This is a genomic window from Paenibacillus sp. RC84, from assembly GCF_041260495.1.
Classification (GTDB): domain Bacteria; phylum Bacillota; class Bacilli; order Paenibacillales; family NBRC-103111; genus Paenibacillus_F.
Genome location: NZ_JBGBYL010000001.1, coordinates 173,015 through 634,387, shown reverse-complemented (window position 1 = coordinate 634,387; position 461,373 = coordinate 173,015). Strand labels below are relative to the sequence as shown.

Below are 461,373 nucleotides of genomic sequence, written 5' to 3'. Positions count from 1 at the left end.
GGTTGCTGTAGGAACCCGCTTCCTCGACGCCTGTCAACACGCTGAGCGCAGCGTCGCGCGCCGATTTTTTTACATTCTCTCGTTTCGGCTTTGCGGCCTGGCTGTTTCTCCGGTCGGTCCGAGAGCGGCTTGCCGGACCGCTGTCGCCCCCGGCTTGTCCCTTCCGGTTATCCGGCTCATTTTTTTTCACGGGACTTGCACACATCCTTTGCTTATTAAAATCGTACGTATGCGGCTCCTGCTTTAGAATCATCGCTTGGCAGGGACTTATGCATCGTTTACGGAAAAACGCAGGAACCGTCGGTCATTCACCGAAAATTCCTGCGCATTGCGTGCCACGCGTCTGCTATTCACCCAAAACGGTGCCTTTCTCCATGGAGCTTCCCCGTACAAGCTGGGCCGCTTCCATGGCCTTCTTGCCGGCAGGCTGGACATTCAGCAGTTTCAGGCTTCCGTCGCCCGTAGCCACTTCGATCCCGTCTTCGTCCGCTCCGATAACCGTGCCTGGCTTAAGCCCTGCGCCGGCCGAGCCTTCCGACGTTCTATCCGCGCTTGGCGCGAGGTCTTCGGGCTTTTTGCACACCCATACTTTCAAGATTTCCCCGTTCCAGGTTGTATAAGCGCCCGGAAAAGGATTTAATCCGCGAACCAGATTCCAAATCTCCTTGGAAGACCGGTTCCAGTCGATTTTCTCGTCTTCGCGGTTGATATTCGGCGAGTATACCGCTTGCGAATCATCCTGCGGAACAGCCTGGACCGTACCCGCAATCAATTCGGGCAGCGTACGCTTAAGCAGATCTGCACCCGCCAGGCTAAGCTTGTCGAACATCGTGCCGGTCGTATCGTCATCCCCGATAGGAACTTCAATCTTGCTGATCATATCTCCCGTATCCAGCCCTACCGCCATGTACATGATGGTAACGCCCGTCACCTGCTCGCCCTGTATGATTGCATGGTGAATCGGAGCGCCCCCCCTGTATTTCGGCAGAAGGGAGGCATGGATATTGATGCAGCCCAGGCGGGGAATGTCGAGCACCGCCTTGGGCAGGATTTGGCCATATGCGGCCGTCACGATAAGATCCGGTGCTATTCTCCGGATTTCATCGACCGTGTCGGACGTGCGCAGCTTCTCCGGCTGAAACACCGGGATGCCGTGCTTCTCGGCCTCCACTTTGACGGGAGGCGGCGTCAGCACGCGCTTGCGTCCTTTCGGACGGTCCGGCTGTGTAACGACGGCAGCTACTTCATAGCCGCCCTCGATAAGCGCCCTCAGGGAAGGTACCGCGAAGTCCGGGGTTCCCATAAAAATCAGCTTCACGATTAGCGGTCCTCTTTCTCTTCGAGTTCAGGGCGGTACAGACGGATCGCCAGATCCGTGAACAGAACACCGTTCAAGTGGTCCACTTCGTGCATGATGCAGCGGGCCAGCAGTTCTTCGCCTTCAAGCTCGAACTCTTCGCCGTTGCGGTCCTGGCCTTTCACTTTCACTTTGAAGGGGCGCTTGACCTCTCCTTCGAGTCCCGGAATACTCAGGCAGCCTTCCGGTCCGATCTGCTCGCCGCTTTGTTCGACAACGACCGGATTGACGATCTCAATCAGTCCGTTCTCGTCTCCCACGTCCATCACGATGACACGCTTGAGAATGCCCACCTGCGGAGCGGCCAGGCCGACGCCCGGCGCATCGTACATCGTATCCGCCATATCGTCGAGCAGTTTATGGAGGTTGGAATTAAATTTCGTTACCTGTTTGGCGGTTTCCCGCAGCACAGAGTCTCCTTCTTTAACAATCATGCGAATGGCCATTCCATCCACCTGCTTTCTTTAAAGTCATTCTATGAGGGCAAGGGCCTTAGCCCTTGAATGGGTTTAAGAGATCCGTATGAGTTTCCCGCCGCTTATATACGCGTTAATCGGCACGGGCATCCATCCGGTTCTGTCTTACACCGGGCTTTCCGTTCCGGAACACGCGGACTACATGAGCATTTGAGGATCGACATCCACGCTGATCGTCAGCTTATCTTTCGTCGTCCTCTCGGCAAATTCATCCAGAACCTTGGCCACAATACGGGAAGCGGACGCCTCCCCACGATATTTTACCACGCATTGGAACCGATATCTATCCTTGATCCTCGGAATGGGCGAAGCGACCGGACCCAGCACATTCATAAAAAAGTCCTCCCCCGTACCGGACGCAAAAACGTTCTCCTGCTCGGCGGCCCCGAGCTCCCGGAGACGCTGGGCCACCGCTTCCGCGGTCCGGACCAGAAGCGGCACCTGCTCGTGGGTCAAGGTGATGAGAATAAGCCGGCAGTACGGCGGATAGCCGAGCTTCCGGCGGTGCGGAAGCTCCTCCTCCACGAAACCTTCGTAATCGTGGCGGCTCGCCGTAATGACGCTGTAGTGCTCCGGCGTATACGTCTGGACGAACACTTCGCCGGGTAGTTGATGGCGCCCAGCCCGCCCCGCCACCTGCGTAAGCAGTTGGAAGGTTCGCTCGGCGGAACGGAAGTCGGGCAGGTTCAGCACTGTATCGGCCGCGATAACGCCGACAAGGGTAACATCGGGGAAGTCCAGTCCTTTGGCGACCATCTGGGTGCCGAGCAGGACGTCCGCCTGTTTGTTGCGGAACATCGTCAGCCACTTCTCGTGAGAACCTTTCTCCGTCGTCGTGTCCACATCCATCCGGATGACGCGGATGCCGGGAAAGAGCTTCACGAGCTCCTCCTCGACCCGCTGGGTTCCGGTTCCGAAATGCCGGATATGCTCCGACCCGCAATCGGGACACAGCTCCATCTGCCTTTCGGCATAGCCGCAATAATGGCAGCGCAGCGTCCGCGACACCTGATGATACGTCAGCGAGATATCACAGTGCGGACAGCCGGCTACATAGCCGCACGTCCTGCACATGACGAATGTCGCGTATCCCCGGCGGTTTAGCAGGAGAACCGTCTGCTCGCCTTTGAGGAGCCGTTCCTCCAGCCCCCGGTGAAGAAGCCGGCTGAACATGGACCGGTTCCCGCTGCGCAGTTCCTCCCGCATATCGACGATATGCACGGGCGGAAGAGGGCGTCCGGCAACCCGGGATTTCATTTTGAGCAGCTTGTATTCCGGCTTGCCCCCGGGGGCCGCCTTCGTTTTCTGAATGCTTTCAAGCGAAGGAGTCGCCGATCCCAGTACCACGGCCGCTCCGTTATAACGGGCTCTCCAGGCGGCGATATCCCGTGCGTGATATTTCGGGCTCTCTTCCTGTTTGTATGAAGATTCATGCTCTTCATCGATGATAATCAGACCCAGCTTCCGGAACGGGACGAACACGGCCGAACGGGCCCCGATGACAACCCGGACCTGGCGTCTCATAATTTTGCGCCATTCGTCGTAACGCTCTCCCAGCGACAGCCGGCTGTGCATCACGGCGACCTCGTCTCCGAAGCGGCCTTTAAACCGCTCCACCATTTGGGGAGTCAGTGAAATCTCCGGCACGAGCACGATCGCTTCCCGTCCCTGTTCCAGACAACGGCTGATGGCCTGCAGGTACACTTCCGTCTTCCCGCTGCCTGTCACCCCTTGGAGCAAGTAAACCTGGTGGCTGCGGCTGTCCAGCGTGGCGGCAATGTCGTCATAAACGGACTGCTGTTCCCGCGTCAGCGGCAGCGGCTTCGTTTCTTCAAAATGGCGGTTCGCATACGGGTCCCGCATCACTTCTACTTCACGCAGGCCAATCCAGCCTTTGTCCGCGAGTCCTTTTACCGTACCGGCGCCGACCTGGAGCTTGTCCATCAGTTCCGTCAGGCGGATCGGCCGGGGGTTCTTATGCAAATAGCGCAGAACCTCTTTCTGCTTATGGGAGCGGGCAGGAAGTTCTTCCGCGATGGCCAGCAAATCGGCGGAACCGCCCGATCCCGGAGCGTTGCCGGACGTCCCGGCAGCCTGGGTTTCCGTCGCGGCTTCCGAAACTTCGGGGGCTCCGGACGGAAATACCGTCAGAGCTTTCTTCGTCGCGAGCCTGTCCTTCATCCCCTGGGTTTCGACAAGCTGACCCTCGTCCAGCATTTGACGGATCAGCCCGCCGTCTTCCGGAAAGGCATCCAGAAGGTCTTCCATCTTCGCCTTTCCTTTTGAGCGCAAATAATTCAAAATGTTCTCCTGGGCCGGCAGCAAAAGCAGAAGCTCCGTTCCGCCCGCGCTTCCTGCTTCCGCGGCTTGAACGAAGCGTTCATACTTGGCTTTCAGCGCCCCGGGAAGCATGGCTTGCAGAGCGGTTACTTCGTGGCACAAATACGTGCTGCTCATCCAATGCCCCAGCTGTACCAGTTCTTCCGTCAAAGGAGGAACGGCGTCCAGCACATGACGGATCGCTTTCAGTCTTTTGGGATCGACCGTTGTCGTTTCGTGAAGTTCCACCACAAACCCCTGCAGCACACGGGGACCGAAAGGAACGCCGACACGGCTTCCTACTTCAACCCAGCCCTGCAGAGACGGGGGCACCGAATAATCGAATGCCCGGTTCGTCTGCTTGGCGGGGACATCGACTATCACTTTGGCGAACATGGCGTTTCCCCTTTGTCTGCCCCCGGTTCCTCAGCGTCCGGTTCCGGAGTCTCCACTCCCTGCTGCCGCATCTGCTGACGGCTGGCCGCCAGCCGGACGATATGTTCGGCTATGGCATCCTTGGTCATCATGGGCGGCGCTTCCACAAGACCGCCGGCATCGAAGATGCGCACCACATTGGTGTCCGTTCCGAAACCCGCTCCTTGCATGGAGACATCGTTGGCGACAAGCAGGTCGCATTTTTTACGCAAAAGCTTATCGAGCGCATACTCGTCCACCCGTTCGGTTTCCGCCGCAAAACCGACCACGAACTGACGGTTTTTGGCTTCTCCGAGAGCTTGAAGGATGTCGGGATTTTTAACAAGCTCGATCGTAAGGGTATCCCCGGTTTTTTTCATTTTCTGCTCGCGCTGTTCCAAAGGACGGTAATCGGCGACCGCAGCCGCTTTGAAAACGAGATCCGTCTTCTCAAAACGGGCCATCACCTTGTCGTACATATCCAGAGCGGATGTGACGGATACTCTTTCGACGCCCGGAGGCACGGGAAGTGAAGAAGGTCCGCTGACGAGCGTGACGTTGGCTCCGAGCCGCTTGGCCGCCTCCGCAATAGCGTAGCCCATTTTGCCGGAAGAATCGTTTGTAATGTAACGCACGGGATCGATGCGTTCGACCGTCCCTCCGGCCGTCACCAGCACGTTCCGGCCTTGAAGCGGTGTGTCCGGCTGAAAATACGCGGCGATCCGCCCGAAAATTTCCTCGGGTTCGGCCAAACGTCCTTTCCCGACATACCCGCATGCCAATTGGCCGGTTCCGGGTTCCACAAACAGAACGCCTCTTTCTTGCAGCACTTTCATGTTGCCCGCGACTGCCGGATGCGTGTACATGTGCACGTTCATGGCAGGAGCCACCATCACCGGGGCCGTCGTAGCGAGAAGCGTCGTGCTGAGCATATCGTCCGCCAGCCCGTGCGCCATTTTCCCGATCATGTTCGCCGTCGCCGGAGCGACCACAACCAAATCCGCCCGATCGGCCAGATCGATGTGGGAAATAACGGCCGCTTCCTTCTCGTCGAACGTATCTACGGCTACCGGCTTGCGGGTCAGCGACTGGAAAGTCAGCGGCGTAATGAACTCGATCGCGGACTTCGTCATAATCACCCGCACGTCCGCCCCTGCCTGACTCAGCTTGCTGCAAAGCGCAGCCGCCTTATAAGCGGCTATTCCCCCGCATACGCCGACTACGATTGTTTTACCTGATAACATCGGCAGTTCCCTCCCGGCAAGAAAAAAATAACAACCGCAATGGGTTGTCCTGATATCCGGTATACTTGCACCCCGCTCTTATTCAGGATCGCAGCATCCGGTTGTATACATAGAACGGCAGTCACAGGGACTGCCGCTTTGGGCCGAACGGACCGCTTGGGATCCTATTCGTCTTCTTTGGTTTCGATCTTCTCGTACTTCACAAGATCTCCGTACAATTCTTCCAGGGCCACTCCAACCTGCTTGTGGGATTTAATATCCTGCAGGTGGGTATGCGTACCGTCTCTAAGAGATCTCGCACGCTTAGCGGCGGCAACTACGAGCGAATATTTGCTATCCACTTTGTCGAGCAGTTTATCAATTGAAGGATACAGCATACTTGTCGTTCACTCTCCGATCCATTGTTCCAATCTGGGTAAAATCCGGTCGCACTTACAATGTTCAGCCATAAGAATGGACTGGATTTTGTAGCAAGCTTTGTGTACCTCGTCATTGACGATACCATAATCGTAATGCCGCATCAAACGAATCTCATCGACAGCCACGGACATGCGGCTGCGGATAATGTCGTTCGTTTCCGTACCGCGAGTCACGATACGGTTCTCCAGCTCGGCCAGAGAAGGCGGAATCAGGAAGATAAAAGTCGCCTCAGGAAACTTCTCCTTGACCTTCAAAGCGCCCTGCACTTCGATTTCCAGGATAACGTCCTTGCCGGAGGCGAGCGTTTCTTCCACAAAGCGGCGAGGAGTGCCGTAATAATTGCCCACGTACTCGGCATGTTCCAGCATCTCGTCGGAAGCGATTAATTGTTCGAACTGGTCTTTCGATTTAAAAAAATAATTGACACCCTCCACTTCGCCTTCTCTAGGCTTGCGGGTTGTGGCGGAAACAGAATAGACCAGCTCCGGCGACATCTTGCGAAGCGCGGAACACACGGTTCCTTTGCCGACGCCCGAAGGGCCCGAAAGCACGATCAGAATTCCTCTATCCCGTTCCAGTGTATTTGTATTACTCGTCATGATCATCGTCCTTGTTAGAAAGTCGGTGAGCAACGGTCTCCGGTTGAACCGCAGATAGGATCACATGGTCGCTGTCCGTAATGATGACGGCGCGGGTTCTTCTCCCGTAAGTCGCGTCAATCAGCATATGGCGGTCGCGCGCCTCCTGAATGATCCTTTTAATCGGAGCGGATTCGGGGCTTACGATCGAAATGATACGGTTTGCCGAAACAATATTACCGAACCCGATGTTGATCAATTTGATGGCCATTGAGTTTCCTCCTCGTGACACCGTCAGCGGTTCACTCGATATTCTGTATTTGTTCTCTCATTTTCTCCAATTCGGCTTTCAGCTCAATGACCCTGCCTGACACTTCAATGTGTCCCGCTTTGGAGCCGATGGTGTTTGCTTCGCGGTTCATTTCTTGAATGAGAAAATCGAGCTTGCGACCGACAGGTTCCCGGGAACCGAGCAGCTGCCTAAATTGGCTGATGTGGCTGTGCAGCCGGGTCATCTCTTCGTCCACATTGGAGCGGTCCGCAAACAAGGCTATCTCGGCTGCGAGCCGCTGTTCATCTACCGGAACTTGATCCGTCAGCAGCTCCTGAATCCGCTGCCGCAGCTTCACGGCATATTCCCGGACGACTTCAGGGGCGTAACGTTTCATTTCGACATTGAGATCTTCAATCATCGTCAGCCGGACGGCCAAATCTTCCGACAGGTGGGAGCCTTCTTTCTCCCTCATGCCGTTCAGCTCGGCCAGAGCTCCTTCCGTGCAGGCAACCAAAAGATCGGCGAGCGCATCGTCGTCCCCCTCGCGCTGCTCGGAAATGGCAAGCAAATCCGGCAGTTTGAGGAGATCCGACAGATGCAGCTCCCCGGCTAAGCCATGCTTCTGGCGAAGCTGCTCGGCAGCCTGCATGTATCCGTCCACGAGCGCCCAGTCGACTGTTACCGATTTATTAGAAGCGGAGTCCCGCTCAATCGTCACAAAGCAATCGGCACGGCCGCGTTTAATGAAGCGGAGCACCGTTTTCTTGATGGTGTCTTCGTAGGCCATCCATTCTTTCGGCATACGCACAGAGATGTCGCAATAGCGGTGATTCACGGTTTTGATATCAATCGACACCCGGTAGCCTTGCGAAGAAAGCGAGGCATGCCCGAATCCGGTCATACTTCGTATCATATAGGGGCTCACATCCATTAACCTATTGTAATTCATTTTAAAAGGGGGGACAAGAGCAATTCACGGCGCTCGGCTTTTTGCCAGACGTACTGTGTAAGCTGCACGCTCATGTCGTAAAACAGGAACGGTGTCATGAAATAAATGCCATTAAACAGAGGCATTGCAGCATCAAGCAGTTCTTTGGCGATAGCCACGCCTTCTTTGCGCCCCTCTTCCCCTTCGAGTCCCGTCATTCTGGCGCGCACTTCGTCCGAAAGCTGGATACCCGGAACCTCGTTGTGCAAATACTCCGCGTTCCGGCCGCTGGCCAGAGGCATAATGCCTACGAAAACGGGAACATCCAGATGCTTGGTCGCCTCGTGCATGCGTTCGATCAGCTTCGGATCATAGACGGGCTGGGTCATGATATAATCGGCGCCGGACTCGATCTTCCGTTCCAGTCTTTGGACCGCCTTGTCCAAATATTTCACGTTCGGATTAAAAGCCGCGCCGACAATGAAATTGGCTTTCTTCTTGAGCGGCTTGCCCGAAAAAGCGATGCCTTCGTTGAGCTGTTTGATCATGCGGATCATTTCGAACGAAGTCATGTCATAGACGGAGCTTGCGCCCGGCAGATCGCCGAATCTCGCGGGATCTCCCGTCACGGCGAGCACGTGATCGATCCCCAGCGCGTGCAGGCCCATCAGGTGGGACTGCGTGCCGATGCTGTTGCGGTCGCGGCAGGCGATGTGAATGAGCGGACGCGCCCCGTGCTGTTCTTTAACGAGCATGCCGAGCGCAAGATTGCTCATCCGCGTCACGGCCAGTGAATTGTCGGCCATCGTAATAGCGTCCACATGCACGTCCTGGAGGGCCTTCGTCCCTTCCATGAACTTGCCGATATCCAGGTCGCGCGGAGGGTCCAGCTCCACGATAACCGTATGGCGCTGTTTCACAAGGTCGACCAGAGTAGGTTCGACATCCGCCTCCCGGACGGACGTCTGCGGAGCGGCTTCGGTCACGACGGCCCGTTCCGCTGCGGAAACGGATTCCGCCGCATATACTTCGCTCCGGTTCGGCTCGTAGCCCTGGAGAGCCTTGACCATAGCCGCGATATGCTCCGGTGTCGTTCCACAGCAGCCGCCGATGATCCTGGCGCCTAAATCGGCAAAGCGCAGCGCGCTTTCTGCAAAATACTCCGGCGTCGCGGCATACGAATAACGGCCGTCCACGTAGTCCGGAATACCCGCGTTCGGGAATACCGAGAACGGGATGTCGCTCAGTTGGGCGACTCCCTGGAGGGAGCGCAGAATGCCGTTGGGACCCGTACGGCAGTTAAATCCGATCACATCGGCCCCTTCCTCTTTCAGGCGGAGGAACGCGTCCTGCAGGGAAATACCGTCGTGTGTCGTGTTGATTCCTTCGGTAGCGAACTGGCAGATGACGGGAATCGAGCTGAGCTGACGGATCAGACGCAGCGCGATAAGCATCTCCTCAAGATCGTAGAACGTCTCCAGCAGCAGCCCGTCCACCTGAGTATCAAGCAGCACGAGAATTTGTTCGCGCAGCGCATCCTCGACATCCGACGTGCGGACGTTCTTGCGCATGCCCGCCCGGATCGGGCCGATCGCTCCGACCACGTAAGCATCCTCGCCGACCGAACTGCGGGCCAGCTCGACGCCGGCCCTGTTGATGGCCTCGACTTCCTGCTCAAGGCCGTATTTGGATAATTTTTCCCTATTTGCGGAGAAAGTATTCGTTTCAATAAGCCGGGCACCGGCTTCATAATAGCGACGGTGAACGTCGGCAACCACTTCGGACTGAATCAGGTTAAGCTCCTCGTAGGAAATTCCGACGGGAAAGCCCTGCTGATATAAGTAGGTCCCCATCGCTCCGTCCCCGATAAGGATCTTCTGCGCAAGCACCTGGCGGAGTTCCGGTTTCATGTTCTTCCCACCCCATCAAAATAGTACATTTACTTTAACACAAACGACCCGCAAACTTAAAGGCTTTTTACGTTCTAAAGTAAAACCGGCGGCTTCGCGCCGCCGGCCGTTACTCTTCGACTTTTCCTTTGTAAACCTCCGCGGCCGGCCCGGTCATATACACCCGGTTGTCGGCCTCGTTCCATTCGATCAGCAGATCGCCGCCTTTAAGCGAAATCGTGGCGGTGCGATCCGTTTTGCCCGTCAAAACGAGAGCGACGAGCGTAGCGCACGCTCCGGTTCCGCAGGCCAGCGTCGGCCCCGCTCCCCTTTCCCATACGCGCATATCCGCGTAATCTCTGGAGCGGACCGTCACAAACTCGACGTTGGCCTTGTTCGGAAACAGCGGATGCCGCTCCAGCAGAGGCCCCCAGGCGGCCAGATCGAAGCTCCGCGCGTCTTCCACGTCGATGACACAGTGCGGATTGCCCATCGAAACCGCCGTAAACGTGAAGGTCCGCCCTCCCGCTTCGATCGGCTGGTCGATCACCCGCTCGGCGTCGATCGTCGTCGGGATTTCGAGACCTTGAAGCACAGGCTCTCCCATATCGACGCGAATCGCTTTGGCGATGCCCTTCTCCGCGGTCACATGCACCTGCTGCACGCCGGCTCCGCGCGTTTCGACGGTGATGGCTTCTCTTTTGCCGGGGTCCCGGTCGTACACATATTTGGCGACGCAGCGGATCGCGTTGCCGCACTGCTCCGGTTCACTTCCGTCCGAATTGATGATGCGCATCTGCACGTCCGCTTTCTCGGAGGGCAGAATGAACACCAGCCCGTCGGCGCCGATCCCGAAATACCGGTTGCACCAGCGGACAGCGAGTTCCGCTACATTCTCAGGAAGTTCTTTATAGCCGGACAACACGATAAAATCGTTGCCCAGACCGTTCATTTTCGTAAATTCCATAAGGGTTCCCTCTCGCTAAATCGATGTAATGTCATTCCCTTTATCATAGCGTAAAAGAATATGTCTGGCTATCGCCAGTTTCCCGCAAAAAAGAAAAACCCGTGACGGCCTCGGCCGTTTAACGGGTTTGAAAACTTTCCGGGCGATCCGGCTTGCGGGGATTACCGGAAACTCGGCTTGGAGCTGTACTTCGACGTTTTTTTCTTGGAAGGATTCTGCATGACGCTCCCCAGCCCCATCAGGAAGGTTGGAATACCTGCCGCAACCAGCACGATGATCCAGTCTTTGAAGCCGAGCGGAACGGTTTTGAAAATAGGCTGCAGCTGCGGGGTATACATCACGCCCAGCATCAGAACGAGCGAAGACAGGACCGCCAGGACCAGATATTTGTTCTGAAGCGGATTGCGGTGAAAAATGGAGCGCGAGCTGCGGCAGTCGAACACATGGATGAGCTGCGCCATAACGAGCGTCGCGAAGGCAACGCTTTGCGCCTTGACGAGATGCTGGGCATCTCCGGGGTTTTCCCGCAGCACGAGCCAGAAAGCGCCCAGCGTGCATATGCCGATAAGAAATCCTCTGGAAATGATTTTCCATCCCAAACGGCGTGCGAAAATGTTTTCTTTGGCCGAGCGGGGCTTGTGCTGCATCAGGTCTTTTTCCGCCTGATCGACGCCAAGCGCCATCGCGGGCAGGCCGTCCGTCACCAGATTGACCCACAAAATCTGAATCGGGATAAGCGGCAGCGGGAGCCCCGCCATCATGGCGAGGAACATCGTCAGGATTTCGCCGACATTGGAAGCGAGCAGATACCGGATGAACTTCCGGATATTCTCGTAGATTCCCCGGCCTTCCTCGATAGCCGCCACGATCGTCGCGAAGTTGTCGTCGCTGAGCACCAGGGACGACGCTTCCTTCGTCACGTCCGTGCCGCTTATTCCCATGGCGATGCCGATATCCGCCGCCTTGATGGCCGGCGCGTCATTGACTCCGTCGCCCGTCATCGCGACGACATGGCCTTTGGCCTGGAGCGCTTTGACGATGCGGAGCTTGTGCTCCGGCGAAACGCGGGCGTAGACGTAGATATCGTCTACTTTGCTTTCGAGCGCCTCGTCGTCCATGGCCGCAAGCTGGTGGCCGCTGATGCACATCCCCCCGGCCGGGAGCATCCCGAGCTGCTTGGCGATGGCTTCCGCGGTCGTCAGGTGATCCCCGGTGATCATCACCGTCTTGATGCCGGCCTTGCGGCATTTGGCCATCGCTTCACGGACTTCGCGGCGCGGCGGATCGATCATGCCGGCCAAGCCTACGAAGACGAGCCCGCGCTCGGCATCCTCGTGATCCTCGCACGACTCCGTCGGCTTCAGCTCCCGGTAAGCCGTTCCCAGCACGCGGAGCGCCGAACGCGCCATCCCTTCGTTCGCGACCATCACTTTGGCTTTCAGCGTGGATGTGAACGGAATCACCTTGTCGTCCCATAAAATGTAGGAGCAGTGCTGCATGAGCACATCCGGCGCTCCTTTGGTCATCACGAGCTTGCGGCCTCCGCCGGAGACGATAACCGACATCCGCTTTCTTTCGGAGTCGAAAGGGAACTCCGCCAGCCGGCCGAACTGCGGATTCAAGACTTCGTGCGTAACGCCGGCTTTAGCGGCCAATACGACAAGAGCGCCTTCCGTCGGATCTCCCTTTACGTTCCATACTGTATCCGGCAGTTCGTCTTTGCCGCGCTTTTTCTTGACCGGTTCCGTTTCCTCTTTATAAAGGACGGCATTGCTGCACAAAGCCGATACCTGAAGAAACTGGCGCAGCATCGAATTTTTGGCGGGATTGACTCTTGTGCCGCCGTCGCTGATCTCGCCTTCCGGCGTGTACCCGTCTCCGCTCACTTCCAGCAGGCTGCCGCCGACCCACAGATGAGTCACCGTCATTTTGTTCTGGGTCAGCGTCCCCGTCTTGTCCGAGCAAATCACGGAAGCGCAGCCGAGCGTTTCGACGGAGGGCAGCTTGCGGACGATCGCCTTGCGTTTGATCATGCGCTGTACGCCAAGAGCCAAAGCTATCGTAACAATGGCGGGCAGTCCTTCCGGAATGGCCGCTACGGCCAAACTGACTCCCGCGAGAAACATCGCATAAGGAGGCTGTCCGTGCACGATACCGGCGACAACCACCATGACTGTCAAGCAGAGCGCTACGACGATCAGAATCTTGCCGAGCTGCTCCAGCCGGTGCTGCAGCGGGGTTTCAAGCGTCTCCGTATTTTGGATCAGGTCGGCGATCTTCCCCATTTCGGTCTCCATGCCGATCCGCACGACCGCGCCCTTCCCCGTCCCCCGTGTAACCATCGTGCCCATAAATGCGAGATTCCGCTGATCGCCGATCGTCACGGTGTCTGAGCTTAAGGGATCGACGGTTTTTCCGACCGGAACAGACTCGCCCGTCAGGGCGGATTCCTCCACGTAGAAGCTATTCGCTTCGATGAGCCGGATATCCGCGGGAACCCGGTCTCCGCTCTCCAGGAGGATGATATCCCCGGGAACCAGGTCACGGGCGGGGATCGTATGCAGTTCGCCACCGCGCATTACCTTGGCTCCCGGCGCCGAAAGTTCTTTCAAGGCACGGAGTGAACGCTCCGCGCGGAATTCCTGTATAAACCCGAGAATTCCGTTCATGATGATAATGGCGACGATGGTTATCGCGTCCAAAAATTCGCCGAGCAGTCCCGATACGAGTGTGGCGCCCATCAATACGAGAACCATAAAGTCTTTGAACTGGTTTAAAAACAAAGTGACTGGCGAAACGCTTTTTCCTTCGGACAGTTCATTGCGGCCGGCTTCGGTCTGCCTGTTGTCCGCTTCTGCCGATGACAGACCTTCGGACGGATGAACGCGCTGCGTCTGCAGGACTTCATCCGCCGTCATCTGGTACCATTCTTTCTGACTCATCACCGTTTCCCCTCCCGGTTACTTTCAGGTGCAAGACCCGCTTCTCTTGCTAAATGTATTCAGACAAGCCGCAAAATATCCCAGCTTGTACGGCGCTTCTAAAGAAAGAACTTAAAATTTCCTCGCATTTATGGCATGATAGAATGTAATGAACTTGGATAGGAGACTTTCATCATGGCATTAGACGGACTGGTCCTCCATGCAATCGTGCACGAGCTGCAGGAATGTGTAGGAGGCCGGATAAATAAAATACATCAGCCTACGGGCAGTGACGTGGTTATGCAGATCCGCGCCCGCGGTCGTTCGCTTAAACTTCTTCTCTCCGCGAATCCTACCTATCCGCGGATGCACGTGACGGAAGGGCAGTACTTGAATCCTCAGGAAGCCCCCATGTTCTGCATGCTGCTCCGCAAGCACTGCGAAGGCGGCATCATCGACTCCATCGAGCAGGTCGGGCTGGAGCGGATCGTTCACTTCCGTGTGCGCCAGCGCGACGAGCTCGGGGATGTGAGCACGAAAACCATCGTCGTGGAGATCATGGGCAGACACAGCAACCTGATTCTTATGGACCCTTCCACGGGCACCATCCTGGACGGCATTCATCACGTGACGCCGGCGATCAGCTCTTATCGCATCGTCATGCCCGGCAGCGCCTACGTGGAGCCGCCGGCTCAGGACAAAACGAATCCGCTGGATACGAGCGAAGCCGTGTTCCGCCGGAGCATGAGCGCGGGAATCGGGGAAGACGCCGCTCCGGAGAAGCAGATGCTCGCTTCCTTCAGCGGCCTGAGCCCCCTTGCGGCGCGGGAAATCGTCTACCGCAGCGGAACCCGGCTCGGCGTGCCGTACGGCGAGGACGCGCTCGCCCCGCTGTGGCAGTCTTTCCGCAGCGTGACGGACGCGGTGCGCGAGCGGCGGTATTCCCCCGTCATCGTTGAAGAAACGAAGACGGGCAAGCTTTTCTTCTCGGTCATGGAACTGACCCAGATCGAAGGCGAGTCCCGCGTGTTCCCTACCGTCAGCGAGTGCCTGGAAAGTTACTTCGGGGACAAGGCGGAGCGCGACACCGTCAAGCAGCGTGCCGCCGATCTCGTTAAGCTTTTGCAGAACGAGAAAGCCAAAAATATCAAGAAAATGGATAAACTTCAGGAAACGAAGGAAGAAGCGAAAGACGCGGACCGTTTCCGCGTTATGGGAGAACTGCTTACGGCCCATCTGCATCAAATCCGCAAAGGGGATAAAACAGCCGTTGTGGTCAACTATTACGACGAAGCCCAGCCGCAGCAGAGCATAGCGCTCGATCCCCTGCTTAATCCTTCGGAGAATGCGCAGCGCTATTTTAAACGGTATACAAAAAGCAAAAACAGTTTGGCCTACGTAGAAGAGCAGATGAGCCAGACCGAGATGGAGATCCAGTACCTCTCCTCGCTTCTGCAGCAGCTCGGTTCCGCCTCGATGCGGGATATCGCGGAAATCCGGGATGAGCTTGCGGAGCAGGGTTATGTGCGTGAGCGCCATACGAAAGGCAAGCGCAAGAAAAAATCCGATAAGCCGTCCGTGGCCTGCTTCACGTCGAGCGAAGGCGTTCCGATCTACGTCGGCAAGAACAATACCCAGAATGACTATGTGACGAACCGGCTTGCGAGCGCCGGAGATACTTGGCTGCACACGAAGGATATCCCGGGCTCGCACGTAGTGATTCGCAGCCAGTCGTTCGGAGAAGCCACCCTGCACGAGGCGGCCCAGCTTGCCGCTTATTTCAGCCAGGCGAAGGAATCGAGCTCGGTTCCCGTGGATTATACCCTCATCCGCCACGTGCATAAGCCGAGCGGCGCCAAGCCGGGATTCGTCATTTACGAACAGCAGAAAACGCTGTTTGTGACCCCGGACGATCAGTTGATCAAGCAGATGCCGCAGACCGTGAAGGCTTAAAACAAGGACAACGCCCCCGGCGAGTACGCAGTTCCGAAACTCGCGCCCGAGGCTAGGCTGCGGAAACTCCGCCGGGACGCCGAACAAAAAAAGCTGACAGCTCAATAGGCTGTCAGCTTTTTCAGTTTAAGCGCGCATTCACGAGCATCGCCGGAAAGCAGGTAAATATGCTTCGTGCCGCGAAGCACCTCGTCGCGTTCGATCGCCTTTCCGCCGATAAACACTTTGGTCCGGCTGCCGAGCTCCCCGATTCTCCGGTCCAGCTTTGCATAGAACGGATAAGCTTCGTCCAGCATCGACTTCATTGAAGAACCGAAGGCGAACGCCGCGGGACGGCTCTGTTCCAGACAATCGAAGATGCCTTTCTCCGAAGGCGAAGCTCCGAGATACAGCGTCTGAAAGCCGTTTTGCAGCGCGAAATAACCCAGAAACAGAATCCCCAGTTCATGACGCTCGTAAGGCGAACAGGCGGTAATCAATCTGGGGCCGCCCGGCGGAACGGAAAATAAGTTCTTTAACGCCAGCAGACGTTCCCGGATAAAATGACTCCCGAAATGCTCCTGATATTCGGAGATTTCTCCCCGTTCCCACATCTCTCCGACTCGGATCAGCGTCGGCTGCAGAACTTGAAGCAGAATAAAGTCCATTTGGTGCAGCGCCGCAAGCCGGTCGAAAAACCGCTGGGCGCCCGCCTGATCCAGATGAAGAAAGAAACCCAGCAGCTCCTCCTGATACTCTTTCAGTTCGCTGCGGATAAACGGAAGCTCGGCCTCGGCCGGAGAAAATGTCTCGGTCGCGGCCGAGCTTTCGAGCTGCAGCTGTTGTTCCTGAACGGCGAGACCGATGGGAACACCCGAATCCGCCTTGCTTTTCAGCCATATCAATGTTTCTATATCATGATTCGTGTAGCCTCTATATCCGTTCGGAAAACGGTCCGGTTGAACGGCGCCGTAACGCTCCTCCCATTTGCGGATCAACTGGGTGGATAGCCCGGAACGCATCGAGGCTTCCTTGATTGTATAAAGTCGGCTCATGTCTTTGTACCCCCGGCTAACCTTGAACATGCCCCAATTATAGACCATTTACAAAGCTTAGACAATGAACGGTTTAAACCGCTCCGGGGAATGCGGGGCGTCCGACGGACACATAAGTAAAGCCTTTCTCCGCCATCTCGGCGGGGGCAAACATGTTGCGCCCGTCGATAATCAGCGGCTCTCTGACCAGGCTGCGGAGCCTATCGAAATCGATACGCCGCAGGTCTTCCCAATCGGTTGCGATCACAACGGCTTCCGCATTTTCCGCGGCCTCATAAGGATCGGTCAGGCAGCGTACACCGGGAAGCAGAACAGACGCCTTGGAAGCCGCAGCCGGATCGTACGCGGTCACAACCGCTCCCCGCTCCTGCAGGGAACGGATAATATCCAGCGCAGGGGCATCGCGAAGATCATCCGTGTTGGGCTTAAACGCAAGCCCCCATACCGTAATGCTCCGGCCTGTCGCATTTCCGCCCAAAGCGGCCGTCACCTTCTCGACAAACCGTTCGCGCTGAAGCGTATTGACCTCGATGACCGCCCGCAGAATGCGGAAATCATAATCGGCATTTTGGGCGATTTTCAGCTGGGCCCTCGTATCTTTGGGGAAGCAGGAACCGCCGTAACCGATTCCCGCCTGCAGAAACTTGGGTCCGATCCGGTTATCGAGCCCCATTCCCCGGGCAACGAGACTGACGTCCGCACCTACTTTCTCGCATACGTTCGCCATTTCGTTGATGAATGAAATTTTAGCGGCCAGGAAGGCATTGGACGCATATTTAATCAGTTCGGCACTCTCGGGGTCGGTCCGCACAACCTCGCCGCCGAAGGCGGCTTGGAGCTTCTCAACGCGGAGAGCGGCATCCTCATCGTCGGACCCGATCACGACCCGGTCGGGATGAAACGTGTCGTGAATGGCCGTCCCTTCTCTTAGAAACTCCGGATTGGACACGACGGAGAAGGGAACGGGCCTCACCTGCCCTTCTTCCATCCACTGGCGGATGCGTCTGGACGTTCCTACGGGCACTGTGCTTTTCATCACGATGATTTTATAATCGTCCATCTGCCGCGCCAATGTCTCCACCGCGCCGCGGACCTGTTCCATGTCGACTTCCCCGTTTTCGAGCGTAGGCGTTCCTACCGCAATGAATAGGATGGACGAATCCTGCACGGCTCTTGCCAGGTCGGTCGTGAAAGACAACCGGCCGGCGGCCTGGTTCGAGGCCGCAAGCTTCCCCAGCCCAGGTTCGTAAATCGGAATTTCGCCAAGGCTGAGACGGCGGACTTTATCCGGATCGATGTCTACGCAGATGACTTCATGCCCGATTTCGGCGTAGCAGCATCCGGTAACGAGCCCGACATATCCCGTCCCAATAACGGCAATGCGCTCCATTCAAGATTCTCCTCCTTATCCGATATGAAACTCGTGACGGACGAGGTTCGTTAAATACGAGCGCAGTTCCTCCTGCAGCCCTTCCCGCTCCAAAGCCATTTCGATGGTGGCCTGGATATAGCCGAATTTATCGCCGACGTCGTATCTTCTCCCCTCGATCGGATAGGCGACCATCGGCTGCTTTTCGTTCAAAATGCGCAGCGCGTCCGTCAGTTGGATTTCACCTCCGCGACCGGGCTCGCATTTTTCCAGGATATCGAAAATCTCCGGCATAATCAGATAGCGGCCGATTACGGCCAGGTTGGAAGGCGCATCGCCGCGGTCCGGTTTCTCCACGAGATCCGCAATTTTCTTATAAGCCGTAATTTCGTCCGAGGGTGCGACAATTCCGTATTTGCTCACATCTTCCCAGGGAACTTCACGGACGCCGATGACGGACGTCTGAGTCTCCTCGAACACGTCCATCATCTGGCGCAGAGCGGGTTTGGACGAACGAAGGATATCGTCTCCGAGAAGTACCGCAAACGGTTCGTTCCCGATAAACTTGCGGGCGCAGTAAATCGCGTGGCCCAGCCCAAGCGGCTGCTTTTGACGGATATAATGCACATCGGCCAGGTTCGTGACCGTACGGACCAGGGAAAGAAGCTCATCGTTCCCCTTCTCCTCGAGCATCATTTCCAGTTCGACGGATTTGTCGAAATGATCTTCGATCGCGCGCTTGTTACGCCCCGTGACGATTAGAATATCCTCGATCCCGGATTCGATGGCTTCCTCGACTATGTATTGAATGGCTGGTTTATCCACCAGCGGCAGCATTTCCTTGGGCTGCGCCTTGGTGGCGGGCAGAAAACGCGTTCCGAGACCGGCCGCGGGAATGATCGCTTTACGAATTTTCACGGTTGTTCCTCCGTTCCTGAAGCTTCCGCACGGTTTCCAGCGAAGTACGCTTGGAACCGAGAGGAGCGTGAAATACCTGACCGGCACGAACGCCGTGGAAATCCGAGCCCGCCGTTGCGATCAGCCCGTGCTCGCGGGCCAGACGCCCGTAATGGGCTTCCTGCTGCGGCGTATGATCGGCGTGGCTGACTTCGATGCCATCTAAACCATATGCGATGAGTTCCCGCACGATGTCTTCATCGCCGTAAAGACCCGGATGGGCAAGCACAGCGGCTCCTCCGGCCTCTCTAATCCAATCGATGGCCGTGACGGGACGGATGCGTGGCGGATTGACATAGGCGGCTCCGCCTTTGCCCAGATATTTCTCGAACGCTTCGTTCATCGAGCTTACATAGCCTTTGGCAAGCAGAACGTTTGCGATATGAGGGCGGCCGATCGTATCCTCTTCGCTTTTGCCGGCCTCCAGGTGTTTGACGACTTCCTCCATCGAAACGGCAAGACCCAGCTCGTTCAAACGCGCCAGCATCATCTCGTTGCGCTTGTTGCGCGTATTACGGAGCTCTTCCAGACGCTCCAGAAAGCTTTCCGACTCCGTATCGATGTAGTAACCGAGCACATGGATATCCTGCCCGCCGGCCACCGTGCTGATCTCGACGCCGGGAACGACTTCGATCCCGATCCGTCTGCCTTCAAGCTGCGCCGCCCTGACGCCTGATACCGTATCGTGATCGGTTATTGCTACGGCCGTAAGCCCGGCTTCCTTAGCCAGCCGGACGTTGTCCTCGGGCGCCTGCGTTCCGTCCGACGCCGTCGTGTGCGTATGCAAATCGGCCCATTGAGTCATAAATGGTGCCCCTCCTTTTTCTCCGGCAAAGTGCATCCGGTCATCTCTATAGGGATGTAACGCCCGTTTCTATCCGTTTCTAAAGCCATTTGACCAGATCGTCTCGTCGCATAAAATTCAAAAAACTAACAGCCGACAACGGCAGAAGGGTCGAATTCAAATAAATCGCGTAGAAACTGCGCGAAAAAGATACGCCTTCGATTTCTTTTATCTTTAATATACCAAGCCGGACCTCATGTTTAACCGAAGACTGCGACAAAATGGAAACGCCGAGACCGGCTTCTACCGCCGATTTGATCGCTCCCGTGCTGCCCAGTTCCATGACAATGTCCATTCCGCTGCACGCGATGCCCCTCCGCTCCAGCTCCTCTTCCATAACGCGCCGGGTACCCGAGCCTTCTTCCCTAAGGACGAACGGGTATCGGAAAACGTCCTCCATACGGATCGTATCCATCTCCGCCAGCGGATGCCCTGCAGGGACAATCAGCTTCAGCTCATCGCTCAAAATGGCTTCCGTGTGGACATCCGGATGCTGGATGGGAGCCTCAACAAGGCCGAACGTCAGCTGATGGGCAAAAATTTCGTCCAAAATTTGCGTCGTATTCATTACTTTCATCGCAACCGAAATATTCGGGTATTCTTTGCGGAAGGGTCCCAGCAGGCGGGGCAGGATATATTCCCCCATCGTCAGCGAGGCTCCGAGCTGCAGCCGTCCTTCGGCCATGGCCGTAAAGCCTGTCATGGCGTTCTCGGTTTCCCGGATGAGCTCGACGCACTTGCGGGCGTAGGGAATCAGCGTCCTCCCCGCTTCCGTCAATTCGATTTTTTTGGTAGAGCGGTGAAACAGCTTGATTCCGAAATGATCCTCCAGGGACTGCACCTGCATCGTTACCGCGGGCTGCGTCATATGAAGCGCCTGCGCGGCGTGCGAAAAGCTGCCTTTTTCGGCTACCGTATAAAAGATGTGAAGCTGGTGAAAATTCAGAGCCATCGTCATCGCCGCCCTTTCTCCGCATTTATTATAGCATTTATACGACGGAAAAAAGAGCATGCCTGCAAAATGCAGACATGCTCTTCGCCGTGCCGTAATCCTTCATCTGCCCGGAGTTACCGCCGCTTGCGGCTGTTCTTGATCAGCGTCATCCGGCGGGAGTGGCGGAGCCACGAGTAGTACGATTTCAGATCGCGCAGCTCGATGGTCTCCGACATTCTGCCGAGGAAAGTCACGATAATCATTTTATGCAGCGGGTTGCCCGCAATATCGGTTTCGTTCTCAATGACGGAAAACTCGGCGACCATCACCAGATCGTCGTCCACAAGATAAACGTCCTGTTCGTTCTTGTAATACGAAGCGATCCGTCCGTCTTTCAGTTTATCCCATAAAAAATCGCAAATGTCCTCGAAGCCGGTTTTCTCGTTTTCGACCCGGTCCACCCAGCGGAGACGAGCGTGATTCGTGATCACAATGTCCGCAATTTTTTTGTCGTTCAGGTTAACATAAAAAGGTTCGTACGTGCTCCAGCGGTCCATTGTTTTGTCCCTCATGAATCACAACTCCTCTCCAAGCGTTTAGGCCTTTATACCTACTGGTTTTCACCATTGTAACTCAATATTTAAATATTTCCAAATAAAAACGCTCACTTAATTCATAAATATGGCGCGGCACAAGAAAAAATGTCACACAACTGTAGAAAATTCAAAATTAACAAAAAAATCAATCTTCTCATAAACTGCAAAGATGATGAAATAAGATTTCAGAATACGTTCTCAGCCGCAGCGCCTGCAAGGGCTGACCTCCGGTCAAATAACAGGCTTATTTGGAAAAACAGATTTGCGCTTTTGCTCTACAGTGTGTAAAATTTTGATTTGTCCGGTCCGTGGCTTTCGTACTCGGTTTTAATTTCACCGCGGTAAGAACGCTCCACCTTGCGTACGTAAGCCAGCTTCTGAAGTTGGCGTACGGTTTCGTCATACCGGCTGGCATGAATATACAGCACCACATAGTGCATTTTCTTGGACATGTAGTGCACCGATCCGAAGCGCTCCAAATTTTTGGCGGCTTTCAAATCAGTCACCCATATGATAAGTCCGGTTCGCTCCGTTATCATGTCGTTTGACTCCTTTAGCAGTATTCGCTTTTGATAAACTGAATTCTATTTTACGGGTTGGAGATGATCCTAAATGTCGGCTTCTTCGGCTGTCATTGCCCGCGTCATTCGCGGGCCCATCACTGAAAGTATTCACCGCGGCCATATCGCTGTCGTCGATCATACGGGCCGCCTGCTTCACAGCCTGGGCGATCCGCATGCGGTTACATTCGCGCGTTCCACCGCAAAGCTGATTCAGGCGCTGCCCGTTCTCGAATCGGGCGCGGCTTCCGACTTCGGCTTCACGGACGCCGAAATCGCCCTGATCTGCGCTTCCCATAACGGGGAAGACCGGCATGTCCGCGCGGCGCGCTCCATTCTGGCCAAAGCGGGCGCGGAAGCGGACGATCTGCAGTGCGGATCGCACTATCCGTTCCACAAGCCGACTTCGCGGCAGATGCGCGAGGAGGGGGAAGCCCCCACGCCCCTGCACAACAACTGCTCCGGCAAGCACTCCGGCATGCTCTCTCTGGCGGCTAAGCTCGGCGTTAGCACCGAGCATTACATGTCGCCCGAGCATCCCGTGCAGCGCCAGATGCTCCAGGCCGTCGCCGAAATGGCGGGCCTTGCCCCCGAGGAGATTCCTCTGGGCGTAGACGGCTGCGGCGTGCCGGTGTTCGGGCTGGCCATCGACCGCCTCGCGCTCGCTTACGCGCGGCTCGGCAAGCCCGACGGCCTCTGTGCCGAACGCGCGGACGCGTGCCGCCGCATCATTGCGGCCATCCGGCGGGAGCCTTCCTACCTCGCGGGAAGCGACCGCTTCGACACGCGACTGGCCGAAGCGACCGGCGGCAGAATCATCGGGAAGATGGGCGCCGAAGGCCTCTTCGCCGTTACCGTGCCCGATGAAGGACTGGGCCTTGTCCTCAAGATCGAGGACGGCGCCCAGAGAGCGCTCTACTGCGCGATGTTCGAAGCGCTTGTCCAGCTCGGTCTGCTTCATGCGCGCGAGACGGAGGCCCTTGCGGAATTCCGCGAGCCGAAGGTCACGAATTGGCAGGGCACCGTCGTAGGCTCCATTCAAGCCGACTTCAAGCTTACTTAAACAGCAGCCGTGTCCGCGGGAGTAATCCGCAGGCACGGCTTTTTTTAAAATCGGCTATTATCGTCCCCGTCAAGAGACGTTCGGATTGTCAAGGCTGTTGGTACGGAAACCTTAAGGGGCTAAGCCCCCGGTTCCGCTTGTCCGGTCCCCTGCGGAGGTTAACCGCAGCTGGAGCAGCTCCCGCCCGATCCGCAGCTGCCTCCGCAGCCGCCCGATCCGGAGTCGAGCCCGCCGGGAACTTTGATGGTATCGGATACGGCGGTCGCGATTGTTTTCGATATGGTATACAGCAATCGGTCAAGCCGTTCTTCCGCTTCCTTGAACTTGCTTATGCTCTGCACCTGCTCAAGCCGGAACTGTACGGCCTGGACTTTCTCCAGTGCGGCATGGTAATCGGGATGGAAATGGCCGAAACGCTCGCATTCCTCGAACAAATCTTTGGCTTTGTTGAACTCTCTCACGAGCCTCTGCGCCTCGAAATCCTGTTCAACCGCCTGCTTCCAATATAGATAATCCGCCACTTCGGCAGAGTTGTTAATGAGATCGCCTACCTGATACGCCCCCATAAGAATGGACGACATATCCATTGTCTTGGCTTCCGCCACACTCACAATCGATCACTTCCTTTTGTGTTTCCTGCGTACTCCCCCTATCATATCACAGTTCCCTAGGACTTTCTCCATTTTTAAAAGCATCCGGGGTGACTTTTGTTGGAGACTCCTCAGAAAAAAAAGATCGTTTACAGGCGTCCTGGTGATTGAAAATAAAGAAATGATTCGCATGAAACAAATTATATTACATAATTTTCCATAAATCAAGTTTAACAAATTTAAGTACCGGATAATCCGGGCAAAAGGATGCGGATGCGGCTGATCCGACCGGCTTGAACCGTTCTGCTTCTGCCTGCGCCGTCCGACAATTCGATGGTCAGCTCTCCTCCCCGTTCTACGGCTCTGCGCGGGATCCATACCGCCGCTGTACTGCCTTCAACCTCGGCCAAAACAGGGGCTCCCCAGGAAATCGCCTGCCGAGCGATTTTAAGAATGGTCGACGCATGGTATCCCCTGCTGTCCCGATACCAGACCGCAGGAATATCCCGCATTCCGGGATACATTTCCTCTGCGGAAGGCAGGCGGGTCTCCAGTTCCAGGTACTGGACAGGGTCCTGATCGTACACAATCCCTTTAAGCGTCTCTGTTTCCGCTTCTCCATCCGGGTCCGGCGCTTCCTCTTCGTCCTGAAAATCAGCCGTATGTCGGGGAGAAAAGCCCGCTGCGTCCAGCAGCTTCATCATGTCGGTCATTTTGCCTGCCGGAACGATAAAATCAGCGTCCCCGATTTTCTCAAGCAGCAGCCTCCCGATCTTGGGATGGCGCGAGATTTGTTCCGCCAGCTGTGCGTCCGCGCAGCGCAGAAGAGTCACGCCGCCGAGCACGACCCGGCCGTACTGTTCGCCCCATGAGGTGATCGTAAGCCGGACCGTTTCCGGCACACCGTGGCGGGCATGATTTTCGAGAAGCTCCAAGGCCTGTTCCGGCGGAGTTCCGTGATCCGCCCCTCTTTGGACGCTTTCTTTGGTCAGGCGGTACACGGCCATCCGGTCGCTTTTCACGAGCTCCGCGAAACGGGCGATTTCCCAGCGTACCGTGAGCGGGCATTCCGGCGAGACCATCACCTCGAAATCCGGCTGTACATACAAAAAGCCGGACGGTTTCGCCGTTTTTCGCTCCTCATTCGCTCTCTGTTCATCCCGCACGGGATAAAGCCAGCTAACCGATACGTCGCCGCTGTCTTCCGGCTCCCAGTCGAGCCATCCGAACGCCCGCAGAGGCTGAAGCCATTTCTGAACCAGCCGGAGGGAAAAACGCGCCCCCTCCTCCTCTCCTCCGGTCAGCGTTTCCCGCCTGTTCAGCTCGGCTGCCAAGCGGCTCAGCCGTATTTTTGTGCCGGCCGCGAGCTTGTCGAGCAGACATACCGCATGCTGCAGATCCACTTCTTCGGGGAAACGGTGTTCCGTCCACAGCCGGTACAACATGTCCGTTTGAAGCGCCTCGTCCGTGGCAAGCCAGTCACGAAGCCGGGGCTTGTGCAGGACAAGCCGGTCCCCGCTCCGGTACAGGAGCCCCAGCCGCTGCAAAAAATCCAAGGCTGCCGCCAGCGATACCGGATAGGTATCGGCATGCGCGAACTGGAGCCCGCAGCCGGCCAGGTCGGTTTCGTCAAAGCCGAGAAGCGCCGTCATTTTCTGTACATGGCGCTTGTGCAAAGCTCCACGCTGTGTAAGCGGCAGCTCGTGCAGATCCGCATAATTGAGCAGGAGAAGCAAGTCCAGCGGTAGTCCCTGGCGCGGCTTGTCTCCCTGCTCGTAAAGCTGCCGCAGCTTGGCGTTATCGCCGCTGCCGATACTCCACGGGCTGCCCGCTCCGTCGCCGTGCCCGACTCCATTACAGCCGTGGCCAAAAAACACGGCCTGCCACCCCCGCAGACCGTCCTGCGGAAGCAGGAACAGCCGGTCGCCCCACGATTTGCGGAACGCCGCGATCAGCCCCCGTCTGCGCAGACCCGTGAGAGCCGTTTTAACCAAAGCCGCCGCCCAGTCCGCCGTTTCCTTCTCAAGTTCGGCCGGTGTAAAAGGCCGGCTGCCGAAACGGACGACGATCCGCCGAAGCAGCTTCTCCTCATCGGACTGCAGAGTTGCCCGGAGCTTTCTGAGCACCTCCTCATTACCGAAAGCTTCCCGGGCCTCCATACCATGCGCTACCGCGCTTTTTATCCAATCTTGTCCGAGCAGCTGCCTGGAAACGGCCGGCGGCATTTTATCGAGTATTTGCGCATAGTTCATCGCTCCCGCCCTCCTCTATCCTGTACTCGTACCCCTGCTCGAGCAGAAAAATCCGCCGCTTAAGCGCATACTCCTGCTCGCTCGTCCCTCTGCTGACCAATGTGTAGAAGAAAGCCTCGTTTCTCCCCTTCTTGGGCCGGAGTATGCGCCCGAGGCGCTGAGCCTCTTCCTGCCTGGAGCCGTAGCTTCCCGAAAGCTGGATGGCGACAGAAGCATCCGGAAGATCGACGGCGAAATTCGCCACTTTCGAAACGGCGAGAATCCGGACAAGCCCGGTGTTAAAAGCTTCATAGAGCCGCTGCCGGTCCACCTGCGGCATTTCGCCGGTAATAAGCGGAATCGTTAATTTCCGGGCGACTTCTTTCAACTGGTCCAAATATTGGCCGATAATGAGAATCGCTTCTCCGTCATGGCGGGCCAGAAGTCGCGTTAACGCCAGAAATTTGCGGGAGTTTTCCCCGGCTATGCGGAACCGGCTTCTTTTGTCCGCCTCGTAATAGTTTTGCAGCTCAACGGTCTCCATCTCCACGCCAACCTCCGTACAGGTTACCCGTGCGATCCATCCTTCCAGCTCCAGCCGCTTCCAGGGCATATCGAACAGTTTGGGGCCGATCAGCGAAAAAACATCCTCCTCGCGTCCGTCCTCGCGCACGAGGGTTGCCGTCAGTCCGAGCCGCCGGGTTGCCTGGATATCCGCGGTCGCCCGGAAAACGGGAGCGGGTAAAAGATGCACCTCGTCATAGATAATGAGCCCCCAGTCGCGGCTGTTGAACAGCTCCATATGAGCTTGTTCGCCGCCTTTTTCACGCCGGTGTGTAAGAATTTGATACGTCGCGATGGTGACGGGTCTAACCAGCTTGATGTCCCCGCTGTATTCGCCGACGCGTGATTCGTCCAGACTGGTCTTGCCCAGAATCTCTTTGATCCATTGGCGGACGGATGTCACATTCGTAGTCAGGATCAGTGCCGCACAGCTTAGCTTTGCCAACGCGGCGAGGCCGATGACCGTTTTTCCCGCTCCGCAGGGCAGAACGAGCACTCCGCTGCCTCCGTCCGAACCGTCGGCCGGATGAAAGCACTCTACCGCTTGGCGCTGGTAGTCTCTCAGTTCCACTCCCTTTAGCTCCGCCGGAAGCTCTTCTCCCGCGTGATAACCAGCCATATCAATGACCGGATACCCGAGCCGCGTCAGTTCCTGCTTCATGACGCCCCTCATGTCCGGCCGGACTGCGAGTGTGGAACTTTGCACGGCTTCCGTGAGATCTGCGTCTTCCCGGTCGAAAAACCGCTGAAACTCTTTCAAACCGCCCAGTTTGGCCAGCAATTCCGTGTCTGCGGATTGGAGATACAGCTTCCCCTTGTCGGAAACGAGCCGGAGCAGTCCATACCGGTCCAGAATGGAGAGAAGTTCATCCTCCATGCGGCGGGAAATCCCGTATTTGGATTCCTGCTTCAGAAAACGGATAATATCGCCGCTGCGCAGGCCCGAAGCTGCCGCATTCCACAGAGACAGGGGGGTTATTTTGTAGGTATGCAGATGCTTCGGACTTTTAACGAGATCCGCGAAAAGCGCCAATTCCGCACGGATTGACTCGAAGCGCTCATGATCCGCTTCCGCCAGCACAGTGAGGTCCTGCTGAACGATGAGCGCATTTTCAGATGCCGGATTCACGGCGAGGCCTCCCTTTTTATCCGAGTTCTCTCTTCACTATTCCTAGTATGAAGGGAATTTCCGAGAAATAAACGCTGCTGCATCAATTGTGCTCCATTTCGGAGCATTGTATAATGGCTAGGTTCCTTTTCCCAAAAAGGGGCATCCAAACTCACAACAAGGAATTGATCTCATGAACACAAAAAAAGCCCTTCTTCTGTTTATTCTTGCCGCACTTTTTCTTGCGGCCTGCGGGTCCGCCCAACCAAAAACGGATTCCGGATCGTTTAAAGAAACCGTCCTTGCCCGTTATCCCGAGCTGAAAACGCAAAAAATGACGACAGCCAAGGTCAAAAGAGTCGTGGACGGCGATACGTTCGAGCTGGAAAACGGGGATAAAGTGCGGCTGATCGGCTGCAACACGCCTGAAACCGTCAAGCCGAACAGCCCTGTCGAAACTTACGGCAAGGAAGCGTCCGACTATACGAAAAAACGGTTGACCGGAGCAACCGTCTATCTGTTCAACGATGCCGGAGATACCGATAAGTACGGCCGGCTGCTCCGATACGTCTTTATTGAAGGGGAGTCCGTCATGTATAACGAACTTCTCCTCCAGGAAGGGTATGCCAACGTGATGACCATTCAGCCCAATGTGATGTTCTCCGATCGTTTTGTCAAAACGGAGCGGGAAGCCCGGTCCCAAAACAAGGGCCTCTGGGGCGTCAAAAACCCTTCATCTCCCACCAAAACCGGCGATTCCCCAAAGGGCGGCTCCGGCAAAAATCCGGAAGCTGCCAATCAAACGGCGGCCTGCCCCGACCCTCAAATCAAAGGCAATATCAATTCGAAGAAAGAAAAAATATATCACGTTCCAGGGAGCTCATCCTACGAGCAGACACAGGCGGAAGCAATGTTCTGCACGGAGAACGACGCCAAAAAGGCCGGCTACCGCAAAGCCGGATAGCCTATATTTTGATAGCCAGAAAAGACGCACCGGCATCGGTGCGTCTTTTCTGGCTATCAAGCAGCATTCATTTGTTCGAAGACGTGCTCCGCCCTTCCGATATACGGCTCAGCGCTTCTCCCGCTTCGTCTTCCAGCTTATCCCGGACCGCAAGGTCTCCGATCGCGATAACGCCGACCAAATTACCGTCCTCAACGACCGGAAGACGTCGTACCTGGTGCTGGGCCATCACTTTGGCCGCTTCCTGGACATCCGTTTCCGGCGAGATCGTCGTCAAGTTTTCGGAAATGACTTTCTTAACGGCCGTGGATCCGCTGTGTTTCTCGGCGTAGCCGCGGACGACCAGATCCCGGTCGGTTACGACGCCGATCAGCTTGCTTCCTTCCACGACGGGAATGAAGCCGATATCGTGCTGTTTCATTTTAAGCGCGATTTCATAGACGTTATCCTGCAGCGTTACGGTTACGCAGTCGGTAGACATGACATCTCTGACTGTAGGCACGAAGAATTCCTCCTTCACTTGCATGACGGCAAGTTATGTTAGGGCTGGAATTAGCGTGTCCCCGTTTCGTCCAAAACATGCAGAGCCATCCGCGTCAGCAGTTTGCCGGCGGTCAGCATCGCCCTCTCATCCAGATCGAACTTCGGATGATGATGCGGATAGTCCGCACCCGTCTGCGCGTTCCCGGCTCCCACGAAAATAAAGCAGCCCGGCACTTGCTGAAGGTAATACGCGAAATCTTCCGCAGCCATCACCGGCTCGATCGTAAGAACGCGGTCTTCCGGAAGCATGCCGGAGGCGACTTCCCGGAACCGTTCGAACTCGCCGGGGTGATTGACCAACGGCGGATACCCCAGCCGGTAGTCCATGACCGACTCGGCTCCGTACATCTTGCAGGTCGAAGCTACAATGTCTTCGACCCTTTCTTTCACCTGCAGCCTCAGAACGGAATCGAACGTCCGGGTCGTCCCTTTCATTTTGCAGGTTTCCGCGATGACATTGAAGTTGGTTCCGCCGTTTATGGAACCGATCGTGACTACGCAGGACTCGATAGGACTTACCGTCCGGCTGACGATGGTCTGCAAATTCACGACTGTGTGCGAACCGATGACAACGCTGTCAATCGCTTGATGAGGCATTCCCCCGTGGCCGCCCTTGCCCCGGATTTCAAAGTGAAACTCATCGGCTGCGGCCATCATCGCTCCGGGGTTCGATCCGACTACCCCGATCGGTAAAGGTGTCCACAAATGTACACCGTATACAACGTCCACCCCATCAAGGGCGCCCGCCTCTATCATGGAAGCGGCCCCGCCGGGGGTAACTTCCTCCGCATGTTGAAAAATAAACCGGATTCTGCCCTTCAGCCGCTCTTTTTTCGTGCTCCATATTTTCGCGGCGGCAAGCAGAGTGGACGTATGCGCATCGTGTCCGCAAGCATGCATGATACCGGGAACCTTCGATGCGTAGCCGCACTGTTTTTCGTCCTGTATCGGCAGTGCGTCCATATCGGCCCGGAGAGCGACCGAAGGTCCGGGAGCGTTTCCCTGAAGATCGGCAATCAGCCCGTAACCGCCCATTCCCGTGCGGACATCGAGCCCCCACTCGGTAAGCTTTTCCGCTACGAACGCCGCCGTATTGACTTCCTTATAAGAGAGCTCCGGATTCTGATGCAGATACCTTCTCCAAGACACCATCGTCTCGTACATCGCTTCCCATTCTTTATCCAGTTCCTCACCCTGTCTGATCAAGGTATCACCCGCCCACGTGTTTGATACGATTCTTCCTTTCATTGTACCAAATCCTCCCACGTCTTTCATCGCCAAACCGACAACAATTTTACACGATTCCGGGTTTGCTCTTACTTGCAAGACGTTGGGAAACATACTATCATGGTTAAAGAATGCATAGAAATTGGAGGCGTCTGAATTGATTATTGAAACCAAAGGGTTTAAAGGCCTGAAAAGCGATCTCGCCCACCTCGACGAAGTAACGACCAAACTCGGTTTTGTACGTGGGCAGTGGGAATATACCCGTGCGACTTATGATTTGAAAATGGAAGACCCGACGACAAAATCCGACTACTACCTGCGTGTGAACACACGTGCCGAATCCGGCAAGCTGGAATCTCCTTACGCGATTCTGTACATCGAAGAAGCATACATAGGAAGAGCTACATTCCCGCACGGTCTCGACTATGAATCCCCGATTCCGGACGCGATCTTGAACAAAGCGAAGCAGAAGTTGTCCCAACTTCAACAACTGTTGGCGTAACAGGAGACTCACTTGAGTACCCCGCGCAGAGGAACGCCAGATTTTCTGCTTCTTTTCTTGACCTTCGCATTGGTCTGCTTCGGCCTCGTGATGGTTTTCAGTTCCAGCTCGGTATACGCATCGACCAAATTCAACAATCCTTGGTATTTTGCGACCAGACAAATTTTATTCGCCGTTATCGGCACGTTCTTGATGCTGTTCTGCATGAATATCCGGTACAGCAAACTGAAAAACTGGGTCAAGCCCGGCTTTCTCGTGGTGATTGCCATGCTGGTAGCCGTCCTGTTTTTCAAAGGAATTAACGGCTCAAGAAGCTGGCTCCCGCTCGGAACGTTCAGCCTTCAGCCCGCCGAATTTGCCAAGCTCGCTGTAATCGTTTACCTGGCACAGTTGATCAGCAAGAAGGGCGACAATATCCAGCATATGAAAAAGGGCCTAATGCCGGCTGTTCTCATTACGGCTTTTATCGCCTTCTGGATTATGCTCCAGCCGGATGTCGGTTCGGCCGCTATTCTTATCCTTTGCGCCAGCGTGGTGATCTTCGTAGGAGGCGCCCGTGTGAAGCATCTGTTTTCCTTAGGGGTGGCAGGCGGACTGGCCGCTACGGTGTTTCTCGGCTTCTATTTTCTGTTTAATTTTAAATCCGCTTCCGATCATGTCGGTCTAAGGATGAAACGGTTCAGTGCTTACTTGAATCCCAAAGACGATGTGCTGGACAGCGGTTTTCAGGTCATGCAGTCTCTTTACGCTTTCGGGCATGGCGGAATTACCGGAGCCGGTTTCGGGCAGAGCATTCAGAAGCTCTATCTGCCCGAGCCCTATACGGACTTTATTTTCGCCATTATCGGCGAAGAGCTCGGCATGATCGGCAGCATACTTTTCCTGCTGGTCTACATCATCTTCCTGTGGCGCGGACTGGTCATTGCCGTCCGGTGTCCGGACCGGTTCGGAATGCTGACCGGCGTAGGCATTATGACCATGATCGGAATTACGGCCATTATCAACATCGGCGGGGTAACGGGAACGCTGCCGATGACCGGGGTTACGCTCCCGCTCATCTCCTACGGGGGATCGTCCATGATGGTCACGCTGATCAGCATGGGGATCATGCTCAGCCTTTCCCGCGAGCAGAACCGGCTGGAGAAGAAGGAGAAGGTCGAGAAGGTTACGCAGACTACGCGGGTATACCGCTAGAAGCATCCTCTCCCTTGATCCGACCGTCTGTGCGACAAGAAAAAAAGGATGCCCCTCGGGGCATCCTTTTTTGGTATGTACGCTACCCGGCAGACGGACCGGAATCGGATTATTTCACGCGGGTCGGATCGTCAAGCGAGGCGGCTTCGTCTTCCTTGAAAGAAACGCCTTCCACTTTGACGTTTACCTCTACGATCCGGAGTCCCGTCATGTTCTCCACCGCTTCGCGCACGTTAAGCTGCAATTCTCTGCATACGTCCTGGATCTTGCTTCCGTAAAGGACGATGACCCGAAGATCGACGGCCGCTTCCACTTGTCCGACCTCTACAGAGACACCGCGCTGAACATTTTTACCGCTCAGACGTTTGGCGAATCCTTCCGATATTCCGCCGGACATCGCGGCGATTCCCGGTGTTTCCAAAGCGGCGAGGCCGGCAATTGTAGCCACCACATCGTCTGAAATGCGTATGTTACCCGTTTGAATTTCTTCGACCATCCGAACCACTCCTTCAGCAATCGTTATCCTTATTGTAATTGCTGGCAATTGAGAAAGCAACCGAATGCGTCACAGCCGGAAAGAAGCGGTTATTTCTATGGCGAAGAAATCTTATTTTACAACATTGCCATTTGTGGGTATATTATTTAGAGCGTACATACCTGTAAGATACTTAGCCTTAAGCGGAGGGATAGCTTTTGAGAAAGAACCTGTTCAACATCGGTTTAATTGTCACATTCGCACTTAGTGCCGTCGCGCATTATATGCACTGGGGCACGACGATCCAGTTCGCTATCTCGTGTCTGGCTATCCTGTTTGTGGCCGGATTCCTGGGAAAAGCGACCGAAAGTGTCGCCCACTACGCCGGTGACCGGATGGGGGGATTCCTGAATGCGACTTTCGGGAATGCGGCGGAGCTTATCATTGCCTTCTTTCTCGTCAAAGACGGCATGTTCGATGTCGTAAAAGCCAGTTTAACGGGAGCCATTATCGGTAATCTTCTACTCGTTCTTGGAGCGAGCGTGCTGGCGGGCGGTCTGAAGTTTAAAGAACAAAATTTCAACATCAAGCTGGCCTCGCATAATGCCTCCTTGATGACGCTTGCCGTGATCGCGTTATTCATTCCGGCGGTGTTTGCAAAAAGTCTGACCCAGAAAGAAACGACGCAGATGAGCCTGATCGTGGCCGGCGTCCTGATCGTAGCCTACATTTTGTGGCTCATTTTCTCGATGGTGACGCACAAGAAAGAGCTCTCCGATCAAGTTGTCGAACACAGCGAGCCGGCCTGGTCCAAACGGACGTCGATCCTCTTCCTTATTCTCGCCACGGTTATGGTGGGCTTCGAAAGTGAGTGGCTCGTCGGAACTCTGGAAGAATTCACTTCCCAATTCGGACTCTCCGAACTGTTTGTCGGCGCCTTCCTTATTGCGATTATCGGAAATGCGGCCGAGCACAGCGCGGCGGTTATGATGGCTCTGAAGAATAAAATAGGAGCCGCCGTAGAGATCGCGGTCGGGAGTTCGCTCCAGATTGCTTTATTCGTAGCTCCCGTTCTTATTTTCTCGAGCTTCTTCATGGGAAACACCATGGACATCGTCTTCACAACTTACGAGCTGGTTGCCATCGGGGTAGCCGTTATTATCTCGAAATCCATCTCCCAGGACGGTTCCTCCAACTGGTATGAAGGGGTCCTTCTGCTGGCGGTTTACCTGATCCTCGGTGTGGTCTTCTTCCTCGTCTAGTGAACTTCCTTATAGAATCAACAAAAAAAGTAACCCGCCTGATGTGGGTTACTTTTTATTTAAGGCTTCATACAATTTCGCCAAATTACGCTCCAGCTTATTCAGCAGTTCCTTGCCGACATTGGCGGGAATAAGTCCTGCACGGATTGCGAAATCGATTTCCCGCGAATATCCGTACATCTGTGTATCGAGCACCTCTTCGTACAAAGGGCATTGACGAGTCGTCAAGTTTTCCATTTGAATTTCGATCAGCTTTTCGATTTTATATGCATCTTCTTCAAGAAGATTAAGTGCTTTCTGGTTCATACTCACCAGCAAATCCGATGAAGACATACTTCTTTTCCCCCCTGTACAGATTCCTACGCCTTAAGTCTAATATAGACGAAAATAAGCCAAGTTACAAGAGAAAGGGCCTTTGCCTTCCTTTTCAAACCATATAAAAAAGCGCCCCGCATACGGGACGCCCTTATTTCTCGGATTAGTCTTGCACGATTTGAATGGCCAGCTGATGCTTGGCGAATACTTCGGCCATTGCTTTCTTGGCTTCATCCGCATCCGGTCCGTGAACATGAAGCTCATAGTTGCCGGAGCTCAGAAGCGTCGTGAACAGACCCAGAATGCTCTTAACGTCAATATACTTGTTATCGTATTGCAGTACGATGGAAGATCTGAACTGATTCGCAGTCTGGGAAATTTCCACAATCGCTGCATTGTTGGCACTTGGCATGAAGCATTCCTCCTATACGGTTCAACGTCGTCATATAGTTCCATGTTACACGATGAAACCCCTTACACGCAACAACTTTTTCCATTGCACGTTCCAAAAAGGCTTATTTCAGATTTTCGGGATTAAGGCCCTCGAGTTCGGGAATCACAAACCGTCCGTCTTTGCGGATAAGCACGTCGTCAAACCATACTTCTCCGCCGCCGTACTCCGGACGCTGAATCAGAACAAGATCCCAGTGCAGAGAGGACCGGTTGCCGTTATCCGCTTCTTCGTAGGCTTGTCCGGGGGTGAAGTGCAAGCTTCCGTCGATTTTCTCATCAAACAAAATGTCTTTCATCGGATGCTGGATATAAGGGTTAAAGCCCAGACTGAACTCTCCGATGTAACGGGCGCCTTCATCCATATCGAGAACTTCGTTAATGCGCGCCGTGTCGCTGCTTGTCGCTTCCACAATCTTGCCGTTCTCGAAACGGAATGAAATGTTATCGAACGTAACTCCCGACTGAATCGACGGCGTATTGAACGTGATCGTCCCGTTTACGGAATCGCGGACAGGCGCCGTAAAGCATTCTCCGTCCGGTATGTTATTTTGTCCGGAACATTTGATCGCCGGAATTCCTTTGATCGAAAAAGTCAGATCGGTTCCGGGCGCCACCAGCCGCACCTTGTCGGTCCGCTCCATCAAAGCCTTCAGCGGATCCATCGCCGCGTCCATGTTGCCGTAGTCGAGATTGCAGACGTCGAAATAGAAATCTTCGAAAGCATCCGTGCTCATGCTGGCCAGCTGCGCCATGGAAGCGTTCGGATAGCGGAGCACCACCCAGCGGGTGTGCTTGATTCTCTGCTCCAGATGAACCGGCTTCTGGTAGTAGAGGCTGTAGAGCTTCATCTGCTCTTCGGGCACATCCGCCCACTCGTTCACGTTCTCTCCCGCTCTTACTCCTATGTAACCGTCCATTCTTTTCATGCGGGCAAGATCGGCTTCTCCCCACTCCTGCATTTGTTCCTTCGTAGCGGACTTAATCAGGGAGCCGAGGACGCGCCGGTCGATCAGATCCACGTAAGGCTTACCGCCGCGGGCATAAACTTCTTCGATCAGACAGCGGACGAGTTCCCGTTCGGAACCGTACATCTCGATCCATACATTTTCTCCTGGCTTAACATCAAGCGAATATTGGACCAAATTGGCCGCAAGCTGTTGAATTCTCGGGTCGCGCATGAACTTCGTTGCCTCCTTGAAATGAGCGCTGGTTATGTAATTTCCTTCGGTCACGAGGACGGTTTGTCCTGCTTCCGGGCATCCAGCCGTTTTTTAAATAGACTGCCGAGTACCATCAGAATAACAAAAATGGCAAGCAGAACGAATAATCTGCCCTTATACGCTTTGAAATGAAACAAATCATGGGCAATCAGGGATTCCAGCAGCACCATCGGAATTTTGCCGAGCGTCGTCCCCAGAGCGAACTGACGAAACGTTACCGACGTGACACCGGCGCCGAAGCTGATGGCTGATGAAGGAATGACGGGAATTAGCCTCCCCATCAGGATGTACAAAAAACCATGATGCTCCATTTTCTTGTTAAACTGCTGTACAAGCGGCTTGGAGCTCAGTCTTCTTTCGACCCAGTCATGGGCGAAATAGCGGGCGATAATAAACGCCGTCACGCTGCCGAGCACCGACATCACGTAATTCACCACAAACCCCCATTTGATTCCGAACAGCGCGACGTTGGCGCCCGCTATAAGCACGAACGGTACGAAGGGGAATAGGGTTTGCAGATAGACCAAGGCTATACCCAGAGTTTTGCCCAGCATGCCAAGCGAAATAAGCCATGGAGTCAATTGCTCCATAGACGCGCCGGTATGCCTCCAGGCCGATTTTCTATAGAGGATCGAAAGAACGGCAATGATAACCAGCACTATCGTCATCCCATAAACAAATCGTTTGGTACGAATAAATGTAAGCCATTTCAAACTCGCCATCCTCCTGACATTTTTATTGTAACATTTTCTGGGATGATGTAAACTGCGAGCCCCATTATTACGCGGCATGTACCCTTTTAACCGGCGGATATCCGCACGAAGCATTTCGCATGGTAATAAATGTAATGTCGAGAGGGTACATATCACCTTGACTCACACCTAGACTCCGTCCCTTTTTTGGCATAAAAAAAGCGCTCCTCACGAGGTGAAGGAGCGGCTTTGATCCATAACGATTTGATTCCGGCCATCATGCTTGGCCTGGTACAAGGCCATATCGGCTTTGTAAAACAGGGATTCCACGCTGATTTTATCATCTTCCCAGAACCAGTCCGAAACCCCACAGGACACGGTTACTCCCGGACGCGTCTCGTTCATGACTCTTTCCCGGATTCTTTCGGCGACGCGAAGAGCTTGCTGTTTTCCTACTTTCGGTAAATAAACAGCCAACTCTTCACCTCCCCAGCGGGCAGCGATGTCCGTGTCGCGGATACTTGAAGCCAAAATACCGCTGACCTGCATAAGAATCTGGTCTCCGACCTGATGGCCGTATGTATCGTTCACTTGTTTAAAATAATCGATATCCACCACGATGAGGGACCCGCAGAAATCTTTCTTCTGCATCTCCTGTACCTGGTTATTCAAATAATGCCGCGCATACAACCCGGTCAGCTGATCCATAATGACCAGCCGCTGGAGCTCGGCATGCAAAGTCGCATTCGTGATGGCCAGACCGATATGGCTGCAGAGCGCCTGAAGCAGTTTGAAGTTATCGTAGGAGAAATAGTGGGGTTCGCGGTGAGCGACCAGGATAACGCCAAGCACTTCTCCCCCTCCAAGAATCGGGGCCGCCATCAGCGATCTCGATTTCGACAAGTCCATCAGTTTCGATGAAACGTGGAATCTCGGGTCGTAATCCGAAACGATGATGGCTTCCTTCCGGTCGTAAACGAGCCCCGAGTAGCCTGTCCCCAGTTCGAGATGCTCGTAATGCAGCGGATTAAAGTTGCTCGCTTTGACGACAAGCCGCTCCTTCTCTTCTTCCTTCTGGAGAATGCAGCAGAAGTCTCCTTTGAAGATATCCGTAAGTTCTCCGCAGGCGAAATCAAAAATTTCGTGAAGGCTCAAGCTTTGGGTCAGCTTTTGGGTCATATCGTTGATGAGCCGCAGCTCGTTGACCAGCAGATTGGAATGCTCGTAGAGTTTCGCATTCTCGAACGCCGTGCCGGCCGCGTCCGCGAGCAGAGTTATAAAGGAAAGCTCCGCCGGATCGACCGTATCGCACGTATATTTAAGATGAAGAACTCCGTATACACCCTGATTTCCCGAAAGAGGCGCCGCAATCTCCCTGCGGCGGACTCCGTCTCCCAACTCTTCTTCGTAGACGAACAGCTCGCCTTCCAGAAACGCCTTGGCGCAGATGTCTTCCTCGCCGCTCTGGTAGCGGAGAAGCTTGAAGGGAAGAGCTCCGTTATGATGGTCCTGCGAAAGCAGCAAATCCAGCATGACGAACGGGTACAGCTCCTGGATGCAATCGATCACGACCGTAAGAACGGCATTAACGTCGATCTGCGCATGCAGCTTGTTCGTCATCTCGAACAGCATCTCCCATTTGCGCAGCTCCCGCTCGCTGCGGTTGACCTGCCCCGACAAGGCGAGCGCCGTGCGGGCGCAATGGCCGCTCATGCTGAACTGCTGCAGCGACAGGATCTGAGACTCGAGCAGCGCCTCCAGCAGCGCGTGATCTTGAACCGGTCCGGCAAGGATGCCGATCGTTCCGACACATTCTCCGGACAGGCTGTACAGCGGAGCGGCGCAGGTCACACAGCCGCGCAGCGCCCCTTCGTTATATTTGGAACCGTCGACGGTAACCAGTCTCTGGTGGCGCTTACACTGCGAGAAAGCGGTTTGTTCGAGCAGCTCCTCCGTCCATGCTGTTCCGTCCCGGTATAGAGGGTGCAAAAAATTTTCCGCGGTATAAAATCCGATAATTTGACCGAAAGAATCAAATAGTTCCAAAGAACCATTAAACATACGCAGGTACCGAGCCGACCGGCCTATCCAATCTTTGAAAAGCTGATAGAGTTCGTTGCGCTGCGACAGAACGCCGCCCTGCCTGCCAAGATGGAGTACATAGGGCTCCAGGCTTGATTCATCAAGCTTTTTCGCGTTTTCGACGGGATAGTACGGTAAGGGGTGGTGAAGTTTGTCGCTCATAGACAACTCCTTTTCCACTTCCGAATAATTAAGAAGTATACTCCTAATGATACTAAATTTTTAGTAGTTATGCACTATCTTTTCCAAGAGTTTATACAGAGTGCCGCGCTTGACATATGTTCTTTTTTTGCATAAAATAAATAGTCGAGTACAAAAGGTTGTCGGGAGATTTTCGTGACTCACCCTCTATAGCTTCGCTGCTGATTAGCCTGCGGCTGAACAAGCTTCTCAGAGGACGCCCTTCGCGTCCGCCGGCGAAACTATCACGTGATCTGCCCATCTATCCAAAATAACATTTGAAGAGGGGTAACATCCATATGTCACGTTATACAGGTCCTAAATTTAAACTTAGCCGTCGTCTCGGTATTTCTCTGAGCGGCAGCGGCAAAGAACTCAAGCGTCCGTTTCCTCCAGGTCAACACGGCCCGGGACAACGCAAGAAGCTGAGCAACTACGGCATGCAGCTTCAAGAGAAACAAAAGCTTCGCCTCATGTACGGCGTACACGAGAAGCAGTTCCGCAACCTTTACAGCTTTGCTGCAAACCAAAAAGGGATTACGGGCGAAACGTTCATGCAGCTTCTTGAAAGCCGTCTGGACAACCTCGTATTCCGTCTTGGTTTCTCTAACTCCCGTGCAGGCGCGCGTCAGCTTGTTGCTCACGGTCACGTGACTGTAAACGGCAAAAAAGTCGACATCGCTTCCTACTCGGTTAAAACCGGCGACGTGATCGGTCTTCGTGAAAGAAGCCGCGGTCTCTCCGTAATCAAAGAAGCACTGGCTAACCGTAACTACCTCCCGGCTTACGTTGAATTCAACGAAGCGGCTCTGGAAGGTAAATACGTTCGTCTGCCGGAGCGTTCCGAGCTTCCGCAAGAGATCGACGAGAAGCAAATTGTCGAGTTCTACAACCGTCTTTCCTAGTCAACCGTCAGGTTCGACTGCAAAAGAGCCCCGATCTCCGGATCGGGGCTCTTTTTGTGCTTCTCCCCGTTTGTACGGGGGAAGCATATCTCGTGCATTAAGCTAATTTAATTTTCGCGAATTTACGCTTGCCTACTTGAAGAATATCGCCGTCCTTCACTTCTACGGACGCGTTCGGGTCGGTTACTTTCTCTTCGTTCAAGCGGACACCGCCCTGCTGAATACTGCGCTTCGCTTCTCCGTTGGTCGCCTGCAGGCCCAGCGTTACGAGCAGCTTCACCAGGCGGATTCCGCCTTCTTCAAGCTCCCCGGCCGCAAGCTCGACTTCCTCGATGTCGTCCGGCAGCGCACGCTGCTGGAATACCGTAACGAAGTGGCGCTCCGCTTCACTTGCAGCTTCCTCGCCGTGGTACATGCGCACAAACGTAGCGGCCAGCCGCATTTTGGCGTCGCGGGGATGAACGCTTCCGTCTTCGATTCCCGCACGAAGCGCGCTGAGCTCGTCATGGCTCAGATCCGTCGCCAGCTCGTAGTACTTCAGCATGAGCTCGTCGGGAACGGACATCGCTTTGCCGTAAATCTCGTTAGGCGCTTCATCGATCCCGATGTAGTTGCCGAGGCTTTTGCTCATCTTATTGACGCCGTCGAGTCCTTCAAGCAGCGGCATCATGATTGCGACCTGGGCCGGCACGCCGTACTCCTTCTGCAAGGTGCGCCCCATAAGCAGATTGAATTTCTGGTCCGTGCCCCCAAGCTCCACGTCGCATTTCAGCGCAACGGAATCGTAGCCCTGCATGAGCGGGTAGAAAAACTCGTGCACGTGGATAGGTTGACCGGAGGTGTAGCGTTTGGAGAAATCGTCGCGCTCCAGCACGCGGGCAACCGTCAATTTGGCGGACAGCTCCACCACATCGGCAAAAGTCAGGGGGCTGAGCCATTCCGAGTTGTAACAAACGGTCGTCTGCTCCGGATCGAGAACCTTGAAGATCTGCTTTTTGTACGTCTCCGCATTCCGCTTCACGTCTTCTTCCGTCAGCTGCTTGCGCGTCTCGGATTTTCCCGTAGGATCGCCGATACGGCCCGTGAAGTCCCCGATCAGAAGCTGCACATGATGCCCCAGTTCCTGGAACTGCCGGAGCTTGTGAAGCACAACCGTATGGCCCACATGAATATCGGGCGCGGAAGGATCCAGACCCAGCTTGATTTTGAGCGGCCGGTTGTCCGCAAGGGACTCGGCGATTTTCAGCTTCAATTCTTCCTCCGGCACAATTTCAACCGCTCCGCGGCGCAGGATCTCAACCTGGCGTTCCGCTTCGGCCTTCTGCTCGGCCGACAACTTTTCCCATACGTCTTTCATCGTCATCTTGCTTCCATCCCTCTCATCGCTGTAGTTTTCGCTGCATAACAAAAAGCCTTCCTGTCCACAAGGGACGAGAAGGCTTTAAACTCGCGGTACCACCCTAATTAAAGCACCTTCACCGGCATACGGCCGGGCAGGCGCTTTCACTTCATTCGGATAACGGGAAAGATCCCGGAAGAAAGCTACTGAAAGAAACTTCCGCTCGATCCTGTCCAGGCGGCGGTCGTAAGCCGTTCCGGATGATACGGCCGGCTGCTCTCGTGTTCACAATCTCTGCTCCGGACGGTATTTCGCTGAGGAGACCGGCACCGATTCACACCTGCCATCGGCTCTCTGTTCCCTGCATCTTCCCGCTACTGAAGTCCATCGACGCATTTTTGATTAATATCCAGTTCCCTAAATTTATATCATAAAGAAACAAACGATGTCAATCCGCAGTCCTTAGGACCAAAGTCCCGGCGGTATTCAAGATTTTGGCTTTGTGCTATAATTGAGGCGGTTATTAAAGGAGGAATCCTGGTAATATGGCAAAAAAACTCTCTTTTTTACAAAATCCGGGAGTCCGAAAGACGCTTAAAGTCACCTTTCATACGGTTAAGTGGTTGTTTGTGGCATTTCTTGTTGTCGGAATTATGGGGGGAGCCGCCGCTTTCGGTTACGTGAGCGCTCTTGTTAAAAACGAACCCGTCCGAAATAAAGAGGAAATGCGCAAAAAAATCGAAGAGAACGCCATCACGGGTTTTGTCTACTTTAACGACGATGCCGTTATCGGACAGCTTCGTACGGAAGAAGACAGGCGGCTTGCCGAATTGGCGGAAATTCCTCAAGTCGTTCTTGATGCGGTCCTCGCGATTGAAGATAACGATTTTTACAAACACAACGGGGTTGACGTAAAAGGCTTATCCCGTGCCGTAACGCAGAAACTGCTGAACGAAGACGTACAAACCGGCGGAAGTACGATCACCCAGCAGCTGACCAGACGCGTTTTTCTGACATTGGACCGGGATGAGGGGCGTAAAGCCAAAGAAATCCTGCTGTCCTTGAGGATGGAAAGACTTTTATCCAAAGACGAGATTCTGCTGGCCTATTTAAATAAAATCCCTTACGGAAACGGAGCTACGGGCTATAACCTGTTCGGCATTAAAGCGGCCGCCAAAGGCATCTTCAATATCGACGATCTGAAACAGCTGAATGTCGCCCAGGCCGCTTACTTAGCCGGCCTTCCTCAACAGCCGAGCAACTACTCGGCATACACGAGCAGCGGCGCGCCCAATCCGACGGGACTCAAAAACGCGATTACACGCCAGAAGCTTGTGCTGAAGCGGATGCGCGAGGAAAACAAAATAAACGAAGCGCAGTACAACGAGGCACTCGCCTTCGGTATTGAAGCTTCTCTTGCCCAGCGCCAGCAAAAAGCATATGCCAGCTACCCCTATCTCATGATTGAAGCCGAGAAGGAAGCCGTCAATCTGCTTCTTAAGCAGCAGAATCCCGACCTTGATCCCGAGAAAGACGCGGCCGCTTACAACGAAGCATCCAAGGCTATGCATACCCAGCTTCTGCGCGGCGGCTATCAGATTTATACGAGCATAGACAAAACGATCTATGACTCCATGCAGACGATCGGCAAAGAAGCGAAGAACTATTCCCCGACCGATTCCAAAAAAGGCGAGGAACAAGTCGGAGCGGTCATGATGGACAGCAAAACGGGCGCCGTTCTCGGGATGATCGAAGGCCGCGATTTCAACAAATCGCAGATGAACAACGCGATCCAGGCCGTCAGGCAGCCGGGTTCCACGATGAAGCCGATTGCGGCATACATTCCCGCCATGGAATCCGGCAAAATTCAGCCGGCCAGCATTATCGACGATTCGCCCGTAATTTTAAAGGACGGCGCGAAAGGCTATCACATTCCCGAGAACTGGAACCACAAGTACAGCGGTCTGATCACTGCCCGCAAGGCGTTGAACCAATCCTACAACATCCCGGCGATCAAGCTGTTCACGGACACCGTCGGAATTAAGGAAGCTTGGACGTTCGCCAAGAAACTGGGAATAACCACGATTGAAAAAGAGGATTATAACGCTCAAACGGGCGTAATCGGCGGTCTTAAATACGGCGTGACCGTCAAGGATATGACCGGTGCTTATGCCGCCATGTCCAACAAAGGACTGTACAACGAAGCGTTTATGATCCGGAAAATTACGGATTCGACCGGCAAAGTGATTTATGAGCACGAAATGAAGCCGACGCGTGTCTTCTCCGAGGAGACAGCCTACCTGATTACGGACATGATGAGAACCGTTATTACCGAAGGAACGGCGACAAGTATCAAGAAAAGCTTTAAATTTTACGGCAAAATACCGGTGGTCGGCAAAACCGGCTCTACGCAGGATGACGCCGACGCCTGGTTCATGGGGTATACTCCGAACATTACGGTCGGTGTGTGGGCGGGTTACGAGCTTCCGGTGAATAAGCTCAGCAAAGCCGGAACTCAGCGTGCCATGAACATGTGGTCGCTCATTATGAACGCGGCCGTCGAGAAGAAACCCGAGCTGTTCCCGGACACCTCGTTTAAACGGCCTTCTACGGTCGTTCAGGCGACCGTTTCCGACGTGTCCGGCAAACTTCCGAGTGATTTGAACCGGCAGTCCGGACACGTGGTGACGGATTGGTTTAACCGGAAGTACATCCCTAAAACTGTCGATAATTCCATGAAATCGATGAACACCATCGAATACAACGGCATTAACTATATCGCACAGGATCAGACTCCGGGCGACATGGTAAAATCCAAGTTTGTCATTGTCCGCGAGAAGTCGGTCAATTCCCTGCTGAAGGAACTTTCCGCGGTTCTGAACAAGCTCCCGGCCAAAAACCGCCGTCCGCTCAGCTTCTACAAACCGAAGGATTACGACGAGGACGCGCCTTCCGAGATCGACCCGCGCAAAGATGACGGAAGCGATCCGAGCGCCCCTTCGAGAGTGGCGGCAACCAAATCGGGTGGCTCCGTGGTCATCACGTTCCAGCCAAGCGGGAACAACGATGTAGTCGGCTACCGGCTGTACCGTTCCGACAACGGCGGTCCATATATCCGGCAGACGGGTAAGGTTGTCATGACCGGAAGCGACAGCAAGTTTACGGACAGTGTCAGCCCGTCTTCCGCCCAATCTTACTATGTCACGGCGGTTGACGTAGCCGGACGGGAATCCGCTCCGGGAAAAGCCTCTTCGACGGGCTCCAACTCCTCCATTGACTCCGGATTAGTTCCGGGAGGCGGAGGCAGCGGGGCAGACGGAGGCAGCCAAAACGGAGGGAACGGCGGTTCCGACCAGGAATCGGATCCCAAGCAGACACCGTCCTCTCCTGCGGGACTGACCGCGAAAGGAAGCGGCAGCGGATTAAAACTGCAATGGAACGAGAATTCTTCCAAAGATAAAGTTAAACGTTACAATGTCTACTATGCCGAGAAAGCGGACGGAAGTTACAAAAAGATCGATGCCTCTCTCTCTGCCGAATACGCACTCTCGTCCGTAAAACACGACGGGTATTACAAAGTGTCGGCCGTGAACGATGCCGGAGAGTCACGGTTGTCTTCCGCGGTAAAATATGCGGCACGTTAAGCCCGCGGACCGCACCGGATAAATTTCAAAAGAAAAGCCCGTGAGACTGCTAAACTTGATTGCTTGGCAGCTCCGGGCTTTTCTTTTGGCTTTTCTATCAAGCGGAATCGCAGAACTTGTATAAGAACGGAAACCGTACCCATGAAAAAAGCAGTTGCAGAACAAAAAGAGCGGCCTGACGGCCGCTCTTTCCTCTTTTAATCTTCAATCGTCGACAGGTCGCCTGTCGGCAGGTTAAGTTCCCAAGCTTTGAGCACGCGGCGCATGATTTTACCGCTGCGCGTTTTAGGAAGTTTGTCTTTAAATTCGATCTCCCGAGGAGATGCGTGCGCAGACAAACCTTCTTTTACAAACTTGGCGATGTCCGCTTTAAGTTCATCGGATGGCTCGAACCCTTCGCGAAGCGCGATGAACGCTTTGATAATCTCGCCGCGCATCGGATCCGGCTTGCCGATAACACCCGCTTCCGCAACGGCCGGATGCTCGACCAGTTTGCTTTCCACCTCAAACGGGCCTACCCGCTCGCCCGCGGTGTTAATAACGTCGTCGATACGGCCCTGGAACCAGAAGTAGCCGTCCTCATCCATGTAAGCGGAGTCCCCGGATATATACCAGCCGGTTAATCTGAAATACTCTTCGTATTTCGCAGGGTTGTTCCAAATTTTGCGCATCATGGACGGCCAAGGCGTTCTGACCGCGAGGTTGCCCATCCGGTTAGGGGGAAGAACATTGCCGCTGTCATCGATAATGGCGGCTTCCACGCCGGGAATCGGACGTCCCATGGAGCCCGGCTTGATCGGCATGCTCGGGTAGTTACAAATGAGCTGGCCGCCTGTTTCGGTCATCCACCAGGTATCGTGAATACGCTGGCCGTATACTTTCATACCCCATCGGACGACTTCCGGGTTAAGAGGCTCCCCTACGCTCAGGACATGACGGAGCGAGGACAGATCAAACTGGTTGACCACATCGTCTCCGGCACCCATCAGCATACGGAAAGCGGTCGGAGCGCTGTACCAGACCGTCACTCCGTATTTCTGAATCGTATTATACCAGTCCTGCGGACTGAAACGTCCGCCGCGGATTACGTTCGTAGCTCCGTTAAGCCAAGGGGCGAAAATACCGTAAGATGTGCCGGTAACCCAACCTGGATCGGCCGTACACCAGTACACATCGTCTTCTTTAAGATCAAGGACAATATTGCCCGTATAGTAATGTTGAACCATGGCGTTATGCACATGGAAAACGCCTTTAGGTTTGCCTGTCGAACCGGATGTGTAATGCAGAATCAATCCGTCTTCACGGTCTACCCATTCGATGTCGAGTTCTTCGGACGCCTGCGCCATTTCCTTGTGGAAATCCACTTGACCTTCCTGAAGATCAAGATCTTCGCCAACGACAATGACATGCTTCAGATTAGGCAGTTCGGCCGTTGGGATACGGTGCACGAGTGAGGGTGTCGTAATAATGGCGACAGCTTCACTGTCCTGCAGACGGTCGCGTACCGCCATTTCCATGAATGCTTCGAAAAGCGGTCCGACTACCGCACCGATCTTGATGGCCCCGAGAAGTGCCATATACAGTTCCGGAGTACGCGGCATGAAAATAAAGAAACGGTCTCCCTTATTCACACCAAGCTTGCGGAGCACATTCCCGAATTGATTGGATGTCGTTTTCAATTGAGAGAAAGTATAAGACTCGTCTCTCTTCTGATCGCTATAATAGAGGGCAACTTTGTCTTTTCTGGAAGATTCGGCATGGCGGTCGATCGCTTCGTAAGCCATGTTCACTTTGCCCGTATCGAACCAGGAAAAATTGGATTCTATCTCTTCCCAATTGAACGATTCTCGGGCTTTCTCGTAATTGCCTAGGTTGCCGTTTTGTGAAACTGCATCTACCACTTCACCTTTTAATTGGTTCATTTCTCCTACCTCCCGACAATTGAAACGCTTTCAATCTTTTTTGAATGCTTTGTGCCTGACAGGAAGAAAAGCGCACTTTTCACCATGTATATTATATCACAGCAGGTTATGTTTGCCTATTGCTTTTCAATTTGCCGAAAAATGTGATATAAGAGAGTATAGAGAGAACTGCGTTACCGACGCCGCTTTTAAGGAGACTCCCTCTCATGGACCATAAAAAAATTTATCATTCGCACTCTTTCGTACCGCCTGACCTGGATGCGGAGATCACCGTGGAGGGTCCCGTATCCCCTGATCACCTGCGAGGCCTTCAGATGCATGCCGATTTGGACGCTTTCCGCAAGCCGAGAGACCAGCACGAGGCCCTGATCGAAATCGCGGAGCTTCCCGAGGGCCGCATTATTATCGCCCGTACCGGGGACTGGATTGTAGGCTATGTCACCTTCCATTATCCCGATGAAATCGAACGCTGGTCCCAAGGCAATATGCCCGACCTGATTGAACTCGGGGCAATCGAAGTTGCCAACAGCTACCGGGCTCTCGGACTCGGCAAGAAGATGATCCGGCTCGCCTTTACGGACGGACAACTGGAGAACGTCATTACGTTCACGACCGAATATTATTGGCATTGGGACCTGGAAAGCAGCGGGCTCAGTGTATGGGATTACCGCAAAATGATGGAAAACCTGATGAAATGCGTAGATATGGTGTGGTTTGCCACCGACGATCCGGAAATATGTTCGCACCCGGCCAACTGCCTGATGGTTCGCATCGGAAGCAAAGTTCCCCTGGCTTCCGTCGAGCAGTTCGACCGCATCCGCTTTCAACAACGGTTCATGTATTAAGAACCATTTCCTGGGTTACGGGAGGAACAGCTCGAGATGAAGAACGAATCGGTTTTTGTATTTAACGAGCATGAAGCGACCTACAAGTTCAACGAGGAACATCCTTTTAATCCGAAAAGACTGCTGCTCACGATTGACCTTCTCAGAAAGGCCGGAGCTCTGAACGACTCCGAAATCGTCACTCCCCGTGTAGCCACGGATGACGAGCTTCTCCGCGTCCATCAACCCGCTTATATCGATGCCGTGAAAGCGCTTAGCGAACTCTCCCCTTCGCTTGAGTGGGTAAACAGCGCGGCCAAGTACGGATTGGACACCGAGGACACGCCCTATTTTGCCTGGATGCACGACGTCACCTCAATGGTAGTCGGCGGTTCCATAACGGCTGCCGACACCGTAATGTCAGGCAGAGCGAAGCGCGCGTTCCATCTGGGCGGAGGCCTGCACCACGCTCTGCAGAGCAAGGGAGCCGGCTTCTGCGTCTATAACGACGCTTCCGCGGCCATTGCCCATCTTACCGAGCACTACAACGCGAAGGTTCTGTACATCGACACGGATGTCCACCACGGCGACGGCGTTCAATGGAGCTTTTACAGCGATCCGCGCGTATGCACGTTCTCTATTCATGAAACCGGGAAATATTTATTTCCGGGGACGGGGGATGTGACGGAGCGGGGCGAAGGCGAAGCCTTCGGCACCTGCGTGAATGTTCCGGTGGAGCCGTACACCGAAGACGACTCCTGGCTTGAAAGCTTTGAAGCGGTTCTGGTGCCGCTGATTGAGCGTTTCAAGCCCGATATCATCGTGTCGCAGCACGGTTGCGACGCGCATGCCCTTGATCCGCTGGCCCACGTACACTGTTCCATGCGGATCTACAAAAGAATGCCCGAGCTTATCCGCGATCTGGCCGACAAGTGGTGTGACGGCCGCTGGGTTGCGCTCGGCGGCGGAGGATACGACATCTATAGGGTCGTTCCGCGTGCCTGGAGCCTCGTCTGGCTGGTCATGACCGGCCACCCGCTGCTTCAGGAGCTGGAGATCAATCCGCTCCTTCCCCTGCCCGCCGGCTGGCTTGCCGAGCACCAGCCGGGCAGCCCCGTTAAGCTGCCTGCCACTTGGCTCGACGCCGTCGACGATTGGGAACCCATCCCGCGCCGGGACATTATTGCCGAGAAGAACAAGAAAACCGTGGAGATCGCTCTGCTTTATTTGAAATAAGAGCGATCCCCGCGGTTTTTTAATTGAGTTTGCTTCCATTCATGCGTGATATCTGCGCTGCTGCGTGCATACCGGACGGCGCTGCATACAAATCCGTTGGAACAAAAAAGGCTGACCGGTTTAAAACCCGTCAGCCTTTTTCATATGCCCATCCGTCCATTATAACGAGCGCACCATATGTTCAATGATCCGGTGGGAATTTTCGGAAGCCTGCTTGGTAAACTCCGCGAAATTAACGTGCGCCGAGCCGTCCGCTTTATCGGACATGGACCGGATCACGACGAACGGAACTTTGTTCATGGAACAAACCTGCGCCACAGCCGCGCCTTCCATCTCCGTGCAGGTCCCGCCGAGCTCCTGGTGAAGCTCCGCCACCTTGTCCCGCGAAGCGACGAATTGGTCCCCGGACAGGACGAGTCCTTGCTTCGTTCTTCCCTGGAACAGTTCCCGGCTTGCCGCATCCGCCAGTTCGACCAGCTGAGGGTCCGCCTTGAAGACCGAAACTTCCTCGTAAGGAATGACTCCGCGCGGGAAGCCAAGGGGCGTCACATCCATGTCATGCTGCATGCAAGTTGTGGAAATGACGATGTCGCCGATATTCAGCTCCGGATCCAGCGCTCCGGCAACGCCTGTAAACAGCACGGCATCAACGCCGAAGCCGTCAATCAGAATTTGCGTGCAGACGGCGGCGTTCACCTTGCCTACTCCCGACTTGCAAACCACAACGGATTTGCCTTCAAACTGGCCTTCCCTGTATGTAATGCCGGCTTTATTCGTTTCGGTTACGCCGCTCATCCCGCCGACAAGCAGTTCGATTTCTTCATTCATGGCGCCGATCAGACCGATTTTATTTATCATCCTTGTGTAACCTCTCCTTTCCGCTCAACAAAAAGCGGCTCAACGAGGAGCCACTGAGCTGCGCTTAATGATTTCATGCGGGAGAACGACTTGAGTAAGTTCCATCGTTTCCTTGTTCATCAACTTCGTAAGCAGACGCATGGACACCGCGCCGATATCGTACATAGGCTGTGCCACGGTCGTTAATTGAGGACGCACCATAGAAGCCATCCGGATATTATCGATACTCATCACGGAAATATCCTTCGGTACGGAAAGCCCTTCGTCCTGGATTTTGTGAATGGCGCCGATCGCCATTTCGTCCGTCGCCGAGAAAATAGCGGTTGGGCGCGTCGGCAGCTTCAGGAAATAATCCGTCGCATCGATTCCCGATTCATACCGGTAGTTGCCCAGTCTTACGTAATCTTCGTTCACTTCGATGCCTGCGTGCTCCAGTGCCTTCTTGTAGCCCTGGTAGCGAGCAAAACCGTTAGCCGGATCCTGAAGAGGTCCGGAGATCATGGCGATCGTACGGTGGCCGCTCTCGATCAGAAGCTGCACGGCATCGTAAGCCGCTTTCTCGTGATCGATATCGACGGACGGCATTACGTTCTGCTCGTCGGCCGTACCGCAGAGCACAACCGGAACGGAAGAAGTCCGGAACGCATTGATATGATCTTCCGTCACGACGCCGCCCATAAAGAGAAGCCCGTCCACCTGCTTCTCCAGCAGGGTGTTGATGACGCGAATTTCTTTCTCTTTCTTCTTGTCGGCGTTGCTCAAAATAATATTGTAATGATACATGTTCGCAATATCTTCGATTCCGCGCGCCACTTCCGCAAAAATCGAATTTGAAATATCGGGGATAACCACGCCGACTGTCGTTGTTTTCTTCGATGCAAGCCCCCGGGCAACAGCATTGGGGCGATAACCGAGCCGTTCGATTGCTTCGAATACTTTCTTCCTTGTCTGCGGCTTCACGTTCGGGTTATTGTTGACGACACGCGAAACCGTGGCCATCGATACTCCTGCTTCTCTTGCTACGTCATAAATAGTAACGGTCACGGTCACTCTCTCCATTTATTCGAATATTCGTCGTCCTTGCCATATTACAGACTATCATACGACATTATTTCCCTTTTCGCAATTAAAACACTTTCACACCTAATAGTAGCAAAAAATACGCATGAAAGCCAACTCGCCGATTTTCATACCCGCTCCCCGCAGGAATTCCATCGTACAAGTTGGCTAAGTAATCAACTGCAATCCTATCCATGCGCATCCGGCGGGTGGGTATGTACGGAAAGGGCACTGCGGTCATCAGCCGCTGGTCCTATCCGCAAAAGCTTCCTGCAGCCGGTCGTCCGACAGCATATGCTCGCTGATTTGGGCCAGCCTGCTGCGAATCTCGCCCGCCCAGCCCATATCCCCGACAGAGGTAGCCAGAAGCAGCAGATCCAGCAGTTCATTGACCCTTTCCTCCACGGCCTGCTTAAATCCGTACCCATCCTCAGAAGAACAGGCTAGCCGAACGATGAGGCAGGCGATTTCGGACACGTCTTCGAACCGCAGGATCTGCTTTTCCGGTTTCGGGCCCAACGTATCGATCAATTCCGTAACTTTAGGTTTTACGCTCGAATAAACAACGCTTTTCCCGCATGCTTCGCATGAGTAGATGGGTACGTTTTCAATCTCTACCTTCTGTTGAAACACGACGGTTCTCAGGCATAAATGAATCGGTTGTCCGCAGCAGTACCCTTTTTGCACAATCACTCACTCCTTTAGCAGCCGATAGAACCTTGCTGTCTTCGTCTTACCTAGCTACTTCTATCCGGGTGAATGATATTCCTGCTTTTCGGGGCCTGTCACATATTCCCTTTTTATGAATATTTCATTTTATTTTGAAGGCAGCGTAATCTCTGTGCCAACCGCTAGTTTGAGGCCTTTTTCTGAATCAATACCTCGATAAAAGCTTTCATAAAAGCGGGCAGATCCGGAGGACGCCGCCCCGAAACGATATTGCGGTCAACCACGGCTTCCTCGTCCACCCAGATCGCTCCGGCGTTTTCAAGATCATCCCGGATGCCCGGCGTAGAGGTCATCGTATAGCCTTCCACGATTTTGGCCGAAATCAAAACCCAGCCCGCGTGACAAATCTGCGCAATCGGTTTTTGCGCCTCATGAATTTCGCGGGTAAACCGCAGAACGTCGGCATATCTGCGCAGTTTATCGGGCGCCCAGCCGCCGGGCACGTACAGCCCGTCATAATCGGCCGCGCTTACGTCTCCGAACGCGACATCCGTCGTAATGGGCACACCGTATTTGCCGTGATAAATTTCGCCCGCTTTAGGCCCTGCGATAACGACGACTGCTCCAGCTTCACGCAAACGAAGAACGGGGTACCACATTTCCAGATCCTCGAATTCCTCATCGACAAACGCCAGTATGCGCTGGCCTTTCAAATCCTGTACGGTCATAGTAAATCCCTCCTGGTTTAGTGAGAATAGGTTAAGAAGCGCTCGACCGGGAATCCGCCTGCCTGAGCACCTGCTCGATTTCCTCGCTGGTGCCGCACTGCAGGACTTCCTGAAGCAGGCGTTCGCACTCGGCGTGATTGCTCGTCAGCAGACGGTGCTTGATCGGAAGAATGAGCTGGACGGACATGCTCAGCTCCTCGATGCCTAGCCCCAGCCAAAGAGGCAGCGCGCGGATATCCCCGGCGAACTCCCCGCATACGGCAACGGGTATACCGGCCGCCTTGGCCGCATCAATGGTCAGCTTCAGCAGGCGGATTACGGCGGGATGATACGGATTGTACAAATGGGCGATGCTGTCGTTCATCCGGTCCACCGCCAAAACGAACTGGATCAGATCGTTGGTTCCGATGCTGAAGAAATCGACTTCTTTGGCCAGAACGTCGGCAATCAGGGCCGCGCCCGGCACTTCGATCGTCAAGCCGACCTCAATGTCGGGGTTAAACGGCTTGCTACGGCTTTTCAGCTCCTGCTTGGCTTCCGCCAGCAGAGCGTTGGCCTCTCTGAGCTCGCCTAGCGAGGAGATCATCGGGTACATAAGCTTTACTTGACCAAAGTGCGAGGCCCGCAAAATGGCGCGGAGCTGGGTTTTGAACAGCTCGCGGCGATCCAGCGAGATCCGGATGGCGCGGCATCCCAGCGCCGGATTCTCCTCCACCTGAAGCGGAAGATAATCCAGCTTCTTGTCTCCGCCGATATCCAGCGTCCGGATGATGAGTGGCCTGCCGTCCAGCTTCACCGCCGCCTGCTTATACACCTCGGTCTGCTCCTCTTCATCCGGCAGGGAGTCGCGGTCCATGTAGAGAAATTCCGAGCGGAATAAACCGACCCCGACGGCGCCGTTCTTGAGCACCTGGTCGATTTCTTTGATCGAGCTGATATTCGCCGCCAGCCGGACCTGCTTGCGGTCCTGAGTCATGGACGGGACGTGGGCGATTTCCTGCAGCCGCTCGCGGTGCATGAGCCAGTCCGTCTTGCGCGACTCGTACAGCTCCACGGTGCCGCTGTCGGGGTTCACGTAGACGATCCCTTCCTCGCCGTCCACTATCATCAAGTCTCCGTTCTGGATAGGCCGGATAAGCTTGCCTTCCAGCCCCAGCACGAACGGGATTCCCATCGCGCGGCTCATAATCGACGTATGCGAGGTCAGTCCGCCCATCATCGTGACGATGCCCAGCACGCGGGCCGGGTCCAGATGCACCAGTTGGGAAGGGGTAAGCTCCTTCGCCACGAGTACGTAGGAATGATCCGTCGGCGGCGGAGTATCGTCCCCGCTGCCCAGCAGATGCTTCAGAAGACGGTTGCCTACGTCTTTAATGTCCATGGCCCGTTCTTTCATATAATCATCGTCCAACACGTCGAACATTTCGACGAATTTGTCGATCACTTCTTTGACGGCCACCTCTGCGGCTTTGTACTGCCGGCTGATGATGCCCTGAATTTCGTTCATAAACACGGGATCTTCCAAAATCGCCAGATGAGCGTCGAAAATGTACGATTGCTCCTGGCCCAGAACGTCCCGGATCTCTTGTTTGATATGTTCCAATTCGTCTTTGGACGAACGGATCCCGTCATACAGCCGTTCGAATTCAAACGACAAATCGGTGGCGTCCACCATCTTATCCGGGAACTCCCAATCCCAGGCGGGGATCACGTAAGCGGGACCCATGGCGATCCCCGATGAAGCTCCTATCCCTTTAAACATTTGAAGTCCCTCCGCTCTGTTCCGGTTTTTTCAGCACAACGGACATCACGGACGCCTGCCCTTTTTTCACGGATTTATAGGGGGCGAAGCTCCATGATTTGACACGGTCCGAATTGGTAATCACCATAGGGGTGGCCAGCGATTTGGCGTGCTTCTTCAACTGATTGTAGTTAAAACGGATCAGCAGTTGCCCCGCCTCCACCTCGTCTCCGGGCTGTACTTGGGCCTCGAAGAAATTTCCGGTTAATGTGGATGTGTCGATGCCGATGTGCAGCAGAACTTCAAGTCCTTCCTCTGTCTGAATCCCGAGCGCATGCATCGTCGGATAGACGTGCATGATTTTACCGGCTACCGGCGACAGCAGCTCCCCTTTATCCGGTATGAAAGCAACCCCGTTGCCGACAATCTTCCCCGCGAAAATGCGGTCCGGAACGTCCTCCAGCGGAATCATTCTCCCCGCCATCGGGGAACTGAAGAGCACAAGCTGGATGTCTTTACGCAGCAGCTTCATGATTTCTTCCCGGATCAGTTCGGAGAATGTGCCGAAAACGACCTGCACGTTGCCGCCGCCTAAGCGGATGACTCCGGCCGCTCCAAGGTGCTTCAGTGCGGCGATATCCATGAGGCGGTCGGATTCAAGCGTCAATCTCAGCCGTGTGATGCAGGCTTCGATTTTTTTGATATTCCCCTTGCCTCCGAGCGCTTGGACGATAAGCGGCGCCCGGTAAGGGATATCGCCTGCCCATTCTTCCAGCGATGAACCTTCCTCCCGCCCCGGGGTCGGAATGCGGTAACGCCGGATGGCGTACCTGAACATGACATAGTACACCGCTCCAAACACGAGTCCGATCGGAATGAGCATCCAACCGTTGCGCGACAAATGCTCGTTAATGACAAAATCGATAGCTCCGGCGGAATAAGAGAAGCCGTGCGAGATATTCAGCGCATATGCGATCCACATGGCAAAGCCGGATAAAATGGCATGAATCACGAACAAGTAAGGAGCGACGAACAGAAAGGCAAACTCAATCGGCTCCGTGACGCCGGTCAGGAACGAAGTCAGCGCCGCCGTCATAAAAGTCACTCGGACATGAGGCTTCAAATCTTCCCGGGCCTCGTGGATAATGGCGAAGGCAATGGCGGGAAGCGCGAACATCATAATCGGATACAGTCCGGCCATGTAGGCCCCGGCCGTCGGATCACCCGCGAAGAAACGGGGCAGATCGCCGTAAACCATGTCACCGTTCGGTTCTTTGTAAGCACCCAGTTGAAACCAGAAGAAATTGTTCAGGATATAATGAAGCCCGGAAGGCACAAGAAGACGATGCGCGATGCCGTACAAGAAAGCACCGAATCCGCCGAGGCTGAGAACCCATGCCGTCAACTGCTCCATCCCGTTCTCCAGGACGGGGCCCAGCTTGATCATCAGGATGGACAGGACGAGCGTAACGACTCCCATAATAAGCGGAACCATCCGCGGTCCTCCGAAAAACTGTACGTATTCGGGGAGCTGGATTCGCTTGCACCGGTGGTACGCGACCGCCGACAGCAGACCGATCAGGATTCCTCCCGCGACACCCAGTTGAAACGCTTCGCCCAGCTGATGCTGGGTCAGTACGGTGAATAAAAAGTAGCTCATCAGTGCGGAAAGTCCGGCGATACCCGCATTCTCCGTCAAACCGAGAGCAACGCCTACCGCGAACACGAGCGGCAAATATGTAAATATGGTATGACCCGCAAGCAGCATCATGTCGCCGAGCCATGCCGCCCCCATACTATCCCATGGCAGGATTCCCAGTCGTATAAGTACTGCGGCAACAGGGAGCGTAATCATCGGAAGCATTAAAGAACGCCCGAATTGCTGCAAATTTCCCATCCAGTTCAACTTAAGCCCTGCCTCCTCTCTATTTCGATCCTAATGGCTGCCGCACTTTTTGTCAAAAACAAATAAGCGGGTCCGAAGACCCGCTTGTTGGCGTCATGCAGCATAACGATGCTGTGAGCTATCGTCAGCCTTTAATTAAAACGTACCTGTCGTGTACGGAATGCCTGTGTTAAAACGGCCGGATTGAGCGGAACCAACGCTGCTGGAGTAACCGGCGAACTGCTGCTGAGCCGGAGTTTGGGAATCCGAAGTCAGGTAGCTGTCATGGGCCGGCTGGTCGCCGCGGTAGTTAGCCGTATGGTAAGACTGCGGAGACGCGGCTTGGCTGTAGCTTTGCGTGCCGTAGCCTTGGCCATAGGATTGACCGTAGGATTGGGAACCGTAATTTTGTTGAGAGCCGTAGCCTTGGCCGATAGCGGATTGGCTCAACCCGTAAGAAGCTTGGCCGTAGCCTTGCTGGGACGGAGTCTGGGAATCCGAACGCAGGTAGCTGTCGTGTCCCGGCTGATCGCCACGGTAGTTAGCCGTGTGATAAGACTGAGGGGAAGCGAATTGTCCGTAGCTTTGTTGTTGGCTCGTGTAGGATTGATTTCCTTGGTTGCCGTAAGCTTGGGAACCGAAGGATTGAGTCAGGCCGTAGGAAGCTTGTCCGAAGCCTTGTTGTTGGGCCGGAGTTTGGGAATCCGAGCGCAGGTAGCTGTCATGACCCGGTTGGTTGCCGCGGTAGTTAGCCGTGTGGAACGATTGCGGGTTTTGGTAGCTGCCGTATTGAGAATTTTGGAACTGGTTCTGACCGTACGAAGATTGAACATAACCGGTCGGCTGGAACTTGTTTTGGTATTGGGACTGGGAGCCGATACCAGCTTGATTTTGATACTGGTTGTACATGCGGAGTTCCTCCTTTAAGGAAATTAATGAGTCTTCCAGACAAGTCTTTCCTTGTTCTGAAGCCTCCACTATTGTTTGCAGGAGCCGCTGAAATTATGAACCGTCCCAGAAATATTTTTTTCAGAAATAACAAAACCCGACTAGAGCTTGCGCTTTAGTCGGGTTTTGACACTTTTAGCGGCTGTGCCGTACCGGTTCAGTTGCCTCTCGGATTCAAAATCGCATCTTCCACCTTGATGCAGCGGTCCATTATGACCGTCAGCCCGCCGCGTTGCGCAATTTCAGCCGCTTCTTCATTATAGACGCCCTGCTGCAGCCAAAGAACTTTGGCTCCCTTGCGGACCGCTTCCTCCGCGATCGGCACGACCTGGTCGCTTCTGCGGAACACATTGACGATATCCACATTACCCGGAATATCGGACAGACTGGCATAGCTTTTGCCGCCCAAAATGACATCCGCATTCGGATTAACCGGAATAATCTCGTATCCGCGTGATTTCATGGCTGCCGAAACCATGTGCGACACCCTTTCCGGGTTATCGGACAAACCTACTACGGCAATGGGGCCGGCCGAAGCCAGCAAGGTTTTGATTTCGTCTCTGGATGGATTTTCAAAAGGCATGAGAACACTCCCTTTCGCTATTTAAAGAACCGGCATTGTCCATTGTCTGTTCTTAATCACCTGTATAGGACAAGCCCTGCTTGCCCATCGCTTCCCAGATGCCGATGAACAGCTTTTTGTCCAACTGAACATTTTTGCTGCCCGTCCACGGGTCGTTCACGTAAACGGACGTCTCGTCGTAACCGACCATTAATACCGCATGCTCGGAAAATGTCGCGCGGATCGGGCCGATGGAGGTATTCCATTCGGACCAGCGGGTCGGCATCGTGAAACCGATGGTCGTCCAAACGACAACCGGGCGGCCGTTTGCGATTTGTTTTTCATACGCGTCAAAAGACTCGCCCGTTAAATCTACGGCTGAAGGAATATGCGATTTCAACAGCGGAAACAGCGCCGTGTGGTAAATGCCGAAGCCTTTGGATTTCCCGGTACCGTCTCCCACGTAGCCAATGTTCGGGTGGCCCCAAGAAGCAATCGTCCCGTCTTTGTTCCAGACGATAGGAGTCGGGTCCTTCGGCATTTCGTCGTACAGCTGCATCTTGTCCAATTTGATGCCTTTATAATGAAGCATCATGGCAATCGAAGTAATTTCACAGCCGGACGGCAGTTCCGGTTTTTGCGCGATAACGGGCGCATCGATCATAGCCTTCGTTTTCCGCTGCTCTTGAACCTGTTCCGCCGCCGGTGGCTGCTCAGGTTCAGGCAGAGGCTGTTTTTCCAATTTCGCGTCCATAGCCATGACAGTCTGAACGTCTTGCCCGCTTATTTTGGCATATAGCATCACAGACATGAAACCGCCTGAGAACAATAACCCGAGGATCAGAAAGAAACCGAACGTTACTTTCATGCCCCTCCAAATAATGCGCATCCTATTCACCCATTCATTCGTTCGTTAATTCGATGTGCGCTCCGAGTGAAATCATATGATCGAAAAACTGCGGATAAGATTTGGCCACATGGTGGGCGTCACGGATAACAAGACCCTGCTTGCTCCTCAGCCCTGCCACGGACAGGGCCATAATGACGCGATGGTCATAATGCGCGTTAATTTCCACGCCGCCTTCAAGCCCTTCCGGCCGGCCGTGGACAATGATTTCGCTTTGACGCTCTTCCACGTCGGCTCCGGCTTTGCGCAGCTCGTTCAGGAAATCCGTAATCCGGTCGCACTCTTTGTAGCGGAGATTCTCCACGTTGTAAAAACGCGAGGTGCCTTCCGCGAACACCGCGGCCGCTACCATAGCAAGCACCGCGTCCGTAAAATGATCGCCGTCGAATTCGCCGGCTTTAAGGTTGCCCGTGCCTTGTACGCGCACAATTCCATCCTTGTGAGTCAGCGAGACTCCCATGGCGCGGAGAACGTCCACGCAGGCTTTCTCGCCTTGACGGCTGTTCTCCTCGAGACGATGAACGGTAACATCCGAGCGGGTGACGGCCGCAGCCGCCAAGATCGCCGCGGATCCGGGGTAATCCCCCTGCACGACATACTCCTGCGCACGGTAGGATTGATTACCGGGAATCCGGTAATGCATAAGATCTTCGCTGGCTTCCACGCGAATCCCTGCTTGTTCGAGCACTTCCAGTGTTTGTCCGACAATCACTTTGGACTTCAAATCGTGAAGCACTTCGATTTCACTGTCTTCTTGGAGCAGAGGAGTCAAAAACAGAAGGGAGCTCAAAAACTGCGAGCTTACGCTGCCCGACACGGTAATTTTGCCGCCGCGGGGCTGTCCCCCTTTAATAGTTATCGGCAGACGGCCTTCATTATGTTCGACTTGGATGTTCATTTGTTCCAGCGTATCAATAAGATCCATATGCGGCCGCTTGCCGAGCGATTCCGGATATTGATTAATGAAAGTAACTTCGCTTTGGCAGAGGGCTGCCGTAGACATCAGAAAACGGAGAACCGCTCCCGCGTTGCCGACGTTTAATTCTTTGATCGGAAGAGGATTTTTGCCGAATCCCTTAATAACCATCTTATGCTCGTCTTCTTCGATAACCGCACCCAAATCCCGGATGCACCGGCGCATGGCGTCACTGTCTTCACTGTGAGCCGGGAAATGGATCGTACTCGTACCGTCAGCGAGCGCTGCAAGAAGGAGGTAACGGGTCGTATAGTTTTTGGAAGACAGCGCCTGAATTTCTCCCTGCAGGTTCGGTGTCGCTTTTACAATGGCTTTCATGGAATTCATGGTAGTTCTCTCCTTTGGTCGATGAGTGGTCTGTGTACGGCCTTCTGTTTATATGTAAAAGCCGGCAAAAGCCGAGCCGATTCCGGCCAGATAGCTTACGGCCAGATAGATCATATCCAGATTAAAAAGTTTTTTCTTTCTCAGCTTCCAGCTGTCCAGCTTTAAAGTGGAAAACGTCGTAAAGGCGCCGGTAAAGCCTGTTCCCAGCCCGATAAGCAAGGCGGCATCCGTCACATGCCCGAACAGCCAGCCCAGAAAAAAACAGCCTGTGAGATTGACGGCCAGTGTGCCGAATGGAAACGGAGAAGCCGTACGGCTCTGGACCCAGCCGGCTAATTTATATCTGGCGATGGAGCCGACGAATCCTCCGGCCCCTACCAGCAGCACATTCATCCAGCCCGCATTCATAGGGCTTTCTCCTTCCTGCGGTACGCGGCAGCCGTGCCCAGACTGACGGCAGCAAGCCCTCCGAACAGACTGACCCCGATGTAAAGCAGGGCTGCCGGCACCTGATTATCCCGAAGCATCCGGACCGCTTCCATACTGAAGGTGGAAAAAGTCGTGAAAGCTCCGATAAAACCAGTCGTAACGGCAGTACGCAGCTCCTGCGGCCATTTAGGCAGCAGAGCTTCGCTGAAATAACCGAGCAGAATGCAGCCGATCATATTGCAGGCCAGCGTGCCCCACGGGAAGGAACCGTTCCCTTCGTTCCATAGAACGGATAACCCATACCGGGACAGGGCTCCGAACACGCCGGCTGTTCCGATGATCCAACTTTTCATGGGCAAACCACCTATTCTGTCCCGTATTTTGCTTTGAAGATAGATTCGGTGAAGTCCGGAGACGGTTTGACTCCGTGCTTCCGGGTTTTGTATAGTTACAGGGAAAACGAGAATACAGGAGGTGCGCTTTATATGAATAAGATTCAACCCTCGGAATTGAAAGCCCGACTTGCGGCGGGTGAGCCGCTGTGCGTTATCGACGTACGCGAGCCCGAAGAAGTCGCGGCCGGTCAAATTGCCGGTGCCAAATCGATTCCCTTGATGGAAATTCACACCCGTCTTCACGAAATCCCTAAAGAAGGCGAAGTCATTCTGGTCTGCCGCAGCGGCAACCGGAGCGGGAAAGCATACGATTTCCTGGAGTCTCAAGGCTTTGCGAATTTGAAAAACATGGAGGGCGGAATGCTCGCCTGGGAACAGCTTTAAGCCCGCCGCCGGACGAGCGGCCCGGTCAGCCTGAAAGTTCTTCCCGCTTCAGCCTTTCTTTGGTCCAGGCGTTAAAGATGTGTTCGGCAATGTCGTCCGCGGCAAGCGGTGACGTATCGATTGTAAGGTCGGCAAACCTGTACGCATCTTGACGTTCCTGGAGCATCGTACGGACCTTTTCTTCCAGTCCGCTTCCCTGCAGCAAAGGCCGGTTGGAGTCGTTTTTAACCCGCTCCACGATGGTTTCCAAACTTGCGGACAAAGCCGCGACAAAGCCCCGCTCGCTCATGCACGCCCGGTTCTCCTCCGCCAGTACGGCACCGCCCCCGGTTGAAATCACGCGATGGCTGCCGGCCAGCGTCTCCCGGACGACCTCACGTTCCAGAGTCCGGAAATGAGCTTCCCCGTGCGTGGCGAACAGCTCCGGAATCGACATTCCGGCTTTTTTTACAATTTCCTCATCGGTATCAATCATAGGCCAACCCAGTCGATCAGCCAACTTTAACCCGACAGTCGTTTTACCAGTGCCCATAAACCCAATCAGCACTATATTTGATCTCGGTTGTGTGCTCATCGTGCCCGTCGATCCTCTCTCGGTTTAAACTTTCCACTATCATATCACAGCAAAAGCCCCGGATGAATACAAATCGCATCAATTTCATATGGTATAGTGAATAAACCTTTTCAAAGACAGCAAAAATGAGAGTATGTACGCAATCCGTAGAAGGATCAGTAGATTACAAGGAGCGATGTCCGATTGATGCCTCATTCCAGGATTCCCGATCCCGGCCGGAATACTTCCGGTCGGCTGAGTCAGATGCTTCAGCCCTCGTACATGCTGTGCAGAGATGACGTAGTCTGGGCGCTCGAGTTTATACGCAAAAAAATGGCTGAGCAGGATCCCCGGTTAAAGGAACTCACTCAGCCGCGTCTATTGAAAAACTTTGAATCTTTCGCCGAAGTGTCCATGATGCTTGTCCATCGCAGAAGCGCCTTCGATCAGGAAGCAGACCGTATCAAAAGCTGTCTGAAAGAAGCTTCGTACGGTCTCTTCGAGAATGAACCCCTTTCGGAGCGGGATTCCTCACCGGCAAACGATTAGGAAGCGCGGGCGATGCCGTACCCCACTGGAAGCCCGCGAAACGGACGCAGTGTCCGGTAAGGCAGAACAGAGCCGATTCGGGTTCCTTTGTTAGCTTTCGAGCCAGTTGTAGTGGAAGGTGCCTTCTTTATCCACACGCTGGAACGTATGCGCGCCGAAATAATCGCGCTGGGCCTGCAGAAGGTTGGCCGGCAGGCGCTCTGTGCGGTAGCTGTCGTAATAAGCCAGCGCGGAGGCGAAAGCCGGTGCCGGAATACCGCGCGTTACCGCTACGGAAACGACGTTTCTCCAAGCATCCTGGTAGTTTTCCACGATGTTTTTGAAGTAATCGTCCAGCAGCAGGTTGCGGAGTTCCGGATCACGGTCGTACGCATCCTTGATGTTTTGCAGGAAACGGGCACGGATAATGCAGCCGCCGCGGAAAATCATGGCGATTTCGCCGTAACTCAGATCCCAGTTGTACTCTTCGGATGCGGCGCGCATTTGAGCGAAGCCTTGTGCATACGAAGCGATTTTGCTCGCGTACAGAGCTTTACGGACCGCTTCGATGAACTCTTCGCGGCTGCCTTCAAACGGCTTCACCGCCGGACCGTTCAGCACTTTGCTTGCAGCTACCCGCTCTTCTTTCATGGCGGACAGGAAGCGGGAGAACACGGATTCCGTAATGATGGAAAGCGGCACGCCAAGATCCAGGGAGCTTTGGCTGGTCCACTTGCCCGTGCCCTTCTGACCTGCGGAATCGAGGATAACGTCGACCATCGGCTTGCCGGTTTCTTCGTCGTATTTCGTGAAAATATCACGGGTGATTTCGATCAGGTAGCTGTCCAGCTCGCCTTTGTTCCACTCCGTGAAAATTTCGTGCAGTTCTTCCGTGCTGACGTTCAGTACGTCTTTAAGCAGTTGATAAGCTTCGCAGATCAGCTGCATATCGCCGTATTCGATGCCGTTATGTACCATTTTAACGTAGTGACCGGCGCCGTCCGGACCGATATACGTACAGCATGGATCGCCGTTCACTTTGGCGGAGATCGCCGTCAAGATCGGTTCCACGAGCTTGTATGCGTCTTTCTGTCCGCCAGGCATGATGGACGGGCCTTTAAGCGCGCCCTCTTCACCGCCGGAAACACCCGTGCCGATAAAGCGGATGCCGCGGGCTTCCAGTTCTTTGTTGCGGCGCTGGGTATCCGGGAAATAGGCGTTTCCGCCGTCGATCAGGATATCTCCCTCGGACAGAAGCGGAACGAGTTGTTCAATGGTCGCGTCGGTCGCTTGTCCGGCTTTGACCATAATTAAAATTTTGCGCGGAGTTTCGAGCGACTGCACGAATTCTTCCATGCTGAAAGTACCGACCAGGTTGCGACCGGTTGCCTCTTCAAGAAGTTCTTTCGTTTTCTCAGGCGAGCGGTTAAAAACGGAAACGGTAAAGCCGCGGCTCTCGATGTTAAGCGCCAGGTTTTTACCCATGACCGCAAGACCGATTACACCAATTTGCTGTTTGGACATGAATCAAACACCCTTTCCTCTTGTATTAGATCGTCACCGCTCCCACTTGGTGTCAGAACGGCTGCCGAAGGATGGATTCGACCCGCTCGGGAACAAGCGGCGCATTTTCCGTTAGGATCACGCAAGGACCGCTGCTCACGGCTCGAGGCAAAGCTTCCGGGCTTGCGTTTGCTGATCAAAATTCGGGGCGTTACACGTGTAAGAACAGATGAAAATTTGTGTGAAAAAAAGCACATTGCCCGGTGATTTCCACATTCCCGTAGATTTCCCCAAGCATCTGCGCCTGATTCCGCGTGCCGCATGTTCCAGTTCTTAACATGGACCCGAGCGCCCCCGATAGCACAGATCAGTCAAACCGCCCAACATGCTGATTCCGCCCGTGAACCGCATTATGACGTTAAATCACTGCAGTCATAAATGAAACGTGGCATCACAAATGTGCGGAAGCCGCATCGAACTCATCGTTGACTTGATGATAAACGTTCCGCGGATCGGATGTCAATTTTATCTGACAATCTTTTTCGGTAGAGCGCTTTCTTTGTTCCGTCCGGAAAACGAGTGTTTTATGTCCGTCCGTTGACGCATTCCTTCGGGTAATAACCGGCTGCAGCAGCGGCTTTGGCGCTTGTGAAGGTTTCCAGAATCTCCTTGGGCCGCGGGCACCGGCTGCTCGTGAAATAAGGAAGGTTGTTCTGCCGGTATCCATAAAACACGGGCCGCTTCACGATCCTTGCCCCTCCCAGCGCATAATTGTTATAGGTCCGGTATCCGATCGGAATGCCCTGTACAAAAGCGAGCATCCCCACATCGTCGATCGTATTGCTCCATTCTTCGTCCGACAGAAGGGGCAGCGTGAACGTATAGGCAGCTCCCAAACGGCGTGTCTGAATATTGTGCTCCCGGATCGCATTTTCGAGCTCGCGCTGGATCGTGTTTATAATCGCGCCTCTCCTGACTTCGTCAAAGCGTGCCCCCGTCTTTAAAAGCGCCGTTTGCGTTTTAGGCTGGATCTCGCTCCGGAACCCTTCTACCCAGTCGGTTCCCGAAGCATTTTTCACGGTTACGTATTCGTCCAGCGTAAAGGCTATAACCTCTCCTGTCGGGTCCTGATATACGTATGGCCTTTTCGGCCCTTCCAGTCTCCGGCTCCGTTCAAAACCGTCTTCCCCCGTATAAGATTCGAATGTGTAGGAGTAGCAGCCGTCGTAGCCGACAATGAGGAGAGCGGAAAGATAAGAATCAAGAACCTGTTGGCCCGCCGCATTCTCCGACACGCCGAAATTCGAATAGAAGGTTTTATAAAAGCTATCGACAGCCTCTTTCCGGTTGACCCGGACCTTCTTCGAGGATTCATACCGCGCCTCTTCCCCCTGCTTTTCATTGACGGCAAGAGCCGCCGCGCCGTCCTGGACGGCCGAATTCACAGCGGCATCGTATTTCGTCTCCAGAAACAGCATTTGAAACTGGGCTTTTGCATCGAATTTGTTCGTCCAGGCGAAGGGCACATAAATGAGAACAAAGAAAATGGCCAGTTTAGCTGTCTTCATTGCGGACCATTCCCCCGTACGGCATGTAAAGCTGTCCGCCGGGCGTATTCGTCCCGTTTAAAGCGTCCTGCCAGACAACTGCCGGTGTACGGTTCAGGCTGCGCACGGTCACAGTGAAATAGTCACCGGCGCCAAGTTTGTAGGTACGATCCGCATGGTCCGGCGGAAGCGAGTTTTCGGGAAACAGCACGGGAAGAATCTGGGCGTTATAGAAAGCTTCGTCCTCCACCGTATACTTCTCCGCGAACCGCCCTTGGTCGTCATATACGGGCACGTACCGTTTGTGCTTATGCTCCATCTTGACATCAAACTCCTGGCCGGAGGTTGTCAGCTCCTTTTGAAATTGTTCGTACATAACCGGCGTCAGCCGTCCTTTATCGCGAACGTTGTCGACAAAACGTGTCATCGTCTCGAAAGCGATCACCCGTGAAAGATCATCCTCTCTGGCCGCCGAATCCGACAGCGGATAAATGTACAGCAGCAAAACCGCTAAAATGAGGACAAAGGCCTTGCTGAGCGTATCCACCTGCTCCCTCCCCGTTTATGCCTGACAATTCAAGGCGTCGTATATACGATTCTTTTTAACGTTCCCCCGGTATCGCGCACCGCATAAAAACGATAAGCTGCAGCCGGATCTATGCCGGCTGGGTCCGTTTCTTCTTTCTGCCGGCCGCCCGGATAGCGTTTGCCGTTTACCATAATGTCGTAAGGTTCTCCGGCGTTTAAATACATGGACATGATCAGATCAGATCCTTTTACCAAGACCGCTTCGGACTCGGCATTTGCGGGCTGCTGGTTGTAATCGAGAAGCTTACGGGAAGAATAAGTGTCCGCAATGGCTCCCCGTACGTTTTGAAGCAGCATCATGCCCGTGACTAAAGCCGAGACGAACATGCAGACCGAAACACCGGCAAACAGCATGGAACGTGCCGCATGATTCATCGCTTCGCCTACTGCTGCATAAATTCAATCGCACGGATCACATTGCTTTTATCCTTAATGATGTGCGCTTTGAATTTACCGCTCGGATTCACGTAATCCATATGAGACTCCAAGGTGGCGTTCGCAACTGCATCCCTGGATATCGAGGCGATTACCGTACCGTAATTGCTGCTTGACGGTGATGTGGTATCGATCTTGTTCGTATACCAGGAGCCTATCGGATTTTTTCCCGTCTGAACCTGAATCCCGAACTGCTCCTTGTCGGCGAATTTACGCAGCGCGTTTACAACCTGACTCCCCGAAACCACGGTATTGTCGTATACGGTAAAAGCCGTCTGGGAAAGCTCCGTCTGAATATCCGAAAAATTGTTCTGCGCCGCTTTCGTGGCATCCTGTGCGGAAATAAACATCACCACCGCTATTGTAATCAGAGCAATGGCCAGAAAAAAACCTGCCGCCATGATTAGTGCCTTCTGTGCATTTCCCATTGTAATCCAGCTCCTTTATGATTAAGAAATTTTACCGATCTGCTGATAGTACAAGTTCATCTGCTGCATGCTCATATAAACGAGCGGAATGACCAGGTAGAGGAAAACAAGTGCATACATGGGGGCAAAACCGATCCAGCGCCCCCAGCCGGCTTTGGTTTCAATCATCCTCTCATAGTCCTGCTTGCGCTGCTCAAGGTGATACTGCTGCTCCGCTTCCAGATCGTCAAACGCCTGCTTGACCGGAATATGTTTAACGGCAGCCTGGAGCCGTTCAACGAGACGGACCAAGGGAGCATAGGCGGCTTCCTCCTTCAGCTTTTCCAGCGCCTCATCCGCCCCCGCTTCGTAGTCGAGCAGACATGCGGACAGCGGGGGCTGAAACAAGACTGCAAAACGTTCCAGCCATTCCAGCATGTGCTCGACGGACATTCTTTCGAAATGAGCGAGGATGGTCAACAACGTATAAAACTGGTCCACCTCGTTTTTCATTTCCATCCTGCGCATTCGTTTCTGCATGTGCAGCAGCCAAACCGGACTGTGGTAGCCCGCCCACCCGGAAATAAAACAGAACAAAAACTCCCGCCAGCTTAAATATGCCCCCGCAATACTGTCCAGTTTTGCCTTAATCCGTTCGCCCGCGGTGTTGAGGGCGGCAGGATCGGGCTGGAATCCCTGCTGCCGCATTTCTTCGGCTATCATTTCACGAAGCTCTCTGCCGGACCGCTCCAATTTCTGAATGACGTTCCGGTCAAAGGCCGCAGCTTCCAGCGCTTTCCGTTTTTCCTGCGGAGAAAGGCTGCCGAACATCGCCTGATTGCGGGTCGGCGAAAAGTAAACCTGCTGCAGGGTCAGTCTCTGCATAATCAGAAACATTCCCAGCACGAGAAGAAAACAAGCGAGCCCCGTAAGCAGGCGGCGGAGGGTAAGCCATTCAAGCAGCAACGGGGAATTGGCTTCCCTGAGAAGCTTTTGCAGCCTGCCCCGTTCCATGGAATGCTCTGCGGGGACGAATCTTTGCGTGACCGCGTTGACAAGCCGGTTACCCAGCCATTTTTGCTCGGGCGGTCTCCGGCCTGTTCTGCGCTTTCCTGCTTCCTCTGCAGTATCCTGAAGCTTTCTGAGTAGGACAAAGCAGACGATGATCAGCACGAAAATGCCTGTTTTGACTGCAAATCCCGCTGCCCCCGTATAAAATTCATCCATAGCCGGGAAGTTATTGCGCGCCCACGTTTCAATGGGCTTGGCAGCTAAAATCGGGGAGATGGCAATAATAGAGAGTCCTTTTAAAAGATAATGGAGTTTTTCCTTACGGAGTATTTCAAGGCGGATTTCAGAGGTGATTTTGCTGAGGGCATGCAGATACATGGAGCCATGCGGAAGCAGCTTATCTCCGAATTCCCTAACTAAAAAGGAGACGCCCGCAATGCTTTTCAAAAAACGGTTCGGCGCATGCTCATAGTAGATTTCCAGACTGCTCTCCGGATGGTCGGAGGTCAAAGTGCCGTATACCGCTTCCGCATGGAGCGACAACTGCCTGGGCGCGATCTGAGCGGCGTCATAAACCGCCTCATCCACCATCCCGTGCTGGTGATAAAAGTGCCGGACATCCGATAAAAACTCGGTCATTTGCCGGAGCAGCCGGTCTTCGGCCCGGTGGACGAGCGTATCGATGAGGATGCCGTGGAGAACAAGACTTCCGAGCAAAATCATGAGCATGTAAGAAACATCCGGGTAAAAAAGAAAAACAAATCCCGCGGTAAGCCAGCCGATCAGGAGAGCAAGCAGCGTAATTCGCCCGGTTTCCATTCGGATCACGCTCTCGTCGTAGGAATATAAAGGAGCAATCCTCCGGCGTATATGCTGTGTATAACGGGAAATCCCGGGAGTTTTGCTTATAATTTCGTAACATTTCCCGTACAGCCGTTCGATCTGTTTTCTTCCATTTCCGTTTAAAGGAGAGAGCAGTTTTTGAAGTTCGTCCTCCCCGTAACCGCTCAGTTTGGCCCGCCTTTTAACCGCGTATACGTACAGAAGCCAAATTACGCATGCGACGCCCCCACTGAATAAAGCGACCGCAAGCAACCAATCACGAAGCGGCAATAACATCGCCTCCCCAATACGTTTCCAAAAATCTTTCGAATGCCCGGGCATCCGCGGGTGTCATATGATCCAGCATTTCCTCGGTATTGCGGAGACTGATCGGCCGGCAAACCCGGTAGGCACCGTCCCGGTATTCCACAATGTTTCGTTGTTCGTAAAGTTTACGGTCCGTTGTCCTCCGAAAAAATTCGGAGGCATCGTCCAGAAAGCCCGGGAGTTCAACCCTATCCTTGTCGGTCATGCCCGTTTTTTCGCTCGGATATAAATCGCTATCCAGCGGAACGCATTCCGTTATCCGTTCTATAAAACGCGTTCCGTCTGCACTTTTACGCAGATGAATGTCAAAATGAATCACGCGGATAACCTGCTTTTCGGCCATGACTTCATCTTGGAACATTCCCGTTTTGAGCAGTGAGTTGCGAAGCGAGTCGATCAGGCTGGCAAACGTTTTGGCATGATGGGTAAAAAGGGTGAACAAGCTGGCTACCTGAGCCATTTGAATCATCCAGGCGGCGACCGTGTCGGTTGCCACTTCCCCCAGGATATGGACCGCTCCGTCCGTTTTTTTCTGCACATCGAGACCCTGCTGCCCCGTAATATGATCCGTCTCCCGGAAACTTAAGATATTGCGCTGCGGGTATAAATTCCTCAGATGCAGTTCGTACGCCATTTCTTGTACGCGAAGGGTCAAGGTCGCGGAGATAGATTCGACCATAGCCATCAGCAGGGTTGTTTTTCCGCTGCCCTGCGCACCCGTCACGGCCGTTATCCGGCAGCCTTTGACAAGGTGACGAATGAGCTCCACAGCCAGCCCGGCATTGCCGCCTTGGACAAGCTGGTCCAGCAAAGCGTTGGGCAGATCGAACTTGCGGACGAAAAACGCCCAGGATTCCGAAAAGGGAGGCCGGACCACAACGACACGGGATCCGTCCTTCATATCGTTCACCTTATAGCCGTTCGTTTCGGAAAGCTGACCCGGATAATTATATTTGTAGATGTTTTGACAGACCCGCCGCAGCTCTTCACTACTGCCGAAACTGAGGAACGAAAAGTGGATGGGTTTACCCCGGTAGAAAATCCAAACGCTATCGTAAGACGCAGTTTCTTTCTGATGCCGGTGATTCCCGTCAGCCTCTCTCTCCCCAAGCGGAGCTCCACGATGCCCGGCACTGTCCGGAAGCGCTCCGGAAACTCCTCCGGATACACCGTCGATGTTCATCTCGCGTATGGCATCGATCACGCCGAAGCCTTTGTAATGCTGATAGATTCGCTGCACGACAATTTCCAGCTTATCCTGAAACGACAGCAGCCCGGCTTCCTTGCGGAACACGTGCGCAATCTCTTCCGCCGTTACGATATAAGAAGGCGTGCGGCCGTCTTCAATCACATGTTTAACGGCATCCAGCTTATGCCTCCGGATTAATTCATGAAGGCCGTCGTAACCGTACTTTTTCCGATACAGATGAAGCAGAATGTCAAACCGGTCCTGTGCCGTGAGCTGCTCGGGCTTATGAAAAGGCAGAGAGACGTGAATCGTTGTTTCACCAAGTCCGTAGACACCGGTCAGCAGATCCCACATGACGGATTTTACGTACCGTTTGTCCTGCAGATCGCCGTGTCCGCAGCCCTTTAGAGCTCTTTTCAGCTGGAGTCTTTTGTTCCGGCTGCGCCGGTATTCCTCCTCGGACAACCGGAGTTCGCTGCCTCCGCCCGCCGTTATCTCGGCAAAAGCTTCTTTAATGAAGGCAGTCATTGCCTCGATAGAGTAACTTTTTGCGGTTTTTGAAGTGGAAGTTCTGCCGCGCCAGCCTCCCGTTTTGGTAAAGAACCACACTGCCGCAAAAATAACCACCATGAGGATCAAAGCGAGATTTAACCTGTCCGTAGGCATGGAGGGTTAGGCTCCCCTTTCCTGCATAAGCTTCGAATCCAGGCCCAGCCGGTTAAGAAGAGCTTTGGTCAGCTTCCTGATCTCCGTAATGAATGCATACGAAGGATGACCCGGCCCCGCATTTCGGCTCCTCAAAAAAAACTCAAGCACATTTTTATCGCTGCAGGCATCCAAATAACCGGTGCAGTGCGGAACGGTATAGAGCGGCTGCCTCCATTTGAATTTACGGGCCAGATTAACGGCATTAAAGCGGGAGTTTCCGTCATAATCGCCCAGCACGAGGAGGAGCGGTTTATTTTGCAGAGATTCCGTCCAGAGTTCCTTATTGAAATAACGCTCCATCAGCTCAAGGTTTTGACTGAGATTGACGACGATCAAATCCGAATTACGCAGAATAGCCTCCGTGCTGCCTTCCTTATACCCGTCTCCGACGTCAACAAAGGTAAGGTCATAGTAACGGCTGGCACTGTTTACGATGTACGGCAGTGTTTCTTCCCGGAAACAATCCGGGTCTGCAAGCGGCCTCCTCGAACCGGGAAGCAGGTCCAGCCTGTCCTTGACGATCGGTTTCGTGTAATCTTGGATCGTCTCGGGCGTCATCTTGTCGCTTTGAAGCAGCCGTTCCAGCGCATCCAGCCCGTACTCGCTGAACGACAGCAGATTGCCGTCCGAAGAAGACCGACCGAAGGCGTTTTCCAGTGCCGTTCTTGTTCTTTTCGTATGAGTAATCATAATCCGTGCGTAATAATCGAGCGCGATCATCGTAGAGACCGCGAGCACATTCGATGTTGCGGCTCCATGCCCCCGTACGGGCGCCCAAAACGCTACCTGACTCATCCTGTTTTCCTCCTCATGGCTTGTTTGATCATCCGTTTGAGCACACTTCTATCCTCTCCGGTTATTTCGTTCGTAACAGCCAGCAGCACACTTCTGTACGCTCTGGACATGCGCCTGATTCCGACCTTTCCCTGGTATTCACTGTCGATGCGTACAGCGAGATCCACTTCATCGAACGGCAGCTTGTGATATTCGTCAGGCGTTATGAACGGCAGCGGAGCCAACACCTTATCCACATACGCTTCGTCAATGCCGCATTCCACCGCATCCCGTATGATGACCGTACTTGTGAGGGTGCTCACCTGGCAGACATCATTCAATGAACAGATCAGTTCCGCCGTTCTCCGCATCGTATATTTATCGTAGGCCGTTGTCAGGAAAAGACCTTCGAACGGATAAGTTCCTGCGGCCCCCGGAAAGTCAGCCCGGTCCGTATCCACCATCACGATGTCGTATTCTTCCAAAACCGATCCACTTGCGGCGGTATGCTCCAAGGCTTCATCCAAGCTGGCGAAATGGCAGGCCACATCAATTTCATCATACTGAACCAGTTCAGGAACAGGTTCGGGGGCGACGAGGCAGCTTAGCCTGCGGGATACCGTTCCGTCTATAAGCAGTACGCGTCTTCCCCCCACCGCCGCCAATCGGCAAATGCCGAGCAGCAGGTCACTGTGTTCCTTCGCTCCAACGCAAAGCAGCTTCATCGGTGTATCTCTCCTCTATGAGCCGGGCGGGTCATGGCTGTACCGCTTCCCGGAAAATATCTTCCTGCCTCTCCCTGATTTCAGAAGGAGGCGTTTCGGGCCCGGCGCTTTCCGTCGGCATTTTATCGGGTGATCCGGTTAACCCGGGCGAGGAGCCGCCCGGGTTCGCGCTCACCTCAGGTTTTGCGGACGGCCGGGTAGAAGGCCCGAAGACCGAAGGGGGCTCCTCTCCCTGAACGGCGCCAATTCCGGCCGGGTTACCGCCTGTTCGGCCGGAGTTTATACCGGCGTTTATTTTCTGCTTCGAAGCATCGTCCATATTCTGCAGGTCCTTGTCCAGCAGCAGCCTCATACTTTTCATCAGATCCAGTTTAGCCGTCTCCAGCACATTCGGGTCCGTGCGAATCAGCTCAAGCACCTTGGCGTTGACCGGGTAAGTAGGCTCGGCTTTGTCCTGCATCTGGGGATCCACATAAGGAAGCGAATAGAGCTTCGCTCCATGAAGATAGGCATCGACGACGGCGCTCGACATATCGAGAATCTCCTTCTCGCTGAGCTTAAGCCACACGGTGCCTTCCGAGACGTTGTCCACTCTTTTCTTCGCCAGTACGATATAATCCTGACCGGTCGGAAAGCTGATGCGCACATCGACGAAATCGTCTTTCTTCAGCAGACTCGGCAGCCCGATTACGTTGAACTCCTCCTGACGGACATCTTTAGGCAGCATGCCTTCCTCATACAACATGGAAGCCAGTACAGGCGTGTTTTTAACGCCTGCAAGCTTGAACGTCCTGCCGGCGACCTGCCGCAGATCAAGATCCGATCCGGCAGGCGCATCCGCCGCATTCATTTCCAGATACTTAATGTCTTCGTCTTCAAGCCTTGTTCCCGCTTCGATATCCCGGGTTAACACAACCACCTTCCTCCTTTCGGTCTTGGCCGACGAAGATTTAGCCTCCGACAGGTCGGCCTGGTAACGATACTCCAGCTCGTTGAGCTTTTTACGATGCTGAAGCCCCGTATAAACAAATCCCCCCGAAGCAAGCAGTCCTGCGGTCAAGGCACCTATCAGGCCCGAGTAGATCAGATGTTTCGTTCTCTGGCGGATAATGGACACGTTCTCTCTCCTTTCGTTATTTCGGCACTCGGGCACGGAACCATCGGCGCATAAACAGGCCGGCCCCCTGCGTGCGCGGTTCCGGGAGCCCCAGCCACCCGTCGAGCAGCTCGGCCGTCTCCTGCTGATGGCAGAACGGGTCCGTATGCGCCGGCAGGCCGAGCAGCCGCACGTCCGGCAGCATACGGCGGATGTCCCTCAGCATTTGTGCGGACGCAAGAGGCACGAACAAACTGCACTTGGCGGGCTCCGGTACGGGATGGCTGCGGAAGAACTTTGCGATGTCCCGGCGCTTCCATTCACAACCCGTGCCAACGACGACCTGGACGGCGGCGCGCATAAACTCCCCGAACCACTCCGTTTCGTCGTAGCTTCCGAGATCCAGAACGACAAAATCGTACGATCCGGACAAAGTTCCGATCATGTCCAGCCCGTCGCCCGCTTTGACATACCGCACCCCCCGCAAATCGAATGCGGCGCTGCCGCAAAGGGGCTCGTCCGAGCCCTCGTACAAGGCCTCTATGCGGCTGAAATGCGCCGATGCGTTAGCCTCGGCCAACACTACGGTGCGGCGTTTACGAGCTAGAAAATGGGCCAGCAGAACGGCCGTATGCGTGCAGCCCACGCCGCGCCCCGTCCCGCAGACCGCGATCACAACCGGACCGAGAAATCCGCCGGAACGGGCGGGCGGTCCCTCTCCGCCGCGCAAAGCCGCGTAAACCCCGCTCAGCGCTTCTCGTAGCTCTCTTGCGTTCGGAAAGCGGTGGTCCGGATCGTGCTCCAGCAGCTTCTCGATGATGACGGACAAGCTGTGCGGGACTTCCTCATTCAACCGCGCGAGCGGGACGCCGGAGGAATACGGATACTTTCCTCCACTCAGCAGGTAGTACAGCACCGCGCCCAGCGAATACAGATCGGTCCTGCGGTCGGTTTGAAGCTGCTGAAACTGTTCCGGGGCGGCAAAACCGATGGTTCCGATTTGGACCGTATCCGCTTGTCTGCCGCTTTTGAAATGCCGGGCAATGCCGAAATCGATCAGCCTGACTTGTTCCTGGCCGTCGATCATAATGTTGGAAGGCTTCAGATCGCGATAGATCATCGGAACCGGCAGTTCGTCATGAAGATAGTGGAACAGATCGCAAAGCTGCAGCGCGTAATTCACCGCAGCCGCAACTCCCACTTGTCCGTCCGTGCGGCTAAATCGCTCGGCCAGAGTCTCCCCTGCGATATAATCCATCACCAGGTAGCTGAAGCCTTCATCGTCCGGGGGGAAATAATCAACAATGCCCGGCAAATGAGCATGATGAAGGCGGATCAGCATTTCCGCTTCGTCTACGAACCGCTGATAATCCTGTACCTGCTGAAGAGTCTCTTTGACCGCCCAGCGCTTTCCTTTCAGTTTCAAATCTTCGGCCAGATACACGGTTCCCATGCCGCCTCTGCCGACGGTTGAAACGATTCTGTAGCGGCTGCCGAGAATATCTCCCGCATACAGCCGGCCTCGATCGGGTTTCACCGCTGCCGTCTCTCCTTTTGCTGTTTTTTTCCCGGCGCAGCACAAAAAACCGCCCACGGCATGCACTTAAGCACACTCATGGGCGGTTCTTCCGCACCGGTTCATTCTGTTCTTTTTTAAGATAGCATACCCGGCCCGTCCTGACAACAATATTTTCCAGCACCCCTATATTTCGATAAACATCCGTTCCGGACCGTTACAATTCAAGCAGAAGCATCTCTCGGCGCAGTTCGGTCAGCTTCTCTTTGGAATCGACGACAGCCTGGACATCGCCCTTCTGAATCGCTTCGTTCAACACGGCCAGCTCATAGTCAAGCTCAAGCCGCAGGACGGGAATCCGTTCCTCGATACGTCTGGAGCGGAAAGCTTGAAGCATTTCCTCGAATGTAACGACAGGTTCTTTCTGAAACAGCACTTTATGTTCGATTCCCGAAATTTCGACCATACGGATAATTTCGCCGAACATGATGTTTTCGATCAGGATCTGACGGTCTTTGAAACGCTTGACGACTGCATGCCCGCGTGTGTCACCAATCAGTTTTTCCATCATTTCGGCAAGCTTTTCATCTTTAAAAGAATAGTTCCCGACGATTTTATACCGTTCGCCTATGCGTTCGAATTTGAGCTTGACTAGTTTTCTTCCGGAGCGGATAGAAATGACAAACTGGTGGTCGTTTTCGTTCCAATAAAGGGAATATCCCTCTTGAATCAAGGCTTTAATAAACTGCCGGATGAGCCGGCGGTCGAATCTTAATTCCAGATTGCAGTATTCGACTTCGTGATTTTTGCTCACGGCAATCCCCTCCCGAAGACTTCGATTGGCAGCTTTGACAGAAATTTCAGACAACTTCAGGTTTACTTTATCTTATTATGATTCATATGTTTTCGCAACTTGGATATTGACAATTTTTTACCCGAATTCCGAACAAAAATAACGCTCTCTCCCCATCAATTTTTATTGTCGGGAAAAGAGCGTCTTTTTCGGGTATGCCGCGTATCGCGTTTACACTTGATTGAACCGTTTGCCGCCTACATTCTCACCTTGTTCTCACTCGGCTGCAAGATGGCCGAACCGACGGCGAGCAGCACGACCGCCATAAGACCCAAAATCGCGAGAGGCAGACGCACATCGGCCAGAGACGCTCCGGCAGCCATTTTCTCGATGGCTTGAATGGTCCATGTCTGAGGCATGAAGTTGGACAGCTTCTGCAGGTAGTCCGGCATAATGGATATCGGCCAGAAGCACCCGCCCAGCATCGAGGTCGGCGTCACGACCATCGAGTTGATCATGCTCGCGTTGCCCGGATTTTTGATAAGGCCGGCCACCGTGCTGGCCAGTCCGAGGCTGACGAGCATAAATGCGGCCAACACCGCGAACTGGGACAGGAACGGAACCCCGTAGTCGTAGCCGATCACTAAACGGGTGATCACGAGCACAAAAAAGATTTGAAGGCTTCCCACGACAAAGCTGCCTAAAAAATTCCCGGCGGCGATTTCGGCAGCCTTGACCGGAGCCGTATACATGCGGGCCATCGTCATTTTCGTCCGGTCTTCTATGACAAGCGACACGGTGCTGAGCACGAGGCTCATCAGGAACATCAGCGTAAAGCCGGTAATGGTAGTAAGGCCCGGCTTGGGAGCCAGCTTCAGATCGCCGGTTTCCGCACCTACCGTATGCTTCCCGGCCTGCTCAAGGATGTTTGCGAGCGCTTCACTGCGGCTGTCCGCGCTGCCCGAAGAAGCTTTTGCCGCCGCCGCTGCGGACACCATCCTTCCCGTAATCCCGTCGAGATGAACGTTCATAACCGCCGTCGCTTCGTTCACGTTAAGCTCATACGATTGAATGACGGGGCTGCCCCCCGCAAGCAATTCCCGGCTGAAATCGGCGGGCAGAACAAAGCCGGCCTGCCCCCGTTTTTCGATAATCGCTTCCTTAAGCTCCCAGACATTGTCCAGCAGCTTGACCGTATACTCCGGCCTGGCCGCCATTTCTTTTAACACATACTCGCCAAAACTCCCCTGATCTTCATTGACGACCAGAACGGTAACACCCCCTTCCTCTCTGCCGATAAAGCCGATCGCAGCGGATACGACCAGGGAAGGTATAAGCAGAAAAGCCAACCATCCTTTTTTGCTGCCTAGCGTCCGCTTTACCATATTCCAGGCGATATAAAAGCTATTCACGGTATCCCACCTTCCGATAAACGACCACCATCAGCAGCAGACACGCCGCCGCAATCCAGAACAAAGGCACAAGGCTGGACATAACCCCGGGAAGTTCTCCGGTCAGCATATTCCGCAGGAGTCCTTGGAACGCCCAGTGATTAACGGTAAACAGACTCAACTGCCGCATAAACTCTCCCGGCACTGACGAAAATCCGCCGCTCAAAAAAGTCATCGCGATGATTAATTTATGGATTACCGATGACGATCCCTTCATCCGGGAAAGCCTGAAGCTGCTGATGGCCATGGACCCGGATATCGAAGTGGCGGGCACCAGCGGAAGCGGAGAGGAAGCGCTGGAAGCGGTGCGGGAGGGCAGTCTGCCCGATGTCATGCTCATGGACATCCGGATGCCCGGATGCGGGGGCGTCGAGGCCACCAAGAGCCTGAAACAGCTTGCCCCGTCCATTCAAATTCTGGTGCTCACGACATTTGACGACGACGACTTCATCATCGAAGCGCTCAAGAACGGCGCGAGCGGCTATTTGCTCAAAAATATTCCCCCGGACCGCATCATCCAGGGCATCAAAACCGTCAAAGACGGCAACATGCTGATCCATCCGGATATTGCCCGCAAGCTGACGGGGTTTATTCACGCCGCGCACGTTTCCCCGGCTCCCGCTTCCCCCGCTCCGGTATTGTCTGCCCACGGTCTGACTCAGACCGAGCAGACGATCGTGACCAAAATCGCGGACGGCCTTTCAAACAAAGAAATCGCCCAGGAATTATTCCTGAGCGAAGGGACGGTCAAAAACTACATTTCTGATATTTTAGGAAAGCTGGCGCTTAGAGGCCGGACGCAAATCGCCATCTTCTACTGGAAGCAGGCACGGCCTTAATCTTATGCTCCGGCCGGTTCAGGCCGGTGAATCCGTTGCCGTCAATACGGGTCTACGGCGGTTTTGCCCAGCAGTTGTTTGGAAGAGCTGCCTACGATATAAAGATCTTTCTGCATCTCGGTCAGTTTCAGGATCACCTGATAATACTGGCCGTTTTCTGTCAGCAGGTACCGGTACGTATTGGCCTCTTCAAGCTTCTCGATAAAAATCGGATTGTGGAAAAAGTACGTATCGCCGATTTTGTAATTCGACATGTCTTTAACGTATCCCCGAATGGCGCGGATTTTGAAATCATCCTTCTCCCCGGCAATAATCGGAGGCATTTCCTCCCCGTACGTGAGGATCGGGTTTTCTTTCCAAACCTTCCGGAGTTCCGTCTCGTTGATGTAGATCTCTCCCGTGTACTTTTCTTTGGCTTTCCGGAGCCCCTTCGTATCCATGCCCATCTTCTGCACGTCGCTCTGCCGGTAGTACATCCCTTTGCTGAGCGTCACGAGCACCGGATAATCCCCGCCCAAATACTTCATGATATAAGCGGTCGGATTTTCCAGTATGATCTCATCGTACACGACATCGCCCGTTTCAGGCTGCTGCGGGTACAACCGGGTATTCACGTAGATCGTCTGGTTGGAATCCTGCCAGTTTACGTTCGCGTTAAGGCGGGAAGCGATCTCCTTGAGCGGCAAGTAGCTGTTGTTGTCGTAAATAAGAACCGGGCTGCTCAAATTGGCCGGTGTCCCGTTCACGACTACCTTAAAATCGCTGCGGACATAAGCCGTCACCTTCTGAATCCAGTCATCGGCGTAAACGCCTGCCGCGAACGAAACGCTCATCAGCACTCCGGCTGCCGCGGCTATCATTTTTTTGCTCGAAATGTGCATGGTTCTCTCTCCTTTTCAATTGTATCCTGCAGCTGTTATCAGGCCGCACTTTCCCCGTTATGGCCATGTCAAGCGTTTGTGGTATAGTAAATTACGTAAGCACGCTTCATTTGCCTTACTTAAATTCTACAAGCATCCATGCTAGGGAGGTCCCATGTCCAACTCCACAACCATTCGCCCCGCGTTCCGGGGGTTTGATTCATCCGATTTCGAAACGTTTGCGATTGAAGGTCTGGACGAGCGCATGAAAGCGATCCAGGAACGGATTCAGCCGAAATTCAAAATGCTCGGCGAAACCCTGTGCGAAGATATCGCCCTGCATGCCGGAACCGAAATGCACCTGCATATCGCCAAGCACGCCCGGCGTACCGTAAATCCGCCCAAAGACACCTGGCTGGCTATCGCCGCCAATAAACGCGGATATAAGCAGCACCCTCACTTCCAGATCGGCTTGTTCGACGATCACGTTTTCCTCTGGTTCGCCCTGATCTACGAGGTGCCGGACAAGCAGGCGATCGCCGGACGTCTTCTCGCGAGCCAAGACGAGCTGTACCGGAGCATCCCGGAGCATTATGTATTGTCGTTCGATCATATGCAAAAACGCAGCGTGCCCGCCGGCGACCTGACGGCCGAAACGTTCGGCGACGCTCTTGCCCGCTTCCGGGATGTGAAAAAAGCCGAGTTTCTCGTCGGAAGGCATTTTGACCGGCAGGACCCGATTTTGCAAAAGGGCGACGCATTCACCCGGATGGCGAAAGAAACGTTCGAGTCCCTGATGCCTTTCTACCGGACGGCCCGGGGATAAGCCATCGGCTGCTCCTACCCCCTATATCGGCAATTCCGCACAAAGTGTGAACCCGCCGAACCGATTTTAAAAAGAAACGCCGCCCGCAAATAATCCGCTCCCGTTTGGGAAATACTAGGAAGGACATCCGATCTACAAGGAGGTTCTTCCTATGTTTTTACAGCCATCCAAGAAAAAATGGGCCGGTACGCTGGCACTCGCCTTTCTGCTCGGTTCGGTATCCCTAGGCGCCAGACAGGCCGCCGCCTTCGGCTCTCCGGAGGAACTGCCCGACGAAGCCGTCCTCAGTCAGCCAACCCCATCCGCCGGCGTGCCCGGACGTCAGGACTCACATAATCCGAAAGACAACAGCGTCCCCGGTCTTCCGATTCTTGAGGAAGCCGCCTCTATTCTCGGCACCACCGTCCCTTCTTTGAAAGAATCGCTGGGCAAAGGCAAAAGCCTTTCCGATGTGGCCAAAGAGAAAGGAATCAGCGAAAAGGATCTGACGGCTAAGCTGCTTGCGATCCGCGATTCAAAGATCGATCAGGCGGTCAAAGAAGGACGGCTCGACGCGGAACACGCAGCTGCCCTGAAACAGAAAATGGCGGAGCACCTAAAGCGGATGCTGCAGGATAAGGCGCTGCTGAACCACCATAACCGGCACCAGCACGGGAAAATGCGTCACAGCCTCAAGCCGGATCAGCAAAAACTCGCCCAGGCCATCGGCATCAGCAAAGAAGAGCTCCACCGCGAGCTCCGGCAGGGCAAATCGCTGCAGCAGATCGCCGAAAGCAAGGGCATTACGAAAAGCCAGCTTATCAGCCGCATCCAGGCCCTGCTCGCTCCGGACCTGGAAAAATACGTCGAGCAGCGCGTTCCGGCGCGGGAATCCTGACTTCTTGCCCGTCCCGTATGCGGACTGCCCGACCGCTTCAGCCCCATACGATCAAAGGGAGTGCCTGCAGGAGGCACTCCCTTTTGCCGATTCGGGATTCTTAATAGGTCGTCACATTGCCCTTGTACAGGTTCCCCGCCGGATTCCTGACATTGCCGTGCGCCTTGGCCTCTGTCCCTTGGGAAGCGTTAATGACATAAGCCGAAGACTGGTCCAGGTTGACGGTATTGCCCGAGAACTCATTGTTCACGCCCCAGCCCGCCACAATCTGGTGAAGCTGAAATGCGTCGGTAATCACGGTGTTCCCGTTTCTCCATCCCGTGTTGTTGCGGATAACGGCATGGTTGCCTTTGACGTCGATAAAGCTGTCCGCGTAGTTTTCGCCGCTGATGCCCGTGCCGTTAAATATACAGTTCTCGACAAGCGTTCCGCTCGTTCTTTCCTTGATGTCGATATGCTCGGCAGTCACATTGGGCCCGATGCGCACACCCCGGATAATCGTATCGTTTACGGTCTGGTTGTAGCTGGCTCCTTCGGCGGACCCTACATATACGCCTTCTCCGAATCCTTTATTTACGGTACCCGTGTCGTGAATGTACGAATTTTCGAGAATGCCCCGCGAGCTTCCGTCACGGAAGTGCACACCTTCATAGCCGATGCCGTAAACTTCGACCCCGGAAATTAGCGTATCGTTCGAATTGTCCAGAATAATGCCTTTCTGGGCGTTCGTAAACTTGAGATTTTGGATCACCCAGTTGTCGCCCGTAATTTTCAGGCAGTATCCGCCTCCCGCTGAAGTGCCGGATATGAGGGCCTGATTGGCCGGGTCCCGGCTTTCAATCGTAATCGGATTCGATTGGGTGCCGTTGACAGCCGAGGAGAACGTCCCCTTGTACGTACCCGGCGCAAGCAGGATGCGGTCCCCGGGCAGCGCGTTTTTCAAGGCGTTCTGGAGGCACGATACGGACGAACACGATACAGTGCGAAGCGCGGCCGCGCCCTCTTCGTTGATGCGGGCGGCAGTTTGATCCGCCGAGACCCCGGATTCATGGGGCACGGCGGCATACATGGCGGGCGCAAACGCGGCGGCGCCGAGCAGGACGGCGGACAGCAGGCTCTTACGCAGCAGCCTTGTCGGTTTTAATCTGGTTTTCATTACAATAGCCTCCTTTTAATTGAGCTAATCAAAATTAAAACGCTTTAATTTTTGGCGTTTAATCCACTTCTTTTCCCCGCCTCCCCTCTCCGATCTGCTTTCAGTATAGCACAGCGACCCGCTGGTACTGGATGGGTTTTCTTACGATATTTACATGCATCTACTCCGATTTATATACCTCTTCCTGAGGCGGATCATCACGGGACTTGCCCTCGGAAATCCGCTTGCCTCTATAAAAAAAGTCCCGCAGCGTATGCGGGACTTTCGGGAAAGCGTTCCGGCAAAGGAGCCTCAAGAAGCGACCCAAGCCGGTTCAGCCTGTCCGGTGCGCGGCATTCCCGCGGCTCTTCGCCAAAATTCTCCACTGGAGCGCAAGCAGAAGCAGAAGCACCGATCCGCTCACCGTAAAGGGCACGGACGGGCCGAACGCATCCCACAGCTTGCCTGAAACGATGGGACCCACAATCATGCCGAGCCCTTCTATAGTCAGGAAAAAGCCCCAGACGGCGCCTCTCTTCTCCTTGGGCACACAAGACGCGATCAGGGCATTCCAGGACGGAATGATCAGCGCATAACCGATTCCAAGCAGACCGACGACTACGTAAACGGCCGCAAGCTGCCGGATAAATCCGAGGGCCAGCAGGGCGACCGAGCTGAAAATAAGCCCGGCGGTCAGCAGTCCCTTAATGCCCTTGCGGTCCACGAGTTTTCCGACCGGAACGAGCAGGGCCACTGCCGCTCCTCCTCCGACAATGAGCAGCATGCTGTATTGACTCGGCGAAAGATGCAGAACTTCACGGGCGTACAGCGTCAGGATCGGAGTCAGAACTCCCAGCGCGAACGTCTGAATAAACATGGCCGGAAACAGCAGCCGGCTGACTTTCATTTCCCGCAGAGACGCGCGGACTTCCCGCATATAAAGGCGCACGCGCTCCCCGAGCGGCTTCTTGTCCGCGGCCGGCATGGCAGCGGCCGCGCCTCCTCCGGCTGCGGTGACGGCCTCCCCGAGGGGATCGGCGCCCGCTTCCATCGCTGCGCCCGCCGGGAATGCGGCGCCGGCTGGAGCACGCCAGCTCTCTTTCCTCTTGGCCCCGCCTTCGCGAAGCAGCGGTTTGCGCGGCAGAAACAGGGCGATCAGCAAAACAACGCCCATGGAAATGAGCAGCAGCCGGTAAGCCGGGCCGTAATTGGACCCGTGAATAAAGAAATTGATCACGACCGGCCCAAGGCCGGTACCGCTGAGCCATGCCATGTAGACCACGCTCATGATCGTTCCTTTCGCCTTGTCTCCCGCGACCTCGGTCGTTCCCGCAATGACGGCCGGCCACAGTGGAGCCGTACCGACTCCCAGCAAGGCGCATGCCGCTACCATCCAAGCGTGATGCGTGAAGGTCGCCATGATCAGCACGGAGCTCCCCGAGAGCAGAATGCCGATCAACATGGACAACCGGTAGCCGGCTTTGTCGATCAGCCATCCGACCGGCGTGCGGAACACGTTGTCCCCGATGTACTGGGCGGCCAGAGACCAGCCTACGACGAACGCCGTCGCGCCCAGGACCGTTTTCATATAAACGGGAAGAATCGTCAGAAGGAGCGCCCCCTTTACGAATTCCACCACAAACATAATAACCAGCAGTTGTACGACAAAGGGCGCGGCCGCCCCCGCCTTGTTTTTCCATCCGGCCAGATTCATCACGATATCTCTCGCCCCTCTCTTGCAGCGTTCTTTTGTTAGGTTTTCCCCAGGATGGACAAACTATTTTCAAAAAATATACTTGCATGCCCGTCCGTTTTTGTTATACTCTATTTTGTTTGTTCAATCTCGTGATTCGTATCAGCGATTCGCAGAAATTCCACGCAGAAGGGAAGGGTTGCCGGATGGATCAACATCGCACACCCCTATTCTCGGCCTTGCGCACGCATGCAGAGAAAAATCCGATCCAGTTCCATATTCCAGGTCACAAAAAAGGAGTCGGGATGGACCCTGAGTACCGGGAATTTCTCGGCGAAAACGCACTGTCCATCGATTTGATCAATATCGCACCGCTGGATGACCTTCACCAGCCCACAGGCGTTATCGAAGAAGCCCAGAAACTCGCCGCCCAAGCTTTCGGCGCGGAGCATACCTACTTCTCCGTCCAGGGCACGAGCGGCGCCATCATGACCATGATTATGTCGGTAGCCGGTCAAGGAGATAAAATCATCGTACCGCGGAATGTGCACAAATCCGTATTGGCCGCTATCATTTTCGCCGGAATCAAACCGGTCTTCATATCGCCCGCCCGCGACGCGAACCTCGGGATCGACCACGGAATTACGACCAAGTCCGTGCGCCGCGCGCTGGAGAAGCATCCGGACGCCAAAGGGGTCCTGGTAATCAACCCTACCTACTACGGCGTATGCACGCACTTGAAAGAGATTGTCGATCTCGTTCACAGTTACGACATTCCCGTTCTGGTCGACGAAGCGCACGGAGTGCTTATCCACTTCCATGATAAACTTCCGATGTCCGCAATGGAAGCCGGCGCCGATATGGCGGCTACGAGCGTACATAAACTCGGCGGCTCTTTAACGCAAAGCTCCGTGCTGAATGTGCAGGGAAGCCGCGTAAACCCGAAGCGCATTCAGACGATCATGAGTATGATGACGACGACTTCGACTTCTTATATCCTGCTCGCTTCGCTGGATACCGCCCGCCGCCATCTGGCCTTGAACGGCCATGAACTGGCGGAACGCACGATAGCCCTGGCCGAATACGCGCGCAGCGAAATCAACAAGATCCCCGGCCTGTACTCATTCGGGGAAGAAATTCTCGGCACGGAAGCCACTTACGCTTACGACGCAACCAAAGTGACGATTCATATCCGTCATCTCGGACTGACCGGCTACGATGTGGAGAACTGGCTCAGAGACCGTTACAACATCGAGGTCGAGATGAGCGACATGTACAATATTCTTTGTCTTGTCACGCCGGGCGACACCGCCGATAACATCGACGTGCTTCTGCAGGCGCTGCGCGAATTGTCCGCCGAGCACTACACCGGCAATGCCGAAGACGATCTGATCGTGATTATCCCGGAAATACCGCAGCTTTCCCTGATCCCCCGCGACGCTTTCTACGGCGATACGGAAGTGGTTCCGTTAAAGAAATCGGCGGGAAGAATCATTGCCGAATTCATTTACGTATACCCGCCGGGTATTCCGATCCTGCTGCCGGGCGAAGTCATCTCGCAGGAAAACATCGACTACATCGTGGAACACGTGGAAGTCGGGCTGCCTGTAAAAGGGCCGGAAGACCGCAGCTGCCAGTTCGTCAAAGTCATCGTGGAAACGCAGCCGATTTTCTAATTCTGCTCGAAGCAGCGCAAGATTGTCAAAATTGTCCACGGATGCTATGATGTGGGGGATTGCAGTTTTGGAGGTGCCAAGCAATGAGTCAAAGCGCATTTATCCGTTTTGTCACAGGCTCCACAATGACTTCCCCCACCCTGGACGAACTGAAAGGCCAGCTCGAGCATTACCGCGAGCAGCTTTCGAGAACCGGCGCCCAACTGAGCTGGGAATACGATTCGGCCGGCTTTCCTTATACGGTGGAGACGAAGCCCGAAGGGGAAGGCAAATGGTTCTATTTGAAAGGAACCACGCCCCGTTACCGCAGCATCGTGCTCGGTGTCGGAAGCGAAATGCGGGAAGACAGCCTTCAGCATTACGTCCAGATCGTTCTTCCGGATACCGCAACCCACGGGGATAAATCCAAAGCCAACGAACTCGGGAAATATTTGGCCCGCCACTGGAAAGCTCAGCTGGACCTGTTCAACGGGCGTACGATGTACTTCAATCCCCGCAAATAACAAACTTTAACGAGAAATGCAGAAATCCCTTCTCCTTATACAGGAAAAGGGATTTTTTATCGTACGCACGCATGCCGTACGTATGTATGCCGGATACGAAACCTATTCGCGGTTTTCTTCCGCGATAATCTGATTGTAGACCGCTACGACGCGCTCCCATTCAGCTTCATCTTCGATGTTCACCAGGTAGGCGTCATCGTTTTCTTCTTCTATACGGAAAATAACACCGTCTGCTTCGGGATCGTTTCTGTCCAGCAGTACCGCATACAGCTGATCCTGAGAGTCAAATGTGTACACCATGACCATTTCATGCTCTTTGCCTTCTTCGTCCGTTACAATAAACACGCTTTCTTCATGTTCATGGTCGTGATCGTGTCCGCAGCCGCAATCCTGATCATGATCGTGTTTGTGATCGCTCATTGTAGAACCTCGTTTCGTTTTAAATTTGCATCTTTCGATGGTATCGTATCACGGAAAGCGGAACAGGTCAAACGCCCGTCCGCACCGGATTTTTCCTTATAAATCCATGCTTTGCAAAATTGTCGGCAACCCGATTCAAAAGGAATCAATTGAGGTTAATGGCAATTATAGGATATAGCGGCTTTACGGGGATCTATCGTTTCTTCCGAAACCGTTTTCTCCAAAAACGCTATAACACGACAGGCATATTCTGCCGATTCTAAATGGTAAGAGCCCACATGAGGCGCTCCGGCCGTCCGCCAGAAATCGAACGCATCGGGATGGCGTCTCCACATTTCTTCGGATGAAGCTTGGGGAATAGCGCGATCGTCGCTGCTGTGTATAAAAAGAACGGGCCTCGGATAGATCGCTTCAACCGCCTTAACCGCATCGACTCCCTCGGGATCGATTTTAAGCAGCGGCGGAAAAAGAAGCAAGATAAGCGGAGTAAACGGAATGTTCGGAAGACCGGACCATACCGGCAAATTTGTTTTCAAATATTTTTTGAGATGATGAAAAGGACTGTCCGCCACTACCGCGGCAACCTTCTCGTGTTCGGCCGCCGCCAGAAGAGAAGTCGTCGCTCCCATCGAAAACCCGATCAGACTTACGGCTTCCCGCGGGTACGTTTCCGTTACCCAGTCGATGACGCCGAGGAGATCGTACTTTTCGTAATAACCCACGGAGGTCATGCTTCCCTGGGACTTCCCGGAATTCCGGAAGTCGAACATAATCACGCGGAAACCCGCTGCAATGAGATCCCGCGCTAACGCGAGTGACGGAAGCCCGCGTTCGAGCCGGTTTCCGGCGTATCCGTGGGACAGAATGACGGTCATCGGGTTCTGCCTGACCGCCGTATCGGGAGGAGGAAGATGCCAGCCGCTGAGCATAATGTCTCCCATACGGCTGGCTATCTCCACCTCTTCGAAAACAAGCCCGTAATTCGCGGGCGAGTCGTCGACCGGCTGCCTTTTCGGATGCGTCAGCTGCCAGCCCACATAAGCGGCAATACCGACCGAAGCAAGAAAACCGGCAAAAAGGAGCAGAAGGACGCTCCACACGATCCATATCAATGCGTTCACTCTCCGTACCCTATCTAGTCTGCAGCCTCAGTTGTCCGGCTTTATAAAATTCCGATCATGCAGGAGGAGTTCCCGTGCTCAAAACCATGAACCGATCACTTGACCTGGAAATCGAATACCTCAAAAGCGTCCTGACTTATATGGCCGCGCAATACAAATACGAATTGAATCATCCGCGTGTCGTCGAAGTCAGCCAGCAGCTGGACGGCCTTATTGTGGAACAAATGAAAAAACGGGCCGCCTCCTAACCTTATTCAGGCCGTAAAGCGGCTCGCCGGACTCAGCTGTTCATCAGTTTGCGGTACTGCACGTACATGGCCACCCGCCAAGGAAGCAGCATTCCGAACGCCAGGATAAAGAATATGGAAGCCGTTTGGTACACCGTTACGTATTCCTCCACATACGAATGAAGAAATAAGCGGATGGCAAGCAGGACGACCAAAATGATTAAAAACGCTTTCGAACGATGAAGATACACATGATCGCCCTGCTTGGAAAATCCGGATGTCCGGATTAACGGATAGGCGAACACGACCGCTCCCACCGCAAAAGCGATCAATCCCCAAGTAACCGGTATTCGCGTCAACGGAGCGACAAACATAAGAAACCCCGTGCTCATGCCGATTGGCGGCATTAATATTTTCATCGCGTTTATAGGCCGCTTGGACGCTTTCATCCGGATGGCAATTACGAGAAGCGCCATACCGAGCGTTCCGAACAGGGAAATCGCGTGTAAATTCGAACCCACTGAGAAAGCCAACTCCTTCCCCTTCCTTCCCTCACATCGCTGCAATTCTTTCATCCTTTATTATACCACTCCTTGGCTTCGGGAAGAAGCCGTTTTACTTGAATGTCGCATGGATTTGACAGATGAAAGCGGTTGAAATCCAACTTTTTCCGTGCTAGAGTGTGGGTAGTACGTCACTCTACAGATCGGAGGCTTATTCTGTGAGCTTGCAGCTGCAAATGATCGGAACCGGCAGTGCGTTTGCCAAGAAATATTTTAACAACAATGCACTTTGGACTTGCAGCGGTTTTACTCTCCTGGTCGATGCCGGGAATACGGCACCGCGCGCTCTGCATGAGCTGAATATGAAGCCGGATGAACTGGACGCTGTCCTGATTACGCACCTTCACTCCGATCACGTCGGCGGGCTTGAAGAGCTGGCCCTGCAAATGCGTTACGTATACGGGCGAAAGCTCAGACTGCTGCTGCCCGCGGCGCTGGAGGCTCCTATCTGGGAACATACGTTGAAGGGCGGAATGGAGAATACCGGAGAACATTTAAACCGCTTGGCGGATTATTTCGACGTCGAACTGCTCGAAGAAGGCCGGCCTTCTGAAATTCATACGGGATTCCGTATCGAGATTATCCGGACGCCTCATATCGCCGGTAAGCCCAGCTTCTCCCTATTCGTTAACGACACCATTTTCTACAGTGCGGATATGATTTTTCAGCCCGAGCTGATTTTAAACGAAGTCGTCGGGCAAAGAGAGTGCCGCCATATTTTCCACGACTGCCAGTTGGAAGGGCCCGGCGTCGTTCACGCCGCGCTTGAAGAGCTGCTCACGCTCCCCGAGTCGGTCCAGTCCCGGATTCGGCTTATGCACTATGGGGACAGTATGCCCGCTTATGTCGGCAAAACGGGAAAAATGTCGTTTATCAAGCAGCATCAAATTTACACTTTATAAGCCGCATCCGCTTTTAGAAACCAGGTGACCTACCTGGTTTTCGTGTTTTTCAATGAAGACAGGACTAAAGTACTAATCCAAAAACTTTGGCCTTTCGCGCTTGTGAGCCGGCCCCGTTCGCTCGCTCCGCTGCGCGGCACGGTCTTTTTCAAGTGGGGTGGATTGTGTGATATACAAATGGTTCGTTATCTTCTATGCCTCGGTCATCAGCATCGCTTCGTGGAAGCTCGGTTTGTCCGTTAGCGGATGGCTCCCGCTCAGCCTGCTGTTCCTCGCTGCCGCCGTCCTCGGCCTTAAGAGATCCTCCGTCACCTTTTCAGCCGTCAAACTGGTTCTGCTTACGCTGTTCCACTGGAGCAGTCAAACCGATTGGTGCTTCACCCTGTACTTGCTCCTGCTCGCATCGGAAGTTTACGAGTCCAAGTCGCGGAAAACCGTCTGGATGCTCGTTACGCTCAATCTCATCACCTTTGCCGTTATCGCGCTGATAACCGCTCCCGCCTTTTCCGTGTATCCGCCTCTCTGGATGATTCTGCTCTACTTAAGCAACTTCGCCATCTTTATGGGACTCGCTTTGACCGTATTCAACACATTTAGACAAAGAGACAAACTGGCCGGGGAAAGAAGGCAGCTGATGACCCATGACTCCCTGACCGGACTGCCCAATTTCGAAGCGTGCCACGCGATGCTCCATAACCTGGTCGATAAGGAAAGCCGGCTGCTATTTATCCTGATTGACTGCACGGACCTGAAGGCGATGAACAAAACGCAGGGTTTTCAAGCGGGCAACCAGATCCTGAAGCAGATCGCGGTTCTGCTGAAAATTAAGTTTTCTCAGGCGGCTTTTATTTCCCGGTACGGAGGAGACGAGTTCGCGGTAGCTGTCACGTATGAGGACAAAGAAACGATGCGGGCCTATGTGGATCAGCAGCTCGGATCCGAACTCCCCAAATTGACGGGGATTCAAATCACTTACGGCATCGCGGTGCTGCCCCATGACGGTTCTTCGAAGGACGATCTCGTGCTCGTCGCGGAAAACAACCTGTTCAGTATGAAGCGGGAAATGTGGCTGAAGCGCGAGGAGCATATGCTTCGCTCGGAAAAGCTTAGAATTGTCGGCGAACTCGCTTCCGGCATGGCGCATGAAATCAGGAATCCCCTGACTACAATCAAGGGTTTCCTGCAGATCTCGAAATCGAACGGTTACAACATCGAAACCTGGTATCCTTTGATCATGGACGAAATCAGCAGAATGAGCGAGCTGACCGCCGAATTTCTCCAGTTCTCCAAGCCTCACGCCGTACAGTTCAGAGTACTGTCGATGCAGGTTTGTATACAGCGCGTCATCTCGTTGACCTTATCCGAGATGTCCCGGCTGGGTCATGAAATCGTGTATGATCCTCCGGAAAAACCGATGAATATTTGGATGGACCCGGATAAAATGGTGCAGCTGCTCATTAATCTCTTTAAAAACGCGTATGAATCTATGGAAGACAATAAAAAAATGGCGATCCGCCTATATGAGCGCGATCACCATGTCGTACTTGAAATCGAAGATCAGGGCAGCGGAATTCCCGTGGAACAGCTGGACCAGATCTTCAATCCTTTTTTCACGACCAAAGACAGCGGAACGGGACTTGGCCTGTCCATCTGCCACAAAATTGTGCAGGATCACAACGGTACGATCGAAGTGGAAAGCTTTATCGGCAGAGGTACGACGTTCATTATGACCTTTCCCCTGGGCGAACCGGAATCGTCTCCCTGCTATCCGCTTAACCGGCGCAAAGACGCGGTGTGAGGCTTATAAAGATTTGACCATTCTTACGTGAGGGATACCGGCGTCATCGAACGGCTCCCCGGGAATCGTTTCGTACCCGATTTTTTTGTAAAAAGGCTCGGCTTGGCACTGCGCATCGAGAACCGCTCCCTTATAGCCGAGTTCTTTGGCATGGGCTTCCATCGCTTGCACGAGTACGGATCCGAGGCCCGTTCCCCGGTTCGCTTTGAGGACGGCGATACGCTGCAGTTTCGCCCGGTTTTCTTCATACGGCTTCCACCTGGCTGCCGCGATCGCCTTCCCCCCTTCCCGGATCAGAAAATGATGACCGCTTTGGTGAGATGCGTCCAGCTCGTCTATTTCAAGTTCCAGCGGCACGTTCTGCTCATCAACGAAGACTTCTTTGCGGACGCTCAGGCACTCTTTAAGTTGTTCATCTGTCGTAACGCGAATAATTTCCATTCTGCCTTGTTCCCCTTTCGTCCAAACGATACGAGATATGATAGCTTATCCGCGCATCCTTGTCCAGACGGAACATACCCACACTCGACGGTTTCTCCTATAGGTTCATCCGGTGTTACTCCAAACTTTCCACTTCCGCGGATTCGTTTCTGACTCCCCGATATAGTATAATAGATCGTGAGAAATGATAAATTGCGCTTATTACGTAAAGGAGTATTATTCATGAATATTGCCTTTTTTCTTTTGCCCAAACTTGAAGTGATCACAACGACGATTGATGCCACACTAAGACAAACCTTGGAAAGAATGGAATATCACCGCTATACGGCGGTTCCCATCCTTACGGAGGATGGCAAATATATGGGAACGGTAACCGAGGGCGATCTGCTCTGGTTTTTGAAAAATTCTCCGGGCATTACCTTCGATAACGCCCACAGGCATACTTTGGAGGAGGTTCCCCTGAGGATGAGAAATAAACCGGTACACATTCATGCGAACATGGAAGATCTCATTGATCTTGCCAAGGTGCAGAACTTTGTACCGGTCGTGGATGACGCAGGTAATTTCATCGGAATTGTGCGCCGCAGTGACATTATCGAATACTGTGCCAAGCAAATGTTTCAGGCACCCGTTTAGCGGCAAGCTGCGGGATGAAGATGTTCGCGGCCTCTCCTGTCTGGAGAGGCTTTTTTGTATGGAGTCGAATAGGTACTAAGACGGGGGGAGTGTGTAGGAAGGAAGATGGTAGAGTAGGAAGGTTGAGGTCCGAATCCTGCTGACATCCGTGTTAAACGGAAAGAGAGACAAACTCATCCGACGGCCTGTTCTCGTAACAAGGACGAAGGCTTTCCAGACGATAAGCCGGCTGTTTCTCCGGTTCCTGCTGCCGCTCTTTGGCCAGCCAAGACTCCAAGGATTCGGTGCCAAATCCAAGCTGCTTGCTCATGACTCGAATATCGATGTTTCTCATACTCCCTGCTCATCCTCTCTAATAGTCCGGTTCTTGCGGGTCAAGCCCCTGTGAGTAAACAACACTATCATTACTTTATATGGACTTCCGATAACTGTAAATAAGTGTATCTTGTCGAATTCTCTAAAGAATGAATCAATGAATTTCCCAGTTTTCTGGCAAGAAAAAAAGCCGTTCTCACGGCTTTCACGCTATTGCACCGGTCCCGACGAACCCGATGAGGACTGGTTTTTTCCCACAAATTCACTGGTCCAGTCGATCATGCCGTTCATCAGATACAAGACCAGATTAACGACATCCTTCTCCGTCAAGGACTGGTTCGTCTGCTCGGAAACGTATTGGGACGTCTTTCTCTCCAACTGTTCGACCATGTTTTTGATGACGTAAAGATCGTCCGCCATTTCCGAAACGGCGGCAGAGCTTCCGTTGTTGCCGGAGCTCCCGTTTTGCTGCTGAGAGTAGCCTTGGGCTTGCTGATTTCCGCCGCCGGACGAAGAATCCTGCTGGTTTTGGCCGTCCTGGGACTGCTGTCTTTTACCGGAAGAAGCGCTGCGTCTGGCGGACTGGCTGCCTCCGGTTCCCGATTGATCTTGATTCTGGTTTTGATTCTGGTTTTGATTCTGGTTTTGATTCTGGTTTTGATCCTGACCTTGCTGCTGCCCGTTGTCCGTACTTTGGCCCGATTCATACTGGCCGCCGCCCGAACTGCCCGAACCGCCCGAGCTATCGCCGGAGTTTTGAGATCCGCCGTTCATAATCATTTTTTTTAATTGTTCAAACTCCACAAGAAGCATATCGTTCTGCTTGGACAGATCGTCCATCTGCTGCTTGAGTTCCTGGGTCTTGATCATGCTTGCTTGCCTCCATCCAGCTTAATCGCCTATTTGCCTTCGGATATCGTGCCGCACGCGATGCGGTTACCCGAATTTCCGGCCGGATCGGACTTCATATCATCCTGCTTTTCATGGATGACCAGCGATGTTCCTCCCTGCTTCAACAATGAATTCGGCTTGTCCTTCTACAGAGTAAAAGCTTCCGAGACCGTATCCAGCTTAGCTTCTCCGTTTGCCTCCGCTTTCAGATTCGGCAGGTCTCCCACGTGAGGACCCTGGGGATTTTCCGTCCCGTGCATTTTGGAGTTGGGGTTAAAATGTCCCCCTGCCGTCTTGAAATCCGGTCCGGCGCATACGCCGCTTTCATGAACATGGAAGCCGTGTTCTCCGGGAGCAAGTTTCGTAGCCTGAACCTGGATGCGGACCCCTTTGTTCTCTTGGGTAAACTTTGCCGTGCCGACCACGCTCCCTTGCCCGTCCTTAAGCTCAATCTCGACTCCGGACGAGGTCGATGGCGAAGCGGAAGGCGCCGTTGCGGCGGTAGGTAATGCCTCCGGAGTAATGGTGGAGTTCGGGCCCGCGTTTTTGTTGTTGCCGCTGCCGCAGCCGGTGATCGCCACTACGGCGGCCGCAGAGAGCAGCAGGGACAGAATTGATTTTCGCATTATGAAACCTCCTGGTCCGATAATTTAGGATATGCCAACATGTCGCTGCCTAAACGCGGCAGGTTCCTTTTTTCTTACCCGGATTGTCTCCCGGGCCAAACTTTTCTGGTAAAAAACAGGAAATACGTCCTTGCCGCGGAAGCCCGGCTGCTATTTCGAGGCAGCACAAATAGGTCTCTCCGGTGCCGGCTACTCAGGCGCAACCTCCGGAGGACCTATTGTAAGAAGTAAAAATAACGAAAGACGTGGAGTTATTTAAAAGCCATGGCGGCGTGCACCGCTTTCTGCCAGCCGCTGTACAGCTGCCCGCTGCGCTGCGCCGGCATTTCCGGTTCAAACGTGCCGCCGACCGACCACTGCGCGGCGATTTCGGCGCAGTCTTTCCAGTACCCGACGGCCAGGCCCGCCAAGTAAGCGGCTCCGAGCGCGGTCGTTTCATTGATAAGCGGCCTTTCGACCGGCACGCCCAGCATGTCGCTCTGGAACTGAAGCAGGAAGTCGTTGGACACGGCCCCGCCGTCCACGCGCAGCTTTTTCAGCCTCGTATGGGCGTCCGCCTCCATCGCCGCGAGCACATCCTTCGTCTGATAGGCGAGCGCTTCCAGAGTCGCCCGGATAAAATGTTCCTTGGTCGTGCCGCGCGTCAGCCCGAAAACGGCTCCTTTCACGTCGCTGTCCCAATAGGGAGTTCCCAGCCCCACGAAAGCAGGGACCACGTAAACGCCGTCCGTCGATTCTACGCGCGACGCGTACGTTTCGGTGTCTTTGGCCGTTTTGATCATTCGCAGCCCGTCACGGAGCCACTGGATGGCCGAGCCGGCAACGAAGATGCTCCCTTCGAGAGCATACTGAACTTTGCCGTCCAATCCCCAGGCAATCGTCGTCAGCAGCCCGTGGCTGGATGTAACGGCCTGCTCTCCGGTATTCATGAGCATGAAGCAGCCGGTGCCGTATGTATTTTTGGCCATGCCTTTGTCAAAACAGGCCTGCCCGAACAAAGCCGCCTGCTGGTCACCCGCGACGCCCGCTACCGGCACTTTCGCGCCGAAGAAATGGGATTCGTTCGTATGCGCGTATACTTCGGAGGAGGAACGGACTTCGGGCAGCATGCTCGCCGGAATCGTCAGCAGCTCCAGCAGCTCTTCGTCCCAGCGCAACTCGTGGATGTTAAACATCAGAGTCCGCGATGCGTTGGTATAATCCGTTACGTGAGCTTCCCCGACCGTCAGCCTCCAGATGAGCCACGTATCGATGGTACCGAAAAGCAGCTCTCCGCGTTCGGCCTTCTCTCTGGCACCCTCCACATGGTCGAGAATCCATTTTACCTTGGTTCCGGAAAAATAAGCGTCCAGCAGGAGTCCCGTTTTATCGCGGAATTTCTCCTCCAGTCCCCGCTGCTTGAGTTCGTCGCAGATTTGCTGGGTTTGTCTGGACTGCCAGACGATGGCGTGATATACGGGCTCACCCGTTCTTTTATCCCAGACGACGGCGGTTTCGCGCTGGTTGGTGATGCCGATGCCCGCCACCTGCTCCGGCTTTACTCCGGATTCAATCAGACAGGTTGCAACGACGGCCAGAACCGAAGCCCAAATTTCGTTGGCATTATGCTCGACCCATCCCGGTTTCGGGAAATACTGGGGGAATTCCTGCTGAGCGGTATGGACGATTTGACCTTCGTGATTAAACAGAATCGCCCGTGAACTTGTGGTTCCCTGATCGATGGACATAATATAGGATGACATAAGTCCGATCCTCCCTACCGGCTGCCGGAACAGCCTTTTGTCGGCCTTCGGCCGCATCATTCGCAAAGCTGCGGAGACCTCCGGCCATAGGCCGCAAAAAAAGAGATCCACGACAAACCAACCGGATTGCAATATCCGATGCTTCGTATGAATCTCCATAGTCTCCGTCACAGCTATTAACTTTCTTGTAGCATAACGCGGAATAAAAACGCTGTCAACATCCGGTCGACACTCTCCGGATTTTCTTAAAACGCCGTGAATGAATTAGGCCAGGCATGGGAAATCAGGCTCTCGTGCTTTGAAAAAATTCCACCCATTCGCCGTCCGGCCCGTGAAAGAAGAAATAACGCGATCCGTTCGGCAGCGTTGTAATTTCCGTATCGATCATCACGACATCCGTCTTGCGGACCCGGTCAAATTCCGCTTCGATATCGTCAACCGTAAAAGCCAGATGATGAACCCGACCCTCTTCGGTTAAGCTTCCGCCGTATCCTTCGATTAACTCGACTTCCGTTTCGCCTTTTACGTCGAAGCCAAGAAACGCCAGCTTCATCGCCCCGTTGATCACGGTATCTTTCAGCTTCAACCCTACGACGGATTCGTAAAATGAAATCGACTTTTCCATATCGGTAACCATTACACCCACGTGTTCCAATTTTGTAACCGCCATCTCTTCTGCCCCTCTCGGTATGGTAAACTTCTTTCTGTCCTTATTTTGGGACAAAACAATAGACGAAGCAAGTTTTCCTCCTGATTTTCTTAGTTTTTTACGCAGCGCAAAAAAACCGCTTCTTTTTTAAGCGGATTCCATCAGGAGCTATTTCATTTTCCCGTCAAAAGTCCGTAAACATTAAAAAAAGCGCCCGGTGCGCTTCAATCGCCACCGCCGCCTCCCCCGTCTCCTCCTCCGGAACAATCGCTGCCTCCTCCGCTCCCGCTGTCGCAATCGGAACCGCCTCCCCAGAAACTCCAACCGGAATCCGTGTAACCGCTGCTGCCGGAATCGGAATAGTGATGCTTGTTTTTACGCTTCTTAGGCGGATTATACACGCTTGTAGCTAATCTAAGGACAATAAAGGCGATTACAATGAACCAGACTATCATTATCATAATTTATCACCCTTTCTCTTGTTATTCCTTCTGTTTTCATTATAAAATACCCTGCCATTTATTGCAATACAATTATCTGAAAATTTAGATAATTACTTTAAGACGGTTTAAATTAGCTTCGGAACGGTTAACTTAAAGAGACGAAACCGGTTACCCGGCTTGTCACGGCGAAGAACCATACGTTCATTTTATAGCGAAGGGAGTTTTCTTACATGGACAAGCGATCGAACGATGATGTCGGCATATATAATGAAACTTCGAATACAGCGGGCGGCATCAACACCCCTCCGGACCGTGAGGACAAAGCCGCAACCGATCCCGTGAGCGATATCGTGGAGGAGATTATGGACAATCTTTCCGGGGAGCATCCGACTGATTCTTCCCCCGACAAACCGGCGGACAAGCGTTGACCGGCCGAACTCCCGGCTGACTGTCTTCACGGTATTGAAAAAGCCCTCCACGACCGTTTTAAAACGGCAGGAGGGCTTTTTGGGGAATAGTCGGTATGAAGTTCAATTAAAATAGCTTTCTTTTGAATACACAGATCACTTCTTTGGAAGATCCTTGATGCTGGCTTGTGTCAAAACAGGAAATCAACTCCCAGCCTTGAGCCCCCATTTCGTTCAGGTCCTGATCAAATTCGTCAAGGTCTAATTTTCCGCCCACAAAAAATCCTTTTGTAAAAAATTTAAGCGTCTGGTATTCCCAGCGTTCCATCCTCTTTCTTCCCTTCTCTTTGTAAATCGGGCCACATCTTGACCGCCCTTCTCTAATTATAAAGGAACATGAAAGTTCAAGAAACACTTCGTGCCCGTCAAATCCGAATCCCCCTGACCCGAGAGCCGCCTACTTTCTTTCGGACAGCTGCGGGGCTGGGCCCGGTGTTATTTCTCCACCGCCAGTCTAAGTGGTAGAAGAGCAAGTACGACGGTCAGCGGCGTCATAAACAGCTTTTCCGGACCGGAGATGGAGGCCAGATTGCCGGCCGTGTTCATGAAACCGAACAGCAGCCACATCCCTATCCGGGCCGTTCGTTTGAACCTGCCGGGCAGTAAATAGCCCGTTTTTAAAGCGATTAAGGCGATAAATACGATCTGGATGACAACAGACAAATTTTCCAGAGCAACAAGCTCGGATTCCCCGTTAATGCGCCCGCCCCAAATAAAACGAGAATCCGTTCCATTTGACACCTCGTATAATTTAAAATTTCACACGCCTCTCCCGGAAAGCTTGCGTCTTCCCATACATACAGGCGTGATCCAAATAACCGTCTAATGCCATTCAAAACGTCCCCAGCAGTCGTTTTTCTTTTTCCATAAGCTTATTATAACTATTTTATAAAAAGTTGTTGACAGTGTTTTAAATTCTTGATATTATACTACTTGTCACTAAGACAACTGAAGATTTTACAAACATGACTTGATAGCTCAGCTGGGAGAGCACCATCTTGACAGGGTGGGGGTCGTCGGTTCGAGCCCGGCTCAGGTCATACTAGAAAAACCCTTACTCTGTAAGGGTTTTTCGTCGTTTAAGGGTTGGATTATTCTAATGAAAAGCACCAAAATTAGCTTATGATACGAATTTGATACGAATAGGTGTCTGATACGAAAAGCAAGGGTTATGCTCCCTTGCTTTCACTATTATCAAAAACATCAATTTTTGTTCCTTCAAACCAGATTAGTTGAGCCGTGAAAGCGCTCGGTATAGCTGCCTGTAGTTGATGCTTCTCTGGCTTCATAGGAGACGTATTTATAAATGCGGTACTTAACAAAGGCATCGACAACAGCGGCTTTTGTTTTCTTCTTGTCAAACTCAGGCAGATCAGCAAGTGTCATTTTCGTTTGCAAGCTGCATCCCCCTTTTACGTTATTTATAGTGACAGTATTGCTAAAAAGTAACGATTTTGGGCATGACAATGCCTAGCTTCGCCTCTTCACATTAATTTTGTAACACTGGTTACAATAAACCAGCCGTACAAATTAAGATTAGAAGGAGCGACAATAAAATGGGAATTTTAAGCGGTAATCCAAAAGATGAACCAATGCATTATGGTGAAATTTTTAGTGTCTGGCAGGCTTCCATGGTAGCTAAGGGAGCTGTGTCCTGCTACCAAGCATTCCTAAACCATGCTGGAGACAAAGACTTGAAAAAATTGCTGGATGCTCAAATTGATCAGGCAAAACTAGAAATTAAAGAGTGCGACAAATTGCTTACTGACAATGGAATTGCTACCACACCTCAGTTACCTGATAGACCATCGGTTAAACTCGAAGACATCCCTGTAGGAGCAAGATTTACTGATCCTGAGATTGCAGCTAAAATATCAGCAGATACTGCACTCGGGTTGGTTGCATGCAGCCAAGTAATGGGGCAATCAATCAGAGAAGATATTGGTGCATTATTTGCGAAATACCATGTCACTAAAACTGCATTAGGTTTTAAGATTCTTCAATTGAGCAAGGAAAAGGGCTGGCTTCTCCCCCCGCCTCTTCAAATTAAACGTCCTGAAGGTGTCTAGGCATAAAATAAGATATTTAGGGGAGGGATTTCCTCCCCTAGTTGATTTTAATTCTCTTCTGACAACCAGAAATCTTCTCCGATCATTTCCCATACCCAACCATTAAACTTTTCTTGTATTTTCTCGTCGCTTGTGCCATCCTTGAACTCTACTTCCTGACACACCGTGTTTCTCGGTCCGCGATACCAGTTAAAAAACGATTTTCCGCATATATAAACCCTCCCCTAGTTGATGTTTAGCTTGTTTTGTCTTCAACATGGTCAATGACTTCATCCGCGTAACGGAAGAATCTCTCTTCCCCCTCGATCAGGGTCCGATATTTATCGCTTCGGTTTGGTTTTTCCATCGTTCCGATCCCTCCCATGTATTTCTGTGTTCACTCCTTTACTGGAGCTGCTCATCGTTATTTTTTAACCAACTCGACTTAATTATCATTTATTACATTTTTATCACAATTAAGTTATTAAGTTGAATTTATTTGGAATATGCTTTATCATAACTCTTGTAACCAAATATAGTAATTATTAGGAGGTTGTAGAAGTGAAATTCAAAAAAGTCGCAATAGTTTTAGCAGCTGTATCTTCGCTAGCATTTGGAGCCCAAAGTGCATTTGCAAACACAAATATTAATGAGCAGTTCGATGTTCAGAACAATAATTATTATACCCCTGAATCTTTTCTAGCCGGAGCTCCTGCAGGAACCACTAATCCATTTGGATACACTAAGGTGGGAACACTAAGCCATAATGATGATGTTGATTGGTATTTACTAACTTTCCCTCAAAGTACCTATTATCCAGGTGCTACTGCATTGATCTCATTAGTTTCACCTTACGGTGGAAGTCAATATGGGGTTACAATAATGGATGAAAACGGTGGATATATCGAAAAAACAATAATTACGAATACCGAACAACTGTACCAATTTACGTTTAATTACAACCCAAATATCAACTACAAATTACGCGTTTTTTCAATAAGTCCAGAAGTTAGCCCTTATAGCTATCAACTTTCAGTTAATTAATGGTTTCTATGAGACGTCGTTCACAATTGGACGACGTCTTATCTTTATCACCTTTTTTCGTAATTAGAGTTATTTGGTTACTCAAGTATTCCAGTATTCATTTTGTTGCGTCGCCTTCAAGGCATTCAAGACACCAATACCCGCTTTCAACGATTACAGGGAACCACGTTTTCTTTCCGCATTTATCGCATGTCTTTTTCTCGCTCATGCTTCTCACCCTATTCATTCAGATGCTTGAAGACGCTTCAGCAGCTCTTCCCGGTATTCTTCGGAAAACTCGTAATCCCCACCGCGGCATGCGGCTTCAAACTCTTGTACCAATTCTTCGTTTTCACATTCTTCCGCCGGTCTACCTGGTCCCATCGCGTGTTCCCTCCCATGTATTTCTGTGTTTCAAATGTCCCTTGAAACCATTTCCAACAAAAACAGTATTATTAACTAAATTCAGATATTTAAAAAATGGTGGGATCTGCTTGATCTATTTCGGACTGATTGTTATTTTGACGAGTATTCTACAAATCATATTTCCGAACACGTTTGTTAAATCCCGTTTTGAAGGGGCCCAAAACCCTGAATTAGTAAGATTAGGAGGATGGATCGGTACCGGTATCGGGATTTTTCTAATACTCATTAATCTCTTCTTTGGGGTTGGGGGTTAAAGTTAATTCCCTCAGCAGTGGTCGAAGAATAAAATTGGTAAATTGAAATACTTGATAAAATGAATACCTCTTCTCCATATTTCCAATACTGACATAGTCTTATCAAACAAATGAAATGGAGAGTGTCCTAAATGCTCAATAATGAGACATTTAAAGTATCTGCTGAGTGTACAACTGAAGGAAATGATGCATCTGGTCGCAGGAGAGATTGTGATTCTTTAGAAGACGAATATAATACGCCAGACGGTTACACACTGAATGATAGAGATTTGAAGATATCTCAAAGTTATAACGGTTCTGACCCCAATATTAATCTCACCTGGGACAATTTTATTGAATTAGTACCAGGTTCAGGATATAAGGTACCGACAACAGTAAGATTAAGTGTTCATGCAAGAAGTCCTAGAGGTCATAGTGGACAACGTGGATGGAATAAGGTTACTGTTGAAGGAACAATGTTTAATTTGCAGCAAATTAAAGCAAATATCATTAATCAATTAAGAGAACCAGCAGCAAGATAAAAAACAGAAATTAAAACTGAAAGCTAGTTAAAATGTTGCGAGCAAGTGGCAGTTTAACATTTTTATTATTACCGCTGTGATGTTTAATTGTTTTTCTCTAATCTTGTACCGTAGCTGCTGGCTCAATGGCCTTGGCTACGTTTTTTTGTGTGCCCTCAGTTTGCTATGCAACGTAATCGTCGCTAGACCCAGGCTCTTAGCGATGTCATCCATTTTTTCTCCGCGATATTTCCGCTGCAGCACATCCTCGAAGTCGATTTCGTTTCCTTCAATTGCTGGAGCTTTTCCATACGCGATGAGCTTTTCGATTGGTTCGATATCGTTCGGCAATATGATTTCGTCCTGATCCTCTTTTGTGTCCTCGTTCTCCTCAGGCAAATCATCAATGCTAAGCTGATCGGCATCAACTTCGACCGTTCCGCCACCGTTTACTGTATACTCAATGCCTTCATGATCGTCATCGTCCTTTGCGAAGTCGTCAATGTCAGTCTGAGCAGAGTAAAGGTCTACAAATCCGATGCCCTGCTTTTTCAACTTGTATAGAGTCAAAATCTGCTCATCCGATAAGTCGCCGCGTACAGTAAGTTTGATAACTTGCTCATCTTTCTTGTCAGTATTGAGATCAGTAAAATTAATTTTCACAGTCGTTTTCATTAGGAATTCCCTCCTTCGGAATTTAAAATGGTATTAATAACATCGCGGCGATATTTCGGCAACAACTGCGATTAGGCTGGATTCTGTAGATGATAAGATATTTTTGCTAAAACAAAGGCATCGCGGACATTATCGCTGCTATGTTGGAAACCCCATGATTTATAAATGGGAATAATTAAGTTATCTTTGCTGTCATTACCTTTACCGCTTGCGAACTTTTTTAGCTGGCCGGGAGAGACTTCAACATACTTCAGACCACGTCTGAATAATGCAGTTCGGATTAACCAACCTATTCCGTACTGTTGACCAACAAACTTACCCTGAGATCCGTAGGAAAATCCCTCTATGCAAACCCGGTCATTCTGTCTTAGGTGCTCCATTACCTCATCCACAAGGAAAACCATACGTTTCGGGTCTTCCTTGCCATTCCCCGTCAACTCTTTGGTTCTCTGGACTTCTACTCCGTCTGAACCTAATGCTACAAAGCCGGTCATAGTGCTTGGATCAATTCCCACGTATCGCATGGCCGCGCCTCTCCCGGATCGTTCTGCTATAAATGGATTTATAAAGAGGCCGTCCGATACCATTGCTTGTGTTTTTAAAATTAACCCTGTAATATTCCTCTGCTTCTGCTTGCATCTTCTTCTGGCAAGGCTCGCGTACAGGAGCTTGTGCGAATCTCAGACGCCCTAGCCTCATGCAGCCAGGAATCGAACATTTCATAGCGTTTCTCTCCTTTCAACTTATTGTTTAACGGCATTATCAGTAACCATCAATTACACTCCGACACTTTTAGTAGCATTAAGATCAAAAAAATATTCACTTACTCAAACGATAGACTCGTGCCTCTTCATACCAATCGTCATACTTGGCAAGTAACGGCGCTTTTTCATCCTCATTCATGAGAGGGTCTTCAAGCTCCTTCGCTTTGTTCACAAGCCATGCACAGGTTTTTTCGTATTGCTCGTCATTTTCGATTTTTTTTGCCACCTAGCACACCATCCCCGGATGCTCGCTCCAGTTCCTTATACCGCTGATACCACCATTCGAATTTATAGCGGAATCGGTTTTCCCCAACGTTCCGACCTTTTGCGAAATAGGAACGTACCACCTTGCAGTTATCTTCGAGGTCGCCGCGCTTGTGCCAAAGGAATTCAACCACGTCCGCGTCTTGCTGCCCGATTCCTTTAGGTCGGATAGCTTTGGTTCCTCGCCGTTGTCGCTCTCCCGAGTCATCTGCGAAAGCATTGCAAAACAGAAATTGTACTGCCGAGCCAGCGTCTTAGCTAAGATAAGAAAATGAACGTCAAACGACGGACCTGGGAAATGTACGCCAGCATTATAAATAACCATGTTGTCCCTTATCTCGGGGAACATGAATTATCTAAAATTACGCCGCGGCATATTCAAAACTTGTACAACCACCTTCATGAAACTGGTCGTTTGTCTGATGAAAATATACAGAAATGTCATACACTTATTAATGAAGCTTTTAAAAAAGCAGTGTCATGGGAATTGCTCGCTAAGAACCCTGTCGCTCTCGTAGACCGTCCGAAAGCACGTAAGAAGGAAATGGACGTCTGGTCCTTAGAGGAGGCACAGACGTTTCTAAAAACCGCCCAAGATGATACCTACTATATAGTCTTCTTGCTCGCATTAACAACTGGCATAAGGAAGGGCGAAATACTGGGGTTAAGGTGGAAGGATGTTGATTTTGATCGAAGGGTATTGTCTGTGACACAAATACTTAATCATGATGGTAAAGAGTTCGAAACTGGAGCTAAAACGATTTCTGGGGTTCGTCCGATAAAAGTAGATCGGGAAACAATGGAGTTTTTGAAAAAGCATCAGCGCCGCACTAAAGAAGTGAAATTTCAGAATCAGCTTGTATATAAAGATCATGGCCTCGTAGTATCAAGCTCTCTAGGGACACCGGTATCTCAAAGGAATATTACGCGATCATTTGATCGTCTTATTAAGCTAGCAGGCGTAAGGAAAATTCGATTCCATGACTTGCGTCATACGCATGTGACCTTCCTCATTAAAAACAGGGAAACTCCACAAGTTATTGCTGAACGACTCGGTTGGTCAGATACACGTATGATTGATAATTATGCCCACATCAGACCTGACATCCAAGAGGATACAGCAGACATGTTCGGACAGACTTTTTACAAAAGAAGTTGATACGAATATTGATACGAAAATGGGTATTGAAACTTACTTTTACTTACCGAACGAAAATCCGCAAAACCTCAAAAACCCTTGATATATAAGGAGTTTTATAGAAAGACACCTAAACATACTTATCGCCCCTCTATCTTGACAGGTGTGGGGGTCGTCGGTTCGAGCCCGGCTCAGGTCATACTAGAAAAACCCTTACTCTGTAAGGGTTTTTCGCTGTTTACGGGGTGTTTACTTTTAGGCATTCCATGCCCCAAAATGCTGAATTGGGATACTTTTGGGATACTTTGACCCATTTTTGAATCGTTCAACAGCCTCTTATCCTTCGAACCACCGCCTGAAAACGCACTCTGATATTTTAATCTTTCTTCCCATCCTAACCATATGGAACGGTGGAGGCGACTGATTCAAAAATTCATATGTTTGCTTCTCTCCAATTTCAAGAATCTCTTTCACATCCTTTGGTTTAACCACCTTTGAATCGATCAGGTATAGGACAATTTTATAAAAGGCTCTACCTCTAATGAAACTATAACGCGTCTCACTCATCGGCGGGTTCAGTTGCTCGTTGTAAACATTATAGTCCCGTAATATAGTCGCTATCTGTACCCATATACCGGCACTCAATCAGGCGTTGCTCCAGCCGCGGCAACCGTTTAACTGCTTACTCGATACGATTGCAGTAGTCCTTTTCTCATGTTGACCATATCCGTATTGTACACGGCAATGCTGGCCGTCTGGTCGCTTGTCTGATTAGTTGGGCTATGAAAACGCTCGGTATGAGGAGTTGATAGTCTTGAGACGTAAACTTGAAATATTTAGCTATACATACTAAATTCTGTTTTATATAATAAAATCGGAGGTGATAATCATGTATAGTAATATGACTAATAATTTTTTGATCTATGACCGCCAGCATCGTCGTGCTGACGATGATCCAGATATTTATAATCGGTACAAAAGCTTTTTAATATTTATTGGTTTCGATGCTGCTGGGGCAGATCTAGAGGTCGCCTATTTTATGAATGCCGTCTTTGATACGTTGGACTGAGGAAAACTCAGTCTGTCATCCCAAGTTCGTCAATATTCATTGAAGGTCTTATACACTCAACAATAAAACTTTATACTATAAGAAGCCCCTACTGTTTGTCTCGCAGTAGGGGCTATTCCTGTTAATTCATCATGTTAATGTTACATTTGACTTGTTCGTTCTCTTAGTTTTCCTAAGACTAAAGAAATAAAGATGGCCACGACCCCAAGTGCAAACGAAACAAATGTAGATACTCAGGCACCGCTGCACCCAATCCCTGAATTAAAAAAGGTCCCTCCCGGGACCTGTGAACTTTCGGTTTACTCTGTCGGCACCACTCTGCTTTTTAAAAATTGCAGCGTGTGTTCAATAGCCTGCTCCAGCTCCGCGGAAGTACCCGCAAACGGATGGACCGTATTGAACGTATGGTTAGCACCTGGAATTTGGATCCACTGGACTTTCGGCTGGTTCTCAACGAGCTTTTCCGAGCCTGCCCTCAAGTTGGCGTGATCTTCCTCGCCCTGTATGAGCACAACCGGAAACGCCGCCCCCCGCATCCGTTCCAGGATGTTGAAATCTTCCTTGCGGGCCTCCAGATCGTCCAGGATGACCTTATCGAGCGGCATCTGCTGCTTGGTCCTCGCATTAGCGATATAGGCGCGTCCTTCGCTGCGCATCTGCTCTTTGCAGGCTTCGTCGAAAATGTCCACCTGCGTAACTCCGTTCCAGCTGACGACTCCCGCAATTTCCGTGGGATGGTCCAACGCGTAGATCAGGCTTACGCCCGCTCCTCGGCTGTGACCGAGCAAAAAGACCGGAAGTTTATTGACCGGGTTGGCGGAGCCCCTATGCTGATGCTCCTCGTTCGAAAAATTAATCCCCCTGCTGTGATGAGGATAAAAAACAACGGGCTTCAAGCGATCCGATTTCAGCAGCTTGTTTTTAAAGTCCCACTCGTCCGTCAGCACAGAGATCAAGATCGACAAGTCGTCCAATTCGCAGCTGTACGTATTTTTCGCAAATTTCTCCAGTTCGCTGAATGACTGCCCGTCTTCTCCCACTCCGTTATGTGTAAAATCAAAAGTAATGACATCCACATCCTGGGCCAGTTTCGCAGCCGCGTAAGGGAACATTCCCCAGTTCTTAAATCCCTTAAAACCGTGCGAGACAATGAGAATGCCCCTTGCTATAGAAGACGCCGGATAAAAATCTCCGCGAATGACATTGCTTTGATCCATTACGATCTCAAACGGTATCGCCATGGTAACGCCTCCCCGCTTATTTGTTTTACTATACCCTTACCCGTTTTACAGGCATTTCTTAACAGGAAAAAATAAACTGCAAAAAACTCCCTTGTCTCATTCTGCGGTGTGCATAAGTGAAAGAAGGGAGTTTTCTGTTTATTACCTCATTGTTGCCTAGATGCCGAAGACCGGACTCGAACCGGTACGATAGTCACCTACCGCAGGATTTTAAGTCCTGTGCGTCTGCCAATTCCGCCACTCCGGCTTATAATGGGCCCTGAGGGACTCGAACCCCCGACCAATCGGTTATGAGCCGACCGCTCTAACCAACTGAGCTAAGGGCCCGAATATGTTATGTATGGCTAAAAACAGGCAAAAAAAATTTGATTAATTGCGGGGGCAGGATTTGAACCTGCGGCCTTCGGGTTATGAGCCCGACGAGCTACCGGGCTGCTCCACCCCGCGTCAGTAACTAGCAATGTCGTATAGCGACAAAAATAAATATACAATACAAAGTACGGTTAAGTCAACACTTTTTTTAATAAACCGAGTAACGGACACCGAAACGTCCTTTTTTCGATTTGAAAACTTCAACTTCGGACGGGCATTCGTAGCCGTAAATCCACCAGTCCTCCTCCATCCGCTTGGCAAGGACACCTGCCTGAAACTTACTGTCGTACAGCTTTACCCAATATACCCACTGCATGTCCTCACTCCGTTGATGATGTTATTGGCCTAGAAATAGCATATCCAAAAAGACATTCACTTATTTGTAGGCCAACACGGTCAGCGGAATTTTTCATAAAAAAGCATCGAGGTGCGCAATTTACACCTATTCGTTATCTTCATCGGGTGCTTCCCGTTCTAGTTCATCCCTGCTTCTATGGGCGATTCTTCCCGATGCGGCCGAGGCTATGGCGGCTACAAGATCGTCCAGGAAGGTATGCACGGCGCCGCCGGTCTTCGTATCCAGCCGTTTGATCAATCCGGTCTTTTCCTTGTCCAGATAACCGAATGTCGTGATGGCAATGCTGCCGTAGCCGAAAACGGAACCGATCGCAAGCGTTTCGTCGCATCCGAATAAACTCTCATCCGTGTCCAGAATGGTTTGGAGCGGTTCTGTAAGCTTTTTCTGCTCGGCCAGCATATCCAGCTCGGTTCCCACCAGAATCGCGTGCTGAAGCTCTCTTTTGCCCAATACGGCCTGAATGGACTGCATACACGTATCCATCGATAAACCGGGATGATAGGGCGCCTGCATGGCGTATACGATCTCTGCGATGTCTTCCAGACTCGCTCCCCGGTCTGCCAGCCTTTGCATAACGACCTTTTTAATTTCCCGGCTGTGAACTTGTCGTTTCACGGTCTTCTCCCCTTAAACTTCCACGATATGTTCAGTATATGAATTCACACATTTTCGGGTATGGGCGTATGCGGACAATGAATCGTCTTAAAATGAAATTGTGAGCGGGATACAAACACGGTATAATAAGAACTAGTCGACCATAATTTAGGGAGGGATTCCATATGATGTACGGCATCGCCATTCTTCCATCCGCAGAGATTAAGGAATTTGCCAACAGTTATAGAAAAAGGTTCGATCCTTATTATAGGGTGATTTCGCCCCACATTACGGTTCGTGAAAAAGAAGAATGGACCGAAGAACAGCTTCAGGCTGCCATCAGTCATTTGGAAGATCTGAGCCGCACCGTGTCTCCATTCCAGCTTACGTTCAACCGGTTTAGTTCTTATTTTCCGGTTAACAACGTTATTTACCTGGCACTGGAACAAGTGGAACCGGTCATCGATCTTCACGACAAGCTTTGTACGGGTCCTCTCGTGGATACGGAAAAAGCTTACAACTATCATCCCCATCTGACCATCGGACAGAAATTGGGAGCCGATGAGCTGCACGACGTACTGGCCAGTGTAAAAAACACGCCGGTGGATTTTTCCTTCAATGTAGACAGTATTCAACTGCTCGGAAAACAGGAAAACGGCGAATGGTCCGTTATCCGCTCATTCCCGCTTCAAGGGTAATGAACGCTTCAATAAAAAAAGGCCTTCCGGATTAACCGGAAAGGCCTTTTTTAGGTGATGTGCGGCGGAAAGAGCCGCCATAACTCGCACGGCTCCGTCTGAAGCAGTTGCCGAGTTTCCGACTACTGTTTAAACGTAGTCAGAAGACGCTTCGCCGTCTCGCCTTTATCATTGACGAAGGATTCGTAGACTTTGACGGTAACAGGGAAATCCAATTGCATGGAATCCGCATTAAAATTAATGACATTGGCGCCTTTTTGCAGTTTATTTTCCCCTACGAACGGGCTTTTGACCGAATTGATAAGAGTACCACCGTTATCATACATATCAAATTGCAGTTGGGAGAACGTACGGTCAAGAAGGACGTCTTTCTCCTGTTCAATATCCAATAAAAGTTTTAATCGGTAATTGTAGTTCTGCTGTTGATTAAACATTGCTGAAATTTCCCAATTATTCACTTTCACCGTCAAAGGATACAGTTTCAGTTCATCCTTCGATTCCGGTTGCGGCTGTAGTTTGACGCTGTAGGCCGTCAGAAGGGATTTATACGATGCACCGGCTTCTGCAGCACTAGCCTGCGCCTCTTGCGCTTTCGTGTCTTGCGACTTGGCCCCGGAAGCTTGTGCGCCTGCCGCCGCGGATGCTCCGTGAGTTTCATACAAGGCAAGCTTCAGTCCTTCTCCCGTCTCGGAAGCCGGAAGAATGTACGAGTAAGTTACGACATAGGAGGCGTTCGGAAGCACGCGCAGAGTCGTTGTTCCTTGTCTGTTGCCGTTATACGTATAACCGTCGCTGCTGACGAGGTCAGTTGCAAACGCAGGGACGTTAAGCGGACCGCCGGATTTGTTCGTCAGCTTAAATTTCGCGATAGCGGTATTAAAAGCGTCGTCCTCATTTTGCTGCATGTGGAGTTCCACGAGGGAAACATCCATATTCGGGTGAACCAGCTCATTGAGCGGATCCATCTTCATGGCGTCACCGAAAGCATAAGCTCCATGAACCGGCAGGGCATCGGCCTGCTTGGCCGGCAGCATGATATGAACGCGGCCTACGCTGTACATGACCGGCTTCTCCTGCGCGTCAATGTATTTCTCCGCGGTGACCACATTTAAAGATTGCAGCTCTGTGTTCAGTTCCGTAGGTATAACAAAGTGAATGTACTTCTTTTCGCCCGGTTCCAGAGTTAGCGTGGCGTCGGATGGGTTGCTGTCGTAAGTCTGGAGGCCGCTTTTGCCTTCCAGAGCAATGTTCGGAAGGGCTTGGCGCTTGGTCGACGGGTTCGTTACGAGCACCTGAACGACCGAGTTCGTTTTCGTTCCGACCGTATCGCGGCTGATACTCGTTGTTTTGAATTCGAGTGGCGTTTGCAAAGAAGGAATGGTGAAAGCTTCTCCCCATTTCTTCACGGAAGCAGAAGGAATTTCAGACGTTTCCGTTCCGTTCCACACAAGATCGCTCACAGGCACGCTGAGCTGGAGCGTTTCTTTTTTCGGATACACGTAAACATCGATGTCTACCCAGCGAAGCTCGCTCAGTTCTACGCCTTCACCGCTGTCAACCGTCGCCAGGTAGCTAAGCTCAACCTGGGATTTGGGCTGAATGGAGCGCGGGCTTCCCAGACTTGCCTGCAAGCGGAGTTCCACGCCGTCTTTCGTTTTCATGCGCACTTCGTACTCGGGTACGCGTACAACTTTCGAACTGGTGTTTTTCATGCGGACAACGGCACCCAGACGGGTTCCGTCCGCTGTTTTTTCGTTTAAGACACTTTTCATTTCGACTTGCAGATCGTTCGTTAATTTATAAGCGGTCGGCGCTGAAGCCGATGCTTGTGCGGGTGCTGGCTTCCCCGGTTCTGCCGCAAGTGCCGGAACGGCGCTTGCGAGCAGAGCGGCAGACAGAAAGACGGACGATACGGTAGTTTTCCATTGGCTCTTCACGGTATTCTCCTCCATGTGTTCCTTTGTTAGTTAGCTGCGGCTGCTGTCGTGACTTTTTCTTTATCTTTCAGCTGATGCTGACCGGAAATGACGATCTGCTCGTTTTCGCTTACGCCGGAAATCACTTCCTGCATCGTTTCCTTCAAACGGCCGAGCTGGATTTTGCGTTTCTCTACGGTATCCCCGTTCAGAACGAAGACAAATGAGTCGCTGCCTTCTCTCACGATACTAAGCGTCGGGATAGCCGCCACTGTCTGCTCCGCCTCATCGGTCAGCTGAATCTGAACTTTCTGTCCGGGCTTCAGCTTTTGGTCGGCGTTTGAAACTTCCAGCTCCAGCGTGTAAGCTTTCGTCTGTGAATCCAGCACATCGGAAATATACTTAATCGGCGCTTTCGTTAGTTCCGTCGTGCCCGGCAAATAGAAATTCAGCTCTTTCTTGTCGCGCACCAGATTAACGGCTTCTTCCGTCAAATCGGCCTTGATCAGGATCGGATTCAGCTGCTGGATGACTCCGGCTTTAAATCCCTGCCCGACCGTCATCCCCGCCTCAACCGGGAAGTCCGTAAGCACTCCGCTTACAGGTGCTTTCACTTCCGTATTTCCCAGATCGCGTTCCGCTTTCTTGACAGACAGGCCGGACGTTTCGATCGCTACTTGAGCAGCGGCGAGCGAATCCGTATTGTCCAGCGTTTTGCGCTTCTGCTTCAGGGTACTGAGATCAAGCTTGAGGCTGTTGAGCTTTGTTTCCTCCTGCTCCAGCTGGATCTTCGTTACAGTGCCCTCATCGTAATCGTTACGTATCTTATTAAAATTCTTCTCGGCATCCCGGATTCCCTGCTCCGCTTTTACGATGTTGTTATCGAGGTCCGTCTTCGCGTTGGCCAGCTCTTCCTTAGCCTGCTTCAACTGGGCCTGGGCGCTCTTGATGCCGAGCTGTCCCTGTTCCTTCTGCAGCTGCAGATCGGATGGGTCAATGCGGAACAGAAGCTCTCCCTTTTTGACCATGTCGCCTCTCTTTTTGTAGACCTGCTGAACGTCTCCGCCTGTTTTCGAAATAACTTCCAATTGAACGGAAGAGATGACATTGGCAACCTGCTCAAGCGGGTCCGATATTTTCTCTTTCGTCACCTTGACGGTTTTTACGGTCTTAATCTGAGATTCCTGGCCCTGTGTGGTGTCCTGCGGACCAGCCAGCGGTTTGTTCGAACAGCCGACGGCCAAGGCCGTAGTAAGGGCGACAATGCCTACCAGTTTCGTGCTCTGCTTTACGATCGTAGCTAAAGGACGTTTCATCAGTTTGTACTCTCCTCTTCTCTTTGCTTGACTCAGGATTTTGCCGCAGGGACCGTATCCACCTTATTTTTCTTTGGTTTACGGTGGAACGCGTTCGAACTTCTGCGTTTAAAGGATTCAATCATTTCATAAATGATAGGTACGACAACTAGCGTAAGTACTGTAGAAGTGACAAGTCCGCCGATAACGACGACCGCCAATCCTTTGGAAATAATGGTCCCCTTGGACATACCGAGCGCAAGCGGCATAAGCGCAAACACAGTCGCTCCAGCGGTCATAATGATAGGACGAAGACGAGTCAACCCTGCACTAATAAGGGATTCCCTGACTTCGATTCCCTGATCGCGCAGCTGCTGTACCCGGTCGATCAGAACGATCGCGTTCGTCACGACGATTCCGATCAGCATCAGGAATCCGATGAGAGAAGTAATATTAAGCGATTCTCCCGTAACCAGGAGACCGAACAATCCTCCGATGACCGCCAGCGGCAGCGAGAACAGAATGGCAAAAGGAGCGCTGGCGTTCCCGAATGCGAGAACCATGACCAGATAGACGATAAAGATGGACGCGCCCATGGCAGCGAACATTTCCGAGAACCCGGAAGAGATATCGTCGGATACCCCTTTAACCTCACGGCTTACGCCGGAAGGAAGCTCCAGTGCATTCAATGCTGCAGCCACCTTGCCGCTGACTCCGCCTTTATCCGCACTTTTGATCTTGGCCGTTACTTTCAGCGTTTGGGTCTGATTTTCACGGGTGATGGCTGTAGGAGCCTCAATCTGCGTGATCTTGGCGATTTCATTCAGTTGAACGGTCTGCCCCGTCGGTGTTTTCAGCAGGAACGTGCCGATTTTATTCACCGAATTTTTATACTGGGGATCAAGCTCCACCTTGGTCTCATAAGTAACGTTATCAAACTTCAAGTCGCCGAGTTTGCTGACTCCGATCCAAGAGTTAACCATTTCAAGCACCTGGGCGGAGCTCAGTCCGTACAAACGCGCTTTGTTCTGGTCGACCGTGACTTCGACTTCCGTCTTGGAATCGCTGAGGCTGTCCTTGACTTCGTACAGATCGGGGAATTCTTTCATTTTCTCTTTAACCTGGGCGGCCGCCTGCTTCAGATACATCATGTCGTCGCCTTTCAGGGAGTAAGAGAAATCCGTGCCGCTTCCGCCGGCGCTCGCAGCAATCAGTGAACCGTCGACCTCGGAGCCTTTGGGAAGTTCATATAAGATTTTCTCTTTGTAAGCATTGAAGACCTGCTGGGCGTTGCTGTTTTCGTTCGCTTCGGTAAACATCATCGTCCGGTACGGCGTTACATCGCTGCTGAATGCGTAGCCCACCATTGACTCGTTGTATGTAAACTGCGGATTGCCCGAAGCGTCTTTCGCTTCCCTCATCATCTGCTCGAGCTGCTTGGACTTTTCATCCATCGTCTCGATCGATGTGTCGTTCGGCATCTTAATCTGGAAAATCATCTGCCGGGCCGACTGATCCTCCGGCATGAACGATACGGCAAGCTGCGGTACGATCAACACCAGCGAGGCAATGAAGAGAACTCCGGAGAACAACAGTGTCTTAATCCGGTTGTTCAGGGACCACTCCAATACTCTTTTGTAACCAAGCGCAAATTTGCCGACATGATTCTCGTCGTGGTTGCCGAGTTTTTTGCTTTTCAGCACCAGTAGCTTCGCAAGCATCGGAATGACGGTTAGCGCTACGAGAAGCGAGGATAGAAGTGCAACGACCAGCGTAAGGGCGAATGGACGGAACACTTCGCCGATAACTCCGCTTACGAATGCAATCGGACCGAATACGCCGACGGTTGTAATCGTCGAAGAGGTAATCGCCGAGGCTACTTGAGCGGTCGCCAGCTTGATGACGGATTCTCCGCGTTCCTGGGCTTTCTGTAGCTGGCTGTAAATATTTTCGATGACCACGATACTATCATCCACGACGCGTCCGACCGCAATAGCCATACCGCCGAGTGTCATGATATTGAGTGAAATATTAAGCGGCACCATCATCAAGAGCGTAATTAGAATGGATAATGGAATCGAGACCAAAACGATGAGGGTCATCCGAATATTTCTGAGGAAGAGCAAAATCATAACCGAGGCGAGAAGGGCGCCCATGCCGCCTTCCTGCACCATGCCGTGGATCGACTTTTTAATTTCCACCGCCGAATTATAAACGGATTTGAATTTCACGCCCGGCAGGGTTTTCTCCCAGTTTGCCATCAAAGCGTCGGCTTCGTCCGCGAAGTTTACTGCGTTGGCCGATTTCGTTTTGTACAGCTGCACGCCGATGGCCGGTTTGCCGTCCAGACGGGTGATAAACTGGGATTCGCTGATGGCTTCGATTTTGCCGAGATCCTTAAGCTGGAGCACGCTGCCTTTCGGTGTTGTCAGCGTCAGGTTGTCAAGGCTGTAAATCGTGTCGATCTGGCCCGTCACCCGCACCATCTGGGTCGTACCGTTGAATTCAACGGTTCCTGCAGGACTCGCGGACAATGCGGCCCGGATGCTGTTTGAGACATCCGTCGGCGTCAATCCATAGCTGTTGATCGTGTTTTCATTGAGCTTAATGGAAAGAGTCGCTTCCTGGTTGCCGACGGAGTCGACATGGTCAATGCCTTTGATCGTGTTAAAGCCCGGCAGAATCGTGTCTTTGTAAATTTTATCAAGCTCCGCCTGGTTCATCCCGTCGTTGCCGTATACCCCCAAGTAATAAACCGGCTGGGATGAGAATCCTTCCGTCAGCACCTTAGGCTTCTCAGCCTGCTGAGGCAGCTTGACGTTCGAAACCAGCGCCTCAAGATCCTGCTTGGCATTCTTAGGCTTGATGTCCTGGTCGAGTTCGATCGTAATTTGCGAATAATTATCGCTCGACGTAGACGATAAATTTTTGATGCCGTCAAAACCGGCGACCGCTTTTTCCAGCGGCTTTGTAACCTGGTCAAGCACATCTTTCGGCGGTGCCGTGTACTGGGTGGAAATGACCACGATCGGAAACGAAATATCCGGCATGCTTTCCACCTTCAGTTTAGTCGTGGCGAAAATGCCGCCTGCAAATATCAGCAGCATAATAATAAAAAGCGCCGCCACGTTTTTCATTGAAAAACTAGTCATTTTGTTCATCCACTCTACTCCTCCGCACCGATTGAACAATCTCTCTTGAAATTGGCAGCTGTACCCATTCTTTTCCCATCATAAACGGTAAAGGTTAAAAAAATATAAACTGGCTTTATTTTTTTTCAATGACTTTTTTCTCTACACTTTTTTCCCTTCACGCTGCCTCCTATCGTTTTGACGACAAAAAAGAGGTGTCCACTTCAACAATTACGGATAAATGTGAAAAAAGTTCCATCCGGAGATGGAACTTTTGCTGTAAAACCCACTATTATCGATATAATTAGTCCGAATAAGTAAACCAGGCGATACTTTGCTTGGCCAGCAGCTTGCGCTGTCCCTGGAATTCATGATAGACGCTGAGATGGTACTTATCGAGAAAACGCTGCTTAAAGATCAGGTCCGCGTCCTGGAGCTGAATGGTGAAATTCTCCTTCTTGCCGATCCTCAGCTCATTGTCGGTTACCTGTTCGGCCGATTTGCCGTCGTGCGGCTCCCAATTTTTCAGCTCATACGCTTTCTCGAACGATTTATTGCCTTTATAGTCTTCAAATACGAGAACGAGCTTATGCCCTTCCGGCGCCGTTTCGGTCAAAAGCTGCTTGCGGATATCATAATCGAATTTCAGCGTCAGCACATCGTTGTTGATTGACGTATTGATCCGGCTCATGGAAACCGTGTACGGGAACAGCGTGATGTCTTTCAGCTTGTCTTTGACATCCTTCTTCTCTTTGGGCAGCGCGAACGTTACGGGCCTTACGTAAGCATCGGTTTTTACGGTCTGCTGACCTTCTCCCTGCTTGACTTCCCCGGTTTCCAGCGTTACGGAATCACCGATAAGCAGACGGACATTCTCCATATCCGTGCCTTTCGGCAGTGCGGCCCACACGTTCAGTCTCGCTTTGCCTCCGGGCGCTACCGTTTTCTTGATATCCGATACGGAAGCCGGGAATACGGTGCCATCCTTCATCTGAAAATGAGCGACTAAACCGGTGACCGGCGCAAACCGTTTCTCCGCATTTTCGATTTCCAGCTCGGCCGAAACGATGCTCCCGCTCAAGCCCTCATAGGAATTGATTTCGGCAACCGTATACTGCGCTTTGCGGCCGATTTCTTCGCGGGCGTACTTCGCGCCTAGTCCCACAAAAGGCAGTTGCTGCAGATCGGGTTTCGCGGTCAGCTCCAGCAGATCGTTCACCTGCGTGTCGCTTTCTTTTTCCTGGATGACCAGCTTGACTTCCTTAAACGCATACGTATAAGGGATTTTACCGAGCGCCTCGACAGAAAGAGAGGAGCCCGGATCGATGCCGATCACTTTGCCCGTACGGACCAGCTTAGCCTCCACTTTCACGGCATTATCCAGCAGGAAGTAAGCCGTCATATCCGGAATCGGAAGCGACTGTTCCCCTTTGTTCGATAACGTGACGTTGGCGGTCAAAATATCCTGATCTTCCCACGGAAGACGGTAGATGCCTCCCAGCTTGGCCGTGTAGAGTCCCGACTTGTTCATAAACTGCGTTTCCTTGCCGGCCTCGCCGCCGGCAGGTTTACTGACGGCCGGAAGCTGGTAAGCGGCCAGCAGCGTGTTGAACTTCAGATCCGGATGAATCCGGGTGATGACAAGCTCCCAGCCCTTCTCTCCGGCTTTAAGCGGAATAGCCCCCGACAACTGAACGGTTTTCGTCTCCTTCGGGCTGATTTTCAAATCCTTGGCGTTCTTCGCATCCAGCGGAAACAAAAGTCCTTCGGGCGTTCGAACCGAAAACTTGACATCCGGAAGGGTAACCGCCGCCGCCCCGATATTTTCAAGCTGCAGGCTTATCGCAGGCAAATAATATTTCTCGTTCTTTCCGTTTGTAAACTTCTCGGTGGAGGCGCGCAGTTCGCTGCTTCCCACTTGGAAATCGGCATTTTGTCCCGTCGGCGTCACTCCCGTGTAAGAAGCCGGCACGGATACTTGTCCGAGAATGCGTTCGGAGTTTGGCTGGCTGAAATCCCATTTGATAAACTGCACCTGAAGATCCTGAAGCTTCTCGCCGCTGCCGACTTTGGCGTAGTAAGATACCTGGCCCGAAGAGTTGCCTCCGATCTTCTTCACTTCTTTGTCCAGGGGCATCAATCGAACCGTATATGTATGGCCTGTTTTGCTTTTGAGCCGGACCCAGTAGTCCACGAGCGATAAATCGGCAGCGCTTTTATTATGGACGCCGACCGTGAACGTGACGATATTGCCGTCCTGATCCGGCAGCAGCTGGATATTTTGAAGCTCGAACGAACCGGAAGCCCCTGCCGCCACCGAGCCCAGTGCCGGTTGTCCGGAAGCTGCCGCAGCGGGGGTCGCCGCAAGCGCTCCTCCTGTGCTTAAAGTTAAAATCAGCGCCAGTGCGGTCGCACGTGCTGCCATTTTGTTGCGCATAGTTTCCACCTCAACCCATGATTTAAATACAGCCGAAAAGCCTGTTGCCAAAACGCGGATGAAAAGATTTCCATCCTGTTTCCACTTAGTAAGACGATTGAATCTCCAGGAAGTTTCTTTTTAGGCCAAAAAATTATTTTTCCTGCCTCAGTTCCGGCGGTTGCTTTCGTTATTGAAAGAGTTTGCAGGATTTTAAATGAAAATGGGGAAGTTATGAAGATAAGCTTTTTTAACCCATTGTCAAAAAAGGAGTCCTGTCACCATGAAAGCCAAAACCGAATCTTATGCGTCCCGGCATAGAGAACGCCATCTTGAAGAATTGAAAGAGCTGCTCCGAATTCCGAGCATCAGCACATTGTCCGAGCACAAGAAAGACGTTCACCGCTGCGCGGAATGGCTGTCCGGTGCCTTGACCCATGCCGGTCTGGAAAATGTGGAGATCATGCCGACGGCAGGACTTCCCATTGTGTACGGGGACTGGCTTCATGCGCCCGGCAAACCGACCGTCCTCGTCTACGGCCATTACGACGTCCAGCCTGCCGATCCCTTGAACGAATGGCATTCGGAACCGTTCGAACCTGTCATCCGGGACGGCAAAATTTATGCGCGTGGAGCGACGGACGATAAAGCTCAGTTATGGATTCACGTCAAAGCGGCGGAAACGTTCCTTCAAGCGGTCGGAAGCCTTCCGTTGAACATCAAATTTATTCTCGAAGGCGAGGAAGAAATTACGAGCCCTTCCCTCGCCCCGTTCGTAAAAGAGCATGCGGAGAAGCTAAAAGCGGACGCTATCGTTATCTCCGATACGCCCATGCTGGAGAAAGGCAAACCCGCGCTGCTTTACGGGCTTCGCGGAGTCGCCGGAGTCGAGATTGAAATGCTCGCGGCCAGAAACGATCTCCACTCCGGCTTGTACGGCGGCGGCGTGCCGAATGCCGTTCATGCGCTCGCAGGCCTGCTGGATTCCTTTCACGACGAAGAAGGCCGTGTCTCGATAGAGGGCTTTTACGACCGTGTCATCCATCTGACGGAACAGGAACGCGGCGAACTGGCCCGCGTCTCGCAGGATGAAGGGAAGATCCGGGAGGACCTCGGTCTCTCCGAGCTCTTCGGCGAGAAAGGGTATACGTTCACGGAACGTACGACGGCGCGGCCGACTTTGGAGGTAACGGGAATAAGCGGCGGTTTTGCCGGTGAAGGCATTAAACCGATCGTTCCGGCGCGCGCATCCGCCAAAATTGCCTGCCGTCTCGTTGCGGATCAGCGCCCGGATGAAATTTTCGAGCTGATCGAGCGTCATGTAGCGGCCCACACACCGGCCGGTTTGAAGGCTTCGGTCAAAAGAGTGCTGCAGGGCAACCCTTTCCTGACGCCTGCGGACCATCCGGTTATGGTGGCTGCCTCGGCAGCGCTGGAAGAGGCCTACGGAGAGAAAACGGCGCTCACCCGGGGCGGCGGCTCTATCCCGATCGTGGACGTTTTCGAACGCCTGCTTCAGGCTCCGGTCGTCATGATGGGCTTCGGGCTTCCGGACGAGAATCTCCACGCTCCCAACGAGCATTTCGATTTGGACAACTTCGACAAAGGCTTGCAGGCCGTTTGCGGCTTCTGGGAAAAATTAGCCAATCAATAAAAAATGCGGCCTAACTCCGTTAACCATGATAAAATTAAGTCATCGCACTCGAAAACGGAGGAACAGGTATGCAGCAGGATACTTACAAGCTCAGAGACGCTGTACCGGCGGATCTCCCCGCCATCGTACACATTTACAATTCAACCATTCCGGGAAGAATGGTTACGGCCGACCTTCAACCGGTGACCGTCCAGAGCCGGGAAAACTGGTTTGCCGAGCACAATCCGGAAACCCGCCCGATTTGGGTGCTTGAAAAGGACGGCAAGATCTGGGGCTGGCTGAGCTTCCAGTCTTTCTACGGCCGTCCTGCCTATAACGGCACCGCCGAGGTAAGCATTTACCTTGATGAGGAGTGCCGCGGCCTCGGTCTGGGACGTTATCTTCTGGAGAAAGCCATCGCCGCCTGTCCGGAGCTCGGCATTAAAACCGTACTCGGCTTTATTTTCGGTCACAATGCGCACAGCCTTGCTCTCTTCGACCGTTACGGCTTTGCCAAATGGGCCGAGCTTCCGCGGATCGCGGAGCTGGACGGAATCGAGCGGGATCTGATCATTATGGGCAAACGCGTAGGCTGAGGCCGGCAGTAGAAACCAGCGGGTACCCGGCGCGGTTCGGTATCGTATGACGCAGGTAAACCGCTCCCCCGGATGGGACTTACCGGTGGAGCAGGCCGCAACCGTGCACAAGGATGCGGCCCAAAACAAATAGACCTCCATCCGCCATATTCCGGCGTTGGAGGTCTATTTGTTTTGGATCAGGTTCACACCGCGAACAGTTCCCCATGCGCCGTATCGTCGCATGACGGTGGTCACCGCGGACAGTTCCTTTTGCTTCAGGAAGCTCCTCTCCCAGATCCCCGTCAGCGCCGCGGCGTATGCGGGCCTTATTCCGGCTTTATGCCGGCAGATGCTCACGGGACCTCGGTTTATCCCTGTCCGCGGTCCCGACTTGCCCGCTGCCTGCCTTACCGCTTCACACGCCGTAGGAAGTCGGGTCTTCGCGCCAGGAGCGGAGCAGCTCGAGATCTGCCTGAGCGATGGCCCCTTGTTCCACGGCTACTTCAAGCAGCTTGGAATAGTTCGTCAGCGTATCCAGCGGAATGCCGGCTTCGGCAAACGCCTGAATGCCTTTGTCCAGCTGATAGGAGAAAATAGCCAGTACACCCAGCGCCTGACCCCCGGCTTCATTGACGGCCAGAGCCGCTTTGAGGGAGCTTCCGCCTGTCGAAATCAGGTCTTCGATCACGATGACCTTCTGCTCTGCCGCCAGAGCGCCTTCGATCTGGTTTTGCTTGCCGTGGCCCTTGGCCTTGTCCCTTACGTAAATCATCGGAAGCCCGAGTTTCTGGGCTACCCATGCCGCGTGCGGTATACCGGCCGTCGCCGTGCCTGCGACTACTTCGGCCTGCGGGTATTCCGAGCGGATTTTGGCCGCAAACGCTTCTGCGATAGAATCGCGGATTTCGGGGTGCGACATTGTCAGACGGTTATCGCAGTAGATTGGCGATTTGATTCCGGATGTCCAGGTAAAAGGCTCGTGCGGACGCAAAGCTACCGCTCCGATCTTAAGCAGGGAAACCGCTATTTCACGTTCTGTCGATTGCGCTGTGTTCATTATCCAATCACTCCGTTCCTGTGTATAAAAGTTTTGCGTTTATATAATGAGAGGTTATCTTAGCTCTCCAGTGAATCCAAAATCTGTTCCAGTGCCTGGCGCGGGTCCGGTGCGGCCGTTATCGGACGGCCGATTACCACATAATCGGTTCCGGCCGCGAAAGCTTCGGCAGGCGTCATGACCCGGCTCTGGTCGCCCAATGCCGCTCCCGCGGGCCGAATTCCCGGAGTCACCGTGATAAAATCGGCGCCGCACGCTTCCTTGACGGCGGACACTTCCAGCGGTGACGCGACGACACCCTGCAGCCCCGCCTGGCGAGCCAGACGCGCGTAACGGACGACTGCATCCTCCACCCGGCCGGCAATGCCGATTTCCTCGTTCAGCATCATTTGGCTGGTGCTGGTCAGCTGTGTAACCGCAATGACCTGCGGACGCTTAGCTGCGCCTCCGCCAAGGGCCTTGTCCATACCCTCCAGGGCGCCTTCCATCATCTTGATGCCTCCGGCAGCATGGACGTTGAACATATCCACTCCAAGGCGAGTCACGCTTTCGGAGCCGCCTTTGACCGTGTTCGGGATATCATGCATTTTCACATCCAGAAATACGTTATAGCCCTCATCCTTCAAACGCGCTACGAAACGGGGCCCGGCTGCGTAAAACAGCTGCATCCCCACTTTTATGTAACACGGAATTCCCCGAAGTTCCTGAATGAGCGTCTCCGCTTCGGCTGCTGACGCAAAATCGAGCGCTACCATGATCCGTCCGGCAGATTGTGCTCTTGCGGTTTCCATCCGGCATTCCCCTCTCAAATGGCTTGTTTCATTCCTGCGTTCATAAGGAGGGGATGTTACGCTCCCGGCCTTTGCAGGCCGGTTATGCGCACATCCCCTGATTTGGTTTGAACCCGTCCGTTTACGCGTATACCGGCATAGAGCGGGACGAGAAGTTGATCGCTTCGAGCATATGAAGCAGGGCACGGACCGTGTCGAGCGAAGTCATGCAGACGACGCCGTTTTCCACCGCTTCGCGGCGGATGCGGAATCCGTCGCGCTGAGGCGTTTTGCCCTTCGTCAACGTGTTGACGACAAAGTGCGCTTCCCCGCTGCGGATCAGATCCAGAATATTCGGCGAGCCTTCGCTCAGCTTGTTCACGGTTGTGACCGGAACGCCCGCGGCTTCGAGTACCTGAGCCGTACCGCCGGTCGCGATGATTTTGTAACCGAGCCGCTGGAATCCGCCGAAAATCTCCACGGCTTCTTCCTTGTCTTTGTCCGCGACGGTAGCGATGATGGCTCCCGCGGCCGGAATTTTCATCCCTGCGCCGATAAGACCTTTATAAAGAGCTTTCGCAAAATTGACGTCGCGTCCCATAACCTCGCCCGTCGATTTCATCTCCGGTCCGAGCGTCGTATCTACACGGCGCAGTTTGGCGAAAGAGAACACCGGTACTTTGACCGACACGAAGCTATCTTCCGGCCAAAGGCCGCTCTGGTAGCCCATTTCGGTAAGTTTCTGCCCCATGATCACCCGTGTAGCCACATTGGCCATCGGAATGTTCGTCACTTTGCTCAGGAACGGAACCGTACGCGAGGAGCGCGGATTCACTTCGATCACGTACACCTGCTCGTTATGGATAACGAACTGGATGTTGACCAGACCGACTACTTGAAGTTCAAGTCCGATTTTTGTCGTGATATCGATAATCTGATTTTTGATCGCGTCCGAAAGAGACTGCGGCGGATAGACCGCGATAGAGTCGCCGGAGTGAACCCCTGCACGCTCTACATGTTCCATGATACCCGGAATGAGCACCGTTTCTTTATCGCAGATCGCGTCGACTTCCACTTCTTTGCCGAGCATGTAGCGGTCGATCAGGACCGGATGTTCCGGGTTGATTTTCACCGCGTACTCCATGTAGCTGAGAAGTTCTTCATCGGAGTAGACGATTTCCATAGCGCGCCCGCCGAGCACGTAGGAAGGACGGACAAGTACCGGGTAACCGAACTGCGCAGCCGTTCCGACTGCTTGATCCACGGAAGTAACCGTGCCGCCCGGCGGCTGTGCGATATCGAGCTTGCGGAGCAGAGCTTCGAACTTTTTGCGGTCCTCGGCTTTATCGATGCTTTCCAGGTCGCTGCCCAGAATGCGTACGCCCGCTTTGGAGAGCGGAGCAGCCAGATTGATCGCCGTCTGACCCCCGAATTGGACGATGACGCCGATCGGCTTCTCGCGTTCGATAACGTTCATGACGTCTTCGAAGAAGAGCGGCTCGAAGTACAGACGATCCGACGTGTTAAAGTCGGTGGAAACCGTCTCCGGGTTATTATTGATAATGACCGCTTCGTATCCTGCAGCCTGGATGGCCCATACCGCATGGACAGTGGAGTAATCGAATTCGATTCCCTGACCGATCCGGATAGGTCCGGAGCCAAGAACGACCACCTTTTGCTTCTCGGTTTCCAGCACTTCGTCCTCCATCTCATAGGTGGAGTAGTAGTACGGTGTAGTCGCTTCGAACTCCGCGGCGCAGGTATCTACCATTTTATAGACCGGTTTGATGTTCTGGTTCAGACGGTACTCGCGGATTTCCGCTTCTTTGACGAATGTGCTGCGGCCGGCGAGACTGCGGATTTCGGCGATGGCACGATCCGTGAAGCCCATCCGTTTGGCGTCGTAAAGCACTTCGTTATCAAACTCTTCCGAAGCGATTTCTTCTTCATACCGGATCATGCCGTCCAGCTTGTGCAGGAACCACCAGTCGATTTGAGTCAATTCTTGAAGCTGTTCGATGGTGTAGCCGCGGCGGAAAGCTTCGGCAAGCAAGAAGAGACGCTCGTCGTCCGGCTTCTGCAGGCGCAGCTCAAGAGTTTCTTGATCCAGCAGATCGGTTTCCTTCAGGAACAGGCGGTGTACACCGATTTCCAGAGAGCGGATCGCTTTGTGGATCGATTCTTCGAATGTACGGCCGATCGCCATCACTTCGCCCGTCGCTTTCATCTGCGTCCCCAACTTACGGTTGGCGTTGATGAATTTATCGAACGGCCAGCGCGGAATTTTGGAAACGATGTAATCGAGCGTAGGTTCGAAGCAGGCATATGTTTGGCCGGTAACCGGGTTAACGAGTTCATCCAGCGTGTAGCCGATTGCGATTTTAGCCGCCATTTTGGCGATCGGATAACCTGTCGCTTTGGAAGCGAGCGCCGAAGAGCGGCTTACGCGCGGATTTACTTCGATGACATAATATTGGAAGCTGAACGGATCCAGGGCGAACTGAACGTTACAACCGCCTTCGATGTTCAGCGCGCGGATGATTTTCAGCGATGCCGAGCGGAGCATCTGGTACTCGCGGTCCGAAAGCGTCTGGCTCGGAGCTACGACGATGCTGTCGCCTGTATGAACGCCGACCGGGTCGAAGTTTTCCATGTTGCAGACGACAATGCAGTTATCGTTAGCGTCGCGCATGACTTCGTACTCGACTTCTTTCATGCCCGCGATGCTTTTCTCGACGAGACACTGGGAAATCGGGCTGTAGCGGATACCCGATGCCACGGTTTCCACGAGTTCTTCCTCGCTGTGGCAGATCCCGCCGCCCGTACCGCCTAGCGTGTAAGCCGGACGTACGATAATCGGGTAGCCGATTTCGTTAGCGAAGTCCACGGCTTCCGGCACAGTCGTTACGATGGTGCTATCCGGTACCGGCTGTTCCAGCTCGCGCATCAAATCGCGGAACAAGTCACGATCCTCGGCCTTCTCGATAGCCGTTAGCTGTGTGCCGAGCAGTTTCACGTTCTCCTGTTCCAGGACACCTGCACGTGCAAGCTCAACCGCCATGTTCAGACCTGTTTGTCCCCCGAGTGTCGGAAGAAGTCCGTCCGGACGCTCTTGGCGGATGATCTGGGTAACGAAATCAAGCGTGATCGGCTCGATGTATACTTTGTCGGCCATGTTTGTATCGGTCATAATTGTAGCCGGATTGCTGTTGATAAGAACAACTTCAAAGCCTTCTTCTTTAAGAGCCTGGCACGCTTGTGTGCCGGCATAGTCAAACTCCGCAGCCTGGCCGATGACAATCGGTCCGGATCCAATCACCAGAATTTTTTTGAGCTTCTCATTTTTGGGCATAGTGAAGTTCTCCTTTCGACGTGTTGTCAGACTGCTCGGCTTTCCAGGCGGCAAGCATTTGCGCTTGACGCGGAGCCTGCGGGTTGTCGGTTTGATGCGAGCGGATCATGGTCAGGAAATCGTCGAACAGGTAGCTCGAATCGAAAGGTCCCGGAGCCGCTTCAGGGTGATATTGGACCGAAAATGCCGGATACTGGTTATGTTTAAGTCCTTCGATCGTACGGTCGTTGTTGTTGATGTGAGTAACGATCAAGTCCGTACCGGCGATGGATTCTTCTTTAACGGTATAGCCGTGGTTCTGGGAAGTGATGTAGCAGCGTCCGGAAATGAGATCTTTCACCGGATGGTTGCCGCCGCGATGGCCGAACTTCAGCTTCTCGGTGTCCGCGCCGCAGGCCAGGGCAAACAGCTGATGACCCAGACAGATTCCGAAGACAGGCACTTGACCCAGAAGCTGACGGACGGTTTCAACCGCATGAGGAACGTCTTTAGGGTCCCCAGGGCCGTTGGAAAGCAGAACACCGTCCGGCGCAAGGCGCATAATTTGCTCCGCTGTCGAGTCCTGAGGCACGACAACCACGTCGCAGCCGCGCTTCGTCAGGTCGCGGACAATTCCGCTCTTCGCTCCGAAGTCCACAAGGACTACACGCTCGCGGTTGCCCGGCGCGCTGAATACATGCGGCGTCGATACCGTCGATACTTGCGTGGTCATAAGCGGAGTCGTCTGCAGCATTTCCTTCAATTCTTCAACCGAGCGGTCAGAAGTGGTCAGCAGACCTTTCATAACGCCGTGATGACGGATTTTACGGGTCAGCATGCGCGTGTCGATATCGCTGATACCGATGATGCCGTATTCTTTGAGCAGGTTGCCCAAGGTGTACTGGGCGCGCCAGTTGCTCGGCGCCTCTTCGTGCCGGCGTACGACGAACCCGTGGACAAACGGTCTCACGGACTCGAAGTCATCCCGCGAAATACCGTAATTCCCGATCAACGGATAAGTCATCGTCACGATTTGTCCGCAGTAGGACGGGTCGGACAGTACCTCCTGGTACCCCGTAATTCCCGTATTGAATACAACCTCGCCGACCGAATCCCCTTCGGCCCCGAACGATTTACCCGTAAAAAGCGTTCCATCTTCCAGCAGCAGTCTTGCCTTTGCCTTCATGCCCCTCAGCTCCTTCTCTATATGTTTCGTGTTGTCTATTCGTTTGTTTCCGTCCAGGCGATTTTGCCGCCTACCATCGTCAGCACCGGCCAGCCTTTCAGCTTCCAGCCCGTGAACGGCGTGTTGCGGCTCTTGGATAAAAATGCCGCCGGATCCACTTCTTTTTCGGTTTCCAGATCGACCAGTGTAAGGTCCGCGTCGCTTCCAACCTGCAGCCGTCCGGATTCCAGTCCGAACACTTCGGCCGGTTTGGAAGTCATCCGTTCGATCAGGAAGCCCAGCGACCATTTGCCCGTCGCGACAAACTTTGTATACAAGAGCGGGAAGGCCGTTTCGAAGCCTACGATCCCGAAAGGCGCAAGCTGCATGCCTTTGGCTTTCTCTTCCTCGCTGTGCGGCGCGTGATCGGTCACGATGATATCGATGGTGCCATCCTCCAGCGCCTCGATCACCGCTTCCACGTCCCGCTTGGAGCGCAGGGGCGGGTTCATTTTCCAGTTGGCATCCATGCCCGGAATATCTTCTTCGGAAAGGAGCAGGTGATGCGGGCATACTTCCGCCGTCACCTTCACGCCGATTTGCTTGCCCAGCCGGATCAGCCGTACGGATTGCTCCGTGCTCACATGGCAGACGTGATAGTGCACGCCCGTCGCTTCCGCCAGCAGGATATCGCGGCCTACATGGATCGCCTCCGACTCGTTCGGTATTCCTTTAAGCCCGTTCTTATCGGCGAACGTCCCTTCGGAAACCGGCGCTCCGGCTACCAGCGTCTCGTCCTCGCAGTGTGCGACGATCGGCATGCCGAGTTCAGCCGCTCGCTTCATCGCGTCTTTCATCATCTGGGCGCTCTGCACCCCGACTCCGTCATCCGTAAACGCCACGACTCCGGCGTCTTTCAAGGCTTCGAAATCGGTGAGTTCGCGCCCGAGTTGGTTGCGGCTGATGCATCCGTAAGGAAGAACCTTCACACCGTTTCCTTCGTTCTCCGCTTTGCCCTGGATGAGCTTGACCGTTTCGACGGTATCGATAACCGGCTTCGTATTCGGCATGCAGGCGATCGTGGTGTAACCGCCCCGTGCTGCCGACCGCGTTCCGCTTGCTATCGTTTCTTTGTGTTCGAAACCCGGTTCGCGCAAATGCACGTGCATATCGATAAAGCCCGGAGAAACCAGCTTGCCCGCCGCTTCTATAACCTCATGTCCGGTTGTGTCCGGCTGCTCCTGTCCGTCTGTGACCGCCGCGATTTTGCCGTTTTCCACAAGCACATGCCCCGTCGTTTCCTTACCGGAGGCGTCCAGCATTTTTCCGTTTAAGATCCACATTCCCATGCCGTTGTCCTCTCCTCTATAGAAAAGCGGTTATTTGCTCTCGCCGTTGCCGCTTCTGATTTATATGTTCAACTTGTCCAAGCCGTTCCCGTTTGCCGGCTGTTCTTACCGTTCCCTGCCGACCTGCTTTAGCTGAGTGTCCGTTCGATTACAGCCATGCGGATAGGTACGCCGTTATGAATCTGGGTAAAAATCTTGGAGCGGGCGTGTTCCACCAGCTCGTCGTCAAGCTCCACGTTCCGGTTGACCGGAGCCGGATGCATGACGATCGCGTGCGCCGGCATCTGCTGCAGCCGGTTCATCGTAAGCCCATACTTGGCGCGGTATTCTTCGGCCGAAGAGATCATGCCCTTCTCGTGCCGTTCCAGCTGGACCCGGAGCATCATGACCACGTCAGCCTGCAGCGCTTCTTCCATCGATACGTATGGAGCGTAAGCGGACAGCTCGGGCGCCTGCATGTTGGCCGGTGCGCAGAACTTGACGTTCGCTCCCATCTCACGGAGCGCCCACAGATTGGAGCGGGCCACGCGGCTGTGCAGAATGTCTCCGATGATGGAGACGGTGAGCCCCCGCAATTCGCCGAAGTGGCTGCGCATGGTGTACAGGTCGAGCAGCGCCTGCGTCGGATGCTCGTTGTTTCCGTCCCCCGCGTTAATCAGGGGGACGCTGATTTTCTCCGCGAGTTCGGCCAGCAGACCGACCGGCTTCAGCCGGATCACTCCCGCGTCGATTCCCATCGATTCGAGGGTCCGGACCGTGTCGTAAATCGACTCGCCTTTCTGTACGCTCGATTCCGCCGCGGAGAAATTAAGCACCTGGGCTCCCAGTCTTTTCTCCGCCATTTCAAAGGAAAAGCGGGTCCGCGTGCTGTTCTCAAAGAAGAGATTCGAAACAAAAGTCCCCTTCAACCGGGTCGTCACTTTATCCGGATGATTTTCCCAGAAATCCGCCCGGTCCAGGATCGCTTTAATTTCAGACGCGCTGACCCCTTTCAGACCGATGAAATGGTTCGCTGTATGTGATTTAACGGCTCCCATCATTCGTTCCCCCTCTGCTGCTGGATAATGACCACTCGGTCATGTTCGTCTACTTCTGTCAGGTGAACTTCGATTTTCTCAAGCTTTGAAGTCGGCACGTTCTTGCCCACATAATCGGGTCGGATAGGCAGTTCCCGGTGTCCCCGGTCTACGAGTACGGCAAGCTGGATCATCTCCGGTCTTCCGAGGTCAATCAGGGCGTCCAGGGCAGCCCGCACCGTGCGTCCCGTAAAGAGCACATCGTCGAACAGGATGACTTTCTTGCTCTGAATGTTCAGATTGTCTCCGTCCGGCACCGTATCCACGGACCGCACTTTCACCCGGTCGTCGCGGTAGGAAGTAATATCGATCTCCCCGACCGGAACCGGAACGCCTTCGATTTCCTGAATCCTATCCGCCACCCTCTGGGCGAGGTAGATGCCCCGTGTACGGATTCCGATCAGCATACAGTTGCCGACCCCTTTGTTTTTCTCCAGTATTTCGTGGGCAATCCGGGTCAGAGCCCTTCTTACTGCCATTTCATCCAGCAGCACATGCATATGTTCGCTCATGTCGACTGCCTCCTTCTGTCGGGTACGCGTTTCTCGAATTTCGGCCATAAAAAAAACCTCCTTGCTCAGAAGGCAAGAAGGTTAGCGCATGTGCAGAAACAGACGGGTGCTTGTAACCGAAGGAAGTTGCAGCTAACCGCCGCAATACGCTCTCCCCCGGAGTCTGCTCCTGCTTAAACGTTGACCTTGCCAGCCTCTCTGGACTGATTTTAAAGGTACCCTATTCACTTGAAGCCCATTATCCCACTTTCGACAAAAGAAGTCAACCGTAAAAAAAACATGCTTTTACGCATTTCTCCGCGTGTTTGCCCCCGTTATTTTGACTCTGTCCTGCGTATCCTGTCGTTTTTTCGGACAATCTATCGCGTAAGCGCTTTTCATCTGCTATGATGATAAAGATAACGTACCCCAGGAGGAGTGGAAGTATGACACAGATGAATACCGAAGAAATTATCCAGTTTATTAAGACCAGCCAAAAGAAGACACCCGTGAAAGTATATGTAAAAGGAAACCTGGAAGCCGTTGATTTCGGAACGGGCATCCAATCCTTCATTTCCGGTAAAAGCGGTGTCCTGTTCGGCGAGTGGACGGATATCCAAGCCATTATCGAATCCAATCAGCAGAACATAGAAGATTACGTAGTCGAGTCCGACCGCCGCAACTCCGCCATTCCTCTTCTCGACCTGAAAGGCATTAACGCGCGTATCGAGCCTGGCTCCATCATCCGCGACAAAGTCTCCATCGGCAACAACGCCGTTATTATGATGGGCGCGGTTATCAATATCGGCGCTTCCATCGGCGAAGGCACGATGATCGACATGAACGCCATCCTCGGCGGACGCGCTCAAATCGGCAACATGTGCCACATCGGTGCCGGAGCGGTTGTAGCCGGAGTGATCGAGCCTCCTTCCGCACAGCCTTGCGTAGTCGAAGACGATGTTCTTGTCGGCGCTAACGCCGTTATTCTCGAAGGCGTACGCATCGGTCAAGGTTCCGTCGTGGCCGCGGGTGCCGTTGTAGTGGAAGATGTGCCTGAATTCACGGTCGTAGCCGGTACGCCTGCCCGTGTCATCAAGAAAGTCGACGACAAAACGAAATCCAAAACGGAAATTTTGAAAGAGCTTCGCGAGCTGTAAACAAGGCGGGTTTTCCGTTCACGTTCCGCTTGTACATAAAAAGAACAACACCGGCATGCGCGCATCCTTCCTGAAGGCAGGCGGACTGCCGCTGCTGTTTGGCCCAGCGCTTCCGGCGCCGGGCCCTTTTTCAATCCAGCGGATGTACATTCAAACGAAAGAAGGAGAGAACGACTGTGACCAGCCCGTTTATTGAACTGCGGCGCCAGCTTCACCGGATACCCGAGCCGGGTTTCCAGGAATTTAAAACCCAGCGCATGCTCCTCGATTATTTGCAAACTCTACCCCAGGAACGGATGGAAATCCGCACGTGGCGCACCGGCATTCTGGTGTATATCAAAGGGACGAATCCTTCCAAACGCTTCGGATACCGGGCCGATATGGACGGCCTTCCGATCCCGGAAGAAACCGGCTATCCGTTTCAGTCCGAGCACCCCGGATATATGCATGCCTGCGGGCATGATGTGCACATGTCCATCGGCGCCGGTCTTGTGACGCAGTTCGCTCAGCGCCCGATGAAAGACGACCTCGTCGTCGTGTTCCAGCCCGCGGAAGAAGGTCCCGGAGGAGCGCTGCCTATGCTGGCCTCCGCCGAACTAAGCGACTGGATGCCGGAGCAGATGGTCGGCCTTCATATCGCGCCGGAGTATCCCGTCGGCACCATCGCGGTCAAACCCGGCATCTTGTTCGCCAATACGTCCGAGCTGTTTATCGACCTTAAGGGCAAGGGAGGCCACGCGGCGTATCCGCATCTCTCCAACGACATGGTGGTCGCCGCTTCCCAGCTTGTCGGGCAGCTTCACACCATTGTGTCCCGCAACATCAATCCTCTCGACTCGGCCGTTGTCACGATCGGCAAAATGAGTGCGGGCACCAAGCAGAACATCATCGCCGAGAACGCCCGGCTGGAAGGCACGATCCGCACGCTCTCCGCCGAATCCATGCAGCTGATTAAAGCGAGAATCGAAGGAATCGTTCGCGGTATCGAATCTTCATTCGACTGCACGGCGTCCATTGATTGGGGCTCCAATTACCTTCAAGTGTATAACAATGAAGCGCTGACGCTGGAATTTATGGACTGGCTTCAAAAAACGGATACAGCCGCTGGAGTCGGCGTGTCTGGCGGTTCCTTAGCTGACAAACCTGCAACCGGCACCGTTTACGGCTCTGAATCTGCCGAAGCTGGCCAAGCGCAAGCAGACAGCCCTTCCTCCTGGTCCGAGCCTCAGATCCCCGTCCGTCTGTACGAATGCACAGAGGCGATGACGGGTGAGGATTTCGGTTATTTCTTGGAGAAAATCCCGGGCTTTATGTTCTGGCTGGGCGCCGAAACGCCTTACGGCCTCCATCATTCCCGCATTGAACCCGATGAAAGAGCCATCGGTGTAGCCATCCGGACGGTGGACAGCTACCTCCGCTGGAAATCCGCACAGTCCGGTTAAAAAAATCCCCTTTATCTCCCCTCTGCCAGGCAGCGGGTCGGATAAAGGGGATTTTTTATAGGCACGCGGCGGGAAGTCAGCTCCGGTCTAGTTCGCGGATGAAGGCCTCCAGCCGGTCCAGCGCTCCGTCGAGTACCTCCTGCGAATACGCGTACGACAGCCGGATGTAACCTTCGCCCAGCGGTGAAAACGCGTCTCCCGGAACGACCGCGACCCGCTGCTCTTCCAGCAGCCTGTAAGCGAACTGTTCCGAACCGAGCCCGAACCGGGCAATTGAAGGGAACAGGTAGAAAGCGCCCTGCGGTTTAACGGCCTCCAGTCCCATCGCCTGGAGCCGGCCGTACACGTGCTCCAGCCTGTTCTCGTAGGCCTGGCGCATCGGAAGAGCATCGTCACGGCCCGCGGTGAGCGCCTCGACAGCCGCATACTGAGAGATGGAGCTTGCGCAGGTGACGTTGTACTGGTGCACCTTGACCATGTGCTGGGTCAAGGCTTCCGGGGCAAACGTAAAACCGATCCGCCAGCCCGTCATGGAATGGGATTTCGACAAGCCGTTGATTACGATCGTCTTCTCTCTCATGCCCGGCAGGGCGGCAATGGAAGCGTGCTCGGCTCCGTACACCAGCTCGCTGTAAATCTCATCGGAAATGACGTAGAGGCTCCGGCTTCCCAGAAGAGCTGCCAGCTCGGCCAGTTCCGCCTTGGTCATGATCTGCCCCGTCGGATTGCTCGGATAGCCGAGAACGACGCAGCGTGTTCGCTCCGTCAGATGAGGCTCCAGAGCGGCTGCGGTCATCTTGAACTCGTAGGGCCGCGTGTCCACATAAACGGGCACTCCGCCGCACAGCCGGATCAGCGGTTCGTAGCCCGGATAAATCGGCCCGGGCAAAATAACTTCCGCTCCCGGCGTCAAAATAGTCCTTAGCGTAATGTCGAGCGCCTCGCTTGCCCCCGTCGTCACGATGACTTCGCTGCCCCCGTCGTAAGACAGCCCGTATTTGGAGCCGACAAAGTCCGCCGCGGCTTTTCTAAGCTCCGGAAGTCCGGCATTGGGCGTGTACACCGTCCTGCCTTCCTGTAGCGCTTTCTGCGCGGCTTCCACAATATGGGCGGGCGTCGGAAAGTCCGGCTGTCCCATCGTTAGAGCCAGTGCGTCCGGCATTGCCGCGACTTTATTCGCAATTTTACGGATACCCGAAATTTGAATTTCTTTTACCTGCGGATTAATGATTGGTTGCATACCTAGTGCTTCCCCTCTCCAAAGGTTCGCTTAGTTTTAAAAAAGAGGGACCGGCTTCCGCCTGTCCCTGATTGTCCTTACAGATTGCGCAGGCGGTGCAAAAGATCCGCCATATCCTCCGGAATCGGCGCCTCGAATTCGAGCCGTTCTCCTGTCCGCGGATGGGTAAAACCGAGAATCTGCGCGTGAAGCGCTTGACCGTCCATGGTCATCCCCTTGCTGCGGCCGTAGGACGGGTCTCCGACAAGCGGATGCCCGATGAACTTGAGATGGACCCGGATCTGATGAGTCCGGCCCGTTTCAAGTTTAAGCTCCACCAGCGTATACCCGTCAAACCGCTCCATTACGGCAAAATGCGTGACCGCGTGTTTGGAGTTTTTGTCCGTCACGGTGTACAGCTTGCGGTCATAGCTGTCCCGGCCGATCGGGGCGTCAATCGTTCCGTGGTCGTGCTGCAAATTCCCGTGGACAAGCGCCACATATTTGCGGGTCACGCTGTGCTCCTTAAGCTGCCCGGCCAGACTTGCATGGGCCTGATCGTTTTTGGCGATCATCAGCAATCCGGAAGTGTCCTTGTCGATGCGGTGAACGATGCCCGGTCTCATAACCCCGTTGATGCCCGACAAGTCTTTGCAGTGATGCATCAGCGCATTCACAAGCGTACCGCTGTAATGACCGGGAGCCGGATGCACCACCAGTCCGCGCGGCTTGTTGATCACGATGACGTCCCCGTCTTCGTAAACGACATCCAGGGGGATGTTTTCCGCGGCGATATCCAGCGGTTCGGGATCGGGAATGGCAAGATCGACGACCTGCCCTTCGGACAGCTTGTAGTTAGGCTTTACGTTCCGGCCGTCCACCCGGGCATGACCGTCTTTAATCCACTGCTGAATTTGCGTACGCGACACTCCGTCCAAGGCATCGGACAGAAGCTTGTCGATTCTCTCGCCGTTTTGCTCGGCCTCGACCTGCCAGCGCGTCGGTTCGCTTTCCGTTTCATCCATTCCGTTTTGTTCCAACTCATAGTTGTTTTGTTCGCTCATGATGCCGTCCCTCTTTTTTCATTTTTCCAGCTGATGATCGAATCGATAAAAATCAGAATGACGCCGATGACGATCGCGGAGTCCGCCACGTTGAAGATCGGATAAATGTAGTCGACCGCTTTGCCGAAAAAGGAAAACTGAAAATGCAGTTGAAGGAAATCGACAACTTCGCCGAAAAGAAGACGATCCAGAAAATTTCCTACCGCGCCTCCCAAAAGCAGCGCCAGCGCCAGCGACATCAGCTTCTGCCCGGCTTTACGGGTCCTGTTGAGATACAAAACGACTCCAACGACGATTATCAAAGTAGCCAGGATGAAAAACCAGCGCTGGTCCTGCAAAATTCCGAAAGCGGCGCCGCGGTTGCGGTGCGAAGTCAGCTGGAAAAACTCGCCGATCACCGGAATGGAGTCATGAAGCGGAATGTTTTTAACCACGAGCCATTTGGTCCCCTGATCAATCAAAAACACGATAAGTGCAAGTAAATAATAATACAAACGGGATTCCTCCTCTGACGACGGCTTAGTCGCGTGTCGCCCGTTAAACGTTTGGCTGCGGTGCTTTCATTTTCCACACTAAAAAAGGTGGTCTTCGTAAACCCTATTGCTGCAGGCCACCTTCCGAAGGGAGATGTACCCCCATGCATATACTGACTTCCAATCAAACGGATCAGCTCAGGCAGCAGCTTCTTATTGAAAAAAAAGAACTTAAAGAGCAGTTGGAGCTCGACGAACACTTCGGAATGTCCCAGGCCATGGGCGAGAACACCGGAGAGTTGTCCACGTACGACAATCATCCCGCCGATCTGGGAACGGAAATGTTCGAGCGGGAAAAAGACATCGCTCTGTTGGAAAACGCCGAGCGTCATCTCGATCAGGTCAATCTCGCTCTGGAAAGGTTAGCTGCCGGCACCTACGGGATTTGCATCGAGTGCGGCAGAACGATTCCCTACGAGCGGTTAAGCGCTATTCCGACAACTCAGTACTGCCTGGAACATGTGCCGAACCGGCACGCATCCGACAGAAGACCGGTGGAAGAAGAATTTCTCGCCCCGCCTTTCGGACGGACCAGTCTGGACGAACGCTCGGATCAGAACCAGTTTGACGGCGAAGACGCCTGGCAGATCGTAGAAAGCTGGGGCAATTCCGATTCTCCCGCCATGGCGGAAGATCCGAACGTAGGCGATTATAATGCCATGTATGTCGAGGCAGACGAGCTTGACGGGTATGTGGAGCCCTTCGAAAGCTTCCTTGCCACCGATATTTACGGCAATCATGTATCCGTTATTCGCAATAAAGCCTATCGCTCCTATATGGATAATCAAGAAGGAGATCCTCTTCTCGAGCCCGATTATACATCGGAAGAAACGCAGAGCTGAACAAGCGGCTCTGCGTTTTCCTTTGTAACGCGCCCGATTAATAAAACCGGCGCCCTTCCAGCTGAAACTGGACATACTCCACAAGGTCCGCAATGTAGGTGCCGATAATGGGCAGGTTCAAAGCGCCCAGAGCTTTCAGTGCGTAGAGGATGGTACCGGCGAATACGGTAATGCCGAGACCGAGCCCCACTCCTCTGGAAATCCCCGCTATGAGATTCGCGAAAATGAGCCTGCGCGGCTTATTCATCAGCGTCACGTAATCGGCAATTTGCGTCCGTTCGATATTGGCCGCTATTTCGGTTACTTTCTCATGGATATGATGAATGAGCCGCTTTTCCTCATCGCCCGTGAGGGCGGCGTTGTTTGGCAAATCCGGGTGCTCAAGCTCCGCATGCTCCTCCGGAGCCCGGGCCTTAACGGGTTGGTTCCGTTCGTTCCGTTCTTCGTTCAGGTTATCCATGAAATCGCTCCTGCAGATTTGGTATCCCCTATCTCCACACGGCGGCGAATTCCATTACCTGGGCTGCGTTATTCGAGGCGGGAAACTACTTCCGCACATCTTGCGCACAGAGTCGGGTGTTCTTTGTTCTGCCCAACTTCCGGCGTGACTATCCAGCAGCGTTCGCATTTCTCTCCCTCGGCGACGGATACCTGCACGGCAAGATCCTGAGCCTCGTAGCTTCCTTCCGGCGCTTTCTCGGACGGATTATGCAGGGTGGCGGCCGAGACGATGAAGAGCGTATCGAGCTTGTCGAAACCGCTGAGCAGCTTGAACGCCGCATCGCTCGGGTACAAATCAACCGCAGCGCTCAACGAGTTGCCGATTGTTTTGTTCTTGCGCGCTTCTTCCAGCGCTTTAAGCACTTCGTCGCGGATATTCAGGAAGCCGTCCCACTTCTGTTCCAGCTCCTGATTATACACATCCGTCCGGATTTCCGGCAGTTCGCTGATCTGTACGCTGTCCAGCTCCACGCCGGGGATGTATTTCCACACTTCGTCGGCCGTATGCGGCAGGATCGGCGCAATGAGCTTCGTGATAGCAAGCAATGCGTCGTAGAGAACCATCTGCGAAGCTTTGCGGGCGGAATCGTCGGCCGCGTCCGCGTACAGGCGGTCTTTGATGATATCCAGGTAGAACGAACTCATCTCCACGGCGCAGAAGTGATGAACCGCTTGATAGACGACATGGAACTCATATGCGTCATAAGCTTTGGTTACTTTTTCCGTCATTCTGTTGAGGCGGATAACCGCATACTGGTCCAACTCGCTCATTTGGGCGAAATCCACACGGTCCTTCACCGGATCGAACTGGCTCAAATTGCCCAGCAGGAAACGGAGCGTGTTGCGGATTTTACGGTACACTTCCGTAATCTGGCTCAGGATGTTGTCGGAAATCCGCACGTCGGACTGATAATCCACCGAAGATACCCACAGACGCAAAATGTCGGCGCCAAGCTTGTTGCACACTTGACTCGGATCGACAGTGTTGCCGAGCGACTTGGACATTTTGCGGCCTTCTCCGTCCAGCGTAAAGCCGTGGCTCAAAATCCCCTTGTACGGGGGCTGGCCTTTTACCGCCACGCCCGTGATCAGGGAGGAGTTGTACCAGCCGCGGTACTGGTCGGAACCTTCCAGATACAGATCGGCCGGCCACTGCAGTTCGGGACGCTTGGCCAGCACTCCCGCATGGGAGGAACCCGAATCGAACCAGACGTCCATGATGTCCGTCTCTTTGCGGAACTCGCCATGGCCGCATTCCGGGCAGGAAAGGCCTTGCGGCAGAAGCTCCTTCTCCGTCAGCGTGAACCACGCGTTGGAGCCTTCTTTTTCGAACAGTTTGGCCACATGCTCGATGGTCTCATCGTTTACGATCGGATGATTGCAGCTGCGGCAGTAGAAAATCGGAATCGGTACACCCCACACGCGCTGGCGGGAAATACACCAGTCTCCGCGGTCCGCGATCATGTTGTGAAGACGGATCTCCCCCCAACTAGGCGTCCATTTGATTTTTTTGATTTCTTCCAGCATTTCATCGCGGAATTTATCAATGGAAGCAAACCACTGCTCCGTCGCCCGGTAAATAACCGGCTTTTTCGTACGCCAGTCATGCGCGTATTGGTGATTGATGGAGGAAGCGTGAAGCAGGTGTCCGCTGTTTTCCAGCCATTCCAGAATCGTTTTGTTTCCTTTTTCGTAGAAAACGCCTTCCAGCCCCGGCGCTTCCGCCGTGAAATGTCCTTGATCGTCCACCGGACAAAGGACGCCGATCTTGTATTTTTGCCCGACGATAAAGTCGTCCTCACCGTGGCCGGGAGCGGTATGAACGCAGCCTGTACCGGCTTCCAGCGTAACGTGCTCGCCCAGCATGACAAGCGACTCTCTGTCGTAGAACGGATGCTTGCAGGTCACGTTCTCCAGCTCGCTTCCTTTGACCGTGGACACGATGCTGTAGTCCGTCCAGCCGATTGCCTTCGCAGCCGATTCCAGCAAACCTTCGGCCAGCACGTATTTTTTGCCGCTCACTTCCACGACAGCGTACGTAAAATCCGGGTGAACGGAGATGCCCAGATTCGCCGGGAGCGTCCAAGGTGTCGTCGTCCAAATGACGAAAGCCGCATCCTGAGGAAGCTTGCCTTTGCCGTCCGCTACATCGAAAGCGACATAAATGGACGGAGACGTTTTTTCTTTGTATTCGATTTCGGCTTCAGCCAGAGCGCTCTCCGAAGAAGGAGACCAGTACACCGGCTTCAGGCCTTTGTAGATGTAGCCTTTTTTGACCATTTCACCAAAAAGCCGGATTTGCTCGGCTTCATATTCCGGCTGCAGGGTGATGTAAGGATGATCCCAGTCTCCGCGGATTCCGAGGCGCTTAAACTGTTCCTTCTGCCGCTCCACCCACTGGAGCGCGTATTCTTCGCAGTATTTGCGGAATTCGGCAACGGACATCTTTTTGCGGTCCACTTTGCCGCTGTTGGCGATAGCCTGCTCGATCGGCAGTCCGTGCGTATCCCAGCCCGGAACATACGGCGCATCATAGCCCTGCATCGTTTTGAATCGGACGATAATATCCTTAAGAATCTTATTCAGCGCATGGCCGATATGAATGTCCCCGTTGGCGTACGGAGGTCCGTCGTGCAAAATGAACTTCTCCCGCCCTTTGCGGCTCTCCTGCACTTTCGCGTAAATATCGTTTTCTTCCCAATGCGCCTGCATCTTAGGCTCTGCCTGGGGCAGGTTACCTCTCATCGGAAAGTCCGTTTTCAGCAGTTGCAATGTTTTTCCGTAATCCAAATCATTCACTCCCTAGTCTTAGTACGCTGATCCCTTCCGGGACAATTCCCTAGCTCTCTAAAATGCAAAAAACTTCTCCATCCCAAAAGGGACGAGAAGTTAAGCTCGCGGTACCACCCTTGTTAGACCGTTCCGGCCCGCTGCCATCCCCTCAAACAGAAATCCGGTTCCCGCATGAAAGAAATGACGACCGGTTGTCAGTCTCACTCGACGAATCGATAACGGAATTACCCGATGCTCCCTACTTCGCTTTTCAAGAGACGCTCCTGGGGGATTTTCGTCCGCTGCAGAGATTAGGCTCACACCCACCCTAACTCGCTGACACTGCTGTACGGAATACTTGGCCCAGTCATCGCTTTACGAAAGATTCAGTTACCCGAAGTATATCGAATCCGGGTCTGGTAGTCAATGAAACCCGTTCTTGGAAGCCGATTACTTCTCGAGTTCAAGCACCTTGTCGTGATCGAGTGTCTTCCAGCCTTCATCCTGAAGGAGTTCCAGCTGCGCTTCGAGCAGAGTGCGGAAGCGTGTGCGGTAAATGCTCGCCTGCTTCTTTAGCTCTTCGGTTTCCATCGAAACTTTACGGGAACGCGTCAACGATTCGTTGATAATCCGGTCGGCGTTCTTCTCCGCTTCCTTGAGTACAAGCTGCGCTTCTTTCTTCGCGTTGTTCCTCACTTCGTCGGCGGCTTCCTGCGCGACAATAATCGTTTTGCTCAACGTTTCTTCAATATTGGAGAAGTGATCCAGCCGTTCCTGCAGCGCCAGAATTTGGTTTTGGAGCTCTTTGTTTTCACGGATAACGGCCTCGTAGTCCTTGATGACCTGGTCCAGAAATTCGTTCACGTCATCTTCGTCATACCCGCGGAAAGAGCGCGCAAATTCTTTATTATGTATATCGAGTGGTGTTAAGGGCATGGTGCACCTCCTAGAATGTTAACCGGTGGAGAGTTTGTACGGTTCAGTTAAGAAATAGAATTTCGACAGAAAAGCGAAAAATCCTTTATTCCTCGCACTTAAAAATAGGTTAAACGTATTTGCCCACTTTCATGCGGGTTCTGCCTTTCTTCGTCACTCCTTCTATTTCCAGGACACGAAAACGCCCAAAGCCCTGCAAAGAAACGACGTCGCCTTCCTGCAGGGGGACGCTCGGATTCTCTTCGGGCTTCCAGTTCACTTTGCATTTGCCGGCTCCGATCGGAATGAGAACTTTGGCCCGGCTTAATCGGAATACATCGCTTACAATTCCATCCAGACGGAGAGAAGCTACGGACAGCGACATCTCCTCCAGTTTGACGGCGGACGGTCTCAACTTATCGATCGGCAAAATCTCGGTCGTCACATGGACGCGATGCACTTGGCTGAGATTGAGATGAAGATAATCGGCCGCTTCTTCCGCCACGACGAAATGGCAGCCCTGTTCGGATACGTTAATATCCCCTACCTTGTCCCTTTTCATGCCGAGCGCCAGAATCGCTCCCATATAGTCGCCGTGACTAAGCGCCTGGAACTTGCTGTCACCGGATTCTACGGACAGGACTCTCAGCCCCATATCTTCGCCCGAGAGATCCAGGTAATCCGGCCCGAGAATCGCTCTCTGGCGTTCCGCATCCGGGTACCCGCCATCCAATCTGCAGTTCACGTCGGGGTTGCGGTTAACCAGTGTACGCAGGATAAAAGCTTGCCGGGGATCGAGAAAGTCCGTCCGCTTCACTTTGTGATGGGCGGCGTTCTCGACCCACTCCTGGGCCCGGTCCACGAAAGCATGCTCATCGGGATGGAAATGCCCGTAGATATCTTTAGCCACTAGAATATCCTCAAAATGTAGCCGACCACGACTTTGAGGCCTGCGACGACGAGCCAGAATACGCCCATGGCAACGATCGGAGAAATATCAAGCGGGCCGATCGGCGGGATAAAGCGGCGGAATGCGCTCAGATATGGCTCCACGAGTTTCGCCAGCAGTTCGCCGATAAAGCTCTCGCGAGCATTCGGGAACCAGGAAAGCAGCACGTAACCGAAAATCATATAAAAGTAAATTTGGGCCAATGTATCAATCAACCCGTAAATGTTCATGACCAACCGCTTTCACCTCAACCTTTTTGTCCACTGCTAAGCTTCATGCAAAAAATCTGAGATCGATCCCTGAATTTCTACGGAATCCGGGGCGCACAGGAAAATATTCGGTCCGATCTTGGAGATCGATCCGTTCAACGCGTAAACGGTCCCGTTCAGGAAATCGAAAATCCGTACCGCTTGTTCGGGACGAACCCGCTGCAAATTTACGACGACGGTCCGGCGGGAACGCAGATGATCCGCAATCTCCTGGGAATCGTCGAAAGAATGAGGCTCGTGAAGCACAACGCGGCTGTTTTTCTGCGAATGAATGCTCACAATGTTATTTTTACTCTGTTTCGTACGTTGTTCCTGCACCGGGGTTTCAGGTTCTTCGGGAGTTTCTACAATTCTTTCCCGTTCTACAACCTCTTCTTCTTCCTGCAGTCCGATAAAATTCATAAATTTATTCATAACGCCCATCCGACGCTCCTCCTCTGTGGAAAAGATGGTATTGATTCAAGATTTTCCGACAAGTACGGTACCTAAACGCACCCAAGTTGCGCCTTCTTCGATCGCCACTTCAAAATCTCCCGACATCCCCATGGACAAATGCCGCAAAGGTTCCGGCAGAATCCGCTCGGCGTTAAGCGCGTCCCTCAGCTCGCGCAGCTTCCTGAATACGGGCCGGGTCGCTTCCGCTTCGGCCTCCAGCGGAGCCATCGTCATCAAGCCGACGATCTGAAGATGGGGGTACTGCTTCAAATCCTTCGCGAAGGATTCCAGCTCTTGCGGGGGCAGTCCGTATTTGGACTCCTCACCGGATACGTTCACTTGTATAAAACATTTGACGGAAAGATCCCGTTTGGCGGCCTCTTTCTCCAGCTCTTTGGCCAGCGAAGCACGATCCAGAGAATGGATATACGCGAATTTCCCTATAATGTCCTTCACCTTGTTCGTTTGCAAATGCCCGATAAAATGCCAGTCTCCCCGGTCTCCGAGTGCTTCCCATTTTTCTTTGGCATCCTGCCAGCGGTTCTCTCCCACCTGTGTTAACCCATGGTCAAGAGCTTCGCGCGTGGCGTCCAGAGATACATATTTCGTAACCGCGATCACGTTTATGTCTTCAGGGCTGCGGCCGGACCGCCGGCAAGCCGCCTCAATGCGGTGGTGCACATCTTCAATACGCGCCTGCAAATTCATCAGCAGCGGTTCACTCCCTCCATGCTGTCTGTGTGTTGTCGGGCCGGATTAGTCGTTTCTGAGACCAATCCAGGCTGCCATACGCCCGGTCGAACCCCCTTCTTTCCGATGGGAAAAGAACAAATCGGTCGAACAGCTCGTACATAACTCTGTTACTTCTATATGCGACGACAAAATTCCTGCTTTCTCAAGAAATTGTCGGTTGCATTCCTGCAAATTCAAGTGATATTTGCCTTCTTTACGGGGGATAACGACAGTTTCCGTCTGTTTTTTGGAAATGCCGGTATCCAGATGGCTCTCGTAAACGCGGCCCGCGACATAATCATCCACTTCGTAACAACAGCCGCCTATGGAAGGGCCGATTACGGCATACACGTCTTCCGGCCTGCTTCCGAAGGAGCGGGTCATCGAAGCAAGCGCAGCCGCTCCGATATTCTGGACCGTTCCTTTCCAGCCGGCGTGGGCGATTCCTACGACCCGGTTCACCGGGTCGATCAGATAAATCGGAACGCAGTCCGCGTACAAGGCGCAGAGCATGATCCCTTTTCTGGCGGTAATAAACGCGTCCTTGTCCTGAATCGCATCGGCACGCGATATACGTCCGCTTCCCACCTGCTCCTTTTCGATGACTGCTACCTCTTTGCCGTGCACCTGTTCGCCGAACGTGAGCGCTTCAAAGGGCACTCCGAGCGCTGCGGCAAGTCTCCTCCGGTTCTCGACGACATCCTCGTCCGCATCGTTTACGTGCAGGCCCAGATTAAGCGAATCGAAAGGAGCCGAACTCACTCCTCCGTGACGCGATGTAAATCCGGCCTGAATGAAAGGAAAACGTTCCTGAAGCCTTTCCAGCACAAAAAGCTCCGGTTCACCGGAATTTGATTTCTCGTATACAAACGGTTCCACTGCTTGTCCCCTCCGTATCCCCGGCCTACAGCGGCCTTCTCTGCTTGTTCAAGTTTACCATATCGGTCATAAGACGACAAAAATTGGCGGTGCGGCAGGTATGAAAAAGGGGCGTCTCCGTTTTATAGCGTCTGCTTTATAACGAAGCGCCCGTAAATACGGCCATCCTCATATCTACTTCTATTACCCCCGTGAGCTGCGGTTGTAATCAGCGGAATCGCTCTCCTCGACGGCCCGGTAGGTTTTCGCTTCATCCAGTTTGACCAGAACGACATCGGCTCCGATTTTGACGATATTTTTCCAGGGAATGATAAGATCCGTTCCTCCCCCAAACAAGCCGAAAAACTTGCTGCTGTTCGGAACGACAATGGAATCGATCCGGCCTTGGCGGAGTTCAAGCTCCAAATCGCTGATCTGGCCCAGTTTTTTACCATCCACAATATTAATAACGTCTTTCGTTTGAAAGTCGGATATTTTCATCTGCTTACCCCACGCTTTCAGGTTATTCGCCCGTTCGTTCTAGTATATGAGGGACACGGCCAAAATGTCCTGCAAAACCAAGAAAAGCGTTTCCCGGGGTCCAACCGGAAAAGCAGGCATAACAAAAAGCCCGGAATCCGGGCTTTCGATAGATGTGCGAGCAAGTAAATCGGGCAGGCGGTGATCAATCAGCTTTTGACATGTTTCTGCATCTGGGTGATCGCCGATTTCTCCAACCTTGAAACCTGCGCCTGCGAAATTCCGATTTCATCGGCGACTTCCATCTGGGTTTTGCCTTCGAAAAAGCGCATCGACAAAATCATTTTTTCGCGGGAGCCGAGCTTTCTCATCGCTTCTCTCAACGCGATTCCTTCAATCCACGACATGTCTTTGTTGCGTTCATCGCTGATCTGATCCATCACATAAATCGGGTCCCCGCCGTCGTGGTAAATCGGCTCAAACAGGGAAACCGGGTCTTGAATCGCGTCAAGCGCAAACACGACATCTTCTTTGGGCACGTTCAGCACTTCGGAAATTTCGTAAATCGTAGGCTCGCGGGAGTTTTTGTTCGTTAAACTGTCGCGGACCTGAAGCGCTTTGTATGCGATATCCCGCAAAGAACGGGAGACACGAATCGGATTGTTATCCCGCAAGTATCTGCGTATTTCTCCGATGATCATCGGCACCGCATACGTTGAAAACTTCACGTTCTGGCCCAGATCGAAGTTATCGATCGCTTTCATCAGGCCGATGCAGCCCACTTGAAAAAGGTCGTCGACAAACTCGCCGCGGTTGTTGAAACGCTGAATCACGCTGAGTACCAGTCTCAGGTTGCCATTGACCAGTTTCTCTCTTGCGGATCGGTCGTTCTTCGTCTGCAGATTGGTGAACAGCTCACGCATTTCCACATTCGTCAGAACAGGAAGTTTGGCGGTATCGACACCACATATTTCGACTTTATTTCGGGTCACGGTGATTTACCTCCCAAGGAGAAACATTACTGTTAATTATCTCCGCGACCCGTGTTTTTATGCGCTGTGAAGAGCGTGTCTCCCCCCTTGACAAGTGCCCGGATGCTTGCTCTCTCCTGCCGCTGTTGGCCCGTATTCGCTTTCAGTTTCCGATAATTTTTTTAAAAGAAGGCAGATATGTCTCCCGTTCGGAAGGATTATCCGGTACTTCCTTAAAATCGTATGGAAAAGTCATACTAAAAAGCCTACCACACAAGTGATAGGCTTTTGCTTAAACCATTTTATTAAACTCCTTGCGCAGCCGTTTGATGATCCTCTTTTCCAGCCGGGAAATATAGGACTGGGAAATGCCGAGCTGATCCGCAACGTCCTTCTGCGTTTTCTCCTCACCGTCCTGGAGACCGAAACGAAGCTCCATGATCGTTCGCTCCCGGTCCGTCAGCTTATCGAGCGCTTTATGCAGCAGCTTGCGGTCCACCTGCTCTTCGATGTTGCGGTAGATGGTATCGTTCTCGGTGCCCAGCACATCGGACAATAACAGCTCGTTTCCGTCCCAATCGATATTGAGCGGTTCGTCGAACGACACTTCTGTCCGTATTTTGCTGTTGCGGCGGAGATACATCAGAATTTCATTCTCAATGCAGCGTGACGCATAAGTCGCCAGCTTGATTTTTTTCTCGGGGTCGAACGTATTCACCGCTTTAATCAGACCGATCGCTCCTATGGAGACCAGATCCTCGATGTTAATGCCCGTATTTTCAAATTTGCGGGCTATATAGACAACCAGCCGGAGGTTGCGTTCAATCAGCATGGCACGGATGGCCGCGTCGCCGGAGGGCAGTTTTCCAAGCAAATATTCTTCTTCTTCCCGCGTCAACGGAGGAGGCAGTGCTTCGCTTCCTCCTATGTAATAAATTTCTTCACCTTTCAGACCGAAAAAGATAAGAATCTTGTAATAAAAAATTAGCATCTGCAATTTCCATTTGACCCGCATAACCGCTTCCTCCCACTCATAACCTTTCTTTAGCCGGCAGCAACCAGCGTCGGATGAATAATGGCATGATATGCCCCGTCACCGGAGAGTTGACCTCCGTCCAGTCCTACAAGTACTTTCGTCGTTTCCACTTGACCGCTGCTGTACGTGATGACCACCTTGTCGGGTTTAATCGCCAGCATGAACTGCGTATTCCGGTTTACTCCCCGGTAAGGCACCAGCCGCAGACGATCCTGCCATACGAAATCTTCTTCCGTACCTATCGCCGTGATAATCTGTTCCACCTCGGCTGCGCGGATTCGTCTCAACCACGATTCCGGCAGCATACTCCCAAGCTGCGAAGCCTCCATGACCATCACCGGGGTCCGCGTCAGCGGATCGTAGAGCTGGTTGCCCGTATCGATCAAGCCTGTACACCGGAAATCCGCACCGTCCACGATCACACTTACTTCCGCCAGATGGACGGCCAGTTCTTCCTTCTTCTTTACTCCCGCCATCACCAGTCTGTGCAGCACCAGAGAACCCGCTCCTAACACGATGACTGCCCAAGTCTCGATCCGGATATTAAACCTCGCCGCACCCGTTTGGCTGAACAGAAGCCCGTTCATCACATCGCCCGATGTTTGAAACACGTAGTTCAGGCCGAAAACGCCCCCCGCCGCTACAAAGTTGACTACATAGAAGGTGCCTGTGTTGCGCAAAAAGCGCTGCAAGCTGCCATAGCCGAAAGCAATCCATACCATACAGAGAGACATGATGATCTTTGCCGCAAAAGTAAACAAGAACGACAAGGAAGGTACGAACATGAGCAGTACATAAGATCCGCCCAGCGCAGAGGACAGCAGCAGTTTCCAAGGTTTGAAAGATAATCGTCGCGTCCGTGCGGTCACTAGTAAAACGGCGGCATCCATGACGACATTCACCAGGAAAATCAGATCCGCGTATACGACCAATTTTCCTCACCCCCAAGCGGATGAGATTAGTATATTAAAAGACGAATTCAAAGTCTGTCTAATCGTGCCGGAGCCCGCCAACTATTTTTGTCGCATAGTGGGGAAAAGAAAAAAGCCGTCACAACCGACTTAAGGTCGGTTGTGACGGCTTTTCCGGGAGAGCCCGTCTTGCTGCTCTCCGCCTATACCATTCCGTTAGCGGAATTATTTGTCGAGATTGTTGCGTCCGCGGTTGCGCAGGAACGTCGGTACTTCCAGGTCTCCCGGTTGACCGCCGAACGGCCGCAGATTGTTCACACGCTGCTGAGTTTCGGCAGGTGTCTCCTGCTGCTGCTGTTGCTGCACGCCGCCTTGACGGCGGTTTTGCGGTTGTGGAGGCTGCTGCTGTTGCGGCTTGTCCTGGAATCCGGTAGCGATAACGGTAACCATAATCTCTTCTTTGAGATTCTCGTTGATGACCGCACCGAAAATCATATTCACTTCAATGTCGGAAGCCGAAGCAACGATGTCTGCAGCTTCGTTTACTTCGTAGAGGCTAAGATTTGTACCGCCCGTGATGTTCATCAAAACCCCGCGAGCACCCTCGATGGAGGTTTCAAGCAGCGGGCTCATAATGGCTTTCTTGGCGGCTTCGGCGGCACGGTTCTCGCCTGTCGCTATACCGATACCCATAAGAGCCGAACCACGCTCGGTCATAATGGTTTTTACGTCGGCAAAGTCAAGGTTGATAAGACCCGGCACGGCGATGAGGTCGGAAATCCCCTGTACCCCTTGACGAAGGACGTTATCCGCTTCGCGGAACGCTTCCAGCATAGGCGTCTTCTTGTCTACAATCTCAAGGAGACGGTCGTTTGGAATAACGATCAGCGTGTCCACTTTTTCTTTGAGCGCTGCGATGCCCTGTTCAGCCTGAGCGGCGCGTTTGCGCCCTTCGAATGTGAACGGGCGGGTTACGACACCCACCGTCAGCGCGCCGCACTCTTTCGCGATTTCCGCGATAACCGGAGCAGCACCCGTACCGGTTCCCCCGCCCATACCTGCGGTTACGAATACCATGTCCGCGCCTTTGAGCGTGTTCATAATTAAATCGCGTGATTCTTCAGCGGCTTTCTTCCCCACATCGGGGTTGGCGCCGGCTCCCAAGCCGCGCGTTAATTTATCACCAATTTGGAGCTTGTGCTCCGATCTGGCCTGATGAAGTGCCTGTGCATCGGTGTTGACCGTAATGAACTCGACACCTTGCACTCCATTCTCGATCATCCGGTTAACTGCATTACTGCCGCCGCCGCCCACACCGATGACTTTTATCTGGGCCAATTGTTCCATATCCAGATCAAATTCAAACATAGCAGTCAATGTCCCCCTAACTTAACTTTCCGTGAGCTGTAAGCTCAAAATGGGTAACGCGCCTGTCGGCACGGTAATCGTAAGAGCTCGCACATGGCCCGAACATGGTTCTGAAGCGTATCTGTGCGCGTGTCCCCCTGGTTGCAGGCTGCAGAGCCAGTGACGGGACACTTGTATCCATAACCGGGAAAGATGCATTCAGAAACAGCAGAGCTCGTCCCGTTAGATAAATTCCTTAAGGAAATTTTTGACTTTATCGAACCAGCCAGGGCTCGCTTCAGTCTGGGGTGTTTTGACACTGGCAGGTTTGTTGGCCGTTTGCTTCTTGGGCGCCGTAACCGGGCGGTTACGCAAAAATTTGCAAACAAACTGGATGATCCCTACTCCGCTCGTATAAGCCGGGTCGCGGACACCGATGTAATCGGGCACTGCGATACGTACGGGAGCAGCCAGCTCTTCCTGTGCAATGACAAGAGTCCCCGGCAGGGACACGGTACCTCCCGTGAGGACATAACCTCCGGCGGGATCACTGTATCCTAACCGGCTGGCTTCTGCGCGAATCAGATGGAAAATTTCCTGAACACGGGGTTCAATGATATTCGCCAGATCGACCTGGGAAAATTCCTTATCTACCTGACTGCCGATCCGGTTTACTTTAAACACCTGATCCGGCGCGGAATCTTGAATCGTCGCGCAGCCGTATTTAAGCTTGATTTTTTCCGCAATATCCATTTGGGTGCGGAGCCCGATTGATATGTCGTTGGTAATGAAATCGCCGCCGATAGGCAGCGTGGATGTTGCGACAAGATTGCCTTGATCGAAAACGGCAATCGTTGTCGAACCTGCTCCGATATCGACCAGTACGGTTCCTATCGACTTCTCGTCCTTGGAAAGCGCAAGCTGTCCGGAAGCCAGAGACATCAATATGAGTCCTGCCACCTTAAGTCCGGATTTCTCAACAACGCGAAGCAGGTTATGTATGCCTGTTTTGGCTCCGGTAATAATCGTGGATTCGACTTCAAGTCTGACCCCGATCATTCCTCTTGGTTCGTGTATGCCTTCCTGGCCGTCCACTAAGTATTGGTTAGGTACTACTCCGATAATTTCGCGCTCAGGAGGCAGCGCTATGACTCTAGCCGCTTGTATAACCCGTTCGATGTCTTCTTCGCCGATTTCGCGGTCTTCATTGGATACGGCCACAACACCGTGGCTGTCCTGAAGCGCGATGTGGTTTCCCGTAATCCCGACGTAAACATCAGAAATTTGTATGCCCACCATACGTTCGGCATGATCGATCGCGGATCGGATCGATTGAACGGTCTGGTCGATATCAACGATGGCACCTTTGCGGATGCCTTCCGAGTCGGCTGATCCTACCCCTATTATATTAATGGTTCCGTTTACGACTTCCCCAATAATAGCACGAACTTTGGATGTACCGATGTCTAAACTAACAATGATGTCATTGTTGCTCAAGCTTTGGCACCTCCTGTTAAATGAAATCAGGGCACAGCCCGTCTGCTTTCTACTTATTCAACATGACGGCTGGTTTCCCTCTTTATTTCCGCATTTTTTTTGTGAACGCTGTATTTCCTCTTTTTTTGGTCCTAAACCGGGTAAAAATAGAATACCATAAAATCAATTCTAACACTAATTTAATAGGGTGGGTAGTAATATTTTCCTGAGAAAACCCTGAAAAATTCATGAATCAAGCGCCTTTCATCCAGCCTTTCGGCCATTCGAAAAGCTGGCAGCTCCCTATCGATTCCTCCCTTGAAAGTCTCATAGATTACAGGGCGCAATGGCGCCTGTTACCAATCCCTTCCTTTAAATAAAGAGGCCTGTCCGGCGGAATTACCTCCTAGTTAGGAGCAGGCGATCCCTTCGATGTACCTGGTGTGTCTGTTTTGCCTTCCTTACCGCCCGTATCGGACTTGCGGGTGGTATCCTTTTTGGGAGTGGAAGTCGGTTTCGCACTGCCGTCCGGTTTCGGTGTGGGATCGGGCTTTTTGGTTGAGGCGGTGCCGGCTTTGCCTTTGTTTCCGGCGGCACTCGTATCCAGCGGCAAATGATCGTCTGTTTCCAGCAGCACCAGCACGCCGGAATTCACTTCGCTTCCCTGCATGCTCGTGATGTAAGCGGACAAATTCATAATTTTGTTCGGCAGATAACCCACCGTCGTCACGACTTCGAACTTGGTGCGGGTGTACATCTTGATCTTGTCCTTGTAGGCTTCCGACGGGTCCGGGCGTATCTCCGAAATGTCCGATAAATACCCGGCCGGAATGGCTGCCAACGCTTTGCAAAGAGCGATGCGGTTGGGATCGTTCTCGGTCCATCCGGTCAAAATGGGCTTGTCCACCGGCAAGTCTCCTTTGACAACGGGAACGGTGGAACCGTCGGCAAGCACCGCCTGCTTCACGCCGTCCGCCCCGAACTGGAACGCAACGCGCGGATACTCGTGCACCACGATGCTGATTTGTCCCGGAAAATGCTTGGAAACTTCAACGGACTGAACCATACGGAGGGCCGCAACCCTCTCGCGTACGTTTTCCGAACGGGCCGCAAAAAAATGATCGCCCTTCCGGACGGCAGCGGCTTGTCCGATTTCTTCGGAAGAAAGCAGTTCGTTGCCTTCGATCTTGATTTCACTGATCCGGCTCAAGGACGAGCGAAAAAAGAGAACGGCGAGAATCGTTACGAAAAACAGGAACAAGAGCGTAAGCAGCTTCCGGTTGGTGCGCGTCCTTCTCGGTTTAGGGTTCGGCAGCACCGGAACTTTATTCTCTTCTGGCAAGCCTGACACCCCCGCTTCCTTGTGCATAACCTTGTGAACGTGTAAAACCCTCTTATCCCCTCCTGTAAGCAGGAAGGGACTAGAGGCACTGCATTATTCACCGGTGACCGGCGCTTGATCCGGTACGGGAGCCTGCCGGCGAATGCGCGCACCCAGCCGGGTGAGCATTTCTTCGATCCGGTCGTACCCTCTGTCGACATGGTGGATTTGTTCCACGACGGTAGTGCCGTGTGCGGCCAGCCCCGCTATGACAAGCGCAGCGCCGGCACGGAGATCGGTAGCTTCGACCGTAGCCCCGTAGAGCCTCGGTACACCGCGTATAAATGCGGAGTTGAAATCGACGCGAATGTCCGCTCCCATCCGGGTTAGTTCATCCACATGCTTGAATCGGCTCTCAAAAATGGTTTCTTTCATTATACTGATTCCATCTGCTAGGGAAAGGAGCACCATAACTTGCGACTGCAAGTCTGTCGGAAAAGACGGATGAGGTGCAGTAACGATACGCTCGACCGCCCGCGGTCTTGTTGGAGCGTGCACATTTATTATATCATCGTGCACCGTAATTTGAACACCTGCACGTCTCAGCACATGAATGGCGGCATTCAGATGCTGGGGACACACTCCTTCCAGTGTTACACTGCCCTTCGTTGCGGCCGCCGCCACCATAAAGGTACCGGCAACGATACGGTCCGGAATGATCCGGTACGTGCAGGCATGTAAAGAGCGGACGCCACGTATAGTGATAGTATCGGTCCCCGCTCCGATTATGTCCGCTCCCATCGCGTTCAGGAAGTTTTGGAGGTCCTGGATTTCAGGCTCCCGTGCGGCGTTGGAGATGGTTGTGATCCCGTCGGCTAGAACGGCAGCCATCATGATGTTCTCGGTGGCCCCCACGCTTGGAAAATCAAGCGTTATATCGGCGCCCTTCAGGTCCTCGGCGGTACAAATAATCGTACTGCCGGTTTCCTCGATCGTAACTCCGAGCGCCTGCAGCCCTCTCAGATGCAGATCGATCTTGCGTTCGCCGATCGCACAGCCGCCGGGCTGATAAACCTGGACGGTTCCGAAGCGCGAAAGCAGCGGACCCATCAGAAAAATAGACGAACGCATCTGCTTCATCAGTTCTTCCGGAACGTGCGTGCTGTTCAAACCGGTTGTGTCCAGCACAACCGCGTCCTCTTTGTGCTCGGCGCTGCACCCCAGGGAACGGAGTATGCCGAGCATGACTTCAATGTCGAGCAGCTTCGGGACATTGCGCAGCGTGTGGGTTCCAGACGCCATTATGCTGGCTGCAAGAATAGGAAGCGCCGCATTTTTGGCACCTTGGATCCGAACGGCTCCCGAGAGGGGAATGCCACCTTCGATTACCAACTTCTCCAATGTCTCACCTCCGAATTACCTCTCGCCCACCACCAGTACCTCAGGCTGCAGCTCCACACCGGATTTCTCCCGTACAGTCTTCTGCGCCAAAGCAATGAGGGCCAGAACATCCTCGGCCAATGCATTTCCGGTATTCACAATGAAATTGGCATGCAGCGGAGAAATCTCCGCCCCGCCTACCCGCGTGCCTTTCAGGCCTGCTTCTTCGATCAGCTTGGCGGCATGATTGCCCGGCGGATTGCGGAACACGCTGCCTGCGCAGGCGAGCTGCAACGGCTGCGTTCTGAGCCGGCGGTCCTTGTACGCCGCCATTGCGCCCGCGATCTCCTTCCGGTCGCCCGGCTGCAGTTCGAAGACCGCTTCCGTTACGATGCCCGGCAGCGTATGCAGCACCGAATGCCGGTAAGCATACTTCAGGTCGCTGTTCTGCATGATGATCAATTCCCCTGTGTCCAGCAGCACTTCAGCCTGTTTAAGAATGCGTGACACATCAGAACCATGAGCCCCCGCGTTCATGTAAACGGCGCCTCCCACCGATCCCGGAATACCTCCGGCAAATTCGAGCCCCGTTAATCCTTCCTTGCCGGTCATGACGGATAATTTGATAAACGAGTAGGCTCCTCCCGCGTAGACGGTGCTGCCGTCGAAACGCAGCGTTTCCAGAGCCCGGCTTAATTTGATGACAACTCCCCGGATCCCCTTATCCCCCACAAGCAAGTTGGATCCGCGCCCGACGACAGTCCAGGGAACCTTGTGCTGCCCGAGCAGCCGGATCGTCTCAACCAGCTTCTGTTTATCCTGCGGAATAACGAGCAGATCGGCAGGACCGCCGATTTTCCAGGTTGTGTACGGTGCCAGCTTCTCGTTCTTCAGGACCTCACCCACCTGAGCCGCTTGCAAGTCTGTAATTAACTGGTGCATGGGAAAACCTCCTTCACAGAACTCAAGGTTGAAAAGCCCCTTTCCCGGCATTCTTCGGTTCCCGGTTATTCGTTACCGGCAAAAGCGGGAGTCGGTACGGGCGGCTTTGCCTTAGGTGTCTGCCACGGTTATAGTGTAGTTTATGTTAAATCGGATAGAGTGTGACAATGGCCCATCTAGTTCCCTGTAAAAGCTTGATCCTGCGGCCTTTTAGCGCTTCCGTTGTCCGGCGGATACAATCCGTTCCAGCTCCCGGACGACAAGTGCGGCGGAATCCCGCTGGCCCATCTTTGCAGACTGTTTCGCCATATGTTCCCAGCGGAAGGAATCTTCCATGATTTTGCCGATCTGATCGAAAAGAACCCGGCCGCTTAAATCTTTCTCAAGCAGCGTAACGGAGCCGCCCTCGTCGGAAAGAGAGCGGGCGTTGTGCTCCTGGTGGTTGTTCGTCACGTTTGGCGACGGGATTAAGATGGAAGGAATTCCAAGGGCGGTAATCTCCGCCATGGTAGACGCTCCGGCACGGTTCACGACAAGCTTGGACGCCGCCAAAACCTCCGGCATGTTATGAATATACGGAAGGACTTGAAGATTAACCGGAACCGAACCCGCCTCCTCCTGAATCCGCTGCGCGGTTGATTCAAAATAGGGCTGGCCCGTTCCGAATACAAACTGCACACCGGGCAGTTCATGTACGAGCGGAGCCAGTTCGACCATCGCTTCGTTAATGGCTTTGGCGCCCCGGCTCCCTCCCACAACGACAACGAGTCTCGCGTCCGGCGTTAATCCGAGCGAGGAGAACCCGCGGGCCGCGTCCGCATTTACCATAGAAGTCGCGCGCGGATTGCCCGTGTAGACGACTTTTTTGGCCTGAGGGAAGATTCCTTCCGTTCCCCGGAAGCTGACGGCTACCGTCGACACGTAGCGGCTCAGAAAACGGTTCGTAAGTCCCGCAATGGCATTCTGCTCATGCACGAGCGTAGGAATGCCCAGCTTGGCGGCCGCATACAAGACCGGACCGCAGACATAGCCCCCCGTGCCTACCACCGCGTCAGGCTTGAACTCCCTGAGAAGGCTTTTGGCACGGCCCACACCGCGCAGAAAGCGCAGCACGGTTTTGACATTGTCCAGGGACGCCAGCTTACGCCGGAACCCTGTAATTTCTACGGCTTCAAAAGGCATATCCAGCCCGGAACGCGCGACAATGTCACGCTCCAGGCCGGAGCTTGTGCCGATGTATAAAAATTTCGAATCGGGGTGGTCCTGCAGACATTGTTCCCCAATGGCCAAAGCCGGGTAAACATGACCGCCGGTTCCTCCCCCGCTGAATACGATACGCATTCGTTTCACCTCGAATAGCGGGATATGTTGAGCAGCACGCCGATCGACGTCAGCATCAGGGTAAGGGACGAGCCTCCGGCGCTTATAAGGGGAAGCGTAATCCCCGTAACCGGAAACATTCCGATCACGACGCCGATGTTGATAATCACCTGGACGGCGATCATTCCCACAATACCGACGGCAACAAGGCTGCCGAACGTGTCAGGTGCTGTAATAGCGGTGCGCATGCCTCTCCATACGAGAATCGTGAACAGGACTAGAACGGCCGCACCGCCGATAAAACCGAGCTCCTCGGCGATGATCGAGAAGATAAAATCCGTCTGGGGCTCGGGCAGATAGCTGTACTTCTGCCTGCTCATTCCGAGTCCCAGTCCGGCCAGCCCGCCCGGTCCGATCGCATAAAGCGACTGGATGGACTGATAGCCCGCTCCCAGCGGGTCGGACCACGGGTCCATGAAGGCCGTAATCCGCTGCAGCCGGTATGGGGCGGCAATAATCAGGCCGACGAAGCCTGCGACGCCGGCCATGGCAAGATAGGATAAATGAAGAATGCGGGCCCCCGCCGTATAGATCACGAGCAGGGAGGCGCCGACCAGGACCGCTCCGGTGCCAAGATCCGGCTGAAGCATGATCAAGCCGAAGGCCAGGCCAACGAGCCCCAGAGGAGGCAGCAGCCCCTTCGTAAACAGAGTGATCTGGGACTGCCTGTCAGACAAAAGCTTGGCCAGAAAAACAATCATGCCGATTTTCATAAATTCGGAAGGCTGAATCCCGAACGACCCGATTCCGAGCCAGCTCCGGGCGCCGCCGCGAACCACGCCTATCCCCGGGATCAGAACCGCCAGCAGAAGGCCGAAACAAATGAGCAGGCCGACCTTCGCGTACTTTTTCCACACCCAGTAGTCGGTGTTCATCGTAAAAAACATGGCGACGATACCGAGCACCGCAAAAAGAAGCTGCCTTTTCAAATAATAAAACCAGTCGCCAAATTCACGGAAGGCCAGCACTCCGCTGGCACTATACACCATAATTACGCCGATCGTCAAAATGAGCAGTGTCGAAACCAGAATCCATACATCCGGAGCGGAACGAGCTTTAGCCATAGGGACACCTCTTACGAATAAGAATATCGGGTGCCTATAGCCTGAAAACTAAGCTGACTGACGCTGCCGCAATCCGGAAGCGGACGAAGGAGGCTTGACTACCCGTTCCTTACAGATTATGCACGGACTCCTTAAACATGCGTCCCCGTTCCTCGTAAGAAGCAAACATATCCCAGCTGGCGCATGCCGGAGAGAGCAGAACGATGTCCCCTTCCCCTGCCAGCTTGCTCGCAGCCCGAACGGCCTCACCGATTGCTTCCGTGCTGTTAGCAGTATCGACCGTTTCGATGTCGGCCAATCCGGCTTCACGGGCAACGCGGTTTATTTTCTCCCTCGTCTCGCCGAGCGTTACGACGGCTTTCACGCGCGAAGCAAGCAGCGGAAGCATTTCTTTGTAGTCCGAACCGCGGTCCAAGCCGCCTGCGATCAGAATGACACTTTGTTCGAACGCTTCGACAGACTTCGTCGTGGCGGCGGGGTTCGTCGCTTTCGAATCGTTGTAATAAGCCACGCCGCCGAATTCTCCCACGAGTTCGAGACGGTGTTCCACACCGCGGAATGTCCGCAGGACGTCTGCGATCACCTCGACCGGCACGCCTGCGCTCAGAGCGACTGCGGATGCCGCAAGGGCGTTCTCGATATTATGAGAACCGCGAATGCCCAGCTCTTTGGCAGGTAAAATCGGGTATGTACCGCCCTCTGCATCCCGGTAAGTCAGCACGCCGTCCCCGGAGAGATAAACCCCTTTGTCCAGCTCCCGCTGCCTGGAAAACAAAAGGACTTCCGAAGATACTTCACCGGCCAGCTTCCTGCATACCTCGTCATCGGCGTTCAGCACCGCAATATCATCCTGCTTCTGATTCGCAAACAGCTTGGCTTTCGAGGCCACATAGTCTTCCATGGAGCCGTGATAATCCAGATGAGTTTCGTACACGTTGAGCAGGCAGGCGATTTTCGGCCTGAACTCCCTCGTGCCTTTAAGCTGAAAGCTGCTCAGCTCTACGACCATCCAATCGGACGGCTTCGCTTCCGCCGCCGCCTCCGTCAAAGCCCGGCCGATGTTGCCCGCAACGATCGGGTTCAGCTTGCCAGCCTCGAGCATCAGGCCGATGAGCGTCGTCGTCGTGGTTTTGCCGTTGCTTCCCGTAATCCCGATCACCGGAGCCGCACAGATATGGTACGCCACTTCCACTTCCGTCACCACTTCGATTCCGCGCTCCGCAGCCTGGACGACCGGCGGCGCCCCGTAAGGGATGCCGGGATTTTTGACGATCAGAGCCGTGTCTTCTCCCACAAGTTCAGGCGGATGCCCCCCGCAGACAACAGAAATTCCCAAGGCTTCCAATTCGTCGGCCTCGGGACTCGTTTCACGCGTTTTCCGGTCATTGACCGTTACGTCCGCTCCCATTTCATGAAAAAACTTGGCCGCCGCAACCCCGCTGCGGGCCAGGCCGAGTACGACCACTTTCTTACCCCGGTACTCACTCGGATGCTTCATTTGCTACAACACCTCATTCATGTATAGTCCCAGTGCCGCCAAAACAAGACCCGCTGCCCAGAAAGTGGTGACAACCCGCCACTCGGACCAGCCGACCAGTTCAAAGTGATGGTGAATCGGGCTCATTCTAAAGACGCGTTTGCCTGTTGTTTTAAACGAAATAACCTGGATGACAACCGATAAGATCTCAATCAGAAAAACGCCGCCGATAACCGCAAGCAGGAGCTCCGCTTTGGTCATGATCGCCACCGCTACCAGACCTCCGCCGATTCCCAGCGAGCCGGTATCGCCCATGAATACTTTCGCCGGATGCGCATTGAACACAAGAAATCCGAGAACGCCTCCCACCATAGCTGCAGAAAAGATAGCCGCTTCCGGTTGTGTATTGTTCATCGCGATGATCGTAAAAGCGCCGAACGCGATCGCGCTCGTGCCTGCAAGCAGACCGTCAAGGCCGTCCGTAAAGTTAACCGCGTTGGATGCGCCAAGCATCAGAATCGTCATCAGCGGGAAATACAGCCAGCCTGTATCGAAGGAAACATCCAGCACCGGCACGAACAAAGTCGTGCTGTGATTGGACGTAACAAGCAGCACGCAGACTACGGCGGATACGACCAGTTGGCCGATCAGCTTCTGCTTGGCTGTGAGACCGAGAGAACGTTTGAACACGATTTTGATATAGTCATCGAGAAAACCGACGAGCCCGTATCCGAGCGACGCGATCAGCAGAATCCAAAGCTCGGTGTTGCTGTCGGCAAACCGGAGCGCCGCAATCGCGAGCGCGATCAATATGATAATGCCGCCCATGGTCGGCGTCCCTTGTTTTTTCTGATGGCTTTGCGGGCCTTCCGTACGAATGGTCTGTCCGAACTTCAGTCTCCGAAGTAGCGGAATGAACAGAGGGCCCATGATAAGAGCGAGCAGAAATGCGACTCCCATCGTGAATAAGATCACTTTTAACTCCACGTTTGATATCCTCCTACAAGCTCTCCTGCCGGAAAGCTGCTCCGTGTTTCGATTCGGGTATAGACACGGCAAGCGGGTTAAGCCTGCCGATTCAGCAGCTGCCGTCCAAGCCGGATGAGTTTGCTCTTATGTTTCTCTGACGGAGGCAGACGCCGACAGGTTGCGGCGGTAGCGCCTATTTTGCCAAGAGCGCCTCCGCCACTTCCTCCAGCTTCATCCCCCGGGACCCTTTGATCAGAACGAGATCCCCCGATTTCAATGCAGCGTGGAGCGCTGCGGTTAATTCCGCTTTGTCCTCGAACCAGCGGACGCGTTCAGGACCGAACGACTCCCCGGCTGCTTCCGCGATCTGTCTGCCGAGCGGCCCGTAGGCATATACGCCCGTCAAAGCGTCCGGCGACAGAAGGGAGCCGATTTCCCGGTGATACCGGATTTCATCCTCGCCCAGCTCCAGCATGTCGGCGAGGACCACATATTTGCGCGGATATCCCTCCAACTGCTCGACGAGCCGGATGGAGGCTTTCATGGAGCTTGGCGAAGCGTTGTAAGCGTCGTTGAGCACGGTCACCCCACCAGGGGTCAGAAGCTTCTCGATTCTCATGCCGGTCATCTGCATCCCGGCCAGTCCTCTGCGTATGTCCGCATCGGGAACTCCCAGCGCGGTGCCTACTGCGATAGCCGCCAAAGCGTTGTCGACATTGTGCTCGCCAAGAAGCGGGATGTAGTACTTCTGCGCATCCTTGTCGCTTTCCGAACCGCGCGGGTTGATCGAAAAATGGGTGCCTTCCCCGTCCATTCGGATAAAAGTCGGGTACAAATCGTTCGTATGACCGCGCCCGAAGCGGATCTGGCTCAAACGGGCCGGCTGCTTCATGTCCGGAAGCACAAGCGGCAGCAGCGGCTCATCCCCGTGGAACACGTAGGTGCCGCCGTCTTTCAGACCGCTCAGAATTTCCGTCTTGGCGCGGGCAATCTCTTCGCGGGAGCCGAGCTGCAGCAGATGAGCGTCACCGATCATCGTAATGACCGCGATATCCGGCTCGGCAATCTCGGAGAGCAGCTCGATTTCCCCGCGGCCGCTCATCCCCATTTCGACCACGGCCACTTCCGTCGTATCGTCAAGCTGGAGCAGCGTAAGGGGAAGACCGATGTGATTGTTCAAGTTGCCTTTAGTTCTGTGTACGTGGTATACCGTGCCGAGAACGGCCCCCATCATATCCTTCGTGGTCGTTTTCCCGTTGCTGCCCGTAATGCCGACCACTTTGACGTTCAATGATTTCCGGTACGCGTGCGCAAGTTTCTGCAAGGCGGTCAGCGTATCGTCAACCAGTAGAAGCGGCAGTCCTTCCGGACGGCCTTCCTGCCGGCTTTCCAGCCACAAAGCGGCCGAAGCGCCTTTGGCGGCGGCATCCGGCGCGAATTCGTGCCCGTCAAAGCGTTCTCCGACGAGAGGAACGAACAAGCTTCCGGGTGCGATCGTACGCGTATCCGTGGATACCGCGTCAATCACGATTCCGTCGGCGCCGTTATCCGGTCCCGGCGGCATCAGCAGCTTCGCACCGGCCATCTCGGCTATAGTCGTTAATGGAAGTTTTCTCATGACTGTAACCTCCTTAATGCGGCACGGGCTATCAGCCTGTCATCGAAATCGTGCTTGACCCCGGCGATATCCTGGTAGGTTTCATGTCCTTTTCCCGCTATCAATACTACATCCTGAGGGCCTGCCTCTTCAATAGCCTTTTGGATCGCTTCCGGTCTGTCGACAAGAAGCTTATAACGGTTCTCGTCGACCCCCGCTTCGACCAGCCCGGGAACGATGTCGAGCAGGATCGCGCCGGGATCTTCCGTCCGCGGATTGTCCGAGGTCACATACACATCGTCGCTCAGCTCCCCCGTCACTTTCCCCATGAGAGGACGCTTCGTCCGGTCGCGGTCTCCCCCGCATCCGAACACGCATCTGATCCGGCCCTGTGCAAATTCGCGTATCGATCCGAGCGCGTTCCGGAGACCGTCCGGCGTATGGGCGTAATCCACGAGGACGAGAAATTCCTGGCCTTCATCGACAATCTCCATGCGACCGTCCACTCCCGGCATGCTGCCGAGGCTTTCCCGGATTCGGGACAGTGAGAGCCCTTCGGCAAGGGATACGGAAATGGCTGCCAGCGCATTATATACGTTAAACAAACCTACGAGCTTCATGCGCATCGGCTCCGTTCCCGCAAAGGAAACCACGTCGAATTCCGTCCCTTTGGCCGTAATGCGTATGTTGGTCGCTTTGACGTCGCAATCCCGGTTAACTCCGTATGTAATGACTTCCGCCGAGGTCAATTTGGCCAGACGCTCCGCCGAAGGGTCATCCGCGTTTAAAACCGCATACTGCTTATCTCCGGGGTCCTCTGTAAACTCGTTCCCCATACGTGAGAACAGAAGTCCTTTGGCTGCCTCGTATTTATCCATCGTTTCGTGATAATCCAGATGATCCTGCGTCAGGTTTGTAAAAACGCCTCCGCGGAAACGGACTCCTTTGACCCGGCCCAGATCAAGCGCATGGGAAGACACTTCCATGACGCAATAGTCGGTTCCTTCGTCCGCCATAAGCCGGAAAGTCCTCTGCAGATCTGAGGCTTCCATCGTCGTGCGTTCCATAGGAATAAATTTCGAACCGATCTTGGCGGAAATCGTTCCCGTGAGCCCCGTCCGGAAGCCCTGGTCACGTAAAATATGTTCGACCAGAAAACTTGTCGTCGTTTTGCCGTTCGTCCCCGTAATGCCGATCACTTTCATCTTCCGGCTCGGGAATCCGTAAACGCAAGCCGATAAAACCGACATCGCGTATCTGGCGTCCTTTACGATCAACTGCGGAACATCAAGCTCCAGTTTCCGTTCCGTCACAAGCGCTGCCGCCCCGAGCTCTATCGCTTTCGGAGCGAAGTCGTGGCCGTCGGACACGAATCCGGGCACACAGACGAATAAATCACCGGGGCGTACTTGACGGGAATCGGTAGCGATGCCTGATATTTCTGTTGTCTCTTCACCTATGAGTTGACAAATTAAAAGCTGAGAAGCCAATTCCTTCAGCTCCATGTCAAATCGCCTCCCACCATTGGCACGTTTCATTTGCTATTCTATGTGTTCTTTCTATCAGTATGGACAAAAGCCTGACAAGAAAGAAGCGCCGAAACAATCAGCGCCCCTCTTTTTTGTCCATAGCGCCTTCCGGCGGATTAGATAAGTATACACGAATTGTTGAACCCCGGTCTACTCTCGTCCCCGGCTTCGGCGCCTGGCTGATCACCGTATTTCCCGTGCCGGACTTGGCAATCAGGAAGTCGGAATTCAGGTCTTCGTAGATATCCTGAACGGTGGCTCCCACCAGATCGGGCACTTCTACAACCGGCGTTTCGCCATATTTATATTTTTTGGTCAGCTGGTTTTTGTCCGGTTCCACCTTCATGTACCGGAGCGCATCCTGCATGATGTTTTTGACCAGCGGCGCTGCGATCAGGCCGCCGAACTGGATGCCTTGTGGATCGTCTACCGCCGCATATACGACTACCTTGGGATTGTCGGCCGGAGCGAATCCGATAAAGGATACGATGTGTTCGTTCGGCGAATAACGGCCGTTTACGACTTTCTGGGCGGTCCCCGTCTTGCCCCCGACCCGGTAGCCGTCAATGAACGCATTGCCGCCGGTCCCTTTCGCCACGACGCTTTCCAGGGCCTCGCGGACTTGCTTCGACGTCGCTTCCGAGATTACCGTATCCACCAGCTCCGGTTTGACCGTTTCGATCACACGCCCCGTTTCGGGCTCTATCCATGATTTGGCGACATGCGGCTTGAATAACTTACCCCCGTTAATCGCCGCCGAAACGGCTGTGATCTGCTGAATCGGGGTAACGGATACCCCCTGTCCGAAAGCGGTCGTCGCAAGCTCGACCGGACCCACTTGCGAAGGTTTGAACATAATTCCGTTCTCTTCTCCGCCGAGGTCGATTCCGGTTTTTCTTCCGAAGCCGAAACGCTTGATATAGTCGAAAAGGGTTTCCTTGCCCAGGCGCTGTCCCAGAACGACAAAACCGGGATTGCAGGAGTTTTCCACGACTTCCAGGAACGATTCGCTCCCGTGCCCGCCGCGCTTCCAGCAGCGCAGCCTCGCTCCGCCGACTTCGATAGCTCCCGGATCATGGAATCTTTCGTTTTTCAAATCGACTTTCTTCTCTTCCAGCGCGGCGGCCAGCGTAATGATCTTGAACGTTGAGCCGGGCTCGTACGTCATCCAGATCGGAAGATTCCGGTTATACGTCTCCACCGGGTATTTCCCGAAATTGCCGGGCTCATAAGTCGGCCGGCTTCCCATGGCGAGAATTTCCCCGTTATTCGGATCCATCATAATAGCGATGGCGTGCTTCGGCTGGTACTTCACCATCGCCTGGTCCAGCTCCCGTTCAAGCACCGCCTGCAAGTGCTGGTCGATCGTCAGCTGCAGGTTCAGACCGTCTTTCGGCTCACTATACTGTTCGGTGGAACCCGGCATTTTGCGATTGGCAGCATCTGCCAGATAAGAGACATTGCCTTTGATGCCGGTGAGCAGCTTGTCATACTTGCTCTCCACACCCGTAAGCCCCTGGTTGTACGTTCCCGTGAAACCGAGAATATGCGCCGCGAGGCTGCCGAACGGATAATAGCGGCGGTTATCGCCGGCTACCACGATACCGGGCAGGTTCAGGGCTTTAATCTCCTGCGCCTTCTCCAGCGTAATTTTCCGTCCGGCGGGCTTGATCTCGTTAATGCGTTCCCGCTTCGTAATCTGCTTGTAAATCGAATCGACGGGCGCCTGCAAAACTTCCGCAAGCTTGGCCGCCGTTGCATTCGGATCTTTAAGCTGGACCGGGATGGCCATTATGGACGGCGTGCTGATGTTATACGCCAGTTTCTCTCCGTTGCGGTCCCATATCTCGCCGCGGTTGGCCATAAAAGGAATCTCCCGCCGCCAGGAGTCCTCCGCTTTGGCCGATAAACCGGGGCCGAGCCAAAGCTGCACATACGCCAGCCGGATGATCAGAGCGGCGAACAAGACCGTTCCCAAAATGAGTGCGGCAAACAACCGGCGCCGCACGGTAAAGCTGGACACTCGCATGGATTCGCTCCCCTTCCAGACAAGTCATGACCGTTCTTCTCATGACTATTCCGAACAAGCAGGGGATAGAACAAGCACGTCCGACTTATTCGGACTTTTCCGGGACAGCCTGTTTCTCTTCCGGCGGCGTTAAGACTTCTCCTCCCAGAGGCTGGAGCTGCAGCGTAAGCACGCGGTCGCTTCCTTCGCCCTGCAAAGCCTGGGAGACGACGTAGCCTTCGCCGGTACTGGCGGTGCGGATGCCGAGCAGCGTACAGAGCTCGAGCGCGTCCCGCAGCGCCTTGCCTTTCATATCCGGTACCGCGATCTCCGCGGGAGCCTGCATGGCAAGGTATACCCGCTGGTAAGGACCGATCTCGGTGCCGGCTTTCGGATACTGGGCTACCACCTTGGCGCCCTGGCCTACGGTTTCAATGTCCACTCCGGCGCGTTCCGCCGCAGCTTTTGCCTGGGCCGCCGTCATGTTGCCGAAATCCACGGCTTTCTGCGTGGACGTCTGAACCGGCGTGACCTGAGCCTGCTGCTTGCTGGACGGGATGCGCAGGTAACGAAGGGAGTTCTGCATGATTTCTTTGAAAGCCGGAGCCGCCACATAGTGGCCGAGCAGGTAGTTATTTCCCAGCTCAGGCTCGTCGGCGATGATAATGAGAACGAACTGCGGATCTTCCACCGGCGCAAAACCGGCAAAAGAAATGACCCACTTGTTGGCCGCATATCCTTTTTGTCCCGGTACGACTTTGTTGGCGGTACCGGTTTTGCCCGCGATCCGGTACCCTTCGATGTAGGCGTCTTTACCGGTCCCCTTCACTTGATCCGCTACGACCTGCTCCAGATATTCGCCGACTTTTTTGGCCGTCGCGGCGCTAACCGGCTGCCCTACGACTTTAGGTTCTATTTTCTGAATAGGCTGCTGGGTCTTCGGGTCAATGATTTCCTTCACGACATGCGGCCACATCAGCTTGCCGCCGTTTGCGATCGCTCCGTACGCGGCCGCTTCCTGAATGGCCGTTGCCGTCAAGGCTTGTCCATACGTAGCCGCCGCATAGTCGACTTCATAAGCAAGGTTCGTCTGTCCGGCAACCTCGCCGTACAAATCGATATTGGTTTTTTTACCGAAACCGAACCGGTCGATATAATCCTTCAAACGCTCGACACCGAGCATTTTATAACCCAAGTTGACAAAAGCCACGTTACTGGATCTTTTTAGTCCCTCTAAGTACGTAATAGGCCCCCATCCGATTCTGTTATGATCATAAACCGGTTTTCGACCGGGCACTTGGACGGAACCCGATTTAAAAGTTGCCCCGGGATTAAAAACACCCTCCTCCACAGCAGCCGCCAGTGTAACCAGCTTAAACGTGGAACCCGGCTCGTACTGGGACTGGACGTTGTGATTGGTCTGGTCCCCGCCCTTCCAAAATTCATTCGGGTTGTAGTTCGGGTAGCTGGCCATCCCCAAAATTTCCATCGTCTTCGGGTCGGCCGCAATCGCCATCAAGCCTTTCGGGTGCCATTGATCCATAACTTTGGAGAGGGCGTTCTCCATGTAGTATTGAATGTTTTTGTCAATCGTCAGCTTGACGTAATTCCCGTTAACGGGAGGCACATACACGGATTTGCTTTGAACGAGCTCGACACCGTTTTTGTCACTGTTATAGCTGAGCGAGCCCGGCGTTCCTTTGAGCTGTTCGTCCAGCTGCGCTTCGATGCCCATGCTCGCCTTGCCTTCGCGGTTTGTATACCCGAGAATATGCGCGGCCAAAGAATTGCCCGGGTAATAACGCTTCTTCCCGGTCGTAAGATAAATGCCCACATCCGCCTGTGTACCGTATTTCTTTTTATCTTTATCGTTCAATTGCTGCTGGAGTTTCTTAACGAGCTGCTGTACCTGATCGGCTTTCGCCTTGTCGATGTTTTTGCCTTCGTTGTTCAATTCGACATTGACGAGATACGCGTCCTCGGGCTTCGGTTCTTTTTTCGCGTCTTTTTTGTTGTCTTTCTTATCGTCCTCGGCTGCATTAGCTGCATTTGACTGGGCAGCCGCAGGATCTACCGCTCTTTTCTTCGTAGCCAGGCCTTTGATTTTATCGGACAGGTTTGGAGAATCCGAGTTATCTTTTAGAATCTCCGTCAGACCGGCCGTAATATCGTCCGCAAGCCCTGTCTGATAGATCACTTTCGGATTCAGCGAAACCGAGTAGGCCGGAACCTCTTCCGCCAGAATCCGTCCTTCCCGGTCGAGAATCTTGCCCCTCTCGGCCGGTACGACCCGGTCGGTTTCCCACCTTTTCTCCGCTTCATTAAGAAGCTTGCTGGCGCTGACTCCCTGGATCCATAAAATTCGGCCTAAAAAAACAATAAAAAGAAGGGTAAAAAACCCTCCAATTAGTAGTGAGCGCATTTTCATTTTCTTAACCATGTACGTCCCCACCTCAAATCGAAATTGCCTGCCCGCTAGCGACCCGCCGCGACGGAACTTTTCTTATCTATGGAGGCTTGACCCGAACCAGGCGTCACTTGTCTGACCTGATCGTCACCGGCAGGCTTAAGCCCTTTTTCCTTCGCGATGGCTTCGAGTCTTTCCGGATCTTTCAGCTTCTGAACTTCCTGCTGGTTGGCATCGTTTTCCGCTTTGAGCATTGTAATCGTGGTCTTGGTCGTCTTAATCTCGCTGTTGATCTGATAGATGGTTGTGTAGCGCCATACGATTCCGGTCGCAACGAGCACGCAGACTATAACCAAAAGCAAATACATGAGCTTCTCTCCGACAGGCAGCGGCTTGTTTTTGACAATCACTTTCTTCGTTTCACGAACGGTCACGCGTTGACTGGTTGCTGTCGACTTTTCGGCTAAATTTCCTTGGATATATCCGGGCATAAGTTCCTCCTGATTACAGCTTTTCTGCGATTCGTAATTTGGCTGATCTGGCTCTAGTATTGTGTTCGAGTTCAGCAGAACCTGCTGTAATCGGCTTCCGGTTCACAAGCTTCACCACACCGGTGTTTCCGCATACGCACAAGGGGAAATCCGGAGGGCAGGTGCACCGTCCCACATAGCTGCTAAAAATTTGTTTGCATATACGATCCTCAAGCGAATGGAACGTGATGACGGAAATCCGCCCGCCCGGAGCCAGGCACCGCACCGATTGATGCAGCGCGTCCTCGAAAGCCCCGAGTTCGTCGTTAACGGCAATCCGCAAAGCCTGGAAGCTTCTTTTGGCGGGATGTCCGCCTGTTCTCCGCGCGGCTGCGGGGATGCCTTCCTTAATCAGCTCGACCAGTTGGCTCGTCGTTTCGATCGGCCCGTCCGCCCTGGCTCTTACGATAGCGCCTGCTATACGGCGGGAAAATTTCTCCTCCCCGTATACGAACAAGATGCGGGCGATTTCGGCTTCCGGCCACTCGTTCACGATGATTTTGGCGGTAAGCTCCGTACTGCGGTCCATGCGCATATCCAATTCAGCTTCCTGGTGGTAGCTGAACCCTCGTTCCGCCTCATCTAGCTGAGGCGAGGAAACTCCAAGGTCAAACAAAATTCCGTTGACCTGCGGGGCCCCGTCTTTGAACGCTCTCGGCTCATCCCGGAGCACTTCTTCAATTCGTCGAAAGTTCGTTTTGACAATTTTGACCCGGTCCCGATAGGGCGCGAGTATGTGTTCGGCGTTCGCAAGCGCCGCATCGTCCTGATCCAGGGCTATCAGAAGTCCTCCCGGACCCAGTCTGGAGGCGATTAAGGAACTGTGTCCCGCCCCTCCCAGCGTACAATCCACGTATACGCCGTCAGGTTGTATGTGTAGACCGTCAACTGCTTCTTCTTTTAAAACGGTGATGTGATGAAACAAACTCATTTCCCTCCCTAAGTAACTCGCAGAGCTTACTCGTGATGTTATAAGTCAAAATCGAAATCAACCAGCTTCTCGGCAATTTCGTTAAAAGACTGTTCCGACTGCTCAAAATAGCTTTCCCAAACCGACTTGCTCCAAATCTCGACTCGATTGGAAACGCCGAGCACAACGCAGTCTTTCTCGAGTTTGGCATGCTCCACCAGGTTGTTCGGAATATTGACCCTTCCCTGCTTGTCCAGCTCGCTTTCCGTTGCCCCGGAAAAGAAAAAACGCGTAAAAGCGCGCGCATCGGCTTTCATAAGCGGCAGTGCTTTCAGCTTCTGTTCCAGAACGCTCCATTCAGACTTAGGGTACACAAACAAACATTGGTCCAAACCGCGGGTGACGACAAAGGATACTCCGAGGGCTTCGCGAAACTTAGCCGGAATAATAAGCCGGCCCTTCTCGTCAATGTTATGCTGGTATTCCCCCATAAACATTGACCCTCACCCCTTTCGCCCCACTTTGCGCCACTTTTCTCCACTTCAGTATGTTTACTTCTTCATTTACACGCAAAATCCTTCTAATAAGCATAAATCGTTAAAATTAATTTTTCTCATTTTGTGGATAAATCGGTTAAAAAAATAAAAAAAGTCCGGCGCAGAGCGCCAGACTGTGGATAATTTGATTATTTTTCTTTTTCCGGCTCTTGTTGTTCGGCTTGCTGCACGGGGGCCGCATTGTCCTCAAGCGGCTGATTATCGGAAGCTTGCGCCGGCTTCTGTGCTTCCGCTTGACTGATTCGGCGCTTACTTTTCGACCGGAGGAAAAAATAAATGGGCAGCCCTATGACCAGAGCGATAGCAGCTACAGGAATCAAAGCCGTCATAAAAATGACGAGGCCTTTAAAAATCATAACCATAAAGTCCACGCTTTTGGTAAATGTACTTCCAATCTGCTTGCCGAAAGGCGTTCCGCCCCCTTTTAGAAGAGCCGCTTCCTTCGGCTGATACAGCTTCAGTTCTACAGTCGAGTACTCTACGTTTTGATCCAGAAAACGCATCCGGCCTTTGATCCGTTCAATCTCTTCCTGGACTTTGCCAAGCTCCGCGGAAAAAGCGAGCAACTCGTCGGACTTCGTCGCCTTCTCCATAAACGCCAGCAGCCTGGCTTCCACGACCTCTTTCGCTTTAAGCCGGGAAGTCAGGTCCACGTACTCCTCCGTCACGTCCTGACCCGTTATATTTCTTTGCCGGGTGGGGCTGATTTTCTCGATGCCGTCGAGAAGCGAAGGAAAACCTCCCGCTGCGACTTTGATCGTAAATGTGCCCCCTATTTCGGAGGCCGTGTTGTCTTCGGTAAACTGCAGGATATACGCGCCGCTCGCTGTAACCAGCTCACGCAGGGCCTTCTGCGCTTTGGCGTAGTCCTCCACTTCGGCTACGAGATTCCCCTTGTAGATCACCTTGCGGTCAAATCCGTCTGCGGCCGCCTGAGTTGCGGACGGATTAACGGCGGCAGGTGCGGGGGAGGCACTATTTCCATCGGCTTGCTTGTCCGCGCCTTCTTTCTTCATTAATTCCGTGTTCGCGGAAGTAGTTGCAGCGACTCCCGATTTCTGATCGGCCGTTGAAGCCCCCTTATCGGCAGCGCTGCACCCCGTCAAGCTGGCACCTATAAGCAGCGCCACGATCAATCCCCGCCTTGCTATTCTAAAACTGTCCCGTTTGCCGTCTCCGTCCCTTTCCCGCTTCCTTCCCCTTACCGGATGATTGTGTTTCATAAGACCCCCTATGGTTATTCCATATTTTTCTATTCATTCTTTCTGACGCATTCTTATCGGGGAAGTTGCAAATCCGTTCGGGAAATTTTCCGCTCCTTGCGGCCATTTGCGGCCGCAAATACAGCCAATAAAAAACGCCTCCCGCTTCCGGTTATGCACCGGAAACAAGAAGCGATTTCTAACTATTGGATAGATTAATGCTCCTGCCAGCTTTGCAGATAAGCCTTCTGCTCATCGGAAAGCCGGTCGATGGAAATACCGAGTGACTCCAGCTTGTAGCGCGCTACCTGCTCATCAAGCTCATAAGGAACATTCACGACGGTTTTACCGATCTCTTCGTAACGGTCGTTCACGTACTTGAGCGACAACGCTTGAAGCGCGAAGGTCATATCCATAATCTCCGCCGGATGCCCGTCTCCTGCCGCCAGGTTAACCAGACGTCCTTCCGCCAGGAGATAAATTTTACGTCCGTCTTTCAGCTGGTATTCTTCGATGTTACGGCGTACCGTACGCACGGAAGAAGACTGGGCTGCCAGTTCGGGTTTGTTGACCTCCACATCGAAGTGCCCCGCATTGGACAAAATCGCGCCGTCCTTCATCACTTCGAAATGCTCGCCGCGGATCACATCGCGGTTGCCCGTCACCGTTACGAAATAATCGCCGATTTTAGCCGCTTCGGACATCGGAAGAACGGTAAATCCGTCCATGTAAGCCTCAACCGCTTTAATCGCGTCGATCTCCGTAACGACGACTTGAGCGCCCAGACCTTTGGCACGCATCGCAACGCCTTTGCCGCACCAGCCGTAGCCGACCACGACAACGGTTTTGCCGGCAACCACCAGGTTGGTCGTACGGTTGATTCCGTCGAATACGGATTGTCCGGTTCCGTAGCGGTTGTCGAACAAGTACTTGCAGAACGCATCGTTTACGGCCACCATCGGGAACTCCAGACGGCCTTCCTTGTCAAGCGCCTTCAGGCGCAGGATGCCGGTCGTCGTTTCTTCCGCTCCGCCGCGCACGCCTGCCAGCAAGTCTCTGCGCTCCGAGTGAAGAATAGTTACCAGATCGCCGCCGTCGTCGATAATCAGATCCGGCTTCGTTTCGAGCGTTTTGATCATGAGCTCTTTGTATTCCTTCGGATCGGGATTGTACTTCGCGAACACGGTAATGCCGTCTTCCGCCAGAGCCGCGCAAACGTCGTCCTGCGTCGATAGCGGGTTGCTTCCCGTAATCGTCACTTCCGCTCCGCCCGCTTGAACGACTTTCGCCAGGTAGGCGGTTTTCGCTTCCAAATGAAGAGAAATGGCTACTTTAAGACCGCGAAACGGCTGCTCTTTCTCGAACTGCTCGCGGATACGGTTTAATACCGGCATATGCGCCTGAACCCAATCGATTTTCAAATGCCCTTCGGGCGCCAGAGATTGATCCGCTACGATGCTGCGTTCTACTGCGTTCATCCAACTATTCCTCCTCGATTGCTAAAATCTTCTTCTATATAGGCTGTCTAGTTAAATATAAACCAGGTAGTGGCCCCCGTCCATCGGCAAATCCGCCTCCAGCAGCTCTTGGAGCCATTTATCCCCGTATCGGTTCAAATAGGCGCATACGTTATATACCCGCTCCTGCGGTTTGCCCAGCGGCATCAGAGCCAGCTCAATGCGCTTCCATTGAGATAAGGCCGTGTCATGCCGGCGGGCAAGCGCCTGCTCCGCCTTGCGTTCCAGGTAATCGATCTGGTGAAGGAGCTTATCCAGATTGGTATGCCCCAGATCCGGCAGTCCCGCTTCGATAGCGGCAAGCGAGTCCACGAGAGGGGTGTACACCTCTTTCACGCGCACGCGCGCTTCTTCGAACCGTTCCCGAACCGGAAAAGGGCTCTGCGCGCGGAGCCACGCTTCTCTCCGCTCGTCAATGCCCGCCTTCACGTCATCCATGGACAGGTCGTACCGGTCCATCCATTTCGTTACGGCATCTTCGACGAGCGTGAACTCCAGCCGCGGCAGGACAATCGGCATCGTCATGCCGTGCAGCGCGAACGCGTCCCGCGTCATCGCCCAGTAGGCCACTTCCGCGGGTCCGAGCACGGTGCCCAGCACCGGAAGCAGGAACTCCTGCATGAGCGGGCGGGAAAGAACGCCGTTGCTGAGGCGTTCCGGCTCCCTCTCCGCAAGGGCCAGCAAGTCTTCCCTGCTGTAGGCGCGCAGGTCTTTCTTGTCGGCGAAGCCCTCCCCGCTGCGCTGCAGCAGGACTCGCTCGCCGCTCGGGTCGATGACGAACAGATGCGACTGTTCGTCCGTCACGTCCACTTGAGGCGTATAGCCGAGCGCCTCAAGTTCTCGGCGGCCGCGCATCAGGGCGGCCGCAAGAAGCTCGTTAGCGCCGACGAGACGCGTGAACATCGGCGCCTCCAGCTTGCGCAAAGCGGGATCGTCCGCGTCGAGGAGGACTAGCCCGCTGTCGCCGAACAGCGCAGCCATCCAGCCGGCGAACGTGTCGCTGAGCGTGGCCAGGCCGTTCATGGACGAACGCAGGCGGCTCAGCAGCTCCGTCTTGTGCGGGCTGTCCGGCAGCGACTCATCCAGCCGGCGGAGCGCATCTTCCCACGTCTGTTCATCCGCCTGCCAGCGGCTGACGGATGTCCGCAGATTCCACGGACGGCGGATCGACAGTTTATGTACGTCCAGTTCCGGACGCTGTACCTGGATGTGGTCGACCTCATCGAAGTCGTGATCCTCTCCGGCGATCCAGAATACCGGTACGACCGGCGTACCCAGCTCCGCCTGAGCTTGCCTCGCGGCGATAAGAACGGTAATCGCTTTGTAGATGACAAGCAGCGGCCCTCCGAACAAGCCGGCCTGCTGGCCTCCCACTACGGTAAGCGAATTCTCCTCGGCCAGACCGGCAGCCGCACTCAGCGCCGTCTCCCGGTTGCCGATACGGCGGTTATATTCAAGCAGCACCTCGACCAGACGCTTCCGGTCCGCCCGGTTCGCTTCCGTTTGGCGGACAGCTTCGGCGCGGCGGTGCAAACTTCCTTTGTCCCATGGATTATAATCAAACAATGCCGACACTCGGTCGAAATGATGGATGTAATCCTCGGTTAAAGGTTGGCTCTTCTTCCATTGATAAGCTTTCCACGGCATCTCTCTGCAGCCGCCTCCCCCGTAACCACTGTCGGATTTTTACTCTTAATTGATTGTACACGGCATTGACCTTGACGTCAAAATGGAAGTTGCTAATTTTTTTATATCAGGTACAAAAAATGCTGTTCCTTCTCTCCGTCTGTAGACCTAGATCCCTTACCGCCGCAGGCTGCTGTAAGCTTCATTCGCGCGCCTCTTTCATCTTCTTCCAATATCTTCTATTATGAATAGAGAACGTAGCGCTTGAAAATAGAAAGGATCGATACCGATGAATGTGTTCCATAACCGTATGTTTGTCAAACTGTTCACCGCCAGCTTTTTCTCGCAGCTCGGCACCATGATCGGAAATATGGCGTTTGCCTTCTTCCTGCTCGACCGCTTCAGCTCCCAGCCCTTCTATATGACACTGGCCGAGATGATGTATTCCCTACCGACCTTGTTCGTGTTCTTTATCGTCGGAGTTGCGGCCGACCGGATGAACCGGAAGTCCATTTGTTTATATTCCAATTATATTCGAATCGGACTGACTGTCCTGCTCTTCCTCTCGCTTTTTCTGGAAATATTGCCGCTCACGTTCCTGATTCTGTTCCTTCGCAGCGCGGTCGCGAAATTTTTCGCCCCGGCCGAAACCGGCCTTGTGCAAGGCATCTTATCCAAGGAGCAGTATATGCAGGCTGCCGGTTTGAACCAGACGGTGTTCGGCTTGTTCATGCTCTTCGGAACGGCCCTCGGAGCTTTGGCGTATCACTGGATCGGAGTAGAAGGCGCCGTCATAATCGACGGATTGGGGTTTATTCTCTCGGCTCTCCTTATCCGTTCCTGCAGTTTTGAAGAGAAAGTACAGCAGCCTAACGGACCCGGAAAATGGCGGGATATGAGCGTTAAAACCGTTTGGGGAGATTTTGCCGAAGGCTTGAAATATATCTGGAGGAAGCCTCTCTTGCTGTCGATCATTACCGGTTTTATCCTCTTCGGATTTGTTAACGGCGGCTTTACCGTCCTTCCCCTGTTCTCGCTGAAATACAAACTCGCAGCCTATGAGTATGAGAAATTCGCTTCGCTCTTATCCGTTAGCCTAGGCGTAGGGGTACTGGTCGGCAGCGCTCTCGGGACCATTTTGGCCAAAAAAATAAAACCGCACGTCATGATCATAGGCAGCGTCGTCTCCAGCGGACTTATGGTGATCGGAATCAATTACGTCAATGACATCTGGCTGTTTCTAATCGGCTTCCTCTTTACGGGAATACTAATAGCACCTGCCAATATAGCTATCGGCGGCTGGATGCCGCAAATTGTGGATGGCAAAATGATGGGGCGGGTAAACGCGTGGATCGATCCGCTAATGATGGGGGCTCAGTCCCTTGCGCTCGGACTTATCGCTTTGTTCTACCCACGATTTATCTCGCTGGACTGGATTTACATAGTACTGGGCGCGCTTATGCTTGTCGTAGCCGTCTTTTACACTCTCAAGCTTCCCAAACAGGCTGCTGAGGAAGAGTCCGCTCCGAAAGAGTCTCAAGAGAAACCCGTGCAAGGGGCCCCGTCCGTATCGGGTTAAAGCGTTACGTCTACCGTAGATATATGCGGCAACACGATAAAAAAACCGCCCGTCTCGCATCTCCTGGACCGGAGTGCGAACGGGCGGTTCTTTTGATGAAACGATTAATGATTAGTACAAGTGGCAGGATACGAAATGCCCCGGCTCCACTTCTTTCATCGGAGGCATCGTTACCGCGCATTGATCCATAGCTTTAGGGCAGCGGGTCCGGAAAGGACAGCCGCTAGGCGGGTTCAACGGGCTCGGAACCTCGCCTTTCAGGATGATGCGTTCACGCTTGCGCTCGATTTCCGGATCCGGAATCGGAATCGCGGAAAGCAGAGATTCGGTGTACGGGTGAAGCGGGTTTGCATAAAGCTCCTTGGAAGTGGTGACTTCCACCAGATTCCCCAAGTACATAACGCCGATACGATCGGAGATGTGCTTCACCATCGCAAGGTCATGCGCGATGAACAGGTAAGTCAGACCCCGGTCTTTTTGCAGCTTCTTGAACAGGTTGACGACCTGGGCCTGTACGGACACGTCGAGTGCGGAAATCGGCTCGTCCGCAATAATGAACTGCGGTTCGATTGCGAGCGCGCGGGCGATCCCGATACGCTGACGCTGACCGCCGGAAAATTCGTGCGGGAAGCGACCGGCGTGCTCGGCGTTAAGGCCTACCGCATCCAGCAGCTCGACTACGCGTTCGCGGCGTTTGCTGCCGGAAGCGACACCGTGGATGTCGAGACCTTCCGCGATGATGTTGCCGACCGTCATTCTCGGGTTAAGCGAGGCGTACGGATCTTGAAACACCATCTGCATGTTCCGGTGAAAATCGCGCATTTTGCGGCCGCTCAGTTTATGAACGTTCTCGCCGTTAAAAATAACTTCGCCGTCCGTCGCCTCGTAGAGGCGGATGATCGTGCGTCCTGCCGTGGATTTACCGCAGCCGGATTCACCGACCAGACCGAAAGTTTCACCGCGTTTGATATCAATCGAGAAGTTATCGACCGCTTTCAGGATTTTGCCCTGGCCGAGGTCGAAATGCTTCTTCATATTACGGATGGATAAGATCGTTTGATCAGACATGCTGCTTCCCTCCTACTTCAACGGGACGCTCGACTTTAGGCGCATCCGGATGGAGCAGCCAGCAGGCTGCGCTGTGCTCGGCCGAAAGCTGGGTGTGTTCCGGATCTTCCTCTACGCACACTTTCATGGCGTATGGGCAGCGTGCCGCGAACGCGCAACCTTTCGGCGGAGCGAACAAGTCCGGCGGCGTTCCCGGAATCGGGATAAGCTCTTCGTCCGCCCGCGTATCGAGACGGGGAACGGATTTCAGAAGTCCCCATGTGTAAGGATGTCTCGGATCGTAGAAGATTTCGTCTACGGTCCCTTTCTCCACGATTTTACCCGCGTACATCACGACCACGCGTTCAGCCATTTCGGCAACGACGCCAAGGTCATGCGTAATCAGAATGATGGAGGAACCCGTTTTTATGGACAGTTCTCTCATCAGATCGATGATCTGGGCTTGTACGGTAACGTCGAGAGCCGTTGTAGGCTCATCCGCGATGAGCAGTTTCGGGTTGCAGGCCAGGGCGATGGCAATCATAACCCGCTGACGCATACCGCCCGAAAATTCATGCGGGTACTGCTTGATACGGCCTTCCACGTTGGAGAGACCGACCAGACGAAGCAGTTCCATCGAACGCTGACGCGCCTGCTCCTTGGTCATGCCCTGGTGCTTAATCAAGCTTTCGCTGATCTGTCTGCCCACGGTCATGGTCGGATTGAGCGATGTCATCGGATCTTGGAAAATCATACCCATTTCGGAACCGCGAACGGATTCCATTTGTCTATTGGAAAGCTTGGTGATATCCACCTTGCCTTTTTTACCCTCAAAAAGGATGGACCCTCCTTTAATAACGCCGGGAGGTGAAGGAATCAGACGCATGAGCGTTTGGGAGGTTACGGATTTACCGCAGCCGGACTCCCCTACGATTGCAAGCACTTCGCCTTTTCTAAGATCGAATGTGACACCGCGAACCGCCTGAACTTCACCTGCGTAGGTGTTAAAGGAGACCTTCAAATCCTTTACTTCCAAAATATTTTCTTTGGGCTTACTCAAGGTACTCCCTCCCTTTACTTACGCATCTTCGGATCGAGCGCGTCACGAAGACCGTCACCGAGCACGTTGAAGCTTAGCAGAATAAGACTGAATACAGCTGTCGGGAACAGCAGGCGGAACGGATAATAACGCATGGAAGCCGCTCCGTCCGACAGTAGGGATCCGAGCGACGCGAGCGGCGGACGGATACCGATACCGATGAAGCCCAGGAAGGCTTCCGCGAATATCGCCGAAGGAACTACGAACGTGATTTGAACCACGATAATACCAAGCGCATTCGGAATCAGGTGGCGCATAATAATCCGGCCCGTGTTGGCGCCCAGTGTGCGGGAAGCCAGTACGTATTCCTGTTCCTTGAGCTGAAGAACCTGACCGCGGACGAGCCGCGCCATCGGCACCCAGCCGGTGATCGAATAAGCGATGATAATGGACGTAATGCCCGGCTTTAGCACCATCATAAGGAGGATGGCGATCAGCAGGAACGGAATGGAATAAATAATTTCGATAAAGCGCTGCATCACGGAATCGACTTTGCCGCCATAGTAACCGGAAATACCGCCGTAGATAACGCCGACGATCAAGTCAATGACAGCTGCTACAATACCGATGAACAGGGAGATACGAGTTCCCCACCATACGCGTGTCCACAAATCGCGGCCCAGATCGTCCGTACCGAACCAATGCACGGAATTCGGCTTCGTGTTGGCGATGGACGGATTCGTCGCACTATACTCAAATTGCGACAAGAATGGAGCCACGATCGAAACGAGAGTGAGAAGAATGAGTATAAACAAGCCGGCCATAGCCAGTCGGTTTTTCTTAAGTCGACGCCAAGCATCCTTCCAGTAGGTCAGCGACGGGCGGACGATTTGCTCCTGTAAATGTTCGTCCTTAATCAAGGGCGCAAATTTACCGGATGCGTTTACAGTCGATTGTCCTGGATTTTGCATAGTTTACTTCCCGCCTTTCCCCAGACGAATTCTCGGGTCAATATAACCGTAGAGGATGTCGGTAATAAGAATTACGATAATTAGAATCGCAGAGTAGAAAATGGTCATACCGGAAATAACGGTATAGTCATTAGAGTAGATCGCATTAACCAATTGCTTACCTAATCCCGGAACGGAGAAAACCTGTTCCACAACAAGCGTACCGGTAATCAATCCCGCAAAAACCGGTCCGATAATGGTGACAACCGGCATGATGGCATTACGAATCGTGTGACGCCATACAACCGTGTGACTCGCCAAACCTTTTGCTTTCGCAGTTTTGATATAATCCTGATTCAATACATCCAGCATGGACGTACGCATCATTCTGGCCACGTTAGCAAGCGTACCGAATGAAAGCGCCAGGGTCGGTAAAACTTTGTAGGAAGGACCTTTCCACAATGCGGCTGGCAGCCAGCCCAGCTTGTTTCCGACGTAATAAGCAAGAAGCGGTCCGAGTACGAACGATGGAATGGACACGCCTACAACCGCGATAAAGATAGCCGTGCGGTCCTGCCATTTGTTATGGTTGAGCGCGGCGATAATACCGAGCAGCAAACCGAACACGAGTGCGACACAAATGGAGTAAATGCCGAGTTCGAAAGACGGTTTGAAACCTGAACTGATCATGCTCGTTACATCACGCGCCGGGAATTGGAAGGATACCCCCAAATCGCCTTGTATCACATGTTTCAGGTAAAGCAGGTACTGCTGCCATTGCGGCTTATCGAGCCCGTATTGTGCTAGCAGAATCTGATAGTTTTCTTTGGACATCTTCAGTACAGCTTCTCCGAACGGATCGCCCGGAAGCAGCTTCATCAGAACGAAGGTGACCGTGATGACGAGCCAAAGTGTAATGATGGCATAGAACAGCCGCTGTAGGATATATCTGAACACATAGGGTCCTCCTTTTGAAAAAATGAAGCCGGAAGGGGACGTCCCGCGAGGTGCGTCCCCTTCTGACTTTAGCTGCTTATTAAGCTAGCTGCGGAATAAAGAATTACTTCTTCGCTTCCGTAATTGTTACCCCTTTAACATCCCACTCCATACCGTAGTTCGGCAGTACAAGACCTTGTACCGTGTTGCGAACGAGGTAAGGAACTTTACGGGAATAGACAGGACCTACAGCCATATCTTCCATCAGGATTTTCTCTGCGTCTACTAGCAGCTGAGAACGTTTAGCAGGATCCGCTTCTTTGTCAGCGGCTTTGATTTTCTCGTCATAGGTAGGGTTGCTGTAGTACACGTTGTTGAACTCGCTGCCCGTTACCCACATGTCGAGGAAAGTCATCGGATCGTTGTAATCAGCGCCCCAAAGTGCAAGTACGATATCGTAGTCGCCTTTGTTCTGACGTTCTACACGAAGTTTGTGCGGAACAGGCTCGCCGACTGCTTTGTAACCGAGGTTTTTCTCCCACTCGCCCATCAAGAATTCGATGGATTTCTTACCGGAGCCCTGCTCGTCGCCGAGGAGCTTCAGTTCAGGAAGTTTGTCGATGCCGAGTTCTTTCAGACCTGCTGCCAGGTATTCTTTCGCTTTGGCCGGATCTGCTTTCGGAAGCGTGTCGCCGGCTGTTTTACGGAATTCGTTCTTGTTGCCGTCTTGAGTACCGTCGGCTACAAGACCTCTTGCCGCTGCCGTACCGTTGTTGGCCAGCGTCAGTACGTAAGCGTCACGGTCAACCGCAAGCGTCAGTGCTTTACGGATGTTTGCGTTGGCCAGAACTTTGTTCTTCTGGTTGTACATGAAGTACATCGAAGTCAATTCGTTCTTCACTTTGATGTTTTCTTTGTCCGTTTGAGATTTCGCTTTGAACTGGTCGCTGCTCAGGTTCGTTACGTCTGTTTCTTCGGTTTCATACAGGTTCAAGGAGCTGTTGGAGTCCGTTACGATGTTAACCGTCAGTTTCTCCAGTTTTACGTTGGCAGCATCCCAGTAGTTCGGGTTTTTCTCGAATACGAGGTTTTGGTCATGGTTCCATTGTTTCAGAACGAACGGACCAGCACCGATAATTTTGTCAGCGTCGCCGCCGTATTTTTCACCGTTTTTGGTAACCAGATCTTCACGTTGCGGGAAGAAAATCGGGAAAGCAAGGAGATCTTCGAAGAAGGTAACCGGCTTTTCCAGTGTAATTTCGAGTGTTTTCTCATCAATCGCTTTAACGCCTAGAGCTTTTTTCTTAGCTTCAACTTCTTCAGGCTTTGCTTTGATGATGTCATTTCCGCCTTTAATCCAGGCAGTCATGAAGTTGTATTGCGCTTTAGTGCTCGGATCGAGAGTACGTTGGAAGGAATAAACGAAATCGCTCGCTTTAACCGGTTGGCCGTCTGCCCATTTCGCGTCACGGAGCTTAATGGTGTAAACGAGACCGTCTTTGGAAATTTCCGGTTTGGCAGCTGCAAGTCCAGGCTGCGGTTTGCCGTCTTTATCGAGACGGTAGAGGCCTTCGTTCAGTGCGTTCAGCATCGTAAATGCTGCATTTGTAGTACCTTTGGAGCTGTCTAGAACCGGTGGCTCGGCATTGAAGTTAATGCGAAGTTCTTGCTTAGCGGCATTTGCTTTGTCTGTACCGCCTTTGTCCCCCGTTGCTGCCTTGTCGTCACTGCCACAACCTGCTGCGATACTGCCGACAAGCGTCAGTGCAACCGCTGTGGAAACCCACTTTTTAGCTTTCATACGGTAATTATTCCTCCCTTTAATAATAAATCTTATGGTTAAAGGTGTTTGACGGAAAATTTTGAATTTTCCAATGACACCGCTTCCCCTAATCGAGGCACTTCTCCGAGCTAAAGCGACAATATCGGCCTTTCGCCCTTACATGTTACATTTTATAACACAGTTTGTCAGGAAGTCCAGAATCTTTTTTGTGAAAAAGAACTTTCTCTTGCAAAAATGTTAAAATGCTGTAAAGGCTAAACTGTTACTAATTACCTATTATACAACCAAAGGTCAATAAAATCTACTTGTAATTTTCTACATAGGTTCGAGTATTTGAGACTTCCGAACCGCGCCTAACCTGCGCCAGCACTGCTTTAGAGCGTTAATTCGGCAATTAGTTGAACTGCGGTCAATTCATGTCGGCAAAAGGGAGACCGCTATCCGAGAACAGCCGTCCCCATGCGAATCGCCATAAACATGACATACAGAAGAGAAAGTCCCATAAAACTGAGCCGCCATACGATGCGCAGCGATTTCCCCAGTTCCATCTTCCCTTTCCTGTCGTTCTGGTATCCGCCTATAAGCCCGAAAACGATAAGAATGACCAGCAGAAGAAACCATAATCCGAACGAGCTGGAGAACAAAGAGTTCCACAGCGATGCGACGGATCCGAGCAGCAGGAAGGTCGTGAGATCCATAGTAATCCGGGTGGATTTTTTCTTTTCTTTGGTTACAATATATACGATTATCCATATCAGCACAAAGGAAAGAAAAGGGAGCATAGCAAGTACCGCATATATGCTGGACAATCCGTCTATGAATGAATCCAATCCCATCATCACCCACTTTGCTCCGCAGCTTTAATCAGCCGGTATACGGTTTCATGAGTGGGCATAGACATCCCGGCCCGCTCCGCTTTTGCGAGCAGACCACCCGTGATTGACTCAATTTCCGTCATCCTGCCCGCCGCGATATCCTGCAGCATCGAAGATCGGTTGACAGCCGTCTTCCGGCAAACTTCCAGGATTTCGTCCCATAAAGATTCTTCAACCGTTACGTGCTGTGTAAGCGCCAAGTCCCTTCCTTCCTCGAAGAGCTTCCTCATCAGCAGCAGTGAGTCCGAAGTCTCAGGCAGCTTCCCGTTAGGAATCCGGAGCAGAGCCGTCAGCGGATTAATCACCGCATTGATCAAAAGCTTGCTCCATATATGGCGCTCTATACTCTTCGACACAAAAACGTCAAATCCTGCTTGCTTTAAACAATCTTGAACCGTTTTCAAATTTATTTGCGGAACCTTCTCTGTATGCGGTTCCGTATCCTTGGCATGGATATGGCCGATCCGCGTCCAGCCGCGGCCCGTATGCGCCACTTCCGAATGCGACAAGCGTCTTGCCCCCTCCGTGGTCACGGCCTGGATCATGAAGGGACGGGCTTTCTCGCTGTCCAGCTTCTCCCAGTGGCCGATCCCGTTCTGAAGTGAAACAAGCCCAGCGCCTTTCTCCATGGAAGAAATCAGATAAGACGCCAATTCTTCCGTAAAAGCCGTCTGTTTGACTGCCAGGAGAATAAACCTTCCTTCGGATCGATCCGCGGAATTCAAACCGCTCATGGCATCCGGAAAAGCGAGTGCGGGGACTTCAGCCGTTAACTCCGTCCAGCCCTCCACACGGATTCCTTTGTAGTTTACGGCTTCCGCCTGTTCCCTGCTCCTCGTAACCAGCATTACCCGGCAGCCGGCTGCCGCCAGTTTGGCCGCAAACAGCAGTCCCAGCGAGCCGCCTCCGATGACTTCTACCAGCATGGCCCCCACTCCTTTATCTTATTTTGCATTCGGTCCCTTATTCCTTGCTTGCATAATTCGCCATTTTTCAGCCATTCCCCGCAAGGACGGCGTAATCCTTCTTGACGCTTCAAAAAAAATAAATCCCCCCGGCAGTATGCCGGAAGGATTTCCAGGAAGATCTTTAATCTATTCTCTCTAAATTACCGTTTGCGTCCATCTTGAACCTCGGCTTGCTCTCTTCCTCTTCTTCTACTAAAAAGGCCATTTTCCGGGCACGGTCCATAATTTGGATAAGTGCCTTATAATCATCGTTGACAACCCGGTAATCGGTTTCAACTTCATTGACCTGCTTGTTGAGCTGCTCGTTCTCTCTGCGGTATTTGGAAAGCTCCTCTTCCTTGTCGTTCAAAGAGCGCTCCATCTGCTTGATATGGCGCATCAGTTCCTGGTAAGTCTGCTTCCACTGCCGCAGGAACCGGATTACCGCATCAATGGAAAGCGCCTCTTCCGTCACTTCACGGGCCGACGGGTCCAGAACGTCCAGAACGGCTAGCGAGGTTCCCCCGGAAATAGTAGAAACGGCCGCATGCTTTTTCAGCTGCGCTCTTTTCTGCCGCTGGGATTTCGCAATGGAAATGGCGGCCTCGTATTTCTTGCGTACGAAGCTGTTCCACCGGAACCCGCATGCCGCGGCCGTCCGTCCGATACGCTCCCCCACTTCTTCAAACGCGGCCAGTTGAGTGCTGCCTTCCCGGATATGGCGCAGCGTTACCTCCGCGAGCATCAAATCATCTTCGTCGCTCCAAGCATCCTGCCTGATTGCCGTCATGTTTTACAATCCTCCTAACCTATTGTCCAAAATAGATCACGTCCTACCGCGCATTCGACTTTCATGCCCAATCGGCCGGACCGTTCATAAGCCGGGCAGGAGATTTATCCGTGAACGGTTCCGCTCGTAATATCTCTATGCCCCTGGCAGATTTCATAGAATCTATTTGATACTATTTGGTATTTCCATTTTTTATGACACTCATACCTTAAAAGAAGACCGGTTAAGAGACAACCGCGGGAACTTCGCCCGGAATTGGCAATGCTTGTCACAACTTTTTAACAAAGGCAGACGATTGGATGTTTACACTACAGGGTATGCTGGGTATAATGAAGATTAGATTATTTCGCATCGTGGTAGGAGAGGGGGAAGTTTTCATGGATCGCATGTTCCGAGTTCTGGGTTTCTGGACTCTGGTGATCGCCCTGATGAGTCTGGCGGGAGAAATGTATCCCATGTCCATGCTGTTCTTTTTTCAAACCGTCGTATTCGTACTACTTGGCTATCTGAAGCTGTCGGAACGTACATACATCGTATTGTTCTGGGGCTATATGGTTATTTCGTTTACCGGATTCACGTACTGGTCCGTGTTCAAAATGCCTCTCTAATTACATACGGCGCTTGAGCAAAAAAGGTGATTCGCGATTGAACCTCGCGGATCACCTTTTTTTCGTTGGACTTGGGGACACTTACGTCCGCTCACCGCTAAACCGGTATTTGCCCCTTAAAATAAGCTGGTATGTGTACATTCCGCACCATCACATAGAACCGGGCCCCAAGAACCATGACATGTAGGGCCGGCATGGGAATTATCTAATTTACCTATTTCACCTCATTCATCTATCTCTGCTCGGGTCATAGGATATTCTTTTCATTCATTTCCCGGCTCAAAAGCTTTGCTTATCGGCTACCCGGCATCACCGGCGTTCCGGTCGGCGATCGTCTGACTCCGAAGGGATCGGGCAAAAACTGCCGGATGATTACCGCATTAAGACACCGCAATGCGTACCGGGAAAATCAGCTTCCGCGTACTTCAATCGCGGATTCAGCTTTCTTCTCGTTCAAGCGTCAGCACCTTGAACAGCTCGCTCATCCCGTCGCTGATGAGCAGCTGCCGGATCGCCCGGTTCGCCTTCGCTTCCGGGCTGAACGGATCCCGGCCGGCATGCTCCACGAGCCGGCCGAGGATACCGCCGCGCACGAGGAACTCGCGCTGCGTCTCGTAACGGGCGACGGTCCATCCCGCCGCCCGGGCCGCACGCATGCACGCCGTGAAATCGACGTGCGCGGTTATATCCTTACGCCCCGCGGCGGCGTAAGGATTGTCATCGGCGATATGCCGCCGGTAGCACATCAGCGTCCCGTTCATCCGGTGGGACGCATAGAGCTCTCCGGCGGTATCGCCGTAGTCCACCAGCAGCATCCGTCCGCTGCGGATGCGCCCCCCGGCGCGGGTGATCCACTCCCCCGCGCCAAGATTCACTTCCGCCTGCTGCCCGTGGGCCAGGCGGATCCCCTCGCGGCCGAGATACAGCGCGGCCGGGTGGTCTTCTCCGAGCGGCAGCCACCGCTCGGTAAAACCCGTGCGGTCGTCCCATCCGACCGCACCTAGCTCGAGCCGGCCGTCCCGGCAGCGGACGCGGTGCACCGGCATCGCGTCCGCCAGCTCGTTGGCGACGGCGAACACTCCGCCGCCGGCCGGCTCGGCAAGCCACTCCGCCTCCGTCAGGAACCGGAGGCGGTCCGCATGCTCCCGCAGCGACTCCCGCTGCAGGGCGCGGTGGTACGCGCTCGATTCGATCGCCGTGATCGAAACGGACGCGTACTGCCTCGGGCTGCGGCTGCGCAGCGCGTCCAGCGCCTGCCGGGCCAGCCGGCCCGTGCCTCCGCCGAATTCGACGAATTCGACGGGGCTGCCGGACGGCACGCTCTCGGCAAAAGCCAGCAGCTCGCCGGCGATGATCTCTCCCATCATGCTTCCCAGATTGGAGCTCGTGTAAAAATCCCCGTCCCGCCCGATTTTGGGTTCTTCGCGGCGGTAATATCCAAACTCCGGGTGATACAGACAAATCGTCATATAATCCCGAAAAGGAAGAGGCCCCTCTTCTTCTATTTTTCTTTTCAAAATCGCGACGATTTCCGGATGACCGGCCTCCGCCTCCGTTTCTCCGGTTCCCGAAGGAATGCCCCTATGACCGTTAAATCCGCTCATTTTCTCGCCTCCAGGAAAATTGTAGGGATAAAGACAAATAGAACCTGAATAGATATAATAGAAAAGGTAGAAAAGGAAGGGGATTCCCAGCATGTTCAAAGCACTCATTTCACTTTCTATAGCCATTGCCATTCCCGCCGTTCTCATATCGGGCTGTTCGGACCGCGAAGCTGCCAAGGCTGCCGTTAAAGGCGCCCTGCACAAGCAGGCGGAGATGAACGCTTTCGCTTTCGCGGGCGGGGCCGATCTTCACCTGGACGGGCTTCCGGCAGGGGATTCGTCCACACTGCCCGGGCAGCTGTTTTCGTTTCTCAAAGACAGCAAGCTGGAATGGAAAGGCGCCGCTTCCTTAAATCCGGTCCGGTGGGAATCCGATCTGAAGGCAGCTTCACGGAGCGGTTCGGCCGAACTGACGGTCCCTCTTCTTTTCCAAGATAACAAATTGTTTTTCCATATGCCACTTCTTAACCCGGATAACGAATATTTCGTGACACGGCTGGGGCTGCCCCCGGACTCTCCGGCTTCCGCAGGGGATAAGACGGGCACGGCTGCGAAAGCCGCGGCTTCTCCCGCGCTGGAGCATCTCTCCCGGCTTTCTTCCGATTTGTCCAAGCTACTGCAGGAAGGGGCCGACGAGGCCTGGTTTGAGCATGACGGGGAAGTCAAGCTGACAGACGGTTCGGCTGCCCAGTCGTACACAGCCTCCGTAACACGCATGAACGCCGGCGCCTGGAATAAGAAGGTACAGGAGAAGCTCCCCCGTTTCCTGGAAGCGCTGAAATCAAACGGGCTTATTTCCGATGCGCAGGCCGCCGAATTTAGGCGTTCGGCAAGTTCGTTTAAATTATCCGCCCCAGGCAAATGGACGGTCCTTGTCGACAAGGAAGGTTTTTTACGGAAGCTCGAGATGGAATTTAAGTTTACCGGCCCCGGAGGGAATAAATCGTCCGCATCCGCCCAGACTTTTTCCTTCCATCAGTCTTTCGATGCCGTTAACCAAACACCGGAATTCCGGAAGCCGCTGCCCCGGCAAATCAAGTCTATCGATGAAGTTCTCAAGAGTCTTGGCAGCGCCGGCAAACAATAGAGCATGCTGCTTACTTTCCGCCTGGGGGAGGTAAGTATTTTTTTGAACCCGTTCTCATAGAATGGGATAATTTCGGAATTAAAGGGGTCACCACATGATTTTGAAAAAATTCACCCTCACCTTCTGCACCCTTCTGTTCGGGACAAGCCTCCTTTTTGTTCCGGTTCATGCGGAAAACAGGACGGAAGCGGAAAAGAAAGAAACCGAAGCTCTTCTGCAGAAAGGGCTGACGGTCCATGAAATCGACCGTGAAATCGCCCGCCTCGCGGAGGAAGACATGAAGCTCGGCGGTCAGCTGACCGATACAGAGAAAAAGATCGCCGCCCAGGAAATCGTCGTTAAAGATGCGAAAAAACGGGCGGGCAAGGTCATCCGCTCCTATTATGCCGGCGAGCGTGAATCGCTCTGGTCCGTCCTGCTGTCGGTCCGTTCGCTGCCGGATCTCCTCAAAACGTACGAGTATCTGGACATCATTCTCGATCATGATCACCGTTCGCTGACGGCTCATCAGGACGCCTACCGCGAGCTGGGCGCCATGAAAACGAAATTGGCGAATCAGCGCACCGATTTGCAGAAAACCAAAGAAAATTATCTTAAGCAAAAGGAGCGGATTCTCGCTCTTCAGTCCGAGCTGAACCGGGAACTGGACGCAAGCGGAAGGAGCGAACTGATTCTCGCTCTAATCCAGGAACTCAACGGCCGCTGGGCACAGGAAGGACTGCCGTTGTTCCGTACGTATTTCCGGTCGCTGGCCGGTGTGATGGATTATTTCCCGGAGCTGCTGACACCCGGGGGTAAGGACAGTCATTTGACCCTGGAAACGGGCGGCGGCAAATTTCAAATGACCGACCATCAGCTTAACGCGTTCCTTCGCAGCAAAGACAGCAAGTTCGACGATCTAACGTTTCAGTTTAAGCCGGACGGTGTCATGGCCTTCGGCACCAAGGACGATATGGACGTCTCCATAAAGGGCACCTACGAAATGGAAAAAGACGGTGACCAGCCCGTCATCGCCTTCCGGGTGCAGGAATTAGTGTTTAACGGGTTTAAACTGCCGGATACAACGGGTAAGTCACTGGAAAAGGAATTTAATCTGCGCATTTATCCGAAGAAGCTCTTCTCCTTCGTTTCCGTGGAACAGATTACCCTGGAAGACGGACTTTTGGCCATTAAACTCGGGCTAAACTGGTAGACCGATCCCGTCTGGCATGATCCGTCGCTTTTGTAAGGTCAATGGTTTATTGGCCGTAAGGATGATGAGGTGCTCGGGAAGAAGGTCCATCTTCGGGTTAACGAGAATGCGCCGGATACGAAAGCGAGGAATTGATTATGCAGCTTAAGCCTGCCCTTATCGTGGATTTCCGCCAAGACGGATCAGCGGCTGATTTCGCCCCGTTTGATCCCGAGCTCAAAGAGACGGTCGAGCTGTTCGATCAGGATAAGGAAGTGTTTGTTTTTAACCGCGAAGAAGAGCTTGACCAAGCTAAGGAGCTGGTCAGCCGGCACGGTTATGAAGCCGAGACGATGAATCTCGTGCTGCTTCCTCCCCATGCGGAACGGACGGGTTATTTTTCGGACTACGGGTTTGAAAGCAGAGCCGGACACGTGTACTTGTACGAACCCGGCATCGCCGTCTTCCGTCTCGGAACGGGTGCTGTACAAGATCCGGATTCGCCCATGAAAACCGCATCCGAAGCGGAACCGGAGCTGGCACGGCGGCAGATGGACGAATACGTGATCGCCCGGTTTCACGAAGCGGACGGTCTTCACTTCGTGGTTGACCGCCAGCATGACGAACTGATGGACCGGACTGCCCGCGCTTACGGCTGTACGGTGCATTTTATCATCTCATGATTAACGAATGCTGTACCGGAAACCTCCGGCAGGCACAGCAAAAAGCGGCGGGCTTTAGGCCCGCCGCTTTTGTTATACGCTACAGCAGATCGGCCGCCAGTTGGGCGAGGTGGGAGCGCTCACCTTTTTCCAGCGTGACGTGTCCGCTGATTTCTTCCTGCTTGAACCTCTCGACCGCGTAGGTCAAACCGTTGCTGGCCGCGTCCAGGTAAGGATGATCGATCTGACCGGGATCTCCCAGCAGAACGATTTTGCTGCCTTCGCCTACCCGGGATACGATCGTTTTCACTTCGTGTTTCGAAAGATTCTGAGCTTCATCGATAATAATGAACTGTCCCGGAATCGAGCGTCCACGGATATAAGTCAGAGCTTCGACCTGAATACTGCCGAGCCCGGCGAGTATTTTCTCGATATCGCCCGCTTTTTTCGTATCGAAGAGAAATTCCAGGTTATCGTAGATCGGCTGCATCCAAGGCCGGAGCTTCTCGTCCTTCTCACCCGGCAGGTAGCCGATATCTTTCCCCATCGGAACGACAGGACGCGCGATCGTCAATTTTTTGTATTTACGCTCGTCTTCCACTTTAAGCAGTCCCGCTGCCAGCGTCAGCAACGTTTTGCCGGTGCCGGCCTTGCCCGAAAGGGTGACGAAGGAAATGTCGTCGTTCAGAAGCAGCTCCAATGCCATCCGCTGCTGAGCGTTGCGTGCGGCGATTCCCCACACCGGTTCGTTCGACAAGAAGAGCGGTTCCAGCTTTTTGCCGTCGGAAGACGTTTTGAGCAGCGCCGATTTCGAGGTGCCCAGCTCATCCCGGAGAATGACGAATTCATGCGGATTGAGCCGGTAGCCCAGATTCAGCGTAGGCACGCTCAGAAACCGGAACGAGTAAAACTCGTCGATGACGGACGGATGAACATGAAGCGTCGTGGCGCCCGCATACATTTCGTGGTCGGACACGACACGGTCGCTCAAGTAGTCCTGCGCGGTCAGACCGAGCACATCCGCCTTGATACGGACGAGCGTATCCTTGCTGACCAGAATGACGGGCCGCGGCTCGGATTTCGTCTGTTCCTCCGTCCGGTAATTAAGCGCCACCGCTATAATCCGGTTATCGTTCGTCACCTCGGCGAAGACTTCCTGCATTTTATTGAAGCTCTTGTGATTCAGCTCCACTTTCAGGCTGCCTCCGCTGTCGAGCGTAATTCCGTCATGCAGCCGCCCCCGTGCCCGCATCGCGTCCAGCAGTCTGGAAACCATCCGGGCGTTGCGTCCGATTTCGTCGGCGTTGCGCTTCTTGGAATCGATCTCCTCCAGCACGACGGCCGGAATGATGACCTCGTTATCTTCAAAAGAAAACATCGCGTTCGGATCCTGCAGCAGTACGTTGGTATCGAGCACGAAAATTTTTTTCATTCCCGAAATTCCCTCCCGAATCTGTAATGTTTACGGGGTTACCACGATACGGCCCCTGGGGAAAAGCTACAGGTTTACATCCTTTCCGCGGATCGGTATCCGGCGGTTACGGCGGCTACATCCAGCTCTCGGTTCTTTCCCGTCGTCCGCCCGCATCCCCCGATTCCGCAGAAAGCGGCATTTTCAGACAAAGCGCCAAAGTGACAAAAAGCCCGGGCACAAAAGTGCCTAGGCTTTTTTCATCGCTTCAAATACTTGTCCGTCCAGCTTGTCGGCTGCACGTTTGTCATAAGTTTTCTCGAATTCAGGGTCTACGGAAATACGGGCGCCGTAGAACATCGCGTCGCGAACGACACGTATATTCAGATCATAGCAGGCCAGCTTGAAGGGAACCCCTTCAAGAACTTCGGCCGCCGGCGCGGCTTCCGCGTAAATAGCGTGTACGGTCCCCGCGGCAATCATCGTCACGGTAGCCGACGGGTTTTTCTCCAAGTTAGCAATCAGACGGGAGCGCTTGTCAACAGCAAAGCGTATTCTCCCCGGGTCCGGTGCATATACCCACGAAATGGCATTGGCCGTAGGCGCTCCCGTTTCCGAGTCGATCGTATGCAGCAGGACGAGCTTTTCCTTGTGAAATTCCGCAATCAATTGTTCCGAGAGAGCTGTAATTTCTTCCGCCATGCCTGCAGCGCCTCCTGCATCATTTTAAATAAGTGCTGTTAGCGAACCAAGGCCCGCCTGATTTCATTATATCATATGGAAAAAGCTTCACGCTATGTACAACAGCGGTCAGGCACGGATTCACACTCCTTTAGCGACAGATACAACCATTGTATTCGTCTCCACAAGGAAGATATGTCACCCTTGTCTATCCGGGCGTGAAAAAGAGCGTTAGTTATTCGTTATATTTGGGGTTGGAACCGATATCGGCAAGCAGGCGCCCGGCATGCTCACGGTCGAAAAAGACGGAATGCTTCTCCCCCTGCCGCACATAGTCGATCCGAAGACGGTACTCGTCCGCTTCTGTCTTTTCAAATTCGCTTACACCATGATCTTCCCGCAAAATCTCTTCGAAGAAGTCGGCCGTTTTCCCTGCCGCCTCGTCAAGAGGTCTTGCATCGGCCACAATGCGGATCTGCAGCCAGTTGAACAAAGCGTCCTGAAGCGTCATAGAATTCGGCCCCCCGGTTTGAAATCAAATTTGGCACAACCTTGTCGTCGTTACTGACCCGTTTGTCCGGGGTCCTTCTTCTTGCGTCTTCCCTCGACAAAATAACGGATCCGCAGAATCAGCATAAGTAAAATCGCTACGGCGAGCGAAGGGACAATCGGAATTTGCGGTCCGAGCACCTGGAAAAACGTAAGCATAAACGAACCAAGCGCAAGCAGGACGTAAACGATCAGCGCTTTCAAAACCGGCAGTCTCCGTGTACGGAAAACCTTGTTATACACGAAGGACATCATGATGAAGATGATGAGGCACGTCAGCCAAAAATTTTCGGCGAACCATTGGTACATTACGCTGCAACCCCCTTTGTATAGTTAAAAAAGAAGGGAAATAAGGCGAAGGAACACAAATTCCCGCTTATTTCCCTTCGTAGGTGAAAAGATGGATTCAGTTAAGCTTACGCGTTGGCGTCAGCGGTTTTGCGCTGCTTCTCCGCACGTTCACGCTCGTTCTTGTTCAAGATCTTCTTGCGAAGACGGATCGACTTCGGCGTGATTTCGCAATACTCGTCATCGTTCAAATATTCGAGAGCCTGCTCCAGAGAGTAGATTCTCGGAACTTTCAGCTTAACGGTATCGTCTTTCCCTGCGGAACGGATGTTGTTAAGCTGTTTTTCTTTACAAATGTTAACGACGATATCGTTATCGCGCGTATGCTCGCCAACGATCATGCCTTCGTACACTTCAGTAGCCGGCGTTACGAAGAGCGTACCGCGGTCTTCGATCGACATCAGGCCGTAAGTGGTGGCTACACCGTTCTCCATGGAAACCAGCACGCCTTCGTGACGGCCGCCGACACCCGCGCCGGCATAAGGGCCGTAGCTGTCGAAAGCATGGTTCATGATGCCGTAACCGCGTGTCAGCGTCAGGAAGTTCGTCCGGTAACCGATCAAGCCGCGGGCCGGGATCAGGAATTCAAGGCGAACGTTGCCGTTGCCGTGGTTCACCATGTTCACCATTTCGGCTTTGCGCGTTCCGAGGCTTTCCATTACGGCGCCCATGCTGTCTTCCGGTACGTCGATCAGAAGACGCTCGATCGGCTCCATTTTCTGGCCGTCGATTTGACGAATAATGACTTCCGGCTTGGAAACTTGAAGCTCGAAGCCTTCACGGCGCATATTCTCGATGAGAATACCGAGGTGAAGCTCGCCGCGTCCCGATACGATAAACATATCCGGGCTGTCGGTTTCTTCCACACGCAGGGAAACGTCCGTTTCCAGCTCGTTGAACAGACGCTCGCGAAGCTTGCGGGATGTCACCCATTTGCCTTCGCGGCCTGCGAAAGGACTGTTGTTGACGATGAACGTCATTTGCAGAGTAGGCTCGTCGATTTTCAGAACCGGCAGTGCTTCCGGGTTAGCCGGATCGGCAATCGTTTCACCGATGTTGATGTCCTTAATACCGGAGATGGCGATAATGTCACCGGCGCCCGCCTGCTCGATTTCAACACGCTTCAAGCCTTGGAAACCGAACAGTTTCTCAATGCGCGCCTGCTTCATTCCGCCTTCGCGGGTCATAACGGCCACGGGCTGTCCTTGCTTGATGATACCGCGGTTCACACGGCCGATCCCGATTCTTCCGAGATATTCGTTGAAGTCCATCAGGGTAACGAGGAATTGAAGAGGCTCGTCCACGCTTTCCGTCGGATGCGGGATATGGCTGACGATCGTCTCGTAAAGAGCCAGCATATTCTCGCCTTGAGAATCAGATTCCAAGCTGGACGTGCCCTGCAGAGCGGATGCGTAAACAACCGGGAATTCCAGCTGATCGTCATTGGCGCCCAGTTCGATGAACAGATCCAGCACTTCATCAATGACTTCGAGCGGGCGAGCGTTCGGACGGTCGATTTTGTTCACGACGACAACCGGAGTCAGGTTCTGCTCGAGTGCTTTACGAAGCACGAACTTCGTCTGAGGCATCGTTCCTTCAAAAGCATCGACGACCAGAAGAACACCGTCAACCATTTTCATAATCCGTTCCACTTCTCCGCCGAAATCGGCGTGTCCGGGAGTATCCATGATGTTAATCAGGTGGTCTTTATAGTTAATGGCCGTATTTTTGGCAAGAATGGTGATGCCGCGTTCCCGTTCCAAATCGCCGGAATCCATGGCGCGTTCCTGAACGGCTTCGTTCTCGCGGAATGTACCGGACTGTTGGAGCAGCTTATCAACTAGCGTGGTTTTACCGTGGTCAACGTGGGCAATGATCGCGATGTTGCGGATTTTCTCTCTGGGAAACATAAAGGTAGGTCCTCTCTCCTTGGGCGCTGCGCGCTTTTATTGAATGGCAAAGCCGTGATGCTTGGCAAAAACGTTGTGATACCGTATGTGACGCGGAAGGCCGTAAGCCTAAAGCCTCGGCCGTTCCGGGGAACATGCCTGTCTGAGACAGCTTTGACAGCTTTGTAAACCGGGCGGTCTGCCGGGACGGCTGCAAGAACCGTAAAAGCATCCGACCGGGCTCTGTTTCAAAATAAGCGCCGGATGCATTCCGACGCTACAACGTTCCGATTATACGCGATAGAACTTCTAAAAGCAAGATTTTTCGGCAGTAAAAGAGGTTTTCTCCTCCGATTTCCACTCTATTTTACACGCTACCAGATTCTTTTGCCCGATACGATCAGTACGACGCCTGCCGCCAGCAGAAGCACGATAAACACGTAGATGCTCACCGTAAACACCAGGTTGAAGAGCAGCAGCACTACGGAGACGAGCGCGAGTCCGATGGCAATCATCCGCAGCCCGTTATCCCTGCCTTTTTCGAAATAGACGAGTTCATAGAGCCCGACCGCGATCCCGAAAATGAATCCCGGCCACAAAATGGACATGAGGCCCCAGCCGAACAGGCTGCACAAGAAAAAGAGGATGCCGTACGTAACGAGAACGCCGCCCGGAAAAACCGCCGCGGATGGCAATGTCCGGTTGAAGACGAGGGCGTGCAGCACAAGGCCGGGCAGCACGAGCAGCACAAGCGGCCACAAAAGCGCCCCGATGAACGTGAAAACGCCGATTTTTCCGAGCAGCAGAACTAGAGCCACCCCGACAAGAATGATTCCCATAGATAACGGTTTGTTCGACATCTGCGATCCCCCTGTATTCGGACGACACCTTGACGGATAGCGGATCTGCGGATTGCCGGAAATTGCGGCGAGGTTTCCTTGTCGGTATCTCCCATCTTGGAAGCCTGGCAGCCCGCCCTTCCGCGTCCGCGGGCAACTCCGCCCGGTATCGACACGCTTTTTATTTCCAGTTTATCGCAAACGGGAAATGCTGGCTAGAGCCAATCCTCGGGCGGAAATGCGGAGAAGCTATTCTTTTATCGATTCAAAAGAGGCGTCGTAGAGCCGGAACATCGTTTTGTAGCCGGACTCGTCGACTTTAATGCCCACGTCGAGTCTGCCCTTGATTTTAAGGGGACCTGACGTGTAGCGCAGCTTCGTCTCCTTCGGCACGAATACGATCATAATCTTGTTCCAGTAAGTCTCGTCCCCGTTGTCAAAAGGGCATTCCGCCCCTGGCGCGGGAATGAGCAGAAACCAGTGCTTGTCGAAGGACAGGACTTCGCCCATAAACCCGCGGATCTCTACGCTTTTGCCGTTGAGATCCCAGAATTTATTCGACGGCGTCGCCTGTTTCTCGTCGTCGAAGAACTCCGTCCACTTCAGCACGGGGGACGAAGATTTGGCCGGGGCCGCCGTCGGCTTCGCGGCGGCCGGAGCCTTGTCCGCAGTGCCAGTCCCTGCGGACGCATTCTTCTGCGGCGGCGCGCTTGCCGCAGGAGCGGTCCCGGCGGCCGTGCCGTCGGAAGGAGCCGCGCCCGGCGCCGCAGGGCTCTGCCGCGGGGCCGTTCCGGGCGATGCGGACGGGGCGGGCGCTCCGCCCGCATCGCCGGCAGCCGGCGGCAGGCCGCCCGGGACGCCTGTGCCTGTGCCGGTCGGGGCGGGCGTCCCCTCCGGCGCGGCGCTTCCCGCGGGAGGCGCGGCCGTGGACGGGGACGCGGCGGCGTCTGCCGGCGTCTGCGCGGCCGATGCGGAGCCGAACGACTGCGCGGCAGTCTTCGGCGCCTCTTCTTTGCCGCAGGCGGATGTCAGGAGCGCGGCGGCGAGAATCGTCAAAACCGTGCGGGTATACTTCATTATGGATCTCCTCCTACATAAGGGAATGGAATTGCTGTCCGGTCTTTACGGATCATGCGGCTGCGGTGCTGCTTGCTACCGGCTCAGGAACGGAACAGATACAGGGGGTCCACCCGGTAAACCTGCCAGGCCGGAATCGCCGAAGCGGCTATGCCGAGCAGGACGGCTCCTCCCGCAAGCAGCAGCTCGCCGGGCGCAAGAGACCATGGATCGATCTGGATTCCCGCGAAGTCAAACAGCAGGGAGCTTCCGGCGGCTCCGGCGCTATGGCCGAGCAGAAGGCCGACAAGCAGACCTCCCGCGGTCAGAAAAACCCCTTCGCCGACAAGCGCCGCCCACACGTATCGTCCCGGTTTGCCGATCAGGCGCAGCAGCGCGACATCTTTGCGGCGTTCGCTTGCCGCCGCCAGCAAAGACAGCAGCAGGGTCAAAGCGGCCAGAAGGACGCAAAGGTACGTAACGATCTGCACGACCTGGGTGCCTTTATCCACCACATTGACGACATCCGCTACGGCCTTGCCGGTATACATGGCCTGAAGGCCCGTCATTGCGTCGTATTTGTTTTTGAGCGCCTGGGCGCCGAGAAGCGATTTCGGCTTCACCATAAGCGCCGTCACTTCGCGGTCGTGCTGCGCCGCTTCCCCGTGGACCGCCCAGGCGTAGTCCAGTGTCGTGAACACGGCACGATCGTCGGGAGAGTGCAGAGGCGGCAGGATGCCGACGACTTTGTACGAGAAAGCTTCATGTTCGTCATGTTCGTCATGTTCGTCATGCCCGTTATGATCGCCTTGTGCGCCCTCATGGCTTGCGTCCGCATGCCCCCCGCTCTCTTCCTCATGGTGCTCCTCCGCATGCTCTCCCGCCGCTTCGGCGGAATGGACAAGGCCGTGCTCGCCCTTGAACGTATCTCCCACTTTCAAGCCGAGCGTACGGGCGGCATGCGAACCGATAACCGCTTCCCCGAGCCCGCCGTACAAGCTTCCTGACGCGAGCTGTTTATCTCCGTACCGGACGGCGAAATACCGGGCGTCTACGCCGACTATGGGATAACCGTTCAGATTATCTCCCGTCGTTATGGCGAAAACTTCCTCCGCCTCGGCTTCTTTCTTCACCTGCTCGTATAAGGCGTTCGGAATATTCCCGGTCGGCGCCCCGATATGATAGTAGGTGCTCATCGCAAGCTGGGTCTTGCTCCCCTCCGCGCCCATCGTAATCTCAAAAGGACCGTATCCTTTCTCGGCGCCTTTCTCCACGCCTTCGTTCCACATCAGCACGAAGAGCAGCAAAGCGGCCGTCAAGGCGACCGAAAGCATCGTTAAGACCGATAACGTCTTACGATGAAGCGCATTGCGCCAGATAACCCGGAAAACACTCATCCCAGCTTTTCCCCTTTCCAGCCGGACGTCCCCGAGGGTTCAGCTATATCTCCCGGCAAAATACGGTCACGACCTGGCCCGCCTGCCGGACGGATCGCTTCCTTCGGCGTGTACCACTCGTTAAGCTCCCCGATGTGCGTCCTTGTCCGGAACCCGGCCGCCAGCTCGAGATCATGGGTCACGACCAGCAGCGTCGCATTCGAGGATGCGGTAAGCTCGAGGAGAAGCCGCATCACGTCCTCGGCCGTTTCCCGGTCCAGGCTTCCCGTCGGCTCATCGGCCAGCACGATTTTCGGGCTGCGGATCAGGGCTCGGATCATCGCCACCCTCTGCTGCTGTCCGCGGGACAGCTGACCGGGCAGATGATTCATCCGGTCGGACAGCCCGACGCGTTCGAACCATTCCGCTGTGAGTTCCCGCTTACGCGGTTTAGGCATTTTCACGGGCAGGGCCAGCTCCGCGTTCTGCCTGGCCGTCAGCGAGGCCATAAGGTGAAAATCCTGAAAGATGATTCCGACCTTCTCGGAACGGAAGCGGTCGCGCTGGGCCTGGGATTGGGCATGAAGAGGCACACCGTCGACAGTTATCTGCCCTTCGTCCGGGGCGAGTACGCCGCAGAGCAGATGGAGCAGCGTACTTTTGCCGCTTCCGCTGGGACCGGTTAACGCAAGCTGCTCGCCTTCCCCCACTTCCCATTCCGGAACGGATAAAATGGGGAGCTTCCCTTCGCCGGGCAGCCGGAACTGTTTTTTAACGCCTGTAAGCTTAATCATCATGTATCAGCCTCCATTGAAAACGGACAGGAGCTTCATGCCCCTGTCCGTCGGATGATGCCGGTACTGCTCCGCCCGGCCGATTATTTCAGCTTGATCCGCTCGGAGAGCGCGTCCCATGTCAAGTTTTTGCCCGTAAGCTGGTTGAATGCTTCCAGCGGGAGATAGAGGACGTTGTTGTCGATGTTCGCTTTGAAGCCGCTTGGCTGGCCGTTCAAGGCCGCTGCCTGCGTATCGATGTTTACGGAAAGATTGACGCCGCCCGCGCTCAGAACGACTTCGCGTGCATCTCCGTTCCATTTCACTTCGGCGCCCAGCGTTTCAGCCAGCGCTCTGGCCGGATAAAGTACCGCGCCTTCGCGGGTCACTTTGAATTTCGGGTACGCATATTCGCTCTGCAGCTTGTCTGTCGCCGCTTTCAGATCGATACCCGCCACGGAAGCCACGGCGCGCGCGATCTCAGTGTTGTCGATCTGGCCTTTGACCTTCTCGGCGATAGGACCGTAAGCCCATACGCCCACGTCGACGGCGGAATGACCGTGTCCGGACCAGCCTACAAGGTAGCGCTTGGACATTACGGCGTTAAATGCGCCTTCCTGCTTGTACGAAGAGCCGTCTCCGGCGAGAATGAATTTCGCTTCGTCGTCGGTCAGATCCGTATGGCCGGTATATTTAGCTACGAGCGCTTTCACGTCTTCGACGGTTTTGGCGTTTTTGAGCTCTCCGCCGATCAGCTCCGACGATTTTTGCTGGTCGTCCCAAGCGTCCACGTTGATCTCGTAAATGTTGTCACGGGAAAGCGAGAGACCGCCTGTTTCGTGATCCGCCGTTACGACGACGGACGTGTTGCCGTCTTTTTTCGCAAATTCCATGGCGACTTTAACCGCTGCGTCGAAATCGAGCATTTCCTGCACGACGGACGGCAGATCGTTCGCATGACCCGCATGGTCGATGCGTCCGCCTTCCACCATCATCGTAAATCCTTTCGGATTGGCGGAAAGAATGTCGATCGCTTTGCTGGTCATTTCCGCGAGATTAGGGACGGTGTTCGTGCGGTCCAGCACATAATCCACGTGGGAGTTTCCGAACAGGCCGAGCGCTTTTCCGGTTTTGCCGTCCAGCGATGACAGCCCCTGCTTGTCGTACACGACTTTGTAGCCTTCTTTTTCGAAGTCCGGAATGATCGTTTTGTCCGTCCGCTTGCCCTTCTCGTCCTTGCTCAGGAAAAACTGCTTGCCGCCGCCGAACAGCACGTCCACATTCCCGTCGTTCAAATATTGGGACGCGATGGCGCTCTCGTTGTCGCGGTTGCGCACGTGAGAGGCGTAAACGGCCGGTGTAGCGTGAGTGATACGGGCGGTGGTGACGAGTCCCGTCGCTTTGCCCGCCAGCTCGGAAGCTTCGATCACGGAAGCGAACGGCTTGGACACGTCTTCGTTCGAAACGCTGATCGCGGCGTTGTATGTTTTATTGCCCGTTGCGAAAGCCGTTCCCGCCGAAGCGGAGTCCGTCACTTCACCGGAAACGACTGTGCCGCCGTCTTCTCCCCGGTCCGCATAGGTAGTGGCTTGTCCGACGTAGTAGGAGTCGAGCTCCAAATGATCCTTGCCCAGCTTATTTTTGGAAAACGTACGTCCGGCCGACACCTGGGCCGGTCCCATTCCGTCGCCGATCAGCACGATCACGTTCTTGGATACCGCCTTCTGTTCTTTCTCTGCAGCCGTTGTGCCTGCGGCCAGTACGCCGCTTGCCAGCGTGAATGGAAGAAGTGCGATTGCCGTTCCGGCAATCATCGAACGATGAATGATCTTTTTCAAAAGAATCCCCTCCGACTTTAAGTTCCCAACAAGTCTCATCGTACGGCTTTACTATTTCCGACAGTTAAAAGAAAACGCGCAAGTTTGTTAAATTAAGGGGATACTATTAAGCCGATGTAAAAAGGGGATACTACCGGTAACCAGAAGGACAGGAGAACGGAGATGGCTACGAACCGGAAATCCAAGAAAAAACCGCTCTGGACCCGAGACTTTGCGGTAACCTCCCTTTCGAACCTGCTTTTATTTTTCAGTTTTCAGCTGCTCATTCCGACCATTCCGCTTTATGCGGCCGGGATCGGCGGCGGGCAGACCCAGATCGGGCTTGCCATGGGTACTTTTACCGTCGCCTCTCTGCTGACGCGCCCGTTCGCGGGCCGAGCGCTGGACACGATCGGCCGGAGGCATGTGCTTTCCGCGGGGCTCGCCTTGTGCGGGCTGGCCGTGCTCGGTTATTCGGCGGCCGCCGTTGTCGCCATGCTGCTCGCGCTCCGATTTATTCACGGAATCGGCTGGGGAATTTCCACCACCTCGCTTGGGACAGTGATTTCGGATATCATCCCTTCCGAGCGCCGGGGCGAAGGGATGGGCATCTACGGATTGTCCAATACGATGGCGATGGCCCTGGCCCCCTTGACGGGCTTGTGGATCGCCGCGGAGTACGGCTTTCACCCGTTGTTCATTTTCTCCACCGTCCTCTCTTTCTCGGCTTTGCTGCTCTCCTTGTTTATCAGATCGGGGCGTAAAAAACCACCCGCTTCTTCCCGCCCCTTCTCATGGCGCGGGTTCCGCGAAGGGCTGATCGAGCCGGGGGCGCTGCTTCCGTCCCTTCTGCTGTTCTGTACGGCCGTCTGCTACGGCGGAATCGTCACTTTCCTCACCCTGTTCGGTAAGGAAGCCGGTATCGGCAACGTCGGCTGGTTCTTCGTCTGCAATGCGGTCATGCTGCTGATCACCCGTCCGCTGACGGGACTGGTCTATGACCGCAAAGGGCCGGCGTGGGTGCTGTTTCCGGGCGCCTTCTTTACCGGCGCGGGTCTGTGGCTGCTCTCCTACGCCCATTCCGCGTCGTCGCTTGCCGCAGCTGCGGCTGTCTTCGGAGCGGGATTCGGCTCCGTGCAGCCCGCCCTGCTGGCGTGGACGATCGACCGGACGGAGCCTTCCAGAAGGGGAGCGGCCAACGGCACGTTCTACTCCGCCAACGATCTGGGCATCGGGACCGGCTCGATGCTTCTTGGCGCGTTCGCTTCTCTTGTCGGCAGCTACGGGGCCGCCTACCGCTGGTCCGTGCTGCTCATCGTGCTGCTGATCGTCATTTACAGCGTCTATCTGCTGCTGACACGGCGCAAAAGCGCGCAGCTTAAAGCGGCATAAAGCGGCTTAACCAGACGCCCGGTAAACTCGGGGCACGCCGCAAAGAACAAAACGGCTGACAATCCCGCGCAGGCAGGGTCCCGGCGCACCGTGCGACATCGCATGGCGCCGTCAACCGCCTGCACCACAGCCGCTGCAAGCTGGCCCTGCATTAGGGGCAGGCTCGCCAAATTACCCGAACCCAAATAAAACCGCCGTTACTCCGGGAGCAGCGGCGGTTTTTGGTGCGTGAGGTGCGTGAGGTGCGTGAGGCGCGTGAGGCGCGTGAAACGGCCGGGATTGCAGATGCAGCCGGCTTGCCCGCAGTCTACTTGCTTCGGGCCGAAATAATTTCTTCCGCACGGCGTGAACGGTGTTCTTCCGTAATGGCCGGACACGTGTAGCAGTAGGTGCCCGTCAGCTTGTAATACAGACAGCAGCGGTATTTCATGCGCACTGTTTTGCCTGCGTTATACACGTCGGGCACAAACTTGAAAGGAAGATCCAGCGGATGCCGATCCCGGATTCCCGAACATTCGAACCAGGCAGGGTCCGAGACTCCGACGATATATTCATAGTCTTCCCGGAGAAGGAGTTTAAGCTCCTCCGTGGCAGCCGTATCCATCCAATTTTGATAGCTTCTATGCAACGTTAATGCGGCGTATGACCACTGGGAATGCTTATCTATCCCCGTCAGTTCCCGGAGCCTCTGAGACACGGGCTTCATATAAGAGTCGAACAAGCCGCCGACCAAATGTGCCCGCCTCTCTTCCCGCGAAAGTTCCGGCACCGCAAAGGTTGAGGGGCTTCCCTGCAGATGCAGGTAGAACGATTCTTGATCATACTGGATGGACGTTGAAGCCGGATCCAGCGGCAAAGCGATGTTATGGTGCGACATGGCGTGAAGAAAAGCGGCCGGTATCAGGCTCAGGTAGCTCGATAGAGTGGCGCCGATTGCGCGAAGGTGTTCGGTTTTATACACGTCCTTGTAATGCCCGATCATTTCCTGCAAGCCTTCCTGCAAAAAATCGCTTCCTCCAGTCGTTTTCTCAAGGAGTTTCTCTCCGCCTAGAATGACGCGAAACTGTTTGGCATAAAATTCCCGGAATTTCGCCGGATCTTCCGTCCATGCGTGATGGTTTTCCGTCTGCACATCTCTCACCCCCTGTAAAATCAGCCTGCCGGGTCGGCAGAATCCTGTTTACAACGACTTCTCATAAATGAGAACCATTATCACTGATGAACAGTTTACCATATCGTACACAGCATGAAAAGACCGGCCCCTGAAGGACCGGCCGTTTGAATGATCAGACTCCGCATACACCTTGGAAAAGCAGGCTAAACTGCGATGCCCTGTCAGAACACGGTTTTTCTTTTGGCCGGAAGCAGCCATTTTTTCAAGAGACCGATGCCAACGACCAGAACGGCCCCCAGCCACGGAACCGGCCAATGCGGCCATTCCCCAAGAAGCCAACCGCTCAGCTTCGCATCGCTGAGGAACATCTCTCCGGCGGTAAAGCCCAGAACGGCCGCCCCCATGTAAATGAGCACCGGCATCTTTTCCAGAAGCTCCACGACAACGGCGCTTCCCCAGATGATGATGGGAATGCTCAGCCCGATCCCCAGGATCAGAATGGTCAGATTATTCCCGGCAGCGGCGGCAATCGCCAGCACATTGTCCAAACTCATGACGAAATCGGCCGCAATGATCGTCCAGACCGCCTTCGACAGGGTGCTGGCCTGCAGGACGGACGAATGAGCATCGTTGTCCATCAGCAGCTTCACGGCGATCCAGAGAAGGAATACCGAGCCTGCCGCCTGGATAAAGGGGATTTTCAGAACGCCCACGGCGATAATGGTCAAAATGAGCCGCAGGGCGATCGCGCCGAACGCTCCCCACCATACGGCCTGCCTGCGCTGCGCGGCCGGCAGATTTTTGCTTGCCATCGCAATGACGACGGCGTTGTCTCCGCTGAGTACGATGTTGATCAGCATGATTTGCAGAAACAGTCCAAGCTGTTCGAGCACACCGCTTCTCCCCTTCCGCTTCAGGCTCCACTCGTAGTCAGAGCAAAGCCGCCTAAGCCTAGAGCTTAAAGCTGCCCGCAGCCTGCCTCCGCCTCATATCGCCGGATCGGACACCCCTTCCTTTTCCTCATCCGTTCGTGACGGAAGAAATCAGAAATAGGCGTCCTCCTCCGCCTCATCCTCAGGAGTCACGACGACGGTTTCCGCCTCCTGCGCGGCCCGCAGGATCCATTCCTCTAGCTGCGGAAAGCCTCTTTCGATCGCTTCGATGACCCGAAGGTTCGGGTTGGTGCTCGGCGACGGCGGCAGGAACAGCGTGCAGCAGTCTTCGTAAGGCTGAATCGATAACGTATACGTATCGATTTGCTCGGCCATGCGGATGATCTCCTTCTTGTCCGTCGCAATCAAAGGCTGCAGGACAGGAAGCGATACGGCCCGGCCGATCGCATTCAAGCTCGGCAGCGTCTGGCTCGCCACCTGCCCGAGACTTTCTCCCGTCACCAGCGCCAGCGCCTTCTCCCGCTCCGCAATCGTCTCCGCAATGCGGTACATGGCGCGGCGGAGAATGGTGACGAGCAGATTGTCCTTGTACGCGGCATAAATCGACGTCTGCACCTCGGTGAAAGACACGAGGTGCAGCTTGATGCTTCCGCCGCTGTAGGCGGACAGCTTGCGGGCCAGCTGGATCACCTTCTCCTTGGCCCGCTCGCTCGTGTACGGGAAGCTGTGGAAATGCACCGCTTCCAGTTCAAGCCCCCGGCGCATCGCCTGCCAGCCCGCCACCGGGCTGTCGATCCCGCCGGAGAGCAGGAGCACGGCTTTGCCGTTCGTTCCGAGCGGGTAACCGCCCGCTCCCTCGAAGGTCTCCACGAACAGCAGCGCCCCTTTCTCCCGAAGCTCCACCCGCAGGGTCGTTTCGGGGCTGCGCACATCTACGCTGAGCTCCGGACAAGCCCGGAGCACGGCGCCGCCGACGATCCGGTTCATTTCCGGCGTATCGAACGGAAAGCTTTTATCCACGCGCTTGACTTCCACTTTAAACGTCTGCGGACGCTTCACGACTTTCTTCATAAGCGCGACCGCCACCGCCTGAATCGCTTCGCTGTCGGATGGAGCCGTGTACACGGGACTGTATGTTTCAATACCGAACACTTTCGAGACGGCTTTGCCTACATCTTCGGCGGGCGCATCGGAGAGCCGGATATACACCCGGCCGTATTCGGTCACCAGCTTGACCTGCGCAAAGGGCGCAAGAACGCCGCGGAGCTGGCTGACGACCTTTTTTTCAAACCGCGAGCGGTTTTTGCCCTTTAGCATCATTTCTCCGAAACGGACGAGCAGCAGATCGGGCTTCAAAGGAGACAGCATGATCAGCGTCCCCCTTTCGTCCGCGCAGACACCGGTACGAGATCGGCGATTACGCCGCGGAGCGCTTCTACGAACCGGCGGGCATCCTCTTCCGAATGCTCTTCGGTCCAACTGACCCGCAGGCCGCTTGAAGCATGCGCCCGGTCCAGCCCCATGGAGAGCAGCACTTTGCTGGGCTCCGGCTCTCCCGAAGAACAAGCCGACTTCGTTGATATATATATGCCCCGCTGCTCCAAAGCATGTACGACAACTTCGGAATTCATGCCCGGGTAAGTAAAATGAACGAGATGGGGCGCCATGTCTTCCTCATCGCGGGAGCCTGTCAGAGCCAGCTCGGGAAGCCCGAGAATGCCTTCGACCGCAATGGTGCGGAAAGCCCGCTTACGCCGGATGTCTTCTTCCAGATTATCGGTGGCGATCCGAAGCGCTTTAGCCATCCCGACGATCAGGGGCACGTTCTCGGTGCCGGAGCGTATTCCCTGCTCCTGGCCTCCCCCGGCAAGCTGGGCCTGAAGGTCGATGCCCGTCCGCTTATAGAGGAAGCCCGCTCCTTTGGGGCCTTTGAACTTGTGAGCGGACGCGCTCATCAGGTCGATCCCCAGCTCGTCCGGAGAAAGAGGCAGCTTGCCTACTCCCTGTACGGCGTCCACATGAAACAGCACGGTCTGCTTCTCGCGCAGCCACCGGCCGATCTCTCCGATCGGCTGTATCCGCCCCATCTCGTTGTTCACATGCATGACGCTGACGAGAATGGTCTCCCCGGTGACGGCCGCCTTCACATCCTCCACACGGACTTGGCCCGTTTCGTCTACGGGAAGAACCGTCACTTCAAAGCCTTCCGCCTGCAATTGACGGAAAGCTTCCGTTACGGAAGCGTGCTCGACAGCTGTTGTAATCAGATGACGGCCCCGGCTGCGGTACCGGTAAGCCGCTCCTTTGATGGCCAGATTGCTGCTCTCCGTACCGCCCGACGTAAAAATGATTTCTTCCGGCCGGGCCTTAAGAGCGGAGCCAATCACCTCGCGGCTCTTTTTAACCAGTTTCTCGGCGTCCAGGCCGAATTTATGAATCGAAGACGGATTGCCGAAATGCTGGAGCATCACGTCCGCAACCGTCTCCGCCACTTCCTTGTAAGGCTGGGTTGTTGCCGCGTTATCCAAATAAAGCATCTATCTCTGTCCTTTCTAATAGAAAAAAGATCGCGTTAAGGGTTGTGCCTGTCACGTGCATATTCCTCATTAAATCGCAAAACCACCCCGAACACAAGCCGCCTTTATCATCAAAGCAAGCCGATTGCCTTTTCCAAGATCGCTTCCGCACCTTGCCGGACCTTCTGAAAAAAAAGAAAGAAGCGGCCTCTCCAGCCGGAGAAACCGCTTCTTTCCAACGTTATTAAGGCTTAAGTAAATTCCCGGTCGTACCGTTCCTTGGCATTCATAACCTTTTTCACATACTGCTGGGTTTCATTCGGCAGCAGATGCATTTTCTCTAGTAAATCGGAATCGTTTTTGATCCCCAGCTTGTTGACCCGTCCGGGTCCCGCGTTATAGGCCGCCAAAGCGACGCCGACATTTCCGTCGAAACGCTTAAGCTGGTAGGACAAGTACTGCGCTCCGCCCTGGATATTCTGCTGCGGATCGAAGGCGTTCGTGACGCCCAGTCCGTTTGCCGTGCCGTCCATCAGCTGCATAAGCCCCTTGGCTCCCGCTCTCGAAACCGTATTCGGGTTAAAGGAGGACTCCTGGCGGATCACCGCTTTAATCAGGGCGGGATCTACGCCCGTACGCTCGCTCGCTTGTACGATGTAAGCGTCGTAAGCCGCTTCGCGCGCGGAAGCGGGCAGAGAAGCTTGTACGGCTCCGGCGGCCGTTTCGTAGGAACGGAGTGCCTTCGCCTGCCGCTGAACGCTTAAGCCCGTGCCGGCGGCAGCGGGAACCGCGCCTGCCGAGCCCGTCCACGCGCCCTGCAGCGCTTCCAGCGGCAGAATGCCGAGCACATCCTCCCCGGCCGGATCGGCGGACAGGCCGCCTTGCTCCATGAGAAGCGTGTTGAGGAGCGAGCTGAATTCCTCGCCGGATTCGGAGGCACCCGACGCTGCTCCGCCGGCGCCGGAAAACAACGTCGATTTGTTCAGCATTTCCAGTTTTAAAAGTTCTTTCATCAATCGCGGATCAATAGACACCATTTTTCTCATCCCCGTTTGTAAGCCCATAAGCAAATTATAAGCCTTATATCGGCACAAATCGTTCCGTTTTGAACCCTTTTGCCAAATTTGACGAAAATCCGGCTTCGCAGCCGGAATTATTCGCTCAGGCCACGTCTCTTTTCCGGAAGACCAGGATCGTAACGCCCAGGAGAACGACCAGATGCAGCACATAAATCGTCAGTGAAAACCCAAAGGTCATTCCCGGGAAAGGAGGCGGCGTACCCGGATTGACAAGAGGATCGGGATCATAGATCTTCCAGTTCGTATTGTTGAATATCAGGTACCGTGCCCAGTTGTATTGCAGGGCGGCAAAAGCCGAACCCGCCAGATTCATGACAATGGATACCGTAATCGCCAGCGCACTGCTGCGGAAAACCGTCGCGATAAAGAAGGCGAGTGTGAACATGAAAAGCATGTCGGGCAGCGAGTACCAGTACGAGCTGGACAGCACGATAAAATGCTCGTCAGGCAGCTCGGCCGTCCCGAACAGTGCGGCCCCTGCCGCTATGGAGCTCAGAAAAAGAACCGCGTAAGCAATGAGCACCATAATTACGCAGGCGGTGTACTTCGACAGCAGAATGGCTGTCCGGCCGGCCGGGCGGATCAGCAGCTGCTTGATCGTTCCGTCCTTGTACTCTTCCGTCACCGTCTGCGCCCCAAGAACAAGGGCAAACAAGGTAACAAACAGCGAGCAGACCATAAAAACGGTGCCGGCAAAGCTGATATAATTGTGGCCGTCCGAATAGCCGGGAATCCACAGTTTAATGGGCAGACCGACAAACAGACTGAGCAGCAGCAGAAAGATATAGAAAATCCAAGTCGATTTTTTGCTTGTGATTTTCATGATTTCATTTTGTACGAGCGAAAGGAATTTCATCGGCTGTCCTCTCCTTTCGTCAGCTGGAGGAAGGTGTCTTCAAGCGTCGGCTTGCGGATAGCCACCTGATACACATCTATCCCCTGCCCGACGAGCCGGGACACGATTTCCGGAATCGCCGACTTGGACAAATTGGCGGTATACAGCCCGTTCTCGCGCTTCAGCAGCCCGTATTCCCCGGCCGTATGCTCTCCCGCCTCGATTCCCTTCAGTTCGAATTCGACCAGCACCAGCTCATCCTCTGCGGTCGCTCCGCCGCGAACGATACGTTCGCCGACAAGCCGGCCTTCCTGGATGATCAAGGCGCGGTCGCAAATCAGCTCGACCTCCGCCAGAAGGTGGGAGGAGATGAGGATCGCAATCGATTCCGTCTTGGCCAAATTGCGCAAATAATCGCGGAGCTCCCGTATGCCGGCCGGATCGAGACCGTTGGTCGGCTCATCCAGAATAAGCACCGTCGGCCGGTGAAGAAGCGCCTGGGCGATTCCCAGCCTCTGCCGCATACCGAGCGAGTACGTTTTGACTTTGTCGTGAATCGCGTCGGTCAGCCCGACCAGCTCTACGATTTCCTCCATCCGTCCCGCCGGTATGGGTCCGGCCGCCATGCGGGCAAAGTGGACGAGATTTTTATGGCCCGACATATACGGGTACAGCTCGGGGTTCTCGACAATAGCGCCCACATGGGCAAGCGCCTTGGAACGCTGTGTCCTTACGGGAAAGCCCGCAATCCGGATTTCGCCCGCGCTCATCGACATCAAGCCGACCATCATACGGATCGTCGTCGTTTTACCGGAACCGTTCGGTCCCAGAAAACCGCAAATTTCCCCCCGCCGGACGGAAAAGGACAAGTCCTTGATAATCGGTTTTCCGCCTATCGTTTTCGATACGCCTACCAGTTCCATAGCTTGTTCGGTTTCCATTTAATCCTCCAATCCTATCCAGCACTAGCATGTCTGAGCAAATTATAACGGTTTAAAGGGGTTTCGTCTAATTTCGTCTGTCCCGTCCCTTCCATGACCGATATAAAAAAAGGGCCCGGAGGCCCTTTTCCGCCGTTCGCTAAATCACAAACGGGACGAAAAACAAATTGGAAAAAAAGCTGATCAGTCCGATCGCGATTGCCCAGCCGCCGGCTTTCCGGCTTCCGTCCGCAAACGCCATGTACCCGAGAATCGCCCCAAGGGGTCCCAGCACAAACGGGAGCAGGAAAAACGAAAGAACGGACGACACGAGCGCCATAACACCGAGCGTCCGGGCGCTTATCCACGAATCCGAATCGGCATCCTCCCTGCTTCGGGCGCCTGCGTCTTCCACATTGCGTCCTGCAAGCCCCGGCGCCAGTTCGCCCGCATATTCCTCACGGTCCGAATGCCCGGCGTGTTCCCGACCCGCAGAAGAATTCGCTTTAGCCGGGTCATGCTTTTGAGAATGTTCCCGCGTGCGCTCCTGCTTCTTACGACTTTTGTGGTGAGTCATACGTGAAGACCTCCTCTTACTGTGCTGAGGAATTTCGGATGCGCGTGTTACTTCTTCTCTTTGAACGTGTGACAGCACGTATTGGCACGGTCCGCAGCCTGATCCTTATGACGCGTATCAAATTCTTCGCCGGCAAATTCGGAAGACAGGTCGGCATTCGCATGCTCGTCCACTTCGATCATAATGATATCCGCACGGCAGTTGTTCCCCTGTCCCCAGTAGGCACAGTTCGAAACGGCGCATTTGACTTCTGGCATATCGATCACCCCCAAGCATAGGGTCTCACGAAGGCTGGGCGGATATCCGCGGGGAGTGCTGTCACAACCTGACAGACGGACTGACCGCAACCATTACCGCAAACAAAAAAGCCCCCGCGCGCGGAGGCTTCATTTCTCTTATTTTAAACCCGTTCGCCCTGCATGCGGCGCTGGGTAATGTAGTCATTTTCATAGTAAGACAGTTCTTCGCGGAGCTCTTCGAAAATTTTGGACAATTCAATCGTCAGATCTCGTACTTCACGATTCGGTTTTTTGCGGAAACGAATGGCATCCTGTCCGGTGTACGCGTAGCGGCCGTCTTCGGAATAGCACTCGTTCTTCGGGTAAAAGAAAGGGCTGATACAGTTGTGGTACACTTCATACAGCACTTTTTCGGTAAAGTCCACATTGAAGGTCGGTCTGCGCAAGCTGACTCCGAGCTTCTCGTAAGCCACCTCGCAGAAAACAAGCAGGTGACGAGTATCCTGCAAATAGCCGCGGTAAAACTCTTCCATTTCGGAATCGGACTCTGCATTCAACTGCGGAAGAGAGTAGGTGTTCAGAAACGACTCGATGCGGTCCGCCGCTTCCTTCAGTTTCTTTCTCGTTGTCTCGCACGCCTTCTTAACATTATCCATTGCCATTACGGTTATGACCTCCTCTAGTTAACAGAGCGGGAACTCGCACCCGGCTCAGCCCATCCATATAGTATCACACTTTCTCTGGAAAAGGTACCCGATTCTTAAGGGCAAATGTCCGGCTTCCGTATAAAAAAAGCGCCCCTTTCCCACCCTACTTTTATGCAGTCCAGACGAAGGAAAGGAGGCCTCCGACCCATGCGACGCCCCACTGCCGCCCTAGGCGGCATGATACTCGGCAGCCTGCTTGTCGTAACAAGCGCCTGTCAGACGAAACCCGAAGCAAGGAACGTACAGCCGGAAGCCGAGCTGAAATATAAACAAGCGCTTGTCGAACAGGATGTCGCCGTAACCGACCAATTGTGCCGGAACCAGTGCCTGCTCCATGTTAACCAAATGTATGCTTCCCTGAACCAAGCCGATCCTAAAAAGATCAAAGAAACGCTGAAGGACATGCAGAGCAAGCATGGCCACATTATTATGCTGGATTGGATTCCCGCGAAGTCTGATCCGGGTGTTGTACCGGGCAAATCGCCTTCTTCTGTTCGACCCGACAGTTCCACCAAGACCGGTTCGGGTACATCCGGCGGCTCCGGTACTACCGGTGCTCCCGAGACTCCCGGCGCATCTTCAGCTCCGTCCGGTTCGGGCTCTTCCGGTTCCGCTGCCGACGCTTCCGAAATCGTCTCCGGCAAACTGTCCAAAGAACTTGCCAAGAGCGCCCAGCCTTATATCGAGGAGGCGAAAAAAGCGGCCTCACAAGGAAACGTTTATCAGTCGCCTAATTTCACGGTAGCGGATAAACCGTACTTTGTGCTGAACGTGCCCGCTCCCGACAAGAAAAGCTCAGTCGTCGCCGTCGTACGCCAGCATATTTTGCAGGAGGTTTCCAATCATCAGCGTAAAAATCTCCGCCTGCAATCTTTCCATTCCGATAAAAGCCGCTGGAAAATCGAAAGCGTAGATACCGACACGCTGCGCAGCAAACGGGTGACTCATCCCGACGACCATGAAGGCACCAGCCATTACGAGCGTCATGACGTCGTGGTCCAGTTTAACCGTCCTCCGCGCGAAGCCGAGCTGTCCCGTATCCGGACAGAGATCGGCGCCACCAAGGTCAAGCTTATCGGAAATACGTATATTATTACCGCCCGCAGCCTCGAAGCCAAGCAGCTAATGGATTATTTCCGCAAACGCCAGGATGTCCGCTTTGTGGAGCCCCACTATATTTACGAAACGAATGACTTGTCCCGCGGCACCAAACCGCTAAGCTGGTTTTTTGACTGGTGGCCCGGCAGCCGAAGCGACAATTCCGGACCGGCACGCTCCGGGGCCGGGGAGCAGGCGGCCGCGCAGCCGGACGTCATTCCCAATGACGTTCTTTTCAACAAATATCAGTGGAACCTTCCGATCACGAATACGCTGAGAGGGTGGAATTTCAACAAGGGCACTCAGGATGTCAAGGTTGCGATCGTGGATACGGGAGCCGACGTCAATCATGAGGACTTGAAAGGTCAACTCATCGAAGGCTACAACGTCCTGGATCCGACCGCGCAGCCGATGGATGATGTCGGACACGGCACGCACGTAGCCGGAATTATCGGCGCGCAGGTTAATAACGGATTGGGAGTAGCCGGTATGACCTGGTATAACAAAATTATGCCGGTCAAGGCTCTGGACAGCAGCGGAGTTGGCAGCACGTATGCCGTTGCCCAGGGAATCATCTGGGCCACCGACCACGGCGCCAAGGTGATTAACCTCAGTCTCGGCAACTACGCCAGCTCGGATTTCCTGCACGATGCCATCAAATACGCTTACGACCGCGACGTCGTCCTAATCGCCGCAAGCGGCAACGACAACACGGAACGGCCGGGCTACCCCGCGGCCTACCCCGAAGTGTTTGCGGTAGCCGCTACGGATTCAAGCAACGGGCGGGCGTCTTTCTCGAACTACGGAGACTATATCGACGTCGCCGCTCCGGGCGTGAGCATCGCCAGCACCTACCCGCAGAACCAGTACGCGGCGCTCTCCGGCACGTCCATGGCCTGCCCGCATGTAACGGCACTGGCGGCCCTGCTCCGTTCGGCGAATCCGTCCCTCAAAAATACCGAGGTGATGGAACTGATGCGCCAGACAGCCTCGGATATCGGAGACAAAGGACGCGACACTTACTTCGGGTTCGGGCTCATCAATGTCGACAAAGCCGTGGAAGCCGCCCTTGGCCGGGGTCCCGTACAGGCCGGCCTTCCGGGGACGAAACCGGCGCCCGTAGCCCCGTAACAGTACTGTCCTGGCCTGGGCACATGTAAGCCGGGGGCTGGGCATCAAACCCGAAATCCGCCTGGACCACGGGTACCTTCAAGCCGAGGCCGCAGACAAAATGGCCCAGGGATAAACTAAAGGCCCCCTCATATCCGGGATTGCCGCAACTGCACCGTAAGCTCCGCAACGCGCGTCTCGACACGGGTACATTCAAGCCGAGGCCATGGAGAATCGGCCGGGTGATAAACTAAAATTCCTTCATACTTTAAAGTATGAAGGAAGCGCGAAAAAAATAGCGCCACGGCGCACAACTCAAAAACCGCCTCGTTATCCGAAGATAACGGGCGGTTTTTCGATGTCGTAAGGATGGAAAGCTTGCCGTAAGCCGGGTTCTGTACTTCCGGTGGTGCTGCGGGCTACGATACCCTCCCACCATTGAAGTGACAATCATCTATCTAGGCCATACATTGCTATACAGCTCAAGCGACCAACCCGGACGCGCCTCGGGCTAAGGCTGTCTGTCAGGCAAGCCTGCAGACCGCGTCCCATTAGGTCTTGCTCCAAGTGGGGTTTACCAGGGGTAAAGTCACCAGTACCCCTCGTGGTCTCTTACACCACGGTTCCACCCTTGCCTGTGCGTCTTGCGACGCCATCGGCGGTCCATTTCTGTGGCACTATCCTTCAGCTCGCGCTGACTGGACGTTATCCAGCACCCTGCCCTATGGAGCCCGGACTTTCCTCTCGCGATGCAAGCATCACCAGCGATTGTCTGTCAAACTTTCCGAGAACATTTGCTAGTATACAGGTTATCGGCGCCGAATTCAACAACGAATGACTGGGAATGCAGCCAATTCGCGTTTTTTAGAGGAATTGGAACGGTTCCGTACTCGGTTCCGAAGCGGCCGCCACCGTTCCGTATTTCTTTTCCGCAAGCGCGCGGTTCATGTAATCCGCCACCGCGCGCTTCATGATTTTCTCGACGTTATGCCCCACGTCGATCAGGCACATGCCTGCGGCCAGCGCGTCGTGCGCGGTGTGGTAGTCGATGTCCCCGGTCACGAGGACATCGGCTCCCGCAAACATCGCGCCGCGCATATACCGACCGCCGGAGCCTCCTAGCACCGCCGCCTTGCGGACGGTGCGGTCCAGATCGCCGACGACGCGCACCATCGGCACGTCGAAAGCCTCCTTCGCGGCCGCGACAAGCTCGCGCAGCGTGAGAGGCTCCGGCAGCTTGCCGGCGCGTCCAAGGCCGAACGTACGGCCTTTGAGGTCCATCGGATAGAGGTCGTAAGCGACCTCTTCGTACGGATGCGCCTTCAACATCGCCTGCACCACCGCCCGCTGGATGCCCGCGGGCACGATCGTCTCCACGCGCACCTCGTCCGCGCGCTCCAGCTTGCCCTGCTCGCCCAGGAACGGCTTCGTGCCCTCGCGGGGCATAAACGTCCCCGTGCCGGGAATGTTGAACGAGCAGTGGCTGTAGTCGCCGATCCAGCCCGCTCCGGCCTGGAACAGCGCCTGAAGCACCTTCTCGTGATGGCTTTCCGGCACGAAGACGACCAGCTTGCTGAGCTTCTCCGTGTGAACCTCGTCCAGAGGCACCAGGTCCTTCAGGCCGAGAGCTTCGGCCATCAGGTCGTTGATGCCTCCTTCCGCCACATCCAGATTCGTATGCGCGATGTAGACTGCGATATCGTTCTTGATGAGCTTCTCGTACAGCCGTCCGGCCGGCGTATCCGTCTGCAGGTGGGCCAGAGGTCTGAAAATGATCGCATGATGCGCGATAATCAGATCCGCGCCCGTCCGGATCGCTTCATCCACAACCTCGTCGGTAACGTCCAGCGCCACGAGGATCTTTTTGATTTCCTTCTGCAAGGTACCAAGCTGCAGGCCGATTTTATCGTCAGGCACGGCGTAGTGCTTAGGCGCCAGCTTTTCGAACAATTGAATTACGGTTTGTCCTTTCGCAAACATTCCAGGACCTCCTTGATACGCGAGATTTCCGCCTCCAGCCCGGACCGCTTCTCTTCCGCATTTTCGGAAACCGAACGGTCCAGCTGTCTGCGGATCATGGCCAGTTTATCGAGTTCGTATTCCCACTTCGCAAACCAGACCGCCGGGGGATCCTGAATCAGGTAGGGACCCATCTGCAGGAGCGTGTCGCCGGTTACCCGGAGCCCGTCAAGAAGGCGATCCGCGTATAACGCGGCATCCCCCTCATCCTCCGGCTTCATCCGGACGGCCGTCAAAATTTCATAAATTTTGCCGTCCTCCTCCAGAATGGTCTCGTCGGCCAGGTGCCAGCCGTGACTGCGCAGCCATTTGCGCACGATGTCCTCGCCCACGTTCGGCTGCAGAATCAGCGTGGTCACGCCTGCAAGCTTATCCTCGCCCGCATCGAGAATGGACGCAATCAAAGCCCCGCCCATTCCCGCGATTGTCACTGCATCCACTTCGCCCGGCCGCAGCACGGAAAGGCCGTCCCCGAGGCGGACTTCGATCTGCCCGCTCAGATTGGCGTCACGGACCTGCCTCTGCGCCGCCTCGGCCGGACCGCGGTTCACTTCGCCCGCAACCGCAGACGGAACAGTGCCCTGCTGCACCAGAAAGGTCGGCAGCAGGGCATGGTCGGATCCGATATCCGCAAGTTTTGCCCCTTGAGGGACTTTTTTTGCAATTTCCAATAAACGTTGAGACAATTTCACCATATTTTAAGCAACCCATTCCGTCCAATTTTTACGATAGGCAAACAGCGCGATTCCCGCCGCCGCCACTTTACCGGCAAGCGAAAGCTGGAGAAGCTGCTGCGCCGAGGTGCCCCAGGCCAGTCCGAACAGCTCGGGCGCAATCCATACGGTCGCTCCAGCGAGCAGCAGAACCAGGCCTGGTTTCTTCCAGCGGTGCTGAATGAGCCACCCGATCCACATGAGGATAAAAGAAAGCGGAAGCCAGGCTAGCTGCAGCTTGTACCAGGTAGCAGGCTCCAGACGCTGGCTTAATACGAATCCGTACGTAATAAGCAGTGCCAGCCATCCGCAGTATTGAAGAAGCGGCGTCCGCCCGAGAAGACCGACAAGCAGCCAGACGAGACCGCAAAGGGCTACGAAGGACCCGAGGTACAACTGCGCGGTCAAGCCGTTTCCATAAAGAATCCAGACTCCGAAACCGATCAGGGACGCCGAAGCGATGCCCGTCGAAAGCTGTGCTCTGAAAGGCTGCTCTTCTTTTTGCCGGAAGCCGATTATATACCAAGATACAACAAATACGGCGGAAACGCCAATTTGCAAAGAAATTCCAAAAGAGTTAAAATTAAGGAGCGTCAATGATAATACAATGATAGTGATGACGGCTGCAACCCAGAATTTCCAGTGGCTCCCCCGGATGGATTTGGTCGATATGCCCAAAACCCTTCTGGAATGGTCCGCACCCGTTTCCATGTACAAATTGAGCAGAAAGTCGCAGTACTGTGCGGGCAGAAGCCTAGATCTCCGCCAGTGTTCGATTTCCTTAATAATAGCCGTTCGTTTCTCGTCATCCATTAGCTTCACCTTCCCAACAACTTTATCGGTTCGCCGCCTTCCGAATTTGAGAAGGAAATCCGATGAGCCTGCATTTGCGGATTCAAGCTTCTGACCGTGCCTGCAGGACCTTTTGCTTTTCTTCCAGGCATTGCTTGGCGAAATCGGTCACCCTGCTCCGGTAGCCGTCCTTGTCCGTCATAAAAGCAAGCCCGTGTCCCGCACGGGGCACCATGAACAGATCTTTGCCCGCGGGAGCCGCCTTATACAAGCCGTGCACCATAAAAAACGGAACGAACGTATCCGCTTCTCCATGGATAAAAAGAATCGGCTTTTCCGTACGCTTTACCTGCTTCAGCGCCGAAGCTTCCCCGAAGAAATAGCCCGCTTTTACTTTGCAGATCAGGCTGGTAAGGGGAATGAGCGGAAACGCGGGCAGCTTGAACATCCGCTTGAGCTGATAGCTCAGAATGTCTTTGACGGACGTATAGGAACAATCGGCGATGATTCCTTTCACCTGCTCCGGCAGCCTTTCGCCGCTTGCCATCAGCACCGTAGCGCCGCCCATGGATACGCCGTGGAGAAGAATCCGGGCGTTTTCGCCGCTCCGCTGCAGAATATACCGGATCCAGTTGACGTAATCCAATCGGTCCGTCCAGCCGAAGCCGATATACTCCCCTTCGCTCTGTCCGTGCCCCCGGTTGTCCGGCATCAGCACGTTATACCCGAGCTCGTGGTGAATTTGAGCGAAGCTGGCCATGTCCCTGCCCTGCCCGGAATACCCGTGCGCCAGCAATGCCGTTACGCCCGAAGGCCGCTCGGCCTCCAAATACCAGCCGTTCAGACGAAGGCCGTCCGCCGATTGAATGGACACCTGCTCGAGCGTCTGGCGGGCAAGCCAGTTATCCGCCGTAGCCGGTGACGGGTCTACCGCGATTTCTTCCATGTGACCCGCAAGATCCGGGCTGTTCTGCAGAAATTCCTTGCTGCTGCGGCGTATTCCCAGCCCGAACATATAGAAGGCTGCCGCTGTCAAAGCCACAGCAAGAACCGCAAGTATGCACAAACTGATCAACAGGGTCTTTGACATTTCAACATTCCTCCTTCTATTTGAAAAAAAGAAACCCGCCGGAGGCGGGCATTCGGATTCTATTCAAGGAAATCTTTTAATCGTTTGCTGCGGCTCGGGTGCCTCAGCTTGCGAAGCGCTTTGGCTTCGATCTGACGAATCCGTTCACGGGTAACCCCGAAAACTTTGCCCACTTCTTCCAGAGTCCGGGTACGCCCGTCATCCAGACCGAAACGAAGACGAAGCACGTTTTCTTCACGCTCGGTCAGCGTATCGAGAACATCTTCTAGCTGTTCTTTAAGAAGCTCGTAAGCCGCCGCATCCGCCGGTGCCAGCGCTTCCTGATCTTCAATAAAGTCGCCCAGATGGGAATCGTCCTCTTCACCGATCGGAGTTTCCAGGGATACCGGTTCCTGCGCGATCTTCATGATTTCGCGGACTTTATCCGTGCTCAGTTCCATTTCCTTCGCGATTTCTTCCGGCGTCGGTTCACGCCCCAGTTCCTGCAGCAGTTGACGGGATACCCGGATCAGCTTGTTAATGGTTTCCACCATGTGAACCGGAATACGGATCGTTCTCGCCTGATCGGCAATGGCGCGCGTAATGGCTTGACGAATCCACCAGGTGGCATACGTACTGAATTTATACCCTTTGGTATGGTCGAATTTCTCCACCGCTTTGATTAGACCCATGTTTCCTTCCTGGATCAGATCCAGGAACAGCATGCCCCGTCCGACGTAGCGTTTGGCGATGCTGACGACGAGACGGAGGTTCGCTTCGGCCAGACGGCGCTTCGCTTCCTCGTCGCCTTGCTCGATTCTTTTCGCCAGATCCACTTCATTCTCTGCCGAAAGAAGGGGAACACGACCGATCTCTTTCAAATACATCCGCACCGGGTCATTGATTTTAATGCCTGGCGGGAGAGTCAGATCATCTTCAAAGCTGAATTCATCGTTCTCTTGATCGCCCTCCGGACGCATTCTTCTTTCGTCCTCGTCCGACTCGTTTCCTACGTCAATTCCCATTTCGGACAATTGTTCGAAAAACTCGTCAATCTGTTCCGGATCTTGATCATAAGGAGCCAGCCGTTCTGTGATGTCTTTATAAGTGAGCGAGGAGCGCTTCTTGCCTAACTCGATGAGCTGCTCCTTTACCTGCTCCAGGGTCAACTCGGTTTCGATCTCAGTATGTTGATCGTTCGCCATAATCCAACTCCCTCCTCCCTAGATTATCCGGAACCTGCGTTACGAAAATTTAAGCTGTTTCTCTAGGGCAATAATTTCACTAAGAATTTGCGCAGCCCGCAAAGGATCCCCTGAGCGCTCCGCACGGATCATTTCTTCTTTTTTTCTCGATATTTCCTGCTGCTTCGGATATTTTTTGATTTCTTTGATGTAGTCGTCGATGACGACTTCGTTCACACCGTGGTGCGCGCCCATCATCGCGATGGAACTCGCCAGATTTTCGAGCTTGTCGTCCTGAATCATCGCCATGTAACGACTGACGCTCGGTGTGGAGTTTTGGGCGTAAAAAGCATATAAATAAGCCGCCAGAACGGCATGAGCATCCACGTTAAATTCGTCGCCTAACCGTTCTTCCACATAGGCGCTAACATCCCGATCGTGCATCATGACGGCTAGAAGCTGCCGTTCCGCGTTATGATAAGCCGGATAAAGCGGCGCTTTTGGCGTTTCTTTCCTATTATGCCTACCATTATTCCACGGAACGTCGATATTATCCCTGACTGTCCGGTTTTTTTCCGATTTCATCCGGAGGTTGGCCAAATCTTGCTTGAGCGACTCGTAAGAGGTCTCAAACTCCCCGGCGAGCTGTTTTAAATAATGCTCCCGTTCGATCGAGCTCAAGTCCGCAATCATCTTCAAAGCCGTTTGCTGGTAGCGTATCCGATCGCCTTCCTCCTGCAAACGGAAATGCCGGCGAATGTAGTGCAGCCTGTATTTGATCGAGGGTACGGCGTAATCAATGATTTCCCGTACAAATCTCTCGGAGCCGTATGCAGTAATGTATTCATCCGGATCTTTGGCATCCGGAAGCATAGCCACTTTCACTTCGCAGCCCGCTTGTTCAAGCAGGGGGATTGCCTTGTAAGCCGCATTCTGTCCGGCCGAATCTCCGTCGTAACAGATCACGACCCGTCCGGCGTTGCGCCGGATCAGTTCCGCATGCTCGGGGGTCAGCGCGGTACCCATCGTACCGACACCGTTTCTCACCCCAGCTTCCCAAGCTTTTACCACATCCATATAACCTTCAAACAATACCATGGTATTCGTTTTCCGGATTTGCGGACGTGCCTGGTGAAAATTATACAGCACACGGCTTTTGTTGAAGAGCATCGTCTCAGGACTGTTCAAGTACTTAGGCTGCACATCCCCGAGCGCCCGGCCGCCGAAGGCAATGACTTTGCCCTGCGCGTCCCAGATCGGGAAAATCACTCTGTCCCTGAACTTGTCGATATAACCGTCTCCCTCGGAACGGGCCGAAACGAGCCCTCCCCGTTCCATCAGCGGAAGATCGTAGCCCGCTTTCTGAAGCTGCTGTACAAGCGTATCCCACATGGCGGGAGCATATCCGATCTGAAAAGCGTCGATCAATTTATCCGACATCTGCCGGTTGCGCACATAATCGAGTGCGTTTTTGCCTTGATCGGTATTCATTAGAATATAACAGTACAGTTTGGCCGCTTTCTCATTGGCCTCCAGCATTTTGGACCGGTCCTTCTGCTGCGGATTGTCCGCGGATAAAGACTCTTCCCAAGTAACGGGGATATCCGCTTCCTCCGCCAGGTGCCGGACGGCTTCGGCAAACGTGTAGCCTTCGATTTCCCGGAGAAACTGAAACATGTTGCCCCCCGCTCCGCAGCCGAAGCAGTGGTAAATCTGTTTCTCGGGCGTCACCGTAAACGAAGGCGATTTCTCCGAGTGAAACGGACAAAGCCCCTTCAGGTAGTGGCCCTGTTTGGTCAAATGGACGTATTTTCCTATCACATCGGCAATGTCATGACGCTGCAGAACAGCTTCGATCACTTCATCCGGAATGCGTCCGTAACCCATTTCCCCCACCTTCAATCCTTATAAAAAAGCTTCATGTGCGGTAAACAACTATACGTATTCGCTAAACAGGCCTATTCTCCTGCAAACGAAGTAAAACTTTTGTCAAACCATGTAGAAAAAATTCGCGATCCTCGTCCGTAAAAGGCTTCGGTCCTTTGGAATGCTTGCCTCCACGGCGCAGCTTGCCCTGTGTATGACGCCGGTCAAGAAGAAAATCAATGGTCCGGTCGGTATATTCCTGCCCGCGGTTCGAGAGGCATACCGCCCCTTTGCCCAGACCGATGGCGGCCAGACCGAAATCCTGCGTAACCAGGATATCCCCGCGCCGGATATGATTGGCGATAAACAAATCGACGGACTGGTCCGAACGGTCGACCTGGATCACCTCGATCCCTTCCTGCCCCTTCAGCCGGTGGTCGAACGAAGCCACCATAAGCACGTGAACCGAATACTGCGCGGCAGCCCGGATGATCTCGGGTTTAACCGGACACGCATCCGCATCCACAACAATTTGAAAGGATGAATGTTGAATGGATAATGCCCCCGATACCTGCTAATAGTCCTGCTGTACTAGTATATACGCTCATCGCGCGAAAAATCCTGCAAGTTCAGGATAAATGAGGATGACGCCGGATTTGTTCGAGAACCAGGCTGGCCGTTTCTTCGACGGCGCGGTTGGATACGTCGATGACGTGGCATCCGATCCGGGAAAGCACCGTTCCCGCGAACTCCAGCTCTTGTTTAATACGTTCCGTTTTGGCATAAGTTGCATTGGACGCGAGTCCGAGAGTGCGCAGCCGTTCCCGGCGGATAGCATTGAGTTTATCCGGATCGATAAGCAGACCGATCACCTTGTTTTTAGGCACTTTGAAAAGCACGTCGGGCGGCTGCATTTCCGGAACGAGGGGGACATTGGCGACTTTGTATTTTTTGTGCGCCAAGTACATGGAAAGCGGAGTTTTCGACGTGCGGGATACGCCGACGAGGACGATATCCGCCTTGACGATTCCGCTGAAATCGCGGCCGTCGTCGTATTTGACGGCGAACTCGATCGCCTCCATTTTTTTGAAATAATCCTCATCCAAGGGATGGTTGCCTCCCGGCTGATGGCGGGCCTTGCGGTTAAACGCTTTTTCGAACGTCTGAATAAGCGGTCCCAGCAGATCGACGTAAGCGAATCCCGCTTGTTCCGCTTTCTGGGTCAAATAATCGCGAAGCTCGGGAATGACCAGCGTAAACGCGATGATTCCCTGCTGACGGGCGACTTTGGCCAGGAGGCGGTCGATTTCTTCCGTATCATGCACGAAAGGAACCCGCTCGATCACAATGGGGGCGGGATAAAATTGCAGCGCGACGGCATTGACGACAGATTCGCCCGTCTCTCCGATCGCATCCGATACCACGTAAACGATAACCGGATTGTTTGAAGGATTCATAAATGTTGTCCCTCCCTGTACCTATTCGGGAATAGCTAAGCGGAAACGAAGACAAAAGGACCGTGGTAGCTTCGAAAATCAAAGCGGCCGCCACGTACGACCCTAAGGTCCCGGCGGTTTATCACCACGGCAACATTGTAATACTCTGTTCTTCCAGTTATCCGTACCAGTTACTGCTTCCAATCACTTACTATAAGGAACCCGCTTACGTTTGTCAAACACGCAGGTTTTAAATATTGTACTTATCCATCTGATCCAAAAAACTTCTGGCTTTCCAGCGGACATCCACGTGGGCGTCCATATACAGTCTCATGCTGTGCTTCAGCTGGGATTTGGTAGAGGGCTTTACGTTAACATTGCCGATCCGGCTGAGATCGACCTGCTGTAAAAGCCGCATAAGCTTCAGCGTACTTTCCGTCACGGCCGCGGCATAAGGGTCGAGATGCTTGCAGCGGCTGCACATTGCGCCGCCCGCTGCTGCGCTGAAAGCGGCCAGTTCCTCCGTGCGCCCGCATGACGCGCATTTATCGAGAACCGGCGTATACCCGGAGGCCGCAAGCATCTTAAGCTCGAAAACATGCGCGACGATCTGCATATCCTTCTCCTGCTCAATGGCCATGAGTCCCGCTTCCAATTGATCGAACAAGAATAAACTGCGATCCTCCTCTCCCAGCATCCGGTCAACCATTTCAACCAGGTAAGAGGCATACGCAGATTTATAAAGATCTTCTCTCAATTTGTGATGGGGTTCTATGATCTCCCCATGGTTAAGCGTTCCAAGCTTACCCTGTCTATAAAAAACGTAATCCCCGTACGTGAACAGCTGGGTGACGGCGCCGAGCCGGCTTTTCACCTTCTTCACTCCGCGCGCGATCACCCCTACTTTACCCAGTTCACGGGTATAAAGCGTAATGATTTTGTTCCCTTCCCCGTAATCGACGCTACGGAGAACAATTCCTTGCACCCGGTGCAGCATCTCTTATGCGCTTCCTTTCCGGAAACGCCGGATCAGTCTCCAGGCGTTCTCAGGCTTCGACCGAATGCACGGCTTCCTGCTCTTGCTGCATCAGCTCTTCTCCTGCAAGTTCGGGATCAGACGCTAAATCTTTGTACAGCAGGTAAGCGTCCACTTCCCCCGTCGACCAAAAATAGTGCCAGGTAAAATCTCTCACTCTGGATCATCCTCTCTCCGTAAGATGTTCGTGTTGATGATTACCCTTAGGATGTACCCGTTGAAGCAGTCTATGCCCGGCAATTAATGGAACGCGGGGAAAGCCTAGCGGTTATTCGTTTCGGAAGCCCAGATCCCGCAACACGCGTTCCTGATTGCGCCAGTCTTTTTTGACTTTCACCCACAACTCGAGGAACGTTTTGGAGCCGAGCAGCGCTTCGATATCATGTCTCGCTTGCTTGCCGATTTCTTTCAGCAGCGAGCCCTGCTTGCCGATAATAATGCCTTTCTGCGAATCCCGCTCTACGTAAATGACGGCTGAAATATGAACCACGCCGTTTTTTTCGACCTTCATATCCTCGATCGCTACCGCAATGGAGTGGGGAATTTCTTCTCTTGTCATATGGAGGATCTTCTCGCGGACAAGTTCCGCGCAAACAAACTGCTCGGGATGGTCGGTTATCTGATCCGCGGGATAGTACTGCGGGCCTTCCGGCAAATATTTAACGACTTGCTCCAGCATTGTGTTCACATTGTTGCCGAGCAGAGCCGAAACCGGTACGATTTCCGCGAATTCGTACAGATCTTTATAGGTCGTAATGATCGGCAGCAATTGTTCGGGATGCACTTGATCGATTTTGTTCAGGACTAGGATGACCGGTGTTTTAACGTTCTTCAGCTGTTCGATGATATAGCGGTCTCCGCCGCCGATTCCTTCCGAAACGTCGGCAAGAAACAGAATGGCGTCGACTTCTCCCAAGGTGCTGTGGGCAACTTTCATCATGTAATCGCCCAGCTTGGAAGACGGTTTATGAATACCCGGCGTGTCCAAAAATACAATTTGGGAATTGTCGGTCGTGTACACGCCGTGAATTTTGTTGCGCGTGGTCTGCGGCTTATCGGACATAATCGCGATCTTCTGACCGATTACCTGGTTCATCAGGGTGGATTTCCCTACGTTCGGCCGTCCGATAATCGAAACGAATCCGGATTTGAATTTTTCTTTGTTCATGCTGTAATTATTTCCTCCTAGGATTGCAAATCTTTCGACGTAAACGCGCCGGGCAGCAGTTCACCCGTTGTCGTTACGGTATAGTCACCGCTTAAGTTGCCTAAAATAACGGGCATGTCCGGTCCGCACAGTTCGATTAAAACTTGCCGGCAGACCCCGCAAGGTGAAATCGGTCCTTCCGTATCGCCGATAACCGCGATTGATTGGAAGGAGCCCGGCTTGTGCCCGTCCGCGACGGCACGGAAAACCGCGGTGCGTTCGGCGCAGTTCGTCGGCCCGTAAGCCGCATTTTCGATATTGCAGCCGTGATGGACCTGACCGTCTTTATCCAGCAGGGCGGCTCCCACCCCAAAGTTCGAGTATGGGATGTAAGCTTTCAGGCGTGCCTGCCGCGCATGTTCCATCAGTTCTTCCGGTTTCATAAGGCATCTTTTCCTTTCCGTTAACCCACAAAATGTAACCATTCAGGCCGGCCGGTCAGGCATCTACCCCCAGCCTCTCCACAACCAGGCAAGAAGGGTGACGGCTGCCCCGATAACAGAACCGAGCAGCAGGGACGACAGCGCCCGGTGCTTCCGCTCGGCCAGAACCATCAAGGCAAGCGCCGCAAGCGTGCCGGAGAGCAGCGTCACGATCGTCTGACCGGCGATCACGGCGATCAAAGTCGCAAGCGCCGCCAGCACCGCCGCCAGCAGGCTGGGCCGGACAAGCTTCCCGCGGTCGCTGAACCTTGTCTCGATTACAATCGTGACAAGAGCGACGAGCGCGATAAGCGTCCATATCATGCCCGGCATGTTGGCTGCGGCCGCCTCCTGCGCCTTGCGGAGCATCCGGTCCACAGGACCGTAGAAGACCACCATGCCGACGACGACCGCGAACAGGGCAGCCACAAGAACGGCGCCGGCCGCCGTGTCCTTCGCGATCTTCGCCAGCGGATGCAGATCCGGCATCGCCAGATCCACTGCCTTTTCCACCGCCGTGTTAATGAGTTCGGTCATGATGACAAGAGCGACTGCCAGCAGCAGGAAAAGCACGTCCCAGTGCGGCAGTCCCAAAATTACGGCAGCCAGAAATACAAGAAAGGCAACAACGAAATGAAATTTCATGTTGCGCTGAGTATCAAAAGCGTATTTGATTCCTTCGTAAGCGAAGCGGAAGCCCCGCAAAAAACGCTGAAAGGAACTCAACGGGTAAGCCCCGCTTTCTGCAGGATCTGTTCCTGCTTCGCGAACATTTCCCGCTCGGCCTCCTCGTTGTCGTGATCGTATCCGATCAGATGCAGAAATCCGTGAACGAATAAAAATCCGAGTTCACGCTCCACGGAATGGCCGTATTCGTCAGCCTGCGCCGCGGCCCGGGGAACCGAAATGACGATATCGCCGAGCGGCTCCTCAAAGCCTTCTTCCCCGTCAGCATCGGCATCGCCTTCCGCCGAATCTTCATCCGGCTCTTCCTCGCCGTAGAGAATAGCGGGTTCGTCCTCCCCCTGCTCCAGCATCGCAAAAGACAGAACGTCCGTCGGACGGTCGATGTTCCGGTACGTACGATTCAGCTCGTGAATCGTCTCGTCGTCTACAAACGTCAGGGCGACTTCCCCGTCCTCAACGCCTTCCTCTTCTCCTGCAAGCTTCAGCAGCTCTTCCAGCTTCTCGGCGAATTTAGGGGAGATCGGCAGGATGTCCTGCTCGTCGTTCCAGGCTAAAATCAGGGCCACGTTTAATTCCTCCTAGATGTATAGGTCAAATGGTTATTTCGCTTTGGCGGGAAGCTCGCTCGGATATTCGATCCGGGAGTGAAAAATGCCCAGCAGAGATTCGTTCAGCGTCTTCGCGATGGTGTCCAGTTCTTTCAGCGTCAGATCGCAATCGTTAAACTGGCCGTCATCCAGACGGGATTTAATGATTTTGCGGACCATCGTATCGATCTGCTCGATGGTCGGATTGCGCAGGGAACGAACCGCCGCCTCCACGCAATCGGCGATTCCGACTACGGCTGCTTCCTTGCACTGCGCTTTGGGCCCCTCGTAACGGAAATCTTCCTCGCGCACTTCACGGCCTTCTTCCTCGGCCAACTTCCTTGCTTTGTGATAAAAGAACGTGAGCAGCGTCGTTCCGTGGTGCTGCTCCGCGATATCGCGAATCGGCTTCGGAATGTTGTATTCCTTAAGCATCTCCACCCCGTCACGGGCGTGGGCGGTAATAATGCTTTTGCTCAGCGCGGGATCGATACGGTCGTGCGGATTTTCGATATTCGTCTGATTTTCGATAAAATAGCTCGGCCGCTTCGTTTTGCCGATGTCATGGTAGTAAGAACCGACCCGGCACAGCAGACCGTCCGCTCCGATGGATTCGGCCGCCGATTCCGCCAGATTGCCGACCATGATGCTGTGGTGATACGTCCCGGGTGTCTCCGTCAGCAGCTTGCGCAGCAGCGGATGATTCGGGTTCGAGAGCTCCACTAGCTTGAGCGGGGATAAGATCCCGAACGCCGTCTCGAAAAAGGGCAAGAGCCCGATTACAAACACGGCGGTAAGAATTCCGCTGGCGGCCGAAAAAGACAGCGAGTAAAGCATATCTTGTCGCGTCACGTTGTCCAGAAGCATCAGCGAAACGATCGTAATCATACCGATAAACGAGATGAGAATTCCCGCTTTCAGAATGGAGGAGCGCTGGCTGGCCTTTTGAATAACGAAGACCGAAGCGAAACACGTAACGAGCGTGACCAGCCCGTATCTGTAATCGAATAGCTGAGTCCCGTGCATGTTGAAAATAATGCTGGACATAATGCTGAACAGGACACTGGCGATAAAAGCGAGCTGCGGATTCAGCAGAATCGTAATCAGCATGCTGCCGATAGCTGCCGGAGCCAAATATCCGATGAACGGATATTCCGGATTTTGCCCAAGGGCCACCACTTTCATGCCGATCATGTTAATGGCGAAAATAAGAACGAACATCAGAAGCTGTGAATTGTTCGTCCGTATCGGCAGCGTACTCTGCCGAACGAACAGATAGATCATCATAACGAACAGCAGGCCCAGCAGCACGAGACCGACGTGAGGCCAATAGTTCGCTTTCTCCTTAAGCAGCTCGGCCGCTTTCAGACGTTTATAGATCTCATCGGTAATGACATCGCCCTCGTTGACGATAATGTCCCCCTGATTGATATAAACGGGTTTGACGTTCTCGCGGACTTCGCCTCTCGCATCGTCCGTTGCTTTCTGATCCAGAAACTTATTCGGCGTGATGACAACTCTGGCAATCTCCTGAACCAGTTCGCGCAGCGTATTTTTGGACAAGTCGGACGAATTGACAAGCTCGGCTACTTTCGCACGGGCCGTCTGGGCATCCGAAATCTGATCGCTCATCAGCTTGGAAACAATTTCCCGGGTAATGGGCGCCATCGCAGCGACATCTTCCTTGGTTAAGCGCGGAAATTTGTAATAAATCTCTTCCGGAATCCGATATTTCTGGTCACTGACTTTGGAATTGATTTCATCGATCAACGTTTCGTTGCCGAAATTAGTTTCGCCGATCGTCCGGATCGCCATTTTTTCCGTATCCGCAATAATCGCCGGAATAACGGTCCGGTAGACGCTTACCTTATCTTCGAACTTTACGTCGGGGTCCGCATTGATCTGCAAAATCCGGTCGTAAATCGCATCGATCATCGCTTCGTTCCGAAGATTCGCGATTTTATAGACAGGCTGCAGTTTCTTGGCCGCGTCTTCCTTCGCTTTCTCGGTCGCCACAGAGTTTTCGATCTGGAAAGGGGCATAGATGTTCTTTTCCGCAACCGCGCCCAATTTGATGTCAAATGTCTGTGGAATAAGCCTGGAAAACAAAGTCACGCAGAAAATGAGCATAAGCGCGAAAAGCAGAAGCAAGCGAACCGGAAAACTCGTTTTCCAGCCGCTTAGCTTCGTGTTGGCTTGCATATCTTGTACCGCAACTTCTTTTTTCATGATGGAAGGTCATCCCTCTCTTGCCTCTTCGTTCCCTGTAACTCAACCCGATATTAGCGAGTCCTCATTATAAGCGACGATGATTCTTTGAACTAAGGAATGACGGACGACATCCTGCTCCGCAAATGTAATGAATCCGATTTCTTCAATGCCGTTCAGAATGCGCTGCGCCTCGATCAGGCCCGACGTTTTGCCGCGGGGAAGGTCGATCTGCGTCACGTCACCCGTTACAACCATTTTGGAACCGAATCCCAGACGGGTCAGAAACATTTTCATTTGTTCCGGGGTCGTATTCTGCGCTTCATCCAAAATAATGAAGGAATCGTCAAGCGTACGGCCCCGCATATAAGCGAGCGGCGCGATCTCGATAAGCCCCCGCTCCAGCGATTTCACGACCTGCTCGGGGCCCAGAACATCGTTAAGAGCATCATACAACGGACGTAAATAGGGGTCAACCTTTTCCTGGAGGTCTCCCGGCAGGAAGCCCAGGCTTTCTCCCGCTTCAACCGCGGGCCGGGTCAGAACGATCCGTTTGACCTTGCCTTCCTTCAAAGCCGTAACGGCAAGAACAACCGCCAAGTACGTTTTTCCCGTACCTGCCGGTCCGATTCCAAACACGATGTCTTTCTTCTGTATGGTGGAGACGTACTGTTTTTGTCCGATCGTTTTAACGCGAATGGGCTTTCCTTTGTGGGTGGTCGTAATCTCCCCTTTGAAAAGCTCCAGCAGTTGATCCGCTTTCATTTGCTTGGCGAGCTCGACGGCATACAGCACATCGCGTTCCGTAAGCGGATACTGGTTGCGGACCAGCTCCAACAGTACCTCGAATAAATGTTCCAGCTTGCGGACTTCCTCCGCATCCCCCTGAATCGTAAGCTCCGCGTCCCGGGTAAAAATACGCGCATTCGTTTCCTGCTCGATCAGATGCAGAAAGCGGTCCTGCGGACCGAATACGGCCTGCGCTACCGAAGTATCTGCAAGTGCTACTTTAATGGTTTTAGCGTTTTCTCCCAAAAGGCCTCATTCTCCTTGCTGTACGATAGGTTGCTCTTCCATGATAAATTCTTCCACTTCAAAATGCACTTCCATATAAACTTTACCATTCTCTGATTTTTCATGCAAAATTTTTTCGGTTACGATGCGCGCGTCTTTCCCCGCTTCGCTCATAAGATCGGCCCGGGCCCGTTCCAGACCGATGGCTTTTGCTTCGGCCGGGTCCAGTTTCCGCTCGACCGTTTCGGAAGCCATAAGCTTCTCGCTTAGCCAGCCGACAGGCAGCTTAAAAGAGCGCCATTGGAGCGTTTTCTGCTCCGGAATCGTCTGATAGTGTTCGAATGGAAGCTTCCCGTAGCCGCTTACCTGGATCCCTTTGGAGCCGAACACGAGATAATTCCGCGTCTTCGAATCGCCCGTATACGTTTCGTACGTTTGGATCATCGGCACCTCGATTTTGGAGGTGTACCAGACCATGCCTTTCACATATCCGTCCGCTACGACGATTTTCTGATTCGCCTCGTCGCCGAGCGTACCGGAAATAAGCACGTCCCCTTTGCGGACGTAGGCATTGGGCTGGACGAGCGGACGGCCTCTTTTCGCCTGGATTTCCGTCACGACGGCGTGTTTGGACGCCACAAGATTGCGAGGGCTGACGAGCGGTTTTTCTTCCGGCTTGTCCGCTTCGACGATTTTGATCGTAACCTGGGTGCCCTTAATCTCTACCCCGACCCACGATGTTCCGGGCAGATGGGTTTGCAGGCCGAACGAAAGCTTCTCGGAATCGCCCATCCGGTATTTCCATTGGTGGAGGTACAGCCCTTCTTTACGGGCGGCATCCAGGATCGTTTGGGTCCCGATCTTTACGTTGCCTTCCACCTTAATCGTCCATACGAAAGAAGACAGAATGAAAAGAGATGCGATAAAAGCAACGCCGCCGGCCAGAAAAGTTTTACGCTTGGCCAATTTCCGGGCAGCGAAGGGCAGTCCCTCGCGCTTTAGCGGATGCATCCGGCAGCCTGTCTCTTTCAGAAGCGGGCGGAGACGCAGCGCATCCCGGCAAGGCAGGCAGAGCTCGACCAGCCTGTCTCCCGATACCCGTATGTCCCATAACGAAAACCCTTTGGAAAGTGCGCGGTTGATAAACTCCGCCGCTCTTTCGCCCTTCACTTCGATCTTCACGTATCCCTGTATCCACTTTAACACCGCCGATTGCACGCCGAAACTCCCCTTTCCGGACCCGTTATGGCATATATCTGATATCCGCGATAATTCCCTCGATAAGTACTTCTTCCGTTAAAATGGCGCGGATCACCAATTCCTTCCCGCTTACCTCAAGCTTCCCCCGTGTAAGCTGCAGACGCAGCATCTCGCTGGAAAAATGCATAACCCCGCAGTGATTCTCCACGTAAAGCTGGACGTTGCCGATCATCGTGATCCGGGGAATATCTTGTACGACATCCTGCGGAAGGTCGAGCATATTAGCAGTCATTTGCTTCCACTTTTGCGTGAGCCGGCGCATTCTCTCGTCCCTCCCAGCCTTTGCCCCATGCTTTCAGCACGCAGGCGCAAATTCAGGCGCTTCTTGTTCAGACGCTGCTTTTTCCAATCTATGCGAGCCGCATGTGATTTATGAGCGGTGTTTCGTCCCTATCCTGCGGGCCGCAAAATTGGGGCATTTCGTGTTTATCGGCGTGAAAATAAAGGGAGGCGTTAGGTTATACCTGAAATTACTTCGGCATGTGCAGAAGCGACAGAGGAAGATTCACACGCGCAAGACGCCTCCAAGTACCCTTGGGAGACGCCAATCTTTCTGATGAGTATAATATTGGAAAAGACCGTAGAATGCCTCTGCGGGCGTTCTACGGTCTTTGGGACGCCAGCCCGGCGGGCACGGCTCGCTCGGGCACGGCTCGCTCGGGCACAAAAAAAAGCCGTTCCGTCCGGTATTACCGGCGGAACGGTTTTTTAGCACGCGGCGGGCCGAGTATTTCGGCCCAGATAACCCCCTGCACCGCTTGACGCGGGTGCAGGTCGACACCGGCGGCGGAGTTCCCGCTGCCGGCAGCAGCCTCTTCGCGCACGGCGCGCGCTTCACGCTTGCGCGGCGTCTCCGCCGGCTTTGCGAAGCTGCCGCGGGCATCGCTGGCGGCAAAGCCGCCGCTGCGCCCGCGCCCGGCCGCTGCTGGCTCGGCCGCGGTCCAATCGTCCGCCGCATCTTCGGCGGACCAATCACCGCGCCGGTCGGGCTCCCGGCCGGCCCCGGACGCAGGCCGGGTAGATGCGGCCGGACGGCGCGGAAGGCCCTGGCCGCTGAAATCCGGCATCCGGTTCGGATTGCCGGTCTTTTTGCGCTTGCCAGACAGCATGGACACCAGAAAAATACCGATCATTATAACGAAAAAGAAATTGTTCGCAATCAGTTCGATCAGACGCTCCATCACCACGCCCCCTTTCCCGGGTCAGTCTCGACAAGAGATGCCGATGCCCCGGTAAACTTCGGTGAAGCAACTAATAAAGGGATGCCGATTCCCTCCGAGACCGGGTGGAACCGGCAAATCTGCCGAGCAGAGCCCGGAGATTTCCACCGTCTTTATTCTTTACCTTCTTTGCCCTCTTCCGACATTTTACCGATGGAACTGCGCATATGCGTATCGGCATCGATATTTTTATAATTCATGTAGTCCATTACGCCGAGCTTTCCGTTACGCATCGCATCTGCCATTGCCTGAGGCACCTCGGATTCGGCCTCGACGACTTTCGCTCTCATTTCCACGACGCGGGCTTTCATTTCCTGCTCCTGGGCAACGGCCATGGCGCGGCGTTCTTCCGCTTTGGCCTGCGCGATCCGCTTGTCGGCTTCGGCTTGCTCGGTTTGAAGGTGCGCTCCGATGTTCTTGCCTACGTCGACATCCGCGATATCAATGGACAAGATCTCAAAAGCGGTACCTGCATCCAGACCTTTACCGAGTACGGTCCGGGAAATCATATCCGGATTTTCGAGAACGTCCTTATGCGAGCCGCTGGAACCGACAGTCGTAACGATCCCCTCGCCGACACGGGCGATAATCGTTTCTTCGCCGGCACCCCCGACGAGGCGGTCGATATTCGCCCGAACCGTTACCCGGGCGATAACTTTCACTTCGATCCCGTCTTTGGCTACCGCGGAAACGGTCGGTGTCTCGATGACACGCGGGTTTACGCTCATTTGAACGGCCTGGAGCACGTCACGGCCGGCCAGATCAATCGCGGCCGCCCGCTCGAACGGCAGTTGGATATCTGCGCGGTGTGCCGCGATCAGGGCATTGACCACGCGGTCAACATTACCGCCCGCCAAATAGTGGCTTTCCAACTGGTTAATATTCAGTCCCAGTCCGGCTTTAATCGCTTTAATGAGCGGATTCACGATCCGGCTCGGAATAACGCGCCGCAGCCTCATCGCCACCAACGTCAAAATACTGATACGTACGCCCGATGCCAGAGCGGAAATCCAGAGCATAACCGGAACGAACGTGAAAAATACCATCAACAAAATCAGAACCACTGCGGCAATCAACAAATAAAAATAAGATTCCATGTGTCAAAAAACCTCCCTTTACGTAATTAAATGGCGCTCTGCCGGCTGTACCTTATTTTTCTGCGCCGGCTTCTTCTTCATGCACCACGACTCTGCTGCCTTCCACGAGAACGACCTTGACCAGGCGTCCGGCAGGAATAAAACCGCCTTCCGTTACCACATCCACCCGGTCTTCCCCGAATTGGGCAGTACCGGACGGACGAAGCGGCGTAAGCGAAGTTCCCGTCTGCCCCATAAGATGCAGCTTGAACGAGCTGGACACAAAACCTTTTTCGGTAGTTAGCTCCTCCTTGAGGATAAAACGGTTCCATACTCCCCTCGCAGGAAACTTCTTGACCGCGATAAAGAGAAGAACAGCCGCCGCAACGAAAGCGATGACGAGCAAAAGCGCCGCCGTCTGAGGGTTGTCAGCCGCCAGAATCACTCCGCTGAACAAGGAAATACTACCGGCTATACCGAGTATACCGAAGCTCGGAATGATCAGTTCCAGCAGCAGAAGCAGCACGCCCAAAACGAACAGACCGATATCTCCGGACCCCGCTCCCCCGGCAAGATAATTGCCGAGGAAATACAGCCCGAAGCCGATAACCCCGATCGACCCGAGAAGACCGAACGTCCAGAAAAGCAGCTCGAGTCCGATTCCGACAATCCCGATCAGAAGCAGGATCGCGGCAACGGCCGGATGTGTCAGGAAATCGCCAAGCGCACTCGTAAAGCCCTGCTGCGCCGCAGTTCCGGCTGATGCCGCGGCCAAACCGGGCAGGCAGCCGATTGATCCGAGGACCGCGGCACAGCCCAGAAATGTTCTCCGTAAGCTGATCATGGCTTCTCCTCCTAACCCTGTAACTGTCTTATAGTCTTTTCTACGTAACGAGATGAAAAACGTTTCACCAAATGTTCATAAGTTGGCGGCAGGCTCCACGGACAAGCCGGAGCAGCCCTTAAGCTTGTTTGCGCAGCGGCCTCCGTTTTATGTGTTTTCCGGCTATGAAAAAAGGCCGGAAGCATCACTGCTTCCGACCCCGTCGGTTTATTACAGGTTTTGTTGCACCAGTTGGTTAACTAATTTCCCGTCAGCCCGACCTTTAACTTTCGGCATGAGGGCCGACATTACTTTTCCCATATCCGCTTTGGAGGAAGCGCCAACTTCTTGGATGGTCTGCTTTACAATTGCGCTTACTTCTTCCTCTGTTAACTGCTGCGGCAGGTACTTCATTAGAATGTCGATCTCAGCGTGCAGGCTGTCGGCCAAATCGTCCCGGCCGGCGTTTTTAAATTCTTGGAGGGAATCTTTGCGTTGTTTGACTTCGCGATTCAGAACATCAAGCACTTCATTGTCATCTAAGGTTCGTCGCTGATCTATCTCGATATTCTTGATAGATGCTTTTACCATACGGATTACGGAGAGTGTAAACTTGTCTTGACTCTTCATCGCTTGCTTCATATCATCGTTCAAACGTTCGCTTAAGCTCATGAACTTGGGTTGCCTCCTAGAACTTTCTCTTACGAGCAGCCTCAGATTTCTTTTTGCGCTTAACGCTCGGCTTCTCGTAGTGCTTGCGCTTTTTAATCTCCGCCAACACGCCATCCTTAGCAATGGAACGCTTAAAGCGGCGAAGTGCAGCATCTATGGTTTCATTCTTGCGAACTCGAGTTTCTGACACCAGTTTTCCCTCCCTCCGAACAGACCGTCCAATCAAAGCGGTTCATCAAACTTCATTATAGGGGAAAACGTTTCTAGGTGTCAACCTAAAAGCTTTACTCCTATGACAATAAATTCTATGAATTATCTTTGAGCTACTAGAGGACCCAAATTCGTGCCGCCGAGCAGATGGTAATGGATGTGGAAAACCACTTGTCCGCTGTCGGGTCCGCAGTTGTTGATGAGCCGGTAGCCGCTCTCTTCGATACCGAAATCCCGGGCGATTTGCTGCGCGGCCTTGTGAACCGAACCGATCAGCGCCCAGTCTTCTTCTCCGGCGTCTTTCATCGAGGCGATATGCTTCTTCGGAATGATCAGGATGTGAACCGGAGCGGCCGGCTGGATATCGTGAAAAGCCAGCACCTGCTCGTCCTCGTATACCTGCTTGGAAGGAATCTGTCCGTCTCTGATTTTGCAGAATAAGCAATCCACTGTTTCGTCTCCTCCTTTATCGAATCGTACATGCTCATGTGTATAGATTTGTATGTATATTTTTATCATACTGAATAACGGGTCAAAAAGAAAATAAAAAGTGAGCGGCGTTCCGGAAAAAGGTAAAACCGCCGGAAGACGAATGTCTCTCCCAGGCGGTTATGGATTTTTGTATCAATAGTACGGAAGCAGCGAAAGGACCGTCAGAGCCACCAGAGGAAAGACCCCCCGGTAAAAACGGCGCCGCGGATAATAAGGGTACCCGCCGTACGGAAAATATCCGTAGTAAGGGTAGCCGTAATACGGGTATCCCCAGCCGAACGCCCGCGTCTCGCTTTCGCCGCCCCCTCTGCCGCCCACGGGAATGGCCAGATATACGTAATCATCGTCGACGTTCTCGATAATTCCGTCATGCACCGTACCGTCGTTCAGTTGGATGAGAACGTACCGGTATTTATGCTGCTGACACAAGGACTTCGCTTCGTGCTTTTGCATCAACAAACACCCCCTGCCTTCAGCATATGCACGGCTGGGCGAAAGGCCACTGATTCGCGCATTTCGCTGAACGGGAGGTGAATCTGCGGAACCGGGTCCGCACTGGCGCCCGGATCGCGGTTCCGCCGCTTTTTATGGCTTGGAGGGCTTGCGTCTCATCTCCTTGTGGATCTTCTTCCACTTGTCCTTCTCCGCAGTCTGGAGGGATTTGCTCTCCTTGCGGGCCAGGAAGGCCAGCTCCTTCTGCAGCTTGACGTAGCTGTCATAGCGCGCCTGGTCCAGCGTCCCGTCTTCTATGGCGCCTCTCACGGCGCAGCCCGGTTCGCTGTTGTGGCGGCAATCCGGGAAGCGGCAGGAGGCCGCCAGCGTCTCGACATCGTCGAACGACTGGCTGAGCCCGCTGTCCGCCTCCCACAGCTGAAGCTCGCGCATGCCGGGCGTATCGATCAGCACGCCCCCGCCGGGGAGCAGGAGAAGCTCGCGGTGGGTCGTCGTATGGCGGCCCCGGGCGTCGTCCTCCCGGATCGCGCCGGTGTCCATCGCCTCGCGGCCCAGCAGCGCGTTGATGAGCGTGGACTTCCCCGCTCCGGAGGACCCGGCGACTGCGGCCGTCCGGCCGATGCCGAGGTAGGCGGCGCGGAGGCCCTCCACCCCTTCGCCGAGGACCGAGCTGACGGCATGGACGGGCACGCCCGGCGCTATGGCCTCCGTCTCGGCGACCCGGAGGGCCACTTCCTCGGGCGAGGCGCACAGGTCCGCCTTGCTGAGGATGATAACGGGAGAAGCGCCGCTCTCCCATGCCATGACGAGGTAGCGCTCCAGCCGGCGGAGATTATAATCCGCATTGAGGGCGTTAACGAGGAAGATGACATCGACGTTCGCGGCGACAATCTGCTCTTCGGTCACGTTGCCCGCCACTTTGCGGACGAACATGCTTTTTCTCGGCAGGACGCCGTGAATGGTGGCGCGCCCCTCTTCCTCGCGCACGCTTAAAGCCACCCAGTCGCCGACCGCGGGGTAATCTCCCCGGCTGCGCGCCTGGTAGCGCATACTGCCCGACACCTCGGCGAGCACCTCGCCGGAATCGGTCTTGACCCGGTACATTCTCTTATGTTCAAGCGCGACGCGGCCTGCCGTGAGACCTTCCGCCGACATATCCGTCAAAGCTTGCCGGAGCTCGTCGTTCCAGCCTAATTCAGTTAAATTCAATCCGTGAACACACCCTTCATCCTATCTGCTTCTCAGTCTAGCAGGAAACGGAGGGAATTAACCGGGAAACAATCATTCATAGCTGTTTTTTACATCCGCAGCCGTAAAACGGCAAAAAAGACCCGGCGGAATCAACCGGATCTTTTGCTTCCCATATAAGTTACTTCATCCGCCCCGGGCAGGGCACCAGAAAGGGCATGAACAAGACGGGAAGCGGTGCAATAGCCGTGCCCCTTCCATAGGGTTGGCCGCCGCTATATGACGCCTGCTCCCCACCATGCGGAGGGAGTACCGCTTGCTGCATGAGGCTGGTAAAAAACCGCCGGCCGGGAGATTTGGCGAGTGACCACCTTCATGCGGCGCCGTAACGCGCGCCGGAGCTGCGCACGTCCGCCCGTCTGAGCGTCACAGGTTATCAAGTCCGGTACGGTCCGTTTACAGGACCTTCTCCTCTTCCGGCATACGCGGGAGCTCGACCGTTACGGTCGTTCCCTGCCCGAGCTCGCTCGTGACCTGAAGCGTTCCTCCGTGCAGTTGGGCGATTTCCTGGCAAATGGACAGACCCAGGCCGCTGCCCGGCTGCCGGTTGTCGGCCTTGTAAAACTTCTCCGTCACATACTTCACCGCTTCCGGTGAAATCCCTTCGCCCTCATCTTCCACGATCAGGTGCACGAGACTGCCTTCCACGCGGGTCATGATGCGGATTACCCCGTTTTCCTGCGTGAATTTCATCGCATTGTCAAGCAAGTTGATCAACACCTGCTTAAGCCGGTTCTGATCCCCGAAAACGTAGAGGCTGTTCTCCGCAAGGGAAATTTGCAGCTCCATTCTGCGCCTCTGGCAGTTCCCCGCAAACTGCTGGTAAATGTCTTTCACGAGGCGGTTGACGTCCACCGGTTCGCGGTGCATTTTCATATTACCGGACTGGAGCTTGGAGAAATCGAGGAGGTCTTCGACCAACCCGATCAGACGGTCCGTTTCTTTGGAAATGACGGAAAGACCCGTAAGCGTTTCTTCCTTCTCGTTCAGGTCACCCGAAACCAGCGTCTCGCTCCAGCCTTTAATCGACGTTAAGGGCGTCCGCAGCTCGTGGGAGATCGAGGAGATAAACTCGTTCTTCAGGCGGTCGTTGCGGAGAATTTCGTCCGCCATGTAATTGAGCGTATCGGCCAAATGCCCGACCTCGTCGTCATGCCGTTTGACGGCCTTGTTGTGGAAATCCCCCTGGGCCATGCTCTGGGCGACATCCGTGACCTCGCGGATAGGTCTCACGATCCGGTTGGCGAGAAGCAGACTGACCGCCAGCGATACGAGAATGACGGCCACGCCGATGCCAATGATGATCCAGGCTGTCCTCATGACCATCCGGTCCACCTGCTCGATCGAAGTCGTGTAGCGCAGGACGCCGACGACGCGGTCCCCGTTCTTGAGGGGATAGGAAAGCGCCATGATCCTCTCTTTGGTATCGGTATTCAACCCGATCCACTTGCCGGGCTCTCCGAGCAGAGCGGACTGGACGTCCGACGTATCGATTTTGCGTTTGGAGGTAAACCCGTAAGAATCCCGGATCAGATTCCCTTCCAGGTCCACTACCTCGACCCGGCTGATTTCGTCCTTCGCAAGCTCTTTTAAAATGTTGCGGGCCCTCTCCTGGAGAGGAGAAAGCGAATTGTAGCGGTTGTTGTAGTCGACTGTGAATTTGGCGCGTTCACTTAAGGCCTGAAGGGCGCTTCCGTAATAATATTGATAGATGGTTCCCAGAAACAAGCCTCCGAGAAGCAGCACAATAAATACGATGATCAGCAGAAAATTCCAGACGACTTTACTCCTTATGCTGCTCAAGGGCGGATTCCTTCTTCCAGAGGTACCCATAACCCCAAACGGTTTCGATATGTGCAGGGTGCGACGGATCTACCTCGATTTTTTGGCGGATACGGCGGATGTTGACGTCCACGATTTTTAAATCGCCGACAAAATGCTTACCCCATACGGCATCCAGAATTTCATCCCGGGAAATCCCCTGGTCGGGCTGTTCCATGAACAGCTTCAGAATGGCAAACTCGGTCGGCGTGATATCGATTTCGGTCCGTCCCTTAAACAGTTTCCGTTCCTTCAATTGCAGCGTAAAGATGCCGGAGCTCAGGCTCTGTTTGGCCGATTCCTGCTCGGGAATTTCCAGCCTTCGGTACAGGGCCTTAATTCTCGCAATGAGCTCCACCGGGCTGAACGGCTTCGTCACGTAATCGTCCGCTCCGATCTCCAGACCTTCGGCTTTGTCCGTATCCTGCGATTTCGCCGTCAGCATGATGATGCCCATCTTCGGGTACATTTTCCGCAGCTGCGCGCACACGTCGAATCCCGATAATTGAGTCGGGAGCATAACGTCCAGAATGGCGATGTGAAAAGGGCCTTCATCCTTTACAAGCTGGAGGGCTTCCTCGCCCGTCGCCGCCTCCGTAACATCAATATCGTTGCGTTTAAGATTAATCCGGATAAATCCGCGGATCGATTCTTCATCTTCCAAAATCAGTACTCTCATTCCGGTCTCCCTCCCCTTCTCTAATAATAGACCGGCTTCAGCCGCTCCTGTATATCTTTCAATCCGAGTTTCATCTGGTTATATTCCTGCAAGGATTTGACGGACAGGTTCGTCGGCTTCTCCGGTAAAAACGCTACGGTTTTACGTCCGTACGACGTATCAAGCTCCACGAAGTCGATTTCCTTCTTCTGCAGCTCGTTCTTCATGTTCTCCCACTGCTCCGTCGGGTAATACCGGATGGTCAGCAGCTCCGCTTTTTCCTTGCGGTTCGCGCTTAAATAATAAAAAGTCGTGTACCCGTCGGCACGATCGCTTTTGGACCGTTCCAGCGTAATTTTGCCTCTCCACGATTCGGGAAAATCAAACCGGTACGTGACATTGTTGTCATAGTAATTTTCGTGCACCCATTTGAGCCCGTTCGCGCCGTCCCACTGATACCACTGGTGGATCCAGGGCATATCGGTCGGATTGCTGTTTTCGATAAAAGGAGGGATCTTGAGCAGCTCGATCTCCATAATACCGTCTCCGTTGACGTCTTGGGATCTTCCTTTGTATTCCTTAAAGGTTTGAACGTTCCCCTGTTCGTCCTTGGCACTGAAAACGTCTTTAAGTTTACCGTTGTTCCAAACCAAGAGAGAAGTATACGATGTATTGGCGCCAAGCCCCGCATCCACGAAAATCCCGTTCTGCGAGTCGGTCGCTTTGCCGATCACGACCTGGTAGTAGCCGTTGACGCCGCCGTCCATAGGCAGCTTCTGCATCAGCTTCTTCTCCCCGTTCTTGAACGAGTATAAAGAAGCGGAAGCGTCCAGCTTGTCGCGGTCGAGAAGCAGGGCGGCCACCTCAGGCACTCCGTCGCCGGTCAGATCGCCGATCGCGATCTCGGTGTACGGAATTTTCTCCATCTGGCTCACCACCGAGCCTTTCATGGAATAAACGAACAATTCTTTATTGAGATTGACAGCTTCTCCGGCACTCCAGCCTACGAGCATTTCCGGAGCCCCGTCTCCCGTAACGTCCACGAAGTCGACGCGGTCGATTTCTCTGCCCAGCTCATGGATATCGGTGACCTTCCGCCATTCTTCGTCCACTTGTTCGAGAATGAGGGCCCCGAGTTCGAACTCGTTCTTCTGCAGCCTGTAAAAGGCGACGGCTTCCTTCTGGTTGTCCCCGTTAAGGTCCACCTGGTAAATCGGGCCGGCCGCCGAGTTGTCGGGCAGCTTGAGCGGCGTGTTGAGCACCGCGCCCGGAGGCAGATAGTGGGTCACCGCCTCTTTGAGCTGATACAGGCTCGAGCTCATGGCCGGAGCCTTCAGCAAAGCGGCGGGAGAAGAAGATATGAGCTGGCAGCCGCTGAGCAGCAGCATGGAGAGTCCGGCCGTCAGCAGGCCCGCTGCGGGTCGCGGTATCCATTTGATTCTTCTCTTCATGACATTCCCCTTTTCTAGTGCTGGTTCCATTATAGCAAAGCTGCCCCGGAAGCAGGACCTGAAAATTCTGCATGGACGCGAACGAAAAAACCGCCCGATGCCGGCAAATACGGCATGGACGGCTCGCTTCCGCCGGTTCGGCGGCCTTCCGCAAAACCGGTCCCGGGGCGTTTCATTATTTCGCAGCCAACAATTCCGGCACGGTAACAAACTGGTAGCCCTGAGCCTGCAGATACTCGCAAATTCTGCGGGTGGCCTCTACGGTATTGCTGAGGTCACCGCCTTTGCCTCCGAAGCTGTGCTGCAGAATAATGCTGCCGGGATGAATATGCTGTTTCACATTGTTCATAATCTGATCCGGCGTATTACCGGCCCAGTCTTTCGTGTCGATCGACCAGCCGATGATAAGCTGCCCCTGCTGGGCCGCTACCGCTTTGACGTTATCGTTGACGGCGCCGTACGGGGCACGGAACAGGTACGTTCCCTTGCCGAGCGCTTTCTTCAGCGCCTCGTCCGTGCTCGTCATCTGTTCGCGGGCCTGCTCGGGCGTCAGCTTAGGCAGCTGCGCATGACTCCAGGTATGGTTGCCTACCGCGTGGCCCTCGTCCACGATCCGCTTCACCATATCGGGATATTTATCGACCTGACGACCGACCAGGAAGAACGTCGCTTTCGCGTTGTACTTGCTCAGCACTTCCAGAACCTGCGGCGTCCAGTGCAGGTCCGGACCGTCGTCGAACGTAAGCGCAACGAGTTTATTTTTGGTCGAAACCGAATAAATCGGCGTGGCCAAGTTTGCCGACCCGCCGCCCTGCGGAGCTTGCGTTGACTTCGGCGTCGGCGCAGGATCGGGCGTAGCCGTCGGATCCGGCGTAGGATCCGGCTTCCGAGTCGGCTCCGGCGTCGGCGTAGGATCGGGATGCGCGCTCTTATCCGGCTTCTTCTCCGGTTCATTCGCGGTCGGGACCGGAGACGGGCTTGGCGTAGCCGCCGTTTCTCCCTGGGTTGAGCCCGAAGCCGCTTCCTTGGTCAACAATGCATGGCTGACATTGTATGCAATAAACAACCCCAGCGCTATCATAAGGACATAGCGCAGTCTGAACACTTTTCTTTTTTTCATGATTCCTTCCATCTCCCATTTGTTTCTTCGGCTGATTTCTATGAACCTACCAGCCTGTCTATGACTTCCAGCACATAGGAACGACTGACGCGGCAAGGCGTCTTCTCCTGTATTCCCCGAGTCCGTTCCCTTCAACGTGTTTCCTTATCCTAAGTGTACTCCAACTTTCGACACAAGTAGTTACGAAACCATTACATTTGAACAATTAAGCCGTTACGATCCCGTTACACTTGTAAAAAATTGTACAAGCATGACGAAAAAAGCTTCCGGCGCAGGGGCCGAAAGCTTAAATATAGAGGATGTTTTATTTCCTGTAAAGACCAATTTTTAGAGAGACTGGCAGGTCGGCCGCGAAACGTTTCGGTTCCGCGCACGCTCGATAAACTCATACGCTCTCGCTACTTCTTCTTCCGTCGGTGTGAGGGCGTCTTTGAGCGGATATTCCCGGTGAAGAAGATCCCATTTATAGGTTCCCAGCTTGTGATAAGGAAGAAGCTCGAATTTTTCCACGGTCGTCAGACTGGCCAGAAAAGAACCGAGCCGCTCCAGCTCGTCTTCCGTATCCGTCATTCCGGGAACGAGCACCCGCCGGATCCACATCGGCCTGCCGTGATCGGAAAGCCAGCGCGCCGTGCGCAGGATCTTGTCGTTGGGCTGGCTCGTCAGCGCGATATGCTTGTCGCGGTCCATCATTTTCAGATCAAGCAGAACGAGGTCCGTTTCTTCAAAAAGCTCGCGGACATGCTCGTGGCCCACTTCGCAAAAACCGGAAGAGTCGAGCGCCGTGTTCACTCCGAAGCGTTCCTTGCACGCTTTAAAAAGCTCCGCGACAAACGCCGCCTGCAGCGTCGGCTCTCCGCCCGTTACGGTGATTCCCCCGCCCGACTTCCGGTAGTACGGAAGATAAGGCTCCATTTCGGCGAGGATTTCATCGACGGTCACCGTCCGTCCTCCGCAGGTGTCCCACGTATCGGGGTTGTGACAGTAGCCGCACTGCAGGGCGCATCCCTGCATGAAGAGAACAAACCGGATACCGGGGCCGTCTACCGTGCCGAACGTTTCGATGGAATGGATTCTGCCTTTCATGACTAACACGTCCTTTGCTTCGGCGTGCCCCGGTCCCTTTTACATGGCGCCGTGGAACGTCCGGTTAATAACGTCGAGCTGCTGCTCGCGGGTGAGTTTGATAAAGTTGACCGCATAGCCCGAAACCCGGATGGTGAGCTGCGGATACTGCTCGGGATGCTCCATCGCGTCCAGAAGCTGCTGCCGGTCGAATACGTTCACGTTGAGATGGTGCGCTCCGCTTTCGAAGTATCCGTCCAGCATATGGACGAGATTGTCCTTGCGCGTCTGCGGCTCTTTGCCGAGCGCTTTGGGCACAATCGAGAACGTGTTCGAGATGCCGTCCAGGCTGTGCTCGTAAGGCAGTTTGGCGACGGAGCCGAGCGAGGCCAGCGCGCCTTTGCGGTCGCGTCCGTGCATCGGGTTCGCGCCCGGCGCGAACGGTTCGCCCGCTTTGCGCCCGTCCGGCGTGGAGCCGGTTTTTTTGCCGTAAACGACGTTGGACGTAATGGTCAGGACCGACTGGGTCGGAACCGCATCCCGGTAAGGTTTGTGCTTGCGGATCATGCCCATGAACGCTTCGACGAGAGAAACGGCGATGGAATCGACGCGGTCGTCGTTGTTGCCGTACATCGGGTAATCACCTTCGATTTCGAAATCGACGGCGATTCCTTTCTCGTTGCGGACCGGGCGCACTTTGGCGTATTTGATCGCGCTCAGCGAGTCGGCGACTACGGACAATCCCGCGATTCCGCAGGCCATGGTACGGACGATTTCCCGGTCATGAAGGGCCATTTCAATCCGCTCGTAACAGTACTTGTCGTGCATGTAGTGAATCACGTTCAGCGTGTTCATATACAGCTTCGCCAGCCATTCCATGACACCCTTGAATTTATGCATAACCTCGTCGTAATCGAGCACATCGGCGGTAATCGGCACGCTTTCGGGTCCGATCTGGACCCCGAGCTTTTCGTCCACGCCGCCGTTAATGGCGTACAGGAGAGCTTTGGCCAGATTGGCCCGCGCTCCGAAGAACTGCATCTGCTTGCCGATCCTCATGGCGGATACGCAGCAGGCGATTCCGTAATCGTCGCCGTAGAAAGGACGCATCAGGTCGTCGTTCTCGTACTGGATGGAGCTCGTTTCGATCGAGACTTTGGCGCAGTACTTCTTGAACGCCTCCGGCAGCTGCTCGGACCAGAGCACCGTCAGATTAGGCTCGGGAGCGGGACCCAGGTTATACAGCGTATGAAGAAACCGAATGGAGTTTTTCGTCACGCGGGTCCGGCCCGACAAGGACATGCCCCCGATAGACTCCGTCACCCAGGTGGGGTCGCCGCTGAACAGCTCGTTATAATCAGGCGTACGCAAGAATTTGACAATCCGCAGCTTCATGACGAAATGGTCCACCAGCTCCTGCGCCTGCGTTTCGGTCAAGGTTCCTTCGCGGAGATCTCTTTCGATATAAATATCGAGGAAAGAGGACACCCGTCCCAGACTCATCGCCGCGCCGTTCTGTTCCTTGATCGCCGCCAGATAGGCGAAATACAGCCACTGGAACGCTTCGCGGGCATCGGAGGCCGGCCCCGTGATGTCAAAACCGTGGTCGGCGGCCATCTTCTTCAGCTCGGCGAGCGCCCGGATCTGCTCGGACAGCTCCTCGCGGGCACGGATGACGTCCTCCGTGATCGCATCCACTTCAAGAAGCAAAAGATCCTTCTTCTTATCGGCCACGAGGGCGTCGATGCCGTACAGCGCTACCCGGCGGTAATCGCCGATGATCCGTCCGCGCCCGTAAGCGTCCGGCAAGCCCGTGATGATGCCGGCTTTTCTGGCGGCCCGCATGTCGCTGGTGTAGGCGTCGAACACGCCTTGGTTATGCGTCTTGCGGATGTCCGTGAACAGCCGGACCATGTCCTGCGGCAGCTTGAAGCCGTAAGCTTCGCAGGCGTCCTCCATCATCCGGATGCCGCCGAACGGCTGCACGGAGCGTTTGAACGGCTCATCCGTCTGGAGCCCGACTACACGTTCCTTGTCTTTGTCGAGATAGCCCGGTGCGTGGGAAACGATCGTGGACACGGTGTTCACATCCACATCGAGCACGCCTCCCTGCTCTCTTTCGCGCCGGGTCAGGTTCTTGACGACTTCCCAAAGCGCCTTCGTATCTTCCGTCGGAGGGGCAAGAAAAGCCTCGTCTCCCTCATAAGGCGTCAGGTTAAGCTCGATAAAGTCACGGACGTCGATCCCGTGCTGCCACTTTCCTTTGCGGAACCCGCGGTATACTCCCTCTTCAGCAGACTTCATGCGCATCTCGCGCTCTTCGATAGCCATTTTTGTTCCCTCCTTGGAATGAACGGACGGGCCGCGGAGCGGCCGCCCGGCAAAGCTGATTTCGTTTCAGCGCAAACTTCACTGCATTCCGCCGTCATGATCACTGTCTTTGGGTCCGTTTCACCGCACCGCTGCTGCGGCGCCGCTCCCGCTTATTCAGGCAGCAGATAAGTCCCGGGCCGCTTGCTCAAATTCTGCCGTAGAAGGCGTCCCGGTACACTTCGGCCAGCTCGCTGACGAGCGGCATTTTCGGATTCGCGGTCGTACACTGGTCTTCGAACGCTTTGTCCGCCAGGTACTCCACACGGCTTTCGAAATCATCGGCATCGAATCCGAGTTCTTTGAACGAAGCGGGAATGCCCAGCTTCTGATTCAGCTCGCGGATGGCGTCGATGAGACTCTTGACGCCTTCCTCCGTGGTGGCGGCCGGAAGCCCGAGGAACCGGGCGATTTCGGCGTAGCGCTCGTCGGCGCAGTAGTGCGAGTATTTCGGGAACGACGCGTATTTCGACGGCTTCGCCGCGTTATACCGGATGACGTACGGCATCAGGATCGCGTTGGTCCGTCCGTGCGCCGTTCCGTACTGCCCGCCCCACTTATGCGCCAGGCTGTGGTTGATGCCCAGGAAGGCGTTCGCAAAGGCCATGCCGGCGATCGTGGACGCATTGTGCATTTTCTCCCTGGCCAGCTTGTCGGCCGTCGCATGGGACTGCTCCAGGTTGCGGAACACGAGCTTGATGGCCTGCAGGCAGAGCCCGTCCGTATAGTCGTTTGCCATGACGGAGACGTAAGCTTCGATCGCGTGTGTGAGCACATCCATGCCGGTGTCGGCCACGGCTGTTTTCGGGAGCGAGTAAACGAATTCGGGATCGACGATGGCCACATCCGGCGTAAGCTCGTAATCGGCGAGCGGATATTTCGTGTGGCCGTTCTGTTTATCCGTGATGACGGCGAACGAAGTCACTTCCGAACCGGTACCCGAAGTCGTCGGGATGGCAACAAACTTCGCCTTCTTGCCGAGCTTCGGATATTTGAACGTCCGCTTGCGGATGTCCATGAACTTCTGTTTCAGCGAATGGAACGTGACGTCGGGGTACTCGTAGAACAGCCACATCGCTTTCGCCGCATCCATCGGCGATCCGCCGCCGAGCGCCACAATGCAGTCCGGCTGGAAGGCGTTCATCATGGCCGTCCCGCGTTCAACGGTGTCGACTGAAGGGTCCGGCTCCACATCGCTGAAAACTTCGATGGCTACCGGCATCCGGCGCTGGCGCAAGTAATGTTCCACGCGTTCCACGTAGCCGAGTTTCACCATCATCGGGTCGGTCACGATCAAAACACGGGTGATGTCCGGCATTTTCGCCAGGTACTGGGTGGCGTTTCTTTCGAAATAAATTTTCTCGGGCACTTTAAACCACTGCATATTCACCGTCCGATGTGCGACTTTTTTGACGTTGATCAGGTTGACCGCCGTCACGTTCGAAGAAGTGGAATTGCGGCCGTACGAGCCGCAGCCTAGCGTCAGCGAAGGGATATTGGCGTTGTAGATATCCCCGATCGCCCCGTGAGTCGAAGGCGCGTTAACGATAATGCGGCAGGTCGGCAGCTCCTTGGCGAATGCGGCGATCACTCCGTCGTCGTTCGAATGGATGACCGAGGTGTGGCCGAGTCCGCCGAATGCCGCAATCTCCGCTGCCCGGGCAATGCCCGCTTGAGCCGTGGCGGCCGTGTAGCAGGCCAGCACGGGGCTCAGCTTCTCGGCGGACAGCGGGTAGGCCGGACCGACGCCGTCCAGCTCGGCGATCAGGATTTTCGTCCCGGCGGGAACCTCGAACCCCGCCATTTCGGCGATGCGTACCGCGGGCTGGCCCACAATCGCCGCGTTCACGGCGCATCCGGCGTTCATGCCGAACTGGGACAGCTTCTTCGTTTCCTTGGCGCTCAGGAAATGGCAGCCCTGCGCCTTCAGCATCGCCTTGGCCTCCGCCGCGATCGCTTCGTCCAGGATAACGGCCTGCTCGGATGCGCAGATCATGCCGTTGTCAAACGTCTTCGAGAGAATCAAATCCGTGACTGCCTGGCGCAGGTCCGCGGTTCTCTCGATGAAGCACGGCACGTTGCCCGGGCCGACGCCGAGAGCGGGTTTGCCTGCGCTGTAAGCGGATTTGACCATGCCGGAGCCGCCGGTAGCCAGAATCAGGGCCACTCCCTCGTGGTGCATAAGCTCGTGCGTCGCTTCCATAGAAGGCTTCTCCACCCACTGGATGCAATCTTTCGGCGCCCCGTGGCTTACCGCCGCTTCGTACAGAACGCGGGCCGCTTCGGAGCTGCATTTCTGCGCGGACGGATGGAAGGCGAAAATAATCGGATTCCGCGTCTTCATCGCGATCAGCGCTTTAAACATCGTTGTCGAGGTCGGATTCGTTACCGGGGTGACGCCGGCGATAATTCCGACCGGTTCGGCGATGGACGTAAGGCCGGTCGTCGGATCGTCGTCGATTACGCCGACCGTTTTGTCGTACTTCACGGAGTTATGAATATACTCGGTCGCGAACAAGTTCTTGATGATCTTGTCTTCATATACGCCCCGCCCCGTTTCTTCCACCGCAAGCTTGGCGAGAACCATATGCCGGTCAACGCCGGCCAGCGCCATTTCCTGTACGATGCGGTCGACCTGGGATTGGTCCAAGCCTTCAAAAGCGGCCTGCGCTTTCTTCGCGTTCTGCACCAGCCGGTCTACCTGTTCTTTGGCCGCCGCAGCTGCGGGTTTTACGGTCTCATTTTCCTGTACAGCCATCTCTCCGCCTCCTCTGTTCTTTCTACACCTTCATTGTAGGTGATTGTGAATTTTTTCACTATGACATTTATCACAGACAAAAGCGCGGCCCCGCCTTATGGTGAAGACAGGAAACACGCGCGCGCTTTACCATCATCCGCAGGACCGACAGGAGGAAATGACGATGAGCACAATAACCGTGGAACGTCTGCCGTATGCCGCTATGGACCCAGGCAGCCAGTTGTCCGACGCCCTATACTATTTGAAGCAGCAGCATGAATTTCTTGAGGCCGATCTGCTGGAACTGCAAATGCTCGCACGCGGAATCGGAGCCGCCGGAAGCCGGGATTCGCTCAAAACCGATTTACACCAGCTGAAGGTACGCGCCGAACGGTTCTTGAAGTTTTTCCAGCAGTATCAGCAGGATGAACAGGAAACGCTTTTCCCTATCGTTGATTTGTACACGGGCGACAAAATGGGCCCTACCGCCGTTATGAAGCAGGAATACAACATGGCCGTCCACAATCTGCGCCTTTTCTTCCAGGCTCTCAAAGAAGACAGTCAAACCCTCGATCCCCTGTGCGCCAAACGTTCGGTATCCCACGTGCTCCAGTCGTGCTTCATTCTTCTTGAGCATATGCGTAAAGAAAAAGAATGGGTATTCCCGCTCGCCGAGCAGATGCTGACCGATATCGAGCAGTTTTATTCGTAGAAAGCCGATTTTCCCGATTAAAAGAAACCGGAGCCGCCTAATGCAGACGGAACTCCGGTTTTTTGTGTCCTTTTGCCTGTAAACGGCAGGTTTGCGTTGAATACGGACAGGCGTGGTAACCAATATTGTACGAAAAGTGTGATTTTTATCATATATGATTTACGTCATATCCGGTATACTGGAAGCAGAAGTCAAAGAGGAGGGAAGCCATCATGAACACCGGCACAAATCCCGTTTACTATACGAATCCCCGGAACACGGCTGCCTTTAAGACGGAAAACTTGCAGAAGCTGACGGATATTATGCATGAGCAGAAGCTTCAACCCGGCGCCTACTTGTTTTGGGAAGGCGATACGGCTGACAAGCTTTATTTTATAAAAAACGGCCGGGTACGCGCTACGAAGTCTACGGACGAAGGCAAGGATCTCGTGCTTTACTTATACCAGCAGGGCGATCTGATCGGCATGATCGATCCCTACGACGACACGAAGCATTGGTACAGCGCGGAAGTGCTGGAAGAAACCCTGATCGGCGTGGCGCACAAGAAAGACGTGGAAATGCTGATCTGGCAGAGCGGCGAATTCGCTCTGGAATTTATGCGCTGGATGGGGCTCAGCCACCGGATGACGCAGACGAAATACCGCGATATGATGCTCTACGGAAAACCCGGGGCCCTGTGCTCCACCATCATCCGCTTGTCGAACACGTACGGCAGGCACGAAGAGGACGGGACGATCCGCATTACGAAAAAGCTCACCCACTCGGAGCTGTCGGATATGATCGGCTCCACCCGCGAAAGCGTGAATCGCATGTTCAGCGACCTGCGCAAAGCTCAGGCCATTGAAATGGATAACGGCTACATCATCATTCGCGATTTGAATTATTTAAAGGGCATTTGCCACTGCGAAAACTGCCCCATAGAAGTGTGCCGGATGTAACCGGCACACTTTTTTTATTTGGGCCGGACGAGACGGCCCCCCACGTCGTGCGGCGCTGAAATATCCGGGCGCCCCGGCGAGTGGGGCCAGCGCTGCCGACACGGGAATCCCGGGCGCGGGGTTCCCGGAGGACGGGGTTCCTGGAGGACGGTCCGGCACAGCATAGTACGGCGCTGAATTCTCCAGGCGCCGATTCCCGGCAGTGTGTTCCGGCACAGCATGGCGCAGACCTATAGCGACAACGTTCACCCCCGCGTGCGGGATACGGCGCCCCATCACCCGGCTGCGGGCCGTAAAAAAGCTCCCTGATTGAAATCAGGGAGCTTTCTTTCTTCGCTTGCGGGACTGCGCCTGCGCCTAGCGTATGTTTACAGCTTTCCGTCCGCCCGTTTCACAGGCGAGATGAAGTAATACAGCAACCCGACAAACACGGCCCCGCCGACGATGTTCCCCAGCGTTACCGGGATCATGTTGTGGAACCAGCCGGCCAAGGTAACCGTTTCGGGATGCGGGAGAATCAGGGCCAGCCCCAGCACGGTCATATTCGCCACGCTGTGCTCATACCCCGATGCGATAAAGCCGTACAGCATCCAGAAGATGAGAATCAGCTTCGCCGTGTCCTCTTTGGCTCTCATCGAAGTCCAGATCGCCAGGCAGACGAACCAGTTACAAAGAATTCCCCGGAAAAACAGCTGCGTGGTGTCCATGTTCATTTTTTTCGCGGCGATGGTCATTAACAAATGGTCCGGCTTAATATTGGCAAACACCCCGGCACCGACGACCAGCAGTACGAGGACCATGGCCCCCGTCAGGTTCCCCAGGTAGCACCAGAACCAGTTGACGAGCGTATCCTTCCACGTGACTTTACGCGATAGCGTCCCGATGGTGAAATACATGTTGTTCCCCGTAAAAAGCTCCGATCCGGCAAAAATCACCAGTGTGAGCGCGACTCCGAACGACAGGCCCATGACCGTTGTCGTAACCGGCGATTTTGCCGCAAACAGCGGGGCCCCTACGGAAAAGATAAGCACGATGCCGAGTCCTACGTAAGCACCGGCCAGACCGGCCGCCGTCAGGTAGCGAAGAAGGCTTTCGGAGAGAAAATTCTTTTTCTGCAGGGCCGCGGCGGCCATTTTTTCCACGGTTTCAGTAAACATTATGCGTCATCTCCTCGCGGGTTGAAAACAGGTTAAGCCGGACGAAAGATGTTCCGGATAAGCCTCTTGTGCGTACAAGCCGGCAGGGCGGAACCACGGCCGGAAGGGGCATCACAGCCCGATCCAGACATGCTCCCCGTCGGTTTTCACCGGATAAGTTTTCACCTGTCCCGTATCCGGCGCCTGCACTTTACCGTCCAGCAGGTTGATTTTCCAGTCATACAGGGGATCGTAAAGCAGGTCCCCCGATATCATCCCTTCGCAGAGCGGACCTCCTCTACGGTGAGGACTACGGTTCTGGAGCGCGAAGAGACGGCCGTCCGTCAAATGAAACACGGCGATTTCTTCTTCTCCCACGAAAACGGTCTTTCCCAGCCGAGCCGGAAAATCACCTTGTCTGCCGATGCAAACGTAGGTTTCCGGTTTTTCCTGAAGCTGTCGGTTCATCGATTTCTCCTCCTTTGGGGAGCTGCTTGGCAGCCCCTGTCTGTCCGATGCGCTTTATTCCGTTGGCGGCCCTACCGGCACGTTGACGCCTTCATACAGCTCCTGACGGAGCTGGCGGTCGCCGATCACTTTTTGCCAAGGATCGTGCGCGCGTGTCAGGGCGGTCTCCATGCGGTTTACAAGCTCCCGCCGGTTCGCTTCATCCGTGATCGCATGGTTCTGGATATAAGCCAGACCCAGCCGCTCGACCCAATCCGATGTTCTTTCCAGGTAATTGGCGGTTTCCCGGTAAAACTGGATCAGCGACGAGGTAATCTCCAGAAGCTCCTCATCCGTCTTCACCTTTACCGCAAGATCCGCAAGCCGCGGTTTAATACCCCCATTGCCGCCGATGTAAATCTCCCAGCCGCCGTCGTTGCCGACGATTCCGACATCCTTGGTGCACGATTCCGCACAGTTGCGCGGGCAGCCGTTCACGGCCATTTTAAACTTGGCGGGCATGTCGATCCTTTCGAATTTCTTCTCCAGCAGTTGTCCCATCCCCATCGAATCCTGGGTGCCGAACCGGCAGAAGGTCGAGCCTACGCACGTTTTGACCGTCCGGAGCGCTTTGGCATACGCGTAGCCCGATGGCATACCGAGTTCTTCCCAGACTTTCGGCAGATCTTCTTTGCGAACGCCCATCAGGTCGATCCGCTGTCCGCCGGTCATTTTGACGGCACGGACGTTATATTTCACGGCCACATCGCCGATCCTTTTCAGCTCTTCCGCCGAGCTTACGCCGCCGTACATCCGCGGTACGACCGTATATGTGCCGTCCTTGTTGATGTTCGCATGCAGTCGTTCGTTGACGAATCTCGATTCTTTTTCGTCCACGTAGGTTTCCGGCCACAACATCGTCAAATAGTAGTTGAGCGCAGGCCGGCACTTCGAGCAGCCTTCGGGGTTGCTCCAATTCAGAGCGGCCATGGTCTCGCGGGTCGTCGTCAGCTTCCGCTCACGCATGGCTGCGACAATTTCATCCCGGCCGAGCTGCGTGCAGCCGCAGATGCCATGGGCCGCTGTGCCCGCTTCGTAGCCGTCGCCCAGCACGCCGGCCAGAATCTGCTCGACAAGCGGCTTGCAGCCTCCGCACGAGCGGCAAGCTCCGGTGCAGGCTTTTACTTCGTCGACTGTTTTCAGACCCTGTGCGCGGACAACCTCCACGATGGTTCCTTTCGTCACCCCGTTGCAGCCGCATACGATATCCTCGTCGGCCAGAAGCTCCGCCCCGCCGCCGCTTTCCTCTCCCGCGGGAATTCCCATCAGGACGGCGTGCACGTCTTCGGTCATTTCGCGGCCGCTTCGTATCCACTGCTGAAGCTGGGTCGCCTGGCTGACATCGCCGAACAGCACGCCGCCTACGATCCGGCTGCCGCGGACGAGCACCTTTTTATAAATGCCTCTCCAGTCATCCTGCATTTTGACGATCGTAAGATCCGGACGATCCATAAACTCACCGGCCGAGAATACGTCCACACCCGATATTTTCAGCTTGGTGGCCAGCACCGTTCCCTCGTAAGGAGCCGTCTGCACCCCGCACAAATGCTTGGCTAGCACGCTGCCCTGTTCAAAAAGCGGGGCGACAAGCCCGTAGCACACGCTGCGGTGCTCGCAGCATTCTCCGACAGCATACACGTCCTGCGCCGAGGTCCGCATAAAATCGTCCACGACGATTCCGCGATTGACTTCCAGGCCCCCGGCCGCGGCCAAAACGCTGTTCGGCTTAATTCCCGCCGCCATGACGACAAAGTCCGTTTCCAGCGCGGTTCCGTCCGTAAACGCCAGCCCTTCGACGCGCACGCCGCCCGTTAGCTCCTTCGTCTGTTTCCCCATCGCGAAACGCAGTCCCTGGCGCTCCAGCTCCGCCCGCAGCATCCCCGAAGCCGCCGGGTCCAGCTGGCGTTCCATCAGATCGTCCATCAGATGAACGACCGTCACTTCCATGCCCAGCTTCGAAAGGCCCTTGGCCGCTTCGAGACCGAGGAGGCCGCCGCCGATGACGGCCGCCTGTCGATAAGTCCGGGCCGCTTCCGTCATCGCTTCACAGTCGGCAATGTCGCGGAAACCGACGACTCCCTCTTTGTCCGCGCCCGGAACCGGCAGAATGAACGGCTTCGAGCCCGTCGCCAAAATCAGGACGTCATAAGGAAGGACATCCCCGCGGTCGGTCGTGACCGTTTTGGCCGTCGTATCCAGCGCAGTCGCTGTCGTCCCCGTCAGAAGCTCAATGCCGTTTTCCCGGTACCAGCTCCAATCGTTCAGGACGATTTCATCCGTCGTTTTGCTGCCCTCAAGCACATATGAGAGCTGAATCCGGTTATAATTCGGGTGAGGCTCGCTCCCCACAATCGTTATATCAAACAAGCCGGTGTTGATTTTTAAAATCTGCTCGATCACACCCACTCCTGCCATTCCGTTTCCGATAAGCACCAGTTTTCTCCGATTCATTGCCTAACGCCCCCTGCCTTGGTCGATCTTTGAAAAGTTTCACTTGTGAAATTAAGCACATACTTAGTATAAACGTCTTCGGTGCCGGTCAGATGTGAAAAAAGTCACAGGACGGGAAGCGGATGTGAACATCGCTTGAAAGAAACGTGAACCAAAACTGCCGCCATACAAAAAAAAGCACATTCGCACCGGTAAACCGGGAATGTGCTTCTTTATCGGATTCCATGGACAAGCCAAGGTACCGTTGTCGTATTTAGATGAACACAGCCGTTCTACGCGCCTAAAAACGCAGGCAGGGCACTGCAGAGCCAACGTCCGTCGTATACGGCCCGTCGGCCTTACAGCAGCTCCAGCCTCACCCGGCTGCCGCGTCCGGACGGTTCGGCCGGCTCGACGATCAGCTTGCGCGGCAGACGAGCCCTCAGCTCCGGCACGTGCGAGATCACGCCGACCGCAAGCCGGTCCATGTGGAGCTTCTCAAGGGAGGTGACCACCATGTCCAGCAGATCCTGGTCCAGGGTACCGAACCCTTCGTCCAGGAAGAAAAATTCCAGGGGCACCTCGCCCTTGAGCTGGATCTGAGCCGACAAAGCGAGCGCGAGCGCGAGCGACGTCAGGAACGTTTCGCCGCCGGACAGCGTGCCGACCGGGCGCTTCACCCCGCCGGAGCCGTCGTCGCGGATCACGAAACCGCCGCCGGAGTCCACCTCGATCGCGTAGCGCTGCCGGGTGAGCTGCCCGAGCCGCTGCGAAGCGGCCCGGCTCACCTGCATCAGCTGCTCCTCCGCGAGGAACTCGACGAAGGCGTTCGCTTTCAGCACGGACTGCAGCTTCGCCAGCCGACCGTGCAAGGTCTGCTGCGCGCGGCGCCGCTCTTCCAGCCGGCGCCACTGCTCGTGCTTCGCCTGCAGCTCCTCGCAGTCGCGTTCCGCCTTGGCGCGGACCGCGAGCGCGGCCTCGTCGCGCTCCTGGGCTTCGCGCAGCTCGAGCAGCATGCCGGTCCAGCCTTCTTCGCTGACCGTCCGCCCGGCAAGCTGCTCCCGCAGCTGCGCGAGCCGGGAGCGGAGCGTCTGCTCGCGCTCGCGGTGACGCCGCGCCTCCGCGCTCCACTCGGCGCGCTGCGCTTCGGCGACGTACGCGCTCCGCACGGCGTCGGCATCCGCGAAGGAGGAAGCCTTCAGCGCGCGGTCCAGCCGCTCCCGCGCCTCTGCGAGCTGCCCGGCGGCGGATGCGGCGGCCTGTTCGGCCGCGCTGAGCGCCTGGGCCGCCTCCTGCTGCTCGCGGCGGGCCTGCTCGTGCGCGAGCCGGGTTTGCTCCGCTCGGGCGCGCAGCCGATCGAGCTCGGCCTGAGCCGCCGCGATCTGGCGCGGCACCGGCTCGCCGCCGACGCGGTCGTGCAGCTGCTGCGCCTTCTCGGCGGCGAGCTGGGACAGCCCCTGCAGCTTGGTCGCGAGCTGCAGGGCGGTTTTGTCGAGCTCCGCCGCCTCGGTGCGGAGCTGCTCGATCTTCGCGAGCACCCCGTCGATGAACGGGATGCTCTTCTCGATGCGGCCGCGCAGCTCTTCCGCCTGGCGCTCCTGCTCGCCCAGCTGCTTCAGGCGGGCCTCCACGGCGTCCAGCTCCAGGCCCCGGGCGCCGAACCGCTTCTGCCAGGCTTCTGCCCGGCCGCGGATGCTTTGCTCCAAAGCCTGCGCTTTGGTTTCGTCGGCCTGAAGGGCTGCGCGCTGCGAACGCAGCTCCGCCTCGGCGGCCTGCATGCCGGCTTCAAGCGGCTTCAGCCGTTTCAGGAGGGCTTGGAAGCCCGCTTCGAGCTCTGCCGCCAAACGGCCTACACGCGCGGTCTCCGCTTGCGGCCGCTCGAAAGCGGCCAGCTGCCGCAGCGCCTCGCCCGCAGAGATTCCGGCTTCGCCCTTCCGGATACCAGCGGTGGCGGCGAGGCTCTCTGCCGCAGTCGAGGACGCTGCCGCTTCCAGTATGCCGTCGGCTTTGCCTGTCCGGTCCGCGGAATCTACCGGGGACTTATCAGGCGGCAGCTCCAGATCCGCTTGAACCGCCGCAGCCGCTTCCGCCAGCATGAGCGCCGCCTCTGCGGCCGCATGATCGGTCTCGTCCCTGGAAGCGGAATTGGCGGCAGACTTGTTTGCTGCAGCCTGCGGATGATCCGTTCCGGCGCGCTCGTGCTCAAGCGCCCGTTTGGCGAGACTATCGAGGCCGAAAATGTGACGGTCCGCCTCCATTCCCGCTTCCCGAATGGCGCGAAGGAGCGTTTCGCATTCCTCTGCGCCAGGGGAAGTCTTCTCCGCCTCCACCTCTTCTTCGCGGTAAGGAGCCGGATGCTCCACAGCGCCGCACACAGGGCAGGGCTGCCCTTCGTGCAGTTCGTGCGCCAGCTTTCCGGCCAGATTCCGCAGTTCGCGCTCGCGGTCTTCCCGTTTGCGAATCTGAAGCAGCGCGGCCGCCGCTTCTTCCTGCTTCGCCAGCCGTTGACGCAGCTGCAGAGCTTCCGTCCTGCCGGCGCCGAGTTCACCGAGCCAGCGGGCAAAGTGTTCCGTCCAAGCGGTCAGTTCCCCGGCACGGACCGCCAGCTCGCGCTCTCCGGCCTCCATCGTCCGGCGTCTTCCGCCGGTCTCCTGCCGGAGTTCCTGAAGCTGGCGCATCTGCATATCCAGCTCCCTTTTGGCGTCCCATGCTTCTTGGAGAAGGCTGCGCTGCTCGTATCCGACCTCTACGCTTTTCAGCGCTTCTTTCAGCTCCGCCTGCTTGCCCAGCGCCTTTTCCTTCGTCTCCTGCTCCTTGCGGAATGCCTCTTTCACCGCGGAAAGCTGTGAAAGCAGATGTTCCTCGCTCGTTTTGAGGCTTTCGCACTGCTTGTGAAGGTCGGCAAGCTGACGCTCCTGCTCCAGTGCCTGGTTCAAACGCTCCAACCGGATCAGCAGGGGCTCCTCGCTTCCGGCCAACTCCTGCCGGGCCTGCTCGGACGCCTGCAAGGCCGTGTCTAATTTCACTTCGGCCTGGCTGGAGCGGTCCCTTGCCTGAGCGATCCGCCCCCGGTGCTCCGCCTCCGCTTTCGCCGAAGCTTCCGCATGCTCGACATAAGGACGCAGCTTCTCCGCTTCCTCCGCGCGCTTCAGGTTATCTTCGCGCTGCCGGATTCCCGGCTCTTCTTCCTCGGTTTTGCGAAGCTCCAATTCCGTCTGCCGCTCATCCTTTTGCACGCTTACAATCTGCTTCATCTCCTCGTAGCGGGCGGACGCCTGCTGAAAAAGCTTGCGCTGGACGACGGCATACTCAGCCGCCTCCTTCAACCTCTCGCCGGCCTGGGCCAGCGCTTCTTCGGATGCGTCTCCCAATCCCTGCTGCTCGGCGGCGATCTGTTTAAGCAGGCCGTCGGCTTCTTTCAGCCGTCCGCTTACGCGCGCGCTGAGATGATCGCCGTAAGCTTCAAGATGGAACAGCCGCTGAAGCATCTGCCGCCGGTCTTTGCCGGTCAACGAAAGAAATTCGGCGAATTTCCCCTGAGGAAGCACTACGGCGCGGGTAAAATCCTGCATGGACAACCCGAGCACCTGGTGGACCCGGTTGGTTACATCCGTGGATTTATCGGCCAGTACGACCGGTTCCTCCCCGCTCAGACGGACAAAACGGCTTACGGTATTCGTAACCGAGACGTCCGAGCCTCTCTTGAACTGGCGGTCCACCCGGTACCGGACGGCGCCCGTCGGATAGCTGAGTTCGAAAGTGAACGAGACCGCCAGCGTATTCTCGGCATGGTTCATGATCCCCTGCGTACCGCCGGAGGCCCGTTCGACTTTGCCGTAGAGCGCCAGCGTCAAGGCGTCCAGAATGGACGACTTTCCGCTCCCCGTCGGTCCGAAAATACCGAACACGCCGGCATCGCACAATTGCGTAAAATCTATTTCCTGTGATTCCCGGTAGCTTTGCAGACCGGACATTTGCAGCCGTATCGGACGCATACGTTTCGCCTCCCTTTATTCGGCCTGCTCCGGGCCGTCCGAATGATCCTGCAGCAGCTCCATGAAGAGCTGCACGAGCTCGGGCTCGGGCCTCGCCCCGCCCGTCTGCCGTTCGTAGAATCGGCGGAACAGCTCGTCCACCGGCAGCCCCGCGCTTGACAGTAAGGCCGCTTCTTCCTCGGCCGGCTGCTGCTGCGGATAGACCGGTTTGATATGGATAAACCCGCTGCGCGCCTTGCGCAGGGTTTGAATGTCGTGCAGCGACATCGCTTCCGCGATATGAATTTCCAGGTCGATCCACGCGTTTGCGTCCCGCCCTTCGTCCAGCCAGCGGTGCACCTCCGCCAGCCCTTCCTTCGCTTTCCAGTTCACTAGCGGGCGGCCGGATGTCAAATAGATTTCTTCGATCGAGGCCGGTTCTCCCGGTTTGACGTCCAGAACGGTCAGCGACTTGGCTTGGCCCGCTTCGGAAAAGCTGTAGGCAAGCGGGGAACCGCAGTAGCGGATGGGGCTCTGCGCTTTAAGCGTCTGCGGACGATGCAGGTGGCCGAGCGCCACATACTGCGCGCCGACATCGAGTGCCGATGTATCGACCGTGTACGCTCCGCCGACCTGAATCGGACGCTCCGATTCGCTTTCTTTTCCCCCGAGCACGTAAATGTGGCTCATGATCAGGTTCACGGTGTCGGGACCAAAGCCCGCCGTTTGAGCCTTGACCAGCTCGCCTACCCGCTGGGAGTAAGCTCTCCTGAGCACTTCTTCGCCGGCGTCGTCGCTGAGCAGCTCGCCCAGTCTCGACTCGGACGGATACGGCAGCGCAAATAGTTTGGCCGTTTCGCCGGTTCTCGGAATCCCGATCTCCATCAGGCCCGCTTTCGGCAGCCCGATCAGAGAGATTCCCTGCGCCTTGGCAATCGGGGAAGACGCCCCCAGACGGTCCGGGTGATCGTGGTTGCCCGAAATGACGACAACTTCCCTGCGGCCGTCCTCGGCCAGCCTGGACAGAGCGTCGTAAAAAAGCTGCTCCGCAGCGGCAGGCGGATTGACGGTGTCATACACATCTCCCGCCAGCAGCACGAGATCGATATTCCCTTCTCTGACAATGCGGACGAGTTCGTCCACGAAAGCAACCTGTTCCTCAAACCGGCTCCGCCCTTCCAGGGTTCTCCCCAAGTGCCAGTCACCGGTGTGCAGTATGCGCATACCTATCCCCCAAATCTGATTGTATCTGTAAAAACGGCCGTCCCGCCTTTATCCAGCGGTTTTTGTCCGGCCTCTTCCATTCAAATTTCCACCACGTGCCCGCCGTCAAAGAAAAACAGGTAGGTTCCCGCAAGCTTGCGCTTCCAGATTTTTTCCACTGCCTGTCCGTACAAGCCAAGCTGGATCCGGTATCTTTCCCGGAGCGCTTCGAGACCGACGCCTTTGACACGGTCCGTCTTGTAATCGAGCATAATCAGATTGCCGTCCGATTCGAACAGGCAGTCGATCACACCCTGCACAAGCACCGTCTCCTGGCGGGTCGACGCATCCGCATTCGGGTAGACACGGCCGGCGGGAAGCCCCAAGCTGAAAGGCACTTCACGCCATACCCGGGTAGAGGCGGCAAGCTTTTGGCCGATCTGTGTCCGGAAAAAGCCCGCAAGGATTTCCGTATCCACCGCTCTTGCTTGAGCCGGGGTAAGCAGTTCCTTGTCGATCATTTCCCGGATAACAGCTTCCACCGCTTCCGGCGTCACTTCCTTCAACGGCATATGCTGCATGACGGCGTGAAAAACGGTTCCTCGCTCCGCAGAGGTCAATTTCTTCTCTTCCATAAAACGGGGACGCCGCAGAAGCGACGTTCTTGACGAGGAACCGGCCGAAGGTGTACCGGGAATGGAGGCACCGGCGGGAACTTCCCCGCCTGCTTCACCAGGGGGCTCAATCGGCTCGCTCGCTGTTAGCGTGTCTTGTGCCGCTTGCGGTTCCTGTATGTCCTGAGTCTCAGCCGACTCCCGCTCCCGCCGATCTTCCGCCTGCATGAGCGCGGGGCTGTCCATAAAAGTCGCCAGATGAAAAACCGAATTCCCTCCGGCACGGGTCCCTTCCGTATCGCCCGGAAGGGCTGGCGTACCGAGAGAATGCTCCCCGTTCAACCGGGACGCTTCCGCCGCCCCCGCCATTTTCAGCAGCCGGGTCGGCAAAATGAGTCCGCTCCCCGGGCTTGGCATCAGCTCGGCCGACGGAATTTCTTCGTGATCGGAAGCCGTACTGCGGTCTGCCTGCCTTTTCAGCTCGGAAACGGACGTTTTGGAAAAATAAGCGGTCGCCTGGGCAAACGGATACGTCCACGACAGCGATTTCGCAAGCGCAACGTCCCATTCCCCGGTAAAAGTCGGCACCTTGTTCAGGTGTTTCAGCGCCTCCAGCCGGTCCGCCTGAATCGTGACGGATTCGTCGGCTTTCCCCATGGCCGCCAGCTCCTCGGGCGCAATCACTTCGAAGCGCCACTTGGAGCCGTCTGCCGCCAGCGCCGGAGGACTGTGTTCCTGAAGTCCGGCTTTCTCTCTCCACAAAGACGCATCCCGGTGCCGCATGAGTGCGGGGCCCAGCCAGTCCAGGTAGCTGCGCGCACGCGCGACTTCGTCGTCCGGAAGCGGCCAGCTGTTCTTCTCCAGGTGCCTGCCCCAGCCCTGGAGCTGCTTGTCCAGCGAGCGGACCGTGCCGAGCAGGAACAGCTTCTCCCGTGCCCGGGTGAGCGCCACATACAGGACGCGCAGCTCCTCGGCAAGCGTCTCGATGCGCATCCGGCGCCGGATCGCAAGCTGCGGAAGGGTCGGATAGCCGACCCGCAGCTTCGTATCCACAAAGCGCGGACCGAAGCCCAGTTCCTTATGGATCAGGAACGGGTCGAGCAGGTCGCGCTGGTTGAACATTTTGCCGAGTCCGGCAACGAAAACGACCGGAAACTCGAGTCCTTTACTCTTGTGGATGGACATGATCCGTACGACATCCTCCTGCTCGCCCAGCGCCCGGGCGGTCCCGAGGTCGCCTCCGGTGTCCTTCATCCGCTCGATAAAGCGGAGAAACCGGAACAGCCCCCGCAGGGAGGTGTTCTCATACTGCCTCGCCCGGTCGTAAAGCGCCCTGAGGTTCGCCTGGCGCTGCTGCCCTCCGGGCATCGCACCCACGAAATCGAAGTAGCCGGTGTCTCCGTACACCTTCCAGATGAGACGGGCGAGCGCTCCCTGCCGGGCTTCGCTCCGCCACTCTTCCAGGCGCCTCAGAAAGTCTGCGATTTTGCCGCGCAGTTCCTCGTCGGGCTTCCACTCGCCGGCATCCTGCAAGCCGCTTCCGCCCTCCGCGTTCCCCAGCGGACGAATTCCTTGGGCGTAAGCCCGGACCGCCTCGTAGAACGGGATATTTTTGCCGGAAATGCGCAGGGAAGCCAGTTCATCCGCCGTCAGGCCGACAATCGGTGAACGGAGGACGCCCGCAAGCGGAACGTCCTGATACGGGTTGTCAATCACTTTCAGCAGCGAGAGCATGACTTCGACTTCCGTCGCCGTAAAATACCCGGTATTTAAATCGGCGTAAGCCGGGATGCCAAGCTGCCTCAATTCTTCAATAAAAATCGGCGACCACTGCTGGGTAGCGCGCAGCAGAATGACCATATCCCGGTACGTGGCGGGCCTCATGGAGCCGGACCGTTTATCGTACACGAGGTAGGGCCGCCCGTCCTGCGGATCCAGCATGTCCTGTATCTTGCGGGCGATCGCCCGGGCTTCCATCTGGGCGGTTTCCAGCTCCTGGCCTTCCAGGATGCCGTCCAGCTCGCCCCCCTGCTCCTCGGCTGAAATCTCCCCGGCCGCTTCCTCCGCATCGCTCTCTTCCCCGTCGGACGCCTGTGCGGCTGCCGCACGGTCGATGAGCATCATTTCGACGGACAGGTTCTGGCCTTCGGCCGCCGGATAAGACGCGCCGTTCACCAGCTCCGCCCGCTCGTCGTAAGCAATGTCGCCGACGCCCTCATTCATGATCTGCCGGAAAATAAAGTTGACGGCATCGACTACCTCCGCCCGGCTTCTAAAGTTCCGGGCCAGGTCGATCCGTCTTCCCGGACCGCTGCCGTCCCCGGTGAAGCTTTTGTACTTCTCCAGAAAAAGCCCGGGCTCCGCCAGTCGGAAGCGGTAAATGCTCTGCTTCACGTCGCCGACCATAAATCGGTTGCCCGGGAGCGGTTCGGCGATCAGTTCCACGATAGCTTCCTGGACGCGGTTCGTGTCCTGGTACTCGTCAAGCAGCACCTCCGCGAACTGCTCCCTGTATTCGAGCGCCGCCCGCGAAGGGATCAGACGATCCGGCGCAGACTCTTCGGCGCGCAGAATGCGCAGGCAGAAATGCTCCAGATCGGCGAAATCGACCAGACCTTTGGCGGCCTTGGCCTTGCTGTAGCGCCCTCCGAAGTCGATGACGAGATCGACCAGCGCGTGAATAACGGGCGCCAATTCCCGCGTTTCCTCCAGAAACCGCTCCGGCGGCCGCCCGAACAATTCTTCCTGGAGGGAGGTGATGCGTTCCTTGGCCCGGCTCCGCAGTTGTTTCACCTGTTCCTGGAGCTGCGGGTCCACTTCGTCTTTCTTGCAAGGCTTGAGCTTCCCGAAAGACACGGTCTGAAACGCGCTGAACAGAATGTCCCACGGATAGTTCTCGGCTATGTCCGTAAGCCCCTCGACCATGGTCAGATCATCCTGCACGGCAGTCGCGTAAGGAAGCGGGCCGCCCGGCTGACCGGTGATTTCGAGAGCCTGCTTCAAGAGCTCGGCGGTCCCCTGAAGCTCCAAGCGGACATCGTCGGTGAGGCCCTTGAGCCAGAATTCGGCAGGTGCGCCCTCGCCTTCGCCTTCGTTTCCGTTCCCTTCAGCGTTATCCTCATTGTCCGCCGCATTCGCCAAAGCGGCTTCCTCCGCCGCTCCGACCGCAGCCGAATTAGAAGCCGCAGCCGCTTCCGCATAGCCTTCGCTGACTTCCGCCAAGGCGGCCGTCCGCTCGTCTTCACCGGAAGCATCCCTTCCCGTGATCAGCTCGTAGTTCTTCGGTCCGAACATCAGCGCCATCTCGCGCAGCCAATGTTCCGGCCACGGGTGACTGCGCGACTCGTCGTACAGCTTCTGGATCAGCAGATGGAGGGGAACGTCGCTGCGCTCGCCGCCGAACGTATCGACGAGCCGCCAGAACGGGCTGTCTTCTCCGCTTTCCCCGTAGTACTGCTCCATCATTTCTTCGAGCTGGTCGTGCCGCATCAGCTCCGCTTCCGTTTCGTTGGCGATGCGGAACCCGGGATCGAGCCGAATCAGGCTGTAGTGCCTGCGGATAACTTCCAGACAGAAGGAATGGAGGGTCGTCACGGAAGCCCGCCCCATCAGGGCAAGCTGCCGCTTCAAGTGCTGAGAGTCCGGGTTTGCCGTCAGCTCTTTTTCCAGCGCCTCGCGTATTCTCTGCTTCATTTCGGCTGCGGCTGCCTTCGTAAAGGTCGCGACCAGCAGACGGTCCACATCCAGGGGAGAAGCCTCATCGGAAATGCGGCGGATAATCCGCTCGACCAGTACGGCCGTTTTTCCCGAGCCGGCCGCTGCGGCCACAAGCATGTTTTGCCCCCGCAGGGCGATGGCGTCCCACTGCTCGTCCGTCCACGTGGTTCCCGGAGGTTTCGTTCTCGGTGTCGTTGTCATCGGTTCTGCTCCTCCTCTCCGCTTCCCGTCTCTTTCCTGGTAAGCTCGGCCCAGACGCGGTCGCGTCCGATTTTGGCCAGATGCTTGGGCTCGTTGCCGTCCAGCGCGGGATCAAATTGGCACACCGCCTTGTAAGAACAATGCTGACAAGCCGTCTTATTTCCCGTGCGGTAAGGGGTGATATCCACCCGTCCTTCCGTAATCTCCGTACCGATATCGCGAATCCGGTCCCGCACATAACCGCGCAGGGTATCCCACTGCTCTTCCGAAGCGACGGAGGACGATTTATAAAAGCCTCCATCCTTGGACAAGGCGGCCGGTACCAGTTGGGAGTGGCCCGCTGCGCCCGCTAGGTCGCTGTCCATCATTTTCACGACTTCCGGATCGGCCATAAGGAGTCCTTTCATCTTGTACCGCTTGCGCAGTTCTTTCTCTACGTCCTGGACGGTCATGCCGTTCGTAAACTGCAGCAGGGGATTGTGCACATGAAAATACAGCACCCCTGCCGGTGTGGCGCTCATGCCGAGCCACTGGGGCGCATGAGTTAAGATCACGTCCAGATACGTGAGCATCTGAAGGGACAACCCGTAGTAGACGCTGGACAAATCCAGCGCAGTAGGGCTTGACTTGTAATCGATCACACGAAGCAGCAGACCGCTGTCCCCCTGGGCCTGGTCCACTCTGTCGATCCGTCCGATAATTTCCATCGTGCATCCGTTGTCGAGCTGGAAGGTCAGAGAAGGCAGCATGCCGCCCGGCCCGAAATCGATTTCCAGCCCTACCGGTGAAAACCGGCTGCGTTTCGCGTGTTCGCCCAGCATGACGGCCGCTTTTCCCACGACCTGCTTCAACTTATGGGAAATATACCGGTACCGCTTGGAGCTCAGGAGAATTTCGCCCTGCAGCCGTGGCGCAAGCCGGTCGACGACGTCGGATGTCCGCCGGTAGGTTTCTTCCGTGCTCAGGCTGGCCCAATCGACCTTGTCCTCCTGCAGCCCGCGCACGAACAAGTTGAGCGCGCCGTGGAACAGCTGCCCGATATCCGGAGCTTCCAGACGGAATACCCTGCGCTCCTTGAGTTTGAGGCCGTGCGTCAGGAAGTGGGCGAACGGGCACGCTACGTAGCGCTCCATCCGGGATACGCTCGCACGGAGATGACGTCCGTACAGAAGACGGCTCGTTTCGCGTGGCAGCTTGTCCTCCCGGTTGGCATACAGCAGCCCTTGAACGAGGCGGTTCATGCTGCCCTTCCACTCCGGCTCCCCCGCAAAATAGTTGTAGGTGCCCCACCACAAATCGCCGATGGCCGCCCCTCTCATCCACTGCTTCAGCTGGACGCCGAGGTAAGACATCGCCCGCGAAGGATTTTGCATATAGGAAAGCTGTTCCTCTGCGGACATAAGAGGCGAAGGCTCGCCCATCCACTGGACCTCGCGCAGCTCGGGAAATAATCCCTTCACCTGGCGGATCAGTTCCGAGGGAAGCAGCGATTTGCCTTCTTCATCGGCAAGCGGGTAAGACAAGGACAACCGGCGGCTCGGAACGGCCAGTGAAGAGTAAATCAGGAAGGACTCGTCCAGCAGCCTCCGGCGGTTTCCGTCCGCCATCGGCAGCCCCGTCTGAAGCAGCAGCTCACGTTCCGCTTCCGCCAGGACGCCGTCTTCCGTCGGCGACGCCGGAATGACCCCGTCGCTGACGCCGAGTATGAAGGCGTACCGGATTTTCATGGAACGGGTACGGTCCATGCTGCCGACAAGCACCTGGTCGAGCGCCGGAGGAACGAGGCCGAGCTTGATGTTCTCCAGCCCGGTTTCCAGCAGCTCGCCGTACAGCTCGGCCGATATTTCTTCCTCGCCCATCAGCTCGACCAACTGATCGAGCAGATCCATCAGGCTGCCCCAGATCTGGCTGTGCTCCCGGGCTTTCTCCGGCCGGCCGTCTGCCGCCGCTTCCGCATACCACTGCTCCAGCCGTTCCGGCGCATGCACGTCTTCCAGAAGCTCGTACAGCGCCTGCGTTCTCGACTGGACCGTTTTGGCCCGCTTGAGATTTTTCTGGAAACGGAGCAGCGGCTCCGCCACCCATTCCCGGGTCTGCTGAATTTCCTGCAGATAAAGCTCCTCCGCCTCATTCGCCGCCGTCTCTTCGTCTTCCAGCGAGGCCCGGCTGCGGTGAGTCCACGGCTTGCCGTCGGTCCACCGGTTTCCCTGGATTCCGTAGGAAAGCACGTAATTTTCGAGGCGGTCCATCGCCGCCCTCTGCTCCGCCAGCGTCTTCGCCGCCGCTTCTTCGCCGTCCCCGTTCCAAGGCAGGAGAAGGTCTGTTTTTACGCAGCGGAATACCGCATCGTAGCCCCAGTTATGAAGCACCGTTTCCAGAGCCGAGCGGATGAATTCCGCAAGAGGGTGATGCAGCACCGTTCTTTTCTGGTCAAAAAAGTGCGGAATCCCGTAATCGGTAAACGCGGTCTCCAGAAGATCCTCGTAGTCCGCCATGTTGCGGACCATCACGGCCATATCCCGCCAGCGGACTCCCTGTTCACGGGCCAGCCTCGTCATTTCCCGGGCTACGCCTTCGGCTTCGGCCCTGCGGTTGACGGCGGCGTAAAGCGAAAGCTGCTCCCGTTCGCCGGGTCCGGCCGGAAGATACGGGCTGCCGTACCGGCCGATGCGCTGCTCAAACGAATTCTCCAGATGGGCGAGCATCGGACTGGCGGCGAACCGGGGCGACAGAACGGGCTGTACGGCCACGGTTTCAGCCGGCCCGACGCCTACGGCATCCACCAGCTCCTGGAGCTGCGCCATCGTACGTGCCGTCGGGTGGAACAGATCCAGCTCGTCCGGAATCTCTCCGGCATAATAAGGCCGGTTCACGCAGAGCGACACCGTGGTCCCGGCTCCGTGCTCAAAAAGCCCCTTTACCACCATCAGCTCCTGGGGCGTAAAGCCGTGGAACCCGTCGATCCAAATCTGCGCGTCTCGAACAAGCGACGACTGCCCGAGCTCTTCGGCCAATTTGGCCAGCGTTCCTTCCCCGTCGAGATACCGGAGCGAAATTTCGTGTTCGAAAGCCCCGTAAATCAATTGGAGATCCCGCATTTTATCCCGCAGGAGCTGCTTTTTGCTGCCGAGAAAATCGTCGTACCTGTCTACATGTTCATGGAGACTCTCTCCCGTCACGCAGTAGCGCCTCCACTCCGCGAACAGATCGTTCAGCCGGTCGACGAAGCCTGTCTGCTCGTACACCGACCGGTAGAAACGCAGATCGCCTTTCCGCTTATGTAAAAGCTTGTGCAGAAGAAGCTTTTTCCCTACGTCGTCAATAGGCTGGCGGGCCGTTCCGCCTCTCTCCTGCATCACCCTCCAGGCCAGACGGCGGAAGCTGAGCACCTGCGCGCGTATCGTTCCGCCTACATCGGGATGATCGACAAGCGCCAGCTCCGTCTGGAAAGTCGCCTGCTCGGGTACGATCAGAATCAAAGGCGGCCCCTCCGGCCGCTGTTTTAAGTTCTCTATGATTTCATCCATGCAGAGCTTGCTTTTGCCGCTCCCTGCACGGCCAGTTATAAAACGTACGGGCATGTCGGGTACGCCCCTTTCACCATGTCACTTGTTCCCGTGGGGAATCTATGTTCTCTATCGTTCTATTGTAACATAAGTAGCGAGAGGGGGGGCAAGCGGCGGACATGGGACTATTTTCAATTTTAGCCGTTCAAAGCCCGCGTTCCTTGATTGATTTCCGGTTCGTTCGTCACGCTGTTAGGGTTGTTGGTTAAACTTCCGAAGCTGTCGCCCGGCGAAAACGCTGCGGCTCCTCCGCTCATTTTGTTGTTGCTGGACATCACGATATAAGCGGTATTTCCGATTTGAACGTTGGAACTGTTAGAGACACTGTTGATTTTGATACTCCCGACAATGGAACCCACCATCCGAACCCCCTCCAAACCAGACTGACCGTGTTTCATTGTATGTACGAGAGGGCCCAAGTGTCACTTTCCCGCTTTATTTCCTTCCATATGGAGGGGCGCTTTGGCGGAAAGGTTTTTTTCGCATCAAAAAAGGCGGTCCGAAGACCGCCCCACTCATCACGTTTGCCGGTAGAAACGCAGGCACGCATCCCGTTTCCGGAGGAAACGCTTCCGCCTACTCTTCCTCTTCCGGCTCTGCCTCGTAGCGGCAGACGAATCTTTCCGTGCCGGGGTATTTCTCTCCCAGCGAACTTACCGTAAAGCCGATGCTGCGGTAAAAATCGACGGCGTCCTCGTCCGTCTCCGCCACGATTTCCCGGGGCTTTTTCAGCTGGATCAGCTCCAGGATCTGTCCCCGGCCGTAACCGACCCCCCTGCACTCCGGATGCACGGCCAAATGGTGGATCGTCAGAGTCCCTTCCGCATCCGCCGAAAAGCCGACCAGCCCGATAAGGTCTCCCTCCGATTCGTATCCGTACAGCTCGCGCTCCGGTGCCTGCCCGTAGAACCGCACCGCTTCTTCCACCGATTCAGGGTCCGGAAACACGGCATAGCCCAGCAGTTCCCTGACTTTTTCCTGATCCGTGTGCGATTTTATATGTTTGAGCATGGAAATCCCTCCATTCGTAGTCCGTGTAATTTCATAAAATTCTGTATGTATAGAGCCCATCCACTTACCGTCCGGCCGTAACTCGCCGCACCCCTTACAAGCATGCCTGTCCGTGCGTCAAGTATACGTGTTCGGGGCTATCCGGCCGACCGCCCGGTCGATCCGGAAGCCACTTGCTTTAAGCTTTCCGGCGTAGGCCTATCCCGTCTACCCGATGTAAGGCAGGAGGTAGATGACAAGCGTAACCGTAAACATGCTGAGCACGGTAGACATAAACACGGCCTGCGAAGAAAACTCCGGCTCGTTGTCGTACTCGACCGCCAGCAGGACACTGCTGAGGGAGGTCGGCACGGCGCAGGACAGGACAAGCGCTTGCGCCATCACGCCATGAAGTCCCAGCAGGCAGACGACGCCCAGACCGATCAGCGGGCCCATGCACAGCCGAAGGAAATTCGACCAGAGCACGTCGGAGAACCGGAAGGTCCACTTCATGCTGCCGAGCTGGACACCCAAGGTGAGCAGAGCCGTCGCCATGAAGCCGTCCGCAATATAATGCAGCGGAATATTAAGCGGCTGGGGCACCGCGATCTGATAATGACGCAGAACGAAAGCAAGCGGAATCATGTAAATCGTCGGCAGATAGGCGACCGTTTTCAACATATCTTTCCAACTGCTTTTATGGGCGTTTACGTTGTAAACACCGAGCGTATTGGGCAGCAGATTCTGCATCATCATCACGATCATTTGCACGGACAGGGTGAACGCATCCCCGACAAATACCATCTGATTGAGCGGAATCGCGTAATTGGCGCTGTTGTAGAAAATAATGCTGTTGCGCATGGCTCCTTTCATTCCGCCCTTGTACCTGCGGATGCGCACGAACAATTCGGTCATCACGGAAATGGCTGTGAAAAACAGCAGGAAGAACAAAAGTACCTGACCGAGAATCGCCACGGATAACTCCGATTCGGACAGCTTGACGAAAACCAGCGCAGGAGCAAATACGTAAAAATTCAATTTCGACAACGTCTTAATATCCAGGCGGAACGCCCGGAACATCGCCGCGCCGATCAGAATCATTACCGCCAGCGGCACGATATTGTTGAGAAAGATATATATAAAATAGGTCATGCTTTCATCACTTCTCGTCAGTTAGTCGGGAAAGATAAATCGGACAACCAAACCCATATATGGTAAAATAACCAAGAGCAATCGAAATCGGTTCCCTATTAAGCAAGAAAGGAGGTAAACGAATGAAAAAAATCGTCGTCCTGATCTTTGCCGCTTTTTTCGCTTTTTCCGCCAACGCATCGGCAGCCTATACGGCCGTCTCCCAAGACCTGTACGTCAGCCAGGCCGCGCCGCACAAAGCGAGCATAGGACTGTGGAGCGCAACGAACGAGGTCGTCCAGCTAACGGTTTATTCCAAAAGCCCGAACGGACAGCTGAGTCCCGTCTACTCCAAAAGCGTAGCTATCGGTCCGGCTGTTCCCAGCCCGGTTGAACTGTCCGTAGGTTACTTGGCCCCGGGAACGTATGTTATCCAGGGAGAATTTCAAGGCAGTTACGGCAGCCTGGGCCCCGTCGGTCTTTATCCGTCCTTTTAAACAGGCACGTGAAAACGCAGCAACCACTGATCGTTTCTCAGTGGTTGTTCTTTTGTTTTCGCTGTTTTTAGTCGGCCTTCAGCGCTCTTCCCTTTTCATCGAGAAAAAATTTCGCCTTCCGGACGGTATCTTCTTTAACCATAATCACTCTTCTGACCGAGGGATCCGATTTATCGACTTTCGTTTCCCAGCCGTCCGTATTCACCAGTTCCAAAATCTCGTCCAGGCTCATGGATTTATATCCGTAAAAGCCGCTTAGTCCGGCCCATTCTTTCAAAAGGACCTTAACCCGGTAATCCAGCTTGTCCAGCGACTCGCCGCCGGCGTTCTTTCTTTTACCCATCTTCATTAACTCCCCTGTGTGTGCAAATTAAAATCCGTCAATGATGTTCCGACTCTTCACTTTACCACGATCTCGACCCGTGTTCCATCGGGAAGTTTATCTAGCTGATTGCCGATCCACGATCCGGCCCCCCGGTTGTCCGCGGGTTTGATGTAAGCGATATCCGCTCCCTTGCCGCCTTCGGCGCACATCGCCATCGGCCATTCGTCGCGGTCGTAATTTTTTTTGGTCGCGACACCGGCCAGGGACTGCCTGCGGTTCTCTTCGGCTCCCTTCCGGTCGATCGTGCAGACGGGCGAAGCTCCTTTTGCCACCGCGTCTTTGATGTGCTTGGCGGTTTCGGGATACTTGTCGCTCGGGAAATAGATCGTCTGGTCGACAGAAGTGCTCTTGCCCGTCCCGCCGTCGAACAAACCGGTGTTTTTGGCGACGACCGAGACGAGAACAATCAGCAGAAAAAGAAAAATCGAGGCCGTTTTCTTGTTCTTTTTTCGTGTTTTGGTCATGGTTTCCATCCGCATTCTATGTAGTGGCTATCCTTGCCATTGTATCATACAAACGCGCTTTCCGGACGCAAAAAAAACCGCCGCAGGGCTTCGCCCCGCGCGGTTTATTCCGTCAGCCGCCGCTTATCAGCGGTTGGCTTCGCGGATTCTTTTGAGCTGATTGACGTGAGCCGTCTCATGGATGGCGATAAAATGCGCCCACTGGGTGGCGTTCATTTCAAAACCCGACGGATGCGGGAACAGAAGATCGTTGGTGTTCCGTTCGGCCAGCTTCGGAATGAGCGCCTTCGTCGCCGCTCGCACTTCATCCAGCTTTTGCAGCGCTTCTTCGTAAGACAAGGTGCCCGTAGGCTTGGCCGGGTCCGGAGCCTCGATCTTTTTGCCGATCATTCCGCTGGCTTGCAGAATGCCCATCACGTCCGTCACCTTCTCGTCCAGCGGTTCGGAAGGTCCGGCCGGCGTTTGACCCACAACCTGCTTAAGCTGATAGAGGATCATTCCTTCCAGGTTCGCCAGATGCTCCACCACTTCGGTCACATTCCAGCCGTCCGGCTTCTCGCGGAGCTGCTTTTCGTCCGGGCCGAACGAATTCAGAACTTCCGTAAGCTGGCGGCGCACATGATCCATATAAGGCACAATATCTTTAAAGGCTACCAAACTAATCCCCTCCGGGTTTCGTATTGTTCTGCTTGTCTGTTTTGCTTTGTCTTCTATTGTACCACTCCGGATGCCGGAATAAAAAAAGCCGGAGACCGCGGTCAGCGGCTCCGTACTTCAAAAACGGCAAACTTCAGATAATTTCCTTCGTCGACCCCGAGCAGGCGCGGATGATCTTTGCCCGCGGCGCGGAATTCGACCAGCCGGAGTATCTTCCCGGCATCGACGGCGGCCGCATGGACAGTCTCCAGGAACAGCTCCGGCGCCATGTGGTACGAGCAGGAAGCCGTCACCAGATAGCCGCCTTCGTTGACCAGCTTCATCCCGTGCAGGTTAATGTCCTTGTAGCCGCGGCAGGCGCCCTCGACGGCGCTGCGCGTCTTCGCGAACGCGGGCGGATCGAGAATGACAACGTCCCACGTCCGTCCTTCCCCGACGGGTTTGGAGGTGTCGACCTTCGCGCCTTGTCCGGCCAGCGCTCTCTGGCGCCGTTCCTCGACTCCCTTCACCTGCTTGCGCAGGTATTCGAAAGCGTCGGCCACGACGAACTCGACCCGGTCTTCAAACCCGTTCAGCGACACGTTCGTACGGGCGCTCTCCACCGCATGCTCGGAAATGTCCAGGCAGGTGACTTTCTTCGCCCCGTATTTGCACGCATGCAGCGTAAAGCTGCCGGTATGCGAGAAGCATTCGAGCACCGTGGCCCCGTCCCAGTACGGGAACGTGACGACTTTGCCGTTCGCGTTAACCGGCAGACGCCGCATCTGTCCTTCGTGCTCCACCTCGCGTAGCGCGATGCCGCTTTCGGCTCCCCAGCCCTTCATAAGCGGCTCGGTTGCCGCGCGATTTTCCCGCTGGTCGAAGAAATAGCCCGTCTTCTGTCCCTGCTCGATATCGACCTCGATATGAAGACCGTTCTCGAGAATGCGGACATAACGCGGACATTCCCCGTAAAGCGGACCCGTGGTCTGCGTCAGACCCTCCAGCTCTCTCACCGGCACGTCGCTGCGCTCGTAAATGCCCTGCGGAGCGAACACTTCAACCAAAGCCGCCGTGATCGCTTCCCGGCACACATCCATGCCGAGCGTCAAAATCTGCACCACGAGAACGTCCGCAAATTTATCGACGGTAAGCCCGGGCAGAAAATCCGCTTCCCCGTATACGAGACGGTAAGAATCCGAATCCTGCAAAAACCGCGCCCGGTGTCTGGCGCAGCGCCCGAAACGCTCGACAAAAAACTCCTTCGTCATCGCTTCAAGCGGTTTATAGCTGACTACCCGTCCGGTAATCTGGGACTTCGGATTGTAGTATGCCGACGCGAGCGGCTGCCCGGCATGGGTCCGCACTTCCACGACCTGTCCGGGAACGGGTTCGCCTTCCACGCGTTCGATTTCGCTTGCGAAGATCCAGGGATGACCCTGTTCAAGCCGTTTTTTTCTTTTTTTCTGTAAGACGATTGCTGCCATTGTAAGGCTCCTTCCTCCTGCCAAAACCCCCGTCCTGCCTGGACGGGAAGCACTTCAGTTCGATTGCGGCGGGCAGGGGTGCTTGTCATGCCCTCCGCTGTCCGCTCATATACTTCTAAGACAACCCGTTCTCCACGGAATAACGATCAAAGGAGCAGGACCTATGTGGCTATCACTGGCTCTCCCCCTACTCGCAGGGCTGTCTGTCTTCTTATTCGGGATGAAAATGATGGAGCTGGCCTTAAACCAGTTGGCCGGGCCCCAAATATACCGGTTTCTCGAAACCGCCACCCGGACCCCGGCCCACGGCCTCGTCACCGGAACCGCGCTGACGGCACTGCTCCAAAGCAGCAGCGCCGTCACGGTGATCTCGATCGGCCTAGTCAACGCCGGCGTCCTGACTTTCCCGAGAACGCTCGGCATCATTCTCGGCACGAACATCGGCACGTGCCTGACGACCGAGCTGATCGGGCTCAACCTCGGCGCAGCCGCGCTGCCGCTGCTGCTGGCGTCCAGCGCCGTGTGGCTCGCCAGCTGGCTGCCGGGCCCGGCCCGGGGCCGGGCTGGCGCGGGCGCGGCGGCCCGCGGCGGAAACAGGCCCGGCGGCTACGCTTCCGGCGGCGCAAAGACGGACCCGGCCGGTACTCCGGCGCCGTCTCCGCGAGGCGGCGGCATCGCGGAGGGACGGCCTGCCGGCTCAGCGCGTACAAGCGGCGGCCCCGCAGCGGATTGCCCGACGCCTGACCGCGCTCGTCCGCCGGTGCGCTCGGCAGCTCCCGCTCCCTCCCCCGCGCATGAGGTTGTCCGGCCGGCTTCGCGGCAGGGCGGCGCCCGTGGCCCCGCACAGGAGCCGCCCGCCGGGCGCGGCTGGCTGCACGCCGTCCGCTATGCGGCGCTGGCCGCGGCCGGCTTCGCCCTGGTGCTGATCGGCATCCGGATCATGCAGAGCATCGGTCCGGCACTCCAGCATCAGGGCCTGTTCGCCTGGTTTATCGAGCAGGCCCGGGTCAGCCTGCTGTGGGGCGTTATCGCCGGCGCGGTCGTCGCCGCTCTCATCCACAGCTCCAGCGCGGTCATCGTAATGGCCATGGGCTTTGCGGCAAGCGGGGTCATCTCGCCTGAGCTCGGCATCGCCGTCACCTTGGGCTCTAACATCGGGACGTGCGTAACCGCCTGGCTCGCCAGCATCGGGGGCACGCGGGCAGGCGTGTTCGTAGCCTGGTCGCATATTTTGCTCAACGTAGGAGGCACGGTGCTCTTCTTCCCGCTGATCGGCCTGCTTCATGAGGTCTCGACTTGGATGACCGCCGATCCGTCGGCGCAAATCGCCCGCGCCCAAACGCTTTTTAACGTAGCCAGTTCGCTGATTGCGCTGCCGTTCTGCTATCTCCCCTTCAGTAGGAAGAAGAACCTGCAGCCCCGGACATAAGGGCGACGCCGGAGCTTGTGCCCAGACGCTGCGCTCCGGCTTCTATCATGCTGCGGGCCGTTTCCAGATCGCGGACACCGCCGGAAGCCTTGACACGGACGGCTACGGATACGGATTGCCGCATGAGACGCACGTGCTCGGCAGTCGCTCCTCCGGGTCCGAATCCGGTCGAGGTTTTCACGAAAGCGGCACCGGCTTCTTCGGCAAGACGGCAGGCAAGCACAATCTGATCGTCGCTCAGAAATCCCGTCTCCAGAATCACCTTCACGATCGCCCGGCCTTTCACGGCATCCACGACTTGCCGGATATCGTCCCGCACCGCTTCGGCGTTTCCTTCCAGCAGGGTGCCCACCGCCAGAACCATATCAATCTCTTCCGCTCCGTACTCCGCCGCTTTTGCCGCTTCGAAAGCTTTGACCTCCGGCAGAGACGCACCGAGAGGAAAGCCGACAACCGCGCATACTTTCACCGCGGTGCCCTGAAGCTCCTCTCTGCACAGGGGCACCCATTCGCTGTTCACGCACACGCTGTAGAAGCCGAACTCCTTCGCTTCCCCGCAAAGCTTACGGATATCGCCGCTCCGCGCTTCCGGTTTTAAGAGCGTATGGTCGATATAAGACGCCAGATCGCCGGCCGCCGTCATACGAGCCTCACCTCGTATCCGAGTTTTTGCAAAGCCGCAAGCACAACCCCGTCGTTGTTATCGTATCCCGATTCCGCCTGCTTCTTCCAAGCGGTTTCCGGACTCATCCATTCCACTCCGCTGATTTCTTCGATCTGAGCCTGCAGATCGCCGCCGACCGCTTCCACCAGATAATAGTGAACTTCCTTCTCCACGGTACCGCGCTCCGGATGCTCGTAACGGTACGAGATCACATCCAGCGGTTCCACGATCCGGCCCGTAATGCCGGTTTCCTCCGCGATTTCCCGCAGCGCCGTCTCCTCTATCGTTTCGCCCGGCTCCATCTTTCCTTTGGGCAGCGTCATTTTCCCGAAACGGTCCTGAATCAGCTGCACCTCCGTGCGTTCCTCCTGCTTGCGGAACACAACGCCGCCTCCCGAAATCTCCTTCATCGGAACCATCCTTTCCAGCCTCCGGCCTGTGCCGGGGTCATTCTTTACATTCTAACGAATAAACAGGGAGACAAGCAACGGAAAGAAGCCGACGGAGCTTCTTTTTTTGCGTGAGATTTTCGAAGCTTACCGATTAGCGAAAAACTTAGATGCTTTCTTTAGATTAGGAGCTTTTAAAATTATGTTTATAAAATCTTAATCTGGAATATATTGCTTAAAAATATTTTATTTTGTTTAATTATATATGGGTATGTTGCCCAAATTTACATTTTGCAGGAGGTAACTTATGTTAGGTAAAAAATCAATGATCGCAGTCACGTGTACGGGCCTCATGTTCTCTTCCCTGATGATAGCCAACTCCGCATCCGCAACCGAGACGTGCGGGGGGTATTTGTCCAATATGACAGATCCCCTCGCGATCAGAATGGAAAACGGAGAGAAAGTGATCTGGGACAATGTAGACCCCGTCCTGATTCAAAAACGGGACAAGTACGTCAGCCTGCTGAAGCAAAAAAACTGGACGATCACCTTCAACTCGGCTTACCGCCCGTACCAGTATCAGCGGCATTTGTATGAAATCGTACAGAATGCTTCCAAATCGTCCTGCGTCGCGGCGGAAAAAGCGGCGCACGGACTCGGCACGGAAGTCGCGAAGCCGAGCAATACCGCTCCGCACACTCGCGGCATCGCATTCGACGCCATAGTAAAGGACTCGGCGGGCAACGCCCTGAACGGCAGAACGTTCGTCAACAGCCAGCTGAAAGACGTGGCGGCGCAGGCCGGCCTCAGCTTCCCGCTTCCGACGACCGACGGCGTTCACCATATTGTTGCCGGCGGCTCCACGACACCGGACGACGGCGTGCTGAGGCTCGGAGACCAGGGGCCGGAAGTAACGGAGCTGCAGCAGCAGCTTAACAAAGTCGGCTACACGGTCTCCACGGACGGCATCTTCGGCAGCGGCACGGATACCGCGGTGAAGCAGTTCCAGTCCGCGCACGGCCTGACTTCCGACGGAATCGTAGGCGTGGCGACCAACGCCAAGCTGGACGCGCTCTCCACCACGACGACCGTGCTCCGCTCGGGCAGCTCCGGCGACGAAGTGAAAGTTCTTCAGCGCCTGCTGACCAAAAAAGGCTACACGGTCACGGCCGACGGAATTTTCGGCAGTGGAACGGAAACGGCCGTGAAGAAATTCCAGACGGCTAACTCGCTTACTTCGGACGGAATCGTCGGTTCCGCTACCTGGTCTAAATTAAGACAGTAATTTCCGGACTCATATGATTACTATTTATTTATAAAAAAAGCCCGCTCCCTATAAAGGTGAGCGGGCTTTTCCGGGTTTGCTGTTCCGGTTTGCTGTTCCGGTTTGCTTTTTCAAATAGATCCTTTAAATCCCGCTAGTTCCTGCCTCTCCTTGTCATCCTGTCTCAGTCGATTTTTTCCTCAGAGGCTGCGGAGAAAAAGTAATAGCCTCCACGCCAGCTAATCTTCTCCCCCTTCCTTAATAGCGCAGGCTTATTATACACTTGCAGGAAGTATGACTTGCCGTACTCTTGCGTAAATACGACCGGCTGGTCTTCTGCGAGGTAATGTAGTTTTCCCAGTCCGTAGTGCCGGTCAAGCGAGACCAGCAGCTGGTGCCGGAACCCGTTCTGCGAAGCCGAACCAAGCAGATACTTGTCTACATCCGGATGCAGAGATTTCATGCCGGAGTCGCTGTACTTGCCGGCTTCGCTTCTCGCCACTTCCGTTTTTCCGGCATAATAACGGACTTCCCGGTTCCATGCGCCATTGACGGATTGCAGGCCGTAATAGCGATACAAGGTGATATTTTCTAAAGGCACGATGTCCGTGCGGACCCGTACCTTTCCTCCTTCGATTTCATACGAAACCGTTTCCTGCAAAATCTCGCGTCCGCTGCCGTCCGCTTCCTTCGTATTATAGCCCTGGATCCGGTTGACCACTTCTATCTTCACCTTGCCGGAAGCGATCTTCCTGTCTTGAAGCTCCTTTCCGTCCACGGTCACTTTATAGTGTACGGTTCTGGCCGTCGCCGAGCTGTTCTCGCCGCCGTCGTAGTTGTGGTTGCCCCCGGTGAAATCCTGGCCGTTTCCGTTGCCGTTCCGATCGGCTCCCGCGATATAAGGGCCGATCCAATCCGAGATGTCGGGCCACAAAACAACGGAAGGACGGGACAAGTCGGGGCTGGTATGTTTGTCCGTATTCGGGCTTAGCCGCCATTCCTTCATTCCGTACAACTTGTTGGCGCCGGCATGATCGAACACGATCCACATGTCGCTGCCGCTGTTGTATTTATGCGCAATCTTGACGCTGCTCCCTTCCTTCACGATATACTGAGTGCCGCCCCGCTGCGGTTCCCCGAAAAGAGAAAGATTGAATTCATTATTGGCCGAGGCTTCGGCACTTGCAGCATCCCCGGATTTTTCATCGCTGCCGGACACAAAAGCCGCAAAGGATACAGACGAGCAAACGGACGTTATAAGTACCCAAACAAACATAAACAAAACGGTGTGTACGAAAATCTTTTTCATTATCATCACCCTTTCCATGCAGTCTCCCTCACGTCAACTAAACGCTGCCTGCTTTCACTCCTCTCCCCGGTATTTTCAAACGATCCAAATATGGTAAATAAATCCTACTTAATCATAACAAAATAGCGGTTTTTTTCAACAATTCTTTTCTACACCTACGGGGACTTATTTTTGCGCAAAAAAAACCGCGATCTACGCGGTTTCCTCATCCTGTATGCTGCCCTCGGCATCTTTCTATACGCCGGGTATATGATCCTTGCGAAGCACCCGCCGGTTCAGTTTCCGGCCGCAGCACCTTCATCCGCCGGTGAAGGCGAAGGAACGGTACTCGGCCGGGAAGCGCTCACCCCGGACCCCGCAGCGCCTCCCTCCCCCTTCTTCGCCGGAGGCTTCGGAGTCGGCTTCGCGGAGGCCGTAGGCGCAGCCTCGCCCTCCGGCGGCTTGACTCCCGGAGAAGGCTGCGGGGTCGCCTCCCCGGAAGGCTTCTCCGTGCCTTCCGGCGGCTCATTGCCCGCGACGGGAGGCTTCACGCTTCCCGTCCCGTTCTTGGGAGGCGGGCTTCCGGCACCCGCCGGGGTCTCTTTCCCTCCGGGAGCGGTGTCCGCCCCATCTGCCGGCGCTTGCGACGGCGACGGCGACGGCGACGGAGTCGCGGGTGCTTCTCCGGCCGTAGAATCCTCCGTCCGCGTGAGGCTTCCGCTTTTGCGCTCTCTGGAATCGACGGAGGCGTAGGCTTTGCCGTTCTCCCCGTTGATCCGCTGAATTTTTCCTCCGGCAAGGCGGTAGCCTTGTGGAGCTTTGAATGCGGTGACCGGCTGGCCCTTGAGCGCCTGACTCATGATTTTCTGGAAGATGGCGGCCGGAAGCTTATCGCCGCCTGTCGTCAGGTAATGCTCACGGTTCGTCACCGGGTAACCGACCCACACGGCCGTCACCAGTTCCGGCGTATAGCCGACAAACCACGCATCCTTGGAGCCGTCGATAACGCCCCCGGATGAAGTGCGGAATTCGGCCACATCGGGAAGCTGCGTCGTTCCCGTCTTGCCCGCCACATCGCGGTTAAGTCTTGCGTTGCGGCCCGAGCCTTCCGTGATGACCTTCTGGAGCATCTCCGACATCGTGTAGGCCGTATTGGCATCGATCACCCGCGCCGTTTTCGTTTTCTGCTCCAAGATGACGTTGCCGCTTCGGTCTTTCACTTGTGTGACCGCATAAGCGTGAGCCAGGTTGCCGCCATTCGCATACATCGTGTAGGCCTGCGCCATGACTAGCGGAGAAGTGCCGTATTTCATGCCGCCCAGGGCAAGGCCGTAAACCCGGTCGTCATCTTCCAGCGGAAGACCGGCTTTGCGCCCGAAAGCCAGCGCCTTCTCGACGCCCACTTCCTTCATCAGCGCCACGGCGGGCACATTATAGGACTGAGCCAGCGCTTCCTCCATCGTCACCCAGCCGTGGAACCGGTGGCCGTAATTGTTCGGCTTGTAGCCTCCGGCGAATTCCGTTTCCGCATCGTTGATCAGATCCTGGGGCTTGAAGCCGGCCAGCAGCGCCGGCGTATACACGACCACGGGCTTGATCGTCGAACCCGGCTGGCGCTGAAGCTGCGTCGCGTAATTAAACGCCCGGAACTCCTTCGTTTCGCTGCGGGAACCGACCAGCCCTTTTACCGCGCCGGTCTTCGCATCCAGGACGACGACGGAGCTCTGCAGCCCGCCTTTGTCCCCGGGGAAATTTTTCTTGTCCCGGTAGACGGCTTCCGCCGCATCCTGGACTTTCGGGTCCAGGTTCGTGTAAATTTCCAGCCCCGCCGACAAAATTTCCTGCTCGGACATTTTCGTTTTATCCAGCGTTTCCTGAATGACATAATCCACGTAAGTGGGGTACTTGTTGCTCGCCGAAAGAGACGTATTCTCCGTCAGCTTAATGGGCTCGTTCTGGGCAAGGTCGCGTTCCTCGGCCGTAATCTTTCCCTGCGACGCCATCATGCCGAGCACGAGATCCCGGCGTTCTTTGGCTTTATCGGGATTGTTAAGCGGCGAATATGCATTCGGCGACTTCGGCAATCCCGCAAGCAGAGCCGCCTCCGCCAGCGTAAGCTCGGATGTGTTTTTCCCGAAATAGATCTGCGAAGCCCGCTCGATCCCCCAGGCCCCCCGGCCGTAATAAATATAATTGAGGTAAAGCTCCAGAATCTGCTCTTTGCCGTAATTGTTTTCGATCTTGAGCGCCGCGACCGCTTCATTGATTTTGCGCTCAAGCGTCTGCTCCGAGCTGAAAAGCTTCACTTTGGCAAGCTGCTGGGTAATCGTACTCCCGCCCTGCACAACCTCCCCGTTTTTCACATTTGTAAACAACGCGCGGCTCAGACCCTTGTAATCAATCCCGTCATGCTCGTAAAACCGGGAATCTTCCACCGCAACAATCGCATTCGTCAGCTCTTTCGGAAACGCCGAATACGGAACATATTCCATTCTGGAATTGGTCAGCTCCGTGATCAGCTCCTTATTCGCATCGTAAATCCGCAGCGGCATCGGCGGCTCCTGCGCCAGCTTCGAAAGATCCGTCTGCCGGTACATCTCGATCCCCGTCTTCGCTGCCCACACTCCTGCACCAAGTACAACGACTAACGCTCCCAGAACGACAAAACCGGCGATTTTACGCGCTTTTCTCTTCTTTTTCGGTGTCGTTCGATTCTTTTTACCGGGCTTATCCGTCTGCTCGGTGTCGGTCATGCGTCCCCCTCCATCCAGCTGTGTATGTAACATGCCTGCTACCTATTACCACCGGAAAAAGAGGTTTTAAACACACGGCGCGTTTTTGCCCATGAATAAACGGACCTCCGCCCCTGCAGGCGGCCGATCCGCAGCTTCTTTTCTCTCTGTTTTTCCTATCCGATAAAAAAATGTGCAGCCGCTCTCCGGAAACTTGCGCAGCCAAACCGCTTTGGCGCGCCTTAGCTCCGTCTGCCGCTTATTTGCCTGCCGCAACCTGCTTCAGCGCCTGCTCGATGAAAGAATTATCCACCACCCGGGTCACGTCGATCTTCTGCTTGATCGCGTCCTGCGAGAGCATAAAATCCGCCGTCGACTGCTGCGCCTCCACAAATTCCGGCGTAATGACCGCGTTCAGCGCTTCGAGATTGCTCAGCACTTTCCGCACGATCCCGGGGTCCAGCTTTTTGGACTTGGCCAAAATTCCGACCGCTTCCTCCTGATGTTCCGTCAGCCAAAGCCTGGCTTTCTCGTACGTTTTCAGGAAAAGCACCGTCAAATCCGGGTGTTCCCGTGTAAACCCGCTGCGCGCGACGATAAAGCCCGGCCCGAGCAGATCGAGCTGCTTTCCGTCCGCCAGCACCGATGCGCCTCCCGTCACGACTTCGCTCGTTATAAACGGCTCCCAGATCGCCCAGGCATCCACCGCCCCGCTCTGGAATGCGGGCCTCGCCTCGTCCGGCTGAAGCTGGACGATTTTAATGTCGTCGGGCTTTAAACCGGCTTGGACGATTGCCCTGTACAGGAAAATCCAGCCGCTGCTGCCTTTGGCCACGGCGATTTTTTTGCCTTTCAGGTCCCGCACCGTTTGGAGCGGACTGCCTTTCGGAACGAGAATCGCGTTTCCTTTCTTGCCGTCGCCGCTTACGGCGATTTCTTTAAATTCCACCTTGCCTGCCTGGGCGGCAATGACAGGCCCGTTTCCGACGATCCCGAAGTCGAGCCGCCCTGCCGTAATGGACTCGAAATGGGGAGGGCCGCTCTGAAACTCCTGCCACTTGACCTCCGCCCCCGCTTTCGCGAATGCTTCCTCGAACCATTTCTTCTCCCGGGCGATCAGCAGCGGTCCCAGGCTCTGCTGGATTCCGATGCTCACCGTCACTTTGTCTTTCCCGCTTTTTCCGGCCGGGGCCGTGCCTTCCGTTAAGGCTTGCTCCCCTCTGCCGATGCAGCCCGAAAGCAGCAGAATCATCAGGAGCGCAAAAGGTGCGGCCCACCTGTAACCACGTCTTCTCTCATCCGCCGCCGGAGCCGTTTTGCGTGCAGCTTTCATTCTTTCTCCCCTTTCATTCCGTTTCGAGTCTCCTGTGCGGCCACCCCAAGCCTACCTACGCTTCAATCTTCTCCTTATGCCCTGAAAAAGTTATCTCCGCCGCCGCTTCTCGCTCCGCCAGCTTTCTTTTGAATACCGGCAGCAGCAAATCTCCCGTAATCCGGGCTTCTTCCAGATTCGGATACCCCGAAAGAATAAACGAAGAAATGCCGATATCCGTAAATTCCAGCAGACGGTTCGCCACCTGCTCGGCGCTGCCGACGAACGTCATGGCGCCGCCGCCGCGCACAATGGAAATGCCCGCCCACAAATTCGGGCCGATCAGATATCCGTTCGCCCGGGAACCTTCCCGCAGCGAGTTCTGGCGCTGCTGATTCGTCGCATCCGTTTCCTTAAAGCGGTGGCTGGACCATTCGATCGCGCTGTCGTCCACTTTGGAAATAATCTCCCACGCGTCTTTCCAGGCTTCTTCCTCCGTTTCGCGGACGACCACCTGCGCACGCAGCCCGTAGCGGAGCTCGCGCTCTTTCCCGGTGGACGCCTTCACTTCGGCCCGGATCTCCTCCACTTCCCGGATCTGCTCCCGTATCCAGGCAAGAGGCTCCGCCCACATCAGGTAGACGTCCGAGGTTTCGACGGCCGTCCGCTTCCCGGCTTCAGAGCTGCCCCCGAAATAAAGAGGCGGATAAGGCTTTTGCACGGGTAGAGGCAGTGCCGCCCCTCCTTCGAGCCGGTAATACTTGCCGCTGAACTCGACCTTCTCCGAATCGCCGTACTTGTACCCGCCGCCGGCGAGAAATTTCTCCCCGCCGTCGTTTGAGCGCGTCCACACGCTGCGGACGATATGCAGAAATTCCCGGGTGCGCACATACCGCTCGTCATGATCGCCGGCCAGCGGATCTCCCGCAGCCGACAAGTCGGACGGAGATCCGCCCGTTACGACGTTGATCAGCGCCCGGCCGCCGGACAGGACGTCGAGCGTGGCGGCCATTCTGGCGGCAAGAACGGGCGCGATCAGCCCCGGTCTCATCGCCACCAGAGGCTTGAGCGTCTTCGTATGCGAAGCGACGATGGAGCCGACAATCCAGGCATCCAGGCACGATCCGCCTGTGGGGATGAGGGCGAACGTAAAGCCCGCTTCCTCCGCCGCTTGCGCCACTTGAATCATATAGTCGGCGGATGATTCTCTTTCCGGCTCGACTCCGATATATTTCCCGTCTCCCGTGGTCGGAATAAACCAGCCGAATTCCACTTCCGGAACCGCGTTTCCCATGTTCCACGCTCCTTTGATGTTCATATTTCTCCCTGCGAATATTAAACTTTTCATATGCATTTAGTCGGATTAAAACAATGTAAAGACACCCTTCCTCATTCACGCCCCCTTCCCTGCAAAAAACGCCGCCTCTTCTTCCCGCGGCCCGCCCGCTTCACTCCTTTCGGCTACGCAAAAAAGCCGGAAACAATAAGCTCTCGCTTATGTCTCCGGCTGTCCGGTAGATGGGAATCAATGGAATTGTACCCCATCTTAACACCGTGCCCAGGGTCTGTCAACCCGCTATAAAACGTTTCTCAGACAATCGCTTTGATCCGATTCGCTGGCACGGTCTGCTCTTCCGCCACGCGGATCAGCTTGCCTTTGGATTCGTTCACGCCGGCTTCCTGCACTTCGACCGTACATACCCGGCCGATCATCTCTTCCGGCGCCTCGAATACCATCTGCATATAGTTGTCGCTGTAGCCCATCAGCAGGCCGCTGTCTTCCGCGGCCCCTTTGTAGGCGCGCTCCGGAATGACTTCCAGCTGTTTGCCCACATATTGCTTGGCGTACTCCAGCTGCATGTTCTCCGACAGGTCGATCAACTCGTGAACGCGTGCGTTCTTGATCTCTTCGTCGATTTGATCCAGCATCCGCGCGGCGGGCGTTCCCGTCCGTTTGGAATACGGGAATACGTGCATTTCGGCGAATTTCATCTGTTCCATAAAGGCATAGCCTTCGCGGAACATTTCGTCCGTTTCGCCCGGGAAGCCGACGATGATGTCCGTCGTGATGGCCGCGCCCGGCAGCGCTTTATGGATCAGCTCGATTTTACGGCCGTATTCGGCAGTCGTATATTTGCGGCGCATCCGTGCCAGAACCTGGTCGTTGCCGGCCTGGAGCGGAATGTGCAGATGACGGCACATTTTATCGGAGGCGCCCAGCACTTCCAGTACTTCATCCGTAATCTGGCTCGCTTCGATCGAGGAGATCCGGATCCGGTTCAAACCGTCTACCTTGTCCAGGTCCCACAGCAGGCGGGCCAGACTGTAATTCTCCATATCTTCGCCGTAGCCGCCGGTGTGAATGCCCGTCAGCACGATTTCTTTGTAGCCCGCGTCAACGAGCATGTGCGCCTGCTTGACGACGCTCTCAGGCTCCCGGCTGCGCATAAGGCCGCGCGACCACGGAATGATACAGAAGGTGCAGAAATTGTTGCAGCCTTCCTGGATTTTCAGAAACGCACGAGTGCGGTCGGCAAAATCCGGTACGTCCAGTTCCTCGAACTGGCGCGTTTTCATGATGTTGCGCACGGCGTTGATCGGCTGGCGCTCCTGCTGGAACTGCTTCACCAGGGAAATGATTTTGTCGCGGTCCTGCGTCCCGATCACGAGATCGACGCCCGGAATCGCCATGATTTCGGCAGGCGAAGTCTGCGCGTAACAGCCCGTAACGGCCACGATGGCCTCTGGATTGCGCCGAACGGCTCGGCGGATCATCTGGCGGCTTTTCTTGTCGCCGGTATTCGTAACGGTACACGTATTGATCACGTAAACGTCCGCCGTCTGTTCAAAATCGACCTGTTCATACCCTTCGCCTTTGAACATCTGCCAGATCGCTTCGGTGTCGTAAAAATTAACTTTACACCCCAAGGTGTGAAATGCCACAGTTGACATGATGTTATCCTCCCATCTCTCCGGATTCGTATAGGATGCACGCAAGCCCGACCATAGCGGCCGTCTCCGTGCGTAAAATTCTCCGTCCGAGCGACACGGACACGCAGCCCGCGGCCTCGGCCTCGCGGATTTCCTGCTCGGTGAATCCCCCTTCGGGGCCTACAAGCAGCAGCAGCCTCGACGGCTTGCCGTCCGCTGCGCTGTCCGCACCGGCTCCGTCCGCCGCTTTCCGCGGAGCGCCGATTTCGTCCGTCCGGCTGTCCCGGGATCCGAAATAACGGCGGATCGCCGTTCCGATGCCGAATCCGTCTTCTTTCTCGTAACAAATCCAGGCTCCGTCGGCGGCTTCGGAAACCAGCTTCAAAAGAGCTTTCCACGAAAGCACGGACTCGATGACCGGAATCCGGTTCCGGTGCGCCTGCTCCGCCGCTTCCTTGGCTATTTTATGCCAGCGCTCGGTGCGCTTGGCTTCTTTCTTCGCATCGTACTGGACGACGGTCCGTTCGGACACGAACGGCAGAAAACGCGCGGCGCCGATTTCGGTCCCCTTCTGAATGACCGTCTCCATCTTGTCGCCCTTGGGCAGACTTTGCGCGATCCATACCTCGACGGCAGGCTCCGCGCTCATTTCCAGCGTCTCGACGATCTTCGCTTCGACGCGGTTTTTGTCGACCGCCGTAATTTCAACGATCGCTTCACGGCTGACGCCGTCGCTGCAGATGCAGCGGTCGCCCTCTTCGCCACGCATGACGCGCGCGAGATGATGGGCATCGTCGCCTGTAATCACGACGGAATCCGCGCCGAAATCTCCGGCTGGAATGAAATATCTTTGCATTGCGGCCACTCTTTCTTTGTCGAAAATGCTAAAAATCGCGTACATTTCATCTTACAATGTTCTCGCTTCAAAAGCTACCGCTGGCACAAATTTTCATCGATTCATCGAGCCGTCATAGGCCCGGACAGCCTTAACGGCCTTAGGTGTATAAGGCATTTTCCGTCCGCCGGGAATGCCCGGAGCTCCTTTTATCCGATCAGTCTGAAAAACTGGTCGATGGGCAGCCGTTCGCCGAACAGCGAGCCGATCAGGTCGTTAAACGCATAAATGATATCGTACTGCAGCGAAAAAATCGGCCCCAGCGTTACCCGGTACAAAGGCGGGATAAACGCAACCAGCAGCAGGACAAGCATTCCCCACTGCTCATATTGCCTAAGCTTTTCGCGACTGGCGTCCGGCAGCACATCTTCCAGAATCCGGTATCCGTCGAGCGGAGGAACCGGAAGCAGGTTCAAGATGAACAGCAGCACGTTCATTTTCACGAACAGGATCATAAAAATAAGCACGGCCTTCTGCACGCCCGCGGACCAACCGTCGATTCCCGTGTAGTTCAGCAGCACGTAAAACACGATAATGCCGAGGAAACCGAGAACCAGATTGCTGAAGGGCCCCGCCAAGCTGACGATGACGCCCATGAGGCGGGGCTTCTTGAAATTGGAGCGCCGGACGGGAACGGGCTTCGCCCAGCCGAACCCGGCGATGATGAACAGCAGCGTCCCCAGCACATCGAGATGGACGCGGGGATTCAACGTCACCCGGCCCTCCTTGTAAGCGGTAGGGTCCCCGAATTTGTAAGCCGAGTAGGCGTGCGCGAACTCATGCACCGTAAAGGCGATGATGAGCACGAGCAGCGTGAACGGCAGCAGCTGTAAAATGGCGCTGAAATCCCCCATGCGGCCCGCCTACCTTTTCCGCGCGATCAGCACGACCCACTCTCCGTCGCGGCGCACGTCCTCGACTTCGAAGCCGGCTGCGAGGAGGCCGTTTTCCACATCTTTCTGCTTGCTTAGAATAACGCCGGACACGACATAATAGCCGCCTGGCGCCAGCACTTTGTACACATCGTCAAGGAAGAGCAGAATAATTTCCGCCAAAATGTTCGCGACGACCACCTGAACGGGGAGTTTCACGCCGAGATCGGCGCCTCCGCCCGCTTCGCTTTCTTTGAAAACGCCCAGGAGATCGCTCAGCTTCACGTGAATCGTATCCTCCAGGCCGTTGAGCTTGGAGTTCTCGCTTGCGCTCGAAACCGCAACCGGGTCAAGGTCGACGGCAAGGACGCGCCGGGCTCCGAGCTTGGCCGCAGCGATCGACAGGATGCCGGAACCCGTGCCCACGTCGATCACATCTTCGCCGCCCTTAATGACCTCTTCCAGGGTCTTGAGGCACAGCGACGTGGTGGCATGGGTTCCCGTTCCGAAAGCCATTCCCGGATCGAGCTCCAGAATCATTTCGCCTTCCGATGCCGTATATTCTTCCCATGTCGGTTTGATCGTTAAACGTTCCGTAATGCGGACAGGTTTAAAGTACTGCTTCCAGGCGTTCGCCCAGTCTTCGTCGTCCACCTCGCGCAGCTCGTAAGACGGATTTCCCGTATCGATGCCGAATTCGGCCAGCCCTTCGACCGACTGCTTGAGCGTGCTCATAATGGAATCCAGCTCGGTTCCTTCCACGAAGTACCCTTTGATAACGGCACGGCCTTCCGGAATATCGTTAAAAGGAAGCTCGTACCACTGTCCGAGCGAAGTATCCCGCTTCTTATTCAAAGTGCCGGATTCTTCGATGGAAACCCCTCCGGCTCCAAATTCGTGGAGAAAATTGGAGATCATTTCGACGGCTTGTTCCGTCGTGTTTACCGTAATTTCATGCCAACGCATCGCGACTTGTTCCCCCTTGCGGATTTTAGCCTTGCTTATCCGCTCACATATCTTGTTATTGTACTATACTTTACAAGCCCGGTAAAACCGTCCGCACCGGCCGCGATACCGGCTCATGCGGAACATGCAAAAAAGCCCTCACTCTCCGCTGTGAAACCCGGAGGTGAGAGCTTTTGCCGCTGCCGGTGCGTGCTTTGCCCACCGGTAAGGCGCCGGCTGATCGGCCGTGCGATTTCACCGGCCGCTGTGCGGGGCGGCGGTCGCGGCGTCCGGCCCGGTTACAGGCCGGACGTCAGATCTCGCCCCCGCATTCGCGGATCACACGCATCGCCTGATGATGCGTGCTCTCGTCCACCACGACCGTCAGCAGAATATCGCGGCCGGTCGGCATCCCCGACCCGCCGTCGCTCATTCCGCTGGCGGTAGGGTCCGCCGCCGCGAGAATTCCCGCGTCGGGCGAATACCACTCGGCACTCTGCGTCAAGTTGCCGAGGCTGGCGAAATCCCCGTTCAGCGGGTTCATCTGCTGCTGAACGTCTTCTCCCTGAAAGCGGTCGAACCGCGCGATCTGCATGTCGATCACCCGCAGCGCTTTCAGCTTGGCGGACGCGCCTTCGGCTTTCTCGGGGGAGCGGAAAGTCGCGAGTATGCTCTTCTCGCTCATGAACCCTGCCGCTCCTGGCGGCTGTCCGCGGCATTCGCGCGCTGCAGGGCTTCCAGATCTTCCGCGTCGGCTTCTTCCGAGCTGAACTCCACATCCTCGTTTTTGCCGATCGGAATCAGCTGCGAAATCTGCTCGGAGATTTCTTCGTGTTCGTTCCGGTTTTCGCTCATCGTTGTGCCTCCTTATGCAAGCTAAAAATTAGCATGCTTTACAGAAGCTTTTTTTATGCAGTCGTGAACGTCCTCCGCTATCCCTTATCGTACGTCCCTTTTCTGTACTGATACCGGTCAGACACAGGCCAGCCGACGAATCACCGGGGACACGCCATTAGCGGAGCGGCGAAGGTCACAGACAACTCGCGCGGCCAACTTGATCTCTTTGAATTTGTCCGCCAATTTCCTTTAACTGCCGGAATCGTCCATTTGGATTTTTTTCACATCTCTCTTCGCGACCGCGACCAGATAGATCAGATAAACGACCCCGACTGCCGTCCAGATCAATCCCAGCGTCATCGAATGGCGGTCCAGATGCGTCCAGATGTACGCCACAAATCCCGCTCCGATCAGAGGGGCGACCAAATACCGCATATAATCACCGAAGCTTCTCTGCTTCTTTTTGAAAATATAATGAATAATGACCGAAAGGTTCACAAACGTGAACGCAATCAGCGCCCCGAAGTTAATAAACGAGGTTGCCGTCACGAGATCGAGCTTTAACGCGATCAGCGATATACAGCCGATAAACAGGACGTTATAGACCGGCGTGCCCGTTTTGGGATGCACATACCCGAAAAATTTCCTCGGCAGATAGCTGTCGCGCCCCATGGCGTACAAAAGCCGGGTAACGCTAGTCAGGGAAACGAGGCCCGAAGCCAGGGTGGACGAAAGCGCCGCGGCCAAGAACACGAGCTGAAACACCTTGCCCCCGATAAACAGGGCGATTTCCGGTGAAGCGCCCTCCGGGTCTTCGAATACGGACACGTCCGGGAACAGCGACTGGGTGAAGTAGGAAGCCGTCATAAACAGGATTCCGCCGATCATCGCGACGAGAATGATGGCCCGCGGCGTGTTCTTTTCCGGGTCCACCGTTTCTTCGGTCAGCGTCGATACCGCATCGAATCCGAGGAAGGCGAAGCAGAGGATCGAGGCGCCTACGAGCAGGGCCGGGATGGACATATCCGGGGCGTAGAAAGGCTGGGCGGTGAACACCTCTCCGACTCCTTGCCCGTTCATGAGGCCTTTTACGGCAAGTGCCGCGAACAGGACCACGACGACGATCTGGAAAAGCACGAGGAACGTGTTGACCGAAGCCGTTATTTTCACCTTCAGCAGGTTCAGCGCCGTAATAAAGAGGACGAAACCGACGATCCAGATCCAGGCCGGAATTTCCGGGAAAACCGCGGACAAATAAATGCCTGTCAGCAGAGCGTTGATCATGGGCAGGAATAAGTAATCCAGCAGCGCCGCCCAGCCGACCAGGAAGCCCGCATACGGATGAATCGTATTCCGCGCGTATGCGTAAGCGGAGCCGGCCGTCGGGTAAACCCTCACCATTTTGCCGTAGCTGGACGCGGTGAAAAGGATGGCCAGCAAAGTCAGCGCATAAGCGGCCGGGACGTGCCCTCCCGTTTCCTCCGACACGATTCCGTACGTATCGAACACCGCCATAGGAGCCATATATCCGAGGCCGATGACCACGATATGCCAAAGCTTCAGCGTCCGCTGCAATTCCATGTTGGGTTTCAAGTAAGATTCTCCTTTTGCGTTGAAAATTGCCGTCCGCGCTCCTGTGCCGGAGCGCCTCTGTAAGGGCACAACGAATTATTATACAGGAAATTGCATGATGTTCCAGTCCGAAATTTTAACCATTGGCACAAGAAAAAGCACCTCTCCGCCAGGGAAAGGTGCTTGCTTCGCAGGCATACGCCATGCGGTTATCTATCCGGGAATCAATCTCCACGGAACGCTTTACGCATCCGGTCGAAGAAGGACTCCTCGTGCTCTTTCGTATCTTCTCCGCTTACTTTCGCAAACTCGCGGAGCAGATCTTTCTGCTCGTCGGTCATGTTTTTCGGCGTCACAATCACGACGCGCACGTGCTGGTCGCCCTGTCCGTAGCCCCGAAGCTTCGGTACGCCTTTGCCGCGCAGACGGAAATACGTTCCCGTGTCCGTGCCCGCCGGAATCTTGAGCTTCACTTTCTCCGTCAGGGTCGGCACTTCCACTTCCGCGCCGAGCGCCGCCTGAACGAAGGTCAGCGGCATATCCAGATAAATATCGTCGTCCCTGCGTTCGAAATATTCGTGCGCCTTCACGTGGATGACGACGTACAGGTCACCCGCCGGGCCTCCGCGCGTACCGCTTTCGCCCTCTCCGCTGACGCGCAGCTGAGCGCCGTCGTCTACGCCGGCCGGGATTTTGATGTGTATCTTGCGCTGTTTCTTGACCTTGCCGGAGCCGCCGCATTCTCCGCACTTGTGACGGATAATTTTGCCTTGGCCGTTACAGGTCGAGCAAGGACGGCGGTTCACGATACGGCCGAACGGCGTATTCTGAACCACTTCCTGCTGGCCCGAACCTTGACAGGTGGTACAAGTCTCCGGGTGTGTGCCCGGTTTGGCGCCCGAACCCGAGCACTTGTCGCAGTTTTCCGTGCGCGGAATCTGCAGGTCAAGCTCCTTGCCGAATACCGCTTCCTTGAATTCGATTTGCAGGTTATACTGCAGATCGCTTCCGCGCTGAGGCGCGTTCGGATTGCGCCGGCCGCCGCCTCCGCCTCCGAAGAACATGTCGAAGATGTCCCCGAATCCTCCGAAATCGGCGCCGCCCATGCCTCCGCCGCCCATTCCCTGATTCGGATCGACATGCCCGAAACGGTCATACGTCGAACGCTTCTGATCGTCGCTCAATACGTCGTACGCTTCTTTGGCCTCTTTGAACTTCGTTTCGGCATCGTCTGCCTTATTCACGTCCGGATGATACTGGCGCGCCAGCTTCCGGTACGCTTTTTTGACATCCTCCGCGGACGCGTCCTTGCCGACGCCCAGCACTTCGTAATAGTCCCGTTTACTCATCGCTCCACCCCCGCTGCTTTAACGGCAACCTCAACCGGATGGTCATGTCGAAACATAGGGAAAGTCAAAGCCGTTTTCGGACGGCTTTGACTTCTCTTTGTGTCAGACAGTTCCCGGTGTGAAATTCCCTTATTTCTTGTCTTTGTCCTCGTCAACTACTTCGTAATCCGCATCGACTACGTTGTCTTTCTTGCCGGCTTCGGACGCTTCGCCTGCCGCGTCGCCCGCTCCTTGCTGCTGGGCAGCCTGCTCATACAGCTTCACGGAAAGCTGCTGGACCACTTCGGTCAGCTCTTCCGTAGCCGCTTTGATTGCAGCCAGGTCGTTGCCTTCGAGAGCCTGCTTCACTTTTTCTTTCGCTGCGTTCGCTTTGTCGATCTCGGCCTGGTCTACTTTGTCGCCCAGTTCCTTGATCGTTTTGTCCGTGCTGTAAACAAGCTGGTCAGCCTGGTTGCGGACTTCAACGAGTTCTTTGCGGTTGCGGTCTTCTTCGGCGTGCGCCTCCGCATCCTTCATCATTTTATCGATTTCATCATCGCTCAGGCCGCTGGAAGAAGTGATCGTGATCTTCTGGCTCTTGCCTGTTCCTTTATCGAGAGCCGATACGTTCACGATGCCGTTCGCATCGATATCGAAGGTAACTTCGACTTGCGGAATACCGCGCGGCGCCGGAGGAATGTCTCCCAGCATGAAGCGTCCGAGTGTTTTGTTATCGTTAGCCATCGCGCGTTCGCCTTGCAGAACGTGGATTTCCACGCTTGTTTGGTTGTCCGCGTAAGTGGTGTACACTTGCGATTTGCTGGTAGGAATCGTTGTGTTGCGATCGATCATTTTGGTGAATACACCGCCGGCCGTTTCGATACCCAGGGACAGCGGAGTCACGTCCAGGAGAACCACGTCTTTAACGTCGCCGGTCAGAACGCCCGCTTGGACAGCGGCGCCCAGAGCAACAACTTCATCCGGGTTAACGCCTTTGTGAGGATCTTTACCGATCAGCTTTTTGATTTCTTCAACAACAGCCGGAATACGAGTCGATCCGCCGACCAGAACGACTTTGTCGATTTGGCTTGGGGACAAGCCCGCATCGCTCAGAGCCTGACGAGTCGGGCCCAGTGTTCTTTCAACCAGAGAAGCGGAAAGCTCTTCGAACTTGGCGCGGGTCAGGTTAAGCTCCAAGTGCTGAGGCACTCCGTCGACAACGGTAATGAACGGCAGGGAAACGGTCGTTGTCAGGACGCTGGAAAGTTCTTTCTTGGCTTTCTCGGCCGCATCTTTCAAACGTTGTACAGCCGCTTTGTCCTTGCTCAGGTCGATGCCGTGCTCTTTCTTGAATTCAGCCGTCAGGTGATCGATGATCACTTGGTCGAAGTCGTCGCCGCCCAGCTTGTTGTCGCCGCTTGTCGCTTTAACTTCGAAGAAACCGTCGCCGAGTTCAAGGATAGATACGTCAAACGTACCGCCGCCAAGGTCATACACGAGGATCGTCTGATCTTCGGATTTCTCCAGGCCGTAAGCGAGTGCGGCCGCGGTAGGCTCGTTGACGATACGGAGCACTTCGAGACCGGCGATTTTACCGGCGTCTTTGGTCGCTTGACGCTGGCTGTCGTTGAAGTAAGCAGGGACCGTGATAACCGCTTGCGTAACCGGAGATCCGAGGTAAGCTTCCGCGTCGGCTTTCAGCTTTTGCAGAATGATCGCGGAAATCTCTTGAGGCGTGTAGTCCTTGCCGTCAATGGATTCCTTATGGTTCGTACCGATGTGACGCTTGATGGAGATAATCGTACGGTCCGGATTCGTGATGGACTGGCGTTTTGCCGTCTCGCCCACAACACGCTCTCCGTCTTTCTTGAAGCCCACTACGGACGGAGTGGTGCGGTTTCCTTCGGCGTTAGGGATAACGACGGCTTCGCCGCCTTCCATTACGGCTACGCAGGAGTTGGTGGTTCCTAAGTCAATACCGATTACTTTGCTCATAATATCTATTTCCTCCTTATTAGGGGTGCGTATATATGAATTCGCCGGGCCTAAAGCCCTTCCGGCTTACATGCTGACTTTAACCATCGAAGGACGGATCACTTTATCCTTCAGCATATAGCCCTTCTGGACTTCTTCCACAACGATGCCTTCTTCATAATCATCCGATTCCACCTGCATGATCGCCTGGTGAAATTCCGGGTTAAAGGGCTGGCCTACCGCTTCGATCGGCGTCAGACCCTCCTGGGTCATCAGCTGCTCGAGCTGTCTGTACACCATTTCGATCCCTTTGGTGAGAGCTTCGAAATCCTGCGTCTCGCGGCTGGAAACCAGCGCACGGTCGAAATTGTCGATGACCGGCAGCATTTGTTCGATCAGCTTAAGAGAAGCGTATTTCGCAAACTCTTCTTTCTCCTGGCGTGTGCGGCGGCGGAAATTGTCGAAATCGGCCTGAGCGCGCAGCAAACGCTGCTGGCTCTCCTCGGCCGCTTTACGAAGCTCATCCAGCTCCGCGTTCCGGCCGGAGGCCGCGCCTTCCGCATCCGGAGCCGCTGCTTCGGCAGCTTCTGCTTGTTCCGCGTCATATGTAGCTTCTTCTGCTTCCGCGGCGTTCGTATCCGGGTTGATGTTCTTTGTTTCTTCGGTACTCACTTGTCGTGTTCACCTCCTTGAAAGAGTGGACGGGCCCGCGTCTGCCGGCCACGTTTAAGTTTGCCCCAGCTAATCCCGCTTAAACTTCGTGTAGAATCTCATTGTAAACCTGTCTCTTTATTTGTACCACCTTGACAGAAGAACTTCCATATTGGCGGACAAGTGCTCGAGAAGCCGGATCACTTTGGCATATTCCATCCGCGTAGGTCCGAGTATCCCGATCGTTCCAAGCGGCTGATCGTCATACGAATAGGTCGCCGTAATCAGGCTGCAATCGTTCATGGCGGCCAGACTGTTCTCCGAACCGATCTTGATTTGAAGTCCTGTAGGCGATGAAGTCACCAATTTGAATAAAACCGGAGTTTGCTCCAGCAGATCCAAAATATTTTTAACTTTATCCACATCTTTAAATTCCGGCTGTGTCAGCATATTGGTCGTGCCGCCCAGGAAAATGCGGTCTTTCTCGTCATTCTCAAGCACGCTTTCGACCATGTTCAGAAGCTCGTGGTAGCCCACGGCGTATTTATTCAGCTCGCCGGCCACTTCCGTATAGAGCTTCGACTTGAACTGCAGCAGCGGCACTCCTTGAAGGCGTGCGTTCAACAAATTGACGACCTTCTCGATTTCGTTCATGGGCAATCCCGGGGGGATCGCGACGGTTTTATTCTCGACATGCCCCGTATTCGTCACGATAATCGCAACGGCGGTCTTGTCGTTAAGCGGAATAATCTGCAGATGTTTCAGCGTATTGGTAAAAACCTCGGGGCCGAGCACGATCGATGTGTAATTGGTCAAACCCGACAGCATATTCGCCGTATGCTGGATGACCTCTTCCATCTCCTGGACCTTCTCCGCGAAGAACAGCTTGACTGTCTCCAGCTCGTGAGCGTCCAGCGTACCGTGCCGCACCAGGTGATCTACATAATAACGGTACCCTTTATGAGAAGGAATACGGCCTGCTGACGTATGCGGCTGCTCCAGAAAGCCCAATTCTTCGAGATCCGACATTTCGTTGCGGATCGTGGCCGGACTGAAACCGACATCGCCCCGTTTGGAAATGCTTCTGGAACCGATCGGCTCCGCGGAACGAATATAATCATCTACAATGGCATTCAAAATCATCCGCTGACGCTCCGTCAACATAGTAACTCCTCCTTTACATATGGGTAAACCGCCGCATAATGCGCCGCTCGTGCACAATCCGCTTCGTTAGCACTCAACCTTAACGAGTGCTAATTCCTAATACAAAAATAACAGACCTTTCGGCCTGTTGTCAAGTTCAATCCAACTCCCGGAGTACCGCAATCTCGTCGCAGCAGTACTGTTTTTTACAGTGGATGCAATCAGTCCACACTTTTTCCGGAAAGATATGTTTCGGCACGATTCTGAAGCCGTTTTTCTGAAAAAATTTCACTTCGTAAGTGAGGGCCATTACTTTCGTAACGGTCAGGCGCTGCGCCTCCTCCAGCAAGGAATCCACCAGTTTGGTACCGACGCCCTGACCCTTATAATCCTCGGAAACGCCCAGCGAGCGAATCTCCACCAGATTCTCACCGAGCCTCGTCAGCGACCCGCAGCCGATCAGCGCGCCTTCGTCTTCCGCGACTACAAAAGTATCCAAATGCTGCCGAACCATCTCGCGGTCTCGGGGGAGCATAATCCCCTGACGTGCATATCCTTGTATAATATGTACGAGTTCTTCTATATCGTCTTCCGTTGCTCTGCGGCAAGCCACTGTCATCTCGCATCCCACCATTCGCCTGCTGAAAATATATGAAAAAATAGGAACAAATCAAAAAAAACCACTTGTACAATTGCTATGCGGAAATAGTATATTGAATAAATATACATCAGCATGCATAATCGCACAAGTGGCTTTTTGTATAATTTTGAATGGATTTTAAAGCCTAAATGACGAGCGTTCTCCGGCCTGGGCCACGCCCTTGCCTGCGGTTATTCGAGGAACGAAGCAAACACGTCGTTGCCGAACAAAATTCCTTGTTCCGACAAACGGATCTTGTTGCCGGCACGCTCCAGAAGTCCGCGTTTGATCAGACTGTCCAGGATCCCGCCGAATTTCTCCTCCACCGGAATACCGAATTGAGCGGTAAAATCTTCTCCGCTGATTCCTTCCAAGAGACGCAGGCCGACCATCATGAAGTCCTCCATCGCCTCCTGCTCCGTCACAGGGAATCTTTCCAGATGCGGGAGGCCTTCTTTCGTCCGGTCAATGTAAGGTTGGACGCCTTTGACATTCACATGACGTTGTCCTTCGGCGTAGCCGTGGGCCCCCGCGCCAAGGCCGTAATAAGGCTGATTGCGCCAGTACGTCGTGTTGTGCCGGCTTTCGTAACCGGGGCGTGCGAAATTGCTGATTTCATACTGCCCGTAGCCCGCTTCTTTCAACCGGCGCATAATGAGCAGGTACATGTCCAGCTCGTCGTCCTCGCTCGGGAGCGGAAGCTGGTTTTTGTGGTACATCGTGTGGAACAAGGTGTTCTCTTCCACCTTCAAGCTGTAGATCGAATAATGCTTGAGATCAAGGGCCAGTGCCGCGTTCAGCGTCTTCTCCATCATTTCCGGCGTCTGGTTAGGCAGCCCGAACATCAAGTCGATCGACATGTTGTCGAAGCCCGCTTTCGCCGCATTTTCCAGGCTCCGGTAAACGTCGTCCGTGTTATGAATGCGGCCGATCGTCTCCAGCAGGCCGTTGTCGAACGACTGCACGCCGAACGAAATGCGGTTGACGCCGCCTTCTTTCATCGCTGTCAGCTTTTCGAGGTCCGTCGTCCCGGGGTTCGCCTCCATGGAAAATTCCAGATTCTCATGCTGATCCGGGAAATACGTTCTCACCAGCTTCAGAAAATGTGCCATCTGATCCGGCAGCAGAACCGTCGGCGTGCCTCCTCCCACGAAAATCGTCGCGATCTTTCCGGGCGGCTGCGCCTGCACCGTACGCTCCATCTCACGTTCAAGGGCATCCAGATAGTCCATGACGGGCTGGCCTTTAAGGACATAAGAATTGAAATCGCAGTAAAAGCATTTGTTCGTGCAGAAAGGGATATGGATATAAACCGCCTCGGGGGCGGTATAACGTGTGTTCATTGCGGGTAGTTCCTTTCCAGAAAGGGTCGGGCCTCACGGCCGTTCCTTCATTGTACTATGAAAAGCGGAAAAGATCGAAGGCAATAAAAATAGGAGCACGCGGCTCCTATTTCTCGGTCATACACTCAAATTAGTTGTCGTCGATACGAAGTACCGCCATGAACGCTTCCTGCGGCACTTCCACGCTGCCGACCTGTTTCATCCGCTTCTTGCCTTCCTTCTGCTTCTCCAGCAGTTTCCGTTTCCGCGAGATGTCGCCGCCGTAACATTTGGCCAGAACGTTCTTCCGCATCGCCTTTACGGTTTCGCGCGAAATGATTTTCTGTCCGATTGCGGCCTGAATCGGCACTTCGAACATTTGCCGCGGGATAAGCTCTTTGAGCTTTTCGCAAATAATGCGGCCCCGGTTGTAGGCGCCGTCCCGGTGAACGATGAAAGACAAGGCATCCACCTGCTCGCCGTTCAGCATAATATCCATTTTGACCAGGTTGGATTTCTTGTACCCGGAAATTTCATAGTCGAACGAGGCGTAACCCTTCGTCCGGGATTTCAGAAGATCGAAGAAGTCATACACGATTTCCGCAAGCGGAATGTCGTAAGACAGCGTCACCCGGTTCGTGTCCAGGTACTCCATGTTGATGAACTCGCCGCGTTTGCCCTGGCACAGTTCCATGATCGCTCCGACAAAGTCGTTCGGCACGATGACCGACGCCTTCACGTAAGGCTCCTCAACGTATTCGATCCGCTGGGGATCCGGATAATTCGACGGATTGTCGATCTCCATAATCTCGCCGTTCGTCATCGTGATGCGGTAAATAACGCTTGGCGCCGTCGTAATAAGCGGAATGTTGAATTCGCGCTCGATGCGTTCCTGGATGATCTCCATATGGAGAAGGCCCAGGAATCCGCAGCGGAAACCGAAGCCGAGCGCGGAGGACGTCTCCGGCTCGTAAGTGAGCGACGCGTCGTTAAGCTCCAGCTTCTCGAGCGCTTCGCGCAGATCGTTGTAATCCGATGTTTCGATCGGGTACAGCCCGCAGAATACCATCGGATTGATTTTGCGGTAGCCGGGCAGCGGTTCCGCCGCCGGTTTGACGGCGTTCGTGACCGTATCCCCGACGCGCGTGTCGCCGACGTTCTTGATCCCGGCTACGACAAAGCCGACATCGCCGACGTTCAGCTCGTCCACGATGGACATGCGCGGCTTAAATGCGCCGACTTCGATCACGTCGAAGACTTTGCCCGTCGCCATGAACTTGATTTTCGTGCCGGCCTTGATAGCGCCGTCCACGACACGCACGTACACGATAACGCCTTTGTACGGGTCGTAGTGGGAATCGAAGATGAGCGCTTTCAGCGGCTCGTCCGGATCGCCCTGCGGGGCGGGTACCTTCTGGCACACCTGCTCCAAAATTTCCTTGATGCCGATACCGGCTTTGGCGGAAGCCAGAACCGCTTCGCTCGCATCCAGTCCGATCACGTCTTCGACTTCCTGCTTGACGCGTTCCGGATCGGCACTCGGCAGGTCGATCTTGTTGATGACCGGGAGAATCTCCAGATTGTTGTCCAGGGCCAGATATACGTTGGCCAGCGTCTGGGCTTCAATCCCCTGAGCCGCGTCCACAACGAGCAGCGCGCCTTCGCAGGCGGCCATACTCCGCGAAACTTCATACGTGAAGTCGACGTGTCCCGGAGTGTCGATCAGGTTCAGGATATATTCCTGACCGTCGTCGGCCTTGTAGTTCAGGCGTACCGCCTGAAGCTTGATCGTGATACCGCGTTCCCGCTCAAGGTCCATCTGGTCGAGAACCTGTTCCTGCATTTCACGGGACGACAGAGCCCCTGTGAACTCAAGGATGCGGTCCGCGAGCGTAGATTTACCGTGATCAATATGTGCGATAATCGAAAAGTTTCGAATTTGCTTTTGTCTTTGCCGAATGTCAGTCATGCCTAACCCCCACACAGTTACATACAGTACCTTTTATTATATCAGTCCGGCGGGGCCGCGGCAATGCTAAACCGTTATGGGGCGTTTTGCCTTATTTGACGACCCATTCGAACATCGAAACTACGCCGTCCATCCCGCTTTGAGCGGTGATTTGCAGCAAATCTCCCAGCTTGTTGCCCAGGTGGTTCATCGATCCGGCCTCAAGCGGATCTCCCGTCCCGAGCGGACGGGGCGTCGGTTTCGGCGGGGCCGGCGTCTCCGCAGGCCGGTTCGCGCTTTCCGCCGTCCGGGCGGAACCGGCGTTACCGGCCGCCGCATCCGGGCCTGCCGCCGGGCTTGCGGCAGCCCCCGGTCCCGGCGCCTGGCTTGGAACGCCAGGCTGCTGCCCGCCGCTCCGGCCGCCTCCGGTCCGGATGGACGTTTCCTCCGGCAGGGAGCCGGGCGCGGCGGGACTGCTCCCGCTTGTTTGCGCCGCTCCCCCGGAGCCGCCTCCCGGGCCCTCGATGCGGTTCATGCCGCGCGAGGCCAGGTCCACCCCGAACATCGTGCAGAAGCAAAGAATAATTCCGTATACGAACAGCTTCCAGTACCAGCGCGGCACGATAATCCCTCCGGTTCGTGATTTGAATTTTGCTTGATTGGAACATCCCCTTGACCGTTCCGCTCCCAGCCTTAACCGGCACGCGGCTTACGACTTTTTGCCTTGCGCGGGAGCCGTTACTTTTTCCGCATCCAGAATCACTTCCGACACCGCTTTTGCCAGCAGCTCCACCGTCCGGTAGCACTCCTCCAGAGAGTTGTAAGGGCCGCCCACTTCAATCAGCACGCTGTTCGGCGAGAAGTTCTGATTGTAGACGCCGTTTACCTCGTGGCCTGTCTTTGCGTGAATACCTTTGGAAACGCCGGGCGCCTTCGCTTCCAACAAATCGTGGATTTTCCCCGCGAAAGCTTCGTTTTCTTTCCACTTGGGGTTGTCTCCTCCCAGAATAAAATACACCTGCGCGTAGTCTTTGCCGTTCAGCGTAACCGTCGTGCGTTTGCGTTCCTGGGAATCGCGGTGGATATCAAAGAAAAACTTCAGGTCCGGATGTGCGTTCGCGGCGGCTTCCAGCGTCTGGAGAGAATATTTATAAGAGTAGGCATATTTGAAATCTTTAATCATATTCGGGTATATGGCATCGGAATGAACGGCCCCTACCCCTTCTTTTTCCAACGCTTCCGCCAGTTTCTTGCCGACCATCGTCACGTTCGTTTTGGCATCGTAGGCTTTATCCGGATCGGTGACGCCTTTGAGCTCGGGGAGGAACGATTCGTTGCTGTGAGACTGATAAATAAAGGCGATGTTCCGCCCCGGTCCTTTGGGCTTCTGATCTGCGGGCGCCTGGCTTGGCGCGGGAGACGGGGCGGAGGATGCTTCCGGGGCCGTGCCGCCGGTTGTCCCGTTCACCGCTCCTTCCGCGGGTGTGTATTCGACCGGACCGCTTGCATCGCCGTCTTTGCCCGAGCGCAGCACGGTGCTCTTGTCCGCTTTCAGACCGGGAACCTCCTGGGCAATCAGACTTTTCGGATCCCCGGGGTTTACATCGGTCAGGAACCGGACGGCAAAGCTCATCATATTTTGCTGGGAAAAAGTGAATTTACGGGTGTCGTTCCTCAAATGAGGGACTTCCAATCCGAGCATGTCGAGAAAAAACTGATTGGAGACCGAAGCCGCCAGCCCCTTCATGGATGAAACGGGAGATGTGGACAGCCTCGATTGCAGCACGCTCCCGACTCCGAGCAGGATAAACAGGCAGAGGGTAAACAAGCTGAGCGATATCGTGGTCTTTCCGATGACTCCGGCGCTCTGGAACGTTTGGCGGATTTTGCTGAGATTGAAGGTGACGGCATTCCTTTTCATGGGGATTCCTCCTAGCGAATGGGCTTGAACATGTCCGGATTTAGGCGTCTCGCGCCTCGCGGCGGCGAATCTATCTACTCCCAATCTATGAACTTCGCTCTTTCACTAGAACTCTCTCTCCGAAAAAAATCCGACGCCCCGCGTGCAAAAAAAACCGGTTCCCTGAGGAACCGGCCCGGAGCCGCGCTGCTTAATGCGTATAGGCGGCCACGTTCGCCGAATCTACCGCCTCGTGCAGAGCCGCATTCAGCCCGGAAGCGATGATATTCGCGATATCTTCGATAAATTCGTCAATTTCCTTCGGGGTGACGAGAAGATCGTGCCCGAGCGGATTCAGCACCTCCCGGACAAGCGACAGCCGCTCTTGTTCCGGCAGATCGTCCAGCATGCCGAGAATCTCATGCGTGTTTGACGTCTGGGTGCGGAAATGGTGCTGCATCATGTCGATGCACGAATTTACAATCGTGGATGCGTACACGACCGTCGGCACACCGATTGCGATGACCGGCACGCCAAGTGTCTCGAGGGTCAGGCCGCGGCGTTTGTTGCCGATACCGGAACCGGGATTGATCCCGGTGTCCGCGATCTGTATCGTCGTATTCACCCTCTCCAGCGCGCGCGAAGCAAGAGCGTCCACCGCGATCACGAGATCCGGTCTCGACTTCTCGACAATACCTTCGACGATTTCGCTGCTCTCAATGCCGGTCGTGCCCAGTACGCCCGGAGCAACCGCGCTGACGGGACGGTAGCCGGGGCTCACCTGGCCCGGCATCAACTCGAAATAGTGCCGAGTGACGAGGATGTTTTCAACCACGAGCGGACCGAGCGCATCGGGAGTCACGTTCCAGTTGCCCAGCCCGACGATGAGCACCTTGGAATCTTTGCCGATTCCCGCTTTCTGCAAATACTGCTCAAACACCTGGGCGAACTTTGTAGCTACACGGTCTTGGAGCTGCGTATCTTTTTTTCTCAAATCAGGCACTTCGATCGTCATATACTGACCCGGCATCTTGCCGATGGCCTGTGCGCCTTCATCGTTTAAAACCTGAATCTGGGTAATGCGCATGCCGCCGTCTTCCCATATATCCGAGACCACTCCCGGTATTTCGGGGCTTTTCCTTGCTTCGGACGCCAGTTCTCTCGCCTCGAGCGCAAGATCGGTCCGGACCGTATACGCGCTAAGATCCGCCATTAAGATCTCCTCCTGTCCATTCTGTATGACCCTAGTTTGCGGACACGGACCCTAATTTATACCGATGAACGTTCTCAGAGAGCGGGTGCGGAAAGCTCCCCGTCAGCTATTGATTTTTAAAAGTCAGCGTGTTAAAATACCTAGAGTTGTCAACAATCATGGAAAACGTTCGATTGTGTACCTGAAGTAGGAGGTGAATGTCAATGCCAAACATCAAATCCGCGATCAAAAGAGTGAAAGTAAGTGAAAAACGTCGCCTGCGCAACGCTTCCGAGAAGTCCGCTCTTCGTACAGCTGTTAAAGCTTTCGAAACAACGGTTGCCAGCAATAACGTAGATTCCGCTAAAGAAGCTCTGATCAACGCTACCAAAAAATTGGACAAAGCAGCTTCTAAAGGATTAATCCATAAAAATGCAGCTAGCCGCAAGAAGTCCCGTTTAGCGAAGAAGCTTAACGCTCTTTCCGCACAAGGCTAATAAGCAGGACCTACACATAGGTGATAAAAAGACCGGAGCCCCTGGCTCCGGTCTTTTTTTTGTACATATGGCGAGTCTGGCCGTCCGCAAAAGTACGCGCATATAGTTTGCGGGTCTGCTGTACGCAAGTATCCGGGCGGCGTCCCATTGGTGATTCGGCGGTACAAAAAGATCGGCCTAAGCGGCCGGACCCCGGGCATCGGCTCTTGGGTTTTGAACCAACCGGCCAGCCGGCCGGTCAGTCTTTATCTCTTCTTCCCCGCTCGGCTTAAGCCGCCAGGCCGAGAAGAAAGAGTTCAAGGCCGAGTACCTTGTCGATGCCGCCGCTCTTCATTTTAAAATCGAGATCGGCCAGCTGCGACACGATCCGGCTCAGCTTTTCGATATCGTAAGCCCGGGCTTGTCCCTCCGCTACCTTCACGGCGTACGGGTGCAGGCCAAGCTGTCCCGCAATTTGCTGGTGCGAATAGCTCTGCTTGGAGAGCTCTTTCACCTGGAGCATGATCCGGAATTGGCGGGCCATCAGCATCACGATCTTGATCGGCTCCTCTTTCTGCTTGAGGAGCTCCTCCAGGAGCGCGAACGCCCGGTCCAGCCGCAGCTGGACCACCTGCTCGATCAGAATGAATACATTCTGCTCCGTGCTGCGAACCACAAGAGAATCGATCAGTTCGGGGGTCGCTGTCCCTCCCCGCCCGACGTTGAGAGAAATCTTCTCGATCTCCGCGGCCAGCGACTGAAGATGCCCGCCCGTGTACAGCACGAGCTGGTCGACGACTCCGTCCCCAAGCTCGAAGGATTCCCGTTTCGCCTGCCGGCGTACCCAGGCTTGCAGTTCTTCGGCCGTCAGCGGAAGGCAGGGCACGAGTGCTTTCTTCTCTTTGAGCTGCTTCACCAGCTTTTTCCTCTCGTCGAGCTTGTCCACGGAAACCGTAAAGACAAGGACGGTAAAATCGACGGGAGCCCCTAAATACTCCGTTAAACGGTCCAGTTGGTGGTCGACCTTACCGCTGTCCCTGCTGCCTGTGAGAAACTGGGCATTCCCGGCTATGATCAATTTGCGGGGCACCATAAAAGGCAGCGTCTCGGCGTCGGCAATGACGTTCTGGACGGGAACCTCATTCAAATCGTATTTGCTTACCGCAAAATCGAGATGTTCCGGTTCGATCATGCTGTCGGTAAGTTTCCGGATAAACTGCTCGATCAGATAAGACTCGCTTCCATAGGTGACGTAGACCGGAGCGAATTTTTGTTCATCTATGCTTTTCATCGCTTGTTTGTAATCCATTCGTTCGTTCCCCTCTGCATAAATCCCTGCTCTCATCTTACCAATGACAAAGGGATTACGTCAAAACGGAATCCCACCGTCTTGCCGTAATCCCTTTGCCCGAGCAGAAAGAGAATACGCTGCCACCGCATGTTACCCGTACGGGCAGCATCTATTTAAACACCGGAGAAGAGCTCTAGAAACTCTTGACCGAGTGACAGTAAACCCGCGTTTTCTCCTGTCGTTCTCCTCAGCTTTGCGATAACTTCTCTTTGACCGATTGTTAATACAGCATACGCGCTAACCCGCCAAAGGTGCGTGTCAGACACAAAAAGAAGCATGCCTTATTTGGCACGCTCCTGCTTTGTTTTCAAGGAGACGACATACTCCTGCTTCGTGCTGCCGCTGCTTACTTCGTAGACGAACTCGTCGTTGCCGTTCCAGCCGACAAGCCGCAGCGTATCGGTTTCTTTCCACTGCTTGGCGGAAACGTAAACGGAAGTTCCGTCCGTTTTGACAATCGTAAGCTTACGCTCTTCGATCTTCGCGCTCAGCTTGCCGTCGGGAGACGTTCCTCCGGTGCCTGCGGCGGTGAATGTGTGGGCATCTTTCTTGTCCGGATCGGTCGTGGCGATCTTCCCGCCCGTCTGTCCGTCTCCCGATCCCGAAGTACCGCCGGACGTATCGCCGGGGCTTGGGGATACTCCGTGGTCCGCAGGCGGATTGTCGGTACCGCCCGCGACCTTGCCTTCGTTCGCAGAAGCATTCGGCTGTTTATCCGGCTGCGGAGTAGAAGTCGTTCCCGGTTGTTCCTTGCGGGATCCTTCCTCTTTCGGAGAATCCGCATCCGATTTCTGCTGCCCTGCACCGCTTCCCTTGTCTGTATCTCCGGTCGATGCGGTGCGGTCCGTCTGATTCCCTTCGCCGTTTGAATCCGTCTGCGGCTTGCCGGCGCTTTTGGAATCTCCGGGCGTTTGGGACGCAGGCGGCTCCGTCGGCGTACCGCCGCTTTGCTTACCCGATCCGCTCACGTCCGGAACGGCGGTCGGCTGCACCGATTTTGCCGTCGTATCCGCGTTTTCCGTCTTTGCTCCGGTCAAGGCCGAAAACATGCCCGCCGGACCCGATTGAGCCGGACGGTCCATGTTGAACGCGAAAAATCCGAGTACAAAGCCGGCGGCCACAACGCCGCTGACTGTTTTCCAGGAGACATGCGCGGCTATGCGGCGAGTCCAAGGAAGCTGTTCCGGGGAACGCGGGGAACGGCCGACTGCGCGAGACAGACCTGCGGCTTCTTCGCGCTGGTTGGACTTTTCTTCATCCAGCCGCTCAAGCTGCGGAAGAATCGAATCGACGATACTGAATGGCGGCATGATTTTCGGAAGGTTTTCCAATTCCTTGGACAGCATGCGCAGCCTCTGCAGCATGGTGCCGCATTCCGAACATTGCTGGACATGCTGATTGAGACGCTGCCGCTCCAGATCGTTCAAATCTCCGTCGAGATCTCTCTGCATCAGCTCTTTCACCTCTTTGCAATTCATCCCCGAACACCTCCTTTCTGATATTCATGGAGTAACCCTTGCAGCTGCTGTCTCGCCCGAAAAAGATAGGATTTAACCGTGTTCAGCGGAAGCCCCAGGCAGTCCGCAATCTCGTGATAGGAGAAATCCTGCAAATACCGCAAAACAACGACCGATCGGTGGTGCTCGGGCAGTTTCTCGATAGCTTCTTGAATATCCTGCGCCAAGTAACCGATCATCACTTCGTCCTCAACGTCCTTGGGGGTGGTGAACGTAAGTTCGTGTTCTTCAATCGATACGGTCGGCTTCGTCTTGCGGAATTTGTCGATGCAGATATTGGTCACAATACGCTGAACCCACGTTTTAAAAAGAGCTTTCTCTTCATAAGACTGGATTTTCGTATAAATACGAATAAGCGCTTCTTGCGAGGCATCGAGGGCATCCTGCTCATTACCCAGCAGGTAATAAGCCGTGCGGTAGACATGGGTTTCAATTTGTCTTAATAAGGTAACTAGCGCTTCCCGGTCACCCGATTGTGCCGCTTTTACCATTTCGGGCGCTACCACAAGAATCCCCCTCTCTTGCAACTATACAGACGCATTTATGTTCACGAATGTTGCAACTTATCATCAAATTTAGGACTTTCATTCTATAAGAATATCAAAAAATTTTCCGAAGGTACACTTAAGCCGGAGATTATTAACAAAATGGGGAAAGTACGCGTAATAAGCGAACAATTCCCAACTCCCGATTGAATCTTCCGCATTAAAAAACTCCGTCCCTTAACAATAGCACAAGATTGTTGCTAAAATGTTTCTTTCGGCTGAAAACAACCTTAAAATTGCCAGCCGTCCGCAAAAAAAATTCCAATTCGATCAACTATCCCCCAAAACTGCAGGCTTGCCGGGCAATACCGAACGGACGTAAATCTTCCCGCTTCTTACCAGCAGTTGGATCTCCCCCAGTAAATCCGTCCGGAGGACCCGGATATCATTTCTTTCCAGTCTTGCCACAACGTCCGGTGAAGGATGTCTGTACATATTTTTGACCCCTGCCGAAATAAGCGCGGTCCGCGGTTTCCAGTAGCCGAGCCAGTCGCTTCCGGTTGACGTTTTGCTGCCGTGGTGGGCCACTTTAAGAACATCGATTCCGGGAGTCGCCGGGGTACCGTTTTCCGTGCCGTCCGGTTCTTTCGCGCCGCTGTCAGACTGCGGAAGTTTCATCCCGTGCGTTTCAGTTGCGGAGTTCCGCGATTGCAGAAGTTCCATGACACGGCGCTCCGCTTTCATATCCATATCCCCGGTAAAAAGCCACCTCGTCCCTTCCATTTCCAGCAGAAAAACGACGGAAACGCCGTTCTGCTCGTTTTCCAGAACAATGGGGTTATCGGTGGAGCCGTAAATATCCTGTGCGGCCGACGGTGCAGGCTCGGCTCCGGTTTTTCCTGCCGTTCGCTGAGCGGGAAATGCATTCTCCCCGTGTCCGGGCGAGTTCGGAGACGGATCCGTCCCCGCCGGAAGCTGCCCGTTCTCCGGCAGCGGGGCGAGAAAATCGAGCCGTGTCCGGTTGTCCATCCGGAGTGTTTTCCCGTAAGCGGCGGAAATAAGCGGTATTTTTTTATCTATAACGGTACGGAACAGCTTCTCTACTTGGGGACCGGACTTGTAGGTGCCGTTGAAAATGAACGTCTCCACCGGAATGTCCTCCAGGACAGCCTGGAGACCCCCGCTATGGTCGGCATCTTCATGGGTCAGGATAACGGCATCGAGTTTGTGGACACCTCTTTTTTTCAGAAGGGGAACCAGCGTTTTCCTTCCTACCTCGTAAGGGTCGGCGCGCAGCTTCCATTCCTCTCCGGGCTTGCGGAAAGATACGGTCCCTCCTCCGTCTACCAGTATATATTTACGCTCCGGTGTCCGTATGAGGATGCTGTCTCCCTGTCCGACGTCGATCATATCCACGTAGGCCTCCGAGCTCCAGCGATCGGGCGTGTAACCGTAATAAAGAAGCCCGAACCAGCCGAAACCCAGCGCGATTACGGCTGCTGAAGACGTTCTGTACCGGGAAAACATACTCCGCCCGGGAGCAGGCACATCAAGCTGCGGAGTGCCGTCCTCATTTTGAACGCGGCGGCTCCGTACCAGACGTTCGAGACCCCCGCAAATGCCGGCAAGCAGGAGATAGTAAACCGCGATCCAAAAAACCGGAGGGGACGGCCAGATCGTCCGAAATCCCTCCCACTGATCCAGCCACTCGACGATGCGGAAAACAAATCCGGTCCCGCTTTCGGTTACCCAAGCGCCCAAACGGCCGAGCGGAACATACACCAGTCCGAGACATGTCGCAATCAAGCCCGCCGGGAAAATGAGCAGGCTGAAAACCGGCACGAGGGCCGCGTTAGCCAGCCAGGAAAGCAGCGAAAATTGATTGAAATAATAGATGGAGACGGGAAATGAAACGAGCTGAGACACAAGGGTAATGGCAGCGGTATTGCGGAGTACGTCGTTCTTGAGGGGCAAAAGGGCGGTAACGCGGGGAACGCCGACGATCAATCCGAGCGTCACCAGAAAAGAAAGCTGGAAGCTGACGTCCAGCAAATAATAGGGGTTCCAGATCAAAAGCCCCAACCCGACGAGGCAGGCGATTTGCAAAATATCTTTAATCCGGTTTTTACGGACGGCGAGAAGGCCGATCATCGTCATCAGGCCCGCCCGCACAATGGATGGAGAAGCTCCCGTCAGAAGGATATAAAGGGGCAGCAGAAAGACGGCAACGAGCAGATACGTTTCTTTGGGCAGCCCGAGCCTTTTCAGTACCCAGATCAGAACGCCCAGAAAAACAGCCACATTCAGCCCCGAAATCGCGAGAATATGAGTCAGCCCGAGATTCGAAAATTGGGCGTACCGGTCGGGGTCCATATCATCGGTTAATCCGATGAGCATGCTTTTCATAAAGCCCGCCTGCCCGGGCGTGAAAATCCCGTCGATGCGGCTGCCCAGATAGCCGCGGAGGGCATCCGTCGTCCGCAGGAGACGCTCGGCTGCCAGCCGCGGGCTCGTGAGAGCGGCGGCTATAGACGCCGGCGGACCGTGCTGCACCTGCTGGGCGCCTTTGACGACCAGCAGCCAGTGTTTGCCCTGCTGGCGCAAATAGCGGCGGTAGTCGAATCCGCCGAAGTTCCGCGCGGCAGCGGGCTCCTGCAGCTCGCCCCGCATGGCGAGCCGGTCTCCCCGCCGCCAGGCTGCGGCGGCGGTCTGCTCCGCCGGACTCAGCAGGCGCAGGGACACCTGCACCCGCTCCTCCGGCGGAGCCCCTGCGGCAGCGGCCGTTCCGCTGCCGCCGCTATCCCCGAGCTGCGAGACGCGCAGCTCGAAGGAGGCTCTGTCGCCGTCGACGGCGACAGGAGAGGCCAGCGTGCCCGCCACGCTCACCTGGCTGCCGTGGGAGGCAGCCGCGGCTGCGGCGGGCAGAGCGGTGCTGTTACGCCGGTCCGTATCGGCGTAATAGCAGCAGGCTGCGGCGGCGACAAGCACCGCAGCGATCCATCGGCGCTTCGGCAGACGAAGCGCCATGACACCCGCGGCCGCGGCGGCGAAAGCTGCGCCGCTCCAGGCGGTCATCCACGGTTTGGACGCGTATATGGCCGCCGCGTAGCCGATAACCCACAAAACCGTCAAACCTACTATGTCATTACGGTTTAAACGCATTTCTCATCTCTCTCCCCGTATGTGTGATAAGCTCATTCGTTTCGTTTCGGAACTAGAACACGCAAGTTCTTTCAGTCCATTTCGCTCCGCTCCTGCTTAGACAGGGAAACCGCGTAATCGCCGACGCTTCCTTCCGTCACCGGGTAAACGCATCCCTCATGTGCCGGCCGCGCCCCGTATCCTTTTGTTCCGCCGGACAACAAAAAGAACCCCCGCTGCTCTACTGGAGCGGCGGAGGTTCTTCCTCACGCTATTTGTGTTCCGTTCAGTGAAACAGCTTGCCGGGGTTCGTATCCCGCAGACAAAAAGTCGTTCGCCGAACTCATTCAGTTGACAATCCGGTGGTCCGTTCCCTCGGGCGGCTCGTATCCCTGTATTTGGCGGAAGGCAATTCCCCTCGCAGCCATCAAGGCATTCACCTTGTCGCTGTCCTTCGGATAAGGCCGGTGAAACACGATCTCCCGCACCCCGCTGTTGGCCAGCATATTCGAGCAGGTCCAGCACGGCTGATCCGTTACGTAGACGCTGGAACCCTCGCGGTCTTCGCGGTCGGTGAACAGAAGCAGGTTCTGCTCCGCATGAATCGTACGGATGCAGCGCTGCTTGCGTATCATTTCTTCCTTACCGTCCGCGACGTGCAGCTCGTACTCCTCGACAAGCATGCATCCTTCCTCGGAGCAGTCCGGAACTCCCATCGGCGCCCCATTGTATGCCGTGCCGAGAAGCTTCTTGCCCTGCACGAGCACAGCCCCGACATGCCGGCGGCTGCACTGCGAGCGCGTGGAAGCCATATAGGCGATATCCATGAAATAAGTGTCCCAGTCTTTGCGCCCCGTCATGGCCGCACCTACTGCTGACTGGCCAGGATAGCCTGCTCCAGGTCATGCAAGATATCGTCGATCGCTTCCGTACCGATCGACAGGCGGATCATCCCGGGCGTTACCCCCGCGCTCAGCTGTTCTTCCTCGCTAAGCTGCTGATGAGTCGTGCTTGCCGGATGAATGATCAGGGATTTGGAATCGCCCACGTTGGCAAGATGAGAGAACAGCTTAACCTGTTCGATCACTTTGCGGCCGGCTTCCAGCCCGCCTTTAATACCGAAGGTCAGGATCGCTCCCTGGCCTTTTGGCAAATATTTTTGCGCCAGTTTGTACGAGCTGTGGCTTTCCAGACCGGCGTAGCTGACCCAATCGACCGCTTCATGGGCTTCGAGAAAACGCGCCACCGCAAGCGCATTCGAGCTGTGACGCTCCATGCGGAGGTGAAGCGTCTCCAGGCCTTGCAGAAGCAGGAAGGAGTTAAACGGCGAAATGGATGCCCCCATATCGCGGAGAAGCTGGACGCGCGCCTTGATGATATAGGCGATCGGCCCTACGGCATCGGCGTAAACGACGCCGTGGTAGCTCGGGTCCGGTTCCGTAAGCCCGGGGAACTTGTTGCTGGCCTTCCAGTCGAATTTGCCTCCGTCCACGATTACACCGCCGATGGAAGTGCCGTGTCCGCCGATAAACTTCGTCGCGGAATGCACGACGATGTCGGCACCGTGCTCAATGGGGCGAAGCAGGTAAGGCGTCGGGAACGTATTATCGACGATCAACGGTATGCCGTTCTCATGCGCAATGGCCGCAACGGCTTCCACATCGAGCAGATCTCCGCGCGGATTGCCTACCGTTTCGGCGTATAAGGCTTTGGTTTTGTCCGTAATCGCTTTGCGGAAATTTTCCGGATCCGAAGGATCGACGAATTTCACCTGGATGCCAAGCTTCGCCAGCGTGGTCGAGAACAAATTGTAGGTTCCCCCGTACAAGCTGGATGCGGACACGATCTCGTCACCGGCACCGGCTATGTTGAGGATCGAGTATGTAATGGCTGCCTGACCGGATGCGGTCGCCAGAGCTCCCGCTCCCCCTTCAAGCGCGGCTATCCGCTGTTCGAAAACATCGCTCGTCGGGTTCATGATGCGGGTATAAATGTTGCCGAATTCCTTCAGAGCGAACAGATCTGCGGCATGGTCCGCGTCGCGGAACCCGTAAGAGGTCGTCTGATAAATAGGCACCGCGCGGGAAAGCGTGGTTGGATCGATTTGCTGGCCGGCGTGTACGGCCAAGGTTTCCAAAGAATAAGGACGTTGTTCAGACATTTGTTCTTTCCTCCTTTATCGCGTTGATTGGGCCTATTTTCTCATATTTCCTCGTAAAATGAAAGAAAGTTTAGTAGATTTTCTCAATTCCGACATTTACGCATGCTCTTCTTTTCTTCATATAGCCTTCCAAAATCCCCTCAAGGATTAATTTGCAGGTAAGGCTTCATCTTCGCAAGCATTTTTTCCCCGATTCCCTTGATATCCAGCAGCTGCTCGGCCCTTTTAAACTTCCCGTGCTGTTCCCGGTATGCAAGGATCGCTTTCCCTTTGCTTTCGCCGATTCCGGGCAGTTCCATCAATTGCTGCAGGTTGGCTGTATTAATATCGACTTTGGGACCCGGCGGGATTTTCTTGTCTGCTGCGGCCCCGCCGGACTCCTTCTTCCCGGGGACCGCTTCATTCCCTCCGGCGACATTCCGCTGCCGATCCGACTGCGGAGGATTGTCATCGGCAGCCACCCCTTTCCGGGCTGAAGCCGGGGCCTGCTCCGGGCCGCCTCCGGTAGCGCCTGCCGCGGAATCCTCCGCCCCCGCTTGCTTACTACCGGCGCCGGCTTCTTCCTTCGCCTTCGCCTCCGCTTTTGCTGACGATGACGGTGACGGTGACGAAGGCTTCTCCGAAGGCGATACCGGCTTGGTTCCTTCTATCGTTTGCGCCATGGAGGCGTTCAACGCCGTAAATCCTTGCGGTACGGTGCCTCGCGGGCTGACAAGCAGCCAGATTCCCAATCCTGCCGCGAATACGGCAGCGGAGCCCGCCAGAACGCCCCGGCTTTTCCAACTCTGAAAATTCCAGTTCAACATGAAACACTCCTTTGATTTTTTGAATAAACCGTTTTACACACAGGAAACCGGCATAATTGTGTGAGAATGTTCATACCGTTAAGAAAACGTTCCTGCGTTTTTTGTCCCTGCATAAGGATGTAAACTTTGTCGGCGCCCGCTTCTGTAATGAGTCGGGTGTAATGAATCCGTTCCGGTATACGGCACCGGTCCTACTGCCGGAAGGAGACCTGTCCGACTATTTCATGAGGAGGGTTGTCGATGAAAGCGGGATTTATCGGTACGGGCAGCATGGGAAGTATTCTGATCGAAGCGCTCATCCATTCGGGAGCGCTCAATCCTGAGCAAATCTGCGCCGCAAACCGCACTCCCGGCAAAGTACAACGGTTGGCGGAAACCTACGCCGGACTAACCGCCGCCTCCAGCAATGCGGAAGCCGCAGCGGGCCGTGATGTCGTTTTTTTATGCGTGAAGCCCCTTGATTATAAGCGAGTCATTGACGAAATCAGGCCGGTCCTGGAGCCGGCTCAAATCGTCGTATCCATTACGAGCCCGGTTCTGCTTAAGCATCTGGAAGATCAGCTTCCCTGCAAGGTGACGAAGATTATACCGAGCATCACCAATTACGTTCTCAGCGGATCTACTCTCTGTATACACGGGGAGCGCATGTATCCTGAGGATAAGGAATGGATTGAAAATCTTCTGACTCACATTTCCACACCTGTCAGAGTCTCCGAGGCATATACCCGGATCAGCTCCGATTTATCGAGCTGTGCGCCGGCCTTCCTGGCCTTTTTTCTCCAAAAATATATCGAAGCCGCAGTGGCGGAGACAGGGATATCTCCCGAAGAAGCAACGATTCTCGCTTCCGAAATGACGCTGGGCACGGGCAAACTTCTGACGACGGGCGGTTTCGATCCGGTTTCTCTTCAAAAAAGGGTACGCGTTCCGGGAGGCATTACGGCAGAGGGATTGCGGTTGATGGAGCAAGATCTGGACGGGATGTTTAACCGGTTAATCGGGATCACGCATGCAAAATACGAAGAGGATCTGGAGAAAGTGGAAGTGGTATTTACGACAAAAAAACAATAGGAAGTGGAAAAAAGCGGTAAAATAGAGAGGGATGAAACAGTAGGGTTATCGGGCAATCAGACCTAAAAGCTTGTAGGTAAAGGGAGCCTGGCGGATCGGGGTTAAATGACTGATGCGGAATTGTTGAAGCGAACAAATGCGAAGTGAACTTGAACTCTACTTGGTTTCCCGGGGCCGTCCGACGGCGAAGACCGCTTTTCTGAAAAAGAAAGGCGGCTCCGCCGTTTCGGGCTGTCCGGAGGGCCGCCGGCAGTTCCAGCTTCCCTCACGGGGAGCGGGCCTGCCGGGTACCCCTAAATATCGGGCTGTTTATCCGACTACAATATTGACGAGCTTGCCTTTCACGGCAATGATTTTGCGGACGGTTTTGCCGGCGCTCAGCTCTTTTACTTTATCCAGGCCAAGCGCGAGCTCCTGCATGCCCGCTTCGTCGAGATCTTTGGCGACTTTGACGCGATCGGCGATTTTGCCGTTCACTTGAACGACAATCTCCACCTCGTCGTCCACCGTCCAAGCCTCCTCGTAAACCGGCCACGCTTCGTACGTGATGGAGCCGGTTCCGCCGAGCTTTTGCCACAGTTCTTCGGCAATATGCGGAGCAAGCGGAGAAAGCATTTGAACAAAATGCTTCACGGCTGTTTTCGGCAAAGCTTCTGTCTTATAAGCCTCATTGACAAAAATCATCAGCTGGCTGATAGCGGTATTGAAACGGAGCGCTTCGAAATCTTCCGTTATTTTCTTCACCGTTCGGTGCCATGTGCGTTTGAACGCGACTCCGCCGGCATTCTCGTCCTCGGAAATTTTGCCGCTCAATGCCCCGTTCTCGTCCACGAACAGACGCCATACGCGGTTTAGGAAGCGGTAGGAGCCTTCCACGCCGTTGGTGTTCCAAGGCTTCGTCGCTTCAAGCGGCCCCATGAACATCTCGTACATACGCAGGGTATCGGCACCGAATTCATTGACGATATCGTCGGGATTCACCACGTTGCCGCGGGATTTGGACATTTTCTCCATGTTCTCGCCGAGAATCATCCCTTGGTTGACGAGTTTGTGGAACGGCTCCTTCGTTTGGACCACGCCGAGATCGTAAAGTACTTTATGCCAGAAGCGCGCGTAGAGCAGATGAAGAACCGCGTGCTCCGCTCCGCCGATATAAAGATCGACCGGCAGCCATTCCTTCTGCTTCTCGGGGGAGCAGATCGCATCGTCGTTGCGCGGATCGATAAAGCGCAGATAATACCAGCAGCTTCCCGCCCATTGCGGCATCGTATTCGTCTCGCGGCGGGCTTTCATGCCCGTTTCGGGATCGACCGTGTTTACCCAGTCTTCCACGTTGGCAAGCGGAGATTCGCCGGTTCCGGACGGCTTGATGTGCTCGACCTGCGGAAGCAGAAGCGGAAGCTGGTCTTCGGGCACGGTTTTCATCGTTCCGTCTTCAAGATGGAGAATCGGAATCGGTTCGCCCCAGTAGCGCTGACGGCTGAACAGCCAGTCGCGCAGGCGGTACGTTACTTTGCCCTTGCCCTTGCCGTTCTCCTCCAGCCAGGCGATCATGGACGCAATAGCCTCTTCCTTGCCCATTCCGTCGATAAAGCCGGAATTCACGTGCGGTCCTTCTCCGTCATAAGCGGCCTCCTGCACATTGCCGCCCTGTACGACTTCGATGATCGGCAGGTCGTATTGCTTGGCGAATTCCCAGTCACGTTCGTCGTGTCCAGGTACAGCCATGATGGCGCCTGTTCCGTAACCGGCCAGCACGTAGTCCGCGATCCAGATCGGCAGCTTGGCGCCGTTCACGGGATTAACGGCATAAGCGCCGGTAAATACGCCGGACTTTTCTTTGGCCAGATCCGTACGCTCCAGGTCGCTTTTGCGTGCGGCTTTCTCCTGGTACGCTTTCACATCGGCATCCTGCCCGGACGCCGTAATCTTGGCAACCAGCTCATGCTCCGGAGCCAGCACGCAGTAGGTCGCTCCGAAAAGCGTATCCGGACGGGTCGTAAAGACCGTCAGGCTGTCACCTTCATGCCCGTCGATAGCGAAAGTGACTTCCGCCCCTTTGGATTTGCCGATCCAGTTGCGCTGCATATCCTTGATACTTTCGGACCAGTCCAGCTCCTCCAGATCTTCCAAGAGGCGCTCGGCGTACTCGGTAATCCGCAGCACCCACTGGCGCATCGGTTTCCGGATAACGGGGTGGTTTCCGCGTTCGCTCTTGCCGTCGATCACTTCTTCGTTGGCCAGAACGGTTCCGAGCGCTGGACACCAGTTCACGGGAACTTCGTCCACGTAGGCGAGGCCCTTTTTGTACAGCTGGATAAAAATCCATTGGGTCCACTTGTAGTACTCGGGATCCGTCGTGGAAATTTCGCGCTCCCAATCGTACGAGAAGCCCAGCGATTTGATCTGGCGGCGGAAATTCTCGATATTCTGCTTCGTAAACTCGCGCGGATCGTTGCCCGTGTCGAGCGCGTACTGCTCGGCCGGCAGACCGAAGGCATCCCAGCCCATCGGATGGAGTACATTGAAGCCGCGCATGCGTTTAAAGCGGGAAACGATATCGGTAGCCGTATACCCTTCCGGGTGGCCTACGTGAAGTCCTGCGCCGGACGGATACGGAAACATATCCAGCGCGTAAAATTTCGGTTTACCCGCTTCGTCCGAAGTCCGGAAGGTTTGGTTGTCGTCCCAGTATTTCTGCCATTTAGGCTCGATTACCTGAGGGTTGTAACCCTGCTGTTCTTTTTCATGTGCCATGTGTGTAGGTCCTCCTGACGTTATCATCGCAACCAAAAAACCTCCCGTCTCTAGCTCTTACGGCTAGGGACGAGAGGTTGTATATTCCCCGTGGTACCACCCTAGTTAACAAGCGGCATGCTTTGCCGGTTGTTCACTCAAGTCCCTTAACGCGGGCTAAACGGTCCGGTTACTGGGCAGTACATCTTCGCTTCCGTCCGGCTTCCTGCCGGATGACAGGCACAGCTGCAAGGAAACGGCCGTACTGCGGTTCGCCTTCCGGCTCGGAGGTGAGCTCGCCTTCATCATGTACCGGCTTCCACCGACCGCCGGTTCTCTGGAAACATGCGTGCAAAGGGATGATCCTCTTCATAGCTGGTGCGATTACACAAATTTGTAATGATTATAGGCAATATTGAAGCTCTTTGTCAAGTAAAGCGCTGTTTTTAGGCAAGAGGTTTGCGGGCCGCATAAAAAAGTCTGCGGGAATCCGGAGAAAACTCCGCATCCCAGTCAAAATCGGCGGAAATCCGGATGTCCGCGAAGCCCGCCGCCTCCAGCCTCTCCTTCAGCCAGCGCGGATCGTACGCACGCTGTCTGTGGGTCTCTTCGATGCGCCGGAAAAGCGGCTCCCCGCCGCGTGCGGACGAAGCGTCCTCACGGACGAAAATCGTCAGCGCGTGCTCGATTTCCGTGCGTTCCTCGTCGAGCTTGCAGGTCCACAGGTACGCCACATCCTCTTCGTCGAAGACGAAAGGCTGCAGGGAAGCGTACTCCTCGAACTGGACCGGGCTGTGGACATCGAACAGCAGAACGCCGCCGCCTCGCAGCCCCCGGTACGCCTGCTCCAGAGCTTCAATTATCTCCTCTTCCTCGAGGAGATAATTGAAGCAGTCGCAGAAGGAGATCACCGTGTCGGCCGGCTCCGGCAGCTCCCAGTCGCGCATGTCCTGCTGCAGCCACAGGATGTCCGGTTTCGCTCCGCTCCCGGCCTCTTCTTCGGCTTTATGCCGGGCAACGGCCAGCATATCGTCGGACAAGTCGATTCCGACGACTTTGCAGCCGAGCTTCGCAAGGGGCACGGCAATGTTTCCCGTACCGCAGCCGAGATCGACAACGGTTTCCGGACGGATGCCGTAAGACTCCCAAGCCTGCCGGGCATAGGCAATCCATGCCTCGTACGGCATGTCTTCCATCAGCCGGTCGTACGTATAAGCAAAATCACGATACGACATGTCAGTTCTCCTCTTGCTTGAGATACGTCCAGTTTTCCTCCTGGTACACCAGGCCATCCTTCATCAGCTTGCCAAGCGCGCGTTTGAAGGCGGACTTGCTGATGCCGAACTTGGATTTGATCAAATCCGCCTCGGTCTGGTCCGAGTAAGGCATGGCGCCGCCCGGACGTTCGCGGAGAACCGCCAGAACCCGCTCGGCGTCTTCGTCCCGGCCTTTTTCCTTCGGCTGCCGCATCGACAGATTCACGCGTCCGTCTTCACGGATGTACGTAACCCGGACGCTGACTTCCTCCCCGACTCTGAGAAGGCGAGAGCGCTCCGTCGAGGGGATCAGTCCGATGACGCCGAAGCCGACGACTCCGCCGTCGCAGACGACGAACGTTCCCATTTGCAGCGGTTTGTACACGCGCGCGTCCAGCCACTGGTTTCTCCATGCCTGCGGGGCCGGAAAACATTTTTCCGTGAGAATATCTTCACCGGCAAGGCGCGCAACCAGTCTTCCCTGGCGGTCATGATCCATTGTCACGAATACTTTGTCCCCCACTTGAGGGCGAAGTTCGTGAAGCTCCGGCATTTCCTTGAACGGCAGCAGAAGATTACGGCCGATGCCCATTTCCAGAAAGGCTCCGAAACGCGGATGCAGGTCCACGACCTCAAGCAGCGCCAGTTCTCCGAGAAGCAGCATCGGCCGGTTCATCGTGGCTGCCATGCGGTCTTCCGAATCGTAATAAATGAAAACTTCGGCCTGCTGGCCGGCTTTCAGTTTCCGATTCGTTTCCGCATACGGGAGCAGCACCTCCCGTTCCCCGTCGGTTACGAAATAACCGTACGGCGATACTTCTCTCGTTACATCAAGCGTTACGAGAGTTCCCGCTTCCAGACTCATACGCGTTCCACAACCCTTGCGTCGGACCAGAGACGCTCGATGTTGTAGTATTCCCGGTCGTCCCGGTGGAACACATGGACAACGACGTCACCCAGATCCACAAGCACCCAGCGTGCGGTGTCGTAGCCTTCCAGACCGCGGACGGTGACACCGTGCTGATCCGCTTTTTTGCGGATTTCCGTGGCGATAGCCTGCACCTGCGTCTCCGAATTACCGTTGCAAATCACGAAATAATCGGCCACCAGGGAAATTTCCTGAAGGTCCAGAGCCACCACGTTAATGGCTTTCTTGTCTTCTGCCGCATCCACAACCAGATTCATCAACTGTTCCGGATTTACTGTCATCCCATCATCCTCCTTCTTGCTGGACGGTATCACAAAATCGATCCCGTTAACCAGCATGTACACCCTATATTAAATTCCGTTCGTTATCATTTGGTTCATTAATTCCGTTAGTCAAATGCTCTTATCACCCAGTATTACACGTCTAATTCGAGGATTAAACGGTTGCGCGTCAGCACGGTGAGCGGGTAAATGCGTCTGCCCTTCTGCAGAAGGAACGAAAGCGTGGAGTCGAACCCGGCCAACAGGGCCCGTTCCAGACTCGTTTCCGCCAGCTCGCGGATCTTGTCCACGCCGGGGAAATCCCTTCCGGGTTCCATATAATCGGCCAGACAGACGACCTTCTCCAGAGTGGACATATTTTCCCTGCCCGATGTATGATAGCGGATCGCATTCAGCACATCCTCGTCCTTCACGCCGAACCGGGCGGAAGCGATCCAAGCCCCGGCATGAGCATGCCAAAGTTCTTTATCGAAGGAAAGGACGTCCGTCTGAAATCCGCTTTCGCGAATCGCGCCGGCCTGCTTCTCTACGGGCCAGTATTTGCACACATCGTGCAAAATCGCGGCCCGATCCGCCTTCTCCTCATCCGCGCCAAACCGCCGGGCCAGGATTACGGCTGTTTCCATGACACCGAGTGTATGCCGCCACCGTTTTTCGGGCATTTCCTCTTTTACAGTCTTCATCATCTCTTCACGATTCATACAAGCCCATCCCTTCGATATAATCGTGTACGGGAGCCGTGACGAGATAGCGGACGGTACGGCCTTCCCGCCTCCGGGTCCGGATATCCGTGGAGGAAATGTCCAGCAGCGGCATCGGAGCCAGACGGACGCCCTGCCGGATGAACGCCGGAAGCGCATCCGGTTGAAGCTCGAAGCCGGGCCTTTGAAGACCGATGAAGCCGATCATCTTCATGATCTCTCCGATTTCACGCCATTTGGGGAGATACTCGACCATGTCGGCCCCGATAATGTAGTGAAATTCGTGCTCCGGGTACCGGTCTTTCAGCTCCCGGATCGTATCGACGGAGTACGAAACCCCGCCTTTGCGGAGTTCGTGATCGAACGGACGGAAAGCGGGATTGTCCGATACGGCGCGGCACACCATCTCCCAGCGCTGCTGCGCCGAAGCTTTAGGGGCATCCGGTTTATGCGGCGGCACATTGGCGGGCATAAACCACACCTCGTCCAGCCCGCAGGCGGTACGGGCGCATTCTCCCGCAACCAGATGGCCGGTATGCACAGGATCGAAGGTCCCGCCCATGATTCCTATCCGCATGTCGCCACCTCCTCCGGCGGTCCGCCGTTATTTTCCACAGGCTCCTAAAGACTGTACGCAAGCCCGTATAGAACCGGCGGACCGTGTCCGGTATCTTGCTGAAATACGCCTCTGATCCAGTCTAGGACTTCGGCAGCTCGATCTGTTTGTTATCGCGCGATTCTTTATAGAGGACGATCGTACGTCCGATGACCTGAACCAGCTCGGCGCCCGCGCCTTCCGCCAATTCTCTGGCAACTTCCTTGCAGTCCGCCTCATAGTTGTTGAGTACCGAGATTTTCATCAATTCCCGAACCTCGATCGCTTCCACGATATGTTGAATCAAATGCTCGTTCACTCCGCCTTTACCTACTTGAAAGACCGGGGTCAAATGGTGCGCCAGTGAGCGCAGATGTCTTTTTTGTTTTCCTGTTAGCATAACTTCTGATTCCCTCAATTCCCGATAAATGATTGCTCTACGGCCTGCCGCATCGCCGCTGCAGGCGCAGGGACGCCGGTCCAGTATTCGAACGCATAGGCCCCCTGGTAAATAAACATGCCGAGGCCGCCGTGAGTGACGGCTCCTCTTGCTTTAGCCTCTTTCAAAAAACGGGTTTCCAGCGGGTTGTAAACGAGATCGCTGACAACCGCGCCTTCCCGGAGCCGATGACCGTCCAGATCCAAAGGCATCTCTTCGATATTCGGGTACATGCCCGATGAAGTCGAGTTGATGATCAGATCCGCGTCACTGATAATGTTTCCTAATTCGTGGAGCCCCATGCCGACAGCGCTTGTTTCGGCGCGGACGGTAGAGGCGAGCTCCTGAGCTTTCTCCGCCGTCCGGTTGGCGATGGCGATAAACGACGGGCCCTCCTTCGCCAGGGCATATGAAATCCCCCGGGCCGCTCCGCCCGCTCCAATCAGCAGCACTTTTTTGCCGCGGAGATCCATGCCCGTTTCTTCTTTAAGCGAACGGACATATCCGATTCCGTCCGTGTTGTAGCCGATCAGTTTACCGCCGCGATTGACGACGGTGTTCACGGCGCCGAGGGCCTGCGCATCGGCGTCGATCTCATCGAGATACTTCATCACGTTGACTTTGTGCGGGATCGTCACGTTGACTCCGCCGAAACCGAGCGCGCGGATACCGGCTACGGCCTCCTCCAGCTGCCCCGGCAGCACGTGAAACGCGGCATACGCTCCGTTGATCCCCGCTTCGCCGAAGGCCCGGTTCATCATAATCGGAGAGCGGGAGTGCCGCACCGGATCTCCGAATACTCCGTACAGAATCGTACCGCTGTCCAAAGACGGCTTGTTACCCATGGTCGGTCTCTCCCCCGTGCATTCTTTATGTGCCGGACCTGCCTGCCAAAACGCAAAAGCCTGGCGTACCAGGACCTGTCCGGTTTAAATAAGCGAATCGCGCTGGACGATCTTAACGCCTTTCGGTACATGAACGGCCAGTTCCGCGCCCGCTTCGCTGTTAATTTTGATCCAGCCGAGGCCGGAGATCAGCACATCGAGCTTTTTACCTTTCGAAATGTGAAGCGTTTGTTTAACGAGAGGCGGAAGCTCTTCCAGATCTTTCACCACAGGCGGGGTAAGCAAAGTCCCTTTGTGGTTCGCGTACAGCTCGTCCGCTTTTTCCAGCTTCGTGCGATGGATGGGAATGGCCCCCGAAGAGTAAATCGTAAACGACTGGCGCTCGCCGCGGACAAAGTCGAACCGGGCTAACGAACCGAAAAACAGGGTTTGTCCTTCGTTCAATTGATACACCATTGGTTTAAGCGGCTTGCCCGGCATCAGCTTACCCAGGTCTTTCTTGGAGACAAGCTCCGTCAGCCGGTGCTTGTACACGATTCCCGGCGTATCGATAATAAAATGTCCGTCATCGAGCGGAATCTCAACCATATCGAGCGTCGTGCCCGGATATTGGGAGGTGGTCAGCTCCGAATCCAGATCGCTGTAATCGGAAATAAGCCGGTTGATGAGCGTGGACTTGCCCACGTTGGTCGCTCCGACGACGTAGACGTCTTTGCCGTTCCGGTGTTCGTCCACCGCCTGAAGAACCCGGTCGAAACCCATGTTCTTCTTGGCGCTGCAAAGCACGACTTCCACAACCTTCAGGCCTTGTTCCTTAGCCTGCTTGCGGACCCAGTTCACGATCCGGTTCCAATTGGTCACTTTCGGGAGCAGGTCGATTTTGTTGACGACCAGAATGATCGGGTTGCCTCCGACGAAACGGGCCAGACCGCTGATCAAACTGCCTTCGAAGTCGAAAATATCGACGATATTGATGACGAGCGCTTCTTTGTGCCCCACGTGCCCAAGCAGTTTCAGAAAATCGTCCTGGTTGAGCGTAATGCTCGACGCTTCATTATAGTTCTTGATGCGGAAACAGCGCTGGCAAATAACCGGTTCTTTCTCGAGGGCCTGCGCGGGGGTGTACCCGAGCGCATGAGGATCTTCGAGCTGAAGCTTGACACCGCAGCCTCCGCAATGGATAACTTCTTCTTGGGTCATGAATCCTCCTTAAAATGAACGGCGGGGGGCTTCCGTTAAGCGTTGTTCCCCCGCAAGCAAAGTGAAGCTTTCCCGTGAAGGAAAGCTTTATTTATTCTTCGAGATGTAATTGTTGGCCAGCTTCTCGATGCGCCGGTTGATTCGTGTAAAGAAACCTTCATCATGGATGGAGATAGGCGCAACAAGAATGGTATATAAACCGAGCCGGTTCCCTCCCAGCACGTCTGTCAGCATCTGATCACCGATCACAACCGTCTGCTCTGCAGTTGTATCCATCAGTGCCAATGCTTTGCGAAAGGCCGTGTTCGTCGGTTTGCGCGCGGCATGAATGAACGGGATAGACAGCGGCAGGGCAAATGTGGATACCCTTGTTTCCTGGTTGTTCGATACGATGACGACCTTGAAACCGAGCTGCTTCACATGCCCGAGCCAATTCACGAGCTCCGGTGTCGCATCGGCCACCTTGGCACCGACAAGCGTGTTGTCGAGATCCGTGATGATTCCGCGGATTCCGCTCTGCCAAAGCTCCTCCAGATTGATATCGTAAATCGTCTGCACGAATTGTTTCGGCACCAGTTTTTTAAACAACAGCGTCACCCCAACCTCTTTCGAATCTATAGGAACTATACCATACATGTCCAATTCCTTGCAAAAAGAAAAAGGAAGCGTTTCAGGCCGTGCCCGGACGGGAAATTCCCGTATTCTCAGCATTCCCTTGCGGCCGCCCGTTCCATTCACCCGCCAAAGCTTGCCCCGGATTCTCTCTGCCGGAAAAAAGAAAGGCCGTTCTCCGGTTAACGGAAAACAGCCTGCAGCTAACGCTATGAATCCGGCCCATCGGTGTGTGCCGGTCTTATTTCATCTGCTCGCGCAGCCGTTTCACATGGCCCTGAACGGCCTCCAGATCCTGCTCGGTTACGGATGAGCGGCTGTACTTGGCCTTCTCGAACATCGCGAGAACCGGCGAAAGTTCGCCCGACAGCCAGTAGCTCTGGGTCATCCAGCGGGAAGCGGCTTCCCGGAACGTTTCATGCTCGAACCGTTCGTACCCTTTGCGTCTTCCGTACCGCAGAAGCCGGTTGACTTCTTGGATAACCCCCTGCGCGTAATTAACCGCTTTGGGATCGCGTCCGAACGGCGGCAGCAGTTTCTTGCCGCCGCTCAGCCGGATGGCCGTTACGACGGCAGCCGTTAGCAGAACGAGGCCGCTGAGCGTATACAGCACGTAACGGACCCAAGGGGCCGCGCCGGATTGGGCCTGGGCCGTCTTCGCTTCGGCCGGTGCCGGAGTCGGCATCTCGGTAGCCGCCGACGTTTCGGGCGCATACGACTGCGGCAGCGAAAATCCGGCGGTCGGCTCGAACGGCAGCCAGCCGTAGCCCTCGAAATAAACCTCAACCCAGGAGTGGGCGTCTGAATTGCGGACGGTGTAGGTGCCCTCGGCGTCCGGATCGGACATGCCCCCACGCAGGTTTCCGATACCGGCGGGACGGCTGTTATCGGAAGAACCCGATGCGTAGCCTTTGACCCAGCGGGCCGGAATGCCGAGCGACCGGGTCATCACGACCATCGCCGACGAATAGTAGTCGCAATAGCCTTCCTGGATTTCGAACAGGAAGCGGTCGACGAAATCTTTGCTTTTTCCCTTGGATACGTCGGGGGTGTTCGTATACGGATACTTGCTGGACAAGTAAAGCTCCAGCTCATGCACTTTCTCGTAGGCGGTCGGAGCTTCCTTCGTCACTTCTTTGGCAAGCTCCGTCACCCTATCGGGCAGCCGGTCGGGAAGCTGGAGATAATCGTTCCATTCGGACCGGTTCAGCCTGCTCATATCGACTTTCTTGAGCCCGCTTAAATCGAGCAGCGGGATGTTGGACACGAGCTCATACTGCTTCGGGTAGTTCGATTTCGCGTTAAACCGCAGCTCCGCCTGGCGCGCGGACCACCGGAGAGACCCCAACTGCGCCGGATCGGAGCGTGTTCCGTCAGGACCTTCCTCCTGAATGCCGACCTTCGACATCGGATAAGCCCCGAACAGCACCGGGTATACTTCGTTGCTGCGCATTCTGACCGTCTGCTTCACTTCTTCGGTCTTCAGCTTGGACGTGTCGATGCCGGTATCCGCGGGAAGCTTGCCGCTTGAATCTACCGAGGTCTGGCGGGCACGTCTGTCCGCCGGACTCGCTTCCCAGCCGCTGCCGGTGTACAAAGCCCGGGTTTCCCCGCGGTAATACGTGCGACTCGTCGTGTCAACGGTGAAAACGGGCGTGTAATCGTATTGGAACTGTCCGCCGAGCTGCGCGTCGTTGCGGCTGTAGCCGGACGATTTCAGCAGCGGATCGTTCGGGTCCTGCACCATCGTCCGTCCGGAATCGTCGCTGCTCGGCAGGAAGGTCACCGCCTCGCCGTTATACTGCCGCCAGGCCGTATACGGATCGGTGAGAACCGGATCGACCGCCGGTACGAGCGCACCCAGAGTGAGCGTCAGGGCGATAATCAGCACGACCGGCACGATCAGCGGGCCGGGATTGTCCGAAAGCCGTTTCCAGCTCTCGGGCGCTTTGTTCTTGAGCTGGGATAAATGGCGCACGACCAGCATGCACAATCCGCTGAAAATGACCGCCGCAACCTGCGGCCATAACTGCAGGGTGCTGAACGAATCGCGGACGCCGAAAAACAAAATGGCCAAAATGACGATAAAAGAAATCCACAGTTTGGATCGCGACGCCCACATGGCCATCAGGAACACCCACCAGGCGGCTAAACCGAACCATAAATAAGGGAATAATTGCGAAACGTTGGCCTGAAACCACTCCATCGGACCGTCCATCTGAGACAGGGGGACAAAGCGGTATTGAAGCACAACCGCGTGAACGACCAGTACCAGGACGATCTGCAGAAGTTCTCTGACCAGATGATGAATCCGCGGGATGAAGAACGTCGCGCAGACCGTAATCAGCGTCCAGTTTACGGCTTTCAGAGTTTCGGGCAGCCACAATCCGTCTTCGCGGGAAATCCATCCGGTGAACTGAAATAGAAACAGCAGGACGAAGAGCGCCATCCACTTCTTCGTTCCGTCTTCGCCGGCCATAAACCGGAAAACGTTCCAGATGCTACGCATAGATCTTCGTCCCTCCTCCCAGCACAGCCGGCAGCTCCGTCAGCGTGTGCACGCCGTAGCCCATAAAGCCGAGGCTGTGCAGGCGGCGGACCCACACGTCCGTGGAGCCTCCCTTGGCGCCGCAGACGCATAGGTGACAGGCGAGCATGCGCTGTTTGTCGGTCCAGTGGAGCAGCGACAGGAGATCGGAGTTCTTCGCCGGCGTGATATACACAACTAAAGCTCCCGGCGAGAACATGCCGTCCGCGTTGTTGACCACCTGCTGCAGCGGACGTAAGCCATCGGGCTCCACCTCCACCAGGTGGTCCATCAGGACGTCCTCATGCCGGGCGCCCGTCTTGGGTACGGCCATCAGGGATTCGCGGCCGGAGGAAACGAGCCCTACCGCGATATTCCTCTGGGTGCCGAAATGCAGCAGGGAAGCGGCGATGGAAACCGCCAGTTCGAATTCGGCGGGACTGCCGTAATTCTGCTTGCTCCGGTCGAACACGAGCACCATCTTCGGGAGCGTTTCCCGCTCGAATTCCTTCGACTTCCACGTTCCCGTACGCGCCGTGGCGTTCCAGTGGACACGTGAAAGCCTGTCCCCGTGAATGTACTCCCTCACGCCGTTGATCTGCGTCGTTTCCCGCTGCATCCTAGCGGTTACGGAGTGATGCCTTGCCCCTCTCGGGGACTGGGAAAACTGCGCCCAGTGGCGGATCTCGATCATTTGGGGCATCACGACAAAGCCGTACGGCAGGTGAACGCTGCCTTTGTGCTCGTAGAGCCCGAAGACGTCTTCCGTCGCGAACTCCGCGCGCTCCAGAGAGTAATGGCCCCGGCGCAGGGGCGGCGTTTTGTAAACGAATTCTCCTTTGCGCATCCAGTTCAGGACCACGGAACCCTTCATCACGGTCTTCTCCCCGCTGCTTCGCACCAATTCGTCTTCGATGAGCAGGTACGGGATCGGCCAGACGCCGGGAACCTGGATCTTAAGCTTGATCTGCAGGGACTGCCCCGCCTGGACCTTACCGGTTCCGTCCGCCGCCGATATTTCACGCACCGCCTGCGTCTGGCGGATGCCGCTCCATTTGCCGAGAACCAGATAAGCGGAGAGCAGGCATACAACGGCAAACAGCGTGGAAGCGAGCTTACCGCCCTGAAAGAGCAGGAACATCAGGCTGGCAAAGAACAGGAAGGATAAAATCAGGGTCGCCTGTCTTCCCTTCTGAGCCGCGGTAGGTTTGAAGAGCTTCATTTCGCTTTCTCCAGCCTGACGGGCACTTTCGTATGCGCCAGTATCGAAGCGAAAACGGAACGGGAGGTTTCTCCTTCCATTCGTGCTTCTGAAGAAAGAATAATCCGGTGACCGAGTACGTAAGGGGCCAAATATTTCACATCGTCGGGCAGGACATAGTCGCGGCCGTTCAAGTACGCGTAAGCTTTCGAAGCCTGCACGAGGGCCAGCGTAGCGCGCGGACTGGCTCCCAGCTCGACGGCCGGGTGCTCCCGGGTGCTGCGTGTAATGTCCACCAGATACTTCGCGATGCCTTCGTCGAGGTAGACCGACCGCACCTCTTCCTGCATGCTGAGAATCTGTTCCGCACCGACAACTTCATGAAGCTGTTCCATGGGGTGCTCCTTGCTTTGCGACGCGATCATTTGAAGCTCCGTTGCGCTGTCCGGGTACCCCAGACTGAATTTGATCATAAACCGGTCAAGCTGGGCTTCCGGGAGCAGATACGTGCCTTCGAAGTCGATGGGATTCTGGGTCGCAAGAAGCATAAACGGGCGCGGAAGCGGGTACATCTCGCCGTCTACCGTCACGTGATGCTCTTCCATCGCTTCCAGGAGAGCCGACTGGGTTTTGGTGGTGGCGCGGTTGATTTCATCGACAAGCAGAATGTTGGCCATAACGGGACCGGGGCGGAAAAAGAAAGCTTCATTCTTCGGATGATAGATCGAAACGCCGGTAATATCCGTCGGCAGCAGGTCCGGATTGCACTGAATCCGGCGGAATTGGCCTTGTATGGAGCGGGCGAGGGATTTGACGAGAACCGTCTTCCCCGTCCCGGGCACATCTTCGAGAAGTACGTGACCGCCGGCAAGAAGTGCGGTTAACAGCAGCATGATTTCTTCGCTTTTGCCTAATATACATGAATCCAAATTGGATCTAATTCTGGAAATCTCACTCATATGAGGTTGGGACACAGCAGCCATTCGGTACGAATCCTCCTTCGGATAAAAAGGGTTTGAAGTCCTATTTTTTATATTACAGGAAAGTAGAAAGCGAGTACAACAAAACCCCTTCTAAATTTATTAAAAAACCGACAGTTGGTGGAAAAGAAGCTAAAAGGAGCAAACTTCCTCGGTTTTTGTTACGGGAGGATGACTGTGTAATGACGGCAGGATTACGAACGAATGACAAAGGAATGACAGAAGAAATGGCAAATCCCAAACAACGAAAAAACACCCCGTTTCCCGAGAAAACGGAGTGTCGATCTGCGGCTGCGCTTCAGCCTTTGGGACGGACGAACAAAGCGGCGAGAAACGAGAAGATGATCGCCGCCGAAATACCGGCGCTCGTGACTTTGAAAATTCCCGTTACGATGCCGATCCAGCCGCTTGTCTGGATTTCCTTGATGGCGCCGTGTACCAGCGCGTTGCCGAAGCTCGTGATCGGAACGCTGGCGCCGGCTCCCGCAAAACGGACGAGAGGCTCGTACAGCCCGAAGCCGTCAAGGATCGCTCCGGCCACTACGAGCGTCGTCATCGTATGAGCCGGTGTCAGCTTGCCCAGGTCCAGCAGCAGCTGACCGATGACGCAGATGGCTCCGCCGACGAGAAATGCCCATAAAAACTGCATGATTAGAGTCCCTCCTGTCTTTCTATCGCAACGGCATGCGCAATGCAGGGAATGGATTCCCCCTGCTGAAACGACAGCGGGGACAGCAGGGCGCCCGTGGCGACGACCAGCAGGCGGCGGATGTCGCCTTGCTCCATTCTTTTCAGCAGGTGGCCGTATGTAACGACGGCCGAGCAGCCACAGCCGCTGCCTCCGGCCTGCACGCCCTGCTTCCGGATGTCGTAGATCATCAGGCCGCAATCGTTGAACGTGGTGCTGTTCATGGCGATTCTCTGCTCCTTCAGCAGCTCGTTTACGATCTGAAAGCCTACGGTGGCGAGATCGCCCGTTACGATAAGATCGTAATAATCGGGGGAGCGCTTCATATCCCGGAAATGAGCGGTGATCGTATCGGCTGCCGCCGGGGCCATCGCGGCGCCCATGTTGAACGGGTCCGTAATCCCCATGTCGATCACCTTGCCGATCGTAGCCGAAGTAACGACGGGCCCCGTGCCTTTCTGGGCTACGACGGAAGCTCCGGCGCCCGTTACCGTATACTGGGCCGTGGGGGGCTTCTGGGAGCCGTATTCCGTCGGATAACGGAACTGCTTCTCTACGGTGCAGTTGTGGCTGCACGTGCCGCTCAGGACATAGTCTCCTCCTCCCGAGGCTACGATCAGCGAAGACACGGCCAGGCTTTCCATCGAGGTGGAGCAAGCGCCAAAGACGCCCAGGTAAGGAATGGCCAGCGTCCGGGCGGCAAAGCTGCTGGAAATAATCTGGTTCATCAGGTCGCCGCCGACGTAGAACTGAATCTGATCCTTTTGGAGACCGGCTTTCTTGATCGCGAGATTGGCCGCGTCTTCCATAAGCGCCTTCTCGGCTTTTTCCCAGCTCTTCTGCTTTAAGGTGTTGTCCTGGTGAATGAGATCGAAATCGAGGGCGAGGGGCCCCTCGCCCTCATCCGGCCCGACAACCGTGGCGGTGGAGATCAGGACGGGAGGCTTCCGGAACTCCCAGGATTGACCTTTTCGAATAATCAATGTGCCCCGCCTCCAAAGATCAGAGTGAAAATGCCGACGAAGAAGGCGGCCACTACACCGAACACGATAACGGAGCCGGCCAGTTTAAACATATTGCTGGCGGTGCCGAGAATCAGTCCCTCGCTGCGGTGCTCAATGGCAGCCGAACACATCGAGTTGGCGAAGCCCGTTACCGGCACAGCCGTTCCCGCTCCGGCCCACTGGGCGATTTTGTCATACACGCCGAGGCAGGTCAGGATGACGGAAATGAGAATCAGGACTGACACTGTAGGATTCGAAGCGGCTTCCTTGCTGAATCCGAACACTTTCTCAAACAGCATCATGAGCGCCTGCCCGATAATGCATATAAAACCGCCCACAACGAAGGCGCGGATACAGTTGGCGACGACCGGTCTTTTCGGTTCGTTTTTCTTCGCGATAGCCTGATACTTCTGCTGGGTTAATGTCGCGTTTTTCTTTTTCTGGTTGGCCACTTGCCTGTCCCCCTCTTCTTATTCCGTTCCGTTTGTACTTTTCCCGCCGCCGGAGAGCTGCTTCAGCACCCCCCGCAGGGCCGAGGCCGTCTGTTCGTACTTGATCCGTGCATTGAGATCGGTAGCGGAATTCGCAAACGAATCGAGATCTGCCGTGCATTGGCGGAGTGTGGAGATCAGCTCCACCTGTGGTTTCTCGAGACTGATTCCTCTTGTATCGTCGTACAAATCGACGTACAACTTATTTTGATCGCCTATTTGAGCGAGAAAAACATTATCCGCGGTCGCGTTTATTTTAGCCAATTGTTTATTCAGCCATTCTCTTGTAAGCGAGGAGGCCGACAGCTCGTCGTCATCGACTACCCCGTCCACGATGACCGTGTGGGGAAGCTTGTCCGGGCCCATCTTAAGTCCCAGATCGCCGGGCGTAAGCGGCTGCTTCTCTTTTTTGAGCAGGACGCTGAGATCGCCGCTTGCCTCAAGCATGGCGAATTCGACGTCCGCCACCTGAAAAACACTCTTCGTGCGGAGCTGTTCCATCAGTTCGTCGGCCGTGTACCGCTCCTTCTTCAAATGGTGTTCCAGAACACGACCGTTACGGATAACGACCGTTCCTTTTCCTTCAAAAAAATGGCGGAGCCATTTGCTTTTCAGCGTCGTGAGTTCAAGAAAAAAAGGAACTACAAACCAAACCGCAAGCGCGGCAATCCCGTGCAAGTAATGGGCTTCAATATCGGTTGACAAGAAGCCTGCCAATTCTCCCAGAGTGATACCCGTTACATATTCAAAAAAAGAAAGCTGGGAAATTTGCTTCTTGCCCAAAAAACGGGTGATGGCAAAAAGGATGGCGATCGCACCGAGCGACCGCAGCATAATCATTCCAATACCTTCCACGGCTTAGCCTCCTCTCTTAACCAGAACAGTTGATTGCATGACTCTTCTTAGCATGTCCGCAAGGGGCACAGGTATGAAAGGAAGGCATTGGAAAAATAAGAAAACGGCTTCCTCAGCAGAAGCCGTTTCCGGTGATCCGTTATCAGAAAAGAAACAAAATCGCCACAAGCAGTATAAACAGAACGAATACAATCAGCATGTTCAGGTTCACAGCCGTTTCTCCTTTAAGCGAGATTTCGAACATGGAACATTCAGGAATACCCCATTATATGCGTCTAGTGGCGTAAATGATTGTTCGGAAGGTGAAGGCCGATCCGCCTGTTTTATAAAAAAAGGAGGCTTTCCCCCAGCACAAACACACAAACGCACATAAGATAAAAGGCGAATATCCAAAAATTAGAAGGAGGAACCTTTGCTTGTCATTTCCTAGCGACAGTCAATTTTTTCCCGTGACTTTAAACGGCGTTCCCGTAGGTGATCCGGTTTCGGATGTGAGTCCGGCCAGCACGGATATCGTCGGGAATGCCCAGTTCCCCGCCGCTTACGTTTCATACGACACGATTTATGTCTATTTCCGTCTGAGGCTGAACGGAGATCCCCGCGCCAAAACCGGGTTCGATAACTTTGCCTGGGGGGTTCTTTTCAATACCGACAACAATCCCGCCACTTACGAATGGGTTCTTGCCGTCAACGGCCAGAATGCCAGTATCGATCTCATCGAAAATAAAATAAAAGTGCCGAACACCTTTAACGATCCGGCCGAAGGCATTGACGGAAAAGGGACGCCGGCCTATACGCGCCCGATTATTAATTTCGATCTGGCGCGGGTGAAACCGACCGGCGACGGGTCCCGTTTCGGCGGAAATGAAAATTATTTTCTCGATTTTTTCATACCGGCTTCCGTCCTGTTCGGAGCGCTCGGGATTACGAGTCAGACGCCTCTCCAGTTTATTTTTTTCAGCTCCGCCAACAATAACAACTTCAACAAAGATTTTCTGATTCCCGCAGGCAGCACGTTCACCTCGGGTTTCAGCGATCCCGTTGCGCCTCAAGGGTTTAACGCGCAGGCCAGACTCGTCCTGGCCAAAACCTTGACCTCTTCGCCGGGAGCGACTGTCCTGACCGGACAGGTGGCATCGTATACGGGGACCCTCGCGATATCGAACCAGGGGAAAAGCCAGGCCAACGCCGTGCTGGTTACCGATGCGTTCGGACTGGACACGGTGTCCTCCCTGACCGTCTCCGGCGTTACCCAGGGCCTCTCCACGGTTAATCTGCTGGGCAGCACAATCAGCTGGAACGCGGGAAATCTTGCGCCCGGCCAGACCGTGACACTGACTTTTACCGTGCAGGGAGCTTTCCTGACTGCCGGAGACGGCAGCCGCATCCTGAATACGGCCGCGGGAACCGGATTCGACAGTCTGACCGGACAGGTGATTACAGCCGGACCGGCAACGAGCTCTATTGCCGTCGTAACGGCGGGAGGCGTCACCGGCACCGTATACAACGGGATGACCGCACTGCCCCTTGCCGGCGCCGCCTTGCAGCTTGCAAACGCCCAGAATCAGGTGCCCGTCAACCAAACGAGCGGAACCGGAGGGGCGTACGGTTTTTCCAATCTGGCACCGGGAGCTTACAATCTCACGGTTTCTTTTGCCGGTTTCGTTGCCCAAACCGTACCTGTGACGGTTAGCGCCGGGACCGTCACCCCGCTGGACATCACCCTGCGGCCGCAGCCGGCTTCTCTGAGCGGAACCGTTGCGGATCAGGCGGGAAATGTTCTTCCCGGAGCCGTTATCCGCGTCCAATCCCCGTTCGGCGCCATCGTCGCCGAAACGACTGCCGACGCGGCGGGACAATACCGGCTCTCGGTTCCTGCCGGAACATATACCGTAATCGCGACTGCGAACGGCTTCCAGTCCGAGGTTGATACCCTGCAGCTTCAGCCGGCGCAAAGCGTATCCGCTTCGTTTAACCTCGCGGCTTTGCCGGGTACCGTAAGCGGCGTGATCACCGTCTCCGGCACAGGGACTCCACTTGCCGGAGCGCTCGTAGAAGCGTTGAACGAACGAGGCCAGCAGATCGCTGCCGCCGTCAGCGCCGCGGACGGGTCGTATGCGATAAACAGCCTCGCGCCGGGCAATTACCGCATCCGCGCAAGCGAAGCCGCATTCACGATGGATATTGCCGGAGCAGCGGTCCGCGCGGGTCAGACGGCAACCGTCAATATCGGCTTAAGCCCCGCGCCGGGCACGCTTACCGGCCAGGTAACGGACGCTTTGTCCGGTGTACCGTTAAGCGGCGCCGTCGTCCATGTCGTTACGGTTGAAGGGATAACCGCGGCAACCACGGTAACCGATGCCGGAGGAACTTACGTCATCAACAGTCTGCAGCCGGCCAATTATACGATCACGTTCAGCGAAACAGCGTATGCCAGCCAGACGACAGGTGTTTCGATTGCGCCCGGCGCCCAAAGCGTGCTGAATATCGCGCTGCAGCAGTTGGCGGGTTCCATTACCGGAATGGTGACGGACCTGAACGGGAATCCTCTGGAAAATGCGGTGGTCCGCGTTTTCATGAACAGTTTTGTCGTCGCCACGCTGAATGCCGACCAGAACGGACAGTTCGACATCCACGGGCTCGCTCCCGGTTCCTACATGGTCCGTGCCGAAACACCGGGTTACCAGCGCCAGCTGATCGGCGCCTTCATCCAGCCCGGAGAAACTGTCGAGGTCGATTTCGCCCTGGCTCCTCAGCCCGGCACTTTAACGGGAACCGTTACAGCGGGGACGTCGCCCGTACCGGGAGCGGTCCTCGTGGTGCGTCAGACGGACAACAGTGTAATCGGGCGGACGATTACTTCCGCCGACGGCACTTACGTACTGGAGGAGCTGGCGCCGGGAACTTATACGGCTGCCGTTTTTGCCGACGGGCTCCAGACTCAGATTAAAGGTTTCAGTATAACCGCCGGACAGACGACCACTGTTTCCTTTAATCTGGAGCCTTTACCGGGGATTGTTGCCGGAACCGTATACAATGCCTCCACTAACCAGCTCCTTGCGGATATTCCCGTTGCGGTACGCATTGTGGACACGAACGGACTTGTGATCCAGAGTTTGTTTACGGACCAGTTCGGCGCATTTACGGCTCCTAACCTGGCACCCGGCAGTTACACGGCGATCGTGTCCTCCACTGACTTTCAGACTAATCTCGTCAGCTTCCTGATCGCCGCCGGACAGACAACGACGATCCGCGTGGGTCTGATTCCGAGCCCCGGACAGATCAGCGGAACGGTAACCGACGCCGGAATGGACACGGGCATTTCCGGCGCCGCCATCCGGATCAGCAACTATACGGGGACACTGATCGCTACCGTTCTTACCGACAGCAGCGGTTATTTCAGGGCAGAGGGTCTGGCTCCCGACACGTACATCGTCACGGCTTCCCAAACGGGCTTCCAGCAGGGGAGCATCGGAGCCATTGTGAGCTCCGGTCAAACGACGACCACCGGTCTCAGCCTGCTCCCGCTTCCCGGATCGGTCGGCGGTGCGATCTCCCCCGCCGTCGACGGGACCGTGATCCAGATTTACGACCGGAACAATCTGCTGATCAACGAAGAGCTGGTGACCGCGGGGAACGGGACCTTCCGATTCGATTCGCTCGCGCCGGGCGCCTATATCGTGACGGCAACACCGCCCGGTTACGCCTTAGCGAAAGCGGGCACAGTCGTGGAAGCCGGCCGGGAATCAAGTGTGTCGCTTACTCTCTTCCCGCTGTTGTCGGTTCTCACGGGCCGCATCACGGATACCGCGGGCAGCCCTTTAGATACGGCCGTCATCCGGATCTTGGACGGGAATGAAACCTTGCTGGGAACGGGTCATGCCGATGCAAACGGCGCTTATGTCGTCGACAACATTCCCGCAGGCAATCATTTTCTTGTGGTTGCGGCTCCCGGATTCTCGACCGTTATCCTTGGCGTAGGAACCCTTCCCGGTGTGGATTTGACGGGAATCGACATCCGCCTCGTCCCCGATTCCGGGTCCGTCAGCGGTCAGATAACGAACGCTTCGGACGGAAGCCCGATTCCTTCCGCTACTGTATTGATCCGCAGCGCGGACGTGAGCAACCTTCTTATTGCGACTGCTACCAGTTCCCTGTTCGGCAATTTCTTCGTAAGCGGTCTGTCTCCGGGTGCTTATACCGTGGTGGCGGAAGCGAAGGGATTCGCGGCAGGCACGGCCGGAGCCGTCGTAGTCAGCGATCAGGAAACGGCAGCCAGTCTGGCTCTCCGCCCCCTAAGCGGAGTAGTAACGGGCAGCATAACGGACCGCTCGGGCGCTATCCTGACCGGTTCGGAAACCCAGATCAAGATCTTCAACGAAGCGGGGATTCTCCTGTTCGCTTACCTGGCCGATGCAGACGGGCGCTTTACAACGCCGGAGCTGGCTCCCGGCAGCTATGTCCTTACGGCATCCGCTCCGGGCTTCGCTTCCGCCTCCGTGCTCGCTGCGGTCACTGCCGGTTCGGCGGGCACCGTTACGCTCGTTTTGACCCAGCAAAATTCGCTCCTGACCGGCAATGTCATCAACCGGAACGGATCCGCTCCCGTTCCCGGAAGCATTGTCACTCTGCTGAATGCGGCCGGTCAGACGGTCGATCAATCGGTTGCCGATCTAAGCGGAAATTTTACGATCGACAACGTAACCGCCGGTGCCTATACGCTGAGCGTTACCTGTGACGGTTTCGGCAGCACCTCCCTCGGTGTCGTGCTCCGGCCCGGGCAAACGACGGCCGTCACCGTACCGCTGGAGCCGTCACCCGGCAGTGTCAGCGGCTTCGTCATCGACCGTGTTACTTCGGCCCCTCTGGCGGGAGCGGACGTCCGGATCGAAGATGCGGCCGGTGTGCCGGTTAATACGGTTCAAACCGACAGCAGCGGGTTTTATCTCTTCAACAATCTCCGTTCCGGAGATTATAAAGTGACAGCCGAAGCGGCCGGTTTCGGCTCGCAAAACGGCGGTGCTCCGGTAGCGCCCGGACGGAACACCGATTACAGTTTTGCCTTGAGCCCGCTGCGTGCTTCTCTATCCGGCACGGTGAATAGCGCCGCCGGCGCCAGGCCGCTTGCCGGTGTCCTTGTGGAAGTCCGCCAGCTCAACACATATGGCACCGTCCTGACGGATACGACGACTGATGCGGCCGGCCGTTATACGCTGGGCGGTCTTCCGGCCGGCAATTACACGGCCGTGTTCAGCCTATCGGGCTTCGGCCAACAGACGGACGCCTTTTATGCCGCTCCCGGGCAAAATACCGTCGTGGACGCCCGGTTGTCTCCGACGTCAAACGATTTGAACGGGACGGTCGTGACACCGCCAACCGTTCCCGTGTTTCCGCCACCTCCGGTGGTGGACGTCTACGACGACCGGAATACGCCGGTCGTGACGGTCCCGACGGACCCGTCCGGGCAGTTCACGGCCGACGGGATAGCCGCGGGCGACTACACGGTCGTCGTGCAGAAGCCCGGCCTGTCGTACAGCCAGCAGGTTGTAACGGTGGTCCCCGGCTTTACCCCGAATGTCGTCCTCTCCCCGGGGAGCCCGCCGCTTGCCGTTACGGGTGCCGTTCTGGACGATTCGACCGGCAATCCGGTTCCCGGCGCTTCCGTCCAGATCCTGAACGAGAATTTAACGCCGATCGACCGGACCCTAGCCGACGGAACGGGTGTGTTCCTGCTGGGCAGCCTGCGCCCCGGAAGTTACACGGTTACCGTATCCAGCGAGCTCTTCGGCTCCAAGTCGGCCGCGGTTTCCCTGGCCGCCGGAACTCCGGCTCCCCCTGTAACCGTGGCGCTGAACCCTCTGTTCGGCACTTTGACGGGTACGGTGACGGACAGGAACGGACGGCTCTTATCCAACGTGTTCGTTCAGCTCTTCGATCCTTCCGGGCTCTTCCTGAGAAACGTGACGACCAGTACCCGGGGCGTGTATACGGTCACTAACCTGGCCCCCGGTTTCTACTCCGCGCGCTACACGCTCGAAGACAAACAACCGGCCGTGCGCACACTGATCATCGCCGCGAATGAAACAACCGTTCTAAATGTCGTCCTGGAGGACGACACGGAGGAATAAACGAATCACACAAAAATCCCCACCGGGTTTCTCCGGCGGGGATTTTTGTGATCTTTTCCACGATTTAAAAGGTTTAAACGATTCGTTTGGAGGCCGTTACCGGTTGGCGGTAGGCACCCAGTCCTTCACGCCGTTATCTTCGAGAATCCCCAGTGTGACGTCCGCGATATCGGGGTCTCCCAGCAGCTTGTCGCGCACGCGGAATTTGATATCGTCCGCTTCGGCAAGAGTGAGGCCCGGTTTCAGTTCGATCAAGCCCTCCACATGGTAGTACCGGCCTTCCTGAAGAACGCGCAGCTGATAAATGTCCGTCACCAGCGTTTCGGAAAAAATAATGCCGGACACCTTGTCCTCCACGTCGGGAGGCGCGGATACGCCGATCAGGCCGACCATATTGTCGTAGCCGACGCGGAACGCGACGAATATCATCAGCAAACCGATCAGGATAGTCATCAGTCCGTCAAGGGCGCTGAAATTCGTAAGCGAGGTAACCACTACCGCAATGAGAGCCAGCAGAGCACCCGTTGTCGCAACCAGATCTTCGTAGAAGACGAGCCGCGTCGGTGGTGCCGCGCGTTTCACATGCTTGAAGGAGGCCTTGACGATTCCAAAACCCGTCGCTTCCGCCCTGGATTCTTTGATGACTTCCTTCATCGCCTTGTACAGCACATAACCGTCAATCAAGATCGACAGCACGAGAACCGAAAGATTCAGCCAAAATCCGTGAGATTCGGCCGGATGCTGCAGCAGATGCAGCCCTTCTCTGATCGTTTCGTAGGCCATGATGGTGACGACGAGAACCGCAATCATGCAGAAAATATTGATGACACGGCCGAAGCCCGTCGGAAAACGGCGGGTCGCCTTTTTCTCCGCAAGTACGCTTCCGGTAAATACAAACATCTGGTTGACGGCATCCGCAATGGAGTGCATGGTGGACGCGAACATGGCACCGCTGCCCGTAAGCGAAGCGGCGACACCTTTTACGATGGCAATTATCGTATTGCCCAAGGCCGCCGTAGCCGAAGACATATTGCCTTTCTTGATCAACTCCAACCAATTCGTGCGTTCAGCATCCGGGTCCATAAGAAAATAAATCCTCCTAAGTAAAATGGTAGTTAGGGATAGGTTACCACGAAACCATTCCGCCAAATCATCCATACGCGGGACGAGTAAGAGCGGTTTCATTTTCAACCCGAAAAAATCCCCTTTCGTTTGCGGCGCTTCGGGCAAGTCATCCTTGCCGGCAGCGGTGCAATAGAAAGGGGATCTCCTGTGTCCGGACCGGTCAGCTCCAGACGTTCTGTCTTTCCTTGGACTGGATCGCGCCCGACGGGTCCAGATCCACTTCGCCGTCGGCCGCCGAATCGTCGGCCCGCAGCCCGATCCGCTCGTGGGCGCTGACATCCTCGAATATTTTGAGCGGAATCGTATCGTCGGCGGACTTGCCGCCTGTCGTTACATCTTCAAAAGCGGACTGGCGGATTTCACCGCCCCGGGTATCCGTTAAGCCCTCGGCTCCGGGACCGGCCTTTGCCAGCGTGTCCGTTTGCTTGCCGCTCTCGGTCTGCCTGTTCACTGCGCATTCCTCCTCGTCATCGTCGTCGCTATCCTCGCGGAAAGGTTCCGATGATAGGTTTCCCGACTGCCGAACATGCTACTCCCGCCGTTCCGTCTCCCCTTACCCGGCTTATTTGAAGCCGGTCATGGCGATGCCGCGGATAATCTGCTTCTGAAACAGCAGAAACACCGCAAGCAGAGGCAGGATAGAGATAGCGGCGCCCGCCATGATGAGCGTCCAGCTCCCACTGTCACCCGATTCGCTGGAGAAGAACGCAAGCCCGACGGGGATCGTCAGATGCTCCGGCGTCTGCGTGACGATCAGCGGCCAGATAAACGCGTTCCAACTGCCCAGAAAGGTTAAAATGCACAGCGTAGCCAGCGCCGGCTTAACCAGCGGAACGACCACGCGGAGCAGGATGCCCCACTCGCCCATCCCGTCGATACGCGCCGCATCGAGCAGATCGCGCGGAACGGATTCCATGAACTGCTTCATGAGAAAGATGCCGAACGCGGAGATGAGGCCCGGGAAAAGAACCCCCAGGTAAGTGTCGACCAGCTCCAACTTGGCGGCAAGCAGATACCAGGGGATGATGAGCATTTCGGTCGGAACCATCAGCGTACTTAGTATGCCGACGAAAATGACGGTTTTACCCGGAAACGTAAATTTCGCCAGAATGTATCCGACCACCGTATCGAAAAAGCAGACGGAGACCGTCGTAATGACGGCAACGATCAGACTATTGACAATCCAGGTCGCATACAGCGTCTCCGCGAAAAGCGTCCGGACGTTGCCCAAGGTTGCCTCCGGCGGAATCAAGCTCAGAGAAAACACATCCTGCGGCGTTTTTAACGTGGTCGCGATCATCCATAGGAAAGGAAACAGCATCACAATCGCGCCCGCGCCCAGAAGAAAATAAGCGGAAAAGGCGGACGCACGGATACGGTACCGGGGTGTACGCTTGACTGCTTGTTCGCTGCCCCGCCTCCGGAGTCCGGCATGCTCCGCGGCCCAATCATATTTGCTCATGGCCGTTCTCCTTTTAATACTCGACTTTTCGGTTCAACGTTTTAAGCTGCAGCAGCGACAAGAGAAGAATAAGGAGGAACAAGACGACGGTAGCCGCGGTCGCCTGCCCCATATTGAACTGCTTGAACGCGAGCTCGTAAATATACACCACGACGGATTTCGTAGAGTTAAGCGGCCCGCCCCCGGACGTCATGTTCAAAATCTGGGTGAAAGACTGCAAATACGAAATACTTGCAATAATGACGGAAAACAGCAGGACCGGGTTCAGCAGGGGTAACGTCACATGCACGAACCGCTGCCACACACCCGCTCCGTCGATGGCGGCCGCTTCCTCGTATTCTTTCGGGATATTTTCCAGCCCCGTGAGGAAAATCAGCATTTGAAAGCCGAGGTTCTGCCAGATCATAGCGGCGGTGACGATAAAAATAGCCTGGTCCGGCGAACCCAGGAACAGTTGGGACGGCAGGCCCAATTTGAGCAAAAGGCCGTTGACGATGCCATTCTTCATGAAAATCCAGCGGAACACCCAGCTCACGGCTACGACGCTGGTGACGTAGGGCAGGAAGTAGACCGTCCGGAAAAAAGCTCTGAGCCGGATAATCCGCCGAAGAAGCAGGGCAACGGCAAGTCCGGCCGCAAGCTGCCCGGGTACCCCGATCAGGACGTAAACGGCCGTATTTCGGAGCGAAATCAGGAATACCGGGTCGTGGTATAAAGCCAGGTAATTGGAGAAACCGACGAACGGCTTCTCCTCCGACAGCAGATCCCACTCGCGGAAGCCGACCAGAAAGGAATACACGATGGGGACGATCCGGACGCCGATGAAAAACAGCAGCGGAACGAGCAGGCAGGCATAGACGAAAAAGAGCCGCTGCCGCTTCATTTTTTAGCCTGCTTCGCCCAATAGTCGTCGTAGAGCTTCTGGGTTTTGGCTACCAGTTCCTCGAAAGCCTTCTCCGCGGGAACTTTATTCAGCACGACGCTGTCCGCGGCCTGTACGAAATAGTCCCGTTCCAGCTTTTCATCCACGAAGAAGTGGGCGTTGGCATCGCCGAGCTGGCGGATGAACGGGCCGATTTTCTCGTCCTTGGAGTACTTATCCTGAAGGGCGACGGCCTTGGATGCCGGCAGCTCGCCGACTTTTTCCACCCACTGCTCCTGCACCTCCTTGCTCGTCAAAAACTTGAGGAATTCGGTTGCCGCCTCGAGTTTTTTCCCTTTGGCGTTCTTGGTGATTCCGTTGGCCCAGAAAGAAGCTTGCGTGGCTTTTCCTTTGTATGCGGGCAGCGGGGCGACGGCGAAATTCAGATTCGGCGCATCCTTCTTGAGTCCGCCGAGCTGGAACGAGCCGTCGATATTCATCGCCGCATGGCCGCCTTTGAACGCCGTAATATCATCGTTGTAAAAATCTTTCGTTCCAACCTTATGTACGGTGGCAAAATCAAGCAGATACTTGAACGCTTCAAGTCCCGCAGGAGTCTCGTTCCATAGGACGCGCTTGCGGTCTTCGCTGATATCCTTGCCGCTGGCCTGATACACAAGCGCATCCCGGTACCAGTGATGCAGCTGGGAATTCGGCTGCCAGGCCATGCCTTCGACGACAAATTCGCCTTTGGCGTCCTTCTCGGTGAGCTTCTTCGAGTAGTCCACCAGTTCCTCCCATGTCGCGGGAGGTTTCGCCGGGTCCAGCCCCGCTTTTGCAAACAAATCCTTGTTGTAGTACAGCCCCAGCGTCCGGACGGCCGTCGGAATCGCATAGTAGCTGCCGCCGATTTGGGCCGCTTCAACGAACGGGAAAAATTCTTCCTTGATCTTCGAATCCGGGAATGATTCCTTCGGCAAAGGCTGCAAATAACCTGATGCCGTGTATTTCGGAAGCCAGCCGTAGTACAGGTTGATTACATCCGGTCCTTTGCCGGCCGGAATCAGCGTCGCCACCTTTTCGTTGTACTGGTCGTAAGGAAAATTGGTTTGTTTGACGGTAATGTTCGGGTGCGTCTTTTCGAATTCTTTAATAAGCGAATTGATGAGATCCACCTTGACCGGATACTGGTACTGCCAGTACTCGATCGTGACTTTCTCGTCCTTGCCCGCGTCCCCGGATTGCTGCCCGGATGCGTCTTTGGCGCCGTCCCCGGAAGCGGACCTGCTCCCCGAGCAGCCGGCCATCAAACCCGCGCTCAGCGCGGCGGCCAGCGTTAACGCCGCAAGACGGCAAAGCGCGGGCTGCGCCTTGCCTTTTTGGCGTTTCTCTGTTTTCCTATTGTCTTCTTTTGCTAATTTGCTGCTCATAGGACTTCAACCCCTTTATGTTCTTGAACGCTTGCGGCAGTTTCCGGTAGACGGAGCAGCCTTCTCGCGTTATTGCCGAAAATGCTCTGTATGTCCGTTTCATTGAAGCGCAGTTCCCTGCATACGCGGACCTGATCCTGCAAGTAGCGGTAAACGTACCCGCGGGGAAAGCCGCTGGAATCCGATCCGTAAACGACGCGTTCGGGACCGATCAGCTCCACGGTTTTGCGGAACAAGGTTTCCAGCGTCAGGTCGTAGGGCGTCCACCGCATCCACTGGTTGGAGCCGGACGTGTCGACGATCACGTTCGGGCACCCCCAGCACAGGTGCAGCAGCTCCCGGTAGTAGCCCGCTCCGAAGTGCGGAATGAGGATCGGGATGTCCGTAAACTCCCGGGCCACGTTAAAAATGGCCAAGGGATTGATGTTCCGGTGCTGCACGATACCGCCCGTATGCCCCAGAAGCCCGAAGTGGATCAGCACGGGCAGCTTGCGCTCCGCCAGGAAGCTCCAAACCGGTCGGAGCGACGGATCGTCCAGCGAAGTTTGGATAAGCGGGCCGAACAATTTGTAACCCCGGAGCCCCAGTTCGTCTACGGCCCGCTGCAGCTCTTCCACCGCATCCGGCGCTTCGATGGAATGATGGGCGAAGCCCGTAAATTTGCCGGGATACTTGGAAATTTGCTCCTTTAGATCGTCGTTTCCCTTCGCGGTAAGAAAATTCAATCCCCCGATTCCGTACTTGTCGAGCTCATCGGCCCAGCGGTCGATAACCGGCCTCCCCGCACCCGGACCGTTGTCCGGTCCGGACGGAAAATCCCAAGTGAGCCGCATCCGCTCTCCCCGCTTGGCCTGCGCGCCGTCGATCACTTCATCGTGTTTGACAAACTGCTGCGCGTAAGGCAGGTGCCCGTGAATATCGAAGACTTTGAACCCGTCTTTGAACATTGTCCGTTCCTCCTTCTCCTGCTGCTCCGCTTGCATCTCCCGGCACCATTCATCCCCTGGGAGAACCGGGATTCCTTCGCTAGGGCAGGTGCCCGTCAACTAAAAAAGACACTATCCGCGTTAAGCGAAATAGTGTCTCCAGTGGTCTGGTCAACAAATTATTATTTTATCCAATGGGAATACTAGGAATTATAAAACGCCGCCGAAAAACTGTCAAACTCTTTTTTCTGTTCCCTGCGAAGACGCGGCCCCTTACCCGATTGTAATTTTCCCTTCCGGGTAACGGTACAGCTCTTTCGTCCCCTTTGGTGTCAGCGCATAGGCAAGTGTCAGCGGACCCAGCCGGCCGACAAACATCAGGATCGCCATCAGCACCTTGCTCGGGGAAGTAAGCTCCGGCGTCAGCCCGAGGGAAATGCCAGCCGTTCCGAAAGCGGACGTCACCTCGAACAGCATTTTGATAAAAGGACCGTCCTGCAGAGCCGAGAGAATCATCGTACCCGCCACGACCAGAATGAGGGACATCAGCGTCAGCGTCGTCGCTTTATAAATGCGTTCCTCCGGGAGTCTTTTGCGGAAAAAGACGATATCCTCCTTGCCCCGGACCATCGTAATGACGGCGCCTAAGAGAATCGCGAACGTCGTGATTTTGATCCCTCCGCCCGCTGAACCCGGCGCCGCCCCGATAAACATAAGGATAATCACAAAGAACTGGGTCGCCTGGCGGAACGATTCGATATCGATCGTATTCATGCCCGTCGACCGGGTCGTTGCCGACTGGAAGAAAGCGGCGAAGATTTTGCCCGGAAGACTTAGCGGCTGCATCGTCAGCGGGTTCGTGTACTCGAAGATAAAGACAACGACGGAACCGAGCAGAATCAGCAGGCCCGTTGCCGTAAGCACAACTTTGGAGTGGAGCGTCAGCTTCCGGGTCCGCTTGAAGTCAAGCAAGTCCGCTATGACGATAAATCCGATCCCCCCCAGAATCATAAGACCGATAACGACGATATTCACGTAAGGATCGTTCACATACGCCATCAGGCTTCCCTGGGCTCCGGGCAGACTGCTGAACAAATCGAAGCCGGCGTTGTTGAAGATGGAAATACTATGAAAAACGCCAAAGTAAACCGCTTGTCCAAGCGGCATGTCGAAAGCCCAGCGGACCGTCAGCAGAACCGCTCCCGCCAGCTCAATGGCAAGCGCATAGGTCAGTACCTTGCGGATCAGCCGCACGATGCCCTCTACGGACCCTTGATTCATCGCTTCCTGCAAAAGAAGCCGCTCTTTGAGGGTGATCCGCTTGCGAAGCACGAGCGCGATCAAGGTCGCCATCGTCATAAATCCGAGCCCGCCCACCTGGACCAGCATAAGGATGACGATCTGGCCGAACAGCGAAAAATGCACCCCGGCGTTCAGCACGGAAAGCCCCGTCACACATGCGGCCGAAGTCGACATAAAAAAAGCGTCCAAGTAAGAGATCGGCTCTCCGGTAGAGGAGGCGGCAGGCAGCGAAAGCAACACCGATCCTATTAAAATGATAGCCAGGATTCCGAGCGCCAAAATTTGCGGAGGCGTGAAACGGATCAGAATCCTTCGTTTTTTACCCATGTTGTTACTCTCCTTCTCACAAACACATTCCCCTCTATCCTACCCAAAAAAGAAAAGGAAAGCCACCTGATCCGGTGAACTTTCCCGAGATTAAAGGACGGAACCCTTCACGGGCACGCGTCGGCCTATTTCTTCCGTCTTATATGTATTTGCGGACGGCTTCTATCACTCTATCGGCGCAGGCCCGGTTGCCCGCTTCGCTGAGGTGCAGCTTATCCTCGCAGATAAAGTTTTGCAGATCGCGCTTGACGACGGCGTTCAAGTCGTTGATTTCCACGCCGTGCTGCTGCATCAACTTCGCTGCGGCCGCATTGTATGCGTCTATTTCCGCATTGCTTCTGCCTGCGGCATCAACCGGAACGGGAGTAGTCGTCGCAAAAATAACCGCTGCTCCCGTTCTTCTCAACTCATTGAGGATCCGTCCGAGCGTCACAATGTATTCATCCAGGGAGGTCAGCGCTTCGACCATGGGCGCCTCATGGTGAAGATCCCAAAGCCCGTTGTTCCAATGGATGATATCCGGCGTCCCGAGATCTCTGATCCACAAGTTCGCCCCCCAGAGCGTATGCTTGGCAAAACGGCCGTTTTCCTCCGGCCCTACGACTTCGGCCTTTCCCTCTAATGCGGCCCTCACCAGCGGCTGATAGCCGATCCGGATCGAATCCCCGAGCAGCAGCACTTTTTTCATCTTCACGCAGCCTCCTGTTATTCCATGATGAACATGCATCGGCATACAGCCGCAGTTCCCCGCCGGGCCTTCATCCGTGCCCGCCCGTCAGCAAGATCTTCCCCGGCATGCCGGACTCGAAAGCCGCCACGGCGGAATGCACCTCGTCCAGTCCGTAGCCGGCGGTGATCTTCATCAGGCTCAGCCTTCCGTCCCGGACAAGCTCCATAATCTCCTCGAACGTCCCGATCCAATCCGCCGCGGAAGCGTGGCGGATCCAGTGCCGGAGCCAGAACGGCCGGGCGTCCACCCGGTACAGCCGGGACATCGCCGCCCAGTCCGCCGGCACCCCCGACAGCAGCCCGATGCTGAACACGGTGCCGCCGGGCCGCACGCAGCCGGCGAGAGCCGCTCCGTCCGGGCCGCCTATGCTGTCCACGGCCGCGGTCGCTCCCCGGCCGCCCGTCTTGGACAGCACCGCCTCGCGTAGCGGCATGCCGGCGGTGTCGATGACGTGAGCCACGCCGAGGCGCAGCAGCTCCTCCGTATGAGCTGCGCTGCGGGTAACCGCAATGAGCTCATAGTTGAAAACCGCCGCCAGCTGCGCGAACACTCGGCCGATCGCCGAGCCGCCGGCGTTGACGACCAGCGTATCGCCGTACTTCAGGCGAAGCGCCCCGCAAACCGCCCAGGCGGTCACCGGGTTGATATAGAGCTGGGCGGCCGTCTCGTCGGGAATGTCCGGCGGAACCGGGATCGCCAGCCCGGCGGGCGCGAGGACCGATTCCTGCCAGGTCCCTTCGCCGCGCAGCGGGAGAACCCGTCTGCCGAGCAGCTCCGGCGGCACGGAAGGGCCCGTCTCCTCGACGATGCCCACGCCTTCGTAGCCGGGCACCGCAGGAAGGGCGATCCGGTGGGCATAGGCCCCGCGCACGGGGATCAGGTCCGACGGATTGATGGGCCGGGCCAGCATCCGCACCCGGATCTCGCCCGGCCCCGGCGGGACGACAGGGGTGCGGCGGATCTCCAGCACTTCAACCGGAGGGCCGAACCGGCCGTAATAGACGCTTTTGTTAAGCACGCTGTTCTCTCCCGTGATGTCAATTTTCCGAAGCCGGGCCAGGGGCGGCGTACGGTGGACGGATCTGCGGCATAAGCGCGGATGGGCTTCCTTCCGTTTGCGGCCCGTGGGCCGCATAACGGTCATGCGCCAACTGCCGCTCCCTGTTTACGGCTTATCCGGCACGCTCTCCCCGGGCTCTCCGAATGAAATGCCTTCTTCCCCGTCGAGCCGCACCCGGCATCCGTCTGTCCTGACGGCCAGCGGATGGGGGTGCGAGCTTCTTTCGCCCGCGAACCAGACCCGGCCTTTTTTCACCACGATAAAAAGTCCGTTCTCGTCGCCGACCGGCGCGAACGTATCGCTCGGAGTCTTCCAGGCCTCCAGCCCTGCCTGCCGTTTTAAATCCCGCAAAGCGGCGGACACATCGTCTACCGGCATTCCGATTTCGCTGACGCACAGAAAATCTTCTTCGCCGAACGGTTTCCGCGACGCATTCTCAAGATTATGCCGGGCAATCAGCTCGACAATATTGCCGGCCGGGTCTTTGAAATAAACGGCATGGGCGTTCCAGCTTTCGAAATGAACGACAGGGTCCTCCTCCTGGCCGAGAAGTTCCACCCTGTCCCGGAGCCAACCGGCCGCTTCTTCAATCTTATTCTCCGGGATGTTGAAAGCGAAATGATAGAAACTATCGCTGTCCGGCGCCGAACGGACGAAAGTCACGTTCGTGTTTCCCGCCCGGAACGAAAAGGATGTTTCGGTGTCCCCGGTGACAGGCAGCCGCAGCCGCTCTCCGTAAAACTCCTTTAATTCGGTTAGATTCGAAGCGTGGAGGGTTAGGTCCAAAATCTTCATGATGATAACTCCTTAAGATGAGATATAGTCGGGGGATAAGCAAGTTCATAATCACGAAAGTCCGGTTAAAATCACTAAACCGGGCTGCGGAGGGCCCATTTCGATAGCCCGTTCCGTGTTCACTTTGCGAGCATCCTTCGTCTTCCCCTAAACCGCTTCGCGCCTGCGGTCGCCGAGCACGACGGACGTTTCGATCTGCCGGTCCGGTATGGTCCAGTACGTGCGCAGCAGCCGCTCCTTCTCCGCCTCGGGAACGAGAGAGAAGCCGTTTTTGAGATAAAAGGCGATCGCCCAGGAAGCATCCGCCCACGTACCGATCAGGAACGGTTTCTCCGTCAGGTTCGTCAAATAGGCCAGCAGCCGGCTGCCGATGCCTCCCTTGCGCTGGTCTGTCCGCACATAGGCGTGCCGGATCAGGGAAACGTCGCCTTTGTCCTGGATGCCCATCACCCCGATCAGACGCCCGCCGTCCTCATACCCCCAGAACACGACCCCGCTGCCGATTTCGCTCTGCAGCTCCTCCATCGTCATGTAAGGCTCGTGAAACCGGTCGGCCGGTATAATTCCTTTGTAGGCGACCGCCGCATCGTTAATAATGTCGTAAATATCACGGATATCTTGTTCGGTACAAATTCGAATCATAAGTGAATACCTCCCGTTAATCGTGGACTTGCGCCCTCGGCAAGTAAAACCCGGGGGCCTAAGCAAAGAGTGTCTTTGGCCAAACAGGTGTAAGGGCTGTCCAGCCGGATTTCAAGGTCATAGACGGCCGGTCGGCCGGTCCGTTCCAAAAACCGCATGAACGCAGCCATCCGCGCTGGCAGCTTCAGCCTTACGGGACGTCGTTTTTGGCTTCACGCCGGGTCAGCTTTTTTTCGGCCGATTCCTGCCACAAGGCGCTGATTCCGTTCAATTTGAGAAAAGCGTTCACGCCTGTTCATCCCTTTTACCACACAGCCGTTATTTTCCTGATTATACCATAGGGTTCTATCCCCTCCGCAACTAAAAAAGGCCCCCTCTCACAAAGGAGGAGGCCCTGAGGCGGTCAATCTCCGAACCCGGAGGAAGTTTCCTTCACAATGGCCTGAACTTCGATCTCCACCAGCAGTTCGGGATCGATTAAGGCCCGCACCTCCACCATCGTGGATGCCGGACGAATATCCTTGAAAAATTCCCCGTGGGCTTTGCCGATCTCTTCCCACCGGCCGATATCCGTTACGAACATGCGCGTCCTTACGACATCGGCCAGTTTGGCTCCCGCCCGGTGAAGCGCCTCTTCGATAATGCCCAGTGCGCATTTCGTCTGGGCGTACGCGTCTCCTATGCCTACAACGGCTCCGTCTTTCATGGCGGTCGTTCCCGCTACTTCAACGATATTGCCGATCCTTACCGCTCTGCTGTATCCGACAACAGGCTCCCACGGCGAACCGGATGAGATATTCTTTCTTTTGGTCATGATTTCTCTCTTCCTCTCCGATAAATCTGATTGCCGTCCGTTCTTTATTCTTTCGCAGACCTGCGATTAACGCTTGGCAAAAACAGCCGCGCCGCCCGATCCGAGCACCATAAACGCTTCCCCGGACGGTGAAAAACCGCCCTTCAGCCAGCCGTCGAGCCGTGGAATCTCCAGCATAACAGCTCCGGCCAAATACCGGTACCCTCTGGAGAAAACATTCTCCAGGATCACGGAAGCTCTCGGCCACCACGGGTAAATGACCTCCAGCCTCCAGCCTTCGGCGTTCATCTGAATGCCGTCTCCGCCGTCCAGCCCGAAGACGCCGATCTCTTCCCCCGTCTCGGGCACGGTGAATTTTAACCCGCCGCCGGCGAGATGCCGTTCGGTCTTCGCCTCGTCGCGTTCCCTGACAAGCCGCTGCCCGGTAAAGGCATCCGTGATGCTGTAGCCGCTGCCGATCAGGACGATCCGGCCGTCTCCGTCCCAGCCGCCAGCCGTTACTCCCGCAGCCGCAATAACCGTCTGCAGACGCCAGGGCGGCGGCGGTTCTCCCGGAATCAGACGCCTGGCTTGACGCAGCAGATCCCGTTCAAAGTCCGTCCTTGGATCGGCCGGATCTTTTTTCGAAAATAGCATGACATTCTCCTCTCCGCCTGAACAAGCTGCCTATGGGAGCTTCTTATGCACGCGCAGCCGCCCGGCCCGCCTGATGGACAACAAAATAAAACGACACATAAACAATCCCGATCATAAGACCGAACAGCAGGGAGAAAAGCATCGCCGGCGCATGAAGGCTCTCCATGGCGATCTGTTTAATGAGGCTTACATCCGTCAGCACGTCCCAACTGTTTAGCCGGTGCACTCTGCCCAGCAGTACGCCGTAGCCGCCGAGCAGCGCCGCCGCCGCCACAAAGCCCCAGGCAAGCAGGGAACCTGCGGCAAGCCGGATAAGCGAATGAACCTGATACAGGGAATATACGCAGAGCAGCAGACCGTTCCACGCAAATAATACGAGAACGAGCAGATCGTACCAGTACCGGAACGCAAACGTTCCTTGAGCGGAGGCATAGAGCCCCTTCATCGCGGTTAAATGAACCAGGTCCGTCACGATATAAGGGGCGTTCGGATAGAACAGCAGCCAGCCTCCCCCCAGAACGACGATGATAGCGGCTCTCATCCCGCTTTGTACCCGGCGTCCGGTCTCGTAAGCGATAAACGAGAACACGAACGGAACCCAGGCCAGAAATAAATTCCAAGTCAAAAAATCGTAATACGTCTTGTTCCGGAAAACGGAATAGACCAGCAGCGTAAGTGCCGACAGAGCCGCCAGAAACGCGGCCGATTTCCACGTTGACAGGTGTACCATTCTTGCTCCTTCTTCCGCGGGGACAACGGCGGCACTCTCATCCGCCTAATCCTGGAGGGAGAAAACCTCATAAGATCCGGCATAGATCAGCCCCAATTTCTCCGCAAGCCCCTTGGACTTCAAATTTGCCGCATCCCAGCTCGGATACAGATTGTGCTCCAGGCAGTGCAGCAGGAACGCTGCCGCAACCCGGGTCGCCAGGCCGAACTTCCGGTAGTCCGGGTGGGTCATAATGCCGATTTCCACGCCCGTACGGCATACCATCGCGGTCGTGCAGGCGGCTGCGACTTCGCCTTCCGCTCGGATGCAGTAGCCGAACCCGGTCTCTATAAATTGTTCCGCCGTGTCATAATTCACGAAGTGATAATGTTGGAGCGGGTCGCGGAACATGTCCCGCGCCAGCTCCGGCGTGATCTTTTCCACTATGTAATCCGGATGCTCCGCCAGCTCCTTCAAAGGGCCGGGCCGCAGCGACTCCGGGGAAAATAGGTACCGCTCGCCGCGGATCAGCTTGCCGCCGTGGATGCTCCGTGCCCGCTGCACCCAGCCTGGGGATGAAGGCATAATATAGCAGTGGGCGGGAAGCTCCACCAGCCATTGCTCGGCGGAAGGGCCCGCGGAATCGCCGGCGAAATAGGCGAAGCTCCCCTGATTGATCTGCGCGCTCGAAGGATTCGTCAAGGAATCGACGAAGATCCGAATATCACCGCCGGCCTGGCCTTCCAGCACGCTGTCTATACAGACGTCCACCCGGCGGACCTCTTCAAACAGTCTTGTCAGATGCGGCCTTATGGCGGCGTTTACTTTTGTCATCGTGTACATGGCCTTGATTGTCTCCAGTCTGTGTCCGTCGTGATGCCGCTCCGGTTGCCGGAGCCGTTTTATTGCATGCTGTCCGTGTTGGCGGACAATCTTTTCATCTCTTCATCGGTAAAATTTTGGACCGATTTCTGTTTGGCGAATTTTTCGCTGTTGAATTGCGCGGATTTGTTTCTCGGAATGGACAAGCTGTTCCATTCTTCTTTTTTGAGCAGCTTGGCCGCATAGACGATCTGCCCGACGTGGTAAGGATAATGGGCCAGCTGCCGGTTAATGGCTTCGATCACGGTATGGCCTTCGTTGCGGATATAAATAATCTGCTCCAGTTGACCCGGACTCAAGGAATCCAGCGCATGGAATAAGCAGTTCCAGCCTTCGTTCCACTTGTCCAGAAGCTGCTCTTTGTCCGAAAGGCTGTGCCCGAATTCGGCGTCGCGGTCGCGCCAGTCTTTTTCCCCGTCCGTCGTAAGAAAATCGGTCCAGCGGGAAAGCATATTCCCGCCCAGATGGGCCACTATCGTCGCAATGCTGTTCGTGTCTTCGTTGTAAGCCGTAAACAACTGCTCCGGCTCCAGCTGGTCCATCGCTTTCTCCCCGAGTGTTTTGTAGTAGAGAAATTGTTTGCGGGCACTTTCCAGATAAGTCTGATTCGCACTCATTTCGGTCACCCCGGTTATTTATTTTTTTTCGACGCGGCCCAGAAAGCCAGCACGACCAGCGGAATCGCGATGATCCACGGAATCGTAACCGTCCCTCCGGCAAGCAAAGCGAAAACCATAAGAACCACTATACCCAAAATAATATACAGACAACCTCTGCCGAATGTCTCCATCGTACCGCCCAGCCTCCCTGGTCTCCCTCTGCCGGTTCCTCGGATGCTGCTGATGCCCCTGCTGCTCTATTCCTTATAGAGAGTCTTGTTTAAAATGTCCCGGACAAAACCGGTTTTCTTCTCACAGTATGTATCTCTATCATATCGGAATTCGGCCGCCAAATCTTCCTTAAGCCGCTGATACCGCTCCCGTGCCGCAGGATGGGCACGCAAATAATCGCGAAAAGCGATATGCTCCAGATAGCCGCGCCCGTCCTTGGGACACACGTAGAGATGATAAGCCATGAAACCGTCCTCGTACGTCCGTTTGAACGCTTCCCGGCCCTCCACGCCCAAATTGCCCTCGTGCCGGAAGCCCGCTTTCCCGAGACGCTCCGCAATGGCGGGAAACACTTCGTAGCTGTCCATGACGACATCGATGTCCAGGATCGGTTTGGCTCCCAAGCCTTCCACTGAAGTACTGCCGACATGTTCAATGGCGAGAACGAGGTCGCCGATATGCCGTTCGAGTTCGGCCCGCATGCTCTCGAAAGCGGTTTTCCACGCCGGGTCGTAAGGAACTATCCGGACTTCTTTCGTTTTATTCACCACGGGGACTGTCCCTCCTTCCTGTATTTCATGCCGCTGGCAAACACCTCGAAACCGAACCGTTCATAATAACCGATTTTCGGATCCGAGCAAAAAAGCTCCATATGTAATTGACGGGTGATGCACCGCTGCATAAGCCGCTTCATCAGCTCGCTTCCGATTCCCTTCTTCTGATAGTCCGGATGGACGGCGAGGCCGCATAGAAACGCGGTCATCACGCCGTCCGATACGACTCTGCCCGTGCCGATCAGGCGGCCCCCATCATAAGCGCTCGCCACATACCAGCTTCCCCGCATCGTATCGTGGAGCTGCCGTGCGGACAGCTTAAGGAATTCGTTCCAGCCGAATTGCTCATACAGATCATAAATGGCTTCACCCGAAGGAATTTCGTCCGAATACACAATATTCATGTTTTCACTCCTCAATCGGCCGTGATCTTCCATGCGGCGTCTGCGTCCATTCTTATTCGGGCTTGCTCACCCACGCGTCGACAAGATCGGTCCGGGTCACCACTTCCGCCGTCCTCAGAAAAAACCAGAGAAACCCCGCGTAAAAACCGACCAGCGGATAGCGGAAAGAAGCCGGCTTGTTGCCTTCGAAATAAAAGTGTCCGGTCCAGGCTAACGCATAATGTAGAACGGCAAGCGCCAAGGCAATCCGGATGTCGATCCACAGAAAGATCCAGGCCAGAAATGCGGCCAGGAACGCAAAATAATGCAGCGTCCGGTTTACCGGATTCCGGTGCTCCTCCAAATAATTTTTCATATCCCGTCTGATGCGCCCCAAGTTCATCCCGCGTCTGCCCCTTCCATTCCCTGGCGATCTCCGCTGCTTCCTGTCTCTCTACTTTAACATTTAACGGTCCCGTAAGGGTATATTTTCCTTCCCCGCCTGTCCGCCCCGCGAATAACGGCAAAAAGAAAAATCCGCAGCGGGTGCGGATTTCTATTTCAACAAGAGATTGCGGTAAGATTTGGCCCAAAAAGTTCAATAAACCCCGTTATTCAATCAAAGCGGCCGCGTCGCTCGACACCCAAACTTTATTTTTGATCAGCAGGGTAGGCGTGCTCAGCTTGATTGTCTTGCCGTCCGTCAGAGCGATGTTTTTGTCTACCGGGAGCTTGATTGTCTTCGTTCCTCTCGTCACCACGACGACCGGGTTTTCATTATCCGATTTGTCTACGGTCACTTTGGCTCCTTTGGCCTCCAGGTCGCTTGCCGGAAGGAACAGCTTGTTTTCCAGCGCGGGCAGGTCCAGTCCCAGAATCAGTTGGAGGTATTTGCCGACGTCGGTGTTCTCGACCACGCCGCTTCCGGCATAATCTGTAGGAAGAAAATCATTCGGATGGTAAGCGAACAGTCCGACCTCTTCCGAGGTATGGTCACCGGTGGAGAACGAAACGCCTGCCCGCTCACCCAGTATGCCGCCGATAACCGGGGAAAGATTATCTTTCAGTCCTTTCTTGACGGCTTCCTCTTCTTCCTTCGTCAGATCGGAGAGTCCGTATTCCTCCTCCAGCATCTTCTTGTAGTTGGACTCATTGATTCTGCCTTCCAGCCCGTAGCTTGTATGTTTAGCCTTCGTAAAGATAGGCTGAAGATCCTTCATCGTGTCATAGTTGGTCATATTGAGTCCGCCCGTGGCATGATCGGATACCGAAATAACGGCGGTGTTTCCGTCTTTCTTGGCAAAATCAATCGCCGCTTTCAGGGCACGGTCAAAAGCCTGCGTCTCGGTAACGATGCCGACCGGGTCGTTGTCGTGTCCGAACCAGTCGATCTGGCTCGCTTCTACCATCAGGAAAAAGCCGTTTTCGTTGGAAGAAAGCTTGTTGGCCGCGATCGTTGTCATTTCCGCCAGGGTAGGCTGTTTCTGCGGGTCCAGGTCAAGATCGGCGTCGAGCGCCCCCTCGTTAAAAAGGCCCCAAATCTTGTTCGTCTGCGAACTGAGCAGATCAATTCGGCTCGTCGCATATTCATAGCCGTTTGCTTTCAGCACTTTGGTGAGATCTTCCCCGTCTTTGCGGTTGATTTCTTTATCGCCCGGCACGAGGTAACCCGATCCGCCTCCCAGCACGAGATCCACGCCGCTGTATACCATCTGCTCCGCGATGGAATGAGCGTTGTCGCGGCTTTCCGCGTGGCTGGCGAAGACTGCCGGCGTAGCGTCCGTAAGCTCGCACGTGAACACAAGTCCCGTGCCCTTGCCCTTCAGGCGGGCCGCTTCCAGGAGAGTCGGCAGAGGCTTGGCCGCTTCCCGTTCGCTCGGCTTGTCGATGAAGGGCATCGTGACCTTGTCCGGCGAGATGGATACCGTCTCGCTCTTCACTTTATGACCGGTTGCGTAAGCCGACGCGCCCGCGGCCGAGTCCGTCGTCAGCGAATCCGACGCGTACGTCCGGACGAGCCCTTTGAAATAAGCGTCCATCTCCAAAGGCTTGCCGCCCTGGACCCATCTCGTCAAATTCACGTCCGACAAGCTCATGCCGTCCGTAATAAACAAAATCACGTTTTTGACTTCTTTCTTCTCCGCCGGCAAAGCGCGGCCTGATTGCGCATATCCCGTACCGGCCCCCAGACTGCCGCACACCAGAGCCGAAGTCAGAAGCATCCCAAGCATCTTTTTAGCCATTTTTTACCTCCTGAACCGTTATGTAGTAATTCACTCTTTCATTATAAGCGAATTTCGTTCCGTTTTCTGCACATATCTTCCAACAAGGAGAAAAAGCCACCTTATTTTGCGGTTCTTTTTTCGTTCTATTTTTGTTTTTTTATGTGATTTGGGCCGAAAGGGTTAAAAAGAAACCGGAGGACGCGCTAAACTGAATAGGACACCAGAGGGGCGAGGAGGAATTTATTTTGAAAAACGTCTGCTATGACTGCGGTTCTCTGCATATCAGCCGCAAGGAGCTCGCTTACACGAGTATGCCGTCGCGCCACACCCACGACGCTTTCGAAATTATGTATCTCGTATCCGGTCAGTTGTATTATTTTATCGGGGACAAAACGTACCAGGTCGTAGGCGGCGTACTTCTGTTCATCAACGCCAATGTGCCGCATCAGTTGGTCAACGCGGGCGACGCCGTCTTCGAGCGGGTTACGCTGCTGTTCAAAGAGGAGTTTCTGCACGATTTTTTCCGTCTGCAAGACGGCGGGGAGCTTCTGTCCTTTTTCTCCGCAGACCTCCATGCCGTCCACCTTTCCGGATATGAGCAGACCTTTGCGGAGGAGCTTTTTCATAAAATGCTACACGAAGGCGTCCGCAAGCAGATCGGGTTCGAGCAGTATCAGAAAGTGCTACTGATGGAGCTGCTGCTGTTTATGAACCGCAAGGTGCGCGAAGCGGACCGGGAGCAGGCGGGGAGCGGCGCATCGCCCACCCACAAAAAAATTTACGCTCTCGTGGAGTACATAAACAACCGCTTTTACGAGCGGCTTACACTGGAAGATCTGTCGCAAACGTTCGAAATCAGCCCTTCCCACCTCAGCCGCACCTTTAAAGAAGTGACCGGCTATACCGCAATCGAATACATCAACACCGTCCGGATCAAAAAAGCGTGCGCCCTGCTCAGGGAAACAAGCTGGAAAGTGCTCGAAATCTGCGAGCGCGTCGGCTTTGACAGCCTGACTCATTTCGGCAGAACCTTCAAGCAGATGACAGGCTGCTCGCCCGTCCGTTACCGCCGCAGGCAGCCTTGAGCGGCGAGGCGGACGGGCGGGCACGTCAAATAATCCGCCGGGATTGCGGCGGATTGGAAGGCAGCTCATTTGGCGCCGGGGGCGGCCCACTGGCGGACGGGCGAGCAGACGGGCCGCAAGACGGCGAGGACGGAAAGCCCCCGGACGGTCGGCAAATAATCCGCCGGGGTTCGGCGGATTGGAAGGCAGCCCATTTGGCGCCGGGGGCGGCCCACTGGCGGACGGGCGAGCGGACGGGCCGCAAAACGGCGAGGACGGAAAGCCCCCGGACGGTCGGCAAAAAATCCGCCGGACTCCGGCGGATCGGAAGGCGGCGCCGTTTGGCGCCGGAGCGGGCCACTGGCGGCGGGGGCGGCGGGGGCGGCGGCCCGCAGCGCCAAGGCTTCGCGTCAATCACCTAGAGATTGACGCTCTTCATGCTCGCTTCCGGGTACCTGGCGCCGGAAGCCGCTCCCTTAGGCGCCGCCTCGTCGATGCGGGCAGCTTCTTCCGCGGTCAGGCCGACGGCGAGGGCCTGAACGTTCTCCTCCAGATACACGGCGCGCTTCGTGCCGGGGATCGGGACAATGTCTTCGCCCTGCGCCAGCAGCCAGGCCAGCGCCAACTGGGAAGGCCGGCAGCCCTTCTCGCGGGCGATTTCCTCGATCCGCTTCACGAGATCGAGATTTCTCTGGAAGTTATCGCCCTGGAAGCGGGGCGAGTAGCGGCGGTAATCGTCCTCCGCCAAATCTTCAAACGTCCGGATTTGTCCCGTGAGAAACCCTCTTCCGAGAGGACTGTACGGGACGAATCCGATGCCGAGCTCGCGGACGACCGGCAGGATCTCGTCCTCCACGTCCCGGCTCCACAGCGAATATTCCGTCTGCAGCGCCGTTACGGGATGAACCGCGTGAGCGCGGCGGATCGTTGCGGGAGCGGCCTCGGACAGGCCGATGTAGCGGACCTTGCCGGCACGGACCAGCTCGGCCATGGCGCCGACCGTCTCTTCTATCGGGGTACCGGGATCTACCCGGTGCTGATAGTAGAGGTCGATGTAGTCGGTGCCGAGCCGGCGCAGGCTCGCGTCGCAGGCTTCCCGGACATATTCCGGGCGGCCGCTCACGCCGAGGAAAGCCCCGTCCGGACTGCGCATATTGCCGAATTTGGTGGCGATGACCGCCTCGCTGCGGCGGCCCTTCAGAGCTTGTCCGAGCAGCTCCTCGTTTCGGCCTACCCCGTACATGTCGGCCGTATCCAGAAACGTCACGCCAAGTTCGAGCGCGCGGTGAATCGTGCGAACGGATTCGGATTCGTCCCGTCCGCTGTAAAAATCCGACATGCCCATACACCCCAAACCGATTGCGGACACTGTCAGTCCGCCGCTTCCAAGCTTTCTCTGATCCATCCTAGATTCCGCCTCTCCCGTTTTTCCTGAAATAATGTCAGTGATTCATAAAAGGCTGGATTTCCGCCTTGCCGGCGTGCAGATTATAGAACGAATCCAGCCGCAGGTCCTTGACCAGATACAGGAGGAGGTCATCGTCCACGCGGACCATCTCTCCGGCGGCCGCCTCCCGGTTGCCCGACATGAGGCCGTTGCCGTCCGGGACGTAGCCTCTCCTGCAGTAAATCCTCTGCGCCGCCCCGTAGTCTTTGTAAAGTCCGACTCCCAGCCCGATCCGGTGAAAATCTTCGCTTGCCAGCGCCTCGAACTGCTCCAGCAGTTTGGTTCCGATTCCGCTCCGGCGGTAGTCGGGAAAAACATTCAAATCATTGATTTCGGGAATCCGCCGGTCCCGGAAATACGCATACTCCGATTCCACCTTCAAATGGCCGCAGCCGACCAGCGTCTCTTCCACGAAAGCGAGCAGGGTGACACGGGTACCCAGCACATTTTCATGAAGGCACTGATCGTAGTAGGCGACCTCCCGGTGCAGCCCGTGCTTGCGGAAAGCCTGCATCCAGATCACCTTAAGCTCCTCGCTGTCGAGCGGCTTGACTAAAATATTCATGCCCCCACCCTTTCCGTATCCATTGCTGCTGTCCTCTTTTATTCCAGATGCTTCGTACAGTTGTATAAACCGCAAGTCCAGTCCCGGTCATCCAGAACTAAAGTCGTGACCGATGTGTTCGTTAAATGTCCGTCGTACTCGGAATCGGGCAGCAAATGTTTCAGCATCGTCCGGATAAAGGAGCCGTGGCTGACGATCAGTATCCTTTTCCCCTTGTGCCTGCTCAAAACTTCGTCCAGAAAAGAGCGGCCCCGGGTTATGACGCTTTCCGGCTTTTCTATGCCCAAATCAAGTTCTCTCCAGCCCGCACCCCACTTCGCGATACGTTCCTGCTCGGTTGTTCCCTCGATTTCTCCCCCGCCCGCTTCACGGATTCTTTCGTCGCTCCACACCGGAATTCCGGCCCGGCCGCCGATTCTGTCCGCCGTCTGTTTTGCGCGGAGTAAATGGCTCGAATACACATAGTCCCACTTCTCCGACCCGATCCGTTCCGCCAGCTTTGCCGCATCGGCCAGCCCGTCTTCATCGAGCGGAATATCCGAGCTTCCCTGTGCTCTTCCTTCTTTGTTCCAATGTGTACTCCCGTGCCTTATAAATCCGATTGTCGTCATGTGTACCGCTTCCTTTCCTGGTTTAAAAAACTATCCTTCCCGGACCAGCCATGTCTTCGCAACCTCGGGATCGCTGAAAAACGAGACAGGGCGTTTTAGAGGCGGATCGAGCCTGTTCAGCCTTTTCTTTAATTTGAGCTTGCTTCCGAAGGAACAGCCCACGAGGGTCAGCTTGTGAATATGCGCGTTAAGACGGCCGATATGGTCCACAAAAGCCGTGATAACGTCATCGCTCAGCCGCGTTTCGTAGAAATCGACCCAAATTCTCAATTCCTGGCTTCTCTGCCCGATAAACTGTTCTTCCTCCAGCATCAGCTTGAACAGTCCTGCCTCATCTTGGAAGAAGCTCCCGTACTTTAAGCAGTGAATCTCGCCCCCTTTATAGTAATAAGGAAAAAGGGAACCTCCCGGCGATTTGATACTGTACATTCCGCTGCCTCCTTCTGTTCGTCGTAATAAGCGGGTCATCCCGCGCCTCCGGCCTGTACCTTCCATCCGGCTTGCCGGGAATAAAAAAGACGAGAAAACCTGCCTTGTCTTAGGTTTAGTCGTCTGGTCTTTGCCCGGAAGCCTCTTCAGTCGTGCGATGCAGTAAACTTGCCGTGGATAGCTTACACGGTACTCAGGTATCTCTCTTGAATAATGTGAATATGATGCCGCTCGTGTCCGGCTATGATCGCAGCGAGCGCTCTGGCGGATATGAGGCCGTTATTGGCCGTTCCCGTCCGGAGCCAGGCTTCCTCCGTAATGCCGCGCAGTAAAGTCAGCGTGGAGCAGCGGACGGCGGAGTAATCCTTGAGAATGTCGGACAGGCCGCTTGCCGCAAAAGACGCCCCGGCCATATACTCATTCTCGTCATAACCCGGAAGCGGCGTCCGGTCCCCTCTCGCGATGCAGAGCATGCGGTAGGCCATGATCCGTTCCGTATCGGCCACGTGGCCCAATACTTCTTTGATGCTCCACTTGCCCGGAGCGTACTTGCGGTCCCCTGTTTCTTCCGTAAGGGACTGTATCAATTCGGTCGTGGTTTGAAGCTGTTCGACTAGAATCTCGGCAAGATTGCCCTCCTGAACCAGCTTAACGTAAGTTTCGTAGTGCGCCGGATATTCCCCAAGCGGCGGTTTTGTAAGCATGGACTCACTCCTTTTTGAACTTCGGCCCGGTCAAGTGTTTGACAAATCGGTAGCCGTTCACTTCATAACCCGATTCCTTGTAAAAGGAATGGGCTTTATCCCGTTTAACGCCCGAAACAAGCCAGCTCCCCTTGCACTCATGGCGAATGGCCAACTGTTCGGCATAATTCATGAGAATCCGGCCGATTCCTCTGCCTCTTTCCTCTTCGTCGACGACAATCACCGAAATTTCCCCGTAGCGGGACACCTCTTCCAGATTCTCGCGGATTCTGAATCCAAGCGCTGCCCGTACCCGGCTGTTTTGCTCATATACGTACAAAGAATCGAAGGGACTGCGCGCCACGAATTCCAGACGGTTTGCCATATCCGCTCCGGTGACTTCCCGGCCGCTCAGCTGCGACATAAGCCCGCTCAACGCAAGGCAGTCCCGCTCTTCCGCTTCCCTGATGATGTATGCCATGCTGCCCTCCCTCTACAATCCGCCGTCTTCAAAAATCCATTTCTCTCCGAATCCCATCCCGTTCCCTGCGGGAGACTGGTTATGGATGTCATTCATAGTGTTGACTCCCCGGTACCAAGCAGTCCAAGTTAAATCATTTTTTAAGTAAGTGACCCGGTAAAGTTTATTGTATTTACCCGCCTCGGCGGCGAACGGAGTTTTGTCGGAATCGTCCACGCTAATTTCCCGGATTTCCTGAACTTCTCCCCCGCGTGCCATAATAACTGTTTTTATTTCCTGTCTGAGAACTTGATCCATTAGGGCTACCATACCGAAAAAAACAGGCGTGTTTATGAGGAAGATTCCTATAATAATGCCTAAAAACACAGCTTGCTTTTTACGGAACACCATAGCGAGAACCAGTCCGGTAACAAGCACGAGTACAAAAACGATTGTCAAAGCTGTCAACATCCGGCCCCTTCGCTCCTTTTCACAACATCAAGTCCGGGCGCATACGGGCTGAGGTCCGCGCAGGGATGCAGGGGTTGTTTGCTTTCTGCCGTGAACCTGTACTAGGATCGTACGCAAATCTCCGGCATTTGTTTCGCTGCCGCCTATAATTCCGCAAAACGGCCCAATGGAGGGGCTCGCCTTTTATTCCCCCGGAGGAACGGGAGGCCGGTCCTTCTCCGAAGCCATGCGGTTCAGCGTCTCGTATATTTTGCGCAGATAGGCCGTAATCGTGATCAGGCTCATCAGAATGAACCCGAGCATAATGAACGTTACGACTTCCCCGGTAAAAAAAGAGACGATGGCCAGCACGACAACAAGCACGGTATTGATCACGTTGTTCGTCAAGCTGCCAACTCCTTTCCGTTGCTTGTTTCTTCCAGCTTAATCATGAACGTCTTCTCCCGACTGCGGTTTGAACCGCAGGCTATTTAAGCCTGGGCCGGATGCTTTTATCGAAAACGCGCTGGGTTTTGACCGGCTCGAATCCCATCTGCTCGTAAAACGAAGCCGCGTCCTGCCGGTTTACGTTCATCCTTACGCGCAGCCGGCCGAGTGCGGCGGAGCTTGTCCATTCCCCGCATCGTTTTACGAGTGTCCGCCCGATCCCCTGTCCCCTGAATTTCCGGTCCACGATTAATCCCGCGATTTCGGCGAAGGGCTCGGATTCCAGCAGGCAGCGGGCATGGGCGTGAATCCAGCCGATGACCTCTCCATCGTATTCCGCCGTGAGGATGACGTGATCGGGCAGAGCCAGGATGTGTCCGAGCCTCTCCGCAAGCCGGTTTTCGCCGGCGGGATAGCCAAGCTGAGCGGACAGCCGGGCCATTCCGGGAGCATCGGAGACAACCGCTTGTCTGTAGACAACGTCCCCGCTGTCGGTTACAAAAGCATCATGTTCGGTCATGTAGGTGTCTCCTAGATCAGCTTGTAATAAAAGATCGTCGTGTGCAGGCTCCCGTCAGACGATTTGGCGAAATGCGGGATGCGGCCCGCCTCCACATACCCGAATGACTTGTATAGCTTGTTGGACGCGTCTCCTTCACGGGTATCCAGCACCAGAAGCGACCTTCCCTCCTCCGCCGCCGTTTTCTCCAAAGCCTGCATCAGCATATGAGCGACGCCTTTTCTGCGGTATTCGGGATGAACCATCAGCTTGACGACTTCCGCCCGGTGCGCGGCATTTCTTTTCATCGCCAAGTGTAGCTGGACGGTCCCGACAATTTTGCCGTCGCATACGGCGTTCCAGGCCAATACGCCGGGTTCTATCACTTTTTTCCAGTAAGTGTTCGCGTCATCCCAGCTCAACGGCGGCAAAAATCCGATCGAAGCTCCATCCTCCACTACCCGGATCAGCAGCTCGGTCAAATCGTTCAGAACGCCCGCCTCCATCGATTCCAGTTCATGAATCGTCACTCCATGTGTCATAGTCGTGAACCTCCTTGCGGCCTTCGGCCGTATATTTTGACGTGATTCATGCGTGTTTCCGTCCCTTCTACAACGTATAAAAAAGGCTACGGTCCTCAAGAAAAGGAACGCAGTAATTTTTGCAAAAAGCAGGCATCCTCTCTTTCATCCACGGATGCTTGTCGGGATTATGTAAGTGAAACGAATAAAAACCGAAAATCGACAGAAGCATAAACCCCTCCAACAGATCGAGCCGCTCCGTAACGGCGCCGGGCCGGACAAGCGAGTAACCCTCCAGCAACGAATCCCTCAACTCGGTTTTCATGGTGAGCGCGCAGCCCGCCAGATCATACCCGTAATACCCGTGCCCGAAAAGGCAGAAATCAATGAGCGAAAAGCCCTGCTCCGTCACGATCAGATTGCCTTTATTAATATCGGCGTGAATCAGTCCCCAAGAACTCCCGGACCAGCTGTGCCGTTCAAGCTTGTCCGCTATGCGCGTAAACGTCCGTCCGACGATCTCAAGTTCCTCTTCCCTGAAAAGGTCCATGGACAGCCCCGACCGGATTCGTGCAAGCATCTCCTCATTCTGTTCCACACCCGCGTAGCGGGGTCTCCTCAATTCGGCAGCCCCGGCGTATGTTTGCGAAAATCGGTGCATGATACCGAGCTGCCGGCCGAGCCCTTCCACCATCTCCCGCGAAAATGACTCTCCATGCCCGACATCCCGGCCTTCGATCCATTCGAGGAGGGTACAAAAGACGCCGGATTGGGCTCCGGATTCCGCATCAAGGTTCACAGACGTTACCCACTCGCCCGCATGGCTTGCGACCGGTTTCTGCACCCGCATTCCCGCAGCGGCGCTAAGATCCGCCAGCCACTGCATTTCCGCATGCAGCCCTTCCCGGGAATGCTGCAGACCGTGCAGCTTGTCCGTAACCGGTTTATGTATCCGGAGCAGATAAGATTGTCCCGTGGTGCCGTCCGTTACCCGGTAGGTCATGTTTTCGTTGTGCCGGATAAACCGTACGGACGGTTCACGGACCGGGTAAGCGGCCAGAATAGCGGACAGCGGGACCTTTTCATTCATGAATGTTCTCCCTTTCCATCGGTTCTTCTGTATGACCCTTCCATATATACCTTATATACCTTCGATGTGCACATTCGCCTTCCTCTTTCCGGGTCATAAAAAAAGAGGATATCCGAACCGGTAAAAGTTCGCATATCCTTCCTAATGATACCTATCGTCTGAGCGACCCGCTTACTTTTAGAAACAAGTGTACGAGCTGATCCGCCGCAGATCGATTCCGAAATAGACCCAACTGAACCCCGTCCACCGGAAGCCGGCCACCGAAGTGCGGCCGACAAAAGTCGGGAAGTACCAGAACCGTGAGCCGTCATTCAGCCAGACGAACGTATTGCGGAACAGACAGCCGACGATGCCGCCGGGGTCAACCGCAAAGGGAGTCACCTGCGGCTCGAACTGTGGAGGGGGCGCCGTCGGCGCCTGCTGGCCGGGGCCTCCTCCCGGGAACCCCGGTGGCCCCGGAGGAGGGGGCATGCCCGGTCCCTGTTGTCCCGGAAACGGGAAGAACGGCCCTTGGCCCGGTCCGCCTCCCGGTGACGGAAAGAACGGCCCCATCGTGCCGAACGATCTCTCGCCGCCTTGAGTCCCCTGACTTCCTTGCGGCTGTGTAAACGATCCTTGAGGGAAGAAAAATCCCATGCTGCTTTCACTCCTCTTCCTTAAGTAGGCTCCTATACAGTATGCCGGGACGAATGCCGGGGACTGGGCGGAAGCGGATTAAAAATTTACGGAGACCGATCTGCCTGCAGGCCGATAACATTCAGGCAGTCATATACGGTGTTGCCGAACGTCCGTATGTCATCCAGATAGCTATAGCCGCCGGGATTCGGTCCTGTCTGGTTATACATCCTGACCGCGACGGCTTCCTTCTCGGGAATAACGAGACAGGCGCAGCCCGTACTTCCGAGAGATTGATAAGAACCCGCAGGAAGCCCGTGCCCGAGTTCCGTCAAGGATCGCGGCCGGTCCTGCACGAACCAGAAAAATCCGTTTCGCGGCAGAGCATCCCCGAGCCCTTCCGGACTGATGATTTCGGCGGTCTGCTCCCATACCGGACGAGGAACCAGCTGCATCCCGTTCCACATGCCTTTGGACAGATGAAGCTGCCCCCAGAAAGCAAGCTCTCTGGCGCTGACGAACATGTTTATGTCTGTGCCTTCATCGCTTGAATAAGCTTCATTCAGCCAAACGAGCCCGTCCGTTTTGTGTCTGCGCCAGCCCGTTTCCGTAAATCCGCCGGGACGGAATACCTTATCGTTCAATAGCTGTGCAAGAGGCTTTCCGAACACTTCTCCGATCATGCGGATCAGCAGGTTGACGCCCACATTGTTGTAAGCCCAGTCCGCTCCGGGAGGAAATATCCGCTTTTGCGGACTTGCAAGACCGTGCGTATGGGTGAGCAGATGCCGGATCGTCGTGCCCGCCAGCAAGGTGCCGTCCGGATCGGCCGTATAGTCCGAAACAAGATCGTCCAGGCTGCCGATCCGTCCCTCGTAAATGGCCAGAGAGACGGCGAAGCCCAGATAGGTTTTTCTTACCGAAGCGACGTTAAATCGGGAATCCGCCCCGACCGCACGACTGCCTGGAGAGAAGCCGTGTGTGCCCGAGTACCATTCGTTAACGACGGTTCCGCGATGCAGTACATAGACGGCGGCGGCCGAAGCCTCAATCTTCTCCTTTACTTCGTGGACATATTGATTCAGCGGAGAAAATGCATCGCTGCGGTGAAGTTCAAGACTCTGTTCGTTATCCACGGTTCATCTCCTTGCCGGATTTTTCAGCCTCTTACTTGATTGATGCTCTGATCATACGTGGAGAAGCTTTTTAAGTTTGACTGGAAGTTTAAATCCCGTTTATGTTTTGTTTAAATTTACTATTTTGTATTGTTTTGGAAATTTATTCTCTCTATACTAAAATCTAAATTCCTATTAGGAGGTTTTTTTATGAGAAAAGTATTTCGTATCTACGGACTTACTGCATTGATCTTAATTATGACTGCAACCACTGCATATGCAGCCAACCAAGAAAGTACCGCTTACGCCACGAGCGGAGGAAATGACGCCAAATCTTCTTATATTAACGGTCAAGGTCAACTGGGCAGAATAAAATTCAATTCATCCGGCGGCGGCTATGGCTTCTATGAAAAAACTTGTTCAGGAACGGGTACTACATATGGTCCTGCTCTCTATATCCCGGCTGACGGCGGTTCAGTGAACGAACTTGTGGCCATGCCATCCAATTGCCAGTTCAAGTTACACATTACTAGCGGAAAGTATTTTCCGGTATCCGGCACCATTCAAAACTACGAGTAATACACACGCGGGCGCTCTTCCATTAGGAAGAGCGCTCAGACTGTCGTGAAAGTCTCGGCAGTCTAACAAAACAAGCCGGCCCCGATACGGTGCCAGCTTGTTTTGTTTCTTTTCATTGCTTACTTAATGGGTGAATTGGCTTCATGGAAACCGGTTATGGTTCTACGTAAATGGGGCTGCTACTTCTTTTTGTGGTAATGATACCCGCTGCATAACCCTTTTTGTTTGGATTTCGCGGAGCAGTTATGGCCCCCGTTTTTATCTAATCTCCCGGGATGCGCGTAAGCCGAAGCGGATGTAGCCATAACGACCACAATAGCGATGATAAAAATAACGGTTTTTTTCAATGTTCTCACCTATGTATACCCTATTTGCAGGGCTTAATGGAATTCTATCCCATTCTAAACCAGTTTCAAAAATCGGGATACGATTTGGCCCTACAATTTATCAATTCTTTAGAATTTATACCGCCCCAGCGGTCAATTTGTCAATCGACCCTAGAACTAAAGAGAGGGAATGCCCCTCTCTTTTTGACGTGCTTTAACCTTCCAATCCTATTTGATAAGACGAGCATTTACCCAATCGGCATGGTCATTATTTATACCATCTCCGCCATCTGTTACAATAAGTTTTAGCTCATTCTTGCCAGAAAGATTAACGTTTACCTCTTTTGGCTCTATATTATTATGCATGACACCACTAGAGAATACAGTTTGATTATCTACAACAACTTTGAACTCCACAGAACCTGCGGAGCCTACCTCACTATCTACCCCGACTAGTGCGGCAAAGGATGTGTACTTCCCATCCAGTTTGTAGACAATTTCACTGTTAGCATGTGTGCTCAAACCTTTTGTATAGGTCTTGTCATTTAACTTAAGTGTATTTCCATCAAGACTACGATCTTTTTGGATTGTTCCCCAACCTGTTGTGGCAGAAATCCAATCCATATCGCTGAGATACGTTGTAACAGGTGGTATTGGATCGGTTTCAAAGATTTTAATCTCACTTGCAGATGCAAAACCATTTGTTCCACCACCTTGAGGTACTTCAAGTCGAACATATTTAGCAAGCGTAGGTGTGAAAGTTACTGTCTTTTCTGTTTTGTCCTTTACCCAAGTGCCTGTTGCAACCTCAGTGAAGGATACACCATCAAGACTAGTTAGGACTCTATATTTTGTAATAATGCCATTTTCTTCAGTTTGTCGTGGTAGATAGGTTAGTTTGGAGAATGTTGAGGGATTTAGGTACTTTGCTGTAATATTGTAAGGAAACTGATTGGGTTTATTCCATTCACTATGCCACATACTATTTGTATTTCCGTCAAATGCATATGCTGCAGCATTATTACTACTTGAAGTCTCTTGGCTATTTGTTGTTGCCGCAATGATACCCCCAATACCTTTTACCTTATCGATTCCATCAGTCGGTTTAATGAGGTTATACTCTGACCCAAACCAAATCGGTGCAGTTAGAAGAGGTAAATTCAATGATTTAATCTTGTTTCGTGTTTCATTTGTTGCAGACAAACCCCATTTATCAAAGAAAGGCGTCAGGTCATAGTGAGCTACTTTTGAAGTGTTTAGAATAAATGCCTGTTTTTTCTGATCATCCGTAGTTGGCAGATCGGCTTTTGCCATCTCACGATATAATCGATGTAAATCTGGGTAGAAGTTATCCCCAAAAGCAAGATTAAGTTGCCACAACATTTCTAATTTTGAATTAGAGTCTTTAAAATTCTTGGTTGGCTGATCTACAAACGAGAAAGCGGCTAAGTACTCGCCTTGTGACCTTGCAGGCTCAGTAGGTTTAAGAACCTTCTTAGCAGCTAGAGAATATAGATTTACTGTCACCTCACCCATCTCATCCCAAGTCCAAGGTCCTTGTTGTCTCAAATGACCTGCCTCATGATATTGCCCCCAACCCATTCTTGTAAGGTCTAAAGCATCGGCACTTGCTCCAGTATCTTTAGGCATAATTGCCCCATCCCAATTTGCATATGCATACGCTCCTGGGATGGTTTTTTCTGATTCAACAAAGGCAATCAAATGCTTATCTAACCGATGCCTAGGATCAGAATCAGAATTAGATAGTCCAGAAATTTTATCCTGTGCTGCAATAAACTTATCATAAGTCTGTAAAACAGGAACTGGGTCTTGATTCAAGATATGATCTTTAGCAGTAGCATAATAGAAGACTAAGAGAGCTTTTTCTGATTGAAGAACAACAGAAGGTGCATTAGGATAAGCATTCATCATTGCCTGCCAATCCTCTTTTGTATTCTTGCCTAATATAAAGTATGGAACAGGACTACCCCCACTCACTACATTTACTTGAATACTACCTTCATTGTTGCTGTTATCAAAAGACAACAAACCGCCATTTGGTGAGGAAATTGTGTTTTTACCAGCTTTTAATGGATAACTAATCGCCCACTCTTTATCATGACGATGTACCCCAATAACCGCTGTAATTGGTTTGTCACCTGAAACTTCAATCTCAATTTGTTCATTGGGTTTTGCATATAAACCTGTTGGCTGAAATATTTTTCGAGCATTTATCGCTCTACGCTCTCGCTCGCCTTCCGCCCATATATCTCCAAGGGCTTTCACTTCAAAATTTTGCTGAACAACAAGATTACTTTGCTGTGTAATGGCTACCTCTGAAGTTTGGGCTAGTACCCCAGATGGCGAGACAGCTACTACAACTGCTGTTACCGCCATTAGATATAAAACCTGAAGTGACTTCTTAAGATTTCTCATCAAATCCCTCCCAAAATAAATTAAATTTATGCATACCCAGCATTTAAATGCCGGCATATCCATCTTGGTATGTATTAAATAAATTTCAGACTAATAGAACACGATTTCATTCCACTTTTTACCATTTGTCAAATAACACCATTTATCTCTATTTCTTCAATACCATCTTTATTCTTCTTTCAAAATAAAAAAACTCACACCGTAAGTTGTGGGTTTCTTTCAGAGATACAAATGTTGGAATCTCTTTATTTGTCCAAAACTCCTTAGGGGTAAGCGTTTACCTAAAGCGCTCCTCCATATCCTTAGAAAGCTTAATCACTTGCTACATCAATGAGATCACGTTATAATTCACTCATTTCTTTATAAAACAAAAGAGGATGAGTACCACGCATAAGGGGATATCCCTTTTACATGACTCATCCTTTTTTATAACGTCTAACCTTGTATTCAATTGCTTATTGCTATTGGTTTTATTGGACTTCCTCCACCTTTAATGTTACAGAGTAAGAACTTCCTTTTTTATCTATTGATACCGACTGCGGCTTCAAGTGCGGGATGTGATCGCGCATAACGGTAGTCCTCTATAGCCTGCGGAGCCTGCCGAGCTTTTTTAGTTTGTGGCAGGACTGTCTTCCGACGTTCCGTCCAGACCCACCACAAATAAATGTACCTTCTTGTCGGCCGGGTTCACGTAGGAGATGGAATAAAAGTACAGCTTATCGTTTTTCCAGCCGATAAATAAACTCGCTCCTACCTTTTTGTTATTCAAGCCTTCGTAATCGATTACGTGGTCCGGAGTCCCTTCGGGACGCTCGTATCCGGCCTCTTTGAAATAGTCCACTTTCGAAAAAGAATCGCTGCCATTTTCAACATCTCCGTTGTCATTGGCATTTTCAAGTTTTTCTTTGAGTTGAGCCGCCACTTCTTCCCGGGACAAATCGGGCTTCAGTTTCTCTTTAATCTCGGCAATTTTTTGCGCGATCTGCTTGTCTCTGTCCGTATCGCCGGATTGAGGAGGAGAAACAGGAGCGTCTTTGCCGGGAACGGACGTGATCGCGATCGTTTTCGTATCATTGTTCCACTGTACTTGTCCGCCCATCGCCTCTACGACCGCTTTGGCCGGAACATAGGAAGTCCCGTCGATAATGACCGGGGCCAGCTCACTCCCTTCCCCGTTTTTCGGGGTCCAGGCTTCATTGTTGAGCGTAATCTTGATAGCAGGATTCAGATAAGCTTCGATTTTCTCCACTCCGCCGGAGGCATAACTGGTCGCCCCCAACACGGCGGCTAATCCGCAGGCACCCAATAGGGTCATGTACTTCTTTTTCATCATCTTCTCTCTCCTTCTCCTTGGTTTTCCGAAATGAGTGACCCCTTCCTTAAAACGATCCAGAAATAAGTGTAGCACAATAATATGTTTATTTTTAACATAATTGTAAATTAAAATGTCTAAAACAGGTCTTTAAACAACGTGTTCTTAAACCTCTACCATTCCGCTTCGCTCATACGGGTAATCAATCTGTTCCTTTACTTGGTCCGCAGCTTCCCGCCCGGCGAGCATTTCGACCACATAGAGTCCTAAATCAATGGAAGCCGATACCCCTCCGCCCGTGACGACATGGCCGTCCTTGACGATTCGGGCCCGGACCACTTCCTTGCAATACGGTTCCAGCAGTTCATAAGCTTTCGGATGCGTGGTTGCTTTCCGGTTCTCCAGAAACCCGGCCGCCCCGAGCAAAAGCGAACCCGTGCATACCGAAACCACGTGTTTGACTTCTATCGCCTGACTAAGCCAGTCCACGAACTCCTTCTGGAACCTGAGCTTTCTCGTCCCGAGACCGCCCGGAACAAACAGCAGGTCATACTCCGACAGGTCCGGTTTTATTTTGCCGGCACGGATCGTCAAGCCTTGCTCGTCCTTTACCTCGGGCGCAAGCGCACAAATATCCCATGTCGTTCCTTTCGTCTTGTCGAACAGGCGGAGCCGGTTGACGACATCGTAGAAGCCGATAAAGTCCAGAAAAGTGATTCCGTCAAACACAATAAATGCGATTTTCATTCCTAAACCTCCTTATGGAAAAAACTCAGATTAATATATATAAAACAGAATTATTTCTTCCAAAAATCCGTGCAGATGGCCCTGAAGCTCGCCATCTTTTACCGTTTTGTATTCAAGGCAACTGACCCGCCGGACCGTGAAGGACGCACCCCGGATTCATCGAAAGCCGAGCCTTTTCAGGAAGCGGAAGAAGAAGCCCGACCAGACGACGGACGGTCCGCAATTTGCGCGAGGGTTTGGCCGATGTCCCTGATTAAAGAAGCCGAATCATAAATCGAAATTCCGATATTTCCGATTTCTTCCTTCCCCTTCTCGTACACGCCGGAAATGGCATCTTCCACCATGATCGCTTTAAAGTCGCGCTCGCTCGCCTCGTACATGCTCGTCCTGGGACAGTTCGGGAAATTACAGCCCGTAAAAATAAGGGTGTCGATGCCCCGCTCTTTCAGGAAATTTTCCAATTTCGTGTTGTAAAAAGCTCCCCAGCGGGGTTTGTATAGGACCCACTCCCGCTCACCGATCGCCTGGATCTCTCCGCCGAGCAGCGCCTCGAACCGCAGCTCCTCCGCGTGGGGCGGTTTTATCGCATCCGCGAGATCCGCGCCCCAAGACCCGGGCGCTGCGATAGCCGCTCCCGCCTCGATCATTTCTTTGCGGCACAGATCCGCATTGGAGCCGTCCCGCTCGTAAATCCGGATCACGTGGATAACCGGGATGCCATGGACCCGGCATTGTTCAAGGAGGCGGCCCATAACGGGCAGTACCTCGCTCGTACCCGGAATCTCGGCGGGGGCGCCGGGCAGGCTGAAATCGTTCTGCGTATCGATCGTCAATAACGCGCATGTCGCTAAATTCGGCTGGATATACGTACTCATTCCTGCTCATCTCCCCGAGCCCTTTTTCCACAATTATACATTCGATTCCACCCTTCGTCTAATAAAAGGTCCGCTCTACGCTTACAGCTTTCTCATCAAGGCTTCCAGCGGCCCTCTGCTAAATTTGCGTCTCCAAAGAAGACTCGCCCCGACCGCAGCGGCAAAATAACCGATAGAATATGCGACGGAGAAAGGCAGGGAGCCGTTTTCCAGCACCCCCAGCGCCTCCAGAAGACCAAGGCCCGCAATGACGTGCAAAATGTAGTGGCTCAGCGCCATTTGCCCCGTTCGGACAAGAGCGGTGAGCATACGCTGTCCGGGCGCTTTCTCCATCACGTAGATGCACGCAAAGATAACCAGCACGGCCGTGCTCGTCGCGGAAACCATATAGAGCAAATTGGGCGGCATAGGCTTCGTCTCAAAAAGATAGCGTGCTCCCTCTTCTCCAATCGCGGAAGAGCTCAGCTTTATCGCAAGCCGTGAGATCAGTTCGCTTACAGCGAACACGATCAGAGAGGCGGTCGCCCGCTTGATGCGCACAGACGGGTCGGTAAGGTCCAGACGGCCGATCAGCATCCCCGTCACAAAAAAAGCAAACCACGGAAGCGCGGGATGGAACCCGTTAAAGAACAGATTCCGGATAAAGCCGCCGACCGTCCAAAAATCCGTGTAAGCATGATAAGAGGCATCCCAGCCCGCCCCATAATCCAGCGCGAGCTGTGCGCATTGACCCGCCAATACGGCGGTAACGGCCGCAGCCGCAAGGAAGCGGTCAGATGAACGGATCAGGAATGAAGCCGCAAACAAAAACAAGGCATAGTAGTGCAAAATATCCGCCGTCCATCCCAATGCCAACAGAAACAGTCCGAGCGCAAGCAGGTACGCCGACCTTTTGCGGAGGACGAGTTTCTGCTTCGCCAGCTCGGGCTCGTCACCCCGCCGGGCTCTGCGGGTCATGAGGGAAATGCCGATCCCCGCCAGCACGACAAATACCGCGGAGGCTCTGCCCTCGAACAAGCCGGCGAATCCAGCCAGCCACGAGGGCCCGCTTCCGTCCGCCATCATCGCGATTTTGTAATTCACCACGATCATCCCGAAGATGGATAAAGCCCGGGCCAAATCCAGCCCGGAAACTCGCGCTTCTTTTTTAACGACCATCATAATAAAATCCTCCAAGTTAGTATTTTACCTACCGGTAAGTAAAATACTAACCGAAAAAAGACCGGTCTGCAACCGGACGTTTTTTAATGCGCAGCCTATTCTCTTATTCGAAGAAAATCAGCTTATTCCCGAAGGGGTCGGTTACCGTGCATTCTTTTGTTTTCCAGGGCGTCAGTTCGATCCCGGGCTTAGCGTAGGGATAATTTTTGCCGATCAGCGTCTTCTGCAGATCTTCTACGCCGGAAACCGCAATTCGGAGCGCCGCTCCGGGGCTGCAATCTCCGTAATGCTCGCTGAGTTGAAGAACGATTTCATCCCGGGAAATCTGCATGTACAAAGGCATGCCGGGCTCGAAGCGATGTTCCCAATCCAGCGTGAACTCCAGAAACTCCACATAAAATTGTTTGGCTTTCTTTTCATCGAACATGCGCAAAATAGGGGTTATTCCCGTTAAGGTCATTTCGTTGGCGCCTCCGTAACTGTTATTAAGGACGTTCCGTAACCGTAAAAACGGTGATTTCCCGGTCGACCAAACTCAGAAATTGTCTGACCCCGGGATGATAGGCCGATGCGGATAAGCCCGAATTGGCGTACAATTCCTCTCCCGTTCCGGGATCGTAAATTCTGAAGCCGCTCTGAGCGGATGTGCAGTACAAATAGTCATCATAATACAGATCGCCGAAGGCAATTTTAAAGGAAATCGACTCCTTCCCGTCACGGACATCCAGGATTCTTATAAGAAATTCCTCGGAAAGGGGCGTTTCCTCCTCTCCCGCTAACAGGTCGGGATCGATACGCCCGATGATGCCGATTTTTGTTTTTCCAATCCAGCAAATAGGCTCGTTCCAGTCGTATTTGCCCCACCAAAGCGTCGTTCTGCTTTCCCCGTCCTCGGATTCCCACACATTTTCCGTTAACCATTTCTTAACGTTCCACGCGGTAACGGAACCGGTAGGATGCCATATCCAGCCGCTATCCGCTATCCAGTCGCCTTCAGGCGATACAAGCAGTTGTCCATGAAAATAATCCAGAAGATGCTCCTCTTCACTAGAGCCGCCTTCATCGGTAACAGAATAAGGATCCGGTCTGGGGACTACAGATTCTCCGCTATGAATGTCCGTAATGTCCAGCCGGTTCCATTTTGTACCATGCACAAACAGGGTGCGATTGTTGTCTTCCAGAAAAACCGCGGGAAATATGGACTGTTCGAAATAATAGTCGTCTCTCTCGAACGGACGGAGGACCTTTTTTTGTGCGATATCCACAATTACTCCGTTTTTCCCATACGTATTGACGACCGAAATGAATTCCTCTTGAACGGAAACCGCAAGTGTCACGCGTTCTTCGAAATTTATTTCCGGGCACTGGACGAAACAAATCCGTTCAATGGAATCCGATACGGTATCCAGCGTATAAAGATTCCCTTTTTCCGTGACAACAATGAATTTCATCGACTTCAACAAAGGTTTCGCATCAACTATACGTTCATCCAGCCGTAAACCGAGCTTCTTTGTTTTGACTTCGAACACCTGTTATCCCACCTCCTTTCTCCGAATCAACTTACCCATGTCTTGATCATCGCGAAGTATTCCCGGATCATATTAATCGGTTTGAGATGCGCCGGTGACGGGCTCGAAAGGCCGTACGCTTCATAACCTTCCCGTTTCGCCAGCAGCTTGGCCCGGTACATGTGATAGTCGCTTGTGACAATGAGGATCTTCGGATCGTGGATGCCCTTTTCTTTCAAAACGGCTTTGGTAAACCTCAAATTCTCAAGGGTGCTTGTCGATCTGCTTTCGAGAAGAATCCGGTTCTCCGCGATTCCTTTCTTCACCAGGTAGTCCCTCATAGCCACCGCTTCCGGCACATTCTCGCCCGGGCCTTGACCGCCCGATACGACCACGGTGATGTCCTTCTTCCCGGAAACGTAAGCGAGCCCCGCATCCAGTCTCTGCTGAAGCGTGAGCGATACCTCGAATCCTTTCAGGCCCGATCCCAAAATAACGACGGTGTCCGCTCCCGATGTTTCGGCTTCGTCGGCGCCCATTTGCGAGACCACGAACGATTCCACGACCGCAAAAGAAAGGACGATCAGCAGCGAGCCCGCCCACAGCGTTTTTCGCAGCCTCACGCGCTTGCTAAAATCAATCCTCCTGATTATCAGGAGAAGGACGACTGCGGCGCAAAAAAGCATCATCCCGAACCGTCCTCTAAACAAAAAAGGAGAGCTCAAAAATGTCAGCACCAACAACACGTCCGCCACTTTCGCTTTCCTGATTCCAGACCATCTCTTCATGTCACGGTTCTCCTTAATCTTCCCCGCCTATAACCGGCGGATTTGCCGAACCAAATCGGTTCCGGTAAATCTTATTTGCAGACCATAAGCAGATTCCCGTCCGGGTCCGTAAAATTGAACCAGTGCCCGTGCTCGATATCGGAGACCAGCCGGACGCCAAGGCTTTTCATATATGCATAGGACCGCTCGATATCGTCTGTCGCGAACTGGACCACCGGCGCTTTAAATACCGTCTCCGGCGAGTAAATTTTACTGTCGAGCACAATTCCCGCCCCCTGCATCGGCAGGATATACAAGTGGCCGAACAGCACCTCGCCGTCTGCGGGAAGGCCCAGTATCTTGCAGTACCAGCTCGCCGCTTGTTCAATATCGCTTACCGGGATAAAGACGGTGAGAATCTTATTTTGGATGGGACTGTTCATTTTCGTTCCTCCTAATTCGATCCGGCATTGATTTGCGATGTGGCGGCAGCTTAATTGCAGCCGTATTCACGCTCTTAATCCGGCACGACCTTCTTCCCGAGCTTATGCCCGGCCAGCACGACCGGCAGCAAAAGCAGCCCCAGCGGCGCACAGGTCAGCAGGTCCTGCCAAGTTGCCGCTCCGTCCCGGAGCAGCCTGTAAAACAAATAAACCGAGTAGGGCAGGCTTACCGCGACGGCGGTCACCACACCCGGTGTGTAAGATCTCAGCAGGAGCGACTGCCCCAGATGGGTAAATACATGCACGAACAGGAGCGCATTGAACCCGATAAACAAGGCCCAAATTCCCCTCTCGGCCGCCAAATACGTAACCGGGATAAAAAGGATAAATTCAACAAACACGGCCACGGCAAACTGCGAGGATTTCACGTTCGACATGTCCTTGAACAATTTTTGTCCCGGTCCCGGGACTCTCGGCCGGAGCCTCGCGTAGTTTCTGTTCATCCACGACTCCACAAAAATGATTTCTTCGAAATCGTGAATCATAAACGCAGCGAGGAACAGCCAGACGACCGCGTTCAGCGAAAGATAATCGTCCATGAGCATAGGTTCCCCCGTCTACTCTAGTCTTTGATGCCCCGGTATCTCGCGGTACGAAGCTCTTTGATATAAGCATCCAGCGCCGGCATGCCCGACTCCACGGCCTGGCTGACCGAGCGCTCGATATCGTAAGGAACTCTTACGAACCGGATTTCAAGAGGGGCCGCCGTCCGGGAATCGAAGCTGCCCTCCAGAACGACGTAGGAAGCCTGAGTCAGATCGAGCGGATTTCCGACGCTTCCGACATTGAACAGCACTTTGCCGTACAAATGCTGGAGATACGCGTTATGTATATCGCCGTAACCGACGATATCGGCGGGAATCTGCTCCCGGCATTTATCCGACGATTCGAAGAGGGAAAGCCGCTTCTCCGGCTCGTCCCACGGCTGTACGCGCTCGTACAGGCTCCGGGGCGAAGCGTGGAACAGCCGGACGTATTTGCCGCTCATATAAAATTCGAGCGAAAAAGGCAGTCCCGCCAAGTATTCCAGCCGCTCTTCCCCGAGCACGTTCTGATGCCACTTCAGATCCTCGATCTCCGTTTCCCGGGTGATGAAATCGTCCCAGTTCCCGCTCACAACCTCCTCGCAGTGCTCGCGGATCAGATCGACCGCCTTATCGCCATGCGGTCCTTTGCCTATCAGGTCGCCCAGGCAAAAGATTCTCGTGATGTCTTTGCGCCGGATATCTTCCAGCACGGCTTCCAGCGCCGGTATGTTTCCGTGAATGTCTGACAGGATCGCTATTTTGTCCACACGTTTGTCCTCCGTAAGTCCGGCAGGTTAACCTGCTCTCTGTATTGGGTTGTATCTACTTTCGATCCGCCCGAGGCGGCTTCCTTCTTTTCCCTCCCAAACATTCTTTCATTCCTTACGAAATATACGAAAAAAAGACTGCAATGATGGCTCATCGCAGTCTTTCGTTCAGGCTTCTTCAAACAAGGTTGTACGGATTTTGAACACCGCTTTGCGGATCAGAGAAGCAGGTTCCCCGTCTCCGCTCGTCAAACCGGGCCGGTGGATGTCTTACGGGAAGAATACGGCGTACATGCCCGGGGTCAGCCGGAACCGCTCTTCTCCCTCAGCGACTTCGAACAAGGTAGTGCCCGTATCCCCATGTCTTATGCAGCCGGAGGTCTCCGGGCACGTCAGACGTTTGGGACGCCGGGCGGGACCCCGCGAGTCCTTGCCGCCGATGCCTCTCTCCTCCGCCCGCTCCTCCGGGCGACCTGCGCCAAAGAAGCCTGCCGGATCGGCAGGCTTCTTTGCGTGTGGTGCGGGGGGCTGTTCCGGCCCACCCGTCATATTTTGAAATTGGCGATCGTTTGCTTCAACTGCTCCGCGCTTTCCCGTGTTCCTTCCACGATGTTCAGCACTTTGTCCGAACTGTCCATCGCAACGCTCACTTGGTCCGAAATACTTCCCGTTCCGGCGGCAGACTCGTTGTTCGCAATCGAAATTTCGTTGATCATGAGCGCCATATCCTCGATCGCCCGGCTCAGTTCATGCGCGGTCGCGTTGAAGTCGCCCAGCAATTTTTCGTAAAATTCCGCGTCCCGGTAGTACTGCTGGCCCGTTTCGACCATCGCGTTGTAATCGTTGATAACGGTCGTATCGATAAAGGTGAGCATGCTTTCGGAGTTCGCCTTCAAATTCTGCACCGAAGAGGTGACGATTTGAACGACTTCTCGAATTTTGTTCGCGGAGTGACCGGATACCTCGGCCAGCTTGCGGATTTCTCCAGCCACAACGGCAAAGCCTCTGCCCGCCTCCCCTGCTCTCGCCGCCTCGATATTGGCGTTCAGGGCCAGAAGATTGGTTTGAGCCGTAATCTCCAGAATGGAGTTCGCCAGTACCTGAATCTGCTCGACGGCTCCGGCCTGCTCGATGGCGCTCTCCAGGCTCTCCCGCATTTTCCGGCCGATTTCGACGGCCCGCTCGGACGATGCGACCGCGGTTTCGCGCAAATCTTCCGCCCGCTTGCTGACTTCCTTCGAAGCCTCTTCGCCTTGTTTCGCTTTGTCCGCGATCCGGTCGACGGACTGGCGGATGCTCGAGGACGAATGGTTCATTTCTTCCGTCGATGCGGCCGTTTCTTCCATGGCGGCGGCCATTTGCTGCGTCGTGCCGGATACGTTCTGGATTTGGCCGTTCAGATCCGTCAAATGGCTGCTCACCGCCGTTACCGAACTGCCGAGCTTATCCGACTCTTCCACAACGGTGCGGATCGTATCGCTGATCGAGGCCTGCATCGTATGCATGGACTGCATCAAAACGCCCGTCTCATCCTTGGACTTCATAAATTTCTGCGGAACCGGATGCGAAAAGTCTCCGCCCGCGATGACTTTCAAGTGCCCGGTCGCCACTTTAATCGGCGTCGTAATCCGGTACGAAAGCAGCACGAGAATGGCCGCAAACACGAGAATACTGCCGATGATGACGATGACCAGACCTTTTTTCAGGGCCGTAACATTATGCATGTACTCATCGACCGGCTTGAAGGAAATAATGAACATATCCTGCAGAGACGATTTAGCGTAAGAAGCGATTTGCGGCTGACCGTTCAGCGTGAAATACCCGATCCCTTTCTTGTTCGCGCTGACTTCCTTGAAAAAGGCAGGCACGTCTCCTTCCGCTTTGGTCATATCGTATTTCAGCACTTCTTTGCCGTTTTCCGAAGCGACGAGAACCCCTGCCGCATTGATCATAAACGTCTTGACGTCGCCCTTCTCCGTGGACTTGACAATATTCGCCGACAGCTTGGTCAGATCAACCGCCGTCCCTACGATGGATGGCATCGCATCCGTACTTCCGTCCGGAATATGCGCCAGCAGCGCCATAATCGGCCCTCCGGTTACGGGAGACTCGACCGGTCCGTACAGGACGGGACCTTTCTTCATCCCTTCCAGGAGGGACTTGTCGAGATCGGCCACGCCGATATCGATGCCGACGGATTGACCCCCGATGCCGTCCGATACGATCGAGCTGTTGTACGCGGCATAAATATTTTCGTACAAGCCGTTCGCATCCGTAATGAGCTTACCGAGATAAGCGGATGTCGTGGCGGCGTTTTCCGATTTTGGGTTGCCGGTTTTCTTAATTTCCTTGAAGGTGTTGACCAAAAAAGGATTGTTCGCCATCGTCGAAGAACTTAACGATAAGTTGGTGAACGCCAGATCCATCTGGTTCACCTTCTCCGAAACGATGTTCGTCATGGACTCCCTTGCTTCGGCTTCAAGCGAATCGGCCGATGAGCTGCTTGCAAACCACAGCGCGATTAGCATTGGAATAGTCATACAAGCAACCGATATCAGCATAATCTTCGCGAATAACCCGGTTAGATTGATTTTGCCGAGTATGCCTCGTGTCTGTTTTGCCTTGCTTTTTAACATCATGCTCCCCCTCGTATAGCGGCGTACGCTAAAAATAGATATCTACTTTATCGACAAAAAAAGACAAAATGTTGATAGTAATTTTATTGAATTCGACATATATTCAAAGTAAATTGTTTCTCTGGAACTATTTTATATAGGACAAAAGAAACAGCCTCTTTACAAAGAGGCTGTTTCTTATTAGATAGTTTCTGCCGTTTCTTCCTGGGTAGGTTCTGTTGTTTCTTACTTATCAGCTGCCATGAAAATGCCGGGTGTTTTTCCGAAAAGCATACTCACTTCGACTTCTCTTCTTAATTGGATTTCTCCTCTTCTATGAGAGTGGAGGGCTAACGATCCGTTCGGCTACAAGGTTCCCAGCACATCGATTAAGGCTTTCTTCTTATCTTCCCCAATAGGTTTCTCCAAAATCTCCTCCAGCAGCCGGGTCAGGAGCTCCACTCGTTCGGCACGTTCCGCTCCGTTCGTTTTCTCCAGGCCGTCGTGCGGCAGAACGATATCTTCGGGAATTTCATCGGAGATTTTCACCGTAGCTTCTTCCCCGCTCGAACCGCTTCCTAGAGGAACAAAATAATAAACCGTACTCGGATTCACCTCATTGTCTTTGAAAAAGCTTTCGCCGACCCAGTAGCTTGCTCCCCTCCGTACCGGAAACATAAACGTGTTCGGGTTCGAATAATTGTACTTCGTCCAGTTGCCGGTAAAACCACCCGTATTCCCTCCGGTGGTCTGTACCATATATCCGTCGGTCCCTCCGTAAATCCAGCCCACCGATAAAACCTGCTTCCAGGGGAGGTGAACATAGCCGATCACAAAGCCGTCCGTTCCCGCCATATGCGTACCGGTGCTGATCCGCTGGTTGTACCCGAGAATCCCGACGCTGCCCGCTGCGCTTAAAGCCCCTTTAACCGTGGTGTCGGACAGGTTTGACCCGCCGCCGACCGTCAGCGCTCCCTGCACCGAAGAACTACCGAGCGATGCGGAGCCCTGAACCGTAAGCGGGCCCGTAACCGTCCCGCCGGACATCGTTGCGGTGCCGGTTACGTTCAGCGCACTCTTCGCGTTCAGCGTGCCGGTTACGTTCAGCGTGCCGGTTACGTCCGCACCGCCGTTCAAAGATGCGGAGCCCGACACCTGCAGCGTCTTACCGTTCAATCCGGCGGCTGTCGCAATGTTTCCCGCTGCGGACACCGTGTTCGGCGTTTCGTCCGGGTTCGTGATATGTACGGTCACCGCTTCGTACACGTACAGCGTTTCGCCGCGAACCCCATCGGTCCGGCTTGCGATAAGAATAAAGGTGGTCGTCTGACTGAGGCCCTTCGTCACAACGAAAGAATTATCGGTTCCGCTGTACAGGGGAGCGGTGCCTGCCGTCGTAACAATCTGATACTGGCTGGCGTTGCCTTCCCAGCTGAGCTTGAACGCCTGGCCGTTTGCAAAGCTGCCGCCCGGCACGATGTCCGGTTTAGAGCTGTCGTAGGCGCCCGCCACAAAATTGCGTACAAAAATTTCCGGAAGCCCGATCGTCAAGCCGAAAGGCAGATCGCGCGGCTGATAGTCTCCGGAGAACGAGGAGGACGTCTCCAGGATGTGCAGGTTGCGGATGTCGCCGAGAGCGGCGGAGACCGAGCCGACGCCTACCGTCAAGATCAGCGGATAGTTAATCAGGTAATCCTGCGACGACTTGGCCGTAAATTTGAGCGGAATGTAGGATATGTCGGCCAGCCCCACCTCGCTGCCTTGGACGATCTTTCCGACCGCGTACTGCCACTTATCCGTATTGACACCCGGGTCAAAGATATCCTTCTGACTAAGCACCCCCGAAGGAATATACAGATCGATTTCCGGACAATAAACTTCCTTCCCGGGGGGAGGGGTCACGACCAAGGTTACGGTGCCGGAAGCGGAATATGTCTGCGTACTTGCCTGCAGGGGACTCGGTGACGTCAATATACTGTAATTCAAAAGTGCGGGGAGATCAGCTTTGCTCATCGTTTGAACCTCCATGGGTTTAAGTGCTCTTATGGTTTGCTTTAGCTTTGGGTTTAGCCTTCAGATTCAGATTCGGATGTGTCCCTCTTGCCGGGCTCCGAAGGTCCGGTTCCGGTCCCTTGAGCGGACCCGCTCCGGAATTGCAGCGTGCCTTCGCGCAGCGACAGCGACCGGGAGTTCAGCCGGGCCTGCTGGCCGATTTCGGTCAAAGTGTACGTCAGAAAAGCGGACGGTCCGTCTTCCCGGGATTGCGGCTCCAGCCACTTCCACTGTCCTCCGTTATCCGAGGGAACGGGGAGCGTTATAACGCCTGACGGTCCGTTCTCTCCACCGGCTGTCTTATCCGGAGCCGGCTGAAGCACGGTCAGGATCGGCCCCGTCCGGAATTGGAGGTTTAACGCGCTCAGCACGGGATCGGTAAAACGCGCAGGCAGCTCCAGAGCCTGCACCGGAACGATGCCCGTAACCGCGTGAACCGCAGCGCGCGGATCCAGCAGCAGCATCACTTCGGCCTGCCGTGCGCCGTCAAACCGCAGCGAGAAGAAATTGCCGGGTCCGATCGGCCGGACATAACCGGCCGCTTCCTCTCCCGCTGCAAGCGGGTGGACGCTGTTAAACCGGTCGTAAGCGCCGTTAAGAAAATAGCCGATCAAGCCGTCCTTCCGGATTTCCGTGTCGCCCAGTCTCACCTCGTAATCGTTACCGGTAAAATCGGACGGCGGCGGATTGAAGGTGGCCGCCCAGCCGGTATACCTCGCGGCCGGTCCGTCCAGCGCCAGCTTCAGATTGGCGCGCACGAGCGCAAGCGGCCTTCCCGCGAGGACCGACACGTTCCGGTCGCTGCTTGCGGCGAGAGGATCGATCGTCCACAAGGAGGCATCGATCGCCTCAAGAAAGCGGCTGAAGGCAACTTCGTCCGCAGCCGTCAAGCTTTGCAGCATTTTGGCCAGCTCGGGCGCCCGCTTCTCAATATCCGCAAGATTACCGTAAGTACCCAGCGGCGCATAGAGCAGATGAACCCGTTTGACGCCGTCTTTTCCCGTGATCAGGCCGACGTCCCCGACAGCGCCGCCCTGCGCGTCGTATACGGATACCGAGCCGTTAAGATGATTCGGGAGCAGCCAGCCCGCAACGGGGTTCGCCAGGCTGTCCAAGTCGGCAAACCTTCCCGCGTCCCGCGCGTCAATAAGACGGAAATCGAGGCGGATATGCTGATTCGGCCTCGGCGGCAGCTGGATGAACCGCTGGGCATTCTGCGCCTCGATCGGCGCGTCCGGCGCAAGACCTTCCGACAAAATCGGCTCAAACACGTCGGAGCGGCTGAGCCCCGAATCGCCGATTACTTCCAGCACTTGCCCGAACGCATCGTACACGGCTAAATAGGCGAAGGCGAACTGTCCCTGCCGGACTCCCTGGAATTCCAGCGTATCGCCGGTCGAGCGGATATAAGGGAGATCGTGATATTCGTCGCCGACGAGATCCGCCAGCGTTTTTTGCCCGCCGTCCTTAAACGTAAAAGTTAATCCGGGATCCGGCGACCGGTTTACACGTGTATCGCGTACAGCGAGCTGGCTGCCGAAACCGCCGAGCGATTGGGAGATAAAATCCCAGCCGTCGATATCTTCGATTAAACCGTCGAGCTGATCCAACAGCCCTTCGTCCGTATCTTCCGCTTCGCCTTGGCGCGTATGGACGAGTTTTTTCAACCGGTCCCGGAAAAGAAAGCTTGTCTGCGGCGTCAGCAAAATGTCTCCCCCGATCTGCCGGTCGTTCGAACCGGAGGCTTTGCCGTCATACCGGTAATCGGTTCCGTCGAACGTCCAGTTGGAATGCCCGATCGGATACCAGTCCGCCACCCATTTCAGAAGGAGCGGATTCCAGGGCTGCTGCCAGTCTCCGGGGACGAAGGCGGGGAGTATGCCTTGAAAACGGGCGGGATCGTGCCCCGCAATTATTTCCCGGGTGATCCCGGGATGACCCGCGGAAATGACCGGAGCGTTGTCCGGATCGAGCAGGAAAAACTCGGCCAGCAGCAAACCGACTGCGCCGGCAAGCTGCAAAGCAGTGTCCGGCGGGATGTAATCGCCCTGAAGAGCGGAGGCCAGTTCCGGCAGACTCAGCGGAAGCTTGGGCAGCGCCGCTGCCAGCTCATCCGCCGTCACGCTGTCGGTGCCGATGGTGATCCCGCCGACGATTTGCGCCGGCAAGCGGCAGGACAAAGAACTGTCCGGACCGCTTATCCGGCCCGTACTTCCCGCACCGCTGATGAAGACGACGGGATCATTGGCCCGCCAGTAGCGGGGTCCTGCCACCGGCTTAAGGCTACGGTCCGCGTTCAGTTCCCCTTGGGCGCGCTTCGCCCGTTCGAAAGCTTCGATCCCGGCCGCCAGCGCCTCTTCCGGGGTCTGGCCCTCCCCTTCCGCCGGCCGGGGCACGCCTTGGCCGATCAACGATCCTGCCTCGCCGATGAGATCCATGATCTTCCTCGGCAGGCTGGCGATATTGTCCGGTCCTTCAGGCTTGGACGGATCGTAAGACGGATCGTTTTCGGCGGAGAGCGCCTTTGCGAATTGATCCTCGGTCAACCCGTCCGGCCGTGCGAATACCGGGTAGGATTCGTATTTCCCCCGCTTCCACCACGTGTCGTAAAGCCGCCTCCGGGCGGCTTTCAATTCATTCAGTTTTTCGTCCAGCGCGGCCTGCGTACCGTTCAGTGCCGTGAGCCATTGTTCCGGCGGACGTTCTCCGAGATTGTCCGGCCGGTCGGACTTCGCATCCACGACCGTCCACCGGTATCCGCCCGGCTTCGAGCCGAACCATTCCTGCCGGATACGGAGATCAAGAAGATCCCAGCCGCTCGGCTGGTCAAGTATATGAAGCATATCGTACTGAAACGCTTCGAGCAGTCCGGCCGCGTTGGGCATCTTCGCAAGCAGCTGCTGCGCTTTAACGTCGCCGTTCTTCGCTCGGTCGTTCAGCTGGCGCTCAATCATCGCTTTAAAAGCATCGGCCGACGTATTTCCGACCGCCACATGTATCCCTTTGCCCGCGGGATCTTTGTATTTGTCCTTGACCGTCGGCAGCACGCCCGAGCGGCTCCACTTCACGCCAAGCACCATTCCGTGGTACAAGCTGGCCTGCGGGACGTCGCCGTCCGGCACGGCGGAGCCGTCAGCGGGTCCGGCGGAGGCGGCTTTCTGAACCGTCCACGAGAACTCCGCAAGCTGCCGTTTGTAAGCGTCAACCGGCGAGCTTCCGGAAGGCTTTGCGCTTTGGCATTTTTGCAGGGGATCTTCCGCATGATTGGAATACCAGCCGGCCACCAGATAACTCACCGCGCACTCCGGCTCGGCATCATCCAATGGATCCCGGAAGGAAAACACCTGGCTGCAGTGGCTTTGAAACGCGCTGAAAAGCGGATTGCCCGGAGCGACGGCTTTCACAAACAGTTGTTCGATGCCTTTTTCCGACCAGCCGCTCAAATCGAATACTTGTCCGAGCACATCCGCGATTTGCCGGCCGCTGCCCCCTAACCGCCCGCCAGCCTGCTGCCGCACAGGATCCTTGCTTCCTTTCCACGCCTCTATAACGGCCGGATCAAAAACATAAGCCGCCGAACCCGCTCCGCCGGGTGCGTCGCTTTCCACGAGATACGCTTTGGATACGCGTCCGGCGGAAGTTCCACCAAAGCGCACGACTAGCCAGCGGTTCGGAACCAGGGGGAATTCCACGCGCCGTGTGACCGGGTCCTGAACACCGTGTTTTAACGCGTCGGGAAGCGTCCAGTGTACGTAAACGCCGGTATGATCGTCCGGATTTCCCGCGAAGCCTCCGCCCCGGTCCGTCGGATCGGGCTCGGAGCTTCCGAAGCTTTTGACCTGGGTATAATTGTGCTCCCAGCGCCGGAAAGGCTGGTTGGCCCAAACATACGCGTTTACCGCAAGAGCACTGACCTCGACGGGAACCAATAAGGTTGAATTATCCATGATTTTCCTCCACTCTATTGCGGCTTAACTGTCATGCCCGGTTGAAACACGATCCGCTCCGGAGATTTAACCATCTGCAGGGCAAAATCGGAAGGGTTCAGCGTCAATTGGTCCAATTTCAGCGCTTGCTTGATCGCATCGGCCGACTGCTGCACAAGCCCCTCCGCCTGATCGGGCCTCAAGTCCAGAATTCGTCCCGGTCTCAAATGCCGGTCGCGAACCGGCAAATGCACGTTCAATTCCGAACCGAAGGGAGATCCGGAACGGTCCGGGAGCACGCTGCGCAAATTAATTTCCCCTTCCTCGTTCAGACCGAACTGGAACCCTTCCTGAGGCTCGCTTAGCTCAATCCTGTCAGGGATGCCGCGGAATAAGGCGAGCAGCACGCTGGACGAAAGCCGCTCCAGACGGGCGATCCCGAGCGGAAGCCCCACGGCGTCGAAGGCGCGCACCGCAAGTCCCGGCCATCCGGCAACCGCAGCGGACCGGAGCAGAAAGCCCGCCAAGGGCAGGGCTTCCCCGCCAGGCGCCGCGCTCCGCTCATCTCCGGGGCGGGTACGGACGGTTTGCGCGGCCGCTTCGGCTGCCGCCCGGATCGTTCCTTTGGTCATGCCGTACGTAAACGAGTCGCGGCTGGAATGCATCGCGATTGCCAGCATCCCGTCCAGCATGGCGTCCAGCCAGTTCGAATCCAGGTAAAAAAACCGGATGGATTCGGACGGCAGCATTCGCTCCTCCGGTACCAGATAATAGAACGGTACGTCGTACAGCAGAAGCTTGTGGGCGAGCCACAGCGCAATCGGCTCCAGATCGTCCCGCGTCAGCTCCGCGACCGCCTCTTTGACCTCATCCCCCGCCAAAAATTGCTGCAGCGCGGCAACGGGACTTACGCCGGAGCCTCCCTGGAGCAGTTGCCGGCGCGCGGAAAGATTCCGCTGCGGGCTGTCCTGCGGCAAACCGTAGAGAGGCGGCTCCGGAATTTGCTCCAGCAAATCCCCCTTCATCGCGCCGAGCAGCGCCTCCCGCATCAAGCCGGATTGCGCGAGCTCCTTCAAATCGGCGGCGTCCGTCAGCCCCGAAGCCTCCAGCCGGTGATACAGCAGGTCTGTCAGCCGGTGGCAGCGGCGGCGGTAATCCAGGAGCAGCGAGCCGAACGTGGCGTCGGACAGAGCAAGACTGCGCCCGATCTGCCAGGCGGCCGCCAAAGAAGCGTCAAACAAGCCGTTCGCCTTGTCATAAATCAAGGCCGCATCCGCCGTGAGCAGCGGTTCCGCGGGCAGGAAGGGAGCCGGCCGGACCGGAGCGAGCGGCCCCCGGTACCAGGCGAAGGTGTCCTCCCCGCTCCGGATATGGAACGGAAGGGGCACATAACCGCTGCGCAGCCGCTTCCTCGCTTCGGCACCGGCCGCGTCGTCCGGCGGCGCTGTCCGCTCCTCTCCTCCGTCCGCCGCCCCTTGCGGCAGCCGGAGCAGCAAAGCGCCCGGATCATACGCGGCGCCGGACATTTCCTCGGCCACCAGGCGATGCATGAGGCCGGCGAAGTCTTCCTTGCTGTCGGGACGGCAGCGGAATGTCCACCTGGCGAGGGACAACAGGGCGATTTTCTCTTTAGGCGGCTTTGCGCCGGGCTGCAGAAGATCGTCGAATTTTTCCAGCGATACGAGATGAACAATGTTTCTCGAGCCGCCTTCATCGGTCTCCTGCGCGTAAGGAAACCGGTTGCCCGTTACGACGCTGTACCACCCGTCCTCCTCGTGCCCGGCTGCCTTATCCTGCGTATTTACCTGCCTGACGTGCGTCAAATAAGGCAGCTCATTCAGCTGAGGGATGATCGACTGGAACACACCCGCATCCATTTGAATGTAAAAACAGGTCTGGCCCTCGGTCACGTCCGCCTCCCGGACCAGAGTCTGGGGGACATACACGTCGGGGCTGTTTTTCAGCCCCATAAATTCGCCGGCCGTCGAACGGATGGCCAGCGTCTCGGCATCCGTCCGGTCGGCAGGACCGGCCAGAAGCTCCCCTTCCTGGAAAAGAAGCAGGGCCAGCCAGGGGATGTTCGGCCCGCTCATCTCACGCTCCCACGGCAGGACCCGTGTATTCAGCACCAAGTGCGGAAGCTCGTCGGCAAATTTGCCGGTGCTGCCCGCGGGCGGCACCAGGCTGTGGATCTCCGAAGGGTCGATCGCAAACTGCGGGGCGTGCACGATAAAGGGTTGTTCGGCCATCAGAAGAGCTTGCTCCTGAGCGGTAATCCCGATGTCCTGCACGGACTGCTTTACGGTTACCTTGTAATTTCCGGCGGGTAAGCCGGGTAAATCATGATCATAAAACCGGATTTGACCCTGCTGGGGTTCGTCACTCATGTTTTCCGCTCCTTTCACGGCTTCACCTGCATGGGAGAATCGGTAAAGAGATCTCCCGCTTCTTCGGCAAGACGGGGCAAAGGTCCGTTCGTGCCGCTGTAGGCCTGCATGCCTTGCAGCGCCGCAAATATGGCGGCCCGGTTGGCCGCGGAGGGACCCATAACTCCCGCAATGTCTCCCGGTGTCGTATCGGCCGGAACGGGCGCATAATCGGTATTCGCGGCCCCTCCGGGCTCGAACGGGAGCCGCCCCTGCGGCACCACGTCATCGTAAGCGAGCAGGTCCGCCTGCAGGCCTGCCGCCGAATAACCCAGCTTCGATCCGGGAGGAGTAACCGTTAAGCCCGCGGGCGTATTCCGCGTCGTATCGCTGCCCGGCACCTGCGGATTGCGCATAAACCGGCCGTCCGCGTCCTTCAGCGGCTCTCCCCACAGCGCCGTCGGCATGTTCCGGTAATACGGAACGAGCTGCCAACCGGAAATATCGTGGTCCAATCCGTCTTTTTCGACCGTCAGGTGATGCTTGGACGAGACGTTCGTTTTGTTCATTGTCCGGATGTGTACGGGGTAGGCTTCCGGGTATTTCGGGTCCGTCACCGGGTTCGTCGCTTGGCCCGCCGTGAAATGACTGGCCGGAATCGCCGTCTGTGTCGTAAAGCTGAAGGAGCCCGCACGGACCAGCCAAATATCCGGTCCCGGCCCGGAAGGGGATGGCCCCGCCGGATCGGAAAGTTCCGATGTCTGAGATGGTTGAGATGGTTGGGACAGTTCATATGGTTGGGATGGCAGGAACGCTTCATGCAGTTGGGACGGTTCAGATGATTGAGACGGTTGGGACGTCTGAACCGGCGGCACCGCCATGTCCCCCTCCCCGCTCCCCGCAGCATCTTCGCTGTCTGATTTCAAAGCCGTACCCGAGGCGCCGGGAGAAAGCGAGCCTGTCAAACCGGTCACGGCCGTAATTTTGCAGACGTTGTCGAGAGAAGGGAGCAGCGATTTAAACTCGCCCCACTCGATCGGGCTTTCGTCCCCGTCCGAGCGGTCCGCTCCGAATCCGACCGTGAACGAGATGACCCACCAGTGCACGCGGGCCTTTCCGCCCGTTGGCGGTCCCCACAGCTCTACGGATGCCCCCAGCTCGACACTGATCGTTTTGGTTACGAACAGCAGGTCCAGACGGTACGAGGCCCCGATGCTCACGCTGATACCCGCCTGGAAATGGAACGGATGGAAGGTGATCAGCAGATCCGCACGGGCGGTGAACCAGGCTTTTAGGTCGCCGTCGTGAAAAAGAACTTCCAACCCCCCGCCGGCCATAACGGCTGCCGGAGTCAGGGCGAAATAAGCTTCGCCGTGTATGTTCACATAGTCGCTGACCGCCCAATTGAAGCCGATCCGCGGCACGGCCGGGTAAAAGGACGGAGGCTTGAAGCTCGGATGATAGCCGCCGAAAGTGACGACGAACTGCCCTTCTCTCTCCCCTTCGTACCATAGATAAAAAGCGAAGCCGCCCGTCAAATGACAGTTCGGATCGATCAGGAAAGAATTCGGAGTCAAAAGAGCCGTCAACCCGAAGAAACCGGCGGACGGCTTCCAGTCCGCTTCCAGCTGCAGCTCCGCGTAAGCGTACATGGTGTTTCCCGCCTGGGGCAGACGAATGGAGGAAAGCCCGAGCAGGGCCAGCTCCAGCTCCCTGCCGAATTTGGCGATAAGCAGGGCGCGGGTATGCAGCAGCTCGTACGACCAGAAATCGACGCCCACGGCCAGCCAGTACTCGCCGGTTTGAGGACGGATCCATGCCCTTTTCTTGCCGGGAGCGTATTCCTGCGTTCCTTCCAGCTGCGCCATTACGTCGTTCATCGACAGTTTAGGCCCCGTGTCCCGGGTCAGGGCGAGCAGCGGAAATTCGAATACTTCCTCCGGCGCGGGCATATTTACGTCCCGGTTATAGCCGAAACCGGCGGACAAACCGGTCACAAACAGTGCGGGCGGACCGCCGAGCGGCGTATCCACGTTTGCGAACACGAAGAGCGACGGCTGCCCATCGAGCATTTGCGTGTACGAGCCGAGCGCTTCCAGGGCAAAATCGGCCGTCCGGATCGTAGCGGCCCCGTCATACATAAACCGGGCGCCCTCCGGCGGAGGCACGACTTCCATAAAGCTGCCGCCGATTTCCAGAGGTGCCTGAGTGTAATCCACGCCGATTCCGAGCAGCTGGAATTTAAGCTCGAAACGATCGAGCGGGGAACCGAAGCCCATGCCGGCCAGACTGATCGTCAAACCGGACGAGGTTAAAGAGCCGTCCAGCATAAACCAGAGGGTCCCGTCCCCGTAACCGATGCCCAGGCGGGAGATCGAAACGGGGCCGAACGTTTTCTGCACAAGGAACCACTTGGCCGAAGATGCCGGGGATGTGGAGGACGCGGAAGAGAAAGCCGGGACAGGAGGGCCGCCGGACGGTGCGGACACCGACTCGTAAGCCGCGGGCGATGCCCAGGCATCCGGATTGGCTGGGTCATCCTGCTGCTGCCCGGACGCTTCCGCAGCCAAGGGCTCCCGAAGAGCGGGCTGTTTCTGCCCTCCCCCCGGTATAAGCGCGAAAGACAACGTTTGCGGCGTACCGCCAAAACGGAGATCCGCGCCCGCGGTCAGACCCGCCTCCACTCCCGACGGCAGCGGGTGAACCGATTCCGGCAGCAGCTTGTTGATCTGCGCCGTCTGGACCGGCATGAACGGGGCGGATGCGTACAAAATCTGCAGCTGCTGAACGGCAATCGTATCGTCGGCGGGAAGCTCTTTGCCGATAAGGGGCAGATCGGTCAAACTTACATGCGCGTCGAGGTCAAGCCCGAGCGCAAACTTGCTCTCTTTCTCATCTTTGTAAAAAATGAATTTCACATCCCGCAGATCGATCGCCAGACTCTGCGGGATTTCCGCCGCCAGCTCCGGTGACAGGGACGCAACCAGATCGCGGATGGAAACGGCGGGCGGGGAGCCGCTTTTCCGGCTGTATGTCGCTATAAAGGTTTGCGAAGTCAGATCCTGCCGGTCAAACAAAAGATCGAATTCCAGCGATCCGATGACGATCTGACCGCCGAAAAAAGCCTCATACCGGGCTCCGGCTGGATCGCCCGTTCCGGTCTGGTTCGAAACGACGCGGATGCTCAAGGTTAAGGCAACGGGCACGGAATTCACTTTGAAATCGCTCTCGACCGTAAAAAAGAAGCTGTTCCCCGAATCGGAGGAAGCGTATTTCAGCTCCAGATTTTTTAGTGTCATCCCGCGTATGGGTGCAGGAATGCCCACGTCGAATTTGGCCGCGAGATCGTCCAGCAATTCCCCCATCGGTATCGGGTTCTCTTTGCCCGCTTGGACCACGATGTTCCAGCCCCCCGGAGACGTACCGCCGGAAGTATCGCCGGAACCGGCTTCCAGCGACAGACGGGCGTCCACTCCGGCGATGGTCATCGTCCCTTCCAGAGTGAAGCTCGGCTGGCCGTCGTAATCCAGTTCGAACACGAGATTGTTCATCACAAACGTGTTCGGGCCCGTTCCGAGCGGATGCTGGGCCAATCCCGCCCGGATAAAGTATATTCCGGCGGTGGAGCCGCCCATCTGGAACTCTTCCACCGCTATTTTGTACGCGCCCGTCGGCAGCCCGAACTTGGCGGCGATCATTGTGAGGTCGATTTCGCTCCACGGTTCCATCCGCACGACGACCGACAGATCGGGAATCCTTGGCGAGGGAACCAGGTTCGCCGAAACGAGCAGATCGACGCCCCCGATGTCCAGAATCCCGGACATTTTGTAGGAAGCGCTCGGATGATCGAACGGGTTCCGGACGGCCACGGCCGCCTCGATATCGCCGATTTCAACCCAATTGGGGACGATAGTCAGCGGCTTGTCCTCAAGTGCGGTAAGCGTCGCCTTCACGTACTCCACGCTTCTGGAGCCGAGACCTATACCAAGGGCCAAACGTCCGATCTTGACGGACGCAAGCATGCTTTCAAACGACGGAGGAAGATACTCCGTGATGCTGACGCCGCCGAACCAATGGGCGATGTCGTCAGGGGAAGGAAGATCCACCGGGCCTTCCAGGGAAAGCTCGGCAATCCCTCCCCCTGCGGGCAGAATCAGCGAGGTAATCCGAACCGGCTGTCCGTTCCACTGGATCGTCGCCGTGATTTCCAGCCCGGACGGCGCACTGGCTGCCGCAGGGTCATGAACGAGCCTGGCGTCGACGGGCACTTTCATCGCCTGAAAAAGCCCGGATAACCCGCCGCCGTCATCCGGCAGCTTCAGGTCGAGCGACAAGCCCGGCGCCCCAGTATCCCGCAAAACCGCGGGACCGAACGCCAACGGACCTACGCCGATTACCCAGTCCGCTTCCTGCAGCAGCCCTTTTGTTTCGTCAAGCGCGCCGTAGAAATAAACCGCCCCGTCCATGTCGAGGTTCAGCTCGGGTTCCGCGGCTTTTCCGGCGGCGATCAGCCATCTCGGAGATGTTCCGTCCGTACCGGGTTTAAGCGCCAGGTCCTGCCAGAACGTGTTCGTCAGCCAAGGCAGCGCATCCCCGAAGCGCCAGTCCGGCGTTACGAAAACCGAGAGCACGAGCACCGGTTCCGAGTCCGCCCCGTATACGGCGCCGTGGACCGAAGCCGTTTTCTTCGCCGAAAAAAACATCCTCGCCGGGCTGCCGGCCAGTTGAAGACCCGCGCCTTCAAAGGTAATGATCCCCCCCGATTCCACAGGAGCCGTCCGTACCCCGGTCACGGTCAGGGTGCCGCTTCCCGTCAATTGACGGAGCTTCTCGCCTGTCGGGCCCAGCTTCGCCGTATCCAGCGTCAGCGTGCCGCTCCCCGCTTCGTACATAGTTTGAAGATCGGACAGAAAGCTCACGCGCACTCCCCCTTTCCTTTTTTACACAAGTTCCAATACATCCCGGAGCCCAAGCGCTTCCTGCCAGCCTTATACATATTGAAGCTCCATCCGGATCGGTAAATGATCGCTGATGGCATAATGGTACACATAATGGGCTTCAAACAAGGAAGACGGCGGTCCCGCCAGCTTAGGCGCGGCATTAAGCATATCGGTAACCGCTTTCGATTTGCGTTGCTTCGCATTTTGCCGGTCCCACCAGTTGTTGTAAATCGTTTGGGCCAGACTTCCCAGTTCGGGGGAATAGGAAGCAGTCGTTGTAGACCGCGTCTCCATAATGGGAGTACCGCCGGGCTGAACGCCGATTTGTACGCTTTTAGGGATCATGGCATCCATCAGATTGACCACAAAGGCCGCCGAAGGATCGGCTTTGGGGGCTTTTACGAAAAATTTATCGTACTCGCTGGACAGCACACTTTCGATATTCGTGGGACTTGCAACGGTGGTGGAGGGATTCACAAGGATTGAAGTGAGACTCGTTTTGCTGTTCCACAGCCTTTTTCCGTAATTGAGTACGGTTGACAAGGCCGGATCGCTGGCGGGTTTGGGGAAATCGGGGCCGGTAATGCGCTGAAAAGGATGCGCATAGATGTAGGCGTTCTGGGCATCGCGTACATATTGGAGTCTGCCGAGGCTCATGTCAAAATAATTGAGCGCCCATTGTTTGGCCGCGTCCGTCGCGTTCACGTTAAAATCGCCCATAATGACGCCGACAGCCGCATTCTCGACGGTAGGATTCAATTGGTTGCTGGCGATAATCGGCAGGCTGTCTCCGGGTCCGGGGGCATGGTAAAGAACGAGGGTGAGGTCGACATTCGTTCCGCTCGTCAGGGCGCGCAGCACGAAAGGCGGGCGGGAACCGCGAAGCGGGAACGCTTCCGGCGATTCGGCCAGGAGCAGATCGACGATGTCCTTTTTCTGGGCGTCGGTCAAGGCAATCGTGGGGGCTTTCTTCGTCAAATCCAGCAGTTTGTAATTTTTTAGCATCAGCTCGAACTTTTTGTAAGGAATCATAAAGGCCGCATCGAGCCATCCGTTCTTGAACAGGCTTTTCCAAAACAACTCCTGATCGCTTTTGCTCACTTTGTACGTTTTGAAATACGTGTCGAACATGGTCTCGCCGACGACGTTCCATAGCAGGCTTGCCTGCCTGCTGAACAGGCCGCTTTTCCATAGAAACACATACTGCTCATTGGGGCGCGCCGGCGTCATTTCACTCGCTTCTCCGGTCCAGGTGATGCCGCTGCCCTTGCCGTTGTTCTTTTTCTTCTCCAGGTTGTTGAGGCAGGTGACGAGCGTGTCCTTGATTTCGTTGCCGAGCCAGCCGACCAGCTCCATAATTCCGACGACATCCGATTCGGTCATTTGAATGACCCGGGCGACGTACTCGACAAACGACGTGTCGTTCATCTTGTCCTCCCCGAATTTTTCAATGTTCCACGATAAAAGCTTGAGTGAACCTGACACTGCTCATGCCTCCCGTCTTGAATCCCGTTTCAAAATAGAAACAAGGAATTGGATCACTTATACTTTTCTACTATAATTACCATTTTCCTCCTGTAAGAGAGTTGAAATTTGTGGAATGGTTATGGGGACCAAGATTACTTTTGTGCACGAATTACCTGACTCAAGAACAACGAAAAACCCCTGACACCAACTGTCAAGGGTTTTAGCTAAGGTAGGACAAATCTTGGGTAAACACGTTAGACCTTAAGCGGTATACGTATTTCTCACACGCTCCGATTTAATAAAATACAAAGTCCATATCACACAGGTAATCCCAGTCTTTATTAAATCTCTCAAAGCCCCGTCCATAAAATCGGGAGCCGCTTCGGAGACGAATGAGTAAGCGAGATAAGCAAGGCCCGAAAGCGCCAGGCTCACCAGCAAAAAAATGATGGACATCGTTTTGAAAAGCCGCTTCCGTTTGTAACATAAATAGCCCAGAACGACCGGAACTACCGCGTAAAACAGATGCGAAACCGTCTCCACCAAGATGGCCGTCCCCAGTGCGGGATAATCGCTGAAATAAGCGGCCGCTTCGCCCGACTCGTACATAGGCCAGAGGTAATCGACTAAGCTGTAGACGGTGGAAGTAAATGTAAGAATTAACCCGATTGAAAACACAATCAACCAGCCGCCAAATCCCGATATCCCCGCTCCCCCATAATCGCCCTCATAAACCTCTCTTTCATTGTTGACTTTTAATTCTCTGACATAAGGCTCCATATTTCGATCCGCTCTTTTCCTGAAATTTGCTTACCCGTTCATTCAAGCATATTTTGTGTTCCTTGAGTACGGGCCTATTTTGTCGAAAAGGATAAAGAAATCGAAATAAAAAAACCCTCATATTGAGGGGGGAATTTTTTTGAGGATAAGTTCCTGCTACCGCTTCGCTTTGTAAAACTCGTGATACAGCTTCATCAGCGCGCGTTTCTCGATGCGTGAAACATAGCTCCGTGAAATCCCCAATTCCTTTGCGATTTCCCGCTGGGTCCGCTCTTCACCGCCGTGCTCCAGTCCGAAACGTCCGACCACCACTTCTTTTTCGCGTTCGTCCAAAATATCGAGGTTGCGGTAAATCTTACTTTTCTCGATCTTAAGCTGCACCTTGTCAACGACATCGTCCGCTTCCGTACCCAGGATATCGATCAATGTGATTTCGTTGCCCTCTTTGTCGGTTCCTATCGGATCGTGTAGAGAAACGTCTTTCCGGGTCTTTTTCAGAGAACGAAGGTGCATCAGGATTTCATTCTCTATACAGCGCGCCGCGAAAGTCGCCAGTTTGGTCCCTTTGGTCGGGGAAAAGCTTTCGATCGCTTTGATGAGGCCGATCGTTCCGATCGAAATGAGGTCTTCCAGATCCTCGCCGGTGTTGTCAAACTTCTTGACGATATGTGCAACAAGCCGAAGATTATGTTCGATGAGCAAATTGCGGGCATGGGCATCGCCTTCCGCCATTTTTTGCAGATACTTGCTTTCTTCCGCCTCGGTGAGGGGCTGCGGGAACGCGTTGTTTTTGACATACGATACCAGCAGTGTCAGTTCTTTGATGAAAAAGGCAATGGCGCTAAACAATCCTGGCAAAGAGGACACCTCCTGCTCCAATTCCCGTACCAACCATGGATTAACGGCTGCGGTCTTCTCATTGTATGAGGGCAGGTGCCTAATTGTGCCTGTACGGGCGGATTTGGTGGGGGGAGCCGTGACAAAGAAAAAGCCGACTACAGGGCATGACTATGCTTTCGGTCCATACCCAGTATGCAGAGTGACGAACGTAAGGTTCCTCACTGGGAGGAGCCGTATGCCGGAACTACTCAAGTTTCAATCCACACTCCCGCACGGGGAGTGACCGTTTCGCCGTAGGGCGATTCCATGCAGGGCAGCATGTTTCAATCCACACTCCCGCACGGGGAGTGACATTCTGAATTCTATGGGGTTTCGATCCGCAGAAGTGTTTCAATCCACACTCCCGCACGGGGAGTGACGTCAAAAAAAATCTTGATGGAACATGGGAGGCGTGGTTTCAATCCACACTCCCGCACGGGGAGTGACTATAGTGGATCCGCAGATATATAAAAACAACCTAGAGTTTCAATCCACACTCCCGCACGGGGAGTGACCGGTACGTACCCAATATAGCTTCTTCCTCCGCCAAGTTTCAATCCACACTCCCGCACGGGGAGTGACTGCGGCGTGGGGTGCTAGTGGACGAACCCAAGCAGTTTCAATCCACACTCCCGCACGGGGAGTGACTCCGCATGATTGGACATAAAGCCGCACTCAACCAGTTTCAATCCACACTCCCGCACGGGGAGTGACTGCATATGTTGCAAAGCCTTATTCATCAAGGCTTTTTAACGACGTTTCCGCGAACTTCTAATAATTTCAAAAAATTTATAAGCCTAAACACCCTTAAACTCAAAAAATTCAAGTCCCATAAGATGCGCGAATCCCCCGGGAATTTCATGTGAGCTTAGGGTTCGCGCTATGCAGCAATTTAATATCATTACTCTAGCAAGAGAAGACCTTCGGGATCATAGCCTTCCTTTGCTCCCACGTGTTCAACCCGATTCTTCCAGTTTGCCCCTAGTTTATAATACCTTAAGCTATCCGTTGCAGGATCAATCATCTGAGCCAGTTGTCCTTGAAGTTCTTTAAACTGAACGGGATCAACTAAACACTCAAATACAGAATTCTGCACTCTCTGTCCATAATTTTGACAGCTTTTTGCCACTTTGCGAAGTCTTCTTCTCCCTTCAGAAGTCATTGTGTTCACATCATAGGTCACTAATACCATCATAACAGTCACTCCCTTTATTTATAAAATAAAAGCGATTCCTTCAATCGTAGTTTTGCGTTTCTGCACGGGTAGCGACGTAGCGATTAATGGTCCAGTTGATACGGGAGTGCAGTTTCAATCCACGCCCCCGCACGGGGAGCGACATTGAAAAAGTCAGATAAATTCTATCTGTCACTTGATGTTTCAATCCACGCTCCCGCACGGGGAGCGACGTTGTTTGGATCCAAAGAAACCACTCCTTTTGGCTGTTTCAATCCACGCTCCCGCACGGGGAGCGACTTCCGCTTGCGCCACACGAATTGTACATCGTCCAGCGTTTCAATCCACGCTCCCGCACGGGGAGCGACTCCTTTGGTTACGACTACGGTGTTTCCGCCACCCGTTTCAATCCACGCTCCCGCACGGGGAGCGACTAATAGACGGAGCTGTCCGTGATGTCTTGGATGATGTTTCAATCCACGCTCCCGCACGGGGAGCGACTGGCGGCCAAGGGGATTCTGAGTGACGCGGATATGTGGTTTCAATCCACGCTCCCGCACGGGGAGCGACTTCGATATTCAAGGGTTATCTTTTAAAAGCAAATTGTTTCAATCCACGCTCCCGCACGGGGAGCGACTGACGAAGAGATCGAGTTCAACTACCTCGAGCAAGGTTTCAATCCACGCTCCCGCACGGGGAGCGACTTTACTCTGGCGTAGTGATTAACCATTTAACCGGGTTTCAATCCACGCTCCCGCACGGGGAGCGACGCGTCCACATCATGGAAGTTGAAGCTTCCTCCAAAGTTTCAATCCACGCTCCCGCACGGGGAGCGACCCGCGAAAAGTCAAGCACAATATGTAGTAGTAAATGTTTCAATCCACGCTCCCGCACGGGGAGCGACACATTTACGATGTGAAGGATAATCTAACGGATGATGTTTCAATCCACGCTCCCGCACGGGGAGCGACGTCGGCCCGCTGGCTCAGGCCGATATGAGAAAATCGTTTCAATCCACGCTCCCGCACGGGGAGCGACATTATCTGCAGACCAAGCAAAACTTGGACGCATTGTTTCAATCCACGCTCCCGCACGGGGAGCGACTGCATACCTTAAAAAGCCTTGATACACAAGGCTTTTTAAGGCTATTTCCGCGAACCACTTCCTATTTTCCAAATCCCTCGTCGTTAAATCCCCCTTACATCTCCAAAACCCAGGCAGCACGCGCAGCGCGAACCTCCCGGGATTTTTATGGGAGCTTGGGGTTCGCGTCGTCGCATTTCCAATCCGCTTCTTACTTCCACAGGAAGGGAGGATATTCTTCCAGATCCCCGCGAATGTGTCTCGCGAGCAGCAACGCTTGACTATATGGCAGTAACCCAAGAGGAATGTTCTCGTCCAGAAAAGGGTGCCGAATTTCTTCTCTTTTGCGCTTTTGCCAAGCGGTGATCATTTCTTTTTTCAACTCAGGTTTGAGCAAAATGGCCCCATTCTCCTTACGAACAAACTGGTTGGCTCCGACCTGCTTCCGATTAATAAGCGTCAGTACGAGCCGATCGGCTAAATAACCCCGAAGCTCTTCCATCACGTCTAAAGCAAGGCTTGGCCGGCCCGGGCGGTCCCGGTGCAGAAATCCGGCGGCTGGATCCAGGCCCACTGTCTCGATTGCCGACTGCACCTCCATTCTTAGCAGGCTGTACGCGAAAGACAGCATGGCATTTACACGATCTAAAGGCGGTCTTCGGTTCCGCCCTCTCATATAGAAAGAGTCTTTATCACAACGAATTAACTCATCCCAGACGGAAAAATATCGTCTGGCCGCATCTCCCTCTACTCCACGTACCTCATCCAATGTTTGCGTGCGCAGAACACGGCCTAGGTACCGTCTGAGGAAATCCGCTTCCCGCCTTAGTTTGTCTGCATCCAGAAGTTCGGCATGATCTCGAACGCCTCTCAGAAGAATGGTTCGGGAGTTGGCGATTTTGGCAAATACAAAACGCTGTGCCAGCTTCACGGCTTCTTCTCCGTCCGCCAAACGATACTGCTTGCGGCGAAGCAAAATATTCCCCGACACTCTTCCCTGCACGCTCGCCATAAACTGCCCATTTTCTTGACAAAAGGAAAGCGAAACCCCTCGTTCCGCACAAAGCTGCATCAAAGACGGACTCGCACCGGCATAGCCGAATGTAACTATGCCTTCCAGATTATGAATGGGCATACGGAAAGGATCACGGTCCTGCGCTTTTACGACAACGTTCTCCCCGTCTCTGGTTAAATAAGTATCGGGAGAAGTAATATATAAGGTATTCAGCAGCTTTCGCATTCCATCATCCTTTGGTATCCCTACTTAAGTTACTCACGGCAATGCTTCAAGTAATTTTCCAAGTAGAAGTGCGATTGTTTCGAGCTTCCCTTGGGCTCGCAAATTTCAAGGAGTGAGCACGATTTGCACTTCGCCGAATACCGGGCCTTAGCAGTAGCTCCTTGTGCCAATAAGCGGTGCATCTCCTCAAAAAGTGCGGTTGTCCGTTCTCGGAGTGTTTCGTCAAAGATGACTCGGACTCTTCGTTCGCGCTCTCCATAGTAAAGGGCGCCTTCTCGAATGGGTATCCCGAACATTTCTTCCATAGCCATCCCCTGAGCGCAAAGCTGTACTTCGTCCCAATCTCCGCTTTTAGGCTTTCCCCTTTTATATTCGACGGGAAAAGGACGCCAACTGCCTGTACGACCAGGCAGTGTGACGGTCCCAGACTCTTGCTGATCCACAACCGCATGAAACTCCACTACGTCGGCCACCCCGTAAAATCCGTGAGAATAACAAGCCAGCGGCATTGCTCGGGATACGAGTACATCTCCACGCTTTTCGCTGAAATAGGGATCATCCGCCCGTTTGTGCAGTTGCCTTCCTTCATAGGTAAGCACATTCTCCGCCCACAGCTGCTCCACATGAATCAGACTCCACTGCCTTTTGCAAAAAGCATAATGCTGTACACCGGATAACATCAGCAGTTGTTCTTCCCCGTAGCTTTTCGTATCCATAGCCTTGTCGCCTAGTATTGGAGAATGTTGATTCCGTTAGGAAGGTCCTGCTTGTCTATCACGATCTCATACCCTTCTGCAAAAGAACGCGGCGGAGCTTCCCCTTCCGTGCGTTTGCGTTCGACTTGTACCCGATCAAAAAGCTGATGAGCCGGAGCGTTGCCAAGAGCCGTCTCATGCTGGAAAATAACCAGCTTTCTTACAGCCATCTGGCCTCGGGAAGCGGATCGGTCATGCTCGAACATGTTCAGAAGCGCTTCCCATAAGAGCTGTAAATCACTTGACGTGAAACCCGTTTTTTGGGCCAACGGCGCAGAAACATAACCGTCCATTCGATAAAGCCCGTAAGGGATGATATGCTTTCTGCCCATTTCGCGTTCTTTGTCTGTCCCTTCCTGCGTAACCGCTTGGCGGGTAATGGTCACTTCTTGCGCGAAGACAGGATCTAGACTGCGGGCGAACGTAAACTGTACCGGGCCGCGCACTTGTCCGCAATTTACCTTGGTCGTCATCACCGCACCGAACGTTCGGACGTCGAAGAAGTTTGAGCACATCCATTTCGTCAGTTGGCGGGCTTGATCGGCATCTTTAGGTTTCAGCTTCTCTGCATGAGCGTCGTCCGGCGTCAGGGCACGGTAAGCTTGACGGTGCTGTTCGTTCAGAACGGCTCCCTCCGTCACGTAAATGTTGAAACCTTCTTCCCCTTCCCTCACAAGCTCCACATAGTTGCGAATTTTGCGCTTCAGGCAGACATCCGTTACAAGGCCGTGGCCGGTATCAGGGTCAATCCGCGGCATATTCCCTGCGTCAGGATCCCCATTCGGGTTCCCGTTAACCACATCAAAAAAAACAGAAAAATCATAACGCTGTGTTAAAAGATCCTCATTCGGACTTGTACCAGCTTGACCGTCATGCTCCGTTTTTAATGCAATACTCATGTTTGAACCTCACCTTTCATATAGGAAGTGATTATTAAAAATTTTTATTATAGCTTGTTTGAAAGCACTAACTTACTGTTCCTCGATGCCGCCCACAGTCGACGTAATCGCTGTTTCAGGTGTTATTTTATTCTCGGTTTGCTTGCTGTAAAACTGTTCTTTCTGATGATAATAACCGAGGACAAACAAGCCTTGTTCATGGTTGTTCAAATGCCTGGGAAAAGCTTGTACACCTGACAAGATATGCTGAAGCTCCTCATCGCGTTTGAATCCGTATTCCGCTTTGCTGATATGGTGCTGGGATAAACGGAAGAGAACGGGAAATACTGCGGCAGGGCGAGCAGATGCGGCAGAGAAATAGCGGTCTTTTATCGTTGCATTCAGTTTCTTACGTCCACCCGCAGCCTCCTGCTGAGCCCGCTCCAATACGGCAAAAGCGCGTCCCAGCCGATAAGCGCTATTTTGTGTACTTTCATTTAATGACACGGACAAAACCTCCATTAGAACGGAATTTTTAGAAAAGCGCGCATATCGAGTTAAATAACCTTTCAAAATAGCGGCACGCAGGGAATTCACTATTCCGTCCGCCCGAATCCGGTTAATAATCGCCATGTACAGAGATTGGGGATACTGTCGTCCTTCCACAACGGATCGGAACATTTCTCCGCTTAAGCCAAATGGCGGCGGATCACCGACTTTCTTGCCATCGCCCCCGACACGCCTCGTCTCTTCCAAAATCCGGTATAGGGTGGGCGTTTTCCATCCACGGCCTTCTCCGGCAGTCATCTCGAAATCTCGTGCATGCTGCTCCAGATGCGCCGCCATGCGTCCGAAGTTCCCCTGCCAAAACATCCGGACCGATATGCGCGCATTATTAGGGGATAATCCCAGGACGTAAAAAGGAATCTCTCTTTGCCCTTCCGCATCCCCCGTAACGGCCTGTCCCGAACGGAATCGTTCCAGAGCGTCCCCAGTCGCTTCAGTAACCGATTTTTCCTGGGCCTGCTCGGTGTCGCGCCGGGTGAAAAACGCGCCGAAAAGGTCTTCCGCTTCGGACGAATGCGGGGCAGTTCCCGCCCAGTACACGACACTCATATCACCCAGACCGTCGATACGGTTATTCTCCGAGGCCAGCAAATGATTTAGCGCCGTTGTGTAGGCAAATGAAGCAGTTTTGCCTACAGGAGCGTTCAAGCTCTGTTTTTTGCCGTAAGACAGAAAGGAATCGGCATTGAAGGAGACAAGAGCGGCTCCGGCGCTCTGGGCATTCCGCACGCCCTTAATCTTAATCTCATGCGTCTGTGCGATAGGTTCCTCTAATTTCCCTGTTATTAAGCACTGTCCTGTAATGCCAGAAGAAGTCTTCCGGCTTTCGCAGTAGTCTATCCAAGCCGAGCGGACGGGCGGACGTTCATAAATGAGACCTTCGTCGCCATGGAGCTGAAAGGTCAGGTTGCAGTCCACTCCTTTGTCCAGATCCGTCTGAATGCGCAGCAGTTCCGGGTGATGGTGTCCTTGCTCCACATCCCATTGTTCATAAAAAGCAAGGACCGCACGCGCACCCTCATCATCGCAGCCGGACAAGACACTGTGATGCAGTTCGGCAGCCGCTTCAAATTTACGCCGGGTATCCGCAAGTTTCTTGCCTCCTTGACCAGCTTCTGCTTCTGGAATATAACCCAGCATATAATCCGGCTTATCGGACAGAAAGTACGGTTTAATCCCGCTTGATCTTCCCGGCTGCTCCGGCACAACAAAAGTTCTGGGGAGGAGCTTCTTCCCCTTCTGTTCGCGAACTTCCCGCACCTGCTCCAATCGGCCGTCAGGGGCAAGAATCAACAGGAAGGAAACCTTGCCAACACTGCTGTACATGGCGCTAATACCCGATTCGGGATTATCCGCCAACTGCTCATATCTCTCATATAAAGCTCTAATTGGCATCTCTGCATCTCATCTCCCGTTCATAAGATCCGGAACCGCAATACGGCCCCCTTGCATCGAAGCGCGAAAGAATTTAGGATTCATATCCTGTTTAAAATCCAGATCCCAAAGCATCCAGCCTAAATCTTTATCCGCTAGATCTTGGTAGAAGGATTCAGGCAGACTCTCGCCATCCTCGATCAGAGAAAAATGAGCGGCAAATTCACGGCATCCCAAGTACGGATGATGAAAATATTGCCCTTGTCTTGCCCTGCGAAGAAAAATATTATAGTGCTTCTCCGGTCCTTCCCCCGAGCCTGCCGCTGCTGTCATTTCAAAGTGCGCCTCGATGATATAAGCAACATGCTTGAGCATAAGCGTAGACCTCTGCTGACGTTCTTCCGTAATCACCTGAGCCAGCGAAGCCCGTTCCCCTTTCATAGCCCGTGTAATGTTGGCCGCAGATAACACACCCTCCACTTCATTACGCCGGATACTCTCAAACCGGATTTCATGAAGCACATGGATACCGTCGACTACCCAGCGAATAGCGGGCTTCCAGTGTATGCTTTCCAGAATCCCCCGGGCAGCCGAGGGCGTCATAACGTCGTAACTGACCCGCTCTGCCTTCATTTCCGGACGCGTAAAACAGGCATAATCTCCCCATACCTTCAGCCGTATTCCGTATCCCACGGGGGGACACCTCCTCATTACTTTTGTTTCTTTTTAAATGATCAAAATCTCATCTGCATGGAATTGTTCCGAATAAGGAAGAATTCCCAACTTTTCGTCGTACCATTGCTTAGGGTTTTGCAAAACCCATACATCGGCGCGTACCTGGACAATTTCCCTCGCCTGTTCAAAAGCTCTGAATTCTGCCGGATACAGCTGAACAATATAAGGCTGAAGCTTCCGCAAAATGCTCTGAATAGAAGCCGCATACTTCAATTGCTCGATCAGTTCATTCACTCTGGACGTATTTGCAGCGGAATTGTCCGGATAGGGCACAATTACCGGCCGGGTTACCGTGTCGATCAACCGAAAACGGTCGGCCACTTCGCGAAAAGGAAACTCAAGTCGAGCCCCGGTAGCCCGCAATAAAGGAAGGATGTCCCGGCTGTCGGTTCGGTCTCCCTGCCCCAAAGTCTGTACATCGTACAGTTCCCTGAAATATTCTTGACCGGCGGAAAGAGACAGCGGATCATCGGGATAACGTTTCAAGACGCTTCGTGTTACATCGGCAGTTGTTCGGAACCAGCCCGGCGGCGATCCCAGCGGCGTTTCGAAAACATAAATGAAACCAAGCATCTGTTTTGCATTCCGGTTACACCTTCCGGCGGCTTGTGCAATAGAGTCTAGCCCGGCCAGTTCCCGGTACACGGCCGGAAAATCAACGTCCACGCCGGCTTCGATCAACTGTGTGCTGACTACCCGGCACGTCAGTCCTTGCTCCAGTCTTTTTCGGATTAAATCCAGTACGTGGAGACGATGCTTCGGGCACATCCGCGCGCTTAAGTGGAAACTGCCCTCATCGTTCTCTGCTTTAAGGGCATGATACAAATCCCTTGCAGTTTTCCGGGTGTTTACGATGCAAAGCACCTGCCCGTGAGCTTGAAGGTGTTCGGCCAAAGCAGCTTCGTCCAGCATGCCCAGCGTTTGCAGAGAGACCCGCTTAAACTGCTCATACCGAAGGGGCACATCCTTCACCAGCTCCGTAATCGTTACGGGAACCCTGGGATTCTGAGGGAACAACCGGCTGACTGGCGGCTGGGTAGCCGTACAAAGCAGAACGGTAGCTCCATAATTACGGACCAGCTCTTCTAACGCATATAAAGACGGCTTAAAAAACCCACCGATCATCATCTGAGCTTCGTCTAAAATAATGATGCTGTCCGTTAGATTATGCAGCTTCCGGCAGCGGGAACGGCGGTTAGCGAACAACGACTCAAAAAATTGAACATTGGTCGTGACCACAACGGGATAATCCCAATTTTCCTCCGCAAGATTGAGCTTATCTCTGAGGTTACGGGTTTTGTGTTTATGCTCATCGTCTTGTTCGTCTTCATACACTTCCCTCTGAACGTTCGAGTGATGTTCCAGAACCATATCCTCTCCGAGCACCTGTCTGAAAATAGCTGCGTTTTGTTCAATAATACTCGTGTAGGGGATGACATAAATAATACGCCGGAACCGCTTTCCTAAACGGGCATGCTCCAGAGCAAAACCGAGCGAAGCAAGCGTCTTTCCGCTTCCAGTAGGCAAGGTCAACGTATACATTCCTGCCGTTTTGTCAGCCTGACCCATCAATTCATTTAATAGTTCGGACCGTATATGTTCAATAGGTGTGCGTGGCTTTCCGAAATATCGCTGCATGTGAGCTTTGAACTTACGGCTTAGTTCTTCGATATCCACGGAATGGTGACGTAAATCATGTCTGGAAGGAGATTCGAACTTCTCGGAATTCAAAGAGTCGGCGTCTACCAGACAAGAAAATAACATGCGGGTAAAAAAAGAAAACTGAAAGCTGGGGTCAACGCCTGCTTGGATGGAAGGAGCCTGACCCGGCATATTAAGACGGGGAACCTCTTTGTGGAAAGCATCATAGGAACACACTTTTTTAATCAGCCTCTGACGGAGGCAAGAATCCTCCCCATCCAAACTCCCGCAATCTGGCAGTCCCGCATGATGCCCGGCGATAACATAAGCTGCAATCAGACCCAATCGCTCATCGATCACCCGCTCCATGATTAACTTAGCTCCTGCAGTGGAATGATCTACCGGAATAGGGGTTCCGCGCAGCCTGCTTTGAAATTCCGCCGAATATTTGCCTGCATCGTGAAGCCATCCAACAAGCTCTCCCCACTGTTCTGCACCGAATCGTTCCGCGAATTCACCTGAAAGCTTGGCTACTTCCCTCAAATGCTGCTCTAGCGGTTGCCAGCTCTGGGCATCATCGGAATCCGTTCTATGGGCATAGTACATTGGAACCATACCTTCCATAAAATTAGATAAGAAGAACCACTTCTTAGAGTTAATTATATAATTTTTTGGATATTTATAGCAATTAAATCAGAGTAGAAAACCATCTTTTTTGAGATATTTTGTTGAAATGGTGAATTTTTTAGGAGAGGGAATATAAAGGAGAAATTTTCTCGTGGGAGGAGCGACACTGTGGGTACTGCCAAGCTATATGTACCTTAACAAGTTTCAATCCGCGCCCCTGCATGAGGAGCGACACAATCGCTCGAAAACATCGCCGGGACGCTGAGGTTTCAATCCACGCTCCTACGTGAGGAGCGACCATGGGTGAAGATGTTCCATTTGATGTTGACACTCTGTTTCAATCCACGCTCCTACGTGAGGAGCGACTATATAGGAGGTTATGTGATCGTATACAAAATTATAGGTTTCAATCCATGCTCCTACGTGAGGAGCGACTTGATTCGATACGCGAGGAAGTTTTGTTATCGTGTTTCAATCCACGCTCCTACGTGAGGAGCGACGCTCAACAGACTGATGACTGAAAGTCCTACGTACAACGGTTTCAATCCACGCTCCTACGTGAGGAGCGACCCACTCATTCCAAACCTTCACACCGTACTTATCACGTTTCAATCCACGCTCCTACGTGAGGAGCGACCAAGACGCGTTGCGGCGAATCGCGGAGCTTGAAAGTTTCAATCCACGCTCCTACGTGAGGAGCGACAGTTAATGGTGGATGCTCCATTTGAATCCTTCGTGAGTTTCAATCCACGCTCCTACGTGAGGAGCGACCTCCATAATGTCCGATTCCCCCGCCGAATTTACGGCGCGTTTCAATCCACGCTCCTACGTGAGGAGCGACAACTCGCCAAGGTCCGTGCCATCGTAATCTTTGAGTTTCAATCCACGCTCCTACGTGAGGAGCGACCCTAGCACACCGGGCGGCCTTTATATTCCACCTGGTGTTTCAATCCACGCTCCTACGTGAGGAGCGACACGGCAAACCAGGTCAAGTTGGTGCAGGATAACAAGTTTCAATCCACGCTCCTACGTGAGGAGCGACCATTTTTGTAATTACAATGCTGTTTTTTGGCTTGTTTCAATCCACGCTCCTACGTGAGGAGCGACCGTCTCCGTTGAGTGACGCCCGGTTGTTGTTGACCGTTTCAATCCACGCTCCTACGTGAGGAGCGACGGCCGCCAAGGGTATTCTGAGCGATGCAGAAATGTGGTTTCAATCCACGCTCCTACGTGAGGAGCGACCTTAAACGTTCCTTGGCAGCCTGCTCTTGCTCATCCAAGTTTCAATCCACGCTCCTACGTGAGGAGCGACTTGGTCCTCTACAATCGAACAACAATGGCATGTATAGTTTCAATCCACGCTCCTACGTGAGGAGCGACTGATTCGTCGTTCTATGTTTGTGGTTACCGCGAGTTTCAATCCACGCTCCTACGTGAGGAGCGACTTCGGATCGGTGTTATGACGTGCTTACAATTCGGATGTTTCAATCCACGCTCCTACGTGAGGAGCGACCTATTGGGTACAGCACGACACCGATCACTCCGGAGTTTCAATCCACGCTCCTACGTGAGGAGCGACATGCGGCGCTGCGGGAATTGAGCAGGCGACCATTGTTTCAATCCACGCTCCTACGTGAGGAGCGACTTGGTCTAGCGCTGTTTTCGCAATTCTCGCCATTTGAGTTTCAATCCACGCTCCTACGTGAGGAGCGACGGCTAATCGGCGCCCCAACTCGTAAGCATTCGCGAATGTTTCAATCCACGCTCCTACGTGAGGAGCGACCCAAAGGAGGCAAAGGTAAATGATCAACCAATGGTTTCAATCCACGCTCCTACGTGAGGAGCGACAGACGATATTAAGTGCAAGTATCTCATCAGCGCACGTTTCAATCCACGCTCCTACGTGAGGAGCGACAGCGTACGCTAGAAAGCCTTATACAGCAAGGCTTTTTACCCTAGTTTCCGCGAACCTCTACTTCTAGCATAATTAGCCGACATTCAAAAGTCTATAAAATCTATAACATCCCAATCACCAAGCGGTTCGCGAACCTCCCAGGGTTTTTATGTGAGCTTGGGGTTCGCGACAGGTTAAGGAGCCTGAAAGCTAACCCTCGTCCTTATCCCTTCGACGCTCATTTTTATAACCGTAGTCGTCCACTATGAAAATTAAAGAAGCTGACACCGATTGAGTACCGATGCCAGCTCGTCGCCGGTTTTTTTCAAAGTCCACTAAATGGGATCTTGACCAAAATGAAGGGTCTCTGCTTTGAACGAAGTTTATTTTTCCTTAAACAGATTCACTATATTTTTTGAAATTATCTAAAATCGCCTGCCATCCTGCTTTTTGCATCTCAACGGAGTTGGCGGCTTCCGCTTCAAAAGCTTCAATTACCTTCGTGTTGTTTTCTTGATCAATAAACGTGATCGTAACCTTTCTTCCATCTCCAAGAGTGTAAGAAATAAATTCATTTATTCTGACTTCATCATATTCTCCACCGAATTCAAATCCAAAACTTCCATCTTTCGCTTCCATTCTTGTGAGAAATTTTCCGCCAGCCCTTAAATCATTTTCGGCTTTCGGGGCATGCCAGTCATCAGAAGCAAAAGACCATTTCGTTATATGCTGTGGTTCTGTCCAATATTCCCACACTTTTTCAACGGGAGCATGAACGGTAGCTTCTACCGTTATTGTTACTTTATCGCCGGTTTCCATTATAAGTATCGCCCCACTCTATTAGATTTGTACTATCGCTAATTATACCACTGTGCAAATGGGAAACGATAGTTCAAAAAACACCCAATATTACCGATCATTCATTCGAAAAACAGATTAAAAACTCCCTCTATAAAAGAGAGAACTCCCGCCCTCATCCCTTCGACGTTTTCGGAGTCGGTTTCGGCGTGGAAGGCGGCGAAGGTGTAGACGGTTTAGCAGCCGGCGTCGGGGTCGGCTTGGCGGTTTCCGGTCGTGGTGTCGGCTTGGGCGCTGCCGTCGGTTTCGGAGAAGCGGAAGCCGTGGGTTTAGGCGACGATGAAGAGGTCGGTTTGGGCGACAGCGTGGTTCCCGGTTTTGCCGTTGGCGACGCCGTCGGTTTTGACGTGTTCGTTGCCGCGGGTTTAACCGTCGGGGAAGCGGACGGTGAAGGCGATACTTTTGCCGTCGGCTTGGGTGTCAAGGTTGGTCTCGGCGTTACGGTCGGCTTAGCCGACTTATACGGTACGATGACCGTGGTGTCCGTATCGGCATCGTCTTCCCGGTTTTCGTCGGCAGATGCCCCGCCCTGCTGCGTCCCCTGCTCAGGGGCGACAACGGGGGTCTGGTCCGCAGACGGCGCTTTGGCACCGGCAGGCGTTGACACCGGCACGTTCAGAGGCTTCTCGGGTCCCGCATTTACCGCGCCCACTATCATCAGCACGAAACAGGCCCCGGACCCCATAAAAATCTTTTTGGCTTTTCCGTTTTTCCGGATAACGGCGACAACGGCCCATACGAACAAAGCGACACAACCGAGTAAACTTAACATGCCAATCGAATTCCACATAAAAAAATACAGCCTCCCGTGTAGTTTCAAGACTTCTAGTATAGCAGAATCCGGTTCAAGTTAGAGGAAAATTTTGCACGTTTGCCCTGTTCTTTTCGCACGCCGGAAAAAGAAAAAGAAGCCGCTGACGGCTTCCTTTTTCAGCTTATCGCTTCGATGGATATCGGTGCGACGCTCCAAGTTCTCCCGAAGCCGCTTACTTATAATGTGTGGTGTCATATTTATTGAGAAATTAGGGCCTTAATTTTAGATAAGTATTAATCCAATTCTGCTCTTGAAAATAAATCCTTTATTACAGCCTCATCTTCACAGACTTTTTTAAAGTCTACAATAAATTCTTTTAAGCTTTCAGGATTTGAAGAATAGGCACAGAACATTCCTGCTTCAGGATCAAATCTGATAACTTCTGCCAGATGAAAGTTCATCACCATTTTCTTTTATACCCTCTCTATATTTAGCAGGTATTTTGCTTTCACAACGTGCAAACCAATCATTAAAAACCTGTTTCCATTCTTGTATTTTTCTTTTTTCTAACAACAAATTAGCATCTGTCGTATATTTATGTGAAATCATTAACAATAAATCGATATTTGCCAGAAGTGGTTGAGCCATATTATCATTTTTTTTCATCCAATCAGTTACGCTCTCAATTGTCGAAATAGAAAACTTAATATAATCTACTCCAACATATTGTGCCAATTCATTTCCTTCCGGTGCCGTACTGAATATTTTCATTTTAAAACACTTCCTTATAGGAGTTGAAAAACTGAGCGTCTCTTTTAAATCCCTTGTTGTAACGCGGTTTTCAGCGATTTTCCGAGCATTCAGCAAACCCTGATTAACTCTTGATTTTATTAATGATAGCCTGATAGTATTGTTTACCGTATTCATTGTTAGACTCTTCTACTTTTTTATTAAAATATTCTATGGCCTCATTTTTATATGGTTCCGGAATTTTTTCTAAATACAAATCCATTATAGTTTCAAAAGAACTTTCGGCTACTTTTTTGGGTGACATTTTTTTAATATTCATAAAATATTCCCATTTTTTATCGTAATTTTCAAAATGCTTCAATTTAGGCAGGAATATTGAAACGTAAGGTCCTATCTTACTTTTATCACAATTTTCCAGCATGAATTCGTAAATTTCCTTAGTTTCCGGAAGATCATATCTCTGAATCATATTCCCAATTGCTGAAACAAGCAGAACTACAAGTTTAGTATTATCCTTATGCTTATTATAGATATCAAGAAGGGTTTTAGAAAACTTCGGATCATTAAATAAATCTTGATAATAAATTGAAACCTCTAACCTGGGCGTTTTCTCAAACTCTTTTACAGCAAGAAACAGCTCTTCATCACTCAATTTATGCCAATCAGACAGTTTCTCTTTTAATAGGCTGATATTTTCAATATTTTTTTTAGTATCCATATAGTTCTATCATCACCATTTTCCTTTATACCACCTTTATATTTAGTTATGAATATTTATACATTTATCATCAATATTGAAAAATAATTTTCTGAAATTTCGAAAAATTCGCATTAATTCTGACAACACACATTATTAAACAAGCGTTAAGCACGCTGCAAGTCAAGCAGCTTCCGCGCTGTCTCCTCGATCTCCTCGCCCATCGCCAGCTTCTCCCGCCACGATTCCGGTATGCCGTCATAGCCGTAGTAAGCCCCGGCAATCTGCCCGTAAACGGCTCCCGTCGTGTCGGCGTCGTCGCCCAGATTGACGGCCAGCAGGGCCCCGTCCTCGAAGTTTGAGGACTTGTCGAAAGCCCACAATGCGGCTTCCAGCGACTGGACGACATAGCCGGAGCCTTTGATCGCAGGCGGCTCCTTATGCCGGTAAGAGCCGCCGAGGATCTCGGCGAGACCCCCGGACAGCTCCAGTCCGGCCGCCGCCATCCATTCGCGGTAAGCATCCGGCTCCAGGAGCTCCGTTTTGCTCCGGCCGCGCAAGCCCGCGAGGAGATAGCAGGCGAGCAGCCCGCAGGCCTGCAGGCACTCCGCCGTGCCGTGCGTCGTGCGGGAGCTCTGCACCGCGAAGCGGACGGCCGCCGCCGGATCGGCGGCATAGAACATCGGCACGGGAGCCAGCCTCATGATGGAGCCGTTGCCCGCGGAATACGGGTCGCTCGAGCCGCTGAAAGGCTCACCGGTACGCTCGAAGAGCAGCAGCGCTTCCCGCGTCGCGTTTCCGATGTCAAAGCACGCGCCCGTGCTGCTCATGTATCCCTCTCTGAACCAGCTTACGTAGCGGTTCATCTGATCGGCGGGATCGAAGCCGCCCGTTTCCAGCAGGCTTTCGGCCAGACAAAGCGCCATCGACGTATCGTCGGTCCACTGGCCAGGCCGCAGACCAAAAACACCGCCGCCGACCATATCGCGAAGGGGTTCGAACGTTCCCGGTCTGCTGAATTCCACCGCCGTCCCCAGCGCATCCCCCGCGGCGAGACCGGCCAGGCAGCCATGAAAACGGTCCAGGGTAAATTCCATAACGTTTCAGCCTCCCAGCTTGGTTGTATGTATAAAAATTCTTCAGCGGGCGACCGATTTCCTTTCTCCCTTTAAAACAAGCCTGCTGCGTACTGCGACGCATCGCACGCAGTTCCGGTGCGTGTGACGCTGTCTTGCGGCGCATCGCGCGCAGTTCCGATGCAGGTGACCGCCGTCTTGCGGCGCCACAAGGCACCACACGGCGCGCCGCGGTGAGAAGTCCTGGGCAATGGTTAAGCACGCTTCGTCCGTTCCAAGACTTCCTCTGCTCTGCCCAACTCCCATCCGCAAAAAAAGACACGCCCGGCAGTCCGGACGCGTCTGTGTTGTACCATGCGAGCTTCCAGCGCACGGTGAGACCCTGCATTGCAGTGGTCCGCCATGCGCGAGGTGTACTGTTTTCATCCCCTGTAGGCAGAGACGGCTCCATGCCCTGGAGGAGCATGTATTGAAACAGGACTTGCGCTGCGCCCGGCTTGCAACCTCTTAAGTACGTTTGCGGCTGAGCTTCAGCTCCTGCATCATTTTTTTGCCCGTCGGCGTTTGGGCCAGACCGCCCTTGGCCGTTTCCCTGTACTTCTCGGGCATAGCGGATCCGGCCTCGTACATCACCTGGATGACTTCGTCGGACGGAATCGCGCTGCGCACGCCCGCAAGGGCCATGTCCGCGGCGGCCAGCGCATTGACGGCGCCGAAGCCGTTGCGGACGATGCACGGAATCTCCACGAGGCCGCCGACGGGATCGCAGATGAGCCCGAGCGTGTTTTTCAGCGCCAGGCCGACGGCGTGCACCGCCTGCGCGGGCGTTCCGCCGCGCAGCTCGACCATCGCGCCCGCCGCCATGCCGATGGCGGAACCGACCTCGGCCTGGCAGCCTCCCTCGGCGCCGGACACGAACGAGTTGTTCGCGATGATGTAGCCGATGGCTCCGGCGCTGAACAGTCCCGTCACGAGGTGGTCGTCATCCCAGCCGAACCGCTGCTGGGCGCTGACGAACACGCCGGGGATGATGCCGCAGGAGCCTGCGGTCGGTGTCGCGATGATGCGGCCCATGGACGCGTTCACTTCGGACACCGCAAGCGCGTAGGCCATCGCCCGGCACGCTTCCTCGCCCACGGACGGAACGGAGCCGGACATATAGCTCATGACGCGCTGGGCGTCCATGCCGGTCAGTCCGCTGCGGGACGTCGTGTCCTCGGTGAGTCCTTTTTGCACCGCTTCCTTCATGATCTTGTAGTAATCGGCCATTTTCCCGAATTCCTGCTCCGTGCTGCGGCCGGATTCCTTCGCCTGTTCCTCCAGCATAAACTCGGAAATCGACTTGTTCTCGGCCGTGCAAATATCCGCCAGTTCTTTAAGCGTCCGAAATCTCATGATTGCCCTCTTTCCTTCAGATCCACGATCTTCACTCCGTCTACCTCGCTCAGCTGCAAAATCTCCCCGATCAGGTCATCCGTAATCACGGAATCCGCTTCAATCACCGTCATGGCGTCGCCGTTGCGGCCTTTGCGGTCCAGATCCATATACCCGATATTGACATGGTGTTTCTGCAAAATAGCGGTAATGTCGGCGATCATTCCGGGCCGGTCATGATGGGAAACGACCAGCGTCGGGAATTCTCCCGTGAACTTGAGATCGAATTGGTTAATCCCTAGAATTTCGATATTGCCTCCGCCTATCGATGCGCCGACCATGCTCATTTCCTGGCCGCCGGCATAGAGAACGATTTTCGCTGTATTCGGATGAACGGTCAGCCCTTTGCTCGTATGAAAAACGATTTCGACCCCCGCCGCTTCCGCATCCTCCAGTGAGTCCGGAATCCGGCTGTTGTCCGTCTCATAGTCCAGCAGGCCGCCGACAATCGCCAAATCTGTCCCGTGGCCGCGGTACGTATCGGCAAAAGACCCGTAAAAAGTCAGCTCGGCTTTGTCCGGCTGCTGACCGAATAGCTGCCTGGCCACCCGCCCGAGACGGATGGCTCCGGCCGTATGGGAGCTCGATGGGCCGATCATCGAAGGACCGATAATCGAAAAAACATCTTTAAACCGCACCCAGTATTCCTCCCTGTCCTAATCATTTTAGCAGGGCGGCAGCGTTTACACGCCTTTCCGCTCGGCCGGGCTGATCCCGCAAATTAATTGACCAGCACCTAATTCTTATTCTATTGCGATTCTCGTCTCTATTCAACTGCCGGATCTTGTAACGGGCCGCACATTTTTCAAAGCGGGGTTTAGCTGATGGCAGAACTTATGGCAGAACTGGTGGCAGAACTGTCGGCAGACTGCCGGAAGAACGGAGCAATAAAGGGCGGAATGAGCCGAAACGGCCAACAGACAGCTTGCTGAAACTTGGCTTGAATGCACCCGCATACTCACAAGTTCCATAAACGCCGCTGTATAGACTAGAATTGCTTGTCGTTAAAAGGCAGTTTGGAAGTGGAATCACATCTTGCCGTTTCTACAGGCGGCTTCCCTGGCCTATGGGTGCCCAGCCTGGTCTGCGGGCGGCCGGTCCGCCCCGTCTTCCACCGATTAGTCCGCGAGCCACTCACTGAGATGCGCCTTCACGAACGCGTCGTCGTTCAAATGGGGATAATCCCGGTAAACGCGGTCGATTTCCTCCATTTGTCCCGGAGAGAGCTCTTCGCTCGGGTTGAGGCACCAGCGCCCCTGCAGAAGGCCCTGCCTGCGCAGCACTTCGTGGATGCCTGGAATGCAGCCCTCGAAATGATGCGCGGGATCGAAAAACGCCGCGTTCGCGTCCGTCACCTCAAGGTTCCGAGTCAGCCATTCCGCCGGAATATCGCGGTTGTCTCTGACTTTTTTGACCGCTTCCAGCAGTTCCACCGCTTTATGCGTCCAGACAGCCCAGTGCCCCAGCAAGCCGCCGACGATTTTTTTCTCTACCGTCTGTCCGTTCGCCTGAAACCGGTAAGTCGTCAGCAAATCCGTGACAATATTGTCGTCGTTGCCCGTATAGAGCGCAATCTCGTCCCGGCGCTCCGAGCAGCAGACGGCCCGGACGACGTCAATCGTCTGGTAGCGGTTGAACGGCGCCATTTTGATCGCCACGACGCCCGGAATGTCCGCGAACTGCCTCCAGAAATCGTAACTGAAAATCCGTCCGCCGACCGAAGGCTGGAGGTAAAACCCGAACACCGGAATAAGCTCGGCGACGGCGCGGGTCCGCTCCACAATTTGAGCTTCGTCGTACCCTGTTAAGCCGCCCATGCTCAGTAATCCGATATCATAGCCGAGCTTTACGGCCAGCTCCGCTTCCCGGACCGCTTGCTCCGTGGGGCCGCAGATTCCCGCGATTTTGAAAAAAGGACGCCGGAGGTCCGCTTTCTCCACTTCCTCGGCCGCAAGGCGCAAAACCGGCTCCAGCAGTCCGACCTCCTCGTCTCGGATCTCGAACTGGGTGGAGTGGACGCCCACGGCGATCCCGCCCGCTCCCGATGCGATATAGTAGCGGGTCAGCGCCCGCTGGCGCTTTTCATCGAACTGCCTGTTCTCGTCGAGCGCGAGAGGATGGGCCGGAATCGCCACGCCGTCATGCAGCGCGGCCAGCATGTCGGGACTTAAGTTTTTACGGGCTGCCATGATCAGAATTTCCCCTCTCTCTCCTGGAAATGGGTCGGTTTGTTCCACGTATGGCCGTCCGCCTCCACCCACTCCGCAATCCAGTCGATCATTTGCAGAACGGACACTTTCGGGTAGCCGAACGTCTGGCTTGCCTTCGATGAATTGCTCAGCAGCGCCGTATCCGACTCGCTGCCTTCGAAGATCGGCTCGACTCCGAGCCTGCTGCCGAATTCATTAGCGACCCAGCGCAGCGAAAGCGTCTCAGGCCCCGTGACGTTAAACACCGCAGGCGGCGTGCTGCAATGATTCAGACAGCGGATGGCGATTTCGTTCGCGTCTCCCTGCCAGATCACGTTCGCGTGCCCCATCGTAATGTCGATCGGCTTGCCCGCTTTGACGGATTTGGCGATTTCGAGCAGCACTCCATAGCGCATATCAATGGCGTAATTCAGCCGGTAGATCGCCATCGGAATGTTATATTTGTGAGAAAAGTACGTGAACACCCGCTCCCGTCCCAGACTGGACTGACCGTATTCCCCGACGGATGCGGGCGGTGTGCTCTCCGTGGCGCCCCCTTGGTGAACCGGCGTAATCGGATAAACGTTCCCCGTGGAAAACACGACGATTCTCGAATCCCGGTACTTCTCGGCTACGCGTCCCGGCAAATACGAATTCATCGCCCACGTAAAATGCTCGTTGCCTGTCGTTCCGAATTTGTTGCCCGCCATGTAGATGATATTTTTCACATCCGGCAGTCCCCGGAGCTGTTCGTCGTCAAGAAGGTCCACTGCAAACGTCTTGACCCCGTCTCCCTCAAGCTCTTCCCGCAAACCACCGGATGAGAACCGGGAAGCCCCGTATACTTTTTTGTCCACGCCCGCTTCTTTGATGGCGTTCATCGCCAGCCTCGCCAGGCTCGGTCCCATCTTACCCCCGATCCCGAGGAGCATAATATCCCCTTCCAGCTTCGCGATATCGTTGATAAGCGCCTCGGACGGCTGCGCCAGTTTTGCTTCCAGTTCCTGAACGGTTTTCATAGAAGTCTCCCCTTTTGCTTCCCAAGATAGTTCAAGTATTTCATGCCGCACGATATAAAGACAAGGTCTTTAAATTGTCTTATAAATACGATAATTCGTCTCTAAATCGGAAACCTGGGAAGGTCATCTTAAGGGAGGAAAAAAACTGTTAACAGGTGTAAATTCCATATATATCAAGTTATTTTAAGAAATTTTTGATCGCTTTGTCTATTTATTCGCCGCTGAGGTTCTCCTGCTTGGACGCATGAATTAGAGACAACTATCTGTAAGAGGTCTAAATATGCGTAAGCACAGCCTGGTACGTTTCCGGAAGCTCCGGCCGCCGATGATAACCCATGAGATAAACTTCTATCGACAGCAAAAAAGCCCTCCGGCATATAACCGGGGGCTTTGCCTTGTCCGCTTTTTCCCTTGCATCCTTACGCCGAAGACGGCTCCCGCGCGATAAAATACCGCAGGAAGAACAGCGGATAGACCATCAAATACAGGTTGAAGGCCCACCAGGCCGCGTCGAAATCGCCGCTGAATCCCCAGAATGCGATCGCCTGCAAACCCGAACAGAACGTCAGGACCAGGGAAACGAGCGCCCAGCTGCGCCATGCCGCCTTTTTTTTCCTCTGAAGATACAAACTGAGCAGTCCCGTGAACGAAATAAGAAGATCCAGGGGAAAGAAGGACCAGTTCCAGGCGACGATAACGGGATTGTCGTAATCTTTGAACAATGCGCTGTCCGGGAGCAGATGGAAAAACGTAACCAGCCAGTACACGATAAATCCGATGTCCGTAACGAAAAAAAACGGCTTCAACCCTTTCATGATGCAACCTCCGTGACGAAAACTTTTGGGAATCTCATTCATAATTCCGAGCGGTTAAGGAAACCTATACAAAATATAACAAGTTACTGGAGGCATAGACAAATGAAATCTTTCCGCAAAGGCGGCATCGCTCTGACCGCCGTATTCGCCTGTACCCTGCTGCTCGCCGGGTGCGGCAAAACCGCTACCCCCGCGCCGTCTCCTTCGCCCTCGCCCGGCGCCGCCACTCCTTCCGCCGGAGCGGGCACACTGGACGCGGTCAAATCCGCCGGAAAAATCCGCATCGGCACGGAAGGCACCTACGCTCCTTTCACATTCCACGATAAATCCGGCAAACTGACGGGATTCGACGTGGAACTCGCGGAAGAAGTGGCGAAAAGACTCGGCGTCCAGGCGGAGTTTCAGGAAACGAACTGGAACGGCATGCTCGCCGGGCTGGATGCCAAGCGCTTCGACCTGGTAGCCAACGAGGTGTCCATCCGCGAAGACCGCAAAGAAAAGTACGATTTCTCCGATCCGTACATCGTCTCCAAAGCCGTTCTTATCGTGCGCGAAGACAACAAGGATATTACGAAACTAGAGGACCTGAAAGGCAAAAAATCCGGGCAGTCGCTCACCAGCAACCTCGCGGATATCGCCAAGAAGAACGGCGCGGAAATCGTCGCGATCGAAGGGTTCAACCAGGCGATCGAGCTCCTTATTTCCAAACGTATCGATGCGACCATCAACGATAACCTGTCCTACCTCGACTTCAAAAAGCAGAAGCCCGATGCGCCGATCAAAGTCGTCGCGGAAACGACGGAAGCGTCCCGGAGCGCTTTCCTTTTTAACAAAAACAACAACGATCTGGTTAAAGCCGTCAACGAAGCGCTGGCTTCCATGAAACAGGACGGTACCTACCTGAACATTTCGAACAAATGGTTCGGAACGGACGTGTCCAAGTAACAAGCACTTGACGAAACGGGGTTGAAATCGTATGTCCGAGCGCAGCGAACGGCTGCTTCAAATTTTTATGGAATCGCTTTGGCCGATGCTGAAAGCGGGACTGCAGTACACGGTCACCTTGACGCTGATCTCCTTTGCGCTCGGTCTGGCCCTCGCGTTCGCGACAGCCTTGGCGAGACTTTCGCGCTGGAGGCTCTTGGCGGGTATTGCCGCTTTTTATGTCTGGATCATCCGGGGGACCCCGCTCCTCGTGCAGTTGTTCATCATCTATTACGGCCTGCCCAGCCTGGGCTGGACCATTGATGCGTTCCCGGCCGCCGTGCTGGCTTTTACGCTGAGTGTGGGCGCCTATAACTCCGAAATCATCCGCGCCGCCATTTTGTCCATTTCACGGGGACAGTGGGAGGCCGCCTATTCCATCGGGATGACCCGCAGGCAGGCTCTGCGCCGGATTGTTCTGCCCCAGGCCGCAAGGGTTTCGGTCCCCCCGTTGTCCAATTCCTTCATCTCTCTGGTGAAGGACTCGTCGCTTGCGGCTACGATTACGCTGACGGAGCTGTTCCAGATTGCCCAGCAGAGGACGGCGGTGTATTACGAGCCCATGCTGCTCTACTGCGAGGCGGCTCTTCTGTATTTGCTGTTCAGCACGGTACTCACGTATGCCCAGCGGCTGCTGGAACGGCGCTTCGACCGTTACGCCGCCAGATAGGAGGCTCTTATGATCGAACTCTCCCACCTAAAAAAACAGTTTCAGTCCCAGGAAGTGCTTCGCGGCATCAGCCTGAACGTCGCCCGTGGCGAGACTGTCGTCGTCATCGGGCCGTCGGGTTCCGGCAAAACGACACTCCTCCGCTGCATCAATCTCTTGGAAGTGCCGGACGCCGGATCGCTTCGGATCGGCGATGCCGGGCTGGACTTTACCGGCGGCAGGAAGCCGTCCTCCCAGGACATCCTGACCCTGCGCAGGCAGACGGGCATGGTGTTCCAGTCGTACGAGCTGTTCCCCCACATGACCGCGCTGGCCAACGTCATGGAGGGGCCCGTCACGGTGCAGGGGAAGCGAGCCGCCGAAGCGCGGGACAGGGCGCAGGAACTGCTCGCCAAGGTCGGGCTTGCCGATAAAGCCGGGCTGTACCCCCACCAGCTGTCCGGGGGCCAGCAGCAGCGTGTCGGGATCGCCCGCGCCATGGCGATGAACCCGCTCGTCCTGCTGTTCGACGAGCCGACCTCGGCGCTTGATCCGGAGCTCGTGGGAGATGTCCTCGAGGTCATCCGGCAGCTCGCGCGCGAAGGAATGACCATGGTCATCGTCACCCACGAGATGAAGTTCGCCCGCGACGTGGCCGACCGCATCGTATTCGTGGACGGCGGGGTCATCGTCGAGGAAGGCTCTCCGGCACAGGTGCTGGACTCGCCGTCCCATGAGCGGACTCGGCGCTTTCTGCACCGCATTTCCGGAGGCTAATCCCCGCTGTTTTTTGATCGCAGCATGCGGTGAGGAGTATAATGGAACGAGCAGCGTACATAAATTTGTCGGAAAGGCGGGTTTTTCCATGAAATTGTTCGAACCGTTTACTATCCGGAACGTTACCCTTCCCAACCGGATCGTCATGTCGCCGATGTGCATGTATTCCTGCGAAAACCGGGACGGCAAAGTGACCGACTGGCACCGGACCCATTACTCTTCCAGAGCGGTCGGCGGTGCCGGCCTCCTCATCCTGGAAGCCTCCGCCGTGACGGAGCAGGGCCGCATCTCTCCGCAGGATCTGGGCATCTGGAGCGACGGCCACGTCGAGGGGCTGCGCGAGCTGGTCGGGCTGATCCGCAGCCACGGATCGAAGGTAGGCATCCAGATCGCGCACGCCGGACGCAAAGCGGAGCTGGACGGGCCTATCGTCGCTCCGTCCGCCATCCCTTTTCCAGGCGGCAAGACGCCGGAAGAAATGACGCCGGAGCAGATTTCCGAGACCGTCCGGGCGTTTGCCGACGCGGCCCGGAGAGCGAAAGCCGCCGGGTTCGACGTGATTGAAATTCACGGCGCTCACGGCTACCTTATCAACGAATTCCTCTCGCCCCTGTCCAATCACCGGACGGATGAATACGGGGGAAGCAGACAGAACCGCTACCGCTTCCTGCAGGAAATCATCAACGCCGTCAAGGAGCAGTGGGACGGCCCGCTGTTCGTCCGCGTCTCGGCGGATGAGTACGACCCGAACGGGAACAGCATACAGGACTACGCGTTCTTCGCCTCCCTCATGAAGGAACAGGGCGTCGATCTGATCGACTGCTCTTCCGGCGGCGTCGTTCCCGCCAAGATCGACGTCTACCCGGGCTATCAGGTATCCCTGGCCGACCAGATCAAGAACACGGCCGTCATTCCGACAGGGGCGGTGGGCCTCATTACGGGCGGCAAGCAGGCCGAGGATATTCTCGAGCGCGGACAGGCCGATCTCATCTTCATCGGCCGCGAGCTGCTGAGAGACCCGTACTGGCCCCGCACGGCAGCGCGCGAGCTCGGAGTCGAGCCCGCTTTTGCCCCGAAGCAGTACACGCGCGCCTGGTAAACGCGGCTTAAGCCGGCCGGCATCGGACTCACGAAGAGTCCCGATGCCGGGCCGGCTTTTTTTGCGTGCGGACGCATATGGGACGCCTGCCGGTGCGCATACGCTGCCTGCTCACCTATGGGCGCCTGCCGGTGCGCATACGCTGCCTGCTCGCCTATGGACGCCTGCTGCCGGTGCGCATACGCTGCCTGCTCGCCTATGGACGCCTGCTGCCGGTGCGCATACGCTGCCTGCTCGCCTATGGACGCCTGCCGATGCGCATACGCTGCCTGCTCGCCTATGGACGCCTGCCGGTGCGCATACACTGCCTGCTCACCTACGGGTGCCTGCCGGTGCGCATACACTGCCTGCTCACCTACGGGTGCCTGCCGGTGCGCGGACGCCTCCCCGTAAGCATACAGTTACCAGCGTCATGCGGCGCCTCCCGGCCCCCGGAGCTGCCACGCAAGCGAAAATGCCGGAGGATTGCACGCGTGAAGACATAAAGAAAAGCCCCTGCCCGGCGGCAGGGACTTAAAAGATTTAGGGAAGCACAATGTCGGCCCGGTACAATCTCTGATCCCACTTGACCTCCGCCCCGATCTTCTCGGCCGTGAAACGCAATGGGACATACAAATAATTATCCAACAGCTGCGGCGCCGCAGGCACCCAGTAATCCGTGCCGTTGACGCGGATATAATAGCTGCCGACGGTCATGACCATCTCGACGTCCCCCTTCTTCAAGGTCAGGGAATGCGCCGCGTTGTCCCACTTGTATTCGGTATTCATCGCGTTCAGCAAAGGACGCATGGGGACCATCGTCGTCTCTCCGCCGACAAAACCTTTGAAGCCCGCAGACAGCTGGCCGTTCACCGCAACCTGCACCTGCGGGGTCGCGTGTCTCTTCACCACAAGCGCGTTGCTCAGAGCCCGGCCGGGGGCCGTCAGCATGCTTCCGTTGGCGTACAGCCCCGAACTGGCCCCGCCGTCCAAGTTCATGGCATCGGTCAAGCCCATCGAGAGCGCGATCTGCGCGAGATCGTTCATCGTTGCGCCGTTAACCGTCCCCATGACGAGTCTGCCCTGGGCATCCGCGCCCACAAAGCTGCGCATAGCGGCCTGCTTCGTGATTTTCGGATCGGTGAAGCCGTCCCGGGCAGGGTCGATATCCACCTTGCCGCCGGTCACGAGCTTGGGTCCGACCCCCGTGGCACTCTGCCACAGCTCCGCTCCTTGAACGCGCTGGCCGTTCTCCGTCACTTCCAGCTTCGTTTTGACGGTGTCGCCCACATGGAGGTGAGGAAGCAGGTTGCTCTTGTTGTTCGAGCTGTTTCCGATCAGACAAACGTACCCGTCGTACGGTACGTACACGGCATCGCCTGTAATGGCCGTGATGACGCCGTCCCGCACCACCACCTTCGTCGTTCCGCTTTTGCTGACGGCAGCTTTGTATTCGGGCGTAAACCAGACGACCTGGTCGGGCTGGGAATCGCCGTAATCCTTATTGGTCCCCCACGGAGAAAACGTATAATCCTTCCCGCCGTGAGTCGCCGTAATCGTATAGGACATCTTGAGTTTCCGGATATCCACCGTCTTGTCCGCATCCACAACCAGGGACTGGTTCTCCCCGGAATGCAGCAGCTCCCCGTCTTTCAGCATAAGGCCGTTCGGGTAACGGATTGAGGCGTCTTTTTCATACGCGTTAAAAAAAGTCCCGTTCACCGCGGCGACCGCTCCCGTCCTGGCGATCATGGACGAGAAGCTCTCGTCGTACCCGATTCCGCGCGATGCCGAAACGGGCACAACCTCGAGATAAGGGTCCGTCACATCGACGCGCACCCATTTGACGGCGAAGCTTTTCCCGCCGGCGCTTACCTGCCTGCTGCCGCTTGTGACCGCATCGTCGGCAAGAGCTTGACGGGCAGGGCCCGCCGCGAACAGGATGCCGCCGATCAGCAGCGCGGCCGCTCCCGTACGCAAAGCTCCTTTGGCTCCGGCGTACACGGCATTCGGCCAAAGGTCCTTTCGGCCGCCACCCGCATTCAAAACCTCCGCTCTTGCAACATCCGATTGCGCTTTCCGCCTGCCCGCGCCTTCCGTTAAACTCCCCCGCTTACCCAACCGGGAAAAAGCGTATCCTGCTATATCCAGACCGCGTCTCATGCTGTCATGTCTCCTTTGACATTGTAATCCGGCCCTGTCTGGTTCAACCGCCAACCAGCGTCCGCTCCTGTCGAATAAAATTCGCCGTCGGACCCGCCGGATTCCTTCCCGAATCAGTCTTTCTCTTCTCGAAAAAGCCGTTTAAACCCTTTTTTCCGCAAAAGGAGCCAGCACTTTTCCGATCGGCTCCCGGATAATACAGGAAGCGTGCGAATCGTATGGAGTCGGGTCCAGGTTGATCAGGGCCAGACGGCCACTGCGGAACCGGCCTACCATGCCTGCGGCGGGCTGAACCGTCAGCGAGGTGCCGCCGACGATCAGCAAATCGGCCGCGGCGATTTGAGCCACCGCTTCGCCCAGCACATGCGCATCCAGCCCTTCCTCGTAGAGAACGACGTCCGGCTTGATGATGCCTCCGCACACCGTGCAGCGGGGCACCGTCTCGATGCTTTCCATGACCGCATCCAGTCCGTAGCCTTCGCCGCAGGAGAGGCATTTGTTCCGGAGCACGGAGCCGTGCAGCTCCAGAACGCGCTTGCTTCCGGCAAGCTGATGGAGTCCGTCGATATTCTGCGTAATGACGGCGGTAAGCTTGCCGCTTCGCTCCAGCTCCGCAAGCGCCAGATGGGCCGGGTTCGGCCTGGCTGCCGGATGAAGCATCTCGCCCCTGTAGAAGGCGTAGAACTTCTCCGGCTCGCGGATAAAAAAGCTGCGGCTCAGCATCACTTCCGGCGGATAGTCGTACTCCGCCCCATTGTTGTACAAGCCGCTTGAAGAGCGGAAATCGGGAATCCCGCTTTCCGTGGAAGTGCCCGCACCGCCGAAGAACACGATGCGCTCACTTTCGTCAATCAGACGGCGGAGATTTTCCGTATGGTTTTCATTCGATGGCAGTTCGCTCATTTTGAGCCCTCCCTGAATTGAAATAAATACAAACCCGGCCTTTCGCGGCCCCAGAATTTCGAAAGGGTTCTCCTTATTGTACCTTATTTCTTGCACCTTCCAGAAAGCGATTGCAAATATTAGGTAAAAGGAGAGGAATTCCGGTAAAGCCGGGCGAATAAGTGTGTACAAGAAAAAAATCCGTTTAAATACAGTGCTTAACATTTTTTAACCCGTGAAAAGGAAGGTGCCTCATGTCTCAAACGAACCCGGTCACACCGGCGCCCCTCCCTGCGAAAGGACGCAAGCTTTTTCTGTCCAGGCCCGTTCTCTCCTGGGGATTAAACGATTTGGCCAACACGATTTTCTCCTCCAACATCGTCACGTTGTTCTTCCCGTTTTACTTGACCCAGGTAATCGGCGGCGATGCACGGATGGATCAGGTGGCCAGCACGTTCATTACGTATACCAACGCTCTCTCGGGCCTGCTCATCGTCCTGCTCAGTCCGCTGTACGGCGTCTGGATGGACCGTACCGGCCGCAAGAAAGGCCTTATGGTCCCGTTCACGCTGCTCGCGATCGGATTTACGCTGCTCATGGCATTATCGGCCAACTGGCAAAGCAGCGCCTCGTTTTTGGGGCTTCCCCTTGCCGTGGCGGGCGTCCTGTTCTTTTTCGTCATCGCCAAGTTCTTTTTCAGCTCGTCGGTCGTGTTCTATGATGCGATGATTTCCGATCTGGGAAATTCCAGGGAAATCCCCCTCATCTCGGGGTTCGGCGTCGCGCTCGGGTATATCGGTACCCTGATCGGGCTCTCCGTGTACCCGCTGGCAAGCGGACAGCAGTATGAGCAGACCTTCCTGCCCAGCGCGCTGCTTTACCTGCTTTTTGCGCTGCCGCTTATGCTCTTCTACAAAGAGGCGGCTCCCGCACCCCGTTCCGGCGGGCAGACGGGATTTTTAAGCGGCTACAAGGAAATCGCGGCCACCTTCAAAGAAATGAAGAAATACCGGCCTATTTTCCTGTTCATGGTGGCCTACTTCTTCTTCAATGATGCCCTGCAGACCGCCATCTCCGTGATGGCCGTGTACGCCAAAACCGTGGTCGGCTTTTCAACTGTCAGGTTCCTCATCTTGTATCTCGTGGCGACCGTTTCGAGCATATTCGGTTCCTTCGTCTTCGGCTACCTGACCCGGAAATACGGGGCCAAGCGCGCGGTCGTCTATGTCGCCCTGCTGCTGATCGTCGCCATCGGCCTGGGAACGACAGCCGTCAACGAGCCCATGTTCTGGGCGGCCGGCGTCATCTACGGAATTTCCATGGGGTCCATGTGGGTGACCTCGCGTACCTTGATCGTGGAGCTCTCGCCCCCGGACAAACGCGGCCAATTCTTCGGCCTCTTCGCCTTCTCCGGCAAAGTGTCCTCGATTGTGGGACCGGTTCTGTACGGGACGATCACCTTCCTGCTCCAGGATCAGGGCACCTTGGCCAGCCGGGTTGCGCTCGGTTCCCTTCTGGTTATGGTCGTCATCGGCCTCATTGTGCACAAGCGCATTCCGGAGCAGCACGAAACGGTTTGACCGGACAGAGGCCCCGCCTTCTCCCGTTTCCAAATTAACCGATTATGCAAAAAGCAGCCCCGTATCCGAAGGACGAAGCACTCGTCCCCCGGTACGGGGCTTTTGATCAATCAGCCGAAATTGAAGTTTTCAATCATTTTCATTTTCATTTCCCACGTCTTGGTGCTGAGATCAACCGCATACTTCTCCGGGTTCAGCTTGCGTAGATATTCCGGCCAGAACTGGTCGAGCTGCTTCCGGTGATGAGCCCTCATTTCTTCCAAGGAAGGCACCTCGTATACCTGCTTGCCGTCTTCAAAGACGGGTTTCAGCAGCTTGACCGCCTTATACTCGTCCACATATTTATAAATATACGGATGAACGGGATCGAAAAGCTTGATCTTCCTGCCTTCCTGGACGTCCGTCTCGTCATGCAGCACAATGTAATCGGCGATAGCTTTGCCCGTATCGGAGCCGATAATCCGGTAGACATCCTTCCAGCCCGGCGTGGATACTTTCTCGGGATTACCGGAGATCTTGATCTTCGGCACCATGACGCCGTTTTCCTCGATCGCCACTAGCTTGTAGACGCCGCCGAGCGAAGGCTGGTCGGCCGCGGTGATCAACTGGGTACCCACTCCCCACGTGTCGATCCGGGCTCCCTGCGCCTTCAGGTTCAAAATCGTGTTCTCGTCGAGGTCGTTGGACGCCACGATTTTCACGTACTCCAGCCCCGCTTCGTCGAGCATTTTGCGGGCTTTGATGGACAGATAAGCCAGGTCGCCGCTGTCCAGACGGATCGCCTGCATCCGTTTCCCCTGCTCTTCCATCTTTTTCGCCGTTTGGATCGCATGCGGCACGCCGCTTTTCAGCGTATGGTACGTGTCCACAAGCAGCGTCACCTGATTCGGCAGCGCCTCGGCGAATGTATCGAACGCTTCCTGCTCCGTAGCGTGTCCCTGCACCCAGGAATGGGCGTGGGTCCCTTTGGAAGGGATGCCGAACATCATGCCGGCCAGCACGTTCGAGGTGGCGTCGAAGCCGGCGATATACGAGGCCCGCGCTCCCCATACCGCGGCGTCCGCTTCCTGGGCGCGCCGTGTGCCGAATTCCAGGAACGTGTCGGCCGGAGACACGTTTTTAATGCGGGAAGCCTTCGTCGCAATCAGCGTCTGGTAGTTGATAAAATTAAGCAGAGCCGTTTCGATCAGCTGGGTTTCGAAAATCGTCCCTTCTACCCGTACGAGCGGCTCGTTCGCGAAAACGAGCGTTCCCTCCTCCATCGAGTAGATCGACCCGCCGAAACGGAACGCTTTTAATTCTTCCAGAAACCCTTCGTCGTAATTCTCTTCCTGCTCGCTCAAATAGCGCAGAGCCGGCTCGTCGAACTTAAGGTGGTGTACATAGTCGATGAGACGCTGCAAACCTGCAAAGACCGCGTATCCGTTCCCGAAAGGAAGCTTCCGGAAGAACGCTTCGAATACCGCTTTCTGGCGGTGGGAACCGTTCTTCCAGTGGGCGTACATCATGTTGATCTGATACTTATCCGTATGTAAGGTTAAATTCGGTATGCTGCTCATGAATTCGTCTCACCTGTTCCTGACAATGTAGTAGTCCTGCTGTTAGACCGGTTCGCTGCCTCTCACGACTTGAGCGCCCAGCGAAGTACGGAAATGGTTTAGGGCAAACGTGTGCCCGTCCGGGTTAAAGCTGGCCACGGCATCCTCGTGGACGATCAGCTCGAAAGCCTTGTTATACGCATCCACGGCCGTATGCAGGACGCAAATATCCGTGCAGACGCCGGCCAGATGAACTTCCTGAATCCCCCGCGCACGCAGTTGCAGCTCCAGATCCGTACCGCAGAACGCGCTGTACCGCGTTTTATCCAGCCACAAGATCTGGCCTTCCTTTTCCCGGTAAAGGGTATTTAAACGGCCGTACAGCTCGCGTCCACTGGTGCCCTCTATATTGTGAGGCGGAAACAGCTTCGTTTCCGGATGAAAAGGCTCGTTCAAACGATGGAAATCCACGGCCATGACGACAAAGCCGCCCTCTTCCAGAAATTCCTCCGTGAGCGCCGTAATTCTCTCCTCTATGGCAATCGCGGGATCCCCTACCGGAAGCTTGCCTTCGACAAAATCGTACGTATAGTCAATGACGATCAAAGCTTTCATAACCCGATAACCCCTTCCCCGAATCTTAGGCTTAAAAGTTTGTAACGATCATATCACTCCGACCCTCTAAAATCAAACGGGCCCCGCCCTTTCCAGACAACAAAAAAGACCGCTGCGCCGGACACGCGGCAGTCCTGGTTCTCTTATCCTTCTCTGGCTTCCTTTTTGGCTGTTTCTCCTTAAGCAGCTCCGAATTTCTGTTCCAGATAAGTTTCCGTCCAAGCGAGCAAGAGACCGAGCGCGGCAAAAACAAGAACTCCGGCTGCCGCCCCCATGCCTTGCTGTTCTTCCAGCAGTCCTCCGTGTAGATTGGACAAAAGCCAATAGCCGCCCAGCCCTCCCGCAGCCGCATATGCCAGCGCTTTGACCGGCTGGGTGGAATGCAGACACCCGAGCAATTTGCCGAGCGGAAAGAACGAAATAAAATAAAACGGAAACGCCATGAAAATTCCGAGCAGAAGGAAAAAGCTCCCGAGCAGACTCCCTTCCGGCGATGTTGCCCGGGTGCCTGTCAGCAAATCCGCGGCCCACAGGCCTACTCCGGCATACATCGGGAAAATAAGGCTCAGAAAAAGCGTCGTCTTCGCTTTGCTTCCGGCAGGCATAGGTTCCCCCATCTTTCGTAAAAGGTTGATTTTACAGATGATCTTGAATCAATTCGGCCAGCACACCGGCCATGTAGGAAGGACCTCTGCCCAGATCTGCCGGAGGAATGCGGAGCCGGAGGAGCGTTTCATCCGCGTCCGCAGCCTCCGCGATAAAGCCGGCTAAGCCTCTGGCCTTGCGGTCGATCTGCAGCAGCAGCTCCAGACCTTCCGTCGCCGGCAGGAAGCTGATTTCCAGCTCATCCAGCTCGCTGCGAAAACGGCCGGCCGGAACGAATTCGAATTCCTGCAGCAGGCCGATCCGTCCGCCGAACCTCGGCGACTGCTTCACCTCCGCCTCCCGGAGCCGGAAGCCGAGCTGGTCCGCGGCGTCGAACACGACCTGCATCTCCGGGGAGGGAATGACTTCAATCCGGTCGGAATCGCTCGGGTCGATTGCGCTGGCAATATCGAGCCCGGTTGAGAACCAGACCGGAGTATGCCCCAGCGTAAGCGGTGTATGTTCGGCCAGCCTGAACCGGAACGGCACCTCCATCTCTTCGTTCGGTCCGAGCGTGAACGGGTCCGAAACGAGGTATTTGGCAATTTCTCTCGTTTCCTTCACATGACTGTTATTGACTTCGCGTTTGTATTCGGTGACCAGCGAAATATAAATCTCCTCGATACGTTGTTCGACTTGGCCCCCGCGGATATGAACGACACCTTCGACCTCTTCACCCGGGTAATAGGCATTCTTGCTGAGGCGTGTATCCACTTGAGCGGCGCCAAAACCGATACTGGCCAGCATCCGTTGGAAAAACGTCATTCTTCATCCTCCTGAACTTGCTAAAAAATAGAAATCTTTCGAGAAAATTATACATGATTTGGACAATCGTGTCTTCGGAACAATTCCGGCCGCACGTAAAAAAGGCTCCTTGCGAAAGGAGCCGGAGCCTGCGGAAAAGCCGATTTCACTTGCTTTTTTACTGAAATCTCGGACCTTCTACCCTGTTTCGGGACCTCCCTTCTTTTAACAGTAGGACGAAAGCCTCTATCAGATGGAAAGGAACAGGTCATTTTTATTGTTTTTTGGAAGAATAATGTGCATGAAAGTGTAATGATAAACGCGCAATTGCGTAATCAATTTGCGCTGACGAAACGATTTGAATCTTTTATTATAAGATTGTACCCACGTTTACCATTTTATTCATAAAGGATGAATGTCATGTTAAAAAAATCAGCTGTAGAGCTGCTTAGTGATTATCAGCTGCTTGATTGTTTCGTACAAGCCCTACAAATGAAGTTGGGTGCCGAATTTCTTCAACAACTTGCCTCCGAGATTAGACGCCGCAATTTATATTAATCGACGGCTTGCCGGCCCCGTTTATTTTATACCGGGCCGATACACCGCAGAATCTATCGTTTGACTGATTAAGGCTCCCTGTCTCTGCCAATTGTCGGAAGCGGAACGCAGCAGCGCAATCGTACTGCTTATGTCCTTCATATAGTGAATATCGTGAATATCTGCAGCCAACTGATACAAGGTATTGAGGCTTCCGGTTGCCTGTTCTTTACCTATTGTTCCATTCCGGATATTCGATAACGTCCTTTCTTTTTCATTGGTGATAAATTTGCGTATGCCGGCTAACCTGTTCGATCCCATACCTCTCCTCCTTAGTAACGAAAATGACGAGCGCCGGGTCTTCGGCTTATGCGAAGACCATTATCACTATATGCGCTAAGATTCACATTCTATACGTTAATGGAGCGGCTGCGGAACGAAAGAAAATTGCCGTTTTACAAGCACAGATTCGAAAAAAAACACACCAGAAACGTACAGCCCAAAAAAAGCCCCGCAAGCTAACGGAAGTTAACTTACAGGGCTTTTCGGTTATTCGGCGGTTAGCTCCGGGGAGAGGCAGACCAGCCGTACGAGTATTCAGGCGTTACAGTAACGGGCAGCTTGCCGCCCGCCGGGAACTGGCCGGTTAACACCCCGGCAACCGCGTTCATGGCGTGAGGACGGTTTTCGTAGCTCGCCAGGAAAGTTTTCACTTCCGGAAACTCTTTAAAGTCAAACGGATTGCGTCCCGCCACAACGACGAGCTTGCTGTCTCTGGCCGCCAGTTCTTTTACGATGCGAACCTGATTGGGCGAGAAACTTGCATTATATGTGACCACGATAACCTGGTCATAGCCTTGACTTGCCTTCAGTACACGCTCCACTTCTTCTTCGGAAGGATTCGTGTGGATTCTTTCTTCCGTTACCTCATGAACGGTTTCCGCCAGGAAAGCTCCGAGTGTTTCCTTCTGCTCCACCACTTCGTCGATTTGCGTCCATTCCCGGACTTCCGTCCAGATGACAAACGTTCTTTTGTCTTTCACAAGCGGAAGCTGATCCTCGTCCTTAACAAGCGTCACACTCTTTTTGTAGGTTTCACGCACAAGCTCGATATGCTCAGGGGACCCCACTGCGGAAATATCGCCGGCCGCAGCACCCACCGTAATATTCAGACCGGCTTTTAAAGCGAGAATACGGTCCACCGACTCGTTGATCCGTTCTTCGCTGATACGGCCGGATTCCACCGCTTCCACCAGACGTTCAATGGTTTGAACCTGGGTATCGTAAGTATGGCTGACCAGCAGCAAATCGGTGCCGGCTTCAACCGCCATGACCGCTCCTTCAGCCGTCCCGTAATGGTCTGCGATCGCTTTCATCTCCAGGCAGTCGGTCACAATGACGCCTTCGTAACCAAGCTCACCGCGCAGCAAATCGGTCAGTACCCGCTTGGACAAAGTCGAAGGCAGGCCATCGGGCTCCAGCGCCGGAAAAATAACGTGTGCCGACATCAGTACGTCGGCTCCCTCCTGAATCGCCTTCACGAACGGAGCGAACTCCAGCTCCCGCAGGCGCTCCAGGTCGTGGGGAATCATGGGCAGAGCGTGATGGGAGTCCGAGTGTGTGTCCCCGTGCCCCGGGAAATGCTTGATCGTCGGTGCCACGCCCGCCGCCTGGTAACCCTTCACAGCCGCAGCTCCCATCTCGCCGACGATTTCCGCGGTTTCGCCGAAAGAACGGACACCAATCACCGGATTCATCGGATTGTTGTTGATGTCGAGGCAAGGCGCGAAGTTTAGATTGATGCCCATCGCGCGCAGTTCCACCCCGCTGATCCGCGCTGTTTCATAAGCCGCCTGGGCATCTCTTGTCGCCCCGATTGCCATGCTGCCCGGCATACAGGCGATGCCCTCGTGGATACGGGCAACCATGCCGCCTTCCTGGTCGATGCTGATCAGAAGGGGGCCTCCCGCCGAGTCCTTAGCCAGCACTTGCAGCTCGTGATTGAGCTCGCTCACCTGCTTCGGATTGTCCAAATTGCGGCGGAACAAGATAACGCCGCCGATTTCGTGCTTCTGAATCAAGTCGATAATTTTCTTGTTGGGCTTCATCGCCGAGTCGAACTCATTCGATGTGGAAAAACCGCACATCATCATTTGTCCGATTTTTTGCCGGAGGCTCATTTCTGACCGTTGTTTCATGCTTTTCATCCCCTATCGGTAATTTATGCGTTCGTAATTTGTTCGCGGTATTCGGAAGGCGTCATGCCGGTAAACTTATAGAACACCCGGGTAAAATACCGGCGTTCCGCATAGCCCACCTGCTTGCCGATCTGGGTAATGCTCTTGTCGCTCATGCGAAGAAGAGACTTGGCCAGTTCGATCCGCTGACGGGTCAAATTCTCCAGGAAGGTTTCCCCGAAGTGCTGTTTAAACAGCAGACTGAAGTAGCTGCAGCTGATCCCGAGATGATCGGCAATTTCCTCTACGCCGAAATCGTTGGACAAGTTCTTGGCAATGTATTCTTTGGCGTTGACCATCAGCAGCTCGCTCGGCTTACGGTTCATCCCCGCATTCATGCAGTCTTGAATAAGCTGATGGATCGTCGCAAGCAGATCCTTGACTCCGACACTGCGCTCCAGATTGGACCAGAGGCCCCGTTCTTCCTCATCGGACATGATGTTGATTTCCCGCATTTCCCGGATGAGGTGGAGGACCAGAAAGTGCAGAATCTGCTCCACACGCACATAGGAATGCTCGGAAATAACCCGCAGGCTTTGATTGAGCTTTTCGAAGGTTTGCTCCATTTGCGCTTTATCCCGCCGCTTCAAGCTGGATACGATTTCTTCGACCAGCTCCCACATGGAGTTGTTCCATTCGTTCCGGCCGGGATTCACTTCTTCCAAGAGTAGAATCTGTTCGACGTTTGGAGATAGCTGAAGCGCGCGCTGAAGCTTTTTGTAAGCGTCTGCAAGCTGGAGAACAGACATGTGCTCGGGATAAATGCCCAGGCTGACCGTCAGTTTAACGTGCTGCTTCACCGCCAGTTGAAGGGCATCGCTCCACCCTCTCACCGTCTGCAGATCGAATGGCGTTTCCCTCTGATGACGGATAAGCACGCACCATTCCCCTTCCCGGGTCTGCAGAACCGAATACAAAAGCTCATACGGCTCCAGCGCGTCCTGCAGCACATTGCGGACAGCGAAATTTTTGAGCTTGCGCTCCTTCTCGTTCCAAGAACGGGAAAGCTGCGAATAATTGTCCAGGTCGATGAGTAGAAGGGTAAACTCCGTCTCTTCCAGACTGTTTTCATCCTCGAAAAAATGCCGGGTCGTCACGTTCGTATAATCAAGCAGAATATCGAATAAAAACTTCTCGTACGCCAAGTGCCTCACCCGGCTCCATCTTTTCTGCTCATCCATCTCCGCCTTGCGCTTCTCCCGGATATCAAAAGCGACTCGCTCCACGACCGCTTCCAGCTCTTCGTAGTTGATCGGCTTAAGAATATAATCCTTGGCCCCGTATTTTAACGCCGACCGCGCATATTCAAATTCCTGAAACCCCGTCAGCAGAATAACCTGGATATCCCTTTCCAGCTTGTTAACCTGCTCCAGCAGCGCGATTCCGTCCATCAAAGGCATACGAATATCGCTAAGGATAAGGTCCGGCTGGTGCTCCTGGACCATCTCCAAGGCCTTGACTCCGTTCGATGCGAGCGCAACGACTTCAATATCGTGCTTCTCCCACGGTATGACGGTTTGCAGATTGCGCAAAATATTGATCTCATCATCCACCAATAAAGCTTTTAAGTTCATCATCATCACCTTGCTGTCGTTTTGGGAATTATACATTTGATTCGTGTACCTTTGTTCGGCTCGCTGCAAATATAGAGCCCGTAGCCATTTCCGTAATGAATCCGCAGACGGTCGGCTACATTAAGTACACCTAATCCTACCCTTGGCTCATTCGTAGCGAGTCTAGGATTCTTTTTCCGGTATTGGAACCTGACAAGAACATCCTCGGGGATGCCGATGCCATTATCTTCAACCCACAAAATAATGTGATCCCCGCCGTCTTCAACACGAATGGTAATAATCCCCTGGTACGTAATCCCTTCGAATCCGTGCTGAATACTGTTTTCAACAAGCGGCTGCAGCGTCAGCTTAAGAATGGAGTGATTTTCCAGCTCTCGGGGCAGGTGAATCTCAAAATCGAAAAGCTCTTCAAAACGGTATTTCTGAATTTCCATGTAATTTTTCAAATAGTCGATTTCCAGGCCGAGGGCGATTTCTTCTTTATGATGGAACGAAATCCTTAATATCGTCCCCAGCCTGTAAACGAGCTGGCTCACTTTTTTACCTTGATTTTGTACGGCCAGCGCATTAATCGACTCCAACGTATTAAACAGGAAGTGAGGCTTGATCTGCGCCTGCAGCAGGGAAAGCTCCGCTTTGTTCTTATGTTCCTGCTCCTGCTTGACCTCTTCCACAAGGTCATGGATACGGGACACGAGGCTGTTGAAGCCTCTGGAGAGAACGGTCATTTCATCATTCCCCTGTACTTTGACCCGCACGTCCAGATCTCCCCGTTCCACTTGTTTCATGGAGCTGACGATCCGGATAATGGCCCGGATATACCGGTTGACAAACAGCAGGTTGAAAAGAAGGGCGGATATGAGGAACAGGAACATAATCGTTCCGACCCATTTCAGAATAATGGACATTTCGCCGGAGATATAATCCCACGGGGTGACAGATACGAGCGCCCACTTGGGGGTTCCGTATTTTTCCAGCCCTATATCATATACCGTCACGAGACTCTCTATACCGTCAAATTTGACTCTGGAAGTGGCGTAAGTCTCCGTCAAATCCACTTTTTGAGATAAAAATTTATTTAAATTGGAGCCATTTGTAAGCTTACGGTTGTCGTACAAAATAACCCCTTGCTGGTTTACTAACAGAAAGTGGCTGTTCTTTTGATTATAAAAGTTGAAAATTTTATCCATTTCTTTAAAGTCAAATTGAAGAAACATAGTTCCAATTCTACCGGAACCGGGAGTTTCATAATAATTGACTGTGCGGACCTGGCTGAACAAATTGTTGTTTCCGGTCAATTCCGGATTTTCATAAGGCCCGATCCAGCGGGGAAATCCGTTCAAATTCTTGACTTCCTCATAAATCGGATGATCTTTTAACGTTTTAAAAGGAATCGGCGTAAATGGAATAACACCGCTTGAGTAGTTTTCTCCATATAAATTGTATACGGAAAAAGTCCCAAGCGGCTCATAGGTAAGAAATATTTTTCTTAAGCTATTCGTTACATTATTCAGTTGTTCGTCGGACGGCGGGTTCTCGTTCAATTCAACGAGCTGCGTCTGCAGGTTGTCTCCCAGCATCCAATAATCCGAATAATAGTTGGCTTCCTTAAAAAGGCTTGCAATGTTACGGCCGATTGACTTAATGGTCAGCTCGGATTGTTCCATGTATTTCTCTTGGGTAATGTCCTGAAAGATCATATAGGTGAAAATCGAAATAGATAATAAGGGAATAATGATGAACCCCATGAAAGCCAGAAATACTTTTTTTCGTAAATTCATCATTACTCCCATGTCCTTTCAACTTAACCCTTGACGCTTCCGGCAGCCAAGCCTTCGATAATCTTTTCTTGTAGTATAGCATAGATCACGACGACCGGCACGATACTAAACATAGTCGCCGCCAGGAGAGCCCCATAGTTCATCGCCATTCCGTTGTTCATCGCCGCCATCGCTACAGGCAGCGTTCTCAGCGCCTCTTTGGACAGCATCACGTTGGCGAGAACGTACTCGTTCCAGTGACCCAGGAAGTTGATGATAAACACGGTCACGATGGCAGGCGTCATGAGCGGCAGAACGATTTTCCAGAACAGTCCGTAAATCGTCAGTCCGTCCATAACTCCGGCTTCTTCAAGCTCTCTCGGAAGAGATTTGATGAAAGCCATGATAATGATAATGGAGAGGGACAGACCGAATGCGATGTAAGGCAGGATCAAAGCAAGGTGTGTATCGTACAGCGGAATATGCAGGTCGTTTGTAACGTTCAAAATGAAACGGTACAGCGGGATGAGCAGAGAACCCGCCGGAATCATGATGGCGAGAAGAAATACCCCGGTCACGAATTTATTCATTTTCGGGAAGTACATTCGCGTCAGCGCGTAAGCCGTCATGCTTGCCAACACAATCGTCACGATACTGGCCACAACGGAAATATATAAGCTGTTGACGAAATACCGGCCAATGTTGGCACTGGTCCATGCGTTCGCATAGTTATCCAGCGTGAAATTTTTGATTAAAGAGAAGGGACTCGCGACAATATCAACATGCCTTTTGAATGAGTTTTGAAAACCCCAGAACAAAGGGTACAAGGTTACAAAAACGTATAGCAAAAGAAAGGCATGGAGAAATCCATTTTTCAATTTGGACATATCAGTTCTCCACATCCTCTAATTTTTTTGTAAGCAGGTTGCTGATCAATGTAATAATTAAGGTGAAGATGAAGATCAGGATCGCAATTGTATTCGCGTAACCGTAATTTCCTGTCGTCATACCCACTTTATACATGTAAGAGGCCATAACTTCCGTGCTTCCGTACGGCCCGCCTTTGGTCATAACCATGACGATATCCATCGCTTTCATCGCACCCGTGATAGACAGCAGGACGATAACCGCGAGGATCGGACGGATCAAAGGAACCGTAATGAGAAGCGCTCGCTGAAACCCGGTGGCTCCATCGATTTCGGCAGCCTCGTAGACTTCTTTGGAAATTCCGAAGATTGCAGCCAGGACGAGAACGATATAAAATCCGGTCCACTGCCAGGCATTCGTCAGAAGAATGGAAAGCATAGCTGTGCTTTCGTCAGCCAGCCACAGATGGATCAATTTATCCAACCCGATCGACTCAAGCAGCTTGTTCAGCAAACCTACTGTCGGGTCAAATACGACAACAGTCCAAAGTACCCCTACGACGGCAGTCGACAAAATACTCGGCAAGAAAACGGTCGTTTTATAAAAACCGCGTAATTTTCTGACTTCCGAGATTAACACCGAAAAAATGACGATAACCGGAACTTGAATAAAGACGGAAAACAAAATAAAGTAAAGGTTATTTTTGACCGAGATCCAGAAATACTCATCGTTAAAAGCTTCTTTAAAATTATCCAATCCGTTAAAAACAGGTGCAGTCAGACCATCCCAGCTAGTAAACCCGTATCTGAATGTTGTAAGAAGCGGGAACATATAAAATGTCAAGTAGAAAAACAGGGTTGGAATAATGAACACCAGGTATGCTAGAGGATTTCGATAAACCTTGTTCATAGCAGCCTCCATCCTTCACACTATGCGAATAAGAACGGGTACCACGTGATGTGATACCCGTTATTTTTTTATCTGCTTATTTTAGATTACGTTACTAATCTTATTTTGCAGTCTTTTTGTTTTCTGTTTCTTGGGATTTTTGAATATCAGCCAGCAGGTCCTGAACGGATTTTTTGCCGCCAACGAAAGCTTGGATTCCGGATTCAAGATCAAGCTTCACTTTAGGCTGGATCAGGGAGTCGAAAGCCGGGAATGTTTTCTTGCCTTCGGAAGCTTTCAGCATTTCGGCAATGATCGGCTTGTCGCCAGTGGAGCTAAGCTTCATGGACGGGAAGAATCCTTCTTCTTTCAGCTGACGAAGTTGATATTTTTCGGTGAAGAAGACTTTGATGAATTCTTTTACCACTTTTTTCTCGTTTTCGTTCAGCTTAGCGGAGAAGCCGAAGCCGTTGGAGTACGAACCGTTGATCAGATCGTTACCTTTGCCGCCTTCTACAGTCGGGAAGTTGAAGAAGCCGAGGTCAGCAGCCATTTTGGATTGATCCGGGTTGGAGTACTTCTGGTTCGCCCAGCCTCCGTCGAAGATCATAGCGGTTTCGCCGTTAGCGAAACGGTCTTGCGTTTGGGCATATTTCAGTGCAAGAGCATCTTTGTTGAAGTAGCCTTTGTCGATCAGGTCTTTAAACATGGTGTGACCTTTGACGTAAGCTTCGTCCGTCCATTTGCTTTGGCCGGATTGGAGGCCGTCAACGACTGATTGGCCGCCTACGCGTACGTACAGGGTGTTAGGAAGCATGTTCAGTACCCAAGCTTCGTTGCCGCCAAGCGCCATCGGAGTGATGCCTTTAGCTTTGAACGTTTCGCAAGCTTTCAGGAACTCTTCGTAAGTTTTCGGAACTTCTACGCCGTTGTCTTTGAAAATTTTCTTGTTGTAGAACATGCCTTCCAGGTAACCGGCGATCGGAAGACCGTAAACTTTGCCGTCAACCGTGAACTCGGAAAGATCAACGAATTTGTCTTTCAGGCCAAGCTCGTCAAGGATCGGCGTCAGGTCAAGCAGGTTGTTTGTTTTCGCATAGTTCTTTGTATCGGTACCACCGAAAAGTTCGAAAATTTTTGGAGGGTTACCGGCGGCCATTTCGGCTTTCAGCTTTGTATCGCGGTTAACAACTTCGTCCACGCCTTCGGATTCGAATTTCAGGCCGGGAACGTTAGCTTCAACTTCTTTAAGAGCATCCTCGAACATAGCCTTTCTTTTCTTGGCTGTGTCTTTGATTTGCGTATGACGGAAAGAAACGGTAAATTCTTTCGGCGCAGCGCTTCCGTTCGGAGTTGTTGTCGCTCCAGTACTTCCGCCATCTTTGCCACAAGCGGAAAGAACGGTTGTCAGTCCCACGGCTACGGCCATGATTGTCGCCAGTTTCTTTTTCATTTGTAGACCTCCCCAAAACGTTTGAATTTGTGTCTTACAAGTTTGATTATAGGGACGTTGCCCTTCTTACGGCAGGTCCTCATTTCAACAATACAGGGATAAAATCCTCTCACTAGAGGGGGAAAATAGTGGGCCCTTAGTCCTTAATCCTATTTATAGAAATTAAGGATTCCTTTTACATTTTATTAGGAAGTAATCCAACTTAACCTCTCGGCATTCTCCCCTGCTCCCTCCTTATACTGCCCCTTGATTCGACACGGTTAGCGCTTCCCCCCGTTAGTTTTACAAAACCTTCAAGCCCAATTGATCTGAGCAAAATAGTCCGTACGTACACTTAACTCTGAAAGAGAGGGGGATCAAGAATCGATGAATACCGTCGATGAATCATTGCCAATCCGGGTCTCAACCGCTCGGGGCATCCGGACCGCCTCCTGGTGGAACCGCGTCCGAGAAGCGGGGATCGGCTATTTGTTCCTGCTGCCGTCACTGGCAGGGTTCGGGATTTTTTTGTTTTATCCGTTCTTCCAGTCCTTATATTTAAGCGTACACAGTACGAATCTCAGGGGGAAAATCGCCGAATATGTCGGCTTCGAGAACTACCGGGAACTGCTTACCTCGGAGAAATTTTATCATAGCCTGGGCGTTACGGCCCAGTTCGCTCTGCTTACGATCCCGACGACAATCGCAGCGGCTCTGCTCCTTGCCGCGCTGACACACAGGGGGCTGAAGGGCAAGAGAGTCTACCAGTTCATTTTTTCCCTGCCGATGGCCCTATCGGTCGGCACCGCTTCCGTGATCTGGGCCCTGCTCTTCCATCCGACGGCCGGGATGCTCAACTACTGGCTCGGCCTGCTCGGCCAGGCGCCGATCGCCTGGCTTTCCGACCCGAGCTGGGCGCTCTTCTCGGTCTCGCTGATGACCGTATGGATGAATCTCGGCTTCGCCTATATCGTCCTGCTCAGCGGGCTGCAGAGCGTACCGGAGGATATGTACGACAGCGCCAAAATCGACGGCGCGGGTCCGATGCGGACTTTCTTTAGAATCGTGCTTCCGCTCGTCTCCCCCACCTTGTTCTTTGTCGGTGTGGTTTCCCTGATCGGGGCTTTTCAGTCTTTTGGCCAAATCCAGATTCTGACCAAAGGCGGTCCCATGGATACGACCAATGTCATGGTCTATTCCCTTTACCAGGAAGCGTTTGTCAACTTCCGCTTCGGCTCCGGCAGTGCGCAGGCCATCCTTTTATTCGTGATCGTCCTGTTCTTCACCTTCGTGCAGTTCGGCGTTCTGGAAAGGAAAGTGCACTACTCATGATCCGGCCCTTACAAAAAACCGCCATCTACGTAGTTCTGACCGCGGCTGCCGCACTCGTTCTCTATCCGCTGTTCTTTACGTATGCGTCCACATTTATGACAGCCGGAGAAGCCGGCCAATTTCCGCCGCCCCTGCTTCCCGAAAGCCTGTACCTGGGCAATCTGAAGAAGGTGATGGAGCTTGTGCCGATCGGGGCTTTTCTGACCAACAGTTTTACCGTCTCTCTGCTTATTATGGCAGGGCAGCTGTTTACGGCAAGCCTCGCGGCATACGCGTTCGCTTTCGTCCGTTTTCCGGGCAAAAAGTTCGTGTTCCTGCTGTTTCTGAGCACCATGATGATCCCTTGGGAAGTGACGATGATTCCCAATTACCTGACGATTCGCAGCTGGGGATGGACCGACACTTACGCGGCGCTTGTCGTCCCTTTCCTTGCGACCGGGTTCGGAACGTTTATGCTGCGCCAGTTTTTCATGCAGCTGCCGGGCGAGCTGTTCGAAGCCGCCAAGATCGACGGCTGCGGGCATATCCGCTGCTTTTTTTCCATCGCATTCCCGCTGTCAAAGCCCGGTCTGGCGACCCTGGGCGTCTACAGTTTTCTCAGCGCCTGGAACAGCTATCTCTGGCCGCTGCTCGTCACGAACGATCCCGCGAAACGCACCGTGCAAATCGGCATCTCCATGCTCCAGTTCGAAGAGTTTACGTCCTGGAACCTGGTGCTCGCCGGAGTCGCGCTCGTTCTCCTTCCTTCTCTGCTTCTGCTCGTGCTCGGGCTTAAGCAGCTCGTCCGCGGCCTCACGGTAGGGGCCGTTAAAGGCTGACCGTTTATCCACCATTTTGATTGATAAAAAGGAGAGACATTCCACATGTTTTCGTACAAATCGTCCCGCCGCACTTCCGTAATGGCTATGCTTCTGGCTTCCGCTCTGCTCATGCAGGCTTGCGGCGGCGCAAACGACACCGCTCAATCTTCCAACAAAGAAACTACGGGGTCTGCTTCCGCAAAAGAAAACGCGGCCTCACCGGTAAAAATCACCTTCTGGCATTCCATGAGCGGCGAGCTCGGGAAAGTGACGGACAAGCTGATCTCCGACTTTAACGCTTCCCAGAAAGATGTTCAAGTAGAAGGCATTTTCCAGGGAACTTACGACGAGAGTCTGAACAAAATGAAAGCGTCCATGGATTCCAAAAGCGGGCCGTCGCTGATTCAGGTTTATGAAATCGGCAGCCGTTATATGATCGATTCGAAAGCCATTACGCCCGTGCAAAAGTTCATCGATGCCGATAAATACGATCTCTCCCAGCTGGAAGAAAACATTACCCAGTACTACACCATCGGCGGCAAGCTGAATTCCATGCCTTTCAATACGTCTAACCCGATCCTCTACTATAACAAAGATATGTTCAAAGCCGCCGGTCTCGATCCGGAAAAGCCTCCCGTTACGTTCGATGAAATCACCAAAGCGGCACAAGCTCTTTCCAAGGACGGTAAAGCGGGTGCGTCGTTCGCCATTTACGGCTGGTTTATGGAGCAGTTTTTCGCCAAACAGGGAGCTGAATATGTCAACAACGGCAACGGACGCACATCTCCCGCGACGGAATCCTATGTAAATAAAGAAGCGGGCCTCAAAGCCTTAACGTGGTGGAAATCTATGGTCGACAACAAAACCGCGCTTAACCTCGGACGTAAAACCGACGATACCAAAAAAGCTTTCGCGGCGGGACAAATCGCCATGATGCTCGATTCCACCGCCTCCCTGAAAGGCATCGTCTCCACGGCGGAAGGCAAGTTCCAGGTAGGCACGGCTCCCCTGCCGAAACCGGCGGACGCCGCAGAAGGCGGAGTTGTCGTAGGCGGCGCCAGCCTTTATATTACGAACAACAAATCGGAAGCCGAACAGAAAGGAGCTTGGGAGTTCATCAAATTCCTGACCTCCCCTCAATCCCAGGCTTACTGGCATGTGAATACAGGCTACTTCCCGATCACGAAAAAAGCCTATGACGAGCAAATCGTTAAAGATAACCTCGTTAAATACCCGCAGTTTAAAACGGCAATCGACCAACTGCACGGAAGCAAGGCCAATACGGCCACTGGGGGCGCTGTAATGGGCGTATTCCCTGAAGCGAGACAAATCGTCGAGGGTGCCATTGAGGAAGCCCTGAACGGCAAGAAAACGCCTCAGGCCGCTCTTGATGAAGCCGCCAAGTCGATTACAGAAAAGATCGGCAAGTACAATCAGACGGTTAAATAAGTTAAAAGCAGGATAGAAGCGGACAGGATAACAAGATGAACCTGCCGTTCCGGCAAAAAGAGCACAGCCCCGTGAGGCTGTGCTCTTTTTGTATGCTTGCTTCAGCGTGACGCACGCTGCCTTAGCCGCATAACCTGCGATTCGGGATGACCCGGGAAAACGTTAGTCATCCGCAGGCAGGCCGATTCCAAACTCCGGATTGCTCCTCATCGTTCGAGACCCTTCCCGCTGCCCTCAAAGAAATAGCGGAGCCTATGGATGCTCTCCACCGGATACGGCACCGCCTCCGGATGAGCTCAGTAAACCTGATTGCGCCCGTTGTGCTTCGCGCGGTACAGCGCTTTATCCGCTTCCTCGATCAGAAGATCGGGTGAAACCTGGGGAAAAGTAGCCGCCCCGATCGAGATCGTCAGGCGGATCGCCTTCCCGTCTCCGAGCAGGAAGGAATGGCGCTCCACTCTGGAGCGGATCTGCTCCGCATAGTGCAAAGCTTCTTCGCGCCTGCAATCCGGTAGCAGGACCGCAAATTCTTCCCCGCCGGTCCGGCACACTTCATCCATCCTGCGGGATGAATCTCTCAGCAGCACCCCGATCTGCTGGAGAACCGCATCCCCTGCAGGGTGACCGTACGTATCGTTGATTTTTTTAAAATAATCGATATCCAGCGTCAGCAGGGACAGTTCCTCCTGTTTACGATCCGCCGCTTGAACGAGCTCGTTATAGAGCCTGTCAAAGGTGCGGTGATTGTTCAGGCCCGTCAAAAAATCGACATGCGACGCTTCTTTCATCAGCAGAAAAAGCTGGTGGGCTCTCACGATATAATCGACCATGTAGCCGATAAAAAATCCGCCTACCGCCAGTGTGCCGAGAATAACCGGCATAATAGGCAGGCTCGTCGTACCTATGGCGGAAAATATAGAGGCTCCGGTCGTGACCAGGAGGACCGCCATCATTTTCGCCCAGCGCGACCAGTACCGCTTGTCCGCACTTCTTAATACAAGGCCTCCGGCAAGAGCGATAAAAAGTACATTCGCCGCGCCAATGAAGGCAGACAAGTTGGGGCCCCCGAACAAGACGATGCGCGCCGCGGCAATGAGAACGGCGGCAATAAAGCCGGAATAAATGCCTCCGAAATGCACGGCCAGCAAGACGGCGTACCCGCGGAAATCAACGATGGTCTGGGGAGCGATCGGAATGCTGAAATACATTAAGACGATTCCGAATGCACCTGTCGCCAGACCGGTCTTTATCCGTGTCCATAGCTTCGTGAAATCCAACCGTTCATCTTTGTAGAGCTGACTAACGGCAAACAGAAAAGCAAGGAGGAGAGCAAAATTGACGATTAGTTCCTTTACGATGTAGAGGCACCTCCATAGAGGTTTGACTCGACTTTATAAGCCAGTGTACCTATTATTTGTACCTTCTTTAATACTGCGGACCTAGTTCAAATTCCTGTAAAAAAAGACATGCGTCAGAGAATTATCTCCGGCGCATGTCTAATTGTGTCTATTTTTAAGAAGAAATAATGGAAATTATTTGCCCAGCATATGGATCGGGTGGCCAAGCGCGCCTTCGGCGGCTTCAGCTACGATCTCACCAAGCGTCGGGTGAGCATGGATCGTGAGCGCGATATCTTCGAGCGTAGCTCCCATTTCGATCGCCAGACCGATTTCGGCAATCAGGTTCGATGCTTCAGGTCCTACGATTTGGGAACCGACAACAAGACCGGTGTCCTTGTTCGCTACGATTTTAACGAAGCCTTCGGTGGCGTTCAGGGAAAGAGCACGGCCGTTAGCGGCATAAGGGAACTTGCCTACGGAAACGTTCATGCCTTTCTCTTTGGCTTCGGTTTCGTTAAGGCCTACCGAAGCGATTTCCGGATCGGAGAATACAACGGCCGGGATGGCCTTGTAATCGACAACGCTAGGCTGTCCGGCAATAGCTTCCGCCGCCACTTTACCTTCGTAAGAAGCTTTGTGCGCCAGAGCCAGGCCTGGAACGATATCGCCGATAGCGAAGATGTGCGGAATGCTCGTGCGGCCCTGCTCGTCAACTTCAATCAGACCGCGGTCGGTCAATTTCACGTTGATCAGGTCGAGGCCAAGCTCGCCGTCCGTGTTCGGACGACGTCCGACAGTTACGAGCACGTAGTCGGCCGTTACTTTTTTCTCTTCGCCTTTGACCGTGAACGTTACCGTTACGTCGTTCTCGGTTTGCTCGGAGCTTTGAGCGAGAGCTTCCGTGAACACTTCCACGTTCAGCTTGCTCAGGTTTTTGGCAACCAGGCGGGTCATTTCTTTCTCGAAGCCCGGAAGAACCGTATCGGAACCTTCAAGTACCGTTACTTTCGTTCCGAATTTCGCGAAGGTTTGACCCAGCTCGATACCGATGTATCCGCCGCCGATCACTACCATGCTTTTCGGAATTTCTTTCAGTTCCAGAGCTTCGGTCGAGGAAAGAATACGTCCGCCGAACGGGAACGGCTTCAGCTCGATCGGACGGGAACCTGTCGCGATGATGCAATGCTTGAAACGGTAACGCGGAGCTTCCTGCTCATTGAAAACACGTGCTTCGTTTTCGTTGATGAACATGACTTCGCCCTGGAACATTTGCACTTTGTTGCCTTTGAGCAGACCGGCAACGCCGCTGGTCAGCTTTTTCACGACGGAAGCTTTCCACTCTTGGGTTTTCGCGTAATCCAGCTTAACGTTCTCCACGCTTACTCCCATCACTTCGGAATGCTGGGCCGCTTCGTACTGGTGCGCCGCGGAAATAAGAGCCTTGGAAGGGATACAGCCGCGGTTCAGGCAGACGCCGCCCCACTCGGATTTATCCACGATCAGAACGCTTTTGCCAAGCTGTGCAGCGCGGATGGCAGCCACATAGCCGCCGGGACCCGCACCAATTACCAGAACGTCAATATCTAAAGAAGCATCTCCTACTACCATCGCTTTATACCTCCATCACGAGCAGCTCGGGATCGTTAAGCAGCTGCTTGATATAGTTCATGAAATTTTGAGCTGTTGCGCCGTCAACAAGACGGTGGTCGAAGCTGAGAGACAGAGCCATTACCGGTGCAATGACGATTTCACCGTTCTTCACGACAGGCTTCTCGGAAATACGGCCGGTGCCGAGAATGGCAACTTCCGGATAGTTGATGACCGGAGTGAAGAACATGCCGCCTGCGGAACCGATGTTGGTGATCGTAATCGTGCTGCCTTTCATTTCGTGCGGAGTCAGTTTGCCGTCGCGGCCGCGTGTGGCCAGATCACGGATGGAATCCGCAATCATCCAGACATTTTGACGGTCCGCATGGTGAATGACAGGTACAAGGAGACCGTTGTCCGTATCCGTCGCGATACCTACGTTATAGTATTTCTTGTACACGATTTCCTGCTTCTCTTCGTCGATCATGGCGTTCATGACCGGGAACTGGCGGCAGGCCGCTACGAGCGCTTTAACGATGAACGGCAGGTAAGTAAGCTTAACGCCTTTCTTCTCGGCAAGCGGCTTCGCTTTGGTACGGAGCGCTACGAGCTGTGTTACGTCGACTTCGTCCATCAGCGTCACGTGAGGAGCCGTATGCTTGGATTTAACCATGGCATTGGCGATCACTTTACGGATGCCTTTGAAAGGAATGCGCTCTTCTTCCAGCTCGCCTTGTACCGCAGGTGCGGAGGCCGCTTTGGAAGGAGCCGCTTTCTCCTGTGCAGGCTGATCGGCCTGTGCCGCGGATGCGCCGCCGCCGGATACGAAGCCTTCGATATCTTCGCGGGTAATGCGGCCGTTCTTGCCGGTGCCGGAAACTTCCGCGATGTTGATGCCCTTCTCGCGCGCAAATTTGCGGACGCTAGGAGTGGCCAGAATGTCTTTAGGGGCAGCCGACGGCTTGCCGCCTTCGGATTTCTTCGTTTCTTCCGGAGCCGGAGCTGTCGGAGCGCCTTGGTCTTCCTTCTTAGGAAGCTCAGTCGAAGGCGCGTTGGAAGGAGCCGGTGCAGCCGCTTCCGGTGAAGGAGCCGCAGCGGAGGTTTCCGATTCCGGAATCTCGCCTTCCGCGTCGATGATCATGACCACTTCGCCGACGTGGCAAACCTGGCCTTCCTTGATCAGCACTTCCTGAATCTGGCCGTTAACCGGGCAAGGAACTTCCACGACTGCTTTGTCGTTCTGAACTTCCATCAGAATCGTATCGTCATCAACCTTGTCGCCCGCTTTAACATTGACTTTGACAATCTCGCCTTCGTGAATGCCTTCGCCAAGTTCCGGGAACTTATATTCAAAACGTGCCAAGAAGAACAACCTCCTATATTGAGTAGTAAAATCGTGGAGCCGCAGGCAGGATTAGAAATCCAGCACTTGGTTCAGCCCGTCGATAATGCGGGCAGGTGTCGGAAGCCACTGATCTTCGATTTGGGCAAACGGATAAACCGTATCCGGAGCGGCAACGCGGAGAACCGGCGCTTCCAGATGCAGAATAGCCTTTTCGTTGATTTGTGCGATAATTTCAGCAGCAGCACCCGACGTTTTCTGTGCTTCCTGCACCACAATGGCACGGTTGGTTTTCTTGATGGATTCGACAATCGTGTCGATGTCCAAAGGCATCAGCGTACGGACGTCGATGACTTCCACTTTCACGCCGCGGGTTTTCTCGATCTCTTCCGCAGCTTTCAGGGAAGTGTGAACCATGGCGCCGTAAGTGATGATCGTAGCGTCGGAACCTTCGCGAACGACGTTCGCTTTGCCCAGCTCTACCGTGTACTCGCCTTCCGGAACTTCCTGGCGGAACGAACGGTACAAGTTCAGGTGTTCCATGAAGAATACCGGATCGTTGTCGCGGATCGCCGCGATCATAAGACCTTTCGCATCGTACGGGTTAGAAGGAATTACTACTTTAATACCCGGTGTCTGGATCATCAAACCTTCCAGGGAGTCCGTGTGAAGCTCGGCTGCCTTAACGCCGCCGCCGAAAGGCGTACGGAATACGATCGGAGCCTGGTAGCTGCCGCCGGAACGGTAGCGCATACGGGCTGCCTGTACAGCCATTTGGTCCAGCGCTTCATAAATGAAGCCCACGAACTGGATTTCAGCGATCGGACGGAAGCCCTGAGTCGCCATACCTACCGCCAGACCGCCGATAGCGGATTCGGCCAGCGGAGTATCGAATACCCGATCCTCGCCGAATTCTTTCTGGAGTCCTTCCGTTGCACGGAACACGCCGCCCACATGGCCTACGTCTTCACCGAACAACACAACGTTCTTATCTCTTGCAAGCTCTACGCGCATAGCGTCTTGAATCGCCTGAATCATCGTCATTTGTGCCATGACATCTACTGCCTCCCATATCGTTCTTCTATCAAAGAACACGGCCTTAGACCGGAATATTTAGTGTAAAAAGGGCTGGCGGCCGTCCAAAGAGGCCGCTGACCGTCTGCTGGTTGCGTCTGCGGTCTCGCTTAGGAGAACTGCGCTTTTTGCTCTTCCAGGTGCTTCGGAGTCGTTTCGAACATGGAATCGATCAGGCCGCCTACCGTCATTTTCTCGGTTTGCTCGGCTTTTTTGATCTGCTCCGCTACAGTCGCTTTCGCTTCTTCTTTCACTTTCGCTTCTTCTTCCTCGCTCCAGAGGCCCTTCTGCGTCAGATAAGTACGGAAGCGTACGATCGGATCTTTAGGCGCCCATTCGCCTTCTTCGTCCTTCGTACGGTATTTCGTCGTGTCGTCCGCCATGGAGTGCGGCTTGAAACGGTAAGTAAGGGATTCGATCAGCGTAGGACCTCCGCCGTTGCGGGCAATTTCGGCCGCTTCGGATACGGCCGCGTAAACGGCCAGAACGTCCATGCCGTCTACCTGCACGCCGCGGATACCCGCTGCCAGCGCCTTATGGGCGATGGATTGAGCGCCGGTCTGCTTGGAGAACGGAGTCGTGATCGCATAACCGTTGTTCTGTACCATGTAAATAACCGGAAGCTTGAACGCTCCGCCGAAGTTAAGACCTTCGTAGAAATCGCCCTCGGAGCTTCCGCCGTCGCCGGTATACGTAATGGCAACGCGCTTCTCGCCTTTCTTCTTGAACGCCATACCGATACCGGTAGCGTGCAGGATTTGAGCGCCGATGATGATTTGCGGCATCAGGACGTTCACATCCGCAGGTACCTGGCCGCCGTGCTGATGGCCGCGGGAGTATAGGAACGCCTGATACATCGGCAGACCGTGCCATACGATTTGCGGCATATCGCGGTAGCCCGGGCAAATGAAGTCTTCTTTGTTCAGGGCGAATTCGCTGCCGATCATGGAAGCTTCTTGTCCGGAAACCGGCGCATAGAAGCCAAGGCGGCCTTGACGTCCCAGATTGATCGCGCGTTCGTCCCAAACACGGGTGAACACCATGCGGCGCATAAGTTCTTTTAATTGATCGTCACTAAGTTTCGGCAATTTCTCTTCATTAACCACGGTTCCGTCCGGCCCGATAATGGTCAAGGGCTGTACTTGCTCGGAACTAACTTCATACTGCGGCTTGCTCATGTGATTGTCACCTCATCTATGATTTTCATGCCAGGAAAAAGACTTTCTGTTATACTAATTATTATAAACCTGTTTCGTATGGAATATCAACAGGTAACTTGCTGTAATAACGCCCGTATATCGATTCGGGATAGTACAGATGTTTTATATATATAATACAGATCAACAAAACCTTTACACTATTATAATACAACCTCCTTTAAAGGAGTAAAGAAAGGATGCCCGTTATGACCGATTCCAGACACTATAAAAGAATCATTGTAAAAGAGGAAATCAGCTCCAAACACCTCAATTCGACACGATCCGTGCGTATTTTCCTGCCTCCGGGTTATAACGAAGTTCTGTCGTATCCGGTCATTTACTGTCAGGACGGAGAAGAATTTTTTAACTTCGGCCGGATAGCGACCACCATGACCGCAGGCATTCTCGATCACGGCTGGGAGCCGGCCATTATCGTAGGCGTCGACGTGAACGTCAAAATCCGGACCTCGGAATATTCGCCGGATGGGGAAAACCACGAGGCGTACATCCGCTTCTTCGCGGAAGAGATGCTCCCCTTCGTCGAGTCCAAGTACGCCGTACGCACCGACAAAAGCGATCGCGTCTTGGCAGGAGATTCCCTCGGAGGCACGGTTTCTCTGCATCTTGCCCTAACTTATCCTCACCTCTTTGCAAGAGTTATATCCCTGTCCGGCGCTTTTTTGGAACCGACCCGCAGCCGTCTGCAGTCCGAGGGAGATCTTTCCTGGCTGGAGCTGTACATGCTGATCGGCTTGGACGAGGAAGAGGTTAAGACCGAGCGCGGCACCTTTGACTTCGTGGAGGCGAACCGGCTCTCGAAAGCTCTCTTCGAACAAAAAAATGCCCGGCTCTTCTATGAAGAAAAGCCGGGTAAGCACGTGTGGGGCTTCTGGCAGAAAGAGCTTCCCGCGATTTTGGAAAGATTTTTCGGCTAACTGTCTAAACGATAAGAACCTCCATGTCCACGAGAAATTACGTGGACATGGAGGTTCTTTGTCGTGTACGGGCGGCTTGCGCCGGCGAAGCGCTAGTCCGTAGCCTTGAAGCCGTAGCGCTCCCGCATCGTGCGCATCATCGCCGCGATGTCTTCGTCCGCAGCGAATTCCCGGTAATCCGCTGCACGCACCTGCGTCTGACGGGCGAGCCATTCGCCCGTCAGACGGCAGAACGCGGGCGAAGTGAGCCCGGCGCCCGCGTACTCGGCGAGACTCGTCATGCGCCCGGGCTCCACGTCCGGGTAGTTGTCCGGCGCCGCGCCCTGCCCCGCCTCGTCGTAAAACGAGCGCGCCACGGCGGCTTTCTCCGCCCCGGTGCCCTCCACGACGACGAAAGCCTGCACCGACAGCGCGCGTGCCTGCCTGCGCTGGGCGATGCCGCAGAACTTGCGGCCGCCAACGCTCAAATCGAAATCGCCGGGGCAGTAGGAGCCGGCGATTTCCCCTTTGGCGACGCCCGTATTCCAGTCTGCCAGGACACCGCCCAGAAAGCGGTACATGGTTTCGAAATCATCGTGAAAATCTATTTTGCCCACAGGTTTGGGTGTAATCAAAGTTACATTCACTACTCCCGGATCCAGCGGCACGGCTGCTCCCCCGGAATTGCGCACAATCACCGCTCTTCCTTCCCTGCCTATTCTGCCCGCCGCTTGGGGGGCATGAGGCAGCCGGCTGTCTCGGAGACCGAGTACCAGACCTTGGGGGTGCCTCCACAAATGAACGATGGGGTCGGCTCCTTCTCCCACTTTGCGGATGAGCAGCTCTTCTAGGGCAAAAGGAAACAACAAATCCGCATCCAAGTCCCCGGAGCGGTCAAGGAGCGTAATTTTTTCGGGTAATAACGGCAATGATTCCATTCGGCAATCTCCTTCTGTCTATCGGTCCATCCTCTGAAAAACTTCGGCACGGCTTTAATCGTTTATTTGTTTATTGTAGGGGAAACCGGGCGCCTGCCGCAAGGACGGGTTTATTTTCTCCCATCAGGATGTGAGGTTGTGGCATTTTCCAAGTAGGAAAATTGTATAACTCTATCGAAGTAATACACAGCCCAACAATTGTGGAAAAAACTGCCTAGGTATACTGTCCTAAGTTCATCAGGAATATGGGACAAATTTCCTATAAAACCCTAAAGATAGTAGGCGAACCGTATGTCAATCAGTTTTCATGAGGTATTGTTTAACGTCCTGATATCGTGTTCACCTGTCATCGTGTCCCCTTTCTTCGATGAAAGCAATCCGTTAAGCAAGAAATCGTATAAACCTATGATGACGCTCGTCAGTATTCTGGCCGCACTCGCGTGCGCGACTTATCCTTACAGCTCCGGCAGCGGTATCAAGCAGAGCTTATTCATGATTCCCGTCGTCAGCAGCTTTCTTCACGGGGGGCTTCTTCCGGCTTCAGCCGTTACGGCCAGCCTGCTGCTGCTTCACGGATTCGTTTTTCCGGCCTCTCTTCCGACGGACGCCGTCTTTTTGCTGATTTGCGCCTGTTTTGGCTGGCTGTATCTCAAATTCTGCAAGAAAAACGGAGGGTTATCCGCTTTTTTATGTCCCGTCCTTCTGTCCGCCGGCCTAGGCTTTGTGTTTATGGCTATTCAAATCTTTTTCCATCGCAAGAACCAGCTGCCTCTTGCACCTGATTTTTTTTCCTTTCACGCATTCTCTATTTTATTGCACGGTATTTCCATGGCCATTGTCATCTATTTGTCTGAATTTATCCGGGATAGCCGAGTCAATCGCCTGGAATCGCAGCGGGCGGAAAAGCTGAACGTCCTCAGCGAATTGGCCGCTTCCGTGGCGCATGAAATCCGTAATCCGATGACGGTTGCCAGAGGTTTTTTGCAAATTTTATCCCAAACGGAAGTTAACGAAGAAAAGAAAAAAATGTACACCTCGATGGCGATCGAAGAAATGGACCGCGTCCAGCAAATTATTACAAGCTATCTCGCCTTCGCCAAGCCTCAAGCCGAAATAACCGAGCCGGTATCCGTAAGCGGTATCATAGTCAACCTGGTCCAGCGCATTCAAGGGTACGCCGGCAGCAGCAAGGTTCAGCTGGAAACGCACGCTCCCCCGTCTTTATGGATCACGGCAAACGCGGAAAAATTGATCCAATGCCTCGTGAATCTGTCTCGGAACGGAATCGAAGCGATGCCGGAAGGAGGACGCTTACGAATAGAAGCTTATCCCGAACCGAAAAGCGTCTGCATCTCCATCGAAGATACCGGAATCGGGATGGACGCGGAAGAAATCGCCCGCCTCGGCTCCCCTTTTTATTCCACGAAGCAAAAGGGGACCGGACTCAGCGTCATGGTGGCGTTCCGCATCATCGAAACCTTTAGCGGAAAGGTGCAGGTGACGAGCGTGCCCGGCCGGGGAACCCGCGTGCTTGTCACACTCCCCCAAGCGGCGAAACCGCCCCAGTTCGCTTCCGCGCAAGATCAGTTTGGCTGATCCGCCAGCATGTCCATGATCTCACGCGCCAGCGGAAGCGCTTCTGAAGGCGCTTCCGGCGCAGCTTCGCGAATGACGACAGCTACGGCATAGCGGGGAGCATCGACGGGCCCGTAGCCGATAAACCACTGGTTAACGGTCTCATGCGGTCCCGACTGTACCTGCGCCGTGCCTGTCTTTCCGGCCAGCGGCCACTTCGCCGCATTCAGCTGTCCCGCCGTTCCGCTCCGCACGACGAGTCTCATCTCCCGCAGGAGTTCACTTGTTGCCCTAGGAGAGAGAAATTCCTTCGCACCGGGAAGAAATTTGGGCGGAAACGAGTCCAGAGTCAGGCCGTCCCGGAACCGGACCTCTTTCACGAGGCGCGGAGCGCGAGCTTTTCCCCGGTGCAGGACGGTTACGACCAGATTCGCCGCCTGAAGGGGCGTCACTTGGACGTCCCTCTGGCCGATGGCGGTCTGCAGCCGGACTCCTTCATCGTCTCTTGGCGTTTGTGCGCCGAAGAGCTGGCCGCCTTCCTCACCGTCGAGTTGAGCGACCGCGGCCCCTCCCGTGAGGCTCCCTTTCCATCCGACTGGAGCCAGCAGCCCCAGATTCCGTGCATAGGTTTCCAGCTCGTCCGAATCCAGACGCCGCATCACTTCGCCGAAAACGATATTGCACGATTGGGCAAATCCTTCTTCGAACGTAAGCTTTCCGTGACCCTCCTTCTTCCAGCAGGTAAACCCGTATTTTCCCCATGCCCCGTGGCAGTCAAAAGTCTCATCCGGCTTAACAATGCCTTTCTCGAGCGCCGCTGCGGCTACAACCGTTTTGAAAATCGAACCCGGCGCGGCGGCTTTGACTCCCAGATTGGCCCAGTCTCCCTCTATCGCGTTGATCTCCCCCGGATGGAATGACGGTTTGGAAGCCATCGCCACGATATCCGCATTGGCGGCATCCAGGACGACGACCGCCCCTTTTGTAATTCCCCGTCTCGTCATCCGTTCTTCGATGCTCCGCTGAATACCCGAATCCAGTGTAGTCATCAACTGCAGGGGATAACGGGACTGATCCGGCGAAATCAGTCTGGCGCTTAGAGCGTCCAGCGGCCGTTTACCCGCATCCGTAAACACGGATAAAGTGCGTTCCCCGATGCCCCGCAGCCGGGACTCGAACGTTTTCTCGAGTCCGGATACCCCGATCTCGCTGGTAAGCGTCAAATGTCCGGCCGCAAGCTCGCGGGCATACAGGCCGGAGATCCGTTCCGGGTTCTGCCCGATGTAGCCGATCACCTGCGCTGCGGCGGGATGATCCGGATAGCGGGTTTTGTAATCCGTCACCTGCACGTAAGAAAGCCCGCTCCCCTCCAGCAGAGCGATTTGGGACGGCGTTAATTCCAACGGTTCTTTTACAGACTCGCCGGATTTGGAAGAAGCCGATTGGCCGCCGTTCTTTCCCCCGTCCGGAGTCGTCAGGCTCCCCGTCCATAAAAGCGGCTCCTTCACCTGTTTTACAAAAGCCTTCCAGCCGTCCGCCGTCACCCCGAAAGCCCCGCTAACCTTCCGAAGCTGTTCGGCTGAGCCCGTGTAATCGGGATGGACCGGAAAGATAATGGCCGTCCGGATTGTTTTGCCGGTCAGAGGCTTCAAATTCCGGTCGTACACGTCTCCTCTTCCCGTATCGAGCACAATGCTTTTCTGACGCTGCAAAACGGAGTTTTTGACCAGGTCTACTTCATAAGACGAAAAGCGGTGGGGTCTCAGCACCTGGATCCAAAATAACCGGGCGGCCAGGAGTGCCAGAATGCCGGTCAACCCGAGCAGCAGCAGGAGTTTGCGGCGTGGGTCCGTTTTGCTGCCGTCGATGCGGTTGATGCTCCTGCTGCCCACGTCTCTGCTGCTGTTGCTACTGCCGTTGCTACTGCTGTTGCTACTGCCGTTGCTACTGCTGCCGTTGCCGCCATTGATACCGTTGATACCAATTCCCCCAAGCCAGATCCCCGTTCCGGCATCTGTCTTTTCTTTTCCGGCAGTACCGGGTAATTCTTTGCCCATACATTCACCGCTCCCGTGTCCGCTTCTTTTCATTCCAGTATAGACAAGGGGGAATGAGCCCAAACCTTCCATTCGGGGACGAAAAAAAAGAAAAACGCCCCTTCCGGTTTTCCGGAAACGAGGCGTTCTTTGTGTATCACAATGTAAATTTGGAAAGCGTGTCTTTCAGGGAGTTCGAAAGGTTCTCCAGTCTGTCGGACAGCTTCACCAGATTCTGACTGATGCTGAGCTGCTCGGAGCTGAGGGAAGCAACTTCCTCGGAAGTCGCCAGGGATTCCTCCGCCACGGCACTCACATTCGTCATCGCATCGGACAAGACGGCTTGCGACTGATCGAGCTCGCTTATCGATTCCGTCACCGCGTTCAACCGTTCGATAAATTGGCTCATGTGATTCTGGACTTGGGCAAAAATCCCGTCCGCCTCTTTCACGGCACCGATTTGCTGATTGAAGAGCGGGTAGGCTTGATGAAGCACGTGGACGGTTTCGTCGATTTCGCGCTGAATCGTTTCCGTAATCTGGGCCACAACGTCGATGGACTGCTTGGACTGATCCGCCAGTTTGCGGATTTCATCGGCGACCACCATAAATCCTCTGCCTGCCGTTCCGGCTCTTGCAGCCTCGATCGTTGCGTTAAGAGAAAGGATATTCGTCTGCTTCGTCAGATTGTGGAGCATCTCCAATATTTTGCGGATGGACCGGGTGCTCTCTTTCAGGTTGTCGACCTTCTCCACCATGGAGCGGGTCATCACTTCCGTCTGGCCGGTTTTGTCCATCAGCTCTTCCATGTACTTCGTGCCCTGCTCGCCCGAGCTTCGGACGCCGGAGGCTGCCGTTCCCATCTCCAGGTTAGCGGACATCACCTGTTTCATTTTCTCGCCGATATGATGCGTCAGCTCGTTCCCGCGTTCGGACTCGGAGGCGAGCCCTGCGGCTCCTCCCGAGATCTCGTCGGTTGCTACCGCGATTTCCTTGGCGGAAGTCGCCGTAATCTTAGAGGCGTTCGCGACTTCGGAGGCCGTGTTCAGCACTTCCTGGGCGGATTCGTTCGTCTGGCGGACCAGCGTCGTAATCTGCTCCATCATCATGTCGAAGTTTTCTCCAAGCATGCCGATTTCGTCCCGGCTCTTAAGATTCGCGCGGACCTTCAGGTTGCCCTGGGCGCCCTGCTTCATAAGCCCGGCCAGTCCGGCCAGCGGCCTGCCGATCATTCTCGCCACGAAAATGCCGATCAAAGCGGCGATAACGGCCGCCGCAAGGGCGATTACCAGCGTCAGGTTGAAGATTACGTTCGCGTCTTTAACCAGTTCTCCGACCGGCATGCTTCCTACGAGGAACCAGCCGGTACCGGCGAATTTCGAGTATACGTTCTGAGTCTGTTTATCCGACGAGAGGAAGTCGCCGGCATCCGTCTTCTGCTTCTCCTCACTGATCGTAACCGGGGACGGTTTTGCGAGAAGCTCCTGATCTTTCGCATAAATCAGCTTGTTGGACGCATCCGAAATGTACATCGTGCTGTCATCGCCGAGCTGGATAAGCCCGAGCTCTTTTTCCAGAATCGACGTAGGAATCTCCATCAGAAGCATCGCGATCGGCGTGGAAGTGCTCGTCGAGTTCAGGTAGCGGCCCATGGCGACACTCGGTTCTCCGCTGAAATAACCTTTCGGTTTCGTGTCCAGCCACAGCGGCTGCCCGCTGGTTTTGGAAACGGCCTGGAACCAGTCCGTTTTTGTAATTTCTTCCGTCGTAGCGTTCAAGGAAGCTCCGTTGGAGTTGATCATATGACCGTCTGTTTTTAACAGCGTCATGCTTTTGATCGATTTGTTGGAAAATAAATAGGAATTCACTTTTTCCGTAATTTTACGGGTGACTTCGAGCTGCTCGTATGTACCTTCTTTAACTTCGTTGCGTGTATCAAGCAGGCGCTGCAAATCGGCGTCGAGCATCATCTGCATCGTTAAATCTTCAAAGCCGCCAAAAAGAAGATCGAGCTTCTGGCTCGCCTGAATCATGGTCTGCTTCGACGCTTCGCTCACTTTGCCGCGCACGACGCTTTTCGAAAGCTGGTACGAGGTGATCCCCACGGTCAGAACAAAAAATAAAATACTGACGATAAAAATAAGAAACAATTTCATGCCTACGGATTTTGCCGGGTTGCTCAATCCCATAGAGGAAGAAAGAAAACCGCCTCCCGATCCTCCCGGCTTCGGAGCGCCCCCTGACGGAGCTTGTTTCTTTTGAAAACGCTCTCTTAACTGGGTTGCTGTCTGTGTGAGTTTTTTGTTCATGGGCACCACCATCCACTTTTTTTAGGAAGAAAGTCTTACGCAAAAACTTAATATCCCCAGTATTTTCTACTTTTGTTTTAATGTTCGACGACGATTTGTGTTTTTCCTCTTCGATTTGTGCCATTTTTCCTATAAAATTATCTTTTTTTGATTACACAGACCTAGAAATAAAAAAAAATACCGCCCGGCTTAAGCCAGTCGGTATTAAAATCCATTAACGGGTACGTTTGCGCATCATATCCAGCGGTTTAACCGGCTTCTCGGTTTGAATGCGGATAAGCTGTAGAGGATGACGAGCCGCATCGAGCTCGGCGCCTTCCTCGTCGCGAATGACATCCACCCGCTGCTTGAAGTGCGTGCCCCCCGGACCGAAAAATTCCACTTCCGTACCCGGTTTGAAGTAATTGCGCTGCTGGATGACGGCGGTTCCCGTCTTCTCGTCATACTCCATGACTACGCCGACGAAGTCGTAGCTCGCCGCCTTGTCCTCCGGTCCGAAAATATGATCTTCGGGACCGGGCGCTTCGAAGAAAAATCCGGTATTCAGCGGACGGTTAGCCGCTTTATTGATCTCGTTGCGCCAGAGCGGTTTGACCTCATAGGCTGCCGGATTTTCAAAATAGCTGTCGATGGCTTGGCGATAGGCATTCACAACCGTCGCCACGTAATGGATGCTTTTCATTCTGCCTTCGATTTTAAAACTGTCCACGCCGGACTCGATCATATCGGAAATATGCTCGATCATGCATAAATCCTTGGCGCTCATCATAAACGCATCTTCCTCTTCACCGTAAAGGGGAAAATCGGGCGCAAGCGGATCGGACAGAGGAGCTCCCTTCGCGTACAGGTCGTACTTCCAGCGGCAGGACTGGCAGCACCCTCCCCGGTTGGAGTCGCGGTCCGTAAAATGATTGGACAGCACGCAGCGTCCGGAATAGGAGCTGCACATCGCGCCGTGAATAAACGCTTCGATCTCAATATCGACATGACGTTTGATCTCGTCAATATCGCCCATGCTCACTTCCCGGGCGAGAACAACCCGCTCGATGCCTTCTTCTTTCCAGAACTGCACCGTCTGCCAGTTCATGACCGACTGCTGGGTGCTCAGATGCACCTCAAGCTTGGGAGCCACGCGTCTGGCGGTGTCCATAATAATCGGGTCGGCGGCGATGATAGCCGAAATGCCAGCTTCCTGCAGTTCTTTCAAATACTCTTCAATTCCCTCGATATCTTCATTGTGGGCATAAATATTCGTCGCCACGAAAACTTTGGCGCCGTAACGGTTAGCGAATTCGACGCCTTCGCGCATCTCTTCGAAAGTAAAATTGTCGGCGTTGGAGCGCAGACCGTACTTCTGGCCGCCGATATACACGGCATCGGCCCCGTAATGTACGGCAAACTTAAGCTTCTCCAGACTTCCCGCCGGGGCAAGCAGTTCCGGCTTGTCCAGACGAACGCGTCTGCCGCGCGCACGCTCGTTAACAGCTGCGGCCATACTCATGGTGGTTCACCTCAATATACTTGTTCTTTGTAGAAAAAGCCAAAAGACAATTCCCTGCTCGGATCCTGCAGGCGTCGGATAGGCTCCAGCATTTCGTCGTTGAATTTGTAAGAATCCGGATCCGCACAGTAGGCATCAATCACTTGACGGTATGCCCTTACCACGGTTTCGTTATATTCGGCGGATTTCAGCAGTCCTTCAATCTTAAGGCTGTCTATGTTCCCCTTGAGCAGCTCATGAAGATCTTCCAGCATGCAAATATCGTCGGAGCTCATCACGTGGGTGCCGTTGCTGTCTTCATAAATCGGATACCGCTCCTCCTGACGTTCCTGCTCAATCAGAAAAAGCCCGTTATCCATGGAGCGGTCGACACTGTTTGCATCTTTCCCCAGATGCTCCACGTAATTGGCGACCAGGCTGCGGCGGGAATGGTAAATATTCGTCAGCCCGTGCACTTGAACTTGGACTTCCAGCTTGGCGTGACGCTTGAATTCAAGCGTTTCCTCAAGGTTCAGTTCCCTAGCCAGAACCGCACGCACGGCTCCGCGGGACGCCCAGTAATTCGCGGTAGCGTAGTTCGTCGTCGTCATTTCCGCATTCCAGTGAAGCGGGAGCTTAAATTCCGCTTTGTTCACCATCCGCAGTATGGCGGGATCTCCATATACGGCTCCGTCCACACCGATAGCGGAGATGGCCGCAAGATATTTCTCAACTTCAGGCAGCGCTTCGTTATCGAAAACATTGTTCACAGCCGCATAGACTTTAGCGCCTTTAGCATGAACGTAAGGAACCAGTTCCTCCAGATCTTGAATCGTCACATCGCCCGGAAGGCGCATGCCGAATGCCGCTTCGCCGATCAGTACGGCGTCCGCCCCGGCTTGTATGAATCGCTTCGCTTCCTCTACTGTTCCTGCCGTTATAAGCAGCTCGGGTTTTGAAATCAACCTCGTCACCTTCTTATTTCGCGTTTTTCTCGGTTTGCTTGCTCTTCTCGATGTTGGCCAGATGCTGCGCATAGGTTTCTCCGAACAAATGTCCCTGGCTTCCGTCTTTTTTCGTTACGTAATAAAAGTATTTCGACTCCGCCGGATACAGCGCCGCCTCGATGGACGCCAGGCTTGGACTCGCGATGGGACCCGGAGGCAGTCCCGGATTTTTATACGTATTATAAGGGCTTTCGATTTTCAGATCGCTTTCGAGCAGTCTTTCTTTCTGCTTGCCCAGCGCATACTGCACGGTCGCGTCGATCTGCAGCGGCTGTTTGATTTTCAGCCGGTTGTAAATGACGCTTGCCACGAGCGGACGTTCCTCGTCCACCACCACTTCACGCTCGATCAGGGAAGCGATCGTCATCATTTGATGGAATGTCAGCCCGCTTGCCTTCAGCTTGTCCTTCCAATCCGCGGGAAGGCTTTGCAGCCGTTTGTCCAGCTGATCGACCATGAGGGTGATCATTTTCTGCTCGGTAGCATCCTTGGGGATATCGTACGTATCCGGGAACAGATACCCTTCCAGCCTATGCTTGAGTTTGGTATCGGCCGGAATTCCGGCAAGCAGTTCTTCCCCTTCCGCAGGTTTGTACGCTTCCGCCGCCTTAACGAAGGCAGACGCTTCCATCCCCTTATGCTGTCCGACTTTGTCGGCAATCTGCGTGACCGTGTATCCTTCGGGTATAGTCAGGCGGTTCGCTTTTGCCGTCTGCCCGTTGTTCAGCATCGCAATGATCTCGTCCGTTCCGATCCCGGGCTTCATCGCATACTCGCCGGCCTGGAAACGTCCGCCTTCGTTCTTCCATTTCAAGTAATACATAAAAACGGAGGCGTTGCGGACAAGGCCTTCCTTCTCAAGCTTGGAAGCGATATTTTTCACGCCGTCGCCGGATACGATCTCGACCTTCTTTTCCTGATCGGAAGCCGAGGTCGGCTGCAGTTCTCCCCGTATATAATAAGCCGCGGCCGCAGCACAGCCGGCTAAGAGCAGAACAATTACCAGCAGCCCGGTCATCAAGCGTTTTATTCGTGATTTAGGACGATGCATAAGTGCCTCCACAATAGTCATCTTGGTCAATCATTCGCATGAAAAAGAGCGGATTTGACTCCGCTCTGGTTTGCTTTAGATTTCTTAAGGTTCGTCGTGTTCCGGAAACGTTAGTTCGTCGTACAATTCGGAGACGGTTTCCCACTCTTCGTCATCTTCGATGGTTTCCAGCTCCAGTGTGCCTTCCGAATCCCGGGATACCCGGAACACGGACACTTCGCCTTCTTTCTTCATCTCTTCCGATTGCAGAACGGCGTAGTGGCGGTCTTCATGGAGAATCTCCGTCAAGATGCGAAAGACGGTGGATTCGTCCTGTTCGTCGAATAAAATAATATCATCTCCGAAAGAACTCCGCAACTCGTTCGTCTGTTTTACACTCATGCTTCTTCTTCCTCTTCGGCGATTAGTGTATTAAACGTTTCTTCAACGATATTCCATTCTTCCTCGTCCTCGATGGTGTAAAGCTTCAGATCGTCGCCGTTCTCGTCTTCCTCGTAACGAAATGCGTACACTTCGTCGGATTCCTCGTCGCCTTCAACCGGCACGACCATCATGTACTTTTTGTCGGAACCATCCACTTCGAATTTCATGACGACTTCGAATTCTTCTTCGTTGCCCTCATCATCGGGGATATAAATAATTTCCGCTTCCTCTTGCTGAAAATCCTCTTCTTTAGCCATGGTTCCATCACCTCATCGTTTAGAGTCCATATATCCCTGCAGAATCAGCACAGCGGCGATCTTATCGACCACCTGCTTGCGCTTCTTCCGGCTAACGTCCGCCTCCAAAAGAGTGCGGGTCGCGGATACCGTAGTCAATCGTTCGTCCCACATACGGACGGGCAGGTTAAACGTCTCGGTCAACTGTGCGGCGAACTCCTGACAAAGCTCGCCGCGCGGCCCGATCGAGCCGTTCATATTTTTGGGGAGGCCGACCACGATCTCCGTTACTTCGTACTCCCCGATTAGCCGCCGCAGGTGGTCTAAATCGTGTTGCGGACTGGCTCTGCGTATAACCTCGATCCCTTGGGCGGTAAGCCCGAGAAGATCGCTTACGGCAACGCCGATTGTTTTGTCGCCATAGTCTAGGCCCATCGTTCTCATACGTGTGAACTCCTAAGCCGGACCCGTCTGCCGGGAATCGGCGCAGGCCCGTTTATTTATGCTCTTTGAGATAAGAGCGTACCAATTCTTCGATCAGTTCGTCGCGTTCCCGTTTGCGAATCAGGCTCCGGGCGTTATTGTGCCGGGGAATGTAAGCCGGATCCCCGGAAAGCAAGTAACCGACGATTTGATTGATCGGATTGTAGCCTTTCTCCTGCAGAGCGTCATAGACAGTTAATAGCACTTCTTTGGGGGATGTTTCGATCTCATCGGCTTTGACATTGAATTTCACCGTTTTGTCCATAAAATCCATGAAAGGCACCTCCAATGTTTGCTTTTTCAAACTCTATCGGTTGCAAATGCTGCTAATCCCGCTATTGTCATATATTCTCTGCGGGACGGAAAATTCCTGTTCCCGCAGGAAAATTTAAGAAATCTGTCCGGCCACAAGCGCATCGACGCCATCCAGCGCCTCCTGGAGCTTGGACGGGTCCTTGCCTCCGGCCTGGGCCATATCGGGGCGTCCGCCGCCGCCGCCGCCGCATTTCGCCGCGGTTTCTTTGATCAGCTTGCCGGCATGAAGCCCTTTGGCGATCAGATCCGGCGTAACGGCGGCAACCAGGTTGACTTTGTCGCCTGCGACGGCGCCGAGCACGATCACGGCCGAGCCCAGCTTCGCTTTCATTTCATCCACGATGCCCCGCAGGGAATCCATATCGGATGCGCTCACCTGGGCGGCCAGGACCGGTACGCCCGCCACTTCTTTCAAGCGGCCTTCCAGCGCGCCCGCTTCAATGCGGCCCAGTTTGGCCCGTAGCGATTCGTTCTCGCGCGCCAGCTCTTTCATCTGCTGGAGCGTAGAGTCCAGACGCTTCGGCACGTCCGCGGTGTTCGCCTTGAGAACGCCGGCCGCATCCCTCAGCAGCTGCAGCTGGCCGTCCACGTACTCGTAAGCCTGACGGCTTGTCACCGCTTCGATGCGGCGGATACCGGAACCGATTCCGGATTCGCTGACAATCTTGAACAAGCCGATTTCGCCCGTGCTCAGTACGTGGCAGCCTCCGCAAAGCTCGAGGCTGTAATCGCCGACGCGGACGACGCGGACGATATCGCCGTATTTCTCGCCGAACAGCGCCATGGCACCCATCGCTTTCGCTTCGTCGATGCCGCGAAGGGAGATGTCCACCGGCGTGTTCGCCCAGATTTGAGCGTTCACGCGGCGTTCGACATCCTGCAGTTCTTCCGGCGTGATGCCGCCGAAGTGGGAGAAGTCGAACCGCAGGCGGTCCGGCTCAACGAGGGAGCCCGCTTGGTTAACGTGCGTGCCGAGCACTTCCTTCAGCGCTTTATGCAGCAGGTGAGTGGCCGTGTGGTTCTTCACGGTATCTCCGCGAAGCTCGCCGGAGACTTGAGCCGTAACCGAATCGCCCGTGCGCAGGATGCCCTGCTCGACGGTCACGCTGTGAACGTGCTGGCCGTGAGGCGCTTTGCCGACTTCGAGTACGGCCGCGCGTACGCCGTCGCCCGTGATGACGCCTCGGTCGGCTACCTGTCCGCCGCTTTCGGCGTAGAACGGCGTCCGGTCGAGTATGATCTGGCACGTTTCGCCGGTTCCCGCCGCATCCACAAACTCGTTGTCGTGCACGATCGCCAGCACTTTGGCTGGAACTACCAATTCAGTGTATCCAACAAATTCACTTTTATCCGTAAACTCGGAGAGCGCTCCGCCCTGCACTTTCATGCTGCCGGATTTGCTCCGGTTGCTGCGCGCACGCTCGCGCTGTTCTTCCATCGCCGTTTCGAATCCTTCGCGGTCGACGGCCAGACCCTGCTCGTTCGCGAAATCCTCCGTCAAGTCGACCGGGAATCCGTACGTGTCGTACAGCTTGAACGCATCCGGCCCGCTGATGGCGCGCCCGCCCGCCGCACGGGTGCTCTCGACCATGCCGGCAAGAATGGCAAGACCGTCGGACAGCGTTTCGTGAAAACGTTCTTCCTCGATGCGGATGATTTTCTCGATGAACTCGCGTTTCTCCACAACTTCATTGTAGTAAACGCCCATGATTTCGCCTACGACCGGAACGAGCTGATACAGGAACGGTTTATCCATGCCGAGTACTTTGCCATAGCGGACGGCGCGGCGCAGAAGTCTGCGGATAACGTAGCCGCGGCCTTCGTTCGTAGGCAGTACGCCGTCTCCCACCGCAAAAGCGACGGTACGGACGTGGTCGGCAATGACCTTCAAAGCCACGTCAAACTCTTCGTTCTCCTTGTACTTCACGCCCGCGATGCGGCAGGTCGCTTCAATGATCGGCTGGAACAAATCCGTGTCGAAGTTGGAGTCCACATCCTGCAAAATCGAAGCGAAACGCTCCAGACCCGCGCCCGTATCAATATTCTTGTTGGGCAGCGGCGTGTAGCTGCCGTCTTTGTTGTGGTTGAACTGGGAAAATACGAGGTTCCACACTTCCAGGAAACGCTCGTTCTCTCCACCGGGCCAGCATTCCGGATCGTTCAGATCGCCGTATTTGTCTCCGCGGTCGTAGAAGATTTCCGTACAAGGTCCGCACGGGCCTTCCCCGATATCCCAGAAGTTTTCGTCGAGCTTGTAAATACGCGCTTCCGGCAGACCGATCTTTTTATTCCAAAACTCAAAAGCTTCCGTATCCTCGGGATAAACGGTGACCGACAAACGCTCCGGATCGAAGCCGATCCATTTCGGGTCCGTCAGAAATTCCCAGGCCCAGGTGATGGCTTCTTCTTTGAAGTAGTCGCCGATGGAGAAGTTTCCGAGCATCTCGAAAAATGTATGGTGACGGCGGGTTTTGCCGACATTTTCAATGTCGTTTGTACGGATGCATTTCTGCGCGTTTACGATTCTCGGATTCTCGGGAACGACACGGCCGTCAAAATAAGGTTTGAGCGGCGCCATCCCGGCGTTGATCCATAAAAGAGAAGGGTCGTTGTGAGGCACGAGCGAGGAGCTCGGCTCGATTTTGTGTCCTTTGCTGGCGAAGAATTCCAGCCACTTGGAACGAATTTCACTAGCTTTCATTGCGTTTCGAGCCTCCGTTTGTTGAAAGTTTTGGTTTAGTTGGCTTGGACTGCTGCTCCTTCGGCCCTCTCTACAGGAAACAAAAAACGCCCCTGTTATCAACAGGGACGAAAAATTCGCGGTACCACCCTGGTTATCGGATGACGTGCAGGCAGGCGCCTTGCCGTTTCATCCAATCTCCTCGTTGCGGACGATAACGGATCCGCTTGCCGTTGGGCTTGTGTAACTTGTCACCCACACTCCGAAATGAGCGTTCGGCCATCCTTCATGAAAGGTTCTCGCAGCCTTCTTCTATAGAAGAAGGAACCTTCTCTCTGCCAATGGGCTATGGCGTACTGGATTTCTTCAGCGCTTTGCATATCGAGTTTGACTCAGTTACCGAAAATTATAGTTCATATCTGGAAACGATGTCAACCTGAAGGATGCGGATTAAAGAAGCCCCGCCGATGGCACGTCCCCTCTTTGGAAATTGGCGGAAAAGAAGCACAACCGCTTCAAACGGATCGGTCAGGCTCCGTGAAGAACGGAAAGTTTCTTCATTTCAAAAAATCTTCTGCAGCTGCTTAAAACTTGCCGGATCCAGCTTCCGAATGCTGGCCACTTCCAGTCTGCGGTCTCCGGTATCCACCAAGAGAAGACGATCCTCTCCTTGCCTGAACACGTGCTCATGCAGGTTGGGAAGCTGCAGCCGCTCCGGGCCGAACTGGGTAACGATGTCCCACTGCCATCCGGACGTCTTCTGCCTGATGCTGCGGATAGCTTCGACGCGGGGAAGCAAGTATCTCAAATGCAGCTCCTTCTCCAGTTCCCGGCGGGAGGCATCGTCCAGCTGCCCCAAATCGGCGATGATACCGATCTCCTCTCCCTCTTTGGTGCGGATGGAGATGTACCGGTCCGGCTCGGAAAAGGGAAACGTCCGGAACACCAGAACTTCCTCATGATCCCTTCCATCGCAGGACAACAAAAGCAGGCCGCCTTCCGTGCGTTGAAACCGGCATTTATCTGCTTCGAGCAGTAAGATATCGAAGGGGTCCCCGCCTTCGGGGAAACCGCCGGATTCATACGGGTTCGGCACTGGTATCACGCTCCCTGATCAACGCTGTTTCGGTCTGGGCCTTCACGAGCTTCCAATAGATGCCTTCCTGTTCCATCAGCTGCTCGTGAGTCCCGGTTTCGGCTATGCGCCCTTTGTCGATCACTGCGAGACGGTCCGCGCTGCGCAGAGTCGACAGGCGGTGGGCGATCGCGAAGGTCGTCCGTCCCCGGACAAGCCGGGAAACGGCTTCCTGGATAAGACGCTCCGTCTCCGTGTCCACGGAAGCGGTCGCCTCGTCCAGGATAAGAATACGGGGATCGTGCAGGATGGCGCGCGCAATGGCAATCCGCTGTTTCTCCCCGCCGGACAGACGGTGACCGCGTTCGCCGACCCGCGTATCATAGCCGTCGCTCATCGCGACGATAAAATCGTGGGCGTTGGCGATCTTTGCGGCCCGCATAATTTCCAGAGGCGACGCTTCCGGCTTCGCGTAAGCGATGTTTTCGGCAATCGTCCCGTCGAAAAGGAACGTTTCCTGAAGCACAACCCCGATCTGGGCCCGCAGGCTTTCTTGGCTCAGCTTCTTCAGCGGAATCCCATCTATTAAAATCCGCCCCCGGTCCGGATCGTAAAACCGGCAGATCAGATGAATCAGCGTAGATTTACCCGCTCCCGAATGTCCGACAAATCCGATCATTTCACCGGGCTTCACTTCCAGAGAAATGTCTTTCAGGACAGGCTTATGCTTCTCATAACCGTATGTAACCCGGTCCAGCGAAACGGTGCCTTCCAGCCGGCCGGGAGTTACCGCATCTGCCGTATCGGCAACTTCACGTGGCGTATCCATAATTTCAAAAACGCGTTCGGCTGCAGACACGGCCCGGTTCGTCCAGCTGATCGCCTGCGTAAACCACTGCAAAGGACCGAAAAACATCGTGAGGTAAACCGTAAAGGCCATCAGAGTGCCCAAGGTCAAGCCGCCGTCCAGCACCTGCAAGCCGCCGTAATACCACACGATGATCCCGCCTGCGCCCGTAACGAGCATAAACAGCGGGGTTGCAGCCTGCCACAGCCCTTCCATCCGCACGGTTTGCGTCATCATTTCCCGGTTGGCTTCCCCGTACCGGGCCTGCTCGCTTTTTTCCCGGCCGAATGCCTTGACGACACGGATGCCCTGAAGGGAGTCGCCTACCAGCGTCTGAAGCGCGTTTAGCGCTCTCCACTGCTTGTACCAAAGCTGGCGGACCCTCGGCCACAAAATCCAGACTCCCGCAAGCAGCAGCGGAGTCGGCAGAAGCACAACCAGGGTGAGCTTCCAACTGAGGGCGAGCATCATCGACAAAATAGCCGCGACCGTGAGTACCTGGCTCGCCACCCAGATCACGCCTTCCGTGAGAAACTGTCTCATGGAATCCGTGTCCTGATTGAGCCGGCCGATAAACTGTGACGTCTGGCGGCGGTCGTAGAAGCTGAGCGACTGCTCGGTCAGCGCCTCGAACGTTTCACGGCGGATATCGTTCATCATGGCCGCTCCGACCTTGACCCCGATAAACCCCCGGGCGATCTGCAGCGAGGACAGCACCAATCGGGCGCCCAGCAGCGCCGCCACCCAAACCAGCAGCGTCTCGGCCATCCCTCCCGGATGCAGCACATCGTCGACGATAATCTTGGTCACAAGCGGAGGCGCCAGCTCCAGCAAAACCGCGATGATCAAAAACAGCGCAGCCAGGACCATCCGGCCGCGGTACGGGCGCGTATACGCAAGCAACCGGGTCAGCACCCGCCGGCGTCCGGGACTGCTCCGCTCCGTTTTTTCTCCGGCCGTGCAGTCGTGGTCCTGCCCGGGTGCCGCCTCTCCGCACAGGGCGCACAGGCCGGCATTGTCTTCGCCTGCTCCGCCAGTGGGGTCAAAGCCGCCGGTTTCCAGCAGCAGATTGGCCGTATGAACCGCCGCTTCGAGCCCTTTGGCGCAGGCGCCCGTGTAGCGGACGAGCACGACCGGGCCCGCGTCCGTATCCGCGATGAGGCATCCTCCGCCCTGCGGAGCATCCTGGGTCCGCAGGCTCCGGACCGCTTCCGGCGCGAATCTGCGCAGGCAGGCGCCTCCGGAAGCGTAGACGCCGATTTGTCCGGCGCCTACAACCAGCCAGCGGTCATCCGGCCGGCCGCTCTCGTCCATGTCTGCCCGGGCGGATGCCGCAGGCTTTGCCCCCAGGCTGCGGAGAAGTTCGGGCGGCAGTTCTTCCGCTGTCGCGGGCGGCTCCTTGAGTGCCATGGGCAACCTCCTTTTGCCGCTCTTCAATGGCGGCAGAATCGTTAGTCTGATCGTAACGCACGCCTCTTGCAAGCGCAAGAGAACGGCACAGATCCGATTGGCGACTCTGCACGGACGCGCCTTTAATCAGCAGACTTCGGGCTCCTTTCTCCGTACGGCATCTTTCTCCGCCCTCTATCCGAATCTACACCGTACGCCGGTGAATGTAATAAAGAAAC

Annotated in this window: 415 protein-coding genes, 4 tRNA genes, 1 other RNA gene, 2 pseudogenes, 3 CRISPR repeat arrays and 2 other annotated features (2 of these 427 only partly in view); of the genes and pseudogenes, 64 read left to right on the top strand and 358 right to left on the bottom strand. The window is 54.5% G+C overall.

Going from position 1 to position 461,373, the window contains the following annotated elements; translation table 11 throughout:
- The 12 genes from rsmB to ABH899_RS02850 form a co-directional block, all read right to left on the bottom strand.
- Positions 1-205, bottom strand: partial view of a 16S rRNA (cytosine(967)-C(5))-methyltransferase RsmB gene (rsmB, locus tag ABH899_RS02905; protein WP_369994082.1) — the start only. Its footprint begins 1,280 nt before the window's first position; 205 of the gene's 1,485 nt are visible here — the first part of the coding sequence; it begins with the start codon at positions 203-205; the stop codon falls past the left edge of the window.
- A 141-nt stretch (positions 206-346) separates the two neighbouring features.
- On the bottom strand, positions 347-1,318 hold the full coding sequence (gene fmt, locus ABH899_RS02900; RefSeq protein WP_369993841.1) for a methionyl-tRNA formyltransferase: 972 nt from the start codon (positions 1,316-1,318) through the stop codon (positions 347-349).
- 2 nt (positions 1,319-1,320) lie between these two features.
- Complete coding sequence (def, locus tag ABH899_RS02895) at positions 1,321-1,803, bottom strand: peptide deformylase (protein WP_369993838.1); 483 nt, start codon at positions 1,801-1,803, stop codon at positions 1,321-1,323.
- Positions 1,804-1,971: 168 nt separating this feature from the next.
- Positions 1,972-4,548, bottom strand: coding sequence for a primosomal protein N' (gene priA / locus ABH899_RS02890; protein WP_369993837.1), 2,577 nt, complete (start codon positions 4,546-4,548; stop codon positions 1,972-1,974).
- Complete coding sequence (coaBC, locus tag ABH899_RS02885) at positions 4,533-5,810, bottom strand: bifunctional phosphopantothenoylcysteine decarboxylase/phosphopantothenate--cysteine ligase CoaBC (protein WP_369993835.1); 1,278 nt, start codon at positions 5,808-5,810, stop codon at positions 4,533-4,535. The genes priA and coaBC overlap by 16 nt, the downstream gene beginning before the upstream one ends.
- 164 nt (positions 5,811-5,974) lie before the next feature.
- On the bottom strand, positions 5,975-6,187 hold the full coding sequence (gene rpoZ / locus ABH899_RS02880) for a DNA-directed RNA polymerase subunit omega (protein WP_369993833.1): 213 nt from the start codon (positions 6,185-6,187) through the stop codon (positions 5,975-5,977).
- 9 nt (positions 6,188-6,196) lie between these two features.
- Positions 6,197-6,829 (bottom strand): guanylate kinase, encoded by a 633-nt coding sequence (gene gmk / locus ABH899_RS02875; protein WP_009672638.1) that lies wholly within the window; start codon positions 6,827-6,829, stop codon positions 6,197-6,199.
- The gene (gene remA, locus ABH899_RS02870) at positions 6,819-7,079 is read right to left on the bottom strand and encodes an extracellular matrix/biofilm regulator RemA (protein ID WP_009672664.1); all 261 of its coding nucleotides are present in this window, start codon (positions 7,077-7,079) and stop codon (positions 6,819-6,821) included. Before remA ends, gmk begins: the two co-directional genes overlap by 11 nt.
- A gap of 31 nt (positions 7,080-7,110) precedes the next feature.
- On the bottom strand, positions 7,111-7,995 hold the full coding sequence (locus ABH899_RS02865; protein ID WP_369993829.1) for a YicC/YloC family endoribonuclease: 885 nt from the start codon (positions 7,993-7,995) through the stop codon (positions 7,111-7,113).
- Positions 7,996-8,027: 32 nt separating this feature from the next.
- Entirely contained in the window at positions 8,028-9,920 is a 1,893-nt protein-coding gene (locus ABH899_RS02860) for a bifunctional homocysteine S-methyltransferase/methylenetetrahydrofolate reductase (RefSeq protein ID WP_369993826.1), read from the bottom strand.
- A 109-nt stretch (positions 9,921-10,029) separates the two neighbouring features.
- A complete protein-coding gene (gene dapF, locus ABH899_RS02855; protein ID WP_369993824.1) occupies positions 10,030-10,866 on the bottom strand; it encodes a diaminopimelate epimerase in 837 nt (278 codons plus the stop codon).
- A gap of 161 nt (positions 10,867-11,027) precedes the next feature.
- Positions 11,028-13,808, bottom strand: coding sequence for a calcium-translocating P-type ATPase, SERCA-type (locus tag ABH899_RS02850; RefSeq protein ID WP_369993822.1), 2,781 nt, complete (start codon positions 13,806-13,808; stop codon positions 11,028-11,030).
- A 174-nt stretch (positions 13,809-13,982) separates the two neighbouring features.
- Here ABH899_RS02850 and ABH899_RS02845 point away from each other — a divergent pair, with 174 nt between their 5' ends.
- Positions 13,983-15,740: an Rqc2 family fibronectin-binding protein gene (locus ABH899_RS02845; RefSeq protein ID WP_369993819.1), complete on the top strand. Its 1,758-nt coding sequence runs from the start codon at positions 13,983-13,985 to the stop codon at positions 15,738-15,740.
- 101 nt (positions 15,741-15,841) lie between these two features.
- Here the strand turns inward: ABH899_RS02845 and ABH899_RS02840 are convergent, their stop codons facing one another.
- The 7 genes from ABH899_RS02840 to ABH899_RS02810 all read right to left on the bottom strand — a co-directional run bounded on the left by ABH899_RS02840 (position 15,842) and on the right by ABH899_RS02810 (position 22,013).
- On the bottom strand, positions 15,842-16,774 hold the full coding sequence (locus tag ABH899_RS02840) for a MerR family transcriptional regulator (protein WP_369993817.1): 933 nt from the start codon (positions 16,772-16,774) through the stop codon (positions 15,842-15,844).
- 73 nt (positions 16,775-16,847) lie between these two features.
- Complete coding sequence (locus ABH899_RS02835; RefSeq protein WP_369993815.1) at positions 16,848-18,164, bottom strand: UDP-glucose dehydrogenase family protein; 1,317 nt, start codon at positions 18,162-18,164, stop codon at positions 16,848-16,850.
- A gap of 15 nt (positions 18,165-18,179) precedes the next feature.
- Positions 18,180-19,061, bottom strand: coding sequence for a UTP--glucose-1-phosphate uridylyltransferase GalU (gene galU / locus ABH899_RS02830; protein WP_369993814.1), 882 nt, complete (start codon positions 19,059-19,061; stop codon positions 18,180-18,182).
- Positions 19,048-19,905 (bottom strand): PHP domain-containing protein, encoded by an 858-nt coding sequence (locus ABH899_RS02825; protein WP_369993811.1) that lies wholly within the window; start codon positions 19,903-19,905, stop codon positions 19,048-19,050. Before ABH899_RS02825 ends, galU begins: the two co-directional genes overlap by 14 nt.
- A 79-nt stretch (positions 19,906-19,984) precedes the next feature.
- Positions 19,985-20,896, bottom strand: a complete 912-nt coding sequence (locus tag ABH899_RS02820; RefSeq protein WP_369993809.1) for a selenium metabolism-associated LysR family transcriptional regulator — start codon at positions 20,894-20,896, stop codon at positions 19,985-19,987.
- 116 nt (positions 20,897-21,012) lie between these two features.
- Positions 21,013-21,450 (bottom strand): hypothetical protein, encoded by a 438-nt coding sequence (locus tag ABH899_RS02815; RefSeq protein ID WP_009672645.1) that lies wholly within the window; start codon positions 21,448-21,450, stop codon positions 21,013-21,015.
- 299 nt (positions 21,451-21,749) lie between these two features.
- Positions 21,750-22,013, bottom strand: a complete 264-nt coding sequence (locus tag ABH899_RS02810) for a YlbG family protein (RefSeq protein WP_009672616.1) — start codon at positions 22,011-22,013, stop codon at positions 21,750-21,752.
- A gap of 73 nt (positions 22,014-22,086) precedes the next feature.
- On the opposite strand from ABH899_RS02810, the gene ABH899_RS02805 reads away from it, so the two are divergent.
- Positions 22,087-23,097, top strand: coding sequence for an asparaginase (locus tag ABH899_RS02805; RefSeq protein WP_369993805.1), 1,011 nt, complete (start codon positions 22,087-22,089; stop codon positions 23,095-23,097).
- 158 nt (positions 23,098-23,255) lie between these two features.
- Here ABH899_RS02805 and ABH899_RS02800 read toward each other — a convergent pair whose 3' ends face one another.
- The 3 genes from ABH899_RS02800 to ABH899_RS02790 form a co-directional block, all read right to left on the bottom strand.
- Entirely contained in the window at positions 23,256-23,708 is a 453-nt protein-coding gene (locus ABH899_RS02800) for a YlbF/YmcA family competence regulator (RefSeq protein WP_369993803.1), read from the bottom strand.
- A gap of 218 nt (positions 23,709-23,926) precedes the next feature.
- Positions 23,927-25,939, bottom strand: a complete 2,013-nt coding sequence (locus tag ABH899_RS02795) for a helicase-associated domain-containing protein (RefSeq protein ID WP_369993800.1) — start codon at positions 25,937-25,939, stop codon at positions 23,927-23,929.
- Positions 25,914-27,611, bottom strand: a complete 1,698-nt coding sequence (locus ABH899_RS02790; RefSeq protein ID WP_369993798.1) for a DNA repair helicase XPB — start codon at positions 27,609-27,611, stop codon at positions 25,914-25,916. Before ABH899_RS02790 ends, ABH899_RS02795 begins: the two co-directional genes overlap by 26 nt.
- Positions 27,612-27,783: 172 nt before the next feature.
- Here ABH899_RS02790 and ABH899_RS02785 point away from each other — a divergent pair, with 172 nt between their 5' ends.
- Positions 27,784-28,554, top strand: a complete 771-nt coding sequence (locus ABH899_RS02785) for a thermonuclease family protein (RefSeq protein WP_369993797.1) — start codon at positions 27,784-27,786, stop codon at positions 28,552-28,554.
- Positions 28,555-28,621: 67 nt separating this feature from the next.
- Here the strand turns inward: ABH899_RS02785 and ABH899_RS02780 are convergent, their stop codons facing one another.
- Positions 28,622-29,056: a CBS domain-containing protein gene (locus ABH899_RS02780; RefSeq protein ID WP_369993794.1), complete on the bottom strand. Its 435-nt coding sequence runs from the start codon at positions 29,054-29,056 to the stop codon at positions 28,622-28,624.
- Positions 29,057-29,106: 50 nt separating this feature from the next.
- Entirely contained in the window at positions 29,107-30,345 is a 1,239-nt protein-coding gene (locus ABH899_RS02775; RefSeq protein ID WP_369993792.1) for a M20 metallopeptidase family protein, read from the bottom strand.
- Between the two features lie 136 nt (positions 30,346-30,481).
- Between ABH899_RS02775 and ABH899_RS02770 the strand changes: the two genes are divergently transcribed.
- Together ABH899_RS02770 and ftsW are read left to right on the top strand one after the other, a co-directional pair.
- Positions 30,482-30,826 carry a YugN family protein gene (locus ABH899_RS02770; RefSeq protein ID WP_009672640.1) on the top strand — a complete coding sequence of 115 codons (345 nt, stop codon included), beginning with the start codon at positions 30,482-30,484 and terminating at the stop codon, positions 30,824-30,826.
- Between the two features lie 12 nt (positions 30,827-30,838).
- Complete coding sequence (ftsW, locus tag ABH899_RS02765) at positions 30,839-32,020, top strand: putative lipid II flippase FtsW (protein WP_218228461.1); 1,182 nt, start codon at positions 30,839-30,841, stop codon at positions 32,018-32,020.
- Positions 32,021-32,129: 109 nt separating this feature from the next.
- Here ftsW and ABH899_RS02760 read toward each other — a convergent pair whose 3' ends face one another.
- Entirely contained in the window at positions 32,130-32,516 is a 387-nt protein-coding gene (locus ABH899_RS02760) for an Asp23/Gls24 family envelope stress response protein (RefSeq protein ID WP_009672597.1), read from the bottom strand.
- A 197-nt stretch (positions 32,517-32,713) separates the two neighbouring features.
- Here ABH899_RS02760 and cax point away from each other — a divergent pair, with 197 nt between their 5' ends.
- A complete protein-coding gene (gene cax / locus ABH899_RS02755; protein ID WP_009672652.1) occupies positions 32,714-33,757 on the top strand; it encodes a calcium/proton exchanger in 1,044 nt (347 codons plus the stop codon).
- Positions 33,758-33,805: 48 nt separating this feature from the next.
- On the opposite strand, the gene ABH899_RS02750 is transcribed toward cax, so the two are convergent.
- From ABH899_RS02750 to ABH899_RS02730, 5 genes are all read right to left on the bottom strand, one after another.
- Complete coding sequence (locus ABH899_RS02750; protein ID WP_009672628.1) at positions 33,806-34,090, bottom strand: Fpa/YlaN family protein; 285 nt, start codon at positions 34,088-34,090, stop codon at positions 33,806-33,808.
- 145 nt (positions 34,091-34,235) lie between these two features.
- Positions 34,236-34,484 carry an HPr family phosphocarrier protein gene (locus tag ABH899_RS02745; protein WP_369993788.1) on the bottom strand — a complete coding sequence of 83 codons (249 nt, stop codon included), beginning with the start codon at positions 34,482-34,484 and terminating at the stop codon, positions 34,236-34,238.
- A 103-nt stretch (positions 34,485-34,587) separates the two neighbouring features.
- Complete coding sequence (locus ABH899_RS02740; RefSeq protein WP_217557714.1) at positions 34,588-35,703, bottom strand: aminopeptidase; 1,116 nt, start codon at positions 35,701-35,703, stop codon at positions 34,588-34,590.
- A 50-nt stretch (positions 35,704-35,753) separates the two neighbouring features.
- Complete coding sequence (locus tag ABH899_RS02735) at positions 35,754-36,467, bottom strand: TVP38/TMEM64 family protein (RefSeq protein WP_256123701.1); 714 nt, start codon at positions 36,465-36,467, stop codon at positions 35,754-35,756.
- Positions 36,468-36,665: 198 nt separating this feature from the next.
- On the bottom strand, positions 36,666-38,681 hold the full coding sequence (locus ABH899_RS02730) for a diguanylate cyclase (RefSeq protein ID WP_369993784.1): 2,016 nt from the start codon (positions 38,679-38,681) through the stop codon (positions 36,666-36,668).
- Positions 38,682-38,998: 317 nt separating this feature from the next.
- Between ABH899_RS02730 and rpsD the strand changes: the two genes are divergently transcribed.
- Positions 38,999-39,604 carry a 30S ribosomal protein S4 gene (gene rpsD / locus ABH899_RS02725; protein WP_326052483.1) on the top strand — a complete coding sequence of 202 codons (606 nt, stop codon included), beginning with the start codon at positions 38,999-39,001 and terminating at the stop codon, positions 39,602-39,604.
- A 97-nt stretch (positions 39,605-39,701) separates the two neighbouring features.
- On the opposite strand, the gene tyrS is transcribed toward rpsD, so the two are convergent.
- Positions 39,702-40,967: a tyrosine--tRNA ligase gene (tyrS, locus tag ABH899_RS02720; protein WP_369993781.1), complete on the bottom strand. Its 1,266-nt coding sequence runs from the start codon at positions 40,965-40,967 to the stop codon at positions 39,702-39,704.
- A 60-nt stretch (positions 40,968-41,027) separates the two neighbouring features.
- Positions 41,028-41,343: a binding site (T-box leader), on the bottom strand.
- 145 nt (positions 41,344-41,488) lie between these two features.
- On the opposite strand from tyrS, the gene ABH899_RS02715 reads away from it, so the two are divergent.
- Positions 41,489-44,587: a transglycosylase domain-containing protein gene (locus ABH899_RS02715; protein ID WP_369993778.1), complete on the top strand. Its 3,099-nt coding sequence runs from the start codon at positions 41,489-41,491 to the stop codon at positions 44,585-44,587.
- A gap of 197 nt (positions 44,588-44,784) precedes the next feature.
- On the opposite strand, the gene acsA is transcribed toward ABH899_RS02715, so the two are convergent.
- A complete protein-coding gene (gene acsA, locus ABH899_RS02710) occupies positions 44,785-46,509 on the bottom strand; it encodes an acetate--CoA ligase (RefSeq protein ID WP_369993777.1) in 1,725 nt (574 codons plus the stop codon).
- Between the two features lie 206 nt (positions 46,510-46,715).
- Between acsA and ABH899_RS02705 the strand changes: the two genes are divergently transcribed.
- Together ABH899_RS02705 and ABH899_RS02700 are read left to right on the top strand one after the other, a co-directional pair.
- Positions 46,716-47,354: a GNAT family N-acetyltransferase gene (locus ABH899_RS02705; protein WP_009672639.1), complete on the top strand. Its 639-nt coding sequence runs from the start codon at positions 46,716-46,718 to the stop codon at positions 47,352-47,354.
- A 36-nt stretch (positions 47,355-47,390) separates the two neighbouring features.
- Positions 47,391-48,569 carry an acetoin utilization protein AcuC gene (locus ABH899_RS02700; protein WP_369993774.1) on the top strand — a complete coding sequence of 393 codons (1,179 nt, stop codon included), beginning with the start codon at positions 47,391-47,393 and terminating at the stop codon, positions 48,567-48,569.
- A 159-nt stretch (positions 48,570-48,728) separates the two neighbouring features.
- On the opposite strand, the gene ABH899_RS02695 is transcribed toward ABH899_RS02700, so the two are convergent.
- The 12 genes from ABH899_RS02695 to crcB all read right to left on the bottom strand — a co-directional run bounded on the left by ABH899_RS02695 (position 48,729) and on the right by crcB (position 60,011).
- Positions 48,729-49,427 carry a 5'-methylthioadenosine/adenosylhomocysteine nucleosidase gene (locus ABH899_RS02695; RefSeq protein WP_218228457.1) on the bottom strand — a complete coding sequence of 233 codons (699 nt, stop codon included), beginning with the start codon at positions 49,425-49,427 and terminating at the stop codon, positions 48,729-48,731.
- A gap of 39 nt (positions 49,428-49,466) precedes the next feature.
- On the bottom strand, positions 49,467-50,486 hold the full coding sequence (ccpA, locus tag ABH899_RS02690) for a catabolite control protein A (protein WP_009672618.1): 1,020 nt from the start codon (positions 50,484-50,486) through the stop codon (positions 49,467-49,469).
- 240 nt (positions 50,487-50,726) lie between these two features.
- On the bottom strand, positions 50,727-51,173 hold the full coding sequence (locus ABH899_RS02685; protein WP_369993771.1) for a hypothetical protein: 447 nt from the start codon (positions 51,171-51,173) through the stop codon (positions 50,727-50,729).
- Positions 51,174-51,337: 164 nt separating this feature from the next.
- On the bottom strand, positions 51,338-51,883 hold the full coding sequence (locus ABH899_RS02680; RefSeq protein WP_369993769.1) for a type 1 glutamine amidotransferase domain-containing protein: 546 nt from the start codon (positions 51,881-51,883) through the stop codon (positions 51,338-51,340).
- Between the two features lie 31 nt (positions 51,884-51,914).
- Positions 51,915-53,645, bottom strand: a complete 1,731-nt coding sequence (gene ptsP, locus ABH899_RS02675) for a phosphoenolpyruvate--protein phosphotransferase (RefSeq protein WP_369993766.1) — start codon at positions 53,643-53,645, stop codon at positions 51,915-51,917.
- Complete coding sequence (locus ABH899_RS02670) at positions 53,638-55,530, bottom strand: glucose PTS transporter subunit IIA (protein WP_009672615.1); 1,893 nt, start codon at positions 55,528-55,530, stop codon at positions 53,638-53,640. The genes ptsP and ABH899_RS02670 overlap by 8 nt, the downstream gene beginning before the upstream one ends.
- A gap of 135 nt (positions 55,531-55,665) precedes the next feature.
- Entirely contained in the window at positions 55,666-56,418 is a 753-nt protein-coding gene (locus tag ABH899_RS02665) for a hypothetical protein (RefSeq protein ID WP_009672650.1), read from the bottom strand.
- 196 nt (positions 56,419-56,614) lie between these two features.
- Positions 56,615-57,040 (bottom strand): CoA-binding protein, encoded by a 426-nt coding sequence (locus ABH899_RS02660; protein ID WP_369993764.1) that lies wholly within the window; start codon positions 57,038-57,040, stop codon positions 56,615-56,617.
- A gap of 52 nt (positions 57,041-57,092) precedes the next feature.
- Positions 57,093-57,887 (bottom strand): C39 family peptidase, encoded by a 795-nt coding sequence (locus ABH899_RS02655; protein WP_369994079.1) that lies wholly within the window; start codon positions 57,885-57,887, stop codon positions 57,093-57,095.
- Between the two features lie 34 nt (positions 57,888-57,921).
- The gene (aroA, locus tag ABH899_RS02650; protein ID WP_369994077.1) at positions 57,922-59,220 is read right to left on the bottom strand and encodes a 3-phosphoshikimate 1-carboxyvinyltransferase; all 1,299 of its coding nucleotides are present in this window, start codon (positions 59,218-59,220) and stop codon (positions 57,922-57,924) included.
- A gap of 57 nt (positions 59,221-59,277) precedes the next feature.
- On the bottom strand, positions 59,278-59,637 hold the full coding sequence (locus tag ABH899_RS02645) for a fluoride efflux transporter FluC (RefSeq protein ID WP_369993761.1): 360 nt from the start codon (positions 59,635-59,637) through the stop codon (positions 59,278-59,280).
- Positions 59,634-60,011, bottom strand: a complete 378-nt coding sequence (gene crcB / locus ABH899_RS02640; RefSeq protein ID WP_369993760.1) for a fluoride efflux transporter CrcB — start codon at positions 60,009-60,011, stop codon at positions 59,634-59,636. The genes ABH899_RS02645 and crcB overlap by 4 nt, the downstream gene beginning before the upstream one ends.
- Positions 60,012-60,143: 132 nt before the next feature.
- On the opposite strand from crcB, the gene ABH899_RS02635 reads away from it, so the two are divergent.
- Positions 60,144-60,437, top strand: coding sequence for a rhodanese-like domain-containing protein (locus ABH899_RS02635; protein ID WP_009672581.1), 294 nt, complete (start codon positions 60,144-60,146; stop codon positions 60,435-60,437).
- Between the two features lie 25 nt (positions 60,438-60,462).
- Here ABH899_RS02635 and ABH899_RS02630 read toward each other — a convergent pair whose 3' ends face one another.
- A complete protein-coding gene (locus ABH899_RS02630; RefSeq protein ID WP_042232613.1) occupies positions 60,463-61,011 on the bottom strand; it encodes a shikimate kinase in 549 nt (182 codons plus the stop codon).
- A gap of 186 nt (positions 61,012-61,197) precedes the next feature.
- Between ABH899_RS02630 and ABH899_RS02625 the strand changes: the two genes are divergently transcribed.
- The gene (locus ABH899_RS02625) at positions 61,198-61,539 is read left to right on the top strand and encodes a hypothetical protein (RefSeq protein ID WP_369993757.1); all 342 of its coding nucleotides are present in this window, start codon (positions 61,198-61,200) and stop codon (positions 61,537-61,539) included.
- A gap of 90 nt (positions 61,540-61,629) precedes the next feature.
- On the opposite strand, the gene gndA is transcribed toward ABH899_RS02625, so the two are convergent.
- The 14 genes from gndA to ABH899_RS02555 form a co-directional block, all read right to left on the bottom strand.
- Positions 61,630-63,042, bottom strand: a complete 1,413-nt coding sequence (gene gndA / locus ABH899_RS02620) for an NADP-dependent phosphogluconate dehydrogenase (RefSeq protein WP_369993754.1) — start codon at positions 63,040-63,042, stop codon at positions 61,630-61,632.
- Positions 63,043-63,605: 563 nt separating this feature from the next.
- Entirely contained in the window at positions 63,606-64,589 is a 984-nt protein-coding gene (locus ABH899_RS02615) for a hypothetical protein (protein WP_369993752.1), read from the bottom strand.
- Complete coding sequence (locus ABH899_RS02610; RefSeq protein ID WP_369993751.1) at positions 64,576-65,115, bottom strand: hypothetical protein; 540 nt, start codon at positions 65,113-65,115, stop codon at positions 64,576-64,578. Before ABH899_RS02610 ends, ABH899_RS02615 begins: the two co-directional genes overlap by 14 nt.
- 29 nt (positions 65,116-65,144) lie before the next feature.
- Positions 65,145-65,531: a hypothetical protein gene (locus ABH899_RS02605; RefSeq protein WP_369993749.1), complete on the bottom strand. Its 387-nt coding sequence runs from the start codon at positions 65,529-65,531 to the stop codon at positions 65,145-65,147.
- Between the two features lie 8 nt (positions 65,532-65,539).
- Positions 65,540-66,019, bottom strand: a complete 480-nt coding sequence (locus tag ABH899_RS02600; RefSeq protein ID WP_369993746.1) for an ABC transporter permease — start codon at positions 66,017-66,019, stop codon at positions 65,540-65,542.
- A 21-nt stretch (positions 66,020-66,040) separates the two neighbouring features.
- Complete coding sequence (locus ABH899_RS02595) at positions 66,041-68,128, bottom strand: hypothetical protein (protein ID WP_369993744.1); 2,088 nt, start codon at positions 68,126-68,128, stop codon at positions 66,041-66,043.
- Complete coding sequence (locus tag ABH899_RS02590) at positions 68,109-70,013, bottom strand: ATPase, T2SS/T4P/T4SS family (protein ID WP_369993742.1); 1,905 nt, start codon at positions 70,011-70,013, stop codon at positions 68,109-68,111. The genes ABH899_RS02595 and ABH899_RS02590 overlap by 20 nt, the downstream gene beginning before the upstream one ends.
- A gap of 6 nt (positions 70,014-70,019) precedes the next feature.
- Positions 70,020-70,850 carry a CpaE/TadZ family protein gene (locus tag ABH899_RS02585; protein ID WP_369993740.1) on the bottom strand — a complete coding sequence of 277 codons (831 nt, stop codon included), beginning with the start codon at positions 70,848-70,850 and terminating at the stop codon, positions 70,020-70,022.
- On the bottom strand, positions 70,847-71,554 hold the full coding sequence (locus tag ABH899_RS02580) for a hypothetical protein (protein WP_369993738.1): 708 nt from the start codon (positions 71,552-71,554) through the stop codon (positions 70,847-70,849). The genes ABH899_RS02585 and ABH899_RS02580 overlap by 4 nt, the downstream gene beginning before the upstream one ends.
- 31 nt (positions 71,555-71,585) lie before the next feature.
- Positions 71,586-72,671, bottom strand: a complete 1,086-nt coding sequence (locus ABH899_RS02575; RefSeq protein WP_369993736.1) for an SAF domain-containing protein — start codon at positions 72,669-72,671, stop codon at positions 71,586-71,588.
- Between the two features lie 16 nt (positions 72,672-72,687).
- A complete protein-coding gene (locus ABH899_RS02570; protein ID WP_369993733.1) occupies positions 72,688-74,187 on the bottom strand; it encodes a protein kinase domain-containing protein in 1,500 nt (499 codons plus the stop codon).
- A gap of 196 nt (positions 74,188-74,383) precedes the next feature.
- Positions 74,384-74,980, bottom strand: coding sequence for a hypothetical protein (locus ABH899_RS02565; RefSeq protein ID WP_369993731.1), 597 nt, complete (start codon positions 74,978-74,980; stop codon positions 74,384-74,386).
- Between the two features lie 236 nt (positions 74,981-75,216).
- Complete coding sequence (locus ABH899_RS02560; RefSeq protein ID WP_369993730.1) at positions 75,217-76,371, bottom strand: ABC transporter permease; 1,155 nt, start codon at positions 76,369-76,371, stop codon at positions 75,217-75,219.
- On the bottom strand, positions 76,364-76,540 hold the full coding sequence (locus ABH899_RS02555; protein WP_369993728.1) for a hypothetical protein: 177 nt from the start codon (positions 76,538-76,540) through the stop codon (positions 76,364-76,366). Before ABH899_RS02555 ends, ABH899_RS02560 begins: the two co-directional genes overlap by 8 nt.
- Before the next feature lie 49 nt (positions 76,541-76,589).
- On the opposite strand from ABH899_RS02555, the gene ABH899_RS02550 reads away from it, so the two are divergent.
- Entirely contained in the window at positions 76,590-77,249 is a 660-nt protein-coding gene (locus tag ABH899_RS02550; RefSeq protein WP_369993727.1) for a response regulator, read from the top strand.
- A gap of 41 nt (positions 77,250-77,290) precedes the next feature.
- On the opposite strand, the gene ABH899_RS02545 is transcribed toward ABH899_RS02550, so the two are convergent.
- The gene (locus tag ABH899_RS02545) at positions 77,291-78,130 is read right to left on the bottom strand and encodes a stalk domain-containing protein (protein ID WP_369993726.1); all 840 of its coding nucleotides are present in this window, start codon (positions 78,128-78,130) and stop codon (positions 77,291-77,293) included.
- Positions 78,131-78,284: 154 nt separating this feature from the next.
- Between ABH899_RS02545 and ABH899_RS02540 the strand changes: the two genes are divergently transcribed.
- A complete protein-coding gene (locus tag ABH899_RS02540) occupies positions 78,285-78,935 on the top strand; it encodes a YktB family protein (protein ID WP_218228444.1) in 651 nt (216 codons plus the stop codon).
- A 151-nt stretch (positions 78,936-79,086) separates the two neighbouring features.
- Positions 79,087-79,812 (top strand): hypothetical protein, encoded by a 726-nt coding sequence (locus ABH899_RS02535; RefSeq protein WP_369993723.1) that lies wholly within the window; start codon positions 79,087-79,089, stop codon positions 79,810-79,812.
- A gap of 100 nt (positions 79,813-79,912) precedes the next feature.
- On the opposite strand, the gene ABH899_RS02530 is transcribed toward ABH899_RS02535, so the two are convergent.
- Positions 79,913-80,968 (bottom strand): right-handed parallel beta-helix repeat-containing protein, encoded by a 1,056-nt coding sequence (locus ABH899_RS02530; protein WP_369993720.1) that lies wholly within the window; start codon positions 80,966-80,968, stop codon positions 79,913-79,915.
- A 313-nt stretch (positions 80,969-81,281) separates the two neighbouring features.
- Positions 81,282-82,661 (bottom strand): MFS transporter, encoded by a 1,380-nt coding sequence (locus ABH899_RS02525; RefSeq protein ID WP_369993717.1) that lies wholly within the window; start codon positions 82,659-82,661, stop codon positions 81,282-81,284.
- Positions 82,662-82,846: 185 nt separating this feature from the next.
- Between ABH899_RS02525 and ABH899_RS02520 the strand changes: the two genes are divergently transcribed.
- Both ABH899_RS02520 and ABH899_RS02515 read left to right on the top strand, forming a co-directional pair.
- Entirely contained in the window at positions 82,847-84,316 is a 1,470-nt protein-coding gene (locus ABH899_RS02520; protein ID WP_369993714.1) for an aminotransferase class I/II-fold pyridoxal phosphate-dependent enzyme, read from the top strand.
- Between the two features lie 83 nt (positions 84,317-84,399).
- Positions 84,400-84,819 carry a DUF1885 family protein gene (locus tag ABH899_RS02515; protein ID WP_369993711.1) on the top strand — a complete coding sequence of 140 codons (420 nt, stop codon included), beginning with the start codon at positions 84,400-84,402 and terminating at the stop codon, positions 84,817-84,819.
- 102 nt (positions 84,820-84,921) lie between these two features.
- Here ABH899_RS02515 and ABH899_RS02510 read toward each other — a convergent pair whose 3' ends face one another.
- The gene (locus tag ABH899_RS02510; RefSeq protein ID WP_016423469.1) at positions 84,922-85,239 is read right to left on the bottom strand and encodes a DUF1292 domain-containing protein; all 318 of its coding nucleotides are present in this window, start codon (positions 85,237-85,239) and stop codon (positions 84,922-84,924) included.
- 155 nt (positions 85,240-85,394) lie between these two features.
- Positions 85,395-86,360 (bottom strand): alpha/beta hydrolase, encoded by a 966-nt coding sequence (locus ABH899_RS02505; RefSeq protein WP_369993709.1) that lies wholly within the window; start codon positions 86,358-86,360, stop codon positions 85,395-85,397.
- A 74-nt stretch (positions 86,361-86,434) separates the two neighbouring features.
- Here ABH899_RS02505 and ABH899_RS02500 point away from each other — a divergent pair, with 74 nt between their 5' ends.
- On the top strand, positions 86,435-86,608 hold the full coding sequence (locus ABH899_RS02500; RefSeq protein ID WP_009671838.1) for an aspartyl-phosphate phosphatase Spo0E family protein: 174 nt from the start codon (positions 86,435-86,437) through the stop codon (positions 86,606-86,608).
- Between the two features lie 32 nt (positions 86,609-86,640).
- On the opposite strand, the gene ABH899_RS02495 is transcribed toward ABH899_RS02500, so the two are convergent.
- Positions 86,641-87,108: a CcdC family protein gene (locus ABH899_RS02495; RefSeq protein ID WP_009671771.1), complete on the bottom strand. Its 468-nt coding sequence runs from the start codon at positions 87,106-87,108 to the stop codon at positions 86,641-86,643.
- Between the two features lie 200 nt (positions 87,109-87,308).
- Between ABH899_RS02495 and ABH899_RS02490 the strand changes: the two genes are divergently transcribed.
- Both ABH899_RS02490 and ABH899_RS02485 read left to right on the top strand, forming a co-directional pair.
- On the top strand, positions 87,309-88,052 hold the full coding sequence (locus tag ABH899_RS02490) for an MBL fold metallo-hydrolase (protein ID WP_369993705.1): 744 nt from the start codon (positions 87,309-87,311) through the stop codon (positions 88,050-88,052).
- 166 nt (positions 88,053-88,218) lie between these two features.
- Positions 88,219-89,850 carry an ATP-binding protein gene (locus ABH899_RS02485; RefSeq protein ID WP_369993703.1) on the top strand — a complete coding sequence of 544 codons (1,632 nt, stop codon included), beginning with the start codon at positions 88,219-88,221 and terminating at the stop codon, positions 89,848-89,850.
- A gap of 3 nt (positions 89,851-89,853) precedes the next feature.
- Here ABH899_RS02485 and ABH899_RS02480 read toward each other — a convergent pair whose 3' ends face one another.
- Positions 89,854-90,291, bottom strand: a complete 438-nt coding sequence (locus tag ABH899_RS02480; RefSeq protein ID WP_369993700.1) for a GNAT family N-acetyltransferase — start codon at positions 90,289-90,291, stop codon at positions 89,854-89,856.
- Between the two features lie 222 nt (positions 90,292-90,513).
- On the opposite strand from ABH899_RS02480, the gene ABH899_RS02475 reads away from it, so the two are divergent.
- Complete coding sequence (locus ABH899_RS02475; protein WP_009671848.1) at positions 90,514-90,927, top strand: CBS domain-containing protein; 414 nt, start codon at positions 90,514-90,516, stop codon at positions 90,925-90,927.
- Positions 90,928-91,078: 151 nt separating this feature from the next.
- Here the strand turns inward: ABH899_RS02475 and ABH899_RS02470 are convergent, their stop codons facing one another.
- From ABH899_RS02470 to ABH899_RS02445, 6 genes and pseudogenes are all read right to left on the bottom strand, one after another.
- Positions 91,079-91,261 carry a hypothetical protein gene (locus tag ABH899_RS02470; protein WP_218228438.1) on the bottom strand — a complete coding sequence of 61 codons (183 nt, stop codon included), beginning with the start codon at positions 91,259-91,261 and terminating at the stop codon, positions 91,079-91,081.
- A gap of 191 nt (positions 91,262-91,452) precedes the next feature.
- Positions 91,453-92,112, bottom strand: a complete 660-nt coding sequence (locus ABH899_RS02465; RefSeq protein WP_369993697.1) for a hypothetical protein — start codon at positions 92,110-92,112, stop codon at positions 91,453-91,455.
- 29 nt (positions 92,113-92,141) lie between these two features.
- Positions 92,142-92,759: pseudogene (locus ABH899_RS02460) on the bottom strand (superoxide dismutase family protein).
- A 251-nt stretch (positions 92,760-93,010) separates the two neighbouring features.
- Positions 93,011-94,501, bottom strand: a complete 1,491-nt coding sequence (glpK, locus tag ABH899_RS02455) for a glycerol kinase GlpK (protein ID WP_369993694.1) — start codon at positions 94,499-94,501, stop codon at positions 93,011-93,013.
- A gap of 283 nt (positions 94,502-94,784) precedes the next feature.
- Complete coding sequence (locus tag ABH899_RS02450; protein ID WP_016423470.1) at positions 94,785-95,171, bottom strand: VOC family protein; 387 nt, start codon at positions 95,169-95,171, stop codon at positions 94,785-94,787.
- A gap of 203 nt (positions 95,172-95,374) precedes the next feature.
- On the bottom strand, positions 95,375-95,611 hold the full coding sequence (locus tag ABH899_RS02445; protein ID WP_369993692.1) for a hypothetical protein: 237 nt from the start codon (positions 95,609-95,611) through the stop codon (positions 95,375-95,377).
- 212 nt (positions 95,612-95,823) lie between these two features.
- On the opposite strand from ABH899_RS02445, the gene ABH899_RS02440 reads away from it, so the two are divergent.
- Complete coding sequence (locus ABH899_RS02440) at positions 95,824-96,021, top strand: hypothetical protein (RefSeq protein ID WP_218228432.1); 198 nt, start codon at positions 95,824-95,826, stop codon at positions 96,019-96,021.
- A gap of 106 nt (positions 96,022-96,127) precedes the next feature.
- Here ABH899_RS02440 and ABH899_RS02435 read toward each other — a convergent pair whose 3' ends face one another.
- Both ABH899_RS02435 and ABH899_RS02430 read right to left on the bottom strand, forming a co-directional pair.
- Positions 96,128-96,328 carry a DUF4177 domain-containing protein gene (locus tag ABH899_RS02435; protein ID WP_042232542.1) on the bottom strand — a complete coding sequence of 67 codons (201 nt, stop codon included), beginning with the start codon at positions 96,326-96,328 and terminating at the stop codon, positions 96,128-96,130.
- Between the two features lie 167 nt (positions 96,329-96,495).
- A complete protein-coding gene (locus ABH899_RS02430) occupies positions 96,496-96,801 on the bottom strand; it encodes a hypothetical protein (protein ID WP_369993688.1) in 306 nt (101 codons plus the stop codon).
- 226 nt (positions 96,802-97,027) lie between these two features.
- Between ABH899_RS02430 and ABH899_RS02425 the strand changes: the two genes are divergently transcribed.
- Positions 97,028-97,100 (top strand) — tRNA-Val (locus ABH899_RS02425).
- 178 nt (positions 97,101-97,278) lie between these two features.
- Here the strand turns inward: ABH899_RS02425 and ABH899_RS02420 are convergent.
- Positions 97,279-97,458 carry a hypothetical protein gene (locus ABH899_RS02420; protein ID WP_369993686.1) on the bottom strand — a complete coding sequence of 60 codons (180 nt, stop codon included), beginning with the start codon at positions 97,456-97,458 and terminating at the stop codon, positions 97,279-97,281.
- Positions 97,459-97,616: 158 nt separating this feature from the next.
- Between ABH899_RS02420 and ABH899_RS02415 the strand changes: the two genes are divergently transcribed.
- Together ABH899_RS02415 and ABH899_RS02410 are read left to right on the top strand one after the other, a co-directional pair.
- The gene (locus tag ABH899_RS02415) at positions 97,617-98,129 is read left to right on the top strand and encodes a DUF3231 family protein (RefSeq protein ID WP_369993684.1); all 513 of its coding nucleotides are present in this window, start codon (positions 97,617-97,619) and stop codon (positions 98,127-98,129) included.
- A gap of 540 nt (positions 98,130-98,669) precedes the next feature.
- Complete coding sequence (locus ABH899_RS02410; protein ID WP_369993682.1) at positions 98,670-99,152, top strand: hypothetical protein; 483 nt, start codon at positions 98,670-98,672, stop codon at positions 99,150-99,152.
- Between the two features lie 222 nt (positions 99,153-99,374).
- Here the strand turns inward: ABH899_RS02410 and ABH899_RS02405 are convergent, their stop codons facing one another.
- Complete coding sequence (locus ABH899_RS02405; protein WP_369993672.1) at positions 99,375-99,515, bottom strand: hypothetical protein; 141 nt, start codon at positions 99,513-99,515, stop codon at positions 99,375-99,377.
- A gap of 427 nt (positions 99,516-99,942) precedes the next feature.
- On the opposite strand from ABH899_RS02405, the gene ABH899_RS02400 reads away from it, so the two are divergent.
- Positions 99,943-100,332, top strand: coding sequence for a hypothetical protein (locus tag ABH899_RS02400; protein WP_369993669.1), 390 nt, complete (start codon positions 99,943-99,945; stop codon positions 100,330-100,332).
- 135 nt (positions 100,333-100,467) lie between these two features.
- On the opposite strand, the gene ABH899_RS02395 is transcribed toward ABH899_RS02400, so the two are convergent.
- From ABH899_RS02395 to ABH899_RS02385, 3 genes are all read right to left on the bottom strand, one after another.
- Positions 100,468-100,986, bottom strand: a complete 519-nt coding sequence (locus ABH899_RS02395; protein ID WP_369993666.1) for a hypothetical protein — start codon at positions 100,984-100,986, stop codon at positions 100,468-100,470.
- Positions 100,987-101,057: 71 nt separating this feature from the next.
- Complete coding sequence (locus ABH899_RS02390; protein WP_369993663.1) at positions 101,058-101,510, bottom strand: RuvC family protein; 453 nt, start codon at positions 101,508-101,510, stop codon at positions 101,058-101,060.
- Positions 101,511-101,805: 295 nt separating this feature from the next.
- Positions 101,806-101,976: a hypothetical protein gene (locus tag ABH899_RS02385; RefSeq protein WP_369993660.1), complete on the bottom strand. Its 171-nt coding sequence runs from the start codon at positions 101,974-101,976 to the stop codon at positions 101,806-101,808.
- Positions 101,977-102,285: 309 nt separating this feature from the next.
- On the opposite strand from ABH899_RS02385, the gene ABH899_RS02380 reads away from it, so the two are divergent.
- On the top strand, positions 102,286-103,173 hold the full coding sequence (locus ABH899_RS02380; RefSeq protein WP_369993657.1) for a tyrosine-type recombinase/integrase: 888 nt from the start codon (positions 102,286-102,288) through the stop codon (positions 103,171-103,173).
- Between the two features lie 868 nt (positions 103,174-104,041).
- A complete protein-coding gene (locus tag ABH899_RS02375; RefSeq protein WP_009671779.1) occupies positions 104,042-104,221 on the top strand; it encodes a hypothetical protein in 180 nt (59 codons plus the stop codon).
- A 299-nt stretch (positions 104,222-104,520) separates the two neighbouring features.
- Here the strand turns inward: ABH899_RS02375 and ABH899_RS02370 are convergent, their stop codons facing one another.
- The 6 genes from ABH899_RS02370 to ABH899_RS02345 form a co-directional block, all read right to left on the bottom strand.
- Positions 104,521-105,462: an alpha/beta fold hydrolase gene (locus ABH899_RS02370; protein ID WP_369993655.1), complete on the bottom strand. Its 942-nt coding sequence runs from the start codon at positions 105,460-105,462 to the stop codon at positions 104,521-104,523.
- Positions 105,463-105,623: 161 nt separating this feature from the next.
- A tRNA-Leu gene (locus ABH899_RS02365) sits at positions 105,624-105,709 on the bottom strand.
- Positions 105,710-105,715: 6 nt separating this feature from the next.
- Positions 105,716-105,789 (bottom strand) — tRNA-Ile (locus ABH899_RS02360).
- A gap of 46 nt (positions 105,790-105,835) precedes the next feature.
- A tRNA-Met gene (locus ABH899_RS02355) sits at positions 105,836-105,909 on the bottom strand.
- A gap of 73 nt (positions 105,910-105,982) precedes the next feature.
- Positions 105,983-106,150: a hypothetical protein gene (locus ABH899_RS02350; RefSeq protein WP_009671780.1), complete on the bottom strand. Its 168-nt coding sequence runs from the start codon at positions 106,148-106,150 to the stop codon at positions 105,983-105,985.
- Between the two features lie 126 nt (positions 106,151-106,276).
- Positions 106,277-106,807, bottom strand: a complete 531-nt coding sequence (locus ABH899_RS02345; protein ID WP_369993652.1) for a phosphatidylglycerophosphatase A family protein — start codon at positions 106,805-106,807, stop codon at positions 106,277-106,279.
- 164 nt (positions 106,808-106,971) lie between these two features.
- Between ABH899_RS02345 and ABH899_RS02340 the strand changes: the two genes are divergently transcribed.
- Positions 106,972-107,484 (top strand): 2'-5' RNA ligase family protein, encoded by a 513-nt coding sequence (locus ABH899_RS02340; protein ID WP_369993649.1) that lies wholly within the window; start codon positions 106,972-106,974, stop codon positions 107,482-107,484.
- Between the two features lie 122 nt (positions 107,485-107,606).
- On the opposite strand, the gene ABH899_RS02335 is transcribed toward ABH899_RS02340, so the two are convergent.
- The 4 genes from ABH899_RS02335 to ABH899_RS02320 form a co-directional block, all read right to left on the bottom strand.
- Positions 107,607-109,421, bottom strand: a complete 1,815-nt coding sequence (locus ABH899_RS02335; protein ID WP_369993646.1) for a hypothetical protein — start codon at positions 109,419-109,421, stop codon at positions 107,607-107,609.
- A gap of 26 nt (positions 109,422-109,447) precedes the next feature.
- Complete coding sequence (locus ABH899_RS02330; RefSeq protein WP_369993643.1) at positions 109,448-110,716, bottom strand: efflux RND transporter periplasmic adaptor subunit; 1,269 nt, start codon at positions 110,714-110,716, stop codon at positions 109,448-109,450.
- Between the two features lie 32 nt (positions 110,717-110,748).
- Positions 110,749-113,856, bottom strand: coding sequence for an efflux RND transporter permease subunit (locus ABH899_RS02325; protein WP_369993640.1), 3,108 nt, complete (start codon positions 113,854-113,856; stop codon positions 110,749-110,751).
- 274 nt (positions 113,857-114,130) lie between these two features.
- Positions 114,131-116,263 carry a hypothetical protein gene (locus ABH899_RS02320; protein ID WP_369993637.1) on the bottom strand — a complete coding sequence of 711 codons (2,133 nt, stop codon included), beginning with the start codon at positions 116,261-116,263 and terminating at the stop codon, positions 114,131-114,133.
- Positions 116,264-116,525: 262 nt separating this feature from the next.
- Between ABH899_RS02320 and ABH899_RS02315 the strand changes: the two genes are divergently transcribed.
- Entirely contained in the window at positions 116,526-117,896 is a 1,371-nt protein-coding gene (locus tag ABH899_RS02315; RefSeq protein ID WP_369993635.1) for a dipeptidase, read from the top strand.
- Between the two features lie 68 nt (positions 117,897-117,964).
- On the top strand, positions 117,965-118,471 hold the full coding sequence (locus tag ABH899_RS02310; RefSeq protein ID WP_369993632.1) for a GNAT family N-acetyltransferase: 507 nt from the start codon (positions 117,965-117,967) through the stop codon (positions 118,469-118,471).
- Between the two features lie 397 nt (positions 118,472-118,868).
- On the opposite strand, the gene pyrE is transcribed toward ABH899_RS02310, so the two are convergent.
- The 7 genes from pyrE to pyrR form a co-directional block, all read right to left on the bottom strand.
- Entirely contained in the window at positions 118,869-119,510 is a 642-nt protein-coding gene (pyrE, locus tag ABH899_RS02305) for an orotate phosphoribosyltransferase (protein WP_369993629.1), read from the bottom strand.
- A 59-nt stretch (positions 119,511-119,569) separates the two neighbouring features.
- Positions 119,570-120,301: an orotidine-5'-phosphate decarboxylase gene (gene pyrF / locus ABH899_RS02300; RefSeq protein WP_369993627.1), complete on the bottom strand. Its 732-nt coding sequence runs from the start codon at positions 120,299-120,301 to the stop codon at positions 119,570-119,572.
- A 121-nt stretch (positions 120,302-120,422) separates the two neighbouring features.
- Complete coding sequence (gene carB / locus ABH899_RS02295; RefSeq protein WP_009671803.1) at positions 120,423-123,632, bottom strand: carbamoyl-phosphate synthase large subunit; 3,210 nt, start codon at positions 123,630-123,632, stop codon at positions 120,423-120,425.
- Positions 123,619-124,797, bottom strand: coding sequence for a glutamine-hydrolyzing carbamoyl-phosphate synthase small subunit (gene carA / locus ABH899_RS02290; RefSeq protein WP_042232507.1), 1,179 nt, complete (start codon positions 124,795-124,797; stop codon positions 123,619-123,621). Before carA ends, carB begins: the two co-directional genes overlap by 14 nt.
- A 35-nt stretch (positions 124,798-124,832) precedes the next feature.
- On the bottom strand, positions 124,833-126,125 hold the full coding sequence (locus tag ABH899_RS02285; protein ID WP_369993623.1) for a dihydroorotase: 1,293 nt from the start codon (positions 126,123-126,125) through the stop codon (positions 124,833-124,835).
- A 128-nt stretch (positions 126,126-126,253) separates the two neighbouring features.
- The gene (locus tag ABH899_RS02280; RefSeq protein ID WP_369993620.1) at positions 126,254-127,165 is read right to left on the bottom strand and encodes an aspartate carbamoyltransferase catalytic subunit; all 912 of its coding nucleotides are present in this window, start codon (positions 127,163-127,165) and stop codon (positions 126,254-126,256) included.
- Positions 127,162-127,713: a bifunctional pyr operon transcriptional regulator/uracil phosphoribosyltransferase PyrR gene (gene pyrR / locus ABH899_RS02275; protein WP_369993617.1), complete on the bottom strand. Its 552-nt coding sequence runs from the start codon at positions 127,711-127,713 to the stop codon at positions 127,162-127,164. Before pyrR ends, ABH899_RS02280 begins: the two co-directional genes overlap by 4 nt.
- Positions 127,714-128,138: 425 nt before the next feature.
- On the opposite strand from pyrR, the gene dapD reads away from it, so the two are divergent.
- Together dapD and ABH899_RS02265 are read left to right on the top strand one after the other, a co-directional pair.
- The gene (dapD, locus tag ABH899_RS02270; protein WP_009671804.1) at positions 128,139-128,849 is read left to right on the top strand and encodes a 2,3,4,5-tetrahydropyridine-2,6-dicarboxylate N-acetyltransferase; all 711 of its coding nucleotides are present in this window, start codon (positions 128,139-128,141) and stop codon (positions 128,847-128,849) included.
- A 176-nt stretch (positions 128,850-129,025) separates the two neighbouring features.
- Positions 129,026-130,291, top strand: coding sequence for an N-acetyldiaminopimelate deacetylase (locus tag ABH899_RS02265; RefSeq protein ID WP_369993612.1), 1,266 nt, complete (start codon positions 129,026-129,028; stop codon positions 130,289-130,291).
- Between the two features lie 76 nt (positions 130,292-130,367).
- Here the strand turns inward: ABH899_RS02265 and ABH899_RS02260 are convergent, their stop codons facing one another.
- The 3 genes from ABH899_RS02260 to lspA all read right to left on the bottom strand — a co-directional run bounded on the left by ABH899_RS02260 (position 130,368) and on the right by lspA (position 133,068).
- Entirely contained in the window at positions 130,368-131,531 is a 1,164-nt protein-coding gene (locus tag ABH899_RS02260) for an aminotransferase A (RefSeq protein ID WP_369993609.1), read from the bottom strand.
- A 77-nt stretch (positions 131,532-131,608) separates the two neighbouring features.
- Positions 131,609-132,574 carry an RluA family pseudouridine synthase gene (locus ABH899_RS02255; protein WP_369993606.1) on the bottom strand — a complete coding sequence of 322 codons (966 nt, stop codon included), beginning with the start codon at positions 132,572-132,574 and terminating at the stop codon, positions 131,609-131,611.
- Positions 132,571-133,068 (bottom strand): signal peptidase II, encoded by a 498-nt coding sequence (gene lspA, locus ABH899_RS02250; RefSeq protein WP_009671789.1) that lies wholly within the window; start codon positions 133,066-133,068, stop codon positions 132,571-132,573. Before lspA ends, ABH899_RS02255 begins: the two co-directional genes overlap by 4 nt.
- Positions 133,069-133,211: 143 nt before the next feature.
- Between lspA and ABH899_RS02245 the strand changes: the two genes are divergently transcribed.
- Positions 133,212-133,949: a TraR/DksA C4-type zinc finger protein gene (locus ABH899_RS02245; RefSeq protein WP_369993604.1), complete on the top strand. Its 738-nt coding sequence runs from the start codon at positions 133,212-133,214 to the stop codon at positions 133,947-133,949.
- A 37-nt stretch (positions 133,950-133,986) separates the two neighbouring features.
- Here ABH899_RS02245 and ABH899_RS02240 read toward each other — a convergent pair whose 3' ends face one another.
- The 31 genes from ABH899_RS02240 to bshC form a co-directional block, all read right to left on the bottom strand.
- Positions 133,987-134,409, bottom strand: coding sequence for a DUF5665 domain-containing protein (locus tag ABH899_RS02240; protein WP_369993602.1), 423 nt, complete (start codon positions 134,407-134,409; stop codon positions 133,987-133,989).
- 68 nt (positions 134,410-134,477) lie between these two features.
- A complete protein-coding gene (ileS, locus tag ABH899_RS02235; protein WP_369993599.1) occupies positions 134,478-137,240 on the bottom strand; it encodes an isoleucine--tRNA ligase in 2,763 nt (920 codons plus the stop codon).
- 84 nt (positions 137,241-137,324) lie between these two features.
- Positions 137,325-137,602: a binding site (T-box leader), on the bottom strand.
- A 70-nt stretch (positions 137,603-137,672) separates the two neighbouring features.
- Positions 137,673-138,158, bottom strand: coding sequence for a DivIVA domain-containing protein (locus ABH899_RS02230; protein ID WP_369993598.1), 486 nt, complete (start codon positions 138,156-138,158; stop codon positions 137,673-137,675).
- Positions 138,159-138,267: 109 nt separating this feature from the next.
- Positions 138,268-139,047 carry a YlmH family RNA-binding protein gene (locus ABH899_RS02225; RefSeq protein ID WP_369993596.1) on the bottom strand — a complete coding sequence of 260 codons (780 nt, stop codon included), beginning with the start codon at positions 139,045-139,047 and terminating at the stop codon, positions 138,268-138,270.
- On the bottom strand, positions 139,047-139,322 hold the full coding sequence (locus tag ABH899_RS02220) for a YggT family protein (RefSeq protein ID WP_009671841.1): 276 nt from the start codon (positions 139,320-139,322) through the stop codon (positions 139,047-139,049). Before ABH899_RS02220 ends, ABH899_RS02225 begins: the two co-directional genes overlap by 1 nt.
- Positions 139,323-139,352: 30 nt before the next feature.
- Positions 139,353-139,778 carry a cell division protein SepF gene (locus ABH899_RS02215; protein WP_009671786.1) on the bottom strand — a complete coding sequence of 142 codons (426 nt, stop codon included), beginning with the start codon at positions 139,776-139,778 and terminating at the stop codon, positions 139,353-139,355.
- 36 nt (positions 139,779-139,814) lie between these two features.
- Positions 139,815-140,498, bottom strand: coding sequence for a YggS family pyridoxal phosphate-dependent enzyme (locus ABH899_RS02210; protein ID WP_218228414.1), 684 nt, complete (start codon positions 140,496-140,498; stop codon positions 139,815-139,817).
- 48 nt (positions 140,499-140,546) lie between these two features.
- On the bottom strand, positions 140,547-141,401 hold the full coding sequence (gene pgeF / locus ABH899_RS02205; protein WP_369993594.1) for a peptidoglycan editing factor PgeF: 855 nt from the start codon (positions 141,399-141,401) through the stop codon (positions 140,547-140,549).
- A gap of 183 nt (positions 141,402-141,584) precedes the next feature.
- The gene (locus ABH899_RS02200) at positions 141,585-141,881 is read right to left on the bottom strand and encodes a YlmC/YmxH family sporulation protein (RefSeq protein ID WP_009671822.1); all 297 of its coding nucleotides are present in this window, start codon (positions 141,879-141,881) and stop codon (positions 141,585-141,587) included.
- A gap of 188 nt (positions 141,882-142,069) precedes the next feature.
- Positions 142,070-142,852: an RNA polymerase sporulation sigma factor SigG gene (gene sigG, locus ABH899_RS02195; RefSeq protein ID WP_009671832.1), complete on the bottom strand. Its 783-nt coding sequence runs from the start codon at positions 142,850-142,852 to the stop codon at positions 142,070-142,072.
- A 271-nt stretch (positions 142,853-143,123) separates the two neighbouring features.
- A complete protein-coding gene (sigE, locus tag ABH899_RS02190) occupies positions 143,124-143,846 on the bottom strand; it encodes an RNA polymerase sporulation sigma factor SigE (protein ID WP_217557866.1) in 723 nt (240 codons plus the stop codon).
- Between the two features lie 29 nt (positions 143,847-143,875).
- On the bottom strand, positions 143,876-144,799 hold the full coding sequence (gene spoIIGA, locus ABH899_RS02185) for a sigma-E processing peptidase SpoIIGA (protein ID WP_369993591.1): 924 nt from the start codon (positions 144,797-144,799) through the stop codon (positions 143,876-143,878).
- A 204-nt stretch (positions 144,800-145,003) separates the two neighbouring features.
- Complete coding sequence (ftsZ, locus tag ABH899_RS02180) at positions 145,004-146,146, bottom strand: cell division protein FtsZ (protein WP_369993588.1); 1,143 nt, start codon at positions 146,144-146,146, stop codon at positions 145,004-145,006.
- A 222-nt stretch (positions 146,147-146,368) separates the two neighbouring features.
- The gene (ftsA, locus tag ABH899_RS02175; RefSeq protein ID WP_009671845.1) at positions 146,369-147,622 is read right to left on the bottom strand and encodes a cell division protein FtsA; all 1,254 of its coding nucleotides are present in this window, start codon (positions 147,620-147,622) and stop codon (positions 146,369-146,371) included.
- 385 nt (positions 147,623-148,007) lie between these two features.
- A complete protein-coding gene (locus ABH899_RS02170) occupies positions 148,008-148,952 on the bottom strand; it encodes a cell division protein FtsQ/DivIB (RefSeq protein ID WP_369993586.1) in 945 nt (314 codons plus the stop codon).
- An 84-nt stretch (positions 148,953-149,036) separates the two neighbouring features.
- Positions 149,037-150,323: a UDP-N-acetylglucosamine 1-carboxyvinyltransferase gene (murA, locus tag ABH899_RS02165; RefSeq protein WP_009671778.1), complete on the bottom strand. Its 1,287-nt coding sequence runs from the start codon at positions 150,321-150,323 to the stop codon at positions 149,037-149,039.
- Between the two features lie 15 nt (positions 150,324-150,338).
- Positions 150,339-151,244, bottom strand: coding sequence for a UDP-N-acetylmuramate dehydrogenase (murB, locus tag ABH899_RS02160; RefSeq protein WP_369993583.1), 906 nt, complete (start codon positions 151,242-151,244; stop codon positions 150,339-150,341).
- 210 nt (positions 151,245-151,454) lie between these two features.
- Positions 151,455-152,585: an undecaprenyldiphospho-muramoylpentapeptide beta-N-acetylglucosaminyltransferase gene (gene murG / locus ABH899_RS02155; RefSeq protein WP_369993581.1), complete on the bottom strand. Its 1,131-nt coding sequence runs from the start codon at positions 152,583-152,585 to the stop codon at positions 151,455-151,457.
- A gap of 5 nt (positions 152,586-152,590) precedes the next feature.
- Positions 152,591-153,688: a stage V sporulation protein E gene (spoVE, locus tag ABH899_RS02150; protein ID WP_009671812.1), complete on the bottom strand. Its 1,098-nt coding sequence runs from the start codon at positions 153,686-153,688 to the stop codon at positions 152,591-152,593.
- 109 nt (positions 153,689-153,797) lie between these two features.
- The gene (murD, locus tag ABH899_RS02145; protein ID WP_369993579.1) at positions 153,798-155,186 is read right to left on the bottom strand and encodes a UDP-N-acetylmuramoyl-L-alanine--D-glutamate ligase; all 1,389 of its coding nucleotides are present in this window, start codon (positions 155,184-155,186) and stop codon (positions 153,798-153,800) included.
- 3 nt (positions 155,187-155,189) lie between these two features.
- Positions 155,190-156,152 (bottom strand): phospho-N-acetylmuramoyl-pentapeptide-transferase, encoded by a 963-nt coding sequence (gene mraY / locus ABH899_RS02140; RefSeq protein ID WP_009671823.1) that lies wholly within the window; start codon positions 156,150-156,152, stop codon positions 155,190-155,192.
- 175 nt (positions 156,153-156,327) lie between these two features.
- The gene (locus tag ABH899_RS02135) at positions 156,328-157,752 is read right to left on the bottom strand and encodes a UDP-N-acetylmuramoyl-tripeptide--D-alanyl-D-alanine ligase (protein ID WP_369993577.1); all 1,425 of its coding nucleotides are present in this window, start codon (positions 157,750-157,752) and stop codon (positions 156,328-156,330) included.
- Entirely contained in the window at positions 157,749-159,236 is a 1,488-nt protein-coding gene (locus ABH899_RS02130) for a UDP-N-acetylmuramoyl-L-alanyl-D-glutamate--2,6-diaminopimelate ligase (RefSeq protein WP_369993574.1), read from the bottom strand. The genes ABH899_RS02135 and ABH899_RS02130 overlap by 4 nt, the downstream gene beginning before the upstream one ends.
- Before the next feature lie 100 nt (positions 159,237-159,336).
- Entirely contained in the window at positions 159,337-161,289 is a 1,953-nt protein-coding gene (locus tag ABH899_RS02125; RefSeq protein ID WP_218228403.1) for a stage V sporulation protein D, read from the bottom strand.
- A gap of 85 nt (positions 161,290-161,374) precedes the next feature.
- The gene (locus ABH899_RS02120; RefSeq protein ID WP_369993572.1) at positions 161,375-163,708 is read right to left on the bottom strand and encodes a penicillin-binding transpeptidase domain-containing protein; all 2,334 of its coding nucleotides are present in this window, start codon (positions 163,706-163,708) and stop codon (positions 161,375-161,377) included.
- A gap of 35 nt (positions 163,709-163,743) precedes the next feature.
- Entirely contained in the window at positions 163,744-164,166 is a 423-nt protein-coding gene (ftsL, locus tag ABH899_RS02115) for a cell division protein FtsL (protein ID WP_009671837.1), read from the bottom strand.
- Between the two features lie 13 nt (positions 164,167-164,179).
- A complete protein-coding gene (gene rsmH / locus ABH899_RS02110; RefSeq protein WP_369993568.1) occupies positions 164,180-165,130 on the bottom strand; it encodes a 16S rRNA (cytosine(1402)-N(4))-methyltransferase RsmH in 951 nt (316 codons plus the stop codon).
- A gap of 44 nt (positions 165,131-165,174) precedes the next feature.
- The gene (mraZ, locus tag ABH899_RS02105) at positions 165,175-165,612 is read right to left on the bottom strand and encodes a division/cell wall cluster transcriptional repressor MraZ (RefSeq protein WP_009671842.1); all 438 of its coding nucleotides are present in this window, start codon (positions 165,610-165,612) and stop codon (positions 165,175-165,177) included.
- Between the two features lie 188 nt (positions 165,613-165,800).
- Positions 165,801-166,895 (bottom strand): DUF4349 domain-containing protein, encoded by a 1,095-nt coding sequence (locus tag ABH899_RS02100; protein ID WP_369993565.1) that lies wholly within the window; start codon positions 166,893-166,895, stop codon positions 165,801-165,803.
- Between the two features lie 194 nt (positions 166,896-167,089).
- Positions 167,090-168,352, bottom strand: coding sequence for an adenosylhomocysteinase (locus tag ABH899_RS02095; RefSeq protein ID WP_369993563.1), 1,263 nt, complete (start codon positions 168,350-168,352; stop codon positions 167,090-167,092).
- A gap of 51 nt (positions 168,353-168,403) precedes the next feature.
- The gene (gene bshC, locus ABH899_RS02090; RefSeq protein WP_369993562.1) at positions 168,404-170,038 is read right to left on the bottom strand and encodes a bacillithiol biosynthesis cysteine-adding enzyme BshC; all 1,635 of its coding nucleotides are present in this window, start codon (positions 170,036-170,038) and stop codon (positions 168,404-168,406) included.
- A 268-nt stretch (positions 170,039-170,306) separates the two neighbouring features.
- On the opposite strand from bshC, the gene ABH899_RS02085 reads away from it, so the two are divergent.
- Positions 170,307-171,596: an MFS transporter gene (locus ABH899_RS02085; protein ID WP_369993559.1), complete on the top strand. Its 1,290-nt coding sequence runs from the start codon at positions 170,307-170,309 to the stop codon at positions 171,594-171,596.
- Between the two features lie 111 nt (positions 171,597-171,707).
- Here the strand turns inward: ABH899_RS02085 and ABH899_RS02080 are convergent, their stop codons facing one another.
- From ABH899_RS02080 to ABH899_RS02045, 8 genes are all read right to left on the bottom strand, one after another.
- Positions 171,708-172,664: an ABC transporter ATP-binding protein gene (locus ABH899_RS02080; RefSeq protein ID WP_326052820.1), complete on the bottom strand. Its 957-nt coding sequence runs from the start codon at positions 172,662-172,664 to the stop codon at positions 171,708-171,710.
- Positions 172,657-173,703, bottom strand: coding sequence for an ABC transporter ATP-binding protein (locus ABH899_RS02075; protein ID WP_009671339.1), 1,047 nt, complete (start codon positions 173,701-173,703; stop codon positions 172,657-172,659). The genes ABH899_RS02080 and ABH899_RS02075 overlap by 8 nt, the downstream gene beginning before the upstream one ends.
- Positions 173,704-173,717: 14 nt before the next feature.
- A complete protein-coding gene (locus ABH899_RS02070) occupies positions 173,718-174,653 on the bottom strand; it encodes an ABC transporter permease (RefSeq protein WP_009671333.1) in 936 nt (311 codons plus the stop codon).
- A 3-nt stretch (positions 174,654-174,656) separates the two neighbouring features.
- The gene (locus ABH899_RS02065) at positions 174,657-175,589 is read right to left on the bottom strand and encodes an ABC transporter permease (RefSeq protein ID WP_103993601.1); all 933 of its coding nucleotides are present in this window, start codon (positions 175,587-175,589) and stop codon (positions 174,657-174,659) included.
- A 103-nt stretch (positions 175,590-175,692) separates the two neighbouring features.
- Positions 175,693-177,369 (bottom strand): peptide ABC transporter substrate-binding protein, encoded by a 1,677-nt coding sequence (locus tag ABH899_RS02060; protein ID WP_009671330.1) that lies wholly within the window; start codon positions 177,367-177,369, stop codon positions 175,693-175,695.
- Positions 177,370-177,788: 419 nt separating this feature from the next.
- On the bottom strand, positions 177,789-178,187 hold the full coding sequence (locus ABH899_RS02055) for a DUF3397 domain-containing protein (RefSeq protein ID WP_369994074.1): 399 nt from the start codon (positions 178,185-178,187) through the stop codon (positions 177,789-177,791).
- Between the two features lie 2 nt (positions 178,188-178,189).
- Positions 178,190-179,152 carry a ketopantoate reductase family protein gene (locus tag ABH899_RS02050; protein ID WP_369993553.1) on the bottom strand — a complete coding sequence of 321 codons (963 nt, stop codon included), beginning with the start codon at positions 179,150-179,152 and terminating at the stop codon, positions 178,190-178,192.
- Positions 179,153-179,315: 163 nt separating this feature from the next.
- Entirely contained in the window at positions 179,316-179,963 is a 648-nt protein-coding gene (locus tag ABH899_RS02045) for an RsfA family transcriptional regulator (RefSeq protein WP_369993552.1), read from the bottom strand.
- Positions 179,964-180,340: 377 nt separating this feature from the next.
- Here ABH899_RS02045 and ABH899_RS02040 point away from each other — a divergent pair, with 377 nt between their 5' ends.
- Complete coding sequence (locus ABH899_RS02040; protein ID WP_009671348.1) at positions 180,341-180,571, top strand: DUF2626 domain-containing protein; 231 nt, start codon at positions 180,341-180,343, stop codon at positions 180,569-180,571.
- 437 nt (positions 180,572-181,008) lie between these two features.
- Here the strand turns inward: ABH899_RS02040 and ABH899_RS02035 are convergent, their stop codons facing one another.
- Entirely contained in the window at positions 181,009-182,175 is a 1,167-nt protein-coding gene (locus ABH899_RS02035) for a class I SAM-dependent methyltransferase (RefSeq protein ID WP_369993549.1), read from the bottom strand.
- Positions 182,176-182,266: 91 nt separating this feature from the next.
- Between ABH899_RS02035 and ABH899_RS02030 the strand changes: the two genes are divergently transcribed.
- The 3 genes from ABH899_RS02030 (at position 182,267) to ABH899_RS02020 (ending at position 185,116) form a co-directional block, all read left to right on the top strand.
- On the top strand, positions 182,267-183,262 hold the full coding sequence (locus ABH899_RS02030) for a hypothetical protein (RefSeq protein ID WP_369993547.1): 996 nt from the start codon (positions 182,267-182,269) through the stop codon (positions 183,260-183,262).
- A 94-nt stretch (positions 183,263-183,356) separates the two neighbouring features.
- Complete coding sequence (locus ABH899_RS02025) at positions 183,357-184,454, top strand: coiled-coil domain-containing protein (protein ID WP_369993545.1); 1,098 nt, start codon at positions 183,357-183,359, stop codon at positions 184,452-184,454.
- Positions 184,455-184,591: 137 nt separating this feature from the next.
- Entirely contained in the window at positions 184,592-185,116 is a 525-nt protein-coding gene (locus ABH899_RS02020) for a hypothetical protein (protein ID WP_369993543.1), read from the top strand.
- Positions 185,117-185,195: 79 nt separating this feature from the next.
- Here the strand turns inward: ABH899_RS02020 and ABH899_RS02015 are convergent, their stop codons facing one another.
- The 10 genes from ABH899_RS02015 to ABH899_RS01970 form a co-directional block, all read right to left on the bottom strand.
- The gene (locus ABH899_RS02015) at positions 185,196-186,527 is read right to left on the bottom strand and encodes a PhoH family protein (RefSeq protein WP_369993540.1); all 1,332 of its coding nucleotides are present in this window, start codon (positions 186,525-186,527) and stop codon (positions 185,196-185,198) included.
- Between the two features lie 228 nt (positions 186,528-186,755).
- Complete coding sequence (locus tag ABH899_RS02010; RefSeq protein WP_218228393.1) at positions 186,756-187,208, bottom strand: pyridoxamine 5'-phosphate oxidase family protein; 453 nt, start codon at positions 187,206-187,208, stop codon at positions 186,756-186,758.
- Positions 187,209-187,422: 214 nt separating this feature from the next.
- Entirely contained in the window at positions 187,423-187,698 is a 276-nt protein-coding gene (locus tag ABH899_RS02005; RefSeq protein WP_326056342.1) for a hypothetical protein, read from the bottom strand.
- A gap of 50 nt (positions 187,699-187,748) precedes the next feature.
- Complete coding sequence (locus tag ABH899_RS02000) at positions 187,749-188,045, bottom strand: YlaH-like family protein (RefSeq protein WP_369993538.1); 297 nt, start codon at positions 188,043-188,045, stop codon at positions 187,749-187,751.
- 107 nt (positions 188,046-188,152) lie between these two features.
- Positions 188,153-189,994 carry a translational GTPase TypA gene (typA, locus tag ABH899_RS01995; RefSeq protein WP_009671334.1) on the bottom strand — a complete coding sequence of 614 codons (1,842 nt, stop codon included), beginning with the start codon at positions 189,992-189,994 and terminating at the stop codon, positions 188,153-188,155.
- Between the two features lie 353 nt (positions 189,995-190,347).
- The gene (locus ABH899_RS01990) at positions 190,348-190,833 is read right to left on the bottom strand and encodes a hypothetical protein (RefSeq protein WP_009671347.1); all 486 of its coding nucleotides are present in this window, start codon (positions 190,831-190,833) and stop codon (positions 190,348-190,350) included.
- A 228-nt stretch (positions 190,834-191,061) separates the two neighbouring features.
- Entirely contained in the window at positions 191,062-191,889 is an 828-nt protein-coding gene (locus tag ABH899_RS01985) for a hypothetical protein (protein ID WP_369993535.1), read from the bottom strand.
- A gap of 83 nt (positions 191,890-191,972) precedes the next feature.
- Entirely contained in the window at positions 191,973-193,265 is a 1,293-nt protein-coding gene (locus ABH899_RS01980) for an ABC transporter permease (protein WP_369993533.1), read from the bottom strand.
- Entirely contained in the window at positions 193,262-194,041 is a 780-nt protein-coding gene (locus ABH899_RS01975; protein ID WP_369993531.1) for an ABC transporter ATP-binding protein, read from the bottom strand. The genes ABH899_RS01980 and ABH899_RS01975 overlap by 4 nt, the downstream gene beginning before the upstream one ends.
- Positions 194,042-194,121: 80 nt before the next feature.
- Positions 194,122-195,855, bottom strand: coding sequence for an alkaline phosphatase (locus ABH899_RS01970; protein ID WP_369993529.1), 1,734 nt, complete (start codon positions 195,853-195,855; stop codon positions 194,122-194,124).
- 159 nt (positions 195,856-196,014) lie between these two features.
- Between ABH899_RS01970 and ABH899_RS01965 the strand changes: the two are divergent.
- Both ABH899_RS01965 and ABH899_RS01960 read left to right on the top strand, forming a co-directional pair.
- Positions 196,015-196,749, top strand: a pseudogene (locus ABH899_RS01965) (MFS transporter); the annotation flags it as partial.
- Positions 196,735-197,226 (top strand): MFS transporter, encoded by a 492-nt coding sequence (locus ABH899_RS01960; protein ID WP_349267304.1) that lies wholly within the window; start codon positions 196,735-196,737, stop codon positions 197,224-197,226. The pseudogene ABH899_RS01965 and the gene ABH899_RS01960, both read left to right, overlap by 15 nt.
- Before the next feature lie 307 nt (positions 197,227-197,533).
- On the opposite strand, the gene ABH899_RS01955 is transcribed toward ABH899_RS01960, so the two are convergent.
- The 10 genes from ABH899_RS01955 to ABH899_RS01910 form a co-directional block, all read right to left on the bottom strand.
- Positions 197,534-198,358: an IucA/IucC family C-terminal-domain containing protein gene (locus ABH899_RS01955; RefSeq protein ID WP_369993527.1), complete on the bottom strand. Its 825-nt coding sequence runs from the start codon at positions 198,356-198,358 to the stop codon at positions 197,534-197,536.
- Between the two features lie 203 nt (positions 198,359-198,561).
- The gene (locus tag ABH899_RS01950) at positions 198,562-199,233 is read right to left on the bottom strand and encodes a TerC family protein (protein WP_009674003.1); all 672 of its coding nucleotides are present in this window, start codon (positions 199,231-199,233) and stop codon (positions 198,562-198,564) included.
- Positions 199,234-199,383: 150 nt separating this feature from the next.
- A complete protein-coding gene (thiI, locus tag ABH899_RS01945; RefSeq protein WP_369993525.1) occupies positions 199,384-200,601 on the bottom strand; it encodes a tRNA uracil 4-sulfurtransferase ThiI in 1,218 nt (405 codons plus the stop codon).
- Between the two features lie 2 nt (positions 200,602-200,603).
- Positions 200,604-201,770, bottom strand: coding sequence for a cysteine desulfurase family protein (locus tag ABH899_RS01940; protein ID WP_369993523.1), 1,167 nt, complete (start codon positions 201,768-201,770; stop codon positions 200,604-200,606).
- 230 nt (positions 201,771-202,000) lie between these two features.
- Positions 202,001-202,786, bottom strand: a complete 786-nt coding sequence (locus ABH899_RS01935) for a lytic transglycosylase domain-containing protein (RefSeq protein WP_369993520.1) — start codon at positions 202,784-202,786, stop codon at positions 202,001-202,003.
- 124 nt (positions 202,787-202,910) lie between these two features.
- On the bottom strand, positions 202,911-203,684 hold the full coding sequence (locus tag ABH899_RS01930; RefSeq protein ID WP_369993519.1) for an ABC transporter permease: 774 nt from the start codon (positions 203,682-203,684) through the stop codon (positions 202,911-202,913).
- On the bottom strand, positions 203,681-204,604 hold the full coding sequence (locus ABH899_RS01925; RefSeq protein WP_369993516.1) for an ABC transporter ATP-binding protein: 924 nt from the start codon (positions 204,602-204,604) through the stop codon (positions 203,681-203,683). The genes ABH899_RS01930 and ABH899_RS01925 overlap by 4 nt, the downstream gene beginning before the upstream one ends.
- 139 nt (positions 204,605-204,743) lie before the next feature.
- Positions 204,744-205,160, bottom strand: a complete 417-nt coding sequence (locus ABH899_RS01920; RefSeq protein WP_009674000.1) for a hypothetical protein — start codon at positions 205,158-205,160, stop codon at positions 204,744-204,746.
- Positions 205,161-205,207: 47 nt separating this feature from the next.
- Positions 205,208-205,417, bottom strand: a complete 210-nt coding sequence (locus ABH899_RS01915; protein ID WP_016423477.1) for a DUF1540 domain-containing protein — start codon at positions 205,415-205,417, stop codon at positions 205,208-205,210.
- Positions 205,418-205,560: 143 nt separating this feature from the next.
- Positions 205,561-206,061: a YpuI family protein gene (locus ABH899_RS01910; protein WP_009674001.1), complete on the bottom strand. Its 501-nt coding sequence runs from the start codon at positions 206,059-206,061 to the stop codon at positions 205,561-205,563.
- Positions 206,062-206,253: 192 nt separating this feature from the next.
- Here ABH899_RS01910 and ABH899_RS01905 point away from each other — a divergent pair, with 192 nt between their 5' ends.
- Positions 206,254-208,335 (top strand): S8 family peptidase, encoded by a 2,082-nt coding sequence (locus ABH899_RS01905; protein ID WP_369993513.1) that lies wholly within the window; start codon positions 206,254-206,256, stop codon positions 208,333-208,335.
- 348 nt (positions 208,336-208,683) lie between these two features.
- Here the strand turns inward: ABH899_RS01905 and rnpB are convergent.
- The 34 genes from rnpB to adhE form a co-directional block, all read right to left on the bottom strand.
- Positions 208,684-209,098: RNase P RNA component class A (rnpB, locus tag ABH899_RS01900), an RNA gene on the bottom strand.
- An 80-nt stretch (positions 209,099-209,178) separates the two neighbouring features.
- A complete protein-coding gene (locus tag ABH899_RS01895) occupies positions 209,179-210,294 on the bottom strand; it encodes a Nif3-like dinuclear metal center hexameric protein (RefSeq protein ID WP_369993511.1) in 1,116 nt (371 codons plus the stop codon).
- Positions 210,270-211,028, bottom strand: coding sequence for a tRNA (adenine(22)-N(1))-methyltransferase (locus ABH899_RS01890; protein ID WP_369993509.1), 759 nt, complete (start codon positions 211,026-211,028; stop codon positions 210,270-210,272). Before ABH899_RS01890 ends, ABH899_RS01895 begins: the two co-directional genes overlap by 25 nt.
- Positions 211,029-211,031: 3 nt before the next feature.
- Positions 211,032-211,859 (bottom strand): hypothetical protein, encoded by an 828-nt coding sequence (locus ABH899_RS01885; RefSeq protein WP_369993506.1) that lies wholly within the window; start codon positions 211,857-211,859, stop codon positions 211,032-211,034.
- 82 nt (positions 211,860-211,941) lie between these two features.
- Positions 211,942-212,928 carry an alpha/beta hydrolase gene (locus ABH899_RS01880; protein ID WP_369993505.1) on the bottom strand — a complete coding sequence of 329 codons (987 nt, stop codon included), beginning with the start codon at positions 212,926-212,928 and terminating at the stop codon, positions 211,942-211,944.
- A 59-nt stretch (positions 212,929-212,987) separates the two neighbouring features.
- Positions 212,988-214,112: an RNA polymerase sigma factor RpoD gene (rpoD, locus tag ABH899_RS01875; RefSeq protein WP_369993503.1), complete on the bottom strand. Its 1,125-nt coding sequence runs from the start codon at positions 214,110-214,112 to the stop codon at positions 212,988-212,990.
- 39 nt (positions 214,113-214,151) lie between these two features.
- Positions 214,152-215,978, bottom strand: coding sequence for a DNA primase (gene dnaG, locus ABH899_RS01870; RefSeq protein ID WP_369993501.1), 1,827 nt, complete (start codon positions 215,976-215,978; stop codon positions 214,152-214,154).
- 61 nt (positions 215,979-216,039) lie between these two features.
- Positions 216,040-216,483: a YaiI/YqxD family protein gene (locus ABH899_RS01865; protein ID WP_009671649.1), complete on the bottom strand. Its 444-nt coding sequence runs from the start codon at positions 216,481-216,483 to the stop codon at positions 216,040-216,042.
- A gap of 103 nt (positions 216,484-216,586) precedes the next feature.
- Positions 216,587-217,414: a pyruvate, water dikinase regulatory protein gene (locus tag ABH899_RS01860; protein ID WP_009671643.1), complete on the bottom strand. Its 828-nt coding sequence runs from the start codon at positions 217,412-217,414 to the stop codon at positions 216,587-216,589.
- 229 nt (positions 217,415-217,643) lie between these two features.
- Complete coding sequence (gene recO / locus ABH899_RS01855; protein WP_009671654.1) at positions 217,644-218,390, bottom strand: DNA repair protein RecO; 747 nt, start codon at positions 218,388-218,390, stop codon at positions 217,644-217,646.
- 49 nt (positions 218,391-218,439) lie between these two features.
- Positions 218,440-218,586, bottom strand: coding sequence for a YqzL family protein (locus tag ABH899_RS01850; protein WP_009671644.1), 147 nt, complete (start codon positions 218,584-218,586; stop codon positions 218,440-218,442).
- 111 nt (positions 218,587-218,697) lie between these two features.
- Positions 218,698-219,597, bottom strand: coding sequence for a GTPase Era (gene era / locus ABH899_RS01845; protein WP_009671648.1), 900 nt, complete (start codon positions 219,595-219,597; stop codon positions 218,698-218,700).
- Positions 219,598-219,614: 17 nt separating this feature from the next.
- The gene (locus ABH899_RS01840; RefSeq protein ID WP_369993495.1) at positions 219,615-220,019 is read right to left on the bottom strand and encodes a cytidine deaminase; all 405 of its coding nucleotides are present in this window, start codon (positions 220,017-220,019) and stop codon (positions 219,615-219,617) included.
- Positions 220,020-220,082: 63 nt separating this feature from the next.
- Positions 220,083-220,784 (bottom strand): diacylglycerol kinase family protein, encoded by a 702-nt coding sequence (locus ABH899_RS01835; protein ID WP_369993493.1) that lies wholly within the window; start codon positions 220,782-220,784, stop codon positions 220,083-220,085.
- Positions 220,781-221,311, bottom strand: coding sequence for an rRNA maturation RNase YbeY (gene ybeY, locus ABH899_RS01830; protein WP_218228377.1), 531 nt, complete (start codon positions 221,309-221,311; stop codon positions 220,781-220,783). Before ybeY ends, ABH899_RS01835 begins: the two co-directional genes overlap by 4 nt.
- 33 nt (positions 221,312-221,344) lie before the next feature.
- Entirely contained in the window at positions 221,345-223,561 is a 2,217-nt protein-coding gene (locus tag ABH899_RS01825; RefSeq protein WP_009671642.1) for an HD family phosphohydrolase, read from the bottom strand.
- 42 nt (positions 223,562-223,603) lie between these two features.
- Positions 223,604-224,575, bottom strand: a complete 972-nt coding sequence (locus tag ABH899_RS01820; protein WP_009671650.1) for a PhoH family protein — start codon at positions 224,573-224,575, stop codon at positions 223,604-223,606.
- A 6-nt stretch (positions 224,576-224,581) separates the two neighbouring features.
- On the bottom strand, positions 224,582-225,772 hold the full coding sequence (yqfD, locus tag ABH899_RS01815) for a sporulation protein YqfD (protein ID WP_009671641.1): 1,191 nt from the start codon (positions 225,770-225,772) through the stop codon (positions 224,582-224,584).
- A 25-nt stretch (positions 225,773-225,797) separates the two neighbouring features.
- Positions 225,798-226,076, bottom strand: a complete 279-nt coding sequence (yqfC, locus tag ABH899_RS01810; RefSeq protein ID WP_009671655.1) for a sporulation protein YqfC — start codon at positions 226,074-226,076, stop codon at positions 225,798-225,800.
- Between the two features lie 427 nt (positions 226,077-226,503).
- Positions 226,504-226,995 carry a hypothetical protein gene (locus ABH899_RS01805; RefSeq protein WP_369993487.1) on the bottom strand — a complete coding sequence of 164 codons (492 nt, stop codon included), beginning with the start codon at positions 226,993-226,995 and terminating at the stop codon, positions 226,504-226,506.
- Positions 226,996-227,147: 152 nt separating this feature from the next.
- On the bottom strand, positions 227,148-228,131 hold the full coding sequence (gene floA, locus ABH899_RS01800) for a flotillin-like protein FloA (RefSeq protein WP_009675041.1): 984 nt from the start codon (positions 228,129-228,131) through the stop codon (positions 227,148-227,150).
- A 52-nt stretch (positions 228,132-228,183) separates the two neighbouring features.
- Positions 228,184-228,954, bottom strand: coding sequence for an NfeD family protein (locus ABH899_RS01795; RefSeq protein ID WP_369993485.1), 771 nt, complete (start codon positions 228,952-228,954; stop codon positions 228,184-228,186).
- A 210-nt stretch (positions 228,955-229,164) separates the two neighbouring features.
- Positions 229,165-229,605, bottom strand: coding sequence for a GatB/YqeY domain-containing protein (locus tag ABH899_RS01790; RefSeq protein WP_009675051.1), 441 nt, complete (start codon positions 229,603-229,605; stop codon positions 229,165-229,167).
- A 16-nt stretch (positions 229,606-229,621) separates the two neighbouring features.
- On the bottom strand, positions 229,622-229,795 hold the full coding sequence (gene rpsU, locus ABH899_RS01785) for a 30S ribosomal protein S21 (RefSeq protein ID WP_024094532.1): 174 nt from the start codon (positions 229,793-229,795) through the stop codon (positions 229,622-229,624).
- A gap of 122 nt (positions 229,796-229,917) precedes the next feature.
- The gene (locus ABH899_RS01780; RefSeq protein WP_009675046.1) at positions 229,918-230,265 is read right to left on the bottom strand and encodes a histidine triad nucleotide-binding protein; all 348 of its coding nucleotides are present in this window, start codon (positions 230,263-230,265) and stop codon (positions 229,918-229,920) included.
- Positions 230,266-230,439: 174 nt separating this feature from the next.
- Entirely contained in the window at positions 230,440-230,760 is a 321-nt protein-coding gene (locus tag ABH899_RS01775) for a hypothetical protein (RefSeq protein WP_369993480.1), read from the bottom strand.
- Positions 230,761-230,892: 132 nt separating this feature from the next.
- Positions 230,893-231,969, bottom strand: a complete 1,077-nt coding sequence (gene rsgA / locus ABH899_RS01770) for a ribosome small subunit-dependent GTPase A (RefSeq protein WP_369993477.1) — start codon at positions 231,967-231,969, stop codon at positions 230,893-230,895.
- 435 nt (positions 231,970-232,404) lie between these two features.
- On the bottom strand, positions 232,405-233,811 hold the full coding sequence (locus tag ABH899_RS01765) for a HAMP domain-containing sensor histidine kinase (RefSeq protein ID WP_009675048.1): 1,407 nt from the start codon (positions 233,809-233,811) through the stop codon (positions 232,405-232,407).
- Complete coding sequence (locus tag ABH899_RS01760) at positions 233,792-234,508, bottom strand: response regulator transcription factor (protein WP_009675036.1); 717 nt, start codon at positions 234,506-234,508, stop codon at positions 233,792-233,794. Before ABH899_RS01760 ends, ABH899_RS01765 begins: the two co-directional genes overlap by 20 nt.
- Positions 234,509-234,528: 20 nt before the next feature.
- Positions 234,529-235,938, bottom strand: a complete 1,410-nt coding sequence (locus ABH899_RS01755) for a hypothetical protein (protein WP_369993474.1) — start codon at positions 235,936-235,938, stop codon at positions 234,529-234,531.
- Positions 235,939-236,113: 175 nt separating this feature from the next.
- Positions 236,114-237,058 carry a polysaccharide deacetylase family protein gene (locus ABH899_RS01750; protein WP_369993471.1) on the bottom strand — a complete coding sequence of 315 codons (945 nt, stop codon included), beginning with the start codon at positions 237,056-237,058 and terminating at the stop codon, positions 236,114-236,116.
- A gap of 327 nt (positions 237,059-237,385) precedes the next feature.
- On the bottom strand, positions 237,386-238,144 hold the full coding sequence (pflA, locus tag ABH899_RS01745) for a pyruvate formate-lyase-activating protein (protein ID WP_369993469.1): 759 nt from the start codon (positions 238,142-238,144) through the stop codon (positions 237,386-237,388).
- 39 nt (positions 238,145-238,183) lie between these two features.
- A complete protein-coding gene (pflB, locus tag ABH899_RS01740; RefSeq protein WP_369993467.1) occupies positions 238,184-240,454 on the bottom strand; it encodes a formate C-acetyltransferase in 2,271 nt (756 codons plus the stop codon).
- Positions 240,455-240,641: 187 nt separating this feature from the next.
- Positions 240,642-243,251 (bottom strand): bifunctional acetaldehyde-CoA/alcohol dehydrogenase, encoded by a 2,610-nt coding sequence (adhE, locus tag ABH899_RS01735; RefSeq protein WP_369993464.1) that lies wholly within the window; start codon positions 243,249-243,251, stop codon positions 240,642-240,644.
- A 163-nt stretch (positions 243,252-243,414) separates the two neighbouring features.
- Here adhE and ABH899_RS01730 point away from each other — a divergent pair, with 163 nt between their 5' ends.
- On the top strand, positions 243,415-243,942 hold the full coding sequence (locus tag ABH899_RS01730; RefSeq protein ID WP_369993462.1) for a hemerythrin domain-containing protein: 528 nt from the start codon (positions 243,415-243,417) through the stop codon (positions 243,940-243,942).
- Positions 243,943-244,154: 212 nt separating this feature from the next.
- Positions 244,155-244,880, top strand: a complete 726-nt coding sequence (locus tag ABH899_RS01725) for a Crp/Fnr family transcriptional regulator (protein ID WP_369993459.1) — start codon at positions 244,155-244,157, stop codon at positions 244,878-244,880.
- Between the two features lie 368 nt (positions 244,881-245,248).
- Here the strand turns inward: ABH899_RS01725 and ABH899_RS01720 are convergent, their stop codons facing one another.
- The 10 genes from ABH899_RS01720 to ABH899_RS01675 all read right to left on the bottom strand — a co-directional run bounded on the left by ABH899_RS01720 (position 245,249) and on the right by ABH899_RS01675 (position 264,370).
- Positions 245,249-246,037: a formate/nitrite transporter family protein gene (locus tag ABH899_RS01720; RefSeq protein ID WP_369993457.1), complete on the bottom strand. Its 789-nt coding sequence runs from the start codon at positions 246,035-246,037 to the stop codon at positions 245,249-245,251.
- Between the two features lie 111 nt (positions 246,038-246,148).
- A complete protein-coding gene (gene nirD / locus ABH899_RS01715) occupies positions 246,149-246,484 on the bottom strand; it encodes a nitrite reductase small subunit NirD (RefSeq protein WP_369993455.1) in 336 nt (111 codons plus the stop codon).
- 54 nt (positions 246,485-246,538) lie between these two features.
- Positions 246,539-248,974: a nitrite reductase large subunit NirB gene (gene nirB / locus ABH899_RS01710; protein ID WP_369993452.1), complete on the bottom strand. Its 2,436-nt coding sequence runs from the start codon at positions 248,972-248,974 to the stop codon at positions 246,539-246,541.
- A gap of 338 nt (positions 248,975-249,312) precedes the next feature.
- Entirely contained in the window at positions 249,313-252,948 is a 3,636-nt protein-coding gene (locus ABH899_RS01705) for an AAA family ATPase (protein WP_369993450.1), read from the bottom strand.
- A 15-nt stretch (positions 252,949-252,963) separates the two neighbouring features.
- Positions 252,964-254,151 (bottom strand): exonuclease SbcCD subunit D, encoded by a 1,188-nt coding sequence (locus tag ABH899_RS01700; RefSeq protein ID WP_369993447.1) that lies wholly within the window; start codon positions 254,149-254,151, stop codon positions 252,964-252,966.
- 80 nt (positions 254,152-254,231) lie between these two features.
- Positions 254,232-258,662 (bottom strand): helicase-exonuclease AddAB subunit AddA, encoded by a 4,431-nt coding sequence (gene addA, locus ABH899_RS01695; RefSeq protein ID WP_369993445.1) that lies wholly within the window; start codon positions 258,660-258,662, stop codon positions 254,232-254,234.
- On the bottom strand, positions 258,659-262,243 hold the full coding sequence (gene addB, locus ABH899_RS01690; RefSeq protein ID WP_369993442.1) for a helicase-exonuclease AddAB subunit AddB: 3,585 nt from the start codon (positions 262,241-262,243) through the stop codon (positions 258,659-258,661). Before addB ends, addA begins: the two co-directional genes overlap by 4 nt.
- A 122-nt stretch (positions 262,244-262,365) precedes the next feature.
- Complete coding sequence (locus ABH899_RS01685) at positions 262,366-262,590, bottom strand: spore germination protein (RefSeq protein ID WP_009675411.1); 225 nt, start codon at positions 262,588-262,590, stop codon at positions 262,366-262,368.
- Between the two features lie 214 nt (positions 262,591-262,804).
- Positions 262,805-263,239 (bottom strand): GNAT family N-acetyltransferase, encoded by a 435-nt coding sequence (locus ABH899_RS01680; RefSeq protein ID WP_369993439.1) that lies wholly within the window; start codon positions 263,237-263,239, stop codon positions 262,805-262,807.
- Between the two features lie 207 nt (positions 263,240-263,446).
- Entirely contained in the window at positions 263,447-264,370 is a 924-nt protein-coding gene (locus tag ABH899_RS01675) for an AEC family transporter (RefSeq protein WP_369993436.1), read from the bottom strand.
- 122 nt (positions 264,371-264,492) lie between these two features.
- On the opposite strand from ABH899_RS01675, the gene ABH899_RS01670 reads away from it, so the two are divergent.
- Entirely contained in the window at positions 264,493-264,846 is a 354-nt protein-coding gene (locus ABH899_RS01670) for a hypothetical protein (RefSeq protein WP_369993435.1), read from the top strand.
- Between the two features lie 67 nt (positions 264,847-264,913).
- Here ABH899_RS01670 and ABH899_RS01665 read toward each other — a convergent pair whose 3' ends face one another.
- From ABH899_RS01665 to ABH899_RS01650, 4 genes are all read right to left on the bottom strand, one after another.
- The gene (locus ABH899_RS01665) at positions 264,914-265,189 is read right to left on the bottom strand and encodes a hypothetical protein (protein ID WP_009675426.1); all 276 of its coding nucleotides are present in this window, start codon (positions 265,187-265,189) and stop codon (positions 264,914-264,916) included.
- Positions 265,190-265,245: 56 nt separating this feature from the next.
- Positions 265,246-265,695, bottom strand: a complete 450-nt coding sequence (locus ABH899_RS01660) for a NucA/NucB deoxyribonuclease domain-containing protein (protein ID WP_218228360.1) — start codon at positions 265,693-265,695, stop codon at positions 265,246-265,248.
- 126 nt (positions 265,696-265,821) lie between these two features.
- Positions 265,822-266,352, bottom strand: a complete 531-nt coding sequence (locus tag ABH899_RS01655; RefSeq protein WP_369993432.1) for a DinB family protein — start codon at positions 266,350-266,352, stop codon at positions 265,822-265,824.
- Between the two features lie 101 nt (positions 266,353-266,453).
- Positions 266,454-267,818: a class I SAM-dependent rRNA methyltransferase gene (locus ABH899_RS01650; RefSeq protein WP_369993429.1), complete on the bottom strand. Its 1,365-nt coding sequence runs from the start codon at positions 267,816-267,818 to the stop codon at positions 266,454-266,456.
- A 163-nt stretch (positions 267,819-267,981) separates the two neighbouring features.
- Here ABH899_RS01650 and ABH899_RS01645 point away from each other — a divergent pair, with 163 nt between their 5' ends.
- Positions 267,982-269,247 carry a Na/Pi cotransporter family protein gene (locus ABH899_RS01645; RefSeq protein ID WP_483312609.1) on the top strand — a complete coding sequence of 422 codons (1,266 nt, stop codon included), beginning with the start codon at positions 267,982-267,984 and terminating at the stop codon, positions 269,245-269,247.
- Here ABH899_RS01645 and deoC read toward each other — a convergent pair.
- Both deoC and ABH899_RS01635 read right to left on the bottom strand, forming a co-directional pair.
- The gene (gene deoC, locus ABH899_RS01640) at positions 269,213-269,890 is read right to left on the bottom strand and encodes a deoxyribose-phosphate aldolase (RefSeq protein WP_369993425.1); all 678 of its coding nucleotides are present in this window, start codon (positions 269,888-269,890) and stop codon (positions 269,213-269,215) included. The two genes, ABH899_RS01645 and deoC, sit on opposite strands and share 35 nt — an antisense overlap.
- Positions 269,887-270,330 (bottom strand): NUDIX hydrolase, encoded by a 444-nt coding sequence (locus ABH899_RS01635; protein WP_369993422.1) that lies wholly within the window; start codon positions 270,328-270,330, stop codon positions 269,887-269,889. The genes deoC and ABH899_RS01635 overlap by 4 nt, the downstream gene beginning before the upstream one ends.
- Positions 270,331-270,607: 277 nt before the next feature.
- On the opposite strand from ABH899_RS01635, the gene ABH899_RS01630 reads away from it, so the two are divergent.
- Positions 270,608-271,585 carry a peptidoglycan-binding protein gene (locus tag ABH899_RS01630; RefSeq protein ID WP_369993420.1) on the top strand — a complete coding sequence of 326 codons (978 nt, stop codon included), beginning with the start codon at positions 270,608-270,610 and terminating at the stop codon, positions 271,583-271,585.
- 163 nt (positions 271,586-271,748) lie between these two features.
- Here ABH899_RS01630 and ABH899_RS01625 read toward each other — a convergent pair whose 3' ends face one another.
- The 21 genes from ABH899_RS01625 to gpr form a co-directional block, all read right to left on the bottom strand.
- Positions 271,749-272,873, bottom strand: coding sequence for a hypothetical protein (locus ABH899_RS01625; protein ID WP_369993417.1), 1,125 nt, complete (start codon positions 272,871-272,873; stop codon positions 271,749-271,751).
- Between the two features lie 275 nt (positions 272,874-273,148).
- The gene (locus ABH899_RS01620) at positions 273,149-275,605 is read right to left on the bottom strand and encodes a transglycosylase domain-containing protein (RefSeq protein ID WP_369993414.1); all 2,457 of its coding nucleotides are present in this window, start codon (positions 275,603-275,605) and stop codon (positions 273,149-273,151) included.
- A gap of 238 nt (positions 275,606-275,843) precedes the next feature.
- The gene (locus ABH899_RS01615; RefSeq protein ID WP_483312608.1) at positions 275,844-276,836 is read right to left on the bottom strand and encodes an aliphatic sulfonate ABC transporter substrate-binding protein; all 993 of its coding nucleotides are present in this window, start codon (positions 276,834-276,836) and stop codon (positions 275,844-275,846) included.
- Positions 276,837-276,972: 136 nt separating this feature from the next.
- Positions 276,973-278,190, bottom strand: a complete 1,218-nt coding sequence (locus tag ABH899_RS01610) for an LLM class flavin-dependent oxidoreductase (protein ID WP_369993409.1) — start codon at positions 278,188-278,190, stop codon at positions 276,973-276,975.
- A gap of 296 nt (positions 278,191-278,486) precedes the next feature.
- On the bottom strand, positions 278,487-279,848 hold the full coding sequence (mtaB, locus tag ABH899_RS01605; RefSeq protein WP_369993406.1) for a tRNA (N(6)-L-threonylcarbamoyladenosine(37)-C(2))-methylthiotransferase MtaB: 1,362 nt from the start codon (positions 279,846-279,848) through the stop codon (positions 278,487-278,489).
- A 4-nt stretch (positions 279,849-279,852) separates the two neighbouring features.
- Complete coding sequence (locus ABH899_RS01600) at positions 279,853-280,683, bottom strand: RsmE family RNA methyltransferase (RefSeq protein ID WP_369993403.1); 831 nt, start codon at positions 280,681-280,683, stop codon at positions 279,853-279,855.
- Between the two features lie 188 nt (positions 280,684-280,871).
- A complete protein-coding gene (locus ABH899_RS01595) occupies positions 280,872-281,576 on the bottom strand; it encodes a site-2 protease family protein (protein ID WP_369993401.1) in 705 nt (234 codons plus the stop codon).
- A 9-nt stretch (positions 281,577-281,585) separates the two neighbouring features.
- Complete coding sequence (gene prmA, locus ABH899_RS01590; protein WP_369993399.1) at positions 281,586-282,560, bottom strand: 50S ribosomal protein L11 methyltransferase; 975 nt, start codon at positions 282,558-282,560, stop codon at positions 281,586-281,588.
- 292 nt (positions 282,561-282,852) lie between these two features.
- Entirely contained in the window at positions 282,853-283,224 is a 372-nt protein-coding gene (locus ABH899_RS01585; RefSeq protein WP_369993396.1) for a hypothetical protein, read from the bottom strand.
- A complete protein-coding gene (locus tag ABH899_RS01580) occupies positions 283,221-283,394 on the bottom strand; it encodes a YfhD family protein (RefSeq protein WP_009675367.1) in 174 nt (57 codons plus the stop codon). The genes ABH899_RS01585 and ABH899_RS01580 overlap by 4 nt, the downstream gene beginning before the upstream one ends.
- Positions 283,395-283,625: 231 nt before the next feature.
- Positions 283,626-284,969, bottom strand: a complete 1,344-nt coding sequence (locus ABH899_RS01575) for an APC family permease (protein WP_009675432.1) — start codon at positions 284,967-284,969, stop codon at positions 283,626-283,628.
- Positions 284,970-285,172: 203 nt separating this feature from the next.
- Complete coding sequence (gene dnaJ / locus ABH899_RS01570) at positions 285,173-286,297, bottom strand: molecular chaperone DnaJ (protein WP_009675385.1); 1,125 nt, start codon at positions 286,295-286,297, stop codon at positions 285,173-285,175.
- A 129-nt stretch (positions 286,298-286,426) separates the two neighbouring features.
- Entirely contained in the window at positions 286,427-288,271 is a 1,845-nt protein-coding gene (gene dnaK, locus ABH899_RS01565) for a molecular chaperone DnaK (RefSeq protein WP_009675415.1), read from the bottom strand.
- 66 nt (positions 288,272-288,337) lie between these two features.
- Complete coding sequence (gene grpE, locus ABH899_RS01560) at positions 288,338-288,922, bottom strand: nucleotide exchange factor GrpE (protein ID WP_369993392.1); 585 nt, start codon at positions 288,920-288,922, stop codon at positions 288,338-288,340.
- A 117-nt stretch (positions 288,923-289,039) separates the two neighbouring features.
- Positions 289,040-290,065: a heat-inducible transcriptional repressor HrcA gene (gene hrcA / locus ABH899_RS01555; protein ID WP_009675428.1), complete on the bottom strand. Its 1,026-nt coding sequence runs from the start codon at positions 290,063-290,065 to the stop codon at positions 289,040-289,042.
- 136 nt (positions 290,066-290,201) lie between these two features.
- Positions 290,202-290,663, bottom strand: coding sequence for an N-acetyltransferase (locus ABH899_RS01550; RefSeq protein ID WP_009675383.1), 462 nt, complete (start codon positions 290,661-290,663; stop codon positions 290,202-290,204).
- A gap of 212 nt (positions 290,664-290,875) precedes the next feature.
- On the bottom strand, positions 290,876-292,027 hold the full coding sequence (hemW, locus tag ABH899_RS01545) for a radical SAM family heme chaperone HemW (protein ID WP_369993389.1): 1,152 nt from the start codon (positions 292,025-292,027) through the stop codon (positions 290,876-290,878).
- A gap of 130 nt (positions 292,028-292,157) precedes the next feature.
- Positions 292,158-293,975, bottom strand: coding sequence for a translation elongation factor 4 (lepA, locus tag ABH899_RS01540; protein WP_009675366.1), 1,818 nt, complete (start codon positions 293,973-293,975; stop codon positions 292,158-292,160).
- Positions 293,976-294,066: 91 nt separating this feature from the next.
- Positions 294,067-294,576, bottom strand: a complete 510-nt coding sequence (locus tag ABH899_RS01535) for a hypothetical protein (protein ID WP_369993386.1) — start codon at positions 294,574-294,576, stop codon at positions 294,067-294,069.
- 87 nt (positions 294,577-294,663) lie between these two features.
- Positions 294,664-295,875, bottom strand: a complete 1,212-nt coding sequence (gene spoIIP / locus ABH899_RS01530; protein WP_369993384.1) for a stage II sporulation protein P — start codon at positions 295,873-295,875, stop codon at positions 294,664-294,666.
- 190 nt (positions 295,876-296,065) lie between these two features.
- A complete protein-coding gene (gene gpr / locus ABH899_RS01525; protein ID WP_009675370.1) occupies positions 296,066-297,067 on the bottom strand; it encodes a GPR endopeptidase in 1,002 nt (333 codons plus the stop codon).
- A gap of 203 nt (positions 297,068-297,270) precedes the next feature.
- Here gpr and rpsT point away from each other — a divergent pair, with 203 nt between their 5' ends.
- The gene (rpsT, locus tag ABH899_RS01520; RefSeq protein ID WP_009675361.1) at positions 297,271-297,543 is read left to right on the top strand and encodes a 30S ribosomal protein S20; all 273 of its coding nucleotides are present in this window, start codon (positions 297,271-297,273) and stop codon (positions 297,541-297,543) included.
- Between the two features lie 268 nt (positions 297,544-297,811).
- Here the strand turns inward: rpsT and holA are convergent, their stop codons facing one another.
- The 7 genes from holA to ABH899_RS01485 form a co-directional block, all read right to left on the bottom strand.
- Entirely contained in the window at positions 297,812-298,831 is a 1,020-nt protein-coding gene (gene holA / locus ABH899_RS01515) for a DNA polymerase III subunit delta (RefSeq protein ID WP_369993380.1), read from the bottom strand.
- 323 nt (positions 298,832-299,154) lie between these two features.
- Entirely contained in the window at positions 299,155-300,351 is a 1,197-nt protein-coding gene (locus ABH899_RS01510; RefSeq protein ID WP_369993378.1) for an anti-sigma factor family protein, read from the bottom strand.
- A complete protein-coding gene (locus ABH899_RS01505) occupies positions 300,348-300,881 on the bottom strand; it encodes an RNA polymerase sigma factor (protein ID WP_254634720.1) in 534 nt (177 codons plus the stop codon). The genes ABH899_RS01510 and ABH899_RS01505 overlap by 4 nt, the downstream gene beginning before the upstream one ends.
- Before the next feature lie 324 nt (positions 300,882-301,205).
- A complete protein-coding gene (locus ABH899_RS01500; RefSeq protein WP_369993376.1) occupies positions 301,206-304,037 on the bottom strand; it encodes a ComEC/Rec2 family competence protein in 2,832 nt (943 codons plus the stop codon).
- Positions 304,038-304,363: 326 nt separating this feature from the next.
- Positions 304,364-304,876, bottom strand: coding sequence for a deoxycytidylate deaminase (locus ABH899_RS01495; protein ID WP_009675401.1), 513 nt, complete (start codon positions 304,874-304,876; stop codon positions 304,364-304,366).
- Positions 304,877-304,884: 8 nt separating this feature from the next.
- Positions 304,885-306,177: a homocysteine synthase gene (locus ABH899_RS01490; RefSeq protein WP_009675429.1), complete on the bottom strand. Its 1,293-nt coding sequence runs from the start codon at positions 306,175-306,177 to the stop codon at positions 304,885-304,887.
- A 140-nt stretch (positions 306,178-306,317) separates the two neighbouring features.
- On the bottom strand, positions 306,318-306,983 hold the full coding sequence (locus ABH899_RS01485; protein WP_369993371.1) for a ComEA family DNA-binding protein: 666 nt from the start codon (positions 306,981-306,983) through the stop codon (positions 306,318-306,320).
- A 240-nt stretch (positions 306,984-307,223) separates the two neighbouring features.
- On the opposite strand from ABH899_RS01485, the gene comER reads away from it, so the two are divergent.
- Positions 307,224-308,054 carry a late competence protein ComER gene (gene comER, locus ABH899_RS01480; protein WP_369993368.1) on the top strand — a complete coding sequence of 277 codons (831 nt, stop codon included), beginning with the start codon at positions 307,224-307,226 and terminating at the stop codon, positions 308,052-308,054.
- 309 nt (positions 308,055-308,363) lie between these two features.
- On the opposite strand, the gene leuS is transcribed toward comER, so the two are convergent.
- From leuS to ABH899_RS01395, 17 genes are all read right to left on the bottom strand, one after another.
- Positions 308,364-310,811 carry a leucine--tRNA ligase gene (gene leuS / locus ABH899_RS01475; RefSeq protein WP_369993366.1) on the bottom strand — a complete coding sequence of 816 codons (2,448 nt, stop codon included), beginning with the start codon at positions 310,809-310,811 and terminating at the stop codon, positions 308,364-308,366.
- 425 nt (positions 310,812-311,236) lie between these two features.
- Complete coding sequence (locus ABH899_RS01470) at positions 311,237-312,025, bottom strand: class I SAM-dependent DNA methyltransferase (protein WP_369993363.1); 789 nt, start codon at positions 312,023-312,025, stop codon at positions 311,237-311,239.
- Between the two features lies 1 nt (position 312,026).
- Positions 312,027-312,911 (bottom strand): CvfB family protein, encoded by an 885-nt coding sequence (locus ABH899_RS01465; RefSeq protein ID WP_009675373.1) that lies wholly within the window; start codon positions 312,909-312,911, stop codon positions 312,027-312,029.
- Positions 312,908-313,255 (bottom strand): ribosome silencing factor, encoded by a 348-nt coding sequence (gene rsfS, locus ABH899_RS01460; protein WP_009675407.1) that lies wholly within the window; start codon positions 313,253-313,255, stop codon positions 312,908-312,910. The genes ABH899_RS01465 and rsfS overlap by 4 nt, the downstream gene beginning before the upstream one ends.
- Before the next feature lie 134 nt (positions 313,256-313,389).
- Complete coding sequence (yqeK, locus tag ABH899_RS01455) at positions 313,390-313,956, bottom strand: bis(5'-nucleosyl)-tetraphosphatase (symmetrical) YqeK (RefSeq protein WP_009675395.1); 567 nt, start codon at positions 313,954-313,956, stop codon at positions 313,390-313,392.
- Positions 313,946-314,533 carry a nicotinate-nucleotide adenylyltransferase gene (nadD, locus tag ABH899_RS01450; protein WP_369993359.1) on the bottom strand — a complete coding sequence of 196 codons (588 nt, stop codon included), beginning with the start codon at positions 314,531-314,533 and terminating at the stop codon, positions 313,946-313,948. Before nadD ends, yqeK begins: the two co-directional genes overlap by 11 nt.
- A gap of 121 nt (positions 314,534-314,654) precedes the next feature.
- Complete coding sequence (gene yhbY, locus ABH899_RS01445; protein ID WP_016423489.1) at positions 314,655-314,951, bottom strand: ribosome assembly RNA-binding protein YhbY; 297 nt, start codon at positions 314,949-314,951, stop codon at positions 314,655-314,657.
- Positions 314,952-314,965: 14 nt separating this feature from the next.
- The gene (gene aroE, locus ABH899_RS01440) at positions 314,966-315,835 is read right to left on the bottom strand and encodes a shikimate dehydrogenase (protein WP_369993356.1); all 870 of its coding nucleotides are present in this window, start codon (positions 315,833-315,835) and stop codon (positions 314,966-314,968) included.
- A gap of 84 nt (positions 315,836-315,919) precedes the next feature.
- A complete protein-coding gene (yqeH, locus tag ABH899_RS01435; RefSeq protein WP_369993355.1) occupies positions 315,920-317,035 on the bottom strand; it encodes a ribosome biogenesis GTPase YqeH in 1,116 nt (371 codons plus the stop codon).
- Positions 317,036-317,122: 87 nt separating this feature from the next.
- Positions 317,123-317,623, bottom strand: coding sequence for a YqeG family HAD IIIA-type phosphatase (locus ABH899_RS01430; RefSeq protein WP_036739818.1), 501 nt, complete (start codon positions 317,621-317,623; stop codon positions 317,123-317,125).
- Positions 317,624-317,888: 265 nt separating this feature from the next.
- Positions 317,889-320,156 (bottom strand): transglutaminase TgpA family protein, encoded by a 2,268-nt coding sequence (locus ABH899_RS01425; RefSeq protein ID WP_369993353.1) that lies wholly within the window; start codon positions 320,154-320,156, stop codon positions 317,889-317,891.
- Positions 320,149-321,396: a DUF58 domain-containing protein gene (locus ABH899_RS01420; RefSeq protein WP_369993351.1), complete on the bottom strand. Its 1,248-nt coding sequence runs from the start codon at positions 321,394-321,396 to the stop codon at positions 320,149-320,151. Before ABH899_RS01420 ends, ABH899_RS01425 begins: the two co-directional genes overlap by 8 nt.
- A complete protein-coding gene (locus ABH899_RS01415; RefSeq protein ID WP_009675380.1) occupies positions 321,393-322,358 on the bottom strand; it encodes an AAA family ATPase in 966 nt (321 codons plus the stop codon). The genes ABH899_RS01420 and ABH899_RS01415 overlap by 4 nt, the downstream gene beginning before the upstream one ends.
- Before the next feature lie 295 nt (positions 322,359-322,653).
- Positions 322,654-323,004, bottom strand: coding sequence for a stage V sporulation protein AE (spoVAE, locus tag ABH899_RS01410; protein WP_042230191.1), 351 nt, complete (start codon positions 323,002-323,004; stop codon positions 322,654-322,656).
- 2 nt (positions 323,005-323,006) lie between these two features.
- On the bottom strand, positions 323,007-324,023 hold the full coding sequence (gene spoVAD / locus ABH899_RS01405) for a stage V sporulation protein AD (RefSeq protein WP_369994070.1): 1,017 nt from the start codon (positions 324,021-324,023) through the stop codon (positions 323,007-323,009).
- Positions 324,023-324,499, bottom strand: coding sequence for a stage V sporulation protein AC (gene spoVAC, locus ABH899_RS01400; protein ID WP_369993347.1), 477 nt, complete (start codon positions 324,497-324,499; stop codon positions 324,023-324,025). Before spoVAC ends, spoVAD begins: the two co-directional genes overlap by 1 nt.
- Positions 324,500-324,517: 18 nt before the next feature.
- Positions 324,518-325,393 (bottom strand): DUF421 domain-containing protein, encoded by an 876-nt coding sequence (locus tag ABH899_RS01395; protein ID WP_369993346.1) that lies wholly within the window; start codon positions 325,391-325,393, stop codon positions 324,518-324,520.
- A 73-nt stretch (positions 325,394-325,466) separates the two neighbouring features.
- Here ABH899_RS01395 and ABH899_RS01390 point away from each other — a divergent pair, with 73 nt between their 5' ends.
- Together ABH899_RS01390 and ABH899_RS01385 are read left to right on the top strand one after the other, a co-directional pair.
- Positions 325,467-325,766, top strand: a complete 300-nt coding sequence (locus ABH899_RS01390) for a hypothetical protein (protein WP_369993344.1) — start codon at positions 325,467-325,469, stop codon at positions 325,764-325,766.
- Between the two features lie 43 nt (positions 325,767-325,809).
- Positions 325,810-331,521: a carboxypeptidase regulatory-like domain-containing protein gene (locus tag ABH899_RS01385; protein ID WP_369993341.1), complete on the top strand. Its 5,712-nt coding sequence runs from the start codon at positions 325,810-325,812 to the stop codon at positions 331,519-331,521.
- 96 nt (positions 331,522-331,617) lie between these two features.
- Here the strand turns inward: ABH899_RS01385 and ABH899_RS01380 are convergent, their stop codons facing one another.
- The 21 genes from ABH899_RS01380 to ABH899_RS01280 form a co-directional block, all read right to left on the bottom strand.
- Positions 331,618-332,604: a cation diffusion facilitator family transporter gene (locus ABH899_RS01380; RefSeq protein ID WP_369993339.1), complete on the bottom strand. Its 987-nt coding sequence runs from the start codon at positions 332,602-332,604 to the stop codon at positions 331,618-331,620.
- A gap of 202 nt (positions 332,605-332,806) precedes the next feature.
- Entirely contained in the window at positions 332,807-333,097 is a 291-nt protein-coding gene (locus ABH899_RS01375; protein ID WP_369993336.1) for a hypothetical protein, read from the bottom strand.
- 111 nt (positions 333,098-333,208) lie between these two features.
- Positions 333,209-334,108 (bottom strand): carbohydrate ABC transporter permease, encoded by a 900-nt coding sequence (locus ABH899_RS01370; protein ID WP_218228330.1) that lies wholly within the window; start codon positions 334,106-334,108, stop codon positions 333,209-333,211.
- Between the two features lie 13 nt (positions 334,109-334,121).
- The gene (locus tag ABH899_RS01365) at positions 334,122-334,991 is read right to left on the bottom strand and encodes a carbohydrate ABC transporter permease (RefSeq protein ID WP_369993333.1); all 870 of its coding nucleotides are present in this window, start codon (positions 334,989-334,991) and stop codon (positions 334,122-334,124) included.
- Positions 334,988-336,400, bottom strand: a complete 1,413-nt coding sequence (locus ABH899_RS01360) for a sugar ABC transporter substrate-binding protein (RefSeq protein WP_369993331.1) — start codon at positions 336,398-336,400, stop codon at positions 334,988-334,990. The genes ABH899_RS01365 and ABH899_RS01360 overlap by 4 nt, the downstream gene beginning before the upstream one ends.
- Entirely contained in the window at positions 336,397-337,347 is a 951-nt protein-coding gene (locus ABH899_RS01355; RefSeq protein WP_369993328.1) for an amidohydrolase family protein, read from the bottom strand. The genes ABH899_RS01360 and ABH899_RS01355 overlap by 4 nt, the downstream gene beginning before the upstream one ends.
- A gap of 252 nt (positions 337,348-337,599) precedes the next feature.
- Complete coding sequence (locus ABH899_RS01350; RefSeq protein ID WP_369993326.1) at positions 337,600-338,955, bottom strand: TrkH family potassium uptake protein; 1,356 nt, start codon at positions 338,953-338,955, stop codon at positions 337,600-337,602.
- Positions 338,956-339,094: 139 nt separating this feature from the next.
- On the bottom strand, positions 339,095-339,643 hold the full coding sequence (locus ABH899_RS01345) for an SGNH/GDSL hydrolase family protein (protein ID WP_369993324.1): 549 nt from the start codon (positions 339,641-339,643) through the stop codon (positions 339,095-339,097).
- Between the two features lie 70 nt (positions 339,644-339,713).
- Positions 339,714-340,703 carry a zinc-dependent alcohol dehydrogenase family protein gene (locus ABH899_RS01340; protein WP_369993323.1) on the bottom strand — a complete coding sequence of 330 codons (990 nt, stop codon included), beginning with the start codon at positions 340,701-340,703 and terminating at the stop codon, positions 339,714-339,716.
- Positions 340,704-340,850: 147 nt separating this feature from the next.
- Positions 340,851-341,540: a VOC family protein gene (locus tag ABH899_RS01335; RefSeq protein ID WP_369993322.1), complete on the bottom strand. Its 690-nt coding sequence runs from the start codon at positions 341,538-341,540 to the stop codon at positions 340,851-340,853.
- Positions 341,541-341,687: 147 nt separating this feature from the next.
- Positions 341,688-342,182, bottom strand: coding sequence for a GNAT family N-acetyltransferase (locus tag ABH899_RS01330; protein WP_369993319.1), 495 nt, complete (start codon positions 342,180-342,182; stop codon positions 341,688-341,690).
- Between the two features lie 403 nt (positions 342,183-342,585).
- Positions 342,586-342,996 carry a RidA family protein gene (locus ABH899_RS01325; protein ID WP_369993318.1) on the bottom strand — a complete coding sequence of 137 codons (411 nt, stop codon included), beginning with the start codon at positions 342,994-342,996 and terminating at the stop codon, positions 342,586-342,588.
- 66 nt (positions 342,997-343,062) lie between these two features.
- Entirely contained in the window at positions 343,063-343,632 is a 570-nt protein-coding gene (locus tag ABH899_RS01320) for a hypothetical protein (protein WP_369993317.1), read from the bottom strand.
- 43 nt (positions 343,633-343,675) lie between these two features.
- Entirely contained in the window at positions 343,676-344,362 is a 687-nt protein-coding gene (locus ABH899_RS01315; protein WP_369993315.1) for a DUF1361 domain-containing protein, read from the bottom strand.
- A gap of 45 nt (positions 344,363-344,407) precedes the next feature.
- A complete protein-coding gene (locus ABH899_RS01310) occupies positions 344,408-345,184 on the bottom strand; it encodes a GNAT family N-acetyltransferase (protein WP_369993313.1) in 777 nt (258 codons plus the stop codon).
- 59 nt (positions 345,185-345,243) lie between these two features.
- Complete coding sequence (locus ABH899_RS01305) at positions 345,244-345,840, bottom strand: DUF1572 family protein (RefSeq protein WP_369993311.1); 597 nt, start codon at positions 345,838-345,840, stop codon at positions 345,244-345,246.
- A 14-nt stretch (positions 345,841-345,854) separates the two neighbouring features.
- Positions 345,855-346,013, bottom strand: coding sequence for a hypothetical protein (locus ABH899_RS01300; RefSeq protein WP_218228317.1), 159 nt, complete (start codon positions 346,011-346,013; stop codon positions 345,855-345,857).
- Between the two features lie 66 nt (positions 346,014-346,079).
- Complete coding sequence (locus tag ABH899_RS01295; protein ID WP_369993308.1) at positions 346,080-346,604, bottom strand: GrpB family protein; 525 nt, start codon at positions 346,602-346,604, stop codon at positions 346,080-346,082.
- The gene (locus ABH899_RS01290) at positions 346,598-347,011 is read right to left on the bottom strand and encodes a GNAT family N-acetyltransferase (RefSeq protein WP_369993307.1); all 414 of its coding nucleotides are present in this window, start codon (positions 347,009-347,011) and stop codon (positions 346,598-346,600) included. The genes ABH899_RS01295 and ABH899_RS01290 overlap by 7 nt, the downstream gene beginning before the upstream one ends.
- A gap of 52 nt (positions 347,012-347,063) precedes the next feature.
- Positions 347,064-347,393, bottom strand: a complete 330-nt coding sequence (locus ABH899_RS01285; protein ID WP_369993306.1) for a DUF962 domain-containing protein — start codon at positions 347,391-347,393, stop codon at positions 347,064-347,066.
- Between the two features lie 208 nt (positions 347,394-347,601).
- The gene (locus ABH899_RS01280) at positions 347,602-349,233 is read right to left on the bottom strand and encodes an alkaline phosphatase (protein WP_369993304.1); all 1,632 of its coding nucleotides are present in this window, start codon (positions 349,231-349,233) and stop codon (positions 347,602-347,604) included.
- 227 nt (positions 349,234-349,460) lie between these two features.
- Here ABH899_RS01280 and ABH899_RS01275 point away from each other — a divergent pair, with 227 nt between their 5' ends.
- A complete protein-coding gene (locus ABH899_RS01275) occupies positions 349,461-350,300 on the top strand; it encodes a helix-turn-helix domain-containing protein (protein ID WP_369993303.1) in 840 nt (279 codons plus the stop codon).
- A gap of 397 nt (positions 350,301-350,697) precedes the next feature.
- On the opposite strand, the gene ABH899_RS01270 is transcribed toward ABH899_RS01275, so the two are convergent.
- From ABH899_RS01270 to ABH899_RS01210, 13 genes are all read right to left on the bottom strand, one after another.
- A complete protein-coding gene (locus ABH899_RS01270) occupies positions 350,698-351,684 on the bottom strand; it encodes an aldo/keto reductase (RefSeq protein WP_369993302.1) in 987 nt (328 codons plus the stop codon).
- 37 nt (positions 351,685-351,721) lie between these two features.
- Positions 351,722-352,291: a GNAT family N-acetyltransferase gene (locus ABH899_RS01265; RefSeq protein ID WP_369993300.1), complete on the bottom strand. Its 570-nt coding sequence runs from the start codon at positions 352,289-352,291 to the stop codon at positions 351,722-351,724.
- A gap of 38 nt (positions 352,292-352,329) precedes the next feature.
- A complete protein-coding gene (locus ABH899_RS01260; RefSeq protein WP_369993298.1) occupies positions 352,330-352,902 on the bottom strand; it encodes a histidine phosphatase family protein in 573 nt (190 codons plus the stop codon).
- Positions 352,903-352,932: 30 nt separating this feature from the next.
- Entirely contained in the window at positions 352,933-353,331 is a 399-nt protein-coding gene (locus ABH899_RS01255) for a hypothetical protein (protein ID WP_369993297.1), read from the bottom strand.
- 182 nt (positions 353,332-353,513) lie between these two features.
- Positions 353,514-354,035 (bottom strand): DinB family protein, encoded by a 522-nt coding sequence (locus ABH899_RS01250; protein WP_369993296.1) that lies wholly within the window; start codon positions 354,033-354,035, stop codon positions 353,514-353,516.
- A 4-nt stretch (positions 354,036-354,039) separates the two neighbouring features.
- Positions 354,040-354,495, bottom strand: coding sequence for a GNAT family N-acetyltransferase (locus tag ABH899_RS01245; RefSeq protein WP_369993294.1), 456 nt, complete (start codon positions 354,493-354,495; stop codon positions 354,040-354,042).
- Positions 354,496-354,507: 12 nt separating this feature from the next.
- Entirely contained in the window at positions 354,508-354,945 is a 438-nt protein-coding gene (locus tag ABH899_RS01240; protein ID WP_369993293.1) for a hypothetical protein, read from the bottom strand.
- Positions 354,946-355,128: 183 nt separating this feature from the next.
- Complete coding sequence (locus tag ABH899_RS01235; protein WP_369993292.1) at positions 355,129-355,332, bottom strand: hypothetical protein; 204 nt, start codon at positions 355,330-355,332, stop codon at positions 355,129-355,131.
- 79 nt (positions 355,333-355,411) lie between these two features.
- A complete protein-coding gene (locus ABH899_RS01230) occupies positions 355,412-355,891 on the bottom strand; it encodes a GNAT family N-acetyltransferase (RefSeq protein ID WP_369993290.1) in 480 nt (159 codons plus the stop codon).
- 11 nt (positions 355,892-355,902) lie between these two features.
- A complete protein-coding gene (locus ABH899_RS01225; RefSeq protein ID WP_009674021.1) occupies positions 355,903-356,412 on the bottom strand; it encodes a GNAT family N-acetyltransferase in 510 nt (169 codons plus the stop codon).
- A gap of 67 nt (positions 356,413-356,479) precedes the next feature.
- Positions 356,480-357,481, bottom strand: coding sequence for a phosphotransferase enzyme family protein (locus ABH899_RS01220; protein WP_369993288.1), 1,002 nt, complete (start codon positions 357,479-357,481; stop codon positions 356,480-356,482).
- Positions 357,482-357,658: 177 nt separating this feature from the next.
- The gene (locus ABH899_RS01215; RefSeq protein ID WP_369993285.1) at positions 357,659-358,117 is read right to left on the bottom strand and encodes a transporter; all 459 of its coding nucleotides are present in this window, start codon (positions 358,115-358,117) and stop codon (positions 357,659-357,661) included.
- Positions 358,118-358,203: 86 nt separating this feature from the next.
- Positions 358,204-359,232, bottom strand: a complete 1,029-nt coding sequence (locus ABH899_RS01210; RefSeq protein WP_369993283.1) for a serine hydrolase domain-containing protein — start codon at positions 359,230-359,232, stop codon at positions 358,204-358,206.
- 189 nt (positions 359,233-359,421) lie between these two features.
- Here ABH899_RS01210 and ABH899_RS01205 point away from each other — a divergent pair, with 189 nt between their 5' ends.
- Positions 359,422-359,790, top strand: coding sequence for a hypothetical protein (locus tag ABH899_RS01205; RefSeq protein WP_369993282.1), 369 nt, complete (start codon positions 359,422-359,424; stop codon positions 359,788-359,790).
- Between the two features lie 179 nt (positions 359,791-359,969).
- Here ABH899_RS01205 and ABH899_RS01200 read toward each other — a convergent pair whose 3' ends face one another.
- The 38 genes from ABH899_RS01200 to ABH899_RS01015 all read right to left on the bottom strand — a co-directional run bounded on the left by ABH899_RS01200 (position 359,970) and on the right by ABH899_RS01015 (position 411,304).
- A complete protein-coding gene (locus tag ABH899_RS01200) occupies positions 359,970-360,146 on the bottom strand; it encodes a YHYH domain-containing protein (protein WP_369993281.1) in 177 nt (58 codons plus the stop codon).
- A 198-nt stretch (positions 360,147-360,344) separates the two neighbouring features.
- Positions 360,345-362,552: an NPCBM/NEW2 domain-containing protein gene (locus ABH899_RS01195; RefSeq protein ID WP_369993279.1), complete on the bottom strand. Its 2,208-nt coding sequence runs from the start codon at positions 362,550-362,552 to the stop codon at positions 360,345-360,347.
- Positions 362,553-363,162: 610 nt separating this feature from the next.
- Entirely contained in the window at positions 363,163-363,885 is a 723-nt protein-coding gene (locus ABH899_RS01190; RefSeq protein ID WP_369993277.1) for a stalk domain-containing protein, read from the bottom strand.
- Between the two features lie 144 nt (positions 363,886-364,029).
- Complete coding sequence (locus ABH899_RS01185) at positions 364,030-364,611, bottom strand: DJ-1/PfpI family protein (RefSeq protein WP_369993275.1); 582 nt, start codon at positions 364,609-364,611, stop codon at positions 364,030-364,032.
- A 176-nt stretch (positions 364,612-364,787) separates the two neighbouring features.
- Positions 364,788-365,486: a cysteine hydrolase family protein gene (locus tag ABH899_RS01180; protein WP_369993273.1), complete on the bottom strand. Its 699-nt coding sequence runs from the start codon at positions 365,484-365,486 to the stop codon at positions 364,788-364,790.
- Between the two features lie 81 nt (positions 365,487-365,567).
- A complete protein-coding gene (locus ABH899_RS01175; protein ID WP_369993272.1) occupies positions 365,568-366,647 on the bottom strand; it encodes a DUF418 domain-containing protein in 1,080 nt (359 codons plus the stop codon).
- Between the two features lie 103 nt (positions 366,648-366,750).
- Positions 366,751-367,107 (bottom strand): glyoxalase superfamily protein, encoded by a 357-nt coding sequence (locus ABH899_RS01170; protein WP_369993270.1) that lies wholly within the window; start codon positions 367,105-367,107, stop codon positions 366,751-366,753.
- A gap of 25 nt (positions 367,108-367,132) precedes the next feature.
- Positions 367,133-368,176 carry a hypothetical protein gene (locus ABH899_RS01165; protein ID WP_369993267.1) on the bottom strand — a complete coding sequence of 348 codons (1,044 nt, stop codon included), beginning with the start codon at positions 368,174-368,176 and terminating at the stop codon, positions 367,133-367,135.
- A 26-nt stretch (positions 368,177-368,202) separates the two neighbouring features.
- A complete protein-coding gene (locus ABH899_RS01160; RefSeq protein ID WP_369993265.1) occupies positions 368,203-368,943 on the bottom strand; it encodes a YdcF family protein in 741 nt (246 codons plus the stop codon).
- Between the two features lie 71 nt (positions 368,944-369,014).
- Positions 369,015-369,365 carry a VOC family protein gene (locus tag ABH899_RS01155; protein ID WP_218228292.1) on the bottom strand — a complete coding sequence of 117 codons (351 nt, stop codon included), beginning with the start codon at positions 369,363-369,365 and terminating at the stop codon, positions 369,015-369,017.
- A gap of 74 nt (positions 369,366-369,439) precedes the next feature.
- The gene (locus ABH899_RS01150) at positions 369,440-369,964 is read right to left on the bottom strand and encodes an HXXEE domain-containing protein (RefSeq protein WP_369993263.1); all 525 of its coding nucleotides are present in this window, start codon (positions 369,962-369,964) and stop codon (positions 369,440-369,442) included.
- Between the two features lie 23 nt (positions 369,965-369,987).
- Complete coding sequence (locus ABH899_RS01145; protein ID WP_218228291.1) at positions 369,988-370,719, bottom strand: metallophosphoesterase family protein; 732 nt, start codon at positions 370,717-370,719, stop codon at positions 369,988-369,990.
- A 545-nt stretch (positions 370,720-371,264) separates the two neighbouring features.
- Positions 371,265-373,259 carry a methyl-accepting chemotaxis protein gene (locus tag ABH899_RS01140; protein ID WP_369993260.1) on the bottom strand — a complete coding sequence of 665 codons (1,995 nt, stop codon included), beginning with the start codon at positions 373,257-373,259 and terminating at the stop codon, positions 371,265-371,267.
- A 441-nt stretch (positions 373,260-373,700) separates the two neighbouring features.
- Positions 373,701-375,347 (bottom strand): autotransporter outer membrane beta-barrel domain-containing protein, encoded by a 1,647-nt coding sequence (locus ABH899_RS01135; protein WP_369993258.1) that lies wholly within the window; start codon positions 375,345-375,347, stop codon positions 373,701-373,703.
- A gap of 53 nt (positions 375,348-375,400) precedes the next feature.
- Positions 375,401-379,333 carry a hypothetical protein gene (locus ABH899_RS01130; RefSeq protein WP_369993255.1) on the bottom strand — a complete coding sequence of 1,311 codons (3,933 nt, stop codon included), beginning with the start codon at positions 379,331-379,333 and terminating at the stop codon, positions 375,401-375,403.
- A 14-nt stretch (positions 379,334-379,347) separates the two neighbouring features.
- A complete protein-coding gene (locus tag ABH899_RS01125) occupies positions 379,348-381,699 on the bottom strand; it encodes a hypothetical protein (protein ID WP_369993254.1) in 2,352 nt (783 codons plus the stop codon).
- A gap of 14 nt (positions 381,700-381,713) precedes the next feature.
- Positions 381,714-386,597, bottom strand: coding sequence for a DUF6603 domain-containing protein (locus ABH899_RS01120; RefSeq protein ID WP_369993252.1), 4,884 nt, complete (start codon positions 386,595-386,597; stop codon positions 381,714-381,716).
- A gap of 69 nt (positions 386,598-386,666) precedes the next feature.
- The gene (locus ABH899_RS01115) at positions 386,667-388,103 is read right to left on the bottom strand and encodes an exonuclease/endonuclease/phosphatase family protein (protein WP_009673297.1); all 1,437 of its coding nucleotides are present in this window, start codon (positions 388,101-388,103) and stop codon (positions 386,667-386,669) included.
- A 243-nt stretch (positions 388,104-388,346) separates the two neighbouring features.
- Complete coding sequence (locus tag ABH899_RS01110; RefSeq protein WP_369993250.1) at positions 388,347-388,865, bottom strand: DUF2569 domain-containing protein; 519 nt, start codon at positions 388,863-388,865, stop codon at positions 388,347-388,349.
- Positions 388,866-389,021: 156 nt separating this feature from the next.
- Entirely contained in the window at positions 389,022-389,723 is a 702-nt protein-coding gene (gene sigK, locus ABH899_RS01105) for an RNA polymerase sporulation sigma factor SigK (protein WP_009673339.1), read from the bottom strand.
- 234 nt (positions 389,724-389,957) lie between these two features.
- Positions 389,958-390,459: direct repeats of the CRISPR family, unit length 33 nt.
- 186 nt (positions 390,460-390,645) lie between these two features.
- Positions 390,646-390,939: a CRISPR-associated endonuclease Cas2 gene (cas2, locus tag ABH899_RS01100; RefSeq protein ID WP_369993247.1), complete on the bottom strand. Its 294-nt coding sequence runs from the start codon at positions 390,937-390,939 to the stop codon at positions 390,646-390,648.
- 110 nt (positions 390,940-391,049) lie between these two features.
- Positions 391,050-392,023: direct repeats of the CRISPR family, unit length 33 nt; unit sequence GTTTCAATCCACGCTCCCGCACGGGGAGCGACT.
- Between the two features lie 189 nt (positions 392,024-392,212).
- Positions 392,213-393,241, bottom strand: coding sequence for a type I-C CRISPR-associated endonuclease Cas1c (gene cas1c / locus ABH899_RS01095; RefSeq protein ID WP_369993245.1), 1,029 nt, complete (start codon positions 393,239-393,241; stop codon positions 392,213-392,215).
- Between the two features lie 29 nt (positions 393,242-393,270).
- Complete coding sequence (gene cas4, locus ABH899_RS01090) at positions 393,271-393,957, bottom strand: CRISPR-associated protein Cas4 (protein WP_369993244.1); 687 nt, start codon at positions 393,955-393,957, stop codon at positions 393,271-393,273.
- 11 nt (positions 393,958-393,968) lie between these two features.
- On the bottom strand, positions 393,969-394,895 hold the full coding sequence (cas7c, locus tag ABH899_RS01085) for a type I-C CRISPR-associated protein Cas7/Csd2 (RefSeq protein ID WP_369993242.1): 927 nt from the start codon (positions 394,893-394,895) through the stop codon (positions 393,969-393,971).
- A gap of 72 nt (positions 394,896-394,967) precedes the next feature.
- Positions 394,968-396,836: a type I-C CRISPR-associated protein Cas8c/Csd1 gene (cas8c, locus tag ABH899_RS01080; RefSeq protein ID WP_369993239.1), complete on the bottom strand. Its 1,869-nt coding sequence runs from the start codon at positions 396,834-396,836 to the stop codon at positions 394,968-394,970.
- A gap of 9 nt (positions 396,837-396,845) precedes the next feature.
- Entirely contained in the window at positions 396,846-397,508 is a 663-nt protein-coding gene (cas5c, locus tag ABH899_RS01075) for a type I-C CRISPR-associated protein Cas5c (RefSeq protein WP_369993237.1), read from the bottom strand.
- 33 nt (positions 397,509-397,541) lie between these two features.
- The gene (cas3, locus tag ABH899_RS01070; protein ID WP_369993235.1) at positions 397,542-399,797 is read right to left on the bottom strand and encodes a CRISPR-associated helicase Cas3'; all 2,256 of its coding nucleotides are present in this window, start codon (positions 399,795-399,797) and stop codon (positions 397,542-397,544) included.
- Between the two features lie 222 nt (positions 399,798-400,019).
- Positions 400,020-401,733: direct repeats of the CRISPR family, unit length 32 nt; unit sequence GTTTCAATCCACGCTCCTACGTGAGGAGCGAC.
- Positions 401,734-402,105: 372 nt separating this feature from the next.
- On the bottom strand, positions 402,106-402,531 hold the full coding sequence (locus ABH899_RS01065; RefSeq protein ID WP_369993232.1) for an SRPBCC family protein: 426 nt from the start codon (positions 402,529-402,531) through the stop codon (positions 402,106-402,108).
- Between the two features lie 154 nt (positions 402,532-402,685).
- Positions 402,686-403,360, bottom strand: a complete 675-nt coding sequence (locus tag ABH899_RS01060; protein WP_369993231.1) for a hypothetical protein — start codon at positions 403,358-403,360, stop codon at positions 402,686-402,688.
- 257 nt (positions 403,361-403,617) lie between these two features.
- Entirely contained in the window at positions 403,618-403,785 is a 168-nt protein-coding gene (locus ABH899_RS01055; protein ID WP_369993230.1) for an Imm51 family immunity protein, read from the bottom strand.
- Positions 403,751-404,095, bottom strand: a complete 345-nt coding sequence (locus ABH899_RS01050) for a hypothetical protein (protein WP_369993229.1) — start codon at positions 404,093-404,095, stop codon at positions 403,751-403,753. Before ABH899_RS01050 ends, ABH899_RS01055 begins: the two co-directional genes overlap by 35 nt.
- A gap of 103 nt (positions 404,096-404,198) precedes the next feature.
- On the bottom strand, positions 404,199-404,792 hold the full coding sequence (locus ABH899_RS01045) for a hypothetical protein (protein ID WP_369993227.1): 594 nt from the start codon (positions 404,790-404,792) through the stop codon (positions 404,199-404,201).
- A 146-nt stretch (positions 404,793-404,938) separates the two neighbouring features.
- A complete protein-coding gene (locus ABH899_RS01040; protein WP_369993226.1) occupies positions 404,939-405,868 on the bottom strand; it encodes an ADP-ribosylglycohydrolase family protein in 930 nt (309 codons plus the stop codon).
- 486 nt (positions 405,869-406,354) lie between these two features.
- On the bottom strand, positions 406,355-407,242 hold the full coding sequence (sdaAA, locus tag ABH899_RS01035) for an L-serine ammonia-lyase, iron-sulfur-dependent, subunit alpha (protein WP_009673351.1): 888 nt from the start codon (positions 407,240-407,242) through the stop codon (positions 406,355-406,357).
- Positions 407,239-407,919, bottom strand: a complete 681-nt coding sequence (sdaAB, locus tag ABH899_RS01030) for an L-serine ammonia-lyase, iron-sulfur-dependent subunit beta (RefSeq protein WP_009673333.1) — start codon at positions 407,917-407,919, stop codon at positions 407,239-407,241. The genes sdaAA and sdaAB overlap by 4 nt, the downstream gene beginning before the upstream one ends.
- A 480-nt stretch (positions 407,920-408,399) precedes the next feature.
- Positions 408,400-409,470, bottom strand: a complete 1,071-nt coding sequence (locus tag ABH899_RS01025) for a dihydrodipicolinate synthase family protein (RefSeq protein ID WP_369993225.1) — start codon at positions 409,468-409,470, stop codon at positions 408,400-408,402.
- Between the two features lie 2 nt (positions 409,471-409,472).
- Positions 409,473-410,489 carry an NAD-dependent epimerase/dehydratase family protein gene (locus tag ABH899_RS01020; protein WP_369993222.1) on the bottom strand — a complete coding sequence of 339 codons (1,017 nt, stop codon included), beginning with the start codon at positions 410,487-410,489 and terminating at the stop codon, positions 409,473-409,475.
- 419 nt (positions 410,490-410,908) lie between these two features.
- Positions 410,909-411,304, bottom strand: coding sequence for a YvaD family protein (locus ABH899_RS01015; RefSeq protein ID WP_369993220.1), 396 nt, complete (start codon positions 411,302-411,304; stop codon positions 410,909-410,911).
- 102 nt (positions 411,305-411,406) lie between these two features.
- Between ABH899_RS01015 and ABH899_RS01010 the strand changes: the two genes are divergently transcribed.
- The 4 genes from ABH899_RS01010 (at position 411,407) to namA (ending at position 414,813) form a co-directional block, all read left to right on the top strand.
- Positions 411,407-412,249 carry an amino acid ABC transporter substrate-binding protein gene (locus ABH899_RS01010; RefSeq protein ID WP_218228276.1) on the top strand — a complete coding sequence of 281 codons (843 nt, stop codon included), beginning with the start codon at positions 411,407-411,409 and terminating at the stop codon, positions 412,247-412,249.
- A gap of 31 nt (positions 412,250-412,280) precedes the next feature.
- A complete protein-coding gene (locus tag ABH899_RS01005) occupies positions 412,281-412,958 on the top strand; it encodes an amino acid ABC transporter permease (RefSeq protein ID WP_218228275.1) in 678 nt (225 codons plus the stop codon).
- 9 nt (positions 412,959-412,967) lie between these two features.
- Positions 412,968-413,714, top strand: a complete 747-nt coding sequence (locus ABH899_RS01000) for an amino acid ABC transporter ATP-binding protein (RefSeq protein WP_369993217.1) — start codon at positions 412,968-412,970, stop codon at positions 413,712-413,714.
- An 88-nt stretch (positions 413,715-413,802) separates the two neighbouring features.
- Entirely contained in the window at positions 413,803-414,813 is a 1,011-nt protein-coding gene (gene namA / locus ABH899_RS00995; protein ID WP_369993215.1) for an NADPH dehydrogenase NamA, read from the top strand.
- A gap of 522 nt (positions 414,814-415,335) precedes the next feature.
- Here namA and ABH899_RS00990 read toward each other — a convergent pair.
- Both ABH899_RS00990 and ABH899_RS00985 read right to left on the bottom strand, forming a co-directional pair.
- On the bottom strand, positions 415,336-416,955 hold the full coding sequence (locus tag ABH899_RS00990; protein ID WP_369993213.1) for a phosphodiester glycosidase family protein: 1,620 nt from the start codon (positions 416,953-416,955) through the stop codon (positions 415,336-415,338).
- A 141-nt stretch (positions 416,956-417,096) separates the two neighbouring features.
- Positions 417,097-417,858, bottom strand: a complete 762-nt coding sequence (locus ABH899_RS00985; protein ID WP_369993210.1) for an NAD-dependent protein deacylase — start codon at positions 417,856-417,858, stop codon at positions 417,097-417,099.
- Positions 417,859-418,091: 233 nt separating this feature from the next.
- Here ABH899_RS00985 and ABH899_RS00980 point away from each other — a divergent pair, with 233 nt between their 5' ends.
- Positions 418,092-419,417, top strand: a complete 1,326-nt coding sequence (locus ABH899_RS00980; RefSeq protein WP_009673317.1) for an MFS transporter — start codon at positions 418,092-418,094, stop codon at positions 419,415-419,417.
- A gap of 110 nt (positions 419,418-419,527) precedes the next feature.
- Here ABH899_RS00980 and ABH899_RS00975 read toward each other — a convergent pair whose 3' ends face one another.
- The 4 genes from ABH899_RS00975 to ABH899_RS00960 form a co-directional block, all read right to left on the bottom strand.
- On the bottom strand, positions 419,528-420,976 hold the full coding sequence (locus ABH899_RS00975) for a nicotinate phosphoribosyltransferase (protein WP_218228270.1): 1,449 nt from the start codon (positions 420,974-420,976) through the stop codon (positions 419,528-419,530).
- A gap of 42 nt (positions 420,977-421,018) precedes the next feature.
- Entirely contained in the window at positions 421,019-421,570 is a 552-nt protein-coding gene (locus tag ABH899_RS00970; protein WP_218228269.1) for a cysteine hydrolase family protein, read from the bottom strand.
- Positions 421,571-421,749: 179 nt separating this feature from the next.
- On the bottom strand, positions 421,750-422,175 hold the full coding sequence (locus ABH899_RS00965; RefSeq protein ID WP_369993207.1) for a hypothetical protein: 426 nt from the start codon (positions 422,173-422,175) through the stop codon (positions 421,750-421,752).
- Between the two features lie 31 nt (positions 422,176-422,206).
- Entirely contained in the window at positions 422,207-422,980 is a 774-nt protein-coding gene (locus ABH899_RS00960) for a sporulation protein (protein ID WP_369993205.1), read from the bottom strand.
- A 390-nt stretch (positions 422,981-423,370) separates the two neighbouring features.
- Between ABH899_RS00960 and sda the strand changes: the two genes are divergently transcribed.
- Positions 423,371-423,517 carry a sporulation histidine kinase inhibitor Sda gene (gene sda / locus ABH899_RS00955; RefSeq protein WP_082211298.1) on the top strand — a complete coding sequence of 49 codons (147 nt, stop codon included), beginning with the start codon at positions 423,371-423,373 and terminating at the stop codon, positions 423,515-423,517.
- 21 nt (positions 423,518-423,538) lie between these two features.
- Here the strand turns inward: sda and ABH899_RS00950 are convergent, their stop codons facing one another.
- The 7 genes from ABH899_RS00950 to ABH899_RS00920 all read right to left on the bottom strand — a co-directional run bounded on the left by ABH899_RS00950 (position 423,539) and on the right by ABH899_RS00920 (position 432,275).
- Entirely contained in the window at positions 423,539-423,817 is a 279-nt protein-coding gene (locus ABH899_RS00950) for a hypothetical protein (protein ID WP_009673313.1), read from the bottom strand.
- A 239-nt stretch (positions 423,818-424,056) separates the two neighbouring features.
- On the bottom strand, positions 424,057-425,694 hold the full coding sequence (gene nagZ, locus ABH899_RS00945; protein WP_369993203.1) for a beta-N-acetylhexosaminidase: 1,638 nt from the start codon (positions 425,692-425,694) through the stop codon (positions 424,057-424,059).
- Positions 425,695-425,717: 23 nt separating this feature from the next.
- Positions 425,718-427,343 carry a response regulator gene (locus ABH899_RS00940; protein ID WP_016423502.1) on the bottom strand — a complete coding sequence of 542 codons (1,626 nt, stop codon included), beginning with the start codon at positions 427,341-427,343 and terminating at the stop codon, positions 425,718-425,720.
- Positions 427,313-429,091, bottom strand: a complete 1,779-nt coding sequence (locus ABH899_RS00935) for a cache domain-containing sensor histidine kinase (RefSeq protein ID WP_369993200.1) — start codon at positions 429,089-429,091, stop codon at positions 427,313-427,315. Before ABH899_RS00935 ends, ABH899_RS00940 begins: the two co-directional genes overlap by 31 nt.
- A 20-nt stretch (positions 429,092-429,111) precedes the next feature.
- Positions 429,112-429,954 carry a carbohydrate ABC transporter permease gene (locus tag ABH899_RS00930; RefSeq protein ID WP_317952827.1) on the bottom strand — a complete coding sequence of 281 codons (843 nt, stop codon included), beginning with the start codon at positions 429,952-429,954 and terminating at the stop codon, positions 429,112-429,114.
- A gap of 1 nt (position 429,955) precedes the next feature.
- On the bottom strand, positions 429,956-430,843 hold the full coding sequence (locus ABH899_RS00925; RefSeq protein ID WP_369993198.1) for a carbohydrate ABC transporter permease: 888 nt from the start codon (positions 430,841-430,843) through the stop codon (positions 429,956-429,958).
- A 100-nt stretch (positions 430,844-430,943) separates the two neighbouring features.
- Entirely contained in the window at positions 430,944-432,275 is a 1,332-nt protein-coding gene (locus ABH899_RS00920; protein ID WP_009673299.1) for an ABC transporter substrate-binding protein, read from the bottom strand.
- Positions 432,276-432,641: 366 nt separating this feature from the next.
- Here ABH899_RS00920 and ABH899_RS00915 point away from each other — a divergent pair, with 366 nt between their 5' ends.
- The 3 genes from ABH899_RS00915 (at position 432,642) to ABH899_RS00905 (ending at position 435,835) form a co-directional block, all read left to right on the top strand.
- Positions 432,642-433,586 (top strand): carbohydrate ABC transporter permease, encoded by a 945-nt coding sequence (locus tag ABH899_RS00915; RefSeq protein WP_369993195.1) that lies wholly within the window; start codon positions 432,642-432,644, stop codon positions 433,584-433,586.
- A complete protein-coding gene (locus ABH899_RS00910) occupies positions 433,583-434,404 on the top strand; it encodes a carbohydrate ABC transporter permease (protein ID WP_009673345.1) in 822 nt (273 codons plus the stop codon). Before ABH899_RS00915 ends, ABH899_RS00910 begins: the two co-directional genes overlap by 4 nt.
- Positions 434,405-434,485: 81 nt before the next feature.
- Positions 434,486-435,835, top strand: a complete 1,350-nt coding sequence (locus ABH899_RS00905; protein WP_369994068.1) for an ABC transporter substrate-binding protein — start codon at positions 434,486-434,488, stop codon at positions 435,833-435,835.
- A 296-nt stretch (positions 435,836-436,131) separates the two neighbouring features.
- Here the strand turns inward: ABH899_RS00905 and ABH899_RS00900 are convergent, their stop codons facing one another.
- The 5 genes from ABH899_RS00900 to pdhA all read right to left on the bottom strand — a co-directional run bounded on the left by ABH899_RS00900 (position 436,132) and on the right by pdhA (position 442,356).
- Positions 436,132-437,112 (bottom strand): diguanylate cyclase, encoded by a 981-nt coding sequence (locus tag ABH899_RS00900; RefSeq protein ID WP_369993192.1) that lies wholly within the window; start codon positions 437,110-437,112, stop codon positions 436,132-436,134.
- A gap of 255 nt (positions 437,113-437,367) precedes the next feature.
- A complete protein-coding gene (gene lpdA / locus ABH899_RS00895) occupies positions 437,368-438,783 on the bottom strand; it encodes a dihydrolipoyl dehydrogenase (RefSeq protein ID WP_218228264.1) in 1,416 nt (471 codons plus the stop codon).
- Positions 438,784-438,787: 4 nt separating this feature from the next.
- Positions 438,788-440,125: a dihydrolipoamide acetyltransferase family protein gene (locus tag ABH899_RS00890; RefSeq protein ID WP_009673302.1), complete on the bottom strand. Its 1,338-nt coding sequence runs from the start codon at positions 440,123-440,125 to the stop codon at positions 438,788-438,790.
- 51 nt (positions 440,126-440,176) lie between these two features.
- Entirely contained in the window at positions 440,177-441,157 is a 981-nt protein-coding gene (locus ABH899_RS00885) for an alpha-ketoacid dehydrogenase subunit beta (RefSeq protein WP_009673352.1), read from the bottom strand.
- A gap of 131 nt (positions 441,158-441,288) precedes the next feature.
- The gene (gene pdhA, locus ABH899_RS00880) at positions 441,289-442,356 is read right to left on the bottom strand and encodes a pyruvate dehydrogenase (acetyl-transferring) E1 component subunit alpha (protein ID WP_009673331.1); all 1,068 of its coding nucleotides are present in this window, start codon (positions 442,354-442,356) and stop codon (positions 441,289-441,291) included.
- A 227-nt stretch (positions 442,357-442,583) separates the two neighbouring features.
- On the opposite strand from pdhA, the gene ABH899_RS00875 reads away from it, so the two are divergent.
- On the top strand, positions 442,584-443,312 hold the full coding sequence (locus ABH899_RS00875; RefSeq protein WP_369993187.1) for an alpha/beta hydrolase: 729 nt from the start codon (positions 442,584-442,586) through the stop codon (positions 443,310-443,312).
- Positions 443,313-443,404: 92 nt separating this feature from the next.
- Here the strand turns inward: ABH899_RS00875 and ABH899_RS00870 are convergent, their stop codons facing one another.
- Entirely contained in the window at positions 443,405-444,229 is an 825-nt protein-coding gene (locus ABH899_RS00870) for a lipoate--protein ligase family protein (RefSeq protein ID WP_369993185.1), read from the bottom strand.
- Positions 444,230-444,520: 291 nt separating this feature from the next.
- Here ABH899_RS00870 and ABH899_RS00865 point away from each other — a divergent pair, with 291 nt between their 5' ends.
- On the top strand, positions 444,521-445,825 hold the full coding sequence (locus tag ABH899_RS00865) for an ATP-binding protein (protein ID WP_369993182.1): 1,305 nt from the start codon (positions 444,521-444,523) through the stop codon (positions 445,823-445,825).
- On the opposite strand, the gene ABH899_RS00860 is transcribed toward ABH899_RS00865, so the two are convergent.
- The 13 genes from ABH899_RS00860 to ABH899_RS00800 all read right to left on the bottom strand — a co-directional run.
- Entirely contained in the window at positions 445,813-447,861 is a 2,049-nt protein-coding gene (locus tag ABH899_RS00860; protein WP_369993180.1) for a peptidoglycan D,D-transpeptidase FtsI family protein, read from the bottom strand. The two genes, ABH899_RS00865 and ABH899_RS00860, sit on opposite strands and share 13 nt — an antisense overlap.
- 136 nt (positions 447,862-447,997) lie before the next feature.
- The gene (locus ABH899_RS00855) at positions 447,998-450,148 is read right to left on the bottom strand and encodes a methyl-accepting chemotaxis protein (protein ID WP_009676577.1); all 2,151 of its coding nucleotides are present in this window, start codon (positions 450,146-450,148) and stop codon (positions 447,998-448,000) included.
- Between the two features lie 214 nt (positions 450,149-450,362).
- On the bottom strand, positions 450,363-451,643 hold the full coding sequence (locus ABH899_RS00850; protein ID WP_369994065.1) for a peptidase U32 family protein: 1,281 nt from the start codon (positions 451,641-451,643) through the stop codon (positions 450,363-450,365).
- Between the two features lie 17 nt (positions 451,644-451,660).
- Positions 451,661-452,593 (bottom strand): peptidase U32 family protein, encoded by a 933-nt coding sequence (locus ABH899_RS00845; protein ID WP_369993179.1) that lies wholly within the window; start codon positions 452,591-452,593, stop codon positions 451,661-451,663.
- A 13-nt stretch (positions 452,594-452,606) separates the two neighbouring features.
- The gene (gene mltG, locus ABH899_RS00840) at positions 452,607-453,686 is read right to left on the bottom strand and encodes an endolytic transglycosylase MltG (RefSeq protein WP_369993177.1); all 1,080 of its coding nucleotides are present in this window, start codon (positions 453,684-453,686) and stop codon (positions 452,607-452,609) included.
- Between the two features lie 84 nt (positions 453,687-453,770).
- Entirely contained in the window at positions 453,771-454,067 is a 297-nt protein-coding gene (locus ABH899_RS00835; RefSeq protein WP_009676585.1) for a DUF1292 domain-containing protein, read from the bottom strand.
- Positions 454,064-454,366: a DUF1292 domain-containing protein gene (locus tag ABH899_RS00830; protein ID WP_009676589.1), complete on the bottom strand. Its 303-nt coding sequence runs from the start codon at positions 454,364-454,366 to the stop codon at positions 454,064-454,066. Before ABH899_RS00830 ends, ABH899_RS00835 begins: the two co-directional genes overlap by 4 nt.
- Positions 454,367-454,378: 12 nt before the next feature.
- Positions 454,379-454,789, bottom strand: a complete 411-nt coding sequence (ruvX, locus tag ABH899_RS00825; RefSeq protein WP_009676576.1) for a Holliday junction resolvase RuvX — start codon at positions 454,787-454,789, stop codon at positions 454,379-454,381.
- 52 nt (positions 454,790-454,841) lie between these two features.
- A complete protein-coding gene (locus ABH899_RS00820) occupies positions 454,842-455,102 on the bottom strand; it encodes an IreB family regulatory phosphoprotein (RefSeq protein WP_009676594.1) in 261 nt (86 codons plus the stop codon).
- Between the two features lie 114 nt (positions 455,103-455,216).
- A complete protein-coding gene (alaS, locus tag ABH899_RS00815; protein WP_369993175.1) occupies positions 455,217-457,844 on the bottom strand; it encodes an alanine--tRNA ligase in 2,628 nt (875 codons plus the stop codon).
- Between the two features lie 541 nt (positions 457,845-458,385).
- Positions 458,386-458,919, bottom strand: coding sequence for a DUF1854 domain-containing protein (locus ABH899_RS00810; protein ID WP_369993172.1), 534 nt, complete (start codon positions 458,917-458,919; stop codon positions 458,386-458,388).
- Complete coding sequence (locus tag ABH899_RS00805; RefSeq protein WP_369993170.1) at positions 458,903-461,155, bottom strand: ABC transporter ATP-binding protein; 2,253 nt, start codon at positions 461,153-461,155, stop codon at positions 458,903-458,905. The genes ABH899_RS00810 and ABH899_RS00805 overlap by 17 nt, the downstream gene beginning before the upstream one ends.
- 184 nt (positions 461,156-461,339) lie before the next feature.
- Positions 461,340-461,373 carry the final stretch of an AI-2E family transporter gene (locus ABH899_RS00800; RefSeq protein ID WP_369993168.1) on the bottom strand. Its footprint extends 1,037 nt past the window's final position, so only the last 34 of its 1,071 coding nucleotides appear in the window; its start codon lies beyond the right edge, outside the window — the gene reads right to left on this strand; it ends in the stop codon at positions 461,340-461,342.

Excerpts from the sequence above, each read along its gene's own strand:
- def (WP_369993838.1), bottom strand. The coding sequence starts at position 1,803 with ATGGCCATTCGCATGATTGTTAAAGAAGGAGACTCTGTGCTGCGGGAA.
- priA (WP_369993837.1), bottom strand. The coding sequence starts at position 4,548 with ATGTTCGCCAAAGTGATAGTCGATGTCCCCGCCAAGCAGACGAACCGG.
- coaBC (WP_369993835.1), bottom strand. The coding sequence starts at position 5,810 with ATGTTATCAGGTAAAACAATCGTAGTCGGCGTATGCGGGGGAATAGCC.
- rpoZ (WP_369993833.1), bottom strand. The coding sequence starts at position 6,187 with ATGCTGTATCCTTCAATTGATAAACTGCTCGACAAAGTGGATAGCAAA.
- gmk (WP_009672638.1), bottom strand. The coding sequence starts at position 6,829 with ATGACGAGTAATACAAATACACTGGAACGGGATAGAGGAATTCTGATC.
- remA (WP_009672664.1), bottom strand. The coding sequence starts at position 7,079 with ATGGCCATCAAATTGATCAACATCGGGTTCGGTAATATTGTTTCGGCA.
- ABH899_RS02865 (WP_369993829.1), bottom strand. The coding sequence starts at position 7,995 with ATGATACGAAGTATGACCGGATTCGGGCATGCCTCGCTTTCTTCGCAA.
- ABH899_RS02860 (WP_369993826.1), bottom strand. The coding sequence starts at position 9,920 with ATGAAACCGGAACTCCGCCAGGTGCTTGCGCAGAAGATCCTTATCGGG.
- dapF (WP_369993824.1), bottom strand. The coding sequence starts at position 10,866 with ATGGAATTTACGAAAATGAACGGTCTGGGCAACGATTTTATCGTGTTG.
- ABH899_RS02850 (WP_369993822.1), bottom strand. The coding sequence starts at position 13,808 with ATGAGTCAGAAAGAATGGTACCAGATGACGGCGGATGAAGTCCTGCAG.
- ABH899_RS02845 (WP_369993819.1), top strand. The coding sequence starts at position 13,983 with ATGGCATTAGACGGACTGGTCCTCCATGCAATCGTGCACGAGCTGCAG.
- ABH899_RS02840 (WP_369993817.1), bottom strand. The coding sequence starts at position 16,774 with ATGAGCCGACTTTATACAATCAAGGAAGCCTCGATGCGTTCCGGGCTA.
- ABH899_RS02835 (WP_369993815.1), bottom strand. The coding sequence starts at position 18,164 with ATGGAGCGCATTGCCGTTATTGGGACGGGATATGTCGGGCTCGTTACC.
- ABH899_RS02825 (WP_369993811.1), bottom strand. The coding sequence starts at position 19,905 with ATGACTCAATGGGCCGATTTGCATACGCACACGACGGCGTCGGACGGA.
- ABH899_RS02820 (WP_369993809.1), bottom strand. The coding sequence starts at position 20,896 with ATGGCTCTGAATTTTCACCAGCTTCACATCTTTTATACGGTAGCCGAA.
- ABH899_RS02815 (WP_009672645.1), bottom strand. The coding sequence starts at position 21,450 with ATGAGGGACAAAACAATGGACCGCTGGAGCACGTACGAACCTTTTTAT.
- ABH899_RS02810 (WP_009672616.1), bottom strand. The coding sequence starts at position 22,013 with ATGATAACGGAGCGAACCGGACTTATCATATGGGTGACTGATTTGAAA.
- ABH899_RS02805 (WP_369993805.1), top strand. The coding sequence starts at position 22,087 with ATGTCGGCTTCTTCGGCTGTCATTGCCCGCGTCATTCGCGGGCCCATC.
- ABH899_RS02795 (WP_369993800.1), bottom strand. The coding sequence starts at position 25,939 with ATGAACTATGCGCAAATACTCGATAAAATGCCGCCGGCCGTTTCCAGG.
- ABH899_RS02785 (WP_369993797.1), top strand. The coding sequence starts at position 27,784 with ATGAACACAAAAAAAGCCCTTCTTCTGTTTATTCTTGCCGCACTTTTT.
- ABH899_RS02775 (WP_369993792.1), bottom strand. The coding sequence starts at position 30,345 with ATGAAAGGAAGAATCGTATCAAACACGTGGGCGGGTGATACCTTGATC.
- ABH899_RS02760 (WP_009672597.1), bottom strand. The coding sequence starts at position 32,516 with ATGGTCGAAGAAATTCAAACGGGTAACATACGCATTTCAGACGATGTG.
- ABH899_RS02750 (WP_009672628.1), bottom strand. The coding sequence starts at position 34,090 with ATGTCTTCATCGGATTTGCTGGTGAGTATGAACCAGAAAGCACTTAAT.
- ABH899_RS02745 (WP_369993788.1), bottom strand. The coding sequence starts at position 34,484 with ATGCCAAGTGCCAACAATGCAGCGATTGTGGAAATTTCCCAGACTGCG.
- ABH899_RS02740 (WP_217557714.1), bottom strand. The coding sequence starts at position 35,703 with ATGCGCGACCCGAGAATTCAACAGCTTGCGGCCAATTTGGTCCAATAT.
- ABH899_RS02735 (WP_256123701.1), bottom strand. The coding sequence starts at position 36,467 with ATGGCGAGTTTGAAATGGCTTACATTTATTCGTACCAAACGATTTGTT.
- ABH899_RS02730 (WP_369993784.1), bottom strand. The coding sequence starts at position 38,681 with ATGAGCGACAAACTTCACCACCCCTTACCGTACTATCCCGTCGAAAAC.
- rpsD (WP_326052483.1), top strand. The coding sequence starts at position 38,999 with ATGTCACGTTATACAGGTCCTAAATTTAAACTTAGCCGTCGTCTCGGT.
- tyrS (WP_369993781.1), bottom strand. The coding sequence starts at position 40,967 with ATGACGATGAAAGACGTATGGGAAAAGTTGTCGGCCGAGCAGAAGGCC.
- ABH899_RS02715 (WP_369993778.1), top strand. The coding sequence starts at position 41,489 with ATGGCAAAAAAACTCTCTTTTTTACAAAATCCGGGAGTCCGAAAGACG.
- acsA (WP_369993777.1), bottom strand. The coding sequence starts at position 46,509 with ATGAACCAATTAAAAGGTGAAGTGGTAGATGCAGTTTCACAAAACGGC.
- ABH899_RS02705 (WP_009672639.1), top strand. The coding sequence starts at position 46,716 with ATGGACCATAAAAAAATTTATCATTCGCACTCTTTCGTACCGCCTGAC.
- ABH899_RS02700 (WP_369993774.1), top strand. The coding sequence starts at position 47,391 with ATGAAGAACGAATCGGTTTTTGTATTTAACGAGCATGAAGCGACCTAC.
- ABH899_RS02695 (WP_218228457.1), bottom strand. The coding sequence starts at position 49,427 with ATGATAAATAAAATCGGTCTGATCGGCGCCATGAATGAAGAAATCGAA.
- ccpA (WP_009672618.1), bottom strand. The coding sequence starts at position 50,486 with ATGGAGAGAGTGACCGTGACCGTTACTATTTATGACGTAGCAAGAGAA.
- ABH899_RS02680 (WP_369993769.1), bottom strand. The coding sequence starts at position 51,883 with ATGACCGTACAGGATTTGAAAGGCCAGCGCATACTGGCGTTTGTCGAT.
- ptsP (WP_369993766.1), bottom strand. The coding sequence starts at position 53,645 with ATGTTTAAAGGGATAGGAGCTTCATCGGGGATCGCCATGGGTCCCGCT.
- ABH899_RS02665 (WP_009672650.1), bottom strand. The coding sequence starts at position 56,418 with ATGTACAACCAGTATCAAAATCAAGCTGGTATCGGCTCCCAGTCCCAA.
- ABH899_RS02660 (WP_369993764.1), bottom strand. The coding sequence starts at position 57,040 with ATGCCTTTTGAAAATCCATCCAGAGACGAAATCAAAACCTTGCTGGCT.
- ABH899_RS02655 (WP_369994079.1), bottom strand. The coding sequence starts at position 57,887 with ATGAAAGTAACGTTCGGTTTCTTTCTGATCCTCGGGTTATTGTTCTCA.
- aroA (WP_369994077.1), bottom strand. The coding sequence starts at position 59,220 with ATGAAAGCCATTGTAAAAGCGACACCGAACCTGCAGGGAGAAATTCAG.
- ABH899_RS02645 (WP_369993761.1), bottom strand. The coding sequence starts at position 59,637 with ATGAATGCGGGCTGGATGAATGTGCTGCTGGTAGGGGCCGGAGGATTC.
- crcB (WP_369993760.1), bottom strand. The coding sequence starts at position 60,011 with ATGAAAAGTTGGATCATCGGAACAGCCGGCGTGTTCGGAGCCCTGTCC.
- ABH899_RS02635 (WP_009672581.1), top strand. The coding sequence starts at position 60,144 with ATGAATAAGATTCAACCCTCGGAATTGAAAGCCCGACTTGCGGCGGGT.
- ABH899_RS02630 (WP_042232613.1), bottom strand. The coding sequence starts at position 61,011 with ATGAGCACACAACCGAGATCAAATATAGTGCTGATTGGGTTTATGGGC.
- ABH899_RS02625 (WP_369993757.1), top strand. The coding sequence starts at position 61,198 with ATGCCTCATTCCAGGATTCCCGATCCCGGCCGGAATACTTCCGGTCGG.
- gndA (WP_369993754.1), bottom strand. The coding sequence starts at position 63,042 with ATGTCCAAACAGCAAATTGGTGTAATCGGTCTTGCGGTCATGGGTAAA.
- ABH899_RS02615 (WP_369993752.1), bottom strand. The coding sequence starts at position 64,589 with ATGAAGACAGCTAAACTGGCCATTTTCTTTGTTCTCATTTATGTGCCC.
- ABH899_RS02605 (WP_369993749.1), bottom strand. The coding sequence starts at position 65,531 with ATGAATCATGCGGCACGTTCCATGCTGTTTGCCGGTGTTTCGGTCTGC.
- ABH899_RS02600 (WP_369993746.1), bottom strand. The coding sequence starts at position 66,019 with ATGGGAAATGCACAGAAGGCACTAATCATGGCGGCAGGTTTTTTTCTG.
- ABH899_RS02595 (WP_369993744.1), bottom strand. The coding sequence starts at position 68,128 with ATGTTATTGCCGCTTCGTGATTGGTTGCTTGCGGTCGCTTTATTCAGT.
- ABH899_RS02590 (WP_369993742.1), bottom strand. The coding sequence starts at position 70,013 with ATGCCTACGGACAGGTTAAATCTCGCTTTGATCCTCATGGTGGTTATT.
- ABH899_RS02585 (WP_369993740.1), bottom strand. The coding sequence starts at position 70,850 with ATGAGTCAGGTAGCGTTTTGGGCGCCCGTACGGGGGCATGGAGCCGCA.
- ABH899_RS02580 (WP_369993738.1), bottom strand. The coding sequence starts at position 71,554 with ATGAAGCTGCTTTGCGTTGGAGCGAAGGAACACAGTGACCTGCTGCTC.
- ABH899_RS02555 (WP_369993728.1), bottom strand. The coding sequence starts at position 76,540 with ATGCGGCAGTTGAGTCTGTTTACCGTTAATCACTGGGCGTTCCAAGGA.
- ABH899_RS02550 (WP_369993727.1), top strand. The coding sequence starts at position 76,590 with ATGATTAATTTATGGATTACCGATGACGATCCCTTCATCCGGGAAAGC.
- ABH899_RS02545 (WP_369993726.1), bottom strand. The coding sequence starts at position 78,130 with ATGCACATTTCGAGCAAAAAAATGATAGCCGCGGCAGCCGGAGTGCTG.
- ABH899_RS02540 (WP_218228444.1), top strand. The coding sequence starts at position 78,285 with ATGTCCAACTCCACAACCATTCGCCCCGCGTTCCGGGGGTTTGATTCA.
- ABH899_RS02535 (WP_369993723.1), top strand. The coding sequence starts at position 79,087 with ATGTTTTTACAGCCATCCAAGAAAAAATGGGCCGGTACGCTGGCACTC.
- ABH899_RS02530 (WP_369993720.1), bottom strand. The coding sequence starts at position 80,968 with ATGAAAACCAGATTAAAACCGACAAGGCTGCTGCGTAAGAGCCTGCTG.
- ABH899_RS02525 (WP_369993717.1), bottom strand. The coding sequence starts at position 82,661 with ATGAATCTGGCCGGATGGAAAAACAAGGCGGGGGCGGCCGCGCCCTTT.
- ABH899_RS02520 (WP_369993714.1), top strand. The coding sequence starts at position 82,847 with ATGGATCAACATCGCACACCCCTATTCTCGGCCTTGCGCACGCATGCA.
- ABH899_RS02515 (WP_369993711.1), top strand. The coding sequence starts at position 84,400 with ATGAGTCAAAGCGCATTTATCCGTTTTGTCACAGGCTCCACAATGACT.
- ABH899_RS02510 (WP_016423469.1), bottom strand. The coding sequence starts at position 85,239 with ATGAGCGATCACAAACACGATCATGATCAGGATTGCGGCTGCGGACAC.
- ABH899_RS02480 (WP_369993700.1), bottom strand. The coding sequence starts at position 90,291 with ATGGAAATTATTCGCGTTACGACAGATGAACAACTTAAAGAGTGCCTG.
- ABH899_RS02475 (WP_009671848.1), top strand. The coding sequence starts at position 90,514 with ATGAATATTGCCTTTTTTCTTTTGCCCAAACTTGAAGTGATCACAACG.
- ABH899_RS02470 (WP_218228438.1), bottom strand. The coding sequence starts at position 91,261 with ATGAGAAACATCGATATTCGAGTCATGAGCAAGCAGCTTGGATTTGGC.
- ABH899_RS02465 (WP_369993697.1), bottom strand. The coding sequence starts at position 92,112 with ATGATCAAGACCCAGGAACTCAAGCAGCAGATGGACGATCTGTCCAAG.
- glpK (WP_369993694.1), bottom strand. The coding sequence starts at position 94,501 with ATGTCATCCTATATTATGTCCATCGATCAGGGAACCACAAGTTCACGG.
- ABH899_RS02450 (WP_016423470.1), bottom strand. The coding sequence starts at position 95,171 with ATGGCGGTTACAAAATTGGAACACGTGGGTGTAATGGTTACCGATATG.
- ABH899_RS02445 (WP_369993692.1), bottom strand. The coding sequence starts at position 95,611 with ATGATAATGATAGTCTGGTTCATTGTAATCGCCTTTATTGTCCTTAGA.
- ABH899_RS02440 (WP_218228432.1), top strand. The coding sequence starts at position 95,824 with ATGGACAAGCGATCGAACGATGATGTCGGCATATATAATGAAACTTCG.
- ABH899_RS02435 (WP_042232542.1), bottom strand. The coding sequence starts at position 96,328 with ATGGAACGCTGGGAATACCAGACGCTTAAATTTTTTACAAAAGGATTT.
- ABH899_RS02415 (WP_369993684.1), top strand. The coding sequence starts at position 97,617 with ATGGGAATTTTAAGCGGTAATCCAAAAGATGAACCAATGCATTATGGT.
- ABH899_RS02405 (WP_369993672.1), bottom strand. The coding sequence starts at position 99,515 with ATGGGACCAGGTAGACCGGCGGAAGAATGTGAAAACGAAGAATTGGTA.
- ABH899_RS02400 (WP_369993669.1), top strand. The coding sequence starts at position 99,943 with ATGCTCAATAATGAGACATTTAAAGTATCTGCTGAGTGTACAACTGAA.
- ABH899_RS02395 (WP_369993666.1), bottom strand. The coding sequence starts at position 100,986 with ATGAAAACGACTGTGAAAATTAATTTTACTGATCTCAATACTGACAAG.
- ABH899_RS02390 (WP_369993663.1), bottom strand. The coding sequence starts at position 101,510 with ATGCGATACGTGGGAATTGATCCAAGCACTATGACCGGCTTTGTAGCA.
- ABH899_RS02380 (WP_369993657.1), top strand. The coding sequence starts at position 102,286 with ATGAACGTCAAACGACGGACCTGGGAAATGTACGCCAGCATTATAAAT.
- ABH899_RS02375 (WP_009671779.1), top strand. The coding sequence starts at position 104,042 with ATGTATAGTAATATGACTAATAATTTTTTGATCTATGACCGCCAGCAT.
- ABH899_RS02370 (WP_369993655.1), bottom strand. The coding sequence starts at position 105,462 with ATGGCGATACCGTTTGAGATCGTAATGGATCAAAGCAATGTCATTCGC.
- ABH899_RS02350 (WP_009671780.1), bottom strand. The coding sequence starts at position 106,150 with ATGCAGTGGGTATATTGGGTAAAGCTGTACGACAGTAAGTTTCAGGCA.
- ABH899_RS02340 (WP_369993649.1), top strand. The coding sequence starts at position 106,972 with ATGATGTACGGCATCGCCATTCTTCCATCCGCAGAGATTAAGGAATTT.
- ABH899_RS02330 (WP_369993643.1), bottom strand. The coding sequence starts at position 110,716 with ATGAAACGTCCTTTAGCTACGATCGTAAAGCAGAGCACGAAACTGGTA.
- ABH899_RS02325 (WP_369993640.1), bottom strand. The coding sequence starts at position 113,856 with ATGAACAAAATGACTAGTTTTTCAATGAAAAACGTGGCGGCGCTTTTT.
- ABH899_RS02320 (WP_369993637.1), bottom strand. The coding sequence starts at position 116,263 with ATGCGCAACAAAATGGCAGCACGTGCGACCGCACTGGCGCTGATTTTA.
- ABH899_RS02315 (WP_369993635.1), top strand. The coding sequence starts at position 116,526 with ATGAAAGCCAAAACCGAATCTTATGCGTCCCGGCATAGAGAACGCCAT.
- ABH899_RS02310 (WP_369993632.1), top strand. The coding sequence starts at position 117,965 with ATGCAGCAGGATACTTACAAGCTCAGAGACGCTGTACCGGCGGATCTC.
- pyrE (WP_369993629.1), bottom strand. The coding sequence starts at position 119,510 with ATGAACACAGCGCAATCGACAGAACGTGAAATAGCGGTTTCCCTGCTT.
- pyrF (WP_369993627.1), bottom strand. The coding sequence starts at position 120,301 with ATGGAAACCGCAAGAGCACAATCTGCCGGACGGATCATGGTAGCGCTC.
- carB (WP_009671803.1), bottom strand. The coding sequence starts at position 123,632 with ATGCCCAAAAATGAGAAGCTCAAAAAAATTCTGGTGATTGGATCCGGA.
- carA (WP_042232507.1), bottom strand. The coding sequence starts at position 124,797 with ATGAAGGCAAAGGCAAGACTGCTGCTGGAAGATGGAACGCTTTTTACG.
- ABH899_RS02285 (WP_369993623.1), bottom strand. The coding sequence starts at position 126,125 with ATGGGAATGTGGATCTTAAACGGAAAAATGCTGGACGCCTCCGGTAAG.
- ABH899_RS02280 (WP_369993620.1), bottom strand. The coding sequence starts at position 127,165 with ATGATGGGAGCCGTTAAATCACATACAGCGAACCATTTCATCGGTCTG.
- pyrR (WP_369993617.1), bottom strand. The coding sequence starts at position 127,713 with ATGAGCGAACATATGCATGTGCTGCTGGATGAAATGGCAGTAAGAAGG.
- dapD (WP_009671804.1), top strand. The coding sequence starts at position 128,139 with ATGACACAGATGAATACCGAAGAAATTATCCAGTTTATTAAGACCAGC.
- ABH899_RS02260 (WP_369993609.1), bottom strand. The coding sequence starts at position 131,531 with ATGCAACCAATCATTAATCCGCAGGTAAAAGAAATTCAAATTTCGGGT.
- ABH899_RS02255 (WP_369993606.1), bottom strand. The coding sequence starts at position 132,574 with ATGAGCGAACAAAACAACTATGAGTTGGAACAAAACGGAATGGATGAA.
- ABH899_RS02245 (WP_369993604.1), top strand. The coding sequence starts at position 133,212 with ATGCATATACTGACTTCCAATCAAACGGATCAGCTCAGGCAGCAGCTT.
- ABH899_RS02240 (WP_369993602.1), bottom strand. The coding sequence starts at position 134,409 with ATGGATAACCTGAACGAAGAACGGAACGAACGGAACCAACCCGTTAAG.
- ABH899_RS02230 (WP_369993598.1), bottom strand. The coding sequence starts at position 138,158 with ATGCCCTTAACACCACTCGATATACATAATAAAGAATTTGCGCGCTCT.
- ABH899_RS02215 (WP_009671786.1), bottom strand. The coding sequence starts at position 139,778 with ATGGGCGTTATGAATAAATTTATGAATTTTATCGGACTGCAGGAAGAA.
- ABH899_RS02210 (WP_218228414.1), bottom strand. The coding sequence starts at position 140,498 with ATGAATTTGCAGGCGCGTATTGAAGATGTGCACCACCGCATTGAGGCG.
- ABH899_RS02200 (WP_009671822.1), bottom strand. The coding sequence starts at position 141,881 with ATGAAAATATCCGACTTTCAAACGAAAGACGTTATTAATATTGTGGAT.
- sigE (WP_217557866.1), bottom strand. The coding sequence starts at position 143,846 with ATGCGGGTCAAATGGAAATTGCAGATGCTAATTTTTTATTACAAGATT.
- ftsZ (WP_369993588.1), bottom strand. The coding sequence starts at position 146,146 with ATGTTTGAATTTGATCTGGATATGGAACAATTGGCCCAGATAAAAGTC.
- murB (WP_369993583.1), bottom strand. The coding sequence starts at position 151,244 with ATGCACCAGTTAATTACAGACTTGCAAGCGGCTCAGGTGGGTGAGGTC.
- murG (WP_369993581.1), bottom strand. The coding sequence starts at position 152,585 with ATGCGTATCGTATTCAGCGGGGGAGGAACCGGCGGTCATGTTTACCCG.
- spoVE (WP_009671812.1), bottom strand. The coding sequence starts at position 153,688 with ATGGCTAAAGCTCGTTCCGCTCCGGATGTATGGATTCTGGTTTCGACA.
- murD (WP_369993579.1), bottom strand. The coding sequence starts at position 155,186 with ATGAAGCATCCGAGTGAGTACCGGGGTAAGAAAGTGGTCGTACTCGGC.
- ABH899_RS02135 (WP_369993577.1), bottom strand. The coding sequence starts at position 157,752 with ATGAGAAAACTTCCATTAACGACTATAGCCGAGATGGCCGGTGCGAAG.
- ABH899_RS02130 (WP_369993574.1), bottom strand. The coding sequence starts at position 159,236 with ATGGAGCTGAAGGAATTGGCTTCTCAGCTTTTAATTTGTCAACTCATA.
- ABH899_RS02125 (WP_218228403.1), bottom strand. The coding sequence starts at position 161,289 with ATGCGAGTGTCCAGCTTTACCGTGCGGCGCCGGTTGTTTGCCGCACTC.
- ABH899_RS02120 (WP_369993572.1), bottom strand. The coding sequence starts at position 163,708 with ATGGTTAAGAAAATGAAAATGCGCTCACTACTAATTGGAGGGTTTTTT.
- ftsL (WP_009671837.1), bottom strand. The coding sequence starts at position 164,166 with ATGCCCGGATATATCCAAGGAAATTTAGCCGAAAAGTCGACAGCAACC.
- mraZ (WP_009671842.1), bottom strand. The coding sequence starts at position 165,612 with ATGTTTATGGGGGAATACCAGCATAACATTGACGAGAAGGGCCGGCTT.
- ABH899_RS02100 (WP_369993565.1), bottom strand. The coding sequence starts at position 166,895 with ATGAAACACAATCATCCGGTAAGGGGAAGGAAGCGGGAAAGGGACGGA.
- ABH899_RS02095 (WP_369993563.1), bottom strand. The coding sequence starts at position 168,352 with ATGAACGCAGTAGAACGCAGCATCGTAGCGGATCAATCTCTGGCGCCC.
- bshC (WP_369993562.1), bottom strand. The coding sequence starts at position 170,038 with ATGCCGTGGAAAGCTTATCAATGGAAGAAGAGCCAACCTTTAACCGAG.
- ABH899_RS02085 (WP_369993559.1), top strand. The coding sequence starts at position 170,307 with ATGAATGTGTTCCATAACCGTATGTTTGTCAAACTGTTCACCGCCAGC.
- ABH899_RS02080 (WP_326052820.1), bottom strand. The coding sequence starts at position 172,664 with ATGTCTGATCAAACGATCTTATCCATCCGTAATATGAAGAAGCATTTC.
- ABH899_RS02070 (WP_009671333.1), bottom strand. The coding sequence starts at position 174,653 with ATGCAAAATCCAGGACAATCGACTGTAAACGCATCCGGTAAATTTGCG.
- ABH899_RS02060 (WP_009671330.1), bottom strand. The coding sequence starts at position 177,369 with ATGAAAGCTAAAAAGTGGGTTTCCACAGCGGTTGCACTGACGCTTGTC.
- ABH899_RS02055 (WP_369994074.1), bottom strand. The coding sequence starts at position 178,187 with ATGGGATTGGATTCATTCATAGACGGATTGTCCAGCATATATGCGGTA.
- ABH899_RS02050 (WP_369993553.1), bottom strand. The coding sequence starts at position 179,152 with ATGCTGGTAGAAGTCATCGGAGGCGGCTCGCTGGGACTGCTGTTTGCG.
- ABH899_RS02045 (WP_369993552.1), bottom strand. The coding sequence starts at position 179,963 with ATGACGGCAATCAGGCAGGATGCTTGGAGCGACGAAGATGATTTGATG.
- ABH899_RS02040 (WP_009671348.1), top strand. The coding sequence starts at position 180,341 with ATGGATCGCATGTTCCGAGTTCTGGGTTTCTGGACTCTGGTGATCGCC.
- ABH899_RS02035 (WP_369993549.1), bottom strand. The coding sequence starts at position 182,175 with ATGAGCGGATTTAACGGTCATAGGGGCATTCCTTCGGGAACCGGAGAA.
- ABH899_RS02030 (WP_369993547.1), top strand. The coding sequence starts at position 182,267 with ATGTTCAAAGCACTCATTTCACTTTCTATAGCCATTGCCATTCCCGCC.
- ABH899_RS02025 (WP_369993545.1), top strand. The coding sequence starts at position 183,357 with ATGATTTTGAAAAAATTCACCCTCACCTTCTGCACCCTTCTGTTCGGG.
- ABH899_RS02020 (WP_369993543.1), top strand. The coding sequence starts at position 184,592 with ATGCAGCTTAAGCCTGCCCTTATCGTGGATTTCCGCCAAGACGGATCA.
- ABH899_RS02015 (WP_369993540.1), bottom strand. The coding sequence starts at position 186,527 with ATGAAAAAAATTTTCGTGCTCGATACCAACGTACTGCTGCAGGATCCG.
- ABH899_RS02010 (WP_218228393.1), bottom strand. The coding sequence starts at position 187,208 with ATGGCGGAAGAAATTACAGCTCTCTCGGAACAATTGATTGCGGAATTT.
- ABH899_RS02005 (WP_326056342.1), bottom strand. The coding sequence starts at position 187,698 with ATGACGCTTCAGGACGCTTTGTTCAACTGGCTGCAGATCCGCATTGTG.
- ABH899_RS02000 (WP_369993538.1), bottom strand. The coding sequence starts at position 188,045 with ATGTACCAATGGTTCGCCGAAAATTTTTGGCTGACGTGCCTCATCATC.
- typA (WP_009671334.1), bottom strand. The coding sequence starts at position 189,994 with ATGTTTCCCAGAGAGAAAATCCGCAACATCGCGATCATTGCCCACGTT.
- ABH899_RS01990 (WP_009671347.1), bottom strand. The coding sequence starts at position 190,833 with ATGTCGAACAAACCGTTATCTATGGGAATCATTCTTGTCGGGGTGGCT.
- ABH899_RS01985 (WP_369993535.1), bottom strand. The coding sequence starts at position 191,889 with ATGAAGTATACCCGCACGGTTTTGACGATTCTCGCCGCCGCGCTCCTG.
- ABH899_RS01980 (WP_369993533.1), bottom strand. The coding sequence starts at position 193,265 with ATGAGTGTTTTCCGGGTTATCTGGCGCAATGCGCTTCATCGTAAGACG.
- ABH899_RS01975 (WP_369993531.1), bottom strand. The coding sequence starts at position 194,041 with ATGATGATTAAGCTTACAGGCGTTAAAAAACAGTTCCGGCTGCCCGGC.
- thiI (WP_369993525.1), bottom strand. The coding sequence starts at position 200,601 with ATGCTGTCTCCTTTGAAGCCCGATCTGCTGCTCGTCCGTTTCGGAGAA.
- ABH899_RS01940 (WP_369993523.1), bottom strand. The coding sequence starts at position 201,770 with ATGCTTTATTTGGATAACGCGGCAACAACCCAGCCTTACAAGGAAGTG.
- ABH899_RS01935 (WP_369993520.1), bottom strand. The coding sequence starts at position 202,786 with ATGGTGTCTATTGATCCGCGATTGATGAAAGAACTTTTAAAACTGGAA.
- ABH899_RS01930 (WP_369993519.1), bottom strand. The coding sequence starts at position 203,684 with ATGAAATTCCTTTCGCTCGTACAAAATGAAATCATGAAAATCACAAGC.
- ABH899_RS01925 (WP_369993516.1), bottom strand. The coding sequence starts at position 204,604 with ATGGAAACCGAACAAGCTATGGAACTGGTAGGCGTATCGAAAACGATA.
- ABH899_RS01920 (WP_009674000.1), bottom strand. The coding sequence starts at position 205,160 with ATGACTCACCACAAAAGTCGTAAGAAGCAGGAGCGCACGCGGGAACAT.
- ABH899_RS01915 (WP_016423477.1), bottom strand. The coding sequence starts at position 205,417 with ATGCCAGAAGTCAAATGCGCCGTTTCGAACTGTGCCTACTGGGGACAG.
- ABH899_RS01910 (WP_009674001.1), bottom strand. The coding sequence starts at position 206,061 with ATGGCAATGGATAATGTTAAGAAGGCGTGCGAGACAACGAGAAAGAAA.
- ABH899_RS01905 (WP_369993513.1), top strand. The coding sequence starts at position 206,254 with ATGCGACGCCCCACTGCCGCCCTAGGCGGCATGATACTCGGCAGCCTG.
- ABH899_RS01895 (WP_369993511.1), bottom strand. The coding sequence starts at position 210,294 with ATGTTTGCGAAAGGACAAACCGTAATTCAATTGTTCGAAAAGCTGGCG.
- ABH899_RS01890 (WP_369993509.1), bottom strand. The coding sequence starts at position 211,028 with ATGGTGAAATTGTCTCAACGTTTATTGGAAATTGCAAAAAAAGTCCCT.
- ABH899_RS01885 (WP_369993506.1), bottom strand. The coding sequence starts at position 211,859 with ATGGATGACGAGAAACGAACGGCTATTATTAAGGAAATCGAACACTGG.
- ABH899_RS01880 (WP_369993505.1), bottom strand. The coding sequence starts at position 212,928 with ATGTCAAAGACCCTGTTGATCAGTTTGTGCATACTTGCGGTTCTTGCT.
- rpoD (WP_369993503.1), bottom strand. The coding sequence starts at position 214,112 with ATGGCGAACGATCAACATACTGAGATCGAAACCGAGTTGACCCTGGAG.
- dnaG (WP_369993501.1), bottom strand. The coding sequence starts at position 215,978 with ATGGGTTACGGACGCATTCCGGATGAAGTGATCGAAGCTGTTCTGCAG.
- ABH899_RS01860 (WP_009671643.1), bottom strand. The coding sequence starts at position 217,414 with ATGAATCCTTCAAACAATCCGGTTATCGTTTACGTGGTATCGGATGCG.
- recO (WP_009671654.1), bottom strand. The coding sequence starts at position 218,390 with ATGCTGCACCGGGTGCAAGGAATTGTTCTCCGTAGCGTCGATTACGGG.
- era (WP_009671648.1), bottom strand. The coding sequence starts at position 219,597 with ATGAACAAAGAAAAATTCAAATCCGGATTCGTTTCGATTATCGGACGG.
- ABH899_RS01840 (WP_369993495.1), bottom strand. The coding sequence starts at position 220,019 with ATGAAACCGGAAGAACTGATGGAACATGCGCGGCAGGCACGCCTGAAA.
- ABH899_RS01825 (WP_009671642.1), bottom strand. The coding sequence starts at position 223,561 with ATGAAAAAAGAAGTTGCGGTACAAGATATGCAAGCCAACACGAAGCTA.
- yqfC (WP_009671655.1), bottom strand. The coding sequence starts at position 226,076 with ATGCGCCGGCTCACGCAAAAGTGGAAGCAAATGACTGCTAATATGCTC.
- ABH899_RS01805 (WP_369993487.1), bottom strand. The coding sequence starts at position 226,995 with ATGGAGCGTCTGATCGAACTGATTGCGAACAATTTCTTTTTCGTTATA.
- floA (WP_009675041.1), bottom strand. The coding sequence starts at position 228,131 with ATGGAATCTTATTTTTATTTGTTGATTGCCGCAGTGGTTCTGATTTTG.
- ABH899_RS01795 (WP_369993485.1), bottom strand. The coding sequence starts at position 228,954 with ATGATCAGCTTACGGAGAACATTTCTGGGCTGTGCCGCGGTCCTCGGA.
- ABH899_RS01790 (WP_009675051.1), bottom strand. The coding sequence starts at position 229,605 with ATGAGCTTAAGCGAACGTTTGAACGATGATATGAAGCAAGCGATGAAG.
- ABH899_RS01775 (WP_369993480.1), bottom strand. The coding sequence starts at position 230,760 with ATGCAAAAGCACGAAGCGAAGTCCTTGTGTCAGCAGCATAAATACCGG.
- ABH899_RS01760 (WP_009675036.1), bottom strand. The coding sequence starts at position 234,508 with ATGAGAGTACTGATTTTGGAAGATGAAGAATCGATCCGCGGATTTATC.
- ABH899_RS01755 (WP_369993474.1), bottom strand. The coding sequence starts at position 235,938 with ATGAAGAGAAGAATCAAATGGATACCGCGACCCGCAGCGGGCCTGCTG.
- ABH899_RS01750 (WP_369993471.1), bottom strand. The coding sequence starts at position 237,058 with ATGAAAAAAAGAAAAGTGTTCAGACTGCGCTATGTCCTTATGATAGCG.
- pflA (WP_369993469.1), bottom strand. The coding sequence starts at position 238,144 with ATGAAAGGCAGAATCCATTCCATCGAAACGTTCGGCACGGTAGACGGC.
- pflB (WP_369993467.1), bottom strand. The coding sequence starts at position 240,454 with ATGGCTATCGAAGAGCGCGAGATGCGCATGAAGTCTGCTGAAGAGGGA.
- adhE (WP_369993464.1), bottom strand. The coding sequence starts at position 243,251 with ATGGCTGTACAGGAAAATGAGACCGTAAAACCCGCAGCTGCGGCGGCC.
- ABH899_RS01730 (WP_369993462.1), top strand. The coding sequence starts at position 243,415 with ATGAGCACAATAACCGTGGAACGTCTGCCGTATGCCGCTATGGACCCA.
- ABH899_RS01725 (WP_369993459.1), top strand. The coding sequence starts at position 244,155 with ATGAACACCGGCACAAATCCCGTTTACTATACGAATCCCCGGAACACG.
- ABH899_RS01720 (WP_369993457.1), bottom strand. The coding sequence starts at position 246,037 with ATGTTTACTGAAACCGTGGAAAAAATGGCCGCCGCGGCCCTGCAGAAA.
- nirD (WP_369993455.1), bottom strand. The coding sequence starts at position 246,484 with ATGAACCGACAGCTTCAGGAAAAACCGGAAACCTACGTTTGCATCGGC.
- nirB (WP_369993452.1), bottom strand. The coding sequence starts at position 248,974 with ATGAATCGGAGAAAACTGGTGCTTATCGGAAACGGAATGGCAGGAGTG.
- ABH899_RS01705 (WP_369993450.1), bottom strand. The coding sequence starts at position 252,948 with ATGCGTCCGATACGGCTGCAAATGTCCGGTCTGCAAAGCTACCGGGAA.
- ABH899_RS01700 (WP_369993447.1), bottom strand. The coding sequence starts at position 254,151 with ATGCGCATACTGCACACCGGTGACTGGCACTTGGGGAGAACCCTGGAA.
- addA (WP_369993445.1), bottom strand. The coding sequence starts at position 258,662 with ATGACAACGACACCGAGAACGAAACCTCCGGGAACCACGTGGACGGAC.
- addB (WP_369993442.1), bottom strand. The coding sequence starts at position 262,243 with ATGCCCGTACGTTTTATAACTGGCCGTGCAGGGAGCGGCAAAAGCAAG.
- ABH899_RS01685 (WP_009675411.1), bottom strand. The coding sequence starts at position 262,590 with ATGGTGGGTTCCATTGTCGGGAGTATCAAAATCAACAGTGTCTCTAAC.
- ABH899_RS01680 (WP_369993439.1), bottom strand. The coding sequence starts at position 263,239 with ATGCTCAAACATATAAAATCGCACACGGATCAGGAAAAAGTCAGGGAA.
- ABH899_RS01675 (WP_369993436.1), bottom strand. The coding sequence starts at position 264,370 with ATGACCTATTTTATATATATCTTTCTCAACAATATCGTGCCGCTGGCG.
- ABH899_RS01670 (WP_369993435.1), top strand. The coding sequence starts at position 264,493 with ATGAAAAAAATCGTCGTCCTGATCTTTGCCGCTTTTTTCGCTTTTTCC.
- ABH899_RS01665 (WP_009675426.1), bottom strand. The coding sequence starts at position 265,189 with ATGGGTAAAAGAAAGAACGCCGGCGGCGAGTCGCTGGACAAGCTGGAT.
- ABH899_RS01660 (WP_218228360.1), bottom strand. The coding sequence starts at position 265,695 with ATGACCAAAACACGAAAAAAGAACAAGAAAACGGCCTCGATTTTTCTT.
- ABH899_RS01650 (WP_369993429.1), bottom strand. The coding sequence starts at position 267,818 with ATGGCAGCAATCGTCTTACAGAAAAAAAGAAAAAAACGGCTTGAACAG.
- ABH899_RS01645 (WP_483312609.1), top strand. The coding sequence starts at position 267,982 with ATGTGGCTATCACTGGCTCTCCCCCTACTCGCAGGGCTGTCTGTCTTC.
- deoC (WP_369993425.1), bottom strand. The coding sequence starts at position 269,890 with ATGACGGCGGCCGGCGATCTGGCGTCTTATATCGACCATACGCTCTTA.
- ABH899_RS01635 (WP_369993422.1), bottom strand. The coding sequence starts at position 270,330 with ATGGTTCCGATGAAGGAGATTTCGGGAGGCGGCGTTGTGTTCCGCAAG.
- ABH899_RS01630 (WP_369993420.1), top strand. The coding sequence starts at position 270,608 with ATGTTAGGTAAAAAATCAATGATCGCAGTCACGTGTACGGGCCTCATG.
- ABH899_RS01625 (WP_369993417.1), bottom strand. The coding sequence starts at position 272,873 with ATGAAAAAGATTTTCGTACACACCGTTTTGTTTATGTTTGTTTGGGTA.
- ABH899_RS01620 (WP_369993414.1), bottom strand. The coding sequence starts at position 275,605 with ATGACCGACACCGAGCAGACGGATAAGCCCGGTAAAAAGAATCGAACG.
- ABH899_RS01615 (WP_483312608.1), bottom strand. The coding sequence starts at position 276,836 with ATGATTCTGCTGCTTTCGGGCTGCATCGGCAGAGGGGAGCAAGCCTTA.
- ABH899_RS01610 (WP_369993409.1), bottom strand. The coding sequence starts at position 278,190 with ATGGGAAACGCGGTTCCGGAAGTGGAATTCGGCTGGTTTATTCCGACC.
- mtaB (WP_369993406.1), bottom strand. The coding sequence starts at position 279,848 with ATGTCAACTGTGGCATTTCACACCTTGGGGTGTAAAGTTAATTTTTAC.
- ABH899_RS01600 (WP_369993403.1), bottom strand. The coding sequence starts at position 280,683 with ATGCAAAGATATTTCATTCCAGCCGGAGATTTCGGCGCGGATTCCGTC.
- ABH899_RS01595 (WP_369993401.1), bottom strand. The coding sequence starts at position 281,576 with ATGGGGGATTTCAGCGCCATTTTACAGCTGCTGCCGTTCACGCTGCTC.
- prmA (WP_369993399.1), bottom strand. The coding sequence starts at position 282,560 with ATGCGTTGGCATGAAATTACGGTAAACACGACGGAACAAGCCGTCGAA.
- ABH899_RS01585 (WP_369993396.1), bottom strand. The coding sequence starts at position 283,224 with ATGAGCGAGAAGAGCATACTCGCGACTTTCCGCTCCCCCGAGAAAGCC.
- ABH899_RS01580 (WP_009675367.1), bottom strand. The coding sequence starts at position 283,394 with ATGAGCGAAAACCGGAACGAACACGAAGAAATCTCCGAGCAGATTTCG.
- dnaJ (WP_009675385.1), bottom strand. The coding sequence starts at position 286,297 with ATGAGTAAACGGGACTATTACGAAGTGCTGGGCGTCGGCAAGGACGCG.
- dnaK (WP_009675415.1), bottom strand. The coding sequence starts at position 288,271 with ATGAGCAAAGTAATCGGTATTGACTTAGGAACCACCAACTCCTGCGTA.
- hrcA (WP_009675428.1), bottom strand. The coding sequence starts at position 290,065 with ATGTTGACGGAGCGTCAGCGGATGATTTTGAATGCCATTGTAGATGAT.
- ABH899_RS01550 (WP_009675383.1), bottom strand. The coding sequence starts at position 290,663 with ATGACAGTGGCTTGCCGCAGAGCAACGGAAGACGATATAGAAGAACTC.
- hemW (WP_369993389.1), bottom strand. The coding sequence starts at position 292,027 with ATGAACACACGTTATACCGCCCCCGAGGCGGTTTATATCCATATCCCT.
- lepA (WP_009675366.1), bottom strand. The coding sequence starts at position 293,975 with ATGACTGACATTCGGCAAAGACAAAAGCAAATTCGAAACTTTTCGATT.
- spoIIP (WP_369993384.1), bottom strand. The coding sequence starts at position 295,875 with ATGAAAAGGAATGCCGTCACCTTCAATCTCAGCAAAATCCGCCAAACG.
- gpr (WP_009675370.1), bottom strand. The coding sequence starts at position 297,067 with ATGGCGGATCTTAGCGCGTATACGGTCCGGACCGATCTTGCGCTCGAG.
- rpsT (WP_009675361.1), top strand. The coding sequence starts at position 297,271 with ATGCCAAACATCAAATCCGCGATCAAAAGAGTGAAAGTAAGTGAAAAA.
- holA (WP_369993380.1), bottom strand. The coding sequence starts at position 298,831 with ATGGATTACAAACAAGCGATGAAAAGCATAGATGAACAAAAATTCGCT.
- ABH899_RS01510 (WP_369993378.1), bottom strand. The coding sequence starts at position 300,351 with ATGAATTGCAAAGAGGTGAAAGAGCTGATGCAGAGAGATCTCGACGGA.
- ABH899_RS01505 (WP_254634720.1), bottom strand. The coding sequence starts at position 300,881 with ATGGTAAAAGCGGCACAATCGGGTGACCGGGAAGCGCTAGTTACCTTA.
- ABH899_RS01500 (WP_369993376.1), bottom strand. The coding sequence starts at position 304,037 with ATGCGTTTAAACCGTAATGACATAGTAGGTTTGACGGTTTTGTGGGTT.
- ABH899_RS01495 (WP_009675401.1), bottom strand. The coding sequence starts at position 304,876 with ATGACGGGGCGCAAAGACTGGGACACTTATTTCATGGATATCGCCTAT.
- ABH899_RS01490 (WP_009675429.1), bottom strand. The coding sequence starts at position 306,177 with ATGTCTGAACAACGTCCTTATTCTTTGGAAACCTTGGCCGTACACGCC.
- ABH899_RS01485 (WP_369993371.1), bottom strand. The coding sequence starts at position 306,983 with ATGTTGAACTGGAATTTTCAGAGTTGGAAAAGCCGGGGCGTTCTGGCG.
- comER (WP_369993368.1), top strand. The coding sequence starts at position 307,224 with ATGAAAGCGGGATTTATCGGTACGGGCAGCATGGGAAGTATTCTGATC.
- leuS (WP_369993366.1), bottom strand. The coding sequence starts at position 310,811 with ATGGCACATGAAAAAGAACAGCAGGGTTACAACCCTCAGGTAATCGAG.
- ABH899_RS01470 (WP_369993363.1), bottom strand. The coding sequence starts at position 312,025 with ATGTCGTATCGTGATTTTGCTTATACGTACGACCGGCTGATGGAAGAC.
- ABH899_RS01465 (WP_009675373.1), bottom strand. The coding sequence starts at position 312,911 with ATGAGTCTGGAAGCGGGAACTCTCGTAACGCTTGATGTAACGAGAGAA.
- rsfS (WP_009675407.1), bottom strand. The coding sequence starts at position 313,255 with ATGACAGTAAATCCGGAACAGTTGATGAATCTGGTTGTGGATGCGGCA.
- yqeK (WP_009675395.1), bottom strand. The coding sequence starts at position 313,956 with ATGAATCGTGAAGAGATGATGAAGACTGTAAAAGAGGAAATGCCCGAA.
- nadD (WP_369993359.1), bottom strand. The coding sequence starts at position 314,533 with ATGCGGATAGGAATCATGGGCGGGACCTTCGATCCTGTGCATACCGGC.
- yhbY (WP_016423489.1), bottom strand. The coding sequence starts at position 314,951 with ATGCTAACAGGAAAACAAAAAAGACATCTGCGCTCACTGGCGCACCAT.
- aroE (WP_369993356.1), bottom strand. The coding sequence starts at position 315,835 with ATGGGTAACAAGCCGTCTTTGGACAGCGGTACGATTCTGTACGGAGTA.
- yqeH (WP_369993355.1), bottom strand. The coding sequence starts at position 317,035 with ATGACCCAAGAAGAAGTTATCCATTGCGGAGGCTGCGGTGTCAAGCTT.
- ABH899_RS01425 (WP_369993353.1), bottom strand. The coding sequence starts at position 320,156 with ATGCGTAGCATCTGGAACGTTTTCCGGTTTATGGCCGGCGAAGACGGA.
- ABH899_RS01420 (WP_369993351.1), bottom strand. The coding sequence starts at position 321,396 with ATGAAGCTCTTCAAACCTACCGCGGCTCAGAAGGGAAGACAGGCGACC.
- ABH899_RS01415 (WP_009675380.1), bottom strand. The coding sequence starts at position 322,358 with ATGGCTGCTGTGTCCCAACCTCATATGAGTGAGATTTCCAGAATTAGA.
- spoVAE (WP_042230191.1), bottom strand. The coding sequence starts at position 323,004 with ATGCAGTTTTTATGGGCATTTCTCGTCGGCGGAGCCATCTGCGTCATC.
- ABH899_RS01390 (WP_369993344.1), top strand. The coding sequence starts at position 325,467 with ATGAAAGGAAGGCATTGGAAAAATAAGAAAACGGCTTCCTCAGCAGAA.
- ABH899_RS01380 (WP_369993339.1), bottom strand. The coding sequence starts at position 332,604 with ATGGACCCGGATGCTGAACGCACGAATTGGTTGGAGTTGATCAAGAAA.
- ABH899_RS01370 (WP_218228330.1), bottom strand. The coding sequence starts at position 334,108 with ATGAGCAAATATGATTGGGCCGCGGAGCATGCCGGACTCCGGAGGCGG.
- ABH899_RS01365 (WP_369993333.1), bottom strand. The coding sequence starts at position 334,991 with ATGAAGCGGCAGCGGCTCTTTTTCGTCTATGCCTGCCTGCTCGTTCCG.
- ABH899_RS01360 (WP_369993331.1), bottom strand. The coding sequence starts at position 336,400 with ATGAGCAGCAAATTAGCAAAAGAAGACAATAGGAAAACAGAGAAACGC.
- ABH899_RS01355 (WP_369993328.1), bottom strand. The coding sequence starts at position 337,347 with ATGTTCAAAGACGGGTTCAAAGTCTTCGATATTCACGGGCACCTGCCT.
- ABH899_RS01350 (WP_369993326.1), bottom strand. The coding sequence starts at position 338,955 with ATGGGTAAAAAACGAAGGATTCTGATCCGTTTCACGCCTCCGCAAATT.
- ABH899_RS01345 (WP_369993324.1), bottom strand. The coding sequence starts at position 339,643 with ATGAAAAAAGTGCTGCTGCTCGGGGATTCGATCCGGATCGGCTATCAG.
- ABH899_RS01335 (WP_369993322.1), bottom strand. The coding sequence starts at position 341,540 with ATGAAGATTTTGGACCTAACCCTCCACGCTTCGAATCTAACCGAATTA.
- ABH899_RS01330 (WP_369993319.1), bottom strand. The coding sequence starts at position 342,182 with ATGATTCGAATTTGTACCGAACAAGATATCCGTGATATTTACGACATT.
- ABH899_RS01325 (WP_369993318.1), bottom strand. The coding sequence starts at position 342,996 with ATGACCAAAAGAAAGAATATCTCATCCGGTTCGCCGTGGGAGCCTGTT.
- ABH899_RS01320 (WP_369993317.1), bottom strand. The coding sequence starts at position 343,632 with ATGCTATTTTCGAAAAAAGATCCGGCCGATCCAAGGACGGACTTTGAA.
- ABH899_RS01315 (WP_369993315.1), bottom strand. The coding sequence starts at position 344,362 with ATGGTACACCTGTCAACGTGGAAATCGGCCGCGTTTCTGGCGGCTCTG.
- ABH899_RS01310 (WP_369993313.1), bottom strand. The coding sequence starts at position 345,184 with ATGTACACGATGACAAAAGTAAACGCCGCCATAAGGCCGCATCTGACA.
- ABH899_RS01305 (WP_369993311.1), bottom strand. The coding sequence starts at position 345,840 with ATGAGTGCGAATCAGACTTATCTGGAAAGTGCCCGCAAACAATTTCTC.
- ABH899_RS01300 (WP_218228317.1), bottom strand. The coding sequence starts at position 346,013 with ATGGAGACATTCGGCAGAGGTTGTCTGTATATTATTTTGGGTATAGTG.
- ABH899_RS01290 (WP_369993307.1), bottom strand. The coding sequence starts at position 347,011 with ATGAATATTGTGTATTCGGACGAAATTCCTTCGGGTGAAGCCATTTAT.
- ABH899_RS01285 (WP_369993306.1), bottom strand. The coding sequence starts at position 347,393 with ATGAACTTGGGGCGCATCAGACGGGATATGAAAAATTATTTGGAGGAG.
- ABH899_RS01280 (WP_369993304.1), bottom strand. The coding sequence starts at position 349,233 with ATGGCTAAAAAGATGCTTGGGATGCTTCTGACTTCGGCTCTGGTGTGC.
- ABH899_RS01270 (WP_369993302.1), bottom strand. The coding sequence starts at position 351,684 with ATGGATCAGAGAAAGCTTGGAAGCGGCGGACTGACAGTGTCCGCAATC.
- ABH899_RS01265 (WP_369993300.1), bottom strand. The coding sequence starts at position 352,291 with ATGAATATTTTAGTCAAGCCGCTCGACAGCGAGGAGCTTAAGGTGATC.
- ABH899_RS01260 (WP_369993298.1), bottom strand. The coding sequence starts at position 352,902 with ATGACGACAATCGGATTTATAAGGCACGGGAGTACACATTGGAACAAA.
- ABH899_RS01255 (WP_369993297.1), bottom strand. The coding sequence starts at position 353,331 with ATGTACAGTATCAAATCGCCGGGAGGTTCCCTTTTTCCTTATTACTAT.
- ABH899_RS01250 (WP_369993296.1), bottom strand. The coding sequence starts at position 354,035 with ATGCTTACAAAACCGCCGCTTGGGGAATATCCGGCGCACTACGAAACT.
- ABH899_RS01245 (WP_369993294.1), bottom strand. The coding sequence starts at position 354,495 with ATGGCATACATCATCAGGGAAGCGGAAGAGCGGGACTGCCTTGCGTTG.
- ABH899_RS01240 (WP_369993293.1), bottom strand. The coding sequence starts at position 354,945 with ATGTTGACAGCTTTGACAATCGTTTTTGTACTCGTGCTTGTTACCGGA.
- ABH899_RS01230 (WP_369993290.1), bottom strand. The coding sequence starts at position 355,891 with ATGACCGAACATGATGCTTTTGTAACCGACAGCGGGGACGTTGTCTAC.
- ABH899_RS01225 (WP_009674021.1), bottom strand. The coding sequence starts at position 356,412 with ATGACACATGGAGTGACGATTCATGAACTGGAATCGATGGAGGCGGGC.
- ABH899_RS01220 (WP_369993288.1), bottom strand. The coding sequence starts at position 357,481 with ATGAATGAAAAGGTCCCGCTGTCCGCTATTCTGGCCGCTTACCCGGTC.
- ABH899_RS01215 (WP_369993285.1), bottom strand. The coding sequence starts at position 358,117 with ATGGGATTTTTCTTCCCTCAAGGATCGTTTACACAGCCGCAAGGAAGT.
- ABH899_RS01205 (WP_369993282.1), top strand. The coding sequence starts at position 359,422 with ATGAGAAAAGTATTTCGTATCTACGGACTTACTGCATTGATCTTAATT.
- ABH899_RS01195 (WP_369993279.1), bottom strand. The coding sequence starts at position 362,552 with ATGAGAAATCTTAAGAAGTCACTTCAGGTTTTATATCTAATGGCGGTA.
- ABH899_RS01190 (WP_369993277.1), bottom strand. The coding sequence starts at position 363,885 with ATGATGAAAAAGAAGTACATGACCCTATTGGGTGCCTGCGGATTAGCC.
- ABH899_RS01185 (WP_369993275.1), bottom strand. The coding sequence starts at position 364,611 with ATGAAAATCGCATTTATTGTGTTTGACGGAATCACTTTTCTGGACTTT.
- ABH899_RS01180 (WP_369993273.1), bottom strand. The coding sequence starts at position 365,486 with ATGAGTACGTATATCCAGCCGAATTTAGCGACATGCGCGTTATTGACG.
- ABH899_RS01175 (WP_369993272.1), bottom strand. The coding sequence starts at position 366,647 with ATGATGGTCGTTAAAAAAGAAGCGCGAGTTTCCGGGCTGGATTTGGCC.
- ABH899_RS01170 (WP_369993270.1), bottom strand. The coding sequence starts at position 367,107 with ATGACCTTAACGGGAATAACCCCTATTTTGCGCATGTTCGATGAAAAG.
- ABH899_RS01160 (WP_369993265.1), bottom strand. The coding sequence starts at position 368,943 with ATGAAGAGATGGTCTGGAATCAGGAAAGCGAAAGTGGCGGACGTGTTG.
- ABH899_RS01155 (WP_218228292.1), bottom strand. The coding sequence starts at position 369,365 with ATGAACAGTCCCATCCAAAATAAGATTCTCACCGTCTTTATCCCGGTA.
- ABH899_RS01150 (WP_369993263.1), bottom strand. The coding sequence starts at position 369,964 with ATGGACGATTATCTTTCGCTGAACGCGGTCGTCTGGCTGTTCCTCGCT.
- ABH899_RS01140 (WP_369993260.1), bottom strand. The coding sequence starts at position 373,259 with ATGACTATTCCAATGCTAATCGCGCTGTGGTTTGCAAGCAGCTCATCG.
- ABH899_RS01135 (WP_369993258.1), bottom strand. The coding sequence starts at position 375,347 with ATGAGCAAAGCTGATCTCCCCGCACTTTTGAATTACAGTATATTGACG.
- ABH899_RS01130 (WP_369993255.1), bottom strand. The coding sequence starts at position 379,333 with ATGGATAATTCAACCTTATTGGTTCCCGTCGAGGTCAGTGCTCTTGCG.
- ABH899_RS01125 (WP_369993254.1), bottom strand. The coding sequence starts at position 381,699 with ATGAGTGACGAACCCCAGCAGGGTCAAATCCGGTTTTATGATCATGAT.
- ABH899_RS01110 (WP_369993250.1), bottom strand. The coding sequence starts at position 388,865 with ATGGAGCCTTATGTCAGAGAATTAAAAGTCAACAATGAAAGAGAGGTT.
- cas2 (WP_369993247.1), bottom strand. The coding sequence starts at position 390,939 with ATGATGGTATTAGTGACCTATGATGTGAACACAATGACTTCTGAAGGG.
- cas1c (WP_369993245.1), bottom strand. The coding sequence starts at position 393,241 with ATGCGAAAGCTGCTGAATACCTTATATATTACTTCTCCCGATACTTAT.
- cas4 (WP_369993244.1), bottom strand. The coding sequence starts at position 393,957 with ATGGATACGAAAAGCTACGGGGAAGAACAACTGCTGATGTTATCCGGT.
- cas7c (WP_369993242.1), bottom strand. The coding sequence starts at position 394,895 with ATGAGTATTGCATTAAAAACGGAGCATGACGGTCAAGCTGGTACAAGT.
- cas8c (WP_369993239.1), bottom strand. The coding sequence starts at position 396,836 with ATGCCAATTAGAGCTTTATATGAGAGATATGAGCAGTTGGCGGATAAT.
- cas3 (WP_369993235.1), bottom strand. The coding sequence starts at position 399,797 with ATGTACTATGCCCATAGAACGGATTCCGATGATGCCCAGAGCTGGCAA.
- ABH899_RS01065 (WP_369993232.1), bottom strand. The coding sequence starts at position 402,531 with ATGGAAACCGGCGATAAAGTAACAATAACGGTAGAAGCTACCGTTCAT.
- ABH899_RS01060 (WP_369993231.1), bottom strand. The coding sequence starts at position 403,360 with ATGTGGAATTCGATTGGCATGTTAAGTTTACTCGGTTGTGTCGCTTTG.
- ABH899_RS01055 (WP_369993230.1), bottom strand. The coding sequence starts at position 403,785 with ATGAACTTTCATCTGGCAGAAGTTATCAGATTTGATCCTGAAGCAGGA.
- ABH899_RS01050 (WP_369993229.1), bottom strand. The coding sequence starts at position 404,095 with ATGAAAATATTCAGTACGGCACCGGAAGGAAATGAATTGGCACAATAT.
- ABH899_RS01045 (WP_369993227.1), bottom strand. The coding sequence starts at position 404,792 with ATGGATACTAAAAAAAATATTGAAAATATCAGCCTATTAAAAGAGAAA.
- ABH899_RS01040 (WP_369993226.1), bottom strand. The coding sequence starts at position 405,868 with ATGGAATTTACCCTGGACCGTTTTCATGGCTGCCTGGCCGGTCTCGCC.
- sdaAA (WP_009673351.1), bottom strand. The coding sequence starts at position 407,242 with ATGAGATTTCGGACGCTTAAAGAACTGGCGGATATTTGCACGGCCGAG.
- ABH899_RS01025 (WP_369993225.1), bottom strand. The coding sequence starts at position 409,470 with ATGGCAGCCCGTAAAAACTTAAGTCCCGACATGCTGGCCGCGCTGCAT.
- ABH899_RS01020 (WP_369993222.1), bottom strand. The coding sequence starts at position 410,489 with ATGAAAACCGTTCAGGAACTGGAAGCAAAACTGGCGCAGCCGTCCGAG.
- ABH899_RS01015 (WP_369993220.1), bottom strand. The coding sequence starts at position 411,304 with ATGAAAGGGTTGAAGCCGTTTTTTTTCGTTACGGACATCGGATTTATC.
- ABH899_RS01010 (WP_218228276.1), top strand. The coding sequence starts at position 411,407 with ATGAAATCTTTCCGCAAAGGCGGCATCGCTCTGACCGCCGTATTCGCC.
- ABH899_RS01005 (WP_218228275.1), top strand. The coding sequence starts at position 412,281 with ATGTCCGAGCGCAGCGAACGGCTGCTTCAAATTTTTATGGAATCGCTT.
- ABH899_RS01000 (WP_369993217.1), top strand. The coding sequence starts at position 412,968 with ATGATCGAACTCTCCCACCTAAAAAAACAGTTTCAGTCCCAGGAAGTG.
- namA (WP_369993215.1), top strand. The coding sequence starts at position 413,803 with ATGAAATTGTTCGAACCGTTTACTATCCGGAACGTTACCCTTCCCAAC.
- ABH899_RS00990 (WP_369993213.1), bottom strand. The coding sequence starts at position 416,955 with ATGAGACGCGGTCTGGATATAGCAGGATACGCTTTTTCCCGGTTGGGT.
- ABH899_RS00985 (WP_369993210.1), bottom strand. The coding sequence starts at position 417,858 with ATGAGCGAACTGCCATCGAATGAAAACCATACGGAAAATCTCCGCCGT.
- ABH899_RS00980 (WP_009673317.1), top strand. The coding sequence starts at position 418,092 with ATGTCTCAAACGAACCCGGTCACACCGGCGCCCCTCCCTGCGAAAGGA.
- ABH899_RS00975 (WP_218228270.1), bottom strand. The coding sequence starts at position 420,976 with ATGAGCAGCATACCGAATTTAACCTTACATACGGATAAGTATCAGATC.
- ABH899_RS00970 (WP_218228269.1), bottom strand. The coding sequence starts at position 421,570 with ATGAAAGCTTTGATCGTCATTGACTATACGTACGATTTTGTCGAAGGC.
- ABH899_RS00965 (WP_369993207.1), bottom strand. The coding sequence starts at position 422,175 with ATGCCTGCCGGAAGCAAAGCGAAGACGACGCTTTTTCTGAGCCTTATT.
- ABH899_RS00960 (WP_369993205.1), bottom strand. The coding sequence starts at position 422,980 with ATGACGTTTTTCCAACGGATGCTGGCCAGTATCGGTTTTGGCGCCGCT.
- sda (WP_082211298.1), top strand. The coding sequence starts at position 423,371 with ATGAATGTCATGTTAAAAAAATCAGCTGTAGAGCTGCTTAGTGATTAT.
- ABH899_RS00950 (WP_009673313.1), bottom strand. The coding sequence starts at position 423,817 with ATGGGATCGAACAGGTTAGCCGGCATACGCAAATTTATCACCAATGAA.
- nagZ (WP_369993203.1), bottom strand. The coding sequence starts at position 425,694 with ATGAAACAACGGTCAGAAATGAGCCTCCGGCAAAAAATCGGACAAATG.
- ABH899_RS00940 (WP_016423502.1), bottom strand. The coding sequence starts at position 427,343 with ATGTATAATTCCCAAAACGACAGCAAGGTGATGATGATGAACTTAAAA.
- ABH899_RS00935 (WP_369993200.1), bottom strand. The coding sequence starts at position 429,091 with ATGATGAATTTACGAAAAAAAGTATTTCTGGCTTTCATGGGGTTCATC.
- ABH899_RS00930 (WP_317952827.1), bottom strand. The coding sequence starts at position 429,954 with ATGTCCAAATTGAAAAATGGATTTCTCCATGCCTTTCTTTTGCTATAC.
- ABH899_RS00925 (WP_369993198.1), bottom strand. The coding sequence starts at position 430,843 with ATGAACAAGGTTTATCGAAATCCTCTAGCATACCTGGTGTTCATTATT.
- ABH899_RS00920 (WP_009673299.1), bottom strand. The coding sequence starts at position 432,275 with ATGAAAAAGAAACTGGCGACAATCATGGCCGTAGCCGTGGGACTGACA.
- ABH899_RS00915 (WP_369993195.1), top strand. The coding sequence starts at position 432,642 with ATGAATACCGTCGATGAATCATTGCCAATCCGGGTCTCAACCGCTCGG.
- ABH899_RS00910 (WP_009673345.1), top strand. The coding sequence starts at position 433,583 with ATGATCCGGCCCTTACAAAAAACCGCCATCTACGTAGTTCTGACCGCG.
- ABH899_RS00905 (WP_369994068.1), top strand. The coding sequence starts at position 434,486 with ATGGCTATGCTTCTGGCTTCCGCTCTGCTCATGCAGGCTTGCGGCGGC.
- lpdA (WP_218228264.1), bottom strand. The coding sequence starts at position 438,783 with ATGGTAGTAGGAGATGCTTCTTTAGATATTGACGTTCTGGTAATTGGT.
- ABH899_RS00885 (WP_009673352.1), bottom strand. The coding sequence starts at position 441,157 with ATGGCACAAATGACGATGATTCAGGCGATTCAAGACGCTATGCGCGTA.
- pdhA (WP_009673331.1), bottom strand. The coding sequence starts at position 442,356 with ATGAGCAAGCCGCAGTATGAAGTTAGTTCCGAGCAAGTACAGCCCTTG.
- ABH899_RS00875 (WP_369993187.1), top strand. The coding sequence starts at position 442,584 with ATGACCGATTCCAGACACTATAAAAGAATCATTGTAAAAGAGGAAATC.
- ABH899_RS00870 (WP_369993185.1), bottom strand. The coding sequence starts at position 444,229 with ATGGAATCATTGCCGTTATTACCCGAAAAAATTACGCTCCTTGACCGC.
- ABH899_RS00865 (WP_369993182.1), top strand. The coding sequence starts at position 444,521 with ATGTCAATCAGTTTTCATGAGGTATTGTTTAACGTCCTGATATCGTGT.
- ABH899_RS00860 (WP_369993180.1), bottom strand. The coding sequence starts at position 447,861 with ATGGGCAAAGAATTACCCGGTACTGCCGGAAAAGAAAAGACAGATGCC.
- ABH899_RS00855 (WP_009676577.1), bottom strand. The coding sequence starts at position 450,148 with ATGAACAAAAAACTCACACAGACAGCAACCCAGTTAAGAGAGCGTTTT.
- ABH899_RS00850 (WP_369994065.1), bottom strand. The coding sequence starts at position 451,643 with ATGGCCGCAGCTGTTAACGAGCGTGCGCGCGGCAGACGCGTTCGTCTG.
- mltG (WP_369993177.1), bottom strand. The coding sequence starts at position 453,686 with ATGCATCGTCCTAAATCACGAATAAAACGCTTGATGACCGGGCTGCTG.
- ABH899_RS00835 (WP_009676585.1), bottom strand. The coding sequence starts at position 454,067 with ATGAGTGTAAAACAGACGAACGAGTTGCGGAGTTCTTTCGGAGATGAT.
- ABH899_RS00830 (WP_009676589.1), bottom strand. The coding sequence starts at position 454,366 with ATGGCTAAAGAAGAGGATTTTCAGCAAGAGGAAGCGGAAATTATTTAT.
- ruvX (WP_009676576.1), bottom strand. The coding sequence starts at position 454,789 with ATGAGAACGATGGGCCTAGACTATGGCGACAAAACAATCGGCGTTGCC.
- ABH899_RS00820 (WP_009676594.1), bottom strand. The coding sequence starts at position 455,102 with ATGGATTTTATGGACAAAACGGTGAAATTCAATGTCAAAGCCGATGAG.
- alaS (WP_369993175.1), bottom strand. The coding sequence starts at position 457,844 with ATGAAAGCTAGTGAAATTCGTTCCAAGTGGCTGGAATTCTTCGCCAGC.
- ABH899_RS00805 (WP_369993170.1), bottom strand. The coding sequence starts at position 461,155 with ATGGCACTCAAGGAGCCGCCCGCGACAGCGGAAGAACTGCCGCCCGAA.